Source organism: Agrobacterium sp. lyk4-40-TYG-31 (genome assembly GCF_030209855.1).
Lineage (GTDB): Bacteria > Pseudomonadota > Alphaproteobacteria > Rhizobiales > Rhizobiaceae > Agrobacterium > Agrobacterium vaccinii.
Genome location: NZ_JARVRE010000004.1, coordinates 57,672 through 519,044, shown reverse-complemented (window position 1 = coordinate 519,044; position 461,373 = coordinate 57,672). Strand labels below are relative to the sequence as shown.

At 57.9% G+C, this 461,373-nt stretch carries 426 protein-coding genes, 3 tRNA genes, 1 other RNA gene and 5 pseudogenes (2 of these 435 running past the window's edge); 195 read left to right on the top strand and 240 right to left on the bottom strand.

Annotation, left to right across the window (positions count from 1 at the left end):
- Positions 1–238, top strand: partial view of an MBL fold metallo-hydrolase gene (locus tag QRN55_RS07740; RefSeq protein WP_284776170.1) — the final stretch only. The gene continues 620 nt to the left of window position 1, outside the view; 238 of the gene's 858 nt are visible here — the last part of the coding sequence; the start codon falls outside the window, past its left edge; its stop codon occupies positions 236–238.
- A gap of 90 nt (positions 239–328) precedes the next feature.
- On the opposite strand, the gene QRN55_RS07735 is transcribed toward QRN55_RS07740, so the two are convergent.
- A complete protein-coding gene (locus tag QRN55_RS07735) occupies positions 329–892 on the bottom strand; it encodes a GNAT family N-acetyltransferase (protein ID WP_284776168.1) in 564 nt (187 codons plus the stop codon).
- 292 nt (positions 893–1,184) lie between these two features.
- Here QRN55_RS07735 and QRN55_RS07730 point away from each other — a divergent pair, with 292 nt between their 5' ends.
- Positions 1,185–2,177: a glutathione S-transferase family protein gene (locus QRN55_RS07730; protein ID WP_284776166.1), complete on the top strand. Its 993-nt coding sequence runs from the start codon at positions 1,185–1,187 to the stop codon at positions 2,175–2,177.
- Position 2,178: 1 nt separating this feature from the next.
- Here the strand turns inward: QRN55_RS07730 and QRN55_RS07725 are convergent, their stop codons facing one another.
- Positions 2,179–2,610, bottom strand: a complete 432-nt coding sequence (locus QRN55_RS07725) for an NUDIX domain-containing protein (protein WP_284776620.1) — start codon at positions 2,608–2,610, stop codon at positions 2,179–2,181.
- Between the two features lie 195 nt (positions 2,611–2,805).
- Here QRN55_RS07725 and QRN55_RS07720 point away from each other — a divergent pair, with 195 nt between their 5' ends.
- Positions 2,806–3,771 carry a metallophosphoesterase family protein gene (locus tag QRN55_RS07720; RefSeq protein ID WP_284776619.1) on the top strand — a complete coding sequence of 322 codons (966 nt, stop codon included), beginning with the start codon at positions 2,806–2,808 and terminating at the stop codon, positions 3,769–3,771.
- A gap of 134 nt (positions 3,772–3,905) precedes the next feature.
- Here QRN55_RS07720 and QRN55_RS07715 read toward each other — a convergent pair whose 3' ends face one another.
- The 3 genes from QRN55_RS07715 to QRN55_RS07705 form a co-directional block, all read right to left on the bottom strand.
- Positions 3,906–4,196 carry a GIY-YIG nuclease family protein gene (locus QRN55_RS07715; protein WP_284776164.1) on the bottom strand — a complete coding sequence of 97 codons (291 nt, stop codon included), beginning with the start codon at positions 4,194–4,196 and terminating at the stop codon, positions 3,906–3,908.
- Positions 4,197–4,344: 148 nt separating this feature from the next.
- Positions 4,345–6,060 (bottom strand): 2-isopropylmalate synthase, encoded by a 1,716-nt coding sequence (gene leuA / locus QRN55_RS07710; protein WP_284776162.1) that lies wholly within the window; start codon positions 6,058–6,060, stop codon positions 4,345–4,347.
- A 301-nt stretch (positions 6,061–6,361) separates the two neighbouring features.
- The gene (locus tag QRN55_RS07705; RefSeq protein ID WP_284776160.1) at positions 6,362–7,546 is read right to left on the bottom strand and encodes a benzoate/H(+) symporter BenE family transporter; all 1,185 of its coding nucleotides are present in this window, start codon (positions 7,544–7,546) and stop codon (positions 6,362–6,364) included.
- Positions 7,547–7,726: 180 nt separating this feature from the next.
- On the opposite strand from QRN55_RS07705, the gene QRN55_RS07700 reads away from it, so the two are divergent.
- Positions 7,727–8,401 (top strand): spermidine synthase, encoded by a 675-nt coding sequence (locus tag QRN55_RS07700; RefSeq protein ID WP_233134992.1) that lies wholly within the window; start codon positions 7,727–7,729, stop codon positions 8,399–8,401.
- Here the strand turns inward: QRN55_RS07700 and QRN55_RS07695 are convergent.
- Positions 8,398–8,787, bottom strand: a complete 390-nt coding sequence (locus tag QRN55_RS07695) for a winged helix-turn-helix transcriptional regulator (RefSeq protein ID WP_233134993.1) — start codon at positions 8,785–8,787, stop codon at positions 8,398–8,400. The genes QRN55_RS07700 and QRN55_RS07695 overlap by 4 nt on opposite strands.
- Before the next feature lie 97 nt (positions 8,788–8,884).
- Between QRN55_RS07695 and QRN55_RS07690 the strand changes: the two genes are divergently transcribed.
- The gene (locus tag QRN55_RS07690; RefSeq protein ID WP_284776157.1) at positions 8,885–9,946 is read left to right on the top strand and encodes an SDR family oxidoreductase; all 1,062 of its coding nucleotides are present in this window, start codon (positions 8,885–8,887) and stop codon (positions 9,944–9,946) included.
- An 82-nt stretch (positions 9,947–10,028) separates the two neighbouring features.
- Here QRN55_RS07690 and QRN55_RS07685 read toward each other — a convergent pair whose 3' ends face one another.
- Positions 10,029–10,610 (bottom strand): ATP-dependent Clp protease proteolytic subunit, encoded by a 582-nt coding sequence (locus QRN55_RS07685; RefSeq protein WP_045228767.1) that lies wholly within the window; start codon positions 10,608–10,610, stop codon positions 10,029–10,031.
- 221 nt (positions 10,611–10,831) lie between these two features.
- On the opposite strand from QRN55_RS07685, the gene QRN55_RS07680 reads away from it, so the two are divergent.
- Positions 10,832–11,422 carry a HupE/UreJ family protein gene (locus QRN55_RS07680; protein WP_284776154.1) on the top strand — a complete coding sequence of 197 codons (591 nt, stop codon included), beginning with the start codon at positions 10,832–10,834 and terminating at the stop codon, positions 11,420–11,422.
- 98 nt (positions 11,423–11,520) lie between these two features.
- Positions 11,521–12,279: a DUF2076 domain-containing protein gene (locus QRN55_RS07675; protein WP_284776152.1), complete on the top strand. Its 759-nt coding sequence runs from the start codon at positions 11,521–11,523 to the stop codon at positions 12,277–12,279.
- A 19-nt stretch (positions 12,280–12,298) separates the two neighbouring features.
- Here the strand turns inward: QRN55_RS07675 and queF are convergent, their stop codons facing one another.
- From queF to QRN55_RS07650, 5 genes are all read right to left on the bottom strand, one after another.
- Positions 12,299–12,763: a preQ(1) synthase gene (gene queF / locus QRN55_RS07670; RefSeq protein WP_045228639.1), complete on the bottom strand. Its 465-nt coding sequence runs from the start codon at positions 12,761–12,763 to the stop codon at positions 12,299–12,301.
- A 3-nt stretch (positions 12,764–12,766) separates the two neighbouring features.
- Positions 12,767–13,684 carry a cation diffusion facilitator family transporter gene (locus QRN55_RS07665; RefSeq protein ID WP_284776149.1) on the bottom strand — a complete coding sequence of 306 codons (918 nt, stop codon included), beginning with the start codon at positions 13,682–13,684 and terminating at the stop codon, positions 12,767–12,769.
- Positions 13,685–13,819: 135 nt separating this feature from the next.
- Positions 13,820–14,455: a LysE family translocator gene (locus QRN55_RS07660; protein ID WP_284776148.1), complete on the bottom strand. Its 636-nt coding sequence runs from the start codon at positions 14,453–14,455 to the stop codon at positions 13,820–13,822.
- Positions 14,456–14,546: 91 nt separating this feature from the next.
- Positions 14,547–15,248 (bottom strand): TIGR02117 family protein, encoded by a 702-nt coding sequence (locus QRN55_RS07655; protein WP_350225181.1) that lies wholly within the window; start codon positions 15,246–15,248, stop codon positions 14,547–14,549.
- Between the two features lie 65 nt (positions 15,249–15,313).
- Positions 15,314–17,503 (bottom strand): anthranilate synthase, encoded by a 2,190-nt coding sequence (locus QRN55_RS07650; protein ID WP_284776146.1) that lies wholly within the window; start codon positions 17,501–17,503, stop codon positions 15,314–15,316.
- 281 nt (positions 17,504–17,784) lie between these two features.
- Here QRN55_RS07650 and QRN55_RS07645 point away from each other — a divergent pair, with 281 nt between their 5' ends.
- The 4 genes from QRN55_RS07645 to QRN55_RS07630 all read left to right on the top strand — a co-directional run bounded on the left by QRN55_RS07645 (position 17,785) and on the right by QRN55_RS07630 (position 22,737).
- A complete protein-coding gene (locus tag QRN55_RS07645; RefSeq protein WP_284776144.1) occupies positions 17,785–18,636 on the top strand; it encodes an extensin-like domain-containing protein in 852 nt (283 codons plus the stop codon).
- 245 nt (positions 18,637–18,881) lie between these two features.
- Positions 18,882–21,068, top strand: coding sequence for a TonB-dependent hemoglobin/transferrin/lactoferrin family receptor (locus tag QRN55_RS07640; protein ID WP_284776141.1), 2,187 nt, complete (start codon positions 18,882–18,884; stop codon positions 21,066–21,068).
- A gap of 211 nt (positions 21,069–21,279) precedes the next feature.
- Positions 21,280–21,801: a TIGR00645 family protein gene (locus tag QRN55_RS07635; protein WP_112499551.1), complete on the top strand. Its 522-nt coding sequence runs from the start codon at positions 21,280–21,282 to the stop codon at positions 21,799–21,801.
- Positions 21,802–22,020: 219 nt separating this feature from the next.
- Positions 22,021–22,737: a helix-turn-helix transcriptional regulator gene (locus QRN55_RS07630; protein WP_112499550.1), complete on the top strand. Its 717-nt coding sequence runs from the start codon at positions 22,021–22,023 to the stop codon at positions 22,735–22,737.
- 33 nt (positions 22,738–22,770) lie between these two features.
- On the opposite strand, the gene QRN55_RS07625 is transcribed toward QRN55_RS07630, so the two are convergent.
- The 4 genes from QRN55_RS07625 to QRN55_RS07610 form a co-directional block, all read right to left on the bottom strand.
- Positions 22,771–23,946, bottom strand: a complete 1,176-nt coding sequence (locus tag QRN55_RS07625; RefSeq protein WP_284776138.1) for a DUF2333 family protein — start codon at positions 23,944–23,946, stop codon at positions 22,771–22,773.
- Between the two features lie 131 nt (positions 23,947–24,077).
- Positions 24,078–25,088 (bottom strand): hypothetical protein, encoded by a 1,011-nt coding sequence (locus QRN55_RS07620; protein ID WP_284776136.1) that lies wholly within the window; start codon positions 25,086–25,088, stop codon positions 24,078–24,080.
- A 90-nt stretch (positions 25,089–25,178) separates the two neighbouring features.
- A complete protein-coding gene (locus tag QRN55_RS07615) occupies positions 25,179–25,628 on the bottom strand; it encodes a pseudoazurin (protein WP_284776134.1) in 450 nt (149 codons plus the stop codon).
- A 122-nt stretch (positions 25,629–25,750) separates the two neighbouring features.
- Positions 25,751–26,332, bottom strand: a complete 582-nt coding sequence (locus QRN55_RS07610; protein ID WP_284776132.1) for a thymidine kinase — start codon at positions 26,330–26,332, stop codon at positions 25,751–25,753.
- A gap of 209 nt (positions 26,333–26,541) precedes the next feature.
- Between QRN55_RS07610 and QRN55_RS07605 the strand changes: the two genes are divergently transcribed.
- The 4 genes from QRN55_RS07605 to QRN55_RS07590 all read left to right on the top strand — a co-directional run bounded on the left by QRN55_RS07605 (position 26,542) and on the right by QRN55_RS07590 (position 30,297).
- Complete coding sequence (locus QRN55_RS07605) at positions 26,542–27,501, top strand: choline ABC transporter substrate-binding protein (RefSeq protein WP_502871302.1); 960 nt, start codon at positions 26,542–26,544, stop codon at positions 27,499–27,501.
- An 87-nt stretch (positions 27,502–27,588) separates the two neighbouring features.
- Positions 27,589–28,440, top strand: a complete 852-nt coding sequence (gene choW, locus QRN55_RS07600; RefSeq protein ID WP_284776130.1) for a choline ABC transporter permease subunit — start codon at positions 27,589–27,591, stop codon at positions 28,438–28,440.
- Positions 28,437–29,483 carry a choline ABC transporter ATP-binding protein gene (choV, locus tag QRN55_RS07595; protein WP_284776128.1) on the top strand — a complete coding sequence of 349 codons (1,047 nt, stop codon included), beginning with the start codon at positions 28,437–28,439 and terminating at the stop codon, positions 29,481–29,483. The genes choW and choV overlap by 4 nt, the downstream gene beginning before the upstream one ends.
- A 487-nt stretch (positions 29,484–29,970) precedes the next feature.
- Positions 29,971–30,297, top strand: coding sequence for an ArsR/SmtB family transcription factor (locus tag QRN55_RS07590; protein ID WP_284776126.1), 327 nt, complete (start codon positions 29,971–29,973; stop codon positions 30,295–30,297).
- A 108-nt stretch (positions 30,298–30,405) separates the two neighbouring features.
- On the opposite strand, the gene QRN55_RS07585 is transcribed toward QRN55_RS07590, so the two are convergent.
- Positions 30,406–31,575, bottom strand: coding sequence for a DUF3095 domain-containing protein (locus QRN55_RS07585; RefSeq protein ID WP_284776124.1), 1,170 nt, complete (start codon positions 31,573–31,575; stop codon positions 30,406–30,408).
- Positions 31,576–31,852: 277 nt separating this feature from the next.
- Here QRN55_RS07585 and QRN55_RS07580 point away from each other — a divergent pair, with 277 nt between their 5' ends.
- From QRN55_RS07580 to QRN55_RS07570, 3 genes are all read left to right on the top strand, one after another.
- Complete coding sequence (locus QRN55_RS07580; RefSeq protein WP_284776122.1) at positions 31,853–32,959, top strand: branched-chain amino acid ABC transporter substrate-binding protein; 1,107 nt, start codon at positions 31,853–31,855, stop codon at positions 32,957–32,959.
- 133 nt (positions 32,960–33,092) lie between these two features.
- Positions 33,093–34,802, top strand: a complete 1,710-nt coding sequence (gene ade / locus QRN55_RS07575; protein WP_284776120.1) for an adenine deaminase — start codon at positions 33,093–33,095, stop codon at positions 34,800–34,802.
- A gap of 98 nt (positions 34,803–34,900) precedes the next feature.
- Positions 34,901–35,851, top strand: a complete 951-nt coding sequence (locus QRN55_RS07570; protein ID WP_284776118.1) for an HD-GYP domain-containing protein — start codon at positions 34,901–34,903, stop codon at positions 35,849–35,851.
- On the opposite strand, the gene aac(6') is transcribed toward QRN55_RS07570, so the two are convergent.
- Both aac(6') and bglA read right to left on the bottom strand, forming a co-directional pair.
- Positions 35,814–36,302, bottom strand: coding sequence for an aminoglycoside 6'-N-acetyltransferase (aac(6'), locus tag QRN55_RS07565; protein ID WP_284776116.1), 489 nt, complete (start codon positions 36,300–36,302; stop codon positions 35,814–35,816). The two genes, QRN55_RS07570 and aac(6'), sit on opposite strands and share 38 nt — an antisense overlap.
- Entirely contained in the window at positions 36,299–37,966 is a 1,668-nt protein-coding gene (gene bglA, locus QRN55_RS07560) for a beta-galactosidase BglA (protein ID WP_284776114.1), read from the bottom strand. Before bglA ends, aac(6') begins: the two co-directional genes overlap by 4 nt.
- A 164-nt stretch (positions 37,967–38,130) precedes the next feature.
- Between bglA and QRN55_RS07555 the strand changes: the two genes are divergently transcribed.
- Together QRN55_RS07555 and QRN55_RS07550 are read left to right on the top strand one after the other, a co-directional pair.
- Positions 38,131–39,048 (top strand): sugar kinase, encoded by a 918-nt coding sequence (locus tag QRN55_RS07555; RefSeq protein WP_284776112.1) that lies wholly within the window; start codon positions 38,131–38,133, stop codon positions 39,046–39,048.
- Positions 39,049–39,127: 79 nt separating this feature from the next.
- Entirely contained in the window at positions 39,128–40,177 is a 1,050-nt protein-coding gene (locus QRN55_RS07550) for a bifunctional monoglucosyl/glucuronosyl diacylglycerol synthase (protein WP_284776110.1), read from the top strand.
- Between the two features lie 186 nt (positions 40,178–40,363).
- Here QRN55_RS07550 and QRN55_RS07545 read toward each other — a convergent pair whose 3' ends face one another.
- The 5 genes from QRN55_RS07545 to QRN55_RS07525 all read right to left on the bottom strand — a co-directional run bounded on the left by QRN55_RS07545 (position 40,364) and on the right by QRN55_RS07525 (position 44,414).
- Positions 40,364–40,972, bottom strand: a complete 609-nt coding sequence (locus QRN55_RS07545; protein ID WP_284776108.1) for a DUF2026 family protein — start codon at positions 40,970–40,972, stop codon at positions 40,364–40,366.
- A gap of 68 nt (positions 40,973–41,040) precedes the next feature.
- The gene (locus QRN55_RS07540) at positions 41,041–41,505 is read right to left on the bottom strand and encodes an NUDIX hydrolase (protein WP_284776105.1); all 465 of its coding nucleotides are present in this window, start codon (positions 41,503–41,505) and stop codon (positions 41,041–41,043) included.
- A 23-nt stretch (positions 41,506–41,528) separates the two neighbouring features.
- Positions 41,529–42,968 carry a ribosome biogenesis GTPase Der gene (gene der / locus QRN55_RS07535; RefSeq protein WP_233135021.1) on the bottom strand — a complete coding sequence of 480 codons (1,440 nt, stop codon included), beginning with the start codon at positions 42,966–42,968 and terminating at the stop codon, positions 41,529–41,531.
- Positions 42,969–43,003: 35 nt separating this feature from the next.
- A complete protein-coding gene (locus QRN55_RS07530) occupies positions 43,004–43,675 on the bottom strand; it encodes a tetratricopeptide repeat protein (protein ID WP_284776102.1) in 672 nt (223 codons plus the stop codon).
- A gap of 154 nt (positions 43,676–43,829) precedes the next feature.
- Positions 43,830–44,414, bottom strand: a complete 585-nt coding sequence (locus QRN55_RS07525) for an NnrU family protein (RefSeq protein ID WP_284776099.1) — start codon at positions 44,412–44,414, stop codon at positions 43,830–43,832.
- A gap of 134 nt (positions 44,415–44,548) precedes the next feature.
- On the opposite strand from QRN55_RS07525, the gene QRN55_RS07520 reads away from it, so the two are divergent.
- The gene (locus QRN55_RS07520; protein WP_284776097.1) at positions 44,549–45,532 is read left to right on the top strand and encodes a polysaccharide deacetylase family protein; all 984 of its coding nucleotides are present in this window, start codon (positions 44,549–44,551) and stop codon (positions 45,530–45,532) included.
- A 53-nt stretch (positions 45,533–45,585) separates the two neighbouring features.
- Here the strand turns inward: QRN55_RS07520 and sbmA are convergent, their stop codons facing one another.
- The 5 genes from sbmA to glpK all read right to left on the bottom strand — a co-directional run bounded on the left by sbmA (position 45,586) and on the right by glpK (position 51,007).
- Entirely contained in the window at positions 45,586–46,857 is a 1,272-nt protein-coding gene (sbmA, locus tag QRN55_RS07515) for a peptide antibiotic transporter SbmA (RefSeq protein WP_284776095.1), read from the bottom strand.
- 186 nt (positions 46,858–47,043) lie between these two features.
- Positions 47,044–47,796 carry a type I methionyl aminopeptidase gene (map, locus tag QRN55_RS07510; RefSeq protein WP_284776094.1) on the bottom strand — a complete coding sequence of 251 codons (753 nt, stop codon included), beginning with the start codon at positions 47,794–47,796 and terminating at the stop codon, positions 47,044–47,046.
- A 19-nt stretch (positions 47,797–47,815) separates the two neighbouring features.
- Positions 47,816–48,871 (bottom strand): LLM class flavin-dependent oxidoreductase, encoded by a 1,056-nt coding sequence (locus QRN55_RS07505; protein WP_284776092.1) that lies wholly within the window; start codon positions 48,869–48,871, stop codon positions 47,816–47,818.
- Between the two features lie 107 nt (positions 48,872–48,978).
- Positions 48,979–49,446, bottom strand: a complete 468-nt coding sequence (locus tag QRN55_RS07500) for an SRPBCC family protein (protein ID WP_284776090.1) — start codon at positions 49,444–49,446, stop codon at positions 48,979–48,981.
- 67 nt (positions 49,447–49,513) lie between these two features.
- Positions 49,514–51,007 carry a glycerol kinase GlpK gene (gene glpK, locus QRN55_RS07495; RefSeq protein ID WP_284776088.1) on the bottom strand — a complete coding sequence of 498 codons (1,494 nt, stop codon included), beginning with the start codon at positions 51,005–51,007 and terminating at the stop codon, positions 49,514–49,516.
- Positions 51,008–51,168: 161 nt separating this feature from the next.
- Between glpK and QRN55_RS07490 the strand changes: the two genes are divergently transcribed.
- The 8 genes from QRN55_RS07490 (at position 51,169) to QRN55_RS07455 (ending at position 62,814) form a co-directional block, all read left to right on the top strand.
- On the top strand, positions 51,169–51,945 hold the full coding sequence (locus QRN55_RS07490) for a 3-hydroxybutyrate dehydrogenase (RefSeq protein ID WP_284776086.1): 777 nt from the start codon (positions 51,169–51,171) through the stop codon (positions 51,943–51,945).
- Between the two features lie 24 nt (positions 51,946–51,969).
- Positions 51,970–53,439, top strand: a complete 1,470-nt coding sequence (gene xdhA, locus QRN55_RS07485; protein WP_284776084.1) for a xanthine dehydrogenase small subunit — start codon at positions 51,970–51,972, stop codon at positions 53,437–53,439.
- Between the two features lie 3 nt (positions 53,440–53,442).
- Entirely contained in the window at positions 53,443–55,782 is a 2,340-nt protein-coding gene (gene xdhB / locus QRN55_RS07480; RefSeq protein ID WP_284776082.1) for a xanthine dehydrogenase molybdopterin binding subunit, read from the top strand.
- A gap of 210 nt (positions 55,783–55,992) precedes the next feature.
- Positions 55,993–56,844, top strand: a complete 852-nt coding sequence (gene xdhC / locus QRN55_RS07475; protein WP_284776080.1) for a xanthine dehydrogenase accessory protein XdhC — start codon at positions 55,993–55,995, stop codon at positions 56,842–56,844.
- Between the two features lie 224 nt (positions 56,845–57,068).
- Entirely contained in the window at positions 57,069–57,962 is an 894-nt protein-coding gene (locus QRN55_RS07470; RefSeq protein ID WP_284776077.1) for a LysR substrate-binding domain-containing protein, read from the top strand.
- A gap of 102 nt (positions 57,963–58,064) precedes the next feature.
- Positions 58,065–59,312, top strand: coding sequence for a urate hydroxylase PuuD (gene puuD, locus QRN55_RS07465; RefSeq protein ID WP_284776075.1), 1,248 nt, complete (start codon positions 58,065–58,067; stop codon positions 59,310–59,312).
- The gene (guaD, locus tag QRN55_RS07460; protein WP_233121706.1) at positions 59,309–60,616 is read left to right on the top strand and encodes a guanine deaminase; all 1,308 of its coding nucleotides are present in this window, start codon (positions 59,309–59,311) and stop codon (positions 60,614–60,616) included. The genes puuD and guaD overlap by 4 nt, the downstream gene beginning before the upstream one ends.
- Positions 60,617–60,855: 239 nt before the next feature.
- Positions 60,856–62,814, top strand: coding sequence for a methyl-accepting chemotaxis protein (locus QRN55_RS07455; RefSeq protein WP_284776072.1), 1,959 nt, complete (start codon positions 60,856–60,858; stop codon positions 62,812–62,814).
- 57 nt (positions 62,815–62,871) lie between these two features.
- Here the strand turns inward: QRN55_RS07455 and QRN55_RS07450 are convergent, their stop codons facing one another.
- Positions 62,872–63,624, bottom strand: coding sequence for a sulfite exporter TauE/SafE family protein (locus QRN55_RS07450; protein ID WP_284776070.1), 753 nt, complete (start codon positions 63,622–63,624; stop codon positions 62,872–62,874).
- 211 nt (positions 63,625–63,835) lie between these two features.
- Between QRN55_RS07450 and QRN55_RS07445 the strand changes: the two genes are divergently transcribed.
- On the top strand, positions 63,836–64,972 hold the full coding sequence (locus tag QRN55_RS07445; protein WP_284776069.1) for an alpha-hydroxy acid oxidase: 1,137 nt from the start codon (positions 63,836–63,838) through the stop codon (positions 64,970–64,972).
- A 399-nt stretch (positions 64,973–65,371) separates the two neighbouring features.
- A complete protein-coding gene (locus tag QRN55_RS07440) occupies positions 65,372–66,619 on the top strand; it encodes a D-alanyl-D-alanine carboxypeptidase (RefSeq protein ID WP_284776616.1) in 1,248 nt (415 codons plus the stop codon).
- A 12-nt stretch (positions 66,620–66,631) separates the two neighbouring features.
- Here the strand turns inward: QRN55_RS07440 and QRN55_RS07435 are convergent, their stop codons facing one another.
- The 9 genes from QRN55_RS07435 to QRN55_RS07395 all read right to left on the bottom strand — a co-directional run bounded on the left by QRN55_RS07435 (position 66,632) and on the right by QRN55_RS07395 (position 72,457).
- Positions 66,632–67,372: a metallophosphoesterase family protein gene (locus tag QRN55_RS07435; RefSeq protein WP_284776067.1), complete on the bottom strand. Its 741-nt coding sequence runs from the start codon at positions 67,370–67,372 to the stop codon at positions 66,632–66,634.
- A 5-nt stretch (positions 67,373–67,377) separates the two neighbouring features.
- Positions 67,378–67,734: a hydroxyisourate hydrolase gene (uraH, locus tag QRN55_RS07430; RefSeq protein ID WP_284776065.1), complete on the bottom strand. Its 357-nt coding sequence runs from the start codon at positions 67,732–67,734 to the stop codon at positions 67,378–67,380.
- Positions 67,731–68,231, bottom strand: coding sequence for an ureidoglycolate lyase (locus QRN55_RS07425; protein WP_284776063.1), 501 nt, complete (start codon positions 68,229–68,231; stop codon positions 67,731–67,733). The genes uraH and QRN55_RS07425 overlap by 4 nt, the downstream gene beginning before the upstream one ends.
- A 2-nt stretch (positions 68,232–68,233) precedes the next feature.
- Entirely contained in the window at positions 68,234–68,596 is a 363-nt protein-coding gene (locus tag QRN55_RS07420) for a HepT-like ribonuclease domain-containing protein (protein WP_284776061.1), read from the bottom strand.
- On the bottom strand, positions 68,593–68,886 hold the full coding sequence (locus QRN55_RS07415; protein ID WP_111837755.1) for a nucleotidyltransferase family protein: 294 nt from the start codon (positions 68,884–68,886) through the stop codon (positions 68,593–68,595). The genes QRN55_RS07420 and QRN55_RS07415 overlap by 4 nt, the downstream gene beginning before the upstream one ends.
- 69 nt (positions 68,887–68,955) lie before the next feature.
- Positions 68,956–69,453, bottom strand: coding sequence for a 2-oxo-4-hydroxy-4-carboxy-5-ureidoimidazoline decarboxylase (gene uraD, locus QRN55_RS07410; protein ID WP_112499516.1), 498 nt, complete (start codon positions 69,451–69,453; stop codon positions 68,956–68,958).
- Positions 69,450–70,373 carry an allantoinase PuuE gene (gene puuE, locus QRN55_RS07405; RefSeq protein ID WP_284776059.1) on the bottom strand — a complete coding sequence of 308 codons (924 nt, stop codon included), beginning with the start codon at positions 70,371–70,373 and terminating at the stop codon, positions 69,450–69,452. The genes uraD and puuE overlap by 4 nt, the downstream gene beginning before the upstream one ends.
- A 78-nt stretch (positions 70,374–70,451) precedes the next feature.
- Positions 70,452–71,159 carry a DUF1045 domain-containing protein gene (locus QRN55_RS07400; protein WP_284776057.1) on the bottom strand — a complete coding sequence of 236 codons (708 nt, stop codon included), beginning with the start codon at positions 71,157–71,159 and terminating at the stop codon, positions 70,452–70,454.
- 104 nt (positions 71,160–71,263) lie between these two features.
- Positions 71,264–72,457, bottom strand: a complete 1,194-nt coding sequence (locus tag QRN55_RS07395; RefSeq protein WP_284776056.1) for an NAD(P)/FAD-dependent oxidoreductase — start codon at positions 72,455–72,457, stop codon at positions 71,264–71,266.
- Here QRN55_RS07395 and mnmC2 point away from each other — a divergent pair.
- Positions 72,456–73,184 carry a tRNA (5-methylaminomethyl-2-thiouridine)(34)-methyltransferase MnmC2 gene (gene mnmC2 / locus QRN55_RS07390; RefSeq protein ID WP_284776615.1) on the top strand — a complete coding sequence of 243 codons (729 nt, stop codon included), beginning with the start codon at positions 72,456–72,458 and terminating at the stop codon, positions 73,182–73,184. The genes QRN55_RS07395 and mnmC2 overlap by 2 nt on opposite strands.
- 163 nt (positions 73,185–73,347) lie before the next feature.
- On the opposite strand, the gene QRN55_RS07385 is transcribed toward mnmC2, so the two are convergent.
- The gene (locus QRN55_RS07385; protein ID WP_284776054.1) at positions 73,348–74,901 is read right to left on the bottom strand and encodes a DEAD/DEAH box helicase; all 1,554 of its coding nucleotides are present in this window, start codon (positions 74,899–74,901) and stop codon (positions 73,348–73,350) included.
- Positions 74,902–75,410: 509 nt separating this feature from the next.
- Between QRN55_RS07385 and QRN55_RS07380 the strand changes: the two genes are divergently transcribed.
- Positions 75,411–79,040 (top strand): response regulator, encoded by a 3,630-nt coding sequence (locus tag QRN55_RS07380; protein WP_284776051.1) that lies wholly within the window; start codon positions 75,411–75,413, stop codon positions 79,038–79,040.
- 57 nt (positions 79,041–79,097) lie between these two features.
- Here QRN55_RS07380 and QRN55_RS07375 read toward each other — a convergent pair whose 3' ends face one another.
- The 4 genes from QRN55_RS07375 to QRN55_RS07360 all read right to left on the bottom strand — a co-directional run bounded on the left by QRN55_RS07375 (position 79,098) and on the right by QRN55_RS07360 (position 82,394).
- Positions 79,098–79,487, bottom strand: coding sequence for a DoxX family protein (locus tag QRN55_RS07375; RefSeq protein ID WP_111837747.1), 390 nt, complete (start codon positions 79,485–79,487; stop codon positions 79,098–79,100).
- Positions 79,488–79,681: 194 nt separating this feature from the next.
- Positions 79,682–80,878, bottom strand: a complete 1,197-nt coding sequence (locus QRN55_RS07370) for an MFS transporter (RefSeq protein WP_284776049.1) — start codon at positions 80,876–80,878, stop codon at positions 79,682–79,684.
- Positions 80,879–80,910: 32 nt separating this feature from the next.
- On the bottom strand, positions 80,911–81,708 hold the full coding sequence (locus QRN55_RS07365) for a class II glutamine amidotransferase (RefSeq protein ID WP_284776048.1): 798 nt from the start codon (positions 81,706–81,708) through the stop codon (positions 80,911–80,913).
- Positions 81,709–81,773: 65 nt separating this feature from the next.
- The gene (locus QRN55_RS07360) at positions 81,774–82,394 is read right to left on the bottom strand and encodes a L,D-transpeptidase (protein WP_111837745.1); all 621 of its coding nucleotides are present in this window, start codon (positions 82,392–82,394) and stop codon (positions 81,774–81,776) included.
- A 375-nt stretch (positions 82,395–82,769) separates the two neighbouring features.
- On the opposite strand from QRN55_RS07360, the gene QRN55_RS07355 reads away from it, so the two are divergent.
- From QRN55_RS07355 to QRN55_RS07340, 4 genes are all read left to right on the top strand, one after another.
- A complete protein-coding gene (locus QRN55_RS07355; RefSeq protein WP_162694359.1) occupies positions 82,770–84,179 on the top strand; it encodes a circularly permuted type 2 ATP-grasp protein in 1,410 nt (469 codons plus the stop codon).
- A gap of 3 nt (positions 84,180–84,182) precedes the next feature.
- Positions 84,183–85,124 (top strand): alpha-E domain-containing protein, encoded by a 942-nt coding sequence (locus QRN55_RS07350; RefSeq protein WP_284776044.1) that lies wholly within the window; start codon positions 84,183–84,185, stop codon positions 85,122–85,124.
- 21 nt (positions 85,125–85,145) lie between these two features.
- Positions 85,146–85,967 (top strand): transglutaminase family protein, encoded by an 822-nt coding sequence (locus QRN55_RS07345; protein WP_284776042.1) that lies wholly within the window; start codon positions 85,146–85,148, stop codon positions 85,965–85,967.
- A gap of 834 nt (positions 85,968–86,801) precedes the next feature.
- On the top strand, positions 86,802–91,049 hold the full coding sequence (locus QRN55_RS07340) for a beta strand repeat-containing protein (RefSeq protein WP_284776040.1): 4,248 nt from the start codon (positions 86,802–86,804) through the stop codon (positions 91,047–91,049).
- A gap of 750 nt (positions 91,050–91,799) precedes the next feature.
- Here the strand turns inward: QRN55_RS07340 and araD1 are convergent.
- The 4 genes from araD1 to chvE form a co-directional block, all read right to left on the bottom strand.
- Positions 91,800–92,795, bottom strand: coding sequence for an AraD1 family protein (gene araD1 / locus QRN55_RS07335; RefSeq protein WP_162698105.1), 996 nt, complete (start codon positions 92,793–92,795; stop codon positions 91,800–91,802).
- A 95-nt stretch (positions 92,796–92,890) separates the two neighbouring features.
- On the bottom strand, positions 92,891–94,087 hold the full coding sequence (mmsB, locus tag QRN55_RS07330; protein WP_111837739.1) for a multiple monosaccharide ABC transporter permease: 1,197 nt from the start codon (positions 94,085–94,087) through the stop codon (positions 92,891–92,893).
- Entirely contained in the window at positions 94,087–95,622 is a 1,536-nt protein-coding gene (gene gguA / locus QRN55_RS07325; protein ID WP_111837738.1) for a sugar ABC transporter ATP-binding protein GguA, read from the bottom strand. The genes mmsB and gguA overlap by 1 nt, the downstream gene beginning before the upstream one ends.
- Before the next feature lie 89 nt (positions 95,623–95,711).
- Positions 95,712–96,776 (bottom strand): sugar ABC transporter substrate-binding protein ChvE, encoded by a 1,065-nt coding sequence (gene chvE / locus QRN55_RS07320; protein ID WP_111837737.1) that lies wholly within the window; start codon positions 96,774–96,776, stop codon positions 95,712–95,714.
- Between the two features lie 268 nt (positions 96,777–97,044).
- Between chvE and QRN55_RS07315 the strand changes: the two genes are divergently transcribed.
- Together QRN55_RS07315 and QRN55_RS07310 are read left to right on the top strand one after the other, a co-directional pair.
- Positions 97,045–98,037 (top strand): LysR family transcriptional regulator, encoded by a 993-nt coding sequence (locus QRN55_RS07315; protein ID WP_284776037.1) that lies wholly within the window; start codon positions 97,045–97,047, stop codon positions 98,035–98,037.
- Positions 98,038–98,096: 59 nt separating this feature from the next.
- Complete coding sequence (locus tag QRN55_RS07310; protein ID WP_284776035.1) at positions 98,097–98,552, top strand: hypothetical protein; 456 nt, start codon at positions 98,097–98,099, stop codon at positions 98,550–98,552.
- Here QRN55_RS07310 and QRN55_RS07305 read toward each other — a convergent pair whose 3' ends face one another.
- Together QRN55_RS07305 and QRN55_RS07300 are read right to left on the bottom strand one after the other, a co-directional pair.
- Positions 98,553–98,783, bottom strand: a complete 231-nt coding sequence (locus QRN55_RS07305; RefSeq protein ID WP_111837734.1) for a hypothetical protein — start codon at positions 98,781–98,783, stop codon at positions 98,553–98,555.
- Positions 98,784–98,812: 29 nt separating this feature from the next.
- Positions 98,813–100,033, bottom strand: a complete 1,221-nt coding sequence (locus QRN55_RS07300; RefSeq protein ID WP_284776032.1) for an ROK family transcriptional regulator — start codon at positions 100,031–100,033, stop codon at positions 98,813–98,815.
- Between the two features lie 230 nt (positions 100,034–100,263).
- Between QRN55_RS07300 and xylF the strand changes: the two genes are divergently transcribed.
- The 3 genes from xylF to QRN55_RS07285 all read left to right on the top strand — a co-directional run bounded on the left by xylF (position 100,264) and on the right by QRN55_RS07285 (position 103,556).
- Positions 100,264–101,304, top strand: coding sequence for a D-xylose ABC transporter substrate-binding protein (gene xylF / locus QRN55_RS07295; RefSeq protein ID WP_111837732.1), 1,041 nt, complete (start codon positions 100,264–100,266; stop codon positions 101,302–101,304).
- A gap of 135 nt (positions 101,305–101,439) precedes the next feature.
- Complete coding sequence (locus QRN55_RS07290) at positions 101,440–102,753, top strand: sugar ABC transporter permease (RefSeq protein WP_284776029.1); 1,314 nt, start codon at positions 101,440–101,442, stop codon at positions 102,751–102,753.
- A gap of 20 nt (positions 102,754–102,773) precedes the next feature.
- On the top strand, positions 102,774–103,556 hold the full coding sequence (locus tag QRN55_RS07285; protein WP_284776027.1) for an ATP-binding cassette domain-containing protein: 783 nt from the start codon (positions 102,774–102,776) through the stop codon (positions 103,554–103,556).
- Between the two features lie 72 nt (positions 103,557–103,628).
- Here the strand turns inward: QRN55_RS07285 and QRN55_RS07280 are convergent, their stop codons facing one another.
- The gene (locus QRN55_RS07280; protein ID WP_233135081.1) at positions 103,629–104,138 is read right to left on the bottom strand and encodes a MarR family winged helix-turn-helix transcriptional regulator; all 510 of its coding nucleotides are present in this window, start codon (positions 104,136–104,138) and stop codon (positions 103,629–103,631) included.
- Positions 104,139–104,595: 457 nt separating this feature from the next.
- On the opposite strand from QRN55_RS07280, the gene QRN55_RS07275 reads away from it, so the two are divergent.
- A tRNA-Arg gene (locus tag QRN55_RS07275) sits at positions 104,596–104,672 on the top strand.
- Between the two features lie 11 nt (positions 104,673–104,683).
- On the opposite strand, the gene QRN55_RS07270 is transcribed toward QRN55_RS07275, so the two are convergent.
- The 3 genes from QRN55_RS07270 to QRN55_RS07260 all read right to left on the bottom strand — a co-directional run bounded on the left by QRN55_RS07270 (position 104,684) and on the right by QRN55_RS07260 (position 106,450).
- On the bottom strand, positions 104,684–104,899 hold the full coding sequence (locus QRN55_RS07270) for a hypothetical protein (protein ID WP_284776023.1): 216 nt from the start codon (positions 104,897–104,899) through the stop codon (positions 104,684–104,686).
- Between the two features lie 286 nt (positions 104,900–105,185).
- Positions 105,186–105,893 (bottom strand): anti-sigma factor, encoded by a 708-nt coding sequence (locus QRN55_RS07265; RefSeq protein WP_284776021.1) that lies wholly within the window; start codon positions 105,891–105,893, stop codon positions 105,186–105,188.
- Positions 105,890–106,450: a sigma-70 family RNA polymerase sigma factor gene (locus tag QRN55_RS07260; RefSeq protein ID WP_233121742.1), complete on the bottom strand. Its 561-nt coding sequence runs from the start codon at positions 106,448–106,450 to the stop codon at positions 105,890–105,892. Before QRN55_RS07260 ends, QRN55_RS07265 begins: the two co-directional genes overlap by 4 nt.
- A 185-nt stretch (positions 106,451–106,635) precedes the next feature.
- On the opposite strand from QRN55_RS07260, the gene QRN55_RS07255 reads away from it, so the two are divergent.
- Complete coding sequence (locus QRN55_RS07255) at positions 106,636–107,424, top strand: DUF4394 domain-containing protein (protein ID WP_284776019.1); 789 nt, start codon at positions 106,636–106,638, stop codon at positions 107,422–107,424.
- A gap of 48 nt (positions 107,425–107,472) precedes the next feature.
- Here the strand turns inward: QRN55_RS07255 and QRN55_RS07250 are convergent, their stop codons facing one another.
- The 3 genes from QRN55_RS07250 to QRN55_RS07240 form a co-directional block, all read right to left on the bottom strand.
- Positions 107,473–108,477, bottom strand: a complete 1,005-nt coding sequence (locus QRN55_RS07250) for an alpha/beta fold hydrolase (protein WP_284776017.1) — start codon at positions 108,475–108,477, stop codon at positions 107,473–107,475.
- 108 nt (positions 108,478–108,585) lie between these two features.
- Entirely contained in the window at positions 108,586–109,002 is a 417-nt protein-coding gene (locus QRN55_RS07245) for a DUF2177 family protein (protein WP_284776016.1), read from the bottom strand.
- 22 nt (positions 109,003–109,024) lie between these two features.
- The gene (locus QRN55_RS07240) at positions 109,025–109,399 is read right to left on the bottom strand and encodes a DUF2147 domain-containing protein (RefSeq protein WP_284776013.1); all 375 of its coding nucleotides are present in this window, start codon (positions 109,397–109,399) and stop codon (positions 109,025–109,027) included.
- A gap of 181 nt (positions 109,400–109,580) precedes the next feature.
- Here QRN55_RS07240 and QRN55_RS07235 point away from each other — a divergent pair, with 181 nt between their 5' ends.
- The 3 genes from QRN55_RS07235 to QRN55_RS07225 are packed head-to-tail and all read left to right on the top strand — an operon-like array spanning position 109,581 to position 111,958.
- The gene (locus tag QRN55_RS07235; protein WP_284776614.1) at positions 109,581–110,369 is read left to right on the top strand and encodes a DUF1295 domain-containing protein; all 789 of its coding nucleotides are present in this window, start codon (positions 109,581–109,583) and stop codon (positions 110,367–110,369) included.
- Between the two features lie 4 nt (positions 110,370–110,373).
- A complete protein-coding gene (locus QRN55_RS07230; RefSeq protein ID WP_233135096.1) occupies positions 110,374–111,405 on the top strand; it encodes an SAM-dependent methyltransferase in 1,032 nt (343 codons plus the stop codon).
- Positions 111,406–111,409: 4 nt separating this feature from the next.
- Positions 111,410–111,958 (top strand): hypothetical protein, encoded by a 549-nt coding sequence (locus QRN55_RS07225; protein WP_284776010.1) that lies wholly within the window; start codon positions 111,410–111,412, stop codon positions 111,956–111,958.
- On the opposite strand, the gene QRN55_RS07220 is transcribed toward QRN55_RS07225, so the two are convergent.
- Positions 111,931–112,140: a hypothetical protein gene (locus QRN55_RS07220; protein WP_111837719.1), complete on the bottom strand. Its 210-nt coding sequence runs from the start codon at positions 112,138–112,140 to the stop codon at positions 111,931–111,933. The two genes, QRN55_RS07225 and QRN55_RS07220, sit on opposite strands and share 28 nt — an antisense overlap.
- A gap of 211 nt (positions 112,141–112,351) precedes the next feature.
- Between QRN55_RS07220 and QRN55_RS07215 the strand changes: the two genes are divergently transcribed.
- The 3 genes from QRN55_RS07215 (at position 112,352) to QRN55_RS07205 (ending at position 114,637) form a co-directional block, all read left to right on the top strand.
- Positions 112,352–113,767, top strand: coding sequence for a phosphomannomutase (locus QRN55_RS07215; protein WP_284776007.1), 1,416 nt, complete (start codon positions 112,352–112,354; stop codon positions 113,765–113,767).
- Between the two features lie 103 nt (positions 113,768–113,870).
- Entirely contained in the window at positions 113,871–114,272 is a 402-nt protein-coding gene (locus QRN55_RS07210) for a group II truncated hemoglobin (RefSeq protein WP_112498491.1), read from the top strand.
- Complete coding sequence (locus QRN55_RS07205) at positions 114,269–114,637, top strand: DUF423 domain-containing protein (protein WP_284776005.1); 369 nt, start codon at positions 114,269–114,271, stop codon at positions 114,635–114,637. The genes QRN55_RS07210 and QRN55_RS07205 overlap by 4 nt, the downstream gene beginning before the upstream one ends.
- Positions 114,638–114,641: 4 nt before the next feature.
- On the opposite strand, the pseudogene QRN55_RS07200 reads toward QRN55_RS07205, so the two are convergent.
- A pseudogene (locus QRN55_RS07200) lies at positions 114,642–114,950 on the bottom strand (DUF2325 domain-containing protein); the annotation flags it as partial.
- Between the two features lie 201 nt (positions 114,951–115,151).
- A complete protein-coding gene (locus QRN55_RS07195) occupies positions 115,152–115,808 on the bottom strand; it encodes a TetR family transcriptional regulator C-terminal domain-containing protein (protein WP_284776001.1) in 657 nt (218 codons plus the stop codon).
- Between the two features lie 262 nt (positions 115,809–116,070).
- Here QRN55_RS07195 and QRN55_RS07190 point away from each other — a divergent pair, with 262 nt between their 5' ends.
- The 9 genes from QRN55_RS07190 (at position 116,071) to QRN55_RS07150 (ending at position 128,893) form a co-directional block, all read left to right on the top strand.
- Positions 116,071–117,324, top strand: coding sequence for a Zn-dependent hydrolase (locus tag QRN55_RS07190; protein WP_284775999.1), 1,254 nt, complete (start codon positions 116,071–116,073; stop codon positions 117,322–117,324).
- Positions 117,321–118,775 carry a dihydropyrimidinase gene (gene hydA, locus QRN55_RS07185; protein ID WP_284775997.1) on the top strand — a complete coding sequence of 485 codons (1,455 nt, stop codon included), beginning with the start codon at positions 117,321–117,323 and terminating at the stop codon, positions 118,773–118,775. Before QRN55_RS07190 ends, hydA begins: the two co-directional genes overlap by 4 nt.
- A 604-nt stretch (positions 118,776–119,379) precedes the next feature.
- Positions 119,380–120,192 (top strand): ABC transporter ATP-binding protein, encoded by an 813-nt coding sequence (locus QRN55_RS07180; RefSeq protein ID WP_502871301.1) that lies wholly within the window; start codon positions 119,380–119,382, stop codon positions 120,190–120,192.
- Between the two features lie 212 nt (positions 120,193–120,404).
- Positions 120,405–121,280: an ABC transporter permease gene (locus tag QRN55_RS07175; RefSeq protein ID WP_284775995.1), complete on the top strand. Its 876-nt coding sequence runs from the start codon at positions 120,405–120,407 to the stop codon at positions 121,278–121,280.
- The gene (locus tag QRN55_RS07170; RefSeq protein ID WP_284775994.1) at positions 121,277–122,149 is read left to right on the top strand and encodes an ABC transporter permease; all 873 of its coding nucleotides are present in this window, start codon (positions 121,277–121,279) and stop codon (positions 122,147–122,149) included. Before QRN55_RS07175 ends, QRN55_RS07170 begins: the two co-directional genes overlap by 4 nt.
- Before the next feature lie 22 nt (positions 122,150–122,171).
- The gene (locus tag QRN55_RS07165) at positions 122,172–123,164 is read left to right on the top strand and encodes an ABC transporter substrate-binding protein (RefSeq protein ID WP_284775992.1); all 993 of its coding nucleotides are present in this window, start codon (positions 122,172–122,174) and stop codon (positions 123,162–123,164) included.
- 327 nt (positions 123,165–123,491) lie between these two features.
- Complete coding sequence (locus tag QRN55_RS07160; protein WP_502871300.1) at positions 123,492–124,673, top strand: efflux RND transporter periplasmic adaptor subunit; 1,182 nt, start codon at positions 123,492–123,494, stop codon at positions 124,671–124,673.
- Positions 124,674–124,686: 13 nt separating this feature from the next.
- Complete coding sequence (locus QRN55_RS07155) at positions 124,687–128,013, top strand: efflux RND transporter permease subunit (protein WP_284775990.1); 3,327 nt, start codon at positions 124,687–124,689, stop codon at positions 128,011–128,013.
- Positions 128,014–128,203: 190 nt separating this feature from the next.
- A complete protein-coding gene (locus QRN55_RS07150; protein WP_284776611.1) occupies positions 128,204–128,893 on the top strand; it encodes a Crp/Fnr family transcriptional regulator in 690 nt (229 codons plus the stop codon).
- A 37-nt stretch (positions 128,894–128,930) separates the two neighbouring features.
- Here the strand turns inward: QRN55_RS07150 and ureG are convergent, their stop codons facing one another.
- The 19 genes from ureG to QRN55_RS07055 all read right to left on the bottom strand — a co-directional run bounded on the left by ureG (position 128,931) and on the right by QRN55_RS07055 (position 144,933).
- Entirely contained in the window at positions 128,931–129,542 is a 612-nt protein-coding gene (gene ureG / locus QRN55_RS07145) for an urease accessory protein UreG (protein WP_284775988.1), read from the bottom strand.
- 47 nt (positions 129,543–129,589) lie between these two features.
- Positions 129,590–130,258 carry an urease accessory protein UreF gene (locus tag QRN55_RS07140; protein WP_284775987.1) on the bottom strand — a complete coding sequence of 223 codons (669 nt, stop codon included), beginning with the start codon at positions 130,256–130,258 and terminating at the stop codon, positions 129,590–129,592.
- A 3-nt stretch (positions 130,259–130,261) separates the two neighbouring features.
- On the bottom strand, positions 130,262–130,741 hold the full coding sequence (gene ureE / locus QRN55_RS07135; RefSeq protein WP_284775986.1) for an urease accessory protein UreE: 480 nt from the start codon (positions 130,739–130,741) through the stop codon (positions 130,262–130,264).
- Between the two features lie 108 nt (positions 130,742–130,849).
- Positions 130,850–131,593: a GGDEF domain-containing protein gene (locus QRN55_RS07130; protein ID WP_233121767.1), complete on the bottom strand. Its 744-nt coding sequence runs from the start codon at positions 131,591–131,593 to the stop codon at positions 130,850–130,852.
- Between the two features lie 439 nt (positions 131,594–132,032).
- Positions 132,033–132,569, bottom strand: coding sequence for a peroxiredoxin (locus QRN55_RS07125; protein ID WP_233121768.1), 537 nt, complete (start codon positions 132,567–132,569; stop codon positions 132,033–132,035).
- Between the two features lie 162 nt (positions 132,570–132,731).
- Positions 132,732–134,441: an urease subunit alpha gene (gene ureC, locus QRN55_RS07120; RefSeq protein WP_284775983.1), complete on the bottom strand. Its 1,710-nt coding sequence runs from the start codon at positions 134,439–134,441 to the stop codon at positions 132,732–132,734.
- Between the two features lie 48 nt (positions 134,442–134,489).
- A complete protein-coding gene (locus QRN55_RS07115) occupies positions 134,490–134,900 on the bottom strand; it encodes a lysozyme inhibitor LprI family protein (protein ID WP_284776610.1) in 411 nt (136 codons plus the stop codon).
- 26 nt (positions 134,901–134,926) lie between these two features.
- A complete protein-coding gene (locus QRN55_RS07110) occupies positions 134,927–135,232 on the bottom strand; it encodes an urease subunit beta (protein ID WP_284775981.1) in 306 nt (101 codons plus the stop codon).
- 16 nt (positions 135,233–135,248) lie between these two features.
- On the bottom strand, positions 135,249–135,506 hold the full coding sequence (locus QRN55_RS07105; protein WP_284775979.1) for a DUF1272 domain-containing protein: 258 nt from the start codon (positions 135,504–135,506) through the stop codon (positions 135,249–135,251).
- A gap of 12 nt (positions 135,507–135,518) precedes the next feature.
- Positions 135,519–135,821 carry an urease subunit gamma gene (locus QRN55_RS07100; RefSeq protein WP_284775977.1) on the bottom strand — a complete coding sequence of 101 codons (303 nt, stop codon included), beginning with the start codon at positions 135,819–135,821 and terminating at the stop codon, positions 135,519–135,521.
- Positions 135,822–135,898: 77 nt separating this feature from the next.
- Positions 135,899–136,726 (bottom strand): urease accessory protein UreD, encoded by an 828-nt coding sequence (locus tag QRN55_RS07095; RefSeq protein WP_284775975.1) that lies wholly within the window; start codon positions 136,724–136,726, stop codon positions 135,899–135,901.
- Entirely contained in the window at positions 136,657–137,877 is a 1,221-nt protein-coding gene (locus tag QRN55_RS07090; RefSeq protein WP_284775973.1) for a CE1 family esterase, read from the bottom strand. Before QRN55_RS07090 ends, QRN55_RS07095 begins: the two co-directional genes overlap by 70 nt.
- Positions 137,878–138,131: 254 nt before the next feature.
- Complete coding sequence (urtE, locus tag QRN55_RS07085) at positions 138,132–138,827, bottom strand: urea ABC transporter ATP-binding subunit UrtE (protein WP_284775971.1); 696 nt, start codon at positions 138,825–138,827, stop codon at positions 138,132–138,134.
- Between the two features lie 13 nt (positions 138,828–138,840).
- On the bottom strand, positions 138,841–139,359 hold the full coding sequence (locus QRN55_RS07080; protein WP_284775968.1) for a hypothetical protein: 519 nt from the start codon (positions 139,357–139,359) through the stop codon (positions 138,841–138,843).
- A gap of 76 nt (positions 139,360–139,435) precedes the next feature.
- Entirely contained in the window at positions 139,436–140,197 is a 762-nt protein-coding gene (urtD, locus tag QRN55_RS07075; RefSeq protein ID WP_173998079.1) for an urea ABC transporter ATP-binding protein UrtD, read from the bottom strand.
- A gap of 5 nt (positions 140,198–140,202) precedes the next feature.
- Positions 140,203–141,381 (bottom strand): urea ABC transporter permease subunit UrtC, encoded by a 1,179-nt coding sequence (gene urtC / locus QRN55_RS07070; protein WP_284775966.1) that lies wholly within the window; start codon positions 141,379–141,381, stop codon positions 140,203–140,205.
- On the bottom strand, positions 141,378–142,985 hold the full coding sequence (urtB, locus tag QRN55_RS07065; RefSeq protein WP_284775964.1) for an urea ABC transporter permease subunit UrtB: 1,608 nt from the start codon (positions 142,983–142,985) through the stop codon (positions 141,378–141,380). Before urtB ends, urtC begins: the two co-directional genes overlap by 4 nt.
- Before the next feature lie 269 nt (positions 142,986–143,254).
- Complete coding sequence (urtA, locus tag QRN55_RS07060) at positions 143,255–144,544, bottom strand: urea ABC transporter substrate-binding protein (RefSeq protein WP_111837690.1); 1,290 nt, start codon at positions 144,542–144,544, stop codon at positions 143,255–143,257.
- Between the two features lie 188 nt (positions 144,545–144,732).
- Positions 144,733–144,933 carry a DUF2735 domain-containing protein gene (locus QRN55_RS07055; RefSeq protein ID WP_284775961.1) on the bottom strand — a complete coding sequence of 67 codons (201 nt, stop codon included), beginning with the start codon at positions 144,931–144,933 and terminating at the stop codon, positions 144,733–144,735.
- Positions 144,934–145,409: 476 nt separating this feature from the next.
- Here QRN55_RS07055 and QRN55_RS07050 point away from each other — a divergent pair, with 476 nt between their 5' ends.
- The 3 genes from QRN55_RS07050 to QRN55_RS07040 all read left to right on the top strand — a co-directional run bounded on the left by QRN55_RS07050 (position 145,410) and on the right by QRN55_RS07040 (position 150,857).
- Positions 145,410–146,444: a glutamine synthetase beta-grasp domain-containing protein gene (locus tag QRN55_RS07050; protein ID WP_045228543.1), complete on the top strand. Its 1,035-nt coding sequence runs from the start codon at positions 145,410–145,412 to the stop codon at positions 146,442–146,444.
- A gap of 97 nt (positions 146,445–146,541) precedes the next feature.
- On the top strand, positions 146,542–149,934 hold the full coding sequence (locus tag QRN55_RS07045) for a hybrid sensor histidine kinase/response regulator (RefSeq protein ID WP_284775956.1): 3,393 nt from the start codon (positions 146,542–146,544) through the stop codon (positions 149,932–149,934).
- Entirely contained in the window at positions 149,931–150,857 is a 927-nt protein-coding gene (locus tag QRN55_RS07040; RefSeq protein WP_284775954.1) for a response regulator transcription factor, read from the top strand. Before QRN55_RS07045 ends, QRN55_RS07040 begins: the two co-directional genes overlap by 4 nt.
- Before the next feature lie 50 nt (positions 150,858–150,907).
- On the opposite strand, the gene QRN55_RS07035 is transcribed toward QRN55_RS07040, so the two are convergent.
- On the bottom strand, positions 150,908–151,138 hold the full coding sequence (locus tag QRN55_RS07035; RefSeq protein WP_112498519.1) for a hypothetical protein: 231 nt from the start codon (positions 151,136–151,138) through the stop codon (positions 150,908–150,910).
- A gap of 125 nt (positions 151,139–151,263) precedes the next feature.
- Between QRN55_RS07035 and QRN55_RS07030 the strand changes: the two genes are divergently transcribed.
- Positions 151,264–151,824, top strand: coding sequence for an AAA family ATPase (locus tag QRN55_RS07030; RefSeq protein WP_284775951.1), 561 nt, complete (start codon positions 151,264–151,266; stop codon positions 151,822–151,824).
- On the opposite strand, the gene QRN55_RS07025 is transcribed toward QRN55_RS07030, so the two are convergent.
- The 7 genes from QRN55_RS07025 to QRN55_RS06995 form a co-directional block, all read right to left on the bottom strand.
- The gene (locus QRN55_RS07025) at positions 151,808–152,524 is read right to left on the bottom strand and encodes a polysaccharide deacetylase family protein (RefSeq protein ID WP_284775949.1); all 717 of its coding nucleotides are present in this window, start codon (positions 152,522–152,524) and stop codon (positions 151,808–151,810) included. The genes QRN55_RS07030 and QRN55_RS07025 overlap by 17 nt on opposite strands.
- Before the next feature lie 142 nt (positions 152,525–152,666).
- Positions 152,667–153,785 carry a branched-chain amino acid ABC transporter substrate-binding protein gene (locus QRN55_RS07020; RefSeq protein ID WP_111837684.1) on the bottom strand — a complete coding sequence of 373 codons (1,119 nt, stop codon included), beginning with the start codon at positions 153,783–153,785 and terminating at the stop codon, positions 152,667–152,669.
- 116 nt (positions 153,786–153,901) lie between these two features.
- Positions 153,902–154,255, bottom strand: a complete 354-nt coding sequence (locus QRN55_RS07015) for a DUF6867 family protein (protein ID WP_111837683.1) — start codon at positions 154,253–154,255, stop codon at positions 153,902–153,904.
- Between the two features lie 154 nt (positions 154,256–154,409).
- A complete protein-coding gene (locus tag QRN55_RS07010) occupies positions 154,410–155,138 on the bottom strand; it encodes an ABC transporter ATP-binding protein (protein WP_284775945.1) in 729 nt (242 codons plus the stop codon).
- A complete protein-coding gene (locus QRN55_RS07005; RefSeq protein ID WP_111837681.1) occupies positions 155,138–156,001 on the bottom strand; it encodes an ABC transporter ATP-binding protein in 864 nt (287 codons plus the stop codon). Before QRN55_RS07005 ends, QRN55_RS07010 begins: the two co-directional genes overlap by 1 nt.
- Positions 156,001–157,398 carry a high-affinity branched-chain amino acid ABC transporter permease LivM gene (gene livM / locus QRN55_RS07000; protein ID WP_284775943.1) on the bottom strand — a complete coding sequence of 466 codons (1,398 nt, stop codon included), beginning with the start codon at positions 157,396–157,398 and terminating at the stop codon, positions 156,001–156,003. Before livM ends, QRN55_RS07005 begins: the two co-directional genes overlap by 1 nt.
- A gap of 4 nt (positions 157,399–157,402) precedes the next feature.
- Positions 157,403–158,305, bottom strand: coding sequence for a branched-chain amino acid ABC transporter permease (locus QRN55_RS06995; protein ID WP_111837679.1), 903 nt, complete (start codon positions 158,303–158,305; stop codon positions 157,403–157,405).
- Positions 158,306–158,664: 359 nt separating this feature from the next.
- Here QRN55_RS06995 and cysQ point away from each other — a divergent pair, with 359 nt between their 5' ends.
- From cysQ to sciP, 3 genes are all read left to right on the top strand, one after another.
- Complete coding sequence (gene cysQ / locus QRN55_RS06990; protein ID WP_284775942.1) at positions 158,665–159,438, top strand: 3'(2'),5'-bisphosphate nucleotidase CysQ; 774 nt, start codon at positions 158,665–158,667, stop codon at positions 159,436–159,438.
- A gap of 91 nt (positions 159,439–159,529) precedes the next feature.
- Positions 159,530–160,570, top strand: coding sequence for a DUF2793 domain-containing protein (locus QRN55_RS06985; RefSeq protein WP_284775941.1), 1,041 nt, complete (start codon positions 159,530–159,532; stop codon positions 160,568–160,570).
- A gap of 335 nt (positions 160,571–160,905) precedes the next feature.
- Positions 160,906–161,181: a CtrA inhibitor SciP gene (gene sciP, locus QRN55_RS06980; RefSeq protein ID WP_027675777.1), complete on the top strand. Its 276-nt coding sequence runs from the start codon at positions 160,906–160,908 to the stop codon at positions 161,179–161,181.
- A gap of 388 nt (positions 161,182–161,569) precedes the next feature.
- Here the strand turns inward: sciP and QRN55_RS06975 are convergent, their stop codons facing one another.
- Complete coding sequence (locus QRN55_RS06975) at positions 161,570–161,920, bottom strand: flagellar export protein FliJ (RefSeq protein WP_111837676.1); 351 nt, start codon at positions 161,918–161,920, stop codon at positions 161,570–161,572.
- Between the two features lie 442 nt (positions 161,921–162,362).
- Between QRN55_RS06975 and ctrA the strand changes: the two genes are divergently transcribed.
- Both ctrA and QRN55_RS06965 read left to right on the top strand, forming a co-directional pair.
- Positions 162,363–163,067 (top strand): response regulator transcription factor CtrA, encoded by a 705-nt coding sequence (gene ctrA / locus QRN55_RS06970; protein ID WP_003491823.1) that lies wholly within the window; start codon positions 162,363–162,365, stop codon positions 163,065–163,067.
- Positions 163,068–163,232: 165 nt separating this feature from the next.
- On the top strand, positions 163,233–163,688 hold the full coding sequence (locus QRN55_RS06965) for a GNAT family N-acetyltransferase (RefSeq protein ID WP_284775940.1): 456 nt from the start codon (positions 163,233–163,235) through the stop codon (positions 163,686–163,688).
- 68 nt (positions 163,689–163,756) lie between these two features.
- Here QRN55_RS06965 and chpT read toward each other — a convergent pair whose 3' ends face one another.
- Positions 163,757–164,407 carry a histidine phosphotransferase ChpT gene (chpT, locus tag QRN55_RS06960; protein ID WP_284775939.1) on the bottom strand — a complete coding sequence of 217 codons (651 nt, stop codon included), beginning with the start codon at positions 164,405–164,407 and terminating at the stop codon, positions 163,757–163,759.
- A gap of 148 nt (positions 164,408–164,555) precedes the next feature.
- Between chpT and QRN55_RS06955 the strand changes: the two genes are divergently transcribed.
- The 3 genes from QRN55_RS06955 (at position 164,556) to QRN55_RS06945 (ending at position 166,869) form a co-directional block, all read left to right on the top strand.
- Positions 164,556–165,152, top strand: a complete 597-nt coding sequence (locus tag QRN55_RS06955) for a DUF1134 domain-containing protein (RefSeq protein WP_162694354.1) — start codon at positions 164,556–164,558, stop codon at positions 165,150–165,152.
- 165 nt (positions 165,153–165,317) lie between these two features.
- Positions 165,318–166,427, top strand: coding sequence for a coiled-coil domain-containing protein (locus QRN55_RS06950; protein WP_284775938.1), 1,110 nt, complete (start codon positions 165,318–165,320; stop codon positions 166,425–166,427).
- Between the two features lie 202 nt (positions 166,428–166,629).
- Positions 166,630–166,869, top strand: coding sequence for a hypothetical protein (locus tag QRN55_RS06945; protein WP_233121792.1), 240 nt, complete (start codon positions 166,630–166,632; stop codon positions 166,867–166,869).
- A 39-nt stretch (positions 166,870–166,908) separates the two neighbouring features.
- On the opposite strand, the gene QRN55_RS06940 is transcribed toward QRN55_RS06945, so the two are convergent.
- On the bottom strand, positions 166,909–167,796 hold the full coding sequence (locus tag QRN55_RS06940; RefSeq protein WP_284775937.1) for a DMT family transporter: 888 nt from the start codon (positions 167,794–167,796) through the stop codon (positions 166,909–166,911).
- Between the two features lie 223 nt (positions 167,797–168,019).
- Between QRN55_RS06940 and QRN55_RS06935 the strand changes: the two genes are divergently transcribed.
- Together QRN55_RS06935 and QRN55_RS06930 are read left to right on the top strand one after the other, a co-directional pair.
- Positions 168,020–169,318 (top strand): adenylosuccinate synthase, encoded by a 1,299-nt coding sequence (locus tag QRN55_RS06935; RefSeq protein WP_233135157.1) that lies wholly within the window; start codon positions 168,020–168,022, stop codon positions 169,316–169,318.
- Positions 169,319–169,388: 70 nt separating this feature from the next.
- Positions 169,389–171,638: a hypothetical protein gene (locus QRN55_RS06930; RefSeq protein ID WP_284775936.1), complete on the top strand. Its 2,250-nt coding sequence runs from the start codon at positions 169,389–169,391 to the stop codon at positions 171,636–171,638.
- A gap of 102 nt (positions 171,639–171,740) precedes the next feature.
- On the opposite strand, the gene rpoH is transcribed toward QRN55_RS06930, so the two are convergent.
- From rpoH to QRN55_RS06915, 3 genes are all read right to left on the bottom strand, one after another.
- Positions 171,741–172,643 carry an RNA polymerase sigma factor RpoH gene (gene rpoH, locus QRN55_RS06925; RefSeq protein ID WP_284775935.1) on the bottom strand — a complete coding sequence of 301 codons (903 nt, stop codon included), beginning with the start codon at positions 172,641–172,643 and terminating at the stop codon, positions 171,741–171,743.
- A gap of 179 nt (positions 172,644–172,822) precedes the next feature.
- A complete protein-coding gene (locus tag QRN55_RS06920) occupies positions 172,823–173,605 on the bottom strand; it encodes a class I SAM-dependent methyltransferase (RefSeq protein WP_284775934.1) in 783 nt (260 codons plus the stop codon).
- Between the two features lie 285 nt (positions 173,606–173,890).
- Positions 173,891–174,913, bottom strand: a complete 1,023-nt coding sequence (locus tag QRN55_RS06915; protein ID WP_284775933.1) for an RluA family pseudouridine synthase — start codon at positions 174,911–174,913, stop codon at positions 173,891–173,893.
- 39 nt (positions 174,914–174,952) lie between these two features.
- Here QRN55_RS06915 and QRN55_RS06910 point away from each other — a divergent pair, with 39 nt between their 5' ends.
- The 3 genes from QRN55_RS06910 to QRN55_RS06900 all read left to right on the top strand — a co-directional run bounded on the left by QRN55_RS06910 (position 174,953) and on the right by QRN55_RS06900 (position 176,854).
- On the top strand, positions 174,953–175,333 hold the full coding sequence (locus QRN55_RS06910; protein ID WP_284775932.1) for a hypothetical protein: 381 nt from the start codon (positions 174,953–174,955) through the stop codon (positions 175,331–175,333).
- Entirely contained in the window at positions 175,323–176,168 is an 846-nt protein-coding gene (locus QRN55_RS06905; protein ID WP_284775931.1) for a TrmH family RNA methyltransferase, read from the top strand. Before QRN55_RS06910 ends, QRN55_RS06905 begins: the two co-directional genes overlap by 11 nt.
- 101 nt (positions 176,169–176,269) lie before the next feature.
- Positions 176,270–176,854, top strand: coding sequence for a transglycosylase SLT domain-containing protein (locus tag QRN55_RS06900; RefSeq protein ID WP_045228516.1), 585 nt, complete (start codon positions 176,270–176,272; stop codon positions 176,852–176,854).
- 140 nt (positions 176,855–176,994) lie between these two features.
- On the opposite strand, the gene QRN55_RS06895 is transcribed toward QRN55_RS06900, so the two are convergent.
- The 3 genes from QRN55_RS06895 to QRN55_RS06885 form a co-directional block, all read right to left on the bottom strand.
- Positions 176,995–177,606: an alpha/beta hydrolase gene (locus QRN55_RS06895; protein WP_284775928.1), complete on the bottom strand. Its 612-nt coding sequence runs from the start codon at positions 177,604–177,606 to the stop codon at positions 176,995–176,997.
- A gap of 55 nt (positions 177,607–177,661) precedes the next feature.
- Positions 177,662–178,603, bottom strand: coding sequence for a VOC family protein (locus QRN55_RS06890; RefSeq protein WP_284775926.1), 942 nt, complete (start codon positions 178,601–178,603; stop codon positions 177,662–177,664).
- 160 nt (positions 178,604–178,763) lie between these two features.
- Complete coding sequence (locus tag QRN55_RS06885) at positions 178,764–179,831, bottom strand: DUF2218 domain-containing protein (protein ID WP_284775924.1); 1,068 nt, start codon at positions 179,829–179,831, stop codon at positions 178,764–178,766.
- A gap of 212 nt (positions 179,832–180,043) precedes the next feature.
- Between QRN55_RS06885 and QRN55_RS06880 the strand changes: the two genes are divergently transcribed.
- Entirely contained in the window at positions 180,044–180,463 is a 420-nt protein-coding gene (locus tag QRN55_RS06880) for a hypothetical protein (protein WP_284775922.1), read from the top strand.
- A gap of 21 nt (positions 180,464–180,484) precedes the next feature.
- Here the strand turns inward: QRN55_RS06880 and ung are convergent, their stop codons facing one another.
- Positions 180,485–181,177 (bottom strand): uracil-DNA glycosylase, encoded by a 693-nt coding sequence (ung, locus tag QRN55_RS06875; protein ID WP_284775920.1) that lies wholly within the window; start codon positions 181,175–181,177, stop codon positions 180,485–180,487.
- A 13-nt stretch (positions 181,178–181,190) separates the two neighbouring features.
- A complete protein-coding gene (locus QRN55_RS06870) occupies positions 181,191–181,586 on the bottom strand; it encodes a VOC family protein (RefSeq protein WP_111837661.1) in 396 nt (131 codons plus the stop codon).
- Positions 181,587–181,773: 187 nt separating this feature from the next.
- Between QRN55_RS06870 and QRN55_RS06865 the strand changes: the two genes are divergently transcribed.
- Positions 181,774–182,130, top strand: coding sequence for a YbaN family protein (locus tag QRN55_RS06865; RefSeq protein WP_284775917.1), 357 nt, complete (start codon positions 181,774–181,776; stop codon positions 182,128–182,130).
- A gap of 7 nt (positions 182,131–182,137) precedes the next feature.
- On the opposite strand, the gene QRN55_RS06860 is transcribed toward QRN55_RS06865, so the two are convergent.
- From QRN55_RS06860 to QRN55_RS06850, 3 genes are read right to left on the bottom strand one after another with little or no spacing between them, the layout of a single operon-like run.
- Positions 182,138–182,920, bottom strand: coding sequence for a heme ABC transporter ATP-binding protein (locus tag QRN55_RS06860; protein WP_284775915.1), 783 nt, complete (start codon positions 182,918–182,920; stop codon positions 182,138–182,140).
- The gene (locus QRN55_RS06855; protein WP_284775913.1) at positions 182,917–184,008 is read right to left on the bottom strand and encodes a FecCD family ABC transporter permease; all 1,092 of its coding nucleotides are present in this window, start codon (positions 184,006–184,008) and stop codon (positions 182,917–182,919) included. The genes QRN55_RS06860 and QRN55_RS06855 overlap by 4 nt, the downstream gene beginning before the upstream one ends.
- Positions 184,005–184,892, bottom strand: coding sequence for a heme/hemin ABC transporter substrate-binding protein (locus QRN55_RS06850; RefSeq protein ID WP_284775912.1), 888 nt, complete (start codon positions 184,890–184,892; stop codon positions 184,005–184,007). Before QRN55_RS06850 ends, QRN55_RS06855 begins: the two co-directional genes overlap by 4 nt.
- Before the next feature lie 177 nt (positions 184,893–185,069).
- Between QRN55_RS06850 and hmuQ the strand changes: the two genes are divergently transcribed.
- The 4 genes from hmuQ (at position 185,070) to QRN55_RS06830 (ending at position 187,482) form a co-directional block, all read left to right on the top strand.
- The gene (gene hmuQ, locus QRN55_RS06845; RefSeq protein ID WP_065697663.1) at positions 185,070–185,423 is read left to right on the top strand and encodes a heme-degrading protein HmuQ; all 354 of its coding nucleotides are present in this window, start codon (positions 185,070–185,072) and stop codon (positions 185,421–185,423) included.
- Positions 185,420–185,926 carry a heme utilization cystosolic carrier protein HutX gene (gene hutX / locus QRN55_RS06840; protein WP_284775906.1) on the top strand — a complete coding sequence of 169 codons (507 nt, stop codon included), beginning with the start codon at positions 185,420–185,422 and terminating at the stop codon, positions 185,924–185,926. Before hmuQ ends, hutX begins: the two co-directional genes overlap by 4 nt.
- 187 nt (positions 185,927–186,113) lie before the next feature.
- Positions 186,114–186,998: a formyltetrahydrofolate deformylase gene (gene purU, locus QRN55_RS06835; protein WP_284775905.1), complete on the top strand. Its 885-nt coding sequence runs from the start codon at positions 186,114–186,116 to the stop codon at positions 186,996–186,998.
- Between the two features lie 100 nt (positions 186,999–187,098).
- Positions 187,099–187,482: a hypothetical protein gene (locus QRN55_RS06830; protein ID WP_284775902.1), complete on the top strand. Its 384-nt coding sequence runs from the start codon at positions 187,099–187,101 to the stop codon at positions 187,480–187,482.
- A 39-nt stretch (positions 187,483–187,521) separates the two neighbouring features.
- Here QRN55_RS06830 and QRN55_RS06825 read toward each other — a convergent pair whose 3' ends face one another.
- Positions 187,522–188,898: a sensor histidine kinase gene (locus QRN55_RS06825; RefSeq protein WP_284775900.1), complete on the bottom strand. Its 1,377-nt coding sequence runs from the start codon at positions 188,896–188,898 to the stop codon at positions 187,522–187,524.
- Positions 188,895–189,575: a response regulator gene (locus QRN55_RS06820; protein WP_045228504.1), complete on the bottom strand. Its 681-nt coding sequence runs from the start codon at positions 189,573–189,575 to the stop codon at positions 188,895–188,897. The genes QRN55_RS06825 and QRN55_RS06820 overlap by 4 nt, the downstream gene beginning before the upstream one ends.
- 84 nt (positions 189,576–189,659) lie before the next feature.
- On the opposite strand from QRN55_RS06820, the gene QRN55_RS06815 reads away from it, so the two are divergent.
- The 8 genes from QRN55_RS06815 (at position 189,660) to QRN55_RS06780 (ending at position 195,660) form a co-directional block, all read left to right on the top strand.
- The gene (locus QRN55_RS06815) at positions 189,660–190,727 is read left to right on the top strand and encodes an ABC transporter substrate-binding protein (RefSeq protein ID WP_284776609.1); all 1,068 of its coding nucleotides are present in this window, start codon (positions 189,660–189,662) and stop codon (positions 190,725–190,727) included.
- A 244-nt stretch (positions 190,728–190,971) separates the two neighbouring features.
- On the top strand, positions 190,972–191,916 hold the full coding sequence (locus QRN55_RS06810) for a Bug family tripartite tricarboxylate transporter substrate binding protein (RefSeq protein WP_112498542.1): 945 nt from the start codon (positions 190,972–190,974) through the stop codon (positions 191,914–191,916).
- Positions 191,913–192,407 (top strand): tripartite tricarboxylate transporter TctB family protein, encoded by a 495-nt coding sequence (locus QRN55_RS06805; RefSeq protein ID WP_045228502.1) that lies wholly within the window; start codon positions 191,913–191,915, stop codon positions 192,405–192,407. The genes QRN55_RS06810 and QRN55_RS06805 overlap by 4 nt, the downstream gene beginning before the upstream one ends.
- Before the next feature lie 94 nt (positions 192,408–192,501).
- On the top strand, positions 192,502–194,019 hold the full coding sequence (locus QRN55_RS06800; protein WP_284775897.1) for a tripartite tricarboxylate transporter permease: 1,518 nt from the start codon (positions 192,502–192,504) through the stop codon (positions 194,017–194,019).
- Between the two features lie 127 nt (positions 194,020–194,146).
- On the top strand, positions 194,147–194,407 hold the full coding sequence (locus tag QRN55_RS06795; protein ID WP_112498545.1) for a hypothetical protein: 261 nt from the start codon (positions 194,147–194,149) through the stop codon (positions 194,405–194,407).
- 90 nt (positions 194,408–194,497) lie between these two features.
- Positions 194,498–195,004 carry a DNA starvation/stationary phase protection protein Dps gene (gene dps, locus QRN55_RS06790; protein WP_431355625.1) on the top strand — a complete coding sequence of 169 codons (507 nt, stop codon included), beginning with the start codon at positions 194,498–194,500 and terminating at the stop codon, positions 195,002–195,004.
- A 59-nt stretch (positions 195,005–195,063) separates the two neighbouring features.
- Positions 195,064–195,432 (top strand): hypothetical protein, encoded by a 369-nt coding sequence (locus QRN55_RS06785; protein WP_284775894.1) that lies wholly within the window; start codon positions 195,064–195,066, stop codon positions 195,430–195,432.
- Between the two features lie 24 nt (positions 195,433–195,456).
- Entirely contained in the window at positions 195,457–195,660 is a 204-nt protein-coding gene (locus QRN55_RS06780) for a CsbD family protein (protein ID WP_111837648.1), read from the top strand.
- A 67-nt stretch (positions 195,661–195,727) separates the two neighbouring features.
- Here QRN55_RS06780 and QRN55_RS06775 read toward each other — a convergent pair whose 3' ends face one another.
- Both QRN55_RS06775 and QRN55_RS06770 read right to left on the bottom strand, forming a co-directional pair.
- Positions 195,728–196,093 (bottom strand): response regulator, encoded by a 366-nt coding sequence (locus tag QRN55_RS06775; protein WP_112498547.1) that lies wholly within the window; start codon positions 196,091–196,093, stop codon positions 195,728–195,730.
- 3 nt (positions 196,094–196,096) lie between these two features.
- Positions 196,097–197,560, bottom strand: coding sequence for a PAS domain-containing HWE histidine kinase family protein (locus QRN55_RS06770; RefSeq protein ID WP_284775891.1), 1,464 nt, complete (start codon positions 197,558–197,560; stop codon positions 196,097–196,099).
- 248 nt (positions 197,561–197,808) lie between these two features.
- Between QRN55_RS06770 and QRN55_RS06765 the strand changes: the two genes are divergently transcribed.
- From QRN55_RS06765 to QRN55_RS06730, 8 genes and pseudogenes are all read left to right on the top strand, one after another.
- A complete protein-coding gene (locus tag QRN55_RS06765) occupies positions 197,809–198,129 on the top strand; it encodes a PepSY domain-containing protein (RefSeq protein WP_111837645.1) in 321 nt (106 codons plus the stop codon).
- Positions 198,130–198,174: 45 nt separating this feature from the next.
- A complete protein-coding gene (locus QRN55_RS06760; protein WP_111837644.1) occupies positions 198,175–198,780 on the top strand; it encodes a general stress protein in 606 nt (201 codons plus the stop codon).
- 142 nt (positions 198,781–198,922) lie between these two features.
- Positions 198,923–201,073, top strand: coding sequence for a catalase (gene katE, locus QRN55_RS06755; protein ID WP_284775888.1), 2,151 nt, complete (start codon positions 198,923–198,925; stop codon positions 201,071–201,073).
- Positions 201,074–201,135: 62 nt separating this feature from the next.
- Positions 201,136–202,287 (top strand): glycosyltransferase family 4 protein, encoded by a 1,152-nt coding sequence (locus QRN55_RS06750; RefSeq protein ID WP_284775886.1) that lies wholly within the window; start codon positions 201,136–201,138, stop codon positions 202,285–202,287.
- 82 nt (positions 202,288–202,369) lie between these two features.
- Positions 202,370–203,557: pseudogene (locus QRN55_RS06745) on the top strand (glycosyltransferase); the annotation flags it as partial.
- Between the two features lie 44 nt (positions 203,558–203,601).
- On the top strand, positions 203,602–206,844 hold the full coding sequence (locus QRN55_RS06740) for a glycosyltransferase (RefSeq protein WP_284775885.1): 3,243 nt from the start codon (positions 203,602–203,604) through the stop codon (positions 206,842–206,844).
- On the top strand, positions 206,841–209,084 hold the full coding sequence (locus QRN55_RS06735; protein ID WP_284775883.1) for a glycosyltransferase family 4 protein: 2,244 nt from the start codon (positions 206,841–206,843) through the stop codon (positions 209,082–209,084). The genes QRN55_RS06740 and QRN55_RS06735 overlap by 4 nt, the downstream gene beginning before the upstream one ends.
- 284 nt (positions 209,085–209,368) lie before the next feature.
- Positions 209,369–210,601, top strand: coding sequence for a hypothetical protein (locus QRN55_RS06730; protein WP_284775881.1), 1,233 nt, complete (start codon positions 209,369–209,371; stop codon positions 210,599–210,601).
- Between the two features lie 198 nt (positions 210,602–210,799).
- On the opposite strand, the gene QRN55_RS06725 is transcribed toward QRN55_RS06730, so the two are convergent.
- The 6 genes from QRN55_RS06725 to QRN55_RS06700 all read right to left on the bottom strand — a co-directional run bounded on the left by QRN55_RS06725 (position 210,800) and on the right by QRN55_RS06700 (position 215,468).
- Complete coding sequence (locus QRN55_RS06725) at positions 210,800–211,720, bottom strand: hypothetical protein (protein ID WP_284775879.1); 921 nt, start codon at positions 211,718–211,720, stop codon at positions 210,800–210,802.
- 678 nt (positions 211,721–212,398) lie between these two features.
- On the bottom strand, positions 212,399–213,010 hold the full coding sequence (locus tag QRN55_RS06720) for a hypothetical protein (protein WP_284775877.1): 612 nt from the start codon (positions 213,008–213,010) through the stop codon (positions 212,399–212,401).
- A gap of 179 nt (positions 213,011–213,189) precedes the next feature.
- On the bottom strand, positions 213,190–213,486 hold the full coding sequence (locus QRN55_RS06715; protein WP_284775875.1) for a hypothetical protein: 297 nt from the start codon (positions 213,484–213,486) through the stop codon (positions 213,190–213,192).
- Positions 213,453–214,535: an N-acetylmuramidase domain-containing protein gene (locus tag QRN55_RS06710; RefSeq protein ID WP_284775872.1), complete on the bottom strand. Its 1,083-nt coding sequence runs from the start codon at positions 214,533–214,535 to the stop codon at positions 213,453–213,455. Before QRN55_RS06710 ends, QRN55_RS06715 begins: the two co-directional genes overlap by 34 nt.
- 73 nt (positions 214,536–214,608) lie before the next feature.
- Positions 214,609–214,764, bottom strand: coding sequence for a hypothetical protein (locus tag QRN55_RS06705; protein ID WP_284775871.1), 156 nt, complete (start codon positions 214,762–214,764; stop codon positions 214,609–214,611).
- Positions 214,765–215,192: 428 nt separating this feature from the next.
- A complete protein-coding gene (locus tag QRN55_RS06700; protein WP_284775869.1) occupies positions 215,193–215,468 on the bottom strand; it encodes a hypothetical protein in 276 nt (91 codons plus the stop codon).
- Between QRN55_RS06700 and QRN55_RS06695 the strand changes: the two genes are divergently transcribed.
- Together QRN55_RS06695 and QRN55_RS06690 are read left to right on the top strand one after the other, a co-directional pair.
- On the top strand, positions 215,458–216,615 hold the full coding sequence (locus QRN55_RS06695; RefSeq protein WP_284775867.1) for a terminase gpA endonuclease subunit: 1,158 nt from the start codon (positions 215,458–215,460) through the stop codon (positions 216,613–216,615). The two genes, QRN55_RS06700 and QRN55_RS06695, sit on opposite strands and share 11 nt — an antisense overlap.
- A 188-nt stretch (positions 216,616–216,803) precedes the next feature.
- Positions 216,804–217,442: a hypothetical protein gene (locus QRN55_RS06690; protein WP_284775865.1), complete on the top strand. Its 639-nt coding sequence runs from the start codon at positions 216,804–216,806 to the stop codon at positions 217,440–217,442.
- 223 nt (positions 217,443–217,665) lie between these two features.
- On the opposite strand, the gene QRN55_RS06685 is transcribed toward QRN55_RS06690, so the two are convergent.
- From QRN55_RS06685 to QRN55_RS06655, 7 genes are all read right to left on the bottom strand, one after another.
- Positions 217,666–217,742 (bottom strand) — tRNA-Met (locus QRN55_RS06685).
- Positions 217,743–217,876: 134 nt separating this feature from the next.
- Entirely contained in the window at positions 217,877–219,073 is a 1,197-nt protein-coding gene (gene mnmA, locus QRN55_RS06680) for a tRNA 2-thiouridine(34) synthase MnmA (RefSeq protein ID WP_284775863.1), read from the bottom strand.
- 159 nt (positions 219,074–219,232) lie between these two features.
- Positions 219,233–220,420: an OpgC family protein gene (locus QRN55_RS06675; RefSeq protein ID WP_111837637.1), complete on the bottom strand. Its 1,188-nt coding sequence runs from the start codon at positions 220,418–220,420 to the stop codon at positions 219,233–219,235.
- 368 nt (positions 220,421–220,788) lie between these two features.
- Positions 220,789–221,856, bottom strand: coding sequence for a Tim44 domain-containing protein (locus tag QRN55_RS06670; RefSeq protein WP_284775861.1), 1,068 nt, complete (start codon positions 221,854–221,856; stop codon positions 220,789–220,791).
- 204 nt (positions 221,857–222,060) lie between these two features.
- Positions 222,061–223,656: a phosphoglycerate dehydrogenase gene (gene serA, locus QRN55_RS06665; RefSeq protein WP_284775859.1), complete on the bottom strand. Its 1,596-nt coding sequence runs from the start codon at positions 223,654–223,656 to the stop codon at positions 222,061–222,063.
- Positions 223,657–223,731: 75 nt separating this feature from the next.
- A complete protein-coding gene (locus QRN55_RS06660; RefSeq protein ID WP_284775857.1) occupies positions 223,732–224,910 on the bottom strand; it encodes a phosphoserine transaminase in 1,179 nt (392 codons plus the stop codon).
- A 199-nt stretch (positions 224,911–225,109) separates the two neighbouring features.
- Entirely contained in the window at positions 225,110–225,913 is an 804-nt protein-coding gene (locus tag QRN55_RS06655) for an outer membrane protein (RefSeq protein WP_112498558.1), read from the bottom strand.
- A gap of 551 nt (positions 225,914–226,464) precedes the next feature.
- On the opposite strand from QRN55_RS06655, the gene QRN55_RS06650 reads away from it, so the two are divergent.
- Positions 226,465–228,321 carry a putative bifunctional diguanylate cyclase/phosphodiesterase gene (locus tag QRN55_RS06650; protein ID WP_284776608.1) on the top strand — a complete coding sequence of 619 codons (1,857 nt, stop codon included), beginning with the start codon at positions 226,465–226,467 and terminating at the stop codon, positions 228,319–228,321.
- Between the two features lie 47 nt (positions 228,322–228,368).
- Here QRN55_RS06650 and glmM read toward each other — a convergent pair whose 3' ends face one another.
- The 19 genes from glmM to ruvC all read right to left on the bottom strand — a co-directional run bounded on the left by glmM (position 228,369) and on the right by ruvC (position 245,203).
- Positions 228,369–229,721, bottom strand: a complete 1,353-nt coding sequence (glmM, locus tag QRN55_RS06645; protein ID WP_112498559.1) for a phosphoglucosamine mutase — start codon at positions 229,719–229,721, stop codon at positions 228,369–228,371.
- A gap of 215 nt (positions 229,722–229,936) precedes the next feature.
- Positions 229,937–231,883 (bottom strand): ATP-dependent zinc metalloprotease FtsH, encoded by a 1,947-nt coding sequence (gene ftsH, locus QRN55_RS06640; protein WP_233121845.1) that lies wholly within the window; start codon positions 231,881–231,883, stop codon positions 229,937–229,939.
- Between the two features lie 155 nt (positions 231,884–232,038).
- Positions 232,039–233,346: a tRNA lysidine(34) synthetase TilS gene (gene tilS / locus QRN55_RS06635; protein ID WP_284775853.1), complete on the bottom strand. Its 1,308-nt coding sequence runs from the start codon at positions 233,344–233,346 to the stop codon at positions 232,039–232,041.
- 23 nt (positions 233,347–233,369) lie between these two features.
- On the bottom strand, positions 233,370–234,377 hold the full coding sequence (gene ybgF, locus QRN55_RS06630) for a tol-pal system protein YbgF (protein ID WP_284775851.1): 1,008 nt from the start codon (positions 234,375–234,377) through the stop codon (positions 233,370–233,372).
- Positions 234,378–234,533: 156 nt separating this feature from the next.
- On the bottom strand, positions 234,534–235,070 hold the full coding sequence (gene pal, locus QRN55_RS06625; protein WP_111837627.1) for a peptidoglycan-associated lipoprotein Pal: 537 nt from the start codon (positions 235,068–235,070) through the stop codon (positions 234,534–234,536).
- 211 nt (positions 235,071–235,281) lie between these two features.
- Positions 235,282–236,595: a Tol-Pal system beta propeller repeat protein TolB gene (gene tolB / locus QRN55_RS06620; protein ID WP_111837626.1), complete on the bottom strand. Its 1,314-nt coding sequence runs from the start codon at positions 236,593–236,595 to the stop codon at positions 235,282–235,284.
- Positions 236,596–236,675: 80 nt separating this feature from the next.
- Complete coding sequence (gene tolA, locus QRN55_RS06615; protein WP_112498562.1) at positions 236,676–237,860, bottom strand: cell envelope integrity protein TolA; 1,185 nt, start codon at positions 237,858–237,860, stop codon at positions 236,676–236,678.
- A 7-nt stretch (positions 237,861–237,867) separates the two neighbouring features.
- Positions 237,868–238,326, bottom strand: coding sequence for a protein TolR (gene tolR, locus QRN55_RS06610; protein WP_111837624.1), 459 nt, complete (start codon positions 238,324–238,326; stop codon positions 237,868–237,870).
- 30 nt (positions 238,327–238,356) lie between these two features.
- The gene (tolQ, locus tag QRN55_RS06605) at positions 238,357–239,076 is read right to left on the bottom strand and encodes a protein TolQ (RefSeq protein ID WP_111837623.1); all 720 of its coding nucleotides are present in this window, start codon (positions 239,074–239,076) and stop codon (positions 238,357–238,359) included.
- A gap of 260 nt (positions 239,077–239,336) precedes the next feature.
- Positions 239,337–239,777 carry a tol-pal system-associated acyl-CoA thioesterase gene (gene ybgC, locus QRN55_RS06600; protein ID WP_112498563.1) on the bottom strand — a complete coding sequence of 147 codons (441 nt, stop codon included), beginning with the start codon at positions 239,775–239,777 and terminating at the stop codon, positions 239,337–239,339.
- A 185-nt stretch (positions 239,778–239,962) separates the two neighbouring features.
- Positions 239,963–240,475, bottom strand: a complete 513-nt coding sequence (locus tag QRN55_RS06595; protein ID WP_284775848.1) for an NUDIX hydrolase — start codon at positions 240,473–240,475, stop codon at positions 239,963–239,965.
- Positions 240,468–241,049, bottom strand: coding sequence for a DinB family protein (locus QRN55_RS06590; RefSeq protein ID WP_284775846.1), 582 nt, complete (start codon positions 241,047–241,049; stop codon positions 240,468–240,470). Before QRN55_RS06590 ends, QRN55_RS06595 begins: the two co-directional genes overlap by 8 nt.
- A 55-nt stretch (positions 241,050–241,104) precedes the next feature.
- A complete protein-coding gene (locus QRN55_RS06585) occupies positions 241,105–241,323 on the bottom strand; it encodes a hypervirulence associated TUDOR domain-containing protein (protein WP_284775844.1) in 219 nt (72 codons plus the stop codon).
- A 52-nt stretch (positions 241,324–241,375) separates the two neighbouring features.
- Complete coding sequence (locus tag QRN55_RS06580) at positions 241,376–242,269, bottom strand: metallophosphoesterase (protein ID WP_502871299.1); 894 nt, start codon at positions 242,267–242,269, stop codon at positions 241,376–241,378.
- A gap of 2 nt (positions 242,270–242,271) precedes the next feature.
- A complete protein-coding gene (ruvB, locus tag QRN55_RS06575; protein ID WP_284775842.1) occupies positions 242,272–243,312 on the bottom strand; it encodes a Holliday junction branch migration DNA helicase RuvB in 1,041 nt (346 codons plus the stop codon).
- Positions 243,309–243,716 carry a type II toxin-antitoxin system VapC family toxin gene (locus QRN55_RS06570; RefSeq protein ID WP_284775840.1) on the bottom strand — a complete coding sequence of 136 codons (408 nt, stop codon included), beginning with the start codon at positions 243,714–243,716 and terminating at the stop codon, positions 243,309–243,311. Before QRN55_RS06570 ends, ruvB begins: the two co-directional genes overlap by 4 nt.
- Complete coding sequence (locus tag QRN55_RS06565) at positions 243,713–243,991, bottom strand: AbrB/MazE/SpoVT family DNA-binding domain-containing protein (RefSeq protein WP_284775838.1); 279 nt, start codon at positions 243,989–243,991, stop codon at positions 243,713–243,715. The genes QRN55_RS06570 and QRN55_RS06565 overlap by 4 nt, the downstream gene beginning before the upstream one ends.
- 54 nt (positions 243,992–244,045) lie before the next feature.
- Positions 244,046–244,663, bottom strand: a complete 618-nt coding sequence (gene ruvA, locus QRN55_RS06560) for a Holliday junction branch migration protein RuvA (protein WP_112498570.1) — start codon at positions 244,661–244,663, stop codon at positions 244,046–244,048.
- A 27-nt stretch (positions 244,664–244,690) separates the two neighbouring features.
- Positions 244,691–245,203, bottom strand: coding sequence for a crossover junction endodeoxyribonuclease RuvC (gene ruvC / locus QRN55_RS06555; protein ID WP_112498571.1), 513 nt, complete (start codon positions 245,201–245,203; stop codon positions 244,691–244,693).
- A 216-nt stretch (positions 245,204–245,419) separates the two neighbouring features.
- Between ruvC and QRN55_RS06550 the strand changes: the two genes are divergently transcribed.
- Positions 245,420–246,421, top strand: a complete 1,002-nt coding sequence (locus tag QRN55_RS06550) for an LLM class flavin-dependent oxidoreductase (protein WP_284775835.1) — start codon at positions 245,420–245,422, stop codon at positions 246,419–246,421.
- Between the two features lie 19 nt (positions 246,422–246,440).
- On the opposite strand, the gene QRN55_RS06545 is transcribed toward QRN55_RS06550, so the two are convergent.
- Both QRN55_RS06545 and QRN55_RS06540 read right to left on the bottom strand, forming a co-directional pair.
- Positions 246,441–247,016, bottom strand: a complete 576-nt coding sequence (locus QRN55_RS06545) for an adenylate kinase family protein (protein WP_284775833.1) — start codon at positions 247,014–247,016, stop codon at positions 246,441–246,443.
- 121 nt (positions 247,017–247,137) lie between these two features.
- A complete protein-coding gene (locus QRN55_RS06540; RefSeq protein WP_233121866.1) occupies positions 247,138–247,884 on the bottom strand; it encodes a YebC/PmpR family DNA-binding transcriptional regulator in 747 nt (248 codons plus the stop codon).
- 198 nt (positions 247,885–248,082) lie between these two features.
- Here QRN55_RS06540 and QRN55_RS06535 point away from each other — a divergent pair, with 198 nt between their 5' ends.
- Complete coding sequence (locus QRN55_RS06535) at positions 248,083–248,586, top strand: pyridoxamine 5'-phosphate oxidase family protein (protein WP_112498575.1); 504 nt, start codon at positions 248,083–248,085, stop codon at positions 248,584–248,586.
- A 23-nt stretch (positions 248,587–248,609) separates the two neighbouring features.
- Here QRN55_RS06535 and QRN55_RS06530 read toward each other — a convergent pair whose 3' ends face one another.
- From QRN55_RS06530 to QRN55_RS06500, 7 genes are all read right to left on the bottom strand, one after another.
- Entirely contained in the window at positions 248,610–249,464 is an 855-nt protein-coding gene (locus tag QRN55_RS06530) for an MBL fold metallo-hydrolase (RefSeq protein WP_112498576.1), read from the bottom strand.
- A gap of 163 nt (positions 249,465–249,627) precedes the next feature.
- Complete coding sequence (locus tag QRN55_RS06525; protein WP_112498577.1) at positions 249,628–250,452, bottom strand: TIGR00282 family metallophosphoesterase; 825 nt, start codon at positions 250,450–250,452, stop codon at positions 249,628–249,630.
- Entirely contained in the window at positions 250,449–251,042 is a 594-nt protein-coding gene (locus QRN55_RS06520; protein ID WP_284775830.1) for a 5-formyltetrahydrofolate cyclo-ligase, read from the bottom strand. Before QRN55_RS06520 ends, QRN55_RS06525 begins: the two co-directional genes overlap by 4 nt.
- Positions 251,042–252,304, bottom strand: coding sequence for a hemolysin family protein (locus tag QRN55_RS06515; RefSeq protein ID WP_350225183.1), 1,263 nt, complete (start codon positions 252,302–252,304; stop codon positions 251,042–251,044). The genes QRN55_RS06520 and QRN55_RS06515 overlap by 1 nt, the downstream gene beginning before the upstream one ends.
- A 258-nt stretch (positions 252,305–252,562) precedes the next feature.
- Positions 252,563–252,721, bottom strand: a non-coding RNA gene (gene ssrS / locus QRN55_RS06510) — 6S RNA.
- A gap of 160 nt (positions 252,722–252,881) precedes the next feature.
- On the bottom strand, positions 252,882–253,259 hold the full coding sequence (locus QRN55_RS06505) for a cell division protein ZapA (RefSeq protein ID WP_284775827.1): 378 nt from the start codon (positions 253,257–253,259) through the stop codon (positions 252,882–252,884).
- Between the two features lie 12 nt (positions 253,260–253,271).
- Positions 253,272–253,544, bottom strand: a complete 273-nt coding sequence (locus QRN55_RS06500; protein WP_111837603.1) for a DUF4164 domain-containing protein — start codon at positions 253,542–253,544, stop codon at positions 253,272–253,274.
- Between the two features lie 324 nt (positions 253,545–253,868).
- Here QRN55_RS06500 and tkt point away from each other — a divergent pair, with 324 nt between their 5' ends.
- Both tkt and gap read left to right on the top strand, forming a co-directional pair.
- Positions 253,869–255,851 carry a transketolase gene (gene tkt, locus QRN55_RS06495; RefSeq protein ID WP_111837602.1) on the top strand — a complete coding sequence of 661 codons (1,983 nt, stop codon included), beginning with the start codon at positions 253,869–253,871 and terminating at the stop codon, positions 255,849–255,851.
- Positions 255,852–255,908: 57 nt separating this feature from the next.
- Positions 255,909–256,919: a type I glyceraldehyde-3-phosphate dehydrogenase gene (gene gap / locus QRN55_RS06490; protein WP_284775824.1), complete on the top strand. Its 1,011-nt coding sequence runs from the start codon at positions 255,909–255,911 to the stop codon at positions 256,917–256,919.
- A gap of 111 nt (positions 256,920–257,030) precedes the next feature.
- Here the strand turns inward: gap and QRN55_RS06485 are convergent, their stop codons facing one another.
- Together QRN55_RS06485 and QRN55_RS06480 are read right to left on the bottom strand one after the other, a co-directional pair.
- On the bottom strand, positions 257,031–257,342 hold the full coding sequence (locus QRN55_RS06485; protein WP_112498582.1) for a type II toxin-antitoxin system RelE/ParE family toxin: 312 nt from the start codon (positions 257,340–257,342) through the stop codon (positions 257,031–257,033).
- Positions 257,342–257,620 carry a ribbon-helix-helix domain-containing protein gene (locus QRN55_RS06480; protein WP_284775820.1) on the bottom strand — a complete coding sequence of 93 codons (279 nt, stop codon included), beginning with the start codon at positions 257,618–257,620 and terminating at the stop codon, positions 257,342–257,344. Before QRN55_RS06480 ends, QRN55_RS06485 begins: the two co-directional genes overlap by 1 nt.
- A 312-nt stretch (positions 257,621–257,932) precedes the next feature.
- Between QRN55_RS06480 and QRN55_RS06475 the strand changes: the two genes are divergently transcribed.
- The 4 genes from QRN55_RS06475 to QRN55_RS06460 all read left to right on the top strand — a co-directional run bounded on the left by QRN55_RS06475 (position 257,933) and on the right by QRN55_RS06460 (position 264,247).
- Positions 257,933–259,807, top strand: coding sequence for a potassium/proton antiporter (locus QRN55_RS06475; RefSeq protein WP_284775819.1), 1,875 nt, complete (start codon positions 257,933–257,935; stop codon positions 259,805–259,807).
- A 74-nt stretch (positions 259,808–259,881) separates the two neighbouring features.
- Positions 259,882–261,084 (top strand): phosphoglycerate kinase, encoded by a 1,203-nt coding sequence (locus QRN55_RS06470; protein ID WP_284775817.1) that lies wholly within the window; start codon positions 259,882–259,884, stop codon positions 261,082–261,084.
- A 319-nt stretch (positions 261,085–261,403) separates the two neighbouring features.
- The gene (locus tag QRN55_RS06465) at positions 261,404–262,429 is read left to right on the top strand and encodes a class I fructose-bisphosphate aldolase (protein WP_284775815.1); all 1,026 of its coding nucleotides are present in this window, start codon (positions 261,404–261,406) and stop codon (positions 262,427–262,429) included.
- Positions 262,430–262,600: 171 nt separating this feature from the next.
- The gene (locus QRN55_RS06460) at positions 262,601–264,247 is read left to right on the top strand and encodes an FAD-binding dehydrogenase (RefSeq protein WP_284775812.1); all 1,647 of its coding nucleotides are present in this window, start codon (positions 262,601–262,603) and stop codon (positions 264,245–264,247) included.
- Here QRN55_RS06460 and QRN55_RS06455 read toward each other — a convergent pair.
- Positions 264,244–266,052, bottom strand: coding sequence for an ABC transporter transmembrane domain-containing protein (locus QRN55_RS06455; RefSeq protein ID WP_284775809.1), 1,809 nt, complete (start codon positions 266,050–266,052; stop codon positions 264,244–264,246). The genes QRN55_RS06460 and QRN55_RS06455 overlap by 4 nt on opposite strands.
- Before the next feature lie 255 nt (positions 266,053–266,307).
- Between QRN55_RS06455 and rpmE the strand changes: the two genes are divergently transcribed.
- Positions 266,308–266,529 (top strand): 50S ribosomal protein L31, encoded by a 222-nt coding sequence (rpmE, locus tag QRN55_RS06450; RefSeq protein ID WP_062452087.1) that lies wholly within the window; start codon positions 266,308–266,310, stop codon positions 266,527–266,529.
- A 151-nt stretch (positions 266,530–266,680) separates the two neighbouring features.
- Here the strand turns inward: rpmE and rcdA are convergent, their stop codons facing one another.
- The 3 genes from rcdA to QRN55_RS06435 form a co-directional block, all read right to left on the bottom strand.
- Positions 266,681–267,196, bottom strand: coding sequence for a protease adaptor protein RcdA (gene rcdA, locus QRN55_RS06445; protein WP_111837592.1), 516 nt, complete (start codon positions 267,194–267,196; stop codon positions 266,681–266,683).
- Positions 267,197–267,552: 356 nt separating this feature from the next.
- On the bottom strand, positions 267,553–267,747 hold the full coding sequence (locus tag QRN55_RS06440) for a DUF1192 domain-containing protein (RefSeq protein ID WP_284775805.1): 195 nt from the start codon (positions 267,745–267,747) through the stop codon (positions 267,553–267,555).
- Positions 267,744–269,021, bottom strand: a complete 1,278-nt coding sequence (locus QRN55_RS06435; RefSeq protein WP_233135223.1) for an MFS transporter — start codon at positions 269,019–269,021, stop codon at positions 267,744–267,746. Before QRN55_RS06435 ends, QRN55_RS06440 begins: the two co-directional genes overlap by 4 nt.
- 134 nt (positions 269,022–269,155) lie before the next feature.
- On the opposite strand from QRN55_RS06435, the gene QRN55_RS06430 reads away from it, so the two are divergent.
- Positions 269,156–269,311: a hypothetical protein gene (locus tag QRN55_RS06430; RefSeq protein WP_233121885.1), complete on the top strand. Its 156-nt coding sequence runs from the start codon at positions 269,156–269,158 to the stop codon at positions 269,309–269,311.
- A 59-nt stretch (positions 269,312–269,370) separates the two neighbouring features.
- Here the strand turns inward: QRN55_RS06430 and QRN55_RS06425 are convergent, their stop codons facing one another.
- The 5 genes from QRN55_RS06425 to QRN55_RS06405 all read right to left on the bottom strand — a co-directional run bounded on the left by QRN55_RS06425 (position 269,371) and on the right by QRN55_RS06405 (position 274,558).
- Entirely contained in the window at positions 269,371–270,402 is a 1,032-nt protein-coding gene (locus tag QRN55_RS06425; protein WP_284775801.1) for a peptidoglycan -binding protein, read from the bottom strand.
- Positions 270,403–270,404: 2 nt separating this feature from the next.
- Positions 270,405–271,424 carry a flagellar motor protein MotA gene (locus QRN55_RS06420; RefSeq protein ID WP_284775800.1) on the bottom strand — a complete coding sequence of 340 codons (1,020 nt, stop codon included), beginning with the start codon at positions 271,422–271,424 and terminating at the stop codon, positions 270,405–270,407.
- A 342-nt stretch (positions 271,425–271,766) separates the two neighbouring features.
- Positions 271,767–272,567: an inositol monophosphatase family protein gene (locus QRN55_RS06415; RefSeq protein ID WP_284775798.1), complete on the bottom strand. Its 801-nt coding sequence runs from the start codon at positions 272,565–272,567 to the stop codon at positions 271,767–271,769.
- Between the two features lie 141 nt (positions 272,568–272,708).
- On the bottom strand, positions 272,709–273,896 hold the full coding sequence (locus QRN55_RS06410) for a tetratricopeptide repeat protein (protein ID WP_502871298.1): 1,188 nt from the start codon (positions 273,894–273,896) through the stop codon (positions 272,709–272,711).
- An 8-nt stretch (positions 273,897–273,904) separates the two neighbouring features.
- Positions 273,905–274,558: a thiamine phosphate synthase gene (locus tag QRN55_RS06405; RefSeq protein ID WP_111837588.1), complete on the bottom strand. Its 654-nt coding sequence runs from the start codon at positions 274,556–274,558 to the stop codon at positions 273,905–273,907.
- A 105-nt stretch (positions 274,559–274,663) separates the two neighbouring features.
- Here QRN55_RS06405 and QRN55_RS06400 point away from each other — a divergent pair, with 105 nt between their 5' ends.
- Positions 274,664–275,425: a sulfite exporter TauE/SafE family protein gene (locus QRN55_RS06400; RefSeq protein ID WP_284775795.1), complete on the top strand. Its 762-nt coding sequence runs from the start codon at positions 274,664–274,666 to the stop codon at positions 275,423–275,425.
- Between the two features lie 101 nt (positions 275,426–275,526).
- On the opposite strand, the gene QRN55_RS06395 is transcribed toward QRN55_RS06400, so the two are convergent.
- On the bottom strand, positions 275,527–275,703 hold the full coding sequence (locus tag QRN55_RS06395; protein WP_111837586.1) for a YdcH family protein: 177 nt from the start codon (positions 275,701–275,703) through the stop codon (positions 275,527–275,529).
- A gap of 236 nt (positions 275,704–275,939) precedes the next feature.
- Between QRN55_RS06395 and QRN55_RS06390 the strand changes: the two genes are divergently transcribed.
- The 5 genes from QRN55_RS06390 (at position 275,940) to QRN55_RS06370 (ending at position 278,735) form a co-directional block, all read left to right on the top strand.
- On the top strand, positions 275,940–276,143 hold the full coding sequence (locus QRN55_RS06390; protein ID WP_045228443.1) for a YdcH family protein: 204 nt from the start codon (positions 275,940–275,942) through the stop codon (positions 276,141–276,143).
- Positions 276,144–276,189: 46 nt separating this feature from the next.
- Positions 276,190–276,657 (top strand): 5-(carboxyamino)imidazole ribonucleotide mutase, encoded by a 468-nt coding sequence (gene purE / locus QRN55_RS06385; protein WP_200925557.1) that lies wholly within the window; start codon positions 276,190–276,192, stop codon positions 276,655–276,657.
- A complete protein-coding gene (locus QRN55_RS06380; RefSeq protein ID WP_284775793.1) occupies positions 276,654–277,763 on the top strand; it encodes a 5-(carboxyamino)imidazole ribonucleotide synthase in 1,110 nt (369 codons plus the stop codon). Before purE ends, QRN55_RS06380 begins: the two co-directional genes overlap by 4 nt.
- Before the next feature lie 127 nt (positions 277,764–277,890).
- Entirely contained in the window at positions 277,891–278,016 is a 126-nt protein-coding gene (gene ykgO / locus QRN55_RS06375) for a type B 50S ribosomal protein L36 (protein WP_007607121.1), read from the top strand.
- 101 nt (positions 278,017–278,117) lie between these two features.
- A complete protein-coding gene (locus QRN55_RS06370; RefSeq protein ID WP_284775791.1) occupies positions 278,118–278,735 on the top strand; it encodes a tetratricopeptide repeat protein in 618 nt (205 codons plus the stop codon).
- A 28-nt stretch (positions 278,736–278,763) separates the two neighbouring features.
- Here the strand turns inward: QRN55_RS06370 and QRN55_RS06365 are convergent, their stop codons facing one another.
- Positions 278,764–279,759: a KpsF/GutQ family sugar-phosphate isomerase gene (locus tag QRN55_RS06365; RefSeq protein WP_284775789.1), complete on the bottom strand. Its 996-nt coding sequence runs from the start codon at positions 279,757–279,759 to the stop codon at positions 278,764–278,766.
- 141 nt (positions 279,760–279,900) lie between these two features.
- On the opposite strand from QRN55_RS06365, the gene QRN55_RS06360 reads away from it, so the two are divergent.
- Positions 279,901–281,418: an outer membrane beta-barrel protein gene (locus QRN55_RS06360; protein ID WP_284775787.1), complete on the top strand. Its 1,518-nt coding sequence runs from the start codon at positions 279,901–279,903 to the stop codon at positions 281,416–281,418.
- Between the two features lie 51 nt (positions 281,419–281,469).
- Here the strand turns inward: QRN55_RS06360 and galU are convergent, their stop codons facing one another.
- Positions 281,470–282,360 (bottom strand): UTP--glucose-1-phosphate uridylyltransferase GalU, encoded by an 891-nt coding sequence (gene galU, locus QRN55_RS06355; RefSeq protein ID WP_111837582.1) that lies wholly within the window; start codon positions 282,358–282,360, stop codon positions 281,470–281,472.
- A gap of 198 nt (positions 282,361–282,558) precedes the next feature.
- Here galU and QRN55_RS06350 point away from each other — a divergent pair, with 198 nt between their 5' ends.
- The 3 genes from QRN55_RS06350 to QRN55_RS06340 all read left to right on the top strand — a co-directional run bounded on the left by QRN55_RS06350 (position 282,559) and on the right by QRN55_RS06340 (position 285,807).
- On the top strand, positions 282,559–283,782 hold the full coding sequence (locus QRN55_RS06350; protein WP_284775785.1) for a lytic murein transglycosylase: 1,224 nt from the start codon (positions 282,559–282,561) through the stop codon (positions 283,780–283,782).
- A 61-nt stretch (positions 283,783–283,843) separates the two neighbouring features.
- A complete protein-coding gene (locus tag QRN55_RS06345; RefSeq protein ID WP_284775783.1) occupies positions 283,844–285,073 on the top strand; it encodes an SGNH/GDSL hydrolase family protein in 1,230 nt (409 codons plus the stop codon).
- Between the two features lie 92 nt (positions 285,074–285,165).
- Positions 285,166–285,807 (top strand): LysE family translocator, encoded by a 642-nt coding sequence (locus QRN55_RS06340; RefSeq protein ID WP_284775781.1) that lies wholly within the window; start codon positions 285,166–285,168, stop codon positions 285,805–285,807.
- Positions 285,808–285,892: 85 nt separating this feature from the next.
- Here the strand turns inward: QRN55_RS06340 and QRN55_RS06335 are convergent, their stop codons facing one another.
- From QRN55_RS06335 to gltB, 3 genes are read right to left on the bottom strand one after another with little or no spacing between them, the layout of a single operon-like run.
- Positions 285,893–287,350: a glutamate synthase subunit beta gene (locus QRN55_RS06335; RefSeq protein WP_284775779.1), complete on the bottom strand. Its 1,458-nt coding sequence runs from the start codon at positions 287,348–287,350 to the stop codon at positions 285,893–285,895.
- 14 nt (positions 287,351–287,364) lie between these two features.
- Positions 287,365–287,523 (bottom strand): hypothetical protein, encoded by a 159-nt coding sequence (locus QRN55_RS06330; RefSeq protein WP_284775778.1) that lies wholly within the window; start codon positions 287,521–287,523, stop codon positions 287,365–287,367.
- An 8-nt stretch (positions 287,524–287,531) separates the two neighbouring features.
- Positions 287,532–292,271 (bottom strand): glutamate synthase large subunit, encoded by a 4,740-nt coding sequence (gltB, locus tag QRN55_RS06325; RefSeq protein WP_284775776.1) that lies wholly within the window; start codon positions 292,269–292,271, stop codon positions 287,532–287,534.
- 364 nt (positions 292,272–292,635) lie between these two features.
- On the opposite strand from gltB, the gene QRN55_RS06320 reads away from it, so the two are divergent.
- Entirely contained in the window at positions 292,636–293,691 is a 1,056-nt protein-coding gene (locus QRN55_RS06320) for a threonine aldolase family protein (RefSeq protein WP_233135250.1), read from the top strand.
- A 169-nt stretch (positions 293,692–293,860) separates the two neighbouring features.
- Here the strand turns inward: QRN55_RS06320 and QRN55_RS06315 are convergent, their stop codons facing one another.
- On the bottom strand, positions 293,861–294,721 hold the full coding sequence (locus tag QRN55_RS06315) for a LysR substrate-binding domain-containing protein (RefSeq protein WP_284775773.1): 861 nt from the start codon (positions 294,719–294,721) through the stop codon (positions 293,861–293,863).
- Positions 294,722–294,827: 106 nt separating this feature from the next.
- Here QRN55_RS06315 and QRN55_RS06310 point away from each other — a divergent pair, with 106 nt between their 5' ends.
- Positions 294,828–295,835 (top strand): bile acid:sodium symporter family protein, encoded by a 1,008-nt coding sequence (locus tag QRN55_RS06310; protein WP_284775771.1) that lies wholly within the window; start codon positions 294,828–294,830, stop codon positions 295,833–295,835.
- A gap of 47 nt (positions 295,836–295,882) precedes the next feature.
- Here the strand turns inward: QRN55_RS06310 and QRN55_RS06305 are convergent, their stop codons facing one another.
- Positions 295,883–296,365 (bottom strand): Hsp20 family protein, encoded by a 483-nt coding sequence (locus QRN55_RS06305; protein ID WP_112498602.1) that lies wholly within the window; start codon positions 296,363–296,365, stop codon positions 295,883–295,885.
- A 406-nt stretch (positions 296,366–296,771) separates the two neighbouring features.
- Between QRN55_RS06305 and QRN55_RS06300 the strand changes: the two genes are divergently transcribed.
- Positions 296,772–297,713 (top strand): alpha/beta fold hydrolase, encoded by a 942-nt coding sequence (locus QRN55_RS06300; protein ID WP_284775769.1) that lies wholly within the window; start codon positions 296,772–296,774, stop codon positions 297,711–297,713.
- A 145-nt stretch (positions 297,714–297,858) separates the two neighbouring features.
- On the opposite strand, the gene QRN55_RS06295 is transcribed toward QRN55_RS06300, so the two are convergent.
- The 3 genes from QRN55_RS06295 to QRN55_RS06285 form a co-directional block, all read right to left on the bottom strand.
- Entirely contained in the window at positions 297,859–298,116 is a 258-nt protein-coding gene (locus QRN55_RS06295; protein WP_103089095.1) for a DUF2312 domain-containing protein, read from the bottom strand.
- 148 nt (positions 298,117–298,264) lie between these two features.
- Complete coding sequence (locus QRN55_RS06290) at positions 298,265–298,570, bottom strand: DUF1244 domain-containing protein (RefSeq protein WP_284775767.1); 306 nt, start codon at positions 298,568–298,570, stop codon at positions 298,265–298,267.
- Between the two features lie 12 nt (positions 298,571–298,582).
- On the bottom strand, positions 298,583–299,371 hold the full coding sequence (locus QRN55_RS06285; protein WP_284775766.1) for an N-formylglutamate amidohydrolase: 789 nt from the start codon (positions 299,369–299,371) through the stop codon (positions 298,583–298,585).
- 196 nt (positions 299,372–299,567) lie between these two features.
- On the opposite strand from QRN55_RS06285, the gene QRN55_RS06280 reads away from it, so the two are divergent.
- Both QRN55_RS06280 and pyk read left to right on the top strand, forming a co-directional pair.
- Positions 299,568–300,050, top strand: a complete 483-nt coding sequence (locus QRN55_RS06280) for a DUF1036 domain-containing protein (protein WP_162694348.1) — start codon at positions 299,568–299,570, stop codon at positions 300,048–300,050.
- On the top strand, positions 300,050–301,489 hold the full coding sequence (gene pyk, locus QRN55_RS06275; protein WP_284775763.1) for a pyruvate kinase: 1,440 nt from the start codon (positions 300,050–300,052) through the stop codon (positions 301,487–301,489). The genes QRN55_RS06280 and pyk overlap by 1 nt, the downstream gene beginning before the upstream one ends.
- 100 nt (positions 301,490–301,589) lie before the next feature.
- Here pyk and QRN55_RS06270 read toward each other — a convergent pair whose 3' ends face one another.
- From QRN55_RS06270 to QRN55_RS06260, 4 genes and pseudogenes are all read right to left on the bottom strand, one after another.
- Positions 301,590–303,797 carry a hypothetical protein gene (locus tag QRN55_RS06270; RefSeq protein ID WP_284775761.1) on the bottom strand — a complete coding sequence of 736 codons (2,208 nt, stop codon included), beginning with the start codon at positions 303,795–303,797 and terminating at the stop codon, positions 301,590–301,592.
- Between the two features lie 448 nt (positions 303,798–304,245).
- The gene (locus QRN55_RS06265; protein ID WP_502871310.1) at positions 304,246–306,030 is read right to left on the bottom strand and encodes a peptidoglycan L,D-endopeptidase MepK; all 1,785 of its coding nucleotides are present in this window, start codon (positions 306,028–306,030) and stop codon (positions 304,246–304,248) included.
- 315 nt (positions 306,031–306,345) lie between these two features.
- Positions 306,346–306,546, bottom strand: a pseudogene (locus tag QRN55_RS24520) (helix-turn-helix domain-containing protein); the annotation flags it as partial.
- A gap of 173 nt (positions 306,547–306,719) precedes the next feature.
- A pseudogene (locus QRN55_RS06260) lies at positions 306,720–307,908 on the bottom strand (sigma-54-dependent transcriptional regulator); the annotation flags it as partial.
- Between the two features lie 170 nt (positions 307,909–308,078).
- Here QRN55_RS06260 and QRN55_RS06255 point away from each other — a divergent pair.
- Both QRN55_RS06255 and QRN55_RS06250 read left to right on the top strand, forming a co-directional pair.
- Positions 308,079–309,923: a M3 family oligoendopeptidase gene (locus tag QRN55_RS06255; RefSeq protein WP_284775755.1), complete on the top strand. Its 1,845-nt coding sequence runs from the start codon at positions 308,079–308,081 to the stop codon at positions 309,921–309,923.
- An 85-nt stretch (positions 309,924–310,008) separates the two neighbouring features.
- The gene (locus QRN55_RS06250) at positions 310,009–310,644 is read left to right on the top strand and encodes an aminotransferase class IV family protein (RefSeq protein ID WP_284775753.1); all 636 of its coding nucleotides are present in this window, start codon (positions 310,009–310,011) and stop codon (positions 310,642–310,644) included.
- Positions 310,645–310,867: 223 nt separating this feature from the next.
- On the opposite strand, the gene QRN55_RS06245 is transcribed toward QRN55_RS06250, so the two are convergent.
- Positions 310,868–311,776 carry a sensor domain-containing diguanylate cyclase gene (locus tag QRN55_RS06245; protein WP_284775750.1) on the bottom strand — a complete coding sequence of 303 codons (909 nt, stop codon included), beginning with the start codon at positions 311,774–311,776 and terminating at the stop codon, positions 310,868–310,870.
- Between the two features lie 243 nt (positions 311,777–312,019).
- Here QRN55_RS06245 and QRN55_RS06240 point away from each other — a divergent pair, with 243 nt between their 5' ends.
- The 7 genes from QRN55_RS06240 to QRN55_RS06210 all read left to right on the top strand — a co-directional run bounded on the left by QRN55_RS06240 (position 312,020) and on the right by QRN55_RS06210 (position 319,841).
- Positions 312,020–313,468 (top strand): homospermidine synthase, encoded by a 1,449-nt coding sequence (locus QRN55_RS06240; RefSeq protein WP_284775747.1) that lies wholly within the window; start codon positions 312,020–312,022, stop codon positions 313,466–313,468.
- 156 nt (positions 313,469–313,624) lie between these two features.
- Positions 313,625–313,996 (top strand): outer membrane lipoprotein Omp10, encoded by a 372-nt coding sequence (omp10, locus tag QRN55_RS06235; RefSeq protein WP_065701467.1) that lies wholly within the window; start codon positions 313,625–313,627, stop codon positions 313,994–313,996.
- Between the two features lie 208 nt (positions 313,997–314,204).
- Positions 314,205–316,145, top strand: coding sequence for a 5'-nucleotidase C-terminal domain-containing protein (locus QRN55_RS06230; protein WP_284775744.1), 1,941 nt, complete (start codon positions 314,205–314,207; stop codon positions 316,143–316,145).
- 486 nt (positions 316,146–316,631) lie between these two features.
- Positions 316,632–317,681, top strand: coding sequence for a ferrochelatase (gene hemH / locus QRN55_RS06225; protein WP_284775742.1), 1,050 nt, complete (start codon positions 316,632–316,634; stop codon positions 317,679–317,681).
- Positions 317,682–317,723: 42 nt separating this feature from the next.
- The gene (locus QRN55_RS06220) at positions 317,724–318,788 is read left to right on the top strand and encodes an SPFH domain-containing protein (protein WP_284775740.1); all 1,065 of its coding nucleotides are present in this window, start codon (positions 317,724–317,726) and stop codon (positions 318,786–318,788) included.
- A gap of 1 nt (position 318,789) precedes the next feature.
- Positions 318,790–319,254: an NfeD family protein gene (locus QRN55_RS06215; RefSeq protein WP_284775738.1), complete on the top strand. Its 465-nt coding sequence runs from the start codon at positions 318,790–318,792 to the stop codon at positions 319,252–319,254.
- A gap of 197 nt (positions 319,255–319,451) precedes the next feature.
- Positions 319,452–319,841: an acyl-CoA thioesterase gene (locus QRN55_RS06210; RefSeq protein WP_284775737.1), complete on the top strand. Its 390-nt coding sequence runs from the start codon at positions 319,452–319,454 to the stop codon at positions 319,839–319,841.
- Between the two features lie 270 nt (positions 319,842–320,111).
- Here QRN55_RS06210 and QRN55_RS06205 read toward each other — a convergent pair whose 3' ends face one another.
- From QRN55_RS06205 to cpdR, 3 genes are all read right to left on the bottom strand, one after another.
- Positions 320,112–321,380: a hypothetical protein gene (locus QRN55_RS06205; protein WP_284775735.1), complete on the bottom strand. Its 1,269-nt coding sequence runs from the start codon at positions 321,378–321,380 to the stop codon at positions 320,112–320,114.
- A gap of 294 nt (positions 321,381–321,674) precedes the next feature.
- Positions 321,675–321,749 (bottom strand) — tRNA-Val (locus QRN55_RS06200).
- 81 nt (positions 321,750–321,830) lie between these two features.
- Positions 321,831–322,193, bottom strand: coding sequence for a cell cycle two-component system response regulator CpdR (gene cpdR / locus QRN55_RS06195; RefSeq protein WP_027675545.1), 363 nt, complete (start codon positions 322,191–322,193; stop codon positions 321,831–321,833).
- A 182-nt stretch (positions 322,194–322,375) separates the two neighbouring features.
- Between cpdR and QRN55_RS06190 the strand changes: the two genes are divergently transcribed.
- The 3 genes from QRN55_RS06190 (at position 322,376) to QRN55_RS06180 (ending at position 324,735) form a co-directional block, all read left to right on the top strand.
- Positions 322,376–323,260 (top strand): N-formylglutamate amidohydrolase, encoded by an 885-nt coding sequence (locus QRN55_RS06190; protein WP_284775733.1) that lies wholly within the window; start codon positions 322,376–322,378, stop codon positions 323,258–323,260.
- A gap of 330 nt (positions 323,261–323,590) precedes the next feature.
- Positions 323,591–324,367: a histidinol-phosphatase gene (hisN, locus tag QRN55_RS06185; RefSeq protein WP_284775730.1), complete on the top strand. Its 777-nt coding sequence runs from the start codon at positions 323,591–323,593 to the stop codon at positions 324,365–324,367.
- Positions 324,368–324,549: 182 nt separating this feature from the next.
- Positions 324,550–324,735 (top strand): hypothetical protein, encoded by a 186-nt coding sequence (locus tag QRN55_RS06180; protein ID WP_284775728.1) that lies wholly within the window; start codon positions 324,550–324,552, stop codon positions 324,733–324,735.
- A 3-nt stretch (positions 324,736–324,738) separates the two neighbouring features.
- On the opposite strand, the gene QRN55_RS06175 is transcribed toward QRN55_RS06180, so the two are convergent.
- The gene (locus QRN55_RS06175; RefSeq protein WP_112498621.1) at positions 324,739–326,499 is read right to left on the bottom strand and encodes an ABC transporter ATP-binding protein/permease; all 1,761 of its coding nucleotides are present in this window, start codon (positions 326,497–326,499) and stop codon (positions 324,739–324,741) included.
- Positions 326,500–326,755: 256 nt separating this feature from the next.
- On the opposite strand from QRN55_RS06175, the gene QRN55_RS06170 reads away from it, so the two are divergent.
- The 15 genes from QRN55_RS06170 (at position 326,756) to QRN55_RS06100 (ending at position 350,128) form a co-directional block, all read left to right on the top strand.
- A complete protein-coding gene (locus QRN55_RS06170; RefSeq protein WP_284775724.1) occupies positions 326,756–330,085 on the top strand; it encodes a transglutaminase family protein in 3,330 nt (1,109 codons plus the stop codon).
- Between the two features lies 1 nt (position 330,086).
- On the top strand, positions 330,087–332,495 hold the full coding sequence (locus QRN55_RS06165) for a circularly permuted type 2 ATP-grasp protein (RefSeq protein WP_502871297.1): 2,409 nt from the start codon (positions 330,087–330,089) through the stop codon (positions 332,493–332,495).
- A gap of 3 nt (positions 332,496–332,498) precedes the next feature.
- On the top strand, positions 332,499–333,380 hold the full coding sequence (locus QRN55_RS06160) for a transglutaminase family protein (RefSeq protein ID WP_284775722.1): 882 nt from the start codon (positions 332,499–332,501) through the stop codon (positions 333,378–333,380).
- Positions 333,381–333,569: 189 nt separating this feature from the next.
- Complete coding sequence (locus QRN55_RS06155; RefSeq protein ID WP_284775721.1) at positions 333,570–334,802, top strand: vWA domain-containing protein; 1,233 nt, start codon at positions 333,570–333,572, stop codon at positions 334,800–334,802.
- A 227-nt stretch (positions 334,803–335,029) separates the two neighbouring features.
- Entirely contained in the window at positions 335,030–337,492 is a 2,463-nt protein-coding gene (locus tag QRN55_RS06150) for a glycogen/starch/alpha-glucan phosphorylase (RefSeq protein ID WP_284775719.1), read from the top strand.
- On the top strand, positions 337,492–339,699 hold the full coding sequence (gene glgB / locus QRN55_RS06145) for a 1,4-alpha-glucan branching protein GlgB (protein ID WP_284775717.1): 2,208 nt from the start codon (positions 337,492–337,494) through the stop codon (positions 339,697–339,699). The genes QRN55_RS06150 and glgB overlap by 1 nt, the downstream gene beginning before the upstream one ends.
- Before the next feature lie 69 nt (positions 339,700–339,768).
- Positions 339,769–341,031 (top strand): glucose-1-phosphate adenylyltransferase, encoded by a 1,263-nt coding sequence (gene glgC / locus QRN55_RS06140; RefSeq protein WP_284775716.1) that lies wholly within the window; start codon positions 339,769–339,771, stop codon positions 341,029–341,031.
- A 5-nt stretch (positions 341,032–341,036) separates the two neighbouring features.
- Complete coding sequence (gene glgA / locus QRN55_RS06135; RefSeq protein WP_284775714.1) at positions 341,037–342,479, top strand: glycogen synthase GlgA; 1,443 nt, start codon at positions 341,037–341,039, stop codon at positions 342,477–342,479.
- The gene (locus QRN55_RS06130) at positions 342,480–344,111 is read left to right on the top strand and encodes an alpha-D-glucose phosphate-specific phosphoglucomutase (protein ID WP_284775712.1); all 1,632 of its coding nucleotides are present in this window, start codon (positions 342,480–342,482) and stop codon (positions 344,109–344,111) included.
- 254 nt (positions 344,112–344,365) lie between these two features.
- Positions 344,366–346,315 (top strand): glycogen debranching protein GlgX, encoded by a 1,950-nt coding sequence (gene glgX / locus QRN55_RS06125; RefSeq protein WP_284775710.1) that lies wholly within the window; start codon positions 344,366–344,368, stop codon positions 346,313–346,315.
- Between the two features lie 90 nt (positions 346,316–346,405).
- Entirely contained in the window at positions 346,406–346,894 is a 489-nt protein-coding gene (locus tag QRN55_RS06120; RefSeq protein WP_284775708.1) for a MaoC family dehydratase, read from the top strand.
- A gap of 42 nt (positions 346,895–346,936) precedes the next feature.
- Positions 346,937–347,215 carry a transporter substrate-binding domain-containing protein gene (locus tag QRN55_RS06115; RefSeq protein WP_284775706.1) on the top strand — a complete coding sequence of 93 codons (279 nt, stop codon included), beginning with the start codon at positions 346,937–346,939 and terminating at the stop codon, positions 347,213–347,215.
- Positions 347,164–347,643 (top strand): type 2 periplasmic-binding domain-containing protein, encoded by a 480-nt coding sequence (locus tag QRN55_RS06110; RefSeq protein ID WP_284775704.1) that lies wholly within the window; start codon positions 347,164–347,166, stop codon positions 347,641–347,643. Before QRN55_RS06115 ends, QRN55_RS06110 begins: the two co-directional genes overlap by 52 nt.
- A 238-nt stretch (positions 347,644–347,881) precedes the next feature.
- The gene (locus tag QRN55_RS06105; RefSeq protein ID WP_284775702.1) at positions 347,882–349,252 is read left to right on the top strand and encodes an APC family permease; all 1,371 of its coding nucleotides are present in this window, start codon (positions 347,882–347,884) and stop codon (positions 349,250–349,252) included.
- A 243-nt stretch (positions 349,253–349,495) separates the two neighbouring features.
- Positions 349,496–350,128, top strand: a complete 633-nt coding sequence (locus QRN55_RS06100) for a LysE family translocator (protein WP_284775701.1) — start codon at positions 349,496–349,498, stop codon at positions 350,126–350,128.
- A gap of 23 nt (positions 350,129–350,151) precedes the next feature.
- Here the strand turns inward: QRN55_RS06100 and QRN55_RS06095 are convergent, their stop codons facing one another.
- The 5 genes from QRN55_RS06095 to QRN55_RS06075 are packed head-to-tail and all read right to left on the bottom strand — an operon-like array spanning position 350,152 to position 355,622.
- The gene (locus QRN55_RS06095) at positions 350,152–350,694 is read right to left on the bottom strand and encodes a sarcosine oxidase subunit gamma (protein ID WP_284775699.1); all 543 of its coding nucleotides are present in this window, start codon (positions 350,692–350,694) and stop codon (positions 350,152–350,154) included.
- Positions 350,687–353,644 carry a sarcosine oxidase subunit alpha gene (locus QRN55_RS06090; protein ID WP_284775698.1) on the bottom strand — a complete coding sequence of 986 codons (2,958 nt, stop codon included), beginning with the start codon at positions 353,642–353,644 and terminating at the stop codon, positions 350,687–350,689. The genes QRN55_RS06095 and QRN55_RS06090 overlap by 8 nt, the downstream gene beginning before the upstream one ends.
- Positions 353,641–353,955: a sarcosine oxidase subunit delta gene (locus tag QRN55_RS06085; RefSeq protein ID WP_284775695.1), complete on the bottom strand. Its 315-nt coding sequence runs from the start codon at positions 353,953–353,955 to the stop codon at positions 353,641–353,643. The genes QRN55_RS06090 and QRN55_RS06085 overlap by 4 nt, the downstream gene beginning before the upstream one ends.
- 9 nt (positions 353,956–353,964) lie before the next feature.
- A complete protein-coding gene (locus tag QRN55_RS06080) occupies positions 353,965–354,372 on the bottom strand; it encodes a hypothetical protein (protein ID WP_284775693.1) in 408 nt (135 codons plus the stop codon).
- On the bottom strand, positions 354,369–355,622 hold the full coding sequence (locus QRN55_RS06075; protein WP_284775691.1) for a sarcosine oxidase subunit beta family protein: 1,254 nt from the start codon (positions 355,620–355,622) through the stop codon (positions 354,369–354,371). Before QRN55_RS06075 ends, QRN55_RS06080 begins: the two co-directional genes overlap by 4 nt.
- Before the next feature lie 304 nt (positions 355,623–355,926).
- Between QRN55_RS06075 and rpsU the strand changes: the two genes are divergently transcribed.
- From rpsU to QRN55_RS06060, 3 genes are all read left to right on the top strand, one after another.
- Positions 355,927–356,160 carry a 30S ribosomal protein S21 gene (gene rpsU, locus QRN55_RS06070; protein ID WP_111837539.1) on the top strand — a complete coding sequence of 78 codons (234 nt, stop codon included), beginning with the start codon at positions 355,927–355,929 and terminating at the stop codon, positions 356,158–356,160.
- A 182-nt stretch (positions 356,161–356,342) separates the two neighbouring features.
- The gene (locus tag QRN55_RS06065; protein ID WP_233121940.1) at positions 356,343–357,167 is read left to right on the top strand and encodes a tetratricopeptide repeat protein; all 825 of its coding nucleotides are present in this window, start codon (positions 356,343–356,345) and stop codon (positions 357,165–357,167) included.
- A 68-nt stretch (positions 357,168–357,235) separates the two neighbouring features.
- The gene (locus tag QRN55_RS06060) at positions 357,236–357,661 is read left to right on the top strand and encodes a plastocyanin/azurin family copper-binding protein (protein ID WP_111837537.1); all 426 of its coding nucleotides are present in this window, start codon (positions 357,236–357,238) and stop codon (positions 357,659–357,661) included.
- A gap of 387 nt (positions 357,662–358,048) precedes the next feature.
- On the opposite strand, the pseudogene QRN55_RS06055 reads toward QRN55_RS06060, so the two are convergent.
- Positions 358,049–359,893 (bottom strand): annotated as a pseudogene (locus QRN55_RS06055) (ABC transporter ATP-binding protein); the annotation flags it as partial.
- A 181-nt stretch (positions 359,894–360,074) separates the two neighbouring features.
- Positions 360,075–360,299 carry an aa3-type cytochrome c oxidase subunit IV gene (locus QRN55_RS06050; protein WP_284775687.1) on the bottom strand — a complete coding sequence of 75 codons (225 nt, stop codon included), beginning with the start codon at positions 360,297–360,299 and terminating at the stop codon, positions 360,075–360,077.
- Between the two features lie 422 nt (positions 360,300–360,721).
- Here QRN55_RS06050 and QRN55_RS06045 point away from each other — a divergent pair, with 422 nt between their 5' ends.
- Together QRN55_RS06045 and QRN55_RS06040 are read left to right on the top strand one after the other, a co-directional pair.
- Complete coding sequence (locus QRN55_RS06045; RefSeq protein ID WP_284775686.1) at positions 360,722–361,261, top strand: TRAP transporter small permease subunit; 540 nt, start codon at positions 360,722–360,724, stop codon at positions 361,259–361,261.
- Between the two features lie 29 nt (positions 361,262–361,290).
- The gene (locus tag QRN55_RS06040; protein WP_284775684.1) at positions 361,291–362,793 is read left to right on the top strand and encodes a TRAP transporter large permease; all 1,503 of its coding nucleotides are present in this window, start codon (positions 361,291–361,293) and stop codon (positions 362,791–362,793) included.
- A gap of 380 nt (positions 362,794–363,173) precedes the next feature.
- On the opposite strand, the gene QRN55_RS06035 is transcribed toward QRN55_RS06040, so the two are convergent.
- On the bottom strand, positions 363,174–364,280 hold the full coding sequence (locus QRN55_RS06035; RefSeq protein WP_112498638.1) for a TRAP transporter substrate-binding protein: 1,107 nt from the start codon (positions 364,278–364,280) through the stop codon (positions 363,174–363,176).
- Between the two features lie 289 nt (positions 364,281–364,569).
- Here QRN55_RS06035 and QRN55_RS06030 point away from each other — a divergent pair, with 289 nt between their 5' ends.
- Positions 364,570–365,325, top strand: coding sequence for a gamma-glutamyl-gamma-aminobutyrate hydrolase family protein (locus tag QRN55_RS06030; protein ID WP_284775681.1), 756 nt, complete (start codon positions 364,570–364,572; stop codon positions 365,323–365,325).
- A gap of 16 nt (positions 365,326–365,341) precedes the next feature.
- Here the strand turns inward: QRN55_RS06030 and QRN55_RS06025 are convergent, their stop codons facing one another.
- On the bottom strand, positions 365,342–367,150 hold the full coding sequence (locus QRN55_RS06025) for a methyl-accepting chemotaxis protein (RefSeq protein WP_284775679.1): 1,809 nt from the start codon (positions 367,148–367,150) through the stop codon (positions 365,342–365,344).
- A 423-nt stretch (positions 367,151–367,573) separates the two neighbouring features.
- Here QRN55_RS06025 and QRN55_RS06020 point away from each other — a divergent pair, with 423 nt between their 5' ends.
- On the top strand, positions 367,574–368,260 hold the full coding sequence (locus tag QRN55_RS06020) for an OmpW/AlkL family protein (protein WP_284775678.1): 687 nt from the start codon (positions 367,574–367,576) through the stop codon (positions 368,258–368,260).
- 13 nt (positions 368,261–368,273) lie between these two features.
- On the opposite strand, the gene QRN55_RS06015 is transcribed toward QRN55_RS06020, so the two are convergent.
- Complete coding sequence (locus QRN55_RS06015) at positions 368,274–369,437, bottom strand: hypothetical protein (protein ID WP_284775676.1); 1,164 nt, start codon at positions 369,435–369,437, stop codon at positions 368,274–368,276.
- A 260-nt stretch (positions 369,438–369,697) separates the two neighbouring features.
- On the opposite strand from QRN55_RS06015, the gene QRN55_RS06010 reads away from it, so the two are divergent.
- Positions 369,698–369,976: a hypothetical protein gene (locus tag QRN55_RS06010; protein WP_111837527.1), complete on the top strand. Its 279-nt coding sequence runs from the start codon at positions 369,698–369,700 to the stop codon at positions 369,974–369,976.
- A gap of 117 nt (positions 369,977–370,093) precedes the next feature.
- Here the strand turns inward: QRN55_RS06010 and QRN55_RS06005 are convergent, their stop codons facing one another.
- The 3 genes from QRN55_RS06005 to QRN55_RS05995 all read right to left on the bottom strand — a co-directional run bounded on the left by QRN55_RS06005 (position 370,094) and on the right by QRN55_RS05995 (position 373,316).
- Complete coding sequence (locus tag QRN55_RS06005; protein WP_284775675.1) at positions 370,094–371,086, bottom strand: WD40 repeat domain-containing protein; 993 nt, start codon at positions 371,084–371,086, stop codon at positions 370,094–370,096.
- 211 nt (positions 371,087–371,297) lie between these two features.
- Complete coding sequence (locus tag QRN55_RS06000; RefSeq protein WP_284775673.1) at positions 371,298–372,413, bottom strand: CobW family GTP-binding protein; 1,116 nt, start codon at positions 372,411–372,413, stop codon at positions 371,298–371,300.
- Between the two features lie 78 nt (positions 372,414–372,491).
- Positions 372,492–373,316 (bottom strand): creatininase family protein, encoded by an 825-nt coding sequence (locus tag QRN55_RS05995; protein ID WP_284775671.1) that lies wholly within the window; start codon positions 373,314–373,316, stop codon positions 372,492–372,494.
- Positions 373,317–373,394: 78 nt separating this feature from the next.
- Here QRN55_RS05995 and QRN55_RS05990 point away from each other — a divergent pair, with 78 nt between their 5' ends.
- The 3 genes from QRN55_RS05990 (at position 373,395) to QRN55_RS05980 (ending at position 376,093) form a co-directional block, all read left to right on the top strand.
- Positions 373,395–373,904 (top strand): MarR family winged helix-turn-helix transcriptional regulator, encoded by a 510-nt coding sequence (locus tag QRN55_RS05990; RefSeq protein ID WP_111837523.1) that lies wholly within the window; start codon positions 373,395–373,397, stop codon positions 373,902–373,904.
- A 111-nt stretch (positions 373,905–374,015) separates the two neighbouring features.
- A complete protein-coding gene (locus QRN55_RS05985; RefSeq protein WP_062584379.1) occupies positions 374,016–375,038 on the top strand; it encodes a LacI family DNA-binding transcriptional regulator in 1,023 nt (340 codons plus the stop codon).
- Between the two features lie 92 nt (positions 375,039–375,130).
- On the top strand, positions 375,131–376,093 hold the full coding sequence (locus QRN55_RS05980; protein WP_284775668.1) for a 2-hydroxyacid dehydrogenase: 963 nt from the start codon (positions 375,131–375,133) through the stop codon (positions 376,091–376,093).
- Positions 376,094–376,131: 38 nt separating this feature from the next.
- Here the strand turns inward: QRN55_RS05980 and QRN55_RS05975 are convergent, their stop codons facing one another.
- Together QRN55_RS05975 and odc2 are read right to left on the bottom strand one after the other, a co-directional pair.
- Entirely contained in the window at positions 376,132–376,698 is a 567-nt protein-coding gene (locus QRN55_RS05975) for a GNAT family N-acetyltransferase (protein WP_284775666.1), read from the bottom strand.
- 252 nt (positions 376,699–376,950) lie between these two features.
- Positions 376,951–378,084, bottom strand: coding sequence for an ornithine/lysine decarboxylase (odc2, locus tag QRN55_RS05970; protein WP_111837520.1), 1,134 nt, complete (start codon positions 378,082–378,084; stop codon positions 376,951–376,953).
- A 542-nt stretch (positions 378,085–378,626) separates the two neighbouring features.
- Between odc2 and QRN55_RS05965 the strand changes: the two genes are divergently transcribed.
- From QRN55_RS05965 to QRN55_RS05955, 3 genes are all read left to right on the top strand, one after another.
- Positions 378,627–379,520, top strand: coding sequence for a LysR family transcriptional regulator (locus QRN55_RS05965; RefSeq protein ID WP_111837519.1), 894 nt, complete (start codon positions 378,627–378,629; stop codon positions 379,518–379,520).
- Between the two features lie 94 nt (positions 379,521–379,614).
- Positions 379,615–380,262, top strand: a complete 648-nt coding sequence (locus QRN55_RS05960; protein WP_284775663.1) for a DUF1007 family protein — start codon at positions 379,615–379,617, stop codon at positions 380,260–380,262.
- The gene (locus QRN55_RS05955) at positions 380,256–381,401 is read left to right on the top strand and encodes a nickel/cobalt transporter (RefSeq protein ID WP_284775661.1); all 1,146 of its coding nucleotides are present in this window, start codon (positions 380,256–380,258) and stop codon (positions 381,399–381,401) included. Before QRN55_RS05960 ends, QRN55_RS05955 begins: the two co-directional genes overlap by 7 nt.
- Before the next feature lie 6 nt (positions 381,402–381,407).
- Here QRN55_RS05955 and QRN55_RS05950 read toward each other — a convergent pair whose 3' ends face one another.
- The 4 genes from QRN55_RS05950 to QRN55_RS05935 all read right to left on the bottom strand — a co-directional run bounded on the left by QRN55_RS05950 (position 381,408) and on the right by QRN55_RS05935 (position 385,235).
- Positions 381,408–381,614 (bottom strand): hypothetical protein, encoded by a 207-nt coding sequence (locus tag QRN55_RS05950; protein ID WP_112500969.1) that lies wholly within the window; start codon positions 381,612–381,614, stop codon positions 381,408–381,410.
- Positions 381,611–382,294, bottom strand: a complete 684-nt coding sequence (locus QRN55_RS05945) for a GNAT family N-acetyltransferase (protein WP_284775658.1) — start codon at positions 382,292–382,294, stop codon at positions 381,611–381,613. Before QRN55_RS05945 ends, QRN55_RS05950 begins: the two co-directional genes overlap by 4 nt.
- A gap of 142 nt (positions 382,295–382,436) precedes the next feature.
- Complete coding sequence (locus QRN55_RS05940) at positions 382,437–384,020, bottom strand: DHA2 family efflux MFS transporter permease subunit (protein ID WP_284775656.1); 1,584 nt, start codon at positions 384,018–384,020, stop codon at positions 382,437–382,439.
- Between the two features lie 21 nt (positions 384,021–384,041).
- Positions 384,042–385,235: an HlyD family secretion protein gene (locus QRN55_RS05935; protein WP_284775655.1), complete on the bottom strand. Its 1,194-nt coding sequence runs from the start codon at positions 385,233–385,235 to the stop codon at positions 384,042–384,044.
- 152 nt (positions 385,236–385,387) lie between these two features.
- Here QRN55_RS05935 and QRN55_RS05930 point away from each other — a divergent pair, with 152 nt between their 5' ends.
- The 6 genes from QRN55_RS05930 (at position 385,388) to lysS (ending at position 392,748) form a co-directional block, all read left to right on the top strand.
- Entirely contained in the window at positions 385,388–386,059 is a 672-nt protein-coding gene (locus QRN55_RS05930; RefSeq protein WP_233135317.1) for a TetR/AcrR family transcriptional regulator, read from the top strand.
- Positions 386,060–386,213: 154 nt separating this feature from the next.
- Positions 386,214–386,963: a TerC family protein gene (locus QRN55_RS05925; RefSeq protein ID WP_112500973.1), complete on the top strand. Its 750-nt coding sequence runs from the start codon at positions 386,214–386,216 to the stop codon at positions 386,961–386,963.
- Positions 386,964–387,055: 92 nt separating this feature from the next.
- Entirely contained in the window at positions 387,056–387,469 is a 414-nt protein-coding gene (locus QRN55_RS05920; protein ID WP_284775650.1) for a hypothetical protein, read from the top strand.
- Between the two features lie 122 nt (positions 387,470–387,591).
- Positions 387,592–389,361 carry an SLC13 family permease gene (locus QRN55_RS05915; RefSeq protein WP_284775649.1) on the top strand — a complete coding sequence of 590 codons (1,770 nt, stop codon included), beginning with the start codon at positions 387,592–387,594 and terminating at the stop codon, positions 389,359–389,361.
- A gap of 195 nt (positions 389,362–389,556) precedes the next feature.
- The gene (gene gltX / locus QRN55_RS05910; protein WP_284775647.1) at positions 389,557–391,014 is read left to right on the top strand and encodes a glutamate--tRNA ligase; all 1,458 of its coding nucleotides are present in this window, start codon (positions 389,557–389,559) and stop codon (positions 391,012–391,014) included.
- 234 nt (positions 391,015–391,248) lie between these two features.
- Positions 391,249–392,748, top strand: coding sequence for a lysine--tRNA ligase (gene lysS / locus QRN55_RS05905; RefSeq protein WP_284775646.1), 1,500 nt, complete (start codon positions 391,249–391,251; stop codon positions 392,746–392,748).
- 347 nt (positions 392,749–393,095) lie between these two features.
- On the opposite strand, the gene trhO is transcribed toward lysS, so the two are convergent.
- The 3 genes from trhO to QRN55_RS05890 all read right to left on the bottom strand — a co-directional run bounded on the left by trhO (position 393,096) and on the right by QRN55_RS05890 (position 395,523).
- Positions 393,096–394,040 carry an oxygen-dependent tRNA uridine(34) hydroxylase TrhO gene (gene trhO, locus QRN55_RS05900; protein ID WP_284776604.1) on the bottom strand — a complete coding sequence of 315 codons (945 nt, stop codon included), beginning with the start codon at positions 394,038–394,040 and terminating at the stop codon, positions 393,096–393,098.
- 102 nt (positions 394,041–394,142) lie between these two features.
- Entirely contained in the window at positions 394,143–395,051 is a 909-nt protein-coding gene (locus tag QRN55_RS05895) for a CHAD domain-containing protein (RefSeq protein ID WP_284775644.1), read from the bottom strand.
- Entirely contained in the window at positions 395,035–395,523 is a 489-nt protein-coding gene (locus tag QRN55_RS05890; RefSeq protein ID WP_284775642.1) for a CYTH domain-containing protein, read from the bottom strand. The genes QRN55_RS05895 and QRN55_RS05890 overlap by 17 nt, the downstream gene beginning before the upstream one ends.
- A 151-nt stretch (positions 395,524–395,674) precedes the next feature.
- On the opposite strand from QRN55_RS05890, the gene QRN55_RS05885 reads away from it, so the two are divergent.
- The 10 genes from QRN55_RS05885 to QRN55_RS05840 all read left to right on the top strand — a co-directional run bounded on the left by QRN55_RS05885 (position 395,675) and on the right by QRN55_RS05840 (position 408,150).
- A complete protein-coding gene (locus QRN55_RS05885) occupies positions 395,675–396,313 on the top strand; it encodes a 2-dehydro-3-deoxy-phosphogluconate aldolase (RefSeq protein ID WP_233135325.1) in 639 nt (212 codons plus the stop codon).
- 96 nt (positions 396,314–396,409) lie between these two features.
- Positions 396,410–397,111 carry a tellurite resistance TerB family protein gene (locus QRN55_RS05880; RefSeq protein WP_284775638.1) on the top strand — a complete coding sequence of 234 codons (702 nt, stop codon included), beginning with the start codon at positions 396,410–396,412 and terminating at the stop codon, positions 397,109–397,111.
- Positions 397,112–397,556: 445 nt separating this feature from the next.
- Complete coding sequence (locus QRN55_RS05875) at positions 397,557–398,582, top strand: LacI family DNA-binding transcriptional regulator (protein ID WP_284775636.1); 1,026 nt, start codon at positions 397,557–397,559, stop codon at positions 398,580–398,582.
- Between the two features lie 24 nt (positions 398,583–398,606).
- Positions 398,607–400,061 (top strand): xylulokinase, encoded by a 1,455-nt coding sequence (xylB, locus tag QRN55_RS05870; protein WP_284775634.1) that lies wholly within the window; start codon positions 398,607–398,609, stop codon positions 400,059–400,061.
- A 256-nt stretch (positions 400,062–400,317) separates the two neighbouring features.
- Positions 400,318–401,628 (top strand): xylose isomerase, encoded by a 1,311-nt coding sequence (xylA, locus tag QRN55_RS05865; protein WP_233121970.1) that lies wholly within the window; start codon positions 400,318–400,320, stop codon positions 401,626–401,628.
- A 685-nt stretch (positions 401,629–402,313) separates the two neighbouring features.
- On the top strand, positions 402,314–402,946 hold the full coding sequence (locus QRN55_RS05860) for an NAD(P)H-dependent oxidoreductase (protein ID WP_111837497.1): 633 nt from the start codon (positions 402,314–402,316) through the stop codon (positions 402,944–402,946).
- Between the two features lie 309 nt (positions 402,947–403,255).
- Complete coding sequence (locus QRN55_RS05855; protein ID WP_284776603.1) at positions 403,256–404,296, top strand: methionine ABC transporter ATP-binding protein; 1,041 nt, start codon at positions 403,256–403,258, stop codon at positions 404,294–404,296.
- Positions 404,286–404,954, top strand: a complete 669-nt coding sequence (locus QRN55_RS05850) for a methionine ABC transporter permease (RefSeq protein WP_284775631.1) — start codon at positions 404,286–404,288, stop codon at positions 404,952–404,954. Before QRN55_RS05855 ends, QRN55_RS05850 begins: the two co-directional genes overlap by 11 nt.
- Positions 404,955–404,978: 24 nt before the next feature.
- Entirely contained in the window at positions 404,979–405,755 is a 777-nt protein-coding gene (locus tag QRN55_RS05845; protein ID WP_045228324.1) for a MetQ/NlpA family ABC transporter substrate-binding protein, read from the top strand.
- Between the two features lie 202 nt (positions 405,756–405,957).
- The gene (locus QRN55_RS05840) at positions 405,958–408,150 is read left to right on the top strand and encodes a putative bifunctional diguanylate cyclase/phosphodiesterase (RefSeq protein WP_284775629.1); all 2,193 of its coding nucleotides are present in this window, start codon (positions 405,958–405,960) and stop codon (positions 408,148–408,150) included.
- Positions 408,151–408,261: 111 nt separating this feature from the next.
- Here the strand turns inward: QRN55_RS05840 and QRN55_RS05835 are convergent, their stop codons facing one another.
- A complete protein-coding gene (locus QRN55_RS05835; RefSeq protein WP_284775628.1) occupies positions 408,262–409,224 on the bottom strand; it encodes a hypothetical protein in 963 nt (320 codons plus the stop codon).
- A gap of 321 nt (positions 409,225–409,545) precedes the next feature.
- On the opposite strand from QRN55_RS05835, the gene QRN55_RS05830 reads away from it, so the two are divergent.
- The 5 genes from QRN55_RS05830 (at position 409,546) to QRN55_RS05810 (ending at position 413,326) form a co-directional block, all read left to right on the top strand.
- Positions 409,546–410,436, top strand: coding sequence for a metal ABC transporter substrate-binding protein (locus tag QRN55_RS05830; protein ID WP_284775626.1), 891 nt, complete (start codon positions 409,546–409,548; stop codon positions 410,434–410,436).
- On the top strand, positions 410,436–411,323 hold the full coding sequence (locus QRN55_RS05825; protein WP_502871309.1) for a manganese/iron ABC transporter ATP-binding protein: 888 nt from the start codon (positions 410,436–410,438) through the stop codon (positions 411,321–411,323). The genes QRN55_RS05830 and QRN55_RS05825 overlap by 1 nt, the downstream gene beginning before the upstream one ends.
- Positions 411,316–412,176, top strand: coding sequence for a metal ABC transporter permease (locus QRN55_RS05820; protein WP_284775623.1), 861 nt, complete (start codon positions 411,316–411,318; stop codon positions 412,174–412,176). Before QRN55_RS05825 ends, QRN55_RS05820 begins: the two co-directional genes overlap by 8 nt.
- Positions 412,173–413,024: a metal ABC transporter permease gene (locus QRN55_RS05815; RefSeq protein ID WP_284775621.1), complete on the top strand. Its 852-nt coding sequence runs from the start codon at positions 412,173–412,175 to the stop codon at positions 413,022–413,024. Before QRN55_RS05820 ends, QRN55_RS05815 begins: the two co-directional genes overlap by 4 nt.
- 128 nt (positions 413,025–413,152) lie before the next feature.
- Positions 413,153–413,326, top strand: a complete 174-nt coding sequence (locus QRN55_RS05810) for a DUF1328 domain-containing protein (RefSeq protein WP_045228307.1) — start codon at positions 413,153–413,155, stop codon at positions 413,324–413,326.
- Between the two features lie 181 nt (positions 413,327–413,507).
- On the opposite strand, the gene QRN55_RS05805 is transcribed toward QRN55_RS05810, so the two are convergent.
- Positions 413,508–414,239: an SDR family oxidoreductase gene (locus QRN55_RS05805; RefSeq protein WP_284775619.1), complete on the bottom strand. Its 732-nt coding sequence runs from the start codon at positions 414,237–414,239 to the stop codon at positions 413,508–413,510.
- A 142-nt stretch (positions 414,240–414,381) separates the two neighbouring features.
- Between QRN55_RS05805 and QRN55_RS05800 the strand changes: the two genes are divergently transcribed.
- Positions 414,382–415,146 (top strand): IclR family transcriptional regulator, encoded by a 765-nt coding sequence (locus tag QRN55_RS05800; protein ID WP_284775617.1) that lies wholly within the window; start codon positions 414,382–414,384, stop codon positions 415,144–415,146.
- A gap of 92 nt (positions 415,147–415,238) precedes the next feature.
- Here QRN55_RS05800 and tal read toward each other — a convergent pair whose 3' ends face one another.
- Positions 415,239–416,195, bottom strand: coding sequence for a transaldolase (gene tal, locus QRN55_RS05795; RefSeq protein ID WP_284775616.1), 957 nt, complete (start codon positions 416,193–416,195; stop codon positions 415,239–415,241).
- Between the two features lie 200 nt (positions 416,196–416,395).
- Here tal and QRN55_RS05790 point away from each other — a divergent pair, with 200 nt between their 5' ends.
- Positions 416,396–417,373: a sugar-binding transcriptional regulator gene (locus QRN55_RS05790; RefSeq protein WP_284775615.1), complete on the top strand. Its 978-nt coding sequence runs from the start codon at positions 416,396–416,398 to the stop codon at positions 417,371–417,373.
- 13 nt (positions 417,374–417,386) lie between these two features.
- On the opposite strand, the gene QRN55_RS05785 is transcribed toward QRN55_RS05790, so the two are convergent.
- The 4 genes from QRN55_RS05785 to QRN55_RS05770 all read right to left on the bottom strand — a co-directional run bounded on the left by QRN55_RS05785 (position 417,387) and on the right by QRN55_RS05770 (position 419,415).
- Positions 417,387–417,677 carry a type II toxin-antitoxin system RelE/ParE family toxin gene (locus tag QRN55_RS05785; RefSeq protein ID WP_284775613.1) on the bottom strand — a complete coding sequence of 97 codons (291 nt, stop codon included), beginning with the start codon at positions 417,675–417,677 and terminating at the stop codon, positions 417,387–417,389.
- Positions 417,678–417,683: 6 nt separating this feature from the next.
- Positions 417,684–417,920 carry a CopG family ribbon-helix-helix protein gene (locus tag QRN55_RS05780; protein WP_233121982.1) on the bottom strand — a complete coding sequence of 79 codons (237 nt, stop codon included), beginning with the start codon at positions 417,918–417,920 and terminating at the stop codon, positions 417,684–417,686.
- 68 nt (positions 417,921–417,988) lie between these two features.
- On the bottom strand, positions 417,989–418,861 hold the full coding sequence (locus QRN55_RS05775; protein WP_284775609.1) for a methylated-DNA--[protein]-cysteine S-methyltransferase: 873 nt from the start codon (positions 418,859–418,861) through the stop codon (positions 417,989–417,991).
- A 71-nt stretch (positions 418,862–418,932) separates the two neighbouring features.
- Positions 418,933–419,415: a DUF2244 domain-containing protein gene (locus QRN55_RS05770; RefSeq protein WP_284775608.1), complete on the bottom strand. Its 483-nt coding sequence runs from the start codon at positions 419,413–419,415 to the stop codon at positions 418,933–418,935.
- Between the two features lie 56 nt (positions 419,416–419,471).
- Here QRN55_RS05770 and nth point away from each other — a divergent pair, with 56 nt between their 5' ends.
- On the top strand, positions 419,472–420,242 hold the full coding sequence (nth, locus tag QRN55_RS05765; RefSeq protein ID WP_284775606.1) for an endonuclease III: 771 nt from the start codon (positions 419,472–419,474) through the stop codon (positions 420,240–420,242).
- Here nth and QRN55_RS05760 read toward each other — a convergent pair.
- A complete protein-coding gene (locus tag QRN55_RS05760; RefSeq protein ID WP_284775604.1) occupies positions 420,216–420,941 on the bottom strand; it encodes a sulfate transporter family protein in 726 nt (241 codons plus the stop codon). The two genes, nth and QRN55_RS05760, sit on opposite strands and share 27 nt — an antisense overlap.
- Before the next feature lie 312 nt (positions 420,942–421,253).
- Between QRN55_RS05760 and QRN55_RS05755 the strand changes: the two genes are divergently transcribed.
- A complete protein-coding gene (locus QRN55_RS05755) occupies positions 421,254–422,075 on the top strand; it encodes a MurR/RpiR family transcriptional regulator (protein WP_233121987.1) in 822 nt (273 codons plus the stop codon).
- 72 nt (positions 422,076–422,147) lie between these two features.
- Here QRN55_RS05755 and QRN55_RS05750 read toward each other — a convergent pair whose 3' ends face one another.
- The 20 genes from QRN55_RS05750 to QRN55_RS05655 all read right to left on the bottom strand — a co-directional run bounded on the left by QRN55_RS05750 (position 422,148) and on the right by QRN55_RS05655 (position 444,043).
- Entirely contained in the window at positions 422,148–423,719 is a 1,572-nt protein-coding gene (locus tag QRN55_RS05750; RefSeq protein WP_284775601.1) for an FGGY-family carbohydrate kinase, read from the bottom strand.
- A gap of 63 nt (positions 423,720–423,782) precedes the next feature.
- Entirely contained in the window at positions 423,783–424,466 is a 684-nt protein-coding gene (locus QRN55_RS05745) for an HAD family hydrolase (protein WP_111837482.1), read from the bottom strand.
- Between the two features lie 16 nt (positions 424,467–424,482).
- The gene (locus tag QRN55_RS05740; protein WP_284775599.1) at positions 424,483–425,964 is read right to left on the bottom strand and encodes a mannitol dehydrogenase family protein; all 1,482 of its coding nucleotides are present in this window, start codon (positions 425,962–425,964) and stop codon (positions 424,483–424,485) included.
- 86 nt (positions 425,965–426,050) lie between these two features.
- A complete protein-coding gene (locus tag QRN55_RS05735) occupies positions 426,051–427,049 on the bottom strand; it encodes an ABC transporter ATP-binding protein (protein ID WP_284775597.1) in 999 nt (332 codons plus the stop codon).
- An 11-nt stretch (positions 427,050–427,060) separates the two neighbouring features.
- A complete protein-coding gene (locus QRN55_RS05730) occupies positions 427,061–427,885 on the bottom strand; it encodes a carbohydrate ABC transporter permease (RefSeq protein WP_045228297.1) in 825 nt (274 codons plus the stop codon).
- Between the two features lie 11 nt (positions 427,886–427,896).
- Positions 427,897–428,769 carry a carbohydrate ABC transporter permease gene (locus QRN55_RS05725; protein ID WP_045228296.1) on the bottom strand — a complete coding sequence of 291 codons (873 nt, stop codon included), beginning with the start codon at positions 428,767–428,769 and terminating at the stop codon, positions 427,897–427,899.
- Between the two features lie 153 nt (positions 428,770–428,922).
- On the bottom strand, positions 428,923–430,236 hold the full coding sequence (locus tag QRN55_RS05720) for an ABC transporter substrate-binding protein (RefSeq protein WP_173998397.1): 1,314 nt from the start codon (positions 430,234–430,236) through the stop codon (positions 428,923–428,925).
- A gap of 143 nt (positions 430,237–430,379) precedes the next feature.
- A complete protein-coding gene (locus QRN55_RS05715) occupies positions 430,380–431,333 on the bottom strand; it encodes a sugar-binding transcriptional regulator (protein WP_173998398.1) in 954 nt (317 codons plus the stop codon).
- 72 nt (positions 431,334–431,405) lie between these two features.
- Complete coding sequence (locus QRN55_RS05710; RefSeq protein WP_284775590.1) at positions 431,406–432,089, bottom strand: exopolysaccharide biosynthesis protein; 684 nt, start codon at positions 432,087–432,089, stop codon at positions 431,406–431,408.
- Between the two features lie 86 nt (positions 432,090–432,175).
- Positions 432,176–432,997 (bottom strand): ABC transporter permease, encoded by an 822-nt coding sequence (locus QRN55_RS05705; RefSeq protein ID WP_284775588.1) that lies wholly within the window; start codon positions 432,995–432,997, stop codon positions 432,176–432,178.
- Positions 432,994–433,944 carry an ABC transporter permease gene (locus QRN55_RS05700; protein ID WP_284775587.1) on the bottom strand — a complete coding sequence of 317 codons (951 nt, stop codon included), beginning with the start codon at positions 433,942–433,944 and terminating at the stop codon, positions 432,994–432,996. Before QRN55_RS05700 ends, QRN55_RS05705 begins: the two co-directional genes overlap by 4 nt.
- A gap of 238 nt (positions 433,945–434,182) precedes the next feature.
- Positions 434,183–435,718 carry an ABC transporter substrate-binding protein gene (locus tag QRN55_RS05695; protein WP_502871296.1) on the bottom strand — a complete coding sequence of 512 codons (1,536 nt, stop codon included), beginning with the start codon at positions 435,716–435,718 and terminating at the stop codon, positions 434,183–434,185.
- Between the two features lie 87 nt (positions 435,719–435,805).
- Complete coding sequence (locus QRN55_RS05690; protein WP_284775584.1) at positions 435,806–436,705, bottom strand: LysR family transcriptional regulator; 900 nt, start codon at positions 436,703–436,705, stop codon at positions 435,806–435,808.
- 162 nt (positions 436,706–436,867) lie between these two features.
- Positions 436,868–437,617 carry an ABC transporter ATP-binding protein gene (locus QRN55_RS05685; protein WP_284775582.1) on the bottom strand — a complete coding sequence of 250 codons (750 nt, stop codon included), beginning with the start codon at positions 437,615–437,617 and terminating at the stop codon, positions 436,868–436,870.
- Positions 437,614–438,450, bottom strand: a complete 837-nt coding sequence (locus QRN55_RS05680; RefSeq protein ID WP_284775580.1) for an ABC transporter ATP-binding protein — start codon at positions 438,448–438,450, stop codon at positions 437,614–437,616. Before QRN55_RS05680 ends, QRN55_RS05685 begins: the two co-directional genes overlap by 4 nt.
- A complete protein-coding gene (locus QRN55_RS05675; protein ID WP_284775579.1) occupies positions 438,447–439,379 on the bottom strand; it encodes an ABC transporter permease in 933 nt (310 codons plus the stop codon). The genes QRN55_RS05680 and QRN55_RS05675 overlap by 4 nt, the downstream gene beginning before the upstream one ends.
- The gene (locus QRN55_RS05670) at positions 439,376–440,443 is read right to left on the bottom strand and encodes an ABC transporter permease (protein WP_284775577.1); all 1,068 of its coding nucleotides are present in this window, start codon (positions 440,441–440,443) and stop codon (positions 439,376–439,378) included. Before QRN55_RS05670 ends, QRN55_RS05675 begins: the two co-directional genes overlap by 4 nt.
- A gap of 18 nt (positions 440,444–440,461) precedes the next feature.
- On the bottom strand, positions 440,462–442,099 hold the full coding sequence (locus tag QRN55_RS05665) for an ABC transporter substrate-binding protein (protein WP_284775574.1): 1,638 nt from the start codon (positions 442,097–442,099) through the stop codon (positions 440,462–440,464).
- Between the two features lie 33 nt (positions 442,100–442,132).
- On the bottom strand, positions 442,133–443,188 hold the full coding sequence (locus QRN55_RS05660) for a dipeptidase (RefSeq protein WP_284775573.1): 1,056 nt from the start codon (positions 443,186–443,188) through the stop codon (positions 442,133–442,135).
- 183 nt (positions 443,189–443,371) lie between these two features.
- A complete protein-coding gene (locus QRN55_RS05655; protein WP_284775572.1) occupies positions 443,372–444,043 on the bottom strand; it encodes a phosphoribosyltransferase in 672 nt (223 codons plus the stop codon).
- Positions 444,044–444,159: 116 nt separating this feature from the next.
- On the opposite strand from QRN55_RS05655, the gene QRN55_RS05650 reads away from it, so the two are divergent.
- Positions 444,160–445,332: a M20 aminoacylase family protein gene (locus tag QRN55_RS05650; protein WP_284775570.1), complete on the top strand. Its 1,173-nt coding sequence runs from the start codon at positions 444,160–444,162 to the stop codon at positions 445,330–445,332.
- Between the two features lie 160 nt (positions 445,333–445,492).
- Here QRN55_RS05650 and QRN55_RS05645 read toward each other — a convergent pair whose 3' ends face one another.
- The 8 genes from QRN55_RS05645 to QRN55_RS05610 all read right to left on the bottom strand — a co-directional run bounded on the left by QRN55_RS05645 (position 445,493) and on the right by QRN55_RS05610 (position 454,226).
- Positions 445,493–447,286, bottom strand: a complete 1,794-nt coding sequence (locus QRN55_RS05645; RefSeq protein ID WP_284775568.1) for an adenine deaminase — start codon at positions 447,284–447,286, stop codon at positions 445,493–445,495.
- Complete coding sequence (locus QRN55_RS05640; protein WP_284775566.1) at positions 447,283–448,209, bottom strand: nucleoside hydrolase; 927 nt, start codon at positions 448,207–448,209, stop codon at positions 447,283–447,285. The genes QRN55_RS05645 and QRN55_RS05640 overlap by 4 nt, the downstream gene beginning before the upstream one ends.
- A 2-nt stretch (positions 448,210–448,211) precedes the next feature.
- Positions 448,212–449,237, bottom strand: coding sequence for an ABC transporter ATP-binding protein (locus tag QRN55_RS05635; RefSeq protein ID WP_284775564.1), 1,026 nt, complete (start codon positions 449,235–449,237; stop codon positions 448,212–448,214).
- Positions 449,230–450,009 (bottom strand): ABC transporter permease, encoded by a 780-nt coding sequence (locus QRN55_RS05630; protein ID WP_284775563.1) that lies wholly within the window; start codon positions 450,007–450,009, stop codon positions 449,230–449,232. The genes QRN55_RS05635 and QRN55_RS05630 overlap by 8 nt, the downstream gene beginning before the upstream one ends.
- Positions 450,006–450,833, bottom strand: a complete 828-nt coding sequence (locus tag QRN55_RS05625; protein ID WP_284775561.1) for an ABC transporter permease — start codon at positions 450,831–450,833, stop codon at positions 450,006–450,008. The genes QRN55_RS05630 and QRN55_RS05625 overlap by 4 nt, the downstream gene beginning before the upstream one ends.
- 274 nt (positions 450,834–451,107) lie before the next feature.
- Positions 451,108–452,130: an ABC transporter substrate-binding protein gene (locus QRN55_RS05620; protein WP_284775559.1), complete on the bottom strand. Its 1,023-nt coding sequence runs from the start codon at positions 452,128–452,130 to the stop codon at positions 451,108–451,110.
- A complete protein-coding gene (locus tag QRN55_RS05615; RefSeq protein ID WP_284775557.1) occupies positions 452,127–453,194 on the bottom strand; it encodes a LacI family DNA-binding transcriptional regulator in 1,068 nt (355 codons plus the stop codon). Before QRN55_RS05615 ends, QRN55_RS05620 begins: the two co-directional genes overlap by 4 nt.
- Positions 453,195–453,311: 117 nt before the next feature.
- A complete protein-coding gene (locus tag QRN55_RS05610) occupies positions 453,312–454,226 on the bottom strand; it encodes a LysR family transcriptional regulator (RefSeq protein ID WP_284775556.1) in 915 nt (304 codons plus the stop codon).
- Between the two features lie 96 nt (positions 454,227–454,322).
- Here QRN55_RS05610 and QRN55_RS05605 point away from each other — a divergent pair, with 96 nt between their 5' ends.
- Together QRN55_RS05605 and QRN55_RS05600 are read left to right on the top strand one after the other, a co-directional pair.
- Positions 454,323–455,510, top strand: coding sequence for an acyl-CoA dehydrogenase (locus QRN55_RS05605; RefSeq protein WP_103587972.1), 1,188 nt, complete (start codon positions 454,323–454,325; stop codon positions 455,508–455,510).
- 286 nt (positions 455,511–455,796) lie between these two features.
- Positions 455,797–457,233, top strand: coding sequence for an NAD-dependent succinate-semialdehyde dehydrogenase (locus QRN55_RS05600; RefSeq protein WP_065701576.1), 1,437 nt, complete (start codon positions 455,797–455,799; stop codon positions 457,231–457,233).
- Between the two features lie 85 nt (positions 457,234–457,318).
- Here the strand turns inward: QRN55_RS05600 and QRN55_RS05595 are convergent, their stop codons facing one another.
- From QRN55_RS05595 to QRN55_RS05575, 5 genes are all read right to left on the bottom strand, one after another.
- Positions 457,319–458,350: a sulfate/molybdate ABC transporter ATP-binding protein gene (locus tag QRN55_RS05595; protein WP_045228254.1), complete on the bottom strand. Its 1,032-nt coding sequence runs from the start codon at positions 458,348–458,350 to the stop codon at positions 457,319–457,321.
- Positions 458,347–459,228 carry a sulfate ABC transporter permease subunit CysW gene (cysW, locus tag QRN55_RS05590; RefSeq protein ID WP_111837459.1) on the bottom strand — a complete coding sequence of 294 codons (882 nt, stop codon included), beginning with the start codon at positions 459,226–459,228 and terminating at the stop codon, positions 458,347–458,349. The genes QRN55_RS05595 and cysW overlap by 4 nt, the downstream gene beginning before the upstream one ends.
- Positions 459,229–459,231: 3 nt before the next feature.
- Positions 459,232–460,053, bottom strand: a complete 822-nt coding sequence (gene cysT, locus QRN55_RS05585) for a sulfate ABC transporter permease subunit CysT (protein ID WP_284775552.1) — start codon at positions 460,051–460,053, stop codon at positions 459,232–459,234.
- Positions 460,054–460,127: 74 nt separating this feature from the next.
- Complete coding sequence (cysP, locus tag QRN55_RS05580; RefSeq protein WP_284775550.1) at positions 460,128–461,114, bottom strand: thiosulfate ABC transporter substrate-binding protein CysP; 987 nt, start codon at positions 461,112–461,114, stop codon at positions 460,128–460,130.
- Positions 461,115–461,259: 145 nt separating this feature from the next.
- Positions 461,260–461,373 carry the final stretch of an enoyl-CoA hydratase/isomerase family protein gene (locus QRN55_RS05575; protein ID WP_284775548.1) on the bottom strand. It continues 957 nt past the right edge of the window, so the window shows 114 of its 1,071 coding nt (coding positions 958–1,071); its start codon lies beyond the right edge, outside the window; it ends in the stop codon at positions 461,260–461,262.

Here is a 461,373-nt window from a genome sequence, read left to right as displayed (position 1 = left end):
CGAAACCATCGTGTTCGTTGGCGATATCGTCCATGGCAACCGCGTGCAGTTCGACAATACGGCAGTGACGATCGATTTCGATCATGATCAGCCAACAGCTGCAACCACGCGCGCTGCTGCTTTCCAACAGGCCGCCGACGAAGGCTATCTTATCGCGGCAGCACACCTGCCCTTCCCCGGCGTTGGCAATATCAGCCGCAACGGTGAGCAATATCGCTTCGACGCCTATAAGAAATAGCGAAGAACGCGGCGGCGCGTGTAAGCGCCGCCGCATCTGAACGTACTCTCAAATTGCTAGTATCGACGCAAAGAGCTGAGTTTCACGCTATCATGCCGTGGCGCGAAGAGGCTCCACAGCAGCTTCTTCATCGAGAAATGCGATGGATTCGTTACAGTTCCGCCACGCAATCGTGCCCTTCAACCGCTGATGCGTGTCAGCCGCCAACGGCACGACAAGCACGCGGTTCATATCGACAGGGCCGGGGAAATCCAGCGCCGCATAGGCCACCTTTTCGAAACCCAGCGGCATGTAGTACGGCGGGTCGCCGATGAGGATGACGCCTTCCGAACCCTTGCGTCTGGCGGCAGCAATGGCGATCCGCACCAGTTCACGACCTATGCCCATGTTCTTGTGCGAAGGCCGCACGGCGAGAGGGCCGAGCATGTGCCCCTTCACGCCGCCAGCCAGAACCGGCGTCATGCGGACCGAGGCAATTGTCTCGCCATCGTCTGCGCAGATATAGGAAATCGAGCGGTCGTGCGGGCCCTGCTCGCGGATGCGGGCTGCGGCGCGGGTGTGCCGACCGGGGCCGAAGGCTTCTGCATTGATGAGTTCGATAACGGCGTCGTGAGACGCGTCTTCGGTGAGGTAGACCAGTTCGTGCTTGGACATGAAGGGACCGGAACGTTAAAATACGGATAGGACGATGTGACGGCTGCGCCGGTTAGGGCGTTCGAAGCGTCAGCGTCGTCGGAGCATCCGTGTTGCGGTCATAAAGCAGAATTCCCTCAGAATTGTGATAAACGCGGATATCAGGAAAATTCCGACGCGTCCAGAACAAATACAACCCTCAGCCATTCAATGATGCGAGTGTGATACGAACGCACTGTTCACGTCCCCAGGGGTTCACTTCCCGCAAAGCCATGCCTTACAGTGCATGCAACAACATGAAGGAGAGAGCGCGATGGGTATGCTGGTTGAGGGTGTCTGGAAAGACGTCTGGTACGACACCAAGGAGACCAAGGGCCACTTCAAACGTAGCGCCTCGCAGTTTCGCAACTGGCTGACATCAGATGGCGCGCCCGGCCCCTCCGGCAAGGGCGGATTCAAGGCTGAGAAGGACCGCTATCACCTCTATGTATCGCTCGCCTGCCCCTGGGCACACCGCACGCTGATCTTCCGCAAGCTGAAGAAGCTTGAGGACTTCATTTCCGTTTCAGTGGTTGATCCGCTGATGCTGGAAAACGGCTGGGAGTTCAAACCAGCAGATGAACGCACACCCGGTGCGACCGAAGACCATCTCTTCGGCGCTTCCGCCATGTGGCAGGTCTACACCAAGGCAGATCCGAACTATTCTGGGCGCGTGACTGTGCCTGTGCTGTGGGACAAACGGCAGAACACCATCGTCTCGAATGAATCGGCTGATATCATCCGCATGTTCAACGGCGCTTTCAACGACCTGGCGGGATCGACAAGCGATTACTACCCGGAAGCCCTGCGTGCAGAGATCGATCCCCTCAACGATCTGATCTACGACACCGTCAACAACGGCGTCTACAAGGCAGGCTTTGCCACCACGCAGGAGGCCTATGAGGAAAGCGCCGTCAAGATTTTCGAGACGCTGGACATGCTAGAAAAGCGCCTGGCCGATAAGCGTTTCCTGCTCGGCTCGCAGCAGACCGAGGCAGATTGGCGACTGTTCACCACGCTCGTGAGATTCGACCCTGTCTATGTCGGCCACTTCAAATGCAACATCCGCCGCATCCATGATTGCCCCAATCTGACGGGATATCTGCGCGATCTCTACCAGACATCAGGCGTTCCCGAGACCGTGGATATGCGCCACATCAAGGAGCATTATTACCGCAGCCACAAGACCATCAACCCGACAGGCATCGTGCCCGTAGGTCCCGAGCTCGATCTGGACAGAGCCCATGATCGAGACCGTTTGGGTTGAACTACCAGTAATCATCCGGGTGCACGTCACCCGCCAACTCGGCAAGCCTCCTGCGAGTTGCAGGCGTCGTGCCATCAGGCAGAGCATCAAGTGGGAAAAACCCGCTGTCGCTGATTTCGCGGTCAGGCACCTTCGGGGCGGTTTGCGTCACCTCGAGGCGGTAAAACAGCACATGGTCACGGTTGCTGGTGCGGTTGTTGAAATAGACATGAAAAAGCTGCGGCGTGGACGTTGCAACAAGGTTGCCCTCCTCGCGGATTTCCTTGTGCAGCGCCTGTAATCCGGTTTCGCCGCGCTCTATGCCACCACCCGGCATATGCCAGCCCGAGATATACGTATGCGAGACCAGAAACACACGACCCTGATCATCGAAACAGGCGCCACGAACGCCCATCGTCATCCCACGGCTGAGAAAGAAGAACGCGTGAAGCATGCGTTTGGCAATATTCCGAAGCAAGCGCCGGAACCCTTCACCCCGCCCAAGGTTTTCACTCACGTCTCAACTCTCCGTCAACTGGTACCGAATAAACCAGATACTGCTTCACACTTTGGCGTCCAGCGCTTATCCCTTTGAAAAATCGAGGTTTCGCATTGTACGCTCCAACATGGATAGATTATGTCTGAACGCATGTTCAAACTCGCCCACATCTCCGATATCCATCTCGGCCCGCTGCCCAAACTCACCTTTCGGGAGCTCGCATCCAAGCGCATCCTCGGCTTTGTGAACTGGCGCCTCAATCGCCGCAAGCATCTTTTCAGCGATACGCTGGAAAAGGTGGTGGACGATATGGAAAGCAAGACGCCTGATCATATCGCGATTACCGGCGATCTGGTCAATCTGGCAACCGGCATTGAAATCCGCGCCGCCGCCGACTGGCTGGAAGAGGTGGGCGATCCGCTGAAGGTTTCGGTCGTTCCCGGCAACCACGATGCCTATGTCCCCGGCGCGCACGACAAGGCCATGGCCGCTTGGTACCCCTTCGTGCGCGGCGATGGTGACAAGGAAAACTGGGACGAAGACCGAAAGATATTTCCTTACATGCGTGTGCGCGGACCGGTGGCCATGATCGGCTGCTCGACCTCCATCGCCACCCCACCCTTTTCCGCAACAGGATATTTTGGGCGTAGACAAGCGCGCGCCACTGCCGAATTGCTGAAAAAAGCGGGCGAAATGGGCCTGTTCCGCGTGGTGATGATCCACCACCCCCCTATTCGCGGTGCTGCCTCCACCCACAAACGCATGATCGGTATCCGCCGCTTCGCCGCCGCCATCGGCACCGGAGGTGCCGAACTCGTGCTTCATGGCCACACACACCTCAACACCGTCTACTGGCTGAACACCCACCGTGGCCGCGACCACACCCCCGTCGTCGGCATCGCCTCCGCCTCGCAAGGCCCTGGCGGCGAAAAACCCCGCGCCGGATACAATCTCTTCCAAATAGACGGCGGCCCCGGCACATGGAACGTGACCTGCGAACGCTACGGTCTGAACGAAAAGGCCACCGGCATAGAACTGGAAGATGTGCGGGTGTTTTACACCAACGGCAGACCGCTGGGCTTCAGCAACCCGGTGGAACAGGGGGATGATGAGTAGAGGAAAACTCTCCCTCATTCCTGTGCTTGTCACAGGAATCCAGTAGCCATGCGTCTGCATGGCGGAAGGAATCCTCTTCACTCAGCAGATTTTGAGCAATTTATTCTTAGCCACATGAGCCTTTATTGGCGAAATCATATACCGTGCAGGTAGTGGGAAATGTCGTGCCACTCAGGATTAGCGTCATCAATAAGGTTCAGTTTCCACTGGCGTGGCCATTTCTTAATCTTTTTTGCGCGTGTGATTGCACTCGTCAATAGATCATATTCTTCAAACCAAACCAGCGTTTTAACACCATATATTGAGCTAAAGCCGGGCGTCAGTTCATTTTGATGCTCAAAAAGCCTATGGGATAAATTCTTTGTCACGCCAGTATAAAGCGTGCCATTGCGTTTCGATGCAAGAATATAAACGTAGCCCTTCATGCATCGACGATGCACAATTACTGATTGCATTTCAATAAAATTACTGAGACTTCCGCCCAAAAAGTTGGGCGGAAATATCTCTCTGCCGCGCAGACGCGCGGCAACTGGATTCCTGTGACAAGCACAGGAATGAGGAGGTGGGAGAAAGCTAGGAGACTCTTCCCCGCTGCTCCAAAACCCGGTTCGCAGCAGACACAATCGCCTCCAGCGAAGCAGCCACAATGTTCGTATTGATCCCCGCACCAAACAGCTTGCCGCCGGGATGCTCCATCTCGACATAGGCAATAGCCGAGGCGTTAGAGCCGTGTTGCAGGGAGTGCTCGGAGTAGTCATTCACCGACAGGTCAATGCCGAGGCAAGTCGACAACGCATTTATGAAGCCATCGATAGGGCCAGTGCCCTTGCCCTCGATACGCTTGATCTCACCATTGTCGGTAATTTCCGCCGCGACAACGCGCACGCCCTTATAATCACCCGCAGGATAGGTGTGGTGATCGACGAATTTGAGACGTGCATTCGGCTGCGTCACGTATTGCGCGATGAAGTGCTCGTAGATACGCTTGGCTGGCAGCTCTACGCCTTCTTCGTCGGTAATACGCTGGATTTCCTCGCGGAATTCCACCTGCAGATTGCGCGGCAGGTTGATGCCGTAATCCTGCTGGAGAATATAGGCGATGCCGCCCTTGCCGGACTGCGAGTTGATGCGAATAATCGCCTCGTAGGAGCGACCGACATCCTTAGGATCGATGGGCAGATAAGGCACTTCCCACACCGGATGGTTGGCAACCTTGATCGCCTTCATGCCCTTGTTGATCGCATCCTGATGCGAGCCGGAAAAGGCCGTGTAGACCAGTTCACCCACATAGGGGTGGCGCTCGGGGATCGTCATCTCGTTGGAGTATTCATAAACGGACTTGATGTGTTCGATATCGCGGCAATTGAGTTCAGGATCGACGCCCTGCGTGTACATGTTCAAGGCCAGCGTCACGACATCGACGTTCCCCGTGCGTTCGCCATTACCAAACAATGTGCCTTCCACGCGATCAGCCCCTGCCATCAGGCCCAGTTCGGTTGCGGCGATGCCGGTGCCACGGTCATTGTGCGGATGCAGCGAGATGATGACGTTTTCACGGTTGTCGATATTGCGGCACATCCATTCGATCTGGTCGGCATAGATGTTCGGCGTCGCCATCTCAACGGTCGAAGGCAGGTTGAGGATCAGCTTGTTCTCAGCCGTCGGCTTCACCACCTCGACGACCGCGTTGCAGATTTCCAACGCCACTTCCAGCTCCGTGCCGGTGAAGCTCTCCGGCGAATACTCGAAGCGATAACCGCCACCGGCCTTGGCGGCCATATCGGTGATCATCTTGGCCGCATCGACGGCGATCTGCTTGATACCGGGCACGTCCTTCGCAAACACCACGCGGCGCTGCAATTCAGAGGTGGAATTGTAGAAGTGAATGATCGGGTTTTTGGCACCTTCCAGCGATTCGAAGGTGCGCGTGATCAGTTCCGGGCGGCACTGCACCAGCACCTGCAAGGAGACATCTTCCGGCACACCGCCCTGCTCCACACACCAGCGGGCAAAGTCGAAATCCGTCTGTGAAGCGGATGGAAAACCGATTTCGATTTCCTTGAAACCCATTTCCAGCAGCAGCTTGAACATGCGTGCCTTGCGATCATGACCCATAGGGTTGACCAGCGACTGGTTACCGTCGCGCAAATCCACCGAACACCAGATCGGCGCCTTGTCGATGGTTTTCGAGGGCCAGGTGCGGTCCTTGATGTCGATGACCGGGTACGGGCGATACTTCACGTTCGCGTCCGGCATGCCCTTGGAAATATGAGAGGTCTTGGCGTCCATAATCTTGCTCCTTCCACGCATCGCGGCTTAAAAAGCCTTGGCAGATGCGCGCCCAAACGGGCCTTAAATCCAGTATAAAGTGAGATTTCGAGTTGAGGAGCATTGGCACCAGCGGGCTTTCGGCCGCCGGGCGCTCCTCACTGGACCCGGCAACCGCGTGTAAGGTCGAAGCTAAGAAGCGAGAGTGCACCGCATGGGCTGGCCTTCGCAGAAATCTGCGCGGTCATGCCAAAAATGGTTGCGGTGCGAATGGTCATAGCAAATCTTATAAGCGGCGTTTTTTTGGGTTGCAAGGGCATCTTCAATTTTTCACGCGTTTCACAAAGCCCGTCAGCGCCAACATCAAACCACCACCAAGCAAACCCCAGAAAGCGCCGGAGATTCCGCCGAATGACAGGCCCGACGCGGTGATGAGGAATGTGATGGCTGCGGCTTCGCGGGTTTCTGGGTCTTTGAAGGCAGCGACAGCAGAGCCGGAGAAGGCACCGACCAATGCCAGACCTGCAACCGCCTGAATGAGAATGGGCGGGGCCAACGCCACGAAGGCCGTGACCACGCCTGCCAGAAGGCCAAAGATCACGTAGCCTACGCCGCTGACGATGACCGCCCAGTAGCGGCGCTTGGGGTCTGGGTGAGCATCTTCACCTGCGCACATGGCGGCAGTGATCGCGGCGAGGTTGACGGCGTGGCCGCCGAAGGGAGCGGCGAGTAGCGAGAATATGCCAGTCGTTGCGAACAATTGGCCCGGCTGAGGGTCGTAGTTGTTGACTTTCAGCACGGCGATCCCGGGAATATTCTGCGAGGCCATGGTGACGATAAACAGCGGCAGCGCGATGGAGATCAAGGCTTGCAGGTTGAACACCGGCATGACGAATTCCATCGGCGGAACAAGCGATTGAGCAATGCTGTCCAAGGCCCCTGCGGAAATATCGACGCCGAAGATCATGACCAGTACGAAGGCGGCAAGGGCTGCGGGCACGGCAAACAGGCGCTTGAACGCACCGACGACGATCCAAGCAAGAATGATCGGCAGACCGAGCGCTGGATTGAAACCGATGGCCTTGATGGGCGCAAAACACAGGCCGATGATGACGCCCGCCAGCATGGCGTTGGCCAGCGGCGTGGGAATGGATGCCACGGCCCGCCCCAGCGGTTTGAACAGACCGGCGATGATGATCAGCACCGCGCAGATGATGAAGGCACCCACGGCTGCGGAAAACCCACCTTCGATCACCCCCGTCGTCGCCAGCAGCGCGCCGCCTGGCGTGGACCATGCAATGCTGATCGGAAGTCGTGTCATCGCCGAGAGAACAATGGCGCAGAGGCCGACGGACACCGACAGCGCCATCAGCCCGGATGCCGCCTCGAAATCCGTAGCTCCGACGCCCTTCAGCCCTTGCAGCACCACGGCAAATGAACTGGCAAAGCCGACGAAAGCCGTCAGCAGGCCCATGAACAGGCTTTGGAGGGAGAATTCTTTTAACATAGTTGGGCTCTGGCAAGGAGAAAGGGGTATCATCATTCCAGATCAAAAAATGCCGGTGCTGGCAAGGTTGGTTTCAGTCAAGAAAGTACTCGCGCCTGACTTGTGCAAGGTCTGCACCCTGCCCTGTTGTTCTCGCCATCCCGCACGTGTAAACCGCAGCATCAAACAGCGAGATATCAAATGCTTCCTTGGATAGAACTGGACCGTGCGGCCATTCCCGGCGATGGCACCGAACTGCGCCTGAAGCAGCGCGGCCAGGAATTTTCCATCATGCTCGGTTCAAACGAGTTGATGAACAGCCGCTTGAGCGGCTCGGAAGAAGCCTTGGCGACACTCTCCTGCGAACGCATTGCGGGTCGCGCCAATCAGAGCATGTTGATCGGCGGGCTTGGCATGGGCTTCACCCTGCGCGCAGCCCTCGGCGCTCTGCCTTCAGATGCCCATGTGACCGTCGCTGAATTGGTGCCAGCGGTCGTGGAGTGGGCGCGCGGGCCGATGGCGGAGTTGCATAAAGGTACGCTGGATGATGCGCGCGTCGATATTCATGTTGGTGATGTCGGCGCGCTCATCCGCTCGAAAAAGGCCGCCTATGACGCCATCCTTCTGGATGTCGATAATGGACCGGATGGCCTGTCGCGGCCTTCGAATGATAGTCTTTACGATAGAGAAGGGCTGGAAGCCGCCAGAGGTGCGTTGCGCCCGAAAGGCATCCTCGCGGTCTGGTCTTCAGGCCCGGATGCTGCTTTCACGCGCCGTTTGCGGCAGGCCGGTTTCGCGACGGATGAGGTCAGCGTTCGTGCCAATGGCAAACGCGGCGGCGCGCGCCATACGCTGTGGTTGGCATCCAAGGTTTAGGAGCCAGTCTGCCGCCTTGAGGTCGAGCGTTCGCCAAGAGCATCCAGCGCATCGGCATTGTCCCTTCCCCAGGCATAGAGCATCTCTACCGGCTCGATGAACCTGTTTCCCAGCGGCGTCAGGCGATACTCCACGGCGGGCGGTCTCGTTTCAAAGACATGGCGGGTAATCAGCCCGGTGCTTTCCATTTCCCGCAGCGTCTGCGTCAGCATCTTCTTGGAAATGCCCGGCAGGCTGCGTTCCAGCACGCCGGTGCGCGCTGAACCATCATGGAGCTTGTGCAGCGCATGCAGAATCATGCTCGTCCATTTGGTCGAGAAGAGTTCGAGCACACGTCTGGGCGCGCAATCCTCACGCCATTCTGCTTCATGGCTTCCCGGCTTCATCGTGGTCACCCTTTGGTATCCATGTCCCCAATCAGTGCCATCTACACTTAGGCACGCAGAATGCCTAGTTATGTCTCAACAAAAAAGGAGCAAGATCATGGTGAAAACGGCATTGGTCGTCGGCGCAAGCGGTATCGTGGGCAGTGCAACTTCCAATCTTTTGCTGAAAGAAGGCTGGAGCGTTTACGGACTTTCTCGCAAGCCCGGCACACAGGAGGGTATAACCCCGGTAGCCGCAGATTTGCAGGATGCAGCGGGAACGGCAAAAGCTCTGGCAGATGTTCGCCCGGACGCGGTGTTCATCACCACATGGGCGCGGCAGGATAGCGAAGCGGAAAACATACGCGTCAATTCTGCCATGGTGCGCAACCTGCTGGATGGCTTGAGCCCCGGTCAATCCACCCGCCATGTGGCGCTGGTCACGGGCTTGAAGCACTATCTCGGCCCATTTGAGGCCTATGGCAAAGGCACGTTGCCGCAAACGCCGTTCCGCGAGGAACAAGGCCGTCTCGATGTCGAAAACTTTTACTACGCGCAGGAAGATGAAGTTTTCGCCGCTGCCAAGCGCGATGGCTTTTCGTGGAGTGTGCACCGTCCCCACACCGTTATCGGCCAGGCCGTCGGCAACGCTATGAACATGGGCACGACGCTGGCGGTCTATGCCACCATCTGCCGCGAAACAGGCCGCCCCTTCCGCTTCCCCGGCTCAGCCGCGCAGTGGAACAGCTTGACCGACATGACGGACGCCAATCTGCTGGCAAAGCAATTGCTGTGGGCCGCAGAAACACCTGAAGCGAAAAACGAAGCCTTCAACGTCGTCAATGGCGATGTCTTCCGCTGGAGCTGGATGTGGGGCCGCATCGCGGACTGGTTCGGCATCGAGCCTGCGCCCTTCGACGGCACGGTCATTCCGCTCGAAGAACAAATGAAACACGATGCCGAGATCTGGAATAAGATTGCCATCAGCGAAAATCTCGCCGAGCCGGACCTTACCCGCCTCGCATCGCCATGGCACACCGACGCCGACCTGGGCCGCCCCATCGAGGTCGTCACCGACATGGGCAAAAGCCGTCGGCTGGGCTTCAAGGAATATCAGCCAACGGATGATGCCTTCTTCGCCCTGTTCGAGACGCTGCGAAAGAACCGCCTCATTCCCTAAGCGTAAAAACCTTCATTCAGAGCAATAAAAAACCCGCATCGGCCATGCCGATGCGGGTTCAATAATTCAATGAAACAGAGCCTTAGATTTCGCCCTGCGATGTGACGATCTTGCCGACGAGGCCATAGGCCACGGCTTCTTCGGCACCCAGCCAGTAGTCACGATCGATATCCTTGGCGATCTTTTCTTCCGTCTGGCCCGTGGCCACCGAGAAAATCTTGATCAGGCGCTTGTTCATCTTGATGATCTCGCGCGCCTGGATTTCGATGTCGGACGCCATGCCGCGTGTGCCGCCGGATGGTTGGTGCAACAGGAAGCGGGTGTTTTGCAGGCAGACGCGACGCTCTTTCGGCACCGATACGTAGATCAGCGCGCCAGCGGAAGCCACCCAGCCTGTGCCGATGATCCAGACCTTCGGCTTGATGAACTTGATCATGTCGTGAATGCTATCGCCGGATTCGACGTGGCCGCCCGGTGAGTTCACGTAGACGCGAATATCTTCGTCGCTGGCTGCGGCAAGGGCCACGAGCTGCGTGCAGACTTTCTGCGCCAGTTCCTGCGTGATGCCGCCATAGATGAAGATCGAACGCGACTTGAAAAGATTCGCTTCCGTTTCCTTGCCGATCGGCAGTTCCTTGCTCTTGTCGTCTTCGTCTTCGTTCATGTGGCGGTCTCCAACGTAATTCATTACCTACCGGACATAGTGTGATTTGTTTCGTAAAACAATGAGCGAAAAAGACAAGGCGCGGAACTGCTTAATAAACAGAGCACCGGCAAATGACGCATGGACAGTCTGTTTGGACTTACGATATCGTTAACTGCGCGACCCCATAGGCGACCCAAGCGCCTGTTCAGCCGCGCCTGTAAAAATTTCGAGAGGGACCGATGTTCAAAAGACTTTCACTCGCCGCAGCAACGCTTGGCCTCACCACATTGCCAGCCTTCGCCCACCTGAACCCGGAAGAACACGGCTCCTTCATGGCCGGATTTTCGCATCCGCTGTTCGGCGCAGACCACATCCTTGTCATGGTCGCCGTCGGCATCTGGGCAGCGCAGATTGCCGCATCCAGAGGTAAGGATAGAGCGCTCCTCATCATTCCCGCAGCCTTTGTCGGCACCATGGCCATCGGCTTCCTGCTGGCGCTGGGTGGTATCGAGTTGCCATTCGTCGAACCGGCCATCCTCGCGTCAGTCATCGCACTCGGTCTGCTGGTCGCCATGGCGACACGCGTTCCCGTCAGCGTTGCCGCTGCCATCGTTGGCGTCTTTGCGCTCTTCCACGGCCATGCCCATGGCGGTGAACTGGGCAGTGCCGGCGCGCTTCAATTCGGCGTCGGCTTTGTGATCGCGACCGCATTTCTGCATCTTGCCGGTATTGCGCTTGGTCTTGGCATTGCGAAGCTGGGAACAATGGCTGGGCGTATCGTCGGCGGGCTGACGGCACTGGCCGGGCTTTCTCTCGCTTTCGGCGGTTGAGCAACCTTACAAAAATGTAAGAAAATGCGGCTTTCAAAAGTCGGATTTGAACCCTAACTCCTTGGTGTGCGTTTCTCGACACGCCAAGGAGGCAAACGATGTCACCAGAAGAAACCCAACTGCTCAAATCCCTGTTCGACAGGGTCAAGTCCGCATCCTCCACTCCGCGCGATGCGGAAGCGGAAACACTGATTGCGCAGGCTGTAAGAGATCAGCCCGCCTCCCCCTATTATCTGGCACAAGCCGTTATCGTGCAGGAAAAGGGGTTGGAAGCGGCAGCGGCGCATATCCGCCAGCTAGAAGAGCGCATCCACCAGCTTGAAAGCGGCAACGCGGTGCCACAGCAGGCACAGCAAGGCGGCTTTCTCAGCTCCATCTTCGGCGGCAGCCAGCAGCAGGCGCCAGCACCCACGCCAGCTCCAACCTATCGCAACGATATATCAGGTCAAACGCAGGGCCCTTGGGGGCGAAGCAATGATGCGCCGCAACCCACTGGCCCATGGACTGGCCAGCAGCCATCCGCATTCGGAAGGACCGGCGGCGGTGGCGGCGGCGGCTTTCTGCAAGGTGCACTGGGAGCCGCGGCGGGTGTAGCTGGCGGTATGCTGCTCGCCAATTCATTGAGCGGCATCTTCTCCAACCATGTGGCCTCAACAGGCTGGGGCTCCGGCCTGGGTGGTGCTGGAACCGGAGCAGCCCCGGTGGAGGAAACCGTCATCAACAATTACTATGGCGATGACGACAAGCCCCAGCAGGATGCCGATAATGGCGGCAACGATGTACAACAGGCAAGTTACGACGACGATAGCAATGACGAGGCCGACTTCGATTCAGGCGACGGCGATTCTTTCGTCTGAGCCTTGATTTGCCAAGGGGTCAGCCGCGACCGCGATAGGTCGCGACACCCTGCTCGGGTAGCCATACGCCTTCAGGCGGTGCGCCTGTCTGCCAGAAGACATCGATGGGAATGCCGCCACGCGGATACCAGTATGCGCCGATGCGCAGCCATTTTGGTGCGAGCAGCTCGACCAGCCGCTTGGCAATATAAACAGAGCAATCCTCATGAAACGCTCCGTGGTTGCGGAACGCATGCAGGAACAGCTTGAGCGACTTGGATTCCACCAGAAAATCACCCGGAATATAATCGATGACGATATGGGCGAAATCCGGCTGGCCCGTCATTGGGCAAAGCGACGTGAATTCCGGCGCGGTGAAGCGCACCACATAATCGGTCCCAGCATTGCCGTTCGGCACTTTTTCCAGAACAGCTTTTTCCGGGCTTTCAGGCGATGCGACTTGCGCGCCCAGCTGCGACAGGCCGGAAACATCCGTGACTGACATCTTTTAAACTCCTGCTTCTTGAAACTCGACGCGAACGCCGTGCGCCTGCTCGCTTTCAGGCTCCACATGAATGGCCAGCACGGCACCGGGCACGGCTTCCTTTATGGCATCTTCCAGCCGGTCGCAAATCTCATGTGCCTGCCCGACAGAAAGAGATGCCGGAACCACAACATGAAAATCGATAAAGGCGACGGCCCCCGCTCTGCGGGTCTTCAAATCATGCACATTGAGAATACCGGCTGAATTCTCCGCAATCGCCTTCTTGATCGCCTCATCCTCTTCCGGCTCCACGGCACGGTCCATCAACCCGCCCAGCGAGTGCAGGATAACCTTGGACCCCTGAAACAGAATGTTGATGGCAACAACGATGGCGAGGATGGGATCAAGGATCGCATAGCCAGTGATGATCGCCAGAACGAGGCCGATCAGAACACCACCCGACGTGACCACATCCGACATGATGTGCTGCCCATCCGCCAGAAGTGCCGGCGACGACTGCTTCCTGCCGACCCGGATCAAGACCGTGGCCCAGATGCCGTTGAGGATACCCGCGAAGGCATTGATCGCAAGACCAAGTGCTGGCGCTTCCGGCAGATGCGGCGCCATGAGGCCGCCCCACGCTTCCTTGACGATCAGCAACGCGGCAACGACGATCAACACACCCTCGACCACGGCAGACAGATACTCTGCCTTGTGGTGCCCGAACTGGTGGTCGTCATCGGCAGGCTTTTGCGCATAACGAATGACGAAGTAAGCGATGAAGGCCGCGACCACATTGACGGTCGATTCCAGACCATCCGACAGCAAGGCAACCGACCCCGTGACCCACCACGCCAGAAGCTTCAGCCCCAATACCGTAATAGAGAAAGGGATGCCCCAGAAAGCAAGCTTTCTGACGAGCGCGTGACCCTGTTCGTTCATGTCCTGTCCCCGTGCGGTTGCGAATGAATTGCAGAAATGGACCCCAAAACGCATGAACCGCCCGCACGAGGATTCGTGCAGGCGGTTCATATGTGCGGCTTCTATGATTTAAAGTTGGGGCGGGGTCAAGGGGGATTACGCCCGGGTCATCAACAGCTTGATACCCGCAAAGCAGAAAAAGAGCGCCAGCACCGATTCGATATACCGCCTAGCCCGCTGATAGATGCGTATCGCCGGTGCGGTGGAAAACAGCAGCGCGTAACCGCAGAAAATGGTCACGCCCAACACACCGCAACCGCCGATGATAGCGATGAGTGTCGAGGCACCGGCGCCGGGCTTCAGACCCAGCGACATGATGGCGATCCAGCCGAGGATGGCCTTGGGATTGGTGAGGTGCAGCAGCAATCCACGACGGTAGAGTTGCAGATACTCGGAGCGGCCAACCACCGGCGTCTGCACGAGCGTTTGCGCAACGGCAGGCGAAAACGCCGAGCGAGCGGACTTGTAGGCGAGGTAGAGAAGATAGAGGCCGCCAGCGATCTTGATGACGAAGAGCGCATTGGAATAGGTCGCCAGCACGGCGGAAAGGCCGGTGGCCGTTAGCGTGGCCCAGAAAAACGAGCCGGTGATGACACCGATGGCCAGAATAACGGCGGGCGTGCGCCCACGGCTCATGGCCACGCCCATGATGGTCATATTGCTGGGGCCGGGGCTGGCCACGGCGATGACATAGGCAATGTAGACCAGTAATAGCTGGTGAAAGTCGATCATCGGCCTCATGTCCTGCAAACAGAAATGTCAGAATAATCAAACGATTGGAGCAACGAAGATGACTTTGTCAACTCCGAGAACGTACAGCAATTCAGGGCGCGGGAACAGACTCTGAAAGGACTGAGGTGTTATTGTGAAGTAGCAGGGAGGTCGTCAGCAACGGCGGCAGAGGCGTCCACCACCCAGTGCGCAAACCCGCGTTCCGCAAAGCCGCCGCCGTCCAGGTGTTGCAGCCCATCAGCGCGTTGAAATATCCCACCGCTTCGAAAAAAGCGTCGTCCCTTCCGTAGGATTGACCAAGCAGCGGAACAGGTTTTCCCTGCGGCCTGGCAAAACTGCCGAGAATGAAATCTAGCAGCCTTTGATAGTCCGCGGCCGACAGGTTAAGCGCGGCCACACCCGAATCGGCAAGCGGAATATCCCCGGCCAGCGCCACATGCATGACCGACCGGTCAAGCGTGACGCCCTTCAATAGCGGAAGCGGTTTAAGGTCCGCCCATGTCGGCGTCTGCGTGTAGAAAGCTCGCCCGCCCCAGCCGAAAACGAGATAACGAACACCGGGATAATCGATATCGAGATTTCCGTCGCGTAGAAATGCAAAACGCGTCAGAAGCTCGACATCGACAGGCAGGGCGATGTCGGTGTGGATCGGATTGCTGAGGATGAGGACATGGTGGGGCGTGGTGTCAGCTGCGGATTGACTGCCGAGGAAGGGTCTCGGCAACAAGGTGCCCGCAGCGATGCTGACGACAATCAGCGCCAAGGCGATGCATAGATATTTGACAAGTTTCACTATGCACCCGCAGATCTGAGGGGAGACGGCGGCGCTTCATAACGCCGCCGATAGACTTTGTCCGCTCAGGCAGCCTTGACCTTCGCCTTGCGCACCAGATGCGTCACCACGTTTTCGATCATCCGCATACCGGCATCACCGCCCAGCGTCATGATCGATTCCGGATGGAACTGGACAGCGGCGACGGGCTCCTTGATGTGCTCGATTCCCATGATCGTGCCATCTTCGCTTTCCGCGGTGATGATAAAGTCACGCGGCAGCGTCGAGGGATCGGCGAAGATCGAGTGATAACGACCGACCGTCACTTCCTTGCCGAGACCAGAGAAGACCAGACCGGGTTCGAGCACGCGGATGCGCGAAGGCTTGCCGTGCATCGGCACCGCAAGCTGCCGCAACTCACCGCCATAGGCTTCCGCCAGTGCCTGAAGGCCAAGGCAAACGCCGAAGATAGGCAGATCGCGCGCGCGGGCAGCTTTGATCGTTGCCTTGCAATCAAAATCGCTGGGGTTGCCTGGGCCGGGAGACAGAACAACCAGATCCGGCTGGAAGCGGTCGAACACTTCGGCGGCCACCGGCGAACGCACGGTGGAAACGGTCGCACCCGTCTGGCGGAAATAGTTGGCGAGCGTATGCACGAAGCTGTCTTCGTGATCGACCAGCAGAATTTTAACGCCGGTGCCGACCTTTGCCGAATCACGCTGGGTTGCCGCAGAGTTCTGGCCCTTGGCGTCACGGATGGCTGTAATCATGGCGGAGGCCTTCAGTTCTGTCTCGGCTTCTTCTTCCTGCGGATTGGAATCGTTGAGCAACGTGGCCCCTGCCCGCACTTCGGCAATACCATCCTTGATGCGAATGGTGCGCAGCGTCATGCCGGTGTTCATGTCGCCGTTGAAACCGACCATGCCGATGGCACCACCATACCACATGCGGGAGCTCTTTTCATGGCCTTCAATAAAGCGCATGGCCCACAGCTTCGGCGCACCGGTGACGGTCACGGCCCAAGCGTGGCTGAGGAAGCCATCGAAAGCATCCATATCGTCGCGCAGGCGCCCTTCGATATGGTCCACCGTGTGGATGAGGCGCGAATACATCTCGATCTGGCGACGACCGATGACCTTGACCGAGCCCGGCTCGCATACGCGGCTCTTGTCGTTGCGGTCCACATCCGAACACATGGTCAGTTCGGACTCGTCCTTTTTGGAATTCAGCAGCTTGAGAATCTGTTCGCTATCGGCAATAGGGTCTTCGCCGCGCTTGATGGTCCCGGAAATCGGGCACGTTTCGATCCGCCGACCGGAGACGCGCACGAACATCTCAGGCGATGCACCGACCAGATATTCCTGATGGCCAAGATTGATGAAGAAGGAATAAGGCGAGGGATTGATGGCCTTCAGGCGGCGCGAAATGGCCGATGGATTGCTGTCGCAACGCTCCATGAACTTCTGGCCGGGCACGACTTCAAACAGATCACCCCGACGGAAGCTTTCCTTCGCTTTGACGACGAGTTCGGAATATTCGCCCGGATGGTGATCGCCACGCGGCGGAATGGTGTCGGTCATCTTGAATGGCTCTGGCGCAATCTCTTCCGCCTTGCCATGGGTCGTGACGCCATCCTTTTCGAAATCGTAGCGGTCGATCCACGCCTTTGCGGAATGGTGATCGACGACGAGGATTTCGTCGGGCAGGAACAGAACCATATCACGCTGGTCTTCGGGGCGCTCCAGCGACAGCTTGATGGCGTCGAACTGGAAAGCCAGATCGTAGCCGAATGCACCGAACAAGCCGATGGCAGCGTCGGCGCTGGAATAGAAGAGATCAACGATGGCCCGCAGTGCCGTAAAAACCGTCGGGATTTTGGAGCGCTCTTCCTCGGTGAAAACCCGGTCAGGCTCGTTGACGACGAGGTCCAGACGGCGCGCGGTGGAGGCGCCAAGCGTCAGGTCCGGCGTGGCCTTCAGCTTGTCAACGATGAAGGAAAGCAGCACCTCGCCACGGCCATTATAGGCTTCGATCCACATGGTGCGGCCAAAACAGGAAATGCCGAGCGGTGGATCGATGATGGCGGTATCCCACCGCGTATAGCGGCCCGGATATTCGTAATTGGAGGAAAACACCGCGCCACGGCGGGAGTCCAGACCTTCCACATAGCTGTCGATCGAACTGGCGTAATCCGCCGCGCGGCGCTGGCGTGTGACCTTGATGCCGCCCTTGGTCTCGTAGATTTCGGACCCGTCATCCTGAGTAATTGTTACCATTTCCTAAGGCTCTTCCCGTTTGTAGACCCGATGACAGGCAGCAGAATAACAAAAAAGCCGCCTGAGATTTCGGGCGGCTTGGACTTGTCTTGTAAACATGACTGGTCGTGGCCGCGTTAGCTGCCCCACCACCAGATAGCAATGTTGTTCGACACTGTGTTCATGGCGCAAATTGTTAGCGGCAAGTCGGGCCCTTGGCAAGCGGATTTGCGCAGCCATCGAACCGAAACGCCTGCTCAGACGTTGTGGCTCCTGCCGTAACAGGGGAGCGACCGGTCACCATGTATTATCGTCTCATGATAACAGCAGCCAGCATGCTGCTGATCGCCGCCTCCGAACCGCCGCAGGATGTGCCGGTTCCACAGCCCAAACCCGAGCAGCAGGACAAGGCAGCGACCCCACCCGCGCCCGAGGTGAAGAAAGACGAAAAACCAGTCGAGCCGCCAGCGGAAAAGACTGTTCCCAAGCCCGAGGAAAAGCCTGAAACCGCGCCCAAACCGGATGAGCCCAAAGCCAAAGCGGAGGAGGAAAAGAAGCCGCAGGAGCCTGCTCGCGAACCGGTCAAGGAAGAAAACCCGGAAGAACTGAAGGCCTGCCTTGCGGAGCTGACGCAGTTGGGCGCGAAGTTCAAGGAACTTCCGCCCATCAAAGGCGAGGAAGACGGCTGCGGCATCGCCTCACCCATAGAACTTTCGACTGTCATCCCCGGCATCAAGCTGGAGCCGGAAGGCACGATGCGTTGTGAAGCGGCGCTGGCCCTTGCCCATTGGGCAAAGGACGTCATCGTTCCCACAGCGAAAATCGCGATGCCGGACAAAAACGTCACCGCCTTCGGCAACGCTTCCACCTATATATGCCGCAATCGCAACAGCGCGGAAACCGGCAAGATTTCCGAGCACGCGAAAGGCAGCGCCGTCGACATCGCCACCATGACCTTCGACAAGGGCGAACCGCTGGTCATGAAACCGCGCGGCGAAGACGGCACGATGGAAGGTGCCTTCCAACGCACCATCACCACCGCCGCATGCCTCTTCTTCCGCACCGTCCTCTCCCCCGGCAGCGACGCCACCCACCAGGACCATCTGCATCTGGATGTACTGGAGCGCAAGGGTGGGTATTTGTATTGCCGGTAAGAGCATCCTTTGTCGCCCGAGATGTCAAAAACGCAACAATCCAGTTCACATTAATAAAACATGAGTATTTTACTCAGATTCAAACTTGACTCTTTTAGTCTTCATTTATAGCTAGAGGACAGGCCTTCCGTGGGGGTAGGCAATTCCGATGTCCGGGGCATGTAATGAATTCGAAACAATTGAAATACCGTGGTTTTCTACGCGGAACAGCGCTGCTTGTCGTAATGGGCGCAACAGTGCCAGCAATGGCACAGGAAACATCCCAGTCAGGCTCAACCCTGCTTGAGACGATCACTGTTCAAGGAAAAGTCAAAGGTAATGGAGAAGCGGAAAACTCGCCTCTCACCCAGAAAACCGACCGCGTCGTCATTCAACAACGCATGGTCACGGATTTTAAAGACTTCGCGCGTCGCGTGGACGCTGGCGTCAATTTCAACGGACGCACCAACAGTGTGAACCTACGCGGACTTCAAAACGACCGCGTTCTGACCACACTCGATGGCATTCGCGTTCCTTGGCTGACCGATCCGCGCGACTCAGCACGCGGGGGATTGAACGCCTTCGACTTCGACAGCCTTTCCTCGGTCGATATCACCAAGGGCGCAGATTCCAGCCGCTTTGGCTCGGGTGCATTGGGTGGTGTGGTTGAATTGAAAACCCTCAACGCGGAAGACATCATAGAAGCGGGTAAGAATTTCGGCGCTGTAACGAAAAGCACCTATGACAGCGGAGACACAAGCTGGAGCAACAACGCCGCCATCGCTGGTCGCGCCAACGATACGTGGTTGCTGGTTCAGGGCGGCTATAAAAAAGGTCACGAGACCAAGAACGAAGGCACGATCGGCGGGTTCGGCACAACCAGAACCGATGAAAATCCCGGCGACTTCGATCAGAAAAACGTACTCGTCAAACTCCATCAGTATATCGACGGCGGCCATCGAATCGGCCTCACGGGCGATTTGTTCAATCGTGACGAAGACTTCGACAATATGCAGGGAACCACCGCGAGCTATCGACAAGGCACCCTGAAATCCGGAGAGGAAGTTGACCGTAAACGCATCTCTGCATCTTACGATTTCCTTTCGCCGGATAATTCTGACTGGCTTGATCAGGCAAATATCGTTGCTTACTGGCAGAAGCAAAAGCTGAACAACACGACCGATGGCTTCCGCTTGCAAGATGCCCGCGTTTTTGCACCAAATGGCGCGGCATTGTTGTACGGTTTTCCCACAGGCATTTATAACCGCGATAACCTCCTCGAACAAACCTCTTACGGTTTAAGTGGAAATGCGTCAAAAGAGCTTCAGCTTGGGGGTATTTCGAATAAAATTCGTTTCGGTGGAGAGCTTAGCTGGCAAGATACGCACCAGTACTCGGCTGGCATCGACAATTGCCCTGACGTGGACTGGACGACAATCGCTCAACCATACGGCCCCCAAAGCTGCCGCATGCTGCATTCGAATTCTTCTGACATGCCGGATGTCGATAGCGTCATTTTCGGCATGTATGTGGAAGACGACATCAAGCTGATGAACGACAGCCTGACCATCACGCCCGGTTTGCGCTTCGACTATTACAAGCACTCGCCCAAAAACACGGCGGCCTATCAGGACAGCCCCCTGTTCGATGCGGATTACCTTGAAGGAACGAGCGATTCTCGTTTCTCTCCGAAGCTGCGCGCCGCATGGCAAGCGACGTCGGAACTGGAACTCTTTGCGCAATGGTCTCAGGGCTTCCGCGCACCAAGCGCGACTGAGCTTTACCAGACATATGGTGCACCGGGTTCTTATGCTCGAATCGGCAACCCCGATCTTCAGACTGAAACCAGCAATGGCTTCGAAGTTGGTACAAAGTACAGCGCCAACGATTACAATGTCTCTGCGACGATCTTCGACAACTATTATCGTAACTTCATCGATACTGTGACCATCGCTCCTCCGGGCGGAGATTTTCCAGTCGGCGGCATTACGGGTTACGACAATCTCGCGCGCGTCAGAATTTATGGCGTCGAACTTGCAGGCGAATGGCGTTTTACGGACAACTGGCGCACATGGGGCTCATTGGCCTGGTCGCATGGTCGTGAAACGGGCACTGGTGCTTACCTTAATTCCGTTGCACCGCTTCGCGCCATTGCAGGTTTAGGTTATGCCGCCGAGACATGGGGCACGGACCTTTCGCTGACAATGGCATCGGCGAGAGACAAAATCAGCGGAACAGGTTTCAAAGCGCCCGGATACGGTGTTGTCGATACTACAGTGTGGTGGCAACCTGAGCAGATTACCGGTTTGAAAATACAAGCTGGTATCTTCAACGTGTTCGACAAAAAATACTTTAACGCCATCGACGTTCCAGATGGCACCACCGTGGCAAGCAGGGACTTCTACAGCGAGACGGGCCGCTCGTTTAAGGTGTCCGTTACCAAGAAGTTCTGAACTCAACCGCTTTGGAAACTAGAAAGCGCCGGTATTTATCCCGGCGCTTTTGCGTTGGTGGAGCGCACAGGATGGACCTTGTCAGAAATTTTAGCCACGTCGCATTTTAAGAGCGTCACCCCACCATGGCACTTGAAGCACAGCGCGGGACCGCCTAGATCAACCCGCGAAACAAGACCCCTCAGCCACTGAACTCACCTGGAAACCGCCGATGAAATCTCTGGAACTGCTCGTAGAACGCATCATTCTTTCCAGCCGCTGGCTGTTGGTGGTGTTTTATCTGGGGCTTGTGGCGGCGCTGGCGGTTTATGCTTTGTCGTTCGGGTTCAAGTTTCTCAAGATCGCGGAGAATGTCTTCGTCTACACGGATGCCGAAATGATTCTGGCGATGTTGGCGTTGATCGACGCGGCGCTGGTGGCGAGCCTGATCGTGATGGTGATGATTTCGGGTTACGAGAACTTCGTCAGCCGCTTCGATGAGGGCGAGGACAAGGTGTCTTTTCTGGGCAAGCTGGATGCAGGTAGCCTCAAGATCAAAGTCGCATCGTCCATCGTGGCGATTTCTTCCATCCATCTTTTGCAGATTTTCCTGAACGCCAATCAGTATACCGACAGCAAACTCATGTGGTTCACCATCATCCACCTTGCCTTCGTGGTATCGGCGGTCATGCTCGGTTTTCTGGAAAAACTGATGGCAAAAAGCAAGCCTGCTCAGGGCACGACGGACATCTGATCTTGCGCCACCACCTAAAGCGATAAGGTATTTCAACGACTTAACCAAAGGTTGCCACGCGTGCATGCAACGTTGGTTTGTATATGCACCTATTTGAATTAAAACAGTTCGTAATAATATTACGAACAGGGAACCAAAATTGAAATAAACAGTGGAATTTTTGGCTGGTTCGTATATTTGTCACCGATAACATATTAATTATCACGAACGAAAAATTTGATGATCACGCTCGAACGGCAATCGCTACTGAGTCAAGAGATATCGGCCGCAGAAAGCCGTCCTCGCTGGCTACAGGTGCTCTCGGGCATCGCGAAAGAGTTCGGCTTTACCCATGCAAGTCTGATGCGCATACCGCATCCTGAAGAGAACCTGCTGGCGGTTACACTAGTGGAATCAACCCTGCCGATACGTTTCATCAGGGAATTCGACTCGATGCGGCTGCTGGGTGTTTGCCCGGTGCTTCCGAAGGTGAAGCAGTCTCTGATCCCGCAATTCTGGGCTTTGAGTGATCTCGATACGGGCGAGCCGGAAGCGAAACCCATTGTGGAGCTTCTGACGAAGTACGGTATTGCCAATGGCTTGGTCATTCCCACAAGCGCATTGAATGGCGACAGGCATCTGGTGCGTTTCGATGGTACGTGCCCGGCGCTGTCGCAGGTTGCGATCAACGAGCTCGGCATGATCGCCATCCACGCCTTCGACGCCTATGAGCGCATGCGCCGGGCTGAGATGGTTGCGCCCCGCACCCTGACCAAGCGGGAGCTGGAGGTCATCCACTGGACGTCCCAGGGCAAGACTTCAGCCGAGATCGGCCAGATTTTGTCGCTCTCCGATCACACAATCAATGCGTATCTGAACAACGCGATCCGCAAGCTCGATTGCGTCAACCGCACGCAGCTTGTGGCAAAATCCATTCGCCTGAAACTGATCAGCTGACGCCTCGCAAAAGCGAAGCGCCAGTCTCCCTCTTTATCTGTCCAGCACGGACCGCAGCTCGACAAGGTTCGAGCGCACTCTCAGCACATAGAAGCCCATGGTTGCCAGATGCGATGGCATGATCCAGCCGCTTTCATCACCATTGGAAATAACGAATGGCTGGATTTTAAGGGCCGCACGGGTCTGAAGCAGCGTGTCGTTCCACAGGCTGGTCAGATTGCGCTCGCGAATGACCTGTGAGAAATCGGCACCGGCTGCGGAGAGAATGCCGTAATAGCCGTACAGCTGGCCGTAGGCGAACCAGAAACGGTCATCCGCACGGGTATCGAACCAGCCGCCATTGTAGTTTTCTGAACGCTCACGAAGGATGGCGGACGTGCCGCCGATATCGTTGGCGATACGGTCGATGAACTGGATAAGGTTATCGGCGCGGCCATCAAATACGGAGTTGCACTGGGACAGGCTCGCGTTGAACTTGCGCAGGCTTTCCGCCGCAGAGCGATAATAGCTCGGGCTCGGCGTTTTCGGGCCGAAAGGGTTCAGACCAAAATACCAGGAATACTCGTCGAACTGCAGATTGCCACGGGCGCTTTGAAGGTTGGAATCGATGCCGGAGGTGCCGCGGACGCGGCCAATCGAATCGACCAGCTCGACCGATGTGCGGCGCACGGCCTGATTGACGCCACGTTGAAACGAGGCCTTGTTGTCGAGAAACGGCGTGCTGTCCCAATCAATGCCGAACAGGCCGAGACGATAGAGCAGCATCGAGGAAATCCACGAATTCTGGTCGACATTGAAGTCGATCAGGTCTGCAGACATATCGACGATAGCGGAACTCTGGCAGCTTTTGGCCGCAGCGACCACGGGTGCAGCAGGTTCGCTTGTCGTGGTGGTGCTCGTGGCGGAAGGCGCAGGCGCCGCTGCGGGCAGTTCCTGCCCTGCACTCAATGTGCGCTCGGAGTATTTGTAATTGTTGACGTAATCAGGATTGAAGTTCGTCCAGACCTGCGTCTGCCAAATGAAATAGCCGTAGAGACCGACGATGAAAATGAGGATTGCGGCAATCGGCAGTTTGACGAAGCCTTGCCTGTTTCCATACCACCCGTTGGCTGCGCGAAACGGCCAGAAAAGCCATGCGATCACGAGAGAAACACCGCTCCCAAGCGCTGCGAATATGCGCTTGAAAAACGCGATTACCGGATCGAGCATCTTTAAACTCTCCTTGACGCAACAATAACGCGATCCGTGCGTGGATCGCTGCCGACAACATATGGTGCCGACAGGCCCGATACAACGGAAGGGCGTGCGTTTTTCCCCTCTTGGTTACGTCAGGCGTCGGGTTAGGTATCGCCGGAGCGCCGACGTAGCAACGCCTCATCAATCCTTGCCTTGCGTTTGTCGATATCCTGCATGGTCACACCGCCCTCGGTGTGAAGCCGCAAAAGCTCCTCGAAAGCGTTGAGCGGCAGCGGCTTCGTTGCTGCGTCATCGGAGGACGTAGACCGTTGCGCGAGTGCCGACAGAGGTTCCAGCGTGCCATAGGCTGCATCATAAAGCTGAAGACAGCGCTCCGCCTCGATGGAAAGCTTGTTGATGACGAGTGTTTGGAGCGCAACCTGATCATTAAGCACGTCGATCAGATCACCCAGCAAAACCGCCTGACGATCCAGCACATGGTGTTCGTCGCTCAGACGCTTGCGGGTCGCCAGCAGCGTCTCGTACTGACCACTCGTCTCAGCATCTTCCGCCTTCAGTTGCTCCAGCCGCGCCGGATCTGTGGCGTCGTTGATCTTGCGTTTGAGGGTGCTGAGCGCAAGGGCAAGCTCCTTGTCACGCTGCCGTGCCTCATCCATGGCGGAGACGACGGTGCGCCGCTTTTCCATGCTGGCAACAAGCTTCGGTTCGCAGGAAAGAACCAGAGCGCTCGCGTTTTGTCTGTCCGCCAACGCCAGTTCATGGACGCTGGCTGCCTCCAGAAGCGTGGACCGCAAGCTATCCGCAATCGCCAGCGTTCTTGCCCTCACAGCCTTGAACGAGCTTGCCTTGGCCCGTCGGAAAAAGCCGAAAAACGATTGCAGCCGACCCACCTCATCGACCCTGTCGAACGCCGCATAGGCATCGTCCGTGTGCGTGGCGACCGTGTTGGTGAAACTCAGGAGATCGGTCTCGACTGAAGCCTTGTCCGCATGGAGTTCGGCCAGTTTCGCGGTTTCGGTCTCGAAAACGGATTGCGAGGTGACATCGGGCAGGTCACCCAACGCCTCAGCCAGCGCGGACGCCAGCGACTGCACGCGCTGTGCCTGCGCTTTCGTTTTCTCGAACTGGCTGTCAAAAGACGGCAATTTCGCCATATGGGGTAATCTCCCGAATCACGAGCCGGAAAAGAGGCCGCTCATATAGATATGTGCGACCTTTTCTCAAAGCGGGAGACTTAAAAGCGCTCAGAGATTGAGCTTGGTCAGTTCCGCATCGAGTCTTTCCCGCGCTTTCTTGGGCAGCTTGCCCGTTTTGACCGCTTCCAGATTGGCTGGCGTCTCGCCGACGACGACCAGAGCCACCATGCCCATGCCCATATGCGGTGTGCATTTGAAGACGTAGGCGCCTTCCTTGCCCACGGTCACCTTCAGCGTTTCGTTCATCTTGCCTTTGTATTCCTCGACGCCATCGGGAATGAGACCCTTGATGGCGGCGGCATCGTGGCCCTTATCGACGGGAACGAAGGTGATGGTATCACCGATATTGGCTTTGACGGCTGCGGGTTCGAACACCATTGCCTGGCCATCCGATCCCTTGTTGAGCATCTTGATTTCGATATCGGCGGCGAAAGCCGGAAATGCGAGGACACCTGCCAGAGCAGCGCCGGCAACGAGGCGGATAACATTGTTTATCATGAGGCTAACTCCCGAGCGAAACCGCGGATGTGCGGTTCTCCATGCCCTGTCCTACGCCTCGAAGCGACCCTGTTCCTTGACCAATATCAAATGGGCCAACCTGTCGCAGGCAGGCCCGGACCTCACTCGCCCTTGACGGCTTCCAGCCAGTGGCGGCGGCAGAAGGACACGTATTTCTCGTTGCCGCCGACATCGATCTGCGCGCCTTCGCGAACGACCTGACCGTCGGAATCGAAGCGGGCGACCATGGAGGCCTTGCGCCCGCAGTGGCAGATGGTGCGGATTTCGCGCAGCTCATCGGCAATAGCCAGAAGTTCCTTGGATGCAGGAAACAGTTTGCCCTGAAAATCCGTGCGCAAACCATAGGCCATAACGGGAATGCCCAGCTTGTCGGCAATCGCGGCCAGTTGCCAGACGTGGTGCTCCGAGAGAAAATTCGCTTCGTCGATGAAGACGCAGGCAACCGGTTCTTCGACATGCAGGCGATCGACTTCGGCGAAAATATCCGTGGTGTCATCGAAAACCATCGCGTCGGAGGAGAGGCCGATGCGCGATGCGACCTTGCCGACGCCTGCTCGGTTATCGAAGGCGGCGGTAAAGATCAGCGTTCGCATGCCACGCTCGTGGTAGTTATACGACGCCTGCAACAGCATGGTGGATTTACCGGCGTTCATTGCCGCATAGTTGAAGTAGAGCTTGGCCATCCTGCCCTCCGGTCCTTGTTTCTGGCCTTTTGCAGGGTGGACTGGACAAAGGGCAAGAGCGGGGTGACAAAACACACAGGTTTCGCCCTTTTGAGACACGCGGCAGATGCACTCAGGAAATTTTACACCGTGTCGCAAATGCGCATGAGTTGATTGTGCGTCGCATATATTGATAATGGATAGGGAACTTGAAAAACAGGGAGTAAGCAATGCTTGCAAAAAACCACCGCTGTCTGGCCCTTGCCGCAGCAGTTTCTGCAATGGCACTCTTCACCACCGCCGCTTCGGCAGCGGAACCTGCCAGTTGCGGCACCGTCCGCTTTTCGGACGTCGGCTGGACAGATATTACCGCCACCACAGCCACGGCATCCGTTATTCTCAAAAGCCTTGGCTATGAGACGGATGTGAAAATTCTTTCCGTACCGGTTACTTACACTTCCCTGAAAAACAAGGACATCGATGTCTTCCTCGGCAATTGGATGCCAACCATGGAAGGCGACATCAAAGCCTATCGCGACGACAAGTCGGTGGAAACGATCCGTGAAAACCTGACCGGTGCGAAATATACGCTGGCCACCAACGCCAAGGGTGCCGAACTCGGCATCAAGGATTTCAAGGACATCGCAGCCCATAGCGACGATCTGAGCGGCAAGATTTACGGCATCGAGCCCGGCAATGACGGCAACCGTCTCATTCTGGGCATGGTCGAGAAGGACTCGTTCGGCCTCAAGAGCTTCGACGTAGTCGAATCCTCCGAACAGGGCATGCTGGCGCAAGTGGCCCGTGCCGAGAAATCCGGCGACCCCATCGTGTTCCTCGGTTGGGAGCCGCACCCGATGAACTCCAATTTCAAGCTGACTTACCTCACCGGCGGCGACGATGTTTTTGGGCCAAACCTCGGTGGCGCCACGATCTACACCAATGCGCGCGCAGGCTATGTGCAGGAATGCCCGAATGTCGGTACCTTCCTGAAAAACCTGTCCTTCACGCTGCCCATGGAAAACGAAATCATGGGCAAGATCCTGAACGACGGCGCAGAGGGCGAAGTCGCGGCAACCGAATGGCTGAAGGCCAACCCATCCGTCATCGAGCCATGGCTTGCTGGCGTGAAGACGAAGGATGGCAGTGCAGACGCCCTGCCCGCCGCCAAAAAGGCTCTCGGCCTCTAGCCGCAGGTCTCAGTGCCTTGAACCCGTCTTCCGGCCAGCCGGTCGGAAGACGATCATGACTCCGTTCACGAAAGGTCCGATCTTACCGTGGAATGGCTCAGCGCTTCTCAAAATCGTTTGCCGATCGGTCGATATGCCAAGGAGGCAGTCGACTGGTTAACCGGAAATCTCTCTTTTTTCTTTGATTGGTTATCCTTCATTTTCGAAAGCGTCATCGACGCTTTTCTCTATGTTTTACAAGCACCCCATCCGCTCATCATCGTCGCGCTGCTGACCGCGCTTTCGGCGTGGATGCGCCGCTCCATCGGCATGCCACTTTTTACTGCCCTCGGCCTGCTGCTCATCATCAATCTGGGATACTGGAAGGCGACTACGGAAACGCTGGCGCTGGTCATCGCAGCCAGCACCGTTTGTATGATTGTCGGCGTGCCGCTCGGCATCTTCGCGGCCCGGCGCAAATGGGCCTATGCGTTCATGCGTCCGGCTCTGGACCTGATGCAGACCATCCCGACCTTCGTCTATCTGATCCCGGCGCTGGTGCTTTTCGGGCTTGGCATGGTGCCGGGGTTGATCGCAACGGTGATCTTTGCCCTGCCCGCCCCCATTCGCCTGACACGGCTCGGCATCATCTCCACACCACCGGCTCTGGTGGAGGCTGCGGTCGCATTCGGTGCAACACCGTCGCAGGTGCTTCGCAAGGTCGAACTGCCGTTTGCCACGCCGCAGATCATGGCGGGGCTGACGCAAACCATCATGCTGTCGCTGTCGATGGTGGTCATCTCGGCACTTGTGGGTGCCAACGGTCTTGGCGTACCGGTCGTTCGCGCGCTTAACACTGTCAACATCGCCATGGGTTTTGAGGCTGGGCTGTGCATTGTCATCGTGGCGATCATACTCGACCGCCTGTTCCGACTTCCAGGTTCGGAGGATGAAGCATGAGTGACGCGATTATTTTTGAAAATATCGACATCGTCTTCGGCAACAATCCGCAAAAGGCTTTGTCCCTGCTGGACGCGGGCAAGACGCGTGCCGAAATCAACACGCAGACCGGCCTTGTGCTGGGTGTCGCCAATGCATCACTCAGCGTCAAGGAAGGCGAAATCCTTGTTTTGATGGGCCTTTCGGGTTCTGGAAAATCGACACTTCTGCGCGCAGTCAACCGTCTCGCACCGGTGGTGCGAGGCACGGTCAGCGTCAAGACGCCTTCAGGCTATGTCGATCCCTACAAGACCTCCACGAAAGCACTGCGAGAACTGCGGACCCACACGGTTTCCATGGTGTTCCAGCAGTTCGGATTGCTGCCCTGGCGCAATGTGGCCGACAATGTCGGCTTCGGGTTGGAGCTTGCAGGCATGGCGGACGCCGAACGCAAGAAGCGGGTGGCCGAGCAGCTGGAACTCGTCAATCTCTCGGATTGGGCAGACCGCAAGGTCGGCGAACTCTCGGGCGGCATGCAGCAACGCGTTGGCCTCGCCCGCGCCTTTGCGACCGGCGCGCCGATCCTGTTGATGGATGAGCCATTCTCGGCACTCGACCCCCTCATCCGCAGCCGCCTCCAGGATGAGCTGCTGGAATTCCAGAGCCGTCTGAAAAAGACGATCCTGTTCGTCAGCCACGATCTGGATGAGGCCTTCCGCATCGGCAACCGTATCGCGATGATGGATGGCGGGCATATCATCCAGTGCGGCACGCCACAGGAGATCGTCAAGAACCCGTCCAATCAGTATGTCGCGGATTTCGTGCAGAACATGAACCCGATCTCGATGCTGACGGCGGCGGATGTGATGCGAAGGGGTGTGACGGCAGAAAATTCCGGGCTGTCAGTGACGGCCACGGCGCGGCCCAACTCGCCGCTGGTCGATATCCTCGACGCCATGACGCGGCAACCGGGTGTCATCGGCATCGTCGATAACGGCACCATCGTGGGCACCGTCTCTGCCGACGATGTGGTGCGCGGACTGACCATGCACCGGCACAGATGAGACAATCGGCTGCGGCATGGAAACATCGTGTCGCAGCCTCTTTACACCCCCCGCCTGTTTGAGATCGCGCGATTCTGCTGACATATTTCCATCTCGAAATGTATAGCAGCGGCTTGCCCAAAGCGAATCTGTAAGACTGCTTTCCAACGTGACAGTGCGAAATCTGGGGGGAGAGCTGAAAAATCGTAAACCATTCAGCCGGATAATGATTTTGCAATTGAAAAAACGAAATACCCGCAACCACAGTGATAACGAAAATTTTACCCAATGAACTTTGTTAGGACGGCGTAAAATAGAATTTTCGACTATTTATTTACAATAACACGCCAAAACACACCAATTTCACATAATGCTAATAAAGGGTAGTCTGTACCTTAGATTTAGGTATATACAACGATCTTACCAAATTGATACACTTGAGCCATATAACATTTCGTTTTGCCAATGATGTGGTCCGGGGCGGGCTTCACTCAGGAGAAGTGAGAATATGAATACAGAATCGCTTTCAGAACAGTCCACTGCAGCCGCAGGCCTCCTTTCCGCTATGGCAAACCCAAAGCGGCTGATGATCCTTTGCAGTCTCGTCGAAGGCGAAGTGCCGGTCGGCGTCCTTGCGACACAGGTCGGGCTCAGCCAGTCCGCGCTCTCCCAGCACCTGTCCAAGCTGCGCGCACAGCGTCTGGTGAAGACACGCCGCGACGCACAGACCATCTACTATTCCAGCACATCGGAATCGGTGAAGAAAATCCTGGAAACGCTGGAAAGCATCTACTGCTCAACAGAAGCCGCTAGCGCGGAAAAAACTGCCGCCTGATGATAGCGCGAACATCGGCTGTGGACCGGCTTCATTAAAGCTGGCCGCGCGGATGCAGAGCATCGAGCGCCACGGGTCCGTGAGGATGCGTGGCGTTTTTCGTTTCTGCTAAAAAACAGGCTGCATCTGGGCTTTCAGATGGGTCGCAGCTTTTGCATATCCACCATCACCACCATCGACGAAATGCATGTGGTCGCGGGACAACGGTGATGGCACGATACAGGTCATGAGTGCCGTGTCCTGCTCATGCAGCCCGTAAAAGCAGATACCCTCGCGTGATGCACCTTCCAGCCGCGCCTTGATCTTTTTCAAGGTGTCGGGGTCCACATCCACCGTCATTTTCAGCCCATCATCGAACTTTCGGAAATCCGTGTTGCTGGCGACCGAGCGTTTATATTGGACTGGATCGAACCGACCAACCGTCTTCTTGAATGAGTAAAGCACGGCGATCAGGACGGTCTGGAACAGCACCCATGCGCCCTTGCGAATTTGCGAGAGACTGTCGCGATAGCCAGACAGCGCCTTGGCTTCCAGCACCAGCCCCTCGCGGATGAAACCCAGCGGCGGCCCTTCGACCGGTACGGGATGACCGCCACGCCCGTCTTCGTTTGCCAAGGCCACGATCTCGGCGACGATACCCCGGAACGCCAGTGGATCAGTGTTGGGGCCCGGCAATGCGATGATCGAAACGACCTTGCCGCGCGCCGCTTCGATGGGGTTCCAGCGACAGGACAGCCCCGTAAGGTCAGGCCTCGAACCGCTTTCCGCAGCGCTGATAAGATACTGCCCGCTTTTCATCTGCTCGTCGGCCCAGTGATTTCCACCCCCGGAAAACATGGCGTAGGACACGTCGTCACTGGCCTGAAACCGCGCCACGCGAACATCGAACCAGTTTTCGCGAATGACCGACACGGGGACTATTGCGGCTCTTAGCGTCAGCCGGATGTCGTCTGCGACCCACGCCTGCACCTTGGACAACGCCTCGCGCGCCGCATCGATCTGTGACGGGGCGATAGCCACCGCCGCGCCATCCCCGCCGAAGATGAAAGGCAGATCATGCCGTTGCAACGCATTCAGCAGGCCGGAAATCACGCCAGCGCCCGCCATGTTCACCGCCTTGTAGCGACCGCTGTCGATGGCACCGGTCGAGTCGATGATGTCAGCGAGCGCAAGTGCCCAGCCATCTGGTAAGGCGCGGTACAGCGTCGGGTCGGCCACATCTTCGAAATGCAGAAAGACCGGCAGATTTTTCAGGAACTCTTCGTCGGACGGTGTCATGGCGCCACTATCTCCCCGTCAGCGTTGAAAAGCCAGAGACGATGGCCCGCACACAGGGCATCTGGTCTGCACTCACAGAGGATTTACGCAGCCCGTTCTGAAATAGATCAAACATGGCTTGCGAAATCGCCTCTGACGGGTAAGACCACAACAGGGTGTCGGAAATCAAACATGAAACGGCACCGTTTTGTCGGGGACAGGGATGATCTGCGCTGCGAAAGCGCCCCTGCCTCCGGCGATATCCAGGGGACACGACCCAATCCAAGGAGAGACTATCATGAAATTCAAGATCCTATCCGGCCTGACGCTTGCCGCTTCCGTCGCCTTCGCACCTCTGGCGCATGCCGAGATCGTCATCGGCCTCATCGCGCCGCTGACCGGTCCCGTCGCTGCCTATGGCGATCAGGTCAAGAAGGGCGCGCAGACCGCCGTTGACGTCATCAACAAGAATGGCGGCATTTTGGGCGAGCAAGTCACTCTCAAGCTGGCCGATGACGGAGGCGAGCCGAAGCAGGGTGTATCTGCCGCCAACCAACTGGTTGCCGAAGGCATTCGCTTCGTCGTAGGCCCTGTCACGTCAGGCGTTGCCATTCCGGCATCCGACGTGTTTGCCGAAAACGGCATCCTGATGGTCACGCCGACGGCGACTGCACCCGATCTCACGAACCGCGATCTGTGGAACGTGCTGCGCACCTGCGGTCGCGATGACCAGCAGGCCGAAGTGGCGGCCAAGCTCGTGCTGACACAGCTGAAAGATCGCCGCATCGCCATCATTCATGACAAGGGCGCTTACGGCAAAGGCCTGGCCGATTCCTTCAAGAAGACGATCAATGGCGGCGGCGTGACCGAAGTGTTCTACGACGCGCTGACACCGGGCGAAAAGGATCTGAGCGCACTCACCACACGCCTGAAGTCCGAGAATGTCGATGTCGTCTACTTCGGCGGCTATCACCCTGAAGCCGGCCTTCTGGTTCGCCAGTTGAAGGATGCCGGTGCCAAGGCAACCGTCATCGGTGGTGATGGTCTGTCCAACTCCGAATTCTGGAGCATCGGGGGCAATGCGTCCGCTGGCACCATTTTCACCAACGCAGCTGACGCAACCAAGAGCGCCGATTCCAAGGCAGCTGCCGAAGCATTGACGGCTGCCAACATTCCGGCAGAAGCCTTCACGCTGAACGCCTATGCAGCCGTGGAAGTGCTTAAAGCCGGTATCGAAAAGGCTGGCAGCGCAGAGGATGCGGAAGCCGTTGCCAAGGTTCTCAAGGCTGGTGAACCCGTTGCAACGGCCATTGGCAAGCTGACCTACGGCGAAACGGGCGACCTGTCGTCGCAGGCGTTCTCGCTCTACAAGTGGGAAAACGGCAAGATCGTTTCCGCCGAGTAATTGATCCTGATAGGCAAAGTGAAACCGGGTGCGGATGACGCGCCCGGTTTTGTTTTATGGTAAAGCAAGCTGGACAAGCCCTTGGCGCATCTGGCTTAATCCCCGCCAACCAAGAATTGACATGAGGTAACACGTGGCATCGGCACTTGAACGCAGAATCGATCAGGGTACAGCGCGCGAGAAGGCGGATATCGTCCTGAAGGGTGGCCGCTTTTTCGACCTCGTCACGGGCGAGCTCGTTGCCTCCGATATCGCGATCTGTGGCGACACCATCATCGGCACCTGCGAGACCTACGTGGGTGTGGAGGAAATCGACATCACCGGCAAGATCGTCGTGCCCGGTTTTATCGATACGCATTTGCACATCGAATCCTCGCTGGTCACGCCGCATGAATTCGACCGCTGCGTGCTGCCCTACGGTGTTACGACGGCGATCTGCGATCCGCATGAAATCGCCAATGTTCTCGGGTCCGAAGGCATCCAGTTCTTTCTCGATTCCTCGCTGGAAACCATCATGGACATTCGCGTCCAGCTGTCATCCTGCGTGCCCGCGACACATCTGGAGACATCCGGCGCCGATCTGCCAATCGAAAAGCTGCTGCCGTTTCGTGACCATCCCAAGGTCATCGGACTTGCTGAGTTCATGAACTTCCCCGGCGTGATCCACAAAGACCCTGTCAGCATGGCAAAGCTGGAAGCATTTCAGGGCCAACACATCGATGGTCACGCGCCGCTTTTATCCGGCACCGCGCTCAACGGTTACCTGTCGGCGGGCATCAGGACAGAGCACGAATGCACGACCGCTACTGAAGCCATGGAGAAAATTCGCAAGGGTATGCACATTCTGGTGCGCGAAGGGTCCGTGTCAAAGGATCTGCATGCTCTAATGCCCATCATCACGGAGCGGTTGTCGCCCTATCTGGCGCTCTGCACGGATGACCGCAATCCACTCGATATCGCCGAGCAAGGCCACCTCGATTACATGATCCGCACCGCCATCCGCAGCGGCGTGGAGCCGCTGGCGATCTACCGCGCGGCCTCTATTTCCGCCGCGAAAGCGTTCGGACTGAGAGACCGTGGCCTCATCGCACCCGGCTGGCGCGCCGATCTCGTTGTTATCGACACGTTGCAGGACTGCAAGGCCAGCATGGTTTTCTCGGCAGGGCGCAAGGTGACCGACGAACTCTTCGCCACGCGAAAGCCGGTGGCTGCCGTTGGCCTCGACAGCGTCAAGGCACGCCCCGTTCAGGCCTCCCATTTCGGCGTTCCAGCAACCGAGGGCGAGACGCCGGTCATCGGCGTCATGCCGGGCAAGATCATCACCGAGCATCGTCGCTACACGCTGCCCACGGATGGAAACCAGACGAGTGTCGATCTCGACAACGATATCATCAAGGTCGCCGTCATCGAGCGCCACGGCAAGAACGGCAATCACGCCAATGGCTTCGTGCAGGGCTTCGGCCTGAAAAAGGGTGCCATCGCCTCGACGGTCGGGCATGACAGCCACAACATCTGCGTCGTCGGCGTCAGCGAAGACGACATGGCGCAGGCGGCAAATCGCCTGGGCGAGATCAAGGGCGGCTTTGTCGTGGTCGAAGACGGCAAGATCACCGGCGAGATTGCCCTGCCCGTGGCGGGCCTGATGAGCCTTGAGCCTTACGAGACTGTGCGTGACACGCTGCACGACTTGCGCAAGGCGGCTTACGCGCTTGGCACCACGCTGGAAGAGCCCTTCCTGCAGGTGGCGTTCCTGCCCCTGCCCGTCATTCCGCATCTGAAGATTTCGGACATGGGAATGGTCGATGTCGATCGCTTTGCGCTGATCACATCTTCATCCGGCTAAAGAAACAGGCCTTAATATAAAGATGTACTCATATTAAATTAAGATAGTTACGTTAAATAACCTGTTGTGGGATTGGAGTATCGCTGCCGGAGCATTCTGTGGTTGTAACGAGGATAGACAAGTCGCAATTGAAGATTGGCATGTTCGTCGAAGCTGTCGAAGGCGCATGGCAGGACAGCCCGACATTGGGGCGGCGTTTTACTGTCCGATCAGGCAATGACATCGATCTGATTTTGAACAGCAACGTCAGCGCCGTCTTCATCAATACTGCCTTGGGCCGCGACATCACGTCTTCTTCACGCGGTTCCGGCGCGCGCAATATTACCACTGCGACCAAACAGGACAAGTTGGCGACGGCACTGAAGATCAAGGATCAGGCAGCGCAAGCGCGCTCGCTGATCGGCGACGTCTGTCAGGGTCGCACCATCTCGCCTGAGGCCTTCACGCCCCTGGTCAACGACGTGGCGAAAACGATGGAGGAAAATCCATCGCTTTACATCGGCATGTCACGCCTGCGCTTCCGCGATAGCGCCACCTTCGTCCATTCGCTAGCGGTTGCTGCTTTGATGCTTCACTTCGCAAGGTCCATGCAGATGGACGAGGAAACCGTGCAGCAGCTTTGCATGGCCGGGATCCTCCACGATATCGGCAAGCTCACGATATCCTTGCAGGTCCTGCAAAAACAGGGCCCCTTGAACGCGGCAGAGCGTGCGCTGATGGAGCAGCACCCTGAACGGGGCTATCAACTTCTGTCGAACACGCCCGGCATGTCACCGCTCGTGCTCGAAATCTGTCGGTCCCATCACGAGCGTCTGGATGGCAAAGGCTATCCAGATCGGCTTGCCGCCGAAAAGATCCGCACGGAAGTGCGCATCTCCACCATATGCGATGTCTTCGACGCGCTGACCTCTGCGCGACCCTATAAGAAGGGCTGGTCATCCCAGCAGGCGCTAAGCTGGATGATGTGCCGTGAAGAGCAGTTCGACAAGGCGCTGCTCTGGCAGTTCATTCTCAGCCTCGACCCCGAGATGACGAAGGGGATTTTGTAAGTTTGCGTCGGAAGTAGACAACCCTTTGAGTTTCTTCAAATCCGAGAGCCTTGTGCATGGTGTGAGAGGTAATATTTTCGATACCTGCATCAGAAGCAAGCTCCTCTACGCCGTTGTCTTGCGACCACGCGACCGCCTGTCCAACCAGAGCGCGTGCAACACCCATCCTGCGATGGGCCTCCTCGACAAAAATGCCCTCAAGGAAGGCCACAGGGGATGTCTTACATCCATTGACGTAATCGTAACGCAGACAGACCTCAGCAAAACCTATTGCAACACCCGTTTCCGAATAAGCCATGAAAGCAGCCTGTTTCTCTGGCGAAGAAAGAAACTGATTCAGTTCGGTTAGATGTTCATCGCATGATCTCTGAGGCCACAGCAGGAAACGCAATTTTGCCCAATCATCCAGCGACGTTTCGCCTGACTGAACAATAAGGCACCCGCTGCTCACGCAAGCTTCCCGCAGAACACATCCAGCGCATCCAGTTTTACCGTACCGGCGTCGAACAGCGGCTCGAAGCTTGGCATGCTCAATACTTCAGTGACCGTCAAATCCTTCGGGATCAGAAACTCGACCGGCTCCCGGGTCAGGTTGAACACGAAGAGCAGCGTTTCCTTGCCCTTATGGCGGGTGAAGGCCAGCAAATCCTGTTGAGTGTCCAGAAATACCATGTCGCCATCACGCAACGAGGCGTGGTTTTGCCGGAAGGCCAGTACGGCCTTGTAATGGTTGAGCACGGAGTCCGGTTTGCGCTCCTGCCCGTCCGCCGCCAGCATGGCATGCGCGTAGGGCACCGGTAGCCAGGGCTTATCGGCAGTCGTGAATCCTGCATTGGGTTTGCCCGTTTCCCAGACCATCGGCGTGCGGCAGCCGTCACGACCCTTGAAGGCGGGCCAGAATCGTATGCCGTAGGGATCGCGCAGGTCTTCGAAGGCAAGTTCGGCTTCCGTCAGCGCCAGTTCTTCGCCCTGGTAGAGGCAGATCGACCCACGCAGCGTGGCAAGAATGCTGAAGGCAAGCTTTGCCACGCGCATATGGTCTTCCGCACCCTCCGAAAAGCGGCTGAGGTGGCGCACCACATCATGGTTGGAAAATGCCCAGCAGACCCAGCCATCTGTCACAGCTTTCTGGAAGCCACTGACGGCACCGCGAATATGGCTGGCAGAGAAATCACCGCCCAGAAGGTCGAAGGTGTAGCACATGTTGAGCTTGTCACCGTCAGCCGTGTAGGAGGCGACCGTCTTGAGAGAGCGGGCACCGTCCCCCACTTCGCCCACCGTCATGCGGCCTTGATACTCGTCCAGAAGCGAGCGGAACCGCTTGAGGAACGCGATGTTCTCGACCTGCGTCTTATCGTGGATATGGCTCTGCATGCCATAGGGATTGACGTCAGGCGCATCGAGACCCGCATCGTCGCTATCCGGCTCATGCGGCGGGTTATCCCGCAGCAGCTTGTCGTGGAAATAGTAGTTGACAGTATCGAGACGGAAACCGTCCACGCCGCGCTCCAGCCAGAAACGAACTGTCTCCAGCAACGCATCCTGCACCTCGACATTGTGGAAGTTGAGGTCCGGCTGGGAGGCCAGAAAGTTGTGCATGTAATATTGCTTACGCACGCCGTCCCATTCCCACGCGGGACCGCCAAACACCGACAGCCAGTTGGTGGGTGCGGTGCCATCCGGCTTGGGGTCGGCCCACACATACCAGTCCGCCTTGGAATTCGTGCGGCTTGCCCGGCTGTCCTTGAACCAGGGGTGCTGGTCGGATGTGTGGGAGATCACCTGATCGATGATGATCTTCAGACCCAGCCTGTGGGCCTCGGCAATCAGCGCGTCGAAATCCGAGAGCGTGCCGAACATCGGATCGACATTGCAGTAATCCGAAACATCATAGCCCATATCGGCCATGGGCGAGGTGAAGAACGGCGAGAGCCAGATACCATCGACACCGAGCGATGCGATATATGGCAGGCGCTGGGTCACACCGGCAAGGTCACCGAAACCATCGCCTGTCGTATCCTGAAACGAGCGTGGATAGACCTGATAGATCACCGCTCCCCTCCACCAGTCTCCGTCTTGCGTGGCAATGTTGGCGGAGGTGTTCAGGTCCGGCATGGGCAATCTCCAGTGAATCTCCCCGAAGCATATAAAGCCCGCCACCATTCGTAAACGGCAATCATGCTGCATTTGCGAAGACAGGCCACTCATATGATGACTTGCCCTTGCCAGCCTGCGGCAGGCATCGTAATGCGAAACGTCAATGTATGGGAGGCAATTGCATGGGCGGACGGTTTCTTTCTATCGGCGAATGCATGGTCGAGCTTTCGCAGGCGGGCGATGGCCTGCTGCGCAAGGGCTTTGCCGGAGATACGCTCAACACCGCCTGGTATGCCCGTGCGTGCCTGCCTGCCGACTGGACGGTAGATTACTTCACCGCGCTGGGCGACGATCCACTTTCCCAGGAAATGCTCGACTTCATCCAAGCAGCGGGCATCGAAACCGCCAACGTTTCGCGCATCAAAGGCGGCACGCCGGGGCTTTACCTCATCAACCTCAAGGATGGCGAGCGGACCTTCAGCTACTGGCGCAGCATGGCTGCAGCACGCCAGCTTGCCAACGATGCCGACCATCTGCGGGGTACGATCGAAGCGGCAGACCTCATCTATTTCTCTGGCATTACGCTGGCCATTCTCGCGACACCCAACGCCGTAGATACGTTTCTTGCAGAAATGCGCCGCGCCAAGGCCGCTGGAAAGCGCGTGGTGTTCGATCCCAACATCCGGCCTCGCCTCTGGTCCGACCGGCAAACCATGCTGGATACCATTACCCATGGCGCCCGTGCAGCGACCTTGGTCATGCCAAGTTTCGATGACGAAGCGGGCAATTTCGGCGATACCAATGTCGAGGCGACCATCACCCGCTACCGCGCACTTGGCGTGCGCGACATCGTCGTCAAGGACGGCGCAAAGGGCGCGACTCTCGATTTCGATGGCGAGCGCTCCCACGCACCCGCTGTGCAATCAGCCTCGGTTGTCGATACGACCAGCGCCGGTGACAGTTTCAACGGCGCTTTCCTGTCGAAACTGGTGACGGGTGCCGCCCCTCAAGACGCCGCAGCCTCTGCCGCAAAAGCGGCCGCCACCGTCATCGGCCACCATGGAGCGCTGATCGACCCGGCCCTGCTGCCGAAGAGCTGACATCAAGCTGTAACATGCCTGCCGCATACACGCTAAAGTCCGGCCCAGCTCCGGGATTCGCAAGTGCAGGGGTCAATGCATGACCAGAATTACCATCGTCACCGATGCCTGGCATCCACAGGTCAACGGCGTCGTGCGCTCCATCGAAAACACCAATGCCGAACTGGAGCGCATGGGCGTAGAGGTGTGCATGGTGACGCCGCAGAGCTTTCACTCCGTTCCCTGCCCCACCTACCCGGAAATCCGTCTTTCCGTTGCCAGCTATCGCCGCGTTTCCAAGGAAATCGAGAAAAGCCAGCCGTCCTATGTGCATATCGCCACCGAAGGGCCGCTGGGCTTCATGGCGCGCCGCTGGTGCATCAAGCACGGCATGCGCTTTTCGACGAGCTACCACACGCGCTTTCCCGAATATGTCGCTGCACGCTTTCCCATTCCCGAAAGCTGGCTCTATGGTTTCGTGCGCTGGTTCCACAATGGCGGCAGCGCCTGCATGGTAGCAACGCCCAGCCTTGAGACGGAACTGAACGCCCGTGGCGTCAGAAATCTCAAACGCTGGAGCCGTGGCATCGACGCCGCGCAGTTTTTCCCGCGCGAGAAAGTCGCCAACCCCTTCGACTTGCCACGCCCCATCTACATGACGGTCGGTCGGGTCTCGGTGGAAAAGAACCTGCCGGAATTTCTCGACCTTGATCTACCCGGCTCGAAAGTCGTGGTGGGCGATGGCCCGGCACGCGCCGACCTTCAGAACAAATACCCCGATGTGCTTTTTACAGGCGTGAAGACCGGCAGGGAATTGGCCGAAGCCTATGCCCAGGCCGATGTCTTCGTGTTCCCTTCCAAGACGGATACCTTCGGCAATACGATCCTTGAAGCGTTGGCCAGCGGCGTGCCGGTCGCGGCATTCCCCGTAACCGGCCCCATCGACATTCTGGGCGGCCACACCAAGGCGGGAGCGCTGAGCGAAGACCTGCGCACGGCCTGCCTTGCCGCGTTGGAATGCTCCCCGGACGCAGCGCTTGCGCTCTCCCGCTCCTATTCCTGGGAAACCGCGTCACGGCAATTCCTGAACAACGTCACCTCGGCTGCCAGCAGCGGCGTGCCGGAGTTCTACGCAACATCGCCAGCGTAAGGCCACAAGCACGGTGAAATCTGAACGCGCTGCGCATTTTTAGCCGCAAGCGTCTGGACGAACTCCGCTTGTACTGTCACAAGGCGTGCGGGATGCGACTGCCGCTATCTATAGAGCGGGGTCGGGCTGCTGATTGACGTCAGGCGGCTGCCGCGAGTTTACGCTGGCCGTCCTTTTCAAAATCCATCACCATGCGCCAGTCAGCGGATTTCCCACAAGCGGTATTGTCCGGCTTTTACCGTTGCTATCGCTGACAGAAATGGATGGCTGCATCTGCTTGGGCGATTTGCGAAACCATCCCGCTGCGATGGATGCGAGATCGCCGACCATGCCGTGCTTGCGCCAGTCGGCGAAACGGCGGGCAGTCGCGTCCGGCTCCGATTTGTAGAAGTAGTCACCGGACTGGCTGAGATCGTTGATGGACGGTGCCATAGATGACAGTGGCTTTTGAAACATTTTCGCCGGTATGGAGAGGCCCGCCGCCGCCTGCGTAAACGCCGGGGCCATGAAATCGATGGCCCAGCCATCAACCTCCAGCCAGCAGTGAAAATTCTCACCCGCGCCGGTCACATGACCATCTTCGCGATGATCAGCGAACAGCAGGTTCGTGCCACCAAGATTATAAGCCGCCAACCCACCTTTCGGCTTGGCCTTCACCTTGTAATGGTGCTCCAGAATGAACGCGCCGAAAGTGCTGAAATACATCGAAGCGGTTGCTGGATCGGCATTTTCATTGATCAGCAGGCTGTTGATGACGCGGTAGATGCGATGATAATCGGTCTGCTTAATCAGCATGATAAGTCCTCAAGAAATATTATCGATGCCTGCAACAGCGCTATGCGCGCGGCTTCGAGCCGTACGGGCTACGGTGTTTGAATGCGGAGATGGTTCGATGGACTGCGTTGAACGAACTCGGCTTCGACGTGCCGGAGCACTTTGCGTTGACCCGCGAAAGGCACCATTGTCAACGCCTCGGTGAAGGACACCCAACGGAACTCGCTGTGCTCTTCATTGATCGTGACGTCCGCACCAGCATCGACAAATCCCACGAAAACAGGAAGCATGCTAATTGCATTGCGGTCTGCCTCGTAGAATTGCTCGCAAATATCAGCAGAATATAGCTGTTGGCAGACCAGTCGCGTCTCTTCCTTCACTTCTCGCATCGCTGTCTGCCATGCGGTTTCGCCGTCTTCGATACCGCCTGCAATCTGGCACCACTCACCAACCAAGGTATGGTTCCGGCGTAGCAGCAACACATGATGGCCGTGCGAAGTCTCACGGATAATGACAACCGATACCGCGGAACAATGGATTGGAATACCAGCCATGAAAACGTTTCCGTCGATGAAGCTCAGCGCCTCTTCTTCGCCTTGCTCTCGAACGGATTATCCGAACCCCGATAATGCACGCGGATCGGCACGCCGGGCATGTCGAAATCCTTGCGCAGATTGTTGACGAGATAGCGTGTGTAGGATTCCGGGATCGATTCCGGGCGTGTGCAGGAAATCATGAATGCGGGCGGGCGGGCCTTGACCTGCGTCATGTACTTAAGGCGCAGGCGGCGACCGGAGACAGCCGGTGGTGGATGCTGGGTGACCTGAGCATCCAGCCACTTGTTGAGCTTGGCGGTGGAAATGCGGCGGTTCCAGATTTTGTCGGTGTCGATGATGTTCTGCATCAACCTGTCGAGGCCGTAGCCGGAATGGCCGGACATGGGCACGGCACGAATACCGCGCGCCTGCGGCAGAAGACGCTCGGTCTTTTCACGCAGGTCGGCCAGAAATGCCTGCGGGTCTTCGACCAGATCCCATTTATTGAAGGCCAGCACGGCAGCGCGGCCTTCACGCAGTACCAGATCGACCAGCTGCAAATCCTGCTTTTCGAAGGGAATTGTCGAATCGAAGACGATGACGACGGTTTCGGCAAAGCGGATGGACCGCAGCGAGTCCGCGACCGAAAGCTTTTCCAGCTTTTCCGTAACGCGGGCCTTGCGACGCATGCCCGCCGTATCGAACATCTTGATGGTGCGACCACGCCAGTCCCATTCGACGGAGATGCTGTCGCGGGTAATGCCTGCTTCCGGGCCCGTCAAAAGGCGTTCTTCACCAAGATACCGGTTGATGAGCGTGGATTTACCCGCATTCGGGCGGCCGATGATGGCCACGCGCAGCGGCTTGGTCTCGTCGTAAACAGGCTCTTCTTCTTCCTCGTCTTCCTCGCCATCAAGATCACCGTGGCGCAGGACGACATCGGTTTCGGCCTCGTCAAAATCATCCTCCGGCGGAAACGCAACGTCCTCGCCGATGGCGGCAACGATGGCATCGCGAAGGTCGATCATGCCCTGGCCGTGTTCTGCGGAGATCGGGCATGGCTCGCCAAGGCCGAGCGTATAGGCATCGTAGAAACCACCATCGGAGCCGCGCGCTTCCGACTTGTTGGCCACCAGCACCACCGGCTTGCCGCGGCGGCGCAGCATTTCGCCCAGAGTTTCATCGGCAGGCGTCAGACCGAATTTGGCATCGACCACGAACAGGGTCAGATCGGCCTCTTCGATAGCTTCTTCCGTCTGTGCCCACATGCGGCCTTGCAGCGTATCGGGCGCGGATTGCTCCAGACCGGCCGTATCGATGATCGTGAAGCGAAGGTCGATGAGTTTCGCATCGCCCGGACGGCGGTCGCGGGTAACGCCCGGTGTATCATCGACAAGCGCCAGCTTTTTGCCAACCAGACGGTTGAACAGCGTGGACTTGCCAACATTAGGACGCCCGACTATGGCGACGGTGAAACTCATGGGGAAACCCTAACTTGAATAACTGAGGCGCGAATTTACGCTGCCTTGCCGGATGCGGCAATATTGTCGAGCATGATCTGCGCGCGGCTGGTGACATTGCGCGGCGCCTGAACATCTGCGGTGATCTGCTCGAACCACTGCTTTGCCTTGGCGAAATTGCCCGCCTTGTAAGCGGAAAGACCCAGCGCTTCCCGTGCGGAGTTGCGCATGGCCTGCCCCTCGCCCGTCAGCACTTCTGCCTGCGCGGAAACCTGCTCGTAAGTGCCGGTGTCAACCAAGAGCCATGCAGCGCGAACCTTGGCAGTATCGCGGAAGACCTGCGGAGCACTGTTGTCGTTACCGATAGCGGTGAAGGCAGCAATAGCGCCAGCAGCATCACCCTTCTGGGCCAGAAGCGTGGCGGACCGGAATTTGGCGAGAACGGGATAGGATCCGTGGCCTGCCGTTTCCAGATCGGAAAACGCCTTCATCGCTTCGTCGTTCTTGCCTTCCTGCGCCAGCTTCAGCGCGGTAGCGAATTGGTCGCCGGAGGCCGATGCGCGGCTGGTGTTCCAGTATTCATAGATACCGGCACCCACAGAGCCCAGAACGATCAGCACCGCGGCACCAACGACGACGATGCCGTAGCGTCCCCAGAAATTGTTGAACTGCTCCGAACGAATCTGCTCGTTTACTTCGCGGATGAAGGTGTCATTCTCGTTCGCCATCGAATTCTCCGTTACCCGCACCGGAACAGTTGCCGTTCATTCGGTCTGCGGACATGCCAACGCCCTTTGTCGCGACCAGCAAAAAGGCCAACCACGATCATTGGTCGGCCTTCTAGCCTATTTTCCCCTATATGTAAGGGGAAAAGTCAATTTCTTACATCGCGATAGGCTGCACACCAATCAACCATTCGTGCAGCTTCCAGATGAAAGCCGCCCACAACACGATGCCCAGCACCACAGCGGCGATATCGTAACGCACCGAAACGAACGCGCGGCTGACCACTTCACCGGCGCGCGCGCGACGCTTCAAGAGGATGCGCATGACCACGCCCCACGCCAGAAACGATGCAAACAGGATGACGGACGAGGTCTCGCCATTGGCCAGAAGATGCGACGTCGTCCAGATTTTGACCGCAAGGATCAGCGGATGCTTGGTTTTGGCAACGATGTGACCAGCAGGCAGGCAGCCTGCGGCCAGACAGATCATCGCAAACAGCATCAACGTCAGCGCGATATGGCTCATCCAGACCGGCGGATAATACAGCATGCCCGTAACCTGCCGCGCCTGATCGAATGAATAGGCCACCAGCAGGATCGCGAGTATGCTGACCAGCGAATAGACGATTTTCCACGGAGTTGCGCCCATGCGGGCAATCATACCATCACGCCAGCCGGGCGCGATGAACCGCAACGAATGCGTAACAAAGAAAAACACGAGACAGAGAATCAGCAGCAGCATGTAGCGCTCCCCAGCGGTGCGAAAAAGACATGCTAGGGAAGTATGGCGAAAACCGCAAAATTGCCAGACAAATCAAAGCTTCGCCTTATTACCGCGTCAAAAGGCCTCTGCCTTCCCATAGAATGTGGTCAATCATGTTTCGTACCTTTGCCGTTTTAAGTCTTTCATTGTCCGTTGCCCTGCCTGCGCTCGCGCAAACTGACGAGAAGCCAAAGCAACTTGTCCTGGTTTCCTTCGATGGCGCGGGTGATAACGCATTGTGGACACGCAGCCGCGAGACCGCAAAGGAAGTCGGCGCGCATTTCACCTATTTTCTCGCCTGTACGCTGGTGATGGATCGCAAAACCAGTGCCAAAAGCTATCAGGGACCGGGGCAGAAAACCGGGCGCTCCAACGTCGGTTTCGGGCAGTCCATCGAAGAAGTCGAGACCCGCCTTGGCAACATCTGGGCGGCGAAACAGGAAGGCCACGAAATCGCCAACCACACCTGCGGCCATTTCGATGGCGGCCACTGGACGGCAGAGGAATGGGACGCCGAGTTCACATCTTTTACCAGCACGCTGGAAAATGCCTGGCAGATGATCGGCAAGAAGGGCGAGGAGCCGCAGGGCTGGCGCGATTTCGTGAAGGGCATCAACGGCTTTCGTGCACCCTACCTGTCCCAGAGCGACGCCTTGACCACCGCGCAGAAGAAGCACGGTTTCGTCTATGATGCGACGAGCATCACCAAGGGTCCGGCATGGCCGGTGAAGAAGGACGGTATCGAACACTTCGGCCTGCCGCTCATTCCCGAAGGGCCGAACGACCGCCAGATCATCGCCATGGACTACAATCTCTTCGTACGCCATTCCATGGCCATAGAAAATCGCGAAAGATCAGCGGAATTCGAAGAGCGCGCCTACCACGCCTTCCGCGCCGCCTTCGACAAACAATATGACGGAGAACGCGTCCCCCTCCAGCTCGGCTTCCACTTCGTCAAAATGAACGGCGGCGCCTACTGGAACGCGTTCGAGCGCCTGCTGCGCGAAGTCTGCAAGAAGGAAGACGTTGCCTGCGTAAGCTATGCCGAGGCGATGCCGATGATCGAAGCACGGCGCGGGGCGAAGTCGGAGGGGTGAAACTCTCGCGGATAGAAATGAAAAAGGGTGGCGCAAGGCCACCCTTTTTTGTGTCAGGTCGGCTTGTTCGCCGCCAACTCACCGTCTTCCGCCTCACGCTTAAGATAGCGCTGATCGATTTCCGGCAGCGGCTTGTCATCGATTGCGGCCTCGAAGGCCTTTAGGCGTTTATGGATGGATAGAAGCTCGATGATCGTTGTCCACGAATTGACCAGATACTGGAAAGAGTTACTGACCTGACCAAACGCCGTGGATATCTGCTGGAATATACCATAGGTAATTTTGCCCGCGACAATGGTGGGAACCAGCATGAGTAGCAAAAATACCGCATCAGCCTGCAAGTAGAAATAGCGCGCAACGTTGAAGTATAGATAGTGCCAGTACATCCGGAAATAGTTCTTTCGGACATTGCCGAAAAGCTCTTTTACGGTCACCGGGTCCGCTCGCTCAGCATGGTCTTCGCCGTAAACAAGCTCTTTACGGTAAGCAGCTTCAACACGTTGATTTCGGAAATTCAATCCGGGCAGTTTAATTCCGGCAGTAGCCAACAGTATGGTGCCAAACGCTGACCATAGAATCGCGAGCCAGAACAGAGCATGTGGTATTTCGCCGATAATTGGCAACTCAGAGACGTAGCTCGATAGCGAGAACAGAATTGGCAGGAAAACGACGAGCGTCATAACAGAATTTATCAGCGTAATTCCGAGGCCTTCGACGGTCGCCGAGAACCGCATCGTATCTTCCTGAACGCGCTGCGACGCACCTTCGATGTGACGTAGCTTCTCCCATTTTGACATGTAGAAGTTGTTCATAGCTGTCCGCCAACGGAAGACATAATGGCTCGTGAAAAAGTCGGTCATGATTGAAACAACCATGCTGAAAAATACCAGCTTGGCGAAACCAATTTGCAGACTGTAGAAATCCCAAGCCGTTATGCCTGGCTGTTTGGCAAGCGCATTCTGAAGCAAATCACCAAAAGGCCGTCGAAAATTATTAATGACGACGCTGACTTGGACCCCGAAGTACGTAACGGCGATAATCAGAAGGGAACCCCAAATCGACCAGTATTTCCATGGGTGGTCCTTGGCGGCTACCGTCCAGAATGCACCAAATATGCCAAGGCACGCCGTCAGATACGCGTAGAAATACAGATTGGCAGGCACGATGAAATAGGTGAGATCGAAGGGTTCTTGCTCAGGCATCACATATCCAAGCGAGGCACCGACAGCCTGAAATACAAGATACCAACCGAAAATAGCGACAAACGCCCAAATCACTGCGGAGGTGAAAAACAGTTTGGGTTTTGGGAAGAAGGAATGGAACACGTTTTGAACTCTCGCGAGTTTTGAGGTCGGCCATTATTGGCGAAGCAGTTTTGTGGGAAACTAGGCCAGAAATCGGTTAGCAGCAATGCGGCAAACGCTAACTTACGAAGATGTAAGATAAATCGACGGTTCTGTAATCATACATTACCAAACCATTACTTACGGCAAGCCTGCAAGCGCCGAAAATTACTCGGCAAGCGTGAGGATCAGCGGGCCGTTCTTGGTCGCCACAACCGTGTGTTCGAACTGAACCGTCGGTGCGCTCGGGTCGCTGAACAGCGTCCACGGATCGTCATCACCATCCTCGGCCCAGTAGGCCCCCATGGACAGGAAGGGCTCGACCGTGAACACCATTCCTTCGGTCATGATCCGGGTTTCATCCTTGTCGGGCCATGTCGCAAGTTCGGTCGGCTCCTCGTGAAGGGAGCGACCGATGCCGTGGCTGGCAAGGTTGGTAATCAGCGTGTAGCGGTTTTTCTTGGCGAAGGCCCCGATAGCATTGCCGATATCGGCCAGCGGGCGACCGGATTTGATCTGTTGCAGGCCGGTCCACATGGCGCGCTTGCCATCGCGGCACAGGCGCTCGATTTCTTTTTTGACGGGCGGAACGGCAAAGGATGAGCCGGTATCGCCGAAGAAACCATCCTTCACTGCCGATACGTCGATATTGACGAGATCACCCGCCTTGATGATGCGGGGACCCGGAATGCCGTGGGCCACCTCTTCATTGACACTGATGCAGGTGGCGCCGGGAAACTGATAGCAGAACTCCGGGGCAGACACCGCGCCGTTGTCTTCCAGAACCTTGCGGCCAATGGCGTCCAACTCCAGCGTGGTAATACCCGGTTCCAGCCGATCAGCCATGGTCTGCATCGCCAATGCGCAGATGCGACCAATGTCTTTCAGCTTGACCAGTTCTTCTTCGGTGGAGATGACCATTGTTGTTCCGTCGTGTTTTTCAGGCCACGCCTTTCGCCCTATCGGCACGTCCAGTCAATTCTTTTCTGACGATTGGGGCGACTTTGGTGCCGTACAGCTCGATACCGCGCATGATCTGATCATGCGGCATCAGGCCAATGGCCATCTGCAACAGGAAGCGGTCATTGCTGAAAACGCTGTGCGCCTTGATGATTTTTTCCGCCACCAGTTCAGGCTCGCCCAGAAACAGATTGCCCTCCGGTCCACGCGCCACGTCGTATTGCGCACGGTTGGTTGGTCCCCAACCGCGCTCGCGACCGATGCGGTTCATCACCTCGGCCTGCGGACCATAGAACTGGTCGGCGGCCTTGTCGGTCGTGTCGGCAATGAAGCCATGAACGTTGATGCTGGTCTTCTGCTTTGCCGCATCCTGACCCGCCCGGCGTGCGGCCTCGCGGTAGAGATCGAACAACGGCGCATATCGCCGGTATTCGCCACCGATGATCGCCAGCGCAACCGGCAGACCCATGGCACCGGCGCGCGCCACCGATTGCGGTGTACCGCCAACAGCAATCCACACCGGTAGACGCTCCTGCAACGGACGCGGATAGACGCCGCGCCCGTTGATGGGCGGGTGCGTGTTGCCGGACCACGTGACGATCTCCTGCTCGCGAAGGGCCAGAAGCAGATCGAGCTTCTCGCTGAACAGCTCGTCGTAATCCTCAAGATTATAGCCGAACAGCGGATAGGATTCGATGAAGGAGCCGCGACCGGCCATGACCTCAGCGCGTCCGTTGGAGAGAAGATCGACCGTTGCAAATTGCTGGAACACCCGGATCGGATCATCGGAGCTGAGAACGGAGACAGCGCTGGTCAGGCGAATATTTTTGGTCTTCACGGCAGCAGCAGCCAGCACTGTCGAGGGCGACGAAATCGCGTAATCGGGGCGGTGGTGCTCGCCAAGACCGAACACATCCAGCCCGACCTGATCGGCAAGCTCAATTTCCTCCAGTAGGTCACGAAGCCTTCGCGCGCCCTCTTGGCCCTTCGGTGCGTTGGGATCGACGTCCGCGAATGTATAAAGCCCCAGTTCCATGCCTGTTTCCTTCCGTATCTCTTTTCAGAGATAGGCATGGATGCCGTTGGAGGCAAACCCAAAATGTGGAAGAAAACCTTCGATGGATTAGATGGACCGCTGCAATATCAAAGACGCTGAAGCAGTGCCTCCATCTGCTCCGCAGCCGCGTTCCAGCCTTCCTCGAAACCCATCTCCTCATGGGTCTTCTTGTCTTCCGCCGTCCAGTGCAAGGCGCGCGCGATGTATTTCGTCGCCCCGTTGCCAGCATCTTCGAAGGTCACATAGCCGGTCATGAAAGGTCGGTCGCCCGGCACCCAGCCCTCGCGAAACGCATCGGTAAAAATGAGGCGCTGGTTGGGAACAACGTCAAGAAACACACCGAGATTTTCATAGACCTCGCCGGTCGGCGCATGCATCGTGGTGTTGAAGGCCCCGCCAGGTCGCATATCGATCACGGCGCGCGATGTCTGATACGGCAAAGGCGCCCACCACTGGATCAACATTTCAGGGTCCGCCCAGGCCTGAAACACCTTTTCCGGCGGTGCATTGATGATGCGGCTCAGTGACAATTCATGCTCTGCGATCTTCTGCATCCGCTGTCCCTCCCCTAAGACAGCGAATACCATATCGCATTTTAGCAATAACTATAACTAACCATTTTTAGGTAGCGCTCAACGTCCTGCGAACCGCGTTTTTCCAGCCCTTGATCTTACGCTCGCGGGTCTCGTCATCCATTTTAGGCTCGAAACGCTGGTCGCGCGACCAAGCATCTGAAAACGCCCTCATGTCCGGCCAGACCCCAGCCTTGCTGCCCGCAAGCCATGCGGCACCGAGTGCGGTCGTTTCAAGGATGACCGGGCGGTCCACGGGTGCGTAGATAAGGTCGGAAAGACGCTGCATCGTCCAGTCGGAGGCCACCATGCCGCCATCGACGCGCAGAACCGTATCGCCATTGGCGTTCTTCCAGTCCTTGTGCATGGCGTCCAGCAGATCGCCGGTCTGATAGCAGACGGCTTCGAGTGCCGCGCGTGCAAACTCCGCCGGGCCCGTGCCGCGCGTCAGCCCAAACATCGCGCCGCGTGCATCCGCATCCCACCAGGGCGCGCCGAGACCGACGAAGGCAGGAACCAGATAGACGTCCTGCGAAGGGTCGGCCTTTTCGGCCAGCGCTCCGGTTTCCGAGGCTGAACCGATCACCTTCAAGCCATCCCGCAGCCATTGCACCGCAGCGCCCGCCACGAAGATGGAGCCCTCCAGAGCGTATGTCGTCTTGCCATTCAGTCGGTAGGCAATGGTCGTCAGCAGCCGGTTCTTGGAGCGAACCATGTCTTCACCAGTGTTGAGGAGCGCAAAGCAGCCCGTGCCATAGGTGGATTTCAGCATGCCGGGTTCGAAACAGGCCTGCCCGATGACGGCAGCGTGCTGATCGCCCGCCACGCCGAGAATGGGGATCGGCGCGCCGAACAGTTCTTCATCGGCCACGCCGAATTCGGCGGCACAATCCAGCACTTCCGGCAGAACCAACGGCGGCACATCGAGAATGTCGAGAAGCTGCTTGTCCCAGACATTCTTTTCGATGTTGAACATCAGCGTGCGCGACGCATTGGTGGCATCGGTCACGAAGGATTTGCCGCCCGTCAGCCGCCAGATGAGGAACGTATCGACCGTGCCAAAGCACAACTCGCCCTTTTCGGCCCGCTTGCGCGCACCCTTGATCTTGGAGAGCAGCCAGGACAGTTTGGTGCCGGAAAAGTAGGGATCGAGCAGCAGGCCGGTTTTCTTGACGAAGGCCTTCTCGTGGCCGTCTTTCTTCAGTTTTTCGCAAAGCTTGGCGGTGCGCCGGTCCTGCCAGACGATGGCGTTGTGCAGCGGCTTGCCTGTGTCTCGCTCCCACAGCAGTGTGGTTTCGCGCTGGTTGGTAATGCCGATGGCGGCGATATCAGAGGCCTTCAGCTTGGCTTTTTCGAGTGCCTGTTTGATGGACCAGACGACGCTTTCCCATATCTCTTCCGGGTCATGCTCTACCCAGCCTGAATCGGGAAATATCTGGCGGAATTCTTTCTGCCCCGTGCCTGCCACCTGCATCGAACCATTGAAAACGATGGCCCTTGTCGATGTCGTACCTTGGTCGATGGCGAGGATATATCCGCCCATGCATGCCTCCCGAAACTATGTCTGCGGCAAAACAATATGCGCGGCGGGGAAAGTCAAGCCACCGCCGCATGCATCCTCATGTCAAATACGATTGCCAGTTCCCCCGGTTTAAGCATAACCTGATGTAAAGCGTTGCAACGTTGGGGAAAAAAGGGGACCGCATGCACAGGACTGTAATCGTAACCGGCTCTACCAGCGGCATTGGCCTTGGAATAGCCCAAGCCTTCGCCAATGATGGCTGCAACGTGATGCTCAACGGCTTCGGCGATGAGCACGAAATCGAAGATACGCGGCTTTTGATGGAGGCGGAAAGCGGCACTCGCGTACTGTACCACCCCGCCGACATGACCAAGCCTGACGAAATTGCCGACCTGATCAAGACCACCCACGAGAAAATGGGTGCGGTGGATATTTTGGTCAACAATGCGGGTGTGCAGCATGTTGCCGCGGTGGAGGAGTTTCCACCGGAAAAATGGGATCAGATTATCGCCATCAATCTGACCAGTTCTTTCCACACCATGCGTGCTGCCATTCCGCTGATGAAGGCTGCTGGCAAAGGCCGCATCATCAACATCGCTTCGGCCCACGGCCTCGTGGCCTCACCCTATAAATCTGCCTATGTCGCGGCAAAACATGGTATCATCGGCCTGACGAAATCCGCAGCGTTGGAGCTTGCCGAAACCGGAATTACCGTCAACGCCATTTGCCCCGGCTATGTGCTGACATCACTGGTGGAAAAGCAGATACCCGATACGGCGAAGTCACGCGGCATTAGCGAGGACGAGGTGAAGAACGATGTTCTCCTGCGGCTGCAAGCAACGAAGGAATTTGTGACGGTCGAAGATATCGCAGCCACCGCCATCTTTCTGGCCAGCGATGCGGCGAAGCAGATCACCGGCACGCATATTTCCATCGATGGCGGCTGGACCGCCCAATAATCAAAACGCATACGAAGGCACGGCATGAAAGACGCAATCAGCTTCATCCTCAACAACGAGACCGTTTCTCTTCGGGACTTCGGCCCGACGGAGACCCTGCTCGATTATCTGAGGCTGCAAAAACGACTGACCGGCACCAAGGAAGGCTGTGCAGAGGGTGACTGCGGCGCCTGCACCGTGCTGGTCGGGCGGCTGATGGACGGCTCACTGCGTTACGAAACCGTCAATGCCTGCATTCGCTTCATCGGCTCGCTGCATGGCAGCCACATCGTCACCATCGAGCATCTGGCCAGCAAAGACGGCGTTCTGCATCCGGTGCAACAGGCCATGGTGGATTATCATGGCTCGCAATGCGGCTTCTGCACCCCGGGCTTCGTCATGTCGCTTTATGGCCTATGGCTGACGAGCAACAAGCCATCTCGTGCAGACATCGAAAAGGCTTTGCAGGGCAATCTCTGTCGCTGCACCGGCTACGAGCCCATCATCCGCGCCGCCGAGAGCGTGACGGCTGCCAAGCCCAGCACGCTGTTCGATCCGATCGAACGGGACCGTGCCAGCATCATGTCCCGCCTATGGGCCATTCAGCTGAACGAGACGATCACCGTCACCAAAGATGACTGTCGCACCATCATCCCCTCCAACCTCAACGAGTTTGCAGCCGCCTATGCCGCCGAGCCCAAGGCGACCATCGTTGCAGGCTCCACCGATGTCGGCCTGTGGGTAACGAAGCAGATGCGGGCGCTGAACCCTGTGATCTTCATCAATCACTTGAGCGAGCTGCAATCCATCTACGTCGAGGACGGCGGCATTTCCATTGGCGCTGGCGTAACTTACGCCCACGCCTTCACCGTTCTCGCAAAGCACATTCCACCCTTCGCCCGCCTGATCGACCGCATCGGCGGCCAGCAGGTGCGCAATATGGGCACGATCGGCGGCAACATCGCCAACGGCTCACCAATCGGCGATACTCCACCGGCGCTCATTGCGCTGGGTGCGACGCTCACCTTGCGCTCCGCATCAGGCAGCCGGACCATGCCGCTCGAAAAATACTTCATCGACTACGGCAAGCAGGACCGTTTCGCGGGCGAATTCGTGGAGAAGATTTTCGTGCCGATCCCGGCGGCTGATGTGCATTACGCCATCTACAAGATTTCCAAACGTCGCGATGAAGATATTTCCGCTCTCTGTGCCGCCTATCATCTGAAGCTGGATCAGGTGGGTGCTGTGAAAGACATCCGCATCGCTTTCGGCGGCATGGCGGCAACGCCGAAACGGGCCGCGAAGCTGGAAGAGGCGCTTATGAATCAGCCATGGACTATGGAAACTATCGAAGCGGCGCGCGATCTCATCAACGAGGATTTCCAGCCTTTAACGGACTGGCGCGCTACTGCCGAATACCGGATGCTGACGGCGAAGAACCTGCTAACGCGGTTCTTTTTGGAAACATCCGGCGAGCGGCAGGAATTGCAGCGCTTCGAATTGGTGGAGGCCTGAGCCATGGACACCAACACGTTCGAGCGCACCAAAACCGCTGTCGATGGCAAGATGCACGCATCGTTGCGGCATGATTCAGCACACAAGCATGTCACCGGAAGCGCCGAATATATCGATGATATTCCCGAACCGGCGGGCATGATCCACGGTGCCATCGGGATGGCAGACCGGGCGCACGCCGAAATCGTATCCATGGACCTCTCAGAGGTGGAAGCCACGCCCGGCGTTCTCTGGGTCATGACCGGCAAGGATGTGCCCGGTGAAAACGACGTGTCCTCCGGCGGTCGTCACGATGAGCCGTTACTGGCAGAAAAGCTGGTGCAGTTTCACGGCCAGCCGATCTTTGCCGTGTTTGCCGAAACCCGCGACATCGCACGCAAGGCAGCCCGAAAAGCAAAGATCACCTACAACGACCTGCCGCATTGGAGCGATATCGACTGCGCCACGGAAAATGGCGAACCGCTGGTAACCCCCGGCATGACGCTTCAGCGCGGCGAAGCCGAGTTGGAGATGGACGTCGCCCCACGTCGCCTGACCGGCACGATGCGGATCGGCGGGCAGGAGCATTTCTATCTGGAAGGCCATATCGCCATGGCCGTGCCGGGCGAAGACGATGAAGTGACGGTGTGGAGTTCCACGCAGCACCCCAGTGAAATTCAGCACATCGTCAGCCACATTCTGCAAGTGCCATCCAACGCCGTGACCGTGCAGGTCCGGCGCATGGGTGGGGGTTTCGGCGGCAAGGAAACGCAGGGCAACCAGTTCGCAGCCCTCTGCGCCATCGCCGCCAAGAAGCTGAACCGTGCCGTCAAAATGCGCCCTGATCGCGATGAGGACATGACGGCCACCGGCAAACGCCACGATTTCCGTGTCGATTACGAACTGGGCTTCGATGACGAAGGCCGCATTCACGCGGTGGACGCCACCTATGCCGCCCGTTGCGGTTTCTCCTCCGACCTTTCCGGCCCGGTCACCGACCGTGCACTGTTCCACGCCGATTCAAGCTATTTCTATCCGCATGTAAAACTGCAATCGAAGCCTTTGAAAACCCACACGGTTTCCAACACGGCCTTCCGTGGTTTCGGTGGCCCACAGGGCATGTTGGGGGCGGAACGTTTCATTGAGGAGATCGCCTATGCGGTGGGCAAGGATCCGCTCGAAATCCGCAAGCTGAACTTCTATGGTCAGCAGGGCTCGAACCGGACGCTGACCCCCTATCATCAGGAGGTCGAAGACAACATCATCGCCCGCATCGTCGAGGAACTGGAAACCTCCAGCGACTATCAAGCACGGCGACAGGCGATCATCGAGTTCAACAAGACGAGCCCCATCATCCGCAAAGGCATTGCGCTGACGCCAGTGAAGTTCGGCATCTCCTTCACCATGACCGCCTTCAACCAGGCCGGTGCGCTGGTGCACGTCTATAATGATGGCTCCATCCACCTCAACCATGGTGGCACGGAGATGGGCCAAGGGCTTTACACCAAGGTCGCGCAGGTCATTGCCGATGCGTTTCAGGTGGATATCGATCGCGTCAAGATCACCGCCACCACCACGGGCAAGGTGCCCAACACATCCGCCACCGCCGCCTCTTCCGGCACCGATCTCAACGGCATGGCGGCTTATGATGCGGCTCGACAGATCAAGGAACGCCTCGTCAAATTCGCCATGGAAAAATGGAATGTGGGCGAAGGCGAGGTTACATTCCTGCCGAACCGCATTCGCGTGGGAACGGAAGAAATCGCCTTTAACGACTTCATCAAACAAGCTTATTTCGCCCGCGTCCAGCTTTCTGCCGCAGGCTTTTACAAGACGCCGAAAATCCACTGGGACAGGGCAGCAGGCAAAGGCACGCCGTTCTATTATTTCGCCTATGGCGCATCCGTCTCGGAAGTCTCCATCGATACGCTGACCGGCGAATATATGATGGAGCGCACCGATATTCTCCACGATGTCGGCAAATCGCTGAACCCAGCCATCGATATCGGTCAGGTCGAAGGTGGCTTCATTCAGGGCATGGGCTGGCTGACGACTGAGGAACTGTGGTGGGATGCAAATGGGCGACTGCGGACCCATGCGCCGTCCACCTACAAGATACCGCTAGCGTCCGACCGCCCGAAAATCTTCGATGTGAAACTGGCGGAATGGGCCGAGAACGCTGAGCCGACCATTGGCCGGTCGAAGGCCGTGGGCGAGCCGCCGCTTATGCTGGCAATTTCTGTACTTGAGGCCTTGTCGATGGCGGTTGCCAGTGTTGCGGATTACAAGGTCTGCCCACGGCTGGATGCGCCTGCAACGCCGGAACGGGTTTTGATAGCGGTGGAGCGCTTGAGGAAGGTGTGAGGGTAATGACGCAACGCTTGAGTGCGGCGCAGAGCCCTCTCTGGCCTGCCGGCCATCTCCCCCACAAGGGGGGAGCAACCGTGGGGCGAGGTCTTCCTTTTAGTCACCAAGCGCTTGAGGGATGGAGACGGCGCGGCATATCCTCTCCCCCCTTGTGGGGGGGATGGCCGGCACGCCAGAGGGGGTTCACGAGTACCAAGGCCAACGCCCATGCCTGACACCTCCCTCACCACCTTCCTGCAAGTCCCCACCATCCTCATCGAAATCAGCTCCGTCAAAGGCTCCGCCCCACGCGAAGCCGGAACCTTCATGCTCGTCTCGAAAGACAGCATCTGGCAGACCATCGGCGGTGGGCAGTTCGAATATATGGCCATCGACCACGCCCGCGCCATGCTGGCAGGCAAGACAGCCAACGACACCATGGACATCCCGCTCGGCCCCGAAATCGGCCAATGCTGCGGCGGGCGCACCCTGCTGCAATTCACAAAGGTCACACCCGCAATCGCCGAAGGGCTGAAGCAGCGGCTGGCGCAAGAGCATCAATCCCAGCCCGCAGTCTTCATCTTCGGTGCGGGTCATGTCGGCAAGGCTCTGGCGCAGTCACTGGCCCTCCTCCCCGTTTCCATCACCGTCATAGAAACACGGCGCGAGGAGTTGACGGGCCTGCCTGAGACCGTTTCATCCCACCTCACCGCCATGCCCGAAGCCATGGTGAAAAGCGTTCCCAGAGGCGGAACGGTGATCATCGTCACCCATGATCACGCTCTGGATTTCCTGATCGCCAAGGAAGCGCTTGCTCGCGATGATCTGGCCTATGTCGGCATGATCGGCTCCAAAACCAAACGCGCCACCTTCGCGCAGTGGCTGGAGCGCGAAGGTCAGCCAACGTCAAGGCTGGAGCGACTGGTTCTGCCTATCGGCGGAAACATCGTGAAAGACAAACGTCCCGCCGTCATAGCGACCTTGGTAGCAGCCGAAGTGCTTCACGCAATTCATCGCTCTGCCGCACCCGCCCCGGCCCGATCTGATCGCGACCATCCAGCAGGCCAAGATCACGCTTGATGTGGTCCTGCATTTCGTCTTCCTGCGACGGGTTCGATTGAGCCGATTTTCGCGTAAACAGGTCCAACATCCATAGTCGTGCAAATAGCCGTGGCCAGACGCTGAGAGCGGCTGTGCGCATATCATTTCTCCAAAGTTCTTTTGATGCTATGAAGGAGAAATGCTCCTGTTTTCATGGAAAAACCAATGAAACTTCTGACGATATGGATAAAGAGGACTTATCCATGAAACTGTCCCGCAACGTCCCCTTGAATGCCATGCGCGTGCTGGAAAGTGCCGCCCGTCACCTGAGTTTCACTAAGGCTGGCGAAGAGCTTGGCATGACGCAGACCGCGGTGAGCTATCAGATCAAATTGCTTGAGGATTTCGTCGGTGCACCGCTGTTCCTGCGCAAGCCACGGCAGGTGGAACTGACTCAAACGGGCGAGTTGCTGGCAGGCCGTGCTTCGCAGGCCTTTGGCATTCTGGCGACCGCGCTGGAAGAAGCGCGCAACAGGACGGCGGATGTTCTGATTATCTCCTGCACCACGACCTTCGCGCATCAGTGGCTGGCCAAGCGGTTGGGTGTATTTCAGGCCAAATACCCCAAAATCTCGGTGCAACTGGCTCTCACCAACGAGATCGTGGATTTCACCCGCACCAATGTCGATATCGGTATTCGCTGGGGCAAAGGCGATTGGCCGGATGTCATCAGCCGCCGCATCATGCGGCTGGATTTTGCCCCGGTCGTCAGCCCCAAGCTTGCCGCCACCATCGGCGGTCTGAAGCATCCCGCCGATATTCTGAAATTGCCCATCATCAGCCCCAATGACCGCTGGTGGAAACACTGGTTTGCCGAGGCGGGGGTGACCGAGACCGATCTCGATAGCCGAACCGGCAGCGATTTCGGCATCCAGAATCTGGAAGCGCAGGCCGCTATCGCGGGCCACGGCGTCGCCATCGTCAATCCCGTGCACTTCGCCGAAGACATCGCATCCGGTCGCCTGCTCCAACCCTTCGACCTGGTCTGCAATGATGGCCACGATTACTGGATCGTTCATCACGAAAGCCGACGCAAGGTCGCCAAGATCAAGGCGTTCAGCGAGTGGATGGAAGAAGAGTTTCCCACGGAGCCGTGATTGCCGCTATTTTGCGCTCAACAAATCTGTCGGTTTCGCAGGTTCCCTCTTTTCTGAAGCTCGAAATTCTCGCACAGTGCGGTGCAACGTCAGGGGAACATAATGTACGAATATGCCATTGCGTGGGAATGGATGGCCTTTGCCGTCAGGTGGCTGCACGTGATCACCGCCATCGCCTGGATCGGCTCGTCCTTCTACTTCATCGCACTGGATTTAGGGCTGGTGAAACGCCCGAACATGCCGCCGGGTGTTTATGGTGAAGAGTGGCAGGTGCATGGCGGCGGTTTCTACCATGTGCAGAAATATCTGGTCGCGCCTGCCTCGATGCCGGAACATCTCACTTGGTTCAAATGGGAAAGCTACGCCACGTGGCTTTCCGGGTTTGCCATGCTGTGCATCGTTTATTACGGCGGCGCTGATCTGTTCCTAATCGACCATTCCGTGCTGGAACTCACGCAGTTTCAGGCCATCTGTCTGTCGCTGGCCTCGCTCGCCATCGGTTGGGTGTTTTATGATCTTCTGTGCAAATCACCCATCGGCAACAACACCTGGGGCCTGATGGCCGTGCTTTACATCGCGCTGGTGGCGATGGCCTGGGGTTATACGCAGGTGTTTACGGGTCGCGCCGCCTTCCTGCATCTCGGCGCGTTTACCGCCACCATCATGTCGGCCAACGTCTTCATGATCATCATTCCCAACCAGAAGGTCGTCGTCGCCGACTTGATCGCCGGTCGCACGCCGGACCCGAAATATGGCCGCATCGCCAAGCAGCGTTCGCTGCACAACAACTACCTGACGCTGCCCGTCATCTTCTTCATGCTGTCGAACCACTATCCGCTGGCATTTGCCACCCAGTTCAACTGGATCATTGCAGCGCTGGTCTTCCTGATGGGCGTCACCATCCGCCACTGGTTCAACACCACCCACGCCCGCAAGGGCAGACCCACATGGACATGGCTGGTCACGGTGCTGATCTTTATCGTCATCATGTGGCTTTCCACCGTGCCGAAGGTGCTGACCGGCGAACAGGAAGAAAAAGCAGCGAAGCTTTCGCCCATTCAGCAGCTTTTCGCAGCCGATGTGCATTTCGCCTCAGCGCGGGATGTGGTGCAAAGCCGCTGTTCCATGTGCCATGCGGCAGAGCCGGTCTGGGAAGGTGTTCCCTTCACACCAAAATCGGTGAAGCTTGAGACAGATGCGCAAATTGCGGCGCATGCACGGGAAATCTATTTACAGGCGGGACGCTCCCATGCCATGCCCCCCGGCAACATCACGGCGATCACGCCGCAGGAACGCAAGGTGCTGACCGCATGGTATGAGAGCGCCGTATCCCAAGGAAAAACGGAATGAGCATGCTTCTGCTGCGCGGACGTCTCTTGAGCTTCAACCGCGCACCGCTCGCAATCGATGATACGGCAAGCTATGTCTATATCGAAGATGGCGGTCTGCTGCTGGAAAACGGCAAGATCAGCGCCATTGGCGAGTATGCGGACGTCCGCGCGCAAGCACCTGAAGACATCGAAGAAACGGACCACCGCCCTCACCTCATCGTGCCGGGCCTGATCGATCTGCACATGCATTTCCCGCAAATGCAGGTCATCGGTTCCTACGCCGCCAATCTGCTGGAATGGCTCGACACCTACACCTTTCCGGAAGAGTGCCGTTTCGTGGAAAGCGCCCATGCGCAACGCATCGCCACCCATTTCTACGACGAACTGATCCGCCACGGCACCACAACGGCTGTCGCCTATTGCTCGGTTCACAAGACATCTGCCGACGCTTTTTTTGCCGAGGCCATGAAGCGCAATATGCTGATGGTGGGCGGCAAGGTCATGATGGACCGCAACGCCCCGCAAGGCCTGCTGGACACACCGGAACTCGGCTATGACGAGACACGTCAGGTTATCGCAGACTGGCACGGCAAAGGCCGCAACCACGTCGCCATCACGCCTCGCTTCGCGATCACCTCGACGCCGAAACAGATGGAAGCAGCACAAGCGCTGGCGCAGGAATTCCCTGACCTCTTTATCCAGACGCATCTGTCTGAAAACCTGGACGAGATCAACTACACCTGCGAACTCTATCCCGATGCCATCGACTATACCGACATCTATGTCCGCTATGGCCTGATGGGCAAAAAGACGCTGCTCGGCCATGCCATCCATCTGTCGGATCGTGAAGCCGATGTGCTCTCGGAAACCGGCGCGGTGGCCGTTCACTGCCCCACATCCAACCTCTTCATCGGCTCCGGCCTGTTCCCAATGAAGAAGCTGCAACGGCGAGAAAAGCCGGTTCGCATCGGCGTGGCCACCGATATTGGCGGCGGATCGAGCTATTCCATGCTGCGCACCATGGACGAAGCCTACAAAATTCAGCAACTGCTGGGAGAACGTTTAAACCCGCTGGAAAGCTGGTACTTGATGACGCGCGGCAATGCCGAGGCGCTGTCGATGGTAGACCGCATCGGCACGCTGGATGTTGGTACAGATGCCGATATCACAGTGCTCAACGCATCTTCGACGCCTGCAATGGCATTGAAGATGGAAGTGGTGACCAGTCTGACGGAAGAACTTTTCCTGATGCTGACCATGGGAGATGACCGCACTGTGGTTGAAACTTACATCGCAGGCATAAGTGCCAAAACTATACTTTAGGATGCATAATTCTTAAGAAAAGAAGTGCGTTCGAATTTAATTATATTTAAACATTAATTATCTAATGGTCTCTTAGGCAGAACATCGACCCCGGTCGCCATGACGGCACACCGCTCTGTCATGCATCACCATTTCCTACGAACTATCCGCTCTCTGAAGTGTTTTCGCACAGCCGTTCTCCCGCGGCTGCGCCTTCGAGTGCCTTGTGTTCGCAGTAACTAAGTCTACCGCGAGGAACGATGTCATTTCTTAAAAACGCAAGTATTCGGACAAAAATCCTATCCTTGATCATCCCGCTATGCGTTGTGGGACTAAGCGCTACGGTCTTTATTTCCAGCCGCTACAAGGCAGCGGATACGAGCTATTCCGACTTCATTGCGAAGGACAACATCGCGAGCGTCGAGATGGCACGCGCTAACCGCAATATGGTCGCCTCTGCCTACGGCGCATATCAAATACTGACCTACCGTCAGCAAGACCCTGGAATGAAAAGGGCGCTGGATTTTTATAACGACAGCAAGGCCAAGCTTTTCAGCAGGTTTGACCGTGTCAAAGAACTTGTTCCAAACGAAAGCGCAAAGATCGATTCTCTTCTGACGCGCGCGAAAGAGGTTATTTCCATCACCGACCAGGCTGTTCAAATGGGCCAGGTGGATCAGGATGAACAGGCGAAAGCCGTTCTGGCGAAAGCTGACGCTTTAATTTTACCTCTGACAACGGACAATGCTGCGTTTCTGGACGGCATAGTCAAAGCAGTCGGCGTCAAAAGTGACGCACTGAGCGACCAGACGAACTCTACCATCTTCACGTCCTTGATGGTAGTCGGCATCACCTTCGCACTGGGTATCATCGCCTCCCTCATCGTCGCCGCCAAGGGGATCACGACACCGATCGCATCCTTGCGCGAACGGATGATTTCGCTTGCTCAGGGTCAGACGGCAGCGCCTGTCGAAGGCCAGGACCGCAAGGATGAAGTCGGCCAGATGGCGAAGGCCGTTTCCGTCTTCCGCGACAACGCACTTGAGAAGATTCGTCTGGAAAAGGAAGCCGAAGCCAATCGCAGCGTTTCCGAGAAGGAACGCATCGACCGTGAAGCGCAGAAAGCACAGGACGCGGCAGACACGCAGTTTGCCGTCGATCAACTGGCAAAGGGTCTGGGCCGTCTTGCAGATGGTGACGTCGCATACCGCATCGAAACGCCTTTCGTTTCGCACCTCGATACTCTGCGCAACAACTTCAATGGTTCGGTTGCCAATCTGAACGATGCCCTGCGCGCCGTTGGCCAGAACGCACGCGGTATCGATGCCGGTGCCAACGAAATCCGCTCTGCCGCAGACGACCTCTCCAAGCGCACGGAACAGCAGGCGGCATCGGTTGAAGAAACCGCAGCCGCTCTCGAAGAAATCACCACAACGGTGAAGGATTCGAGCAGCCGTGCCGAAGAAGTCGGCCATCTCGTTGCCAAGGCCCGTGATGGTGCGGAAAAGTCCGGCAATGTCGTGCGTCAGGCCGTGACCGCCATGAATGAGATCGAACGCTCCTCTGGTGAGATCACCAACATCATCAGCGTTATCGATGAAATCGCGTTCCAGACCAACCTTCTGGCCCTGAACGCAGGTGTTGAAGCGGCACGTGCCGGTGAAGCCGGTAAGGGTTTTGCGGTTGTTGCACAGGAAGTGCGTGAACTGGCGCAGCGCTCTGCAAAGGCTGCGAAAGAGATCAAGGCATTGATCACCACGTCTGGCGAACACGTTCGCTCTGGCGTGACGCTGGTGGGTGAAACCGGCAAGGCACTTGAGGTCATCGTCACCGAAGTCCAGGAAATCAACCGTCACATCACCGCGATCGTTGAATCGTCGCGTGAACAGTCGGTCGGCCTTCAGGAGATCAACACCGCCGTCAACACCATGGACCAGGGCACGCAGCAGAATGCAGCCATGGTCGAGCAGTCGACAGCAGCCAGCCACAGCCTTGCGAAGGAAGCGGCCTCTCTCAACCAGCTGCTGTCTCGCTTCAACCTCGGTCAGGGCGAAGGTTCTGGCCGGACCATGCCATCGGCTGCGCCAGTCAGATCCGCGTCAGCCACGTCCAGACCGGCACCATCTCCAGCCCGCGCACTGGGTCGCAAGATCGCTGGCGCTTTTGGTGGTGGTTCATCAGCAGCAGCGGTCGCGCAGGATACCTGGGAAGAATTCTGAGCCACCCCAACAAAACACTGACACTGCGGGCGCCATTGGCGCCCGCTTTTTTATGCATCAGTTCCAGAAGGGTCTGGAGAACAGTTCCGCCCCGAGGACCAGAAGGCAGATCAGGAACCATTGCCGAAATCTCGCCGGGCTGACGATCTTGCGGATCGATTGCCCGAGCCACATGCCAAGAAGTGCTGGCACGATGGCGAGTGCCGAAATCCCCACATCATCGATCTGCACGGCGGCTTGAGACGCCAGACCCAGCGCCAGCGCTACGGTTGAAACCGTGAATGAAAGCCCGAGTGCCTGCACCAGCATATCGCGATCGAACCCCATTGACTGGATATAAGGAACGGCGGGCATCACGAAGACGCCGGTCGCACCTGTCAAAAGCCCGGTGATGAGACCGACGAGCGGCGATAGAAAGCCCATCAAATGCCAGGGCACCACAAGAGGTCGCGCCAACAGGCTGTAGGCGGCATAAACGACCAGTGCCGCACCCAGCGCCGATGTCGTCCAGCGCGCCGCACCACCCGTCATCAGCTGAACACCGATCAAGGTTCCCGCGACGATGGCAAACATCATCGGCCAAAGACGAAGCATAATCGCCCGAAAACTCGGCCCCGCAAAAAGCTGCCAGATATTGGTGACGAAGGACGGCAGAAGCAGCAGGCCTGCCGCTGCGACGGGTGGCATAAAAAGGCCCAGAACACCCATGGCAACGGTCGGTAAGCCCATGCCCGTCACCCCCTTGACGATGCCCGCTAGAACGAAAGTTCCGGTTATTGCTGCGAGAAAACCAATATCCATCGTCGTCATTAAATGCGTCCCGTCATTGCCACCGGGTCTGTTTTAAGCCCTGAGATTTTCCGATGCTACGGCGACGACCGAAACGACGAGAGAAACCGTTCCTCTTGTCGTGGCGAACCTATAAAACTCTTTCAGAACATGTCTTTTCACTTAATTTCAATTACCACTCAGGCCTAAGTTCGTGATATGCGGTTATCATTCAAATGTGAAAGATCATTTCATGGCCAAAATCCTCACCATTGCCGACCTGAAGAAAAAGGCGAAGCGCCGCGTTCCCAAGATGTTTTTCGACTATGCCGATAGCGGCGCATGGACCGAAAGCACCTATCGCGCCAATGAAGATGACTTCGCCAAGATAAAACTGCGACAGCGTGTGCTGGTGGATATGACCAATCGCTCGCTGGCAACCGAAATGATCGGCGAGAAGGTCTCGATGCCCGTGGCGCTTTCGCCGACCGGGCTCACCGGCATGCAGCACGCCGATGGCGAGATGTTGGCGGCCAAGGCGGCAGAGGAATTCGGCGTGCCCTTCACGCTTTCCACCATGAGCATCTGCTCCATCGAAGACGTGGCATCGGTCACTTCGCGCCCCTTCTGGTTCCAGCTATACGTGATGAAGGACCGCGACTTCGTCAACAATCTGATCGACCGGGCCAAGGCAGCGAAATGCTCGGCGCTGGTGCTGACGCTCGATTTGCAAATCCTCGGGCAACGTCACAAGGATCTGCGCAACGGTCTCTCTGCGCCACCCAAATTCACGCCAAAACACATCTGGCAGATGGCAACGCGTCCGCAATGGTGCATGGACATGCTGCGCACCAAGCGCCGCAGCTTTGGCAACATCGTCGGCCATGCCAAGAATGTCTCCGACCTCTCCTCGCTTTCCTCATGGACAGCGGAGCAGTTTGACCCGCGCCTTTCCTGGGAAGACGTCGCCTGGATCAAGCAACGTTGGGGCGGCAAGCTCATTTTGAAGGGCATTCTGGATGAGGACGATGCGCGCGCTGCTGCCGATACGGGTGCAGATGCCATTATCATTTCCAACCACGGCGGGCGCCAACTCGACGGCGCGCTTTCTTCCATCGCCATCCTTCCCAAGATCGTGGATGCAGTCGGCGACCGGATCGAGGTGCATCTGGATGGCGGCATACGCTCCGGTCAGGACGTGCTGAAGGCGATCGCCACCGGGGCGAAGGGCACCTATATCGGCAGGCCGTTCCTGTACGGTCTGGGTGCCGATGGCAAACAAGGTGTCACGACGGCGCTGGAAATCATCCGCAAGGAAATGGATATCACCATGGCGCTGTGCGGCAAGCGACTGCTGACGGACGTCGACCGCAGCATTCTCGTGCAATAAATTTGGCCACTTTCGCGCGTTTGATCCCTCACATTCGCGTGAGGGATTAGGGCCTGCCTGTGTTGTCGCCGAATGGCTGCTCTTCGGAAATGCGCGACCCTTTACCGCTTGTGCCCGCGCTATCACCTTGAACCGAAACCCCTGAAAATCAGACTTTCGCGATACCCGTTCATCTCCTTCAGCCACACCAACACGCCCTTTCCAAAACTCTGCAAAACCGCTGCCAAGCCCCAGATTTGACCCGCCACCAGTCGGGGTCGATTTTCATACTTAATTAAGGCTCAAGGCAGTCTTTAAAGTCTTAGCGGTTTTGTTGCCTGACATTGGCTTCAGCTTGCAAAGCTTCGGGCGGTACAGACGGACAAGGGGAAATGCATGTCGGGAAAGATCAGACGTAGAATGGCTGGAGCATGGATTTTTGCTTTTGTTTTCTTCTGCGCGATCGTCTCTTTTGGGGCAGCGCCAGCGCAGGCGCGCTATGCGCACATCATCATCGACGCGAAGACGGGCAAGGTGCTGGACTCGCAAAACGCCGATGTCATCAACTTTCCTGCCTCCCTGACCAAGATGATGACCCTCTATCTGACCTTCGAGGCGCTGCATGATGGCCGCCTGAAACTCGATCAGCGCATCACCATGTCCAAGAACGGCGCGGCGACCATTCCGTCCAAACTCTGGGTCAAGGCGGGCACCACCTTTACAACGCGCGAGGCCATCAATGGCATGATCGTCAAATCCGCCAACGACCTTGCCGAGGGCATGGGCGATCATCTGGGTGGATCGGAAGCCAAATTCGCGCAGATGATGACACGCAAGGCCCGGCAGCTGGGCATGACGAAGACGGTGTTTCGCAATGCGTCCGGCCTGCCGGACAGGGCACAGGTAACGACGGCGCGGGATATGGCAAAGCTCGGTCTTGCGCTTCAACGGGATTTTCCCAGAGAATACAAGATGTTCAACACAACATCCTTCAAATTCAGGGGCAAGACGATCCGTGGCCATAACCGGCTTCTGACCCGCTATCAGGGCGTGGACGGCATCAAGACCGGCTACACCAACGCTTCGGGCTTCAACCTCGTCAGCGCCGTCAACCACAATGGTCGCAGCGTCGTGGGCGTGGTTCTGGGCGGGCGGACGGCCCAGCGCCGTGACAACCAGATGGTCGCCCTGCTGGACAGGACGCTGCCCAAGGCGTCGAGAACACGGGTCAACGAACAGCTCATCGCCAGTGCCAGCACCAGCCGCACATTCGACGTACCGCCCGCAACCGTGCCGCTGCCAATGTTTGCCGAGCGGCGTGAGCCTGCAACCACGCAGGTCGCAGCAGCCAATGGTGCCATCGCCGACATGATCCAGACCTCGTCGGTGACGCCAACGGCATCTACGCACCGGAGTGCATGGGAAGTTCAGATCGCTGCCGCCGATTCAGAAGCCGCCGCCCTGACGCTTCTCCGCAATGCGCAATCATCGCTTTCTGCCGGACCGACAGCGGCTATAGCGCCCTATACGGAAGCCGTCCGCAGTGGAGGCACGACGCTCTACCGCGCTCGCTTCACCGGCTTTGACAATCAGGCCGACGCCCTCTCAGCCTGCAAGGACCTGAAAGCGCAATCCTATTCTTGCGTGGTCATGTCGAGCAACGGCTAGCGGCGACAGGCTTTAGTCCTGCCAGCCACTGGCGATAGCATTTCCGATCCGGTCCATACCATTGCGGCGCGCAAGCTCTGCCATCGGGGCCGTATCGTAGGGGATTTGCCGGTGAGAAACCTGCCATCCGTAGGCGGTCTCTTCGAGAACAGCGTAGGCCGCCAGCCCGTGCCCCGCATCCACCTGATGATGGAAGGGTTCGTCATCTTTCCAGCCGGGGCAACCAACGCTGCCCGGATTGACGATAAGACGTCCATCCGAAAGCTGAACCGTTCGTGCAATATGTGTGTGGCCACACAACATCAAGGGTTGTTCGATACCCGCCGCAAGCGCCTCGATCTCCGCACGCGCACGAAGATGCAGCACGCCCTGCGGCAGCAACTGTTCCAGCCAGTAATCCAGATCGCCTTTCGGTGACCCATGGCAGCAATAGGCAACGTCCTTGAAAACCATCTCGAACGGCAAGGCCTTCAACCAGTCGAGATCGGACGGAGAAAGCTGAGGATAGACGGTTTTTTCCCACGGTCCCATATCGTCGAATGGCTGCTCGATCAGGGCGCGGTCATGGTTTCCGCGGACACTGGGAATGCCGCCATCAATCAACAGCCGTGCCGTTGGCCCGGCATCCAGTGGGCCGCTGAAGCAATCACCCAGATTGAAGATGTCTTCGATCCCAAGCTTTCGTATATCCGCCAAAACGGCTTCAAGCGCAGCGTAATTGCCGTGAACATCGGCGATTGCAGCAAAAATCATGGTCGTCAGCTTCCCCGATAGGTCGAGTAACTGTAAGGCGAAAGCAGCAGCGGCACGTGATAATGCCCTGTTTCATCGGCAATGCCGAAGCGAATAGGGATGACATCCAGAAACGCCGGTTCCGGCAACGTCAGCCCTTTGGCGCGCAGATAGTCGCCTGCATAAAACACCAGTTCATATTGACCTGCACAAAATGCCTCTCCAATCAGCAAAGGCCCGCCATCGACACGACCATCGCTATTGGTTTCAACAGTTTTCAGCTTCTCGCGGCGCTCCCCATCCAGCCGGTACAGCTCGATTTTCAGACCTTGCGCGGGTGTGCCATTGATAGCATCGAGAACATGGGTCGTCAGGCCGGTCATAGGGTTGGCTCCGCAATGAAATAGGGCTCGTCGTAAAAATATTCCTCGAGATTATTGCCCGGCCCATCCCGGTCGACAACGAGAAAATCGCAGGTCTCACCTACCGTCATCAATGGGTGATGCCAGACGTTACGATGGTAATTCACGCCTTGACCGGCATTCGCGATGAAAACGTTGGGCTTGCCTGGTCTGCCATTCTCATCATGCGAAACCACCACGAGAAACGGCTTGCTGGACAGCGGTGTAAAACTCTGGCTGCCAAGCGGATGTCGCTCCATCATGTCAAGCGTATAGGGAAATCCGCGGGCCTTGCCTCTGAAAATATTGAGCACGACCCGCGCACCCTCGCCCGCCACATCGGCCTGCGACAAGGCATGGTAACGTTCGGTATTGCCACCATTGATGCGGCGCATGGATGATGGTTCGGGCTCTAGGACATCACCGAATGGTGCGAATGCGTGCCGTGTGAGGGGCTGTATTTCAAGAAATTCGGTCAATGCTATTCACCTTGGGCCCGCCAATGACTGACTGTATCGAGCCACTGCAATAACTCTGGTATCGTCGTCTGCGTCGTTTCCCAAATGATGTTTAGATCCAGAGTAAAATATCCATGCGCAACCCGGTTACGCAAACCGCGGATCGAATGCCAAGGGAAATCTGGATGATCTTCAATAAAATCCGGGTACGTTTCCATCAGACGAACTGCGGACTCACCGATCACGATAAGGCTCATGCCGACAGCATGTTGTGTCTTTATATCTGAAAGAAACTCGCCCTCCTGCATTCCAGAAACGAAACTTCTCGCAGCTTCAGCGGCTCTCCTCATATCAGCAAGATAATCTAACCGCCGATCCAGATTCATATCGGCTTAGCTTCCGAAAGAACACGAAGCTTTACGCGCTCTGGAAAGTCCCCCGGAGTGAGGAGATGGATTTTTGTTCCGAGCATCATTTGCTCAAGAGCGTCCTGAAGACCTCCAAGGCTCAGTAATGTTGAGCCCGGCAACGCATCTACCAGAATATCCAGATCGCTATCCGGCCTGTCCTCGCCGCGCGCAACGGAGCCGAACACACGGGGGTTGGCCGCGTTAAAGCGTTTGGTCGCTTCGCGGATGGCTTCACGGTTGTTTTCTAGCACTTCCGAAGGTTTCATCGCACATCTCCTGCAACGCGATATAGATCGTCGCGGTTACGGTGAAAAGACGGTTGTGTGCGCATCCGATTAGCCTTGTGGCAAAAGGGCGGACAGGCGCAGCCGCGCGATCTTTTCCACCTGCGCCGATGCCGTTGCGAACTCATCTTGCCCATCATGATGAATACGCTGCTCGAATGCTTTCAAGATGTCAGCCTTATCAAGCCCTTTGACCGCGATGATGAAGGGGAATCCGTTCTTTTCGACATAGGCGGTGTTGAGTTCCGTAAAGCGACCGTGCTCCTCGGGTGTCAGCCGGTCAAGGCCCGCACCGGCCTGCTCACGGCGGCTATCGTCCGTCAGGCCGCCTGCGATGGCAAGTTTTCCAGCGAGGTCCGGGTGCGCGCGCAGGACGCCCAGTCTTTCCGCCTCGGACGCCGCGCGAAACTGCGCAACGAGCGCGGCGTGCAGGCTTGCCGCTGTTAGTGGTTCAGCAATTGCGCCTGCATCGAAGGCCCGCTCAGCAATGAACGGTGAATGCTCGAATATTCCGCCAAAACGGCTGATGAAATCCCCCCGCTCCATCACAGTGTCTCCGGCTTGTGGTGCGCATGCCAATGACGAGCGATTTCAACGCGTTGCGGTATCCAGACCTTGTCATGGCCAAGAACATATTCGATGAAGCGGCGAAGTGCTGCCGCCCTGCCCGGGCGCCCGACGAGGCGGCAATGAAGACCGATGCTCATCATTCTCGCGGAGCCCTCTGCACCCTCCTGATAGAGCACATCGAACGTGTCCTTCAGATAGGTGAGGAACTGGTCGCCGGAATTAAAGCCCTGCGGTGTGGCAAAGCGCATGTCGTTGGCGTCGAGCGTATAGGGAATGATCAGGAATGGATCATTCTTGGCACCCTTGACCCAATAGGGCAGATCATCCGCATAGGAATCGGAGGAATAAAGGAAGCCACCCTCCTCTATCACCAGCCGCAAAGTGTTATCGGACGGTTTGCCCTGATACATTCCGTAAGGCCGTTCGCCGGTCAGTTCCGTGTGCAGACGTACCGCTTCCAGAATGTGTTTACGCTCTTCCTCCTCGGAGAAATCCTTGTATTCCAGCCAGCGGTAACCGTGGCTGGCAATTTCCCAGCCCGCTTCCTTCATGGCGGCCACCGCTTCCGGGTTGCGCGCCATGGCGGCGGTAACGCCATAGACCGTGGTTGTCACACCAAGCGAGGTGAACATGCGCCAAAGCCGCCAGAAGCCCGCGCGCGATCCATATTCGTAGATCGATTCCATGTTGAGGTTGCGCTGCCCGGGCCAGGGTTGCGCGCCGACGATTTCGGACAGGAGCGATTCCGACGCCTTGTCGCTGTCGAGAATGCAGCTTTCGCCGCCTTCCTCGTAATTGATGACGAATTGCACCGCAATTCTGGCATCACCGGGCCATTTCGCATCGGGAACAGTGCGACCGTAACCGACGAGGTTGCGGGGATAGTCAGCCGAAATCATCAAATCACCTTCACGCAAATTTCGTGAACGGTAACATTGCGGACCGGAAAGTCGAGTGCATTTTACTGCATTCTCTGATCAGGCACTTTTGCGCGCAGAGACCCGCCCCATGGGATGCAGCGAGTGCACGCGGAAAGGAGCACCGGGCTCGTCTTCCACGAAAAGCGCAAGATTGGTAAACTCGACCGGACGTGCCAGAACAGGCTCGAAAACACCTCGAACGGCCTTTTCCACCCTTGCACAATCGGCTGGAACGACGCCGCCCGTCAAAATCATCTGAAAGCGAAACTCGTCCATCACGTAAGGGTGGCCCCAGCGATGAAGGTTGGTCAGTTGCGTTGCCGACAGCCGGTCCGGGTCTGCCCGTTCGATATCGGCATCGGAGAGCGGCATGCGATAGCGGTCGAATTCCTGCACCACGCTTGCTGCAAGAAAATTCAGCGTTTCGGACTGCCATGAGGGGACCAAGCCGTAGGTATTGCCAAGCTTGGCGATTTCGAGTGGTGGCAACGTGAAGGGCTGATGTGTGCCGGCGAAATGCATCAAGGCGCGCAGCAATGCCGCCTCGCCCACCTCATCCAGCAGTCGGAAGGGAGCCTTGATCGAACCGTGGAAACCATACCGGCGCGGCAGCGCGGTGTGATAGGAAATTTCCTGCATGCCCAGACTTGAAACCGCAGGTGGTTCAACGCTCTGACCGGAATAGACGTCACGGCCCAACCAGGCGGACGCCGCATGGCTGAGCGGGTCGTTCGGGGTCGGCGTAAAATGGATGGCATACCGCATGCGTCGTCACCTCGCCGTACGAAACGGTTTTCTTAAGCTCTATTGCATGAGCCAAGCTGTTAGGTGATTTGCGTGACAGATTGACGACTGTAAAAGCCGTGGCGTCACATCTTTGCGTTGAAAACACGAATGTGATCGTCGAGTGTAAAACTATCGGGCACATCGGCCACGTTCCCGAGAACCGCGTCCAGTGCGGCATCGGCCAGTCGGTGCGCCAGCCCGAAACTGACCTTGAAGCCGCCCGTCAGCGCCACGATACGCGGGTGATCGGGATGCCGCCCGACCATGGGATCTCGTCCGATTGCCTTTGGCCGGAGCCCGGCCCAACGCTCGATCACGGTTGCATTGCGCAGTGACGGCACGATCTGTCTTGCTTTTTCTATCAGCGTATCCAGCAATTCATTGGTGGAAAAGGCGTCATCGAAATCCTCTTCGCTGGTGCTGCCGATGGCGACCGTGCCGTCCTCATGTGGCACGACATAGAGCCCATTCAAGAACACCACAGGCAAAGACGGGTCTATGTCAGCCCGAAGCAGCGCAGCCTGCCCTTTAACGGGCTGGCCAAGTTTTTGGTCCGAAGACAGGCCGAATGCACCCGACAGCAGCGGGAAAGACTGGTGACCTGCGCAAACAATGGCATGGCCAAACGCGATCTGTTGCCCAGTCGTCAACTGCGCCGTCCCATCGGGAGAAAGCGTCGACACGCCGCACCGCTCCATCACGCGAACATGCCGCGACTGGCGCAGATAATGCGCAAGGCTTGCGATGAACGCTCTGGGCGACACTTTGGCGGCCAGCGTGTCGCGCACGAAACCTGCCTCGCCTGCACCTGCATCCACCCAGCCATCGACAGGTGGCGCATCCAGCACGTTCCAGTGAAATTGCTCCCCGGCTGTGCGCCAATTCACGCGTGCTTCCTCACTATGGCGTTCGGCAATCGTACGAAGATGTGGCTTCGGCAGCGGAATGAGCCGCCCGCATCGGCGGTAACCGGCAGACAGACCGGTCTCGGCCTCTATCGCGGCGATATCCGCCTCAAGGCTGACGAGCGCATCGAACTGGAATTGCTTCTTGTCGGACCAACGATCCGGCATATGCGGCATGAGTGCGCCCAGAAGCCCGCCGCTTGCGCCATCGCCGATGTTTCCCGCATCCAGCAACAGCGTATCGATACCCAGCCTGTCAGCCTTGACCGCCGCCCAGAGCCCCATGATGCCACCGCCGATGATCAACAAAGACACGCTTGATGGCAAAGGTGATTGACCTGTTTGATCGGGAAGACTATCGGCTTTGACCATGACACACCCCGATAACAGTGGACCGGAACGAGCCGGTTCAAACATGCTGGATTGGCGAGAGGGCGATATGCCCTATTCGCTTGCCTTTGGCGATCATTTTTATTGCCAGACCGATGGCAGGCAGGAATGCAGCCATGTTTCGCTGTCCGGCAACGGCTTGCCGGAGCGCTGGAAAACAACGCAGGGGACGTTCCGCATCGGCGAGCTCGGCTTCGGCACGGCGTTGAACCTGTGCGAGACGTGGCGGCAGTGGAAGCTCTCAAGACCCGCCGATGCGCAGCTGCATTTCGTGTCCTTCGAGCTTTACCCGATGACGGCCCGTGAGCTGGATCGAGCGCTCTCCCATTGGCCGCAACTGGATGCTGAACGCAAAGCCTTTGTCGCGCAATGGCCTTCAGACCCGGAGGGCTGGGTCGAGATCACTCTGGATGAGCAGACACGTCTGACCGTTTTCTGCGGAGATGCCATGCAGGGCATAATCCAAAGCACCGATACATTCGACGCCTGGTATCTCGATGGCTTTGCACCAGCGAAGAACCCCGAGATGTGGACGCTGGACATCATGTCGGCGGTGTTTGAAAAGACCGCTCCCGGCGGCACCTTCGCGACATTTGCGGCAGCCGGTTTCGTGCGGCGCAATCTGGGCGAGGCCGGGTTTAAAGTCGAGAGACGGCCCGGCTTTGCCGGAAAGCGCGAAATGCTCTGCGGCACGAAACCCGCCCTATAGAGCATTTCCAGCAAAAGTGCGAAGCGGTTTTGCGTCCGGATAATGCGTTAAAACAAACAGGTAGAGCGTTTTCGCGTTTCGAAGAAAAGCGGAAATGCTCTAGACCAGAACGAAAAACGCCCGGATTTGCATCCGGGCGTTTTTCATTTCAGATCAGAACCGATCAACCGCGCTTGCGGCCACGACCGGCATTACCGGCAGGACGACCCTGACCGGCAGGGGCAAAGGAGCCAGCCTTACGGGCCGGACGACCCTGACCACCGCGATGGTTGCGGTTGCCAGCAGGCTTGCCAGCAGAAGCGGCAGCGCCTTCGGTCTTCGGACGCTTGAAGTCGGACGTCACTTCCAGATCGTTGTCACGCTCGACAGGTGCAAACTCACCGGCACGCTGGCCACGGAAGTCGCCGTTGCGGCGTCCGCCGTCACGAGGACCGCCTTCGCGATGACCACCGTCACGGGGGCCACGCGCAGGACGGTCGCCATGAGCGCGTTCACCACCCTGACGACGTGGACCGTTGGCGTTGGCGCGATTGCCACCGTTGCCGCCACGGTTGTTGTTGCCGCGCGATGGGCTGGCCAGACCTTCAGGACGCTCGCCCGAAAGAACTGGAATTTCGATCTTCATCAGCTTTTCGATGTCGTGCAGCAGACGGGTTTCGTCCGGTGCGCAGAACGCGATAGCTATGCCATCACGACCTGCACGCGCGGTACGACCGATGCGGTGAACATAGGCGTCGGCCACTTCCGGCAGATCGTAGTTGAAGACGTGCGTCACGGCAGGAATGTCGATGCCGCGTGCTGCCACGTCGGTTGCGACCAGAACCTGGACTTCGCCGTCCTTGAAGCCCTTGAGCGCACGCTCGCGCTGACCCTGGCTCTTGTTGCCATGGATCGACTGGACCTTGAAGCCGATGTGCTCCAGATGCTTGGACAGCTTTTCAGCGCCATGCTTGGTGCGCAGGAACACGATGGCGCGGCCATCCGGGTTGTCTGTCAGCGATTTCTTCAGAAGCTCTGTCTTGTCGTTCTTGCCTGCAACGAAGTGAACATACTGCTCGACCTTGTCGGCGGCCTTGCCTGGAGGCGTGACCTGAACGGTGACAGGGTTGGTCAGGTAGCTGCCTGCGAGATCGGCAATTGCCTTCGGCATGGTTGCCGAGAACAGAAGCGTCTGGCGGCCAGCAGGCACCATTCTGGAAATCTTGCGCAGGTCATGAATAAAACCGAGATCCAGCATCTGGTCGGCTTCATCAAGCACGAGATACGTGACCTTCGACAACGAAATCGCGTTGCGTGCGATGAGGTCGAGCAGACGGCCAGGCGTGGCAACCAGAATATCTGTGCCCTTTTCCAGCTGTAGCTGCTGCTTGTTGATGGACGCGCCACCAACGACCTGATTGATCTTCAGATGCGTCTTACGCACGAAACCACGAAGGCTCTCGCCAATCTGGTTTACCAGCTCGCGCGTTGGCGCAAGGATAAGCGTGCGGGTCGTGCGGTTTGCAGGACGGTCGGGCTGCTTCAAAAGCATTTCGATAATGGGAAGGCCGAAAGCGGCAGTCTTGCCGGTACCGGTCTGCGCAAGGCCGATCATGTCGCGGCCTTCGAGAAGAAGAGGAATAGCCTTTTCCTGAATAGGAGTAGGCGTTGTGTAACCGAGCTGGGTGACACCGGCCACGATTTTTTCGGAGAGGCCGAGTTCGCTAAAACTGGTCAATAGTATACCTTTCGGGGCGCCAAAACGCTTGCATCCGGATCAGCCTTGCTGTCCGGTTGTCTTGGCGTCAAGAACCCCGCGTGAATTGGGAACTTGTGGGTTGGAATGACTTTCTGCGCTTCAGTGCGGCGCGTACGCCGTCTCCTGTATCAATGCGCTTTTCCCTCATGCGTCTATCGTTTTTGTCTGACGCTGCAGCTCACGCGGCTGCCTAAGGGTGAAAGCTTGATGGGGGATGTGGTCTTTTTGGCAGGGAAAGTCAAGTGAATGTTTCTCGGAACTCTCGTTAAGCATGCCAGACTGACGAAACGGGCGATGTGCTGTGCCGTGTCGAAACACTAACGATTGATGAAAAACTATAGTTAAAAAGCTCTTGATATCTGAGCCAGCTCATAGCCAAGTTCATCATTCTACAATAGTTTCCATTCTACAAGAAAACGTAGATAGACGCGCTGATTCTATTGCGTTTCGCAGCAACGACGGAGACTATTTTGGTTGAGGGAGGTGGATTGCTTGAAAAAGCGCGTGAAGGCGTTCTGTCGCTGGATCTGCCCGCCTGCATCAAAGATAGCCAGCTTCGATATGTCTGCGTGAACGAAGCCTATGCCCGCTTTGCGGGGCGCACGCCGCCTGACTTTACGAATAAAACCACCCGCCAATTGCTTGAGGCCGCCGACGACCACGAACGCGAGGACAAGGAACGGCGCTGTCTGGTGTTTGCAACGGAAGAGATTGCCGCGTGCAAGAGCCACTTTCGCGATGAAACACACGGTTTGAAATGCGAGCGTTTCGAGACCGAAGACGGCGCCCTGTTTCTATACGAGGTATTCGAAACGCTGCCATCTGCCATGGTTGACCGATCTGCCGATGAACCTGCGACCCTGATCGACACCAGCATTCTCGACCTTCTGGATGTAGCGGTCGGGGTTTACGCCGCCGATAACCGGCTGCTCTATTCGAACGAGCGGTTCGAAAACCTCTACGCGGATTTGAACCTGAACTGGCAACAGGGCCTGCGTCTTGAAGACATCGCTTTAGCATTCTACGACCGCTGTTTAATGGCGGGAGAACCTAATGGCGAAGGCGTAGCTAAGCGGAAAATCTGGTTTGAGGAAAGGCTTGCAGAGATCAGCAAACCTTACTCCGAATTCATCGACGAAATTCCTGACGGTCGCTCCATCCGCTTTATCAACAAGCGGCTGGAGAACGGCATGCTCGTGGCTCTGCGCATCGATATCACCGATGCCAGAACGCAGGAAATGCTGATGGAAAAGCACACGCGCGAGAACTGGCTGTTCCGGGAAGCGCTGGAGCGCTTGCCGGTTTCCGTCTTCATGCTGGATAGCAAGCGCCGCCTCACCTATGCCAATGCTTCCTATGAAGCGTTCTGGGGCGAGCCCAGAGAAAAGTTCTACGGGCTGACGGAAGAGGAACTCTTCGTCCATGAAGGCGAACGGTTCAGAGGCGAAAACGCCCATGTTCTGGAAACCGGCGAGGCGCTGGAGAGAGCCGAAGACATCACGCTGAACGACGGCACGGTCGTTCCGACCCTCGTCAGGGTGGGCCGCATCATCAGCCCTGCCAATGAGCCCTACTTGGTCGGCTCGGTCACCGACACGACGCTTTTGATGCAGCAGAGCCAGGACCTGCTTGCCGCCCGTAACGACGCCGAAAGACTGCACGCCGAAGTCGAGTCCATTCTCCAGTCGCTGCCCGTTGGCGTCATGCTGTTGGGGCCGGACCTCACCATCGAATACGCCAACAAATCCTTCTACGATCTGTGGGAAGTCACCGAGCAGATCGACCTTGTCGGCCAGCCCTACCGTCGCTATTTCGAAATGGGCTATGAAAGCGGCAAGTATGATTTCGGCGATACCAGCTTCGAGGATGCCTATCGTGACCGCGTCAAACGGCTGAGCCTCGTCGAGGGCTACACATCGAGAGAGGTCGAGAGCAAGGCTGGTAAGTTCACCATCCTATCCAAACGACGCATCGCCGGGGACAAGATTCTCATCACCTTCGCCGATAGCACCGCCGTACGCGCACGCGACCGGGAAATCAGCACCACGCGTCAGGAATTGCAGCGCGTTGGCGAATATATGCAGGATGCGACGCGCGTCATGGCGCAGGGCTTGGCGCTGATCCAGAACGATAAGTTCATCATGTCGAACGAGACGATATCGCGTATGTTCGACGTCGCGCCCGAGTTGGTAGCGCCCGGCAAAAGCTGGATGCCCCTTTTCAATTTGTGCTCGGAGCGTGGCGATCTCGGTGACGAGACAGAAACAGCATCAGCCCGCACGCAATTGATGGACAAACTCGCTTCCGGCCAGCCGTTTTCCCGATCCGTACATGTGAACAAGACACGCTGGCTGAACGTGGAATCGACCATGGGCGCCGGTGAATATTGGCTGATCATCGTCACCGACATCACCGATATGAAGCAGCGCGAGGCGGAACTTGAGGGCCTACTCGCCCGCGCTGAAGCTGCCGACAGGGCGAAATCCGAGTTTCTGGCCAATATGAGCCATGAGATACGCACACCGATGAATGGCGTACTGGGCATGGCAGAACTGCTGGCCAAATCCCAACTCGACACGCGGCAGCGGACATTTACCGATGTCATCGTCAAATCCGGCAATGCGCTTTTGACGATCATTAACGATATCCTCGACTTCTCCAAGATCGACGCCGGTCAGATGACGCTGCGCAACACGCCTTTCGACGCTGCCGAGGCAGTGGAAGACGTAGCATCCCTGCTGTCCTCGCAGGCGCTGGAAAAAAACATCGAACTCATCGTCCGGGTCGATCCGTCGTTGAAGCAGATCGTCAGCGGCGATGCCGGTCGCTTCAGGCAGATCGCGACGAACCTCATTGGCAACGCCATCAAGTTTACCGAAACAGGCCATGTCCTGATCGAGCTTTCCGGCGAGAGGGCAGACGACAGCGAACTCATGCTGATCCTGTGCGTCAGGGATACCGGCATCGGCATTGCGCAGCACGAACTGGACCGCATATTCGAAAAGTTCAGCCAGGCTGATGCATCGTCCACGCGCAGACATGAAGGCACAGGTCTCGGACTTGCGATAACAGTTGGTCTGGCCGGGCTTTTCGGCGGCAAGGTGGATGTGGAAAGCATCGTCGGTCAGGGCTCCACCTTCACCGTCACCCTGCCCTTGCGGGTGGTTGAAGAACGGAGCGAACAGGCGATCTCGCCGACCGACATGAGGAATGTCAGCGTTCTGGTCATCGACGACAATGCGATCAACAGGCAAATCCTGATCGAGCAATTGACGCGCTGGGGTATCGACAGCCACGCAGCGGAAAGCGGCAACGCCGGTCTCGCCATTCTGGAAGAGGCAGCCCGGATCGGCTTTAGCATCGACGCCGTCGTTCTGGATTACCACATGCCCGAGATGGACGGCATGCAGGTGGCCGCAAAGATCAGGGCTGACGCCCGCCTCGATGGCACAGCAATCATTTTCCTGACGTCGATGGACGCCGTCAACACCGGCAATAACGAATGCGACATCCAGTTCGACGCCCATCTGATGAAACCGGTGCGGGCGCGGCTTTTGCGAAAGACGCTGACGGATGTGGTCCGAACATCGCGATCAAAGCGCGCGGTTCCACACCGGCCAGATGCGACGGCTGCACAAACGCTTCCCGCACCCGCGGTCAGATCGACGCCCCATACGCCGCAGCCAAAAACAAAGACAAGGCCCACATCGTTGGACGTGCTGATTGCCGAGGACAACGACGTCAACCAGATCGTTTTCACGCAAATCCTGCAACAGACCGATCTTCGTTTTCGGATCGTCGCCAACGGCAAGAAAGCCGTCGAGGCTTGGAGTGAGGAAAATCCCTCCATCATTCTGATGGATGTGTCCATGCCTGTGATGAACGGACATCAGGCCGCGCAGGCCATTCGTGCGGAAGAAGACCGGCTGGAAACGGGTGCGCGCGTGCCGATTATCGGCGTCACCGCCCATGCGCAGGACAGCGACCGCGATCTCTGCCTTGCCGCCGGTATGGACGACTATCTGTCCAAGCCCATCAGCCCCGAACTGCTGCAGGCCAAGATCGACAAATGGTTGATGAGGGCGCCGGACAAGGCCCGTGACCTGAAATCCAATTAAAAACGCCGCCTGAGAAGCTCTCAAGCGGCGTCGGCAACTTTGTCTGCGCGGCGATAATTACCGGCGATTTCCATCCACGGAAAAAGCACCCGGGCCTGCAAAGACCAGATACAGGAAGATGAAGCAGAACAGGATGGCACCGTCGCCACCGTTCAGCACCGGGTAAAAGCTCTTCGGTGCATGGGCCATGAAGTAGGCGAAGGCCATCAGGCCCGAGGCCAGAAAGGCAGCCGGACGCGTGAAAAGGCCGACGAGGATCAGCACACCGCATACGGTTTCGATAATGGCAGCCGTCAGCAACATGGGAGGAAGCGAGCCTTCCATCTGCGAAGCAGGAAAGCCGAAAAGCTTCTGCGTGCCGTGTTCAATGAACAGAAGCGCAGCGATGATCCGCAGTGCAGCCAGAGCGTAGGGCTGATACCGCGACAGTTTGTCAAAAAATGCCATGTGTTTGTCCTTATGACGCAGGTTCGATCTTTTGATCGTTAAAACCTAACTTAGAAATACAACTAATCGAGATACACGGTTTGCATCCAAAAACAACATGCTCTGCGATCACTTAGAAGTGCGTGGAAAAGGCGGGTCGCCCGTCCCTCCCCACGCCCGGGGAAAATCGTCGAAAACGCAACGAAAACGGCGCCTTATCTCATGCGAACATGACGGGTCAGCGACAACATTAAGGCGCAGATCAGGATGCAATAGACACCCATCACCATGATTTGCGCGGTGAATGCCACGCCCCAGTCGATCAGCACACCGCCCAGACCAGGCCCCAGCGCCGAGGCAAAGACCATGATCGCGACGATCACAGCGCGGATCGCGCCCAGAAATTTGATGCCGTAAACTTCAGGCCAAAGGCTACCGAAGAGTGTGAGCGAGAAGCCGTCTGAAATTCCGTAGAGGATCATGAACGCGAAAACGACCCACGGCGCATCGATGACGCTGAGAAAGATGCAGCCGAGACCAAAGGGAATGAGATAGAAGGGCAGCAGGCGGAGGGCTGAAAACCTGTCGACGAGATAGCCGGAGAGCAGCGAATTGGTGACGGCAACCACGGCGTAAATCAGAAACGCCGATGCAAATGTCTCGACCGGCCACCCCTTGGATTGCGACAGATGCACCTGATGGAAGAAAATCGTGTTGCTGATAAAGGCGGGCGGCAGCATTCCCAGCATCAGGCCGTAGAAATATGGATCGCGCAGCACCTCACTGCGCGTCCAGTGTCTGGTAACCACAGCTTTCTGAGAGACTGCCACCGGAGTTGGTAAGCGCTCGTGCTTGATAAGCGAAAGAAGCGGGATCAGCAGAACAAGCATGAAGACTGCCACGACGGCCCAGAGATTTCGCCACCCGAACGCAGCGATGCCCGCAACTGCCAGGAGCGGCAACATCGCCTGCCCCGCATTCAGGCCCAGCGCCGATATCGACACGGCACGGCCACGTTCCGCTGCAAACCAGCGCCCGATGGTCGTATAGGCGGTATGCACCATCATGCCCTGTCCAAACAGGCGCAGAAAAAACAGACCGAGAATGAGCACCGCAAGAGACGTGGCTTGCGACAACAGTATGGCGCCAAGCGCGAGTGCAATGGCTGTCATCGACACCACGAGGCGCAACGCCTTGGCATCCAGAAGCTTTCCCAGCCAGACGAGACTGAACGCGGATGCAAGTGTGACGCCCATATAGATCAGCCCGAATTCCCCATCTGTGAGACCAAGCTCACGCCGGATTTCGCCGCCGGAAAGCGAAATGAAGAATGTCTGGCCGAAGGAGGACGCAAACAGCATCGCAAAGCCAGCACCCAGCCAGCGGATGTTATCGCGCAGAAAGAAAAGCAATTGGAGACCCTGACATTATAGGACCAGCCTGATCAGGCTATCATGCGCACCTGAGGCTGTTCCACCGGATTGAACGGCTGGAATGTTATGTCGGTCCCGACGATGGTTGCAACCGTGTTGGCGCAAATTGTTTCCCATTTTTCCGCGCCCGTTCCAAACGGTTCGGAGGCAACGGCAATGCCTGCCCCCATGTTGCGCCAATACAGGGTCGGTGGCCGCTCATCGCTGGACCAGCGGAAAGCATGGATTTTCTCCCCATCCGCGTGGATGGCACTGAAGCGAATTGGCAGGTGGAGACCGGAGTGATCAACGACATCAAGGCACAATTGAATGGTTTTGCGAAACGCCTCGATCGGATCGAGGTCGAGACCGAAGCCCGCCGCAATCAGGAACATCGCCTCACTATCGCCATTGCCCGCGCGCGAACAATAGACCTTATCCGGGATATGCGCTTCGATGGTGCGCTTGACCTTTTCATAATCGCCGATCTGGCCGTTATGCATGAAGAGGTGGCGGCCAAAGCCGAAAGGGTGGCAATTCGCCATGGAAACGCCGCCGGTCGTGGCGGAGCGGACATGGGCGAGAAACATGCTGGAGCGCAACTGGTGGCACAGCGAGGTCAGGTTTCGATCGGACCACGCGGGCAAAATACCGCGATAAATGCCGGGCTCGTCCCGATCGCCATACCAGCCGATGCCACAGCCATCGCCGTTCACCACCGTTTTCGCCTCCCGCGCCGCCATCGACTGGCTGATCAGCGAGCTTTCCGGCTCGATCAGAAGGCTGTCGAGCCAGACGGGAGAACCGGTATAGGCGAGAAAACGACACATGCTGGGCACCGTGGCGGGTTGCGATCCGGCTCTCAAAGCGCCGGATCAAGGCGTTTCTAAGATCGTTAGGCTTGCAGAACCACCACACGAGCGCCAACAGGTACGCGCTCAAAGAGATCGACGATGTCGTGATTCAGCATGCGAATGCAGCCACTGGACATGGCGTGACCAATGGATTGCGGCTGGTTTGTGCCGTGCAGACGGAACATCGTATCGTTGCCGCCCCGATACAGATACAAGGCGCGGGCACCAAGCGGATTGTTCGGGCCGCCCGGCATGCCGCCTGCATATTTCAGGTTCCGCTCAGGCTCACGGCGGATCATGTTTGGCGTTGGCGTCCAGCTCGGCCATTCGGCCTTGCGACCCACATAGGCATCGCCCCTCAGCGCAAGACCCTGGCGTCCGACGCCGACGCCGTAACGCATGGCCTGACCATTGCCCATCACATAATAAAGACGGCGAGCAGGCGTATCGACAACAACGGTGCCCGCTGGGTACGTGGTCGCATACGCGACCTGCTGACGGCGAAGCTCGGGATTGATCTTGTCCAGCGGCATGGCCTTCAGCGGAAATTTTTCATCCGGAATGGCTGCGTAGTTGTTTCTCTGCTGTGCAAAATTGGTGCTGGCGCAACCAGCAAGAAGAAGCGGCAATCCAAACAGGACACCACGGCGCGAAATAGACATGTAACCCCCGGTCGATGAATCTCTCTGTTACCAAGGAGTATAATTTTATGGTTAACAAACCTCTAATCGGCGGCATGTGACGATTAACGAAAGATCGCTTCGAGACACGAATTGCAGCCCGACTGGCGGCGTGTAAGTGGTGAAAACTTGTGCAGTCTTTAGGTTGCAATGGTCCAAACACACATCGCAGGACAGTTTGTGGGACGCAACCTTTCGTTCCCCTGCCGCATTTTAACGCAACAAGAACCAAAACTGCTTATTTTATGTGTGTTTAGCGTCCGGGGACCGATCTAAAAAATCTGACTTGAGACGACGCATGGTTCTTGCATTGCGCGCGTCCTTGTAATCAAATGGACAAAAATGGGGAACCTAAAGTTGGCATTTGACGAAATGATAAATGCGGACTCATCGCCGCGAAGCCCATACGAAAAGTATAATGATTGGTACAGCCGGCAGGACAGATCGCACCTGATCCAGAAATCCCGGGATGCCGAAAACATATTTCGAAAGACCGGCATCACATTCGCCGTTTATGGGCATGCCGACAGCGCTGAAAAGCTCATCCCCTTCGACATCATTCCCCGCATCATCTCCGGTCGTGAATGGCGCAAGCTGGCGCAGGGTATTGAGCAGCGCGTGCTGGCGCTCAACGCCTTTTTGGACGACATCTATCACAAGCAGGAAATCATTCGCGCCGGACGCATCCCCCGCGAGTTAATCGAGCGCAATGAGGCATTTCTGCCCGAAATGATAGGCTTCAAACCACCGGGCGGCGTTTACACGCACATTGTCGGCACGGATATCGTGCGCACCGGAGAAGACCAGTTCTACGTTCTGGAAGACAATGCCCGCACGCCTTCCGGTGTCAGCTACATGCTGGAAAACCGCGAAACCATGATGCAGATGTTCCCGGAACTTTTCCATGAGAACAAGGTCCAACGGGTCGAAGATTACCCCTATCAGCTGCGTCAATCGCTGGCATCGCTGGCACCTCCAGGCTGCAAGGGCAAGCCGCGCGTCGCAGTGCTGACCCCTGGTATTTTCAATTCGGCCTATTACGAGCACTCCTATCTGGCCGACATGATGGGCGTGGAACTCGTCGAAGGCTCGGATCTGCGCGTCATGGATGGCAAGGTCAAGATGCGGACAACGCGAGGCTATGAGGCCATCGACGTGCTCTACCGTCGTGTTGACGACGATTTCCTTGACCCCCTCACCTTCCGCCCGGATTCGGCGCTCGGTGTTCCCGGCATCATGGATGTGTACCGCGCAGGCAACATCACCATCGCCAATGCACCGGGCACCGGTATTTCGGACGATAAGGCTATTTATTCCTATATGCCTGAGATCGTCGAGTTCTATACGGGCCGCAAGCCGCTTCTGGAAAACGTGCCGACATGGCGCTGCTCCGAGCCGGACAGCCTGAAATACGTTCTCGACAATCTAGCCGATCTGGTGGTGAAGGAAGTTCACGGTTCGGGCGGCTACGGCATGCTCGTCGGCCCGACAGCGTCCAAGAAGGAACGCGCTTTGTTTGCCGACAAACTGCGTGCCCGCCCCTCGAACTACATCGCACAGCCCACACTTTCGCTTTCCACAGTGCCTATCATGGTGAAAAACGGCATCGCGCCACGCCACGTTGATCTTCGTCCATATGTTCTCGTCTCGGACAAGGTGAAGATTATTCCCGGCGGGCTGACACGCGTTGCCCTCAAGCAGGGATCACTGGTCGTGAATTCCAGCCAGGGCGGCGGCACCAAAGATACGTGGGTACTGGAGGACTAAGCCATGCTGGGAAGAACGGCGAACGGACTCTACTGGATGTTCCGCTATATCGAGCGCGCGGAAAACATTGCCAGGCTGGTTGATGCAGGCATGCGCGTGTCGCTGACCCGCAGCGGCAGTGCCGACGAAGACTGGGACGGCGTGCTGCAAAGTGCTGGCGCACGCGAGGAATTTCTCCAGACCCATGAAAAGGTGACCTCGGTCGATGCCATCGATTACATGCTGCGCGACAAGGCCAACCCCTCCAGCGTCATGTCTTGCATCGAATTCGGTCGTAACAATGCACGCATGGTGCGCACCGCATTGACGCGCGAAACATGGGAAGCGACAAACGAATTCTGGATTGAACTCAAGAATCTTCTTGGCCGCAAAGTAAAAGCCGCAGAATTACCTCAAGTCATAGATGTTATTAAACATCGGGCAGGACTTGTGCGCGGCGCCTTCCACGGCTCGATGCTGCGCAACGATCTCTACAACTTCTCGCGCATCGGCACCTTCATCGAACGTGCCGACAACACAGCGCGTATTCTCGATGTGAAATACTATGTCCTGCTGCCAGCTGCGGCCCAAGTCGGATCATCGCTGGACAATGCCCAATGGGAGTCGATCCTGCGCTCCGTTTCGGCCCATCGCTCCTATGGCTGGGTGTATGACGCAGAGTATAAACCTGCCAATATTGCTGACTTTCTGATTTTAAACGGACGGATGCCAAGATCGCTGGCCTATTGTTACGAAAAGATCGTCAGCAACCTTGGCCATCTCGCCGAAGACTACAGCGAGAAACATAAAGCCCACGATACCGCAGCAGCTATTCAGGCAACGTTGCAGAAAACGACCATAAACAGAGTAATGGATCAGGGATTGCACGAGTTTCTCGAGCTGTTCGTCAACAAGAACGCCCAATTGGGGCAGGAAATTACGGATGGCTACCGCTTTTATCAGTAAGCGGACGTGAGGGGATACGACATGCGCCTGAAAATCAATCACACGACCGAATATCTCTATGACGAGCCGGTCCCCTACTCCTTGCAACGCCTGCGGTTAACGCCTGCGAGCGGGCCGACCCAGACCGTGAAGGATTGGGAAGTCACCGTCGATGGCGCAACGCTGGAAGTGCGCTACGACGACCACTTCGGCAATCGCGTCGAATTGGTGGAAACCGAAGGGCCGCGCAGCACGGTCAAAGTTATTGCCCGTGGCGAGGTCGAGACCATCGACAAGGCTGGCGTCTTCGGTGCCCATATCGGCAACGCGCCGCTGTGGTTGTTCATGCGCGAGACGCCGCTGACCAAGCCCGGCAAGCTCATCCGTGAACTCGTTCGCCAGTCTACCGGCGACACGCCGTTGGAGAGACTGCACGAGTTGATGGCACTGGTTCATCTCGAGGTCGAATACGAAACCGGTTCGACAGGCACGGAAACGACAGCGGAGCAGGCTTTGGAAGCGGGCAAAGGCGTCTGTCAGGACCACACCCACATCTTCATTTCCGCCGCCCGGCATATGGGCATGCCCGCCCGCTACGTGTCCGGCTATCTGATGATGGAAGACGTCGCAGAACAGATCGCCACCCACGCCTGGGCCGAAGCCCACGTTCCCGGTCTCGGCTGGGTCGGCTTCGATGCCGCCAACAAGCTCTGCCCTGACGAGCGTTACGTCCGCATCGCCAGCGGGCTCTCCTATCGCGACTGCGCGCCGGTTTCCGGCATGCGCGTTGGCCTTTCCGATGAAAGCCTGACGGTATCAGTCACTGTCCAGCACGCCCAGAGCCAAAGTCAGTCACAAAGCTGACCATTCCCACCTGCTGACTGTCACGCCCGGCTCGCGATCCCGTGATCGCGAGCCGGTTTTTTATATCTCCACCGTTCTTCGAACGATTCAGAGTTTCACGCACCTTTACTGTCTACATAACCAGATTATGCTTTTATTTTGGATTTTTACTGGTCCAGAATTTAAGAATGGCCTCGTTGGAATCCTGCTTTTCTTGAAAACCACAACTCGAAATACTTTTTATCTCTTGGAGTCCTGCGAAAACCAGCCAAACCCAAAAAAAGTCACCATCTAGGCGTTAGAAACTGTTTTTTATTTTGCGTGCAAATACAACACGCAAATACTATTAGAATGACCTGTACATGATTCGGAAATCCATCATTATGGCTCAGCTTATTTCGCGCTTTAAGAATATGAGGGTAGTTTAGACTCTGCGTTAACTTTGGTAACACATGGGTCTGCCCGTCGTGTTAACCAATAATTCACACTTGGCGTACAATAGTGACGCTGTTCATGTGAGGTGTCCGTGATCGCACGATCTTGAGTGCGACGCGCGCACCGAAAGCTTCTGTCAAATGGGCTCTAGTGAACGATGGCGTAGGGACCAGACTCTCGAAGAGAGTTCTGCACGCATGATGCCCCCCGATGCGCCGGCTCTACACGAGCCATGTTCTGCTTAACATGCTGTTGTCCACAAGGACGCTCACTCGATCGACGCTATCGTCGAGCGCTTGAGACACCTTATCAATTCGCGCCTTGCGCATCCGGGGGACCGGATCAGCCCTCGTGGTTGCGCGGCAGAGAATTGATACGGCGAATGGCGCTTTGGTCAGTTATCAACGGGGGCACGTGTCCATGACTTCGATTATTTCTTCCCTTTCTGTCAAACAGATTGCCAATCTTTCAACCACCACTATGGCCAGCCTGAAAACCTCTGACGTTGCTGCCCTGAGCGCAACTCAGACTGCTGCGCTATCTTCCAAGCAGATTGCAGCACTAGACGCTGGCACGATTTCCTCATTCAAGACAGACGCGATCGCTGCCATCTCGGCAAAGGCCATCGTCGGTTTGACCGTTGATCAGCTTCAGGCGGTCGCCACGAGCCAAGTGTCGGTTCTGTCCGCAAACCAGATCGTTGCAATGTATTCCAGCCAGTTGGCAGCCCTCACGACCGGTGGCATCGAAGCATTGACCTCGACACAGGTTGGTTCTCTGACCGCCGCTCAGCTTGGAACACTCGACGCTGGCGAACTCAACTCCTTCACGACGAATGAAATTGCTGCTCTTAATGTCAAGTCCCTTGCTGGCCTGACAACGGATGCGATCTCTGGTCTTACCACCAACAAGGTGGCAGTCCTCAGCACGCCTCAGGTTGCAGCACTGACAGACAAGCAACTGGCATCGATCTCTTCCGCACAGCTTGCTGCTTTCGGAACGGGTCAGATCGCTGCACTGACAGCAAAGCAGATCGTTTCCATCTCGACCGACGCCATCGTCGGACTGACAAGCAATCAGACAGCAGTGCTCAGCGCAACTCAGCTGGCAGCTATCACAACCGCACAGTTGGAAGCCTTTACCACAGCCAACATCGCAGCATTGACCTCGACACAGGTCGGCTCCCTGACAGCCGGTCAGCTTGGAACACTCGACGGTAGCGAACTCAACTCCTTCACGACCGATGAAATTGCGGCCCTCAGCGTTAAGTCCCTTGCCGGTGTAACAACGGACACGATGGCTGCTCTTGCAACCAACAAGATCGCTGCTCTCACCAACCCTCAGATCGCAACACTGACAGATAAGCAACTGGCGTCGATCTCTTCCGCGCAGCTTGCTGCTTTCGGAACGAGCCAGATCGCTGCACTGACAGCAAAGCAGATTGTTTCCGTGTCGACCGACGCTATCGTTGGACTGACAAGCAATCAGACAGCAGCGCTCAGCGCAGCTCAGCTGGCAGCTATCACAACCGCACAGTTGGAAGCCTTCACCACAGCCAACATCGCAGCATTGACCTCGACACAGGTCGGTTCTCTGACAGCGGCTCAAATCGGAACACTCGACGGTGGCGAACTCAACTCCTTCACGACCGATGAAATTGCTGCCCTCAGCGTCAAGTCTCTTGCCGGTGTAACAACAGACACGATGGCCGCTCTTGCAACCGACAAGATCGCTGCTCTCACCAACCCTCAGATCGCGACGCTGACGGACAAGCAACTGGCATCGATCTCTTCCGCACAGCTTGCTGCTTTCGGAACGGGTCAGATCGCTGCACTGACTGCAAAGCAGATCGTTTCCGTGTCGACCGACGCCATCGTCGGACTGACAAGCAATCAGACAGCAGCGCTCAGCGCAGCTCAGCTGGCAGCGATCACAACCGCGCAGTTGGAAGCCTTCACCACCGCCAACATCGCAGCGCTGACCTCGACACAGGTCGGCTCCCTGACAGCCGGTCAGCTTGGAACACTCGATGCTGGAGAACTCAACTCCTTCACGACCGATGAAATTGCTGCCCTTAACGTCAAGTCCCTTGTAGGCCTGACGACGGACACGATGGCTGCTCTTGCAACCAACAAGATCGCCGCCCTCACCGCCCCTCAGGTCGCAACACTGACAACCAAACAAATCTCATCCATCACCTCGGGTCAGCTTGCTGCGCTTACAACAACACAGATCACTGCACTGACAGACAAGCAGGTTGCAGCTCTTAATTCAGAGATGCTGTCAGGCCTGAAAAGCGAGCAGGTGCAAGCCCTGAGCAACAAGCAACTCGTTGCGCTCACAACTGCACAGTTGGCAGCCTTCACGACTGGTAGCATCGAAGCATTGACCTCGACACAGGTCGGTTCTCTGACTGCCGCTCAAATCGGAACACTCGACGCTGGAGAACTCAACTCCTTCACGACGGATGAAATTGCTGCTCTCAACGTTAAGTCCCTCGCTGGCCTGACAACGGATGCGATCTCTGGTCTTACCACCAACAAGATTGCCGCACTCAGCGCTCCTCAGGTTGCAACACTCACAGACAAGCAATTGGCATCGATCTCTTCCGCACAGCTTGCTGCTTTCGGAACGGGTCAGATCGCTGCACTGACTGCAAAACAGATCGTTTCCGTGTCGACCGACGCCATCGTCGGACTGACAAGCAATCAGACAGCAGCGCTCAGCGCAGCTCAGCTGGCAGCTATCACAACCGCACAGTTGGAAGCCTTCACCACAGCCAACATCGCGGCACTGACCTCGACACAGGTCGGCTCCCTGACAGCCGGTCAGCTCGGAACACTCGACGCTGGCGAACTCAACTCCTTCACGACCGATGAAATTGCGGCTCTTAACGTCAAGTCCCTTGTTGGCCTGACAACGGACACGATGGCTGCTCTTGCAACCAACAAGATCGTTGCTCTCACCGCCCCTCAGGTCGCAACACTGACAACCAACCAAGTTGCATCCATCACCTCGGGTCAGCTTGCTGCACTTACAACAGCGCAGATCACTGCACTGACAGACAAGCAGGTTGCAGCTCTTAATTCAGAGATGTTGTCAGGCCTGAAAAGCGACCAAGTGCAAGCCCTGAGCAACAAGCAACTCGTTGCGCTCACAACTGCACAGTTGGCAGCCTTCACGACTGGTAGCATCGAAGCATTGACCTCGACACAGGTCGGTTCTCTGACTGCCGCTCAAATCGGAACACTGGACGCTGGCGAGCTCAACTCCTTCACGACCGATGAAATTGCTGCTCTTAACGTCAAGTCGCTCGCTGGCCTGACAACGGAAACACTGGCTGCTCTTGCAACCAACAAGATCGCCGCCCTCAGCGCTCCTCAGATCGCAACACTGACGGACAAGCAACTGGCATCGATCTCTTCCGCACAGCTTGCCGCTTTCGGAACAGGTCAGCTCGCTGCACTGACAGCAAAGCAGATCGTTTCCGTGTCAACCGACGCCATCGTCGGACTGACAAGCAATCAGACAGCGGCGCTCAGCGCAACTCAGCTGGCGGCTATCACAACCGCACAGTTGGAAGCCTTCACCACAGCCAACATCGCAGCATTGACCTCGACACAGGTCGGCTCCCTGACAGCCGCTCAAATCGGAACACTGGACGCTGGAGAACTTAACTCCTTCACGACGGATGAAATTGCGGCCCTCAACGTCAAGTCGCTTGCTGGCCTGACAACGGAAACGCTGGCTGCTCTTGCAACCAACAAGATCGTTGCTCTCACCAACCCTCAGATTGCAACACTGACGGACAAGCAACTGGCATCGATCTCTTCCGCTCAGCTTGCTGCTTTCGGAACGAGCCAGGTTGCTGCACTGACAGCAAAGCAGATTGTTTCCGTGTCAACCGACGCTATCGTCGGACTGACAAGCAATCAGACAGCGGCGCTCAGCGCAACTCAGCTGGCGGCTATCACAACCGCACAGTTGGAAGCCTTCACTACAGCCAACATTGCGGCACTGACCTCGACACAGGTCGGTTCTCTGACAGCCGCTCAAATCGGAACACTCGACGGTGGCGAACTCAACTCCTTCACGACCGATGAAATCGCTGCTCTTAACGTTAAATCGCTTGCTGGCCTGACAACGGACACGATGGCTGCTCTTGCAACCAACAAGATCGTTGCTCTTACCAGCCCTCAGATCGCAACACTAACGGACAAGCAACTGGCATCGATCTCTTCCGCACAGCTTGCTGCTTTCGGAACGGGCCAGGTTGCTGCACTGACGGCAAAGCAGATTGTTTCACTGTCGACCGATGCTATCGTCGGACTGACAACCACTCAGGCTGCTTCCATCAGTGCAACTCAGCTGGCGGCTCTGACAACCGCACAGCTGCAGGCCTTCACCACCGCCAACATCGCGGCGTTGACATCCACGCAGGTAGCAGTTCTGACATCTGCACAGGTCGCAACACTCGACGCTGGAGAACTCAACTCCTTCACGACCGATGAAATTGCGGCCCTCAACGTCAAGTCGCTTGCTGGCCTGACGACTGAAGCAATCATGGGCATGGAGGACACTAGGATCGACGCAATGTCGGACACTCAAAAGCAGTCGCTCAACGATGCACAGGTAGCAGCAATCATTGCCGCCTATGGCAACATCTAAGACTGACTGATACCAAGCTCAAACACGAACGGCGCGACCTAGGTCGCGCCGTTTTCTTTTGGCCCCACCTATTACAAGGCACAAACGCGGCAGATCGGGTCTCGTCGAGTGACTGAAATCAAGCAGACCTGAAGCACAACAAAGACGATTGGCGAAGAACATACCGAACCACGCCCCGCAACCATTTGCAGCTATCGAGGATGCGCTTTGAACGTTACACTTCCGCCAAGCCATAACCTGCTGCTGGCCTGAACGGCCAAGTCCCCTACAACCATCATCGTTCCATTCCCGAAGACGACCTAGAGCGTTTATTGTTAATTGAGCAGGTTTTCGTCAGAGCAAGCTTGGCTAGCGAACGGCATTATCCCAGGTACTGTCACGCCGAGAGCTTCGAGCCTAGCGAAAAATGCCCGCAGAATGCTTCCATTTAACAAGGAAGCGCTCTAGGCCACCGCAAAGACACCTTGTCAACCGTGGGTGCAATATCCCCCTTCCCGAACGTATAGCTCTAGACCGCAACGGTTTTCGACGGCACGCAGATCACTCAGAAAAATGGATTGGACATACTGCCCACTTATCGAGCCTGCCCGTCGGATGTCCTCATTCGACGTGGCGGCCCTCGCTCTCGCTTTATTCTCGCGAACACGCTCAGTTCTCAGAAACAAAAAAGCCCCGAGCCGGGAGGCTCGAGACTTTGCGGTGAGGTTTGGAGCGCTTCTCTAAAAAGGGGAAACGCTCTGAATAAATGGCTCAGAGTTGGCCGATGGAGATGGTTTCTTCCATTTCGACCTTTAGCACATTGCGCAATGGCAGGCCAAAACCCTCGGCTTCGATTTCGAAGACGTCGCCTGCTTCGGGCTTTACGCCATCTGCGAAGGATAGCGTTGCCGTGCCGAACATGTGGACGTGGACTTCGCCTGGTGCGCGGAACAGGCCGTATTTGAAGTGGTGGTATTCCAGATTGGCGAAGGTGTGGGACATGTTGTCCTCACCAGATAAAAACGGCTTTTCGAAAATGACCTTGCCGTCGCGTAGGATGCGGGACGTACCGCGGATATCCGACGGCGGAGCGCCGATACGGATTTCTGGGCCGAAGCTTGCCGGGCGCAGCTTGGAGTGGGCGAGATAGAGATAGTTCATCCGCTCCGTGACGTGATCCGAAAACTCGTTGGAAACGGCAAAGCCGATGCGGAAGGCCTGGCCTTCATCGGAGATAACGTAAATACCAGCCATTTCGGGCTCTTCACCACCATCAAGCGCAAACGACGGCGACATCAGAGCCGCACCTGGTGCGGTCGCGACATGGCCATTACCCTTATAGAACCATTCAGGCTGAACGCCCTTCTGGCCCGCAGCAGGCTTTCCATTTTCGAGGCCCATCTTGAACATCTTCATCGAGTCGGTCAGCGTTTCCTCTGCCGCTTCGCCAGCCTTCTTATGCATGCTGTCACGCGTGGCAGCCGAACCCAGATGGGTAAGGCCGGTACCTGTCAGGTGCAGATGGGCAGGATCTGGATGCGTGATCGGCGGCAGGAACTTGCCTTCAGCATAGGCTTCCTCGAGGTCGATAGCATCGCCATAACCGCGCGCTTCGATGACCTCAACCAGCGTCTTGCCGGCATTGGCAGCTTCGAGCGCCAGCGCGTAGACCGACTCGGCATTGTTGACAGCACGCGCCTGTCCGCCCTCTTCACGAGCGGCGACGATAATGCTTCCGTTCGCATTCTTGATCTGAGAAATCAGCACGGTAATTCCTTTCAAAGACGTTTGACGCCTGCATCTCATGAAAGTGGCCGGAAACCGGCCACTTGTTATCATTTCAACCGATGGAACGCGAGCAATCAGCCCTTGTTCTTGTTGTAGACGTCGAAGAAGACGGCAGCGAGAAGCACGAGGCCCTTGACCATCTGCTGGAAGTCGATGCCAAGACCGACGATCGACATGCCGTTGTTCATGACGCCCATGATGAACGCACCGATAACAGCACCGGTGATCTTGCCAACGCCGCCGGATGCCGAAGCACCGCCGATGAAGCAGGCCGCGATCACGTCAAGCTCAAAGCCCACGCCAGCTTTCGGCGTCGCGGAGTTCAGACGCGTCGCGATGATCATACCGGCGAGACCGGCCAGAACACCCATGTTGACGAAGGTCAGGAAGCTCAGTCGCTCGGTGTTGATGCCGGAAAGCTTCGTCGCCTTCTCGTTACCGCCCATGGCGTAGATACGGCGACCGATGGTCGTGCGGCGCGTGACGAAGCTATAAAGCGCGATCAGGACCAGCATGACGATGAGGACGTTTGGCAGCCCACGATAGGTGGAAAGCTGGTAGCCGAGGAACAGGATCGCGCCAGCGATCAGCAGGTTCTGTACGATGAAGAAGCCGAAAGGCTCGACATCGATACCGTGGCGAACATTCACCTGACGGCGGCGCAAAGCCAGCACGAACAGGGCAAGCGTGATCGCGAGCGTCAGCACCATGGAAGTGACGTTGATGCCTTCGATACCACCGATATCCGGCAGGAAGCCGGTGCTGACGACCTGGAAATCGACCGGGAACGGACCGATGTTCTTACCGCCCAGCACGAAGAGCGTCAGGCCGCGGAAGACGAGCATGCCCGCCAGCGTCACGATGAAGGACGGAATGCGGTGATAGGCAATCCAGTAGCCCTGTGCCGCACCGATCAGACCACCGACGCCAAGGCAGATGAGCGCTGCTAAAAGCGGATTCATGCCCCACTGCACGGTCAGGATGGCCGCGACCGCGCCGACGAAGGCGACGATCGAGCCAACTGAAAGGTCGATATGCCCTGCGACGATGACCAGCAGCATGCCGAGCGACATGATGACGATGAACGAGTTCTGGAGGATCAGGTTCGTCAGGTTAACAGGGCGAAACAGAATACCGCCGGTGTAAAACTGGAAGAAAACCATGATGGCGACGAGCGCGATCAGCATGCCGTATTCGCGAATGTTGGCGCGAATATACGAGCCGACTGAAACGACGTTGCTTTCTTCGGTGGATGTGTTGGCCGAACTCATCAGTTCTTCTCCCCTGAGCGCATGATAGCGCGCATGATGCTTTCCTGGCTCGCCTCTCCCTTCGGCAATTCGGCGACAATCCGTCCTTCGTTCATAACGTAGATGCGGTCGCAATTGCCAAGCAGTTCGGGCATTTCCGATGAGATCATCAGAACGCCTTTTCCGTCGGCGGCGAGCTGGTTGATAATGGTGTAGATTTCATATTTCGCACCGACGTCGATACCGCGCGTCGGTTCGTCCAGAATGAGAACGTCAGGGTTGGAGAACAACCATTTCGACAGCACAACCTTCTGCTGGTTGCCGCCGGAAAGATTGACCGTTTCCTGAAAGATGCCGGACGAGCGGATGCGAAGACGTTTACGGAAGTCGTTCGCGACCGACATTTCCTTGTGGTCGTCGATGACGCTTGCAGACGACACACCAGCCAGATTGGCAAGCGTGGTGTTGTGCAAAATATTGTCGTTGAGCACGAGGCCCAGATGCTTGCGGTCTTCGGTTACGTAGGCAAGACCGGCATCGATCGCTTTGCGAACAGTGCTGACATCCACAGGCTTGCCATGGATCAGAACGTCGCCGGTGATCTTGTGACCATAGGACTTGCCGAACACGCTCATCGCAAATTCGGTGCGGCCAGCGCCCATTAGGCCAGCGATACCCACGACCTCGCCCTTGCGGACATTGACGTTGATGTCATGCAGAACCTGACGATCGCGGTGCTGCTGGTGATAGGCGTTCCAGTTCTTTACTTCGAGAATGGTCTCGCCGATCGGCACGTCGCGTGGCGGATAGCGGTCTTCGAGATCGCGGCCCACCATATTGCGGATGATCACGTCTTCGCTGATCTCTTCGTTATGACAGTCGAGCGTCTTGACCGTCATACCATCACGCAGAACCGTAATCTGGTCTGCGACCTTGCGCACTTCGTTCAGCTTGTGCGTGATGATGATGGAAGTCAGCCCCTGCTTGCGGAACTCGATCAGCAGGTTGAGGAGCGCTTCCGAATCGCTTTCGTTCAGCGATGCCGTTGGCTCGTCGAGGATCAAGAGCTTCACGCTCTTGGAAAGAGCCTTGGCGATTTCCACCAGCTGCTGCTTGCCCACACCGATATCGGTGATCAACGTTTCAGGTGATTCCTTGAGGCCAACCTTTTTCAAAAGCTCGCGCGTGCGGTTGAACGTTTGCTGCCAGCTGATGACGCCGTTGGTGGCGATCTCGTTGCCGAGAAAAATGTTTTCCGCAATCGACAGAAGCGGGACAAGGGCCAGTTCCTGGTGAATGATGATGATGCCGATTTCTTCACTGTCGTTGATCGCGCGGAAATTTCGCAGCTGACCTTCGTAGTGAATTTCACCGTCATAGGTTCCAGCGGGGTAAACGCCTGAAAGGACCTTCATGAGGGTCGACTTTCCGGCACCGTTTTCGCCGACAAGTGCGTGTATCTCACCCTGGCGAACCTTGAGGTTCACGTTCTCCAGCGCTTTCACGCCCGGAAACGTCTTGGTGATATTCCGCATTTCGAGGATGGTATTGTCCATATCGCAATCCAGCGCCGTACAATCCGGCGTTCTTTTTTGAAGAAGCGGGGACAGGCAACAAAGCCTATCCCCGCCACGATCATAGAAGCTTACTTGAGCTGGTCTTCTTTGTAGTAACCGCCGTCAACGAGAACCTGCTTGTAGTTCTCCTTGGTAACAGCAACTGGCTTCAAGAGGTAGGAAGGAACAACCTTGACGCCATTTTCATAGGTCTTGGTGTCGTTCACTTCAGGCTCTTTGCCCTGCATGACGGCGTTGACCATGCCAACAGTAACCTTCGCGAGTTCGCGTGTGTCCTTGAAGATGGTGGAGTACTGTTCGCCAGCGATGATCGACTTGACGGAAGGCACTTCAGCATCCTGACCGGATACGACTGGCAGCGGCTGGTCCTTGGAGCCATAACCTACGCCCTTGAGCGAGGAGATGATGCCGATGGAGATACCGTCGTAAGGCGACAGAACAGCGTCAACCTTTGCGTCTGTGTAGAAGGCAGAGAGAAGGTTATCCATACGGGCCTGGGCCGTTGCTGGATCCCAACGCAGCGTACCGACCTTGTCCATGCCCATCTGGCCGGACTTCACGACGAGCTTGCCGCTGTCGATGTAAGGCTTAAGAACGGACATTGCGCCATCGTAGAAGAAGAAGGCGTTGTTGTCGTCTGGCGAACCGCCGAACAGTTCGATGTTGAATGGACCCTTGCCATCCTTCAGGCCGAGCTTGTCGGCAATGGATGTTGCCTGCAACACGCCAACCTGGAAGTTGTCGAAGGTTGCGTAGTAAGAAACGTCGCCGCTGTTGCGGATCAGGCGGTCATAAGCGATGACCTTAATGCCCTGCTGGCCAGCCTGCTTGAGAACGTCAGACAGTGTCGTGCCGTCGATCGAAGCGATAACCAGAACCTTTACGCCCTTGGTAACCATGTTTTCAATCTGGGACAGCTGATTCGGAATATCGTCGTCAGCGTACTGCAGATCGGTTGTGTAACCGGCTTCCTGAAGCTGCTTGACGATGTTGTTGCCGTCATCGATCCAGCGTGCGGAAGACTTCGTTGGCATCGCGATGCCGACTGCGCCCTTGTCCTGCGCCCAAACAGGGCCAGCAAATGATGCAGCGCCGATGGCACAGGCCGCAAACAACGAAATAATGGATTTCATAAACTCTCTCCCTTGGAACCCTCTTTCAGGCGTTGTTCTGTACAAATCACCTGTAAATTCATGACCGAGCGTCAGGAGTTTAGCTTACTCGAATTGAATGCAAAGACACAATCCGAACTTTTGCCACTCCTCCCCGGCACAGGCGCAACCTGTTCTGAATCCATATAACTGTCAAATAGAATATATTGCTTTTCCTATATCATTTTTGTTATATTAAATCGATATAATTGCCTATCCCGCTTTCCCGGGGTGCAATGGGGAAAGCGCCATGGAACGAAATGGAACGGATTCGTTCGAGTTTTTATCGCTGACAGAAGACAACCCCCTGTTGCGCGCAGGTCTGAAAATGACCCATTTGCGCATGCTGGTGACCATTGAAGAACACGGCCAGGTAAGCGCTGCGGCAGCGGCACTGAATATGACACAGCCTGCCGCATCCCGAATGTTGTCCGAAATGGAGGCCATCGTGAAGACGCCGCTGTGCCAACGGGCATCACGCGGCGTGGTCCTGACGCAATTTGGCGAGGCGCTGGCAAAACGTGCGAAAAAGATTCTTCTCGAACTTCGCGAGGCCAGTCGCGAGCTGGCGCAGATGAAATCCGGTGGTGGCGGCTCGGTCTTCATCGGCTCGGTCACCGCACCCGCCATCAGCCTCGTGGTGCCCGCCCTGCGAAAGGCGATGGACACCTATCCCGGAATCGAGGTCAATGTTCAGGTGGAAACGAGCAATGTGCTGGCGCGTGAATTGCTGGCTGCCCGCCACGACTTCGTCATCGGGCGCATTCCCGATGATATCGACCCTGCTTTGTTCAACGCGCACGAAATCGGCATCGAACGCGCCTGCCTTCTGGTGCGCAAGGATCATCCGCTGTTGGCGAACGCGCCTGCGAAGCTGGAAGACCTCTCGCAATATGACTGGGTGTTCCAGCCACCGGGTGCCCTGCTGCGGCGGACGATGGAAGATGTATTTCTGGCGCAGGGCGTGGCGCTGCCGCGCAACATCATCAACACCCCCTCCATTGTGCTGACGCTTGCCATCGTGACGCAGACGAATGCGATTGCGCCGCTGGCCTACGAGATGGCGGAATTCGTTTCCGGCCAGCACTCGCCCATGGGCGACATTCGCATTCTGCCGACAGAATTCGAACTCAGCGTCAAGCCTTACAGCCTCATCATGACCAAGGATCGTGCCCTGCCGCCCAGCGCACAGTTGTTGTACGATCTCGTTCTGGAAGAGAGTCGGAATCTGACGTGGAATTGAAGGCGCAAGCCAGAGACCACCTTGTTATGATCTCGTGACGCACCAATCGGGAAGATCGAATGCTGTTCGGACAGTCTGTTTTTCAGTCAGTGGTGGAACGCCTGGAACGCGAGGCGGAGGACGAGCCTGCCGTCGAGGATGCCAAGCCGAGCCTTGGCATGAACAGTTTCAGCGCCAGTCTCGTCTTCGACACGGCAACGCAAGACCCATCCTCTGCCAATCTGCCGCTATCGTCTTACCTGGGTTTTCTGGAGGAGCCATCGGTCCCGGTCGAACCCGTGCCAGAACCGCAGGTCATGCCGCCGCACCTTGCTCGCACGTCGCTGGCCGATGTCTCTGATGAACTCGGAATTAGCGACAAGGACACGATCGAGACGCTAAACGAGAAGCGCCGCAGCTTTGCGCGGATGAACCATCCAGATACGATCAGCCCGGAATTCCGTGAGAATGCGACGCTGCGAATGACAGCCGCCAATCTGCTGATCGATCAAGCCATTCGCTTCATCGGCAAATAGTCAGGCCTCGTCCGGCTCCACCGGCTTGGGTTCCTCGATCTTCTCGGGTGCGGGCTTGAACGTGAACAGCAGCACATAGGCCGAATAGGCAGCAACACCGCCTACCACCGTTGCCCAGAATATCTCATGATTGATGAATTCGATGACGGCCCACACGGTTGAGAAACCAACGATCAGCAGCCGCACCCAGAGGGGCTTGTAGATGGGGTGGCTCGTGTCGATGTTCAGCATATCGTCTCCATGCACCTTGTCGGCTGCGTTCAGCCTGTCTGCTGCGCGGCCATACCGGAGGTCAGGATATCTCCATCCAGACGGGACAATGCAAGCCCCATGTGACCATCGAAGACCAAAGTCTGCTCATCTGGCTCGATTGTGATCTCCGGCAGGCCAGAAATGCGCACGACATTGGTCTGCACCATGCCCTCCAGAATGCTGGCCTTGAGAAGATCGAAAAACCGGGTTCCCGGCCCCGTTACAAACAACGGCATATGGCCATGCAGGCTAAAGAGCCGCGACAAGCCGTTGCCGAGCGCCAGTCCCGCCTGCCGAAAGGCAAACGCCGCCATGCGGTTACCGGAGCGTGCCGAGGCGGCGATTTTCTCGACCTCTGCAAGCGGCACGAATTTCGCCGGTATCGTGTTGGTCGAAACCTCGAAGGCAGTCCGCAATATTCCATAGAACCCGCTATAGGCCTCCACGCACCCCCTCGCCCCGCAACGGCAGAGCGCACCGTCCGGGATATGCAGCATATGCCCGAAATTGAGTGCGATGACATCGGCGCGCCCGTCCCCCACATCACGCGCTACGCCTAGCCCAATGCTGTGTCCTAGCGAGAGTGCCGTCAGCGACTTCGCAGCACCATCGGCGCCACGCATGCGCATCCACAGCGCTTCGGCAGCCAACAGCGTTTCATTGTAGAGATAGACCCGCGCCCGAAAATGCCCGGCCAAAAGCGTGCGAAAGTTGACCTGTCCCTCCCCCAGCACCGGCGACCACAACAGCGTGGCACTTTCGGTATCCACCAATCCCTTACTGCTGATGGAGATATGCAGAATGGCGCTCTGCGTGATTTTTGATCGGGCTGCCAGACGCAGAAGACCGGCGAGAACCGCCTGCGCAAAACTCTCGCTCGTGCCAGAGGCCCGCGCCTCGCCAAAGCGGTCCATCAGCTTGCCGGTAAAATCCACGAGGGAATACTGAACTGCATCCGAGGAGATCACCACGACGGCGACATAGCCGAAGCCTCTATTGGGTTGAAACAGAACACGCGGACGCCCCCTGCCGGATGCCGCCTGCTGTTCCGTTCGTTCGATGAGGCTGAAGCGTTCCAGTTCTGCGGTAATGGCGGAAACCGTGGCCGATGCCAGCCCTGTCAGGCCTGCCATATCCGTATGGGACAGATTGCCGTGCCGACGCAGTGCGCCCAGCACGCGAAGACTGTTTTGCTGTCGGACCAGCTCTGTGCTTGCTATGGCCGACATCGCTTTTCAGTTTCCTCGTTTGTTTTCCACGCCATAAACCCTGTGCGTTCCAGCCGCAACCAACCGCATGAAAACAGACGTTTTCGGGCCTGTTGACAGCATCTGGATTCTCTGACATCTAATTTCTCGACTGTCGAGAAAAAATGCTGACCGCATAGCTCGACAGGTTTTCTGGCGCGCACGCAGGCATGGAGGTGCCACGTGTGTTGCCGTCACCCGGGAGGACATTCATGAATTCTTTTGCCAAGTTGTTGGCGGGTACAGCCGTACTCGTGTCGCTGCACACCGCAGCCATTGCTGCCGATCTCGTGGTCGGCGTGTCCTGGTCCAACTTTCAGGAAGAACGCTGGAAGACGGACGAAGCCGCGATCAAAGACGCATTGAAAGCATCCGGCGCCAAATACATTTCCGCTGACGCCCAGACATCCGCTGCAAAGCAGTTGACCGACATCGAAAGCCTGATTGCCCAGGGAGCAAACGCGCTGATCGTGCTCGCGCAGGACAGCAGCGCCATCGGCCCGGCCATCGAGAAGGCCAATGCCGAGGGAATTCCGGTTGTCGGCTATGACCGCCTGATCGAAAACCCAAGCACCTATTACATCACCTTCGACAACAAGGAAGTTGGTCGCCTGCAGGCCAAGGAAGTCTTCAAGATCAAGCCGACCGGCAATTATGTCTTCATCAAGGGTGGTTCGACCGACCCGAATGCGGACTTCGTGTTCTCCGGCCAGATGGAAGTGCTGAAGGACGCCATCACCTCCGGCAAGATCAAGAATGTCGGCGAGGCCTACACGGACGGCTGGAAGCCTGAAATCGCCCAGAAGAACATGGAACAGTTCCTGACCGCCAACAACAACAAGGTCGATGCTGTCGTGTCGTCCAATGACGGCATGGCGGGCGGCGTGGTCGCGGCGCTGGAAGCACAGGGGTTGGCGGGTTCCGTTCCCGTGTCCGGTCAGGACGGCGACAAGGCTGCGCTGAACCGCGTAGCGCTTGGCACGCAGACGGTTTCCGTGTGGAAAGACAGCCGCAAGCTCGGCAAGAAGGCGGGCGAAGTCGCTGTCGCGCTCGCCAAGGGCACCAAGATGGAGACGCTGGAAGGCACCATCAAGTTCAAGGGCGGCACCCAGGGTGTGGAAATGAGCTCCTATTTCCTTGAGCCGCAGGCCATCACCAAAGACAACCTGAATGTCGTTCTGGATGCCAAATGGATCACCAAAAGTGAACTGTGCCAGGGCGTAAAGGGCGGCACCGTCGCTGCTTGCAAATAACGCGCATGGGGTCGTGATGGCAGCGATGGCTTAGGCCTCGCCATCGTCACGACCTGACGCCAGCCGCCGCGGGGCAATCCTCGCGGCGTTTCCGGCACGCGCGAGACACGACATATTTCAGGGAGTATAATAACCATGGCGGAACAAACCGTTGTCGCACCGTCATCCGAGACCAGGGTTGAACGGGGCAACCCGTTGCGGCGTTTTCTCAACGCGACGGAAATCGACACCCGCTTGCTGGGGATGGTGGTGGCGCTGTTTGCGATCTGGGTCGGCTTCGAGATCCTGTCCGGCGGCCTGTTCCTGACCTCGCGCAATTTGTGGAATCTTTCCGTTCAGGCCGCATCCGTATCGGTTATGGCGACGGGCATGGTGCTGGTCATCGTCACCCGCAACATCGACCTCTCGGTCGGCTCCATCCTCGGTTTCGTCGGCATGATCATGGCCGTGACACAGACACGCTTTTTGCCGGGATGGCTGGGCTATGACCATCCCATGTCTTGGGTCTTCGCGCTCAGCGTCGGCATCGCACTCGGTGCTGCCATCGGCGCGTTTCAGGGCGTCATCATCGCCTTCATGAACGTGCCATCCTTCATCGTCACGCTTGGCGGCCTGCTGGTCTGGCGCGGTGCCGCGTGGATGGTCACCAGCGGCGCGACGGTTGCGCCCATGGACACACGCTTTCGCCTGATGGGTGGCGGTGCCGATGGCTCCATCGGTGCCACGGCCAGCTGGATCGTCGGCATCATTGCCTGCGTCCTCATCGTCCTGACCATCATCAATTCAAGGCGACAGCGCAAACGCTTCGGCTTTCCGCTCAAGCCCATCTGGGCCGAGTATTTCATGGGGCTGGTGGGCTGCGGCGTCGTGCTGGGCGCGGTGAAGGTGCTGAACAGCTATTACATGCCGGTCAATCTCGCCCGCAAATATGCCGAAGCAAACGGCATCGCCTGGCCGGATGCGGGGTTGGAGATATCGCTGGGCGTTGCCATTCCGGTGCTGATCGCGCTTGGCATCGCCATCGTCATGAACTTCATCACCAATCGAACCCGCTTTGGCCGCTATGTTTTCGCCATCGGCGGCAACCCCGAGGCTGCCGTTCTCGCTGGCATCAAGACCCGCTGGGTGACCGTGCGGATATTTGCCCTGATGGGCGCGCTCTGCGCCATCGCAGCTGCCATCTCCACCGCACGTCTTAATGCCGCGACCAACGCGCAGGGCACGCTGGACGAGCTTTACACCATCGCCGCAGCCGTTATCGGCGGCACGTCGCTGGCCGGTGGTGCGGGCACCATCGCCGGTGCCATTCTCGGGGCCGTGGTTATGCAGTCGCTCAACTCCGGAATGGTGCTTTTAGGAATGGATACGCCACTGCAAAGCATCGTCATCGGAATGGTGCTCGTCATGGCCGTCTGGCTCGACACGGTTTATCGCGCCAGAGCCAAATAATAAAAAGAGGAGTTTCCGATATGACGGACCAATCCACTCCGCTTGTGGAAATGCGCAATATTTCCATCTCCTTCGGTGGCATTCACGCGGTTGAAGACGCTTCCGTGGATCTGCACCCCGGTGAAGTCGTCGCGCTGCTCGGCCACAACGGTGCAGGCAAATCCACACTGATCAAGATACTCTCGGGTGCCTATCGCCGGGACAGCGGCGACATCCTGATCAACGGCGAGGATGTCGATATCCGCAACCCGCGTGATGCCAAGAAATACGGCATTGAGACCATCTACCAGACGCTGGCTGTGGCAGATAATGTCGACGCCGCTGCCAATCTCTATCTTGGCCGCGAACTGCGCACCCCCTGGGGCACGCTGGATGATGTCGCAATGGAAGCCTCGGCCCGCGAGGTGATGGGCCGCCTCAACCCCAACTTCAAGCGTTTCAAGGAACCGGTAAAAGCACTCTCCGGCGGCCAACGGCAATCCGTTGCCATTGCCCGCGCCATCCTGTTCGATGCCCGTATCCTCATCATGGATGAACCAACGGCAGCACTCGGCCCGCAGGAAACGGCGCAGGTGGGCGATCTCGTCAAAGAACTGAAGAAACAGGGCATCGGCATTTTCCTGATCAGCCACGACATTCACGACGTCTTCGATCTCGCAGATCGTGTCTTCGTCATGAAAAACGGCAAGGTCGTGGGCCATGCCAAAACCGAAAATGTGACCAAGGACGAGGTCCTGGGCATGATCATTCTCGGCAAGGTGCCAGCAGGCGCTACCGCTGGCCCCGGCGCTATGCGCATGTGAAAGCCTTCAAAGCAAAAAGGTGCGGTAAACCGCACCTTTTTTAACAGTGCCGCGAAGCCTGCGAAGACGATATTAGTCCTGAATGCGCCGCAGAAGACCGATCAACTGATCCCGTGCCTTTTCGCCACCCAGACGGTCGATCAACTTGTCTTCGTGCTCTCTCCAGATATGGGAGATGTCATCCATGACGGAGCGGCCTTCCTCTGTCATTTCCATGAAATGAACCCGCCGGTCGGTTTCCGAGCGGCGTCGCTGCAACAGGCCCTTGTCTTCGAGGCCATCGATAATGGCGACGAAATTGGCGCGTTGAATGCCAAGCGCCTCGGCGACATCGCTCTGCTTGAGGCCCGTATTGTTGGCGACAAGGATCAAAACCGAAAAATCGGCTGGCCGAAGTCCAAAGGCCAGCAAGCTCTCGTTAAATTCTGTCACAACCGAAAGCTGTGCGCGTCGAAGCCGGTAAACGACTGCCTCCGAAAGGATCGAATAATCAATTTCCCCCTTAGACACCAGGGGCTTTTCATCGGCTTCCTTGTAGGAAACCTTGCCTCTGCCATGCTCAAATGCGAGACCTACCGTCATTTTAGCCCCTTTGATTCGTCCCGTGAACTATAGTTAATTACCCAATTACATGTATTAGAACAAGGTTTAATAATAGATAAAGCAAAGGTATAAACTTTCGCATCCTTGACAAGTCGCACCCATGACAAGTTAGCGCAAACATCGAGCACCGCAAAACGCATACCGGCTAGCCATGCGGTGCAAGCACCCCACCACACGCCGTGCAAATCCTTGAAAAGGACAAGCTATTCAATACGAAAAGCCCGCGCGGACCCTCCACCGTCAGCCCACTGACCAAAATTTGATCAACATGCTTTCCAAGCGTGCAATTTCTAAGCGAAAAAATTTCAAGATTTCGAGCGTTTACAGACGAATATTCTCCCCTCGCTCCGAGCCACACCATTTTACGCATTGATGCGCAAACAAAGCTGAGCTAAGAACCAATCACCACCAGTTGCGATTCATCGCACGCACGGATGCACCCGTAGCTCAGCTGGATAGAGTGTTGGATTCCGATTCCAAAGGTCACAGGTTCGAATCCTGTCGGGTGCGCCATTAAACAATTTTCAATATTTTCTTTTCGAGCGATCCTTGTTCCGTCTCCACTTTACGAGATAGCCGAACCCGGGTCCGATCAGCATTCCACCGATTACCCAATGGATCAGAGTTAGTGGCTTCTCGTCAGGATCATGCCCAGTCACGAAGAGGAAGAGAAAGAAAGCGGCCACGCCAGCGGCCAAGAGGAAAACAGGAAACATCAGGCTTTGTCGAAAGCTATGCATGAGGTTTTCTCCAGAAGGATTTGTCTCGCAATCTAGCCAAGTCGGACATGTTTGCAAGGAACGCCCTGCCTAAACCAGCATGGCTAAAGGTCGGTCGGCTTTATCCAATTCGATCACTGGAAATTCCTCGCTCTAACCTTCAATCTGTTAACGAGCTGATCACTGATCATCCCTCGATTCTCGTCTCCGTATCCTGATGGTGCTTTAAAATACGACATCCATGTCAGCAGGCCGGAAAGGTTCGCGTTTTCACGCGCGATGGTGCGCCATTTCCAGATACCTCCCGTCACCGAGGCGCTTTCGCGTAGCCCTTCACCAGTATCGGCCCGGTGGGACGTCCTGTCGGCGATCCGCCTGATTGTTCCAGAGTGATTTCGTAGAGTTGCTCATCCGTGGGCTTGGGAAGCCGTGGGGTAGCGAGGCTGGCGGAGCGGTGCTCGTTGAGGAGGCCGAGGGATACCGGCCCCGTGTCGCGGTTCGGCAGCGTCCAGACCTGCATGGTCTTGCCTTCGGGCACCGTAAAATCTGCGAGCAGAAGGACGCTGGCGTGTTCGTTGCTGAAATCCTCGACGATGGCCTGCGGCTCGCCAGCATCGTTGAGCAGAATGGCAATGACGACCGGGTCCACCTGGCGCATGAGCGACCAGCCGAGACCCACCGTGAGCAGCAGGGACGCCGCGAGCGATGTGATGGCGGTGCGTTTCCATGGGAAGGCTGTGTTGTCGTTGGTGGCGGACGAGCGAACCGTGGCGCTGACAGGCGCAGGCGCGGCGCTTAACCCGTCATCGATGCGTTGCCATAGGGATGCACTCGGGGCAACGGCCTCAGCGGAGGTATCGAGCGGCAGGAAACGCTCGCGGCTGGCGGCGATGGCGCGGCGCAGATCGGCGCTATGCTCCATCTGCGCTTCGACGCGGCTGATGTCATCGTCATCCAGCAGGCCAAGCACATATTCATCGGCAATGCGGTCGAGGTCTTCGCGGGGAAATGTCATGCCATGCACTCCCGCAGAGAAGAGAGGCCGCGCCTGATCCACGACTTGGTGGTACCCAGCGGTATTTTCAGCCGCCCGGCTATTTCGCCGTGGGTATAGCCGCCAACATAGGCCATCAGAATGCCGCGCCGTCTGGTTTCATCCAGCGTCGACAGACAGTCGCGCAGCCTGCTGTCCTGATCCAGCCGGTGCCAGGATGTCATGATATGCTCGACATGGTGGGCTTCCTGCAAGGTGTCGAGGTGGTCATCGGTAACCAGATCCTCGCGTTTTCCATCGCGCAGCATGTTCAGCGCACGGTTACGAACGATGGCATAAATCCAGCCGCGGGCCGATCCGCGCTCTGGCGCATATTGATGCGCGTTCTTCCAGATGCGGATGAAAGCCTCTTGCACCACCTCTTCAGCCAGATCGCGCCGCCGCACGATACGCTCGGCTACAGTGATCAGGCGCCCGGCCTCCGTGTCGAAAATCAGTCGCAGACCATTTCGATCACCCTTGGCGCAAGCCTTGAGCGCTGCGCTAAAATCGTCTGCCACTGTCTGCCTGACGTCCAAAGGGCCTCTCCCGGGCGTAGTTTTCATATGAGAAACATACACATGAAAACCATGCATGGATGCAAATCAAAAAAAAATTTACCCACCTGCATCCAAACCGCCTTCCCCATGTGTCTACCCTTTGAGAGCGATGAACAGCGGTCTGCTGGCCACCTCTTTAAACGGATAGAAAACGGGAGAAAGATATGACCATCCTTCGCACTGCAACGATTGCTTCCGCCCTGCTCGCAACGACGGCAACCTTCGCCTCTGCTGCGCCCGTACTGGGCCTGACGGGCGAAAAGACACTCGTCATGTTCGACACCGAAAAGCCTGCCGTGACCAAGACCATGGACGTCACAGGGGTTGACAAGCTGGTCGGCATCGATTTTCGTCCGGGCAACAAAGCCGTCATCGGCGTAACGCCTGACAACACCATCGTGTCGATCAACCTCGAAACGGGTGCCGCCACCGAAGTGGCGAAGATGGACAAGCCGCTGACAATGACGCAGGCCCCTGTTGTCGTTGATTTCAACCCGATGGCGGACCGCCTCCGCTACATGACCGGCACCACCAACCACCGCGTTCATCCCGATACGGGTGCCGTCACGGTCGATGGCGTGCTGGCCTTCGAAGATGCTGATATGCACAAGGGCGAGACACCCAACATCGTGGCTGCCGCCTATACCAATTCCTACGGCAAGCCTGAAAAGACGGCGATGTACAACATCGACGCCACGATTGGCGCGCTGGTGCAGCAGACGAAGCCGAATGACGGGACGCTGAAGTCCATCGGGAAACTCGGCATCGATGGCAAGCCAGCGACCTATGCCTTCGATATTCAGACGACAGCAGAGGGCAAGAACACGGCATGGCTTGCCGCTGATAAGGCGCTTTACACGGTTGATCTGGAAACGGGCAAGGCCACCAAGGCTGGCGATATCACCGGCGTTGAGACACCCGTGCGAGCCATCGCCGTTTTGCCTGCGATGTAAACCGAAAACACAATGGGCTGGTCGGTTCCGAACCGGTCAGCCCATTCTTTATTTGCCGTCGTTGGCAATCTTGGCTTCCAGCGTTTTCGCGATGGATTTCAGGTTGCGCTTCTTACCGGAGATTTTCTCGATGGCCGCGATCGCCAGATCGCTCGCGACGTAATCCGATTTGTGGCCGAGATTGTGCACGACGATGAGTTCAGCACCCTTCACGTCCCGCGCAAGGTGGCGTGAATGAATCTCGGTGGAAACGACGTTGTCGGCGTCACCAGCAATGATCACCGTTGGCGCTTTTATATCACGAAAACTGGCAGACGCCGTCTTTGCCCACGCATTCAGGCCACCCACTTCCTGCGCATTGTGGCGGAAGGCGACAGGGCGTAACGCCTGATAGGCCCGTGTTTTGGAGATGTAATCCGCTGGTCTCGGGTTTGGCGTGAACACGGATTTCACCGCCCCATCGATGACGAGCGCACCGGCGGCAGGCGCAATCAGCGTGCTGAACAACACCCCGGCAACGGGCGTGCGGGCTGCATCATAATACCATGATACGCCGCCCGGCCATGGGTAGAGCGCAGGTGACAGAAACACCAGGCCTTCCACCATGTCCTTGTGGCGGACAGCAAATGCAGCCGTTATGGCGCCACCGAAGGAGTGGCCGACGATGATAGCTTTTCTGATACCCCTCTTCTTCATCAGAACGGCAATAGCGTCTGCCTGTGCATCTGGTCGAACATTGGCCTTTGGGCCGACATCCGAGCGTCCGTGCCCGGGCCTGTCGACAAACAGAAGCGTGGCCTTGCCTTCCAGCTTGTCGCGAAAAGCGTACATCGGATCATAGAGGCTGGTGCTTGCGCCGTGAATGAAGACGATGGGGGGCAGGCTAGCACCTTTTTTCGCAGGCAGCAGCACACTGTTCATCTTGAAGCCGCCAACGTCGATTTTTATCTCTCCGGTAACGACTGAGCTTGCCGATTTTTCAGAGGCCAAAGCACTTCCCCCAAGCATGATTGCTGCGAGAATACCAAACACGGGAATGAAGTGAGACGCCATGATGAACCTGAAATAATGTAAGAACCGCCTGATGGGGCGGTGATGCGAGATACTCAAGATATCGAGACCCGGTCGTCTGGAGACGCATGACGCGGACAACCGGGTCCTTTAACGGGCGATACGCCCATTTAGTTTTTCCGTGATCCAGTGACCCGCGACTGCGGAAACTGCCGAAAGCGTCGAGCCCCAGATCAGATCGGCAACGGTTAAGGTCGTAGACCAGTTTGCAAGCGTTGCCTGATTGGTCAGATCGTAGGTGCCGTAGGCCATAAAACCCAGAAGACCACCATAAAGAAACGACGTGCCGAACTTTGCGGTCACCAAACCGGGGCGCACGGCGAAGAACGTCAGGCCAGCCGCATACATGAGGTAGAACAGGATGGCGGGTACAAGCCGAAATTCGGTGGCTAGCATGTCGCCGAGCGCTGGCCTGTAAAGCACATTGGCCATGACGCTCAACCATACGAAGTCAATCGCGACGAAGACGATCAGTGTCGAGATATAGGCAACGGCGCGCTTCTTCATTGGGTACCTTTAAAGTTTGCGATCAGGACTTGATACGTGACCAGTTGACGCCCTTGCAGACGATCCCTGCCAGAACGCAACCCTTCGTGGTCATGGTGTCACCCTTGACGGAAACGGTCAGCTTGTAGGTCAGGTCGCGCTGGGGGTCAAAGGCCGTTCCGGCATATTCGCCATCCGATGTTGGCTTGATGCTCATCACCAACTTGTCGCCGGTCTTTTCCTTGGGCGTGCCGGGCTTGATCCACGTGTTCGTGGCACAGATATCCGAGCCGCAGGGGCTGATCTGGACCTTGGCGTTTCCGTCACCGCGGGCCCACTGGCCGCTGATATCGGCGGCAGAAGCGGCGCCAGCCGACAGGGCAAGAATGCAGACTGCGTATTTGAATGCCGTTTTCATCAGTATCTCCTCCACCGAGACATTAGCCCAGCCCGGTTGTTGAAGATTAGAACGGTGGAAAGGTTTCATTGGATCACAAAGAAACTCTTCGTCGGCTTTTTTCTCTACCTGATGAAACCGATCTGTTCTGAGAACCGTAGTCTCCTGAAAGCAGAACAACGTACGGGTGAATGTGACAGCGATGAATTATGGCCTGTTGATCTTCCTTGCCATCTTCCTCAGCCTTGCGATGGCTGCGGCGTGGGCAATACAGCGAAAAACCGGTGCAAGCGGCTGGATCGATACGATCTGGTCCTTTGCGATTGGGCTTGGCGGTCTCGTTGCTATCGGCTTTGCCAGTGGTATGTTTGAACGGCGGGTTGCGACTTTCCTCATTATTGCCGTCTGGTCCATCAGGCTTGGCAGCCATATCGGCTCGCGCACCAAAGGCGGAGGAGAAGACCCGCGTTACGCAAAACTGGTGGAGGAATGGGGCACAAATGCCAGCCGCGGCCTGTTCCAGTTTCTTCAAATTCAAGCGCTGGCCGGTTTCATTCTGGTTCTGGCAATTTATGTCGCGGCCTCCAACAGTGCGCCCTTCCCAACCATTCTTGATATCGCAGGTGTCGTCATTGCTTTGATTGCACTGGCGGGCGAGGCCATCTCCGACTGGCAGCTCGCGCATTTTCGCAAGAAACCGGAAGCCCGCACAGAGGTCTGCGAGGAAGGCCTATGGCGCTATTCGCGTCACCCCAATTACTTCTTCGAATGGCTGTTCTGGTGCGCATGGCCACTGCTGGCATTGACGGGGTCATCGCCCGCTGGCTGGGCAGCACTGCTTGCCCCGGCGTTGATGTACTGGCTGCTGGTCCACGCATCAGGCATTCCGCCGCTGGAGGAACACATGCTGCGCTCTCGTGGTGAGAAATTCCGCTCGTTGCAGCGCCGCGTCAACGCATTTTTCCCAGGTCCAAGAAAAGAGGAGGTCTAACAAAATGAACATGCTGGCTTTTGCAATCAACGCAGCAGAAAAAGCACCGCTCTCGGACAGCCTCACGCTGACCGGCATCGATTTCCTGTGCAACAGAACCAAGCGCAAGCTGGAAAAAGTGCCGCATGACGAAGAGCTTGCCTTCGTTCGCGACATGGGGAGCTTCCCTGTCGCGACTCACACCGATGAGGCCAACCGTCAGCACTACGAAGTACCAGCAGAATTTTTTGCTTTGGTGCTGGGCGCGCAGCGAAAGTATTCCTGCTGCTATTATCCGAGTGCCACGACCACACTCGATGGTGCCGAAACCGCCGCCTTGGCGGAAACCGTCAAGCACGCCGATATCCATGATGGAATGGACATTCTGGAACTGGGTTGCGGCTGGGGTTCGCTGTCGCTCTATCTTGCCCGCCAGTTTCCGAACTCTCGCGTGACCTCTGTCTCAAACTCCGCATCGCAGCGGGCCTATATCATGGAGAGGGCTGAGCTTCAGGGCGCGCAGAACCTGACCGTCATTACCGCCGACATGAACGATTTTGGGCCGTCAGGCACCTACGACCGCATCGTTTCGGTTGAGATGTTCGAGCATATGTCCAACTGGCGCGCGCTGTTTGCGCGCACGCGCAGCTGGCTGAAGGAAGATGGCAAGCTGTTCATCCATGTGTTCAATCACAAGGATCGCTCCTATCGTTTCGATCAGAGCAACCCGGCAGATTGGATCGCGCACCACTTCTTCACCGGCGGCATCATGCCAGCGCTCGACCTACCGCATCGCTTCGAGGACATCTACAATGTCGAGGCTGAATGGCGCTGGTCGGGTGACCATTACCGCCGCACGGCGATGGACTGGCTTGCAAATTTCGATCGGGAATCGGCCAAGATCACCCCTATTCTACAACGTGTCTATGGCAAGGACGCAAACCTGTGGCGTCGTCGCTGGCGGCTGTTTTTCCTCGCCACCGCCGGTCTTTTCGGTCACGACAAGGGCACTGTCTGGGGCGTTGGCCATTACCTTCTGACGCCAGCGAAATCGTAAAGCCATGGCGGAGGATGGAAAGCGCGATCCCTTGACGGCGGCGACATTGACCGTGGCCTGGGTGATTATTCTCAACAAGCCTTTCTATCCCCTGACCATCTGGTGGATGGTCGGAACAGGTGTTCAGGCGTCACTGATCAGCGTCGTCTCCATGCTGTTTTTCCTGGCCATTCCGCTTATCGCGGGCCGCTCGGCACTGGCCGCGCGCGTGGCATTGCCGCTGATCGGGACCATCGACACGATCTTCGAAACCAAGCTGTTCGGCACCGGCTCCGGTACCGAACTTTTCTTTGCGGCCTGCATCATGCTCGTGGCGCTATCGTTCCGGCGAAGCGAACGTTTTTGGCAAATAGGAATGACAGGCGTGGTCTTCGCAGGCTTTCTCTGGACGCGCTACATGGTCGGCGACGCTCTGCATATCTGGAGCGATGCCGATCTTGCCAAGTTGTTCAACCTCAACGCTTTCGCCGTTGCGTGCCTCACGGCTTTCATCGCACTTCGCTATGCTGGGCTGAACCGGGAGGATCACTCCTCCGGCACGAGACCGTCATAAACTTCCAGCAATGCTGCCGAAATCACCGCACCCAGATTGTTCGCCGCTTCGCGAATAGCAGCTTCGTCGCCATCACGCGAGGCGATGGCGAGGTCCGATCCCTCGGCTGAAATGATCGCCTTGGCGCGCTCGATTGCCCACAATCCAAAATCGCCGCGATTGTCGATCGATACAGTGTCCATAGCGTCTTTTCTCCACCCGTCATGCCGGTTGCGGCCCTTGTCCGATATAGTGCCAATGGGCCTCGGCTGTCAAAACTTGAGAGGTCATTGTAAACTCGCTACCAACCGCTGGCTGATATCAAGTGGGATCAATGCCGCATTTTTTGCGTTATATTTCTGATCGGTTCGATCGATATATCTTTAAACGACCTGGAATAAGGAAGAAATTCTCATGAGCCTGAAGTTTGGAACGAGCGGTCTTCGCGGACTTTCGCAGGATTTGAAGGGCATGGCATCCGCTATATACGCCACTGCCTTCGCACGACATCTTCTGGCTTCGGGACAGGCAAAAGCAGGCGATCCCATTTTGATCGGACAGGATTTCAGAGACTCAAGCCCGGCCATTGCTGAGACGTGCATCGATGCTCTGGCAGCAGCAGGCCTGAAACCTATCGATTGCGGCGCGCTGCCGACGCCGGCCTTGGCGCTTTATAGCTTATCCCTCAAGGCTGCGGCGCTGATGATAACCGGATCGCACATCCCCGCAGATCGCAACGGCATCAAATTTTACCGCCCGGATGGCGAGATCGACAAACAGGACGAAACGGCGATTGCCGATCTTGCCAAGACGGTCGAGACTGAAAACATCTCGCTGGCATCGGCGACTGCTGAGAACCACGCAGAAAAGGCCAATGCTTTCTTCTTCGAACGCAACGCTTCTCTGTTGCCGGAGAAGTCCCTGTCAGGCCTCAAAATCGGCGTCTACCAGCACAGCACAGTTGCCCGCGACCTCTTCGTAGACGTCCTGAAGCACTACGGCGCAGATGTGCTCCCGCTTGGTCGTTCTGAGACATTCATTCCCGTCGATACGGAAGCCGTCTCTGCTGATACCCTTGAGAAGCTCAAGGCATGGTCTGCCGAACATAAGCTCGATGCGATCATCTCCGCCGATGGTGACGGCGACAGGCCTTTGCTGGCGGATGAGCATGGTGATCCCCTGCGTGGCGATCTGCTCGGCCTCATCACCGCAAACTTCTTAAAGGCGGATGTCGTGGTCACGCCCGTCACCTCCAATTCCGGCATTGAAGACAGCGGTGAGTTCAAGGTTCTGCGCACCAAGGTCGGTTCACCCTTCGTAATCGCAGGCATGGAAGAGGCTCTGTCAAAAGGCAGTAAGGGCGTGATCGGCTTCGAGGCCAATGGCGGATTTCTGACAGCCTCGCCTTTCACGCTGAATGGCAAGACGGTCTCAGCTCTGCCGACCCGCGATTGCTTCCTGCCTCTGCTCGCGGCTTTAAAACTCGTCGCCGAACAGAAAAAGCCACTCTCGGAAATCGCCGCTGCTTACAAACTTCCGGTGGCCGCCGCCGACCGTTTACAAGACTTTGCGCAGGAGAAAAGTGCAGCCCTGATGGAGCATCTGCGTTCCTCCCGCACGAACCTCGAAAGCTTTCTTGCGCCGGTGGGCGCGGTCAAAGAGACCAGCGATATCGATGGCCTGCGAGTCACACTCACAAACGGCGACACCATCCACTTCCGCCCATCAGGCAATGCGCCGGAAATGCGGTGCTATGTGGAAGCCGCCAATGAAGACGATGCCGATGCCCTGCTGAACAAGGGGCTCGATCTCATCCGCAACTTCGGTTGAGAAAACTGCGAGGTGCGGCGAAGCGAATTGCCGCACCTGTCCTTTGCTGTTGCGCTTTTGGCCGTGAAGCGGCAAAACCGACGGGAAACGGAGGCTACACCCGGTGTCGGACGAAACCATCACGCTTTATGAAGCCATTGGCGGCGAGACAACCGTCCGCGCACTGACGAAGCGTTTCTACGCATTGATGGATACGTTGCCCGAAGCCGCCCGCTGCCGCGCCATCCATCCACCAGACCTTTCCGGCAGCGAAAGCAAATTTACCGATTATCTGCTCGGCTACCTCGGTGGACCGCCGGTTTATGTCGAAAAATACGGCCATCCCATGCTGCGGCGACGGCATTTCGTGGCACCCATCGGCGCTGCGGAGCGAGACGAGTGGCTGCTGTGTTTCCGCCGCGCAATGGATGAAACCATCGAAAATCCGAAGCTTCGCGAGATCATCTGGGCACCGATAGAACGGCTCGCATTCCACATGCAAAATCAGGAAGAGACTGCATCATGAGCATGAGCTGGCTGCGCCCGACGAGCCTTTTTCTCTCCGGCCTTCTGGGTGCCAGCGGCGTGGCGCTGGCGGCGGCGGCAACGCACACCGGCGCAACGCAATTGCTGGGCAATGCATCCACCATGTGCCTTGCCCATGCGCCCATTCTTCTCGGCCTCTATGTCGGCTGGGAGCGCATCAAAACCGCAGCACCGGCAGCCATTCTACTTGGTCTCGGAACCGTGTTTTTTGCCGGAGACCTCGTCTCACGCCATTTTACCGACAGCGGTGCCTTCCCGATGGCCGCGCCCATGGGCGGCCTTGGCATGATACTCGGCTGGGTTACCGTGGCAGTCGCCGCCTTTTTCAAAGCGGCACGCCAGTAACATCTCAATTGGCGGCAGCGCGATCGTTCATCGTCTGAAGCGCCCGCTCCAGGCTGGATTTGCTGCCATTGCGCAGCGGAATGAAGGTCTTACCGAACTTCTTGCAGCCGGACTTTACCCTCAAACACGCATCATGGCTGATACAGTCAATGGGGCAGAACACGCAGTCCACCGAGGGAAGCAGCGTATCGATGCGGGATACTGCTTCGCGCAAACCGCCATCGTGATGGATGAGTTCGGCGTCAAAATTGCTGGCTATCTGGCGAAGATGCGCAACCTGACAGTCACGGCCGCCCACGTAAAGAAAGCTTTTAGGCCCGGGAGGCGCTTGTTGGACGACGGATTGCGCTGCCTGCTGCGGTGCGTTGCCCTGCTTGCCGTTTCGCTCCGCCTTCTTCTTTTCCTTGCGCGCCATGCCTCACCTTATCGTTGAAAACCATTACCTGTGCGATCAGGTTGGTGCCACGATAATAAAGATGAGTTTTAGTGTAAAGTATAAACTTGATAATTCGTATCATGTTTTTTGATTAGGTGTGGAAACGATCCCCAGCCCTCCCATGAAAAGCTGTTCCAGAAACCGCGCGGCATCCTCAAAACGCCCATCACCCGCATTTGCGCCCAGCACGGCCCTCACCTGCACATCGAAATCCGCATAGTGCTGCGTCGTTGCCCATATCGAGAAAATCAGATGGTAAGGATCGCAGGCCGTCATGCGTCCGGCCTTGATCCACGCACGAATGACATCCGCCTTTTCGTCTACCAGACGCTTCAGCGGTCCCTTCAACTCATCCTCGACATGCGGCGCGCCTTGCAGAACCTCATTGGCGAAAAGGCGACTTTCACGCGGATAGTCCCGTGCCATCTCCAGCTTACGGCGCAGATAAGAGCGGATTTCCGAATGCGGATCACCACCCGCATCGAAGGCGCGCAGGGGATCGAGCCACGTATCGAGCACACGCTCGATCAGCGCCCGGTGCATCGCCTCCTTGGTGCGGAAATAATACAGCACGTTCGGCTTCGACATGCCCGCGACCTCGGCAATCTGGTCGATCGTCGTGCCACGAAATCCGTTCACCGAGAAAACATCGAGCGCCGCTTCAAGAATGGTCTCTTCTTTTTCTTCCTGAATACGGGTCCGTTTTTGCGTTTTCGCCGCTCTGGGTATGGGCATGAAAGGTCTCTGACTGTTTTGAATGCAATTGGTAGATCGATCTGGGCAAAAAATAGTCTGATATATAAGCGTGTCCGGCAAATACTGCTTTACACAGCATAATTCCCCCGGTTTCTTCTAGAGGTCAAAGCCTAAATTCACAATGTTTACCAGCCGGTCAAATAATCGACCGTCCGTTTCCTGCAAGCAATTCGCCGCCCGGCCGATGGATCGGCACGCCCCTTGCATCATGACTATCGAAACAGGTGAGGAAAAGACTGGCATGCCGGAAACACCCGCGAAAAATCTGACCATCAATGGCAACCGCTTGTGGGACAGCCTGATGGTCATGGCGAAAATCGGCCCCGGCATTGCTGGCGGCAACAACCGCCAGACACTGACGGATGAGGATGCGCAAGGCCGCGACCTTTTCAAAAAATGGTGCGAGGCCGCAGGCATGACCATCGGTGTCGATGCCATGGGCACCATGCTCGCCACCCGCCCCGGCACGGACGCCGATGCCCTGCCCGTCTATATCGGCAGCCATCTCGATACCCAGCCCACCGGCGGCAAGTTCGATGGCGTCTTGGGCGTGCTGGCCGGGCTTGAGGTCGTCAGAAGCCTCAACGATCTAGACATCCAGACCAAACACCCAATCGTTGTTACAAACTGGGCCAATGAAGAGGGCGCGCGCTTTGCCCCTGCCATGCTGGCATCCGGCGTGTTCGCAGGCATCCACGATCTCGACTACGCCTACAGCCGCACCGACACTGCCGGCAAGACCTATGGCGAGGAGCTGAAACGGATCGGCTGGCTGGGCGATGAAGAGGTGGGTGCGCGCAAGATGCACGCCTATTTCGAATATCACATCGAACAGGGCCCAATCCTCGAGGCGCAAAACAAACAGATCGGCGTCGTCACTCACTGCCAGGGCCTCTGGTGGCTGGAGGTGACGTTGACAGGCAAAGACGCCCACACCGGCTCGACGCCGATGGCCATGCGCGTCAATGCAGGCCTCGCCGCCGCCCGCATTCTGGAAAAAGTGCAAGAGGTTGCGATGGCCCACCAGCCGGGCGCGGTCGCCGGCGTTGGCCAGATGATCTTTACCCCCAACTCTCGCAACGTCCTGCCCGGCAAGGTGGTCTTCACGATCGACCTGCGCACGCCTTCGCAGGAAAAGCTGGACGCCATGCGCGCCATCTTTGAGCGCGAAGTGCCGCTCATCGCTGAACAACTCGGCGTCGGCTGCACCATCGAAGCCATCGGCCATTTCGACCCCGTCACCTTCGATCCCGTTCTGGTCGGGCGTGTGCGGGATGCGGCGGAAAAACTGGGTTACAGCCACATGGACATCATCTCCGGCGCGGGCCACGACGCCTGCTGGACAGCCCGGGTCGCCCCCTCCACCATGATCTTCTGCCCCTGCGTGGACGGCTTATCCCACAACGAAGCCGAGGACATTTCGCCCGAATGGGCCGCTGCTGGCTGCAACGTGTTGCTGCACGCCGTGCTGGAAACTGCGGAGATAGTGGAATGACGACCATCATCAAAAACGGCACCATCGTCACCGCCGACCTGACCTACAAAGCCGATATCAAAATCGATGGCGGGGTGATCATCGAGATCGGCCAAAACCTGTCCGGCGGCACCGTTCTGGATGCGACGGGCTGCTACGTCATGCCCGGTGGGATCGATCCGCATGTGCATCTGGAAATGCCCTTCATGGGCACCTATTCCGCGGATGATTTTGAGAGTGGCACCCGCGCGGCCTTGAGCGGCGGCACAACGATGGTGGTTGATTTCTGCCTGCCGGAGCCCGGCCAGTCGCTTCTGGATGCGCTGAACCGCTGGGACAACAAGGCGACCCGCGCCACTTGCGATTATTCTTTCCACATGGCCGTCACATGGTGGGGCGAGCAGGTCTTCGATGACATGAAGACGATTGTCCAGGAAAAAGGCATCAACAGCTTCAAACACTTCATGGCCTATAAGGGCGCACTGATGGTGAATGACGACGAGATGTTCGCCTCCTTTTCCCGCTGCGCCGAACTCGGCGCGCTGCCGATGGTGCATGCGGAAAACGGCGATATCGTCGCGCAGATGCAAGCCAAATTGCTGGCAGAGGGCAATAACGGGCCGGAAGCCCACGCCTATTCCCGCCCCGCCTCGGTCGAAGGCGAAGCCACCAACCGCGCCATCATCATTGCGGACATGGCGGGCGCACCGCTTTATGTCGTCCACACCTCCTGCGAACAGGCGCATGAGGCCATCCGCCGGGCGCGACAGAACGGCATGCGGGTCTATGGCGAACCGCTGATCCAGCATCTGATCCTCGATGAGAGCGAATATGCCAACCCCGATTGGGACCACGCCGCCCGCCGCGTCATGTCGCCGCCGTTCAGAAACAAGCAGCATCAGGACAGCCTCTGGGCAGGGCTAGCCGCAGGCTCTCTGCAATGCGTCGCAACCGACCATTGCGCCTTTACTACGGAACAAAAACGCAATGGCGTCGGTGACTTCACTAAGATACCCAACGGCACCGGCGGGCTTGAAGACCGGATGCCGCTACTGTGGACCCATGGCGTGACGACGGGCCGCCTGACGATGAACGAATTCGTCGCCGTCACCTCCACCAATATCGCCAAGATCTTGAACCTCTACCCGAAAAAGGGTGCGATCCTCGTCGGTAGCGATGCCGATATCGTCGTCTGGGACCCCACACTCGAAAAGACAATAACCTCCAAAAACCAGCAATCCGCCATTGATTACAACGTCTTCGAAGGCCAGACGGTAAAGGGCCTGCCGCGCTTCACGCTCTCTCGCGGTGTCGTGGCAATCAAAGAAGGCACGGTGAAGACGCGTGAAGGCCACGGGCAGTTCGTGGCACGCGAGCCATTCCCTGCGGTGAGCAAAGCGCTGTCTACCTGGAAAGAACTCGTCGCACCCCGCAAGGTGGAGCGCACGGGCATTCCGGCGAGCGGAGTGTGATGATGACCGAAGTCCGAAATTAAGAATTGTTTCTTCAAAAGAGACTGCAAACCAACCAGCGAAGAATATCTACAACGGAAGACATGCGTGATTTTTGAAGCGAGGAAGGCACCTCAACGTGACTAAGCAAATACTGAATGCCATCGGCCAGTTCATCGCAACATATTTGGTTGCGATAACGGTGGGTACTCTGGCGGTCTTGCTTGTCATGCAAATTTACGTCGTCACGGATGATCCCAAACTAGCTGATTTTAACCCACTGATTCTGTTAGGGAGGTTCGCCTTGCTTTTGCTCTTCGGTTTACCCTCCACGCTTATTCCAGCGGTGGTACTTCACGTTTCTTCTAGGTTTATCCGAACGACAGTCACGAATTATCTCGCCCTCGGCTTCCTAATGGCGGTTATGACGACATATGTTCTTTACCAACTCTTACCAGACCCAGGTGAAAGTTTCAGATCCTCGTCAGAAAACATATGGCTGTACATTAGGCGTTTCTTTTTACTCCTTCCAGGAGGCCTAGCTGGAGCAATGATATTCTACAGGCAAGCCCAGAAAAGCCGGGCTACAGATAAGCCTTTGCGATAACGACAGGAAACAATGATTTTGAAAGCCGCAGAAATTGAGAAAATAGATAGCCGTTTCGTCGTTGTGTCGGCACGCAATCTCGGCCTGACCTTTGAAACCGGGGACGGTCCGGTGCATGCGCTTTCCAACGTCGATCTGGAGGTCAAGAAGGGCGAGTTCGTTTCCTTCATCGGGCCTTCCGGCTGCGGCAAGACGACGTTTCTGCGCGTCATCGCCGATCTGGAAAAGCACACGTCGGGCGAGATCACCGTCAACGGCACGACGCCGGAAAACGCGCGCAAGGACCGGTCCTACGGTTACGTGTTTCAGGCGGCAGCGCTCTACCCGTGGCGCACCATCGAAAAGAACATCGCACTTCCGCTTGAAATCATGGGCTACACAAAGGCAGAGCAGCAAGCGCGGATCGAACGCACGCTCGATCTGGTCAACCTCAGCGGCTTTGCCAAGAAATTCCCCTGGCAACTGTCCGGTGGCATGCAGCAGCGCGCCTCCATCGCCCGCGCGCTCGCTTTCGATGCCGACCTTCTGCTGATGGACGAGCCCTTCGGCGCGCTGGACGAAATCGTCCGCGATCATCTCAACGAGCAGCTTCTGAAACTGTGGAGCACGACGGGCAAAACAATCTGCTTCGTGACGCATTCCATTCCCGAAGCCGTCTATCTCTCCACCAAAATCGTCGTCATGTCGCCGCGTCCGGGTCGGGTGACTGACATCATCGAGTCGACTTTGCCCACTGACAGGCCGCTGGAGATACGCGAGACGCCAGAGTTTCTGGAGATTGCCCATCGGGTGCGTGAGGGGTTGAAGGCGGGGCATAGTTATGAGGGGTGAGCCGTTGTCCTTTGCGCGTGTGGCTACCCCCCTCTGCCCTGCCGGGCATCTCCCCCTCAAGGGGGGAGATCGGAAGCCCTCACCCACGTCGCTCTTTGCTCAGCCCTTAAGTTGGCCGAAAGATCGCTGCGAGTCGATCTCCCCCCTTGAGGGGGAGATGTCCGGCAGGACAGAGGGGGTAGCCACGGCCACGACGGAACAGGTGACCACCCATGACCGCCCTCCGTCACCGTATCCTGCCCGTTCTCACCATCCTCCTCGCCATTCTCGTGATCTGGCACATTGCCGTCGTCTATCTAAACCTGCCCTTCGCGCGTGACCAGGCCGCCAGAGCAGGCCAGCAACTGACTTTCTCTGAACTTCTGCCGCAAACCTTCGCGCAGGAGCGCCCTGTTCTACCCGCCCCGCACCAGATCATCGCGGAACTCTGGGATACGACCGTCAACAAGGCCATCACCTCCAAGCGCAGCCTCGTCTACCATGCGGGCATCACGCTTTCGGCGACGCTGCTCGGCTTTGCCATCGGCACGGCGCTTGGCATTCTGCTGGCGGTGGCCATCGTCCATAACCGCGCAATGGATCGCTCGGTCATGCCATGGATCATTGCCAGCCAGACGATACCCATCATTGCAGTGGCACCGATGATTATCGTTGTGTTGAATTCCATGGGCATTTCCGGCCTGCTGCCGAAGGCGCTGATTTCGACCTATCTCAGCTTCTTCCCCATCGTTGTGGGCATGGTGAAGGGGCTGCGCAGCCCTGAGAGCATTCAGCTGGATTTGATGCACACCTATCACGCCGCACCATCGCAAATCTTCTGGAAGCTGCGCTGGCCATCGGCCCTGCCCTATCTCTTCACCTCACTGAAAATCGCAATCGCCATCTCGCTGGTCGGAGCCATCGTCGGTGAGTTGCCGACCGGTGCGGTCGCGGGCCTTGGCGCAAGACTGCTGTCTGGCTCCTATTACGGCCAGACGGTACAAATCTGGGCAGCGCTGTTCATGGCTGCCGCGGTTGCGGCCATTTTGGTGTCAATCGTCGGCATCGCTCACACAGCAGTCTTGAAGAGAATGGGAGAGCGGCCATGAGCAATCCCGGCTGGGTCATCGGCGCGGTGCTGTTCTGGTTTGCCGCCTGGGCGTTGAACGAATGGTTGGTGCGCCAGCATTTCCAAACACCCAGCGCAAAACGCGCCAGCAGCATCGCCATCCCGCTCATCTTCGGCGCTGCCATCATCGTGCTGTGGGAAGGCGTGGTGCGCGGCTTTGCCATTCCCTCCATCCTACTGCCCGCGCCAAGCACCATCTTCCTACGGCTCATCAACTCCGTCCCCATTCTCTGGGCGGATTTCCGGCAGACGTTTTTGAAAGCGGTGCTGACCGGATATGTGCTGGGCTGCGGTCTCGGCTTTGCCGTTGCCATCATCATCGACCGTTCGCCCTTCCTGCAACGCGGGCTTCTCCCCATCGGAAACTTCGTCTCGGCGCTTCCGGTTGTCGGCATCGCGCCCATCATGGTCATGTGGTTCGGCTTCGACTGGCAGTCCAAGGTTGCCGTCGTCGTCATCATGACCTTCTTCCCCATGCTGGTGAACACGGTGCAGGGGCTATCGGCCTCCAGCCACATGGAGCGTGACCTGATGCACACCTATGCCGCCAGTTGGTGGCAGACGCTGGTCAAGCTGCGCCTGCCCGCGGCATGGCCGTTCATTTTCAACGCCTTGAAAATCAATTCCACGCTGGCGCTGATCGGTGCCATCGTGGCGGAGTTCTTCGGCACGCCCATCGTGGGCATGGGGTTTCGCATCTCCGCCGAAATGGGCCGGAGTAATGTGGATATGGTCTGGGCCGAGATTGCCGTGGCGGCCATCGCAGGCTCGGGTTTTTACGGTTTGGTGGCGCTTGCAGAGCGCGCCGTTACCTTCTGGCATCCGTCCGTCCGCAGTGGGCGTACGTAAACAACGAAAAAAGGGAACAGCGATGAAAAACAGACTTGCATCTATGCTTCTGGCCGGGGCAACGCTGATGACGGCGTTTGGCGCACAAGCCGCCGAAAAAGTCACGCTTCAGCTGAAATGGGTCACGCAGGCCCAGTTCGCCGGTTATTACGTTGCCAAGGACAAGGGCTTTTATGAAGCCGAAGGCCTCGATGTCGAGATCAAGCCCGGCGGCCCGGACATTGCCCCGGCACAGGTTCTGGCAGGCGGCGGCGCAGATGTCGTCGTCGACTGGCTGCCGTCTGCCCTTGCCACCCGTGAAAAGGGCGTGCCGCTCGTCAACATCGCCCAACCCTTCAAAAAATCCGGCATGATGCTGACCTGCCTAAAGGAAAGCGGCATTACCAAACCGGCGGATTTCAAGGGCAAGACGCTCGGCGTTTGGTTCTTCGGAAACGAATACCCGTTCCTCTCATGGATGGCGCATCTGAAAATCCCAACGACGGGCGGTGCCGATGGCGTGACCGTGCTGAAACAGGGCTTCAACGTCGATCCGCTGTTGCAGAAGCAGGCGGCCTGCATTTCCACCATGACCTACAACGAATATTTGCAGGTGCTGGAAGCGGGCGTCAAGGCCAACGACCTCGTCACCTTCAAATACGAGGATGAAGGCGTCGCGACGCTGGAAGACGGTCTTTACGTGCTGGAAGACAAGCTGAAGGACGCCAAGTTCAAGGAGAACATGGTGAAATTCGTGCGCGCCTCCATGAAGGGCTGGAAGTGGGCCGAAGAGAACCCCAATGATGCCGCCGATATCGTGCTCGAAAACGATGCCTCCGGCGCCCAGACCGAAGCGCACCAGAAGGGCATGATGACGGAGGTCGCCAAGCTGACGGCAGGCTCCACAGGCGCGCTCGATAAGGCCGACTACGACCGCACGGTCAAAACGCTTCTGGGCGGCGGTTCCGATCCCGTCATCACCAAGGAGCCGACAGGCGCTTTCACCACCGAAATCACGGACGCCGCTTTGAAGTAGAATAACGAGCGGAAGGCGCGCAGTTCTGGGCGCCTTCCGCCCGCTAACATCATTGATATCTGAATAATGCGATATTCAAAAATGTATATGCGCTGTATCGGTTAGACGGATTGAATTACCCTGCGCGACGAATTACATTCTGCCTCGACAGACCTAGGTTTTTACCTTGCGATAAACATCGCCAGTGAGACGGCGTGTGTTGTGGAGGACGCAGAAATCTGCGAGGTAAGGGACGTCTCGTCACTTCTATTTGCATTCATCGTCGCATGAAATTCAGGGCACGAATGTGCGGTGGACGTGCGATCCGACATTTGAACGGACAGGCACATGCAGCGTAAGACAATCGCCCCCCGGCTCGCGGTCATCATGGTTTCGGCTCTGGTTTTGCCCGGTATCGCTGGTGCGCAGACCGCAGCAGACCGGAAAAACCTGCCCTCCATCGTCGTCAGCAAGGCCGCTACCCGCGATCTGGTAGACCGCGTCATCGCCACGGGCACGATCAGACCGGTGGATGAAATTTACGTCCAGCCGCTGGTGGACGGCCTGTCGGTGGACAAATTGAATGTCGATATCGGCGACAGGGTCGAGGCCGGTGCCGTGCTGGCGGAATTGTCTAAAGACAGCCTGCTGCTGCAAAAAAGTCAGCTTCAGGCCAACAGGGCGAAGGCAGAAGCCGGTGTTGCGCAGAACAAGGCGCAGGTCATCGAGGCACAGGCCAATTACGATGACGCCGTGCGCCAGCGTGATCGGGCCGACCGTCTCGGCAAATCCGGTTCTGGCTCCGTATCGCAGGTCGAACAGACCGCTGCCGCAGCCGATGTCGCCAATGCCCGCCTTCAGGCCTCCAGACAGGCTGTGACCGTGGGTGAGGCGGATATCAAGGTCGTGGATGCGCAGATCGAGGATATCGACCTCAAACTGGCACGTACCAGCGTCAAGACACCGGTTGCAGGCGTCGTTTCGGCCAAGAATGCGCGCGTCGGTGCCATTGCCAGCGGCTCCGGCAATCCGCTGTTCACCGTCATCAAGGACAATGCGATCGAACTGGTCGCCGATCTCTCGGAAACCGATATCCAGCAAGTCAAGATCGACCAAAGGGCCATCATCACCGTGGCCGGTGGCCGCAATAGGATCGAAGGCAAGGTGCGGATCGTTTCGCCCACGGTGGATGCCACCACCCGTCTCGGCACGGTCCACATCGTACTGCCGACGGATAGCCCGGCCCGCGCCGGCATGTATGGCAGCGCAGAGGTGGTCATCGCCTCCGCCAACGCATTGGCCCTGCCCCTGTCCGCCGTCACCTCGGGCCGAGATGGTTCGACCACACGGCGCGTGGAAGATGGTGTCGTCAAACAGGTGCCTGTCGAAATTGGCATTCAGGATGGTGGTTTCGTGGAAATCAAAAGCGGAATTTCCGCCGGTGATGTGGTGGTCGAGAAAGCAGGGGCCTTCGTGCGCGATGGTGATACGATCAACCCGGTCCCGGCTGACGCCGCAGCCTCGAACTGACTGAGGGAACACCATGAACTTTTCCGCATGGTCCATCCGCAACCCGATTGCGCCGCTGCTTTGCTTTGCCCTGCTGCTATTTTTGGGCGTCAAAGCCTTTTACGATCTGCCCATCACCCGCTTTCCCAACATCGACGTACCGGTGGTGGCGATCACCGTTACGCAAAGCGGTGCTTCGCCCTCCGAGCTTGAAGCGCAGGTCACCAAGGAAGTCGAAGACGCGGTCGCCTCCATTAGCGGTATCGATGAGATTCAGTCCACCGTCACCGACGGCCAGTCCCTGACGACCGTTCTGTTCCGCATCGAAAAGCCAACGGAAGAAGCCGTCCAAGACACCAAGGACGCGATCGATAAGATCCGCAGCGAATTGCCTGCGGATATCGAAGAGCCCGTCGTCAGCAAGATCGATGTCGAGGGACAGGCGATCCAGACCTTTGCCGTCTCGTCGCCGAACATGACACTGGAAGAACTCTCCTGGTTCGTGGATGACACGATCAAGCGTGCGCTTCAGGGCCAGGCGGGCATCGGCAAGATCGACCGTTACGGTGGTGCGGATCGCGAAGTGCGCGTGTCGCTCAATCCGGCAAAGCTCGATGCTTACGGCATCACTGCGTCGGATGTGAACGCCCAGCTGCGCGGCACCAATGTCGATCTCGGCTCTGGTCGCGGACAGGTGGCTGGCAACGAACAGACCATCCGCACCCTGGGTGACACCCGTGATGTGGCTCAGCTTTCCAACACCACCATTTCGCTGTCCAATGGTCGCTTCGTCAAACTGTCCGAACTTGGAACGGTCACCGACACCTATGAAGAGCCGAAATCCTTCTCGCGCTTCAATGGCAATCCGGGCGTGACCTTCGCTGTCTTCCGCTCCAAGGGTGCCAGCGAAGTCTCGGTTGCGGAAACGGTCGCTCAGAATCTGGACAAGGTGCGCGCAGACCACCCCAACGTCTCCATCGAAATGGTCGATGATGCCGTCTACTTCACATATGGAAACTATGAGGCTGCGCTTCATACGCTGGTAGAAGGCTCCATTCTCGCCGTCATAGTGGTCCTGCTGTTCCTGCGGAACTGGCGTGCGACCCTGATTGCTGCCGTCGCCCTGCCCTTGTCGGCCATCCCCACCTTCTGGGTCATGGATGTGCTGGGCTTCTCACTCAACCTCGTCAGTTTCCTCGCGCTGACGTTGGCAACGGGTATTCTGGTGGATGATGCTATCGTGGAGGTGGAGAATATCTCCCGCCACATAAAGATGGGCAAATCGCCCTACCGCGCCTCGCTGGAAGCTGCCGATGAAATCGGCCTTGCGGTGATCGCCACCAGCTTCACCATCATTGCCGTCTTCGTGCCCGTGTCGTTCATGCCGGGCATTCCCGGCCAATACTTCATCCAGTTCGGTCTGACCGTCGCATTCTCTGTGTTCTTCTCGCTCATGGTCGCGCGCCTCATCACCCCTTTGATGGCCGCCTATTTCATGCGCGCGGATGATGCGGTGGATGACCATCACGACAATGACGGCTGGTTGATGAAGGCTTATACGCGCATGGTGACTGCGACGACCAGAAAATGGTGGGCGCGGTACCTGACGTTGCTGGGTGCTATCGGCTTCCTAATCGGCTCCGTCGTCCTGCTGGCTGGCGTTCCCGGCAGCTTCCTGCCGCCGGACGATGCGTCTCGCGTCGTACTCTCCATCGAGCTTCCACCCAATGCGACGCTTGAAGAAACCGACGCCACGACATCGAAAATCTATCAGGCCGTAAAGGATATCAACGGCGTCGAAAGCGTCTTCATCCTCGGCGGCGCATCGCCGAAGGGCGATCTGGAACTGCGCCGAGCGACGGTGCGCGTCATTCTCCAGCATATCGACCATTCCCTGCTGAAGACTCTCGTGAATGACGGTCTCGGCTCCATTCCGCTGATCGGCCCCCACTTGCCGAAGGTGGAAGACACCGGCAGAACGCGTCCTCAATGGGATGTGGAGCGGGATATTTTCGCCAGCGTCAACACCATCCCCGACGTTCGCATCATCAAGCTCAACGACCGTGCGGAACGCGAACTGAGCTTCAACTTCCTGTCTTCGAACGAAGAAGATTTGCAAAACGCCGTCGGCATTCTGGAATCGCATCTTCGTGCCTCGCCGATCCTCGTCAACGTCTCATCGGAAGGTGCCCTGCCCCGGCCAGAACTGCAAATTCGCCCGCGTAAGGATGAGATCGCCCGTCTTGGCATCACCCCTCAGCAGATTTCGCAGACCGTGCGGGTCGCCACCATTGGTGACATCGACGCGCAACTGACGAAGATTTCGCTGGATGACCGGCAGATTCCGATCCGCGTTCAGGCCTCGCTGGATGTCCGCCGTGATCTGGCCGCCATCCGTGCCTTGAAAATCAAGACGGCAACGGGTGCTACCGTTCCGCTCTACAGCGTCGCCGATATCGACTATTCCGAAGGCCCGAGCTCCATCAAGCGCAATGACCGCAACCGCGTCGTTTCCATCGGCTCGGACGTGCCTTTCGGCACGGCCCTAGATACGTCATCCGCAGAGTTCAAACGCATCGTCGCCGAGGCCAAGCTGCCAGCTTCCGTGCGCTTGGCGGAAAGCGGTGACGCCAAGGTGCAGGGCGAAATGCAGCGCGGCTTTACCAACGCCATGCTTCTCGGCCTGTTGCTGGTGCTGGTCGTGCTCATCCTGCTGTTCAAGGATGTCATTCAGCCCTTCACCATCCTGTTCTCGCTGCCGCTGGCCATCGGCGGTGTGGCGGTGGCGCTCATCATCACCAACAACGCACTCTCCATGCCTGTCCTCATCGGCATTCTCATGTTGATGGGCATCGTGACAAAGAATGCCATTCTGCTGGTGGATTTCGCCATCGAAATGCGCCGACACGGGCTGGAACGGGTTCACGCCATGGTGGAAGCTGGCCGCAAACGCGCCCGCCCGATCATCATGACCTCGATTGCTATGTCCGCGGGCATGTTACCATCGGCACTGGGTGTCGGCGAAGGTGGCTCGTTCCGCGCACCGATGGCCATCGCCGTCATCGGCGGCATCATCGTCTCGACGGTTTTGTCCCTGATCGTCGTGCCAGCCTTCTTCCTTATCATGGATGACCTGTCGCGGCTTCTCGCCCATCTCTTCGGTCGTTTCATCGGCAAGAAGGAAGAAGAGCACCCGGTTCTTTCCAATGAGGAACTGTCGGAAGTGGCACGCACTAACCAGGACGCGCTTTCAGGCCTTGAAGAGCGCTTGGCCAACATCGAGCAGAAAAACGGCCCCGCTTCCAAAACAGCGGGAAATGCCAACAATGTGCTGCGCCTGCCGCCACTTGCTGCCGAGTAAGCCAAGCTCGCGACCATTTGGAGAACGCCGGGCACCGCCCGGCGTTTTGCGTGTCGGCCAACGCCTTTCGAAAATTGTCATTGTTTGATCGAAATCAAGTCTGTCTGAACCGCTGCTGTTATCTTACGCGCATGGGAACATCGTCCTCAGACCAAGCATCCGTCCGGTCTGAAGGCTTTCGGGGATGACGCTGGACGTGAACGGCATGGTAAAACTGAACAGCAAAGAGAAAACCATCCTTTTGAATGCGCCCTTCATCGGCGCTGGAGACGACATCTCGGCGGCGAAGCTGATGGAGGCATCGACCATCGTCACCGTGCCCGCACGCAGCGTCCTGTTTCGCGCGGACGACCACGCGGAACATCTCTACTGCGTTCTCAACGGATATGTCCGCCTCTATCGTCTGAGCAAGGATGGACGCGAGGCCGATGTGAGGATTTGCGGGCCCGGCGACAGCTTCAACGAATGCCTGATTTTCGGTGCGGATCGCTATCACTACCACGCGCAGGCGGCAGAAAGCTGCACCGTCTCCCGCTTCGATCTGCAACACCTCAGAACCATGGTCGAGGACGATCCAAAAATTGCCAGAACCCTGATGCAGTGGCTCTCGCGCAGTCTGCTGACGACGATGGACTGTGTGGCCAACGATCGGCTTCAAACCGCACCCCAGCGTGTCGCCAACTATCTTGTCACGCAGGGGCCACGAGACGCGACATCCTTTTCACTGCGGCTGCCGTTCCAGAAAAGCGTTCTCGCGGGCAAGCTCGGCCTTGCGCCTGAAGCGCTGTCACGCGCCTTTTCCAGCCTTCGCGATGCCGGTGTCATTGTGCGAGGCCGGATCATTCAGGTCAGCGATATCGCGGCCCTCAAGCAGTTATAAAAACGGTCGAGACGGAGCGCGACCGCTCCGTTTGATATCACAAACCGCCGTGCTGCTTCAGAAAGCCAACGATGCTATCCACGCCCTCGCCGCGCTTCATGTCGGTGAAGATGAAGGGCATGTCTTTGCGCATCCGCGTCGCGTCACCATCCATGACGTCGAGATCAGCGCCGACATAGGGTGCGAGATCCTTCTTGTTGATCACCAGCATATCCGAACGCGTGATGCCGGGACCACCCTTGCGCGGTATCTCCTCGCCCTGACAGACCGAAATCACGTAAATGGTGATATCCGCCAGATCGGGAGAGAAGGTCGCCGCCAGATTATCGCCGCCGGATTCGATGAAGACGATGTCGAGATCGGGGAAGCGTTCGTTGAGACTAGCGATGGCTTGAAGGTTGATCGTGGCATCCTCACGGATGGCCGTGTGCGGACATCCGCCGGTTTCCACACCCACGATACGCTCAGACGGCAGCGCCTGCATCCGCACCAGCGCTTCGGCATCTTCCTTGGTATAGATGTCGTTGGTCACCACCGCAACCGAGTAATCCGCGCTCATTGCCTTGCACAGCTTTTCCGTCAGCGCGGTCTTGCCAGAGCCGACAGGCCCGCCGATGCCGACCCGCAAGGGGCCATTTCGCGATTTCATTCCATTTTCCTTCCAAGCATTTCGTTCATTCTATTTCACAGCCGTGCCTATGATCGAAACAGCCGCGTTTCCATCGTCTCATGCCGCATGGCCGCCGTATCAGCCAGAATGGTCGCCGAGCCCAGATCATCTAGCGTCGAGGCCGCAGCCCTCTCAGCAACAGCGGCAATGTCTGCCTCCAGATGCGCCAAAATGGCAATGCCATCCTTCTGCCCGGCCACACCAAGACGAATGCCTGCGGACACGAATTGCGAAACCGATGAATGCAGATAGGCCGCCAAAGCGTCCTTCAACGCAATTCCATGGGCTGCAGCAATGGCCCCCACCGCGACCGGATAGGGCGTGCTCCTTGGCAGGCGCTGGAAAACCTCGTTTGGCCACGCAATCGCCGCGTCCTTGAACGCATCTCCTAGCAACACCGTTTCGCGGTACCGTTCCGCCGAACCCGCCAGCGCCTGCGCCAGTTCCACGAGCTCCGCCAAAGCATCGGCATCCCCGTGGCTGTTCCATCCTTGAGACAAGAGAACGGCGTCGTTCCAAAACGTTCCACGATCCAAGATGACGGAAATCCACTGCCGCAGATCGGCGGCGTTGGCAACGCGCCGGTCGTTCACGGCACTTTCCAGACCACCGGAATAGGAAAACGCCCCCAGAGGAAACGCTGGCGACATCCATGTCAGCAGTCGCAGCAGCGCGTCCACGTTCCCCGCTGTCATCTCTTAATTGTGGCTGTGATGATGATGGTCATGCGCATGGGCATGGCCACCATGGGCGTGATAGGCGCCCCGCGCCGGCTGGAAAGGCTCCTCGATGTCCCGCACCGTTGCACCAAGACCTTCCAGCATGGCCCTGATAACGTGGTCACGCAGAATGAGGATGCGGCCTTCCTCGATCTGCGCCGACAAATGCCGGTTGCCAAGATGCCAAGCCAGCTCGATGAGGTGCAGCGTGTTTTTGGCCGTCACCTCGAACAACTTCTCATCTGCCGCCCGGACTTCCACGAGATCACCATTCTCGACCACCAGCACGTCGCCATGGGCAAACAGCACCGCTTCCTTCAGATCGAGCATCACCATCTCGTCGTTCTGAAGATGCAGCAATTTGCGCCGCAGGTGTCTCTGGTCGTGGGCGAGAGTGACATAACCGGTCGGTTCGTCCGCGGGCGTGCCAGCGGGAAGATAGGATTGAACGCGCAGCATGATCTTTCCAAATTGAATTTCAGAGCTTTGGAAGTTGAAGGATCACGCGGGGGAATGCAAGTCGATGCCGGTAAAATGCGCGCTCATACAGGCACTTGACTGAGGATGTCAGGATGCGACGAGCAGGTTGGATTTCAGGTTTTCGATGACGTGGGAAACGGGAAGCTCTTCTTCGTGACACACGCAGTTACGGCCTGATGCCTTGGCGAGATAGAGCGCCTTGTCAGCAATGGCGAAGGTGTCATGTTTGGACCGCGACGGCTCGATATCGGCGACACCGACGGAGACCGTTGTCTGCAACTGGGTGCCGTTATAGTTGATGGTCAGGCACGAAACGCGGATGCGGGCCAGCTCGATCAGCGTCAGCCTGTCCTTGCGCAACCCGCCGCGCACGATGACGGCGAACTCCTCTCCGCCAAGCCGCGCCACGCAGTGGAAATCACCGAACACATCTTCAATGGCCGCCGCCGCTCGTCTGATGACAACGTCTCCGGCGGCATGGCCATAGCTATCGTTTATCCGCTTGAACCGATCGAGATCGAAAATCGCCAGCGAAGCGTCGTCAACGACTTCATCGAAGGACTGGTTGAAGGCGCGGCGGTTTGCCAACCCCGACAGGGTGTCGGTTCTGCTCAACCGCTCGAACTCCGCGTGGGACTCGTGCAGCTTGCGTATCGCTGTCCCGATGACGGAGCACAGCATGCCGGTAACGATGCCGCCGACGATCCACGCCATGACGACGCTGTAACCCAGCGCTTCGAAAAGCGGCAACGGCAACAGGTGAAAGAAGCTCGCCACCGCGATGACCGCGCAACTGACCAGCACAGACAGAATGATGGAAATGAACACCATTTTGGTCGCAAAAGTGCGAAGATTTTGCCCTTCGCGGGGGTCGCTTAAACTCATTTCTAATGAAATAAATTTCCTCAAACGTTCAGTCATCACACCTCACCCTTGCATGACATGATCGATAAAGATCAGAGATTGGCTGGACGTAAATCAATTGTCTAAATTTTTAGCTACCGGAGGTATATTTGTGGAATACTGCGCAATGAGCAGAATTATGTAATTATTTTTATTGCACCGCAGCAAAAACGGCGCAAACGCTGGCAAACCGCTTCGCCCAGCGTCTTAGCCTATAGTCTAATGGCACGACCCAAATGGCAAAGCGGAAACAATCATTTTGATTTTTCTATTTGTTTTTTCGACCGGCTGGCGCTTTGAAATATTAACGCCTGCAAAAAACGAAACCCGGCGCGAGGCCGGGCTCCGTATCGCCATCGTTAAAACCTCAAGCGGCCATACGCGCCTTGAGGTTTTCGAGAATGTTTTGCGGTGAGGAAACGCCGTATGGATCGGTTTCGCAATTGTCGGAATAGCCCTCTTCCTCGAACCATTGTTCGACCACACCGTCATTGACGATGGCAGCATAACGCCAGGAACGCATGCCGAAGCCGAGATTATCCTTGGCGACCAGCATACCCATCTTGCGCGTGAATTCGCCGGAACCATCGGGGATGACCTTGACGTTTTCAAGGTTTTGACCCTTGGCCCAAGCGTTCATCACGAAGGCGTCGTTGACCGAGAGGCAATAGATTTCATCGATGCCGAGGGCGCGAAACTCCGGTGTCAAACGCTCGAAGTCGGGAAGCTGAAGGGTAGAGCATGTCGGTGTGAAAGCACCGGGCAGCGAGAAAAGAACGACCTTCTTGCCCTTGAAATAATCGTCTGATGTTAAATCCTGCCAACGATAGGGGTTTGGGCCACCCACGGCCTCATCGCGAACACGCGTGCGGAAGGTAACGGCAGGCACTTTTTTACCGAGCATGATTTTCTCCTGATAAGCGTTGCGGCGCAAAAGTCTTGGGAACCGATCACGCCTGAAAACAGGTTTTCGGGATAAATCAAATCAGGTTGCAGCGCAGCAAAAACCTGCGTCTGCAAGGCAGTCATGCACAGAAGGAAATGCTTCCGCCGAGCGTCCGCTGTCTCAAAACAGGAAATACCGTTGCGCCATGGGCAGCACAGTCGCGGGTTCGCAGGTCAGGAGATCGCCATCCGCCCTCACCTCGTAGGTCTCGGGATCGACCTCAATGTGCGGCGTCAGCGAATTGTGGATCATCGATGCCTTGGAGATGCCGCCGCGCACATTGCGCACGGCCACCAGCTTCTTGGCCACGCCCAGCCGTTGCGACAGACCGGCATCCAGCGAGGCCTGCGACACGAAGGTGACGGAAGAATTGGTGCGCAGTTTGCCGTAAGCGGCAAACATAGGTCGGTAGTGCATTGGCTGAGGGGTCGGGATGGAGGCGTTGGGATCACCCATCGGTGCCGCGGCAATCGAACCGCCCATCAACACCATTTCCGGTTTCACGCCAAAGAACGCCGGGTTCCACAACACCAGATCGGCCCGCTTGCCGACCTCGATGGAGCCGATCTCGTGAGAAATACCGTGAGCGATGGCCGGGTTGATGGTGTATTTGGCGATGTAGCGGCGAACGCGGAAATTATCGTTCTCGCCCTTCTCTTCCTTCAAACGACCGCGCTGGCGCTTCATCTTATCCGCCGTCTGCCACGTGCGGATCGCGACTTCGCCGACGCGGCCCATGGCCTGGCTGTCGGAGGAGATGATCGAGAAGGCGCCGATATCGTGCAGAATGTCTTCTGCCGCGATGGTTTCCTTGCGGATGCGGCTTTCGGCAAAGGCGATGTCTTCCGGTATCGATGGCGACAGGTGATGGCAGACCATCAGCATGTCCAGATGCTCGGCCAGCGTATTGATCGTATAGGGACGGGTCGGATTGGTGGACGACGGAATGACGTTGGGATTACCGCAAATCTTGATGATGTCAGGCGCATGGCCACCGCCTGCCCCTTCCGTGTGGAAGGCGTGGATGGTGCGTCCGTTGATGGCGGCAATCGTGTCTTCCACAAAGCCGCTTTCGTTCAGCGTATCGGTGTGGATCATGACCTGCACGTCGAATTCGTCGGCAACTGTCAGGCAATTGTCGATGGCGGCTGGCGTTGTGCCCCAGTCCTCGTGCAATTTCAGTGACGACGCACCGGCGAGGATCATTTCCTCCAGCGGTTTGGGCAGCGAGGCGTTGCCCTTACCCGCAAGCGCAAGGTTCATCGGAAAACCGTCGAAGCTTTCGATCATACGTTCGATGTGCCAAGCCCCGGTGCAGGTGGTAGCCAGCGTTCCATGGGCGGGGCCGGAACCGCCGCCCAGCATGCAGGTGATGCCGCTCATCAGGGCTTCTTCGATCTGCTGTGGGCAGATGAAGTGAATATGCGCGTCCATGCCACCCGCCGTGAGGATTTTGCCCTCACCGGCAATGGCTTCCGTGGAGGGGCCGACGATGATCGTCACGCCCGGCTGCGTATCGGGATTACCCGCCTTGCCGATGGCGTGGATGCGCCCATCCTTCAAGCCGACATCAGCCTTGTAGATGCCACTATGATCGACAATGACGACGTTGGTGATCACGGTATCGACCGCGCCGTCAGCACGCGTTGCCTGGCTTTGCCCCATGCCATCACGAATGACCTTGCCGCCACCGAATTTCACCTCTTCGCCATAGGTGGTGAAATCCTTCTCGATCTCGATGAAGAGTTCGGTATCGGCAAGACGCACCTTATCGCCCACCGTGGGGCCGAACATGCTGGCATAGGCTGCGCGGGAAATCTTATAAGGCATGGAATTCAGGCTCCTGGGAAGGCGGAGAAAACAAAAGCGGCGATCACATCAAAACCCGTCAGCAAGAGCGCGAAGCTCTTCGGCGCGTTTCGTGCTCATATCGGCAAGGCAGGACGAAACGAGCATGGGCTCCATGGTGCCACCACGCGCCTGAAAGCCTGCCGTTTCGCAATTGGCATCACGAAACGAGACCCACGCGCGCTGCGCGGCAACCAGCGCATCGACCGCGCCCTTGCTATCATCGTCAGCGGCCTTGTCCCAGGCACTCATCTTCTTGCGAACCTGCTGATAGGCCGCATTCAAATCCTTGTCAGCCGTTTCATATTCAATCGCCACGCAGGCATTCATATCCGCCTGCGTCGTCGGCGAGTCACAATCCGGCTCTTCCTGCGCAAACGCTCGGTCGACCATGAAGCTAAAGGGCAACGCTGCCAAGGCGAGCAAAAAGCTGAGTGACATATGGCGCAACGACTTGGCGACCATCATCACAGCTTTCCCATGACGAGTTTGCGAAAGCCGTAGACTTCCCGCTTGCCCGAAAGCGGCACTAGCGTCACCTCGCGCTTCTGCCCCGGCTCGAAACGAACCGCGGTTCCCGCAGGAATATCCAGGCGCATGCCATGCGCCGTCTCTCGCACGAAATCGAGAGCCGCATTGGTTTCGGCAAAATGATAGTGGCTACCAACCTGAACAGGCCGGTCGCCCGTATTGGAAACTTCGATGGTAACAGTCGGCTGACCGGCGTTTAGTTCGATCTCGCCCCCTGCGGTAATGACTTCACCTGGGATCATGGTTTTAGCTCCATCCTTACGCGGCTTTGACGGGTGCACAGCCTTCGGCTTTCAAAACACGGATCGTCGAGGCCGGATTGTTCACCAGCTTGTCCGCCGGGCGCACGGGACGCCGCACCAACTCTCCACTGCAATTGGGGCAGATGCCCGCCAACGTGTTGGTGGCGCAATCCTTGCAATAGGTGCATTCGAACGAACACATCATCGCATCGAGACTATCGGGGGCTAAATCCCTGTCACAGCATTCGCAGTTGGGGCGAAGTTCCAGCGCCATCGTGCCGCTCCTTTATCGTATCGGTTCGTGCACGGTCACCAGCTTGGTGCCATCCGGGAACGTCGCTTCCACCTGCACGTCGTGGATCATTTCGGCGATGCCTTCCATGACCTGATCGCGGGTGATGACATGCGCACCCGCTTCCATCAGCTCCGAAACGGCGCGCCCGTCACGGGCGCCTTCCACGACAAAATCGGTAATCAGGGCAATGGCTTCCGGGTAATTGAGCTTGACGCCACGCTCCAGACGCCGACGCGCCACCGTGGCTGCCATGGAAATCAGAAGCTTGTCTTTTTCTCTGGGGGTGAGGTTCATGGTCGTCCCGTTTCTAGAGCGCCATGCGTTTTTTTAGAACGCATAAAGGACGCTCGAACTCTTAACTAATTCGCGCATCAGAGATTCCAGACTTTCGGCACTGGCGCACCATTTCGCAAGAGCGAAATGATCGGAAACAGCATTTTTCTCAAGGTGAAACCATCCGGTGCCGAAAGACGCACGACGAGCTTTCCCGCCCAGGCGCTGGCGCCGCCGGAAAACCCGGCAATAGCCCGGATTTTAGGCAATAGCGCTTCACTGAGAGGGCCGATGTAAATCAGGGTGGCGAAAGCAACCTGCCCGGAAAGGACAGGGGACATACGGGTCAGTTCGGCGATATTCCCGTCCAGCCGCAATTCTTCCGCATGAACCAGCTTGCCGCCGTGGCGAATGCGCCAGCGGTCTCGAAACAGCCCCTCCTCCATCATCTCGCCCATGGCCTGACGACCGAGCAAGACCGCTTCGACAGCAATGAATTCGGCGGAGGCATCGATATCCGCTTCCAGCCTGCGCGTCAGGGAAGCGCGGTCAAAAAGGATGGTTTCCTGTGGCAGCCAGTGAAGTCTGGCGTTGGGCCCGGCGGTGACGCGGGCGGTGACTGTCGTCGTGCCGGAGGCGGCTTTGTAGACCTTTTCGCAGGCCTGCGTGGAAACCACGAGCGATGTCCCCGCACCGGCCACCGCTTGCCATTCCATCTCGTCGCCGCCGGTCAAACCGCCGGAGGAATTGATGAGAACGGCTTCCATTTCGTTGGAAAAGGTTTCGGGCAACCGGATTTTGGCGCAGCCTTCCTGAAACAATTCGTCCAGACGGCTGCGCCCATTCAGCGCTTTGGTTACAATGCGTCCTCGGCCACGGGCGCGCTGCGGACGGGGTTCAGGGATGCTTTGCTGGTCTGGCTGCACGTCGTCTCCGAAGCTTTGGCGGATGCGGAAGCGGGAACCGCTTTCACAGAGCAATCCGTCTTCGCCGTCGCGTCGACAACCATCTGCCCTTCCGTATTCTGGAAGAAGTCCCACATTCTCTCAGCCGCATCAACCCGTCGGACGGTGTCATTGCTTGGCATTTTACGATCGACGGCAGGCTGTGCCTTGCCCGCGATATCATCCACCGGCTTGCGGATGACGGCGGCAGAGGCAATTACCTCAGCCTTTATCGTGGCGCGTGGCCATGCGTGGTCCCAAGCCTCAATCACATAGGAATGAATGCGCGCACCGCTTTTGCAGACATCGTAGGAATTAAAGGTAAAGCTGTCATTGGCCTTGCTTTTGACCGCGCCCTTGCAGCCGTCCATCTCGGCCCAGCGCTTCAAGGCCATCTCGCCGCTATACTGCCAATAAGGCTTGCCACCGCCCTGATAGGGATTAGCCGGGTCCTTCATGCCTGCGAAGGCAACGATAGACAGCGGCTTGGCAGGAGAGCAGCTTTTAGCGTCCGGCGCCCACTTGCCCGCATTTTCCATGGGCAAGCCCGCGCGCAAAGATGCGACGAAACCGGCGGCTGCGAAATCATTGCTGCCACCGCACAGATATTGCGACAACATGCGTCCGCCACCGGAATAACCGGAGCCATAGAACCGGGCTTCATCCACGCAGAGCTTGGATTTGACCATGCTGATCGCGTCGCGGATAAAACCGGGCTCATCCAACCCGCCTTCGCGCTTGGTCACGCCGGGAACATTCCAGGCGTTCGTGCCCGGCAGTTCGCCGCTGAGGCTGCCCTGAAGCGCCACAACCACGATGCCTTCACGCTCGCCGACTTTATCCCAGCCGCTGCGATCCAGTTGGCCGTTCGGATTGCTGTTGCTGCCATGAAAATCGAAGACGACAGGCATTTTTTTCTGTCCATCATAAGACGATGGAACAAAATAGACGCCGGCGCGTTCACTGCCCTCAGACATCAACGAAAACGCGTGTCTGCCCGGCTTTATCGTATTACCGCAGCTTGACGCAAAAGCTGCGCCGCCTGTCGCCGCGAGTATTGCAAGACCTACGGCAAGGGAGCGCGCGGGGCGGATCAACCGGATGATCCGGCCAGCAGCAGTCGTAAATTTCATCGGCACGCCTTTATTGGCACTGTTCCCGGCCTACTATGCCGGAAAATATGTGGAATGTAAGGGATCGACGGAAGCAGCATGCAGATGGCTCAGCCATTGTGTCTTGCATGCAGCAGTTTCGCTGCCAATAACACACGTATTTACTCAATGAAACGCTAAAATTGCGCATGAATGCTATGCAAAGCTGCAATAGCGGTCACGATTTACATCATTGTTATCGGTTCGTGAGCCGAAAATGATAGTATAAGGTATTATTATACCGTCAGATGTCTCCGCGCCTCAGCCGTGTCCAGCGTCTCCGCCACACCTTCGTGCACGATCTCGCCTCGGTCCATGATGTAGACGTAATCCGCAAGCTCCCGGCAGAAGTCCAGATACTGCTCCACGAGGAGTATCGCCATGCCGGTCGAATCCCGCAGATATTTGATCGCCCGACCGATATCCTTGATGATGGATGGCTGAATACCCTCGGTCGGCTCGTCCAGCACGAGGATTTTCGGACGCGTCACCAATGCACGGCCAATGGCAAGCTGCTGTTGCTGCCCACCGGACAGGTCACCCCCGCGCCGCGACAGCATGGATTGAAGCACCGGAAACAGGCTGAAGATATCGTCAGGAATGAACCGCTCCTTGCGCGGCAGCGGCGCATAGCCCGATTGCAGATTTTCCTGCACCGTCAACAACGGAAAAATCTCCCGGCCCTGCGGCACATAACCCACCCCGCGCTTGGCGCGTTGGTGCGGTGCAAGCCCGTTGAGGCTTTCCCCACCAAAGCTGATCGTGCCGCCGCTGAGCGGATGCTGGCCCGTCACCGCCCGCAGCAGCGAACTCTTGCCCACGCCGTTGCGCCCCAGAACGCAGGTGATCTTGCCCATTTCCGCACTGAGCGAAATACCCCGCAGGGCTTGCGCCGCGCCGTAATGGAGATTGATGTTGTCGACGCTTAGCATTCATCCACCTGTTCTAGTTCAGCAAGGTTCGCCTTAAAGCCTGCAAGGCAAGCTCCTGTTCGCCGGTCTTTTCGCCACCCACCTGGGCGACCTCATCGGCAATATCGATCAGTTGAAGCCGTTCATCGACATCCAGCGCGTTTGCCCAGATATCCCGGAAACGGCGAATGGGGTCTTCGGGATTGACGACATTCTTCGAAGCCCATTCTCCAAAGACGATCACTTCTTCCATGTCCTTTGACGCGATGATGGTTTTCATCCTGTCTCGAACAACCAGTTTTGCCGCTTCCACATGCATCGGCTTTTCATTGGCAAGGCACATGAAGAAGGCAACGGCAGCGATGGCTGGATCACGGATGGAGGCAATCGGTGCGATCTCGGCCTTCTTGCGAAATGACCGGCGCTTATAGGCCCCGCGCATTTTCTCAACCGTATCGATGATTTCGCTACCCGCTTCCCGCATCGTCTTCAGCCGCCAATACCAAACCGCCGCACCGCCAATTGCCATCACCAAAAGTCCGATCAACGCCATGAAATCAACTCCAGATTTTAAATTTCAAGATTTAAATCCGGTTCTCATTGCAGGCGCAAGTAGGACCCTTCTCTTTCTACCGCCCCAAATAGTTCTCGATTACCTTCGGATCGCTCGACACGAAATCAATCGACCCCTCAGCCAACACCGATCCCTCTGCCAGACATGTCACCTTCACGCCAAGTTCGCGGATAAAGCCCATGTCGTGTTCCACCACCACCACGGAGCGGGTCTTGGCGATTTCCTTCAGCAGCACTGCCGTCTCAGCCGTTTCGGCATCGGTCATGCCTGCCACCGGCTCATCCACCAGCAACAGTTTCGGTTCCTGTGCCAACAGCATGCCGATTTCCAGCCATTGCTTTTGCCCGTGAGAAAGATTGGCGGCCAGATCGTTGCGGCGAGAACCGAGGCGGACGGTAGAGAGGATTTCTTCGATACGGGCCTTGTCCTCTTCCGTCAGGCGATAGAACAGCGTGGCGAAAACACCGCGCTTGCGGTTGAGCGCCAGTTCCAGATTGTCCCAAACCGTGTGGCTTTCGAACACGGTCGGCTTCTGGAATTTGCGCCCGATGCCAAGCTGCGCGATATCTGCCTCGTCCTTCTTGGTGAGGTCGATGCTATCTTCGAACAACACGGTGCCACTGTCTGGCCGTGTCTTGCCGGTAATGATATCCATCATCGTCGTCTTGCCAGCACCATTGGGGCCTATGATGGCGCGTAACTCTCCCGGCTCTACGACAAACGACAGCGAGTTGAGCGCCCGGAAGCCATCGAACGACACGGACACGCCATCCAGATAGAGCAGGCTTTTCGTTCTGTTTTCGGCAATCGTGTTCATGCTCTCTACTCCGCCGCCTGTTGGGCCGGTTTAGGCCCGTCGTCATTGCCGACATTCCTGCTCGCCTCCGCCGCTGAGGCGGCGCTCTTTTCACGGCGGCCCACCCAATAATGCTGGACGGTGCCAACGATGCCCTTGGGGAAAAACAGCGTGACGGCGATGAACAGCCCGCCCAGCGCAAACAACCAGAATTCGGGGAACGCGCCGGTGAAGTAGCTCTTGCCACCATTCACGAGTATTGCGCCCAGGATCGGTCCGATCAGCGTGCCGCGCCCGCCGACAGCCGTCCAGACGACAACCTCGATGGAGTTGGCGGGCGCAAACTCGCCGGGGTTGATGATGCCCACCTGCGGCACGAAGAGCGCACCGGCAATACCGGCCATCATCGCAGACACGACGAAGGTGAAGAGCTTGATGTTCTCCACCCGGAAACCGAGAAACCGCACGCGGCTTTCCGAATCGCGCACACCGACCAGCACCTTGCCGAATTTGGAATTGACGATGCCGGATGCAATCAGCAGGCAAAGCGCCAGCATGATCGCCGTCATCGCAAACAACACGGCACGCGTGCCATCGGCCTGAACGGAAAAGCCGAGAATGTCCTTGAAGTCCGTCAGGCCGTTATTGCCGCCGAAACCCATATCGTTGCGGAAGAAGGCGAGCAACAGCGCATAGGTCATGGCCTGCGTGATGATCGAGAGATAGACACCGTTGACGCGGGAGCGGAAGGCAAACCAGCCGAAAACGAAGGCCAGCACGCCGGGCACGACCAGCACCATCAGCATGGCGAACCAGAACATATCGAAGCCATGCCAGAACCATGGCAGTTCTTTCCAGTTCAGAAAGACCATGAAATCAGGCAAAATGGGATGACCATAGGTGCCGCGCGTGCCGATCTGGCGCATCAGATACATGCCCATGGCATAGCCCCCGAGCGCGAAGAAGGCCGCGTGCCCGAGCGAGAGAATGCCGCAGTACCCCCAGACAAGATCAAGCGCCAGCGCCAGAATGGCATAGGCCAGATACTTGCCCAGCATCGACATGATGTAGGTCGGGATGCGGAACGCGCTGTCTGCCGGAAGCAGCAGGTTGGACGCGGGTACCAGAACGGCGATGGCCATGATGATGCCGATGGCGTAGATGATCCGGCGGTCGAGCGCCCGAAGGAGGAAGCCGGTAATCATGCTTCTATGGCCCTTCCCTTGAGTGCGAAGAGACCGCGAGGCCGCTTCTGGATGAACAGGATGATGAGAACGAGGACGAGGATTTTGCCGAGAACCGCGCCGACGGTGGGTTCCAGAAACTTGTTGAGCACACCAAGCGTCAGCGCACCGACGAAGGTGCCCCAGAGATTGCCGACACCGCCGAACACCACGACCATGAAACTGTCGATGATGTAGGACTGGCCGAGATTGGGTGAGACGTTATCGATCTGGCTGAGCGCAACACCGGCCAGCCCGGCAACACCGGAGCCCAGCGCGAAGGTGAAGGCATCAACCCAGGGTGTTCGAATGCCCATGGACGAGGCCATACGCCGGTTCTGCGTCACGGCCCGCATCTGCAAGCCGAAAGCCGAGCGCTTCAAAAGCACCAGCAGCGCAAAGAACACCGACAGCGAGAAACAGACAATCCAGACGCGGTTCCAGGTGAAGTTCAGATAGCCGACGCTGAAGGAACCGGACATCCAGCTGGGATTGCCGACCTCGCGATTGGTTGGACCAAAGATGGAGCGTACGCCCTGCTGCAACATCAGCGAAATGCCCCATGTCGCCAGCAATGTTTCCAGCGGTCGGCCATAGAGAAAGCGGATCACGCCGCGCTCCATGATCAGGCCGACAGCACCCGTAACGAGGAAAGCCACCGGCAGCGCAATCGTCAGAGACCAATCGAACAGCGCGGGGTAGTTGCTGCGGATAACCTCCTGCACCATGAAGGTGGAGTAAGCGCCGATCATCACCATTTCGCCATGCGCCATGTTGATGATGCCCATCACGCCGAAGGTAATGGCAAGGCCGATGGCCGCGAGCAGCAAAACGGAGCCGAGCGACAGGCCGTACCAGATGTTCTGCGCGGCATCCCAAAGCGCTAACGTGCTCTCGATTTTGATGATCGCAGACATCACATCTTCGCGCAGCATCGGGTCGAGCGACGGAGATGCGGATTGAAGAATGCCGATGACGCCGCGACCGCCGATATTCGCAATCGTTTGGATCGCCGCGCGTTTTTCTTCCACAGACCGATCGGACGCCAGCACCGAAACGGCACGTGCCTCTTCCATGCGGGTCCGCACTTGGCCATCCGTTTCCTTGGCAAGTGCTGCTTCCAGCAATTGCAGGTTTTCCGCGCTCGGCGCCTTCAGCACCGCATCTGCTGCGGAAAGGCGAACGGATTTTTCCGGGCTGAGCAACGTCAGACCGCCGAGGGCCGCGCGAATAACACGGCGAAGATTGTTATTGACCTTGATCTTAGCAACCGTCGCCTTCGGCGCTTCACCAACACTGTCGCCGGTCAGCGGATCGATGAGCGTAAAATTGGCACCGTCAGGCTTTGTCATGAAAACGAGGTTGTCGGCCTTGCGAACGTAAAGCTCGCCCTCTGCAAAGGCATTCAGCGGCGGGACCACGCGTGGGTCTCCGGTCGCCGCGATCTGCCCGATCAGCGCTTCGGCCTGCTTGAAATCGGCAGTGCCGAGGGAGTCGATGAGGGGTTTTGGGTCGCTTTGCTGCGCGAATGCAGAAAAAACGATGCTGAGCAGCAAGCTAATGGTGACCAACAAACGACGAAACATGATCCAAGTCCCCCTTGGAGCCTGCGCTGCACCTAGATACAGGCGGGCAAAACGTAACAGAAGGGCGATTTGGCCCTCGGATTCTTCCTCGCTCTCCACGTCATCCTCGGGCTTGACCCGAGGATCTACCACGGCAGCAGCGTATTCTCGTTGACGAAGAGTGTGGAGCGGAGGCAGCAGATCCTCGGGACAAGCCCGAGGATGACGTTGCGTGAGAGGAGCGGTGCCAGCCAAATCACTCGACTAGCACCTCCCGGCCCTCGCGCCTATCAGCTACCCTTGCCGCCGCACTTGCCGGTAGCAACGTTGAAGTTGCCGCAGGACATGGGCTTGCGCCAATCGGAGATCAGGTCTTTCGAGTCTGGCAGGTAATCCGACCACTCGTCGCCGACCACCTGTGGCGTTTCCTGAACGACTTGGAACTGGCCATCCGCCTGTATTTCACCGATCAGCACCGGCTTGGTGATGTGGTGGTTCGGCATGACGGTGGAGTAGCCGCCCGAGAGGTTCGGCACGGAGACACCGATGATGCTGTCGAGAACCTTGTCGGTTTCCGTCGTGCCAGCGGCTTCAACGGCCTTCACCCACGCGTTAAAACCGATATAGGCGGCTTCCATCGGGTCGTTGGTCACGCGCTTGTCGTTCTTTGTAAACGCGTGCCATTCCTTGATGAACTCGGCATTGGCGGGACTATCGACGGACTGAAAATAGTTCCAGGCGGCAAGGTGGCCAACCAGCGGGCCGGTATCAAGACCGGCAAGCTCTTCTTCACCGACAGAGAAGGCGACGACTGGAATATCTTCGGCCTTCACGCCTTGGTTTGCCAGTTCCTTGTAGAAGGGAACGTTGGCGTCACCGTTGATGGTGGAAACAACTGCGGTCTTTTTGCCAGCCGAGCCGAATTTTTTGATGTCGGAGACGATGGTCTGCCAGTCAGAATGGCCAAATGGCGTGTAGTTGACCATGATGTCTTCAGGCTTCACGCCCTTGGATTCCAGATAGGCCTTCAGGATCTTGTTGGTCGTCTGCGGATAAACATAGTCGGTACCGGCCAGAACCCAGCGCTCGACGCCTTCGGTGTTGGCCAGATAATCCACTGCGGGAATGGCCTGCTGGTTCGGCGCGGCACCGGTGTAGAAAATGTTGCGGGAGGATTCTTCGCCCTCATACTGCACGGGATAGAAGAGAATGGAGTTCAGCTCTTCAAACACCGGCAGAACCGACTTGCGCGAGGACGAGGTCCAGCAACCGAAGACGGCCGCGACCTTATCCTGGCTGATCAGCTGACGGGCTTTTTCAGCAAAGAGCGGCCAGTCGGATGCGGGATCGACAACGACAGCTTCGAGCTTCTTGCCGAGGACGCCACCCTTTTTGTTCTGCTCGTCGATGAGCATCAACATCGCATCTTTAAGGGTGGTTTCGGAAATGGCCATGGTGCCGGACAAGGAATGCAGCACGCCAATCTTGATCGTGTCGTCAGCGGCGAATGCACCGTGGAAGGCGGTGGTGGACATGATGGCGCCGAGCAAGGCGCCGGTCAGCATTGTCTTGAAAGTCATAGGAAGGACCCCTCTCCTGTTCAGCCTCTGTGGGCTCAGCGGTTATTTTACCGCTGCTGGAGGGGACTATCGGCTTCACGATCGTGAAACCGTATACGTCAATTGACGTAGATGGGGTGGCGAAACGGGAACATAGGCGCAAAGCAGCACTTCGCGCCGAAAGCACGCTGCGTTTTATCGACGAACGCTCAGTTATGCGGCTTGTCCAGATCGGGCTTTTCCGAAATGGCGTCCTGATGGTACCAGCTATCGAAATCCACATAGGTGGTTGGCGATGTCACGGACTTTACCTGCGCAACAGGTTCAAGGCGAAAACCCTTGAACCCTGCCCGCCCACCGACAGGGAACTGGTAAATCGTTGCGCTTTTCATGTTGGGGTCGCTTCTCATGAGACCTTCTCCCTTTCGAACGCTTCAGCATTTTTGCTTCATCTACAATATAGCGCGAAAGGAGCCATAATTCACCCCATCTGATTAAATAAATATCATAAAGCCTAAATTTTAATCACATTAAAAATCATAAAGTTCAAAGAACAGTCTTTATGCAGATAATTTGAAAAATCCGAAGTTTTTGCAGAAAAATTGCTCTTCTTTTTAAAATCGGCATCATTTTTGGTCAAAAAATCACGCCTGCCTCCATAAAAGCATCAGATATTGCAGCATTTTTTAAAAAAAGGTTACTCTACGTATGAGGCTACCCGCGCGACCACTTGACGACTCACCGGCAAAAAAATCGCGACCTCTTTCAGGATATGCATCGAACTGGCACGGCGCATGCATAGAGATAGGCAGAACTTGAAAGCGGGTACGACTGTCTTGCTCGCCTAGAGAACACGCATCGCATTTTAACCTATGAGAGGTTCGTAATGACTAAGTTCAAACTCGAGTATATCTGGCTCGATGGTTACAAGCCGGTAGCAAACCTGCGTGGCAAGACGCAGATCAAGGAATTCGACGAATTCCCGACACTCGAGCAGCTTCCGCTCTGGGGTTTTGATGGCTCCTCCACGATGCAGGCTGAAGGCCACAGCTCGGATTGCGTTCTGAAGCCCGTCGCCATCTATCCAGACCCAGCCCGCACCAACGGCGCACTCGTCATGTGCGAAGTCATGATGCCGGATGGCGTTACGCCACACGCTTCCAACAGCCGCGCAACCATCCTCGACGACGAAGGCGCATGGTTCGGCTTCGAGCAGGAATACTTCTTCTACGAAGACGGTCGTCCGCTCGGCTTCCCTGAGCAGGGTTACCCCGCTCCACAGGGTCCATATTACACAGGCGTCGGCTACAAGAACGTCGGCTCCATCGCCCGCGAAATCGTTGAAGAGCATCTCGACCTCTGCCTCGAAGCCGGTATCAACCACGAAGGCATCAACGCCGAAGTGGCCAAGGGTCAGTGGGAATTCCAGGTGTTTGGCAAGGGCTCCAAGAGCGCGGCCGACCAGATCTGGATCGCTCGCTACCTGCTTCTTCGCCTGTGCGAAAAGTACGGCATCGACGTCGAATTCCACTGCAAGCCGCTCGGCGATACCGACTGGAACGGCTCCGGCATGCACTGCAACTTCTCCACCAAATTCATGCGTGAAGTTGGCGGCAAGGAGTATTTCGAAGCGCTCATGGGTGCTTTCGAAAAGAACTGGAAAGAGCACATCGACGTTTACGGCCCGGACAACCATCTGCGCCTGACCGGCAAGCACGAAACAGCGCCTTGGAACAAGTTCTCCTACGGCATTGCTGACCGAGGCGCGTCGATCCGCGTTCCGCACTCCTTCGTCAACAACGGCTACAAGGGTTACCTCGAAGACCGTCGTCCGAACTCCCAGGGCTGCCCATACCAGATCGCGTCCGTCGTTCTGAAGACGATCGCAGAAGTGCCGCTCGCAAAGTCGGCTGCTGCCTAATATTTGAAAATGGCGTCGCTCTATCCGGGCGACGCCATTTTTCCGTCTGCCCTCGGTCGCAGACCTCAGACCGTTTCGGAGGCTATGGAAAACCGGCATGGCCGCAAGGCAACGCATCATCCCCGTCAGGCGCGAATATAACCGTTGGGTCGCCAACCAGACGCTGGAAGATTACGCGCTGCGCTTTACCGCCAAAAGCGCCCGACAGTTTTCCTCAAGCCGCATTTCCCACACCGCCATCGGCGCGATTTCGTTTCTGGCACTGGAAGCCATCGGCGGCGCGATTACCCTCTCCTACGGCACGACGAACGCGTTTTTTGCCATACTCGTCGCCGCCACCGTCATGCTCGCCGTGGGCATTCCCATCAGTCGCTATGCGATACGCTACGGAGTAGACATCGACCTTTTGACGCGTGGGGCAAGCTTCGGCTATATCGGCTCCACCATCACATCGCTCATCTATGCCGCCTTCACCTTCATGCTGTTTGCCATCGAGGCATCCATCATGTCGGGTGCTCTGGAACTGGCGCTCGGCATACCCCTGTGGATCGGCTACATCATCTCAGCCATCATGGTCATTCCGCTGGTTACCCATGGTGTGCGGCTCATTAGCCGATTCCAGATCATCACCCAGCCCTTCTGGATCGTCCTCAACGTCCTACCCTTCATCTTCATTGCCTTTCTGGATTGGGAAAAATTCGATCTATGGCGCGCTTTCGCGGGCATCCACCACGCCTCCGGCCCGCCCGGCACCGTTGCGGATTTCAATCTGGTCGAGTTCGGGGCTGCCTCTGCCGTCATTCTGGCGCTGATGTCGCAGATCGGTGAGCAGGTAGATTTCCTTCGCTTCCTGCCCGCCGATGGCAAGCTGAAGCTGCGGCATCGCTTTGCCGTGTTTCTCGCGGGCGCCGGTTGGGTGCTGGTGGGCGTGCCAAAACTTCTGGCGGGCTCTTTCCTCGTGGTGCTGACCTTCAGTTCCGGCGTATCGGTGGACCGCGCCGCCGATCCCTCGCAAATGTATCTGACAGCCTTCGGCTATATGATCCCGAACCAGAATGCCGCGCTGCTGCTGATGGTGGCTTTCGTCGTCGTTTCGCAGTTGAAAATCAACGTGATGAACGCCTATGCGGGGTCCCTGGCATGGTCCAACTTCTTCTCGCGTCTAACCCACAGCCACCCGGGCCGCGTCGTCTGGCTGGTGTTCAACGTGCTGATCGCGCTGCTGCTGATGGAACTGGGCATCTACCGGCTTTTGGAAGAGACGCTCGGCATCTTCTCCATCGTCGCCATGGCGTGGCTGTGCACCATCTCAGCCGATCTCTTCATCAACAAACCACTCGGCCTTGCGCCGCCCGGCATCGAATTCAAGCGTGCGCATCTCTATGACATCAACCCCGTCGGCGTCGGCACCATGGCGCTGTCGGCCACGGTTGCGCTGACAGCGCATTTCGGCACCTTCGGTGCGCTGGCCGCTTCACTTGCACCCTACCTCACCCTCATCGTTGCCTTCACGGCATCGCCGCTCATCGCCTGGGGCACGAAGGGCAAATTCTACCTTGCGCGCAAGCCGCGGCAGAAATGGAAACTGGAAAGCAGCATTACCTGCTCCATCTGCGAGCACGACTTCGAACCAGAAGACATGGCCTGGTGCCCGGCCTATGCCGCGCCCATCTGTTCGCTCTGCTGTTCGCTGGACAGCCGCTGCCACGATATGTGCAAGCCGAAGGCCAAGCTCAACTATCAGGTGGCCACCGTCGCCCGCACCTTCCTGCCGAATGATCTGGTGGCGCGGCTTTCAAGCCGATTGGGCCGATACGCGATGTCGGCGGCGCTCGCCATCGCTGTCCTCGGCGGCACACTCGCTCTCATAGCCCATCAGGTCGGCACCGCCTCCCCTGCCACCGTCGATGTGGTCAACCGCACGATCCTCGCCGTCTTCTTCGTCTTTGCCGTCATCGCTGGAATCGTCTGCTGGTTTCTCGTGCTCGCCCATGACAGCCGTGTCGTAGCCGAGGAGGAATCCTCACGCCAGAATACGTTGCTGTTGAAGGAAATCGCTGCCCACAAGAAAACCGACGCCGCCCTGCAAAACGCCAAGGACACGGCGGAAGCCGCCAACCGCGCAAAGAGCCGCTATGTCGTGGGCTTGAGCCATGAACTGCGCACGCCGCTGAATGCCGTTCTTGGCTATGCCCAGATTCTCGAGCGCGACGAAACCATTCCCCAGCCGCGCCAGTCCGCCATCAAGGTTATCAGGCGCTCAGCAGACCACCTCTCCGGGCTGATCGACGGTCTCTTGGATATTTCCAAGATCGAGGCAGGCCGTTTGCAGGTCTACTCAAACGAAATCAATATCAAGGATTTTCTGGACCAGATCATCGATCTGTTTCAGCCACAGGCGCAGGCCAAGGGGCTGGAGCTGAAACATGAACGCAGCCGGGCCCTGCCGCAATATGTTCGCACTGATGAGAAACGCCTGCGCCAGATCCTCGTCAACCTGCTGTCCAACGCCATCAAGTTTACCGACGCAGGCACCGTCAATTTCGATGTCACCTATCGCAGTCAGGTCGCGACCTTCACCATTTCCGATACCGGGCGCGGCATTGCCGAGAAAGATTTGAGCCGCATCTATGAGCCCTTCCAGCGCGGCGAGGCCGAGAGTATCCGCCCCATGCCGGGCCTCGGCCTTGGCCTCACCATCACACAACTGCTGACCAATACGCTTGGCGGGGAAATCTCTGTTGTCAGCGAAAAGGACAAGGGTTCGACCTTCAAGGTCCGGCTGATGCTCTCGGCAGTGAACCGCCCCAACACGGCACCGGCGGCGGAAAAGACGATCGTCTCCTATTCCGGCCCGCGCCGCACCATCGTCGTCGTGGACGACAATGAAGACCACCGCGAACTCATGCGCGAGGTGCTGGGCCCGCTGGACTTCGTGGTGCTGACGGCGCAAAGCGGCCCGGAATGCCTAACACTGATCGAAGGCGTGAAGCCCGACCTCTTCCTGATCGACATCTCCATGCCCGGCATGAGCGGCTGGCAACTGGTTTCTCGCCTACGCGAGGCAGGCCAATCGGCACCTCTCATCATGCTGTCAGCCAATATCGGCGATGGCTCGGTGGCCGGTGCGGGCGAAGACAATCACAACGATGCGATTGCCAAACCCGTCGATATCCGCCGCCTGTGCGACAAGCTCGCGGTTCATCTGGGCCTTACCTGGGTGTACGAAACCGATGCCCCCGCCCCTGCTAAGCCAGCAAAAGCCGACATCACCACGCCGGGGCCGCAGCACATCAAGGATTTGCAGCAACTGGGCGAAATCGGCTACATCAGAGGCATCGAGGCAAAGCTTGCCGATCTCGCCCGCACATCGGAAAATCTGGCCTTCACGGAAGAACTGACTACCTACGTCCAGTCCTTCGACATGGCAGGCTATGCCGCCTTTCTCCGCCGTTTTGAAAACCCAGCACCCAGGGAGCGTCAGCCATGAGCGTACCGTCTGCCGCGCTAGCCAAGGATATCGTTCTCTTGGTGGATGACAGCCCGGACGCACTTGGCTTCCTCACCGATGCGCTGGAACAGTCAGGCTTTTCCGTGCTGATCGCCACATCAGGTCAATCAGCCCTCAACATCGCCGAACGCATTACGCCCGACATCATCCTTCTGGACGCCGTGATGCCGTCCATGGATGGGTTCGAGACCTGCACGCGGCTGAAATCCAACGCCGCAGTTACACAGGTTCCGGTCATCTTCATGACAGGGCTGACCGAAACGGAGCATGTGGTGCGGGCACTGGAGGCCGGTGGTGTCGATTATCTGACCAAGCCGATCAATATCGATGAGTTGCGTGCGCGCATTCGCGTTCACCTGTCCAACGCCCGTTCCGCCCAAAGCGCCCGCGTAGCACTGGATGCCGCGGGCCGTCATCTGTTGGCTGTGCGTGCAAACGGTGCCATCCACTGGTCGACCCCGCAGGCGACGCGGCTTGTCAATGCCGCAACGGGCCGCGACGACGGAATGGACATCGTGTCACGCCACATTGCTGATTGGCTGGAGGCGAGAGGCAAAGACGCGCTCCGCGAGATACCACTCACCATAGAGCAACCCGACCGCGCCACGCTGCAACTCACATTTCTGGGCGCCATGGGGCCGGACGAACATCTATTTCGCCTGACCGCAGCCAACGACAAATCCGCCGATGCGATGCTGCGCCAGCATTTCGCGCTGACCGTCAGGGAATCGGAAGTGTTGCTCTGGATCGCCAAGGGCAAATCCAACCGCGATATCGGTGACATACTGGGGCTTTCAGCCCGCACCGTGAACAAGCATCTGGAACAGATCTACGTCAAGCTGGGCGTTGAAAACCGCGCGTCAGCCGCTGTAAAGGCCGCACATATTCTGCATGATACATAGCAAAACGGGCGCTGATGACGCGCCCGTTTAACAGACTATGGACTGCGATATTAGCGGCAGATACGCGTTTCCTTGATCACAACGCGACCGTGGTGGTGGGTGCGAACCTTCTTGACGACGCAATCGCGGGCAACGCGGTGGTGGCGCGGGCGATACTCTTCGCGCATTGGAGAGCGAACCTTCTGCGTTGTGGTCACGGTGACAGTCTCAGCGTAGGATGGTGCGGAAAAGGCGAAAACGGAGGAGACGGCAATCAGGGAAGAGATGAGAAGTGTTTTCATGTCAGGAACCTCTTGGTTGGGTTGCGAACAAACGCGTGATCGCGCCAGCGGTTCCACCCCGAAATATTAATCCTGCGTAATGTTGCCGCTTTTGAAAAACACTTTGTTACCAATAGTATAGGAGAATGAATATTAGACGCGAGACAGATAATCTGGTCATCCTTTCGGGCTGCTCCGGCGGCGGCAAATCGACCCTGCTATCAGAGCTTTCCAGACGCGGTCATGCAACCATAGAGGAGCCCGGTCGTCGCATCGTAAAGCAGGAAACAAACGGCCAGGGATCAGCCCTTCCATGGGTCGATATGGAAGCATTCGCCCGCCGCGCCGTTGCAACGTCCCTTACGGATCGCGAACAAGCGCCTGACACGGGCTGGGTGTTTTTCGATCGGGGCCTGATAGACGCAGCCTCGGCTCTTCATGCCGTCTGTGAGGATAGGCTGCTGTACGAACTGAAGAACAGTCACCGCTACAACCCCCTCGTTTTCCTGACGCCGCCATGGCCCGAAATCTACGTTTCCGATGGCGAGCGGCAGCACGATTTCACAGCCGCGATCGAAGAGTATGAGCGCCTGCTTCGCGACTATGCCGATCTCGATTATGAAACGATCGTCCTAGGGAAAATGAGCGTTGTTGAACGCGCCGATTTCGTTTTGAGCCGTCTCGGTGGACCTAGCGGTTCTCGATAAGCTTCGACACCGTGACGAATTCGAAGCCGCGTTGACGCAAGCCATCGATGATCAACGGTAGCGCCTGTCGAGACACTTCGCGGCTGCGATACATCACATGCATGATGATAATCGAGCCATTACTGGCATTATCAATGACGTATTTCGCCAATGCATCGGGATTGTCCGCAACCTCGGGGTAAGATTCAGGCTCCACATCCCACATGATGGTTTTTCGGTCATGTTGCGAAAGATACCAAGGCAAGGTCAGGAGCTTCTTGCCGTAGGGCGGACGAAACAGGATTTCACCCTGATATCCCGCCGCGCGGATGGCCGCATCAGTCCGCTCGATCTCGTCTTTTACACTGGCCGGTCCCATCCAGGCCATGTTGGAGTGGCTGTAGGAGTGATTGCCGATCTCGTGGCCCGCCTCTGCAATGAGCCGTGCCTGCGGCAGATTTTCAGCTGTTTCCTTGCCGATCAGAAAAAACGTCGCTTTCACGTCGCGGTCTTTGAGGACGGTCAAGACATCCTTCGTAAACCGTGCGGAAGGACCATCGTCGAATGTAAGTGCTACGACGGGCTTATCCGTTTCGACGCGCGCAATGATGTCGCCGAATAACTGCGTCGTACGAGAGTTGCTGTAGACATGGAGCGAGACGATCGCCGTCAGAAGAACGGCAAGGATGCCGCAGCCGATCACAACACGCCGTATCGTCATTGCTATCCCTAATTGCAATATTCAGATGACGATGTTGTTGCCCGTCTTGTTGGCTCCATTGTGGCGATGCCATGACAGGGCGCCTATTAACGAAAAAAGCCCGGCATCGCTGCCGGGCTTTCTTTTTCTAATCCGATAAGGCTCAGGTGCCCTGCTGGAAGTAGCTGTACTTGCCGTCTGGGCCCTTCTTCCACTCGTACATGACGTAGCCTGGAAGCTTCGGGTCACCCTTTTCGTCGAAGGAGAGTTCACCGAGAACGGTGGAGAACTTGCCCTTCTTCATGGCTTCGGCAACTTTTTCTGCGTCGAGCGAGCCTGCGTCTTTGGCGGCAGCAGCGATGGTCTGCACGGCAGCGTAGGAGTAGAGCGTGTAAGCTTCAGGGTTGAAGCCAGCAGCCTTGAACTTCGCGACGAGGTCCTTGTTGGCTGGGTTGATGGTTGGATCAGGGCCGAACGTGTTCAGCGTGCCTTCGACAGCATCACCTGCGATGGAAGCCAGTTCGTTGGAGACGATACCGTCACCCGAAACGAGCTTGGCCTTGAGACCCTGATCAGCTGCCTGGCGGATGATGAGACCGGCTTCGGTGTGGAGACCACCCCAATAGATGACAGATACGCCAGCTTCCTTCATCTTGGCGATGAGGGCCGAGAAGTCCTTATCGCCGACGTTAACGCCTTCGTAGATGGCTTCTTTCACGCCAGCAGCGTTGGCAGCCTTCTTGGTTTCATCGGCAAGACCCTGACCGTAAGGTGTCTTGTCGTGAATAATCGCGACTTTTGCGTCCTTGAAGTGGTCAGCCAGATACTTGCCGGCGATGCCGCCCTGCTGGTCGTCACGACCGCAGGTGCGGAATGTGTTCCACAGGCCGCGCTCGGTGAAGACAGGGTTCGTTGCAGCAGGCGTGATTTCGAGGATGCCGTTTTCTGCGTAGACTTCGGACGCCGGAATGGAAACGCCGGAGTTGAAGTGACCGACGACGAACTTTACGCCGTCAGCAACGAACTTGTTGGCAACCGAGATGCCCTGCTTGGGGTCGGACACGTCATCGCCCAGAACGATCTTGATCTGTTCGCCGTTGATGCCGCCTGCAGCGTTGATGTCTGCCGCAGCCTGCTCAGCGCCCTTCTGGAGCTGTGCGCCAAATGCCGCGTTCGGGCCGGTCAGCGGGCCGCCGACGCCGACGAGAATGTCAGCCCAGGCAGATCCACTGAAGGCGACCATTGCGGTCAGCGCAACTGCGGAAAGAAGAGACTTCTTCATTATATTACTCCCAGTTCCATTGGTTGGGTTGATTATCCCTGCCTGCTCAGCACCCACCTTAACTGCTCAGGCTGTTCCACTCTTGCGCGCATTCTGAGTTCAGAAAAACGTCGCTGTCAATCTTTCTTCTTGTAAGAAAATGCTGAAGTACGGTCATACAGCCAATAGTACTTATCGACCATCTGACTGGTACGGCGCATGCGAAATCCGACCGTCGCAAAAGCGAGCAGCAGAACGACATCGGTCACGTAATAAAACGCATCCAGCATGGGTCCGGCAAAAAGCGCGTAGTGCAAAAAGCGCATCACGACACCCAGAAGCAGGGTGTACAAAACCACCTTCGGATAGTCTTCCCAGCCATCGGCCACGGACTTGCCCGTGCGCCAGGCCGTCCAGAAACCCAAGAGCACCACGAGCCCGCGCAAAACGTAGCGAACGCCGCTGTCACTTTCGAAAAAAAGTCCCTGCATCTTTTTCCCCATCAGGGTTCATTGGACCAGCCGCAGAACCTGCCTTGATATTGCGCCCGCCGTTTGCCGCCGGGCTTTATTGTTATGTTGAACCCGGAGCCGCACGACGACGCACAGACCCGGTTATCGACGCCCGCTCGCGCGGGCGCAGACATTAGTGGCGACCGCCTTCGAGATAAGCAGCACGAACTTCGGGATTGGCCAGAAGCTCCTTGCCGGAACCGCTCATGGTCACCTTGCCGTTGACCATGACGTAAGCCCGGTCCGAAAGCTTCAACGCGGCGAAAGCGTTCTGCTCGACGAGGAAGACGGTGAGCCCTTCTTCCTTGTTCAGCGTCTTGATCGCTTCGAAGATACTCTTGACGATCAGCGGCGCCAGACCCAGCGATGGCTCATCGAGCAGCAGCAGCTTGGGACGCGACATCAGCGCGCGACCGATGGAGAGCATTTGCTGCTCGCCGCCCGAAAGTGTGCCGCCACGCTGGCTCTGACGCTCTTTCAAACGCGGGAACATGACGAAAACCTTTTCGACATCTTCCTTGAAGTATTTGAGGTTATCGAGATTGGCACCCATCTGGAGGTTTTCCAGAACCGTCATGCGCGGGAAAATGCGACGACCCTCGGGCGACTGCGCGATGCGGCGGCGGGCGATGAGATGCGTCGGCACCTGGGTGATGTCTTCGCCATCGAAAATCACCGAGCCGGTGCGCGCCTGCGGACTGCCGCAAATCGTCATCATCAATGTCGATTTGCCGGCACCGTTGGCGCCGATGAGGCTGACGATTTCGCCCTTGTTCACCTCGACATCGACGCCAGCCAATGCGCGAATATTACCGTAATAGGTTTCGACACCCTGGACTTTGAGAAGGGGTTCACCGGACATCAGATTGTCCCCCCAAGTTCTTCTGCAATCACTTCTTCCACTTCATCATCCTCGACACCCAGATAGGCGGCGATGACCTTCGGGTCGTTCTTCACGTGGTCAGGCGTACCATCGGAAATCTTCTGGCCATATTCGAGAACGACGACGTGGTCGGAGATTTCCATGACCACCGACATGTCGTGTTCGATCAGCAGTAGAGACGTTCCGTCAGCACGAATGCCGCGCAGCAGATTGTTGAGCGCCAGCGATTCCTTCGGGTTGAGGCCCGCCGCCGGCTCGTCGAGGCACAGCAATTCCGGCTCCGTGCACATGGCGCGGGCAATTTCCAGACGGCGCTGCGCACCATAGGGAAGATCACCCGCCGGGTCGTCGGCACGATCCGTCAGATCGGCCTTGTCGAGCCAGTACTTGGCCTTATCGATGGCTGCGGCTGCCGCCTTGCTGTAGGTCGGCAGACCGAGAAGGCCCAGAATGGTGTAGCCGGATGCCTTCATCAGCGCGTTGTGCTGGGCAACCAGCAGGTTTTCCAGAACTGTCAGACCCGAAAACAACCGGATGTTCTGGAAGGTACGCGCAACCTTGGCCTTCTTGGTGATCTCGAAATCCGGCAGACGTTCGAGCAGATGCTCCTCGCCGGTTTTGCGCCGCATGGTGATCATGCCCATGGTCGGCTTGTAGAAGCCGGTAATGCAGTTGAAGACGGTCGTCTTGCCTGCGCCATTGGGGCCGATCAGCGCGGTGATCTCACCGCGCTTGGCTTCGAAGGAGAAGTCGTTGATGGCCATCAGACCACCGAACTTCATGGAGAGATGCTCGACTTTGAGGATCGTGTCTTTTGTCATTTCACTGTTACCGGAAACCATCAGCCGTGACCTTCCTTAGTGAAGCTGCCGGATACGGTCTTGCGCTCCTTGAGGAAGGCCGTGGGCTCACGAGAGCCGACGAAGCCGCGGGGTTTGAACAGCATGACGATAACCATCGCCAGGCCGAACAGCAGCATGCGGTAGAGTTCCGGCGTGAACTCGGGGCCAAAGACGTGCTTGAGGAATTCCATCTCGCGCAACAGTTCCGTGCCACCGACCATGACGACAGCCGCAACCGCGATACCCGTCAGCGAACCCATGCCGCCTAGAACCACGATGGCGAGGATGACAGCCGATTCGAGGAACACGAAGCTCTCAGGCGAGACGAAACCCTGACGTGCCGCAAAGAACGAGCCCGCAAAACCGCCGAACATGGCACCCGTTGCAAAGGCGGTCAGCTTGGTCTTGACTGTATCGATACCGAGCGAGCGGCAGGCGATTTCGTCTTCACGCAGCGCTTCCCACGCACGACCAATCGGCATTCGGCGCAGCTTGATCGTCACATAGGCGGTCAGCATGCACAGTAGCAGAATGACGTAGAACAGAAAGATTTTGTAATAGGCCGACGACATGGGCAGGCCGAAGGACTTGGCGAAGTTGTTTGGCGCACCGACATCGAAGGACCAGATACCGAAGATGGATGCCTTGGCGATACCGGAAATACCGAAGGTCCCCTTGGTGACTTCGGTCCAGTTCAACAGCACAAGACGAATGATTTCGCCGAATGCGAGCGTCACAATGGCAAGATAATCGCCGCGCAGACGCAGAACCGGGAAGCCGAGAATGATGCCCCAGAACGCGGCAAGGATACCGGCCATGGGCAACAAGACCCAGAAAGACAGGCCGAAATAGCTGGATAGCAACGCGTAGGAGTAAGCACCCACGGCGTAAAAAGCGACATAGCCGAGATCGAGCAGGCCAGCGAGACCCACCACGATGTTCAGGCCCCAGGCCAGCATAACATAGATGAGGATCTGGATGCCGAAGTTATCGACTAGTTTCAGCGAGCCCTGAACACCGAATAGGCCTACGGCGATTGCCGGGTAGATGACGAGGAAAACCAACGCAAGCTTCAGAAAATGCTTGTGAAAGAAGCCCTTGTTTTCGGAAATTTCCAGCAGGCCGCTTTTGGCTTTCGCCAGCTTGCGGTGGTCAAGATGCGGCTTGATAAAACCAACGATCAGGAAGCGGCCAACGGCGGCAATGGCAACGAATATCGCCAGCAGGCCCCAGCGCGTGCCCCAGATCAACTGGTTGTTGATGTCCTGATAGGTCACGACACCGATGTAAAGAATGAACATTCCAAACGAGACGAAGCCCGCGAAGATGCCCTCTTTCAAGGCCTGCGCCATCAGGCTCGGGCCAGAGGTTTCGTTTTCGGAAACAGTGTTTGCCATGATCTTAAACCTTCTCGACTTCCGGACGGCCCAGAATACCGGTCGGCTTGAAAATCAGCACGAAGGCAAGAATTCCGAAGGCGGCAACGTCCTTGTAGGCGATGGAGAAATAGGCCGACCACAGGCTTTCGATGAGGCCGATCAGCAAACCACCCAACACGGCGCCCGGCAGCGAGCCGATACCGCCGAGAACAGCCGCGGTAAAGGCCTTCACACCCGGAATGAAGCCGTCGTTGAAGGAGGCAACGCCGTAATACATCAGGTACATGGTACCCGCCACGGCAGCGAGCGCTGCACCCATGACGAAGGTGATGGAAATCGTGCGGTCAACATCCACACCCAGAAGGGCCGCCATCTTGCGGTCCTGCTCGGTTGCGCGCTGTGCACGGCCAAGCGGCGTCTTGTTGACGATATACCAGAAGGCGAACAGCAGAACCGAGGTGATGGCCACGATGATGAGCTGCTTGAGCGAAATGGTGATTGCGCCGAAATGATAGGTTTCGGTCACCAGCGTCGGGATCGGCTTGTTGCGCGGGCCCTGGGTGACCTGAATGAAGTTGGACAATGCAATCGACATACCGATGGCGGTGATCAGTGGCGCGAGGCGGAACGAGCCGCGCAGCGGACGATAGGCCACACGCTCGATCGCCCAGTTCCACAATCCGGTCATCAGCATGGCAACGACCATCATGACCAGAAGCAGAATTGCGACCGGAATACCGGCGAAAAACGTCGTGAGAATAAGAAAAACGATCAGGGCAGCGAAGCCGCCAAGCATGAAAATATCGCCGTGGGCGAAGTTGATCATGCCGATGATGCCGTAAACCATCGTATAGCCAATAGCGATAAGGCCATAGATCGATCCAAGAGTCAGCCCGTTTATGAGCTGCTGGATAAAATACTCCATATCTTTCCCCCGGACCCGCTCTCATAAGGAACAGGTCTCGTTTATGTTGATTCCGGGGGCTGCATTATCTGTCCCCCTTGGTTAAAACCCATATCGCGTTCGGACGAAATGTGAAGTCAAAAATCTGTAAAACAGCTTTTTATTTGGTATTTCCCCATGGAATGGCGCAGCAAGCCTCACAAAGGTCAGAATTTTGGCAACCGCTGCCGTAAAAAGCGGCTCATAATCACGCAAAACTTGCTGCGACAGCGAATATTACCCATCACTTGCGCATGATGCACCGCGTTGTAAATTACTTGACGAAAGCTTATGTCGTCTCTGCCGGAGATTGCATCCGGCGAGCGCCAAAAGGGACTTCGATGCTCGACATATTAACAGCCGCGACCTTGAGAGCTGGCAGAGAGATCATGTCGGTCCATGCCGCAGGTCCGCATGTCACCTATAAAAACGACTGTTCGCCGGTCACCGAAGCCGACCAGAGAGCCGAAGACGTTATCCTGGAAGCGCTGGCGCAGCATTTCCCGGACATTCCCGTCATTGCCGAAGAAGCTGCTGCCAACGGCATCGTGCCCAAAGCGCATGACGAATTCTTTCTGGTCGATCCGCTGGATGGCACCAAGGAATTCATCTCCGGTAAGCAGGATTTCACCGTCAACATCGCCCTCGTGCGTGATGGAACGCCGGTGCTGGGGGTCGTTTACGCTCCGGCACTGAAGGTGCTGTGGACAGGTGATGGCAACGTTGCCTGCAAGGTTCAGATATCCGAAGACTTCGAGCAGATCGATGTCCGCAAGGTGCGCTGCCGCGCCAAGCCGACCATCCCCATCGCCGTCATCAGCCGCTCGCACTGTACGCCGAAGACGGAAGCCTTCGTGGCAGAGCATGGATTGATCGACAGTATCTCCATCGGCTCTTCGTTGAAGTTCTGCATGCTGGCGGAAGGCGCTGCCGACGTGTATCCGCGCTTCAGCCGCACCATGATGTGGGATACGGCAGCAGGTGACGCGGTGCTGCGCGCAGCCGGTGGCATCACGCTGGATATGGCCGGTCTGCCGCTGCGATACGAGGTGCTGGATGGCGACGAAGACGCCCTGGCCAACCCCGATTTCATTGCCTGGGGTGCAGCTCCCTAAGTGGCCTCAATCTTTTTAAAATATTTTTTGATTTTTTTCTCAATGGTCCTCCGCGTGGCCGCAAAATCTCCAGCGCAACGGAGATCGACCCATGACGGAACAGACGACGAGACTTGAACTTCCCTATATTCTGCCCTCGCAGGCGCAGAAACACGTTACCCATAATGAGGCGCTGCAAAGGCTCGATGCCATTACCCAACTGGTGATCCGCAGCGAGGCCAGTACCCCGCCACAGACGCCGGATGAAGGCGACTGCTTTCTAATATCGGCATCCCCCACCGGTGATTGGGCGGGCAAAAGCGGCAAACTGGCGTTCCGGCAGGATGCCGGGTGGCTTTACATCTCCCCGCGCGAAGGCTGGCAGGCATGGTTTGCCGATTCCGGTCGCCTGAAAGCGCTACAGAATGGCCAGTGGCAGGCCCTCCCCCTGCCCGATAGTGCAAGCTTTCAGCAACTCGGCATCAACGCCACGGCTGACGCATCGAACCGGCTTGCCGTCTCGTCCCCCGCCAGCCTTTTCACCCATGCGTCCACCGGCGGTGGGCACCAAGTGAAGGTCAACAAGGCAACAGCGCCAGAGACCGCCTCACTGCTGTTTCAATCCGGCTGGAGCGGACGTGCGGAGATGGGACTGGCTGGCAATGACAGCTTCTCCATCAAGACTAGCGGCGACGGCAGCAAATGGACGACGGCGCTGAGCATTTCCGGGGAAGGTCACGTCTCCATGCCTGCACGGCCTGTAGCACGCGCCGGGCGCGCCGCAGGCAATGTTGCCCACGCGGCGGGCTCCGCCTCCGGCTTCACCGACCTTCCCGTTCAGCAGGGCGGCTTTGCGCTCGGCAATGTCGTCGCAGATACGTTGAAGGAATTGCGGGTGCCGGTGACGGGTCTTTACACGGTCACCCTGACGCTTGCCGTGATCTCCTCGTCGGGGCACAGCGTGACAGTAAGGATCAACAGCGCGGCAAGCTCCTTTGCGGTCAACGGCACGACATCGGCGGCCAACAACCTGCAATCGGCAAGCTTCACAATTGCGCTCAACGCAAACGACCGCCTGTCGCTGGGTCATACCGGCACATGCCAGTTAGCATACGGAGCGGGAAAAACCGAGTTGTCGCTGACGATGCTTTAAACAGCTAGCCACCACGCCCTGTCGCCGCGTCGAAAGACCGGCGGCAGGAACGCTACCGGAGAGAGTGAAAAAAGCACGATGAGGAGGCCTCAAGTCGCTGCCTGCCAGTCGAACGCGAATATTATGAAATTCAGATATGACTTTATTTCACAAAAACTGGCACAAAAAACGACAAAAGCATTTTTTCTTTACCCGCAGGAATCCAGCAAAGCTCGAACAAATCAGGCGAAACCATTCAAATTCTTAACAAATTGTCTCTGACTGCTTAGGTAATTTTTAAAGGTACGGCCCTAGAGTGCATCTGCATATGGTCTTGAGTTTGTGTAGAGTGTCCAATGACCGAAATGATACGCCCACGAGTTAAATATGTCATCGGCCCCGATGGCAGCCCTCTTACGATTGCCGACTTGCCCCCTGCGGACACGCGCCGCTGGGTCATTCGTCGAAAGGCAGAGGTTGTCGCCGCGGTACGAGGAGGACTATTGAGCCTCGAGGAAGCCTGCGAACGTTACACACTGACAGTTGAGGAGTTCCTCTCCTGGCAGTCTTCTATCAGTGACCACGGCCTTGCCGGTCTGCGCACCACGCGTATCCAGCAATACCGCCACTAGTTTAAGCCTTCCCCTCAAAGGGAAAGCATCTACAAAATGAAGCGTCACCCTTCTCCAATCTCGGGGAAGAGTGGCGCTGATTTGTTTGGCCCGGCAAAAAATGCACCATGGTTCTGATCAGAACCAGTTGCTCGCGCGGGTGATTTTTGGCGCAACGCCCAACTCCCCCAAATTGCTCATTAACACCCCATCATCCTGAGAACATCACTGCTTTTCATCGCATAAAAAAACCGCCCGGAGATCGAGCGGTTTTTTGGTTTTGAAACCTGTCTGCCAAGTCATCAAGAAGATTGGCACCCGACGACGAGACATGACGTCACGTCATTGAAAGCAGCCTCCTGATCCACAGGCCACCGTCAATGAGGACGTTTCGTTTCTTCGTAACGGTTCAGGCTCGAGCGCGAATCGCCACGTCGCGATTTTCAAGAGCGGATGCTCTTTCGAACTCGGCCTGCACTTCTTCCAGCACCGTTTCGGCTGCTTCTTCCTGCATCTTCAGTTCACGAATGGAAACCTGAAGATTATCCGCGCGCTGGCGAGCAGCTTTCGCGAATGTCGGATAGGCAAAGTGCGTCGGATCGGTAATGCCCGATTTGCTCTCCTCCAGAGAAATCTGATGGACCAACTCCTTGGCCATTCGTTCGAATTCGGACATCATCATCTGCAATTGCTGCAACTGACGACGTTTTTCGTTGACCTGAAATTCCTTCAGGCGAACTAGGCTGTCACGCGACTTCATACGCAATACTCCGTGGATAGCGAGACCCCGGTCATAACTGGAACCGACCCTTCACTCCGGCCTGTGCCGGAATGTTCCCGAAAAGTTACTCGACGTTAATAAAAAATAGGCGTCGTTAACCTTTCGTTTACGGGCATCGTTAATGATAAGGCAGATCATTTAAAGGTCGGTAAACGCCAAGTCCGAAAAAGCGGACACGACAATGTAGGAGTCGATTGAATCACTTAACGGGATTTGTTCACGTTATGATTTAAGTTTGGTGATGCGGATTCACGTTTGATAACAGCACGCTGGAGCCATTATTTAATAAATTCTGCACACCTTGCCAAAGGTAATTAGAATTTGTTAACCATTTGGTGGCAGCCTGCAAATCAGGCAACGACTGGATCCGTATCGCGCAAAAGGCAATCATTTACCTTCCGCGGCGGCAAAGGGGATAATTATGCGGGTTCTACTAATCGAAGACGACAGCGCAACAGCTCAGAGCATTGAGCTGATGCTGAAGTCGGAAAGTTTCAATGTCTATACGACCGACCTCGGAGAGGAAGGCGTAGACCTTGGAAAACTCTACGATTACGACATCATTCTGCTCGACCTCAACCTCCCCGATATGTCGGGTTACGAGGTTCTGAGAACGCTTCGCCTGTCCAAGGTAAAGACGCCGATCCTGATTCTCTCAGGCATGGCGGGTATCGAAGACAAGGTTCGCGGCCTCGGTTTCGGCGCAGACGACTACATGACGAAGCCTTTCCACAAGGATGAGCTCGTCGCTCGCATTCACGCGATCGTTCGTCGCTCCAAGGGCCATGCTCAGTCGGTCATCTCGACAGGCGAACTGATCGTCAATCTGGATGCAAAGACGGTTGAAGTCGGCGGTCAGCGCGTTCACCTGACAGGCAAGGAATACCAGATGCTGGAGCTGCTTTCGCTCCGCAAGGGCACTACGCTCACCAAGGAAATGTTCCTCAACCACCTCTATGGCGGTATGGACGAGCCTGAACTGAAGATCATCGACGTTTTCATCTGCAAGCTGCGCAAGAAGCTCGCCAATGCTGCAGGCGGCGCGAACTACATCGAAACTGTCTGGGGCCGTGGCTACGTGCTTCGCGAGCCGGATGGCGCGACGGAATTCCTAGAGACTGCTTGATCCTACAACCAAGCATGATCCCCAAAAAAACCGCCCTCAACAGGCGGTTTTTTTCGTTTTCAGCCATGATTTTGAAGTGTACCAACTCCCGTCATTTCAGGAGCGATCGCCATGAGATTCAGAAACGTGGTTCCAGCCGATGCTTCGAGCCTAGCAGCGCTTTCAATGGAGGTCTGGGTCGGCACTTATCTGCGAAAGGGCATCAGCGGATTTTTCGCAGATTACGCGCTAGCGGAATTTACGGCAGCCAAATTTCAAGCTGTTATCGAGGCCGAAGATGATGTGCTCATCGTCTCTGAGAACGACGAAGGTATTGACGGCTTCATCCGCGTGGCGTTCGACAGCCCTTTACCCGGACCTGACGGCTTACGAACCGAAATCAAGACACTGTACGTCCAGCCGAGACATCACGGAAAAGAGATCGGCAAAGGCCTGCTGAAAGAAGCGCTTGCGGCATGTGGAGCACGCGGGTGCGGCTCGGTCTGGCTGGCGGTCAATTCAGAGAATACGGCGGCACTCGCTTTTTATCTGGCAAACGGCTTCCAATCCGTTGGCCAGACGCATTTTCGCATCGCGGACAAAGCTTATCTCAATGAAGTGATGACCCGACAGCTACCGTGATGCGGTGAGCGCAGACGCGGCGAAACAGGCCGCCAGCGGCAGCCCGTTGCATGTCTCAGAAAAACGAATCAGGCGGCTTCGACCATTTTCGCGCTGAAGACGATTCGGTCTTCGTGAACTTCATATTCGATCTTCATGCCGGATTCTTCCGCCATCAGCAGCGTGTAGTAGGGCTGGACCGAATGGGCGTCGACGGCTTCTTCTTCCGTTCCCTCGGCAAGCGCCACGAATTTCGTAGGAAGGCGCATCATGCGGCCTTTGACTGCGATTTCGAAGCGTGCATCCGTTTCAGGGTTTTCTAGCGTGATATCGACATTACCGCCGCGCGGGATGGCGCTGTAGGCGACGAGAAACAGGTTAAGCAGCAGTTTCACGCGGTTCTTGGGAACGATGGCGCGTGGGCCTGTCCAGGTGACCTCGGCCTTCTTTTCGGCAGCAGCGAAGTCCTTGGCGGCCTTTTCGGCTTCGCCCGTATCGATGGACGCACCGGCGGAGCCCGAAGCACCGAAGGCCAAACGAGCGAATTTGAGGCGCACGGATGCGTTGACTGCGGATGTGCGAATGAGATCGAGTGCGTCGGCATCCGAGCCGCCCTCGTCGAGAAGCTCCAGTCCGTTGTTGATGGCACCCACGGGAGAGATCACATCATGGCACACGCGACTGCACAGAAGCGCCGCCAGATCGGGGCCGGACAGCGTCAGATTAGGTTTGCTCGTCATAAAATTCTCTCCTGCGCAAGTCTGCGCGGACCGTGTGGAAGTTATTAAGCCATAATGACACCATATTTGGTAAACCGATTGTTAATATCATGGTTTCAAAATGCCAAATGTCTTAACAGGGCAAAACGAACGAAACAGACGGACGGAATTGACGATGCGACTTACCGAACTCCGCACCATCGCACGCCTCGGACTGGTAAAGATTTTCGTGGTACTCGCGAGCCTTTGCGTGTCTGCCGCGCATGCCTCTGCCCAGAGCAGCGACCAATATTCCATTCAGGAAATTGTTGACGCTGGCCACGGCTTCTTTGGCGAAACCACCGGCGGTCTGGCAAAGGTGGTGGAACGCGCCTTCCAGCAATACGGCCTGCCCAACGGTTATATCCTCGGTCAGGAAGGCTCCGGTGCCTTCGTCGCGGGTCTGACCTATGGCGAAGGCCAGCTTTACACCAAGAATGCCGGTCAGCACCCCGTCTTCTGGCAGGGCCCTTCGCTGGGTCTGGACTACGGCGGACAGGGCACACGCGCCATGATGCTGGTTTATAACCTCCCTGCCGTCAATTCGCTCTACCGTCGCTATGGTGGCGTCAGCGGCTCGGCCTTCATCGTAGCTGGGGTTGGCATGACCGTGCTGAAAAACAGCGACGTGACGATTGCCCCGATCAGAACAGGCATCGGCGCACGCCTTGGCATCAATGTCGGCTATCTGAAACTGACGCCGCAGCCGACATGGAATCCATTCTGATTCGCAATCGCCGTAGATTGGCGTAAAATGCCGCTTGAGGCCGCCCTTAGCGGGATAAGGCCTGGCGCAAGATTGGTGTGAGAACAATCACGCCTTGAGAATAAGCCGTAATGCTGATGACCTCGTGAAGGTTCGGCATTGCGTTTGTGAGTGGAGACGACCTGCGTGATCGAGTACGCCCTTCTTTTCGGCCTGGGTTTTCTCTCTGCCATTTTGCTCGTTTCGTTGATGGCACCTGCCATTCATCGTCGCATTGTCGTCTATACGGAGAAGCGGCTGCGCGCGACGATGCCCATCAGCCCGCAGGAAGTGCGCGCACAGAAAGACATGGCCCGCGCGCTTTACGCTGCCGAAAACGCCCGCACACGACAGGAACTGGATACCGAGCGCGAAAAGGCGCTGTCCCTGAAATTCAGGAACGACAACGCCGTAACCGATGCAAGCAAGCTTCTGGGCGAGACGCGTGACCTGAAAACGCAGCTAGAGCAGATGACGCTGGAAGCAAGCGACCTGCGCGCCAAGGCCCGCCGTCACGAAGATGCAGCCGCCCGTCTGAAGGCTGCGCTGAACGATGCGGAGGAAACGGCGCTTTCCAGAACGCAGGAAATTTCCAGCCTGACCAAACGCGTCAGCGCCATCTCGCGTGAACTCGACGATCTGAAAATTACCCTGTCCGCCCGTGAAATCGAGGTGGAGCAGGCCAAGCACAAAACGGCCTCCTGGCGCCGGGAGCGAGAAACTCTGACCAAGGAACTCGAAGAGGCCAATGCCAAGAACCGTGAAGCCGCCAACCACATGAACCGCGAGAGCCGTAAGGTCGCACGGCTGGAAGAACAACTGGCCCAGGAAGCCGCCAGAAACGCCGATCATGAGACGCTGCTGGAACGCCGTGCCCAGGAAGTGGCCCGCCTGAAAGAACGCGTGGCAGGTATCAGCGAGACAGCAGCCGTCGAGCCCATTGCGGCGGTCGCAGCGCCTATCATCCAGCTTGGCGACAAGGCGGCAACGCCAGACAGGCTTGCCCGCGAAATCGAGGATATCCGCAATCAGGGAACGGCATTGACCGAGCGCTTGCTGAACGGCAAGGGGAGCGGCAACGACGACGCCATCCGCCGCGAGATATCGCAGATTGCCGCGCGGATGATCGCGCTCACCGCTGCACAGGAAGGCGAGACATCACCGGTTCACGCCATGATCGCCGATGTGGGTGAAGATGGCGGGCGTAAAAATCTGGCCAACCGCGCCATCGACGCCATGGAGCACCTCAAGAACTGACCGTTTTCGACGTCTCAACAAAAAATCGAGATAGATCGCATTAAAAATAAAGACCGATAAAATTGTACCTATCGGCTTAAATCCCCCGCAAACAGTGCCCCGTAATGTGGTTGTCAGTGGCGCCGAACAGAGATGTCGACGCAATAACAACAAGCGAAAAGACCGGCAGCAGACCGGCCAACGCAAAAACCGGGGTATGAACATGTTCAAGAAGCTTTTTGCCGCTGCCATCTGCGGCGCTGTCATCGCCTCGATCTCCACGCATGCAGATGCAGCCGGCCCCGGTGGTTTCGCGCGCGGATTTGCCAAGGTCGAACACGAGGTGGTCACGTCAGTTGCGCCGATGACCAGCGCTGACACCATCGACATCTCGCGCCAGCAGGCCCTTTCGGCCCTCGATCAGTATTTCAAAGGCTTCGATCAGTCGCCCGACGCACGCTAAGCCCATTCACACCATCATGACTGACTTGCCGCCGGCTCCTTATGGGACCGGCGGTTTTTTTCGTTCTGCAACGGCAATACCACCCAGCGTCAGCAACAGCGCGATGATCTGATAGGGATGCAGCACCTCACCCAAAATCATCACCGATAAAAGCGTGCCGAAGACCGGAATGAGGTTGATGAACAGGCCCGCACGGTTGGGACCGATGCGCTCCACACCCAGAATGAAGCATATCTGCGCAATGAGCGAGGCAAACAGAGCGGTGTAAAGCGCGATTACCCAACCCTTCGCGTCCGGCCAGACCGCCGTTTCCTTGGCGACTTCCCACAGCATCAGGGGCGCCGACGTCACGAGCGCGCCGATAGCCGGAATGGCCATCAGCGTGCGCCAGTTGACCACGGGTTTCCAGCGCAGCATGACCGTGTAGACGGCGTAGGACAGCACCGCGAGCAGCATGATCGCATCACCGACATTCATCTGTAACTGAACCAGAGACATGAGGTCGCCGTGCGACGCCAGAAGCCCAACACCGGCAATCGTCAGGAAGAAGCCGATGATCTGTCCGGCGAAAATCCGCGTCCGAAACAGGATAAAATTCAGCGCAAAGATCACCATCGGAATGCCCGCCTGAATAACGGCAACATTGATGGCGGAGGTATATCTGAGCGCAGTGTAAAGAGCCGCATTGAAGCAGGTGTAGCCGATGGCGCCCAGAACGAAGAAATAGGGCAGCCGCTTTTTTACAACCGGCCAGTCCCGCACCAGTTGCGGCAGGGAGATCCCGAGAATGATGACCACCGCCAGCGTCCATCGCAGAAAGGTCAGCACCATGGGGCTGACATGCCCGACGGCCAGTTTTCCAGCCACGGCATTTCCGCCCCAGCACAAGGTGGCGATGATCAGGACGAGATACGCTCTTGAAGTCACGGAGATTTCAACTTTCGACTGGATGCCCAAGGCTGTTCTGCACCGCCGATTCGCGCTCTGCAAGCGCAGATGACGCGCCTGAAATGGCTTCACCGCTGAAATGCCTCGGAAAAAGCAAGGTTTCGCCGCATAAACAGGGTCGCTTTCCGCAAAACAACGCAGTATACATTCGCGGGTTTGAGTTAGGGGCGTTTTTTTGGCGCCATGAGCAGGAAAGCAAGAAATGACGAATGTCGTGGTGGTCGGCTCGCAGTGGGGCGATGAAGGCAAGGGTAAGATCGTCGACTGGCTGTCGGAGCGTGCGGACGTCGTTGTTCGCTATCAGGGTGGTCACAATGCGGGTCATACGCTTGTTATCGATGGCGTCAGCTACAAGCTGTCGCTTTTGCCTTCCGGTGTCGTGCGTCCGGGCAAGCTTGGCGTTATCGGCAACGGTGTTGTTGTCGATCCACATGCGCTGATTGCCGAAATCGGTCGTCTGGAAGCGCAGGGCGTGACCGTTACGCCTGATAATCTGCGTATTGCCGACAATGCGACCCTTATTCTCTCCCTGCACCGCGAACTGGACGGCATGCGCGAAGACGCGGCCTCCAACAGCGGCACAAAGATCGGCACAACGCGTCGCGGCATCGGCCCGGCCTATGAAGACAAGGTTGGCCGACGCGCCATCCGCGTCATGGATCTGGAAGACACCGAAGCGCTGGCCGCCAAGGTAGACCGCATTCTGACCCACCATAACGCGCTTCGTCGTGGCTTCGGTGCGCCGGAAGTCAGCCACGAAACAATCATGGAAGAATTGACGTCGGTTGCGGACCGCATCCTTCCCTTCAGCGAAACCGTTTGGCTGCTGCTGGACAAGAAGCGCCGCGCTGGCGAGCGTATTCTGTTCGAAGGCGCGCAGGGCTCGCTGCTCGACATCGACCACGGCACATATCCCTATGTGACCTCGTCCAACACTGTTGCCGGACAGGCAGCTGCCGGTTCCGGCATGGGTCCGGGCTCGCTCGGCTACATCCTCGGCATCACCAAGGCCTACACGACCCGCGTTGGCGAAGGCCCCTTCCCGACAGAACTGCACGATGAAGTCGGCCAGTTCCTGGGCGAAAAGGGCCATGAGTTCGGCACCGTCACGGGCCGCAAGCGCCGTTGCGGCTGGTTCGACGCCGCACTGGTGCGCCAGTCGGTTGCAACCAACGGCATTACCGGCATCGCGCTGACCAAACTCGACGTTCTTGACGGTCTCGAAGAGCTGAAGATTTGCGTTGGCTACAAGCTGGACGGTCAGGAAATCGATCATCTTCCGGCAAGCCAGGGCGCCCAGGCGCGGGTCGAACCTATCTATGTGACGCTGGAAGGCTGGAAAGAATCGACGGTCGGTGCCCGCAAATGGGCGGATTTGCCTGCTCAGGCTATCAAATACGTTCGTCAGGTCGAAGAGCTGATCGGCGCACCGGTTGCGCTTCTTTCTACAAGCCCTGAGCGAGATGACACAATACTTGTGACTGATCCATTTGAGGATTAATGTCCTCTGCGATCGAGTTTCATAAACCATATCGGGCCAGTACGTCGTTGGCCTCGACGAGAAAGTGCTTATGGCGGATTTTGTAGCAGTCATTCGCAAGGCCGTGGATGGCTTGGCGAGCAATACTCCCGAAAACCGGGCGAAGGTATACGACAAGGCGCGTAGCGCAGTCGTGCGCCAGCTTGAAAACATGAAGCCGCGCCCGCCGGAAGAATTGTTGAAGCGGCAGATCCTCAAGCTCGACACGGCAATTGCCGAAGTTGAAGGAGAATATTCCGAGGCCCTACCGGCTACGGAAGAAGAAGAGCAGTCCTACATTGCACCCGCAGTACCGGTTGCCACACCCGTGGCACCGGATACGACCTCTCCCTATTACGAAGAAGAGGTCGCCAGAGACCAGCACGACGAACAGGATGAGGCCGTCGAGCCGGAACCCGCCTACGCTGCACCTGTCGAAGAAGAACCAGCACCGCAATATTCTACCTACAGCGAAGAGCCCGCCGTAGAAGAGCGCTATGTCGAGCCTGAGCCAGACTATGTGGCACCGGAAGCGGAAACGAAGAGCTACTTCACTACTGCGCAGGAAGAGCCTCGCTATGAAGAAGATGCGTACAAGCCGGTAGCGACAACCGAGCCCGAGCCAGTCGCCGCTGAAGAAGCACATGCGCATGAACATTGGGTTGGGCAGGATACGCCCGCTGAACAGGCATGGGCTCACGAAGCCGATGAGCCTGCACCACATGCGTCCGAAGAGCTGCATGCAGAGCCGGTGAAGCATGCGGACGACGATGTTTTCCACGAAAACACGCCGCTTCCCTACGCAGCAAGCTATGCAGCCCCCTCGCCTTACTATCAGGATGTAAACCCCGACGCGTCCCAAAAGGAACAGCGCAACGACGAAGTTCATTTCGGCGAAGCTCCGCAGTTCGGCGAAGACGTGGATCATCACCCGGAGCCTAAGGCGGATGCACAGAAGCCGTCGCCTGCGGTCGTTGAGGATTACTCGACATACTTCGATGACGCTGCACTCGATCTTCCCCCGAAAACCAGCCCCGGTCTGCCACGCGCCGACAACGATCCCTTCGCCCCGCAGGCAGCCCAGAAGGACGATAAGGAACGTACCCCCTGGGACGATCTGGAAGAGCTGATCGGCTACGACGGCGCTTCCGGCAATTCCTCGACCAGCAATGGCAAAAGCGATTTCGATTCGGGTGTTGCGGCTGATGGAATTCCGGCTGCGGCCTATAGAACCAAGAAAAAGCCGCGTCGTAACTATGGCGCGATGGTGCTTTCGCTTGGCGGCATTCTGCTTCTGGCTGGTGGCGCCTATGCGATGTGGGTCAACCGTGATGCCTTGAACGACATGGTCGGCGGGCTGGTGCAGTCTGCGCAGACCGGCACAGCAACAACGACGACCCCACCCCAGACAACGTCCAATACGGCCACTACGCCTGCTGCGACGACATCTGCACAGCCAACGAGCACCAATGGTCAGCAACCAGCCACGCCGACGCAGACTGCGGCTGTGGATGATGGTTCCGTCAGCGGCACCAAGTTTACCCAGCGCTTGTTGACCGATGGCACGGAAAAGGATGAGGGCGCAGGCCCCGGTGCCAACGGCCAGCCGGTGACGGCTGAAGGCCAGTCCGTCTACGTACAGAACGAAGAGGCGCCTGCAGCACCAGCTGCAAACACGCCAGCGGGTGCTGCTGCACCGGCAGGACAGGCACCAGCCGCGCAACAGCCTGCCGCCGCCGCAGCATCCGGCCACCGCATGTTCCTTTACGAGGAAGTGCTGGGCCAGACCGTGCCGACCGCCATCGAAGGATCGGTCTCATGGTCGCTGCAAAATGAGCAGGACGCCAACGGCAAACCTTCCCCAACTGTTCAGGGCCAGATTACCATTCCGGGCCGTGGTCTCAGTGCTTTGATCACCTTCAAGCGCAACACGGACCCATCCCTGCCCGCCAGTCATCTGGTCGAGATCGTTTTCTCGGTCGGCGCCGGTTTCGAGGGTGGCGCGATCGACAGCGTTCAGCGCATTGCGATGAAGAGCACCGAGCAGGATCGCGGCAACGCCCTGATTGCGGTCCCAGCCAAGATCACGGACGATTTCCACATGATCGCGCTCAACGACTTCCCGGATGCGTTGAAGACCAATCTGGAATTGATGCGCACCCGTGACTGGATCGATATCCCCGTCTCCTACCGGAACGGTCGCCGCGCGTTGTTGACCCTCCAGAAGGGTGCAGACGGCAAGGCGGCCTTCGAGACCGCTCTGCGCGAATGGAGCGCGGCGGTTCCTACGACCGGTCAGTAGTATCGTCAATATTGAAATCAATAAGGCCCCGGATGCGATCATCCGGGGCCTTATTTTTATGCGCTTAATGCGCGACCTAAGAAAAGTCTTGGGCGCAGCGCCTTAAGCGTCAACGACGCGCAGAGCCTTGGCCGCCTCCAGCGCTTCCTTCTGAACAGCTTCCTGAACCTTTTCGAAAGCCCGCACTTCGATCTGGCGCACGCGCTCGCGGCTGATATCGAACTCGGTTGACAGGTCTTCCAGCGTAACCGGATCTTCCGACAGGCGGCGTGCCTCGAAGATGCGACGTTCGCGCTCGTTCAAAACGCCCATGGCCTTTGCGAGCATGCGTCTGCGCGTATCGAGCTCGTCCTGCTCGATTAGCACGGTTTCCTGACTGTCATGATCGTCGACCAGCCAATCCTGCCACTGTCCAGCTTCGCCTTCCGCAGCCTTGATCGGCGCGTTGAGCGATGCATCACCGTGCAGACGGCGGTTCATCGAAATGACCTCTTCTTCGGACACCTGAAGCTTGGTCGCGATTTCGCTCACGTGCTCCGGCTTCAGATCACCGTCATCAATGGCCTGGATCTTGCCCTTGAGGCGACGCAGATTGAAGAACAGGCGCTTCTGATTGGCGGTCGTGCCCATCTTGACCAGCGACCATGAGCGCAGGATATATTCCTGGATAGACGCCTTGATCCACCACATGGCATAGGTCGCCAGACGGAAGCCGCGCTCGGGGTCGAATTTCTTGACTGCCTGCATAAGGCCCACATTGCCTTCGGACACCACTTCGCCAATCGGCAGGCCATATCCGCGATACCCCATGGCAATCTTCGCCACGAGACGCAGGTGGCTCGTCACCAGCCTGTGGGCAGCGTCGCGATCACCATGTTCGGCATAACGTTTGCCAAGCATGTATTCTTCCTGCGGCTCCAGCATCGGGAACTTGCGGATTTCATCGAGATATCGATTAAGACCGGCTTCACCGGCGGTAATGGAAGGCAAACTATTGCGGGCCATAAAGCACCCCCTTATCTTTGTTCTAGGCTGGATCCCCTTTCGGGCGAGCCAAAGTCGCGGGTCGGATGTCGACCCCGCACGAACCCTATTGTCAGATATGTATTGCGCGCACTTGATTCAAGCGCGCGCAAGTTTGGCACGTTATAAAATAACTCTGCCTTGGTTACCCTGAAAACTTGTCAGCGATAAATTCGTTCCGAAAAATTCGTCAGGCCGGACCGGATCATCAACTCATAGATCATGCGACGACCCATGGGGTTGTGTAGCCGCGTGACCTTGGCACCGAGAAACTCCGTTTCCACATGCTCGAAAGCAAGCAGTTCTGGCGCCTGCGTGACCACCTTTTCATAGTAATCAAGGTATTCGCGCCGACACACATAGGTCTTATATTTCGTCATGCAGAAGGCGCTGAAATGATCGCCGTGTTGGCGAAGGAAGTCCGCCACGCCAACGGTAACTTCAGGCCATTGCGGATTGAACGTATCATCAAAGGCGATAATGCCATGATCGGCCAGAACATCCATCGCCAGCCTGCTGTCAGCCAGAACGTGATGCAGCATATGGCCGCCATCGACGCTGAAAAATCGGACCCTGCCAACCTTCTCCAGAATCTGGTCCGGCGTCAATTGCGTGCTGTCACCCTTGATCACAAGGTTTTCATCGACCTTGAGGTCAAGACGTTTACCGTTGTCCAGAAACCGCTCGTATTGGCGGCATTCGCCGTCGGCGTCGTTAAGGTCGAACAAATCCACCGCCAGCACATCGCCATCATTGCCTATGGCCTTGCGAAGGAGAAAGTAAGAACGGCCATAGAAAACACCGATCTCGGCGACTCCGCCTTTCAGTGACTTTTTCTGCTGAGCATGAAGCAGCGACGTAAAAACAAGAGCATCGGGAGGATCAATATAACCTTCGATTTTTTGTAGGTCATGGAAGATGAATTTACGGTCATTCACGTTCATTGCGCTTTATCCCTGTTTTCTGCATGTGGAATAGCAGGTTGAAGGAAATTTCAATCTAAGATAGATTTATTATTAACGCCGGTTACCGTTTCTATACTGCTTGTTGCAATGCAAAAAACTAAGAATAATTGAAGCGAAATTGAGACAAATTGTTTTTACTTAACATTCACGAATTCGACTAAGCTAATTTTCGTATGTTATTTAATACTTAGGCGAATATTCTCCAGCACGAATGGCGCCGGTGAGACGCGCTCACCAGCGTAAACGTGTCGTCATTTGGGCGTGTCAGGCGCGCAGAGCGACCGCCAGGGCATCCATATCGTCAGGCATATCCGTCTCGAACTCCATCACCTCACCGGTGCGGGGGTGTTCGAATGCGAGCAGGTAGGCATGCAGGGCCTGACGCGGAAACAGATTGACCACGTCTCTGGCATGATCCGGCAGAAGGTTGGCCTTGGTACGAAAGGCTGCCCCATATTCCGGGTCACCGATCAGCGGGTGGCCGATATGGGCCATATGAACGCGGATCTGATGGGTGCGACCTGTTTCAAGCCTGCATTCCACCAGCGAGGCAAGGCACGTCGCATCCGGCTTTTCGTGATAGCGCTCGATCACCTCGTAATGCGTAATCGCCTCGCGCGCGTCGTTGGAGTCTTCGTTTTTCACCGCACGCTTGGTGCGGTCGGCACCACGACCAAGCGGCGCATCGATTGTGCCGCGCAGGGTTTTCGGTCGCCCCCAGACGATGGCCTTGTACGCGCGCTCCAACGGTCCTGTGCGACCGTGGTCGGCAAATTGCGCAGCCAGATGCCGGTGGGCATTGTCGTTCTTGGCAACCACCATCACGCCGCTGGTTTCCTTGTCCAGACGATGCACGATACCGGGGCGCTTGACGCCGCCAATGCCGGAGAGACTATCGCCGCAATGGTGGATCAGCGCATTGACCAGCGTACCGGTCCAGTTGCCAGCACCGGGATGCACGACGAGGCCAGGCGGCTTCAATAGCACGATGAGGTCTTCGTCCTCGTACTCAACATCAAGCGGAATGTCTTCACCCTTGGGTTCCGGGTCTTCCGGCTCCGGCATGGTGATCTCGATGCGGTCGCCCGGATGCACCTTCTTCTTAGGCTCGGTGATAGGCTTCTCGTTCAGAAAAACCGCGCCCTGCTCGATCAAGGCCTTGATGCGGCTGCGCGACAGATCGCCACCGACCTCAGCTGCCAGCCATGCATCGAGGCGGCCTTCGGCGTCTTCCCCGGCAATCAGGACTTTCCTTGCGTCTCCGCCTTGTTTAAAGGGGTCGTTCATTCTTATTTTCCGATCACTCAACAATATCCAAGGATCCCGATGACGCAGATCGAGCAAGCCGAACAGGACGACCAGCCGTTAGACCCGGCCATGGAAAAAGTTCGCCGCAAGATGATCCGTTTGCAGATCGTGTCGGGCTCCGTAATGTTTATCAGCCTTATGGCTGTCTTCGGTGCGGTTGTCTATAAGGCGGTTGGCCCGTCCAAGACAGCGACCACAGCGACGACGAACGCCGTTCCTTCTGACGCGCCGGTCGCCGCCACAGCCAGCCTGCCGCAGGGCTTCACCATCGAAAACGTCTCTTTCGCCAATGGTGATATGCTGTTTTACGGACGTCTTACCAATGGCACGCGCAAGGCGCTGGTGTTCAACGTGCAGGCCGGTCGCTTCGTGGCAGACATTACCATCGATGCCCGCTGATCTGACTGATATCAGAACCTTCATCCCGATAACGCAGGCCGACGATCCGCGTATCGCCCATTTCCGCGATGTGAAAGAGCGTGACCTGACCGGCAGACAGGGCCGCTTCATCGTTGAGGGCACTGTCGTTCTGCGCATGCTGGCAGCAGCGCACAAGGCTGGCGGCGATTTCGCGGCTGAAAGCATTCTCATCCTAGAGAACCGTCTGGCAGGCGTCGCCGACATCATCAGCGACTTCCCGGAAGAGGTGCCAGTCTATGTGGCGAAGGCCGAAGTGCTGGATGCCATCGTTGGATTCCATCTGCACAGGGGCATTCTGGCGATTGGAAAGCGGACAAGCGAAAACGACCTGACGGCGACCATCCGGCAATTGCCTGACACCTCGCTGGTTCTGGCTGGTTGCGGCATTTCCAATCATGATAATCTCGGCGCCATGTTTCGCAACGCCGCTGCTTTTTACGCCGATGCGGTGTTCATGGACACCACCTGCTGCGATCCGCTCTATCGCAAGTCCTTGCGCGTTTCGGTCGGCTCGGTGTTATCTGTCCCCTACCATCGTGGCGGAAGTGCCGTTGGCATGCTGGAAACGCTGGCGACTGAAGGCTTCGACATCTGGAGCCTTTCTCCGGCGGGCACTGCGGAAATCCGCGATATACAAGCATCGGCTAGAATGGCGCTGGTCATCGGCACCGAGGGGGATGGACTGCCGCAGGACGTGCTGTCCCGCTTCCACACCGCCCGCATCGCCCAGTCGCCGCAACTCGATAGCCTGAATGCCGGAACGGCGTCGGGACTGGCGCTCTATCAGATGGCAAGCGCCATGGGCCGCATCTGATTGTAAATGAAACCTTAATAGATCGCATTTGCATTAACCTTGTCTCAAAACCGACCGTTAAGATTTACAATTTAGTAATGAGCGGAACGAGAGGTTTCGCGATGCGTGGCGTATTTGTCGTCGTTTTTCTTTTGACTGTTCTGGCTGGCTGCGCGACGGCTCCGTCGCAGATCACCAATGCCTGTGCGATCTTCGAACAGCGAAACGGCATGTTCAACAACTGGAAAAAAGATGCGCAGGCGGCAGAACGTGAGTTCGGCGTGCCGGTGCCCGTGATGATGGCCACCATTTACACCGAATCCAGTTTCCAGCCCTATGCCCGCCCGCCGCGCAACAAACTCTTCGGCTTCATTCCCTGGGGACGTAAGTCCACCGCCTATGGCTACGCCCAGGCGCTGGATGGCACGTGGAAAGTCTATCAGCGCGAAACGGGCCGCTGGAACGCCAGCCGCACGGATTTCACCGACGCCATCCACTTCGTCGGCTGGTACCACGCCAAGAGCAACCGCCAGAACGGCATCGCGCTGAACGACCCCTATAATCTCTATCTCGCTTATTATTCCGGCCATGCGGGCTATTCCAACGGCGTCTGGCGCAACAATCGAGCGATTCAACAGGCAGCCCGCCGCTCCGCCAACATGGCAATCCGCTATGAGAAGCAATTACAGGATTGCGGATATCGGTAGACGTTATTCCTCTGCCCCCTCCGTCACCCCGCACTTGCTGCGGGGTCCAGTGACCTGACATCTGTCAGGTCAAAAGACTTTTTCGCACCGCAGACGCAGTGCTGCTGGATATCGGCTCAGGGCCGGCATGACGGAAGCTATCAAACATAAGGCGCCAGAAACACCTTCGCCGCCTCGATTTCATTCCCGCGAATGTCATGATTACCAGCGTGCCATTCCATCTCAACCTCACCGCCCTGTGCCTTGAAGTATTCCGCAAGCTTGTTCGTCAGCGGCACGGGGCAGATCGGATCACGTTCCCCTGCCGTCATCAGCACCCGGCGAGAGTCTGGCGAGGGCGCGGGCTTCGGCTCGAACGGGATCAGCGGGTGCATCAGCACCGCAGCGTTGAACAGGTCGGGGAACTCGATCAGGACGTTTGCCAGAATATTCGCACCGTTGGAAAACCCTAGGCCCAGCACAAGACCCGCCTCGTGATAGTCGCGGTTGGCCGTCACGAAGGCTGCCATCTGCTGCGTGGCGCGATCGAGATCAGCCATGTCATAGACGCCTTCCGCCGTTCTGCGGAAAAAGCGCGCTGCACCAAACTCTGCAACATCGCCCCGGGGCGATATGACAGTCGCGTTCGGCAACAGGCGGGCACCAAAATCGAAGAACTGATTTTCATCACCGCCCGTGCCGTGAAAGACAAAAAAGGCGGGCTGACCCGGCGCACCGGCGCGGGCCTTGTGAATGTAGCTATCCTTGCTCATGGATATGTCTCCCTTGAAGGACTTGCGGCGGTAGCGCCACAAGCCTTCACGTCAGTTACTTTGCGCTATCGTCCAGCGGCTCCAGATGCTGCTCCAGCGTGGCGCGTAGATGTGCGTGCTGCGAAGGCAATTGCAGCGCCTCGCCCAAATGCGCCGTATCCTCGTCGCGGTCGAAGCCGGGCTCGTTGGTGGCAATCTCGAACAGGACGCCACCAGGTGTGCGGAAATAGATCGCCCAGAAGTAATCACGGTCGATGACCGGCGTGACCTGATAACCCGTATCCATCAGAGCCTTGCGGACTTCCAGCTGCTTCTCACGGTTTTCGACCGCAAAGGCGATATGGTGGACAGAACCGGCACCAGCCCGTGCGCCTGAAATATTCGGCATGGTTTCAATGTCGATGACATCGGCCCCATTGCCGCCGGGCATGCCCAGCCGCAACACGCCATCCTGGCGGTCCACTTCCTGGTACCCCATGAACTTCAACAGTTCAGCTGTGGCACCCTCATCCTGAAGGCGCAGCGAAGCGCCCTGAAAACCCCTGATGGCCTGATCTTTGCCAACGCCATTGGCAGTCCATTGCGCACGCTCGTCGTCCTTGATTTCCACCAGCGCAAAGCCATCGCCATCAGGACCGGCAAAATGCAGGCGCTTGTTGCCAAAGGCCTCATCGGCTTTCAAGCCATCGACATTGGCCTTGGTAAACCGATCCTGCCAGTAACCCAGAGATCCCTCGGGTGCGGAAAACAACGTGGTACCGACTTCGCCAGTGCCCTGACGCCCGCGCGCAATGTGCGGGAACGGAAAGTACGTCATGACCGAGCCCGGCGTGCCGACTTCGTCACCATAGTAGAGGTGATAAACATCGGGCGCATCGAAGTTGACGGTCTTTTTGACCCGGCGCAGGCCGAGCGTGTCGGTGAAGAAACGGTTGTTGCCACGTGCACTCGCGGCCATGGATGTCACGTGGTGCAAGCCTTTGATCTGGTTCAGCATCTCAAACCCCTGGATATTGGCGGGCTCGCGGGAAGCGATGCCCTTCGTTCATGGGCTCAAGATGGTGCAGATCATGACGTTCGTAAAGACAGAACGCTCAGAACGGATTGTTCTCAATTTGGAGACGGTAGCGTGAACTGTTCAGCAGATAGTACGCCACTTAGTGGTCGTCATCATTGGCACCCTTCACCCAGTAACCAGCCGTCACGAATGCCGTCTTCGGAAGCTTCGCGTCTTCGGCCAGCATTTTCTTGACGATGCGGGCTTCGCCCTTCTCGCAGCCAACGAAAACATGCAGCCCCTCAGAACCCGACCATGAATGCGCGCGCAGCGCCTGCGCCAGCAAACCCGCCGTTCCAGCGGCTTGACCGTTGCGATAGAGCCAGTTCCAGTTGACGTCAGCCTTAGATGAAATCTCCTGCTGCTCCTGCGGATTGTCGATTTCAGCATAGACGGTCAGCTTTTTACCCGCTGGCATCTCCTCGGCCATACGCAGCATGACGGGCAGCGCGGTCTCGTCACCGGCAAAAACATAGGTCTCCGCGTCCGGCATTTCGCCGCCGGGACCAACGATCCCAACGATATCGCCCGCAGCCGCCGTCGCGCCAAAATGCGCGCCCGGCATGTTGTCGCCTTCATGCATGACGAAATCGAGATCGATTTCCCCACGCGCGACATCGCCGGAGCGGATGGTGTAGACGCGCCGGGCCTGCTCATCGTCGCCTTTTGCCCAGACAATGGCACCGGTCTTCGATAGATGCGGCCAGACCGGCGTGCGGGTTTGATCGCGCAGGATGAGAATACGGACATGCAGACCGCCACTCATCAGGCGCTCGATGCCATTATCGATGGCAATCACCACCCGGCGCATCTTCGGTGTCAGATTATAGGCACGCACCACCCGACCGCTGAAGAGATTGGACATCTCGCGCATATCCGAGCCATGGCCTTCCCAGCGGAAGTCCAGCGACGTATCGCCAGTAAACTCGACGATATGTTCTGCCACCATGGCCTTGACGGAGAGCAGCACATTTTCAGAAACGCAGTTGATCCGCGCTGCAAAACGTCCGTCCTCTGCATCGAATGTGCCGTTGCCGTAATCCGCCTCGAAGTGCAACGCCTGCCCCTCGCGGGTCATCGTCATATACTCGGCAAAATGCTCGTGGAACGCATCGACAATGGCGGCTGGATTGGGAAGAGCGACAGATGTTTGCGCAGACAGAAGCACCGGCTTAAATCCTTCAGATTACTCCGGTTATCTTTAGAACAGTCGATCTGAAAGTGCAAAGCCGTTTTGCGCAAGGTCGTGTATTTTGCCGGGACACCAACCCCCCGCTTTTTTTGGATTTCCACCACCAACCCATTCGTTACGTTAATTTAACTTGACTGCCGTCGGCTCGCCTCTAGTTTCACCTCATAACTTTGTTACTGGAGTGGATCGTGAATAGATTTGCGGTTAATGCAGCTTTGGTTTTGACAATTTCAGCAGCGCTATCGAGTTGCGTCACCACCAACGCCGATGGTGTGAAACAATATTCTTCCCAAAAAACGACTGTGAGCGGTGATCGTCTCAAAATCAGTCGAGTTGCCATTGTAAAACGCGATTGCAACATGCGCACATTTGCAGAAATGCGCGTAATTGATCCTCCTCAACACGGCAAGGTCGATATCGTTCACGAGAAAGTCGAAGGCAAGTTTTCCGGCGATTACAGACCTTGCACAGGCAAAGAGGTGATGGGAACCGTCGCCTACTACACGTCTCAAAAGGGATATGTCGGTCGTGACAAGGTCGTTATCCGAGCATCTTCGGACGACGGTATCGTTCGCGACTATGTATCTGAGATCAATGTGGTCAAATAGGTTGCAGCTGGCGTAAGGGGCTCAGACATCGGCTGGCAACTGCCAGTCGATAGGCTCCCGGCCTTTCGAAACCAGAAACTCGTTGGCTTTCGAAAAATGGTGGTTTCCAAAGAAGCCGTTGTGAGCCGAGAGCGGTGAGGGATGCGGTGATTTGAGGACCAGATGCTTGGACTGGTCCACGAAGGCCGCTTTCTTCTGGGCATAAGAGCCCCAAAGTAAGAACACAACGCCATCGCACTCATCGTTTACGGTGCGGATGACGGCATCGGTGAACTTTTCCCAGCCCTGCCCCTGATGCGAGGCGGCGCGGGATTGTTCCACGGTCAGTACGCTGTTGAGCAACAGCACACCTTGCTTTGCCCAGCTTTCCAGGAAGCCATGGCGCACGGGCACAATACCCAGATCGCTCTGCAATTCCTTGTAGATATTGACGAGCGATGGCGGCACGCGGACGCCCGGCTGCACGGAAAAACACAGGCCATGCGCCTGCCCTTCCCTGTGATAGGGGTCCTGCCCGAGAATGACGACCTTGACCTCGTCCAGCGGCGTCAGGTCCAGAGCGCGAAAATACTCGCTGCCCTTGGGAAAGATGTGCTTGCCCGCATTTTTCTCGGCAAGCAGAAACTCTTTCAGCTTGAGCATGTAGGGGCTGGCGAATTCTGCGGAAAGAACGTGTTTCCAGCTTTCTTCCAGTTTTACGCCTGCCTCTGCCATGAAGAACCTCGTATTATTTGAAGCGATTGCCGCGTTCCAGCACTTCGATCTTGTACCCATCCGGGTCGCAGATGAAGAAGTATTTCGCGAAAGGCGCGCCTTTGTATTCAGCGTTGACGATCTTGCCGACCGAAAGGCCAAGCGCCGTCAGCCGCGCATGCTCGGCATCCACGTCTTCGACGCTCACAGCGATGTGGCCATAGCCATCGCCCAACGCGTAAGGCACTTCGCGGCCCTTGTTGATCGTCAGCTCGAGCTCGAAGTCACCTTCGGCATTGCTGAGATAGACCAGCGTGAAGGTTTCGAACTCAAAACGCTCCGCGATCTCCAGACCGAAAACCTGATTGTAAAAACCCACCGAACGCTTTTCGTCCAGCACCCGGACCATAGAGTGAATAAGTTTGGCCATGGTGTTTCCTTCTTCCTGCTTCGTGGTGTCCTGCTTATGCCGCAGGCATCGGGGCAGGCAGATAGCGGCTGGAGCCAAGAGTTTCAACCCTTGACGCCATTTCAAGGCGCATGGCAGATAATCACCCACGCCTCGGCACTACGGCTTTCCCACTATCCTGACATCGAAACTCATGATACCGGCACGCATGCGCATCCTTTATCTCTGTCTTGGCTGGCTCATGGTTGCCATCGGCATCGTCGGTGCCTTCCTGCCGATTTTGCCGACGACACCGTTTTTGCTGATCGCGCTCTGGTGCTTCTCCAAATCGTCGCCAAAGCTCGAGGCATGGCTTCTCTCGCACCCCAAATTTGGGCCGTCGCTCAGAAACTGGCGTGAAAAAGGCGCGGTCCCGCGCAAGGCGAAAATCGCCGCCGTGTCTTTGATGACAATGAGTTACGCAATTTTCTGGTTCGGAACCGAGCCAACGGCGTTGCGTGCGACCATCGTCGCCGCCGTCATGCTGGGCGCTGCCCTCTACGTCTCCACCCGGCCCGAACCCTGAACGTTTCTTACCGATGGCGTGATTGCGGCAGCACATAGGGTATGTGTCCGGCGGGTATGCGGCCCACAGTGCCGCCAATGCCGTAGACCCGCGCAATTGTCTCGTCGTTGATCGTTTCGCGCGACGGTCCGCAGGCGGTAATTCTGCCACGATGCATGACGATAAGTTGATCTGCAAATTCCGCCGCGAGATTGAGATCGTGCAGAACCGCCAGCACCGTGCCGCCGCTTTTCGCAAAATCCCGCGCGGTTTCCAGCACGGAAATCTGGTGACCAAGATCCAGGCTCGATGTCGGTTCATCCAGCAGAAGCGCCTTCGCCTCGCCGTTCTCGACGGCCTGCGGCACTTGCGCAAGCGCACGCGCGAACTGAACCCGCTGCTGCTCCCCACCCGACAGCATGTTGTAAGCCCGGCCCTCGAAACCGCTCAGGCCCACCTTGGCCAGTGCCGCCCTCGCCTGTTCCTCTGGCTGAAGAGACCCCTGCGCCACGGCCCCCATCCGCACGATTTCCAGCGCAGTAAAGGGAAATGACAGTACCGTGCTTTGCGGTAACACGGCCCGCAGACGGGCAAGCTGCGCCGGTTTGAACAGTCCGACATCGACAGTGCAATAGGCAACGGTGCCCGTGTCGGCACGCATTTCGCCTGACAGCACCTTCATCAGGGTGGATTTTCCAGCCCCGTTGGGGCCGATAATGACGCTGAACGTGCCCGGCAAAAGCGTGATGGAGACATCGTCCAGCAAGCGGCGGCCAGATCGTGTAACGGTAACACCACGCGTGGAAATCATGACACGTTCCTCAGACCGAGCCCATTGCCACGGCCCAACAGCAGAAACAGGAAGACCGGCGCACCGATCAGCGCGGTGACGACGCCGATGGGCAGTTCGGCGGGTGCTGCCACGGTGCGCGCGAAACTGTCTGCCAGAAGCAGCAACGCCGCGCCGCCGATGGCAGAGGCAGGCAGCAAGAACCGGTGCGACGAACCGATGACAAGCCGCAGCAGATGCGGCACGACAATGCCGACGAAACCGATGGACCCCGCCGCCGCAACGCTCGCTCCGCAGGCGGCGGCAACGGCAACGATGACGACGCGCTTCAGGCGCTGCACCGGTATGCCCATGTGAAAGGCAACGGCATCTCCAAGGATCAGCGCATCCAGCCCCTTCGACACGAAGGGAATACTGGCGAGAATGACGAGGAAAAACGGCAACGTCGTCCAGATTTTCAGCGACGTCGCACCGCCTAGCGAGCCAAGGCTCCAGAAGGTGATGTCGCGCAGCGCCCGGTCATCGGCCACGAACATCATCAGCCCCATTAGTGCGGCACTGAGCGCGGCGATCGCAATACCGGCCAGAACGAGAACGGTGGTGGAGGTGGAGCCGTTGCGGGTCGCGATCAGATAGAGCAGCAGCGTATTGATAAGTCCGCCGAAAAACGCCATCAGCGGCAGGAAATGCGCCCCGAAAAACAACGCAAGCGGTGCCAGCATGCTGCCGCCCAGCGCCAGTGCCGCGACAGCAAACAGCGCAGCCCCCGATGTGATGCCGATCAGGCCGGGATCGGCCAGAGGGTTGCGAAACAGCCCCTGCATCATGGCGCCGGAAATGGCAAGCCCGGCCCCGATCATCAGGCCGAGACCGGTGCGCGGCAGGCGCACGGCCTCAAGGATAACCCGGTCGCGCGCATCCATGGTATCGGCGTGTCCGGTAAAATAGAGCCAGAGTTCATGCAGCCCCACACCCGTCGGACCGCTGGCCAGAGACACGAAGCAAGCAAAAACCAGAACCGCAACGAGTACAACAATCGTGATGGCACCCTTGCGAGAACGGTCTCCTGCTATGGGACCCGCGCCCTGGCTCACCACTGCGGCACTCATGGCTTCACGATTTCAGGGTAAAGCTTGGCGGCAAGTTCCCGTCCGGCCGCAGGCGTGCGCGGACCGAAACCGATGAGATAAAGGCCATCCATGCTGATCAGCGACTTGGATGCCGCAGCCGGGGTGGACTGGAAGGCCGGAAGCGCAAACACCTGATCGGGATTTTCCGCATGGTTGCCGCGCTGCATGGTCAAGACCACATCGGGAGCTGCCGCAATCACGGCCTCATCGGTCAGCGGCTTATAGCCGGTAATCTCCTGGGCAGCATTGATACCGCCTGCCATTTCTATGATGGCTGCCGCTTCCGTATCCTTGCCCGCCGCCATAATGCGACCACCAGCGGTGGACAGAACGAACAGCACGCGCTTTTTCTTAGTCCCGACAGTGGCAACGTCGCTGGCTAGCGCTGCAAGGCCCTTGTTCACCTCATCGGCCAGACCTTTGGCCTTGTCCGAAAGACCGACGGCTGCGCCGACATCCTCGATCTTCTTGGCTATCGCACCCGGCAGCGGCGGCGTGTCGACCGTCACCATCGGAACTTCGCTGGCCTTTAGAATGCCGATCACGTCGGCAGGACCGGCACCGTCTTCTGACAGAATGAGATCGGGCTTTTGCGACAAAATGCCTTCCGACGACAGCGCGCGCATATAGCCTATATCCGGCTTCGTGAGTGCTTCCGCCGGAAAGCTGCTGGTCGAGTCACGCGCCACGATGCGGTCTCCCGCACCCAGCGCGTAGAGAATTTCGGTGATCGTCCCACCCACCGCCACGATGCGCTTTGCCTGCGGGTTACCCTGATCGGAGGCACTGGCGGCAACGGGAGAGAGTGCCAGCGAAACGGGAACGATGGCACTGATGATGAGGCAACGAAGTGAAAGCGGCATGGTGTGATCCTGAAACAATGCGGCGCGCTACAGCCTGCACGCCATATAAGTTGAGTTAATTACACATCTTTATAAGCCGCACAATCCGATAAGTTGACTATTTTTGTTATCTTAATATCTCCCTCCGCAGGGGCAGCGGTGCCAACACTGGTGCCAGAACTGAAAGGGAGACTATCCATGTTTATTGCCATGAACCGGTTTCGTGTCGTGCCGGGTTTTGAAGAAGCGTTCGAGACCATCTGGCGGGAGCGCAAGCGTCACCTCGCCGAGATGCCGGGCTATGTCGAGTTTCACATGTTGAAGGGCGCCAAGGCGGACGACCACACGCTTTATGCATCCCACACCGTCTGGGCCACCAAGGACGATTTCACCGCCTGGACGAAATCCGAACAGTTCCGCGCAGCCCACGCCAATGCCGGCAACAATCGCGGCAAGGTCGAATATCTTTCCGGCCCGCATTTCGAAGGCTTCGATGTGATCATTCACGAGGGCCAGAACGGCGAAGACCTTCCCGTGGCAGGCCACGCATGAGCGACACGGCCATTCCCGAGCGCGCAAGGGCAGCGCTTGCCGAAAAACCCGATGGCGTGGTGGAGGCCATTGCAGCAACCGCTGGCGTGACACCGGCTGACGTGCTGGCCGTTCTGCCGCGCGGTGCTGCCGTCTCTGCTCCCGCCGAGAGGTTCATCGACATATGGAACGAGCTGCGCAGCTGGGGCGAAGTCCTGATGATCGTGCAGACGCCGGACATTGTCTTCGAAGTTCCCGGCCACCTGCCGGAGGGAACGGAAGGACATGGTTGGTTCAACATTCATGGTGACAGCCCCATTGGCGGGCACATCAAGAAAGACAATTGCGCGACGATCACCTTTGTGGACCGCGCGTTCCATGGTCGCCGGTCGCTGTCCGTCTGGTTCATGAATGCCAGTGGCAGCGCCATGTTCAAGCTGTTCGTACGCCGCGACGAAAACAAGGAACTGCTGGCCGACCAGCTTTCGAAATTCGAAGCGCTGCGCGACAGCTTCCTCTCATAACGAAAACTTCAGCCGCTACCTCTAATTTCGGTAGCGGCTTTTCCTTTGAACATCCGATGTCGCTTCCGGCATGGCTTGCCCCTCCCATCATGCCCTATCCATTCAAGGCCTTGGTTCAGTGCGAGAGGCTTTTCGCCGTTCCCGACCTGCGCTATAGGCCGTTGCGACACATGATGAGGGGAAGCCGATGACGACCTATGTTTTGACCGTAGCCTGCACATCCAAACGCGGCATCGTCGCCGCCATCTCGGGTTATCTGGCGGACAAGGGTTGCAACATCGTCGACAGCTCCCAGTTCGATGACCTCGAAACGGGCAAATTCTTCATGCGCGTCTCCTTCATCTCGGAGGAAGGCCAGAGCATGGACAATATTCAGGCGGGCTTTGCGCCAATCGCGACGGAATTCGGCATGGAGGCCAATATCTACAGCGATGGCGAGCGAACCAAGACACTGCTGATGGTGTCGCGTTTCGGCCACTGCCTGAACGACCTGCTCTATCGCTGGAAAATCGGCGCACTGCCCATCGATATCGTCGGCGTGGTCTCCAACCATTTCGAATACCAGAAAGTCGTCGTCAATCACGACATTCCCTTCCACCACATCAAGGTGACGAAGGACAACAAGCCCAAAGCCGAAGCGCAACTGCTGGACCTGATCGACACCAGCGGTGCGGAACTGGTCGTGCTGGCGCGTTACATGCAGGTGCTCTCGGACGAAATGTGCCGCAAAATGTCCGGCCGCATCATCAACATCCATCACTCCTTTTTGCCCAGCTTCAAGGGTGCCAACCCTTACAAACAGGCGTACGAGCGCGGCGTAAAGCTCATCGGCGCGACAGCGCATTACGTCACCGCCGATCTGGACGAAGGCCCGATCATCGAGCAGGACACGGTCCGAGTCACCCACGCGCAATCAGCGGAAGACTACGTCTCGCTGGGCCGCGATGTCGAAAGCCAGGTCCTGGCCCGCGCCATCCACGCCCACATCCACCACCGCACCTTCATCAACGGCAACCGCACCGTCGTCTTCCCACCAAGCCCCGGCAGTTACGCATCGGAGCGGATGGGGTAACTTTTTACCGATGAGAATCTTGAACTTTATTTTCGCTGGGGAGCAACCGACCGCCTGACTGACCGTTGTTTTCACGTTATCAAACACAGAGGTCTCCCTCATGAAAAAGTTGATTATTGCCGGTGCCGCGCTGTTCCTCGCGGCAGGGTCTACGTTCGCCCAGCAGCCACCACCACCGCCTCCAGGGGGCGCGCCAAATGCAGGCCAACAGGCTGATGCGCCACCGCCTCCACCACCACCGCCAGGTGCTGGCCCAAGAGCCGATGCCCCTCCTCCACCGCCACCACCTGGCCATTGGGGTCCTAAAGAAGGCGGCCCACGTGATCGCATGATGATGCCACCACCGCCTCCGCCACCTTCTAAGGGCGCGCATTTCCGCCTGGAGCAGGGCGAAACCAAGATCGACATCAAATGTGCCGATGACGAGCCGATGAAGACATGTTCCGACATCATGATGCAGCTGATCGACAAAATTAACGAGTAATATCGATTTCGACCAAAGAAGCGGCGCTCATGCGCCGCTTCACGAAAAGCGGACGGTGGCTTTCAGACCTTTTCCAGACGTGCCGTCTTCCAGCGAGAGCCGCCCGTTAAACAGTGCGGCGATCTCCTCGACAATGGCGAGGCCAAGTCCTGCGCCGGGTGCCGCGTTGCCATCGCCTCTGGCGAAGCGCTGCCGAACCACATCTCTTTTTTCCGCTGAAATTCCCGGGCCGTTGTCTTCAACCTCGATAAACGCCGAGCCCTGAACCTTTCCCACCCTCACCGTTACCTCCGCACCGCGTCCGGCATAGGCAATGGCGTTGCTGATGAGGTTGCCCAGCAACTCCCCCAGCAACAGCGGTTCTGCTGGAATGCTCGCCAAATCTACTTGTTCGAAACCGAGGTCGATGCCAGCATCTGCGGCGGCAGGCACGTAGTCAGCCGTGACAGATTGCGCCAGCGAGACGAGATCGACGTCGACAAGGCTTTGCTTCTCTCCAGAACCGGCAGCATCAATATTGGCCATGCGCAGCAGTTGCGCCAGGATATGCTCTGCATGTGCGACAGAAGCGTCGCCCTTGTGAGCAGCTGCCTGTGCCTCCTGCAAGGTCGAAGCGCGTGCCGAGAGCGCCAACTGCGTGCGAATAATCGCAAGCGGCGTTCTCAACTGATGGCTGGCATTCCCCGTAAAATGCCGTAGCGCATCCAGCGCCGATTGCAGCCGCACCATGAAGGAATTCACCGTTTCCACGAGGTTCTCGACTTCCACCGGCACGGATTGGCGGATCGGATGCAGATCGTTGGGGCTGCGTTCATCGATGGCTTCGCTGAGCCGGTACAGTGGGCGCAGTGAAATCGTCACCGCAATCCACACGATAATAGCCGCACCGATGATCATGAACAGAAGGCGAAGCGCGGAGCGAATAATGATCGCCTGCGCCAGGCGGCTACGGGCAATCGTGGTCTCTGCCACCGTCACGGTAAACGGCACAGAGTTGACGCCCGTCGAGGCAAACCGCTCGATGGCCGCGACACGAATGGGCTCGCCACGAAATTCAGCATCGATGAAAATCGGCGCGTCACTGCGTGCCTTGTCCACCGAGGGCAGATTTTGATAGCCGGTCAGGAACTGGCCGTTGGGACCATCCACCCGGTAAAATACTCTGTCCTGCGCTGCAGATGTCAGCATTTCCAGCGCCACATAGGGAATATCCACCTCCAGCGAACCGTTTTCCGACACCACGACCCGTTCGGCAATTGCCAACGCAGAGCCGGAGAGCACACGGTCGGAGACGATGTTGGCGGTGTTGATAGCTTCACGATAGGTATCGGCCAGCGCCACGCAGCCGATGATCGCCGTGGAAATGAGAAGCCAGCCCAGCAGGCGCCGCCGCAGCGAATAGGCGGCCTGCCTCATTGCGCGGTCTCCGGCAGTTTTTCGAGGTAATAGCCGATGCCCCGCGCCGTCTTCACCGTCAGCCCGTGAGGTCCCAGACGTTTGCGCAGACGGCTGACATATTGCTCGATAGCGTTGCCGGAAAGCTCGTCATCAAAGCCCGTCAGAGACTGGACGATGGCTTCCTTGGCCACCACTTTTCCGGCGCGCATGAACAGCACTTCCAAAAGCGCTACCTCGCGTGCGGGAATGTCGAGCGGATGCCCCTCGGCAGAAAAGGTGCGCGACGTGAGGTCGAAGGAGACGTTACCGAAGCTGGCAAGTGAAGAGCGCAGCCCGGCATTGCGGCGTAACAGCACCCGCACCCGCGCCTCGAATTCATTGATGTCGAAGGGCTTGGTCATATAATCGTCGGCGCCGAGATCGAGCCCCTTCACCCGCTCTTCCGGGGAGCCGCGCGCAGTCAGAATCAACACCGCCGCCTTGTCCTGACGGGCGCGCATGGAGCGCAACACATCGATCCCGTCCATTTCCGGCAGGTTGAGATCGAGAATGACGAGATCGAAATTTTCAGCGGCAATGGCGGCAGAAGCGGACGCGCCATCGGAGACCACATCCACGGCATAGCCGCTTCCGCGCAACAGCGCAGAAAGGCCTTCCGACAAAACCTGATTGTCCTCCACCAGCAGAATTCTCAACGCCAGCAATCCTCCATTTGGCTTTGAAACTATCCAAGCCTTTCCGTCTTGTGAATGGCAAGGCGCTGCGGCATGATCTTTTCCATGCGTATTCTTCTGTCCCTCTGTCTTTTCCTGACGGCCGCCACCTGTTTGCAGGCGCAGCAGATGCTGTTTCCTGCCCTCTCCGGCAAGGCAGACGCGGAAACGCTCGTGGTCTATTCTTCGCTGGACGAGCCGCTCGCAACGCCGATGATAGAGGGCTTCCAGAAGGCGAACCCGGATGTTGCCGTGTCTTACGAGGACATGCTGACGGGGGAGATTTACGACCGTATCGTGCGCGAGACGGACGCCGGTGAAAAAACCGCCGATTTTGCCTTCTCCTCTGCCATGGACCTTCAGGTCAAACTCAGCAATGACGGCTATGCGCAGCGCTCCGATCTGCCAATGAGCGCGCGCTGGCCCGCCTGGGCAAACTGGCGCAACACGGCCTATGCGCTGACCTTCGAGCCCGCCGTCTTCGTCTACCATAAGCCAAGCTTCCGGACGGAAAAGCCTCCGGCCAGCCGCGCCGAATTCGTGGATTTTCTGGAGCGTCACGCCAAAGACGTGCATGGCCGCATCGCAACCTACGACATAGAGCGCTCCGGCGTCGGCTTCCTCTTCATGTCGCGGGATCAGGAACAGTTCGGCGATATCTGGAATGTCATCAAGAGCATGGGCACGGCGGGCGTGAAGGTTTACTCCACCTCATCCGCCATTCTGGAACGCATCTCCGATGGCCGCTTCGTGTTGGGGTACAACATCCTCGGCTCCTATGCGGCGGACTGGGCCTCGCGCCATCCCGATGTCGGCATTGTGCTGCCCAAGGACTATACCGTCGTCATGTCGCGCATAGGGCTGGTGCCGCAAGCAGCGAAAAATGCGGAGCTAGGTCGTCGCTACCTGGAATTCTTCATGTCGAAGGAAGGCCAGACCATCATGGCGCGGCAATTGCAGATCCCCGCCGTCAGCCCTGACGTGGCGGGCGACAACACCGCCAACATGATGCAGGCCATCCACGGCGCGCAATTGAGGCCTGTACCGGTCAGTCCGGGGCTGATGGTCTATCTCGACCAAGTCAAACGCGCCCGCATCATAGAGCGCTGGAACGAAGCATTACGGGCCCAGTAGACGTCTTTCAAAAATTAATAGACAGTAAATGTGCTGAGGAATTGCCAAGCGTCAGTTAGATGACAGCTTTCTATGGTGCTGTGCAGTTCTTCGTTCATCCGTGGAGGCGGACTGAAGAAGCGGGAGGATAAGTCTCACAGGACAGATGGTTCGGGTCGCTGATTGGCCACCCTTGATGTCGTCCGTGCGCGCCCCTTCCGCGATCACAACAACATGCCGAAACGGCATACAAGGAGGGTTCACTTTGAAGCATTTCCTCATCGCTTCGCTTCTCGCAGGCGCAATGGCACTTCCAGCGGCAGCAGCCGACTACACCATCATCGCACCGGCAAACCCCGGCGGCGGTTGGGACCAGACCGCACGTTCCTTGCAGACCGTTCTGCAGGAAGACGGCATTTCCAAGCGCGTTCAGGTTCAAAACGTTCCTGGCGCTGGCGGCACCATCGGCCTTGCCCAGTTCGCAAGCCAGCAGAAGGGCAATCCCAACGCGCTGATCGTCGGCGGCTACGTCATGGTGGGTGCGATCCTCACCAACCATGCGCCTGTCACGCTGAAAGAAGTGACGCCCATCGCGCGTCTGACCGGTGAATACGAAGTCATCGTCGTTCCCGCATCGTCTGACATTCAGAACATCGGCCAGCTGATCGAAAAGCTCAAGAAAGACCCGGGCAGCGTATCCTGGGGCGGCGGTTCGGCTGGCGGCACAGACCACATCACGGCGGGCCTGATTGCCAAGGCTGCTGGCGTTGATCCAACCAAGATCAACTACATCGCCTATTCCGGCGGCGGTGAGGCTCTCGCCTCTATTCTCGGCGCGCAGGTAACTGCCGGTATTTCCAGCTATGGCGAATTCGAGAGCCAGGTGAAGGCCGGAACCGTTCGTCTTCTCGCCATCTCCAGCGAAGCGAAGATCGAAGGCATCGAAGCACCGACGCTTAAGGAAAGCGGCCTCGACGTCGTGATCCAGAACTGGCGCATGGTTGCAGCCCCTCCAGGCCTGACGCCTGAGCAGGAAAAGGCCGTTAGCGCCGATGTCGAAAAGCTGGCGAAGTCTGCCAAGTGGCAGGAAACGCTGAAGACAAAGGGCTGGATGGATACCTATCTTGCCGGTGACGCTTTCAAGGAACAGCTTGCAAAGGACACCGCCTCGACAGAAGCCATCCTCAAAGACATCGGACTGGTAAAATGAGCCAGGGTTCATCCCCTTCCCAACCCACAAAGCGCCGCCCTGATTGGGCGGCGTTCGGCATCGCCGTTTTTCTGGTCATCGTCGCCGCCGTGATCTTCTGGGATTCGGCCCGCCTTGCCAGCGTCACCGGTTATTCTCCGGTCGGTCCGGCCACCGTTCCTTATGCCATTGCCTTCTGTCTTGTCGGTCTGGCGATCTGGACCGGGTTCGAAGCATGGCGCAATGAGTTTCCGGCCCGTGACAAACAGGAAATGGGACCTGTCTTCTGGGTCATCGCCGGTCTTGCCGCGCAGATGCTTCTGCTGAACGTCGCAGGTTTCTCGATTGCCACCGGCCTGCTTTTTGCGTTTACGGCGCGCGCCTTCGGCAAACGCAAGCTCTGGTATTCGATCCCCATCGGTATCGTTTTCAGCTTCATCATCTGGGTGATCTTTGCGCAGCTGCTGCAACTGTCGCTGCCTGCTGGACCCTTGGAGCGGCTGTTCTTCTGACGGCCGATCCACTCGATAAACAACAAGACATGAAGCCTTGGCGCCCGCATTTTAAGCGCAGCAAGGGCTTCACCCGACAGGGGGACAACTGTCCATGAGCACTTTTGATTTTCTGCTGCAAGGCATCGCGGTTGCTGCGCAACCGATGAACCTTCTTTATGCGCTGATCGGCGTTACGCTCGGCACCGCCGTGGGCGTTCTGCCCGGCATCGGCCCGGCGCTGACCGTTGCGCTGCTTCTGCCTGTCACCTACCAGCTCGATCCTGCCGGATCGCTCATCATGTTTGCCGGTATCTACTACGGCGGCATGTATGGCGGCTCGACAACGTCGATCCTGCTGAACACACCCGGTGAAAGCGCCTCCATCGTCACCGCACTCGAGGGCAACAAGATGGCCCGGGCGGGACGTGGCGGACCGGCGCTTGCCACAGCTGCCATCGGCTCCTTCGTGGCTGGCCTGATCGCCACCATCGCGCTCGCCTTCGTCGCACCCTACATCGTCAAGCTGGCGCTGGTTTTCGGCCCACGCGAATATTTTGCGCTGATGGTGCTGGCCTTCGTTACCGTCTCCTCGGCCTTCGGTGATTCGGCACTGCGCGGCCTGACATCTCTGTTCATCGGCTTTACGCTGGCCATCGTCGGCATCGACCAATTGACCGGCCAGACACGCATGAGCTTCGGCATCCCCGATCTGCTCGACGGCGTGGAAGTCACTACGCTCGCCGTCGCGATGTTCGCCATCGGTGAGACCCTCTTCATCGTGGCGCAGGGACAGAGCGGCGACGAGAAGGTCGAAGCGGTCAAGGGTTCGGTCTGGATGAGCGCCCAGGATTGGGCACGTTCGTGGAAGCCATGGCTGCGCGGTACGTTGATCGGCTTCCCGATCGGCGCGATGCCAGCGGGCGGCGCTGAAATCGGCACCTTCCTATCCTACGCCACGGAAAAGCGCTTGTCGAAGCACCCGGAAGAGTTTGGCCACGGCGCCATCGAAGGCGTTGCCGGTCCCGAAGCGGCCAACAACGCATCCGCTGCCGGAACGCTCGTGCCGCTGCTAACACTCGGTCTGCCGACGACAGCAACGGCTGCCATCATGCTCGCCGGTTTCCAGCAGTTCGGCCTTCAGCCCGGCCCGCTTCTGTTTGCGACCAACCCGCAGCTCGTCTGGGGCCTGATCGCCAGCCTGTTCATCGCCAACCTCATGCTGCTGGTTCTGAACCTGCCGCTGATCGGCCTGTGGGTAAAACTGCTGACCATTCCCAAGCCGTGGCTCTACGCCGGCATCCTGCTGTTTGCGACGCTCGGCACCATCGGCGCAAACCCGTCGGTCTTCGAACTCGGCATGCTGCTCGCCTTCGGCATCCTCGGCTACGTCATGCGCATCTTCGGCTACCCGATTGCGCCTGCCGTCGTCGGCCTCATCCTCGGGCCACTGGCAGAACAGCAATTGCGCCGTGCGCTCGCCATCGGTCAGGGTGATCCTTCGGTCCTCTTCACCTCGTGGATTGCCGTGGGCCTGTTTGTTGTCGCGGCTGCCGCCTTCTTCATCCCACTGATCATGCGCATTCGCGGACGCGGACAGGTGCTGACGCAACTGGCTGCCAACGAAGACTGAGACAAAAGGCGTTTCCTCCCAAGAAAGCCTCGGCCCCGCATTCGCAAGGATGCGGGGCTTTTTGTATCAGGAACAGAACAGAGCCCGTACCGTTTAGACCATACGAATAAAGGCTGAGGAAAACCCGATGCGTCCCTATGCGCTGCTGCTTCTTGCGGGTCTGGCATCCTGCACCACCGCTTACACTGTAGAGCCCATCCCCGGCAGCATCACCTATGGCGGCCAGCCAAGAACGAAGTTGACGAAATCGCCCGTGGGCAGCACGCTCAATCATGATTTCATCACGACGGATGGCCGCCGCGCCTTTGAAACTTACCGCATCGAACCAGATCGGTCGCTGACACTGCTGAACAGGGAAATCTTGAGCGACCTTCCGTCCGACCAATAGGTTGGGTCTTCATGCCGTTGCGAGGATGAATGGAACGACTGTCTCGCTAACTCGTTGCTTTCTCGAACGTTTCGAAAATACCCATGATCGATGTGTCAGGAGAGAAAAATGAGAACGCATAAGACAAGAAACGATTTACCGTCCAATACCAAAGCAACTGTTATCGGGCTTTTGAACGAAGCTCTTGCCTCCGTTATCGATCTATCCCTCGTCACCAAGCAAGCACACTGGAACCTCAAAGGTCCGCAATTTATCGGCGTACACGAATTGTTGGATCAGTTTCGTGCCCTTCTCGACAAGCATAGCGACACGATTGCAGAGCGCGCGGTGCAGTTGGGCGGAACGGCGCTGGGCACGGTCCAGTCGGTCAATTCGACATCGAAGCTCAAGTCCTACCCTACCGACATCTACAAGATTCAGGACCATCTGGATGAGTTGATCGAGCGCTATGGCGACGTGGCAAACCTCGTGCGCAAATCCATCGATGAGGCTGACGATGCAGGTGATGCCAATACTGCCGACATCTTCACGGCAGCGTCTCGCGATCTCGACAAGTCGCTTTGGTTCCTGGAAGCGCATATTCAGGAAAAAGCCTGATTACAAACGAAAGCGCCCGGTGAAAACCGGGCGTTTTATCTACTCGTTACGACAACTCAATGGCGACGCAGAACCGCTTTGCCGATGTCCCGCAGCATTTCGTGATCGAGAATACCGCGCTGGGCGCTTCTGATCAGCACTGCTGCACATTCATTGGCGACATGGCTGCTTCTGTCCTCCAGGCACTCGAAGCAGACGCCATCAAATATAGTCTGAAGGTCAGTGACCTGCTGGGGCGACAGTTGCGTGCCCACACGTTGAAAAGCCACGTACGACAAGGCTCATCCTCCCAAAGATGCGAATTATCCGTACTCAATTACCAGAATGTTTCCGTTTTACACCTGATCGAATCACATGTCGAATCGGATTTTAACGAATTTTCAACGATTATTTTTCTGGAACTCCAATCAATCGCCACCCGTTACTGATTCGTCACAACGAGGAGAATGGACATGGACTGGAACCGCGTAGAAGGTAACTGGAAACAGGTCAAAGGCAAGATCAAGGAACAGTGGGGCAAGCTGACCGACGATGATCTGGACCAGATCGCAGGCAAGCGTGAGCAGCTTGAGGGTAAAATCCAGGAGCGCTACGGCGTAGAAAAAGACCATGTCAAAAAGGATGTCGATACCTGGTACGATCGCCAGACCTGGTAATGACAACTGACCCGGAAAATACGAAAATGCCCGCATTGAGCGGGCATTTTTGCGTTAGGTACGCATCTCAGGTCGGACGCAGACCAAAGTCGCATAATGCCTTCTCGATGAGATTGGGCGAGACGGGCTTCGTCAGAAAAATCACTCCCGGCGGCAAAACGCCTTCGGCAGGATCGTATCGCCCCGAAATGACGACGACCTTGATATCCGGCCAGCGACGATGCGCGACATTAGCCAAGCCCAGACCATTGATCGAGCCCGGCATATCGATATCCGTCAGAATGGCGTGGATGGGCGCGTCACGTTCCAGCATTTCGACGGCTTGGTCAGCCGTGGACGCTTCCTCTGCCACGAAGCCGAGGTCTGAAACCATATCGACGAGATCAAGGCGAATAAGCCCGTCATCTTCGACTATGAGGAGGCGCGGTTGCATCGATTAATGCTCCTGCTGAAAACTGGAAAGGTCTGCCGAGATGATGCAGCGAAGACCACCGGCATCATAGGCAATGTCGACCCGGCTATCTGCGGCACCGGCAAGACCGGCCTTGATGAGACGTGAACCGGACCCGACGCGTTCCGGCATGGCGACAACGGGGCCTCCGGTTTCCGTCCATAAAAGTTCGAACCTGTCCTTCGCTTCGCCCGTGACGTGCCAGCGAATATCGACCTGGCCTTCCGGCACCGACAATGCACCATACTTAATGGCGTTCGTCGCAAGCTCATGCAGGATCAGCGAAAGCGAGAGCGATGGGCGAGAGCCAACTCGAAGATTGACGCCCGACACCGTGAATCGCGATGCCATCGGGTCGTTATGGACCTCCAGCATCTGGTTGACGAGTTTATGGACATGCGATGTGCCAAGTCCACCTTGAATCACGGTGTCATGGGCCGCACTCAACACACCGATCCGGGCGGAAAGCGTCTTGCGTGCGCTATCCAGACTTTCGGCGGAGCGCAACGTCTGCGAAGCAATGGCCTGCACCATGGCGAGCTGATTCTTAAGTCGATGACCAAGCTCGTGCGAGATCAGTTCGCGATGCTTCTGCTCGGCCAGCCGTTCCGTCACATCCTGCGCTTGCACGAGAATACCGGTGATTTCACCGGACCCGGAACGCATCGCCTGATAGACGAGATCGATCATGCGGCTTTGTTTTTCGCCATCCGGTCCACGGTTTAACTCGACAGGTACGGCCCGCGCGGCGAAAGGCTTACCGGTTTTGTAGACATCATCAAGCAGATCGATAAACCCCTGCTTGACGACTTCGGATACCGCTTCCGCAACGGGACGTCCGATGATGTCACGACCGACGCCGATCATCGAATAATATTCCTCATTGGCGAACTCGAAAATATGGTTCGGGCCACTGAGCGTTGCGATGCCGGATGGCGACATCTGGAAAATCTGCAGCAGCTTCTCGTGCATGCTTTCCTGTTCGCGCCGCATGATGATCTCGTTGGTGATCTCGCTACAGGCACAAAACATGCCCAACACGATACCACTCTGATCGCGCACCGGCGTATAGGAAAAGGAAAAGTGCGTTTCCTCGGGGTAGCCCTTGCGGTGCATGATGAATTCGATGTCATTCATCGACGTGCCCTGCCCGGCATAGGCCGCCGAAATAATCGGATCGACGGCATCCCAGATATCAAACCATAGTTCTTGGAAGGAATGCCCAAAGGCCGCAGGGTGGCGGTTGCCACACATGACCGCATAACCGTCATTATAAAGACAGGTCTGCTTGGGACCCCAGACGATGAGCATGGGTTGCAGTGATCCAAGCATGACGTTGACGAGCGTCTGAAGCTCCACAGGCCATGAATCGGGAACGCCTAACGGGCTATTTTCCCAAGCAAAACCCCGGAACAAATCTCCGCATTCGCCACCGCCTACAAAATTCAAAACTGTCCCCGTACGTCCTGTTCCCTGCACGACAACTCATTCGTCCTGATTTGGTTCCATGACAAAACGCAACTATGCGCCCGGCCCAAATAAGGTCTGAGAAAGCCTCGTCGAGACGGCTCAGAAAGATGCCGAGAGGAAAAAAGCAGGTCCTTATTTAAATTTCACTAATTTGGAACGAATGGACTCTCTCGCAGTTTGAGATGCACGGAGCTGTGAAAAAGCGGCCCGCATAAGAGGAAATCATTATGAAGAAAATCATTCTTGCGGCAGCGCTGCTCAGCGCCACTGCCTTGTCTGCTGCTGCCCAGACGTCCGCACCTGCCACCAGCACCGATGGCAACACGCCAGCCGTTGCCACACCGGAAACAAAGAACCCGACTGCCCCTGTCGAAGGCGCCAACAGCTTCACAGAAGAGCAGGCCAAGACGCGCATCGAAGAGGCCGGTTATTCCGAGGTCAAGAACCTCATGAAGGATGACAAGGGCATCTGGATGGCTGCTGGCATGAAGGACGGCAAGGCCGTCACCATCGCCATGGACTACCAGGGCAACGTCGTCGCCAAGTAATCCCGCCGTCACACGCTGACGTAACAGAATTTTGAGGAGCACGACATGAAAACCATTACCGGACTTTTTGACGACCACGCAGATGCACGCGAAGCAGTCACCGCACTGGAATCCGCTGGCGTACCGTCCAAGGACATCAGCATTGTTTCGAACAATGCACACAACCGCGACCACGCTGACGAGTCCAAGGCCGCCGAAGGTGCTGGAACCGGCGCAGGTATCGGTGCTGTCGTTGGTGGCGCTGGCGGTCTTCTGACCGGCCTTGGCCTGATGGCGATCCCGGGCGTTGGCCCAGTCGTTGCAGCCGGTTGGCTTGCGGCGACAGCTGCAGGTGTTGCAGCCGGTGCTGTTGCAGGCGGCGCAGCTGGCGGTATCGTCGGCGCTCTGACGGACTCCGGCGTGTCTGAAGAAGATGCCCATGTATACGCAGAAGGCGTGCGTCGCGGCGGCACCATCGTCACTGCAAAGGTAGACGATAACCACGTGTCGGAAGCCGAAGCCATTCTCAAGCGCTCCAACTGGGTTGACCCGGCAGAACGCCGTACCGCTTACAACGAGCAGGGCTGGCAGCGTTTCGACGATACGCTCGACCCATACGACACGAACCAGATTGAAGAAGAGCGTAAGCGCTACAACCGCCCAACGCTCTGAATAGAAACTGCTGCGACGTCTCCTTCAAACACTGAAAGCTGAAGCGTCGTGAAACTTGCGGGGCCGCCTTTTCCGGGCGGCCCTTTTTTCATCAAGGCTGCCTCTGCGCAGTTCACGCTTACAGTCATCAGGGAGATGCGTCATGGCCAGGAAACCGGTTAATCCACCATCAGTGCAGCCAACAGACATCGTGACCATTCACGACCAAAAAATGCAGCGTGGCTTGGGCGGTGAGCTGCACCAGTTTGCCGAAGGTGATACGCCCGTCATGACCACCGCACAGGGCGGACCCGTGGCCGACGATCAGAACTCGCTGCGGATCGGCTCACGCGGCCCGCTGGTCATGGACGATTTCCACTTCCGTGAGAAGATGTTCCACTTCGACCACGAGCGCATACCAGAGCGCGTCGTCCATGCCCGTGGCTACGGCGCCCATGGCTATTTCGAAACCTATGAGTCCCTTGCGGACTATACCAAGGCCGATATCTTCCAGCGCAAGGGCGAAAAGACGCCGGTCTTCGTCCGGTTCTCCACCGTTGCCGGTAACAAGGGGTCTGCCGATCTTGCGCGCGATGTGCGCGGCTTTGCCGTCAAGCTCTACACGCAAGAGGGCAACTGGGACCTCGTCGGCAACAACATCCCTGTATTCTTCATTCAGGATGCGATCAAGTTTCCCGACCTGATCCACGCCGCCAAGCAGGAACCGGACCGCGCCTTCCCGCAAGCACAGACAGCCCATGACAACTTCTGGGATTTCATCAGCCTGACACCTGAGAGCATGAACATGGTTATGTGGATCATGTCGGACCGCACCATTCCCCGCTCCCTGCGCTTCATGGAAGGCTTCGGCGTCCACACTTTCCGCTTCGTCAATGCGGATGACAAATCCACTTTCGTCAAATTCCATTGGAAACCGAAACTCGGCCTTCAGTCGGTCGCGTGGAACGAGGCCGTTAAGATCAACGGCGCCGACCCGGATTTCCACCGTCGAGACCTGTGGAACGCCATTCAGTCCGGCGATTTCCCGGAATGGGAATTGCAGGTGCAATTGTTCGATCAGGACTTCGCAGACAGCTTCGACTTCGACATTCTCGATCCGACCAAGATCATCCCGGAAGAAATTCTCCCGCCCAAGGCCATCGGTCGCATGGTGCTGGACCGGATGCCGGACAATTTCTTCGCCGAGACCGAGCAGGTCGCCTTCATGACGCAGAATGTGCCGCCGGGTATCGATTTCAGCAACGATCCACTGCTGCAAGGCCGCAACTTTTCTTATCTCGACACGCAATTGAAGCGTCTGGGCGGTCCCAACTTCACGCATCTGCCCATCAATGCGCCGAAGTGTCCTTTCGCGCATTTCCAGCAGGATGGCCACATGGCCATGCGCAACCCAGTGGGCCGAGTGAATTATCAGCCCAACTCGCATGGTGAAGGCCCGCGCGAATCGCCCACAGCCGGTTACCGCCACTTCCCGGCGGAAGAACAGGGCACAAAAGCTCGCCTGCGTCCTGAAAGCTTCGCCGATCATTACAGCCAAGCACGCCAGTTCTACATCAGCCAGACGGGCGCAGAACAGCGCCACATCGCGTCGGCCCTGACCTTCGAACTCAGCAAAGTGGAAATACCGGCGATCCGCGAGCGCATGGTGTCTCATCTGCTGAACATCGATGAGACACTGGCAACGACCGTGGCTCAGAAGTTGGGCATGCAGACGATGCCGAAGCCTGCGGATGCGGCCATGCCGACCCGTCAGGACCTCGACCCATCGCCCGCGCTCAGCATCGTTGAAAACGGTCCGAAGCGTTTTGAGGGACGCAAGCTCGGCATTCTTGTCACCGATGGTGTCGATGCCGGTCTGCTATCTGCACTGACAGACGCGGTGACGAAGGAAAAGGCTGTCTTCGAACTGATCGCGCCGAAAGTCGGCGGCGTGAAGGCGTCCGATGGCAGCTGGATCGAGGCCCATCACATGATCGATGGCGGTCCCTCTGTCCTGTTCGATGCCGTGGCGTTACTGACCTCACCGCAGGGCATCGAAGACCTCGTCGATGAAGCCGCCGCACGCGACTTCGTGGCCGATGCCTTCCAGCATTGCAAGTTCATCGGCTACGTCGAATCGGCCATGCCGCTCATGCAAAAGGCCGGTCTGGCAGATGCGCTGGACGAAGGCGTCATCGCGCTGCCGCAGGATGAAGACCCCGCCGACTTCGTCGCCAAGCTCGGCACCCTCCGGGTCTGGGGGCGTGAGCCATCCGTCAAGCTCGGCAAGGCATCTCCGCCACGCAAATCATGACACGACAAAGCGCGGCATTCGTGCCGCGCTTTCCCAATGATCGATGTTTCGGGGAGGGTTGGATGACGCAGGTTTCAAAGCGCGGACGCATCGTCGTCATCAGCGATTTCCAGGATGGTCCAGTTTTTGCCGCTCACGTCCCGACCGTCGAAGAATTCGAAACGCAATGGCAGAGCGGTGCACGCGGCACACCTGCCGACCCTTCAGAAAACAGACCTGATTTCGACGTCGAAGGTGGTTACATCGAACGCCTGCCGCTGGCCTGCGTCAAGGCAGGCCTTGTCAACGCCGTGGAAATCTGGACGCATTGGCGCGGAAATGATCCACCGCCACCGGATATGTGCCAAGCTCCCCTCTTGATACGGCGTTCCTTTCAAATGAATGGGCCGCAGGCACCCTTCAATTCCAACGATATGCTGGCTCACATCAACACCTTTGGCCCGCCTGATATCCTCTGCGTCTGGGGGCTGGGCGTCTCGGAAGAGATTTTGATCGCCTGCGAAAAAAGCTATAAAATATATAATTCCATCGATGCACCTGCGCTGCGCATTCCGCCTGATGTGAGCAGGCATTTCGACCTCGTCATCACAGGCGCCGAATGGCAATCGCGCGCTGTGAAAGACCTTCATCCGCATGTGGAAACCGTGATTATGCCGATCGGGCCGGAGTTTGCGTCCGACAGCATGTTCTACCCGACTGCCGATAAAAAACCCTATGACATCATCTATGTCGCAGCAGCACAGACCTACAAACGGCATGACATTCTGTTTGATGCGCTCGCGAAACTTCCGCGCTCCATCCGCGCCCTTTGCGTCTTTGGCTATGGAGAACTGAGCGACGACCTGCGCCAGCAGGCCCGTGACCTCCAGATCAGCGTGGATTTCGTTGGCCCGCCCGGCGTTCCCTTCTCCGAGGTCAATCGTCTGATGAACCACGCGAAATTCGGCGTCGTTTGCGGCGTCCATGATGGCGCACCGGCCATTTTGACGGAATATATGCTGGCCGGATTGCCCGTTCTCGCCAACAGCGATCTGAGCTGCGGACTGCAATATATCACGCCGCAGACCGGTCTCACCGCGACCGCTGATCAATTTCACGATGGTATTCTGATCATGCTCGAAATGGCATCGACGTTTTCACCGAGGCAGGCCGTCATCGACAATTGGACATGGCCGCACACCGTCGAAAAGCTGCGAAAACTCATGCGCACCTAAGAATATTAGAAAGTTTTCAATATCGCAGGAACAAACCCCTTTTCGTCCGGTTTGGAAACGCCCCTCAAACGCGGATCCGCCAATGAATCTCTCCAGTTCGCTTTCCCCATCATCACATGCAACACCCGAGCGTAAGACACCGCTGATTTGTTTTTCGCACCTCAGATGGGATTTCGTTCTGCAACGCCCGCAGCACCTGATGGGTCGTTTTGCCCGGGAAAGAGCCGTCTTTTTCTTCGAAGAATTCATTCCGACCGATCACCATCTGGCCTATCTGGAAATCCACCCATTCGAGGGAACGACGGTCAAATCCATTCGCCCCCGCATTCCGCATTGGTGGAGCGAGGCGGATCGCGAACAGGCGCTGGCGAAATTGCTGGATGATCTGCTGGCGATTTATGGAGCTGCAAAGCCCATCCTCTGGTTCTACACACCCGTCATGTTCAGCTTTGCACGCCACGTCGATGCCTCTGCAGTCATTTATGATTGCATGGACGAGTTGGCGAACTTCAAATTCGCGCCGCAGCACATGAAAGAGATGGAGGCCGCACTGATGGCACGGGCCGATGTCGTCTTTACCGGCGGCTACAGCCTGTATGAAGCCAAGCGCCGTCAACACGACAACATCCACCCCTTCCCATCAGCCGTGGATGTCGCGCATTTCCAATCCACACGCCGCAACCTTCAGGAACCGGCAGACCAGCTTTCCATCCCCGGGCCAAAGCTCGGTTATTACGGTGTGATCGATGAACGTCTCGATCTGGCGTTGCTTGCGTCAATCGCGAAGGCACGACCGGATTATTCTTTCATCATGATCGGCCCCGTTGCCAAGATTGCGCCGGAAGATTTGCCGCGCGCCGGCAATATCCACTATCTCGGCCAGAAGCATTATAACGAGTTGCCCGCCTATCTCTCGGGCTGGGATGCAGCACTGATGCCATTTGCGCTGAACAGCTCAACGCAGTTCATCAGCCCCACCAAGACACCCGAATATCTCGCATCCGGTCGCCCGGTCGTCAGCACCGCTGTGAAGGATGTCGTTCGGCACTATGGTCATGTCAAAGGCGTTTTCTTAGCAGCCGATGCAGATGCCTTCGCAAGGGCATGCGATACGGCGCTGGCCTTGAAAGAAGCTGCGACCGATTGGTTGGCCCCCGTCGATGTCATGCTCGAGAGTTCCTCCTGGGACAAAACCTTCATGGCCATGAAGACGCTGATGGATGAGGCGGTGCTCGCCAATGCCTATCCCACAATTCCCGCGTCGCAAGCCTTACCCCGCGCCCTGCCCCGCACCGAAATCGCTGCCGTAACTCCATGAGCAAACAGCACCGTCGTATCGTGCTTGCGACCGACAGTCTCGACCCATCCGGCTTAGGCGAGCATATGCTGACGCTTGGCATGGCGCTGCGCGAAGATTGGGACGTCACGATTGCAACCCCATCTGGCTCCGCGCCGGATTTGATAACACGGGCCGCACGGCACGGGTTGTCCGTCAAGACATCAGTTGACGCAGCCGACTTCGCACAGTGGCTCACGACATCCGACACTAACCTTCTACATGTCCATGCCGGTATCGGCTGGGAGGGTCACGAGCTGGCCCAGGCTGGCATGTCATCCAGCATTCCCGTCATTCGCACCGAACATCTTCCCTACCTTTTAACGGACGAAGACCAGAAGCTGCACTATGAACGGGAATGTGCAAACCTCGCCCATCGTATTGTCGTTTCCGAAGCATCGAAGGCCAGCTTCGAGGCCAATGGCGTCAATGCGGATGATCTGACCGTCGTGCGCAACGGCACGTTTCCGTTGGAGCGGCCAGCCGATCCCACGGTCGACATTCTGAACGGCATCGGCGACCGAAAAATCCTGCTCACCGTTGCCCGCTTTTCGCGCCAGAAGGACCACGCATCCCTCATTCACGCGCTGCCAGACATCCTTACCGCGCACCCGTCCACGCTGCTGCTTCTCGTGGGTCGCGGTGAAGAGATGGATGCCATCAGGACACTGGTCCACACGCTTTCGCTTGGCGATCACGTTGTTTTCGCAGGCCACCGCAGCGATATCGCAGCACTGATGGCCCGCGCCGATCTCTTCGTTCTACCGTCGAAATTCGAAGGACTGCCGATTGCAGTGCTGGAAGCCATGTCGGTTGGCCTGCCCGTGGTCGCCACCAATATCGGCGGCAACAGAGAGGCTCTTGGCCCGGACCATCCCTTTCTCTCCGAGTGCGGCAATCCCGCCTCGCTCGCCCGCACCGTCATTGCCGCTCTCGACGATGAGCCAGCGGCAACAGCCGCCGGACAGGCCGGTTCCCGACGATTTGAAGACGAATTTTCAGCACACCGCATGGCAACCGAAACCGCCGCCGTCTATGGCCGCGTTCTGTCCCGCCAGCCACAGCAAACACAAGGACATAACCCTATGAAAAGGTCACGCATCGGTTTTATCGGCGTCGGCGGTATTGCAAACCGGCATCTGGATATTCTAGCCGGGTTCGAAGATGTCGAACTCGTCGCCTTCGCAGACCCGGATTTTGCCCGCGCCGAACAGGCCGCCGCCCGTTTCGGCGCCAAAGCCTTCGACAATCACCGTGATATGCTGGACCAGCAGGTTTTCGACGCCGTCTATATCTGCATCCCACCCTTTGCCCACGGTAATGCGGAGCGCGACCTGATCCGCCACGGCATCCCGTTCTTCGTGGAAAAGCCTATAACTCTCGATCTGGCGCTGGCGGAAGAACTGAGTGCGGCCATCGAACAAGCCGGGCTGATCACCGGCGTCGGCTACCACTGGCGATATCTCGACACCGTCGATGAGGCCCGCGATCGTCTTACTGACAATCCTGCACAACTGCTGTCAGGCTACTGGCTGGACCAGACCCCACCGCCGCAATGGTGGTGGAAAACCGAAGCGTCCGGCGGCCAGATGGTGGAACAGGCAACCCATATCGTCGATCTCGCCCGCTACCTTGTCGGCGAAGTTACCGATGTCTACGGTCAGGTCGGCTTTAGGGATCGCGACGCTTTTCCGGGCCTCGATGTGCCCGCCGTCACCACCGCAAGCCTCACCTTCCGATCCGGCGTTATCGCCAACATCTCCTCTACATGCCTGTTGGGATGGAGCCACAAGGTCGGCCTCAACATCTTTGCAGACCGTATGGCCATCGAGCTGACAGACCACGACATCATGGTCGATGTCGGCGCGGGACGCCCGGTGCGCCACGCCGAAGGCGATCCCGTCTGGCGCGAAGACCGCGATTTCATCGATGCCATCAGCGGCGGCGAAAACCACATCCGCTGCACCTATCAGGATGCTCTGGCAACGCACCGGGTGGCGCTGGCAGTTGCGACCTCGGCCCGCAGTGGCGAGGCCGTGAAGTTGGATGTGCCCGACATCACCCGCAATCCGTTTGCGCCCCTGTTCCATCCACCCCGCAACGACGAACCACAGGGGCTCGCCCCCGGCCACCGCATCATCCGCTCGCTGGGCATCGAGGCGCCCGGCAAAGCCTATCTCTTCGATTACGAGGAAGGCCCTCCCGGCGATGGTCAGGTTAGGCTTGAAACCCTCTACACCGGGTTTTCAGCAGGCACCGAATTGACCTTCATGAAAAACACCAATCCCTATTTTCATTCCCGTTTCGATGGTGGACGCGGCGTCTTCATCGAAAACGAGCCAGATTTGCACTATCCCGTGCCGTTCCTCGGCTACATGGAAGTTGCCCGCGTGACGGAGTCGCGCGCTGGTGGCTTCAGCAACGGCGACGTGATTGCCGGAACCTATGGTCACAAGAGCGGCCACACCGCTAACCCGTTCCACGACGTGCTGCTCCCGCTGCCTGAGGACATCGACCCCGTTCTCGGTGTTCTCGTCGCGCAGATGGGCCCCATCGCCGCAAACGGCATTCTGCATGCCGACGCGGACGCGCTCGGCTCGAGCGTGCCCTCTTTCGGCGCGGGCATCGCCGGACGCAATGTGATCGTCATCGGTGCAGGCACGGTGGGCCTGATGACGGCGCTCTTTGCGAAACGCGCAGGCGCTCTCGATGTTATCATCGCCGATCCCTCGCCCTTCAGGCGCGAGAAAGCCCAAGCCATGGGCATCACGGCAATGGAGGAGCACGATGTCTGGCAACACGCAAAAGCGCGCTGGCACAATGGCGGCAGCGACCGCGGCGCCGATGTCGTCTTCCAGACCCGCGCCCATGGCGAGAGCCTGCACACGGCGCTGAAGGCGTTACGCCCGCAGGGCACCGTCATCGACCTCGCCTTCTATCAGGGCGGTGCGGACCGGCTGCGGCTGGGGGAGGAATTCCACCACAATGGCCTCAACATCCGTTGCGCCCAGATCAACCGCGTTCCTCGCGGGTTGGCCGAGCAATGGAACAGGCCTCGTCTTGCCCAGGAAACCATCGGCCTTCTGAAGAGCCACGGCAAAATCATCCGCGAACAGATGATCACCCATATCGTGCCGCTGGAAGACGGGCCCGCCTTTCTGGCCGACCTCGTGGAAAACAGGCCCGAATTCCTGCAGATCGTTTTCAAGGTCAACGAATGATACCGCAACAGCCACCCGTCCGCATTCTCTTCGTTTTCGCATGGCTTGTCGTGGGCGGGGAGGAAACCGAGGTCAGGTTGCTGGCCCGCAACCTCGACCGCACCCGCTACAAGCTGGATATCGTTGCGTGCTTTCATAAGGACGGCATGCCGCCCCAGACGCATGACCAGTTGCGGGAACTGGGTGTGGATGTCGACACGACACCCTATAGCCTGTCTTTCGAGGACACCGTTGCCTATCTGGCCAATAAAATCCCCGCCTATGACGTCGTTGTCTCCTGCCAGAATGTTGCGGACATTTATCCTGCGCTGGAGCGCATGCATTGGCGTCCACCACTGATAGAGCACGGCGGACTGGTTTCCGAAGCGCTGGCAGGCCCAAAACACCACACCAGCCGCTATGTTGGCGTCTGCCGCTCCATTTGCGATGCCGCCGCATCCGTCATGCCGGGACGTGGAGACCACGTCATCGAAATCCCCTCCATGGTCGACCTCGGTGAATTCGACAGCAGCAAGCGCACCGCCATGCGCGCATCGCTGGGAGTGGACGACGATACATTGCTGGTCGGCTGGGTCGGCAGGCTCGACCCCAAGAAAAACGTCGAGGATTTCGTGGAGGCGGCGGCGCTGGTCCATGCGCAAAATCCCCTGGTCCGTTTCGTGGTCATCGGCGGTCCAGACGCCTTCATGCCCGGATATGCCGTCCATTTGAAAGACCTAGCCAAGGCAAGAAACCTTGATGGCATCCTGACGTTTCTGGGCGACCGCAAGGACATCCCTGCCCTCCTGTCGGCTCTCGACATCTTCGTCTGGTTGTCCAAGGGCGAAGGCATGCCGCATGTCATTGCCGAAGCCGGTGCGGCTGGTTTGCCGGTCATCGCAACACCAGACAATGGCGCAGCGCAGCAGATCGAAGACAGCGTGTCTGGCGTCTTCGTGCCCTATAACGACCCCACAGCGGTTGCAGACGCGATACAGCGGCTGGCCGCATCCCCCGATCTACGCCGCAAACTCGGGCAAGCGCTTCAGAATAAGGTCGAGACCACCTACAGCGCGCAAGCCATGGTGCCACAATGGGAACGCCTCATACAACACGTGCTGAACGAGCGCCCGGCAGCCCGCCCGACCGGTATTTTCCAGTCCTTCCTGCAAGGTGGCTTCGAATGCTCCACGCACCGGCTGCGACCCCGCGAAGGTGAAACCGAGGGCAAACGTCTCGACGTCATTGCCTCCACGCACCATGACCGTCACGCAGCGGCGGATTACCAACAACTGGCGTCTCACTCGATCCGAACCGTGCGCGATGGCCTGCGCTGGCATCTCATCGAAAAAGCACCGGGACACTACGACTGGGCAAGCTTCCTGCCGATGCTCGAAGCAGCCAATGACACCCGCACCCAGGTCATCTGGGACTTGCTGCATTATGGCTGGCCCGATGATATCGACATCTGGTCAGCGAATTTCGTCACACGTTTCGCAAAGTTCGCTGCAGCCACAGCACAGCTCGTGAAAGACCACAGCGACGCCGTCCCCTTCTATTCGCCGGTCAATGAAATCTCGTTCTTCTCCTGGGGCGGCGGTGACGCGGCTTATCTCAACCCCTTCGCCAACGGGCGCGGTTTCGAGCTCAAAGTCCAACTCGCCCGCGCAGCCATCGCCGCCATGGACGCCATTCTGGTGGTGGAACCCCGCGCCCGCTTCGTTCACTGCGATCCCGTCATCAACGTTATCACCGATCCCTCCCGCCCATGGGAACGCGGTGTGGCCGAAGGCCACCGCCAATCGCAGTTTCAGGGCTGGGATCTGCTTTCAGGCCGCATGTGGCCACAGATCGGTGGCCACGAAAAATATCTCGATATCGTCGGCGTCAATTACTACCACAACAATCAGTGGATCCACGGCGGCCCACCCATCGACATGGACCACCCGCTCTACAAACCCTTCAGAACAATCCTGACTGAAACCTACGCGCGCTACGGCAAGCCCATCTTCATCGCCGAAACGGGCATAGAGGGAGATCGCCGTGCCAGCTGGATGACCTACATCCAACAGGAAGTCACCGCCGCCATGAAACGTGGCGTGCCGGTGGAAGGTATCTGCCTCTACCCCATCGTCAACCACCCCGGGTGGGACGACGACCGGGCGTGCGAGAATGGGCTGCTGGCAGCACAATTTGCAGACGGCAAACGTCGCGTTTACGAACCGTTGGCAAAGGTTTTGACGTTGTCTGCTGGGAAATGAGTGGTAGCGGGAGACCGTTCTGACCTTTATCACCTACAAGCTTCAAACCAACTCGTTGACGTCGGCAAATGGCAGATCGCTTTGAAGTCAGCCATCAATGATTACTTGCCCAGCGCCAAGCCTCCCAAGCCGATCAACGATGGCCCCGCTCCTTCCACGCTGAGTAAGGGCGCCAACGAAGCGTGATAGAAAATCAGTTACGCATCATGGAGCGATGTCGATTATTGACCTATTTATCTGTATTTCACATGAAAGTAGCAGTTGGTTGAGTAGGAATGCAGAACATGGAAAACCCAAAGCGGTCCATGACTCGCGAAGAGCTGTACAAGTTAGTATGGTCCACACCCATACAGAAGTTAGCAGCGATATACGGCCTATCTGATAAAGGTCTGGCAAAGACCTGCCACCGTCATTTAATCCCCGTTCCGTCAAGGGGATACTGGGCAAGAATCCACGCGGGCCAAGCCGCGAAGCGAACCCCCTTGCGCGCGGTGGAAAACACTGCGCTCCACACCGTTCATATCGGTCGAGGAAAGGTAGGCGGGCCGAGCCCATACTTATTGGAAGTCCTTGCAAAAGCTAGAGAAGAGATCGAGGCCGAAAACGATCGCTTGTCCAACGGCGCCCAAACTGAGCATCCGCAGACGGCGGCTCCAGTCCCTCCAATGGACGCGGGTGTAACCAGCAGCCATCAAGATACGCCAAGACCAGAAAAGCTTAAGCCCGATGTCAATTCGTTCGTTTCACAACTGCGTAGAAGTGAGGTAGACCGAGAGGGCTTCGTGAGGCTGAAGTGGGTCAAGGTTACCCCAAAGGATGTTTCGCGGGTTGGCAATTTGCTGAACAAGCTGACATTAAATTTGGCGCCTTATGGGTTTTCGTTCAACTGTGATGGAGGGCGTGTCGGATTCACAAAAGGCGAGGCGACTGTAGATTTTGAGATAGACGCCCCACGGAAGAAGGAAACAGAAGTTACGAGGTTTGGCTGGAAGCAGTTTACGTTGGTTCACGCAGGTCGCATCAGGCTTCGGATCTACGGACGAGCCGAGGGTATCAAAAAGGAGTGGATTGATACCGATACCAGATCGCTTGAATGTCACATTGAGAAGATCGTTGAAAGCTTCAGAGCAAATCATATTGCCGAGAAAGAGTGGGTGGAACAATCACGTCGAAGCCAGGAGCGCCGTGTTCACTTGGCCATGCGACGGAAGATGTCGAAGCAACGAGCAGAGCGTGAAGAGGAGCGGCTGGGCTATCTTCAAAAGATTGCTGATGCCAGGCGAGAGGCAGCAGATCTCCGCGCTACGATCTCTCTTGCATCGCCCGACGGCGACGTATCAGATGACTACAGTCGAATGATCGAGTGGGCTCAGCAACGTTTGGCATCTCTAGAAAAACAAACGAGTGTCGACGCAATCCAGGCCGAATTGAACGCTAAGCAACTATTCACATTCCCTGACCCACTTTATGATCCAGAAGGTGATCCGCCCGAGAAGCAGAACTATTGGGAGGATTGATAGATGACAGCAAAGGCGTTCGTAAAACAAGCGAGCTCAAGCGCATGGCCGCCATTTCCAAGAGCGAGGGAGTCGTCGTCTCTGTTGAGGTCCATGGCCGCAAGTTCTCGGTGAGCCCTTTCCTCACAAATCCAACATCTACGTTCGCTCCTGCCCAAAGCACAAACGTTCCACCCAATCACAGCTCAAAGCCCTGACTTACGGCTTGATGGCATCCTGAGCAGGTCGGTGGGGGGGTGAAGGTTGAACCGACTGTGAGCTTGGCTTGGATATCGTTTCTAGTGTTTGAGATCTCAGATCTGAACATGACCGTAAAAAGCCGCCGTAACGAAATGCCAGATCCAAAGACCGTCGGCGTAATTTGAGGTTTGCTATCTCATATATCGGCGTCACGGAGATACTTCCAAGATCGCTTTCTACTACTAGCTTTTCGGCGATCTCGGAAAGCATTCCACAGTCCGCTGACCGCTTACTAAGAACAAAACTCTGATAATGATCTTGGCCGGCTATCACGGTTTGAGAATCTTCAAGGTACTGATTATGTCCAAAAAGATAGCCTGACCGTTCCTTTGCCGGCGTGTCTGGATACAATGTTTCGATAAATTTCGACGGATATCTAACATTGGTGCCAAGAAATTTATTTGTCGCGCTCCCCTCAAAATTATACCGCAGCGGAATTTCGGCACTAAGAGTATAGACTAAAAGTCCTGTATTCCATTTTTCGACACTTATATATACCTGCCCGTAAACGATAGGATCGTCGTCATGTTGATTGTTGATTGCAACATCTTGGACCCTCCCACTTTCGGTAAGAGCAATAATCTTTTTCTCATTTTCTACCTGTGCCTGCTTGCTCTGATCAATTGCTTGTTTCAATTGATCCTTACCGTCTTGCACTGCGAGGGAAACTTCTTTGCTTAGTGAGGAGTACTGTATCCAGGCGAGCGCGCCGCCCGCGGCTATGAGTAGCGCAACCATAACGCTAATGGATGCGACAGCCCAAGTTACTATCAAATGGGTTCTCTCTGTGACTTTCTCTAGCGCTCCAAATCGAATCTCGAGCTTTTCGACGCCCATTGAACCGGCTGTAGGGGCTTTTTCTTGATCAAGTTCAGTCAAAGGATCTCCTAACGAAAGATGTTACAGATGCTCCTCAAGGGTCTTGATAGTCCGGCTAACAAGTTAGGCATCTTTGAAAAAGCAATTTAAGTAATGCTTAGCATAGTTTCCAAGATTTTCGCGATCCAGCTACGTGCAAGTCCAGCTTTTTTTAACGCTTTAAGAGACTTGGATTCCTGCCTAAAACTCAGACATGAGGAGCTTTATATGTCACGTAGCGCGCCAGAGCGATATGCGGCTTAGCCCTCCGAAGGTCCATTTGGAACGATCCACCAGAAAAGCTGGACGAGATCCCGCCAAGTCATAGCCAGACCCCTCCAGGTCTCAATGGCCTGACCATATGCGTAGATCATCAGGAGCGTAATGGCGAGCAACACCAACCAGGGCCAGATAGCACGCGCTCTCTTCTTTTTATCTCCAGCAGGAGGCTCCGGTCCATCTAAGTGCATAGCTCTTCTCCAATCACTCTGAGCTAACGCGAAAACGTCACCCGCCCTGAACGACGAGACTGGTTCTCCGTCCGCAAGTAATGCCATCTTCTCCAACGATAACTATTTTTTTTCATGAATCACAACTTCTCAGCGGATTTTCGTCTTACGCCACTCTAAGTGAAGTTGAAAGTAGATAGCAGCGGCCAGTACTATCTCGGCACTAAACCCTCAGTGAGCCTTTTTTGCTTTAACTCCCCGGCGCCAAGCGCTGGCGCTCAAGCCGGTCAATCCGCTCCCGATTATCAAGCAGGACATCGCGCGGCGTGTAGACGGACGCGGAATTAGATTTCAGTTCATCGATCTGCTTTTGAAGCTGGGCTGTCGTCTGGTCCTGCGACTGCCAAACGCGCTCAAGCTCAGCGCGCGGGACTTGCGCGTCACGAACTTCCTTAAGCGCCGCCTCCATCCGGGTTCTGTCTTCCGCGCCCCTCGCCTGGCGCCATTCCATTTCTTGCCGGGTGACGATCTTGTCAGAGAGATTGACGATAGCTGCCTTCAAATCGGTGGTAGATGACTGGATCGGCCAGTATGCCAAGCCCCCAAGCACCGTGCAGAATGTGATAGCAACGCCGATTGCCTGCCACTGCGGCTTGTTCCGCTCCGAAAGGTTCGTTGACAAGGCCGAGACAGACGAACGCATTTCATTGGCTATCGACGCCATGCCCGATTCCATGGCCTTGAACCCGGCGCGCATTTCCGCCTCAAGATCGGTCTGACGACGCCCGAGGTTTGTCACCCGCTCGCCAAGCTGCGCGGTTACAGCGTCGGTGTAAACTCTATAGTCACTACCGTTCGACATGTCTTCGTTTCCTGTCATTACCCCAGCCTTGCCTTATGCCCTGATGCTATTTCCGACAGGCGGCATCCGCGCCGCACTGCCGGTTATTCGAATTGATGGCCGGTCCTGCCGTGGCATCCTGAGAGGCCAGCCGCGCCGCCTGTGGATCGCTGAACCGGATAAACGAGTAGCCCGCGCCCTCAGTCGTCACAGGTCGAGTCTGGCAGCCCGCTATCACGAGCGAAGACAAGGCAACGATGATGCGAGTTGAGATTGCGAAAGGACGCATTGTTTTTCTCCAGATTATCGATGCGCTTGAGCGCTTCCTTGGCTGCTTTGACTTCAATGGCTACGCGCTCTTCTGTGCGACCGTCGCGTTTGCCGAGGAAATGGATTACCGGGCCGAAGAGAGCCAGCGCGACGAGTGCCGCCGCGCCAAGCTTCAGCCATTCAGGGAGAAGCTTCAGGCCTGCTCCACCGTCTGTTTGCTCTTCCACCAGCCGTAAAGACCGTAGGCTGTCAGTCCAAGACCTATAAGGCCAGACGCGCCGAGCAAGCCGTTGGCGATGGTGGCGGCAAAATCAGAATTGATGCCGGTAACATGCATTGCTAGTTCTGCGATCTGGTCGCGGGCAGCGGTGACAAGCGCGAGCGGCCCAAAATTCCGAGCCGCATTCTTTACCTGCGGAACTTCAGCGATTCCAAGCGAACCCGGCTTTTCTTCCGGCGAAGTCTGAAGTTCTTTCAGCTTGCGCATTGTTTCGGGACCGGCAACGCCATCGATGTGAAGCCCGTTCGCCTCCTGATAACCACGGAGCGAAGTGTCGGTCGCGGTGCCAAAGTCGCCATCAACCTTGACCGGGAACCCGGCCCGAGTCAGCAGCGCCTGGACTTCGCGAACGCCTTCACCCTTCGAGCCAAGCCGGAGCATACCGGTGGCTTTGGAAGGTGGCGGGTTCTCCACGCCGGAATAGCGCGTGTACGCCGCCGCCATCTTCGTATCATAAGCGTTCTTCTTGTAGGCAGGCCCGTTGTACCCGCGCGCGAAGCCAGACCAGTCGCGACGGTTGAGCGGTCCGAGCAAGTTGTTGTGCTTGATGAAACGCACCATCAAATCTACTTGGCCTTCAACACCGCCGCGCGCCTCGTCCATCAGCGCAACGACAGATGAATAGCCGAGGGCCTTCCAATGGCTGCCCATAACCTGCCCAACGCCCCACGAGACGCTTTCAAGGGCAGCTTGCTTGTCTATGGCCATTGCGCGGGCAAGAAGCTCCCAGCGACCTTTCTGGGACGAAGGGTTCTTCACGCCGCCCACGTTTGGCGAAGCCAGTCCCAGGCGGCGGGCATCTTCGCGCCGGTTCGCCTTCACCAGCTTGTCGAAGTAATGGCTCTCGAAACGAATGACGGGTTCCTGCCGCCCTTCGATTTCAGCGAACACAACGCCGTTGCTTTCCACCTCGACAACCGCCTTGAGAGCGTTCGGGTCAATAGCATGCGCATTCGCAATCCGCTCGATTGAGCGGGCGACATTAGCCTTCAGCATGAGGCTACTCCTGATTTTTGTGGTGATTTTGGGAAACGAAAAAGACGCCCCGAAGAGCGTCTTTCCATGTGTGTTAACGGGATGCCGTTTTATCGCTTTGCCGCTGAAGCTCTTCCATCGCCTCCTGCAATGCCATCCCAATCAGGTAGGCCAGAAAGACGCGTCCTTCCTCCTCTGCCAGCTTGCGAGTTACGGAAAGCATTTCAACGGTCTGCTTAAGTTTCGTCATATCAACTCCTTTTGGTTATGACGAAACTAAGTTGTATTGCGATGAAGCTAATTCATCTTTCAGGTGTATTGGATCGCATGACTATTTTTGGATTACGTACCTAGCGCGCAGCGCTAGTTTCGGCGATTGGAACTGCTGATCTACGCAGTCGTTTTCCTCGCAATAAGGAGAGCTCAAATGAAAATTCTCACAACAGCAATTTGCATCGTATCGGCAGGAATGCTGAGCGGATGCGTAGACGGCACTGGCTACCGTGGTGGTCCTACAACATCGCAGAGCCAATCATGCGGCAACGGCCAAGATGACGTCTCTCATCCTTATGCTGGTCGATGCGATTGGCGACGGATGAACGGTAGAGACTGGGCGAACAGCGGATCCAGAGACAGTGACTCTGTCATTATACGTGGCAGATGATTTGGTCAGGACGACTAACCAACCTGCGGCAGACCCGCGAAGATGAACACGTTCACGCCGAGGGATTTTGGCGTGATCGGGATCGCGGTCGGTGAAGCAGTTCCAGCTTTGCCCGTCGCCTGACCTGTCGTGACCTTGGGCTGCGGTATCTTGAGCGTGGTCAGAACTCCCCCTAAGATTTGGCTGATCACGCCGACCGATGATTCCGCACCAAGAGATGGCTTGTCGTAGGTGTGGTCATGTTCTGGAATATTGGCAGTGGTCAGCTTGTATTCGGATATGCCGGCCACCTTTCCGACGCCGATTGCGCCAACTTCCGCCGTTACGGAGCCGCGTGTCGTCGGCGAGCAGATCTGCCTGTCGCACAAGGATTATCTGGACGCGACCATCCACTACCAGCCCTCGATCCCGTGGAAGAAGAAGGGCCGCCGCGGCATGTACATCCCGCAGTGGTTCTCTCCCAACGGCCGTGCGGCATGGAAGATCATTTCCGATGACTTCCTAGCCAAGCGCGGCAACCCGGAGGAGATGAAGACGTGGGTCAACAACGTTAAAGGCGTTGCCTACGACGATTTCACCACGTCCTCCATGGATGCCTCGGCAGCCGCTGACATGATCAGACCGTACCCGGCGGAGGTGCCGGACGACGTGGTGCTGCTCATTCTGGCCAGTGACACCCAGACGAATAAAGAAGGCTCTCATCTTGAGACCATCGCTTCCCGCGAATGCACAGGCATGGGCTTCAACCGCTTCGGCCAGGTGAGGATCATCGGACATTGGATTATCCCCGGCGAGCCTGGTGATGTTGCTGCCGATGCCAAGATGACGGAACTCATGACGCGGAAGTTCAGAAAGCGCGACGGAACCGAGATGGGCTTCATCGCCAAGGTGTTCGACATGGGCGGTGACTATCCCGACGAGATCCGCAAGTACTGCAACAGCTTTCCTCGGAGTATGAACGTGTGGGCCATCAAGGGCAACAACGGCACCAAGGGGACGCGCAAGGTCGCCATCTGGCCAAAGAAGGTTTCGAAGAATCCCACAACGTCCGCCGAGCATTTCACCATCGATTCCCACGGTGCCCGCGATGCTGCCTTCCGCTTGATGATGATGCGCGGCGATAAGGCCATGTGGATCCCGAAGTCCATGCCCATGGACTACCACACCAAGCTGTTCTGCGAGGAGCGCAAGCGGATTAACGGTGGCCTCTGGTGGAAGCCGAAGCCCAAGCACCGCGCCGAAGAAGAGTGGATGTGCCTCGCGTACGGCGTGGCAGCGCTCAAGGGACTGCAGACTTCCTACCTCGCGTGGCGCGACTTGAATCTTGCAGCCAAGCAGCTCGGAATCCCTGAAGTGCCGCACGATCCGGATAGCGGCGAGTGCGTCACCATCGTGTGCCGTGAGTACGGACATGGCGAGATCAACGGACTTGGGTGACTGGGTGCCAGTTTCTGATGATGGCATATCGAGGACGGTCTGGTTCATAGAGATCTCCAAAGGAAGGCTTTCCGCTGTCAACGGATTTTGTTCCTATTTTGTTCTCATTGAGATCGGAGTCAAGCGGAGTCTGTTGCTTGTGCTAAACGCCTCGTGCAGTATCCGCAGAATTCGGACTGGGGAACTCCATGAGCAGTATCGCATCAGACGGCAGCTTCCGTCGCTACACCAACCTTGCGGCAACGATCCATCTCCTCCGCACGCGTGAAATCACCCTGCTTCCTCCGGATAGCTGGGACGACCAGAACGATCGGCATTTCATGGCGGTGTATAAGAGGAAAAGGAAGCTCAAGACGCTGACGGCTATCTGTCTCTCACAAGGTCCGGAGACGTATCATCACTGGCGAGTGTTTTCGCCGAACAGTGACGGCGTGTGCCTAGTCCTCAACAGAGATAAGCTCATAGCGGCATTTGAGAGAATTGCGGGCGTCCGTAAGCAAGCAGTGCGTTACGAGCAAGTTCAACGGCTGCCTGACCTAAGTCCCACGATTTCCGATTTGCCCTTCATAAAGCGTTGGCCATATGAACCGGAAAGTGAATTCCGTATCCTGTTCGAGGACGACAAGAAGAAGGCAAACTATCGCAACTTCCCGCTTATGCCTGGCACGGTAGAAGCGGTGGTCTTGAGTCCGTGGATGCCGACCGCTCTTGTCGACTCCGTTAAGAAGACCCTCAAGTCGATTGCCGAACCGGAAAACATCCCGATCTACCCCAGCACGCTGGTCTCAAATCAAGAATGGCAAAAGGTTGCCGATCAGGCGAAGTAGCTGCTCTCGAATCTTGCAGCCAGACATGTTCGAATCTTCTCTAAATTACAGCGTTGTCCCCTGCCGATCACCCGCACGAATTCAATTCTGTGGACAAACGTAGGCAGCGCCTAGTGAAAATGAAAACGGTATGGGAGCGGTATAAGTCGTCAGGGGCAATTATACCAAGAGGCACTTAACTGACGCACTACGGCGTATCTTGTTGATTTTATTGAAGGTTTTTTGGTAGCGGGAGAGGGACTTGAACCCCCGACACGCGGATTATGATTCCGCTGCTCTAACCACCTGAGCTACCCCGCCACAGAGGAACGTAACAGTCGTGTAACTGTCCGTCCATCAGGATGAGCGGCTTATAAGGTGCCGCTCCCTTTGGTGTCAAGCGCAAGATGCGCAAAAACGTCGCTTTCTCTCTTGCGACGAAAACCTGAATGGTTTCAGGCTGCAACCGGGTTTTGCAACAGGGCTTTCAGCGATGCCTCGGCTTCCGCTGAGCGCTCCGAGCGCTCTATGAACCCGCCGCCATAGACGCGGGCATCGGCGCCAGGGGCGGAGTAGAGAACGCAGGCCTGGCCGGGGGCAACGCCTGCTTCACCGATTGAAAGATCGACGTAAACGCCCTTTTCATCCACATGCAACACCGCTTCGGCTGGCGGACGGGTGGACCGCACCTTGGCGAAGCAAGCAAAGCCCCCACCCGCGTCACTGGTCAGATCGCCATCACCCAGCCAGTTCATGTCACGCAGATAAACGCGGTGGGTCTCCAGCGCCTCGCGCGGGCCGACGACAACACGGCGGCCACGGGCATCGAGGTGCACGACGTAGAGCGGCTCACCGGTCGCCACGCCTATGCCGCGGCGCTGGCCGATGGTGTAGTGCACGATGCCATCGTGGCGACCCAAAACGCGGCCATCGAGATGGACGATATCGCCCACCAGAGCGGCATTCGGCTTCAGCTTGTTGATGATATCGGTGTATTTGCCCTGCGGCACGAAACAGATGTCCTGGCTGTCGGCCTTCTTGGCAACGACGAGGCCCATCTCTTCAGCAAGCTCACGCGTCTCGGCCTTTGAGAGACCGCCCAGCGGAAAGCGCAGATAATCGATCTGCTCCTGCGTCGTCGCAAACAGGAACCAGCTCTGGTCTCGGTCGCTATCGATGGGGCGGTAAAGGGCGCGGCGGTCGGGATGACCGGCGACAGGGTTGAGCCGCGAGCGGATATAGTGGCCGGTCGCCAGCGCATCCGCTCCCAGTTCCTGCGCCGTGGCGAGGAGATCCGCAAACTTGACCGTCTGGTTGCACGCAACGCAAGGCACCGGCGTCTCGCCCATGGCGTAAGCTTCGGCGAAGGGATTGATCACCGTTTCGCGAAAGCGCGCCTCGTAATCCAGTACATAATGCGGAATGCCAAGCGTTTCGCAAACGCGGCGTGCATCGTCGATGTCCTGACCCGCGCAGCAGGAGCCCGCGCGGTGAACGGCAGCGCCGTGATCATAGAGCTGAAGGGTGATGCCGAGGACATCGTAGCCCTCGCGTTTCAGGATTCCCGCCACTACGGAGGAGTCCACGCCGCCGGACATGGCGACGACAATCCGGGTGTCTTCCGGCTTTTTATCAAAGTCGAGCGTGTTCACGTGTTTTCCAATCGTCAGTCATACCGGGGTTCAAGGCCCCGCCGCCTGTCGTATCCGGCTCAACCGGAATTAAGGTGCTGCATATAAGAAAAAACGGCTGAAAACGCAAGTAGAGGGCGGTGGACGCCCTCTACTGTGATTTTTACTGTGATGATGGCTTCAGGCGCCAGCGGTCTTCTGACCGTCGCCCAGCCACTTGTCACGCTCGCGCCACAGGGCAGGCAGCGACAGAAGGGCCACACCCACCAGCGCGATGATGGTTTTCTCCACCTGCGTGAGCTCTGCAGTACGGCCATCAAGGTAGTAGATGCCGTAGACGATGGCGACGTGCCAAACGTAGACCTGAAGCGAGTGACGACCAAGAAGCTGGAGGAACTTCAGCGACAGAACCCAGATCACTGCGGCAGCAGCTTTTTGAACCAGCGGATTGTGGTGCTTCGGACCGGCAATCAGCAACCAAGTCAGGCCAACGCCGACGGCAAGGAAGTTGATCAGGTATACAGGGCCGAAGTCAGCACGGATTTCCATAGTGGAGAATTTGCCCATCATGAATTCCGGCATCAGGTTCCAGGCCGTTGCGATGCGCAACGGTACGAAGAACAGGCAGACGAGAAGGGCTGCCTTGGCAATCCAGCTACGCTGTGGCGAGAATATCTTCGTCCAGGCGATCTTGTTCTGAGCCGTCATAGCTCCCATCACCAGGGCCGAGTAGAACACCAACTGCCAGCCGAAGAGATTGAAGCTGACACGAATGCCCTGCTCGTCGGCACCCTTCACCAGTTCGTTCAAGGGGGTCGTGAAAAGCTGCTGCAAACCAAGCTGACCGGCCATCCACACGAGGAGCGAACCGGCCATCACGTAGGCCCACTTGCCGTCGAGGCAGAGCTTCACCAAAATCGGCGCGAAGATCATGTAGACGATATACTGCGGCAGAATATCCATGAAGGTCGGCTGGAACAGGAATGTCGCGATAGCAGCCAGACGCAGGGGATCGTCAAACGACGTCATGCCGAGCCAGTTGTACCAGATGTACGGTGCATGCGGGATGATCATCCGCACGAATAGCACTGCGATGACGAGGCCCATTGCGTATTTGTAAAGCTCCAGAGCACGGCTCCAGATCATGTCGCGCCCGGCTTCATAGCCATACTTCATCATCTTGCGGGCATAGACCATGCCGATGAGAAGACCGGAGAGGAAGACGAAGCCTTGCGCGTCTTCCACGAACGCGAACTGCCGGTGATTGATTTCCATCAGCCACAGGCCACCGGCGAAAACGAGGTGGTTGATAAGCATGAAGACGAGAAAATACCCGCGCATCCCATCGATCAGGTCGAAGCGTTTCATCTAGATTGCTCTCCATACTCGCAGACACCTGTAAGACGGGGTGCCTGATCCGAACGACTGAATGGCCCTTGGGACGCCATTCAAACTTGGACCGTGAACGCGATTTCTAAGCTACGGTTCCGCCAAAAAGAACGATTTGCTGCTCGCGGCAGTTTCACATTGCTGTGTAGCGCCTTGGTTAGAGCGGCCAGACTGAACGTCGGATGAATGAAAAAAGGCGATTGCGTGGACCAACTGCGGCGCACGGGATCGGCCTGGAATGGGCCAAATCGGCGAAAACCCTGCACCGCAAGGGCCTACAAAAAGATGTGGCCGGTGCAGGATTGATGCCTGCACCGGCCACAATTAAAGCGAGTTTTTTTATCGGTTCAGGCAGCAGCCTGAATGGCGGCGACCTGCCATGGCGAACCATCGTGACGAACGAACGTCCACATCTCGACTGATTCTTCAGCCTTGTGCTCGTCACCCTGAACCACTTTACCTGTGTTACGGTCGCGCATGATGTCGATGGCAGAGTAGCGCATGGCAACCGTTGCGTAGTCCTTGCCCTCTTCATGCCAGGCCTCGGCAACATCGCCCTGCAACAGCGTCACATCGCGAACGTCGTTCTTGACGCCGCTCGTGGCATTGTCGCTCAGTTCTTCCGCGAGGTAGGACATTGCCTCCGGCGTCGTCAACTGGCGAAGCGCGCTGTAGTCCTCGGCAGCATAGGCAGCTTGTACGTTTTCCAGCGTCTTCTGGAAGGTTTCGAGATCGCCCTGTGTCACGCCGATTTCATCACCCTCGGATACCGCATTGGCATGTGCCGGGCCGCGTGGCGTTGTGGCTGCGGCAGCCGTTGTTGCGCCCACGGCTGCACCTGTCGCCTTGGAACCCATCTGCGGAATTTTAAAACCGCCGAAAGAACCCTGATTGTTCTGGGAGGAAGACTGATCGTTACGGGCCGAGTTGGTGCCCGTAGCACCACCGAAAGCGGGCTGGCCCTGACGACGCGATGCGAAGAAGCGCATGGCCAACATGACGAGACCACCGATCAGCAGACCCTGGATCAACAGACCGAAGAAACCGGCCATGCCGCCGAAGCCGCCGCCCATGAGCATGCCGAACAAGCCACCCATCAGCAAGCCGCCCATGAGACCGCCCATCATGCCACCGAACATACCGCGGCTCTGCTGCGGAGCCTGGGCCGTATTAGGACGTGCTGCATTGGGCTGAGTCGCCTGGTTGGTGTTCGGCGTCATGCTGCGGTTGATCGGCGCGGACTGGCCGGGTGCTGTGTTCGTGGCAGGCGGCGCGGAGAACGTTCTCGTTCCACGGCTACCAAAACCACCACCGGCACGTCTTGCTTCGGCCATGTCAACGGCAACGAACGAAACGGCAATCCCGAGTGCGGCAACCGCAAACAATCCTTTAAAGCGCCTGAAGGCAGCGAACATCGTCTTCTCCTATTACACCGCCCTCCCATTGAGCGGCTCTTGACGGTCGATATAGCAACTATGGATCATCATTTTTAGGGGAATGGCATAAAATTTTTCGTGATATGCAACCTTTGGTAATTGTGAGCGCGATAATACAAAAAACCCGGCAGAGAATTTCTCCTCTGCCGGGTGATGATGGTTCTCGAATGTATGCCCGAATGCTCAGTCGACGTTGAACGACAGCGACTTGACCTGCCGGATGGCTGGGTTGGCGCGCAGCTTGTCCAGTACGTCTTCGGACACAGGACCATCGACGTAAAGAAGCGCGATGGCATCGCCGCTTTCCTTTTCGCGGCCCAACTGGAAGTTGGCGATGTTGACGCCCGCTTCACCCAGTGTCATGCCCATGAAGCCGATCATGCCGGGAACGTCGGTGTTGGTGATGTAGATCATGTGCTGACCGACATCGGCGTCCATGTTGATGTTCTTGATCTGGATGAAGCGTGCCTTGCCATCCGAAAACACCGTACCGGCAACCGAGCGAACCTGATTTTCGGTCTTCACGGTCAGCTTGATGAAGCCGTCATAGACGCCGGTCTTGTCGCGCTTGACTTCGGAGAGGATGATGCCCTTTTCCTTGATCATGATGGGCGCGGAAACCATGTTGACGTCAGACACCTGCGGACGGATGAGACCGGCCAACAGTGCCGATGTCAGTGCCTTGGTGTTCATGCTGGCGGTTGCGCCATCGTAAAGGATTTCGATTTCCTTGGTGGCGCTTTCCTGCACCTGACCGACGAAGGAGCCGAGAACGTCGGCCAGCTTGATGAACGGCTTCAAGCGTGGAGCTTCGTCAGCCGTGATGGACGGCATGTTGATGGCGTTGGAAACGGCACCCTTGACGAGGTAATCCGACATCTGTTCAGCAACCTGAAGCGCCACGTTTTCCTGAGCTTCCGTTGTGGAGGCGCCAAGATGCGGTGTGCACACAACATTCGGCAGGCCAAACAGCGGGCTTTCGGTCGCAGGCTCGACTTCGAAGACGTCGAAACCGGCACCAGCGACATGGCCTGATTTGATGGCGTCGGCAAGCGCTGCCTCATCCACCAGACCACCACGGGCGCAGTTGATGATGCGAACGCCGGGCTTGGTCTTGGCAAGGTTTTCAGCGCCCAGAATGCCACGTGTCTTGTCGGTCATCGGCACGTGCAGCGTGATGAAATCGGCCTGTGCGAGCAATTCGTCCAGCTCGACCTTGGTCACGCCCATTTCCTGCGCGCGCTCTGGCGACAGGAAAGGGTCATAGGCGAGAACATTCATCTTGAGGCCGATGGCGCGCGAGCAGACGATGCCGCCGATGTTGCCCGCACCGATGACGCCCAGCGTCTTGCCAGTGATTTCGACACCCATGAACTTGGATTTTTCCCACTTGCCAGCCTGCGTGGAGGCATCGGCTGCGGGAAGCTGGCGGGCAACCGCAAACATCAGCGCAATCGCATGTTCGGCTGTCGTGATGGAGTTGCCGAATGGCGTGTTCATCACGATGATGCCGCGACGCGACGCGGCTGGAATATCCACGTTATCGACGCCGATACCGGCGCGACCGATGACCTTGAGGTTGGTGGCGGCTTCGATCAGCTTTTCCGTTGCCTTGGTGGCGGAACGGATGGCCAAGCCATCGTAGTTGCCGATGATTTCGGCCAGCTTGTCCTTATCCTTGCCGAGTTTTGGCTGGAAATCGACTTCTACGCCGCGATCACGGAAAATCTGGACGGCGGTTTCCGACAGTTCGTCAGATACGAGTACGCGAGGTGCCATTGTGTGGGCTCCTTGAAAAGGGTTCAGTCTTGAAAGCGAAAATACGCGGCCCTGCCGTGGCAGGGCCGGAATGGATCAGGCAGCAGCCTTGAAGGTCGCAGCCTTCTGCGTTTCGAATGCCCATTTCAGCCAGGGCATGACGGCCTTCATGTCAGCCGTTTCGACGGTCGCACCGGCCCAGATGCGAAGACCTGATGGAGCATCGCGGTAAGCACCGATATCGAGCGCGACGTTTTCCTTTTCGAGAAGAGCAACCATGCCCTTAGCGAAATCGGCTTGGGCTGCGGCATCAAGAGCGGCAACATCCTTGCAGACGATCTTGAGGCAGACGGAGGTGTTGGAACGCGTCTCGTCAACAACCGCCAGATTGGCAATCCAGTTGTGTTCAGCCACGAAGTCGAAGATCACCTTGGCATTGGCATCGGCACGGGCCATCAGGGCCTTGAGACCACCGAGGTTCTTCGCCCACAGCAACGCATCGATATAGTCTTCGACGCAGAGCATCGAAGGTGTGTTGATCGTCTCGCCGGTGAAGATGCCTTCGATCAGCTTGCCGCCGGATGTCATGCGGAAAATCTTCGGCAGCGGCCAGGCCGGTACGTAGGTCGTCAGACGCTCGACGGCGCGTGGCGACAGGATGATGACGCCGTGGCCGCCCTCGCCGCCCAGAACCTTCTGCCAGGAGAAGGTGGTAACGTCGAGCTTGGAGAAGTCCATGTCCTGTGCAAATGCGGCAGATGTCGCATCGCAGATGGTTAGGCCCTTGCGATCAGCGGGAATGAAATCGGCGTTTGGAACGCGAACACCCGATGTGGTGCCGTTCCAGGTAAAGACCACGTCACGGTCGAAATCGATGGTGGAAAGGTCAGGCAGAACGCCGTAATCGGCTTCTACTCTGCGCACATCCTTCAACTTCAGCTGCTTGACGACATCGGTCACCCAACCGGCACCGAAGCTTTCCCACGCCACCATATCGACGCCACGTTCGCCGAGCAGCGACCACAGAGCCATTTCAACGGCGCCGGTGTCGGATGCAGGAACGATACCGATGCGATAATCGGCGGGAACATTCAAGACTTCGCGGGTGAGATCGATGGCCTGCTTCAGCTTGGCTTTGCCAACCTTAGCGCGATGCGAACGACCAAGCGGTGCATCGGCGAGAGCTTCAAGCGACCAACCGGGGCGCTTCGAGCAGGGACCAGAAGAAAAATGTGCATTGCCCGGACGGGTGTCCGGCTTCACTATATCAGTCATTTGACTACCCTTTCAGATAGGCGCCTCTCGTTAGGGAGAGGTGTCCTGCCGTCGTTGCTATGCCTCTCGCCTGTCGCAGTCAAGCGGAATATGTCGCTTGCACGAAGAATCCTGGCCGAAACGCGCCATCTATCCCCAAACGAAAACCGCCCGCACCTTTCGGGCACGAGCGGCAGAACTTACTGAGGTAGCTTGAACGTTACTTGTAAACGCTCGGCTGCAGAGGAATATCGGCTGGAGGAATGTACTGCGCCGTATCGCAACCGTTGAAGACATAACGGCCACCGACGCGCACTTCGTGCGACGTGATACCCTTGTCGCGGCCACCAGACGTCAGGCCACTTCCGCTCGTGCCGAACATGCTGCCGCTGCCGATCTGGCGGAAACGATAGCCGACGTCGGCCTTCAAGTTACAGGTGACATCGATCGACGCACCGGCCATCAAACCGTAAGCGAAACGCCAGTTGCCCTCGCCATCGATCTCGCAGTTACCGCAGCTCGACAACTTGTCCCACTTCACATAGGCACCACCGATACCAGCGCCGAGATATGGCGTGATGCGACCGTAGGTTCCGAGATCAACATAGGCATTGGCCATGAGAGCGTAAGCGCGCATTGCCGAGTCGGCACGATTGAGTTCAGGTGCAACGCCACTGAATTTGGATTTCGCCATGTAATCGAATGTCAAATCCGTACGCAGATGATTGTTGATCTGATAGCCAACACCACCACCCACTACGAAACTGTCTTTCAAAGAACGATCGCCGAAGCTCAAACGCTGAATGGTTGGACCCGCGAACGCACGGTCAAAATCCGCACCACGTGACCTGTTGAACGAGTAACCTACATCCCCACGCAGATACCAACCGCTTGCTTCCTGAACGGACACTTCCGGTGCCTGATCAACGAATGCTGGCTGCGGCTCTGCCTGATAGACATCTGCTGCAAAAGCGGTTTGGCATGCCATCAATGCGGCGACGACACCGATCAGGCTCTTTTTCATTACAAGGCTCCCTAAGCGGTATCGACGCCAGATGCGGCGAATACCCGTGAATTCATCATTTACGAAGCCTGAATGAAATTGGTTAAATCCCTGTTAAATTCGGGAATACATCTGCTTATTTTGCTAACAGACTTGGTTAATACTCTTTTACCGGTGAGAGAGCTCCATCCGGCTTTAAAGAATAAAAATCTCCATATGCGTGTATTTTCAGCGAGTAACTTCGTATTGGTATGCATAAGCCTATGCGACTGAAATAATATTTTGTTAGCTAATATTATTGTCCTTCTCGCAACAGTCATCATCTATTGTAAGTATAAGGCGCCCATTGACTGCGGCGGACCGACGATAGTCAGACATGACGTGCTGATCTCAGAGGGAATTCCTTCCCCACCGCCTGACGGCCCCATCCGCCGGAGGGCGCGTTCAAAATACTTCAAGGTCATCCTTTCTTGAGCACGCCACTGAAATACTTCATTGCGTTGGTGAAGATACCAGACAACAATCCGCCGCTGCTGGTCGCGAAATACCGGGCATTTTGCCGGCAGATGCCGATGATGTATTTCATTTTGATATCGAGCACCTGGGCGCTGGCGGCAACGCATCTGCTCGTCGCTCCGCTTTGGCTGACTGTTGCTGTGCCTGCCGCCTTTACCATCATCAGCGTGATCAGGGTCATCTTCTGGTGGAAATCGCGAAACGAAATCCCCTCCCCTGATTATGCGTTGTCGGCGCTCAGAAGAACACAGCGCCTGTCGGTCGGTATTTCCGTTTCCTTTACGGCCTGGTCCCTTCTACTTTACCCCTATGGCGACGCCTATCAGCAATCTCACATTGCCTTCTACATGGCGATCACAGTCATTTCGTGCATTTTCTGTTTGATGCATGTTCGCTCCGCGGCACTTTTCGTCGCGACCATCGTCAATGGCACGTTCATCGTCTTCTTCACCGCCACCGGCCACGCCACCTTTATCGCCATCGCCGTCAACATTCTCCTCGTCAGCTTCGGCATGCTGGCAGTATTGATGGTGAACTACCGCAATTTCGAGCGCATGATCAGCGCCCAGCAGCAAACCCAGGCGCTCAGCAACGAAAACCTGCGGCTGGCCAATATCGACAGCCTGACCGAACTTCCCAACCGCCGCGCCTTCTTCAAGCATCTGGCAGAAGCCTTCGAGGCCGCCACGAACGACGGCAAGCGTCTCGCCATTGGCGTGATCGATCTCGATGGCTTCAAGCCGGTCAACGATCTCTACGGTCATTCATCAGGCGACCGCCTGTTGGTAGAAGTCAGCAAGCGCCTGACAGAGGAATTCGCGTCCAGCAACCTCTTCCTCGCGCGTCTCGGCGGAGACGAATTCGCTTTCGTTATTTCAGATGTCGCCGACGACTGCGATGTGGTTGCCGAGGGGCACCGCATGTGTACCGTGATGCGCTCGCCGTTCCACTTGCCGGATGCGACCATCATGATTTCCGGCTCCATCGGCATCGCTGTCTTCCCGGATCTGGCATCGACGCCGGAGGAACTGTTCGATCGCGCCGATTATGCCCTTTATCACGGCAAACGCCGCAAGCCCGGCAACAGCACCCTCTTCACCGCCCGTCACGTTGCTGAAATTCACCGCGATGCGCGCATCGAGCAGACGCTGAAACAGGCCGATCTGGCCAGCGAACTGTCCGTCGTGTTCCAGCCCATCGTTGACCTCACTCTACACGAGACGACGGGGTTTGAGGCGCTGGCACGGTGGAACAGCAAAGTGCTGGGGCAGGTCTCGCCCGGCCAGTTCATTCCCATCGCCGAGCGCGCGGGCATCATCGGCAGCCTCACGCGTCCGCTGCTGAAGAAGGCGCTGACCGCCGCCCGCAAATGGCCGGGCCGGTTCCGCCTGTCCTTCAATCTCTCGGCGCAGGATTTGAGCAGCCCGGAAGCGGTCATGAGCATCATCGCCATCATCGAGACCAGCGGCTTCGAAGCATCGCGTCTCGATCTGGAGATTACCGAAACGGCTTTCATTCATGACACCCGCCAGGCGCGCCAGTCGGTGGAAATGCTGCGGCAGATCGGCTGTGGCATTTCGCTGGATGATTTCGGCACCGGCTATTCCAGTCTGACATCACTTCACTCTCTGCCGCTCACCAAGATCAAGATCGACCACAGCTTCGTTCACGAAATACAAGACAACGCTGCCAGCGAGAAAATCGTCCGCTCAGTGCTGACGCTGGGCCGCGAAATGGGTCTGGATGCGATTGTGGAAGGCGTGGAAACTGTCGAAGAAATGGCCGTGATCAGAAATCTCGGCGCAAAATTCGTTCAGGGTTATCTGATCTCGAAGCCGATGGACGAAAGCGCCATCCCCGGCTTCCTCGCCCAAGAACGCGACGCAAACGCGGTCCTCGCCCGCTCTGCATAGCGGGTTAAACAAAAAGGGCCAGCGTTGCCGCTGACCCGATCGATTGTTTATGCTGCCGATCTTGCGTTGGCGATAACGCCGACCAGATCGTTAACGATACGCTCGACCTGCGCGCTGTCGTCACCCTCAGCCATGACGCGGATCAGCGGCTCGGTGCCGGATGGGCGAATGACCAGACGGCCATTTTTGGCCAGAGCACTTTCCGCATCGGCGATGGCCTGCTTCACCACAGGGTTTTCCAAGGGCTTTCCGCCGGTGGTCCGCACATTTTTCAACAGCTGCGGCACAGGCTCGAACTTGCGGCAGACTTCGCTCACCGTGCGACCGGACCGCTTGACGCGGGCAAGAACCTGAAGTGCCGCCACAAGGCCGTCACCCGTCGTACCATAATCCGACAAGACGATATGGCCAGACTGCTCGCCACCGACGTTGAAATCATGGTTGCGCATGTGTTCAACCACGTAGCGGTCACCGACCTTCGTGCGCGCCAGCGTCATACCGTTGTCCGTCATGAAGCGCTCAAGACCCAGATTGGACATGACGGTCGCGACGATGCCGCCGCCACGCAGGATTTTATCCTCGGCCCAGCTTGACGCAATTGTTGCCATCAACTGGTCGCCATCGACGATCTGTCCCTGCTCGTCCACGATGATGACGCGGTCCGCATCGCCATCCAGCGCAATGCCGATATCGGCGCGCACCTCGTGCACCTTCTTCTGAAGGGTTTCAGGATAGGTGGAGCCGCATTCAAAATTGATGTTGGTACCATTAGGCTCGTTGCCGATGGTAACGACTTCCGCGCCGAGTTCCCACAGCGCTGCGGGAGCAACCTTGTAGGCTGCGCCATTGGCGCAATCGATGGCGATCCGCAGACCGCTCAGCGTTACGTCACGCGGGAGCGTGCGCTTGACGAATTCGATGTAGCGATAAATATCGCCATCCACGCGCTTGGCACGACCGATCTCGCTGGGCTTGGCCAGTTGCGCATAAATGTCCTTGTCCAGCAGGTCCTCGATTTCGAGTTCCAGCTCGTCGGACAGCTTGTAACCGTCGGGGCCGAACAGTTTTATGCCGTTGTCTGCAAAGGGGTTATGCGACGCCGAAATCATAACACCGATATCTGCACGAAGGGATCGCGTCAGCATGGCAACCGCCGGTGTCGGGATCGGGCCCAGCAAGAACACGTCGAGACCTGCTGCCGTAAACCCTGCGACCAGCGCATTTTCCAGCATATAGCCCGAAAGACGCGTGTCCTTGCCAATCACCACACGGTGGCGATGGTGCCCGCGCCGAAAAATCGTACCCACCGCAATTCCGACACGCATGGCAAGATCAGGCGTCATGGGAAAGACGTTGGACTGACCGCGAATACCATCGGTTCCGAAATAGCGACGTGTCATGTGAACTCCAGATTTGTATCGGGGCAGTCAGCACGCTAGAAGCGTGACCGGCTTTTCAGGCTAGATGCCATAAAAGCCTGCTGACAGCACGTCAATTACCGCGAATATCCAACATATGTTGTTACCACACCGGCTTCTCCCCAACAAAGAGAGCCGCAAAGAAAAGGCCGCCCGCGAACGGACGGCCTTGAATAACTTTGATTTTGGACTTCAGATCAGTGTGGCTGCGGCTCCATGCCGCCTTCAGACTCACCATCGCCCTTGGCTTCGTTCGGGCCGTCCTTCTTCGTACCAGCCTTTGGCACAGCGGAACCACGGCTGTTCGGAGAGTCATCGCCCAGATCACGCGGTGGCTTCTCGCCGCGCATCAGACCCTTGATTTCCTCACCCGTCAGCGTTTCGTATTCAAGAAGACCTTCCGCGATAGCAACGAAGCCATCATGGTTTTCTGTGAGAATACGGCGCGCTTCGGTATAGGCCTCGTCGATCAGGCGGCGAACTTCGGTATCGATGGTCTGCGCTGTGGCCTCAGAAACGTTCTTGGACTGCGAGACGGAGTGACCGAGGAAGACTTCCTGCTGGTTTTCACCGTAGGAGACCTGTCCGAGAGCATCGGAAAAGCCCCATTGCGTGACCATCGCACGGGCAAGCTTTGTGGCCTGCTCGATATCGGATGACGCGCCAGACGTGATGTTTTCTTTGCCGAACGTCAACTCTTCAGCCACACGACCACCCATCATGATGATGAGACGGGAAACCATCCACTTGTAGCTCATGGAATAGCGGTCGCCTTCCGGCAACTGCATGACCATGCCAAGCGCACGACCGCGCGGAATGATCGTCGCCTTGTGCAGCGGGTCGGCCACGGCAACCTTCAGCGCCGTAATGGCGTGACCGGCTTCGTGATAGGCTGTCAGTTTCTTTTCGGCTTCGGTCATGGCGGACGAGCGGCGCTCCGCACCCATCATGATCTTGTCCTTGGCGTCTTCGAATTCGGCCATGGTGACAACGCGCTTGTTGCGGCGTGCAGCCATAAGTGCTGCTTCGTTGACGAGGTTAGCCAGATCGGCACCCGAGAAACCAGGCGTGCCACGGGCCAGAACCTTCAGATCAACATTTGGTGCCAAAGGTACGTTCCGAGCATGGACCTTCAGAATGCGTTCACGACCAACGATATCTGGGTTCGGAACGACGACCTGACGGTCGAAACGGCCCGGACGCAGAAGCGCAGGATCAAGCACGTCAGGACGGTTGGTCGCGGCGATAAGAATGATACCCTCATTGGCTTCAAAACCATCCATCTCGACCAGCAGCTGGTTCAGCGTCTGTTCGCGCTCATCGTTGCCGCCGCCAAGACCGGCACCACGGTGGCGACCGACGGCGTCGATTTCGTCGATGAAGATGATGCAAGGCGCATTCTTCTTGGCCTGCTCGAACATGTCACGCACGCGGCTTGCGCCGACGCCCACGAACATTTCAACGAAGTCGGAACCGGAGATGGTGAAGAACGGCACATTGGCTTCGCCAGCCACAGAGCGCGCCAGCAGCGTCTTACCGGTACCGGGAGGACCGACCAGCAGAACACCACGGGGAATCTTGCCGCCCAGACGCTGGAACTTCTGCGGATCGCGCAGGAATTCAACGATTTCTTCAAGATCCTGCTTAGCTTCATCCACGCCTGCAACATCATCGAACGTCACGCGACCATGCGCTTCGGTCAAAAGCTTGGCCTTGGATTTGCCGAAGCCCATCGCACCGCGCGAGCCACCCTGCATCTGACGCATGAAGAACAGCCAGACACCGAGAATGAGGAACATCGGCAACAACGTGCCGAGATAGCTCAGGAAGCCCGACGAACCATCGCTTTCAGGCCGCGCGACAATGCTGACGTTCTTGCTCTGGAGGCGTTCCATCAGCGCGTCGTCGATCACAGGCGAGTATGTCTGGAAGGCGGTGGCGTTTTCCGTATAAGTGCCGAGGACGCGATTGCCAGTGACGGTGACTTCACGCACACGCCCGGCGTCCACATCCCGCAGGAACTGCGAATAGGGGATCTCTCGCGAGCTCGACTGCGAAGGCGACGTCTGGAACATGCTGAACAAGGCGATCAGCAACAAAGCGATCACTGCCCACAGGGCGAAATTTCTAAAATTTGGGTTCATTGAACTCCCCGAACTCCAACGGGCAAATGCGCGCCCGCCATTATGTTGTGCCTAACATAAGGACGACAGTTGCCCTTGCCAAGGCAGGTGGAAGCATCAGATGCGATTTGAGGTAAAAACTGTACGAAAAATCCATGCGAAAAGCGCAGCTTGCCCTAGACCGGAGCCTGCGGATAGGCCGGACGACCAATGAGAGCAGCAATGGCATTCGCCAATTGAAGGTCGAAGCGCGGCAAAAACAGATCGTAAGGCGCCATCACCCGGCTCAGCAACACCCCTTCGGCAGCCACTGCTTGCCCGGTGCTATCAACGATGAACGGCATAGTTTCCAGGGCTCGGCGGGCAACACCGGCAGGAACGACGGAGGGGAAACCCGGCTCCTCCCCACCCTGCAACGGACCATGTGCGCGCACGATCATATCGGCGGCAGCGCCGTTGACTATCTCGAAGCGTTCGTCCCACACGATTTGTTGACCAGCGGCCACCGGCATTGTCGCCACGCCGCGGTTTTCCCTGACGAGATGAAGCGCTTGTCTGCGAAGATCGAACACCACGCGCGCGGCAGTCGCCCTGCCCGGCTCACCGTCTGTCACCAGAGCCATGACCCGATCCATGCTGTCAGCCGCCATCGCAAATCGCCGTCCGCCGACAACGCTGGCGAGCGCCGAGATAGCGTACCGAAGCGTCGCGGGTTCTGATTTCAGGCCGTCGGAATTAAGAGTGAACACAGCGCCAGCATGGCAAGACATATGATTTTTAATGAGATGCGCCGCTTCTGCAGAAAGATCGAAACGGTTGATTGACTGATCAATCAATATCCCAGATGCGGCGTTACGCGCCCGAACGCGCTCATATTTGGCGTCTTCGTTGCTGGGGTCGTCGTACCAGCCTTGCCCAAGGCTCGTCAGAAAATCCCTGATGTCCTGCCGCGTCGAATTGAGAAACGGTCGCATGATCCAGTGGCGCCGGTCGTAAAGAACGGCATCGGCCATACCCGCAAGGCCGAGATTATCCGTCCGCTGACTGCGGGCGCTGCGCATCGCAATCGTCTCGCGCTGATCGCCGAGCGTGTGTCCCACGACGATCATGTCAGCACCGATCTCGTCTGCGACCTCGGCAATCAGCGCATAACGCGCAAGCCGGGCAGCGGCGGAAATGCCGGTGGTGGGTTTGGCATCGCTCCAGCGGCGAATATGGCTTGGGATGCCGATACTGGCACACAGTGCCGCTACGCCTTTCGCTTCCTCCGCCGCCTTAGAGCGAAGCGCGTGGTCAATGGTAACAGCGTGTAAGGAAATGTCGCTTCTGCCCGCATTCTGCACCGCCTGCCGCAGCGTAAACAGCAGGCCAGTGGAATCACTGCCGCCGGAAATGGCGACGAGGATCAAGGTGGGTTTTGAAATCTTGTCGATGAATTGCCGTGCAGCCTCAAGCGGCGCAACCGGGCCTAAGGGAAACGACATGTCGTCATCGCCGCTTCGCCATCTTACTGGCAGCTCAGGCGCTTCTGTTCGCTGGTAACCTTGCCCAGAACGGTCTTGGAGGCACTGGGATAGCGCTTCGGCACTTCGCGAAGTGTCGCGCAGGCGGTTTCCTTATTGTCGAGTGCGGCCAGCGACATGCCAAGCTTCAGAAGCATTTCAGGCGCCTTGGGCGACTTGCTGTAGGTCTGGTGCGCATTGAGGAATGTCTTGGCGGAATCCGTGAACTTGCCCTGACTATACTGCGCTTCGCCGAGCCAGAAATTCGCGTCTGCAGCCTTCGCACCCTTGGGGTAGCCCTGAATATACTGCTCGAAGCCCTTTTCCGCAGCCTTGTAATCGCCGGAGAGAACGTGGCTATACGCGGCCTGGTAGATATCGTTTTCGCTGGTCAGCGCTGCTGTGTTGACCGGATCGGGGCTCGAAGTGCGACCCGTTTCCACGCCTGGGAGCGCGCCCGAGGAATTGTTGGCATTGGAGTTCAGCGTACCGCCAACGGGCAGACCACGCGAATCCAGCTCGATGGAGCCGAGCGTCGTCTCGCTTGGCGCAGCCGTGCTGCGCGGGCCGGTCGCCGTTGCGCCCGGTGCTACGCCACCCATTGAAGCGCCGCCCTGGGACGGCGTTTCAATGATGGTTGCGACATCGTCCTGAGGACCAGCCGATGGAATCTCGGCTTCGGCCTTCTTTTTTGGTGCCGGTGCGGCAGACTTGCCACCTTCCAGCTCCTGAAAGCGGAATTCGTTGTCTTCCTGAGCCTTGCGGATCGTTTCCTGCATTTGCAGCAACTGGAAACTCATTTCCTCGATACGACCGTTCAGCTGTCGAATCTGCTCTTCAAGCTGCTGGACACGGTACGTATCGTTCGCCTGAACATTGATCACCGGTGCCTGCTGCGTCTTTACCGTGCTCGAGTTCCCACCCCAGCCCAACAACGGTCCTGAAACGGCTGTGCCGCTCAGTCCGGTGAAAGCTGCCAGCCCCAGCATTCCCGCCACGACAAGTTTCTTCATATTGCGTCCTGTCTGGTTGATTTGCGCCCCAACGACGCAAAACCGGATTTTTTCCATCTTGCGTAAAAAAGCAACTTAACTTCGGCTAAACTATGAAAAAAACAAAAGGCGGCCCGAAGACCGCCTTTCACATGTCATCACTTCACTGCGAGGCAATTACATGCCTGCGCCACCCAGAACGGTCACGGCGCGACGGTTCTGCGACCAGCAGGAGATGTCGTCGCAAACGGCGACCGGACGTTCCTTACCGTAGGAAATGGTCTTCATGCGGTTTGCAGGTACACCCTGCGAAGCCAGGAATTCCTTGGTGGCGGCTGCACGGCGTGCACCCAGCGCAAGGTTGTATTCGCGCGTGCCGCGCTCATCGGCGTGGCCTTCGACAGTGATGGCGTAGTTAGGATAACGGGCCAGCCACTGTGCCTGACGCTGCAGGGTCTGCTGTGCGTCTGCGCGGATGGATGTGCTGTCCGTATCGAAGAAGATGCGGTCGCCGACATTGACCGTGAAGTCCTGCGAAGAACCAGGCGTTGCGGAACCTGCACCACCACCCAGGCCGAGCTCGCCAGCGCTGTTCGGCATGTTCTTCTTGTTGGCGCAACCAGCCAGCGCAAGCGCAAGCGTCAGTGCGATCATGGCCGGATTACGGGCAATTCTCTGCATCGGGCCGAGTGCCGAAGTGTTTGTACGGCTCATAGCCGGTCTCTCCTTAGAATTCAGTAACGTTGCCAGACAATAACCGAATGCAGTTAATTGCCCCCAAACAATTATGGTTAACAGAAAGGAAATGTCCCGCTTTTTTTTGCGCCCTCACGACATAATTGCAGAAGAAGGCAGGGCATTTCCCGGTAGGGCATGCGTAGAAAATATGGCGGCACCCTCACAAGGACGCCGCCACAATGGCAGATCAATCCAGCAGTGGCGACCAGGCCGGGTCGGACGCAAAGGTCGGCGTCTTGACCAGCTGTTCGTTGTAACCGCTCAGATCGATGGAATAGAGCTGCGGGCCACCGGCACCGGCTGCCTGGCGGAAGAACATCAGAACACGGCCATTGGGTGCCCATGTCGGTCCTTCATTGTGGAAGCCCGAGGTCAAAATGCGCTCACCCGAGCCATCGGGCTTCATGACGCCGATGGAGAATTTGCCGCCCGACTGCTTGGTAAAGGCGATGAGATCGCCACGTGGAGACCAAACCGGCGTGGAATAGGAGCCATCGCCGAAGGAAACGCGCGTCTGGCCGGAGCCATCGGCGTTCATCACGTAAATCTGCTGACGTCCGCCACGGTCGCTTTCAAAGGCAATGCGCTGACCATCGGGCGCGTAAGATGGTGCAGTGTCGATAGCGCCGGTATTCGTCAGGCGGGTCGTCGTGCGCGAACGCAGGTCCATGGTGTAGATATTGGCGTTGCCTTCCTGCTGAAGGCTCATGATGACCTTCTGTCCATCCGGCGAAAAGCGCGGCGAGAACGTCATGCCGGGGAAATTGCCGACAACTTCACGCTGCCCGGTTTCCAGCTGCAACAAATAAACGCGCGGCTGCTGACCCTCGAAGGACATGTAGGTCACTTCCTGACGGCTGGGCGAGAAGCGCGGCGTCAGAACGAGGTCCTTCGTGTTGGTCAGGTTGCGAACGTTGAAGCCGTCCTGGTCCATGATCGACAAAGCGCGCTTGCGGTCGGTCTTCGGGCCGCTTTCGGAGACGAAGACGACGCGGGTATCGAAGTAACCCTTTTCACCTGTTACCCGCTCATAGATGGCGTCGGCGATGATATGCGCCACACGGCGCCAGTTTTCAGGCTGGGTGAAGAACTGCTGGCCGGTCATCTGCTGGTTGGCAAAGGTGTCCCACAGGCGGAATTCTGCACGCAGACGGCCATCGGCTTCCTTGGTCACGCGGCCCGTGACGAGTGCCTGCGCGTTGATGACTTTCCAGTCCTCGAAACGCGGCTGCTGGTCAGGATTGCTGATCTTTTCGATGAAGGCGTTCTTGTTGATGGGCGCAAACAAGCCCGAACGCTGGAGGTCGGCGGCAATGACCTGCGAGACCTGCGCACCAATGCCATCGGCAGACATGAAATCCGTGACGGCGATAGGCAGCGGCTGCACATTGCCCTTGTTGATGTTGATCTGAACCTCAGCACTAGCCGGTGTTACCGCAGCGAACGACAACAGCATGCCAGAGGCAACCATCACCGCGCGCAGGAGAGACAACTTGATCATCGAGACAAGCCTTTCAGCTTCATACAAAAATTGGACATCGATTTGGGTAGTGGTTCGTTCATCGGTCCCAAAACTGTCGGTTAAATGGCAAAATCGGATGGATCGAAGTTCAGCACCAAGGTATTCCATCCTTTTTCGCCGTCATATTTTTCGCGCGGCAGGTTCTGCAAAGGCGCAGACCGCAAAAGTGCGCGGCGCGTGCTGCTTTCAACAGCCCGGCGCGTTCCTTCCGGTCCACCTGTCGCCGTAATCTCCGGCTGACCCACGATATTGCCCGATGGGTCCAGCGAAACGCGAATGACCACCCGCACTTCAGCCACACCCGTCAGACCACCCGGCATGTTCCAGTTGCCCTGAATCTGGCCGCGAACACTGTCGATTTCACTGGCGCTGAGGCCGGTGCCAATCGTCTTCTTGCCGCCAAGCGAGGCCGTTTCGGTGGAGCGCTTCGCGCCGCCACCGGACGGTGCCTGCTTGTTCAGCAGAGCCGAGATTTCATCGGCATTGAACTCGCTGGCCTGGGACGCGGCAGCTTTTGCGGTTTCCTGCTTGCGGTCTGCGGGCTTCTTGTCGGATGGCTTTTCGTTCGACTTGGCCTGATCCGGCTTCTTCTCCGCGGGCTTTTCGGCAGGTTTCGTCTCCGCAGGTTTCTGCTCGGCCTGTTTGGGCGGCTCCGGCTTGGGCTCAGGCGGCTGCGGGCGCGAATTCGGACGCGGCACATTCGGCGGCACGGGAATTTCGGCAGGTTCCTGATTTTGCGGCGGAGGCTCCTGCGCCTGCTGTTGGGCTGGCGGCTGTGTCGGCGTCGGTGGCGTCGCTATTTCGGGCTTGGGAATGGGAAGTGACGCCGTTTCCTGCGGCTTAGGCGCAGATGTTTCTTCCTTGACGATATCCTTCACCTCGTTGGGCTTGGTATCGACCACAGGTGCGGGCTTCTCCTGCTTGGGCGGAGCAGCAGCACTTTCATTGTTGTTGGGTTTGGTCGTCGGCGTCGGCGGCGCCTCGATGTCGGTGGTGTTGTTACCGGCATTTTGTGCATTCGCCACGATATCAGGCCGGGTCGTGGGCACAGGCGCAGATTTCTCGGCCTTTGGCGCATCCTTGGCGCCCTGCTGGATCTGCGTCATCTCTTCCACGGACACGAGATCGACAGGCATAGACTCAGCCTGAGACACCTCGAGCTGAGCCGGCGAGCCCAGGGAAACCAGGGCCACAGCCAGCAGCGAGGCGTGCACAATCGCGGATGTGGTGACGCTGCCCTTCATGCTGAGATCAATTACCCTGTTTCTGTTGTGTCACGAGACCGATATTCTTGAAGCCTGCCGCCTGAATGCGTGCCATGACGTCGGCCACGATGCCGTAAGCAGCGACGGAGTCAGCACGCACAAAAATACGCTCATTGTAGCCGGTCGTCGAAATAGCCTGCAGCTTGTCTGCCACTTCGGCAGCTTGGATCGGTGTTTCCTGCAAATGGATGACGCCATCAGCATTGACAGAAATCGTAATCGGCTGCGTATCGGAATTCAGCGCATTGGCGGATGTCTGCGGCAGATCGACAGGCACGCCGACCGTCATCATCGGTGCTGCCACCATGAAGATGATCAGCAGCACCAGCATGACGTCGACGAGCGGCGTCACGTTGATTTCGCTGATTGCGCCGCCGCCTCTGCGGCGTCCCCGGCCCCGGCGTCCACCGGAACCACCGCCGCCACCGCCTGCTGACATTCCCATATCGTTTACTCCACTCGCTTCAGTGCGCGCTTACTGCGCAGCCTGACGTGTCTGCAGCTTCTCATCGATTTGACGCGACAGGATTGCGGAAAACTCGTCCGCGAAACCTTCCATCCGTGCGTGAAGCTTGCCCGCATCGCCCGTGAACTTGTTGTAAGCAATAACGGCAGGAATAGCGGCGACCAGACCGATGGCCGTTGCCAGCAGCGCTTCGGCGATACCCGGCGCCACGACGGCAAGGTTGGTGGACTTCGATCCGGCAATCGCCTGGAAAGAGGTCATGATACCGATAACCGTACCGAAGAGGCCGATGAACGGACCGGCAGAACCAATCGTCGCCAACGAACCAAGGCGGGCTTCGAAGGTCTCGCTCTCACGCGCCATCGTCACATCCATTGCGCGGTCGATACGCATCTGCAAGCCGATAGGCGACCGTGCGCCACGCTCGAAGGATTTTTTCCATTCGCGCATGGCAGCCACGAAAATCGCGGCAAGACCACCGTTTTGACGATCGGACAGGCTGCGATATAGCTCTTCCAGAGACTGGCCGGACCAGAACACCTGTTCGAACTGGTCGAACTGGCGCTTTGCCTTGCCGAAGGCGACGTATTTATCGATGACGATGGCCCATGTCCAAACCGACGCGGCAAGAAGACCGATCATCACCATCTTGACGATGAGGCCAGCCTGCATGAACAGAGCCCAAAGACTTACGTCGTGCGTTGCCGCTGCCAAACCTGCCTGTTCCATAAAAATCCAATCCCCGAATCCAAACGCCCGGTGCATGACCGGGCGATTTAAACGCGCATCAACGCTTGAGGTCCTCCAGCCAACGCCGAAAACCCCTTGAGCCATGCCCCGATATTGCCATTACGCCTTACTTGCCGGTAAATTTGGTAAAAGGAAGGCGTGCGGCGCACAAATACCGAATGGTTAAGGTAGACTACATTATGGTTAAGAGAGTGTTACGAAATAAGCACTTTAAATAGGAAGTGGCCGATAGGGCTTTCTTACTTCATAAATTTTTCGGCAATGGTATCAGGCAGACGGCGCGGTCTTCCCTTGGCGTTGATCACAGCAATAATCACTTTCGCGACAATCAACAGCGTATCGCCCCGCCGTATCTCCTGATTGAGCACCATCTTGGCACCACCAGCTTTCTCGGTCAGCGTGGTGATGGTCAACACATCGTCCATCCGCGCCGGTGACTTGAAGTCGATTTCCATGCGGTGAACGACAAAAACCAACCCTTCCTCATCCGCCGTCAGCAGCGCGCTCTGCTCGCAGCCAAGACAACGCAGATAATCGGTGCGGCCACGCTCGAGGAAATGCAGATAGCGGGCGTGATACACGAGGCCGGAAAAATCGGTGTCTTCGTAATAGACCCGCTGAGTCAACCGGTGGCCGTGTTCGATGAGTTCGCCGGAGAGGGATACGGTTAGGTCAGTCATGCGAAGGCCCTTGGAGAAGTTTTCTGCTTTAGACGCGGCGGTAAAACCACCTCCCTCATTCCTGTGCTTGTCACAGGAATCCAGTCGTCACGCGTCTGCGTGGCGGAGAGAGTCTTTTCAGCCCAAGGACTTGGGCTGGCTGGATTCCTGTGACAAGCACAGGAATGAGGGGGCGAGAGAGCACCTCATTTGTCATCCAGATTGCGATCATCCCAAACAACGTGCTGAACGGTAGAGGGTAAATTTTCGATCTCACCGGCGATGAAATACGGCGGAATATCCAACTCCGTCAAGGCTTGCGTGGTCGCTCTAGCCCAGCGGAATTCGAGCGGATACTTGCCGTCCTGCATGCGGTGGACGATGTTTTCTTCGTGGAAGGGAAACGTCTCGGGCAATTCCATGAGGTAGTAAAAACCAAGCTCGTGCCAGTCCTTGCCCTCGTAATGGAAGAAGTTCTCCACCACCCAAAGCAAACGACCGACCCTGGCCTCGACGCCGAGTTCTTCCACCATTTCCCGCGCCAGCGTGTCCTGCGACTGCTCGCCCATTTCGGCACGACCGCCGGGAAAGCTCCAGAATTTTTCATGCGTTGCCCGGTGCACCAGCACATGGCCATTCCGGAAGGCAATACCTGCCACCCGCATCTGGAAGATACGCTTGGGTTTGAATTTCATGCGGATGCGAGTGTCTTCAGTCATATGTTTTGTCTTCCGGGAACATGAGGTCGCGTTCTGACCAGCCTAGCGCGTCCAGCTCCACTTTGCGAACCCCTGCATCGTCGCCGACGATAAATTCGTCCAGTTGTGGTGGTTTGACGAAAGTGCCGGACAGCATCGCGTGCACCTGCCCGCGATGATGCGTTTGATGCTGGAATAGATGCGTGAGAATGTCGTCGCAACGGTCCTGCTGGATCCGCTCTGCCCGATGCACCCGCACGGTCACGGCCAGATCATCCGGCTTCAACATATCCACGAATGCGATGAGGTCCTCGTCCAACTGCGCTTGCGCATTCCGCAAAGCAGATATTTCACCGAAAGGCTCTTCCTGAGCAAACGCGGCATATCCCAACGTGCCGCCCTTCAGGGCATCGACATAGAACAGATCGACCAGATAGATGTGATTCAACGTCCCGCGGATCGTCGGAAAGAAACTGATGCGAGGAGCGACGAATTCCTCCTGCGAGAGCAGACCGCAGGCGGTGTGAAGTCTCAGATTTGCCATGCAATTATTGCGCGCCAGTTTTCTGAACACTCGGCACGGGTCGTAACTCATGGCTCTCTCACTTGCTGCTATTGTCTAAACGGAAAGAGCAGCCATCTTTAAAAGATCAACCGGCTTTTTCCAGTTCCGAGTGGCTTTTCAAGACCTTGCCGCCGTCTTCCTGCTCGATAAGGTAGGCGGGTTCTTCCTCGCTCGCCTTGCGCTTGATGACGGAGCCAGCGATTTTGCGCTCGACGTCTTCAGTGAAACTTTCGGCGACTTTGCCTTCTCCCTTGCCCGATCCCCATTTCCATTGGACCTTCGTGCCTTTGCGAAATTTCGTCATGCCATACTCCTCACCAAAGGCTTGGAAATGGTGGGAATGGCCGGTTGGTTCCTTAGGCTTGCCCCAACTCGATGACCACGATTTCCGGCGGAGACATGAAGCGCACGGGTGCGATGGAACAGCCAAGTCCGCCTGAGACGACGAGATGCCGGTCATTCTCCACAACATGACCATAGGCATAGCGTGCGCCGAAGCGCGAGGGAACGGCGGGACGCCAGCCGAACAGATTGACCTGCCCGCCGTGGGTATGACCCGACAGCGTCAAGGAAACGCGTTGCGGAACATTCACGAAAATATCCGGCTCATGCGCCATGAGGATGACAGGTGCATCGTCGGTAATCTGTGCAAGCGTGCCCGGCAGATCATCGAGGCCGGTCGTGCGGCGTCCCGTCAGATAGGCCCATTGGTCCTCCACGCCCGCAATCCAGAACGGCTGCGCGTTGGTGCCGCAGCGGACGGCGTGGTTGGAGTGAACCTGAATGCCAACCGATCGCAGCGCCTGATGGGCGATGGTTTCCCGCAATCTCAACCGCTGTGCTTCCGGGTCCTGCCACCAATCGTGATTGCCACAAACGGCATGCACGCCCTGCGGTGCTTTCAGCCCCGAAAGCGCCTTCGCCCAATCCTCCGGCGGGACGACGCCTGTCACCAGCTTCATGCCGGACATGTAATCGCCCAGCAGCAGCATCACGTCCCCGCCCAGCGTATTGGCATAATCGCACAGTCGGGCAATGCGATCGGCGGGCATCCATGGCTCGCAGGCGTGAAAATCCGCCAGCGCTACGATGCGCAGGCTCTGCCCCGTGGGCCAGCCGGGCGGGTTGATGCGGTAGCGCGTTGTCGAAAGCCGTGCTAAGGGCTCGATGCCGCCAGCATAGGCACCGAGAGAGACCAGCCCCGCCGCCATGGTCGCAGCGGTCTTGAGCAGTGCGCGGCGGGTGATCACGATCAATCGTCCTCAAGCGTCATGCGAAACTGAGCCGCTTCCATATCCTTCGGAGGCTGCATGCCCAAATGTTTCCACGCCGTTGCGGTGAGAATACGGCCACGCGGGGTGCGCTGGATAAAGCCCTGCTGGATCATATAGGGTTCGATAATATCTTCGATCGCATCGCGCGGCTCCGACAGGCCCGCCGCAATCGTCTCGATCCCGACAGGACCCCCACCAAAATTGACAGCGATCATGGTCAGATAGCGCATGTCGAGTTGATCGAGCCCCATATTGTCCACAAGCAGCCGCGTCAGCGCCTCATCGGCAATCTGCCGCGTCACGGCTTCCGCCCGCGCCACTTCGGCAAAGTCCCGCACCCGTCGCAACAGCCGTCCTGCAATACGCGGCGTTCCACGCGAACGGCGGGCGATTTCGCGCGCGCCCTCCTCTGTCATCGGCAATCCCATGATGCGCGCGCCACGCCGAACGATCATTTCAAGCTCTTCGACGGTATAGAAAGACAGGCGAACGGGGATACCAAAACGATCCCGCAGCGGGTTCGTCAAAAGCCCGAGTCGTGTGGTGGCGGCGACCAGCGTGAATTTGGACAGATCGATCTTCACCGACCGTGCCGCGGGCCCCTCGCCGATGATCAAATCGAGCTGAAAATCCTCCATCGCTGGATAAAGAATTTCTTCCACAGCCGGGCTCAGGCGATGGATTTCATCGATAAACAGAACGTCCCGCTCTTCGAGATTGGTCAGCAACGCTGCCAGATCACCCGCCTTGGCAATCACGGGCCCGGACGTTGACTTGAAGTTGACACCGAGTTCCTTGGCCATGATCTGCGCCAGCGTCGTCTTGCCAAGGCCTGGAGGGCCTACGAACAGCACATGGTCCAGCGCCTCGCCACGGTTCTTTGCCGCCTCGATGAAAATCTTGAGGTTGGCGCGCGCCTCCGCCTGACCGGTAAAATCATCCAGCGTCTGCGGGCGCAGCGTCGTATCGATATCCTCACCGCGCTTTTCCGAAGAAATAAGCCGTGCCGCGTCGCTCATGTCAGCATTTCCATTCCGGGTATTTTACGCGCTGCTTTCTGGTCGAATGTATAGGTCACGGTGCAGCCAGCCATTCTGTTCATTTCCGAAATGACGGCATCGGAAAAATCCGCGCCGGAATTGCGGCAAATATCGATCGCGTTGCCGACCACTTCATAATCCGGCACCTCGATTTCACGACGTTCGAGGATAGCCTGAATAAAATCAAGAACGGCGTCTTTGGAGTAGCCATAAAACCGCTCCAAAACCCAAGCCGTTTCCATCATCACGACCACACTAACGACCAGCGTATCGTTCTTCCCAAGCTCGTTTATAAAGTTTACGACGCGGTCCCTTTGAGCAGGATCATCGTTGACGGCAACACGCAGAAGAATATTCGTATCGATACCAAATCGACCGCTCATTCATCGTCCTCGTTGCGCATTGATTCCTCGTAGGCTTCAGACACCGAATACCCGATTGCCGGATTCATGTCGTCAATCGTCAGCTTCCTGCCGTTGGGTGGGGCGCCCAGCAAACCAGCCAGATCGTTGAATGACTGGTTGCGCGGCACGACGACCATCTCACGGTTACGGACCCAGACGTAGCATTTGTCACCTGGTCTGATGTCAAGCTGTTCGCGAACGCTCTTCGGAACAGTCATCTGTCCTTTGGATGTGATGGTGGTCTGAAATCCCATGATCGCAAACTTTCTTACTTTTTGGAAATTGTAAGGAAAATAACACAGGAAGGCTTACCGCGAAAGCTCCTTCAACCCCAGCCGGATTAGCTTGGCGCTGTCACCACCCTCCCCGCCGTTCTTCAGCGCCGCAGCAACCGCATTGGCGGCCTGATCGCGGGAATAACCGAGATTGGTAAGTGCCGAGACGGCATCAGCCACCGGCGCGGAGGCGACCCCTTCGCCCAACTCCTGTTTAAGACCGATGGACGCGGATGCTTCGCCCGCAAAGGCGGGGGCCTTGTTGCGCAGTTCAGTCACGATACGGACCGCCACCTTGGGACCGACCCCGGGAGCACGCGAAACGACCACCTTGTCCTGCAGCGCGATGGCGTTGGCAAGCTCGGAGGGAGACAGCGTCGAAAGCACCGCCAGGGCCACCTTGGAGCCCACGCCCTGCACGCTTTGCAACAGGTTGAACCATTCGCGTTCCAGCGCGCTCATGAAGCCGAACAGCTTGAGCTGGTCTTCCCGTACGTAGGTTTCGATGAAGAGAACGATCGCCTCACCGGCCGATCCCAGCCGTGACAGGGTGCGGGCCGAACAATGGGCCACGTAGCAGACGCCATGCACATCGACGAGAACGTAATCGTCGCCGATTTCGTCAATGGTGCCTTTGAGTTTTCCGATCATGTTGATGCCCGTCCGGTGAGTAAGAGATTAGCTGGCCGCCAGCACGCGCCGCATGCGCTCGCCCACGCGATTATGAGCATGGCAGATGGCGATGGCGAGAGCGTCCGCCGCATCATTGCCCTTGAACTCCGCCTTGGGCATCAGAATTTTCAACATCATATGGATCTGCTGCTTGTCGCCGTGGCCAACACCGATAACGGCTTTCTTGACAGCATTCGGCGCATATTCGGCAACCGGCAGACCTGCGCGTGCGGGAACCAGCATAGCAATGCCACGTGCCTGACCAAGCTTCAGCGTTGCCACCGCATCCTTGTTGACGAAGGTCTGCTCCACTGCAGCTTCATGCGGCTGATGCGAATGGACGACATCCGCCAGGCCATCATGCAACTGACAAAGCCGCGAGGCCAGATCCATATCGCCATCAGACGTCACCGTACCGGAGGCCACGAAACGCAGGCTGTTGCCGAGTGTTTCGATGACACCCCAGCCCATTCGCCGCAGCCCGGGATCAATCCCGATAATTCGAATCGCATTTTGCATATGTAACCCTACCGTTCAGCGGTGAAACCTGCCAGCGATAAGTGAACAAAACGACAACATCCGTGACGAACGCACAGCTTCTGGACCCAGCACTCCAAAACGTCGCACCGCTGGACCAGTTTTTTTGATGCAACGATCAATTCGGCGCGACCGCTCTGGCAAATTCTGCACTGCAACTTACATCGTGTGAAAGCTGAAATCCCGAAGGAGCGTCCGATGATCCCTTTTTCCATTCTCGATCTGTCGCCCATTGGTGAAGGCGAGACCGTGAGCAAGGCGCTTGAGAATTCGCGCCGCATGGCAATCAAAGCCGAAGAACATGGCTATGAGCGTATCTGGCTTGCCGAACATCACGGCATGCCGGGCATCGCCAGTGCCGCCACCGCACTCGTGATTGCCCATGTCGGGGCAGCGACCTCGCGTATTCGCGTCGGTTCCGGCGGCGTCATGCTGCCAAACCACTCGCCACTGGTCATTGCCGAACAGTTCGGCACGCTGGCCGCACTGTTGCCCGGACGTGTCGATCTCGGCCTTGGCCGCGCACCGGGAACAGATATGCGCACCGCCCGCGCGCTGCGCCGGAACCTCGATGCGAGTGCGGAAAACTTCCCGCACGACATCATCGAGTTGCAGCAATATCTTGGCGCGCCGCAGCCGGAGCAGTCGATCCTGTCAGTGCCAGGCATGAACACCAATGTGCCTATATGGCTTTTGGGCTCCAGCACCTACAGCGCCCATCTCGCTGCAGCCCTCGGCCTGCCCTATTCCTTCGCGTCGCATTTCGCACCCGATATGCTGATGGACGCCATTGCAATCTACCGCGAACGCTTCCAGCCATCCGCCACCCTGCAGAAGCCCTACGTCATGGTCGGCGTCATGGGTGTGGGCGCGGATACGGATGCAGAGGCGCAGCACCTCTTTACCTCCGCCCAGCAGCAATTCGTCAACCTGCGCAAAAACGTCCGCACCCAGTTCCCGACGCCGGTGGAGAGCATGGACGATTACTGGAGCGATATGGAGCGCATCACCGTCGACCACACACTGCGCTACGCAGTTGTTGGCTCTCACGCGACGGTGGAGCGGAAACTGGCGGACTTCCTGTCTGAAACGGCAGCGGATGAACTGATCGTCTCAATGCCTGTGCACAGCATAGAAAAACGTTTGCGCTCTGTGGAAATCTTTGCAGAGGTGCGTAGCGGTCTGAGGCAGGCCGCTTAAGTAGAACCAGACACGTGGTTCACGGCGAGGCGGCAGCCAGTGCTGCCGCGATCTGCACACTTACCTGTGCCGCGGAAAGATCAGCATCGATACGACAGGCTTTACCAAGCTTGTCGTAAAATCTCAAAAGTGGTTCTGTCGCAGACAAGAAATTATCGTAGTTAATCTTGAGCGTCGAAAGCCGCGATCCGATGTCGGATTGAATGTGGGTTGCGGCTACACTCAGCCGGTCGACCATCATGTCGAAGCTCATGTCGAAAAACATGGCTAAATCGAGCGGCCTCTCAATACGAGAAAGCATATCATGCACTGCCTGCGCCTGCGGAACGCTTCTGGGCAGGCCGCTCAGAATATAGTCTCTCCCAATTGCCTCATTCACGAGCGTTTGTTCGAGCAATCCGACAAGGACATGATCGGGAATAAGCCATCCCGATGAAATTGCTTCCTGCGCCTGCTGCGCGAGCGCCGTATGAGAACACATGGCTTCACGAACCAAGTTTCGATTACTGATAAAAGCAGCTCCGTTGCTTTGCGACAAAATAGCGGCTTGCGCCGTCTTTCCTGCACCAGGTAACCCGATAAGTGTCACATTCACGATCAGCGGTTCCTATATCGCCATCAATCACGACGGCCTGCTCGCCCTATACCTGTTTCCCAAAAGAAAACCCCGAGCAGTGAGGCCCGGGGTTGATGATGACGACGAATGGTGGTGGTTATCAAGCCGAAAGCTTGGCCATGATCTCTTCGGAGACTTCGAAGTTGGAGTAAACGCTTTGCACGTCGTCGTCGTCTTCGAGATTGTCGATGAGCTTCATCAGCGACTGCGCTCTTTCTTCGTCGACCGGCACCGTGTTTTGCGGCTTCCAGATCGATTTTACGCTGTCGGCTTCGCCCAGTACGCCTTCCAGCGCCTTGGACACTTCGTTCATCGCTTCGAAACCGCAGATGATGGTGTGGCCGTCTTCGCTGCTTTCAACGTCGTCGGCACCGGCCTCGATGGCGGCTTCCATGACTTTGTCGGCATCGCCAACGGCGGGTTTGTAGGTGATTTCGCCAACCCGGTCGAAGGAGAAGGAAACAGAACCCGTTTCGCCCAGCGCGCCGCCAGCCTTGGTGAAGATCGAGCGCACGTTGGACGCCGTGCGGTTACGGTTGTCGGTCAGCGCCTCGACGATAACCGCCGTGCCGCCCGGACCGTAGCCCTCGTAACGCACATAATCGTAGTTTTCAGCATCGGCACCGGACGCCTTCTTGATGGCGCGGTCGATGTTGTCCTTCGGCATCGATTGCGCCTTGGCGTTTTGCACTGCCAGACGCAACGCCGCGTTCATGCTTACATCCGGCAGACCGGATTTGGCCGCAACGGTGATTTCACGTGCGAGCTTGGAAAACATCTTCGAACGGATCGAATCCTGTTTTCCCTTGCGATGCATGATGTTCTTGAACTGTGAATGGCCAGCCATGGCACCCCTGATCGGATCGTTTGTTTGGATTGGGGGCCTTATAAGTGCGTTAGCCCTGCGGTTCAAGCCCGTAAGCCACTCTTCTCGCGATACATGAAGGAACTGAAATCTATGCTCTTCGTTGTGGATAGGAGAGCGTCGGCGGGCGGTTGCCCGGTTGTCGTACTGTCAAAAGAAAAAACGTTAGGAGACTATTTCATGGTCAGTCTGAGTGAAGCACGCGAAGCCCCCGCCCGCCAGCTTTGGGATGAGATCAATTCCGTTCACGCCGGAATGCTGGGTCTCGAAGGACTGCACAACCACATGCAGCCGATGGCTCCACACGCCGACCCCAAGACCAACACCATCTGGTTCTTCACCAAGAAAGACGCAGAGTTGGTGCAATCGCTGAAATCGGGCGCAAGGGCGCATTTCTGCGTCATCGGCAAGGACCATGATTACCATGCCTGCCTTTCGGGCAAGCTGGAAGTGCGCGAAGACCGCGCCAAGCTGGACGAATACTGGAACTCGGTCACGGCGGCTTGGTATGAGCACGGCAAGAGCGACCCGCAGCTGACGATGCTTGCGCTTCATGTCGATGACGCGGATATCTGGGCCTCCACCGACAGCACGCTGAAATTCGGCTGGGAAATCGCCAAGGCAAATCTGTCTGACGATAAAACCCCTGACGTCGGCGTTCGCCAGCACCTGACGTTCGCCTGAACAACCTCCCCGTCATCCGTTTCTTACATGCCTTGCGGCACGAGAATTTGCGGCTGGCGGGGAAGGCTTCTCATCGAGACCCGGATCACCGGGTCGGAGGCATAGGCGATCGTAAACTGCTTGCCGAATGTCACCAGAAACTGCTCCAGCGCATTGGGTTGATGCATGGGCAGGATAAGCGCCGAGCGAAGGCGTTTGACGATCCGGCTCATACTGTCGGAGCCCATGGTCAGCCCTCCATCCACTGGCACCATCAGCACATCCAGACGCCCGATTTCGGCATATTGCGTTTCCGTCAGCTCATAATGCAGATGGCCGAGATGACCGATGCACAGACCTGCGACCTCGAAAATGAAGATTGAGTTTCCATCCTTCTGCAACAGCCCACCGCCGCCCCAGCGGTTGCGGATGTCTGAGGTGACATTACGAATATAGACATCTCCAACCTGCAATTTATGCACCGCTTTTTCGCCCGGCACATCGCTCCAGCCATGCACAACATGTTTGATGCCGGGGTCAGGGTGCATCGTATAATGCGTCGAATGCGCATTGTTCATCGTCACGACGGTTGGCGTAACGGGCGGGCGGTAGACGCCATTATAATCAGTGGCAATGGTCACGCCTTCCGGCGAGGTGATCAGAAATGTCGAGTGACCGATATATTGTATCGCCACCTCTTCCTTCGCCGTGGATTGAGCCAGTCGGACATCCGCAGACTTGACGCTTGCAAAGGTCACGCCCGGCAGATTTTGGGCAATGGCCTGACATTGGCTGATGGGCGGGCGGTTGACGGAGGGACGGCTCGGCTGCTGCTGAGCCGACGCGGCGCCAGCAATCAAAAGCCCTGACACTGCAAGAATGAGCATGCGAAGCATCAACACCACTCCCGGAAACGAGATGAGTGAGGAAAGGATGCGGCAAGGCTGGAAGATCGTCCAGACGCAAGAGCAGGATGCCGCTCACAATGTCGTCATTGGAGGTGGGGTATGGTGAGGTTGGCCTGTGGCGTTTACACCCCTCACCGTCATATAATACTAAGCATCAAGCCCAAAAAGCCGGAACCGTCTCTGCCAATCTCGGCCCCATCCGCAGCGGCGCGATCTTCTCGGCAAGCCCTGTGCGGTCCGAAATCTCGACGCCAACACCACAGATGGTAGCCGGACCGCTTGCCGCTTCGAAACGGCCCTTCGGCATTTTCGAAATGAAGCGGTTGATCGGCTCTTCCTTTTCCATGCCGAGCGAGGAATCATAGTCGCCGCACATGCCAGCATCTGACATATAGGCCGTGCCGCCGTTCAGGATTTGCGCGTCAGCGGTCGGCACATGCGTGTGGGTGCCGACGACGAAGCTAGCGCGACCGTCTACGAAATGGCCAAAGCACTGCTTTTCGCTGGTCGCTTCCGCGTGAAAGTCGAACACGATGGCATCCGCCTGTTCACCCAGCGGGCAGGCACCCAGAATGCTTTCTGCCGAGCTAAAGGGATCGTCCAGTTCCGGGTGCATGAAGACACGCCCCATGATGTTCGCCACCAAAATACGCGCGCCATTGCGGCCATAAAACAGACCGGAGCCCTTACCTGGCGTGCCCTTTGGGTAATTGGCAGGCCGCAGAAACTGGTCATGCCGTTCGCAAAAAGACACAGCCTCTTTCTGGTCCCAGACATGGTTTCCGGTCGTCACCACGTCGGCACCGGCATTGATCGTCTCTAGATAAATCTCTTCGGTGATGCCGAAACCGCCAGCGGCGTTTTCGCCATTGACGATGACGAAATCCAGCTTCAGATCGGAGATCAGCCCCGGAAGACGCTCCCACACCGCCGTGCGGCCCGACTTGCCAACCATATCCCCGAGAAAAAGAAGTCTCATCCAGCCGTCCTGCCCTTGAAGTAACGCATGCCGCTCTCGGTCAGAACGGCATCCAGCGCCACATCATGCGGCTGCGCGGGCACTGATGGCACTTCCTGGCAGTCGAATGCAATGCCGATAAGGGTTGTATCAAGTCCTTTTGCGTGAAGTTTGGCGATTGCCCGGTCGTAATGCCCGGCTCCATAGCCAATCCTGTGGCCTGCCGCGTCGAAAGCCGATAGCGGCACCAGCAAAATCTCAGGGTCCAGCACCGCCGCATTTTCATCCGGGCCAGTGGTGCCGAAGCCGGTTTTGACCAGTTCGCCTCCCTCGGCAAATTCCCGGAAGACGATCGTCTCCGGGCTCAGGACGACGGGCAGGCAAATCCTGGCGCCCTTCCAGCGCAACGTCTCCATCAAGGGGCGCAGGTCCGGCTCGGAGCGAATTGGCATGAAACCGGAGATAATCGGACCATCCGTCACATCCAGCGCCATCGCACCATGTGCAGCGATACCGAGACTTTTTGCACGGCGCTCTTCAACGGAAAAAGCGTCCCGCAAGGCGAGACGCTCCATTCTGATCCGTGCTTTGTCAGACAGACCCGCCGTCATCAGGCCGCCCGGCTGACCAGCACCTTGTCGATGCGGTGACCATCGAGATCGATGACTTCGAAGCGCCAGCCGTTGCGGGTGATGTGCTCACCCAGTTCCGGCAAACGACGGAACTCGTCCAGCACCAGACCGGCCACCGTTTCGAATTCGGCATCGTCGGAAATCTGGAAACCCATGCGGTCGGCAAATTCGTCGGCTGGCATCCAGCCTGCGACGAGGAAGCTGCCGTCTTCGCGCTGCACCATGGCGGGCTCTTCGCCATCGTCTTCCTGAAACGCACCGGTGATAGCCTCAAGCACGTCACCGGAACTGATGATACCTTCGAAGTGGCCGTATTCGTCGTAAACCAGAACCATGTGCACCGTAGAGCGGCGCAAGGACTGAATGACATCCACGGCACTCGTCAGGTCGGAGACAACTGGAACTTCGCGCAGCAATTCGCGTATATTCAGCTCTCTTCCAGAGGCCAGCGCGTCGAACGCATCCTTTGCGAAGAGAACACCGAGAATCTCATCGGAAGCACCATTGCGTACCGGCAAGCGCGAGCGCTGCGTTGCACGCAACTGCTCACGAATTTCTTCTGCCGTATCTTCGATATCCACCACTTCCACGTCGCGGCGTGGCGTCATCAGGCCGCGCGCATTGCGGTCGGCCAGACGCATGACGCTGGTGATCATGGCGGATTCTTCGGTTTCGATGACACCGGCGCTGTGCGCTTCGGCCAAAACGGTGCGAATTTCATCGTCGGTGACGGACGCGTTGGACTCACCGCTATGGCCCAGCAGCGCCAGGACCAGCTTGCCGGAACGATCCAGCAGCCAAACGACGGGCGCACCGATCTTGGACAGCATCACCATGGCAGGAGACACCCGCACGGCCACCTTTTCAGGGTCGCGAAGGGCAATCTGCTTTGGCACAAGTTCGCCGACGATCAGCGACAGATAGGTAATGGCGACAACCACGACACCGACGCCGATAGCGTCAGCTGCGCGGTCCGGCACGCCCTGTTCAAGAAGCCATCCGGTAAAACGGGCACCCAGCGTGGCGCCGGAGAAGGCACCAGAGAGAACACCGACCAGCGTAATGCCAATCTGCACGGTGGAAAGAAAGCGTCCGGGGTTTTCTCCAAGGGTGAGCGCCATGCCGGCGCCTCTGCTGCCTTGCGCGGCAAGCACTTTTAGCCTCGCCGGTCTGGAGGAGACAACGGCAAGTTCGGACATGGCAAGCACACCGTTGAGTACGGTGAGCAGAACCACGATCATAATTTCAGTAAACAAGTTTAGCTCTTTTTGGGCTGTTGAACGGCATGTCGCGGCTGCAACCACAATCGCTAAAGTTGAGAGCGGGAGCGCACATACCAACACGGATAATAGGGAATTGTTCCACCAATGCAATGACCAGAGGATTAAAAAACAAGCGGCACAGCCAGTTGGCCATGCAAAAAAGCACTGCCGGAGCGCGTGACGGCGGCATTGGTCCGTGGAGAACCACTGACAACCGCGTTGAGGCAAAAGTGAAAGGTGCGATCCGCGGCGACCGATGGAGGTTTACGATCCTGGGTGCCTACAAACGTAGGTGGGCGCCATATGTCCAAGCCCACGGGCCTGGCCAGGGACAGCTCCCTTTGGATCGAGTATGGCCCCAGGGATTGAGTTTCCTGTCGAGAAGCGCAGAACGCATCTTCTATATAGGACGGTTCTGGGAGCAGCGGAAGGGGGTCAATGGTGAGAATGTTGCGGCGGATCTTGTGGCACGAACAATCCGTACAGTTTGGATGTGATTGCCCAATCGAAACAAGCCCAAACCCTTTGCCAGAACGTCAAAAAAACTAAAGACGTATCAATTCACGACTGGCTTCGGTCGTGCCACCAGTTTCTCCGTGATCCCGTTCAGGCGCGAGGAAAGATCGGAGATGGCATTCACCACCAGCTCGTCATTCTTCGCCTTGCTTTGCGCCATGCCGTCATGATTTTCCTGCAAGGATGCGACCTGGCTTTCCAGCGCTTCGATCTTGCGCGAAAGCTCCGACATTTCGTCCGTGATCATGATTCCCGCCATGACCGTCAGCCTGAGGTCGCCGATTTCACCGAACTGGCTTTTGAGATGGCCGACATACTGGTCGAACTGGCTGGCCAGATCGGTCAGATGGGCCTCCTGCCCTGCCTCGCAGGCCATGCGATAGGCCTTGCCGTCGATCATCACGGTGACTTGAGCCATGGATAAAACTCCTTATCGGTCCAGCACGGCGCGGATCGTTTCCATCGCGGTCACCAGGCGGCGGGAAACCTCGCGGTTGACTTCTTCGAGGCGATTGGCGCGAAACTGCGACTGGTCGAGCTCCTGCGCCAGCCGTGCGCGGTCCACATGCACACGCTTCACCTCGCTCTCGACTTCGCCATTCTCGCGCTGACGCTCGATACGCATATCGATGGCGTTCTCAAGGCTATTGATGGCGGAGCCTAGCTCCGACAACGCGATCTGTATGGTTTTATCCGCCGTCATCGTTTCTTCCAAACCGCAAGCAGCAAGCCGAATCGTTATTGCTTGGTGTCAATCAGGGCTCCTGCACGATATGACCTGATTAACGGCCACGTCAATCAAACCAATACATTCAAGCACTTTGCGCTGTGGATGAATGCAGCACGCCAAGGGCAGAAAGTTGGCGACGGCCTGAATATTGCCAAAATACGAAACGATTTTTGTTGCAGATCGAACTGCAAGCGGCGTTGGTTTTATTGACTCGCCCGCCCTACCTGCTATGGATCAACCCGCTTTTTGGATAGTCACAATGGCTATCTCCTTTCACCCGGAACAGACGGAAAAGCCATGATTTCTCGCGATAAACACGACCGGATGGCCAATGCGATCCGATTTCTTGCCATGGATGCTGTGGAGAAGGCCAATTCCGGCCACCCGGGCCTGCCAATGGGCGCAGCGGATGTGGCCACGGTTCTCTTCACGCGTTACCTGAAATTCGATCCGAAGGCATGGCAGTGGCCAGACCGCGACCGCTTCGTGCTGTCGGCCGGTCACGGCTCCATGCTTCTTTACTCGCTCCTCTACCTCACAGGGTACGAGGACATGACGATCGACGAGATCAAGCGTTTCCGTCAGCTTGGTTCAAAGACCGCCGGTCACCCGGAATACCACCACGCCACCGGCATCGAAACCACGACCGGTCCGCTGGGTCAGGGCATCGCCAATGCCGTCGGCATGGCCATTGCCGAGCGCAAGCTGGAAGAAGAATTCGGCTCCGACCTTCAGAGCCACTTCACCTACGCGCTGTGCGGCGATGGTTGCCTGATGGAAGGCATCAGCCATGAAGCGATTGCCTTGGCTGGCCACCTGAAGCTCAACAAGCTCGTGCTGTTCTGGGATAACAACAACATCACCATCGATGGCGAAGTCGGCCTGTCCGACTCGACAGACCAGATCGCCCGCTTCAAGGCCGTTCACTGGAACACAATCGAGATCGACGGTCACGACCCGGAAGCGATTGCCAACGCCATCGAAGCCGCCCACGCATCCGACCGCCCAACTTTCATCGCCTGCAAAACCGTCATCGGTTTTGGCGCGCCGAACAAGCAGGGCACGCACAAGGTGCACGGCAACCCGCTGGGTGCCGAAGAAATCGCAGCTGCCCGCAAGAGCCTGAACTGGGAAGCAGAACCCTTCGTCATTCCAGAGGACGTGCTCGATGCATGGCGTCTGGCCGGTCTGCGCTCCACCAAGACGCGCCAGGAGTGGGAAGCCCGCCTGGAAGCGACCGACGGCGACAAGAAGGCTGAGTTCAAGCGCCGCTTTGCCGGTGACCTGACCGGTAATTTCGACAGCTCCATCGACGCCTTCAAGAAGAAGGTTGCCGCCGACAACCCAACGGTTGCCACCCGCAAGGCATCCGAAGACACGCTCGAAGTCATCAACGGCATTCTCGCCGAAACGATCGGCGGCTCTGCCGACCTGACGCCATCCAACAACACCAAAACCAGCCAGATGAAGTCGATCACACCGACCGATTTCTCGGGCCGTTACCTGCATTACGGCATCCGCGAACATGGCATGGCAGCAGCCATGAACGGTATTGCGCTGCACGGCGGTCTTATCCCTTACGCTGGCGGCTTCTTGATCTTCTCGGATTATTGCCGTCCGTCGATCCGCCTTGCCGCCCTCATGGGCATCCGCGTCGTTCACGTTCTGACGCACGACTCGATCGGCGTTGGTGAAGACGGCCCAACCCACCAGCCGGTCGAGCAGATCGCAGCGCTTCGCGCCATTCCAAACCTTCTCGTCTTCCGCCCTGCGGATGAAACCGAAACGGCGGAAGCCTGGCAGTTCGCCCTGCACCAGAAGAACCGCCCGTCTGCTCTGGCTCTCACCCGCCAGAACCTGGCTCCGGCCCGCAAGGAATATGAGGAAAAGAACCTCGTCTCGTACGGCGCGTACGAGCTGGTTTCGGCAAGTGACGCCAAGGTCTCGATCTTTGCATCCGGTTCGGAAGTCGAGATTGCGCTGAAGGCTGCCGCGGACCTCAAGGTCAAGGGCATCTCAACCCGCGTCGTTTCTGTTCCCTGCTTCGAACTCTTCAAGGAGCAGCCGGAAACCTATCGCAAGGCGATCATCGGCAACTCGCCGGTCAAGGTTGGTGTCGAAGCCGCCATTCGTCAGGGCTGGGATTACTTCATCGGCAACGATGGCGCGTTCGTCGGCATGCACTCCTTCGGCGCATCCGCCCCTGCCAAGGATCTCTACAAGCATTTCGGCATCACGGCAGAAGCCGTCGTTGCTGCGGCAGAAGCGAAGCTCGGCTGAGGGCTTCGTGCCCTCGACCACCCATACAAAATCGAGATATTGACAGGGAGTATGTACATGACTGTAAAAGTTGCCATTAACGGTTTTGGTCGCATCGGCCGTAACGTCCTTCGCGCTATCGTGGAATCCGGCCGCACCGACATTGAAGTCGTTGCCATCAACGACCTCGGCCCGGTCGAAACAAATGCCCACCTGCTGCGTTACGACAGCATCCACGGCAAATTCCCGGCTGACGTGAAGGTCGAAGGCGACACGATCATCGTTGCTGGCGGCAAGCCGATCAAGGTCACAGCTGTGCGCGATCCAGCCCAGCTGCCGCACAAGGAACTCGGCGTCGATATCGCGCTGGAATGCACAGGCATTTTCGTTGCCCGTGACAAGGCCGCCGCTCACCTTACCGCCGGTGCAAAGCGCGTCATCATCTCGGCGCCTGCTGAAGGTGCTGATCTGACGGTCGTCTTCGGTGTCAACCACGACCAGCTGACGAAGGATCACCTCGTCATCTCCAACGCATCCTGCACGACAAACTGCCTGGTTCCAGTCGTCAAGGTTCTGGATGACCTCGTCGGCGTCGACCACGGCTTCATGACCACGATCCACTCCTACACCGGCGACCAGCCAACGCTGGATACCATGCACAAGGACCTGTACCGCGCCCGCGCCGCTGCCCTGTCCATGATCCCGACCTCGACAGGTGCCGCCAAGGCCGTTGGCCTCGTCCTGCCGCACCTCAAAGGCAAGCTCGACGGCACGTCTATCCGCGTTCCAACGCCGAACGTCTCGGTCGTTGACTTCAAGTTCGTGGCCAAGAAGGCAACGACTGTCGAGGAAATCAACAACGCCATCAAGTCCGCCTCCAACGGCGCGCTGAAGGGCATCCTCGGCTATACGGACGAGCCGCTGGTCTCCCGCGACTTCAACCACGACAGCCACTCTTCCATTTTCGCAACGGACCAGACAAAGGTCATGGAAGGCAACTTCGTGCGCATCCTCACCTGGTACGACAACGAATGGGGCTTCTCCAACCGTATGTCCGACACGGCAGTGGCGCTGGCCAAGACGATCTGATTTTTCGCAGATAGTGAATAAGCAAAACCCGGCGGGAGCGATCCTGCCGGGTTTTGTGTTTTGGGACTATCGCTTACTTGAAATCAGCCTGATCCATTCCTTCGAACACCCCTATTGGCGCGTATCAGATAAGTTTAACTGCTGGCCATTCTGAGCGACCCGCAGAATAATCACGCTTCCGTCTTCAACAATGAACGCGACGCTGATCGTGCGTTCAAAACCGACGACGCGTAAACCTTGCCGGATATCGTTGCGCAGGCTACCCCGCTCCGGAAAAACCTCGAAGGAAGACAGGTAGGATGTGATGCGGTCGAGATATTGCCTTGCCATCGTCTGGGACTGGGAAGCAGCGCTAACATATCTATAGATATCGACGAGGTCCGTTTCGGCTTCGGGAGACAATCTGACGTCATAGCGCTTCATCACTTGTCGTCATCAAGCTCATCAAAACGACGGTTAAGCTGCAACAGGGCTTTCCCGATCGGCATGGCATTTTCAGGCTTCGCCTTGTGCGCATCATAGGCGGCGGAAGCATCTTCTTTCAACCAGCGTTCCACCGCTGCATCGCGCGCCACAAGCGTGCGTAGCCCGTCGCGAACGACTTCGCTCTCAGTCGCGTATTCTCCTGAGGCAACCTTGGCCTTCACCATCTCCGCCATATCGAGAGGCAGCGTAACACTGAGTGATTTCGTCGTTCGCATTCGGGGCACCTTTCCGTCTCCAAATCCAAAATACCATGCGACACGATTAAATCCTACACTTGATAGATTGGGAAATACGCTTCCTTTTCACATCACTGCCTTGCTCTGGTCCATATTCGCCCGGAAAAATCCACCTAGGGAATCGGCCGCGTCGCTCTGCGCATCTTGCCCTGCCGTATCATTCGATACACCTCGCCTTGCCCTGCCCGCTGCGCGAAACCCCTGCGCCGTGGCCGTCCAAAACGTGGCGCATTGACTGCTGACGTGAGGGAGCATGTGCGCCACGCGGCCTTTCAGGAAAAGGACGTGTGCGTGGAATCGTTTTATTTATTGCTGCTCGTCGCCACCGTCCTCGTTCTTGTCGCTGCCTTTTCCAGCCTCATCGCCTACCGCTTTGGCGCGCCGCTGCTGCTTCTTTTCCTGATGATAGGCCTTGCAGCGGGCACAGATGGGCTGGGCATTCATTTCAGCAACAATCCGCTGGCCTACATGCTGGGCTCGCTGGTGCTGGCCGTTATCCTGTTCGATAGCGGCTTCGGCACATCGATCCAGTCTTTCAAGCTGTCCGCCGGGCCATCCATTTCTTTGGCCACTGTCGGCGTGGTGCTGACATCGGTGTTTTTTGCAGGTGCCGCAGCCCTGCTTCTCGGCTTCTCCTGGCTGGAAGGCCTGTTGCTGGGCTCCATCGTCGCCTCCACGGATGCGGCCGCAGTGTTCTTTCTGCTGCGCATCGGCGGTATTCATATCCGCGATCAGGTGCGCTCCACCCTTGAAGTCGAATCCGGCACCAACGATCCAATGGCGATTTTCCTGACTGTCGCGCTCGTGGAAGTCGTCTCGAAAGGTCAGGGCATTGCGGGTTTCGATACCAGCTTCCTTCTCCTGTTCATGCAGGAAATGGCGTTGGGCGTCATCTTCGGCCTGGGCGGCGGGCTGATGATCGTCACTGTCGTCAACCGCTTTCAGGTGGATCGCGGCCTTGTGCCGATCCTTGTTCTAGCGTTGGCGCTGCTGGTATTTTCCGCCACCGGAGCGTTGCATGGCAGCGGTTTTCTGGCGGTCTATGTCGCGGGCATCGTTGCAGGCAATCGCAAGATTTTCGCCAAGGGCGCCATCCGCCGATTTCATGAGGGCATGACGTGGCTGGCGCAGATCATCATGTTCTTGATGCTCGGCCTTCTCGCAACGCCCTCGCAGTTTCCTGCCATCATCGTGCCTGCAGTGTTACTTGCGCTGTTCCTCATCTTCATCGCAAGACCGTTGGCCGTGTGGCTCAGCCTCATGCCCTTCAACTATACCCAGCAGGAAACGACCTTCGTCGCCTGGGTGGGCTTGCGCGGTGCTGTCTCCATTCTGCTGGCCATTCTGCCAGCACTGGGCGGGTTGCAAGGTGCGGAAACCTATTTCAACGCGGCGTTCATCATCGTTCTCGTTTCGCTTCTGTTGCAGGGCTGGACCATCAAACCCGTTGCCACACGCCTCGGCCTCATCGTGCCGCCACGCATGGGCGATGTCGACAAACTCGAAGTGGACCTGCCCGGTACCGCCACCCACGAACTCATATCCTACCGCGTTGCAAAAGGCAGCGCGGTGTTACAGGGGGAGCGCATTCCGCGCTGGGCCATGCCGTCGCTGGTGGTGCGGGACGGCAAGTCCATCCGCTATCAATATGCTGGCCGGCTACGCGAAAACGATCTGGTCTATCTCTTCGTCATTCCCATCAATTCACGGCTTCTTGACCGGCTGTTTGCCAGCGCAAAACCCGTGACAAAAGATGACGAAGACCTGTTCGGCACTTTCGCCATCTCGCCTCAGCGCCCGGCACGGGAACTGGATGCCTCCTATGGTCCAGGTCTTTTGACCATGCAGGAGCAATCGCTGACGGTTGCCGAACTCATCACCAGCCGTCTGGGTGGCAAGGCCGAATATGCCGACCGTGTGCGCTTGGGCTCGCTGATCCTCATCGTCCGAGATCTCGATGAAAACCACGCCATTTCCAGCGTCGGCATTTCACTGGAACCCGTGGAGCCCGCCATCACCCTGCCCGTCTTCATCAGCCTGAAGGAAATCGTCCAGCGCACACGCACCCATTTTGCCGAGAAACGGCATACGCGCCGCGCAGCAGCCACCGGTAACCCCATACCAGTGGCGGGCGATGACAGTACGCAGGCAGAAAATGATCGTTGAGCGGCTTGCACCTCGGGTCAAGCATAGTATGTTCGCGCGCAAAGCCATTCCATCAACGACAGCAGGATCGACCTATGCCCGCCTTCAAGACCCTCGATCACCTCACCGATATCGCCGGAAAGCGCGTTCTTGTGCGCGTAGACCTCAACGTTCCGGTTGCTGACGGCAAGGTCACCGACAAGACCCGCATAGAGCGCGTTGCGCCCACCATTCTCGAACTGTCGAAAAAAGGCGCGAAAGTCATTCTGCTAGCCCATTTCGGTCGCCCGAAGGGTGAGCCCGTCGCCGACATGTCGCTATCGCTCATCACCTCTGCTGTGGAAGAGGTTCTCGGCCATACCGTTCACTTCGCCTCGGAAGCGATTGGCGAGCCTGCGGCAACCGCTGTTGCCGCCATGCAGAATGGCGACATTCTGCTTCTGGAAAACACCCGATTCCACAAGGGGGAGGAAAAGAACGACGCCGAGTTCGTGGCAGAGCTGGCCAAGAACGGCGATATCTACGTCAATGATGCGTTTTCCGCCGCCCACCGCGCCCACGCCTCCACGGAAGGCCTCGCCCGCCACCTGCCCGCTTACGCTGGCCGCACCATGCAGGCAGAGCTTGAAGCCCTGGAAAAGGGTCTCGGCGCACCTGCCCGTCCGGTTGTTGCCATCGTCGGCGGTGCAAAAGTCTCTTCCAAGATCGACCTGCTGATGAACCTCGTCAAGAAAGTCGATGCGCTGGTCATCGGTGGCGGCATGGCCAACACCTTCCTTGCCGCACGCGGCACCCATGTCGGTAAGTCGCTCTGCGAGCATGATCTGGCTGAAACCGCCAAGCAGATCATGATCGAAGCCGCGACCGCAGGCTGCGCCATCGTGCTGCCGGAAGACGGCGTCGTTGCGCGTGAGTTCAAGGCCAATGCCGAAAACGAAGTCGTTGATATCAATGAAATCCCCGATGATGCGATGGTTCTGGACGTCGGTCCGAAATCCGTCGAAGCCATCAAGGGCTGGATTTCCCGCGCCGAAACGCTGGTCTGGAACGGCCCGCTCGGCGCCTTCGAAATCTCCCCCTTCGACAAGGCAACGGTCGCCGCTGCCCAGCACGCAGCAGAATGCACCAGAAACGGCAAACTCGTCTCCGTCGCCGGTGGGGGTGATACCGTGGCCGCACTGAACCACGCAGGCGTGGCGGACGACTTCACCTACATCTCCACCGCAGGCGGAGCTTTCCTGGAGTGGATGGAAGGCAAGGTCTTGCCTGGCGTCGCTATTCTCCAAGACCAGAAGTAACGACCGCGACCCGTCCCCACGACTGTGGGGCGCGTGCGGCTTCAACACCTCAACGTCATCCTCGGGCCTGTCCCGAGGATCTATTCACCTCTCCGAAAATGCGACGTAGAAGTTGCTCGGGAAAGGCCCAAAGCATGACGAACTTTTGGTAACGTTCAAAGCTCAAGCAAGACCAACCTTTCGCCTTTTAAATTTTTTAAAGATTTTCTAAAGTTTCAAACGATTGAAATCATTTCAATCGTTTCAATGATTTAGCCTGCCATTTTCCTGCCCTGGAACTTCTGGTACCCCAAAATCATTGTGCCAAAGGAGATCTAAAATGACGGAACGTCTTGAAGACATCGCAGTGAAGATGGTTGCCAATGGCAAGGGTTTGCTGGCGGCGGATGAATCCACCGGCACCATCAAAAAGCGCTTTGACACTATCGGTCTGGAATCCACCGAAACGAGCCGTCGTGATTATCGCGAAATGCTGTTTCGTACGGAAGACGCGATGAGTGACTGTATCTCGGGCGTGATTCTCTACGAGGAAACCCTGTTCCAGAAGGCAGCAGACGGCACGCCTTTCGTTGATATCATCAAGGCTGCTGGTAGCCTTTCCGGTATCAAAGTCGATATGGGCGCCAAGCCGCAGGCGTTCTTCCCCGGCGAAACGGTAACGGAAGGTCTGGATGGCCTGGCCGAGCGCCTGACAAAATATTACGAAGCCGGTGCACGTTTCGCCAAGTGGCGTGGCGTCATCAACATTGGCAACGGTCTGCCGACATGGGGTTCGATCAAGGCGGATTCGCAGGCTTTGGCCCGCTACGCAGCTCTCTGCCAGCAAGCTGGCATCGTGCCGATCGTAGAGCCGGAAGTGCTGATGGACGGTGAACCAGGCAGCCACAGCATCGACCGTTGCGCAGAAGTGACCGAATGGGTCCTGCGCACCGTCTTCACCGATCTCTATGACGCCCGAGTCAACCTCGAAGGCATGATCCTGAAGCCGAACATGGTCATCGATGGCAAAAACGCCCGAAAAGCCTCGGTCGATGAAGTAGCGGAAAAGACGGTCAAGGTTCTGAAAGCCACAGTACCATCTGCCGTTCCGGGCGTTGCCTTCCTGTCCGGCGGTCAGTCTGCCGAAGAAGCAACGGCTCACCTCTCCGCCATGAACAGCGGCTATGATCTGCCATGGGCGCTGACCTTCTCCTATGGCCGCGCGCTTCAGGAGACCGCCCTCACCGCATGGGGCGGCAAACAGGAAAACGTCGCGGCTGGACAGCGCGCCTTCCGTCACCGCGCGGAAATGAACTCGCTGGCTGCCCTTGGCAACTGGACAGAAGAGCAGGAAAAGGCCGCTTGAGCCTTTAGTCTAGCGACACAACGTTTCAAAAGATGATCGACCACCGCCCGTGACACTGTTGCGGGCGTTTTTGTTTTTTCGAGATCTCACGTAGATCTCCTCAGGCACCTCTTAACATTGCATCATATTGATGTTCGCGTAAAAGTAACTCGAATCTATCGGGAGGGATTGATGGAGGGGTTTGACGTTGTGGTTGTGGGTGCCGGGTTGGCTGGGCTGGTTGCGGCGACGGAGGCGGCGGAGCGTGGTCTGGCGGTCTGCGTCGTCGATCAGGAAGGGCAGCAGAACCTTGGCGGACAGGCCTTCTGGTCACTGGGCGGATTGTTTTTCATCGATAGCCCCGAGCAGCGTTTCATGCGTATCTCCGACAGCCTCGAGCTTGCACGGCAGGACTGGCTTGGTTCTGCGGGCTTTGACCGTACCGAAGACCACTGGCCGCGATTGTGGGCGCAGGCCTATCTGGAGTTTGCAGCGGGTGAAAAGCGGGCATGGCTGCACGGGCTGGGCATGCGCTGGTTTCCAGTTGTCGGCTGGGCAGAGCGTGGTGGTGCCCATGCACACGGCCATGGCAACTCCGTGCCGCGTTTCCACGTGACATGGGGCACCGGTCCCGGTGTGCTGGCACCCTTCGTGGAGAAGGCGCAGCGGCTCGCAGGACGGGGATTGATCACGTTCAGGTTCCGCCATCAGGTGGATGCGCTGGAGACTGTTGATGGCGCGGTGACCGGCATCTCCGGTTCGCTGCTGGCTGCCGATCCGGTCCAGCGCGGGGAGAAAAGCAGTCGCGACGTGGTAGGCGACTTCCGGTTCGAAGCATCCGCTGTCATCGTCACCTCTGGCGGCATTGGCGGCAACCATGATCTGGTGAGACAAAACTGGCCGGTTGACCGTTTGGGCCAACCGCCAAGGGAAATGGTATGTGGCGTGCCCGCGCATGTGGATGGTCGCATGATCGCCATCACAGAGGCGGCAGGAGGCGCGGTGATCAATCGCGACCGCATGTGGCATTATACCGAGGGCGTCAAGAACCACGATCCCATCTGGCCCATGCACGGCATCCGCATCCTGCCCGGCCCCTCGTCCTTCTGGTGCGATGCCAGTGGCGACCGCCTGCCGGCACCTGCCATGCCGGGTTTCGATACGCTGGGGACACTGAAAATCCTGCGCGAGCGCGGCAGCGATTACAGCTGGTTCATTCTGACGAAGGCGATCATCAAGAAGGAGTTTGCGCTTTCCGGTTCGGAGCAAAACCCGGATCTGACGGGCAAGAATATCCGCCTGCTGCTGAAACGTCTGGGCAAGGAACCGGCGGGCCCGATCAAGGCCTTCATGGAGCGCGGTGAGGATTTCGCCGTGCGCGATACGCTGGAAGAATTGGTGCAGGCGATGAACGCGATCAGCGGCGAGGACAGGCTGGACGTATCCCACATCCGCACACAGATCGAGGCACGGGACCGGGAGCTTGCCAATAGCTTCAGCAAGGACGCGCAGATCACCGCCATCAGAGGCGCGCGCAATTATCTCGGCGACAAGCTGATGCGCACCGCCAAACCGCACCGCCTGCTGGACCCGGCAGCAGGACCGCTGATTGCCGTGCGCCTGCACATCTTAACGCGCAAGACGCTGGGCGGCCTGCATACCGACCTTCAGGGCCGTGTGCTGGATGAGACTGGCAACGCTATTTCGGGGCTCTATGCAGCAGGCGAAGTCTCAGGCTTCGGCGGTGGCGGCATGCATGGCTACAACGCGCTGGAAGGCACGTTTCTGGGCGGGTGCCTGTTTTCGGGCCGGGTTGCCGGTCGCAGCGTTGGCGCTTAGCTCGTCTTCACCAATGTCACGACCTCGTCGCTACCCGTCTCGAATTGCAGGCGGGCGAGCTTGGCATAGAGGCCACCTTGGCGAATGAGGCTCTGATGGGTGCCCTCTTCGATGATGCGGCCCTCATCCATCACCAGAATACGGTCTGCCTTCAGCACGGTGGCAAGACGGTGAGCGATAACGATGGTGGTGCGTTTGCTGATGGCCTGATCCAGCGCCTTCTGCACCAGCGTTTCGCTTTCCGCATCCAGCGCCGAAGTGGCTTCGTCGAGCAGCAGGATCGGCGCATCTCGAAGGATGGCACGGGCAATGGCAATGCGCTGGCGCTGGCCGCCGGATAGCGTTACGCCGCGCTCGCCGACAACGGTGTCATAACCTCCGTGAAGCTTGGTGATGAAGCCATCCGCCTGGGCTGCAAGAGCGGCTGCGCGCACCTCCTCGCGGGTCGCATCCGGCTTGCCAAAGGCGATATTGTCATGGATCGAAGTCGCGAAAATCGCCACGTCCTGCGGCACGATGGCAAGACGCGACCGCAGCTCTTCCAGCGAGACAGAGCGGATATCGGTGCCATCAACCGTAATGCGGCCCGACTGCGGATCGTAAAAACGCATCAGCAGCGAAAACACCGTGCTTTTACCGGCACCGGATGGGCCGACGATGGCAACCGTTTCACCGGCGACAACCGTGAAGGACAGGTCCGAAAGGATCGGCCTGCCCGCCCCTTGCGGGTAATGGAAGGCAACGTTCTCAAAACACGCTTCACCGCGTGCGGGGCGCGGCAAGGCCGCGGGCACAGCAGGCTCTTCAACTGGAGATTTTTCGTTCAGCAGTTCCGACAGGCGTTCTGCAGCACCCCCCGCCTGCGATAGTTCACCCCAGACCTCGGACAATTGCCCAAGAGAACTGGCCGCGATGACGGAGTAGAGAACGAATTGGCTGAGCGTGCCCGCCGAAATCGTACCCGTCAACACGCCATGGGCGCCGTACCACAAAATGGCGACGACGCTGCCGAAGACGAAGCTGATAGCAACCGCCGTCAATACGGAGCGGGCGCTGATCGCGGCGCGGGCGCCCTGATAGGCCTTCTCGACGGCTTCGTTATACCGGCTGTTCGCCAGCGGCTCAGCATTGAAGGATTGGATCGTGCGGCTGGCGGAAATGGTTTCAGCCGCAAAGGCCGAGGACGCCGCCAGCGTATCTTGCGTCGTTCTGGAGCGCGAGCGCACCGAGCGACCAAAGGCGATCAATGGAAAGACGATGAGCGGAATAGCCAGCAGCGCAAGACCCGCAAGGCGCGGGCTGGTATAGACCATCATCACCACCCCACCCAGACAGAGGAGGATGTTGCGCAACGCAACGGAGGCGGAAGACCCGAAGGCGGATCGAATCTGCACCGTATCGGCGGTCAGACGCGAGGCAAGTTCACCGGAATGATTGGTGTCGAAGAAGGCCTGCGACAGCGAGGTGAGATGAGCGAACACATCGCGGCGCAGATCGGTCACCACACGCTCGCCAATGGTCATGACGAAATAGTAGCGCATGGCGCTGGCCAGGGCCAGAACGACCGCAATCGCCATCAGCACTGCGAAGTAGTTGTTGATCATGGCGCCATCGGCACCCTCGAAACCGTGGTCGATGATGCGGCGCACCGCCAGCGGCAGGGCAAGCGTGGTGGCGGACGACAGAACAAGCGCAAACAGGGCGGCGGCAACCAGCCCGCGATACCGCTTAAGATACGGAAAGAGGCTGGCCAGCGGTTTCGGCGTCTTGCGGCCTGCCGTTTTCTGGTCCTGAATAACTGCCACGTTCTACTCCTGCTTTGCCGCTCATCCGTGGCTTTTCAGCCATTCCTGCGGCAAATTCCGCATCTCTCGCAATGTGTGCTGCCAAGTGTGAAGCCAAGCATCGGCAGGCACTTGTTATCTCGGTGACCTTCATGTATAGGCTCCGCATCGAATTGGGAAGCCATGGCCAAATGGTCTATGGCTTCATTATTGAATTGGCTCAGTTGACGCAATTGCGGCAAATGGTCCGCAAGTCACCAAAGCAGGAATATTGTCATGAAGGCTGAAATCCATCCAGACTATCACATGATCAAAGTGGTCATGACCGATGGCACAGAATACGAAACATTCTCCACTTGGGGTTCCGAGGGTCAGACTATGAACCTCGAAATCGACCCTAAGTCGCACCCGGCATGGACTGGTGGCAACCAGCAGCTCATGGACCGCGGCGGTCGCGTATCCAAGTTCAATAAGCGTTTCGGCGGCCTCGGCCTCTAATTCGGTTGATACCTATGAATGCAAAACCCCGGAGCGATCCGGGGTTTTTTGTTGTTTTAGGAAGGTGAGTGTCCCCGCTGACGCGTCAGATATATCGACAACAAAAAAGCAGGCCGAAGCCTGCTTTCAAAGTTCACGATTTGACTGAAACTCAGTTTCCAGCAAACGCCGTGCGCAACAGGTTGAGCTGAGCCTGAACACTGTTTTCATTGTCAGGAACCTTCGTCGCTTCGTTAGGGCGATAGATTTCGCGGTCCAGCAGAGCAACGCGGTTCTGGAGACGCAGGGAACGCTCTACGAGGTCGCGGAAGGATTCGGGAAGATCGTTCCAGCCGGGTGCGTTGCGATCGACGTTGAAGTTATCTAGACGAACCTTGTTCTTCTCGCTCAATACTTGATCGCGGCTCATCTCACCATTGTTGACAGCGCGCTGAAGAAGAAGCCAGGAGGCCATCTGCATGAGACGCGTGGTGAGGCGCATGGATTCTGCTGCGTAGAGGACTGATGCCATGCGGGGCAAAACTTTGGAGGCAGCACGGCCGGAGCCGTCCAGATAGGTCGCTGTCTCTTCCACCAGAGTCATACCCTCTGTATAGAGAGTTTTGAACTGGTTGGATGCTGCAGCGCGGCCAGCAAAGCTGATGGTATTCAAAACCTGTTCTGACATTTTTCCAAATCCTGCTTACGCACCATACTAACTGGCAACGGGATAGAGGCTTAATAGTTCCGGCCTCTTTGTATTTTCAGGATGATACCAATAGCCCAAATGCGCAAGCTGATTATTAAAGAAAGGTTAATACCCACAGCTTTGGCAATATTGCAGCGCGACAAAAAAAGAGCCGCAAAAGCGGCTCTCAAGGTAAAACAGGGAGAAAAATCAGACCAATTCGCCGTCGGGAGAAACTGCCTGAAGTCCAGAAGAACTGAACATGTATAGTAATCGCTTAAAAAGCTTAATTTATCGTTAATGGTAAACGAAAAACTGCACCACGCTGTAACGTTAACAAAACGTTCCTCACTCCATCAGCTGCGAAACAGGCTTTCGGCAGCCTTGCGACCGGCGGACTTCTTCTCGCGCTCGGCTTCCAGCCTTTCGATTTCCCCTCGCAAAATTGTGATGCGTCCCGTCAGCTCATCGACGGACAGAAGGCTGATATCACCGCCGACCACGTGAGTCGTGGCGGGCGGTGTGGGCAGGTCGTCCTCGAATACACTCATATTCCGGCTCCTTTTTCCAGCTCCGCATCGTCCTCGATATACTGCGGCGCGCGCGGATCGAGCGACACACTTTCAGGCGTGGCCATCGGTGCTGCGGCGGCTGTGGAGAAGTTATCCTTCTCTGCCGTGGGCAGGGCCGCGCGTTGCCTGGAGCGGAATATAGCATAGGCGGTGATGAGAAGATGGGAAATCGCCGTGACCCCGAACAAGGCGTAAGGACCGTAAGACGTCATGATCGGGCCACCCAGCGTGGGGCCGATGATGGTGCCGATACCATAGAGCAGCAGCAGGCCGCCGGAGACCTTGACGAAGTCTTCCGACGACGCGAAGTCGTTGGCATGGGCGACTGCGATGGGGTAGAGCGCGTTCGCCGAGGCACCGTAGACCGCGACCATGCCGATCAGCACATAGACATGGGACGGCTGAATGACGGCGACGGCCAGTCCGGCAAAGGCAGCAATGCCCGACAGGCCCGCCAGAACAAAGCGGCGGTCTATGCGGTCTGAAAGTTTACCGGCAGGAAACTGCGCCAGTGCACCGATGAAGATGGTGACACTGACCATAATGGCGATGGTGGTGGGATGCAGCCCCGCCCGTGCACCGAAAACCGCACCCAGCGTACCGTAGGCACCGTTGGCGATGCCGATGAGGAGGATGCCGACGAAAGAGACCGGAGACGTGCGGTAGAGGGCAGGCAGATCCAGCTTGACCTTCTTGAGCGGTTGCGGGCTTTCTGCTTTCGACAGCATGGCGGGCATGATCGCGACGCAGTAAATGATGGCGCAGACCATGAACAGCGACGTGGTGCTGACATTGCCGAACGGCACGACGAGCTGACCGGCGACCACGCCGAACAGCGTGATGGCGATGTAGAGCGAAAAGATCGCGCCACGGCTTTCATTGGTGGCGCGCTCGTTCAGCCAGCTTTCGATAATCATCGACGTGCCCGCCGTGCAAAAGCCGGTAATGGCACGCAGGGCGACCCAGGATACATCATCGATGAACAGACCCGTCAGCAGCACTGTCAGGCAGATAAGGGCGACGAAGCTGCCGAAAGCCCTGATATGGCCTGCCCGCCGCACAATGGCGGGTGCCACGAAGCAGCCGATAACGAACCCTGCCGCCCAGGATGTACCGAGGAAACCAAGAACTTCGTTGGAATAACCTTCCGCCGAGCCACGCACGGGCAAAAGCAGGCCCTGAAGGCCGTTACCGAGAAACAGAAACAGGGTGCTGGATAAAAGTGCGAATACGGGTAGAAGATTTCTGCTCATAAAAGCCACTCTCATGCTGCTGCGATGCACTGTATCGGGATAGACGGGAATGTGCGCGAATAGGTTGCCGCCATAGGTGAACATAAAAATGTCCGCCCTGTGACGCTCATTCAATAAAGACAAAAGGTTTCGCGATGACGAAGGCAATCGGGCTTTTTCTGCTGCTGGCGATGTGCATTCAACTCATCCGCCCACTCGGGCTGCCGGGTCTGCGCCGTCGTGGCGATTGCTGGAAGATTGCCGCCGCAGCCTTCGTTTTATGGACACTGGTGCTTCTGCTGCGCCCATGAGCCCCGACGTGCGAAACCGAGCCATATCGCGTATATCAGGACCCGCCTGATGCACCGGCCTATCGCTCGGTCAGCTTCAGCTCGATGCGGCGGTTCTGGGATCTGGCTTCCGGCGTATCGCCATCGGCCAGCGGCTGATACTCGCCGAACCCTGCCGCAACCATGCGGTTGGCCGGAACGCCCTTGGAAATTAGATACTTCACAACCGATGTCGCGCGCGCTGACGACAGCTCCCAATTGTCGCGGTAGCGACCGGAACCGGACAATTGCACATTGTCGGTGTGGCCATCCACACGCAGAACCCAGTTGATTTCGGCGGGAATTTCCTTGGCTAGGTCGATCAACGCGGCGGCAAGCTTGGCCATTTCGGCCTGCCCCTGCGGGTTCAGATCGTTACCGCCGGATGGGAACAGCACCTCCGACTGGAACACGAAACGGTCACCGACAATGCGGATGTTTTCGCGGTCCGACAGGATTTCGCGCAGTCGTCCGAAGAAATCCGAGCGGTAGCGGTTGAGCTCCTGTACGCGCTGCGCCAGCGCGACGTTGAGGCGACGACCGAGATCGGCGATCTTGACCTGCGAGGACGTGTCCTTTGCCTCGGATGCCTGCAAGGCGGATTCGACCGAGGCGATCTGGGCACGCAGCGCGGCGATCTGCTGGTTGAGGAGATCGATCTGGGCCGAGGCCCGCGTTCCGGCCTGACGCGCATCTTCCAACTCGCCGCTCAACTGACCCACACGGGCATTGGCAGCAGAACTGTTGCCCGCACCGGCATCCAGCAAGGATTGCAGGCGCGATCGCTCGCTTTCCGAGGAGGCGAGTGTGGATTGCAAGTTGGCGAGCGTGTCTTCGATGTCCTGCTTGCTGCCTTTTTCAAGCGCGAGCAATTCGGTCAGTTCGGAAATCTGGTTGTTGAGGCGGTTCAGCACCTCGTCCTTGCCGGAAATTTCACGCGAGAGAATGAACTGCGCCAGCACGAAGACCGTGAGCAGGAACATGATGGCCATGAGCAATGTGGACAGGGCATCCACGAAACCCGGCCAATAATCGACACTCCGGTCGCGGCGGCGATTGCGCCCAAGCGCCATAATCACTCGCTCCCGTTATCGTGGCGAATGGAGCGCGGAGCATTCTTCTGCTCCGCATCGATCCGCGCCGACAAGCGGTCCAGCGTGCGCCGCAGGGACCGGGATTCCTCCTGCTGGGCCTCGATCCAGTCCCGCAGCATCTGCTGCTCGCCGCGCATGTTCTTGACGAGGCCCTGAATACCTTCTGCAAGGCTGGTCATGGCCGCCAACGAACGCTCAGTGCCGACAGCACCATAGCCTGCGCCTCTCGCCTCACCCGTCACATCCGTGCCGGGATCGGTCACCGAGGACAGCCAGTTTTCAAGCTCAGTGTAAAAACGGTTCTGGGCGCGACCGGCCTGCAAATCGAGAAAGCCGAGAATGAGCGAACCGGACAGACCCAGAAGCGACGAGGAAAACGCCGTGCCCATGCCCGCAAGTGGTGCCGTAAGGCCTGATTTCAGCGATGACAGAATATCGGTGCTGTCGCCCGCCGTTGGGTCCAGCCCCTGAATGACATCGCTGATGGCGCCTATGGTGCCGATCAGACCCCAGAAGGTGCCGAGCAGACCAAGAAACACCAGCAGCCCGATGAGATAGCGAGATGTATCGCGCGATTCATCCAGCCGGGTGGCGATGGAATCGAGGATGGAGCGCTGCGTAACGGTCGAAAGCCGCACTTCGCCACGCTTGCCAATGACGGAATGCATGGGCGCCAGAAGCTTCGGCGCACGGCCCGCTTTATCGACGGTGCCAGCAGCCTGAAAACCGTTGAACCAACGCACTTCCGGGCGAAGGCTGAATATTTGCGTAAAGACCAGAATGATGCCGATGACGAGAACACCGAGGATGAAACCGTTCAGACCCGGATTGGTCATAAAGGCCGTTTGTGCCTGCCTGAACAAAATGGCAGCCAGAAACGCAACGATGATGAGGAAGATGATCATCGTCCATAAAAATGGCGTGGGGCTCGACAGCTTGTGATGATATTGCTTCGTCACCGGTTTCTCCACACCGAGATCAAGCCGTTCCGTATCCGCCATAATGCCCATTCCCTCTGGTATTGCCGCAACGCCCGCGCGAAAACTCAAAGGATTCGGCAAGCTTGTTACGGTTACGACCGGAGGCTAGTGGAAAATTACGACGAATTGAAGTGAAAAGCCGGTAACGTGACAAGGGTTTTTGCACGGCGTGGTCATGCCATGGTTGTCGAAGGTGCTGTTTGGCGGGAAATCCAGATTGTATGACCGTACCCATCGTCCGTCATCCCGCACTCAATGCGGGATCCAGTGCGATCAAGTCCTTGATCGCAAAGTACTCTTTTGCACCGCAGACGCGGCGCTGCTGGATACCGGCTCAGGGCCGGTATGACGGTGGAGGATGTCTTAACGGCCCGGAACCGGACGATTGACCACTTCCGTCAGCGCCCTGTGGATATATTCGTTGCCAGCGATGACGCTGCCATTGTCGAAAATGTCCTGTCCGCCCTTCATGTCGCTAACGAAACCGCCCGCTTCACGGATGAGAACGAGGCCAGCTGCGATGTCCCATGGTGCAAGACCGGTTTCCCAGAAGCCATCGAGGCGGCCGGCGGCGACATAGGCGAGATCAAGCGATGCGGCGCCGAAACGACGCACGCCAGCCACTTCGCCCATGACGTGACGAAGCTCGACAAGGAACTTACCGTGATCGCCACGGCCCAGATGCGGAACGCCGCAACTGACGACGCAATCGGTGATCTGCTTGCGTGCAGCAACGCGAATGCGGCGATCGTTGAGGAACGCGCCGCCGCCACGCTCGGCGGTATAAAGCTCGTCCGTCGCCGGGTTGAAGATCACGCCCGCGACGACTTCGCCATTGCGCTCCAGCGCGATGGACACGGCGAACTGCGGAATGCCGTGCAGGAAGTTGGTGGTACCATCCAAGGGATCGACGATCCAGCGGTGTGCGCCATCAGAACCCTTTTCCTCGCCACCCTCTTCACCCAGAAAGTCATAGGTCGGGCGGGCCTTCATCAGCTCGTCATGAACGATCTTTTCGGCTTTCAAGTCGGCCTGCGACACGAAATCGCCGGGACCCTTGACCGACACCTGCAGGTTCTGCACTTCACCGAAGTCACGCGACAGCGATTTTCCGGCCTTGAGGGCGGCCTGAACCATGACATTGAGAAGGGCTGAACGGGCCATAAAAATGTTCCTGAAAGGTGGCTAAACCTGCTAGCCAAAATTGCTGGCAGGCACGCGGATATGGTTTCTGATGGAAAGTTTGCGGTTCAAGACCACAAAACGCGCTGGATTTCAAGGCAAAAAGCCTATTCCGCCCGCAGCTCAGGCAGGCCGGAAGCGGTTGGCTGCTTCGATCGCCTTCTTCTGCTGGTCCTCTTCGATGCCCAGATAGAAATCCTCAAGACCGGGGTCCTTCAGGCCTGCACGACGAGACAGCACGTACCATTTCGCGGCTTCCACCGGGTCGGGCTTGGTACCCAGCGCCTGAACGTAGAGATGCGCGACCTTGTTCTGCGCCACGACATTACCGCGCTGGGCGGCACCGTAGAGCCAGCGGAAGCCTTCTTCCAAGTTTCGTTCGCCGCCTGTCCCGTTCACCAGCCATATGCCGAGATCCACCTGTGCGGTGTCGAACCCGGCCTTTGCAGCGCGCGTCAACCAGTCACGCGCCTTCGCCTTTTTTTCCGGCGGAACGTCTTTCAGGCTGAAATAAAGCTGGGACACCGCATATTGGGCATCCGCGACGCCCTTCTCGGCGGATTTTTCGTAAAACGGCAGGGCCGCATGCAGGCCGTTCGGCCCCGGCGTCTGCGACACGAGGATCTGCGCCCAGTTGAATTCCGCCTCGGCATTGCCCGCCTCGGCTGCGCGGCGCATGTAGTCATCGGCCAGTGTCTTGTCGTGCTTGACCAGTTTGCCTTCCATCAACAGCAAAGCGAATTTGAACATCGCGACGGGATCGCCACCCTTGGCCCCCTGCTCGTACCAGAAGGCCGCCGTCTTGTCGTCGCGGGCGATACCAAAGCCGCGCGACATCATTTCGGCCACCAGTGTCTGGGCGGCGGCATCACCTGTCTGGGCTCGGGTCAGCGCCTTGGACAGCGCCTGGACATATTCGCCGCGCTGATAATGGCCGTAGGCCTCGTCGATCTTGCCGGTAAACTTTTTCTCGGGCGGAAGTGCGGGCAGTTCCGCCCCCATGCGCTGATAGACATTGACGCCGCCCGATGGCTGCAAATCCTTCTGCTCTTCGGAGCCCACGCGTCCTTTGCGGATCGGTTCGGCATCCGCCTCAGAAGGGCGCGACAGGACGTCGGGTGCTGGCTTACTGGCGGGGCCGAAATCCGTGTCCTCGCCCATCGGCGTCGCGTCGTCAGGCGTGGTCTGCGTCTCAACACCCGGCAACAGCGGCTGCTGCTGGTCTTGTGCAAAAGCGGCATGCGGCAGCACAAACCCGGCAAGTGCGAGGGCTGTGGCAGAGAGACGGAAACGAAGCAAGCGAGCGATCATCGCGTGTATCAACCGCCAAACCGTGGCGCTTTTTCGTCAAGCAACGCATTCGCTTCGGCAACCGCCTGAGCCGCGCCCGCGGCATGGTCAAACACCGCCAGTCGCAACGCCACGAATTCGACGCCGGTTTCAGCAACGGGGACGACAGAGGCGACATCCGAACCGCCCATGACGATGGCGGGAATCTCGATCATGGAAGCCCACCATTCGCCCAGCGCCATATTCTTGGGGTGCGCTTCCGGCTTGATATCGCCTTCCAGCTTGCCGAAGAACATGTAGTCGGGGTTGCTTTCGCCCTGCTCCAGCGCCTTGTGGCGGTCATCTGCATTGCCACCGCCGACGATGAGCTTGGGTGCGAAGTTCTCGACAGCCTCGGACAGAGCTTCGGCACCGCCGATGACATGCAGGCCATCTGCCTTCACGCGGCTTGCCGTGCGGCTGTCGCCCGCAACCAGCGCCGCAGCACCGGCTTCCTGAACCATTGGCACCAGCGTTTCGGCACGTTTCTGAAAGGTCGCATCGTCGAGACCGTATTGCGGAATTATGACAGACGCGACATCCCCGCCCCGCAGCGCATCAGCCAATGTGCTGGCCTGATGGGCGACATCGTCATGCGCTGGAACGATCAAAACGAGGCGGCAGCGATCTTTGGGGGCAGTCATCGGTTTTTCCATTTCCGCAGACAGAACGCTTCACGCGCAATCTGCACTCGTTTTCATGTCATACTTCCGATAAACCGGACAGACAAAAGGATCAACCGTCCATCCATGCTGACCGATTTCCATTTTTTCCTCGTTGCCATTCCCGCAGTCGCACTCGTCGGCCTGTCCAAAGGTGGATTGGGCGGCGCACTGGGGCTAATGGGTGTGCCACTTCTGGCGCTGGCGGTTCCACCGGTGCAGGCTGCGGCAATCTTCCTGCCGATCCTGATCGCCATGGACCTCGTCGCTCTATGGGCCTGGCGGCACTACAATCATCGCGAAACGCTGCTGATCTTGCTGCCCGGCGCCCTGACCGGCATCGCTGTGGGATGGGCGACCTCTGCCATCATCTCTGCAGATACGATGCGTTTCATGCTGGCCATCGTCACCATCGCCTTCGTGGCCCAATATTTCTACGAACGTTTCGTCAAAGGCCACAAGGTGGAGGTGGTCGCAAAACCTCAAAACCGCGCCAAGGCGACACTTTGGGGCTCGTTTTCAGGCTATTGCAGCTTCGTTGCGCATGCCGGTGGACCGCCATTTCAGATTTACGTAATGCCGCTGAAGCTTGACCCGAAAAGCTACACCGGCCTTTCCGTTCGCTTCTTTGCCATCGTCAACGCCATCAAGCTCGTCTCCTACTTCGCACTGGAAGCGATCGATACCACCAACCTCCTCGCATCGTTCACATTGCTCCCGATCGCCATCGTCTCGACCATGCTGGGTGCGCGGGTGGTGCGGTATCTGAAACCAGCAGTGTTTTATCCGCTGATGTATACGATGGTTCTGCTGGCGGCCCTGAAATTGCTGTGGGACGCCGTGGTCTGAACAGGCCAAACAAAAGGCCCTGATCGCGATAGCAATCAGAGCCGGGCTTTCAGGCTGCGACGTAAACGAAACTGACGTCAGGCAACAAAGATATTGGAAATTTAATGCTTCGTGGAGGCTTGCAGCCTCTGCATTTCGTCCTTCAGGCGCAGTTTTTTGCGTTTAAGATCCACAATCTGCTTATCATCCGAAGAGGGGGAAGCGAGAACGGTTTCGAGCTCCTCCTCAAGAGCACCGTGTTTCTTTTCCAGCGATGCTATATGAGCCTGAATGGTCATGCGGCACGTCCTTCCTTGTTGAACCTACCTCCAGCGCTCCATCGCTGGAGTTTCAGGTTTACGACACCAATGTGACATGGAACGCCTCCCTTGTCGAAGGAGAAATCAAGGCAATATCTGGGCAAAATGCTGACACGGGAAACTTCCCGTTACCGTCATTTGGTGGTACAGGCACGAAGACCGACAACAAAATGGCCGGATGGCGGTCCGGTTGTACCATATGGGGAAGACAAGAGATGCCCGATCAGGATCAGGCCGACGTTCGGCTGGTACTTGCGCGACTTCGCCAGGAACATGAAGATTACGATGCGGCGATCAACGCCATGATCCAGACCAACTGCGAAGCCTTGCGCATTCAGCGGATGAAGAAGAAGAAGCTGGTCATCAAGGACAAGATGACCCAGATCGAAGACCAGATTATCCCCGACATCATTGCCTGATACGGAGAGACCGTTGAGCACAGAGACACCGCCCGTCGCCATCATCATGGGAAGCCAGTCCGACTGGGAAACAATGAAAAACGCCGCCGACACGCTGGATGCGCTGGACGTGGAATATGAAGCCCGCATCATTTCCGCCCACCGCACGCCCGAGCGCATGTTCAGCTTTGCCAGCGGCGCGCGCGAAGAAGGCTTCAAGGTCATCATCGCCGGTGCCGGTGGTGCGGCCCATCTGCCGGGCATGACAGCAGCGCTGACGCCGCTTCCGGTGTTCGGTGTTCCCGTGCAGTCCAAGACCATGTCTGGACAGGATAGCCTCTATTCTATCGTGCAGATGCCAGCCGGCATTCCTGTCGGCACACTGGCCATCGGTCGCGCGGGCGCCATCAACGCCGCCCTTCTGGCCGCAGCGGTGCTTGCGCTATCGGACGAAGACCTCGCCGACCGGCTGGATGACTACCGTGCCCGCCAGACGGCAGCGATTGCCGAATATCCCCTGGATAGCGCGCAATGACAGCAACGACGTCAGGCAAATCACGAACCATCGGCATTATCGGTGGCGGTCAGCTCGCGCGTATGCTGGCCATGGCCGCAGCCCGCCTCAACTTCCGCACCATCGTGTTGGAGCCACAGGCCGACTGTCCCGCTGCACAGGTCTGCAACCGGCAGATCGTCGCCGCCTATGACGACGAAAAGGCTCTGAGCGAACTTGCCAGCGTGTGCGATGTCGTTACCTACGAGTTTGAAAACGTGCCGGTGGTTGCCGCCGAAATGCTGGCCGCCTCGGTCGCCGTCTACCCGCCCCCGCGCGCACTCAGCGCCTCGCAGGACCGCTTGACGGAAAAGAGCTTCCTCAACGATTGCGGCATTCCAACCGCCGGCTTTCGTCAAGTGGACAATCAGGCCGAACTGGAAGCAGCGCTATCCGAATTCGGCGGCAAGGGCGTTCTGAAGACCCGCCGCATGGGGTATGACGGCAAGGGCCAGCGTGTCTTCAAGGGTGGCGAAGACCTGACCGGTGCGTTCGATGCACTGGGCAGCGTACCGCTCATTCTGGAGAGCTTCGTTGCCTTCGAGCGTGAGATATCGATCATCGCCGCACGCTTTCTGGATGGCACCGTTACCTGCTACGACCCGGCCGAAAACGTGCACCTGAGCGGCATTCTCCACACATCGACGGTTCCGGCGCAGCTTTCCGATGCTGCGACAACCGTTGCGGTGGAATCAGCGGAAAAGCTGCTGGCAGCCCTAGATTATATCGGCGTCGTCGGCATCGAGTTCTTCGTGCTGGCGGATGGATCGCTGGTGGCCAATGAAATGGCCCCCCGCGTTCACAACACCGGCCACTGGACGGAGGCCGCCTGCGTGGTCTCGCAGTTCGAGCAGCATATTCGCGCCGTTGCAGGGCTCGTCCCCGGCTCCACTGAGCGCCATTCGGACTGCGTCATGACCAATCTGATCGGCGATGACGTTGACGATGTGCCGCGATGGCTCGCCCAAAAGGACTGCCTCGTGCATCTCTACGGCAAGACGGAAGCGCGTGCAGGCCGCAAGATGGGCCACGTGACACAACTCGTGAATGCCGGAAAACCCGGTGTTTCCAGCCAAATTGACTCTTAGCGTGTTGACACGCTGGGGATGACAAGGTAATTGCCTGCCAACCGAAAAGAGCGCGCCCTCGTAGCGCGTTTTTGATTGTTTAGATATGCGTGGCAAGAAGCGTCACGCCAAACTGCGGACCAGTAAAATGAAGATCAAGAACTCGCTTAAAGCGCTTAAGGCCCGTCACCGCGATAACCGTCTGGTTCGCCGCAAGGGCCGCGTCTACATCATCAACAAGATGAACCCACGTTTCAAGGCTCGTCAGGGCTGATTACGGGTTGTATCTGTGCCCGCCTTGTCGTGGCGGATCACATTGTTGATAGACCACAAAATTTGATTTCATAATTGGCGCAGCCGGATTATCCTGTCCGTATGCGCCAGTTTTGTTTTTACGCCTTTCTCGCCGTCTGTCTCGCAACATCTGCGAGCGCCGAGCCTCTGACGACGGCCTCCCCTGCTCCCGATTCGCCACCCACGGCTCAAGCGACGACACCACCGGCAACGCTATCCGACGACGCGGTAACCGGCCTGTTTTCCAGTCTCAAGAAAGAACGCGATGCCCAGAAGGCACGTGTCATCGCCAACGAGATCGTCGGCGAGTGGACCGATTCGGGCAGTGCAACCATCAATCTCCTGATGAAATGGTCGCAGGAAGCCGCCGAAGAAAAGCGCAAGGCCGCGACTTACGATTTTCTGGATCAGGCGATTCTACTGGAGCCGGATTATGCCGAGGCATGGTATCGCCGCGCATTGGTGCATTTTGCCGACGGCGACACGCGCAAGGCCATGTCGGACCTGAACCGAACACTGGAAAAAGAGCCACGCTATTTCCCGGCCCTCGCCAGCCTTGCCAATATTCTCGAAAGCTCCGAGCGCAACGAACTCGCTTTGAAGGTATGGGAGCAATACCTCGCGATCTATCCTGCCGACAAGGAAGCACAGAAGGAAGCCAGTGATCTCTCGGAGAAGCTGGCCGGAACGCGCAGCTAACATCAGCCGGTTAGCAAAAGGCGATGCCTTAAGCGACGCCTATGCGCAAGAGATCGTGGAAGTGCACCAGGCCGATGGGGCGGTTGTCTTCATCGATCACGATCAGCGCACCGATATGATGCTTTTCCAGCGTCGCTAGCGCAGCCGTTGCCAGAACGTTTTTGGTCACCGTCTTAGGGGTTGCCGTCATGATATCATCGACGGCAAGCTCAGATAGATTGCGCGTCAAGTTGCGCGCCATGTCGCCCTCGGTGACGATGCCGCAGAGACGCCCCTCATCATCCAGCACAGCCACGCAACCGAAATGCTTGCGCGCCAGAACGCCGATGGCGTCCTGAAGCGGCGTGCCCTTGGCCACCAGCGGCAGGCGCTCGCCCGTGTGCATGATGTCGCCGACCAGCGCGAGGCTAGCACCGAGTTTTCCGCCCGGATGAAAGACGCGGAAATCACCCGCGGTAAAGCTGCGCGCTTCCAGCAACGCGATGGCCAACGCATCCCCCAGCGCGAGCTGCATCATGGTCGAGGTGGTGGGCGCAAGACCGTGCGGGCACGCCTCCTGCTCGTTCGGGATCAGCAGCACGATATCTGACGACTTCGCGAGAGAGGCATCGGGCGCGCAAGTCAGCGCAATCAGCGGAATGGAGAAGCGGCGGGTGTAGTTGATGATGCTGCGAAGCTCGGCGCTCTCACCGCCCTTGGAAATGGCCAGCACCACATCATTGCCGCCGATCATACCCAGATCGCCGTGGTTGGCTTCTGCCGCATGCACGAAGAAGGCAGGCGTTCCCGTGGACGCGAAGGTCGCTGCGAGCTTGGCACCGATATGCCCGCTCTTGCCAACACCCGTGATGATGAGCCGTCCGCCGGATTTACCGATGGTCTCCACGGCCCGCGCGAAACCATCTCCAAGTCCGCCCAGAAGCGCGTTTTCCAGCGCAATCAGGCCATTCTTCTCGACGGACACGGTCCGCAATGCAGACTCGACGGCATCGTTTTCAACCAGTGTGACAGCTCTCGTAATCATGCCCGGACTGATACTCTTTTCAATAAACGGTGTCTATCGGCCAGTCGCGCAGTTTGACGACTATCATGCTGCATTGGTCAACCAGATGTTAACCACATGCTTTTACTTTCGGGTAATAAATGGAAACGGGTCGAAGTGAGCATGGTTGATAAAAGCACCGCAGGACGTCTGTCGACGTGGCGGAAGGCAGCGGCAGCGCTGCTGGCTTGCACCGTGCTGTGCCCGGCGGTGGAGGCGTTTGCGCAGACAGCCACGCCGCCGCAGACATCGCCTGCCACCACACGCCCTTTGACCAGCGCAGACCCCTACTTTGGCCAGAACGATCTGTCCGTCATCGATCCTGACAGCAACAGCATCCCGCGACAGCAAGCCCAGACCGACCGCACCGGCGACACGACCACGACGGGCGGCGTTCGCCCACCCTATACACCCGGCGGCGCGGTGGTCGAGCCGACAGATGAAGCGATCGAATCCATCGATACCCGCGAAAACACGTTTGAGCCAACCGTCGATGGCGGCGAGAACGCAACGATAGACGATGGCACCGCCCCCGGCATCCGCGTGGGAACACTGACCCTGCGCCCCTCGATCAGCCAGACGCTGAACCATGAGAACAAGACATTCGCCAACGGCTCCACAAGCCGCAACTATCTGACCTCGGAAATTCGCGGCACGCTGACCAGTGACTGGGCCCGCCACGCACTGACGATCACCGGCGACGGGGCCTATCAACGCAATCTCGGCGGCAGCAGCGCCGGAGAGGAGCCGAGCGCCAATATCGGTGCCGATCTGCGCCTCGACCTTGGCGATGGCACGGAAGCACACCTCACAGCCGGATATGCCTTCAGCCGTGAAGATACCAATGATCCAAACGCCGTCTCCGGCGCTTCGGTGCAGGGCGGCGAACATGTGTTTACCGGCGGCGCATCCGTGGAGCGCAATGTCGGTATATTGAAAGCCCTTGCGGCGCTCGATCTTTCCCGCACCATTTACACGGATGCAAAAGGCGTCAACGGGCAGGCGATCAGCCTCAGCGATCGCGACCGCTACGGCGCAGGCATTCGCGGAAGGCTGGGTTACGAGCTGTCCCCTGCCCTCATACCCTTCCTCGAAGTCACGGCTGGCCTGACGAACTACGACCAGACGCGGGACAACACCGGTTATGAACGGTCATCCCAATCCTACGGCGCAAAAGTGGGTGCGCAGATCGATCTGGGCGAGAAGCTGAAGGGCGAAGCGGCCATCGGCTATCTCCGCAAGGGTTATGACGACAACAGGCTTTCCGCCATCGACGCGCTGACCATGGATGGCAATGTCGTATGGTCACCGCAGCGCGGCACGAATATCAGCCTGGGCCTTCGCACCACCATCGAGGATTTCGCGGGCGGCGCAAGCGGCGGCTGGATTTCTCGGCAGTTGACGGCTGGCCTGACGCAGCAGTTGCGAAGCGATCTCGTGGCAAGACTGACCGCCGGAATAGAGCGCCGCTCCTACCTCACATCCAGCATTCAGGATGAAACCGAATATGTCGCCGGGGCCGGGCTGACATGGAGCATCAACCGATATCTCGATCTGACCACCGATATCAGCTACGAGACGACTCCCGTAACCGACAACAGGCAGTGGCGCATCGGCGCCGGTCTGAACCTGCGGCGCTGAAACAAAAATCCCGGCGCGAGGCCGGGATATCTGCATTTCGATAGAAAACTATCACTTCAGCCTGTCGACGAGGGCCTTCAAAGGTCCCTCGATGGTTGGGCGAATATCGCCGCGTTCCAGCGCGAAAGCGACATTGGCGAGGATGAAGCCATCCTTGGCGCCGCAATCGAATGTTTCGCCGTTGAAGCTGTAACCGGCAAATTCCTGGGATTTCGCCAGCGTCAACATGCCATCGGTCAACTGAATCTCGTTGCCCGCACCACGTTCCTGGTTTTCAAGAATGTCGAAAATCTCCGGCTGCAGGATATAACGGCCATTGATGTAGAAGTTGGAAGGAGCCGTGCCCTTGGCTGGCTTTTCCACCATCTGCGTGATCTTGAAACCGTCATTGCCCACGGCGTCACCAACACCGACAATACCGTATTTGTGCGTCTGGTCGGGCTCGCATTCCTGAACCGCCACGACGTTGCCACCGGTCTGGTCGTAAAGATCGACCATGCCCTTGAGGCAGCTTTTTTCTGAGTGCATGATCATGTCAGGCAACAGTACCGCAAACGGCTCGTCGCCGACAATGTCACGCGCACACCAGACAGCGTGGCCAAGGCCGAGCGGCACCTGTTGACGCGTGAAGCTTGCCGTGCCCGCCTTTGGCAGAAGACCGGCCAGCAGAGTCAGTTCGGCATTCTTGTTGCGCTCGCGCAGCATCTGCTCAAGTTCGAACTGAATGTCGAAGTAGTCTTCGATCACCCCTTTCCCGCGGCCCGTTACGAAAACGAAATGCTCGATACCGGCTTCGGCTGCCTCATCCACCACATATTGGATGACCGGCTTGTCGACCACGGTCAGCATTTCCTTCGGAACCGCCTTGGTTGCCGGCAGGAAACGCGTTCCAAGACCCGCCACCGGGAAAACTGCTTTCCGAATTTTCTTCTGTTCTACCACACGTTCCTCCTGGGAGACTCAACTGCATCAATAATCGCGCACGACTTTGTTATCCCAAAAGTGGCAAACTTTTGTAAAAGATGACGTTACCTTTGGTTAATGGTAAAGAATTTGTTGACTTTGAATTGCTAAAACATCGCTAAGCCCGATGCGTATCTCGCAATCGAACTGAAATTCGAGAGAAACGAAAGACTGCCGATGAAAAAGCTGATCCTTTCCCCCATCCGCAAATTTGGCTGCATCGCGTTTGCGGGTATCGCAATCGCGCTTGCGCCTGCAACAGCGAACGCCGATGCAGGCTTCCGCCAGTGGATCAACCAGTTCTACGCCACTGCCGCCAAGGAAGGCATCAGCAAATCGACCTATCAAAAGGCATTTGCCGGTGTGACAGAGCCTGACCCGGATGCGCTGCGCAAGGCAACCTTCCAGCCGGAATTCACCACCAAGATCTGGGATTACGTCGATAGCCGCGTCAACCCTTACACGGTGCGCATCGGCCGCGAAATGAAGATGAAGCATGCCACCACGCTCAACTGGATCGAGCGGAACTTCAAGGTGGACAAGCACGTCATCCTCGCCATCTGGTCGATGGAATCCAATTACGGCGCGGTTCTGGAAAAGCCGGAACGCCTGCACAATATTCCGCAGGCGCTGGCAACCCTTGCCTATTCGGACCCCAGACGCGGAAAATTCGCCCGCACGCAGCTGATCGCAGCCCTGAAAATCCTTCAGAACGGCGACGTGACGCCAAAGCAGTTGACCGGCTCCTGGGCTGGTGCCATGGGCCACACACAGTTCATTCCCACCAGCTATCTGCTTTATGCGGTTGATGCCGATGGTAACGGCAAGCGTGACATCTGGCACTCCATTCCCGATGCGCTGGCAACGGCTGCCAATCTCTTGGCCAAAAACGGTTGGGAACCGGGCCGCACCTGGGGTTACGAAACCGTCGTTCCAAATGGTGGCGGACGTTATGAGGGCCAGACAAAGAGCATGGCCGAGTGGCAGAAGCTCGGTTTCGTGCGCCCCAGCGGCAAGGGCTTTCCACGCGGTGCAGACCGCGCCATGCTGAAAATGCAGGGCGGTGCCAATGGCCCAGGCTTCCTGATGACGAAGAACTTTTTCACCATCAAGAAATACAATTCGTCGGATAGCTACGCGCTGGCCGTTGGCCTTCTGGCGGATGAAATCGCTGGAACCGGCGGCATGCAGCAGCGCTGGCCACGCCCGGACAATACGCTAGATGTGAAGGAAAAGTTCGAATTGCAGACCCGCATGAAAGAACTCGGCTATTACGACGGCGAGGTCGACGGCAATTTCGGCTCCGGTTCCAAGGCGGCCATCAGCGCCATCCAGAAACGCATGGGCATGGAAAATGACGGCGAGCCCTCGCGCCTGCTGCTGCGCGCCCTGCGCAATTGACAGACTTGGCTTGCGGCCTCAAACTTAGAAGACAATAAAAAACGCCCGGGAGGCTAACGCCGTGGTGCACAAGACTGCAGGCAATTTTTGGAGGATAACACGGCGCAGCAGTGCCGTGTTTCTGTCCCTCGTCATCTGCCTGCCGGTGACATCGCAGGTTGCCCACGCACAGGAAATGCGTGAGCGTCGCACCCTGTTCGAGATGATGTTCGGCAGCCCCAACCGGCGCGATGATCGCATGTATGCGCCTGACAGAGAGCAGCCGAGAATGCGCAGACAGCCCTCACGGGAAAATCGCGCTGTGACCCGTCCACAGGCCCCGCGCAAGACGCCATCCGTGGTCCAGATGCGTACTGAAAAGCCCGGCCCGGTTGCCAAGCTTGAAAATGCACGCCGCGTTCTCGTCATCGGTGACTTTCTGGCCGGGGCCATGGGCGAAGCGCTGGTTTCGACCTTTGAAAGCTCACCCGCCATTGCCGTGGATGTGCGCTCCAACGGTTCCTCCGGCCTTGTGCGCACGGATTATTACGACTGGTTTTCCAACCTTCCGCAATTCATCAAGGAAACCAGCCCTGCCACCATCATCATCATGCTGGGCTCCAATGACCGCCAGCAGATGGTCATCGGCGATGACAAGGAAAAATATGGCACCGATCTCTGGCTCAAGGAATATGAACGCCGCATCGATGCGCTGATTACGCTGGCCAAACGTCAGCAGGTACCCGTTCTCTGGGTCGGCCTTCCGGCCTTTCAGTCGCCCTCGCTGACCGCCGATTTTGTCAATTTCAACCGCCTGTACCGCAGCCATATCGAAAAGGCAGGCGGAGAATTCGTGGATGTCTGGGACGGCTTCGTCGATGAGGCCGGAAAATTCGTGACAACCGGGTCCGATGTCAACGGCCAGCAGGCGCGCCTGCGCGAGGCAGACGGCATCGGCATGACGCAGGCGGGCAAACAAAAACTCGCCTTCTACGTCGAAAAATTCGTCCGCCGCCACCTGGATGGCGCAGGCCCCGACCTGATGAAACTCGACGGAAGCAACCTACCAGCGCTCACCTCGCTCCCCGCACTCGGCATCGACGCCCAACAGGTCCGCACCCAGCCTATCAGCCTCACCGACCCCGACCTCGATGGTGGCGATGTGCTATTGGGAGGCAAAACCCCTCCCAAACTCTCCGTCATGGAATCCCCCCGCGAAAAACTAACCAAACGCGGACTTATGGACGACGCCCCGCTGGGGCGCGTCGACGATTACCGCGTGCCAGCGCCTGCGGAGACGGCGGCGAAGTAAGTTTATAAATTGAAACTTCGGTAGAGCCCGAAACATCGAAGGCAACGGCTCCTGTAAACCAGCCTCAACTGGTTGTTTTAAAGGAGATATCGATGAGCGAAGTTTCTATTTATCTACCCGGAATATTATTTGCGTATGGCGCTTTTCTTTTGGGGATCGCTAGTCCCGGCCCCAATGTTCTGGCTGTTATTGGCACATCCATGAGCGTTGGTAGGTTGCCCGCAATGGCACTCGCGTTGGGTATTGCCACTGGCTCTCTTTGCTGGGCGAGCGCGACCGTTTTTGGCCTATCGGCATTGAGATCGACTTACGCAATGGCACTGACAGCGATAAAAATTGGTGGAGGGCTCTACCTCATCTATCTCGCCTTCAAATCGTTCAGATCGGCATTGTCCAGCCATGATATCGAAGCCAGGGAGCTTTCCGGCGGAAGGTGTACGACTTGGGGATATTGGGTGAGAGGCCTAACCATCCAACTTACGAATCCCAAAGCTGCCCTCACTTGGATCGCAATCATTTCGCTGGGGATAACAAATGATACCCCTGGCTGTGTCGCACTGGTCATCGTTGCCGGTACGTCCTTCCTGTCGATTGTTATCCACCTGCTTTATGCTATCGCATTTTCAACGCAAACCATGGTGAAGCTCTACTCGAAGTCACGCCGCTCCATTCAAGCCGCACTGGGTACATTTTTCGCGTTTGCGGGCATCAGGCTTCTGGTGAGTCAAAACTAGCTGATACCCGAAGGACGACATCTTGCCTTCAAAAAACCTCCGAAGGAGCGACCCTCGGAGATTCAAATTCTTCAATCGCAATGCCTCAGCTCGGCAGAAGCGTTACGCCCATCAGTGCCTCATCAATGGCACGCGCGGCCTGGCGGCCTTCGCGGATGGCCCAGACAACCAGCGACTGTCCGCGGCGCACGTCGCCTGCAACCCACATCTTGTCGACCGAGGTCTTGTAGTCCTTGTCGTTGGCGACGACGTTGGTGGAGCCGCGACGGTCTGTGTTGAGCGTCAGCTTGCCATCCATCTCTTTCAGAACGCTATCGGTAGCGGGGCCGGAGAAGCCGATGGCGATGAAGGCGAGATCGGCCTTGATGATGAATTCCGTGCCCGCGATGGGCTTGCGGCGCTCATCCACCTGGCAGCACTTCACGCCTGTCAGCACGCCGTCTTCGTCACCGACGAACTCGAGCGTTGCGACCTGAAATTCGCGGGCGGCACCTTCCGCCTGAGACGAGGACGTGCGCATCTTGGTTGCCCAGTAAGGCCAGACGGCAAGCTTGTCTTCCTTCTCCGGCGGCATGGGGCGAATGTCGAGCTGCGTGACTTTTACAGCGCCCTGACGGAACGCCGTGCCGACGCAGTCCGACGCCGTATCGCCACCGCCGACGACCACGACATGCTTGCCACCGGCAAGGATCGGATCGGAAGGCCAGCCGACGCTGTCGATGCTTTCGCGACCAACGCGGCGGTTCTGCTGCACGAGATACGGCATGGCATCATGCACGCCGTGGAACTCCGTGCCGCCGATACCGGCAGGACGCGGTGTTTCTGAACCGCCGCAATAGAGCACGGCATCGTGTTCCGCGAGTAGCGTTTCGACGGTCATATCAACACCGACATTGACGCCGTAATGGAAGGTCACGCCCTCACCCTTGATCTGCTCGACGCGGCGGTCGATGAAGTTCTTCTCCATCTTGAAGTCGGGAATGCCGTAGCGCAGCAAGCCGCCAGCCTTGGATTCGCGCTCATAGACATGCACATCATGGCCCGCACGCCCCAACTGCTGGGCCGCCGCCAGACCTGCCGGGCCAGAACCGATGATGACAACCTTCTTGCCGGTGTGAACCGTAGCAGGCTTGGGCACGATGAAGCCCAGTTCATAGGCCTTATCCGCAATCGCCTGCTCGACCGTCTTGATCGCCACCGGCGCATCTTCGAGGTTCAGCGTGCAGGCTTCCTCGCAAGGGGCGGGACAGACACGGCCGGTGAACTCCGGGAAGTTGTTGGTGGAGTGGAGGTTGCGGATCGCCTCTTCCCAATTGTTATTATAGACCAGATCGTTCCAGTCGGGGATCTGGTTGTGCACCGGGCAGCCGGTCGGGCCATGGCAATAGGGAATGCCACAGTCCATGCAGCGCGCCGCCTGCTTCTGCACTTCCGGGTCCGACATGGGAATGGTGAATTCCCGGAAATGGCGAATACGATCCGACGCCGGCTGATACTTGCCAACCTGACGATCTATTTCCAGAAAACCTGTAACCTTGCCCATGTCTAATCCTCACATCAAAGTGGAGCGCCTGTCGGGCCCCAGTACCAGTAAGCGCCACCCATAGCCGCCCCCAATACAATGAATTCAAGTCTGATCTCGCCGCTCGTAAAATAGATCGCCGTGAGAACGGCGAGCGTGATCGTCAGCGAGATCAATCGGTGTAGTGACTTCACGTGTCGGATTACTCCGCAGCAACGCCCAGCTTCATCCGTTCCATATCCTCAAGGGCACGGCGGTATTCGACCGGCATGACCTTGCGGAATTTCGGGCGGAACTCGCTCCAGCGGTCGAGGATGTCCTTGGCGCGGTTGGAGTTGGTGTAGTGGAAGTGGTTGGAAATCATCTGATAGAGGCGCTCCTCGTCGTGGCGCGTCATGTCTTCGGAGACGTCCACACGTCCCTTGTGCATGAGGTCGCCGCCGTGATGGTGCAACTTTTCCAGCATGTCGTCTTCTTCCGGCACCGGCTCCAGCTCGACCATGGCCATGTTGCAGCGCTTGGCAAAATCGCCCTGCTCATCCAACACATAGGCCACGCCACCGGACATGCCGGCTGCGAAGTTGCGGCCGGTTTCACCTAGGACCACGACGATGCCGCCCGTCATATATTCGCAGCCATGGTCACCCACGCCTTCGACAACGGCGATAGCGCCAGAGTTGCGAACAGCGAAACGTTCACCTGCCACACCACGGAAATAGCACTCGCCGGTGATGGCGCCATAAAGCACCGTGTTGCCGACGATGATCGAGTTTTCCGCGACGATGCGGGCATTTTCCGGTGGACGCACGATGATGCGGCCACCCGAGAGACCCTTGCCGACATAGTCGTTGCCGTCACCCACCAGATCGAACGTGATGCCGCGAGCGAGAAACGCGCCGAAGGACTGACCCGCCGTGCCGCGCAGCAGCACGTGGATGGTATCGTCCTTCAGACCCTTATGGCCCCAACGCTTGGCCAGCGCGCCCGAGAGCATCGCACCGGCGGAACGGTCGACGTTCTTGATCGGCACTTCGAAGACCACCGGCTCGCGGTTTTCGAGAGACGGCATGGACTTCTCGATCAGCTTGCGGTCGAGAATATCGTCAATCGGGTGCTTCTGGCGCTCTGTCCAATAGGTCGCTTCCTTGGGCGCATCGACCTTGTGGAAGATGCGGCTGAAGTCGAGCCCCTTGGCCTTCCAGTGGGCCAGCATCTCATCCTTTTCGAGCAGTTCGGAAGCACCGATGATCTCATCCAGCTTGGACACGCCAAGGGATGCCAAGATTTCGCGCACTTCTTCGGCGACGAAGAAGAAGTAGTTGATGACGTGTTCCGGCGCACCCTTGAAGCGCTTGCGCAGAACCGGGTCCTGCGTGGCAACGCCGACAGGGCAGGTGTTGAGGTGGCACTTGCGCATCATGATGCAGCCAGCCGCGATCAACGGAGCCGTCGCGAAACCGAATTCATCGGCGCCTAAGAGCGCGCCAATGATGACATCCCGGCCCGTTTTCAAGCCGCCATCCACCTGCAAGGCGATGCGCGACCGAAGGCCGTTCATGACAAGCGTCTGCTGGGTCTCGGCAAGGCCAATTTCCCATGGAGAACCGGCATGCTTGAGCGATGTCAGCGGCGACGCACCCGTGCCCCCGTCAAAACCGGACACGGTGATGTGGTCGGCGCGCGCCTTGGCAACGCCAGCCGCAACCGTACCGACGCCGACTTCGGAGACGAGCTTCACCGAAACATCGGCTTCCGGGTTGACGTTCTTAAGGTCGTAGATCAGCTGCGCCAGATCTTCGATGGAATAGATATCATGGTGCGGCGGCGGGGAAATGAGACCGACGCCCGGTGTGGAGTGACGGGTCTTGGCAACCGTTGCATCCACCTTGTGGCCGGGCAACTGGCCACCTTCGCCGGGCTTGGCACCCTGCGCGACCTTGATCTGCAACATATCCGCGTTGACGAGATATTCCGTCGTTACGCCGAAACGACCAGACGCGATCTGCTTGATGGCGGAGCGTTCCGGGTTCGGATTGCCGTTGAGCAGCGGCAGGTAACGGTCGGATTCTTCGCCGCCCTCGCCCGTGTTCGACTTGCCGCCAATGCGGTTCATGGCGATGGCCAGCGTGGTGTGCGCCTCACGGCTGATAGAGCCGAAGGACATGGCACCGGTGGAGAAGCGCTTGACGATATCGACGGCAGGCTCGACTTCATCGACAGAGATCGGCTTGCGACCGAGCGCTTCGGCACCCTTGAGCTTGAACAGACCGCGAATAGTGTTCATGCGCAGGTTGGTGTCGTTCACCATCTCGGCGAATTCGCGGTAGCGCTCCTGGCTGTTGCCGCGCACGGCATGCTGCAAGGTGGCAACCGCATCCGGGCTCCAGGCATGGCTTTCGCCGCGCATGCGGTAGGCATATTCGCCACCGATATCCAGCGTGCTGGCAAGGATCGGGTCCTTGCCGAAGGCGTCGGTGTGACGCGATACGGTTTCCTGGGCAATTTCCGTCAAGCCAACGCCTTCGATTTGCGTGGCGGTGCCGAAGAAATATTGCTCGATGAACTCCGAGGACAGGCCGACGGCGTCGAAGATTTGCGCGCCGCAATAGGACTGGTAGGTGGAAATGCCCATCTTGGACATGACCTTGAGAATGCCCTTACCGACAGCCTTGATGTAGCGATAAACCACTTCGTCGTCGGACACTTCCTTGGGGAAGGCGCCGTGCTTGTGCATGTCCAGGAGCGTATCGAAGGCGAGGTATGGGTTGATGGCTTCGGCACCATAACCTGCCAGCAGGCAGAAATGGTGGACTTCACGCGGCTCGCCAGTTTCGACGACGAGACCGACCGATGTCCGCAGACCCTTGCGGATGAGGTGATGGTGGACGGCAGCGGTGGCCAGCAGCGCTGGGATGGCGATGCGGTCAGGCCCAAGCTGACGGTCAGACAACACGATGATGTTGTAACCACCGCGCACGGCGGATTCCGCACGCTCGCAGAGACGGTCCAGCATTTCAGGCATGCCTTCGGCGCCACGCTCCACATCATAGGTGAAGTCCAGCGTCTTGGTATCGAAACGGTCTTCTGTGTGGCCGATGGAGCGGATCTTTTCCAGATCGCCATTGGTCAGGATCGGCTGGCGCACTTCCAGACGCTTGGCGCGGGCGGCACCCTCATGGTCCAGAATGTTCGGGCGTGGACCGATGAAGGAGACGAGGCTCATCACCAGCTCTTCGCGGATCGGGTCGATCGGCGGGTTGGTAACCTGCGCGAAGTTCTGCTTGAAATAGGTATAAAGCAGCTTGGACTTGGACGACATGGCCGAAATCGGCGTGTCGGTACCCATCGAGCCGATGGCTTCTTGACCAGTCGTCGCCATCGGCGACATCAAAAGCTTGGTGTCTTCGCTGGTGTAACCAAAGGCCTGCTGGCGGTCGAGCAGAGACACGTCGCGGCGCAGCGCGCGTGGCTCGACAGGCTTCAGGTCTTCGAGGATCAGCTGGGTGCGATCCAGCCATGTGCGGTAAGGGTGCTTGGTCGCGAGTTCGCGCTTCACGTCCTCATCGGAGATGATCGCGCCCTTTTCCATGTCGATCAACAGCATCTTGCCGGGCTGCAAACGCCACTTCTTGATGATGCGCTCTTCCGGCACTGGCAAGGTACCGGCTTCGGATGCCATGATGATGCGGTCGTCATCGGTGACGAGATAACGGGCCGGACGCAGACCGTTGCGGTCCAGCGTCGCGCCAATCTGCTTGCCATCGGTAAAGGCAACGGCGGCCGGGCCATCCCATGGCTCCATCAGCGCGGCGTGATATTCGTAAAACGCCTTGCGTTCCGGCGACATGGACTGGTTGCCAGCCCACGCCTCGGGGATCAGCATCATCACGGCATGCGCCATGGAATAGCCGCCGCGCACGAGGAATTCGAGCGCGTTGTCGAAGCAGGCGGTGTCCGACTGTCCCTCATAGGAAATCGGCCAGAGCTTGGAGATATCTTCGCCAAACAGCGGCGAGGCAACGGAAGCCTGACGCGCCGCCATCCAGTTGACGTTGCCGCGCAGCGTGTTGATTTCGCCGTTATGGGCCACCATGCGGTACGGGTGCGCCAGCTTCCAGGATGGGAAGGTGTTGGTCGAGAAACGCTGGTGGACGAGTGCCACGGCACTTTCGAAACGCGGGTCGGACAGATCCTTGTAGTAGGCGCCGACCTGATAGGCCAAGAACATGCCCTTGTAGACGATGGTCGAGGAGGACAGCGATACCGGATAGAAATCCTGCGCTTCCTTGCCGCCGCCTGCATCATAGATGGTGTTGGAAATGACCTTGCGGATCAAGAACAGCTGACGCTCGAAATCGGCATTGGTTGCGGCATCGCGGCCAGCACCGATGAAGACCTGCACATGGTGCGGCTCTGTTGCAGCGATATCGGGCGCTTCCGACAGAGAGGAGTTGTCGACTGGAACATCACGGAAGCCGAGGAATTGCTGTCCCGCATCGGCAACAACGTCGATGATGACCTTCTTATAGTGCTCGATCTGGGCTGCATCGCGCGACATGAAGATGTGGCCAACGGCATATTCGCCAGCCTTCGGCAGTGTGACGCCCTGAAGCGCCATTTCTTCGCGGAAGAATTTGTCGGGAATTTGCACCAGAATGCCCGCACCATCGCCCATCAAGGGGTCGGCACCGACGGCACCGCGGTGGGTCAGGTTTTCGAGAATGAACAGCCCATCCTTGACGATCTGGTGCGACTTCTGGCCCTTCATATGGGCGACGAAGCCGACGCCGCAGGCATCATGCTCGTTGCGCGGATCATAAAGACCCTGCTTTGGAGGCAGACCACCAATCGTCGCGCGCACGGCAGCCTTGGGCTGGGCGCTCGTCGGACAGTCATTGGTCAACATCGCCGCGGCGTTTTCGCCTTCCAGCTTGATCGTCATTTTTCGTCCCTCCTGCAACAGGTTGCATGGCTTCACGCAGAGAGGCGGGCGCTCGACCTCTTCACCGTTTCCGGATAGTGGTTTCGCTTCCGCTTGTCAATTTAGGACAGCATTGCTGTCTTAATTCTGGTTGGATTTTGACAGAAACGGCCGCGCTCTGCAAGTCCACCTCAACATTTTATAAACGTACAAAATGACGCTAAATGTCTCGGTCGTGAATCTTCGCGCAATTTTCTTCCGGAAAAACCACGAAATCGTTGCTTTCATTGCCGGATTTGCGTTCCCGAAGATAAGGCCATAAAACGACAATCGTTTGGCAGACCAGCCACTCCCGCCATCGTCAACTCATCGAAAGTGCAGACCCATGTTTTTTGCTTCCGACAACTGGGCAGGCGCCCACCCCGCCATCAATGAGCGGCTGATGAAGGAATCCACCCGCTTTGCCGCCGCCTACGGCACAAGCGAACTGGACCGCGCCATCGAGAAGCGCTTCAACGAGATTTTCGAGCGCGAAGTCGCTGTCTTCTTCGTCGGCACCGGCACCGCTGCCAATTCTCTGGCCATGGCCAGCGTCGCCCGCCCCGGCGGCATCGCTTTTTGTCACTCCGAAGCGCATGTCATCGAAGACGAATGCGGCGCGCCGGTCTATTTTTCCAACGCCTCGCGCCTGATGCCGGTCGCCGGACCCAACGGCAAAATGCTGCCGAAAAACCTCGAAGCCGCCATCGGCCGCTTCCCGCCCGGCTCCATCCATCAGGGCCAGCCGATGCTGGTGACGCTGACCCAGGCGACCGAACAGGGCACGGTTTACGAACTCGATGAAATCGACGCCATCTCGGCAATTGCCAAAAAGGCTGGCGTTCCCTTGCATATGGACGGCGCGCGTTTCGGCAACGCTATGATGGCGCTGAACACGACACCAGCCGAAATGACATGGAAGCGCGGCGTCGATATTCTCTCCTTCGGCGCGACAAAGAACGGTTGCTGGTGCGCCGAAGCCATCGTCTACATGGACCCGAAAACCGCAGAAGACCTGCCCTTCATCCGCAAGCGCTCCGCCCAGCTCTTCTCCAAAACCCGCTTCATGGCCGCCCAATTCGATGCCTATTTCAAGGATGATCTCTGGCTGGAACTGGCCGCCCACGCCAACGCTATGGCAACCCGCCTGCGCGAAGGCCTGTCGGCTTCCAACAGTGCACGCCTGGCCTGGCCGACCCAATCCAACGAGCTTTTTGTGGTGCTGAACAAGGACAAGGCCAAGGCCGCCAAAGAAGCCGGTGCCAGCTTCTACGACTGGCCCGTGCCGCATGACATGCCGGAACCTGTGGGCGAGAACGAACAGCTCATCAGGCTTGTGACCAGCTTTGCAACGCTGGAAAACGACGTGGATGATTTCTTGCGGATTTGTGGCGGGGCTTGAGGCCAACAAGGTCTGATGTGCGCAAAACTCGCGCCATGCGTCATCCTCGGGCTTGACCCGAGGATCTATCCACCTCTCGGTTTTGGCAACGTGATTGGATCCTCGGGACAGGCCCGAGGATGACGTCAGTGGGCTTGGCAAATAAGGCCGGAACGGCAGAAGCATAAACTTATACAACACTCCCCGGCACCATCCCTTTCGCCATCACCAGTTTTGACAGTGCCTCCACCAGTTCCGCATCAGCCCCCTTCCTCGGCTGGAGCACGAATTCCACATCTTCCAGTGCCGGAAGCGCGCCCTTCGGCAGCTCCCGCAAGCCCGATGGGGCCATGCTGCGGGGCTGGACCAGAACGCCCATTCCGGCGCGCGCGGCGGCGGTTAGGCCGCTGAGGCTGCCGCAGGTGCAGACGATGCGCCAGGCGACACTGGCGCGGTCGAGCGCTTCCTGGGCTGCCTTGCGGGTGATGCTTGGCGGCGGGAATGCGATAAGCGGCAGGGCGTTTTCGCGCGACAAAACGGCATCCGGGTCTTTTGCCAGCCAGACCAGCGGTTCACGGTAGAGGAAATGGCCGAGGTGATCGCCCAGCCTTCTTTTGGCCAGCACCACATCCAGCTCACCATTGTCCTGCATTTCGTAAAGAGAGCCGCTGAGTGCCACCGTCAGCTCAAGATCGACCAGCGGGTAGAGCCGCGTGAACTCCTCCAGAATGACGGTCAGGCGACTGGCGACGAAGTCTTCGGAGACGCCGAGGCGCAGGCGGCCACGCAGCCTGCTTTCACCGAACAAAGCCGCGACCTTGTTATTGATATCCAGCATGTTGCGGGCGTACCCCAGCAAGGCCTCCCCCTCTGGCGTCAGGCGCACGCGGTGGGTATCACGCGCGATCAGGCGTTGACCGAGAAAGGCTTCCAGCCGTTGAATATGCTGGCTGAGCGTGGACTGGCCGATCCCCAGGCGTTCTGCGGCGTGGGTGAAACTCATGGTCTGTTCCAGCGCAATGAAACTGGCGAGGTGTTGGAGGTTCAGCATGATCATCCTGGAACGTGATAACTGTTAGTTTTTGCATCTCGTTTCATGATGAGCGATACTGCGCACGAGTTCAAGACGAAACCGAATAACGGAAAGACGTCCCACCATGTCCCGCTTCCTGCCAGACCGCTTCACCATGATGCTGGTTGCCACTGTCATCGTTGCTTCACTGCTGCCGATCAGCGGAGAGCCGGCGCATTATTTCTCTATCGCGACCAAATGTGCGATTGCACTGCTGTTCTTTCTGCATGGTGCACGGCTGGCACGGGACGTCGTTGTTGCGGGCATTTTGCATTGGCGTCTGCATCTCGCCATTCTGCTCGTCACCTTTGGCCTGTTTCCGCTGCTCGGCGTCGGGTTGGGTTATATCCCTGAAAGCATCCTACCCGCCCCGCTCTACCTCGGCGTCCTCTTTCTGTGTGTGCTGCCGTCTACGGTGCAATCCTCCATCGCGTTCACTTCCATGGCAGGTGGCAATGTCCCAGCTGCAATTTGCTCGGCGTCGGCCTCCAATATTTTCGGCATGTTCCTGACACCGCTGCTGGTCGGTTTGCTGTTTACCGTCGGTGGTCAGGGTGGAGGCTTTTCACTGGATGCGTTCGCCCAGATTTTCCTGCAATTGCTGCTGCCCTTCATCGCAGGTCAGTTGCTCCAGCCATGGATCGGCGACTGGATACGCGCCCGCAAGACACTGCTGTCTCCGGTGGATCGCGGCTCCATCCTGATGGTCGTCTATCTCGCCTTCAGTGAAGCCGTCATCGAAGGTATCTGGAAGGAATTCACCCTGCGAGACATTGCCGTCCTCATCGGCATCAATATGCTCCTGCTAGCGGTTGTTTTGTGCGTCACTATGTTCGGCAGTCGTCTGCTGGGCTTCAAGAAAGAAGACGAAATCACCATCACCTTCTGCGGCTCCAAGAAAAGCCTTGCGAGCGGTGTGCCGATGGCGGGCGCGATCTTCGCGGGTCAGAGCATCGGCGCCATTGTGCTGCCGATCATGCTGTTTCACCAGATTCAGTTGATGGCCTGCGCCGTGATTGCGCAACGCTATGCCAACAAGGCCAAGGAAAAATCGCAGCGCATAGCCGACGAGCTTGTACTGCCGGAAGCGTAAACAAAAACGGCCCCGCAAGGGGCCGTTCGTATCATCGGATGAGAAGATCAGTTGACCTGTGTTGGCGTAACCTGCGCTTCGATCTGCTTTGGCTCATCCGTCACGTCTGAAACAATCGCGATGCGACGTGGTTTCATCGCTTCTGGAATGTTGCGGAAGAGATCGATGTGCAGCAGGCCGTTCTTCAGAGAAGCGTTCTGTACCTCGACGTGATCGGCAAGCTGGAAGCGGCGCTCAAAGGCGCGCTTGGCAATGCCGCGATAGAGGAATTCGCCCTCATTGTCCTTGGTGTCTTCTGCCTTTTCAGCCTTGACCGTCAACACGTTGGCGCGAGACTCGATGCTGAGTTCGTTCTCGTCAAAGCCAGCGACCGCCATGGTGATGCGGTAGGTGTTTTCGCCGGTGCGCTCTATGTTGTAGGGCGGGTAGGCCTGTGCCTGCTCCGGCTGGCCAAGACCATCGAGCATGGAGAAAAGACGGTCGAAACCGACTGTGGAGCGGTAAAGTGGGGAAAAATCAACGTGACGCATGGTGTCCTCCTAGGAAGCGACTGTTTGCGGTTATGGCCCTCACCCCGTTTGGGCGATGAGTGACCGGATACGGCCCCGTTCTGGCGACCGTGACCAAGAGATGGGAAGGCCTGTCGCGGAGTTCAAGAGGATTTTTCGCCCCAGCTGCGATGTGAACTTTATCTGAACGAGAGATTCCGAAATCGTTCATTTTACCATCGCTAAATAAGCAGCATCGGAGGCTATCTCCGGCGGCAGAAGTGTAACGTCCCTTCTTCTTCTGTCATCTTCGCCGGAACCGCGACTGCTAACACCGACGGTTCCGGCAATTTTTCCCGCAATGCGCACCTTTTCCTTTGACGCCAACCGGCCCGCCACCTATCCCGTTCTGAAACACCTTCTCAGTGCCAAGTCGGAAACAGCACCCATGACCGAAGCCATATTGCACGCCACCCCGGGCAACCCCGTGCCCGAAAACCACATTGCAGGCTTCTTCACCGGTCACAAAAACAGAAAGCTGCGCTACGCCATTTTCCGCTCCAGCCGGTCCGTGGCGCGCGGCACGATTGTGCTGCTGCATGGTCGCAACGAATGTATCGAGAAATATTTCGAGACGATCAACGACCTCACCGCAAAAGGCTTCTGGGTCGCCACCTTCGACACGCGCGGACAGGGCGGATCGGACCGGCTGCTGAAGAAAGTGCAGGCTGGTTACGTCCGACGCTTTGCCGATTACGGCAAGGATATCTCGCTGTTTTTAGAGCAGGTGGTGCTTCCCGACGCGCGCTTGCCCTTTTTCATGATCGCCCATTCCACCGGCGGACTTGCCGCCCTTTCCGTTGCACCGATGCTGTCCAACCGCATCGAGCGGATGGTGCTGAGCTCACCCTTCGTGTCGCTCAGCGGCCAGTCGCTGCCAGCAGGGTGGATCAGGATCATCGCTACACTGCTGACCCTCACCGGCTTTGGCGGCGTCCAACTGGGCAAGGACCAGCGAGAACGCCAGTTCGAGGGCAATCCCCTGACATCGGACCCGGTGCGCTTTGCCCGCAATGCGTCCATCGGCCTCAAACATCCCGAACTCTTCATCGGTGCTCCCACGGCGCGCTGGCTGTTCGAAGTGTTGAAGACCATGCCCTGGGTAACGAGACAGGATCATCTGACCAGGATCACCGTCCCCACACTCATCCTCGCGCCGATGCTCGACACCATCTCCCGCTACGCCGCGCTGGAAGAACTTTCCCGCAACTTCCGCGCTGCCCAACTCATCCCCATCACCGGCGCCCGCCACGAATTGTTTCTGGAACGGGATGTCTATCGCACCCAGGCCCTAGCCGCCATCGACGCGTTTTTCGCGCCGGAGGACTGAGGCGGCGAGAGAGCATGTCCCAGTTGAAGGGAATTATCCCACTCGACTGGCACGCCCTGAATAAAAAATGGCGGCGCAAAAGCAGCCGCCATCAGGATTTTTTAGATGAAGCTGTGGCGAGGCCAAGGCCTTGCCATAAGCATGATCATTCCATGCCGAGTGCGGCCATGTAGGTCTGCAAAATCGTTTCTTCCTCGATACGCTCGTTGGCGTCTTTCTTGCGCAGACGGATGATCGTGCGAATGGCCTTCGTGTCGTAACCGCGGCCCTTGGCTTCGCCCATCACATCCTTGATATCGCCCGAAATCGCGGCCTTTTCTTCTTCGAGACGCTCGATGCGCTCAATGAACTGGCGCAGTTCGGCGGCGGCGACGGTTTCGGTTGTGGCTGTTTCGTCCATCATTTCATCCTTCATGGTGGCGGCTCGTCTGGAGCCTTGTGCGTCACACGGCGAAGTCTTCGCCTGCTGCCGTTGCGGGCAGCTGAAATTCCCGGCTGGTGAACTGCCCGGCTGCGAGCCTCACGTCAAGCCGTTTTGGGCCACAGCGCCCTTATTCCTTTGGTGAGTTCTGCGCGAATGCGACTTTCTGGGCGTCGCTCGCCTCGGCCTGATGCAGGCTTTTCCACGTATCATAGGGCATGCCGTAGACCATCTCGCGCGCAACGTCCTTGCTCACCTCATGGCCAGCATCCCTGGCCGCTTCCGCGTACCAGTTGGACAGGCAGTTGCGGCAGAACCCAGCTAAATTCATTATGTCGATGTTCTGCACGTCCGTTCGCTTTTGCAAATGGCTGACCAGCCTGCGAAACGCCGCCGCTTCGAGCTCCATTTTCTGCCGTTCGTCGAGTTCGCTCATCATGGTCTCCGCTCAATAGGGCCCGGTTCGCGAGGCGAACTGCCGGTATTCGTGCAGGGTGGGATCATCGTTCATTGCGGCAAAAATGGGGGCGAGCCGTGCTCCCCAGTCGGCAATACCCGCCTCATCGCCAATCAGGTCTTGGCGCACTTCAAGGAGCGCATGGGGAACGCCCTTCAACATGCAGTGACGATACATCGTGTCGCCCTTCAGCGCGCCGTCATAGGGCTCATTGTCTCCCACCAGAATATCGCCCGCGGCTCGCAGATGCGCCAGCAGAGGCCTGACCGCCCGGTGATCCGTGTCCCACAGCACCGCTGCATGCCATGGGCGCGCGATCTCTTTCCAAAACGGCGTGTAGGAATGGAGCGACAAGACCAGTGGCGCCTTGCCGGATGTCGAGGCCACGCGGTCAAGTACCTTGCCCACGGCATTGTGATAGGGCCGGTGATACGTGTTGAGACGCGAATTCCACTCATCAGGGGTAATCGGATGGTTGCCGGGAATGATAGCTCCATCGGAGATTTTCATAATGAGGGTCGGGTCGTCCTCGCCCCTGTTAGGATCGATCAGCAGGCGGGAGAAGCGGCTCATCACTGCGGGCACACCCAGTTGCGCGGCCAGTTTGCGCGTCAAACCTTCGATACCGATGTCGAAAGCGATGTGCCTGTGAAAAGCGGCTTGCGGCAGACCCAGATTCCCGTATTTTGACGGCAGAAGGTTCGTGGCGTGATCTGCAAGCAGGACCATGCCTTTGTCATAATCACCTTCTAGGATTTCGTATGGCTGGAAGTCTGACATTTGGGATTTCTTGATAGCCGCTGAGGAGAGACGCTTGATGGCATGGCTAGACGCCACGCGCAAGTTTGGAAGCCCGGACAGCCATCGGCACCGACGTACGAGAGACCCCACCGGAGATATAATCGATTGAACTCGCGTTGACTTTCTCGGGCGTCCGCGCCAAGAAGTGTTCTCTTATCATAACCATGGAATCCGGATGGAAGCCGTGCCACACACATTCTCCGCTCTCCTTGCTAAATACCGGCGCGCGATACGCTTTTTCTCTGCAGCCGCCGTTCTCAGCACCCCCCTCCTCGTTGCCCAGCCGGCATGGGCGGACTTCCGTGTCTGCAACAGCACGCAGAACCTCGTCGGCGTCGCCATTGGCTATCGCGGACAGGAAGGCTGGGTCAGCGAAGGCTGGTGGCAGGTGCCTGCCTCCACCTGCGCCACGCTAATCGAAGGCGAGTTGCAGTCACGCTATTACTATCTCTACGCTGAAGACGCCGCCCGTGGTGGCCGATGGACTGGTGACGTCAACATGTGCGTTGCCGAAAACGAGTTCAAGATCAACGGTGTAGACGATTGTTACGCCCGTAGTTTCCAGCGCATGGGTTTCAAGGAATACGATACGGGCAGACAAGGAAGCTGGATGGTCCAGCTTTCGGACACGCCAGGTACACAGGAAAGTCAGAACTGATGAAGCGCAATCGTAAAGTCAAAATCCTTGCAACTCTCGGGCCTGCTTCGTCCGATGAGGCAATGATCGAGAAGCTCCATTTGGCTGGCGCCGATCTTTTCCGCATCAATATGAGCCATGCCAGCCATGATGTGATGCGCAGCCTGATCCAGCGCATTCGCGCCGTGGAAAGCCGCGTTGGCCGCCCCATCGGCATTCTGGCCGACCTTCAGGGCCCGAAACTGCGCGTCGGCAAGTTTGCCGAGACCAAGGTCGATCTCGTTCAGGGACAGACATTCACCCTCGATAACAATGAAGCGCCTGGCGACAAGAACCGCGTGTTCCTGCCGCATCCAGAAATTTTGGAAGCCGTCAAGCCGGGTGACCGTCTGCTGATCGACGATGGAAAGCTGCATCTGCGCGCTGAAAAATGCGACGGCAAGAGCATCGTCACGACGGTCGTTTCCGGCACGAAAATCTCCGACCGCAAGGGCATCAGCCTGCCTGATACGCTTCTGGGCGTCGGTGTTCTGACGGACAAGGACCGCGTCGATCTGGACGCCGTTCTGGCCACGAACGAAGTGGACTGGGTCGCCCTTTCCTTCGTTCAGCGCCCCGAAGATCTGGTCGAAGTGCGCAAGATTGCGGGCAACCGCGTCGGCTTGATGTCCAAGATCGAAAAGCCGCAGGCTGTTGAACGCATCGAGGAAATCATCGCGCTATCAGACGCTCTGATGGTGGCCCGTGGTGACCTTGGCGTGGAAATGCCGCTGGAAGCCGTTCCCGGCATTCAGAAGCAGCTGACACGCGCCTGCCGCAAGGCTGGAAAGCCGGTTGTCGTTGCCACGCAGATGCTGGAATCGATGATTTCGGCTGCGGTTCCAACGCGCGCCGAAGTGTCCGACGTGGCTACCGCCGTGTTCGAAGGTGCAGACGCCATTATGCTGTCTGCCGAATCCGCCTCCGGTGACTACCCGGTCGAAGCCGTCTCCACCATGGCTTCCATCGCCAGCACCGTTGAGCAGGATCCCTACTACTCCAACATTATCTACGCACAGCGCCCACAGCCTGAAGCCACTGGCGCAGACGCGATTTCGCTCGCAGCGCGCCAGATCGCCGAAACGCTCGGTCTGTCTGCCATCGTGACCTACACATCGTCAGGCACCACCGGTCTGCGTGCCGCGCGCGAGCGCCCACAGGTGCCGATCATCGCGCTTTCGCCGATCATCCAGACAGCCCGCCGCCTCTCGGTGGTCTGGGGTCTGCACTGTGTGGTCACGGGCGATGCCAGCGACCAGGACGACATGGTCAACCGCGCATGCCGCATCGTCGTGGACGAAGGCTTCGGCAAGCCGGGCAACCGCATCATCATCTCCGCTGGCGTCCCGCTCGGCACCCCAGGCGCCACCAACATGGTCCGCATCGCCTATATCGGCTCCGACGGCCAGAGCGGCGTTTGACGTAATGCAAGCAGCGGCCTGAACGCCGCTGCCCATATCCTGAAATGAAAAAAGCGCAGAACTTTCCGCGCTTTTTTTGTGGCTGGCCTCTGCCGGAATATCAGTTCGAAGAGTACGCCCTGACAATCACATCGACCTGAGCATCGCTCATCTGCTGAACCTGCTCGGTCGTGAAGGATTTGATCTTCGCAGCCGAGAGCCCCGAAAGCGTTTCGGTGCTCAGTCCAGAGATGGCATTCTTCTTGATCGATGCGATCTCCACATCCGTAAAGCTGCTGAGCTCATCAGAAGACAATGTCGCGGTGTGTTTAGCACTCAATGCAGATATCTGCACGCTGTTGAGAGCGGTAATGTTGGCAAGGGTCAAAGCGTCGAAACTGGCCGTACTGAGGGACCCGATCTGCTTTGATGTCAGCGCTTCCAGCTTCTTGACATCGAGACCAGCCATGAGATCGGTCGAAAGACCACTGAGCTGCTTTGCCGTCAAGGCGCCAAACTGGTCATCCGTCAGTGCCGCCATTTGTGCGGTCGAAAGGGCATTCATCTGAGCCGTCGTCAGAGAAGCGATCTGCGCAGTGGTGAGAGCCATAAGCTTACTGCTGGAGAGCCCCGCAAGCGCATCCGTCGTCAGGCCGGAAATGGAGTCCTTCTTCATCGAAGCGATCTCGCTGGAAGTGAAACTGTTGAGTTCATCAGCCGATAGCGTGGCGAGGAGCTTTGCGCTGAGGCCGGCAACCTGACCATCCGTCAAAGCGGCGATGCTGACGGAACTCAAAGCATCAAACTGTGCCGTGGAGAAGGCCGCCAGTTGCTTCGTCGTCATGGCGTCGAGTTTGATACCCGAGAGATTGGCAAGTGTATCAGTCGAGAGACCTGCGATCTGCTTTGCCGTCAATGCTGCGAACTGGCTCGATGTCAGGGCCGCCAATTGCAAAGAGGTCAAGGCCTGCATCTGCGTAGACGTCAGTGCCGATATCTGCGCGGTGGTCAAAACCGCAATCTTGCTGGTTTGAAGACCCGCAATCGCATCCGTCGTAAGGCCGGAAATCGACGTCTTCTTGATCGAAGCGATCTCGCTATTTGTAAAGCTGTTGAGTTCGTCAGCCGTTAGTGTGGCGATCAACTTGGCACCAAGTCCCGAAATCTGTCCGTCGTTCAAAGCCACGATGCTCGATGAATTCAAGGCTTCAAACTGCGCGGAAGAAAAGGCTGCGATCTGCTTGGTGGTCATCCCGTCCAGCTTGCCGCCGGCCAGAGTGGCAATCGTATCCGTAGAAAGCCCGGCGATCTGCCTGGCCGTCATCGCTCCAAACTGCGCCGATGACAGCGACGACAGTTGCGTATCTGTCAGTGCCTGCATCTGGGCGGACGACAGGGCAGAAATCTGGACACTCGTGAATGCGGCAATCGTGGCTGTCGAAAGGTTTGCCATCGCTTCCGTCGATATCGCGGAGACAGCGGTCTTCTTGATGGACGCGACTTCTGAAGCCGTGAACTTATTGAGTTTCTCTGCCGAGAGTGTCGCTATCTGCTTTGCGCCCAGCGCGGAAACCTGGGACGCGTCGAGCGCTTCGATATTAGCCGAACTTAACGCCCCAAACTGGCTGGTCGTCAGCGATGCGAGCTGTTTGCTCGTCATCGCCTTGAATTGCGTAGACGTCAGATCGGTGATGATTTCTTCCGAGAGACCAGCAATCTGTCTGGGAGAAAAGGCAGAAAACTGCGCTCCGCTCAGTGCGCCGAACTGCGTTTTCGTCAGCGATCCGATCTGGGTCGACGACAAAGCGCCAATCTGGACCGTCGTCAGGGCAGCAAGCTTTTCTGTCGTCAACCCGGAGAGCGCCGTCGGATCGATGGAGGAAATCGACGTCTTTTTGATGGAAGCAATTTCAGCGCCGGTGAAGCTGTTCAAATCGTCTGCGGACAGGATCGCAATCTGCGACGAGGTCAGTGCCGACACCTGCCTGCTGTCGAGCGCTTCTATCTGCTCATCGGAAAAGGAATCCAGCTGGTCGGCGTAAAGCGCGCTGATCTGCTGAGTCGTCAGACCGGAAATCTGTCCTGCGCCGATCGCGTCCAGCTGGTCCAGGGACAGGCCGGTCACCGCTTTGGGCGCGAGCTGACTGATGACCTGGTTACTGAGAGAAGAGATCACCCCAGTGTCAAGGACACTGACCTGCGTCGATGTTAGAGCTTTGACTTGCGCCGCACTGAGACCAACAAAGTCGTCACTCGTCAACGTCGAAATCATGGAGGTTGCAAGAGACGCAATCTGCCGCGGTGAGATATTGGCGAGTACAGAAGTCATGAGCGCGAGACACCGTAAATTACTGATCAGGAATGAAGTCTACACAACGAAACTTGCCCCGGTATTGCGCGATAGACTGTGACAGCCGTCGTAACACGGCGCACAAATTCCATCGCAGCCAAAAGGCAGAGTCATCTTGCAAACAGCTATAGTCGGGAACATGGCTCATAAGAGCCGGGCGCATCAAACTAGCTTCATGCGTGCAGAATTCTATAAACTCTGCCTGTGCGCCGAGAGACGAAACCGTCTCGATCTACATGGTCTAATCAGCAAAAATCTAAATGAGACACTTACTATACTAACCATCTGTACAATAACAATACAGATAATTCTCGTCAAGATCACACCGCCAAGTTTATGCAACCCCCACTACCAAATAAAACAAAAAGGCCCTGTCATAGGTATGACAGGGCCTTTTCTATTTCTGGATGCACAATCAGTGCAAAATTCAGGGCATTTTGATCGGTGTGCTGAAGCGGCTGGAGTCGATCGCTGCGGCACCCGGGCGGAAGCTGGCGGTTGCGGCAGAGGCGGACATGTCGTGGCTCAGCATACGGTTGTTGACGACGCGTGGGGCCTTGACTGCGCGACCGGTTGCACCCTTGTCCTGGCTCAGTGCCCAGTCGGAGATTGCTTCCTGCGTCAGACGACCGCCGCTGACCATGGCCTTTTCAGACACGGCTGCATCCTGCTTGCTTGGGCGGCCACCCTTGGTGGGAAGACCGGCAACCAGACCGCTGTCCTTTGCACGGGGCTTCACGTCGAATGCGTCGCCATAGGCGGCAGCGGCAGACGGAGCAGCCTTGGCCGTCTCTATACGCTTGGCGGCAGGCTGTGTCGCCGCGGCGCTACGATCCAGCGAAGCCGGGAACTGTGCAGCCGATGGCATGGCAGTCGCCGTGATGGACGAACGAGCATCCTGTCCGCTCTGCTCAAGGGCAGCGACAACCACGGGCGAAAGGCTTGCCTGCTGCTGCTCGGCATCGTCTTCCTGGCCATCGGTGTCTGCATTGGCAGAAGCAAGCAGCGCTTCGGCAACAGCCGGACGGTTGGCCGGAACCGGAACGTGGGCCGCCAGCGCATCACCCGGCATATCTTCGGAGCCGAGAGCTGCGGTCATGACGGAACCATCGGCGTCACCCTTCATGCGGCGCGGCCCGAGAAGGGTCGGCACAGGAATGGAATATTGTGCCAGATCGGCGAACTGCTGCTCGGCAGGTGCGGCTGTCGGCGTTGGCATGGTTGCGGCCTGAAGCGCATCCTGCGCGGCATTACGAGCCGGTGAATAGAGTGCCGTGGCCAGACCCGTCTGGTTTTCCTGATTGCGGAATGCAGGACGTGCCGTTGGCAACGGGGCATCGACAACGCCCGGCAGCGGCTGAGCGGATGCGACAGCAACTGCGGCTGGCGCCTCTTCCGGCTCCTGCGCAACGGGCGCAGCGGCAGGCGCCGAAGACCGGGCTGCAGGTGCAGGTGTTGCAATGCTTTCGGAATCTTCGTCCTCGTCACCACCGCCAAACAGCGTGGCCAGCAGGGTCTTGCGCTTGCCGCCGGAGGAAGAGCTGGCGGGACCGTCACCGGCTGTACCGGCGACCTGAACCGACGAAGAGCTGACGCGCTTCTTGTAATCGGCAAGGGCCACATCATAGCCCGGCAAAGGCTTGCCATCGGCAGGCAGATGGATGGTGTTGCCTTTGGGGAAAATACGCACGAGTTCCTGACGGCTCATGCGCGGCCAGGCACGGACATTGCCGACATCGAGATGCACGAAAGGCGAGCCGGAGGTCGGGTAGAAACCGACACCACCGATCTGCATCTGCATGGCGATTTCGCGAAGACGGGAAAGTTTGACGCCCGGAATGTAGAAATCCATGGCCTTGCCCAATGTGTGCTGGCTGCTCTTTGCGACACCCTTGGTGCGCGACCGCAGCATGCCATTGGTTTCTGGCGAGCGGAAAGCAGAGACGACATTGATATAATCGGTGCCACCGGAACGGCGGTAAACTTCCCACACCAGATCGAACAGACGCGGGTCCATCTTGGTCGGCTGGTTGCGACGCCAGTCACGCAGGAAGCGGTTCAGCTCCTGAAGACCTTTGGCGTCATACTTGCCGTTTCGCTTGAACGTGATGACGGCTTTTTCTTTGGTGTGGATATAATAGAGCTTGAGACTACGGGTTTCGGCGGCGGCCTGCGTCGCCGAAAGTCCAAGAGCGGGCATGGCGACCAGCATCAGGCACACGCATGTAACGACGCTTGCCGATAGCTTCGTGCCTATATCTTTAATCAAGCCGCGCGCTATCTTGCCCGAGAGCGCGATATTCCGATGCAGATAAAGCAATTTGATCCCCGCCTGGCAGACAATTCGTCACATTGTCCCACATGAACCTCAATTACGGTCACACGATGGCAATTTTGCCACACATGGACATTCATCCTCTATATAGTGAATGCGATACTAACAAGAGGTTTATAGACCGTAAGTGAATATCCTTGCCCAGGAGTTAACAAATATCGGTTTTGCTAAACTAAGCCGGCTTTGCCGCCATCAAGCGGCATCACGCAGCGGATCATCGGGATCAATGCCATAATCCTTCAACTTACGGTATAGTGTCGACCTTCCAATGCCGAGTTTGCGGGCCACCTGGCTCATCTGTCCACGATAGAACCGCAGCGCAAACCGGATCAGTTCCTCTTCGATATCGGCAATCTTGCGCACATCACCGCTGTCATCGGTCGAGGCAATCAGGCTACCGCCGGGAAAGACGGCGCCGGTCGAGCGATCCTCGTCATTCGCCATAGCCTCCATCACGGACACGATGTCGGCGGTGCTGCTGCGTGTTTCGACCGGTGGCGGTGCGATCAACAGGGAACGCTCGCTCGGGCGGTGCGGCATGTCTTCCACGGCCACGCCGTCCATGAACTCGGGCACCTGAAGCGCGATCTGAGGGAAATCCGCTTCCGTCAACTCGTCACCCTGGGCCAGAACGACCGCGCGAAACACGGCATTTTCCAGTTGGCGAATATTGCCCGGCCAGTCGTACGCCGTCAGCAAGGCCAGCGCACCGGCGCTCACACCCAGCGAATGCGGCAGTTTCTGCTCGACGGAGAAGCGTTCTGCAAACACCCGCGCCAGATAGGGAATGTCTTCCTTGCGGCGACGAAGAGCCGGAATGGTGATGGGGAAGACGTTGAGGCGATAATAGAGGTCCTCGCGGAAGCGGCCTTCCTTGACCTCTTCGATCAAATCCTTGTTGGTGGCCGAAATCAGCCGGACGTTGACCTTCTGGACACGTGCCGAACCGACAGTCTCGATTTCGCCCTGCTGCACCGCGCGCAAAAGCTTGACCTGCACTTCGAGCGGCAGATCGCCGATCTCGTCCAGAAACAGCGTGCCGCCATCGGCTTCCATGAACTTGCCCATGTGCTTTTCGGTGGCACCGGTAAAGGCACCCTTCTCGTGTCCGAACAGGATGCTCTCGACAAGATTATGGGGAATGGCACCGCAATTGACGGTGATGAACGGCTTGCCAGAACGGTCGCTGCCGGACTGAACGGCGCGCGCGATCATTTCCTTGCCGACGCCGGATTCGCCTTCCAGCACCACTGGAATATTGGACTGCGCTGCCCGCTGCGCTAGCTCGATAACCCGCAGCATGGCCGGGCTTGCCGACACGATATCGTTGAAATTGACGGCGTGGTTGCGCGAACGTTTGCCGGTGCGGGCCTTCGCCTCACGCTGGTCCAGCTTCAACGCATTGGCAATGGCCGAACCGATGCGCTCTGGCGACACGGGCTTGACCACGAAATCGAAAGCACCGGCGCGCATGGCCTGCACCACCGTATCGATGCCGCCCTGGCCGGTCTGGACGATGACAGGCACATCCGTGCCCAGCTCTCCGACAGCCTTGAGAAAAGACAGACCGTCCATCTCCGGCATCATCAGATCAAGAACGATCACGCTGATATCGCCGCTGTGTTGTTTCAACAGCTCCAGTCCGACCCTGCCGTTTTCGGCAAGGATTGGGTGGTGACCATAACGCTCCACCGCTTGTTTAAGCAGGCGGCGCTGAACAGGGTCGTCATCGATAACGAGTACTTGCGCTGTCATGTCAGGCTCCGGTTTCCGGTTTATGGACCTGCTTCATGCTGGCCCTTTGAACCGAATGTGGCACGGAAGGCTTGAACATCCAGTTTTGAGATTTGCTTGCATTTTATGCATTGCCACGGGAAACAGAGCCCCCATATGCTTTGGCGAAGAGATAAAGAGGAAAGCCCGACATGACCTTGACGACATCGATCCCCCTGCCCGCCTTTTCGCCCGCAGACGCAGGGGCCGCCGCCCTCGGTGACCTCCCGACATGGAAGCTGTCCGATCTCTACCCCTCTGCCGATTCACCGCAATACAAGGGCGCACTGGAAAAGGCAGCCAGTGACGCCAAGGCGTTCGAGGCAAAATGGAAGGGCAAGCTGGAAGCAGCCGCCAAACTTTCAGGCGATCAGGGTCTTGGTGCCGCGCTGAAGGAATATGAAGCGCTGGACGATCTTCTCGGCCGCATCGGCTCCTTCGCGGGCCTCACCTATTTTTCCGATACATCCAACCCGGCCAACGGCAAGATTTATGGGGACGCCCAGTCGAAGCTCACCGAGATGTCGTCGAACCTGCTGTTCTTCGCGCTTGAGCTGAACCGCATTGATGATGCGACGATCGATGCAGCCATCGCCAACGATGCGCTGACCGGCCACTACAAGCCGTGGCTGGTGGATTTGCGCAAGGACAAGCCGCACCAGCTGGATGACAGTCTGGAACAGCTGTTCCTCGAGAAGTCGATGACCAGTGCCGCCGCCTTCAACCGCCTGTTCGATGAGACCATGTCGGAGCTGCGCTTCGAGGTCGACGGCAAGAGCCTGGCGCTGGAAGAGACGCTGAACCTGCTTCAGGAACCGGACACGGAAACCCGTAAAAAGGCAGCGCAGGCGCTGAGCGCAACCTTCAAGGACAATCTGCGCGTCTTCACGCTGATCACCAACACGCTCGCCAAGGATAAGGAAATCTCCGACCGCTGGCGCAAATTCGAAGACATCGCCGACAGCCGCCACCTGGCCAACCGCGTCGAGCGCGAGGTGGTGGATGCGCTGGCACAGGCGGTGACGCAAGCCTATCCGCGCCTGTCGCACCGCTATTATAAGATGAAGGCCAAGTGGCTCGGGATGGAGCAGATGAACTATTGGGACCGCAACGCGCCGCTTCCCGATACATCCAATGCCGTCATTCCTTGGGACGACGCCAAGGACATGGTGCTCACAGCCTATGGTGACTTCGCACCCGAGATGGCCGATATCGCCCGCCGCTTCTTCGATGAGGAATGGATCGATGCCCCTGCACGCCCCGGCAAGGCACCCGGCGCCTTCGCGCACCCAACCGTGCCCTCCGCACACCCTTACGTGCTGGTCAATTATCTCGGCAAGCCGCGTGACGTGATGACGCTGGCCCACGAGTTGGGCCATGGCGTGCACCAGGTATTAGCCGGTGGACAGGGTGCACTGATGTGCGCCACACCGCTGACGCTGGCCGAAACGGCATCGGTCTTCGGCGAAATGCTGACCTTCCGCAAGCTGCTGGATGGCACCAAGGACAAGCGCGAGCGCAAGGCGCTTCTGGCCCGCAAGGTCGAAGACATGATCAACACGGTCGTGCGCCAGATTGCCTTTTACGAATTCGAGCGCAAGGTGCACACCGCCCGCAAGGACGGCGAGCTCACCGCAGAGCAGATCGGCGAGCTCTGGCTCTCCGTCCAGCAGACAAGCCTTGGACCAGCGATCAAGATTTCCGAGGGCTATGAGAACTGGTGGACCTACGTTCCCCACTTCATCCACTCACCCTTCTATGTCTACGCCTATGCGTTCGGCGATTGCCTCGTCAACTCGCTCTATGCGGTCTACCAGAATGCCGAAACCGGTTTCCAGGACAAGTATTTCGAGCTGCTGAAGGCTGGCGGCACCAAGCATCATTCCGAACTGCTGAAGCCGTTCGGTCTCGATGCCACCGACCCGTCCTTCTGGAACAAGGGCCTGTCGATGATCGAAGGCTTGATCGACGAGTTGGAAGCGTTGGATAAAGAATGAGAGGACCGGCAACGCTCCAATCTCGGGCAAGCTTCGCCGGTTCTACATATCTTACTTTACGGAAACAGCATGACGGACGACGCGCATGAAACGCAAACCGGGTGACCTGACATTGCGGGAAACGCTCCGCTGGGAGCCCACCACCGGCTTCCAGCGGCTGGAACAGCACATGCGCCGCCTGCTGCGCTCTGCCGATGCGCTGGGTTTTCGCGCACCCGCCGATACCGTGAAAGCGTTGAACGCCGCCGTCAGCGGCAGCGAGCCGATGACCGTTCGTGTAGTGATGAACTACAAGGGCGAACTGGACATAACAGCAGAGCCATTCGTTCCACTTTGTGAAGGTGCCGTATGGCGGGTGAAGATCGCGGAGAAGACGCGGCTCGATTCCAGCGACACGTTCTACCGCCACAAATCCTCGCGCCGTGAACCCTATGATGCCGCACGCGCGGAGTTTTCAACCAAGGAAGCGGATGAAGTCCTGCTTTTGAACGAACGCGGCGAAATCTGCGAGGGCTCGACCACCAGCGTCTTTGTGGAGGGTGCGGAAGGCCAATTGCTGACGCCGCCGCTCGACAGCGGCATTCTGCCGGGCGTGCTGAGGGCCGACCTCATTCGGGAACGCAAGGCGCGCGGACAGGCGCTGAAGCCCGCGGATTTGGCGGGACGGAAATTGTTTGTTGGTAATTCATTGCATGGGTTGGTGGCGGCGGAGTTGGTTTGAGGTGGATTAATTGGTGGGCACAGGGTGTGGCTTACCCCCTCTGCCCTGCCGGGCATCTCCCCCTCAGGTGGGGAGATCGACCCGTGGCAAGCTTCAGGCCATCTCCTACGTCGAGGTCAAAGCAATGTCAGCGCGCCCAGCCGATCTCCCCCGTTGAGGGGGAGATGCCCGGCAGGGCAGAGGGGGTTGAGCCACACCCAAAACAGCCCAACATTACCGCCCCTCACCCCAACACCCATTCCACCCGTGACCGCCCCTTCTGCTTCGCCTCGTACAGTGCACGGTCCGCGCGCTGATATAGCTCCGTACCACTCTCCCCCAGTTGGAACAGCGAAAGCCCTGCCGAGCAGCTATAGCAAAAATCCGCAGCGCCAGGGAAAGGGCAAGACGTCCGCACCTTTTCCAACAGCCGCTCCACGATGCCGATGCACTCGGACAAAACAGTTCGAGGCATGATGAGAGCGAATTCCTCGCCGCCCACCCGACCGAACGTGTCGGAGCGGCGGATGGTGGAGTGGGCAATGCGCACGAAATCACGCAGCACGATATCGCCGCCCTGATGGCCGAAACGGTCGTTGATTCCCTTGAAGAAATCGATGTCCATGATGCAAAGGCCGAACGGGCTTTCGAGGCCCTTCTGGACGTTCTCGACTTGGACGGCAAGTTTGGCGAAAACGAAGCGGCGGTTGGCGGTTCCGGTCAGTTCATCGGTCTGGGCGGCGCGCATGGCAATGTCGCGGTCTTGCCGCAGGCTGCGCTGGTTCTGTCGCAATTCGGTGATATCGCTGCCCACGCACAGCATCCAGCCATCCGCCTGTACCGTCTCCGTCATCCAGATCCAGCGCCCGTCATGCAGGTCCAGTTCCAGCCCGCGAAACGGCAGCTTGCCGCGACGTGACTGCGCCGACAGAAACCACGCCTCGTAATCGGACGTGGTGATGATCAGGCCTTTCCGATCGCGGTAATTCGCGAGCAGAAGGTCAGCCCATGTCGGGAATTCGTCATCAGGAACATTGAAGGCCTGCCGAAATGCACGATTGGCGTGGCGAAGCCTGTCTTCCGTGTCGTAAAGGGCGATAAAGACAGGCGTCATGTCCTGAAGCGCGATGACGCGCTCGATAAGACTATCCAAACTGGCAGTCTCCTGACGCACTCTCGTTTTCTCCGATTGAACCTAACTGCAACTTCTGATCCGCCCCATTATAATTGACGAATTGAAAATTCGTAGTCCGAAGCTATATCGATGATTTTATCAGGAGCCGGGGCCTGACGATTTACCTTTTGCGCAATCTTCATACGCCCGTCATCCGGCTACCCTTTATTGTTGGTGGGTATTCATTTAGCTTAAGCATTGTCTTCACAAAGGAAATTCAGAATGACGGACGTTGAACATCCGATTTACGGCGAAATCACCGGTCCCATCATCATGATCGGTTTCGGCTCCATCGGGCGCGGCACGCTTCCCTTGCTGGAGCGGCACTTCAAGTTCGACCTGTCCAGGCTCGTCGTCATCGATCCGCGTGAAGACATCGCCGACTACCTGCAAAGTCGCAACATCCGGCATGTGCGCGAGCATCTGACCAAGGAAAACTACAAGGATGTGCTGAAGCCGCTCGTCAAGAACGTCGAGGGACAGGGTTTCTGCGTCAACCTGTCTGTCGATGCTTCCTCGGTAGACCTAATGAAGCTGTGCCGCAAATACGGCATGCTCTACATCGACACCGTCGTCGAACCCTGGCCCGGCTTCTACTTCGACACCGATGCGGATAACGCTCAGCGCACCAATTATACGTTGCGCGAAACCATGCTGAAGGAAAAGGCCAGGCGCCCCGGCGGCACCACAGCCGTTTCCACCTGTGGCGCAAACCCCGGCATGGTCTCGTGGTTCGTCAAACAGGCGCTGGTCAATCTGGCAAACGATACCGGTCTGGAATTCGAAGAGCCTGTTGCCAGCGACCGCGAAGGCTGGGCCAAGCTGATGCAGACGCTGGGCGTCAAGGGCGTTCATATTGCCGAACGCGACACGCAGCGCGCAAAAGACCCCAAGCCGTTCAACACCTTCTGGAACACATGGTCGGTCGAAGGCTTCATTGCCGAGGGCATGCAGCCGGCGGAACTCGGCTGGGGTAGCCACGAAAAATGGATGCCAAAAAACGCCAAGAAGCAGAAGAAGGGCTGCAAGGCCGCCATCTTCCTCGATCAGCCCGGTGCCACCACCCGCGTGCGCACATGGTGCCCGACGCTTGGGGCGCAATATGGCCTGCTGGTGACCCACAATGAAGCGATTTCCATTTCCGACTATTTCACCGTGCGCGACAAGCGCGGTCATGTCGATTTCCGCCCCACCTGCCATTACGCCTATCACCCGTGCAACGACGCGGTGCTGTCGCTCTATGAAATGTTCGGCAATGGCGGCGCGGCCCAGCCTGTCCAGCACGTCTTGACCGAAGGCGAGCTGACCGATGGTGCGGATGAACTCGGTGTTCTCCTCTACGGTCACGAAAAGAATGCCTATTGGTACGGCTCGCGCCTGACGCTGGAAGAGGCTCGCAAGCTTGCTCCCAACCAGAATGCGACCGGCCTTCAGGTTTCCTCGGCTGTTCTCTCCGGCATGGTCTGGGCGCTGGAAAACCCGCAGGCCGGTATCGTCGAAGCCGACGAGATCGATTACCGTCGTTGCCTTGGGATCCAGAAGCGTTATCTTGGCCCGGTCGAAGGTCACTACACCGAGTGGACGCCGCTCGATGGCAGGCCCGGCCTGTTTCCTGACGATATCGACACCAGCGATCCATGGCAGTTCCGCAATATTTTGGTGCGCGGCTAAGCACTTGGCGACTACTGGTGCCGGTTTGCAACGCTGGCCGTTTTGTCGGCTGCGCGGGGAACCGGTGCATAGCGGTTGTCGTTCGCTTGCATTAAATTAAACTTCCATCCATGGTCTTTCAAAGTAGATCGGGCAGAATCGCAGGAGACGAAAGAGATGAATTTCAAGACAGGCGCCGCCTTGGTTCTGGCCGCAATTGCCGCCTCTTCATGCGCTCCTAACGCGCCATCGCCTCGCCCCATGGCATCCGCCATGCCGCAGGGTCCGGCGGTTGATGGCCGCTGGGTGGACAAGAACGGCATCGTCTCCACCTTCCAGGCGGGCGCCTTCTCCACACGCTCGACAGACAGCAACACGCTGCTGGCATCCGGCACCTATGTGACGCTGTCGCCAACGCTTTACGAGATCAACATGACCTCGCTGGTGCGCAACACCCAGTCGCGCGTCAATTGCGCGCTGATCTCCCGTTCGCAACTCAACTGCACCACGGACAGCAACAGCCAGTTCACGCTGACGCGTCAGGGCTAAGCCAGCAAAAACAGAGTTCTTGCGTTAATTTCAACGCGCGCGTGCAGCGCGCGTTTTTTATTTGCACAACCCTGTCATATTTCTACTTGCGGCAGATGCTGCGAGATGAAAACATCGCCCTTTGAACCAGTGTCATGATTTCGCGGTAGCTATGGTGGCAGGACAAGCCTCCCGGCTTCGTATACGGCAAAACAGGAGAGAGAAGACGATGAACAGGATTTTGAGATTTGGCCTGATGACCGCCTCGGTCGTTGCGCTTTCCGCCGGTGCGGCCCTGGCCGATTACCAACTCAATATTCTCCACATCAACGATCTGCATTCGCGTATCGAAGCGATCAACAAGTTCGACTCCACCTGCTCCACGGCTGAAGCCGACAAGAAAGAATGCTTCGGCGGCATCGCCCGCGTCAAAAGCGCCATCGACGCCCGCCGCACAGAGTTGGGTGCCAATGCCAATATCCTCGTGCTGGATGCTGGCGACCAGTTTCAGGGTTCGCTGTTCTACACGCAGTATAAAAGCGGCCCTGTTGCCGAATTCATGAACGGCATCGGTTTCGACGCCATGGCCATCGGCAACCACGAATTCGATGACGGCCCGGCAGAATTGCTGAAGCTCATCAATGCGGTGAAATTCCCAATCATTTCCGGCAACACCAAGATTGCCGACGGCTCCGAGCTGAAAGACAAGTTCAAGGGTTACATCATCAAGGAAATGGGTGGCCAGAAGGTTGCCGTCGTGTCTGTGCTGGCCACCGACACCAACGAAACATCCTCGCCCGGCGACAAGGTCACGTTTGAAAACGAGATCGAGTACCTCAAGGGTGCAGTCAAGGAAATCCAGGATCAGGGCGTCAACAAGATCGTCGTGCTCTCGCATGTCGGTTACGTCAAGGATCAGGAAATCGCCCGCTCTGTCGATGGCATCGACGTTATCGTCGGCGGCCACAGCCACACGCTGCTCTCCAGCACCGATCCGAAGGCAGCAGGGCCCTACCCGACGCTCGTCAAAGACCCATCCGGTATCGATGTTCCGATCGTCACCGCCTATGCCTACTCCAAATATCTTGGCGATCTGACTGTCACCTTCGACGATAACGGCGTTGTCAAATCCACCAGCGGCGCACCGAAGCTGCTCGACGCCTCCGTCACCCCTGACGAAGCCTTCACCAAGCGCGTGGCCGAACTGGCCGCCCCGCTGGAAGAGATGAAGCAGAAGGAAATCGGCACCAGCGAAGCCGCCATCGATGGCGCGCGTGAAGTGTGCCGCGTCAAGGAATGCACCATGGGCAACCTGGTGTCGGATGCGCTGCTCGACCGCGTCAAGGACCAGGGCATCACCATCGCCATTCAGAACGGCGGCGGCTTGCGCGCCTCAATCGACGCCGGTCCTGTGACGATGGGCGAAGTGCTGACGGTTCTGCCATTCCAGAATTCCATCGCCACCTTCCAGATCAAGGGCGTCGATCTCGTCGCAGCGCTTGAAAACGGTGCCAGCCAGATCGAGGAAGGCGCAGGCCGCTTCGTGCAGACCGCTGGCCTGAAATACAGCTTCGACCGCTCCAAGCCAGCCGGCAGCCGCATCGTCTCCGTCGAGGTCAAGGAAGGCGACGGCTTCGTCAAGCTCGACCCTGAAAAGACCTATGGCGTTGTGACCAACAACTACACCCGCACCGGCGGCGATGGCTTCAAGACCTTCGCAACCAAGGCCATCAACCCCTACGACTTCGGACCAAGCCTTGAAGATGCCGTGGCCGCCTATATCGGCGCGCACAGCCCCTACAAGCCCTACACCGATGGCCGCGTGATGGATGTAACGCCAGCCGACTACGTTGCCCCGCCAAAGGAAGCTAAGCCCGCAACACCTGCGCCCGCAACGACAGCCCAGGCGCCAGCCGCCACGACACCTGCGGCTCCCGCTCCAGCCTCGACGACACCAACCACCCCGGCACCGGCAACCACGACGTCGGCTCCTGCCACAACACCGGCAGAGGCTGCGAAATATATCGTTGCCCGCGGTGACTCGCTGTGGAAAATCGCCGCCGAGAAATACGGCAATGGTGCGGAGTGGAAGAAGATCGCCGAAGCCAACGCGCTGAAGCGTCCGAACCACATCGAAGTTGGTGAAGAACTGAACGTTCCGGCACAGTAATTGTTCGACATCACTCTATCGAAGCCTGCTCGGTGACGGGCTTCGATAGAAGACTTCATTTTGATCGCGGACGCATAAATGCCGCTTGCAGCAGAGATCAGCGGGTGTGGCTTACCCCCCCCCTCTGTCCTGCCGGACATCTCCCCCTCAAGGGGGGAGATCGGCAAGGCGAGAGACCTTCGCTAAATTGATCGACGCTAAAGATGGCCGCAACGTTGCGGCATATCGATCTCCCCACCTGTGGGGGAGATGTCCGGCAGGACAGAGGGGGGTAAGCCACGCATGCTGACCTCTGCTGCATCACTGTTCAGAACTCAGATGGCTACACTTATATCTATATATCACTCAGCCCTCACCACGCGTTGAAATGCCGCGCAGGTTCTATCAAAAATCAATTCAGATTGGCGGATCAATGCTCTACAACATGATCCAACACGATGGTCCTGGCGTATGTCTGGCCAAACAATGTAGGTTCAGGACTATTTCATGATCGCAGATAACTCCACGCTTCAAACCGCTCATTTCCCCGCAGATCACCCGAAGGTCGCCTTCGGCAAGGTCGGCGTTCTCCTCGTCAATCTCGGCACACCCGATGGCACCGACTACAAGTCGATGCGCCGTTATCTGGCGGAGTTTTTGAGCGACAAGCGCGTGATCGAGTGGTCACGGCTGTTCTGGTACCCCATTCTCTACGGCATCGTGCTGAACAAGCGCCCGCAGAAGGTGGGCAAGGCCTATGAGGAAATCTGGAACCATGATCTGAACGAAAGCTACCTGCGCACCTACACCCGCAATCAGGGCGAGGCGCTTGGCAAGATGCTGACCGACCTGCCGAATGTCGTGGTCGATTGGGGCATGCGTTATGGAAACCCGAGCATTGCCGAACGCATGGACGCGCTGAAGGCGCAAGGCTGTGAAAAAATCCTGCTGTTTCCGCTCTATCCGCAATTTGCGGCGGCCACCACAGCAACCGTCAACGACAAGGCCTTCGAATATCTGATGAAGCAGCGCTGGCAGCCAGCGCTGCGCACCGTGCCGCCCTACCACGATGACGAAACCTATATCGATGCGCTCGCCAACTCCGTCAAAGCGCATCTGGCAACGCTGGATTGGGAGCCTGAAAAAATCCTCGCCTCCTTCCACGGCATTCCGCAGTCTTACTTCAAAAAGGGCGACCCCTATCATTGCCAGTGCATGAAGACCGGTCGCCTGCTGCGCGAAAAACTGGGATTGGACAAGGACCGCTTCATGATCACCTTCCAGTCCCGTTTCGGGCCGGAAGAATGGTTGCAGCCCTACACCGACAAGACGGTGGAGCGGCTGGCCAAGGAAGGCGTCAAGCGCATTGCCGTGATGAACCCGGGCTTCGTGTCCGACTGTCTGGAAACACTGGAAGAAATCGCGGGCGAGGCTGGCGAAATCTTTCACCACAACGGTGGCGAGAAATTTTCGCATATCCCTTGCCTGAACGACAGTTCAGAGGGTATGCGGGTTCTCGAAAAGGTTGTACGCAGGGAGTTGCAGGGCTGGGTGTAAACGCAGCCGACACAACACATGCAGCATATGAGGGAGATGGGGATGCTTGATCTGGGTGGTTTCGATATTGTCGTGATCGTCGTCGTGGGGCTCGTCATTCTGACGCTCTTTGCCGGAATCAAGACGGTACCGCAGGGCTATCGTTACACGGTGGAACGCTTCGGGCGCTACACCCGCACCCTCGAACCTGGCCTCAACATCATCGTTCCGTTCATCGAAAGCATCGGAACGCGCATGAATGTCATGGAGCAGGTGCTGGATATTTCACGCCAGGAAGTTATCACGCGTGATAACGCCAGCGTCACCGCAGATGCCGTTGCCTTCTATCAGGTGCTGAACGCGGCGCAGGCCGCCTATCAGATTTCCAATCTGGAAAATGCCATCCAGAACCTGACCATGACCAACATCCGTTCGGTCATGGGCTCGATGGATCTTGACGAGCTTCTCTCCAACCGTGACGCCATCAATGAGCGCCTCCTGCGTGTTGTCGATGAGGCGGTTGGGCCGTGGGGCATCAAGGTCACCCGCATAGAAATCAAGGATATCGCACCGCCAAAGGATCTCGTGGAATCCATGGGCCGCCAGATGAAGGCAGAGCGTGAAAAGCGCGCACAGGTTCTGGAAGCGGAGGGGTCGCGCGCCGCTCAGATCCTGCGCGCCGAAGGGGCCAAGCAATCCGCCATCCTCGAGGCCGAGGGCCAGCGCGAAGCCGCCTTCCGCGATGCTGAAGCGCGCGAACGTCTGGCCGAAGCGGAGGCCAACGCCACCCGCATGGTCTCGGAAGCCATCGCCGCAGGTGATATCCACGCCATCAACTACTTCATCGCCCAGAAATACACCGAAGCCATGGCGGCCATCGGTACCGCGAAGAATTCCAAGATCGTGCTGATGCCGATGGAAGCCTCTTCGCTGATCGGCTCGCTCGGCGGCATCGGGGCCATTGCCAAGGAAGTGTTCGGCAAGAACAGTGATGCTGCGGCAGCGCCTGAAAGCCCTGCCCCGACACGCCAGCGCAGCTCTGTTCCACCATCCTCCAGCCGCCCATCGGCCCAGACCATCAACGTGACCATCCCCAACAATCCGTTCGGCCCGTCCTCGGAGAGATGAGATGATCGCCAGGCTCGTCACCGATCTCGGCCCGTGGAGCTGGTGGATACTGGCAGCCCTGTTGCTGGCCGCAGAACTGCTGGCACCCGGCGTCTTCCTAATCTGGATCGGTGCCGCCGCCCTCGTCATCGGCGCCATCTCGCTTGCACTTTGGGATACAGCTGTCTGGAGTTGGCAGCTGCAATTGTTGCTATTTGCCGTTCTGTCCATCGCATTTGCGCTTCTTGGCCGCCGATATTACGGCAGAGACCACGCCAAGACAGACGAGCCCTTCCTCAATCAGCGTGAAGCCAGCCTCATCGGGCGAACAGCGACCTTGCATGAGCCGATTGCGGAAGGTCGTGGTCGTATCAAGCTGGATGACACATGGTGGCCGGTACAGGGCAAGGACGCGCCCGCCGGTGCCCGCGTCCGCATCGCCTCTGCCCACGGGCGCACGCTCACCGTGGAGCAGGTTCCGAACTGAAAAGCTGCTGGTTCCCCGCCCGCCTCGTGAGGGCTCGGTTGCTCTCTCGCTGATCCAAGTCTCATTATTTGAGTGTCATGCTGCACTGCACCATGCAACAGATGCATCTCTTATCTTCCTGAAAATCAATTCTGAATTCGATAGCGATGCTGTAGGCATGCTGTCCATTGTCAGATGTATAAAAAGGTTTTCAAGACATGGATTTGCACCCACCCGCAGATATGGAACTGACCCTACGTACCCTCGCCATGCCCGCCGACGCCAACCCGGCAGGCGATATTTTCGGCGGGTGGGTCATGTCACAGATGGACTTGGCCGCCTTCGTTCGCGCCAATGATGTGGCGGGCGGTCGCACGGTCACAGTGGCCGTCAACGAAATCGTTTTTAAGAAACCGGTCAAGATCGGCGACACGCTCTGCGTTTACACCCGCATCGAAAAAGTAGGCCGCACGTCCATCACCCTCAAAATAGAAGCCTGGACCCGCCGCCACTCGCAACAATCCCGCGACAAGGTCACCGAAGCGGTGTTCATCATGGTCGCGGTGGATGACGAGGGGAACCCGACGGCGGTAACGCCCCAAAAATAGGGTAGTCGTCACTGTAGACGCGTATAGCGGTGGGCGACTATGCGGCTGCGCAAAGGAGCGCTGCATTTGCGCCGCAGATCAACGTTTAAACGATCGGCTCAAGTGTAATCCCGCGGAATGACGGTGTCATTCCAAATCCGTCGAGAAAGAGATTTCCGAGGCTATCGATCAACATATAACCGATTGGGCAGCCCACCAAATGCGTCAGAGTGGTTTATCTGCGGGTGTAGGGACGCGTTAAAGTCCGAATGAAATCTTGAACTTAGGCTGCTACAACGAAAAAGCTGGTAAAGCGTTGGTAAAGATTTCGACTGCTGTTTTAAGCCAAGCCATACCGGGAACCTTCTCATAAATTGCTGCGAGATTGGTTGCGTACCCTAGTATCATAGACCCAAAAGAAATAGCGACGGCGCTTGAACCAATTTTAGCGGACTTCGATAAACTTTGAGAAGCCACATCATCAAAAAACTTGCCAACATGGCTGAACACGCGGATGAAAAGGTTTTCTAGCGTTCTTACTAGAGCGAAAGCTACGCGCCTAGCGGCTGTAGCAGGATGAGAAATGGCATCGCTTATTGCTCGTAGGGTTCGCGGCACGTCTGCATCAACTTTAGCAGGAACAGCTTCAAATTTCTCGGCGATCTCATTAGCAATATCTTGTGAACGGCGGATGTCTGCAGCACTGAGTTCTACTTCCAACGCATTTTCTGCATAACGTAACCATTCAGGAAACTGCGCCACATACATAGCGATGTTGGAAAAATGCGCTCTAAGTTTACCGGCCAAAAGTCTTGGAAGTTCGGGCTCAAATTCTCTTCTTTGCTCTTCGCACGCAATGTTGAGAATGCCGAGTTGTACGATATCATGCGTACTTTCTAGTCGAGTTTGGACAGCGATAACGTCTTCAAGAAAGCGCCGATCACAATTTGACTGTCGCAGTTCTTCAATGATTTTTTGCCCGCTTTCAATCAATGTTGAACGGGCTCTGTGCACGTTCTGACTATCTTCCGGTCTACTATTAGCCCTGAGATGCGTTAGAATTAGTTTATCGTTCTTTATATCAAAATGAACAGGCGAAACTTTTTGATCAGGTACTATGTCGCTCAGCAGTGGCAAGTTGCCCTGTACGAATTCGAAATCCTCGATAGGCTGGATAATACTTGCTGGAATGCCACGCAACACATCCCTTAATTTTTCGGCCAAAGAGAACCAATTGTGAGTTTCTTGACCAGTCACAGTCCTACCGTCCTCTTCAAGAATATTTCGTTCTATCAACCTTTCTGCCACCTGTGACCTTGTTACTATTGATATGAATCGCGCGGCTTCCTGCTCAAGGTAGTCCAGTTCTTCAACTGTGAAAAAACGAGACCGAGCATTGCGATTTCGTATTACAATCCGCATCGCATCTACGCTGCCTGATAGCGCCACTTTCTCACTAAGTGGCATGTCGACAGTCCGGCGATCAAGTTCCAGCCGAAAAACTCTTACGATATCGTAAATCTCGCCTCTTAGCTGAGGACCGTTCGGTTTTGTCGGCATACGACCCTGCTATTACCTTCACATAAGCGGCTGTTCGGCTTTCTACTTTTTAGAGATGATTTTAAGCAGAGATGCAACCTGATCCGTAGCCCAGCACGGCGCTTTTCTGGCGACTGAATCCGCTAGATACCGCACATGAACTCGGAGGGAGTATCATTGACATGGATCGGATTGATGGTTCGTTCGGACAACTGAGATTGCTGGGCTTTCCAGCGAGAACCTAGACTGCGCGTCGCTTCCCTAAAACAGAAAAACCCGCCGAAGCGGATTTCTCTGTGTCTTCAAGTAACTGGATGGTGGGCGTGACAGGGATTGAACCTGTGACCCCTACGATGTCAACGTAGTGCTCTCCCGCTGAGCTACACGCCCTCCGTTGAGGCGCATAAATCACAAAACCGGAGGAAGCGTCAACTGCTTTTTTTCAGTTTTGTGAAAGGTTTATGCGAGGCCTTACGCCACAAGGAGTTTGTTCACTTCGTCGACCAGATCGCGCAGGTGGAAAGGCTTGGAAAGGACCTTTGCGTCCTTCGGTGCCTTCGAATCAGCGTTGAGGGCGACAGCTGCGAAGCCGGTGATGAACATGACCTTGAGGTCAGGGTCCAGCTCCGTAGCGCGGCGGGCGAGTTCGATGCCGTCCATTTCCGGCATGACGATGTCGGTCAGCAGCAGCGAGAAGGGCTCTTCGCGAAGCCGGTCATAGGCGCTTGCGCCGTTGTCGAAGGAGGAAACCTTGTAACCGGCTTTCTCCAGCGCCTTCACGAGGAAGCGGCGCATATCATTGTCATCTTCCGCAAGAAGAATTTTCTGTACCATTTAAATGACCGTAACTTCTGATTTATTGGGACTACCTTATCGCGATCATACCGCATTCTCAGTAAATATCATGTGAACGGTAGAATCAGGACTCGGACGACTGCTGCACAGTATGGACTTGCTCTGCCTTAACTGGCAACATGAAGCTTCTGGCAGAATTATGACATGGTAAACGGGGCGGAATGGACTGGGTCACGGGCGAGTACGAACTCTTCGAGGTGCACGAACCCGCCGTTCACAGCATTCCGTTCGTATATAACTCCCCCCATAGCGGTCGCTGCTACCCCGTTTCCTTCCTCGAATCATCCCGGCTGAACGCCTATGAAATCCGAAGATCAGAGGATCATTACGTCGATGAGCTGTTTTCCGGGGCGACCGATATCGGCGCGCCTATGCTCAAGGCCAACTTTCCCCGCGCCTATCTGGATGTGAACCGCGAGCCATATGAGCTTGATCCGCGCATGTTCGATGGCGCCTTGCCGTCATACGCCAATATAGGCTCCATGCGCGTGGCGGGCGGCCTTGGCACCGTGCCGCGCATCGTGGCTGAGAACATGGATATCTATGCTCATCGCCTGTCCGTGGATGAAGGCATCAGCCGCGTCGAAAGCATCTACAAACCCTACCACGCCTGCCTGCGAAAGCTCGTGTCGCGAACCCACGCCAGTTTCGGCATGGCGGTGCTGATCGATTGCCACTCCATGCCGGGCAATATCCGGCTTGCCAATTCCAACATCCGGCCGGACGTCATCATCGGCGACCGTTACGGCACCAGCGCGTCTGCGGAAATCTCCCGCGCCGCCCTTTATTTTCTAGAAGAGCTGGGCTTTACCGCCGTCTGCAACAAGCCTTATGCGGGTGGCTTCATAACAGAACACTACGGGCGCCCCACCCGCTCGCTACACGCCTTGCAGATCGAGGTCAGCCGGGCACTGTATGTGGACGAGAAAACGCTTCTGAAAACGGCTGAGTTCTATGCCGTGCAGTCTGCGATCGATACCTTCATGCGCCAGCTCTCGGCATTCGTGTCGGAATATGCCCTCGACATGGCCTTCGCCGCAGAATAGCGGTCTCCTTCCCCCAGCGCTTTTTTAAAAACACCGCCACGCGGCCAAAAAAAACCGCGCCTTGGCGCGGTCAAGTCTAGGGAGGAAACACCCAAGGAGGGTATTTACAGTCAAAGACTGTGCCATGAAGCTACCGACAACCTGCTCATTTGTCAATCAATTTTATTTCCGCCTACATTATATGCAGTTTCGGGCTCGCTGCGCGTTTATTGGTCGCCGCGACATCGAAACTGCTTTCGTTTTGAGTTTCAGGCACAGAGACACATCGTGGTGGACGTCAGCCATGGAAGCGGGTTATGTCCTCTTCGGGTTCAAAATGGTGAGGTTCTGATGCTGCCAGATCGCGATTTCTTCTTTCGTCTTGCCGATGCCGCCAAGGCCGAAACGTTGCCACGGTTTCGCATCGGCACCGCCGTCGCCAACAAGCAGGATGGCGGATATGATCCGGTCACCGAGGGCGATCAGGCAGCGGAAACGGCCATTCGCGCACTGATTACCCAGCATTTTCCTGATCACGGTATTCTGGGCGAAGAGCACGGCAGCGTGGGGATCGATCGCGAACATGTCTGGGTGATTGATCCCATCGACGGCACCCGCGCCTTCATCTCGGGCCTGCCGGTCTGGGGCACGCTGATCGGCTTTCAGTCTTCGGGCCGCGCCACCATGGGTGTGATGGACCAGCCCTTTACCGGCGAACGCTATTTTGCCGATGGACAGGCCTCCTGGTATTTCGGCCCCGGCGGCGACCGACAGATCAAGACGCGCGAATGCGAGACGCTGGCGGACGCCATTCTGTTCACCACCTCCCCGCATATCTTCACCCCGCAGGAAGCTGCCCGTTACAAACCGGTGGAAGAACAGGTCCGCCTGTTCCGCTATGGCGTGGATTGCTATGCCTATGCCCTGCTGGCCGCCGGTCATGTCGATCTCGTCATCGAATCCGGCCTGAAACCCTATGATGTCGGCGCACTCATTCCCATCATAGAACAGGCCGGTGGCGTCATCACCAACTGGGATGGCGGCAGGCCCGAGGCAGCCGGTCGCATCATCGCCGCTGGCAGCAAGGCCCTGCATGCACAGGCGCTTGCGCATCTTTCAGGAATGTAAGCCCGATTACGCGCTGAAGTTGCTGTTATTCCCACGGCGACACCGCGCTATGTCGCCAAATTCCGGATCATCCTCGCGAAATGAAAGCGATAAGACGACGAAGTAACCGTTGATTAACCATACTACGGCACTCTGGCGTTGAATTCTTTTATCTTCATCTACTGATATACGCGAGGATCGCTATGGCATATGACTGGAGTGGGAATACCGTCAAGCAGCAGCGTTGCGACTGGGCCATCATCGCTGCCTTGCTCGCTCTAGCCATCATCGTCATGGCGACACCACTGGCGCTCATGCGCGGGGCAACACCAACCTCCGTTTTTGACACGACATCCGTGGACGCCAGCCCGAAGCTGGCAAAACTCTAAGCTCTACGCCTTGATCAGATCGAGATGCAGCACGCGCGGCGACAGGACCTGAAGAATGGTCTCGGAGCGGCCAATATAGACGATCGCGGTATCGGTCATGCCAGCCAGCACGGCAGACAGCGTATCGACCGTTTCTTTCTCTAGCCCTTCCAGAAGGTCGTCGATAAACAGCCAGCGCGGTTTCAGCAACACCGCATTGGCGACCCTGACGCAGGCTTGCTCGTCGGAATCGAACTTCTTATCCCAGCGAATATTGTCGTCCATACGCGGGATGATGTGGCCGAGACCGCATTGCTGCATGGCATCCAGAAAATCCTGTTCCTTGAACTTCTGCGGGCTGCGCGGATAGCACAGAATCTCACGCAACGGGGCTGCCGGTAAATATCCGTGCTGGGCGATGAACAGCGTTTCCTCTCGCGGCGGCATGGAAATGGTGCCGCGCCCCCACGGCCACAGCCCGGCAATGGCGGCAAAGAACAGGCGACGGTTGACGCCTTGGTCGCCGTTGACCATCAGCCGGTCTCCGACATTGATCTCCACCGGTGCCTCGCGCAGACGGAACACCCGCGACATGTCCTGCCCGCCGACCTCCGGGCATATCTCGACAGACGTCAGCCGGATCGAACCGGTCGTGGTCCGTTCGATGTCGATGGCGTTGCCGTGGCGCTCCACGCTGTCCATCTGGATCAGCGCGTTGCGAAACACGGAAACCCGCTGCAAATTGGCTTTCCACGCGGCAATCGGGCCGAAATTGTCGATGTACCAGCGCAGCGCCACATTGACCTGGTTGAAGGCGCCCACCGCCATCATCAGCCCGCCGAAGCTCAAGTGACCGGAGAAGTAGACCGGGGCCGCGATGAGAATGGGAGCGACGATGGCAAGCCAGCCGTAGCCCGACGATACCCACGTCAGATGCGTCAGCGCCATGGCAAGGCCACGGATGACGACCAGAACAGCGTTGATATCTTCGCCGATGCGATGACGTTCGTTCTTTTCACCGCGTGCCAGCGTAATCGCCGTCAGGTTTTCGCTGGCCCGCATCAGGGAAAAGCGCAGCTCCGCTTCTTTGGAATAGCGCTCCGCATTCAGCGGCACCAGCCGGTAACCGACAAGGTTGCTCAGCAGCGATGCCGAGCCCGCATAAATCAGTGCCGCCCAGACCATATAGCCCGGTATTTCAACCATCTTGCCGCTGATCTCTATGGCAAAACCGGCAGACAGACCCCAGAGAACACCGATGAAGCTGACAAGCAGAATAGTGGCGTTGACGAGGCCGATGGCCAGTGCCGTGCTGCTTTCGGCAAGGTTGCGCACATCGTCATGCAGGCGCTGGTCCGGGTTGACGGCGATGGCGCCAAAGCCGGAAAGCCTTGCGGCCCGGCCCGGCTTGAACCACTGGTCGACCATGTCTTTCGCCAGACCTTCGCGCATGTTCAGCGCCGTCATCTGGTTCAGCCATGTCTGGAACACGTTGAGAAGCAACAGCGACCCGGCGATCATCGCAAACACCTGAAGCTGGTGCAGAAACGAGTTCAGATCGCGCCGTTCCAGCGCATTATAGAAGGGCGCGTTCCACTCGTTCAGCTTGACCTGCCCGTAGGCGGTGACAAGGATGATGGTCAGCAGCGCGCACATCAGTGCAATCAGCCTGCCCCGGACGGGAGACGTCCAGAACGCACTGCCCATCATCTTCAACTGAGACCTGAAATCCAGATCGAATGACGGGTGGCCGGTTGTCTCCGTGGACAGATTACCTTGCGCCATCAGTACCTTGCCATTTCCATGATGATTCGAATTCCAGCAGTTCTACAGGCGTCGACTATAGGTGCGTGTCGTGACAGCAATAGCATGACGCGGGGGCTTGTCTACGTCCCACGTATGGCCTGGACCAAGACGGTCTGCAGCAATGCCACCCGGCACTGAAATGTTCCTTGCTTTATTTGCGTGCATTGCACAAAGTCCAAGCAATCAAGAGGGGCGGACAATCCGCGCAAACCGGAAAAACCGGGCAAGGGCCAGTATGTCGATCAAAGCCAGCATCTACCATCTGACGCACTACAAATACGACACACCGATCCGCCTCGGACCGCAAATCATACGGCTGAAGCCCGCACCGCATTCCCGCACCCACGTCATCAGCCACTCACTCAAGGTTTCGCCTGCCAATCACTTCGTCAATTTACAACAGGACCCTTACGGCAATTTTCTGGCGCGTTACGTCTTTCCTGATCCGGTAACGGAATTCCGCATCGAGGTCGATCTTGTCGCGGATATGACCGTCTACAATCCCTTCGACTTTTTCGTGGAGGAAAGCGCGACCTACTGGCCTTTCGAATATCCCGAAACGTTGAAAGCCGACCTGTCGATCTACCAGACACCGGAGCCGACGGGCCCACTTCTGGAAAACTACCTGAAAACCCTCGACTGGACGGCGGGCCAACCGACCGTGGATATGGTCGTCGGTCTCAATGCCAGGCTGCAAAGCGAAATCGGCTATGTCATTCGCATGGAAACCGGTGTGCAGACGCCGGAGGAAACGCTGGGAACCGCCAAGGGCTCGTGCCGCGACACGAGCTGGCTGCTGGTGCAAATCCTGCGCCATCTCGGCTTTGCCGCCCGCTTCGTCTCCGGCTATCTCATTCAATTGACGCCCGATCTCAAGGCGCTCGACGGTCCCTCGGGAACCGAAGTGGATTTTACCGATCTGCACGCCTGGGCGGAAGTCTATCTTCCCGGCGCGGGTTGGGTAGGTCTCGATCCGACCTCGGGCCTTCTGACCGGTGAAAGCCACGTGCCGCTAGCCGCCACGCCGCATTTCAGCAATGCCGCCCCCATTTCCGGTGGTTATTACGGCGAGGCGAACACCGAATTCGCCTTCGATATGAAGGTTACCCGCGTGGCCGAACATCCGCGCATCACCAAGCCGTTTTCGGACGAAAGCTGGGATCGCCTGAATGCTTTGGGCGAACAGGTGGACAAGGTGCTGGCGCAGCAGGACGTGCGCCTCACCATGGGCGGCGAGCCGACATTCGTTTCCATCGATGATTTCGAATCGGGCGAATGGAACACGGACGCGGTTGGGCCAACGAAGCGGGAAAAAGCCGATGTGCTGATCCGCAAGCTGCGCGAACGCATCGCCCCCAACGGTTTTCTGCATTACGGCCAGGGCAAGTGGTATCCGGGCGAAAGCCTGCCGCGCTGGACCTTTTCGCTCTATTGGCGCAAGGACGGCAAGCCCGTCTGGCACAATCCCGATCTGGTCGCTCGCGAAGGGGCCGATACCGGCGTCACCTCGGAAGATGCCGAGAAGCTGCTGACCAACATCGCCTCAAACATCGGCATTGCACCGGAACTCGTGTTGCCCGCTTACGAAGACCCGGCGGAATGGCTGATCAAGGAAGGCAATCTGCCTGACAATGTCGATCCGTCGAACTCCAAACTGAAAGACCCGGAAGAGCGCAACCGCATCGCCCGCGTCTTCGAACGCGGCCTGACGACACCGACAGGTTATGTCCTGCCGGTCCAAGCATGGAACGCCAAGGCCACCTCCGAAAAGCGTTGGATGAGCGAAAAGTGGAAGACCCGGCGTGGCCGCATCTTCCTCGTTCCCGGTGATAGTCCGGTCGGCTACCGCATTCCGCTCGGCACCCTGCCTCATGTTCCAGAATCCAAATTCCCCTATATCCACCCGGCTGACCCCTCGGTTCCGCGTGGACCGCTACCGGATACCCAGGCTCCGTCCGCCCGCGCTCTGCCCGAAGCGTCGTTTCAGGCATCGGAAGGGGCAACGCAGGAGCGCATCGAGCAATCGATCAGCGACATCAACGGCGAAGTGCGCACCGCCATGTCAGTGGAGGCCCGCGACGGGCGTCTTTGCGTCTTCATGCCGCCGGTGGAACGCATCGAAGATTATCTCGATCTGGTAGCTGCCGCAGAAGCAGCAGCGACCGATCTCGGCCTGCCCGTCCATATCGAGGGCTACACGCCACCGCATGACGAGCGCATGAATGTCATCCGCGTCGCGCCCGATCCCGGTGTCATCGAGGTCAACATTCACCCGGCTGAAAGCTGGAAGGATTGCGTCGATATCACGACAGCCGTTTACGAAGACGCTCGCCAGACCCGGCTGGGTGCCGACAAGTTCATGATCGACGGTCGCCACACTGGCACCGGCGGTGGCAATCACGTGGTGGTCGGCGGTGCCAACCCCAATGACAGCCCGTTCCTGCGCCGTCCCGACCTGTTGAAAAGCCTCGTGCTGCACTGGCAGCGCCATCCATCGCTGTCCTATCTGTTCTCCGGCCTTTTCATAGGCCCGACCAGCCAGGCACCGCGCATCGATGAAGCCCGCCATGACAGCATGTACGAGCTGGAAATCGCCATGGCGCAGGTGCCGATGCCGGGCGAAGGCGCGCCGCCTCTGCCATGGTTGGTGGACCGCCTGTTCCGCAATCTCCTGACGGACGTGACCGGCAACACCCACCGCTCCGAAATCTGCATAGACAAGCTGTTTTCGCCGGATGGTCCGACCGGTCGTCTCGGCCTTGTGGAATTCCGTGGTTTCGAGATGCCGCCCAATGCGCGCATGTCGCTGGCCCAGCAATTGCTGGTGCGCGCCATTATCGCACGCTTCTGGAAGAACCCCGTTGGTGGCAAGTTCGTGCGCTGGGGTACGGCGCTGGCCGACCGTTTCATGCTGCCGCATTACATCTGGGCGGATTTCCTCGATGTACTCGCAGACCTGAAAGACAACGGCTTCGACGTGAAGCCGGAATGGTTTGCCGCCCAACTGGAGTTCCGCTTCCCCTTCTTCGGCGAGGTTGAATATGAAGGCTCCAAGCTGGAACTGCGCCAGGCGCTGGAGCCATGGCACGTCATGGGCGAACAGGGTGCCATCGGCGGCACCGTGCGTTATGTGGATTCGTCAGTCGAACGTTTGCAGGTCCGGCTGGAAACCTCCAACCCGTCCCGCTACACCGTCGCCTGCAATGGCCGCGCCGTGCCGATGAAGCAGACGGATGATTCAGGTGTTTCTGTCGCCGGTGTGCGCTTCAAGGCATGGCAACCATCGCAGGGCCTGCACCCGGCCTTGCCGGTCAACACTCCGTTGACCTTCGACATTTATGATACATGGTCGAACCGATCGATCGGCGGCTGCATCTATCATGTTGCCCATCCGGGCGGTCGCACCTATGAGACGTTCCCCGTCAACGGAAACGAAGCGGAAGCAAGACGGCTTGCCCGTTTCGAACCCTGGGGACACACTGCCGGTCAGTATACGCTGTGGCCGGAAGCTGCGTCGCCGGAATTCCCGCTGACGCTTGATTTAAGACGCCCGCAGGGAGTGTGACTTGGCAAAGGCACCGGCAATGGAACGGACGAGCGGTAAACCCGGCATGGCCTCCATGCTGGATTATCGTTCCATGCCCGGAATTGCCGATGAGATGCTGGATATCCACGGTCGCATCCGCCCCGTCTGGCAACCCTTCGTCAACGCGCTTTCTCGCATGGAAGAGCGCGAGTTGCATGAGCGCTTTTCCCGCACCGACCGTTACCTGCGCGACGCAGGCGTGTTTTACCGAGACTACAGCGCGCAGGGAAATACCGAACGCAACTGGCCGATTTCGCATATTCCTGTCTTGATCGACGAGAAGGAATGGGAAGCGGTCTCTCATGGCCTCATCCAGCGTGCCAATCTGCTGGAAAGCATCGTTGCGGATTTTTACGGCGAAAACCGGCTGGTCCAGCAGGGTTACGTGCCGCCTTCGCTGCTCGCCTCCAACCCGGAATATCTGCGCCCTCTGGCAGGTGTAAAACCCGCAGACGGCCATTATCTGCATTTCTGTTCGTTCGAAATCGGTCGTGGACCTGATGGCAACTGGTGGGTGCTGGCAGACCGCACGCAGGCCCCATCAGGTGCGGGCTTTGCGCTGGAAAACCGCGTGGCCACCACCCGCGCCTTTTCCGACATCTACGCCGAAGCCCATGTCCACCGCCTTGCATCCTTCTTCGGCGCGTTTCGCGATACGCTGCAATCCCACCGCCAGCATCCGGATGATCGCATCGCGGTTCTGACGCCCGGCCCCGCTAGCGAGACCTATTTCGAACACGCCTACATCGCCCGCTATCTCGGCTTCATGCTGCTGGAAGGCGAGGACCTCACCGTCGTCAACAACCGCGTCATGGTTCGCACGGTCGCGGGCCTGAAGCCCATCGGCATCCTGTGGCGACGGCTGGATGCCTCCTATACAGACCCGCTGGAGCTGGACCAGAACTCCCATATCGGCACGCCCGGCATGGTGCAGGCATTGCGCTCCGGCTCGCTCAGCATGGTCAATGCGCTGGGGTCCGGCATTCTGGAAACCCGCGCGCTGTTGGCTTTCATGCCCGCCATCTGCCGCCATCTGCTGGGCGAAGATCTGGCCATGCCGTCCATCGCCACATGGTGGTGCGGCCAGCCGTCTGAGCGCGAACATGTGGCGCGCAACATCGAGCGCATGGTCATCGGCCCGGCCTACTCGCGCCTGCCCTTCTTTGACGATAACGGCCAGTCGGTTCTCGGTTCTTCGCTGCGCGAAACGGCCAAGGATTCCATCGGTGACTGGCTGGCAAGCGACGGCCACAAGCTCGTCGGCCAGGAAGTCGTCACGCTGTCCACAACCCCCGCTTTTGTCGATGGCAAACTGGTGCCCCGCCCTATGAGCTTGCGCGTCTTCGCGGCCCGTACGCAGGATGGCTGGCAGGTCATGCCCGGCGGCTTTGCCCGCATCGGCCGCAGCAACGATACCGCGGCCATCGCCATGCAGGCAGGCGGCAGTGCTGCCGATGTCTGGATCGTCTCCGACAAGCCGGTGGAACGCACCACGCTTTTGCCAGCGGAAGAAAACTTCATCCGCAACATGCCCGGCAGCCTGCCGAGCCGCGCCGCCGATAATCTCTTCTGGCTGGGCCGTTATATCGAGCGCGCAGAAGGGGCGTTACGCATCCTGCGCGCATGGCACGCTCGCTATGCTGAATCCGCCGATCCGAAGCAGCCGCTTCTGGCCCACGTCACCGAATACCTCGAAACCGTGGATATTGACGTAGAGGAAGCCGTTCCCGCAAGCCTCATCGCCAATCTCAACAGCGCCATTTATTCCGCCAGCAATATCAGAGACCGTTTCTCACCCGATGGCTGGCTGGCGCTGAACGATCTGGCCAAAACCGCCCGCCGCTTCCAGAGCAAGGTGGCCGCGGGTGATGACGCCACCCACGCCATGACGGTTCTCTTGCGCAAGCTGGCGGGCTTTGCCGGTTTGGTGCATGAAAACATGTACCGCTTCACCGGCTGGCGGTTCCTGTCCATCGGTCGTTATCTGGAACGCGGCCTGCATCTCACCCGTCTTCTGGGCCATATGAGCGGGCCGGATGCGCCTGACGGTTCCCATGACATGCTGCTCGAAATCGGCGACAGCGTCATGACCCATCGCCGCCGCTACAACGTCAACACGGCAGCACTGACGGTAATGGACCTGCTTGGCCTCGATCCGCTCAACCCGCGCTCCATCCTCTTCCAGCTCAACGAAATCCGCACCGAGGTGGAGCAACTACCCAACGCCTTCGTCAACGGGCAGATGTCGCCCTTCTACCGCGAAGTGATGCGGGTCCACTCCGGCCTCGCCGTGATGACGCCAGAAAACCTGTCGCCCGCCGTCTTCAGGCAATTGGAGCAGGATCTCGAACACCTCTCGGACCTTCTCGCCCAGACATATCTCGGATAACCCATGCTTTACGATCTGACGCTGCACATGGGCTATATCTACGATACGCTGGCATCCGGCGCGCGCCACATCATCCGCATCATGCCGCTGTCCATCCCCGGCAGGCAAAGGCTGATCGCAGGCACGCTCAGCGTTTCCCCCTCCCCGGATGAGCGCACCGTCTTCGATGATTTTTTCCAGCAAAGCGCTACGTCCGTTTTCCTGCGCGCCTCCCACGACAAGCTGGATATCCGCATGCAGGCTCGCGTGTCCGTGGAGAGCCCGTCTCTGACGGCAGATTTCTCGCCGCAACTTGCGAGACTGCCCGCCGAACTGGCCAGCGTCTGGTCGCTCGATCCACAGTCACCGCATCATCTGGCAGGCATCAGCCCGCGCATCGGTGAGAACGCCGCCATCGCGGCCTATGCTCGCGAAACGATCCAGCCCGGCATGAGCATCCGCGAAATCGCGATGGCGCTGTGCAAGCGCATCTACAAGGACTTCAAATATGATGGCGAGGCCACCACGGTGGACACCACACCGGCAGAAGCCTTCAAGCTAAAACGCGGCGTTTGCCAGGATTTCTCGCATATCATGATTTCGGCACTGCGCAGCCTCGGCATTCCTGCCGGTTACGTCAGCGGCTTCCTGCGCACCATCCCGCCAGCGGGCAAGGAACGGCTGGAAGGTGCAGACGCCATGCATGCCTGGGTGCGCGTCTGGTGTGGAGAGGCGACGGGTTACATCGAACTCGACCCCACCAATGACATCGTCGCTGGCAGCGACCACATCGTCGTCGGCTACGGTCGAGATTACGCCGATATCGCCCCTGTTATCGGCGTGCTGAAAAGCTACGGCAACCAGCAGACCACGCAGGCCGTCGACGTCATTCCCGTCAAGCATTGAGGCTGCACCAAAATGGAATGAAACCCGTGTCGCAACGGCACAGAGCCTCGTTTCACGACAAAAACCCGTCCCGTTTCGAGCACTCGATAAATTTGCTCACGTTACGTTAGGAAAATCTACATCGCCTGTAGGTAGTGGTGAATCCATACGATAATCGAACGGGCGGACATGATGTTCAATGGGGCCGGAATGACGAAACGGATGCGTGCGCTGCTGAGCGACAGGCAGGGCAATTTTGCCATGATGACGGCGCTGACGCTGCCTTTGCTGATGGGTTTTGCGGGCGCTGGACTTGAACTGACCAAGGCCCTGCAGGTCAAATCCGATCTCCAAAACGCAGCCGATTCGGGCACGCTTGCTGCCGCCACCAAGTTTCGTGAGACCGAGGGCAAGTTGAGCGACGACCAGCTCAAGGCAGAAGTGAAACTCTTCCTCGGTTCGGCGGATTTCGCAAAGGAACTGAACCCAGCTCAAAAGCAAGAGCTGGACGAGAACGTCAACTCGGTCGCTTCCCGGTTCAAGACATCCAAGGGCGATGGCTTCCGCATCGCCACCACCGTCAGCTATCGAATGCCGCTGAACCCGCTGCTAAGCTTCATCGGCGCCAAAACGCTGACACTCAGCGCCACCAGCACATCCGAGAGCAGCTTCAACAACGGCTCGCCGCTATCGATGTATCTTGTCCTGGACCGCTCCGGCTCAATGTCCTTCAAGACCGACACGATCGACAAAAGCAAAAGCTCCTGTCAGAATTTCACGGTGGAGAACTGGACCTCGAAGCCCTCGACGGTTAAAGCCTCGAGCCCGTGTTACGTGGCAAAGAGCACCTCGCTCAAAACCGCCGTCAACTATCTGGTGGCGACCCTCAACACATCCGATATCAGCTACAAGGCGAGCGGATCACCTGAATCGACTTTTATTCGCACCGGTGCAATCGCCTATAACGACAAAAGCTTTGCCGGGCAGGATATCGACTGGGGAACGCAAAAGGCCAATGCCTATGTGCAAGCCATCCCGCTCGTCCCGGAAGGCGGAACCAATGCGGACGCCGCGCTCATTACCGCCTTCAACGCACTGAAAAGTACCAACACCAAAGAAGGTGATGAGCACAAGAAGAAAGGCAATCTGTCGTTCAAGCGATACATTGTTTTGATGACGGATGGTGAAATGACCGGATCGAGCAACAGCTGGAACGCGGCGGTGGATGCTTCAGTGCGCGCCACCTGCGCCAAAGCGAAGGCCGACGATATCGACATCTTCACCGTCGCCTTCATGGCGCCGCCCAAGGGCAAATCGCTTCTCCAGGCCTGCGCCACCAGCGCGGACAACTATTACGCGCCGGAAAATATGGAAGAAATCGTCGCTGCCTTTGGTGATATCGCCCGAAAAGCCTCTGGAAATGTCAGCCGCCTGACCAACTGAAATCCTTAACGCCTATTTGATAGACCACGGAAACCACATCGGTTTTCGTGGTTTTTTGTTATTTTCACCTCATGTCCATAACCCTGTCATATCTCTCTAAGTCATTCACGTTTCCGACAAAACGGCTGTTGCCACGGCCCGATATCGGTGCATAAATCACTGGTATAGCTGGCATGCCGGATCGACAGAATCAGACACTCTCCTCCCAACAAGGTGCTGACCGACCAATGATCAATAAACTCGTTACCAACGATCTTCCTCGTCCCGCCCCGCGTAGTTCGGAACCGGAAGTTCTCGCTTCCGAAATCATCGAGCGACTGACCTACCGCATCGGCAAGGACGTCAAGGTTGCAAAGCCGCATGACTGGCTGACCGCCACCATTCTGGTCATCAGAGACCGCGTCATCGACAAGTGGATGGAATCCACCCGTAAGGCCTACCAGCACGACAGCAAGCGCGTTTATTATCTGTCGCTGGAATTCCTCATCGGTCGCCTGATGCGCGATGCCATCTCCAATCTCGGCCTCATGGGCGAAATCAAGGATGCGCTGACATCGCTGGGTGTCGAGTTCGACGTCATTGCCGGTTTGGAGCCCGATGCGGCCCTTGGCAATGGCGGCCTTGGCCGTCTCGCTGCCTGCTTCATGGAATCCATGGCGACCGTCGATATCCCGGCCTATGGCTACGGCATCCGCTACGTGCACGGCCTGTTCCGCCAGCAGATGGCAGACGGCTGGCAGGTGGAACTGCCCGAGACATGGCTTGCCCACGGCAACCCCTGGGAATTCGAGCGTCGCGAAAGCTCCTACGAAATCGGTTACGGCGGTTCCGTCGAGACCGTCGGCGGTTATGAAGAGCCGCAGCGCTTCGTCTGGAAGCCTGCCGAGCGCGTCATCGCCACCGCCTTCGACACGCCGGTCGTCGGCTGGCGCGGCACCCGCGTCAACACGCTGCGCCTCTGGTCGGCCCAGCCGATCGACCCGATTCTGCTCGACGCCTTCAATGCGGGCGACCACATCGGTGCTCTCCGCGAAAGCAACAAGGCCGAGGCCCTGACCCGCGTTCTCTACCCTGCGGATGCCAATCCTGCCGGTCAGGAGCTGCGTCTGCGCCAGGAATATTTCTTCTCGTCGGCCTCGCTTCAGGACATTCTGCGCCGCCACTTACAGCAATATCCTGACCTGACAAATCTGCCGGAAAAGGTCTCCATCCAGCTCAACGACACGCATCCGGCCATTTCCATCGCCGAATTGATGCGCCTGCTGTGTGATATTCACGGCATGGAATTCGAGGAAGCCTGGACACTGACGCGCGGAACCTTCTCCTACACCAACCACACGCTTCTGCCCGAAGCGCTGGAAAGCTGGCCAGTGCCGCTGCTGGAACGCCTGCTGCCACGTCACATGCAGATCATCTACGCGATCAATGCCAACACCCTTCTGGTTGCCCGCAAGGAACAGACGATGAGCGACCAGCAGGTCCGCTCCATTTCGCTGATCGAAGAAGGCGGAGAACGTCGGGTACGCATGGGCAATCTCGCCTTCATCGGCTCGCATTCCATCAATGGCGTGTCGGCGCTTCACACAGAGCTCATGAAGGTCACGGTGTTTTCCGACCTGCACAAGCTCTACCCGGACCGCATCAACAACAAGACCAACGGCATCACCCCACGCCGCTGGCTGATGCAGTGCAATCCGGGCCTGACGGACCTCATCCGCCAGTCCATTGGCGATGAATTTCTGGACGACGCCGAAAAGCTTGTCACACTCGACCGTTTTGCCGAAGACAAGGGCTTCCGCGAAAAGTTTGCTGAAATCAAGCGGCAGAACAAGGTTCGGCTTGCCAATGTGGTGGCGCAGCGCATGGGCATCCGCCTTGACCCATCAGCCATGTTCGACATCCAGATCAAGCGCATTCACGAATATAAGCGCCAGCTTCTGAACCTCGTCGAAGCCGTTGCTCTTTATGATCAAATCCGCTCACGCCCGGAACTGGATTGGGTGCCACGCGTTAAGTTCTTCGCTGGCAAAGCAGCACCGAGTTATCACAACGCCAAGCTGATCATAAAGCTCGCCAATGATATCGCGCGTGTCATCAATAACGATCCGGCGGTGCGGGGTCTTCTGAAAGTGGTTTTCATTCCAAATTATAACGTGTCCCTTGCGGAAATCATGGTTCCGGCGGCTGATCTGTCCGAACAGATCTCCACGGCTGGCATGGAAGCATCCGGCACCGGCAACATGAAATTCGGTCTGAACGGCGCGCTGACCATTGGCACGCTCGACGGTGCCAATGTCGAAATGCTGGAGCACGTCGGCAAGGACAATATCGTCATTTTCGGCAAGACCGCAGAAGAGGTCTCGCAGGCACGTTCGGAAGGTCACGATCCGCGTGCCATCATCGAAAATTCCGCTGAACTGTCGCAGGCGCTGTCATCCATCGCCTCTGGCGTCTTCTCGCCTGACGACCGGTCCCGTTTTTCGGAACTGATGGACGGCATCTACAACAACGACTGGTTCATGGTCGCCGCCGATTTCGACGCTTACGCCCAGGCACAGCGTGATGTCGACGCAATCTGGAGCGATCCTTCGAGCTGGTACGAAAAAACCGTACGCAATACGGCACGCATGGGCTGGTTCTCGTCCGACCGGACGATCCGGCAATATGCAACCGAAATCTGGAGGGCCTGATGAAGAAACCGCTCAACACTGCCGACGACAAAAAGACTGGCGCCATCAACCCGGCGGAAATCGAGGCAATCAAGAGCGGTTTGCATTCCAACCCCTTTGCCGTGCTCGGCGTTCACCAGACGCCGGACGGCTTCGTGGCTCGTTGCTTCATTCCCGGTGCGGAAGAAGTCACGGTCATGACGCTCGATGGCACGGTCGCCGGGGAACTGACGCGCACCGATGCGGATGGCTTCTTCGAAGGGCCGATCGAGATTTCGAAGCGCCAGCCTGTTCGCTACAGAGCCCTGCGTGACGATGCAGAGTGGGCGGTGACCGATCCCTATAGTTTCGGTCCCGTTCTCGGCCCCATGGACGACTACCTCGTGCGGGAAGGCTCGCATCTGCGCCTGTTCGACAAGATGGGCGCGCACCCGTTGAAGCTGGAAGGCGTGGAAGGTTTTCACTTCGCCGTCTGGGCACCGAATGCCCGGCGCGTGTCGGTCGTCGGTGATTTCAACAATTGGGATGGCCGCCGCCATGTCATGCGCTTCCGCAAGGACACCGGCATCTGGGAAATCTTTGCGCCGGACGTTTACGCCGGTTGCAGCTACAAATTCGAGATCATCGGCCCGCATGGCGAATTGCTGCCATTGAAAGCCGACCCCTATGCTCGCCGCGCCGAACTGCGCCCGAAGAACGCCTCGGTCACCACACCGGAACTGGTTCAGGACTGGAGCGATGAGGCACACCGCAAGCACTGGGCCAGCATAGACCAGCGCCGCCAGCCGATCAGCATTTACGAAGTGCATGCCTCATCGTGGCAGTACAACGACAATGGCGAGTTTCTGACATGGGACGAACTGGCCGCCAGGCTCATCCCCTACTGCGCCGATATGGGCTTTACCCATATCGAATTCATGCCTTTAACCGAGCACCCCTATGATCCGTCCTGGGGTTACCAGACGACGGGTCTCTACGCGCCAACCGCGCGTTTCGGTGAACCGGAAGGCTTTGCCCGCTTCGTCAACGGCGCCCACAAGGTTGGCATCGGCGTCATTCTGGACTGGGTACCCGCCCACTTCCCGACAGACGAACATGGCCTGAAATGGTTCGATGGGTCGGCCCTTTACGAACATGCCGATCCACGTCAGGGTTTCCACCCGGACTGGAATACCGCGATCTACAATTTCGGTCGCGTCGAGGTCATGTCTTACCTGATCAACAACGCACTCTATTGGGCCGAGAAATTCCATCTCGACGGCCTGCGTGTCGATGCCGTGGCGTCCATGCTCTACCTCGATTATTCCCGCAAGGAAGGCGAGTGGGTGCCCAACGAATATGGCGGGCGCGAAAACCTCGAATCGGTCCGCTTCCTTCAGCAGATGAATACGCTGATTTACGGCAACCACCCCGGCGTTATGACCATCGCCGAAGAATCCACCTCGTGGCCGAAGGTATCGCAGCCGGTTCATGAGGGCGGTCTCGGTTTCGGCTTTAAGTGGAACATGGGCTTCATGCATGACACGCTGAGCTATTTCCAGCGCGAGCCTGTGCACCGCAAGTTCCACCATCAGGAACTCAGCTTCGGCCTACTCTATGCCTTCTCAGAAAACTTCGTCCTGCCGATTTCCCATGATGAGGTCGTGCACGGCAAGGGCTCGATGATTGCAAAGATGCCGGGTGACGACTGGCAAAAATTCGCCAATCTTCGCGCCTATTACGCCTTCATGTGGGGTTATCCCGGCAAGAAGCTGCTGTTTATGGGCCAGGAATTCGCACAGTGGAGCGAATGGAGCGAGAAGACCTCACTCGACTGGAACCTGCTGCAATATCACATGCATGAGGGCATGCGCCGCCTCGTGCGCGATCTCAATTTCATGTACCGCTCCAAGGCAGCGCTGCATGCGCGCGATTGTGAACCGGAGGGCTTCCAGTGGCTTTCGGCGGATGACCATGAAAACTCCGTTTTTGCATGGCTTCGCTTGGCACCCGGTGAAAAACCGGTGGCGGTCATCAGCAACCTGACGCCTGTCTATCGCGAGAATTTCTACGTGCCGCTGCCCACCGCCGGCCGCTGGCGCGAGGTTCTCAACACCGATGCCGAGATTTACGGCGGCACCGGCAAAGGCAATGGCGGACGCGTGCAGGCCGTCGATGCAGGCGGCACGATCGGAGCGACGCTGACATTGCCGCCGCTTGCCGTCATCATGCTGGAACTGGAAGCTTGACCCTGCGGGGCCGCAAGGCCCGGTGCGGAGACATGAAAGAAAATACGGGAATTTTATGGGAGGAATGCAATGAGTGAAAAAAGAATTCAGCCACTGGCACGTGATGCAATGGCCTATGTGCTTGCTGGTGGCCGTGGCAGCCGCCTGAAGGAACTCACCGACCGTCGCGCAAAGCCTGCCGTCTATTTCGGCGGCAAGGCGCGCATCATCGATTTCGCCCTGTCGAATGCACTCAATTCCGGTATTCGCCGCATCGGCGTTGCCACCCAGTACAAGGCACACTCCCTTATCCGCCACCTCCAGCGCGGCTGGGACTTCTTCCGCCCGGAACGCAATGAAAGCTTCGACATTCTGCCCGCCTCCCAGCGCGTGTCCGAAACGCAGTGGTATGAAGGCACCGCCGACGCGGTCTTCCAGAACATCGACATCATCGAGTCCCACGGCCCGGAATATATGGTCATTCTGGCGGGCGACCACATTTACAAGATGGACTATGAATACATGCTGCAACAGCATGTGGACAGCGGTGCCGATGTCACCATCGGCTGCTTGGAAGTGCCGCGCATGGAAGCCGTCGGCTTTGGCGTCATGCACGTCAACGATAAGGATGAAATCATCGATTTCATCGAAAAGCCCGCCGATCCACCGGGCATTCCCGGCAATCCTGATTTCGCCCTGGCGTCCATGGGCATTTACGTCTTCCACACGAAATTCCTGATGGAATGCCTGCGCCGCGATGCCGCCGACCCGAATTCCAGTCGCGATTTCGGCAAGGACATCATTCCCCACATCGTTCAGCATGGTAAGGCCGTAGCCCACCGTTTCGCCTCGTCTTGCGTACGTTCCGATTTTGAAAATGGTCCGTACTGGCGCGATGTCGGTACCATCGATGCATACTGGCAGGCCAATATCGACCTGACCGATATCGTTCCCGACCTCGACATCTACGACAAGTCCTGGCCGATCTGGACCTATGCGGAAATCCTGCCGCCTGCCAAATTCGTGCATGACGATGAAAACCGCCGGGGTTCGGCCACCTCGTCTGTTGTCGCGGGTGACTGCATCATCTCCGGCTCGTCGCTTAACCGCAGCCTGTTGTTCACGGGTGTCCGTGCCAATTCCTACTCACGCCTTGAGAATGCCGTTGTGCTGCCGAGTGTGAAAATCGGACGCCACGCGCAGCTCAGCAACGTGGTCATCGACCATGGCGTCGTCATTCCCGAAGGGCTCGTCGTTGGAGAGGACCATGACCTGGACGCAAAGCGCTTCCGCCGGACAGATAGCGGCATTTGCCTCATCACCCAATCGATGATCGACAAGCTGGATTTGTAGACCCCATGAATGTTCTGTCGGTTGCATCCGAAGTCTATCCACTCATCAAGACAGGGGGGCTCGCCGATGTCGCTGGCGCGCTTCCCATCGCGCTGAAAGCCTATGGCGTTACCACCCGCACGCTGGTTCCCGGCTACCCCGCCGTCAAGGCGGCGGTATCGGATGCGGTCAAGATCGCCGAATTCACCGACCTCTTGGGCGAAAGCGCCGATTTGTTGGAAGCGCATCATGAGGGGCTGGACCTCCTGATCCTCGATGCACCCGCTTACTTCGACCGCCCGGCTGGCCCCTACCTCGATTCGACCGGCAAGGATTTCGAGGACAACTGGAAGCGCTTCGCAGCCCTGTCTCTGGCCGCAGCTCAGATTGCGCAGGGCAAGCTGGCGGATTGGCAACCGGACCTGCTGCACGCCCATGACTGGCAGGCGGCCATGGCGCCCGTCTACATGCGCTATGCCGAAATCCCGGAAATTCCAAGCGTTCTAACCATCCACAACATCGCGTTTCAAGGTCAGTTCGGCGCCAATATCTTCAGCCAGCTGGGCTTGCCCGCCCATGCCTTCAACACGGAAAGTATCGAATACTACAACGATATCAGCTTCCTCAAAGGCGGCGTGCAGACATCGACGGCCATTAGCACGGTCAGCCCGTCCTATGCCGAGGAAATTCTGACACCGGAATTCGGCATGGGGCTGGATGGCGTTATCAGAAGCCGCGCCCATGTCATGCACGGTATTGTCAATGGTATCGACGCAGAGGTCTGGAACCCCGCGACCGACCACCTCATCAACGACAATTACTCCGCCGCCAACCTCAAGCTGCGGGCGCGCAACAAGGTTTCGGTCGCCAATCATTTCCGCATCGATCAGGGGGACGGGCCGCTGTTTTGCGTGGTCTCGCGCCTGACATGGCAGAAGGGCATCGATCTCGTCACCGAGGTGGTGGATGACATCGTCGCGATGGGCGGACGTCTGGTCGTGCTGGGCGCTGGCGAAATTGCGCTGGAAGGTGCACTTCTGGCCGCAGCATCGCGCCATCCGGGCCGCGTCGGCGTCGCCATCGGCTACAACGAACCGCTGTCTCACCTCATGCAGGCGGGCTGCGATGCCATCATCATTCCCTCGCGCTTCGAACCCTGCGGCCTGACCCAGCTTTATGCGCTGCGTTACGGCTGTATCCCGGTCGTTGCGCGAAACGGCGGGCTGAACGATACGGTCATCGATGCCAACCACGCAGCCGTTGCCGCGAAGGTGGCGACCGGCGTGCAATTCACGTCGATCACGCCAGAAGGCCTGCGACAGGCTATCAGGCGCACGGTGCGCTATTATCACGATCAGAAACTGTGGACGCAGATGCAGAAGCAGGGCATGAAATCGGATGTTTCCTGGGAAAAAAGCGCTGGCCTTTACGCCGCGCTCTACGCCCAACTTATTTCGAAAGGCCAGTAAATGACCATCAAGACCGTTCAGACCACAGCATTTCAGGACCAGAAGCCCGGCACATCGGGCCTGCGCAAGAAAGTGCCGGTCTTCGCGCAGGAAAACTACGCGGAAAACTTCATCCAGTCGATATTCGACAGCCTTGAAGGCTTTGCGGGCCAAGCGCTGGTGATCGGCGGCGACGGTCGTTATTACAATCGCGAAGTCATCCAGAAGGCGATCAAGATGGCCGCCGCCGCCGGTTTCGGCAAGGTTCTGGTTGGTCAAGGCGGCATTCTCTCAACGCCTGCGGCGTCCAACATCATCCGCAAATACAAGGCCTTTGGCGGCATCGTTCTCTCCGCCAGCCATAACCCCGGCGGCCCCAACGAAGACTTCGGCATCAAGTACAATATCGGCAATGGCGGCCCGGCCCCGGAAAAAATCACCGACGCCATCTTCGACCGCACGAAGAATATCCAGACCTACAAGATTGCCGAGGCCGCCGATATCGATCTCGACACCATCGGCAGTTCCGATGTGGCTGGCATGACAGTCGAAGTCATCGATCCCGTGGCCGACTACGCCACACTGATGGAAGAGCTGTTTGATTTCGGCGCTATCCGCAACCTGATCTCAAGCGGCTTCAAGGTGGTGGTTGACTCGATGAGCGCGGTTACCGGCCCTTACGCGGTCGAAATCATCGAAAAGCGCCTCGGCGCGCCATCGGGTTCCGTCTGGAATTCCGTTCCCCTGCCAGACTTCGGTGGCCACCACCCGGACCCGAACCTCGTCCACGCCAAGGACATGTATGACGACGTGATGAGCGCCGACGGCCCGGATTTCGGCGCAGCATCCGATGGTGACGGCGACCGCAACATGGTGGTCGGCAAGGGCATGTTCGTCACCCCATCCGACAGCCTCGCCATCATCGCTGCCAATGCGACACTCGCACCCGGTTACGCCTCCGGCATTGCCGGCATCGCCCGCTCCATGCCGACAAGTGCCGCCGCAGACCGCGTTGCCGAAAAGCTCGGCATCGGCATGTATGAAACGCCAACCGGCTGGAAATTCTTCGGCAACCTGCTGGACGCTGGCAAAGTCACCGTCTGCGGCGAAGAAAGCTTCGGCACCGGCTCCAACCATGTCCGAGAAAAGGATGGTCTCTGGGCCGTACTCTTCTGGCTGAACATCGTGGCCAGCCGCAAGGAAAGCGTCAAGGACATCGTCACCAAGCATTGGGCCGAATATGGCCGCAACTACTATTCACGCCACGACTATGAAGAGGTCGACAGCGACGCCGCCAACACGCTCGTCTCCATCCTACGCGAAAAGCTGGCCACCCTGCCCGGCACCACCTATGGCGCGCTGAAGGTTAAGTCCGCCGACGACTTCGCTTACAATGATCCGGTCGACCAGTCCGTCAGCAAGAACCAGGGCATCCGCATCCTCTTCGAAGGCGGCTCCCGCATCGTCATCCGCTTGTCGGGCACCGGCACGTCTGGTGCTACGCTTCGGCTTTATGTCGAACGCTACGAAGCCGATGCGTCGCGCCACAATATCGAAACGCAGGCGGCTCTGGCCGATCTGATCTCTGTGGCAGATGCGATTGCGGGGATCAAAAAGCACACGGGGCGTGATGCTCCGACGGTTATTACGTAACGGTCGCGATCGCGGTTTTCGGTTAGGGCAGTGGGTGTGACTCACCCCCCTCTGCCCTGCCGGGCATCTCCCCCTCAGGTGGGGAGATTAGCTAGGCGCACCAACATCGCCCCAATCTTGACGTCAGAGATTGCCCAGAGGCCGCCACGAGTTGATCTCCCCCCTTGAGGGGGAGATGTCCGGCAGGACAGAGGGGGTAAAGCCCCACCCACAAGCCTTAAAGCGCTGACGCAACCTCAACGAACGGAACCCCGATGCCCAGCCCCACCGTTTCCCCCCAAGGCGCCATCCCCACGGCAAACGGCACGGCATTCTCCGTCTACTCCCGCCACGCCTCACAGATCGACCTCTGCATCTTCGACCCGACCGGCACCACCGAAACCGCTCGCATCCTGATGCAGCGCGATGAGAACAACATCCACAGCATCACCACCAACGCCCCAGTCGGCACCCGCTACAACTTCCGTGCCAACGGCATCTACGCGCCGGACCACGGCCTATGGCTCGACCCGTCAAAACTGCTGCTCGACCCCTACGCAACGGAAATAGACCGACCATTCGCCCACGATCCGAGTCTCTACACGTTCGGCGAAGACACATCCGCCGCAATGCCGAAGGCGATCGTGCGACATCACGCGCCACCCCCAAGGCAACCGCCGCAGTTTTCCCCTGGCGGCCTGATCTACGAAATCGCCGTCAAACCCTTTACTATGCTGCACCCGGATGTGCCCGAAGCGATCAGAGGCACCGTTGCCGCACTCGCCCACCCTGCCATCATCGCCCACCTCAAAACGATCGGCGTCGATGCCATCGAACTCATGCCCATCACCGCCTGGATCGATGAGCGCCACCTGCCGCCACTCGGTCTCACCAATGGCTGGGGCTACAACCCCGTCGGCTTCATGGCGCTCGACCCGCGCCTTTGCCCCGGCGGCGTTGAAGAGCTGCGCGATACGGTAGCAACCCTGCATGAAAACGGCATCGGCACTATTCTCGATCTGGTCTTCAACCACACCGGCGAAAGCGACCGTTTCGGCGCGACACTATCGCTACGCGGGCTCGATAATCTCAGCTATTATCGCCACGCAAAAGACAACCCCGGCATGCTGGTCAACGATACCGGCACCGGCAACACCGTTGCTTGCGACCATCCGCATGTGCGTCGCCTCATCCTCGATACGTTGCGCCATTTTGTGGTCCATGCGGGCGTGGATGGCTTCCGCTTCGACCTCGCCCCCATCATGGGCCGCACGGACGATGGCTTCGATATGGCGTCGCAGACGCTCCATGCTATGCACACCGACCCAATCCTGCACGATCGCATCATGATTGCCGAGCCTTGGGACATCGGTCCCGGCGGTTACCAGCTCGGCAATTTTCCCGACAACTTCCTCGAATGGAACGACCGTGCCCGCGATGATCTTCGCCGCTACTGGCGTGGCGATGATGGGCCGACCGGTGCGTTGGCGGATGCGCTGGCAGGCTCATCCGGCATTTTTTCGCGCCATAACCGCACCCGTACCCGCAGCATCAATTTCCTCGCCGCCCACGACGGCTTCACGCTCTTCGATCTCGTCTCCCACGCCCACAAGCACAATGATGCCAATGGCGAAGACAACCGGGATGGTCACAACGAAAACCACTCCTGGAACAACGGTGTCGAGGGCCTGACGGACGACCCGACGATCAACACGGCGCGCATTGCCGATGTCAAATCCCTACTGTCGACGCTGTTCGTCACCCGTGGCACCATCATGCTGACGGCAGGCGATGAGGGCGGGCGCAGCCAGCGCGGCAACAACAATGCTTATTGCCAGGATAACGCCATCACCTGGGTAGATTGGGCAAATCTATCACCCGAAATCATCGCCCACACGGCCTATCTCTCCGCACTTCGCAAACGCTTCGATGTTTTCTCGCAGGACACGTTTTTCTCGTCCAACACCGATGATGTGCGATGGCTCTCGGCCACCGGCGCGCCGATGTCTGTGGCGGACTGGGAAGACTCCCAAGGCGTACCACTGGCCATGGTGTTGAAAACCCATGACAATCATCATGACATACCTGCCGAACTGGCCATTCTCTTCAACCGCAGCCGCGATGTCGTGCCCTTCACCTTGCCGGGAGACTGGAAGCCATTGGGCACGGATTTCGGCAATCCGGCCTACCTGCCCGCCCGCTCCGTCGTATTTTACATCCGGTGAGTTTGCTGCGATGCAAAAACAAGATTGTTCTTTAGCCTTGCCCCTGTAAACTCCGCCCTGCTGCTTTCGTAACATTTGTCGCGAGGAACCATGCCCAAGGAAATCTCTCTGTCCGAGGTAAAAGACCTTGTCGGTTCCGAAGTTGGAATATCCGACTGGATCACTGTCGATCAGGCGATGATCGACGCCTTCGCCAAAGCCACGCTGGACGACCAGTTCATCCACACAGATCCGCAACGCGCCGCCGCAGAAAGCCCGTTCGGCGGCACCATCGCCCACGGCTTTCTGACGCTGTCCCTGTTGTCAGCCATGAATTACAGCGCCCTGCCCAAAATCCGAGAACAGACAATGGGCATCAATTACGGCTTCGACAAACTCCACTTCGTCGCCCCTGTCAAAAGCGGTGCCCGCATCCGCGGTCACTTCACCCTGGCCGAAGCCCGCTTTCGCGGTGGCGCGATGCTGATGAACACCTATGACGTGACGGTGGAAATCGAGGACGAAAAGAAGCCAGCGTTGACGGCACGCTGGATTACAATCAGCCAGTTCGACCCGGACGATAGGCCGGAGGAGGATTGAAGAGCGGCAATTTATCGACGGAGATTTATGAAGTTCGCTTATTTGATCGAGCCGCCGTTCAACTACCGCAATAAGCAAGGCGTTGTGACCGGCAGTGATGTGGAACTGGCCCGAACAGTTCTGTCGATGGCCGGTATTGAAAACGTCGAATTCATCGAGACGGAATTTTCAAATCTGCTCTCTGGCTTGGAGCAGCACCGTTGGGATATGACGACAGGCCTGTTCGACACACCTGAGCGCAGAAAAATAGCCACATTCAGCCGCCCGATATGGGCACTGTCCGATGGCTGCTCGTTCGCAAGGGAAATCCCGAACAGCTGAGCGGATACGCCTCCATTGCTACAAACGCGGAATACAAGCTGACTGCGATACAGGTTCAGCACAAAGCAGCGCTTGCCGCTGGTATTCCGGAAGACCGTATCGTTTTAAACGCAACATATGATGAGGCCGCAAACGCCGTCCTTGAAGGCCGGGTCGATGCCTATGCGAGCGTTGCCATGGCGCATCAAGGATATCTCAAGCAACATATAAATACCAATCTGGACGTCATCCCCGTCCCCGTAAAGGAAAGAGCCGCCGCTTTCGGTGCATTTGGCTTTCGTCAATCAGACAGCGAGCTGAAAGATGCAGTCGACGCAGCTTTGACGCAATACCTCGGTTCGGATGAACACCGAAAGATGATGCGAAACCACGGTTTTACCGATGCGGATATAGACATGATTGCGCTACATCGACCAGGGTTAATTTGAAGCTCAACCAGCACTACGTTTTCAACATGGTTCCAGCAAAGCGCTTGAATCTGCTGATACGTGTCTACATGAACCTTGCATCGCAAGATGTGCTATTTCTAGGACATATACGCGATTAGCTTCACCCAATTCCACCCGTGGCTAACATGCATTGCGCGCAACCTTTTGTTCGCCCACAGCGGGAACCCGTCCCCGAGGTCACGCGTTGATGGCTACACGCCTTGAGGGGGACAATTCAATGGCACAAAATATTACCAAACCTGACAATTCCGCAGAGCCGACAACCGAACTCAGACGCGTGATCGGGCCGGGGCTTCTGCTGCTGTTCATCGTGGGTGATATCCTCGGCACCGGCATCTACGCGCTGACCGGCCAAGTGGCCGCAGAAGTTGGTGGCGTCGTCTGGCTACCCTTCCTCATCGCCTTCGGCGTCGCTCTTCTCACCGCCTGCTCCTATCTGGAACTCGTCACGAAATACCCAAAAGCAGCCGGTGCAGCGCTTTATACGCACAAGGCTTTCGGCGTGCATTTCATCACCTTTCTCGTCGCCTTCACCGTCATGTCGTCGGGGGTCACCTCTGCCTCCACCGCCTCACGCGCTTTTGCCGCGAATTTCACCACCGTCACCGGGTTCGATTTCGGTGCCTTCGGTGTCACGGGTGTCGCCATCGCCTTCATCGCAGCCATCGCACTCATCAATTTCCGGGGCGTGGGCGAAAGCGTGAAGATGAATGTCGTGCTGACGGTGGTGGAACTCACCGGCCTGCTCATCATCATCGGCATCGGCTTCTGGGCCATCGGCAATGGTCAGGGCGATGTGTCTCGCGTCTGGACATTCGAGCCTGCGGGCGAACACGGTGTCATCTGGTCGGTGGTCGCGGCCACGACGCTTGCCTTCTTCGCCATGGTGGGCTTTGAGGATTCGGTCAACATGGCCGAGGAATGCAAGCAGCCGGCCCGCATCTTCCCGAAGGTGCTGCTCGGCGGCCTCGCGATCACCGGCGTCATCTACATACTGGTTGCCATCTCTGCCATCACGCTGGTTCCCGCAGCAGAGCTGGGCGAAGGCGAAACGCCTCTGCTGAAAGTCATTGCGGCAGGCGCACCCAACTTCCCCATCGGCATTTTCGGCGTTATCACCATGTTCGCCGTCGCCAATTCCGCGCTCATCAACATGATGATGGCCAGCCGCCTGATCTACGGCATGAGCCGCGAAGGCGTGCTGCCCCCGGCACTCGGAAAAGTCCACAAGGGCCGCCAGACACCCTACATCGCCATCATCTTCACCTCTCTCATCGCCATCGGCCTCATTGCCTTCGCAGGCGGCGTCCCGGCGCTGGGCGGCACCACGGCGCTGCTCCTGCTCGGCGTTTTCACCATCGTCAATGTCGCGGTGCTGGTGCTGCGCAAGGACAAAGTGGAGCACAAGCATTTCCGCACCCCGACAATTCTGCCCATCATCGGCGCTATTAGCTGCTTCTTCCTCGTCGGCCCATGGACGGGCCGCGACCCGGTGCAGTATTCGATTGCAGGCGTGCTGCTGTTTATCGGGGTGTTGTTGTGGCTGGCGACGATCGGTTACATGCGCATGCAGGAGAAGGCGGCTTAAGAGGCACCCACACTCCGCCGCCCCGTCACCCCGGCCCTGAGCCGGGGTCCAGCGACGTGACGTGCGTCAGGTCAAAAGACTATTCTTCCGCGCAGACGCGCGGCTGCTGGGTTTTGGCTCAGGGCCGGAATGACGGAGGTGGGGTAATCCACGCGAAAAATCACAGACGTTGCAAAGTACAGTTGCAATCCCCCGCAACAATGATACATCGGAATTCCGGCTCCCATTTCAAAAGGAAATATTATGCCGGACTTTTCCACGCTCATGCTTTTTTCCGCCGCAGCTCTCGTTCTGACGGCGACGCCCGGTCCCGATATGTTGCTGATTGCTTCGCGCAGTGTCAGCCAGGGCCGGTCTGCGGGTTTTCTGACCTATGCCGGAATAGCTGCGGGCACCTATTGCCACGCAATCGCTGCCGCACTTGGCCTTTCCCAGCTGTTTGTGAATGTTCCCATTGCCTATGAGATCCTGCGCTGGGCGGGCTGCGCCTATCTGCTTTATCTGGCGTACAAGACACTTCGGTCACAAAGCTCCGCTTTTGCGCCATCGGCAGGTCTGAAGAAATTGTCGGGGAAACGGATTTTCAGCGAGGGTCTGGCGACCAATATTCTCAATCCCAAAATGGCGCTGTTCGTGCTGGCTCTTTTCCCGCAATTCATTGATCCGACTGGCAGTTCAATGCTCGTTCAGACGGTGGTGCTTGCCAGCATTCTGAACGGCGTGGGTTTTGTGGTGAATGGCACGGTCATTCTGTTGGGCACCAGCATCCGCAACCGCTTGTCCGCAATCAGCCGTTTTCCCAAATTGCCGCAATATTTGCTGGCAACCGTGTTTGCCGGGCTTGCATGCCGTCTGGCACTCGGCACGAGAAACTGAAAACACCCTAAGAGGGCGTTCTCTCACGCATCCCGAGCGCCTTCTTCCAGCAAGCCGAACACATAATCCGCAAAAGAGCGCCAGCACTCCACCCGGAACGTATCCTCCGCCACGCGCGAAATCACCACTTCTGCCTTGCCAAACAGCGTGCGCGAACATGCGCCGACGGGGAAGGCATTGAGCGAGAGAGCTTGCGGGCAGCCAGCGTTCAGCGTGGCTTCCGCACCTTCACCTGAAACCGTCATGGCCACGTTGCGGTGGGAGACATCCGTGGCAGAGTGGGGGGTGGAGACGGTGGCGCAGGCGTCGAGCAGGTTGCTTTCACCCTGGTCGATGACGAGCCATTCGTCTGGCCCCAGCCACAACGCTGCGCGCAGGCCAGAGGTGGTGGACGTCTTGGGCGTCTGCGGCAGGCGGATATCCAGCGCCTGAGAAAGCTCACTGACAGCATCCGCCTTTGCCCGCAGCGACAGCCGGTAAGCGGGCGCTGCCATCTTGATGGAGACTGTTGCGGAACCGGCGCGGGCGCCTTCCAGAACCAATGTGCGGTTTGCCAGATCAGCCATTGATGCGGCCTCCTTCCTTGTCGAAGAACACCATGTCCGTCACCTCAACTGCAATCGTCTTGTCGGCCAAGGGAATATAGAGCGTCTCACCCATCCGCGCCCGGCCACCGGCCACCAGGCCGAAGGCGATGGAGCGGTCAAGATTTTCGGACCAGTAGGATGAGGTCACATGCCCCAGCATGGTCATCGGTTTCGGCTGGTTCGGGTCGGCCACGATCTGTCCGCCCTCTTCCGGCACATCATGCGGATTTTTCGGCAGGAGGCCCACGAGTTGCTTGCGAGCTTCACGCGTGAGGTCTGGGCGCTGCAAGCCGCGAATGCCGACGAAATCCGTCTTCTTCTTGGACACCGCCCAACCAAGCCCGGCATCGTCAGGCGTCACTGTGCCATCGGTATCTTGCCCCACGATGATGTAGCCCTTTTCGGCGCGCAGAATATGCATGGTCTCGGTGCCATAGAGGCAACCCCCGACGGCTTGCGCCCGCTCTGCAATTTCCTTCCAAACGGCGGGACCAAAATCGGCGGGCACGTTGATTTCGAAACCGAGTTCGCCGGTAAAGGACACGCGGAACAGCCGCGTCGGCACGCCGCAAATCTTGCCCTCGGCAATGGCCATATGAGGGAAGGCGTCGGGCGAAAGATCGATGCCCTCCACCAGCGGCGCAATCACCTCACGCGCCCTGGGCCCCTGCACGGCAATGACAGCCCATTGTTCGGTGGCGGATGTCAGCCAGACATTGAGGTCAGGGAATTCCGTCTGGAGATAGTCTTCCATATGGTGCAGCACGCGCGGCGCACCGCCGGTCGTCGTCGTCACATGGAACCGGTCTTCGGCCAGACGCCCGACAACACCGTCATCGTAAACGAAGCCATCTTCGCGGGTCATGATGCCATAGCGGCAGCGACCCGGCTTCAGCGTGTCCCAGGCATTGGTATAGAGCAGGTTGAGGAATTTTGCTGCATCCGGCCCGACAACCTCGATCTTGCCGAGCGTTGAGGCATCGAACACGCCCACGGTTTCACGCACCGTCTTGCACTCACGGTTCACGGCCTGATGCATGTCTTCACCGGCGCGCGGGTAGAACCAAGCGCGCTTCCAGTTGCCCACGTCCTCGAAGGCTGCACCGGCGGCTTCTTCCAGCGCATGCATCGGCGTCTTGCGGGCAGGATCGAACAGCTTGCCGCGCGAATGGCCCACCAGCGTGCCGAAAGTCACAGGCGTATAGGGCGCGCGGAACGTCGTCAGCCCCACGGTCGGCAGCGGGCGGCCCAAGGCTTCGGACGCAATGGCCAGACCATGCATGTTGGACATTTTGCCCTGATCCGACGCCATGCCGTTGGTGGTGAAGCGTTTGATATGCTCGATGGAGTGCATGCCTTCGCGCACGGCAAGGCGGATATCCTTGGCGCAGACATCGTGCTGGAAATCGATGAAGGCCTTGACGTTGTCGCCTTCGCCCGCTCCATCCGCAGCCCCGATCATGCCGCCGGTCCACGTATGCGCATTGCTGGCAGAAAACTCAGCCGTGCCGCCACCGGCGGCTGCCGCCTCGGCAATCAGGTCATCAAGATCATCCGTGCCGTTGCAGGCGCCGATGGAGACGCAATCCTGCACATGCACATCCGGCAGAAAACGCTGGTTTTCCGCATCATATCTCAGTTTGCCACGAGATTGCGAAAACAGATGCACGGATGGCGTCCAACCAGCGGACACGATGAGCGCATCCACCTTGATCTTGCGCTTGGAAGACCCACCATTGCGCCCCACCGTGATGGAAGACACCCGCAGACGCCCGGCTGTATTGTAAACGCTATGGCCCGCCAGCACCTCGATGCCCAGCGCCCGCGCCTCGTCCAGAAGCCTGGCATCCGGGTTGGCGCGGCAATCCACGATGGCCGCAATCGCCACCCCTGCCCGCTTCAGATCGAAAGCGGTTTCGTAAGCGGAATCATGGGCGGTATAGACACCCACATTGTGGCCCACGGTCACACCGTACTGGTTGAGATAGGTGCGCGCAGCAGAGGCGAGCATAATGCCGGGGCGGTCATTATTGGCAAACACCATATGCCGCTCGATGGCACCGGTCGCCAGCACCACCTTCCTAGCCCGCACCTGCCACAGCCGCTCGCGTGGCGCATGTCCCGGTGTCGCAAGATGGTCGGTAACCCGCTCGGCAAGGCCGATAAAATTGTGGTTGTAGTAACCGAACACAGTCGTGCGCGTCAGCACCTCAACATTCGGCATGGCCTTCAACTCGGCAAAGACCTTCTGCGCCCACTTATAGCCGTTCAAACCGTCGATGGTCGTGCCGGTATCGAAGCGAAGCGCACCGCCAACCTCCGGGTTCTCATCAGCCAGAATGACCTTCGCGCCCGTCTTTGCCGCAGCCAGCGCCGCCGTCAGACCGGCCACGCCGCCACCTGCCACCAGCATGTCGCAATGGGCATAGCGGCTGGCATAATGATCAGTGTCACCTTCCTTTGGCGCATTGCCCAGACCTGCGGCGCGGCGGATGATCGGCTCATACAGCTTGTCCCACGCAGCCTTCGGCCACATGAAGGTCTTATAGTAGAAGCCCGCCACAAACATCGGCGACAGGACATCGTTCACCGCACCCACATCGAAGGACAGCGACGGAAAGCGGTTCTGCGAAGAGACAACAGCCCCATCGAACACTTCCTGCACCGTGGCGCGCACATTCGGCTGCTTGCGGCTGCTATCACGCGAAACGTCGATCAGCGCGTTCGGCTCTTCCGGCCCGGCGGAGAGAAATCCGCGCGGACGGTGATATTTGAACGAGCGGCCAATCAGATGCACGCCATCGGCCAGAAGTGCCGAGGCAACCGTGTCGCCCTGAAGCGCCGTATGGATCTTGCCATCGAAGGTAAAGCGCGCGGTGCGCGCAGGCGTCAGGCGGCCAGCGCCTTTGATGCGATAGGCGCCGCTCATCGTGCCGCTCCTTCATGGCCGGCCATAACGGTGGCCTCATCCGGCTTTGGCTCACCGGCCTTGTAGGTCAGGTGGATCTTGTCGGTTACCGAATGGCGCGCGGCATTGAAGAACCGCCCGCAGCCATGAATATGCCGCCAGCGCTCGAACACCATGCCCTTGTCATTGTCGCGCATGAAGAAATATTCGGCGAACGCTTCATCGGAAATGGTGGAGATATTTTCGGGCCGCGCAATATGCGCCTCCCCAGCCCAGCGAAATTCCAGCTCGGAACGCTCTTCTTCACAATAGGGACAACGGATCAGCAGCATGTTTTCGCCTCAAAGAGAGCTTTCCGGAACGATGGTTCCGGCGGGTTGGTCACACAGGCGCTTTCCCATGGTAATATAGGGGTAAAGCCTGTTCATCAGTTCATCGATCGTCGTGAAGTCGCGGAATATCTTGGCCTTGCCCATATTGATGATCGACATCAACATTGGGTTGACGCTGAGTGCGACAGGCTCCTCCTGCCCGCCATCCTCCTTCGTCCCGACGAAGTAGACAGCCCTGTCGCCGATGATGGGCGCGCAAAGCAGCCTTCCTTCGTTTGCCTCAAACGGCCAGTTCGTCTCGCCCTGTGCCTTGCGGATCGTCTGCATGCGGAAATCCTTCTCTTCCAGCACAAGCTTGTTGGCCTGCGATGGCGAGGCTGCAAAAGCAGCCACAAGAATGGCCGCTGCCGCCCTCAATGCGCCACCGCCGCAGCCGCCGCCTCATCGATCAGCCGTCCCGAGCGGAACCGCTCCAGGTTAAGCCCTTCGGCCAGCTTGTGAGGCTCACCGCGCGCAATCAGATGCGCAAACAGATGCGCAGAGCCCGGCGTGGCCTTGAACCCGCCCGTGCCCCACCCACAATTGACGAAAAGGTTCGGTACCGGCGTCACGCTCTGAATGGCAGACCTGTCAGGCGTGTTGTCGGTAATGCCGCCCCATTGCCGCATCATCTTCACGCGGCGGAAAATCGGGAACAGCTCGCAAATCGCATCCAGCGTGTGGGTGATGATCTGCAAACCGCCGGTCTGGGAATAGGAGTTATACTGGTCCGTGCCAGCACCAATCACCAACTCGCCTTTGTCGGATTGCGAGATATACGCATGCACCGTGTTGGACATGACCACGCAGGGAAAAATCGGCTTGAGCGGCTCAGATACCAGCGCCTGCAACGGGTTGGACGCGAGCGGCACCCGCACATCGGCCATGTTCATGATGACGGAGGAATGCCCGGCTGCGGAAACGCCGATCTTCTTTGCACCGATAAAGCCCCTGTTCGTCTCCACGCCCGTCACCGCACCATCCGGCCCGCGACGGATAGCCGTCACCTCACAGTTCTGGATGATGTGAACACCGCGATCCGAGGCCCCACGGGCATAACCCCAGGCCACCGCATCATGCCGCGCCGTGCCACCACGCCGCTGAAGGGCCGCACCATTGATGGCGTATCGCGCATTGGCGGAAATATCGAGCGGCGGACAGTAGGCCTTGGCCTCTTCTGGCGTCAGCCATTCATTGTCGATGCCATAGAGACGGTTGGCATTGATATGTCGCTTGAAGCTCTGCTGGTCGTGCACATTGTGCGACAGCATCATCACGCCGCGCGCCGAATACATGACGTTGTAATTGAGGTCCTGGCTCAAGCCTTCCCAAAGTTTCAGGGAATGCTCGTAAATATCCATGCTCTCTTCATAGAGATAGTTGGAGCGGATGATGGTGGTGTTGCGCCCGGTATTGCCGCCGCCGATCCAGCCTTTTTCCAGCACCGCGATGTTGGTAATGCCGTGTTCCTTGGCCAGATAATAGGCAGCACCCAGCCCATGCCCGCCACCGCCGATGATGATGACGTCGTATTCCTTGCGCGGCTCGGGAGAAGCCCACTGCGCCTCCCATCCCTTGTGCGCACGCAAGGCCTCGCGAGCCACGGCAAAAACCGAAAATTTGCGCATTCGCGAACCACTCCTTGGAAAACCGGCTGGACTGCTCCGGCAGAAACATACACATCGCAAATCAAAAAGCACCGCAATGTTCATTTTGCGACGCGGCGACATATTGTTTCGACATAGGCCCTTAGAACGCTTCTATCTTTGCTTTTTAAGGCTTTAAACAGTTAACGGGTGGACTTTAGGGTAACGATCTGATATTGTAGCTCACCAATCGCGTGGCCGCTCGGCCAACCGAACGATTTTTTGTTTGCTTGCGAATGCCATAATTCACACGGCAAAAATAACCAACCAAAGGAACGGGATTCACGTGCAGGTACTAGTCCGCGACAACAACGTTGATCAGGCACTTCGAGCTCTTAAGAAAAAGATGCAGCGCGAAGGCATTTTCCGCGAAATGAAGATGCGTGATTTTTACGAAAAGCCGTCCCAGAAGCGCGCCCGCGAAAAGGCTGAAGCTGTTCGCCGCGTTCGCAAGCTGGCCCGCAAGCGTATGCAGCGCGAAGGTCTGATTGCAGGCCCACGCCCAGCCGGCCGGGCTTAAGGCCGTTTTTTAGACGTTTTTGAATGCTTAGGGGGCGGGGGCGATATTTTCGCCACCGCTCTTTGAGTTTATGATCTTGGAACGGGCTTGGTAGAGGGAACCCAAATCGTATGAACGCTGTTGATACCCGTGATTCTATAAATCCGTTTGTAATCCCAAGCGGCGTATCTCAGAGAAAAAATATGCGGCTTTGGTCCTCCCTAATTGTATGCGGCGTGCTTGTAACCCTGTCCGGTTGCGCCACCACCACCCAGACAAGCGACGTATTCCAGCTCGACCGCGCACAGGGGTCGCAGGAAAACATCAGTTCGCTGACATCGGTCATCAACGCAAATCCGCAAGACCCGGAAGGCTACAACGTTCGTGGCTCCGCCTATGGTCGCTCAGGCGACAGCAAGCGTGCCATCGCCGATTTCGAGCGCGCCTTGCAGCTCAATCCGCGCTTCTATCAGGCCTATGCTAACCGTGCGCTGGTGTACCGCAACAGCGGCCAGCAGCAACTGGCACTTCAGGACTATAATTCGGCGCTGCAGATCAATCCCAGCTATGATGTCGCCCTCATCGGTCGCGGCAATCTTTACCGCCAGACCGGTCGCGTCAACGAAGCCTTCAACGACTTCTCCGCCGCCATCAATCTGGACACGACGGATGGTCGCGCATGGCACAATCGCGGCCTGATCTACCAGCTGCGCAATCAGCACACCCAAGCCATCGAGGACTTCTCGAAAGCGATCTCGCTCTCGCCGAACTCGCCTGAGCCATACAATGGCCGTGGCATTTCCTACGTCGCGATGAACGACGATGAAAACGCCTTCGCTGACTTCAACCACGCCATTGCTCTCGACGGCGACCTTGCCGAGTCCTGGGCAAACCAGGCGCTGGTCTATGAGCGCCGTGGCGAAAGAGACAAGGCCGCCAAATCCTACGGCCACGCCGCCCGTCTCGACCCCAAATACAAGCCAGCCGTTGATGGTCTGGCACGTACTCGCGGTGGCAGCGCGTCTTAACAGACCCGTTCAGGTTCATGTCAGCAAGGCCGCTTACCTCTCCACGTCTAACGTGGAAAGGTCATGACATGAAACACTTACGCACCACACTCGCCGCCGCCGCCATCCTGATGATGGCGTCGCAGAGCTATGCCGCAACAGTCGTCAAGGTCGTTGAAGGCGGCGAAGCCGGTGGCCCCATGACGCTCACCCTCGACCAATCCACCATCAAGGCTGGCGAGACAACCTTCCACGTCCATAATGACGCGATGTCGGAAGAGCACGAGATGGTTCTGGTGAAACTCAAGTCTCCCAATGAGAAACTGGACGTCGTCGCTGGAAAAAACCGCATCGACGAGAAAAAGCTGAAGAGCATGGGCGAGGTCTCCGAACTGAAACCCGGTGCAGACGGCCAGCTCAAAGCAAAGCTCACCCCCGGCTCCTATGTGCTTCTCTGCAACATCAAGGGTCATTATCAGGCTGGTATGCACGCCGCCTTGACGGTGACGAAGTAATCATCACAAACAACGGCGCTTCAGGCCCGCTACGGCCTGAAGCCACCCTCCGAAACCAAGAGTCGTGCCTTAGTCAGCGTCCCCGCCATTGTTGCGGGCTATCGCATGCTCGAACAAAGGCAGCAACGCTCTGTACGTTTCCAGAAAATCATCATCCATGCGATGATTTGAACCGCGAAACGCCATGAACAGCTCGTTGCGAAGATCAACAAGAGTCTGACGCTTGCTAGCCTGCGCAGCATCGGACGCCGCGTTGAAAGATCCGAAATGCTGATATCCATTAAATGAGAGCGCGAACGCCACTATGGCATCGCGATCGGTGGGATCAGGAAGCTCATCAACTCGCAGAGAGCTGTCAGGCCTTAAAACCGGTTCCACTGCGCTATCCTCATCGCCAATATAGCCACCCGTTTGTCGCTGCCATAGGCGCGCATAAAGCCCGCCTTGTGCCAACAGCGCTGTTGGCGCCCCCTCTTCAACGATGCGACCCTTATCCAGCACCACGATCCTGTCCATCCGGGCGATGGTGGACAGGCGGTGGGCGATGGCGATCACCGTTTTGCCCGTCATAAGCATCTCCAGCTTTTCCTGGATTGCCGCCTCGGATTCGCTGTCGAGCGCGGATGTCGCCTCATCGAGAATAAGGATCGGCGCGTCTTTCAACAGCACGCGTGCAATTGCCACGCGCTGGCGCTGACCGCCGGAAAGCTTGACGCCCCTGTCACCGACGAAGGCATCGTAACCGCGCCGTCCCTCGCTATCGGCAAGGTCCGCAATAAAGCCGTCGGCCTGTGCTGCCCTCGCCGCCGTAGCAATCTCCTCATGGGAGGCATCCGGCCTGCCATAGCGAATATTGTCTCCAACGGATCGGTGCAGCAGCGAAACGTCCTGTGAGATGACACCAATGTTTTCGCGCAGGCTGGCCTGCGTCACCGACCGAATGCTTTGTCCGTCAATGCTGATATTGCCCTGCCCCGGCTCGTAAAATCGCAAGAGCAGATTGACCAGCGTCGTCTTGCCTGCACCGGAAAGACCCACCAAACCTACCTTTTCGCCCGCCGCCACTTTCAGCGTCAGATAATCGATCACGGTCTTTTCGGCGCGATAGGCAAAATGGACATGCTCGAAACTGATCTCGCCGCGCGCCACGACAAGCGGCTTTGCGTCCGGCGCATCAACGATCGTTGGCGGTGTGGTCATAACCGGCATCGCATCCTTGATCGTGCCGATAGCCTGAAAGATTTGCTGACCCATTTCCAAAAACGCCCGGGCATTGGCGGAAAGCCGCTGGGTCAGGTAGATCGAGCCCGCAAACTGGCCCGTCGTCACGAAGCCATCGACAATGCCCCAAAAGCCGATACTCAGCATTGCAATCCACAGGACGACGTTGAGGAGAAGAATGGCGGTGCTGGTCGTCAGATAGACCCGTCGCTCGCGGTGCTGGGTATCGATGACCTCGGTAAAGACATTCCGCAGAGCCCCGGCTTCGCTGTCTTCCGCCGCGAACTGTTTCACCATCTGAATGTTGCTGTAGAGATCGGTCATGGACCCCACCAGCAGACTGCGCTTCTTGGCAGAGCGGCGTGCAAGCTCCGAAAACTTCGGCACGGCCAGAACGGCAATCGCAATACTGGCGACGATCCAGACAAGGACCGGCAGCGCCAAAGGCCATGCCACAGTGCTCAGCAGCACAAGCGAACCTACGAACTGCACGAGGAAATAAGGTATCGAGTAGAATGCGACAGTCACCTGCTGCTGCACCGCGGATGCCGCCTGCGATAGACGCGAAGCGACCTGGCCCGCAAAAAGATCATGGAAGAAGCCGAGATCCTGACGCTCGACCGCCTTGTGCCCCTGCCACTGAATGGCAGCGGGCATGCACACAGCGACCGTTTGCGACGTCAGCGTGTTGGCCATAAAGGAAAGCAGCGGCTGCACCGGAAACAGCAAGACGACCATGATGGTCAGCAACGGCCACTCGCTTTGCAGAAATGCCGCCGCACCCTTGGCGGTGACACCGTCGACAATGGCCGAAAAGCTCCAGATCAGAAAAAGATTGGTCGCTTCCATCAGCATCGCGAAAACCGAAATCGCGAGGAGCACGCCCCGAAACATCCGCACGAAGTGCAAAAGCAGGTGAAAGGGCCCTTTCGATGGGATGGGTCTGTAGGGAATGTCGAGCGGTCGGATCAGCCGCTCAAAGGGCCGGTAAGCGAAGTCTGAAAAAGCCATGGCGCTCTGCAGTAACACTGGAAAAGAATGGTGGCTGTATCAGTAACAGCCAACATTGAACCATGGATTGCGGTGATCGCAAACCCTTTAACGCAGATTGTAGGAAAGTTTCCCGCCGTAGCAGCGATCCAGGATCGATGGGTAAGCACGGCGCAGGAACGCTCCGCCGTGCCAGAGGCGATCAACGCAGCAGAACAAATCCCGCGACATTCAGGATCAGGAATACCAGAAGGCCACCGAAAAAGCCGCCGGTGGTAAAGAAGCCGACCGCCATAGCGATCATCAGCACGATCACCATCATCGTGCCGTATTTGGCAGCAGTCAGAAAACCGTCATAGGTCTTTTCGTGCTCGGGATAATTCATCGGCGCGCCGACTTCGACTGGACCCGTGTGGTGTTCGCTCATGCCATTTCCCCTTCAATTACCCAGATTTCCGCCCGTTACCAAACGCCCACGGCGTTTTCCTCACAGGGCGAAACAGTGCAGAATGCTCCAATGCCAAGACCTACATGGAACCGATGAAAAACGCAACGGACCGTGCCCGCGCTCTTGCACCGCATTGGATGCATTTTCACCGCCGCTAGACTTGTGGTCTACGGGTCGAAAACAGTGCAGCCAAGCAACAGACGCGCCAGCAATTCTTGCCAAAGCGCCTCTTTACACGGTGCAAAGCGCTATCCCAGTTGCATTTCGTAAAACCAACTCCTACACGAAATAGTGGGGAGGACGTCCGAAGCATTCGCAAGGCAAGCGAAAGCATCGCCATCAGGGAACGGCACGGACGGATTCTGCGCATTAACCCGCAAAGGGATCGAGGAGGGGAAAAAATGACGGCTCTTCTAAAACTAAGCGCCCTTATTGACTGGTTCAGTGAGACGATGGGCAAGTTTGCAGGCTATCTTGTCCTGATCTGCTGCCTCGTCAGCGCTGGCAACGCCATCGTTCGCTATGTCTTCAACTACAGCTCCAATGGCTGGCTGGAAATCCAGTGGTACATGTTCGCCTTCATCGTTCTGGTCGGCGCGTCCTACACGCTGCGGATGAATGAGCATGTGCGCGTGGACATCATCTATGGCGCGATCTCGGCCCGCACGCGGCTCTGGGTCGACATCATCGGCATAACCCTCTTCCTGCTGCCCGCCTGCTTCTTCCTGGCGTGGCTCAGCTGGCCGATGTTCACGCTTTCGCTGGCCCAGAACGAAGTGTCGTCCAATGCCGGTGGCCTCATTCGCTGGCCGGTGAAGTTCATCATCTTTGCGGGCTTTGCCCTGCTCGTCCTTCAGGGAATATCCGAACTGGTGAAGCGCATCGGCGCGCTGAACGGGCTCTATCAGCTCGACACCAAATACGAAAAACCGCTCCAGTAACTCAGGCGCTGATCGCTAAGGATATTTCCATGTTCGAATACGGTATTCTGCCGCCGCTGATGTTCCTGGGCATGATCATTTTCATGCTCTACGGCTTCCCCGTGGCCTTCTCCCTTGCCTCCGTCGGACTTCTGTTCGGCGTCATCGGCATTTTTACGGAGCATTTTTCGCCTGCTTTCCTGCAAGCCCTGCCGCTTCGTATTTTCGGCATCATCTCCAACGATCTTCTGCTGGCCATTCCGTTCTTTACCTTCATGGGTGCCATTCTGGAGCGATGTGGCCTTGCCGAAGACCTGCTGGAAGGCACCGGCAAGCTATTTGGCGCCATTCCCGGCGGCCTCGCCTATGCCGTCATTCTCGTCGGCGCCATCCTTGGTGCCATCACCGGCACGGTTGCGGCCTCGGTCATCACCATGGGCGTCATATCCCTGCCCATCATGTTGAAATACGGCTATAATCCGCGCCTCGCCACCGGCGTCATCGCCGCATCCGGCACCATCACGCAGGTCATCCCGCCTTCGCTGGTGCTTATCGTTCTCGCAGACCAGCTCGGTAAGTCCGTCGGCGATATGTATCTCGGGGCTATCGGTCCTTCGATCCTGCAGGTGACGATCTTCATCCTGTTTATCTTCGTCATGTCGAAGCTGCGACCAAAGGACCTGCCCGCCCTGCCGCCGGAAGCGCGCGGAGAGTTGAACCGCGCTCTGGTGTTCAAGGTGCTGGCGGGCATGGTTCCCTCCATCGTGTTGATCTTCCTCGTGCTCGGCACCATCTTCATGGGCCTTGCGACACCAACGGAAGCGGGCGCGCTCGGCGTTGTCGGCGCCATGGCGCTGGCCGCTGCTCATCGTCGCCTCACCTGGGATCTCGTCAAGCAGGGCATGCATTCCACCATGCACATCACCTCGATGGTGGTGTTCATTCTGGTCGGCGCGACATGCTTCAGCCTTGTCTTTCAGGGCATGGATGGTTCGTTGTGGATCGAACACATGCTGTCGGGAATTCCAGGCGGCCCCATCGGCTTCCTGATCTTCGTCAACATCTTCATCTTCTTCCTAGCCTTCTTCCTCGATTTCTTCGAGATTGCCTTCATCGTCATCCCGATGCTTGCCCCGATTGCCCAATCGCTCGGCATCGATCTTATCTGGTTCGGCGTCCTCATCTGCATCAACATGCAGACCAGCTTCATGCACCCGCCCTTTGGCTTTGCGCTCTTCTACTTGCGCTCCATCGCACCGCGTAGCGTCAAGACTTCCGATATCTACATGGGCGCGATCCCATGGCTGGGCATGCAGCTCATCCTCGTCGCCATTGTCATCTTCTGGCCCGAATCCGTTACCTACTGGCTGGACAAGACACCGCAGGTCGATCTCAACACCATCAAGATCGAAGTCCCCGCCTTCGGCAATGGCGGCGGTAATACCATGCCTAATTTCGGCCTGCCGCCGATGGACGGCGCACCGGCCCAACCGGGCGGAAACGGATTGCCCGGCATACCAAATCTCAACGAGCCACCGAAGATCGGTCCTTAAGGGAAACACTTGATGCGTGTGGACTGATGTATTATATTGGTGAAGTGGAAGGCAGGGTTGCACCCCCGCCTTCCGTTTGTTCTTGCTAGAAATTGAGCCGGACAGTCAATGACCAGCCTGTCCGGTTTTTCCTAATCAAAAACGTAATGCTCAGTGGTTTCCACATCGCATCACCTCCACGATTCGAGAGCAAGGCCGTTACCACGGTCGGCGGGGCCCGTCTCCGCCGATACGTCCTGCTGGTAGGACGTGAGCTGCTTTTGCTCTGAACGCTGTTATCATAAATTGCCCACTGACTTTGTCGAGCGAATTTCAACTATAAAGCGCAAAAACCCGGACCTTTCGATCCGGGTTCGAGTCTCACCTGCGGTTGGTGTCGTTCAGAGCTTGCCGTTACGCTGCTGGATCATCATGAAGGTATCGAATGTGTATTCCGCGAGCTGCATCCACAGATACCCTTCGCGTTTGAAAGCCACTTGATCTTCATAGACCTTCTTGAAGTCAGGATTGACGGCGGAGATTTCAGCGTAGACTTCCAGCGCGGCCTTATAGCAGGCATCCAGAATATCCTGACTGAAGGGGCGCAGCGTTGCGCCTTCTGCCACGATCTGCTTGATCGCGGTCGGGTTTTTGGCGTCGTATTTAGCCATCATATTGGTGTTGGCGAAGGCGCAGGCATCTTGCAAGACGGCCTGATATTGTTTCGGCAGGCTGTTCCACTTGTCCAGATTAACGAAGGAATGAATGACAGGGCCGCCTTCCCAGAAGGCCGGATAGTAGTAGTATTTTGCGACCTTCTGGAAGCCCAGTTTGTGGTCGTCATAGGGTCCCACCCATTCCGCAGCGTCAATCGTGCCCTTTTCCAGTGCCGGATAGATGTCGCCACCGGCAATCTGCTGCGGCACCACGCCAAGCTTTTCGACCACCTTGCCAGCCAGACCGGCAATGCGCATTTTCACGCCCTTGAAGTCTTCGACGGTGTTGATTTCCTTGCGGAACCAGCCACCCATCTGCACGCCCGTGTTGCCTGAAATCATGCCGTAGAGATTGTGCTTGGCGTAGAACTCGTTGAGCAGCTTGTTGCCATTGCCCTCATAGAACCAAGAATTCGTCAGGCGCGCATTGAGACCGAACGGAATGGCTGTGCCGATGGCGAAGGTCGGGTCTTTGCCGACATAGTAATAGGAGCAAGTGTGGCACATTTCGACCGTGCCGGACGACACGGCATCTGCCGCCTGAAGGCCGGGAACGATTTCGCCAGCGGCAAAAATCTGGATGTTGAAGTTGCCATCAGTCGCGGCACTGACGTGGTTGGCGATGTCCTGCGCGCCGCCGAAAATCGTGTCGAGCGATTTCGGGAATGACGATGTCAGCCGCCACGTGACTTTGCCAGCCTGTTGCGCGATGGCGGGTGCGGCCAGAACGGTTGCGGCGGCCACGCCCGCACCGGAAACCGCACCTTTTTTGATGAATGAACGACGATCCATAAATATCCTCCCAGATATGAAGCTCGCCAATAGCCGATTTCCCCTCCGCTATCTGGCATAGCGAGAGGAAAGCACGAGCCCGGGCCACTGACAAGCAGGACAGCCAAGAATAAAATGCCCGGGAAGCCCTGTTGTCGGGCAGTTCAGATCAATATTTTTAATCAATCGAAATATACAGCAGCGTCCCTATACTTTAGGCGAAGGCGGCGCGCGATTTTGCTGGATCGGAGCGCTTGACGAACAGGTTTTGCGGTTTCAAAACAGGCAGCAGATTCACGCCGGAGCCGTCATGTCCAAGCCCATCATCGCCATTCCCGCCGATATTCGCCATCTCGATGGCGCGGAGTGGCACGCGGCACAAACGCAGTATCTCGCCGCCGCCTTGAAAGTGGCCGATGTCATGTCCTTTATCGTCCCCGCCTTCGAGGCTGGAAACGATGTGGATGCCATTCTCGACCGGGTGGATGGGCTGTTGGTTTCCGGATCTGCCACCAACGTTCACCCATCCCTTTACGGCATCGAAGCCAAAGAGAGCGATGGCCCTTTCGACCCCGGCCGTGACGCCACGAGCCTGCCGCTCATCCGTCGCGCCATTGATCGCGGCATTCCGATGCTGGCCATATGTCGCGGCATTCAGGAACTCAACGTCGCGCTGGGTGGCACGCTCGCCAGCGAAATTCAGGAACAGCCCGGCATCTGGGACCACCGCAAACCTGACGATATCGACCGCGATAAGGCATTTGCCATTCGCCAGCCCGTCTTTGTCCGAGAGGGCTCCTGCATTGCCCAGCATCTCGGCTTAACAGGCGAGGTGCAGATCAACTCCCTGCACCGCCAGGCCATCGCGGAAACCGCCCCCGGGCTTCAGGTGGAGGCAACGGCTGAGGATGGCACCATCGAAGCCGTCTCGGTCATCGATGCCAAAGACTTTGCCGTCGGCGTCCAATGGCACCCGGAATACTGGGCGCAGACGGATGCCCCGTCCCGCGCGCTATTCGAGGCTTTTGGCGATGCAGTCCGAGCCTATCAATTAACCAAGGCTTGAGGACAGTACCGGCCAGTTATGCAGCCTGTCGCGTGGCGGTCCCGGGTTCCAGCTGGAACTGGCCGACCATGGCGGACAGAGATAATGTAGCGTCAGCAATCGTCTTGCTGACCGCGTTGGTTTCCTCCACCATCGCTGCGTTCTGCTGGGTCATCTGGTCCAGCGTGTTGACGCTGGTGCTGATTTCCTGAAGCCCCGTGGATTGTTCGCGCGCGCCGGTGGCAATGCTGTCGACATTGGCGTCGATGCGGCAGACGAAATCTTCGATCTGGGTCAGCGCGCTGCCGGTGGATTGCACCAGCTTCACGCCGCTTTCCACCTGCTCGCCCGATTTTCCGATGAGGTCGCGAATTTCGCGGGCGGCTTTGGCAGAACGTTGGGCAAGTTCCCGCACTTCTTGTGCCACAACCGCAAATCCCTTGCCAGCGTCTCCGGCACGGGCTGCTTCCACGCCCGCATTCAAGGCCAGCAGGTTGGTCTGGAACGCGATCTCGTCGATGGTGCTGACAATAGACTTGATTTCACTGGCTGCGGTTTCGATGCGCTGCATGGCGGCAATCGCTTCACCGACGACATCGGAGGATTGCGATGTGGAGCGGCGCGCCTCCTTGACCAGGTCGCGCGTGTCGTTGACCCGCGCCGTCGAGGTCTTGACCGTGGTGGCCACCTCTTCCAGCGCCGCCGCCGTTTCTTCCAGCGCGGCCGCCTGCTGCTCGGTGCGGCGGGCAAGGTCGTTGGCGGCACCGTTCATTTCCTGCCCCTGCTGGCGCAGGTGGTCAGCCTCATGCATGATCGTGCCGAGCGTGGTTTGCAACCGTGTGACGGTGGCGTTGAAATCGCCACGAAGCGTCTCGAATTTGGCGTCGAATTGCCGCTCCAGCGTAAAGCGAAGATCGCAATTGGACAGGTTGTTGAGACCGCGGCCCAGTTGCTCAATAGCAAAGCGCAGGGCGTCCGCTTCGGCTATGCGCTCCTTCTCACGCGTTTCGCGCTCTTGGTTGCTGGCAATGCGGGACTGCTCTGCCTCATCTTCGAGCTGGCACTTGGCCAGACCGGCATCCCGGAAAATGGAGAGTGCGCGGGCCATCGCGCCGATTTCATCGTGCCGTTGCAAATGCGGTGGCGCATCGTCCAGATTGCCACCCGCCATGCGCGTCATGGAGCCGGTAATCTCGTTGATTGGCGCAATGGCCCGGCGTCGCAGGAAAATAGTGGCGGCGATGGAGAGAACGATCAGAAGGCCGCCCAGCGTGTAATTGGTGTTTTGCAGGAACGAGGTCTGCGCTGCCGCATCAACTTCCTTCTGCTTGCCGTATATCGTGCCCATATCCACAAGCTGGTTCACGGCATCTTCATGCGCGTGAAAGCTGGCGCTCAGCGCCGGCAGCGATGCGGTGATCCGGGCAGGGTCTTTGGATTGCAGGGCTGGCAGCGTGTCGGTATCCAGCAGCTTCCAGAACGCATCGCCCTTGATCAGCACGTCATTCTGCAATTTCTCCTTCAGCGCATCGGGAAGCGTCGTCGTCTTCCAGTATTCGCGACGCTCCTGATACTGCCCTTTGAGAACTTCGATCCGCTCGACATTCTTCGCAAGCCTGCCACCGTCAAGCGCGCTCTCATTGGTCAGAGCATAGGTCTCGATCAGATAGAGCGGTGGCGGCAGGATGTCAGCAATCAGGTCTTTGCTGTCGATGATCTCCTGATAGATCGGCCCATTCACCTTCAGCGTGTCGAGTGCGTAGGCACCCATCAGCAACGTCAACGTGATGCCGGTTGCGAGTGCTACGCCGCTGGCGGTAACGATGGCCGAGATAGTGAGTTTCATGGCGAGCGATCCAGAAAGAAGGACGGGGGAATTTCGAGCGCGCCGATGTGCGGCGTGGTGTGTTGACGATGGCAGCACCGTCGTAAAGGTCTGCCAGAATGCTCATGATGTATTCCACCCGAGTTCATCTCAGGGACAGGTCGTGCAAATCTGCAAAGACTGTGTTTTTACAGAGCATTTACTATACACGTATATTTTTGATTAATATTTTCTGAGACACATAATGATTAACATAGTCTAATTATCTAAAATACAGACGGTCGAAATTCCTGCTTTCACGCTCTGTTTTTACTTTCACATTTGATCTGTCTCAAATCACACCGCTTTCGCCCGTGCTTATTGGCCACAAAGAGATGCGGCCTGCGGATTTGCTTTATGAAAAGAAGTCCAAAGCGCCTCTCTGGATTGACCAAGGAGAGAGACATGTTCGCCGAATTCCGCACCGTCACCTTGCTGGCAACCAGCCTTTGCCTGTCGCTGCCAGCGGCCCCTAACGCCGCAGACCTCGCGCCCTTTGCACCTGCGCCCACGGCAGCAGAAGCGATTGCTGCGTCCAGCCCATGGATGCTGCGCGTGCGTGGCCTCGGAGTCGTCACTCATGATAGCGGTTCGATAGATGGTGTCGCAGGTGCTGGCCTTGCCTACTCGGACACGGCCATTCCCGAATTCGACGTCAGCTATTTCTTCACCGATAATATCGCCGCCGAACTCATACTGGGCACGACCTTCTCCAAGATCAAAACCACCGGTTCCATCGGCGATATCGATGTCGGCAAGACATGGCTTCTGCCCCCGACCGTGACTTTGCAATACCATTTTACCAACTTCGGCGCCTTCAAGCCCTATGTCGGTGCGGGTTTGAATTACTCGCTGTTCTACAACCAGTCCGAAAAGAACGGCTTTACCAATCTCGATGTGAAGAACGATTTCGGCGCGGCCTTGCAGGTCGGTTTCGACTACATGGTGACAAAGAACTGGGGCGTGAACTTCGACGTGAAGAAAATCTTCCTCGAAACAAAATGGAGCGCCGACCTCAACGGCACGCCTGTCAGCGGCAAAGCGAAGCTCGATCCATGGCTGATCGGCGCTGGCGTCACCTACCGATTCTGATCGCGCATTCCGGTCAGAAACTGCCGCTGAAACGGGTCGAGACACTGCTGCCGCGATAGGCGTCAGCTGTGTCAAGTTCGTCATGCAGCAGGCGTGCAAACTCGATTTCTATCCTGCGATCATGCCCGGCATCCAGCCCCAGCGTCGCAACCAGCCGTCTTTCGCCGCTGTTGTAGTCGTAAAAGATCCAGTCCTTGTGGCTTCGTTCCACCGCCAGATCGAATGTTAGCGATTTCGTTGGCTTGGTTTTGATCACAGCCTTCCAGCGGCGCTGGTATTCACCCAGCGGGTCATCGATATCGTAGAGCGCATAGTCCCTTGAATAGGCTGCGCCCAGCGAAAGCCTGTCGTTGAGCTTCCACTCCGCTTCCGCACGCAGATAGGGACGCGTGCGCTTGACCTGATTGCCGACCTCATCACCTGCAATCGTCGTCAGTCCCGCCTCCATAAGAACCGTAAGCCTGTCATCGAACGTGCGCCCATAGGCCAGCGAGCCGCGCATGTTGGTCGCGGGAAAGCGCAGGTAGAGGTCCGCCTCCCGCTGCCGCTCCGGTATCAGGCTGGCATTATAGGCAAACGTTACCCCGACCTCCCCACCGGCAAGCGCCCTGACGTGGCTGGCTTTGAGGCCAAGCAACGCTTCGTTGGCATCGATCCGGGTCTCAAACCCTTGGGGTAAACGCGCCTTTCCCTTCATCAGATTGGTATAGCTCGCGGTGAGCGTGCTCTTCCCGCCCAACGCATCCAGCGTGGCTGCGGTCGATAGGTCGATCTTATGGTCCAGACGACGGAAGCCAAAGGTTTTACCGCCATCGATATAATCGATGTCGCCAGCATCGCTGCGCGTGCCACGCATCTGCGCAGTCCATTCCAGCTTTTCCGAGATTTGACGACTGAGGGAAAAGTTCACCCAGCTATTGTGCTCATCGGCGAACCGGTATTTGGGAACGAAAACCTCCTGATGATGGAAGGAATAGCCGAATTTGGTACCTTCGCGCTCGATCTCGCCCTCAAAGCCAAGGCCCGTGCGCAGGCTCATGGCCGCGACGCGGTTGGTGTCGCCAAAATAATTGGTGTCGTAACTGGTCTCGGCATCATAGGTCACAGTGGGTTCGCCATTTGCCGCGCGCGCGCAAACACTGCACATCAGCAACGCGAGAGCAAGGCGCACAACCATCAATATCTCCAAAACCTAATTGAGATATATCTTATAGATAGATGGTTAATAAGTTTTTGTCTGGGGAACTGTCCTCTGGGTGCCGTGCCAAATCCGCCACCTTTCAGTACGTTGAGCACAGTGAACAAGCATTTTAATCAACTTGGATATGTTAATATTAACGGTTTATTATAACATTAGCATATGCTTGCATTAGATTTTCCTAATTGTACTGTCAAAACACGCCAGACGGCGATGTTTACAGATCAAAGGAGAGAGAAATGCTGACTAAAATAGCGTGTGTTACTGTCGCTCTGACCGTTGCTTCCATGGCTCCTGCCCATGCCGGAGGTCTGCTCGGCGGCCTTCTCGGCGGCAACAGCAACAAGGGCGGCCTCGTCAATGTCTCGCCGAACCTCAATCTTGGCGTGGGCAACGTCCTGTCCGGTAACAAGACGGGTGTTCTGAGCGGTATTCTCAATGGCAATAAGACATCGGTCGATGCCCTGAACAACGATAACGACCGTGGTGGTTATAACAAGAAGAAGCGTCGCCACTAGCGTGCTGTCCCTCGTGCGTCCTGACCTAACGCACGGCGCTAAAGGCTAATTCATTCTGCTGAAATCTTGCGGAAGGGGGGCTGAAAAGCTCCCCTTTTTTTGGCCGTTCCCTCGGGATCAGACGGTGATGTCGACGATGCCGCAATCGCCTGCTTCGGACGCAAAGGCGAGCAGATTGCCGGTATTGCTCCACGCCATGGAGGTGATCGCCCCCTTGCCCGGACGACGCAGCAGCGCCTCCTTCTGGTCGGCCAACCGCACGCCAAGAATCATGCCATCGGCAAAACCGATGGCCAGAACCTCATCCGCCGGGTGAAACGCAACATTGGTGACCATGATGTTGGCGCGGGTGCCAAGCTCCAGCGGCGCCTTGCCCATCGGGCCGTCCTTGCCCGCGAAGGGCCAGACGATGGCAGCCGGTGCGCCCGAAGACGCCAGCCACTTGCCCTTGTGCGACCACGAGATGGATTTGACCTTGGCCGGATAGCCGGTCATGCGCATGTGGCGCGCATCCGTGCCACCCTTGACCGCGTCCAGCTTCCAGCCATGCAGCGCATTTTCCTGCATGGTCGTCACCAGAAACTTTCCATCTGCCGAGAAGGTCACGCCCGTATGGGCACCCTTCCAGTCCAGATCGATCGGATCACCGGCACTCGCTACCCAGTGCAGGGTGACGCCATTATAGCGGGCTGCGGCAATGCGCAGACCTTTCGGTGCAAAGGCAATCGCCTCCACCGTCCGCTCTTCCTTGAATTCCTTGGTGGTGCCGTCGTTCAACCGCACAAAACTGGATTTGCCGACACCATAGGCCACCGCATTCTGCGGACCACCGGCAACGACGCTGATCCATTTGCGCGGCACATGCGCAAGCTCCGTCACGGCACCATCATGACCGATCCGCAGCACACGGCCATCTTCGCCGCCGGTCAAAAGCGTCGCACTGTGTGGATCACGCACGCAGGTCAGCAGACCCTTATGCGCCTCCACAACCTTCTCCCCGCCATCCAGCCGGTGAATATTGCCAGAGGCAGTAGCAAAAAGCGGAATATCACCCAGAAAATGCGTCGCGACGACGTGGCCTTCGAGGTCAAGAGGGGCAACGGTGGGCATGGGTCAGTGGTCTTTCCGTAGTAAAGCAGGCGCGTTGGCCTTTGATTGCTGCAAGCGACTGGTCAAGACGTTCAATCTTTCGTCACCCCGGCCTTGAGCCGGGGTCCAGCAGCCGCGCGTCTGCGCGGTTTGAAGAGTCTCTTGCGATCAAGGACTTGATCGCACTGGATCCCGCATCAAGTGCGGGATGACGAAGGCAACTGCCTAAGCATCAAGCAGCCGCAACGCACGCGTTGAAGCTTTTCTCCAGCTTCTCACGGTCCAGATTGCGACCGATGAACACCAGGCGGCTTTCGCGCTTTTCGCCTTCTTTCCAGGCGCGCTGGTGATCACCTTCGATGATCATGTGCACGCCCTGCACCACGTAACGTTCCGCATCGTCCTTAAAGGCGATGATGCCCTTCAGGCGCAGAATGTTCGGGCCATCGGTCTGCGTCACCTTCTGAATCCAGGGGAAGAACCGTTCGGCATTCATTTCGCCGCCGCGCAGCGAGATAGACTGAACGGTCACGTCGTGGATCGGCGAAACTTCGCCATGGTGATGATGCCCATGATCGTGGTCGTGGTGATCATGGTCATGATGGTCGTGCCCGTGGTCATGGTGGTGGTGATCATGTCCGTGGTCATGGTCGCAATCCGGGCCGCAAACATGGTCCTCATGGCCGTGATCGAGGAAATGCGGGTCGTTTTCCAGCGCACGTTCCAGGTTGAACGCACCCTGATCCAGAACACGGGCAAGATCGACACCGGAGCGGGTCGCCTTGTAGATGCGGGCAGACGGGTTGATGGCACGCACGATGTCTTCGATGCGGGCCAGTTCTTCCGGCGTCACAAGGTCGGTCTTGTTGATGATGACGACATCGGCAAATGCGATCTGGTCTTCGGCTTCGCGGCTGTCCTTCAGCCGCAGCGGCAGGTGCTTGGCATCCACTAGCGCCACCACGGCGTCGAGTTCGGTCTTGGCGCGCACATCGTCATCCATGAAGAAGGTCTGGGCAACGGGCACAGGATCGGCAAGGCCGGTGGTCTCGACGATGATGCCGTCGAAACGGTCCGGGCGGCGCATCAGGCCTTCCACGACGCGGATGAGGTCGCCGCGCACGGTGCAGCAGACGCAGCCATTGTTCATTTCGTAGATTTCTTCGTCCGATTCCACGATCAGATCGTTGTCGATGCCGATCTCGCCGAATTCATTGACGATGACGGCGTATTTCTTGCCGTGATTTTCAGACAGGATGCGGTTGAGAAGCGTGGTTTTGCCCGCGCCCAGATAGCCCGTCAACACGGTGACTGGAATAGGCTTTGTGGTTGTTGCTGCTTCGGTCATGAGAAACCTCTGAAGGAGATGAGCCGCAATGCGGCCTTGAAAGCGTTGCCGTTCATATAGGCGTCTGGCGGAATGAGTTCAAAGAGAATCTGCCGAAGTTTTTTGATCCGTACTTTCAAGCAAATTCATGTCGAAGGCCCTGACATCCTCCAAAAGCGCCACCAGACCGGCGATAGAATGGGCAATGATGGCCTCACCCTTCTGCGCGCTCGCCGCTGCGGCATTGCCCGCCACACCTTGGGGGTTGAGGTCGGACATGCGCCAGCCGAAAGCATGCGGCCCGTAGGCACGCAGATGCGTGAAACACTTTGCAAACTCCGTCTGTTTCGACGGGAAATTTTCGGCCTTGTCCATCCGCACCCGTTGCGGCTGCAGCGCCAGCATCACCGATGTCTCGATGTCGCCGCCGTGAATATCGATGGCTTTATCATCAGGCGAAACGACACCCTCCGGCATGCCGAACCGCGTCCAGCTCGTCGCCACCGCCAGCATGCCAAAACGCACACGCGCCTCGGTCGCCACGATGGTCATCAGCGGAGAATTACCGCCATGGGCGTTCAGCATCAGGAATTTGCGGATACCCTTATTGTGCTGCGCCTCTGCAATCGCCAGCCACCGGTGCACAGCCTCATCGAAGGCGAGCGTCTTTGTGCCCGGCACATCCATGTGTTCGATCGAATAACCCACGGGCTCGGCGGGCAGGAAGTTAACGTGCGCGTCGGCAGGCAGCGCTTGTCGCAAGCGCTCGACAATACCCTCTACGATCAGCGTATCCGTTTCGAATGGCAGGTGCGGTCCATGCTGCTCATGCGCGCCCAGAGGCAGCACCACGATCGCATCATTTTGCGGCTGCGAGGGTGCTGTTACGTTATTGTCGTGAATATGCGTATATGTGTCAGACATCTGGCGATCCGCGCCTGCATTCGTTAAGTGTTACAAGAACATATAACCGTTCCGTGATCTCAGAAAAGGCATTTGCTGATGAGCAAGGATAAGCTGGCCAAAAAGAACAAGTCTGCCAAGAAGGCAAAGACCGGCAAGAAGAAGGATCTGCCCTTCGGCCCGGACGAGCTGGCGCAGAGCATTACGCAGGCTGCCCGCTCCATGCGCACCGCGCTCAGTCACAATCTGGCGGAAAGCGGGCTCTATGCCGGTCAGGATGGCGTCATCCTCGCACTTGCGCAGGAAGGCAGCATGTCGCCCGGCCAGATCGCCCAGAAGCTCGGCGTCAAGGCTCCGACCATGACCCGCACCATCGGGCGCATGGAAGCGCAAGGCTTTGTCGAACGCAGTGCCGGTGATGGCGACGGCCGCCTGACCATGGTGAAACTGACCGAGACAGGCCTGAAAAGCGTCGAGCACATCCATGCATCACTGGCAGATTGCAACGCCCGCGCCATGGAGGGACTGTCTGCCAAGGAGGTCAAAACCGTCGTGAAACTGCTACGCACCATCGACACGAATTTGCAGTCTCAGGAGCTAATCGATTAAAATTTTGAGATCATAATCTCGGTTCTTAAAACCAGTTGCGCGTTTTATTTAAATTGTTTAGTCACAATTTAAATGTCGTTTTGACGGCATGCGTGACCGTAGGAGGGGACCGTGGCGCAAAAAATCAAACTATCGACCATTGCCGAAAGCCTTGGGCTTTCCACAGCCACGATTTCGCTCGCTTTGCGCGACAGCCCACTGGTGGCTGCCGATACGCGCGAGAAGATCAAGGAGCAGGCGCGCGCGCTGGGTTACATCTATAACCGCCGTGCCGCCAGCCTGCGCACATCCCGCTCCGGCATTATCGGCGTCGTCTTCCACGATGTGATGAACCCGTTCTACGGCGAAATTCTCAAGGCCATCGAGAGCGAGCTGGACCGCAGCCGCCAGACCTTCATTCTATCAAACCATTACGATTCCGTCGAAAAGCAGCGCACCTTCATCGAGACGCTGCTGCAACTGGGCAGCGACGGCATCATCATGTCGCCTGCCATCGGCACGCCGCTGGAAGACATGACGCTGGCCGAGGAAAACGGCATGCCCGCCATTCTCGTGGCGCGTTCCATGGACGGCGTGGATATGCCGACCTTCCGGGGTGACGACAGCTATGGCATTTCGCTGGCGACCAACCACCTGATCAGCCTTGGCCACCGCACCATCGCCATGGTGGGCGGAACGGACCAGACATCGACCGGTCGCGACCGATATCAGGGTTACGTCAATGCCCTGCGCAAGGCAGGCATCGAGGTGGACCCGAACCTGCGCATTCCCGGCGCCCGCTCGAAGCAAGGCGGTTTCGAGGCTGCCGTCAATTTCCTGTCGCTGCCGCAAAAACCAACCGCTGCCGTGTGCTGGAACGACCTCGTCGCAATTGGCCTGATGAACGGCATTTCCCGCGCTGGCTTCGTGCCCGGCAAGGATATCTCCGTCACCGGCTACGACGATCTGGAGGAAGCAGCCATCGCCACCCCTGCCCTGACAACCGTTTCCAATGGTCAGGCAGAAGTCGGGCGGCTGGCAGCGCGTGCCCTGCTGGACAGGTTGGCAGGCAGCCACGAGCCTGATGGCATTCACCTCATCAAGCCGGAAATGCGCATCCGCCAGTCCACCAGCCCCTGCATTCCACGCAGTTGAGCCTTTGACCCCATTGTTGTTCCGAATGCGGGTTCCGCTTTTTGAAATGATCGTCTAGCTTGGCCTCATGCATAGCAGGAGGATACCAAAGCATGTCAGATAGCAAAGCCGTCGTTCTCGTTCCGGGCAAAATTCACCCGCGCGTTCTCGAGCGCTTCGAAGGCAAGGTCGAGGTGGTGAAAGCGCCAGCAGGGCCAGAGCCTTCGTTATCTGCCGATGACGCGAAGCGCATCACGGCTGTCGCCGTCTCCGGCGGTTTTAACGCCGCCTGGATGGATGCCCTGCCCAACCTTCAGGTCATCGCCAATTTCGGTGTCGGCTATGATGGCGTGGATGTGCAACATGCGGCATCGCGCGGCATCATCGTCACCAACACGCCTGACGTTTTGAACGACGAGGTTGCCGACACCACGATTGCGCTGCTGATCAACACGCTGCGCCGTTTCTATCAGGCCGAAACCCACCTTCGCGAAGGCAAATGGGTGTCTGAGGGACCTTTCGCGCTGTCGCCCTTTTCACTGCGGGGCCGCAAGGTCGGCCTGTTCGGCATGGGCCGCATCGGTCAGGAAATCGCCAAGCGGCTAGAACCCTTCAAGGTCGAAATCGGCTATCACACCCGCAGCAAACGCGCCGAACTGTCTTACACCTATTATGCCTCGCTGAAGGAGATGGCGCAGGCCGTCGATGTACTGATCTGCATCGTGCCCGGCACGCCGGAAACGCATAAGGCCATCAACGCCGAGATACTGTCTGCGCTAGGCGCAAACGGCGTGTTCATCAATGTCGGTCGCGGCTACAGCGTCGATGAGGATGCGTTGTTGACAGCACTTCAGGATGGCACACTGGGTGCAGCGGGTCTCGATGTCTTCTACGAAGAGCCGAAGGTGCCGGAAGGCTTCCTCTCGCTGCCCAATGTCTCGCTGTTGCCCCACGTCGCCTCGGCATCCGTGCCGACCCGCAACGCCATGGCCGATCTGGTCGTGGACAATGTGCTGGGATGGGTCAACGACGGCAAGGTGCTGACACCGGTGCCCGAAACGCCCGTCAAGGGGTGATGGCTGAGCCATACCCCTCGACGTACCAACTCAATCTCTCAGGAAAGCTTGCGGCCGCTTGCCACCAGCATACCGGCCGCACCTGCGAGCCAGCCGCTTTTCAGTTCAAGCGCCAGAAAACGCGAACGCTCGAATGGGCCAGGCATGACCAGATGCTGGGTGTGGCTCGCGAAAAAGCCGAAGCGCTCATAATAGGGTGCATCGCCGACGAGCAGGATTGCGCCGTGGTCGCGGCGGGCAGCTTCGGTGATCGCGGCGCGCATCAGCGCAGAACCGATGCCCTTGCCTTCATGCATGCAATCGACAGCCAGAGGTCCCAGCAGAAGCGCCTCGATGGCGCGCCCCTCACGGCTAACGCCAGCCTGAACGCTCCACAGGCGCACGGTGCCGATGACATGGCCGTCTTCGTCACGCGCAACCAGGGCCAGACCTTCGGCGGGAACGCGGCCCGCGCGCAGCTTTTCGGAAGACTTGCGACGGCGACCTGCACCCATGACGCGGTCGAGAAGGGTCTCGCGCGCAACGACGTCACCCGGATTTTCGGCGTCGATATGAAACGTCTGTGGCGTGAAGAATGCACGAACAGAATTGAGAACAGCGGCCATCCCGGCCTCCCGTCACCAAGCCGCCCACGAAAGCGGCACCCTAAAATGAAAACATGTCGCGCAAAGCTGTTGAGCGGTTTTGCGATAACGACATGCGATAAAAAAGTGAGACCGTTCCGGCCCGCCAGACCACGCCTTATCCTCAACTGGACAGAGGTGCGGCAAGCAGGGTTTGCGCCTGAGCGCGGATGGCCAAGCCGGAACGGGAGGATCCTAAAGACTATCGCCTGCCCCCAGACAGGCGTCAGCCATTCAGATCACATAGGACTTCAGCGGCTCGAAACCGTTGAAGGCGACCGCCGAATAGGTGGTCGTGTAGGCGCCCGTGCCTTCGATCAGAACTTCGTCGCCGATGGTCAGGGACACCGGCAGCGGATACATGTTCTTCTCGTACATCACGTCGGCGCTGTCGCAGGTTGGACCTGCCAGAACGCAAGGCTCCATCTCGTCGCCGTCACGCTCGGTGCGGATCGGATAACGAATGGCTTCGTCCATCGTCTCGGCCAGACCACCGAACTTGCCGATGTCGAGGAACACCCAGCGGTGGTTGTCGTTGTCGGACTTGCGCGAAACAAGCACGACTTCCGCCTTGATGACACCGGCATTGCCGACCATGCCGCGACCCGGCTCGATGATGGTCTTTGGAATCTGGTTGCCGAAGTGCTTGCGCAGCGCCGTGTCGATGGCATGGCCATATTCTTCGGCAGCAGGCACGTCGCGCAGATACTTCGTCGGGAAGCCACCGCCCATGTTGACCATCTGCAGGTGGATGCCCTGCTTGGCCAGCGAAGCGAACACACGCTTTGCATCGCCGAGAGCCGCGTCCCATGCGTCGAGGTTCATCATCTGCGAACCAACATGGAAAGACACGCCGTAGGATTCCAGACCCATCTGATGGGCATAGACCAGTACATCGACAGCCATCTGCGGTACGCAACCAAACTTGCGCGACAGCGGCCATTCGGCGCCTTCACCATCGGTCAGAACGCGGCAGAATACGCGGGCGCCGGGGGCTGCACGGGCAACCTTTTCGACTTCCTCATGGCTGTCCACGGCGAAGAGATCGATGCCGAGCGCATGGGCGCGCGCAACATCGCGTTCCTTCTTGATGGTGTTGCCGAAGGAGATGCGGTCGGAGGTCGCACCGGCATCGAGCGCCATCTGGATTTCAGCCACGGAGGCGCAATCGAAGTTGGAGCCCATGCCAGCCAGCAGCTTGAGAATTTCAGGTGCCGGGTTTGCCTTGACGGCATAATAGATCGAGCTGTTTGGCAGAGCATGCCGGAACGCGTGAAAATTATCGCGCACGACGTCAAGATCGACCACGAGGCATGGGCCTTCGGGGCGGCGTGTCTTGATGAAGTCGAGGATGCGTGCAGTCGTCATCGTTGTATTCCCTCGAATGTTCCGACTCCGGGAAAGTCCGGAGGACAAAGGGCGCTCAAGATATGCAGAACGATTCAGCCGGTGGAGGCGCAGAATCATTTGCATACGCTCAAGGCGCAAATGTGAACAACGCCCTGCCAGGAGCATTATTCGGCTTTGTCTGCCATGGGATTGGCGGGAATCATCCCCAACCGCACTTACGGCAATGATGGTGTGCCTCTTCAGTACCCCGGCTGATGGAAAGCCGGAAGAGAACCAGAAAGGCCCGCACCGTCGTTGCTTCGTATGTCCTCGCATTTCCCGGTTGGCCGGAATAGCGACTGGAGGGGTTAATTCCAGGTACCTTACCAAACTCCTCACCACATCGAGGGTCCGGCGGACACACATGGGCACGTGCGACTTTGGGCAACCGGGAGATAAGAATATTCGCTGTAACAATCAAGGGAATTTTTCATCATGTTGCGGATTTTTTTGGCAGACCATTTTATTCTTGAACGATGCGCCCTGAGCGTTCAATTATGTGGAACGAACAGGAGATTTCGATGGACACTCTCACGCGCATCCGGGCTTTCATCGATGTGGTCGAGGCGGAGGGTTTCTCCGCAGCCGCCCGCAAAACCGGGCGTTCCAAGGCGTTGTTGTCCAAATATGTGCGCGAGCTGGAGGATGATCTTGGCGCTCTGCTGCTCAACCGCACCACCCGCCAGTTTTCCATGACCGAGGCGGGCCACACTTATTACCGCACGGCCTCCGATATCCTGAAGGAAATCGATAATCTCGCTGATCTCGTGCGCGAGAAGAATGCCGATTTGAAAGGCAAGCTGCGAATATCCGTGCCGCGCACCTTCATCGATGCCGAAATCGGCCAGAGCCTCATCGATTTCGCCAAGGAAAACCCGGAGCTTTCGCTGGAGATCGTCGCTGAGGACCGTTTTGTCGATCTGATCGAAGAAAGCTTCGATATGGCGATCCGAATCACCAAGCTCGAAGATTCCGGTATGATCGCTAAGAAGCTTGCCGATTTTCGCGTCTATGCCGTGGCCACACCGGATTTCGTGGAGCGCTACGGCCCGTTGAATACGCCGCAGGATCTGGCCAAGGTGCCCTGCATCGTGGATACGAACTCGCGCTTCCACAATCACATCCGTTATTTCGAACCCGGCGGCGGCACCAATTCGGTGGCCATTACAGGCCCTCTCGAGGTCAACAGTCCGCAAGCCACGCTGCGCGCCGCCCGCTCGGGCCTCGGCGTCGCCATCGTGCCGGACTTCATCGCCAAGCCCTCCATACAATCAGGTGAGCTCGTGACGCTGTTTGATAACTACATTTCCCGAGACCGCGGCATCTATGCGGTCTATCCGCACCGGCGCTATCTGCCTGCAAAGGTTCGCAGCTTCGTGGACTACCTGTCCAACTGGTTCAAGACATACGAATGAGCTTTTACGCTCCATAGGGCGCAAAGCCGAAATTCGGTCCCAATTCGCGCTAGACTCAGAAACACACATCGAACAATCGAGACAGACAGCATCCATGAAAAACGTCATCGTCCCACTGGCTGCATGCTTGTCCGCCTGCCTTGCACCGCTCACCGCCTTCGCGCATCCGCATATTTTCGCGGAAGCCCGCATGGAAATCATCGAAGGCTCCGATGGTAACATTCAGGAAGTGCGCAACATCTGGCGTTTCGACGAGATGTTCTCGGCCAGCGTCGTGCTGGACTACGACAAGAACAGTGACGCCAAGCTCGACAAGGAAGAACTGGCCGAAATCGGTAATACGGTCCACGAATCGCTGGCCGAATTTTCCTATTACACCTTCATCACGCTGAACGGCAAAGCCGTCGATTTCAACAAGCCGGATACGATCCATGTCGATTACAAGGACAATCAGGTCCTTATGTTCTTCTCCGTCCAGCCGAAACAGCCGCTGCCCATCAAGGGCCTGTTGAGCTTCGGCGCCTGGGACCCGACGATGTACACCGCAATCGATTTCGCCAAGGACACGGACATCGTCGTCAAGGGGCCGCATCTGGCGGCCTGCAAACATAAAGTCGTCAGGCCCGACCCGGACGAAATCATCGCCCAAAACCAGAACAACCTCACCGACGCCTTCTTCAACGACCCCACCGGCACGGATATGACCAAGCTGTTCGCGACACGGCTGGAGTTGTCATGCTGAGGACCATAAGTACGTTGTGCTCTCCAGTGTCGGGCGGTGCCAATGGCCACCCCGCTCTGCCCTGCCGGGCATCTCCCGCCACCCGCTTCCTTATCATCATATGCGCAATATTTCTGGCCACCATCACCGCCGCCCACGCCCAATCACCCCTCGGCATCGGCTCGGCAGAACCATCCATCTCCGTCGGCGGGCCGCTCGGCCCCCTTTTCCAGTGGATCAACATCCACCAGCAGATGTTCTACCGTTCCCTCACCGGCGCGCTGAAGGCGATGCGTGAAGACCCGTGGGCACTGGCCTCGCTGATCGGGCTGTCCTTTGCCTATGGCGTCTTCCACGCGGCTGGCCCCGGCCACGGCAAGGCGGTTATCTCCTCCTATATGATTGCCAATGAAACGCAGCTGAAGCGCGGCATTCTGATCTCCTTCATTTCGGCCATCATTCAGGGTGCGGTCGCCATCGCACTTGTCGGCGCTGCCTATCTGGTGCTGCGCGGCACCTCCATCACCATGACAAAGGCCACGCAGACGATGGAAATCGCCAGCTTTGCCATGGTTGCGCTGTTCGGCGCATGGCTTTTGTTTCGCAAGCTGCACAGCCTGCTGACCCGCCCTGCCCCGGCACTTTCAGTGGAATATGCCGCCCCGGCGATAAAGACCGCAACCATGGACTCCAGCCCCATGCGCACCGGCATGGGCAGCGGCCTGCGCTTTCAGGGCAAGCCGGTCTTCCCAGACCACGCCCAGAGCGGCACTGGCGATATCTGCACCACCTGCGGCAACGCCCACGCGCCCGATCCATCGCTTCTGCGCGGCAAGGATTTCAGCCTGCACGAAGCGTGGTCCGCCATCATCGCGGTGGGCCTTCGCCCCTGCTCCGGCGCCATCATCGTCATGAGCTTCTCGATACTCAACGGCCTGCTGCTCGGAGGCGTCCTGTCGGTCCTCGCCATGTCCATCGGCACCGCCATCACCGTCTCGCTGCTGGCCTGCCTCGCCGTCAAAGCCAAAGACATAGCCGTCCGCTTCGCCGGAACCGGCAGCAAAAGAGCATCCCGCATCACCCACGGCATAGAAATCGCAGGCGCACTATTCGTGCTACTGATGGGCCTCGCCCTGTTGGGCGCTTCGCTTCAGGCCTAGGCCGCGTTAGTGACGTCGCTGATACCGCGCCCTGAGCCAGAAAACCAGAAAGAATGCCAGCACCGCGACCACGTCGAACACCGCGGCGACCCAGACCGAGTAGTGTTCTGCCAGCCATAGCGTGATAGTGGGCATGATGAAGAACAGCAGGCCGAAGCCGACCAGAATGGCGATGGCGGCGATGGCAGAGGCGCTGTTGCTTTTGCCGGTCATGCGGTCAACCTCGCGCGAATGTCTTCCAGCTTCTGCTTCTGAACACCGTCGGCATCGAAATTGTCCGGTGCGAGCCATGCTTCGAAAGCCTGACGGATCAGCGGCCATTCGCCATCGATCATCGAGAACCACGCCGTATCGCGGTTGCCGCCTTTGGACACCATGTGCTGGCGAAAGACGCCCTCGAACATGAAGCCGTAGCGCTTGGCCGTCGCCCTGGAGGGCTGGTTTTCGTTGTGGCACTTCCACTCGTAACGGCGGTAGCCCAGATCATCGAACACATGCCGCGCCATCATGTAGTGCGCTTCGGTGGCAAGCGGCGAACGTTTCATCTTGATGCCATGCGCCACCGAGCCGACCTCGACCACCCCGTTCTTCGGGTCCGGTCGCATATAGCTCGCCATACCAACGACGTCACCCGTGGCATTGTCGATGAAAACCAGCGTCACCCAGCCAAAGGCGCTCTGCGCCCCGTCGATCCAGTCACCAAAGGCCTGCGAATTGAGGAAACCATCCTGCGGGAAATATTTGAGCAGATCATTGATACCCAGACCACCCAGCGCGTCCCACAGCTTTTCCAGATGCTGCGCCCGATCGAACGGCACAGCCGTCACATACCGCCCCTCCAGAGTTACGGGCTGCGGAGCTGGACATCCTTTGAACTGGCTGAGATCGCGCATTCTTTTCCTCATAAAATGACGGAAAAGACTTAAGACAGGCAGGGGGCGAAGACAACAGGGATTGGGGTGTTGAACGTCAGTACCCCACAAACAAAGGGCCGCCATTTCTGGCGACCCTCTGGCGCTGCGGTGGATAGGGGAATCAGTGGCCGGCGTCGGGTGGTGGCGCGGCTTTGGGTTTGTTGATCAGGACGGTGAGGAAGATGAGGCCGCTGAAGAGGCAGGTCAGCAGCAGGAAGACGTCTGCGAAGGCCAGCAGCCAGGCTTGTTGCGAGACGACACCGACGAGTTTTTTGACGGCGACGGATGCGCCGTCGAGGCCGTATGAATCGTAGTTGGCGCCGACGCTGTTCATCCACTCGAGGGCTGCCGGGTTGCCGAAATTGACGTGTTCGGCGATGCGCACATAGTGATCATCCGTGCGCTGGCTGAGCAGGGTGTTGATGATCGCAAGGCCCACGGCACCGCCAAGGTTACGGGTGAGGTTGAAGAGGCCGGAGGCGTTCTTCATGCGCGCAGGCGGCAGGGTGCCGAGCGCGATGTTGTTGATCGGCACCATGCACATCATCAGTCCGAAGCCGCGTAGCAGCTGCGGGATCAGCAGTTCGTAAAAGTCCCAGTCGGCGGTGACATAGGTCATGATCCATGTACCGGAAGCAAAGCTGATGAAACCGATGACCATCATGATGCGCAGATCGAGCTTGGTGGACAGCTTGCCCGCAATTGGCGCGGTGAAGAACATGGCGAGACCCGAAACGAACATGGTTTCGCCGATCATCAGCGCATCGTAACCCCGCACACGCCCCAGATAGAGCGGGTACATGTAGGTCAGCCCGTAAAGTCCAATGCCCATGACGAAGGAAAACAGCGAGCCGATGGAGAAATTCCGGTCCGCAAAGGCTTTCAGGTCGACGACCGGGAAATCCACCTTGAAGGCGCGCCAGAAGAACACGATGCCGCCGATGGCCATGGCAAACGTGCCGATGACGATGTGGCTGTCGTTGAACCAGTCGTTGTTGTTGCCCTCTTCCAGAACATATTCCATGGAGCCCAGAAAGACGCCCATGGACAGCAAGCCCCACCAATCGAACTTCTTCATCAAGGAGCGTTCGGGCTTGTCGAAATCGATGAAGTTCCACGTCACCAGGGTGACGATGATGCCGGGGATGATGTTGACCAGGAACAGCCAGTGCCAGGAAAAGGCATTGGAGAGGTAGCCACCGACCGTCGGGCCGATGGTGGGGGCCAGTGTTGCCACAAGCCCGATGATGGGGGACACCACCGCCCGCTTGGAGGGCGGGAAGATGGTGAAGGCGGCGGCAAAGACGGATGGGATCATGCCGCCGCCTATGAAGCCCTGTATGGCGCGGTACACGATCATCTGGTCGATGTTCGTCGCGGTCGCACACAGGGCGCTGGAAATGGTGAAGCCTGCGGCGCAGGTGGCAAACAGCACCCGCGTTGAAAGAATGCGCGCAAGCGTTCCCGACAGCGGAATCATGATGACTTCCGCAATCAAATAGGAGGTCTGTACCCAGGCGATTTCATCGGAACCGGCACCCAAACCGGCCTGAATTTCCGCCAGCGAGGCGGAGACGATCTGGATGTCGAGGATCGACATGAACATGCCGAACACCATCGCGAAGAAGGCGATGAGGCGTCTGCGATCCATCGGGGGATCGGCGGCGGGGGCTGTGCCCACCGCCATGCTGGCTGTTGCCGCCATGATCTTGGTTCCTATCGAAGCTTACTTCGATTGCACAGTATTGGTCTCTTTGGGTGCGGTGCGGGTATCGACATCCACCACGACGCTCAAACCGGCGCGCAGCTTGTGCTTGGCCAGATCTTCCTTGGAGAAGACCACACGAACCGGCACGCGCTGAATGACCTTGGTGAAATTGCCCGTGGCATTTTCCGGCGGCAGCAGGGAGAAGACAGAGCCGGAGGCTGGCGAAATCGACTGCACCGTGGCTTCGATATCGTGGTCGCCAAAGGCATCCACGTGGACGCGAACCTTGGAACCGGGCTCGATTTTGGCAAGCTGCGTTTCCTTGAAATTGGCGTCGATGTAGAGATCGTCCATCGGCACCAGCGATGCAAGGCGCTTGCCGACGGAAACGAGATCACCCGTCTGGACCGAAAGGTTGCCGATGACGCCATCATAGGGTGCGCGCAGGACGGTGAAAGACAGGTCGCGGGCAGCCTTGTCGCGGGAAATCTCCAACGACTTGACCGATCCCTCGGCTTCCTTGCGCTGGGCGCGCAGCAAATCGATATTGGCCTGAGCGGACACGACGCCCGCTTCACCGGCGACCAGATTGGCCTTGGCCTGTTCCATGGCGATCTGTGCGTTATCCGACGATGCAGCCGTGCCGACATCCTTGGACTGGAGTTCGGTGGCGCGCTTCAGATTGATATCGGCACCGCGAAGGGCTGCATCAAGCGCACCCTTCTGGGCGACGGCCTGGGCAAGCGATGCTTCCGCACCGGCAATCTGGGCATCGATACGGTTGAGCGAAAGCTGCTGCGTTTCAAGCTGGGCCTGCGCCTGTTCCAGCGCGTTGCGATAATCGCCGTCGTCCAGCGTCACCATCGGGTCGCCCGCCTTCACCTCCTGGTTGGCGACGATATCGACCTTGGCGACATAACCGGAAACCTTTGGCGAGATGACTGCGATGTCACCTTTTACATAGGCGTCATCCGTGGAGATGAGGAAACGACCATCCGTCCACCACTGGTAACCGTACCAGCCGCCACCGGCCAATGCGGCAATGGCGATGATGGGCAGAACGAACGACTTGCGCTTTTTCTTATCTGGCGCGGCCGCCTGGTTTGGCGCAGCACTCTGTTCCGCCGCCAAGGGTTTTGCCTCGTCGGCCCGTGCTTCGGTCTCTTCAGAGGAATTCACTGCTCGAATTGCGCCGCTTTTTTGCACCGACATAGGTAACACCGTTCACTGGAATGTAGAAAATGATTTCGAACTGAACCGTTCGGTTCGATTGACATAATCCGTTTGCTGACACATATCAAGTGACATCGAACCGTTTGGTTCGATATATTGAATTGAATCTAAAACGATTGGCGGATCGACACGTGAGCGAAGACAAACAAATCCTGCATGAATGTCCTGCGCCTTCGGCAGGCCGTTTTGCTGCTGGCGAAGATCCGACGAAGCGCGAACAAATCCTCGATGGCGCATGGCGGGTGTTCAAGCAAAAGGGCTTCGACGCCGCCAGCATGAACGACATTACCCGGGAAGCTGCTGTTTCCAAAGGAACAATCTACGTCTACTTCCAGAACAAGGACGACCTTTTCGCAGCCCTCATAGACCGCCACCGTGCCGAGTTTGCGCTGTCCATGCGCGATATTCTTGCCGGGACGGAAGCTGTGCGGGATGGGCTTTGGCAGTTCGGCGATGCGTTTATTCACAAAGTGACATGCACTGACATGATACCTGCCATGCGCTCAGCGCTTGGCGTCATCGATCGCATGCCGAAACTCTCACAGCGCTTTTTCGTGGCGGCACCAAACAATGTCCGTGTCGTCCTGCATGATTTTCTCCAGCATCATGTGGAACAGGGCGCGCTTTCCATACAGGATGTCGATATGGCGGCACGCCAGTTCATCGAGCTGGCCACGGGCACGTTTTTCAAGATGAAGCTTTTCGGCGAGCTGGTGGGCGAGCCACCGGCAGATGAGGTGGAGCGCGTACTGTCCAGCGCCATTCATGTTTTTATGTCGGCCTACGGAACCAAGACAGTTTAAGTCCATTCAGCATCCGGGTTTCTCGTATTGCGTGAAATTTCGAGAAAATAGAGCATGACACATCTGTCACACGCTTGTTTCTCGCGCATTCGAATATAAACATTGGTCAGTTTCGAATTGTCGAAGCCGGAAAGCTGAAAAGGAAAACAGGCACGTGGATTCCATAATCCCTTTATTGTCCGACCCCGCTGCGTGGGTGGCCCTCGTCACCCTTATCGTCATGGAGGTCGTGCTTGGCATCGACAACCTGATCTTTATTTCCATCCTTACCAATAAATTGCCTGAGCATCAGCGCGACAAGGCCAGAAAAATCGGCATCGGCCTGGCGCTGATCATGCGTCTGGGCCTGCTGGGCACCGTTGCCTGGATCGTGCAGCTGACAGAGCCTGTGTTTGAAGTCTTCGGTCAGGGCTTCTCGTGGAAGGACATGATCCTCATCGGCGGTGGCCTGTTCCTCGTGTGGAAGGCCACCAAGGAAATCCACCACAATGTGGACCCGGAAGACCACAAGGAAGACATGGTCGGCAACGCTGCCATCACCAGCTTCTCGTCTGCCATCGTGCAGATTCTTCTGCTCGACCTCGTCTTTTCGCTCGACAGCATCATCACCGCCGTCGGCATGACACCGCATGTGCCGATCATGGTCGTGGCCGTCGTCTTCGCCGTCACCGTCATGCTGCTGGCCGCCAACCCGCTGGCCAACTTCATCGAAAAGAACCCGACCGTCGTCATGCTGGCGCTGGCCTTCCTGTTGATGATCGGCACGACGCTGATTGCCGAAGGCATGGGCTTCCACGTTCCCAAGGGCTACGTCTACGCCGCCATGGCCTTCTCAGCGCTGGTGGAGGTGCTCAACATGGTATCGCGCAACTCGCGCCGGAAGAAAAAGGGCACTGTGCATTAATTGCGCTGAGCCCATCTGAGACAAACGAAAGGCCCGTGTCATGCGGGCCTTTTTGCGTCCGTGGTGATATGATGTCCACGGAGGACGACGACATGGCATTTGTCATCAAGACAGATATCCCAGACCCGGATGCGCAGACATTCACCTTTACCGCGCAGAAATCCATGTATGGCGGCAAGCATATTGCCGAAGGCGATACGGTGTTTCTGTTTGCGAGCGAGAACGAGGGCGGACGGGGTCTTGTAGCAAAAGGCACCGTCTCGAGCGCGGAAGCTGTGGCCAGAACGCCTGATATTGACCGGCAGACGCCGCGCGTCAGCATCATCCTCAAGCGCACCGCCATGGCGACAAAGCCCCTGGGCCGCACGCAGCTCAAGCCCTTCAGGGACTGGGATGATGGCCAGCCCGAAACCGAACTCAATTTCAAACTCTACCGACAGGCGACAAACAAGATCGTCGGCATTTCCGAGGCGACCGCCCTTTTTCTGGAGGGACACGTCGCGTGATGTGACGCCGCATAAAGTTTTCGACAGGCGCGCAGGAACTGCCGATGCGGGCTTGCGTTGTTGGTCATGCATCATGCAAAACGTATTCTTCGTTTTCCAGATTCCGAAAGTAAATCAGTTTCATGACCATCGAGCAGATCTTAGCCTTCAGCGTGATCGCCGGAATGATGGTCGCATTCATCATCGACAAGTTCCGATATGACGTGGTGGCGTGTAGCGCGCTGCTGATTGCCGTCGCGCTCGGCGTCGTGCCGTTTGACAAGGCGTTTTCGGGTTTCTCGGACGATATCGTCATCATCGTTGCCAGCGCGCTGATCGTCAGCACCTCGGTGGCGCGGTCCGGCATCGTCGATACGACGATCAAGAAATACTTCCCGGAGATGCGCTCCAAACATCTGCAACTGGCCTTCCTGATGATCGTGGTCGCCGTGATGTCGGCCTTCATCAAGAATATCGGCGCGCTGGCCATCATGATCCCGGTCGCCTTCCAGTTCGCCCGCAAGTCCGGCAGCCCGGTGTCCTATTATCTGATGCCGATGGCTTTTGCTGCGCTTCTGGGCGGGTTGATGACGCAGATCGGCACTTCGCCCAACATCGTTGTCTCGCGTCTGCGCGAGGAGATGACCGGGCAAAGCTTCTCGATGTTCGATTTCACGCCCGTGGGTGCGACGCTAGCCGTGGTCGGCATCGCCTTTCTGACCTTCGGCTACAAGCTGCTTCCGGCCCGCGCCAAGGATGGCGCCTCGGTCGAGGACATTCTGGAAGAGGCGAGCTACGCCGCCGAGGCCACGCTGCCCGCCGACAGCCTGATGATCGGCAAGCCGCTGAGCGACCTTCTGAAACAGGCGGATGGAGACGTCATTGCGAACACCATCATTCGCGGCCATCGCCGCGTCTCACCGTTCCCTGATGTGACCTTGAAGGCAGGCGATACCATTCTTCTGGAGGGCACGTCCGAGGGGCTGGACCGCATCGTTTCCAATGCCAAGCTGACACTATCGGGCAAGCCGATTACCGAAAATGGCCAGAAAACGGTCGATCTCATCGCCATGGAAGCGGTGATCAGCAACGAATCCCTGCTAAGCGGGCTTTCTGCCAAGGAATTGGCGCTCTCCTACACGCGCGGCGTCAACCTCATTGCGGTCAGCCGCCGGGGCCACCGCGTCAATGAGCGATTGAGCGACCTGACGTTGAAAGCGGGCGACGTGATCGTTTTGCAGGGATCGCGCAAGAACCTGCCGGTGGTGTTGCGGGAATTCTCGTTGCTGCCGTTGGCGCAGCGCGAAATTCTGCTGGGCGTGCAGCGCCGCGCCTTCATTCCCGTGATGATCCTCGCGGCTGCCATGCTGGCAGCGGCAACGGGCATTGCGCCGGTGGCGGTTGCCTTCTTCGCTGCCGCTTTTGCGATGATACTCGTCGGCGCCATACCGCTGACCGAAGTTTACAAATCCATCGACGGGCCGATCCTCGTCATGCTGGCAGCGCTCATTCCCGTCAGTGACTCGCTTCGAACCTCTGGTGCCAGCGACCTGATTGCCGGTTGGCTGGGCCATGCCGCCCAAGGCCTGCCGCCTTTTGCGGCGCTCGGCATGATCCTGCTGACGGCCATGGCCGTGACGCCTTTCCTTAACAATGCCGCGACCGTGCTGGTGATGGGGCCTATTGCAGCGGGCTTTGCGACGACGCTGGGTTTTCGCCCCGAAGCCTTCCTGATGGCGGTTGCCATCGGCGCCGGTTGTGACTTCCTCACCCCCATCGGCCACCAGTGCAACACGCTGGTCATGGGGCCGGGCGGTTACAAGTTCAGCGACTATCCGCGCCTCGGGGCTCCGCTATCCATCATGATCGTGCTGGTTTCCATTCCCATGCTGCTCTATGTCTGGCCAGTCTAAGGATCAGTCCAGGGCGGGTCAAAACAACCTAATTTTCTTGACGCATGCGGCTGAATGTGGCCTAAGCCATGACAACAGGAAACTGTGGGATAGCAGCATCTTCAGCCGTATTTCCGCTTTTTCCATGCATTCAACAACACATCAGTGACACGTGGCTTGCCCCGTATCACCCTGCGTCAGCACGAGTGAATTTCAATGACCACTTCCGGCGTCCGCGTCCGTATCGCACCTTCCCCCACTGGCGAGCCGCATGTCGGCACAGCCTACATCGCGCTTTTCAACTACCTGTTTGCCAAAAAGCACGGTGGTGAATTCATTCTGCGCATCGAAGATACCGATGCCACGCGCTCCACGCGCGAATATGAAGACAAGGTGCTGGAAGCGCTGAAATGGACCGGACTGACATGGTCCGAAGGTCCTGACGTCGGCGGCCCTTACGGCCCCTACCGCCAGTCCGACCGCAAGGACATGTATCAGCCGTTTGCCGATGAACTGCTGGAAAAAGGCCATGCCTTCCGCTGCTTCTGCACGCCGGAGCGCCTGACGGAAATGCGCGAGGGACAGCGCGCCGCTGGCAAGCCACCGAAATATGACGGTCTCTGCCTGCATCTGAAGGCCGAGGAAGTGACTGCCAAGATGGAAGCGGGCGAAGCCTCCGTCGTGCGGATGAAAATTCCGACCGAAGGCTCCTGCGACTTCACCGATGGCGTTTACGGCGATGTCTCGATCCCCTGGGACAGCGTCGACATGCAGGTTCTGATGAAGGCTGATGGCATGCCGACCTACCACATGGCCAATGTCATCGATGACCATCTGATGAAGATCACGCATGTTGCACGTGGCGAGGAATGGCTGGCATCGGTGCCGAAGCACATTCTGCTCTATCGCTACTTCGGTTGGGACCAGCCGACATTCATGCATCTGTCCTTGATGCGCAATGCCGACAAATCCAAGCTGTCGAAACGCAAGAACCCGACGTCCATCTCCTATTATTCCGCGCTCGGCTATCTGCCGGAAGCCTTGATGAACTTCCTCGGCCTTTTCTTCATCCAGATCGGCGAAGGCGAAGAGCTTTTGACCATGGACGAGCTGGCTGAAAAGTTCGACCCCGAGGCCCTGTCCAAGGCCGGTGCCATCTTCGACATTCAAAAGCTGGACTGGCTGAACGGCCGCTGGCTGCGCGAAAAGCTGACCCAGGACGAGTTCATCGCCCGCACGCTGGAATGGGCGATGGAAAATGCGCGTCTGACCGAGGGCTTGAAGCTTTCGCAGAGCCGTATTTCGAAGCTCGGCGATCTGCCGAACCTGGCTGGCTTCCTGCTATCAAGCGATGTCGGCCTGACACCTGCATCCTTTGCTGGCCTGAAGAGCAAGCCGGAAGAGATCCACGAAATCCTGACCACGGTTGCTGCCGATCTGGAGAAAATGCCGGACTGGACGCTGGAATCCATCGAGCAGGAACTGCGCGATGTGGCGGAACGTACCGGCAAGAAGCTGCGCGTGGTGACCCCGCCGCTGTTCGTTGCCATGTCCGGTTCTTCGCGCTCGCTGCCGCTGTTCGATAGCATGGCGGTGCTGGGTCGCTCTGTGGTGCGCCAGCGGTTGAAGGTGGCGATTGCGGTTGCGGCGACGATGGTTGGCGCTGGAAGTTAAGCGGCAACGCGGCGGGCGAGCCGATACCAACGGCCGTCGTCCGCCCACCTCTCCGCCATCCTCGGGCTTGACCCGAGGATCTACGCACGGTGCCAGGGGTGAGACGTCGAATGTGCCGATGACGCAGCAGATCCTCGGGACAAGCCCGAGGATGACGAGATGGGAAGATACGGGGCAAACAACAAAGTCACCGCATCACCAAACAGAACAACTTGCCCGAAGAAGGCCCCGACGATGACCGACAAGACAACCGAAACCACCGCCCTTTCCTCCGATGTGACAGAAGTGCGCCGCCAGAAGCTGGCGATGCTGCGCGAGAAGGTTGGCGACGTCTATCCCGCCCATTTTCATCGCACGCTGACCAATGCCGAGCTGGCCGAGAAATACGCAGACATCGAGCCTGACGTCGAAACCGGCGACACCGTCACCGTTGCAGGCCGCGTCTATTCCAACCGCAATTCCGGCATGTTCATGGATATCCATGATGCCTCAGGCAAGGTGCAGATCTTCTCCCACAAGGATACGACGCCGCAGGAAGCCCGCGATCTGCTGCCGATGATCGATATTGGCGACATCATCGGCGTGACCGGCAAGGTGCGCCGCACCAAGCGTGGCGAGCTGACGATCAATGCCGAAGAGATCACCATGCTGACCAAATCTCTGCTGCCGATGCCGGAGAAGTGGAGCGGGATTTCCGACATCGAAATCCGGTATCGCAAGCGCCATCTGGATATTCTCTCCAACGAGGAATCCAAGCTGCGCTTCCAGCAGCGGTCCAAGATCATCTCCGGCATTCGCCGTTTCATGGAAGAGGAAGCCTTCCTCGAGGTTGAAACGCCGATGCTGCAGACCGTCTATGGTGGCGCAACGGCTGATCCGTTCAAGACCTTCCACAACACGCTGAAGATGGACATGTATCTGCGCATCGCGCCGGAACTGTTTTTGAAGCGCACGCTTGTATCCGGCCTTTCGGACAAGGTGTTCGAAATCAACCGCAACTTCCGCAACGAAGGTGTTTCCACCCGGCACAATCCGGAATTCACCATGCTGGAATGCTACTGGGCCTATGCCGACTACGAAGACATCATGGGTCTGGTCGAGCGCATGTTCGAAACGCTGGCCATTGCCATTCACGGCACGACGGAACTGGACTTCCAGGGCAAGACGATCTCCTTCAAGGGCCCGTTCAAGCGCGTGCCGATGCCGGATGCGGTGAAGGAAGCCACCGGCATCGACTTCCTGGCCATCAAGACCGATGAGGAAGCCCGCGCTGCCGCCAAGGCCGCCGGTTTCGAAGTCGAGAAGGACTGGACTTGGGGCGAATGCCTGGCCTTCATCTTTGAAGAGAAGGTCGAGAGCACACTGATCCAGCCAAGCCACGTCACACATTTCCCCAAGGACATCTCGCCCTTTGCCAAGGAAGTGCCGGGCGAGCCGCGTCTGGTCGAGCGTTTCGAAAGCTACTGCAACGCCTGGGAAGTAGGCAACGCCTTTTCCGAGCTGAACGACCCGGAAGAACAGCGCAAGCGCATGGTCGAACAGCTGGAGCAGGCTCATGCGCGTGGCGAAAAGGACAAGCAGTTGGACGACGAATTCCTCGACGCCATCGACCAGGGCATGCCGCCCGCCGGTGGCCTCGGCATCGGCGTGGACCGTCTGGTGATGCTCTTGACCAACGCACCATCGATCCGCGACGTTATTCTGTTCCCGGCGCGTCGCCAGAAGGCGGATTGAGTTTTACGAATAGTTACGAAAACCGGGGGCAGCGATGTCTCCGGTTTTTTTGTTTGGGTTAGGTGTAGTCCGTTTCGGTTCGGGGGTGTTAGAGAACGTCGGCAGTTTTGCGCTTACTAAAGGTGCCTGGATGCACAGGCTTCTGGCACTTTCGCTATTGGAAACGAACGACGGCACACCCTCTCCCGTCACCCTCGGGCTTGTCCCGAGGGTCTAATCACGGTCCTGCGGATGAGAGGTAGCAGATCCTCAGGACAGGCCCGAGGATGACGGAAGCAGGGGTGGCCGTATCGCGAAAAGTCGACGCCATACGCTTGAAAGACCAGTATGGTGATGGAGGGCGCTTGTTACCGACCGATATGCTTCTCACCGCGTTTCTTCGCCAGATCGATCTGCTTCTGACGGTTGCGGAAGCGGGTGCGGTCTTCTTCGGTGCGGTCGTCGTAGCAGCTGGGGCAGGAGACGCCTTCTTCGAATTTTGGCGAGAGGCGAACTTCCGGCGTAATAGGGTTGCGGCAGGCGTGGCAGAGTTTGTGGTCGCCCTCGGCCAGACCGTGGACAACGGACACGCGCTCGTCGAACACGAAGCAGGCGCCTTCCCACATGCTCTCTTCCTGCGGCACTTCTTCCAGATACTTCAAAATGCCGCCCTTGAGGTGGTAGACCTCATCAAAGCCCTGATCCTTCATGAAGGCTGTGGCCTTTTCACAGCGAATACCGCCGGTGCAGTACATGGCGATCTTGGGCTTGTTGTGCAGGCCGGGATTGTTCTTCACCCAGTCTGGAAACTCGCGGAACGTCTTGGTCTGCGGATCGACAGCGCCCTGAAAGATGCCGATGGCGGTTTCATAATCGTTGCGGGTGTCGATGAGGATCGTATCCGGGTCCGAGATCAGCGCGTTCCAGTCCTTCGGGTCCACATAGGTGCCGACGATCTGGTTCGGATCGATATCCGGCACGCCCATCGTGACGATTTCCTGCTTTAGCTTCACCTTCATGCGCACGAAGGGCATCTTGGACGCGCGGCTTTCCTTGTGCTCAAGATGAGCGAATTCTGGCTGGGCCCGCAGATAGGCAAGAACGGCTCCGACGCCCGCATCGGTCCCGGCGATGGTTCCGTTGATACCTTCGGCAGCCAGCAGCAGCGTGCCTTTGACGCCCTGTTCCTGACACAGCGTGAACAGCGGCTCGCGCACGCTTTCAAACCTCGGGAAGCGGGCGAAATGGTACAGCGCTGCCACGAGAAAATTACCGGCGGCGTCCGGGCGGGGTAGGATAGAGGTGTCGGTCATGGCGGCTGAAATACAGCCAGACGAGCGTTTGCGCAATCTTATTTCGCGCTGGCAGCGTCCGTCGGTGAAGTTTTGATTTTCGTCAAGACGAGGCCACAGCCGCTACCGGGCCGCATGTTCCCACAAAGCCGCGATGATGCGGCTCTCGGCCCCGGCGGATTCGGCAAAGACATGATCGGCGAGATCGAGACAGTCCTGCCGCAGTATCTGCTGGCGGCGGGTGATGGTGTCCAGCAAGAACGTAAACGTATCGCCACCGGCAAAGTGCTCGGGCTCCCGGTCTGCAAAGGCTGCGAGCACCGACAGGTCATGCTCGTGGCCAAGAAGGTCCACCAGCCGCTTGGCATCGACTTTCTTGGCGCGCAAAGCGGAGGGCCAGACGCGGCGCAGCAGCGCCAGATGCATCCAGTAGACCTGCCCGCTCTTGCGCAGATCGTGAAAGCTCTCGTCATGGGCCTGTTCGTGGCACTGCTGAAGTGCTGTCAGCGCCTTCTTGCGCTGCCTGCGCCATGTCTGCCGCACCAGCCTTGCCGCCGTCTTCGTTCCCTTGGGAAGGGAGAGTTTCGCGAGCGCTTCCTTGCCCGCTTCGCATTCGGCAATAGCCGCGTCGATCCGGGCCTTGAGGTCGCCCTCGTCTCCGGTCAGGGCATCGCGCCTGCTGGCCAGCGCTGTTTCAGCGGCGGTCAGGGCCTGCCGCTCATTGTCGGTGCTGGCAAAGTTCTGGAGGTAGTGGATGCTTTCCACCAGTGCCGCTGCATCCCGCGCCTGCGAGAGCGAGCGGGCGATATCGCGAAACCGCAGGTTTTCAGCGCTGCGAAATTTCGGCTCTTCGCTTTGCACGAAGCGGTAGAGCGCCCGCAGGCGCTTGAATTTCTTGCGCGCACCGTGCACGGCGGCATGCGGGCCATCCGGCTGGCTGGACAGGAGAGCGATGGCATCGTCGATCAGCTCCGTGCCGATGCGATGTACCTCGTTATCGAGCGGCTTTCTGGGGTCAATCCTGAATGACATAGCACAGCTCGCTGCTGAGATCGTCTGTTGCCAAGTGCTGGTTGGAATAGCGCGGGTCGCCGGTCACTTCGTCTCCAACCCAGGCCGGTAGAGCTGGCTGGTCCGTCTCGGCGGTCAGTTCCACCTCTGCCACCACCAGCCCCCGGTAGAGGCCATCGAACACGTCGATTTCCCAGACGAAACCTTCATGGGGAACGGTGTAGCGGATTTTCTCGATAATGGTGCCGGGTGCGGTGGCCAGCAGTTCCTCGCCATCGGCGACCGGAATGTCATATTCGTATTCGTCACGCACAAGGCTGTTGGTACCCACCTTGATGGTCAGGGTCGCCGCCTCGTTTTCCTTGATGCGCACCCGAACGGAACGGTCTTCCAGCGAAACGATGTAACCTTGGCGAAAGCGGGTACGGGTCGCGATTTCCTCGCGCCAGCTGTCATCCGCGACCAGAAACTTGCGTTCGATTTCTTTTGCCATTCAACAGCCTGCCCGATTTTCGGCAACCCTAGCCTATGACGTTGTCATGAAAAAGCAATCAAACTGAAATATTTCGTTTTGCCTCGACACGTCAGGCTTTGCGCGGTAATTGAGTGCGAAATTCAATCGATTCAATAGAGGAGACACCATCATGGCCCAGGATTCCGAAAAGCTGCTTTCCATCCTGAAACTCCAGCCGGTGGTGCCTGTCCTCATCGTCGATGACGTTGCCTCTGCCGTACCGCTGGCGCGCGCTCTTGTGGCAGGTGGTCTCAAAGCCATCGAAATAACCATGCGCACGCCCGTTGCGCTGGACGCCATCCGCGCTGTTGCCGATGAGGTGGAAGGCGCGCATGTGGGTGCGGGCACCATTCTCAACGCCAAGGATTTCGAAGCCGCCGCCAAGGCAGGCTCGACCTTCATCGTCAGCCCCGGCATCAACAAGAGCGTGATGGAAGCCGCCAAGGGTTCCAAGGTTCCGCTGCTGCCCGGTGCTGCGACGGCGAGCGAAGTCATGCATCTGCGTGACAAGGGCTACAAGGTTCTGAAGTTCTTCCCCGCCGAACAGGCCGGTGGCGCCCCTTACCTCAAGGCGCTGTCCTCACCGCTGGCAGGCACAATGTTCTGCCCCACGGGTAGTGTTTCGCTGAAGAATGCCAGGGATTACCTGTCGCTGCCGAACGTCGTTTGCGTTGGCGGTTCCTGGGTTGCACCGAAGGAACTGATTGCAGCGGGCGACTGGGATGGCATCACCAAGCTTGCAGCGGAAGCGGCAGCGCTTGCCGTCTAAGGTCGAGGCGTTCACGACGGCGTGAACGCACCTGCCATTTGTATTCGTGTCAGCACTTCCTATCTCCTGTTTATATTCAACAAACAGGAGATTTGAATGTTCGACGCGAAAAAGCTTCTAGACCAGTTTTTGGGCTCCAATGTACCGGGCCTGTCGGGAAGCGTGCGGGATCGGGCTGGACAGGCCACCCAGATCGCGAAGAACAATCCGATGAAGGCCGGCGCCATCGCCGCCGCCATCTTCGGCACCAAGACCGGTCGCAAGCTGGCAGGTAACGCAGCAGCGGTTGGCGGCATCGCCGCCATCGCCGGTCTCGGCTATCTCGCTTACAAGAACTACCAGTCTGGCCAGAAGCCAGAGGCGGTGCAGCAACCGCGGCCGACCCAGGAACTTCTGCCGCCACCGGTGGACTCCCCCTTTCACCCGCAGTCTGAAACCCTCTCCAACAATTTTGCGCTGACACTGGTGCAGGCGATGATTGCGGCTGCCAAAGCCGATGGCCACATCGATGAGGCTGAACGCGCCCGCATCATGGAAAAGGTGCAGGTCTCCGAGCTTGATAGCGAAGCAGGTGCCTTCATCGAAAAGGAACTGGCCGATCCGTTGGACATCAACGCACTTGTCGCCGCCGCCAAGACCGAAGAGCAGAAGGTGGAACTCTATACCGCCTCGCGCCTGACCATCGAACCCGACAGCCGCGCCGAGCGCGGATATCTGGATCTGCTGGCCGGACGCCTTGGCCTGCCGGATGCGCTGGTGGAGCATATCGAGGCCACGGTTTCGGCTGCTAAGCAGTAATAGCGTTTTATGTGGGTGGCAGAGTAGGCTTCCCCTCCCCTTATAACCTCCCTTCACCGTCATTTGGGTGTGTACTGCCCAAGTGCGGTGGCGGATAGAGAGAAGCCCCGGGGAGGCCGAGGCCCCCTAGCAGAGCCTAGTTTGGGCATCCGCCGTTCCATCGTCCCAGAGCAGCCGCCAGTCCCGCGTGCGCGAGCAAAGCCTGCTTGGGCAAGGATGGGATAAGAAGGACATTATCGTCGGCATGGATGCCTCCAAGGACTGTCCCGACCTTGCGGCGTGAGCTGGCGCAAGCTTTTTCGCTGCGAGCGACGATGAGTTCCAACGATTAAGCACCACCCATAACCCCGAAAGACAAGACCACGACACCGCTGTTGAGGTACGTACGTCATTTTTTGATTTACGTACCTCAAAAACTCCTCTATGGACCATGGCCGGAGGATGCATGAAGCCGACAGTTCACGATATCGCGTCGAAAGCGGGCGTCAGCCTTGCGACCGTCGACCGGGTGATAAACCTGCGTCCGGGCGTGCATGCCTTGACACGCGCCAAGGTGGAAACGGCGATTTCAGAGCTGGGTTATGTGCGCGATATGGCTGCCGCCAACCTGGCCAAGGGGCGCAGCTATGCACTGGTCTTCATTCTGCCCAACAACGACAATTCCTTTATGGCGGGCTTGCGTGCCGAGGTGCGGGCGGCCGCTTCTCGGTCTTACGTCGAACGAACATCCATCCGCATCATCGAGGTGCCACCCTTCGATGCGGCGGCGCTCGCCCAGGCGCTGGATGTGGCGCGGTTGGAAAAGCCGTCCGGCGTCGCTTTCGTCGCTATCGATGCGCAGGATGTGGTGGAGGCGGTGGATCGGCTGACCGATAGCGGCATTGTGGCGGTGACGCTCGTCTCCGATATCACCGGCTCCCGACGCGACCATTTCGCCGGTGTGGACAATGCCGCCGCAGGCCGCACCGCTGCCAGCTTGATGGGGCGTTTTCTGCCGAGAAGCAGTGGCGATGTCGCCGTGCTGGCAGGCTCGATGCTGGTCAAGGATCACCGCGAACGCTTGGCCGGATTCCAGTCGGTGATCGCAGAAGAGTTCCCCGATCTCCACCTCCTGCCGGTTCTGGAGGGGCGCGATGACCCCGAAACTGTGGAGCAGTTGGTGGCGGAATGCCTTAATGCCAATCCTGACCTGCTCGGTCTTTACAGCCTGGGCGCGGGCAATCGCGGTCTCATCAAGGCGCTGAAATCATCGCGCCAGCCATCGTCCCCTTGCATCATCGCCCATGAACTGACCGAAAACACCGCCAATGCCCTGCGCGAAGGCGTGCTGGATGCGGTGCTGAACCAGGATGCGGGCCACGAGGTGCGCAGCGCTATCAGGGTGCTGAAAGCCCGCGCCGATGGCCTTGCGGTCATCGAGGCGCAGGAGCGCATTCGTATCGACATATTCTTGCGGGATAATCTCCCCTGACACTGACATAGCACTGGAGGAAACATGTATCTCGGTCTCGATTTGGGAACATCCGGCGTCAAGGCGCTGTTGATCGATGGCGATCAAAACGTCATCGGTTCGGCCAATGGCGCGCTGGACGTTTCACGCCTCCACCATGGCTGGTCCGAGCAGAACCCGGCGGACTGGATCACCGCAACCGAAACGGCGATTGCCGGTCTGAAGGCGAAGCACCCCAAGGAGCTGGCCGCCGTCAAAGGTATCGGCCTTTCCGGTCATATGCATGGCGCAACGCTGGTGGATGCGGCGGGCGATGTGCTGCGCCCCTGCATTCTTTGGAACGACACCCGCTCTTATGCCGAGGCAGCAAAACTCGACGCCGATCCGCGCTTCCGCAAGATTACCGGCAACATCGTTTTCCCCGGTTTTACCGCACCGAAGCTGGTGTGGGTCGCCAACAACGAGCCGGAAATTTTCGCCAAGGTCGCCAAGGTGCTGCTGCCGAAGGATTATCTGCGTCTCTGGCTGACGGGCGAATATATCTCTGAGATGTCCGACTCCGCAGGCACCTCGTGGCTCGATACCGGCGCGCGCAAATGGTCGCCGGAATTGCTGGAGGCCACCGGCCTTGACGAAAAACATATGCCATCGCTGGTCGAAGGTACGGATGAAGCCGGAACGTTGCGCTCCGAACTTGCCTCCTCATGGGGCATCTCCGGCAAGGTCGTGGTAGCCGGTGGCGCAGGTGATAACGCGGCATCGGCCTGCGGCATGGGCACGGTCTCGGAAGGCCATGCCTTCGTGTCGCTCGGCACATCCGGTGTGCTGTTTGCCGCTAACGCCTCCTATCTGCCCAAGCCGGAAAGCGCCGTTCACGCCTTCTGCCACGCTTTGCCCAACACATGGCACCAGATGGGCGTCATTCTCTCGGCCACCGATGCACTGAACTGGTACTCTGGGATCACCGGCAAATCCGCTGGCGATCTCTCCACCGAACTGGGCGACGAGCTGAAGGCGCCCACAGGCGTCACCTTCGCGCCCTATCTCTCGGGTGAACGCACGCCCTACAACGACGCCGCCATCCGCGGCTCCTTCATTGGCCTGTCCCACGAAAGCGACCGCAAGGCGCTGACGCAAGCCGTGATGGAAGGCGTGACCTTTGCCATCAGGGACAATCTCGAAGCGCTGAAATCCGCAGGCACATCGATCGACCGCGTCACCGCCATCGGCGGCGGCTCGCGCTCCCGCTACTGGCTGGCCTCCATTGCCACGTCGCTCGGGGTATCAGTGGATATTCCAGCGGAGGGTGACTTCGGTGCGGCCTTCGGTGCCGCAAGGCTTGGGTTGATTGCGGCAACCGGGGCAGACCCGGTTGCCGTGTGCTCGCACCCGGAAACGGAGGAGACGATCGAGCCGGTGGCGGCACTGGGAGATGCCTATGAGGAGGCTTATGGGCGTTATCGGGCGCTTTATCCGGCGATCCGGACGCTTTCGCATTGATGGTCGGCGGGTGGGATTCACCCCCCTCTGTCCTGCCGGACATCTCCCCCACAAGGAGGGAGATCGGCTAGACGCTTGCTCCTAGCTCTATCCGCAGGCTTCAAGATGGGGCGAGAGGTTTCAACGAGTCGATCTCCCCACCTGTGGGGGAGATGCCCGGCAGGGCAGAGGGGGGTAAGCCCCACCCACCAACATAAGCGAATATCACCTAAGAACACTTCACTATTTTACCACTATGCAAACCAGGGAGAGAACCATGACCACAGGCTTTTTCGGCGACATCCAGAAAATCAAATATGAAGGTCCAGACAGCACCAACCCGCTGGCCTTCCGCCATTACAACCCCGATGAGATCGTCGGCGGCAAGCGCATGGAAGAGCATCTGCGCTTTGCGGTGGCTTACTGGCACACCTTCACATGGCCAGGCGGCGACCCCTTCGGTGGCCAGACATTCGAGCGTCCATGGTTTGAAGATACGATGCAGGCGGCAAAATTGAAGGCCGATGTCGCCTTCGAATTCTTCTCGCTTCTGGGCTCGCCGTTCTACTGCTTCCACGATGCCGACGTGCGTCCCGAAGGCAAGACCTTTGCGGAAAACACGAAGAATCTCAACGAGATCGTCGATTATTTTGGCCAGAAGCAGGCCGATACCGGCGTCAAGCTTCTGTGGGGCACGGCCAACCTGTTTTCCAACCGCCGCTTCATGTCCGGTGCAGCAACCAACCCGGACCCGGATGTATTTGCCTATTCGGCAGCGACGGTGAAGACATGCCTGGATGCCACGAAAAAACTTGGCGGCGCGAACTATGTTCTGTGGGGCGGTCGCGAAGGTTATGAGACCCTGCTCAACACCGATGTAAAGCGCGAGCTCGATCAGCTTGGCCGCTTCCTCAATCTGGTGGTGGAATACAAGTACAAGATCGGTTTCGAAGGCACGATCCTCATCGAGCCGAAGCCGCAGGAACCCACCAAGCACCAGTATGATTACGACGTCGCCACCGTCTACGCCTTCCTGCAAAAGCACGGGCTGGACAAGGAAGTGAAGGTCAATATCGAACAGGGCCACGCGATCCTCGCCGGTCACTCTTTCGAGCATGAGCTGGCCATGGCCAACGCCTTCGGCATCTTCGGCTCCATCGACATGAACCGCAACGACTACCAGTCCGGCTGGGATACCGACCAGTTCCCCAACAACGTGCCGGAAATGGCGCTGGCCTATTACCACGTGCTGGAAGGCGGCGGCTTCAAGAACGGCGGCACCAACTTCGATTCGAAGCTGCGCCGCCAGTCGCTCGACCCAGCAGATCTGCTGATCGGTCACATCGGCGGCATGGATTGCTGCGCCCGTGGCCTCAAGGCTGCGGCCAAGATGGTCGAAGACAAGGCCCTGTCGCAGCCGCTGGCAGACCGTTACGCCAAGTGGGATTCGGCAGATGCGCAGAAGCTGCTGCGCGGCGAGCTGAAGCTGGATGAGATCGCGGCCATGGTCGAGCGGGACAACATCAATCCGGAGCCGAAGTCCGGTCGTCAGGAATATCTGGAAAACGTGGTCAACCGCTACGTTTAAGGTGTCGCCTGCCGCCGTGGCAGGCACTTCCTCTCCCCGCCCCACTCTCCGTCACCCCGGCCTTGAGCCGGGGTCCAGTGCGATCAAGTCCTTGATCGCAAAAGACTCTTTCGCGCCGCAGACGCGGCGATGCTGGATTCCGGCTCAAGGCCGGAATGACGGAGAGTGGGGCGAGGCCTATGCTTGAAAAGCCTCCATTTTATCGCCAAACCAACCCCACAAAAAAATAAAAATATTTCTCAAATTTTTTTCTCCATGGCCTCCAACCCTCCCGCATAATCCCAGTGCTTTCGAAACAAAGGGGTGCAACGCGCGGCATCCCGGCGGTTCGAAGGCCGGTATCGACAAGCGGTTGCTTAACAAAAGAGCCGTTTCCGTGGACCCACCTCTTGCCACTGGCCAGGCAAGGGACCGGGCGTTCCGATAGGTACCGTGACGTGCAGTTGTAATGGGTCCGGCAAATGCAAGACCTAGACCATAATCCGCCAATGCTTACCGCATTTGCCGGACATGCCTGATCCCCCGGCCCGCTGTCTTGAATGGAGCGGGCCGGTGAGGATTTTGCTTGGTTACTCGTCTGTGCCTTCTTGTGTGCACCGCAACATCACCTATGTGTGTTGGGTTTTACGGATAGCCCGGCATGGCGCATGCGTGCCATGTTCTGAGGCTTGCCCAAGGAGATTTTATGCTGATTGAGAAATTGAACTGGCGTTATGCCACCAAGAAGATGGACCCTTCCAAGTCGGTTTCGCAAGACAAGGTTGACCGCATCATTGAGGCCGCCCGCCTGGCGCCGACATCGAGCGGCTTGCAGCCTTTCGAAATCATCGTCGTCACCAACCCGGAAACACGCGCCAAGATTCAGGAAATTTCCTGGAACCAGGCACAGGTCACCGAAGGTTCGCATCTGCTGGTCTTCGCTGCCTGGGACAACTACACAGCAGACCGCATCAACCACATGTTCGATCTGACAAACGACGAGCGTGGCTTCAAGAACGAAGGCTGGGAAAACTATCGCCAGTCTCTGCTGTCGTCCTATCCGCAGCGTGATGCCGAGGTGAATTTCCAGCACGCCGCCCGTCAGGCCTATATCGCCTTCGGCATGGCCGTTGCACAGGCTGCTTTTGAAGGCGTGGATTCCACCCCGATGGAAGGCTTCGATCCGGCCAAGCTGGACGAAATCCTCGGCCTTCGCGAAAAGGGCCTGCGCTCTGCCGTCATCCTGCCGCTTGGCTATCGCAAGGAAGAGGGCGACTGGCTGGTCAACCTCAAGAAGGTTCGCCGCCCGCTGGAAGAGTTCGTCTCCACCGTCGAGTGATCGTCCAGCCGCGGATTGCGGTCGATTTTTCCGCTACTGGCGGATAATTGAAAAACCATACCTATAATTCTGTATCGCAGACAGGCATGTTTGCGATACAGAGATGCCGATCCCGGCTTCCATAAGGAAAGTTGAACTTAATGCTCCGGAGCGTCATGCGTTGTCGAATGTGCCATATGGCAGCATGAGCGAAGCGGTTTTCCCTGCCGCCGGGTTTCGACCTTGGAAATACAGTCCGAAGAGCAATTTATGATATCTGACATTTCAGCGGCCAGCGCCGTGTCATCAGGTCAATCGGCCAGCGACCCCATGGTCGCCTTTCAAGCCGCGACCAAGACCTTCGGTGACCCCGCCAGCAAAACCTCGTTTACGGCCCTTGCCGGTGTGGACTATGTGGTGCCACGCGGCTCGATCTCCGGCATCATCGGTCGCTCGGGTGCTGGCAAGTCCACGCTCATCAGGCTCGTCAACGGGTTGGAACGGCCAAGCTCCGGCAAGGTCATCGTTGACGGTGTGGATGTCGGCTCGCTGGATGAGGCAGGGCTTAGAACGCTACGCCGTTCCGTCGGCATGATCTTCCAGCACTTCAACCTTCTGTCCTCGCGCACGGCCTATGACAACGTCGCTCTGCCGCTCGAGATTGCGGGCGTGGCGAAAGCCGAGATCAAGAAGAAGGTCGGACCGCTGCTCGATCTCGTCGGGCTGGGGGATAAGGCCAACCGCTATCCAGCAGAGCTTTCCGGTGGACAGAAGCAGCGCGTCGGCATTGCTCGTGCGCTGGCGACCGAGCCGAAGCTGCTGCTGTCCGACGAAGCGACATCGGCGCTGGACCCGGAGACCACGCAATCGATCTTAGAACTGCTGAAGAAGATCAATGCCGAACTTGGCCTCACCGTGCTTCTCATCACCCATGAGATGGAAGTGGTGAAGACCATCGCCAGCCAGGTGGCGGTCATCGACAAGGGGCTGATCGTCGAGCAGGGCAGCACCTTCGATATCTTCACCAACTCGCGCCATGAGACGACCCGCAGCCTGCTTTCCTCTGCCGTCGGCGTGAAGCTGCCGCATTGGGTGACCTCCGGTTTGAAACCGGATGCGGCGCCCGGTGATCGCGTGCTGGTGCGCCTCGTCTTCTTCGGTGATACCGCCTTCCAGCCGCTCACGGCGCGCCTCGTCGCAGCCATCGGGCCTGATGTGAACATTCTGGCTGGCACCATCGAGGAAATCTCCGGCCAGCCTTTCGGCTCGCTGGTGGTCTCCTATCCGGCAACGTCCGACGTCACGGCGCGTGCCAACCAGTTCTATGCCGAAACCGGCCTGACAACGGAGGTCCTCGGTTATGTCGCCTGATATGATTTTGAATGTTCTCTTGAAAGGTCTGATCCAGACGCTGCACATGGTGGCGGTCTCGGGTCTGGTCGGTTCGTTGCTTGGCCTGCCGATTGGCATTTTTCTGGCCACCAGCGGCAAGAGCGAATTGTTCGAGGCACCCATGACGAACCGCGTCATCGGCCTCATCGTCAATGCCGCCCGCTCCACGCCCTTCATCATTCTGGTCGTGGCCATCATTCCGTTCACGCGGCTTGTCGCTGGCACCTCCATCGGCACATCGGCTGCCATCGTGCCCTTGACGGTGGCAACGGTTCCCTTCGTAGCCCGTCTGGTGGAAGCCGCCATTCGCGAGGTCGATAAAGGTTTGATCGAAGCGGCGCGTGCCATGGGCGCAACTCCGCTCCAGATCGTCACCAAGGTTCTGCTGGCCGAAGCCAAGCCCGGCATTACGCTGGCGCTGACGCTGACGCTTGTCAGCCTTATCGGCTACTCGGCCATGGTTGGTGCCGTCGGCGGCGGTGGTCTGGGGGACCTCGGCATTCGCTATGGCTACCAGCGCTTCATGCCGGATGTGATGCTGGCCGTCGTCGTCGTTCTCATCGTGCTGGTCCAGATCGTGCAGAGCGCGGGCGATGCCCTTGCCCGCAGCTTCGACAAGCGCAACCGCAAAAACTAAAAACACAAAACAAAGGAGACACCCATGAAAAAACTCATCATCGCCGCCTCGCTCGCAGCCCTGTTTGCAGGCAGCGCACTGGCTGAAACCATCAAAATCGGCGTCACCCCTGCCGAACACGCGCAGATCATGGAGCAGGTCAAGAAGATTGCCGCGACCAAGGGTCTCGACCTCGAAATCCTCGAATTCTCCGACTATGTTGTGCCCAACCAGGCGCTGGCCGATGGCGAGTTGCAGGCCAATTCCTTCCAGCATCAGCCGTACCTCGACAACCAGGTCGCAGACCGCAAGTTCGATCTCGTCAGCGTCGGCACCACCATCACCACACCGATGGGCGTCTATTCCAAGAAGGTGAAGAGCCTTGACGAGTTGAAGGACGGCGCAACCGTCGGCATTCCGAACGACCCGACCAATGGCGGTCGCGCCATCCTGGTTCTGGCCTCCAAGGGTCTCATCAAGGTCAACCCAGACGCTGGCCTGAAGGTCACGCCTGCCGACATCACCGAGAACCCGAAGAACATCCAGATCGTCGAACTCGACGCTGCCCAGCTGCCGCGCTCGCTGGATGATACCGACGCCTCGGTCATCAACACCAACTATGCGACTGCCGGTGGCTTGAACCCGAAGAAGGACGCCATCGCCATCGAAAGCGAAAAGTCCCCTTACGCCAACGTCATCGCCGTGCGTTCGCAGGACAAGGACAAGCCGTGGGTCAAGACGCTGGTCGAATCCTACCAGAGCCCGGAAGTGAAGAGCTTCATTCTTGAAAAGTACAACGGCACGGTCATCCCGTCCTGGTAAGCAGCTCTTTCGCTGCCCCTTTTTACAACCTCTCCCATTGATGTGGGGGAGGTTTTTTTACGTCTGATTAGCCCTAAATCGAAACGCCGAGACATTTGTTTCCAGTGCGTCACAATTGCGAACAGGGCCGACCGCTTTTTAATACCTTTTGAAGACTTGACGCGGAATATGCAGCCTTCAGGGGTAGAAAAGATGCTGTTAGATGCCGCATAAGCATGCCAAAACACTGTCGATCGGCCGGAGCACCGCCGTGGCAGGTGTTTTGTCTGCGCTTGCCGTTGTCGTGGTCATCGTCACCGTCCTCATTCTGTCTGCGCTCGGCGATGTCGCCAAGAACACCAACGCGCTGGATGAACAGCGCTCGCAGGAAACGACATCCGGCGCCCTCTCCACTTTTCTCAACCAACTGACCGCGACGCTCAACGATTACGCCGCCTGGGACGATGCCGCACGGTTCGCCTATGCGCCTGACGGTCTGGAATGGCTGATCAGCAATTACGGCGACATGACCGTCAACAGCGAATTGTTCGACACCGCTGTCCTCATCGATATGGACGATCAGATTTTGATGTCCTATCGCCAGGGTGCACCGACGGACTGGTCGCTTTCGGATTATTTTGGCGATGGTCTGGCAGGGTTGATCCAGAAGGTGCGCTCTGCTCCCTTGGGGCAGGCCCCAGAAATTTCGGGCTTTCTGCCCACAAAGGACGGCATTGCCGCCGTGGGTGTTGCCTTGGTGCGCAACAAATCCGGCCTGTTGGACGTGCCTGAAGCCAAAAGACGGTATCTGATCTTCGCACGTCATCTGACGGCGCAGAAGGTAGAGCAGCTTGCCCACACCTATGTCATCAACGGGCTGTCGTTGCAGCCTGCCGACGCGCGCCCGGCTTATTTCGTCAGCATCGCTGACCCGCAGGGCAACGTGCTGGGCAATCTCACGTGGCGATCGCAAATGCCGGGTGACATCAGTATGCGCGAGGTGAGCCCGCGCATCATCGCGGCCATTGCCATCACCATGCTGTTTTTCCTAGCCCTGATCGCTATCGGCTGCACTGCGCTGAGGAAGCTGAAAAGCGATGAGGCGAGCGCCCGCCGCGAATTGTTGCGCGACCGGCTAAGCGGGCTTTACAATCGCCCCGGCCTTTTTTGGGGTCTGAAGCGACTGCTGCTGCGCTCCAAAGAAGACAATTCCTACGTCAAGCTGATCTATCTCGATCTGGATGGCTTCAAGGAAATCAACGATTCCTTCGGCCATGGCGCGGGTGACCTGTTGATCAAGGGTGTGTCTGCAGCTTTGCAGGTGCTGGTGGCCGAACAGGCCTTGCTGGCACGCCTCGGCGGCGACGAATTCGCCATTGCGGTGCAGGGCTCCGATGCCCGCAATCAGGGGCGCCAGCTTTGCGACGACCTGCTGGCTTTGTTTTCCGAACCCTTCATGATCGGCGACCGCGTCGCCTCCATCGGTTGCAGTATTGGTACCGCAGTGTCGAAGGGCGGCGATATCGATGGCGAAGAGCTTTTGCGCCGCGCCGATATGGCGATGTACGAGGCCAAGGAAAACGGGCGTGGCCGCTATATGGCCTACGAGCCCTATATGGACACGCGCCGGGAAGAGAAGAACCAGCTTGAGGCCGATCTGAAATATGCCATCGAGCACGACGAGATCAAGGTCGTGTTCCAGCCGGTGGTCAATACGCTGAGCCGCCGCATTACCGGCGTGGAAGCGCTGGCGCGCTGGAACCGTGCAGGCTACGGACCTGTTTCGCCCGATATTTTCATCGCTGCGGCTGAAAACAGCGGCCTCATCGACCAGCTCGGACTTGCCGTTCTGCGCAAGGCCTGCAAGGCGGCGATGGATTGGCCGCAGGTCAAGCTTGCGGTCAACATCTCTCCCGTTCAGTTCAGAAACCCGCTATTTTCCAGCCAGGTCCAGGCCATTCTGAGCGAACACGGCATCGAACCCTCAAGGGTGATGCTGGAGATGACCGAAGGTTACTTCATCCATCACCCGGAGCGGGCAGCAACTGCCATCGAAAAACTCAAGCAGACCGGGGTCAGCATCGCGCTTGACGATTTCGGGTCCGGCTTTGCCAGCATTGGCTATCTCAGGCAATTCGGTTTCAACCGCATGAAGATCGACAAATCGCTCGTCGAGGCGCTGGATGAAGGCGGTCGCTCGCTGGAAATGCTGACGGCGACGGTGGCGCTTGCAAAGTCTCTGGGCATTCCGGTCACGGCGGAAGGCATCGAAACCGAAGATCAGGCCGCCATTCTGCAACTGTGTGGCTGCGATGAATTGCAGGGTTATCTTTTCTCGAAGCCTGTCCAGCCGGAGCAGATTTTCACGCTGCTATCCGAACAGGATGCGCCCGTGCGGCAGTTGAAGGTTTCGTAACCCTCAACGGTGTCTTCCATTCCCTCGACCGTATAAATTTGTCCGCGCAGTAAGCAGTGTGCAGCGCAACCGCACGTTCATACCCGACATGTCTGGCTTTGAGGTTGATGTTTAGTGAGAAGGTTTGGCGTCTTCCGCGGGGGCAGCGGCAGCTTCTGGCACATCGTGGCCTGCCTCAGCGGCCTGCGCGTGGTCAGGCTCTGCGGCAACGGCAACCGTTGGGCCCTTGCCGAAAATCAGTGATTTAATATAAGCGAAACTGAATATGCTAACGCTATCATTCTCCGGCGTAGACGTCAGCAGTTTCGGATCGTCTGGGCCGGCATGGCTATCCTGCGCGGAAGGCTCGCCATGGCCGCCTTCGCCGGACGCCGCGGGTGTTTCACCATGGCTAGCATCTGGTGGTGCGGCTTCGCCGTGGCCGCTGCTTTCACCGTGACCGGCGGCTGGTTTATCGTGTCCGCTAGGCGCAGCACCGTGACCACCTGCCGGTGCGCTTTCTGCGGCGGGATCGACGCAGGGCGTGAAGTCCGTGAGGCTTGCGGCCATATGCTGCGTGTCTTCCAGCGGAAGATCGATCCGCAGACCGTAAAAGACACCGTCTGTGCTGGGCGCACCATCATAGTAATAGGCGGAATAGGTCTTGGCATCCGCTTCGGGCGGCAGTTTCGCGACATCGGGAATGAAGAGGACCTGCGCTGCGACTGCCCTGCCCCGCATATCCGAGCGCATGGTCGGGCCGTGTTCATCCAGAATGGAAACCTGCACCAGATCCGGTTTCAGTTCGTCATAGGTGGTCTTGGCGATGCGAAGCGCCGTCTTGACGCGCTCCGGCCCATCACCACCCTGGGTGCGGATGAATTTACGAATCCAGACGGCGCCGTTTTTCTTGATGTTGACGGTTTGCACGATCTTGCATTCGAGGCCGTTGGCGGAGGCCGTGGCTTGCCCGAACAGGCTTTCGCGGCCAACCATGATGGCGGCAACGCCGGACGCTCCCCCGAGAAGGAGGACGCCACCACTGATCAATACGAACTTGCGAGAAAACCGTATTCTCTTGAACACTGCTTTCACGTCGATCGTCCCGACATCCACTACCCCGTTAAAAGTCCGAAATTCGCAAACCGCCCAGGCAGCGAACTGCGAAACGATTTCGGCGCGGCGGCAGTGAGACTGCTTCCGTGCATGTATCAATTCTGACCTGTTCACATTGAAGAAGCTTTAACCGAGGCGATATTCCGCTCCGTCAACTGAACCATTTTTGGATTCCGCGAAAATAAGCGAGACAAACTCGAACCATCTTTATTGCGAATGATTTGCAATATCATTGACAAAATCGTTTCACAGGACCAGATTGAGATTGCGAATTAATCGCATTAGGAGTTCTATAGGCTCATGACATCGTCCGCGCTTCGTCTCTTTCTCTGTGTAGCAACGCTTTTCCTACCCTTTGCGGCGGGTGCAGCCGACAAGCCGAAGGTCGTCACCACCTTCACCATTATTGCCGACATGGCGCGCAATGTGGCGGGTGACGCGGCAGAGGTGGAGAGCATCACCAAGCCGGGTGCGGAGATTCACAACTACCAGCCGACGCCGCGCGATATTCTCAAGGCCCGCAATGCCAATCTCGTCCTGTGGAACGGGCTCAATCTGGAACTGTGGTTCCAGAAGTTTCTGGCCAACCTTGCCGATGTGCCGAATGTGACGGTGAGCGATGGCATCACGCCGATGTCGATCAGCGGTGGCGCCTATCAGGGCAAGCCCAACCCGCATGCCTGGATGTCGCCGGACAATGCCCTCATCTACGTCGAGAACATTCGCAAGGCCTTGACGCAGATCGATCCTGACCATGCGGACGTCTATGCCGCCAATGCAAAAACCTATTCCGACAAGATCAGCCGCGAGATCCAGCCGATGCGCGATGCCATCGCAGCCCTGCCCGAGAACAAGCGCTGGCTGGTGACAAGCGAAGGCGCCTTCTCCTATCTCGCCCGCGATTTCGGGCTGAAGGAACTGTTCCTGTGGCCTGTCAATGCCGACAGCCAGGGCACACCGCAGCAGGTGCGCGGCGTGATCGATGCCATGCGCGAACATAATATTCAGGTCATTTTCAGCGAAAGTACGGTGTCTCCCGACCCGGCCAAGCAGGTGGCCAAGGAAACCGGCGCTGCCTATGGCGGCGTTCTCTATGTGGATTCGCTGAGCGAAGCCGACGGCCCGGTGCCGACCTATCTCGACCTGCTGCGGGTAACGACGGAAACTGTTGTGAAAGGTCTTTCCAAATGATGATGGGAAAGCGCAAGGGCGCGGAAACCGGACTTGCTGTCGATGATGTGACCGTAACCTACCGCAACGGCCACACGGCGCTGCGCAGCGCCAGCTTTTCCATTCCGCGCGGCACCATCACCGCCCTTGTCGGCGTCAACGGGGCGGGAAAATCCACAATTTTCAAGGCGATCATGGGCTTCGTGCCGTTGGCGGCAGGCTCCGTTTCCATCTTCGATGTGCCCGCCCGCGACGCGTTGAAAAACAACCTCGTCGCCTATGTACCGCAAGCCGAAGAGGTGGATTGGAGCTTTCCGGTTCTGGTGGAAGACGTGGTGATGATGGGCCGCTACGGCCATATGAATTTTCTGCGCATCCCCTCCAAGCGCGACCACCAGATGGTCGATGAAGCCTTGGCCCGCGTCAACATGGTGGATTACCGCAAGCGCCAGATCGGCGAACTCTCCGGCGGACAAAAGAAGCGGGTGTTTCTGGCGCGTGCACTGGCGCAGGAAGGCCAGGTCATTTTGCTGGACGAACCCTTCACCGGCGTCGATGTGAACACCGAAGAGCAGATCATAACGCTGTTGAAGGCACTGCGCGACGAAGGCCGCATCATGCTTGTCTCCACCCACAATCTGGGCAGCGTGCCTGATTTTTGCGACCGGGCGGTTTTCGTCAAGGGCACCGTTATCGCTTCGGGCAAGACCGAAGACACGTTTACCGAAGACAACCTGCAAAAGGCCTTTGGCGGCAGTCTGCGTCACTTCATTCTGGGCGGCAAGGACCTGCATGACGATGCCGATACGCGCCGCGTCAAGGTCATCACCGACGACGAGCGGCCCTTCGTGATCTACAGCAAGGACGGCACGGCCACCGCGACACCGAAAGCGAAGAGCCATGATTGAAACTCTTCTCGAGCCATTCACCTATTCCTACATGCTGAACGCCATCTGGGTCAGCGCTCTCGTGGGCGGCGTTTGCGGCTTCCTATCATCTTATCTGATGCTGAAAGGCTGGTCGCTGATCGGCGATGCGCTGTCCCACGCCATCGTGCCCGGCGTGGCGGGGGCCTATATGCTGGGCCTGCCCTTTTCGCTCGGCGCGTTCATCTCCGGCGGGTTGGCGGCGGGGTCGATGCTGTTTCTCAACCAGAAGACCCGGTTGAAGGAAGATGCCATCATTGGCCTGATCTTCACCTCCTTTTTCGGCCTTGGCCTGTTCATGGTGTCGCTGTCACCGACCTCCATCAACATCCAGACCATCGTGCTGGGCAATATCCTGGCGATCACGCCGGAAGACACGCTTCAGCTGGCCCTGATCGGCGGCATCAGTCTGTTGGTGCTGGCGGTGAAGTGGCGCGATTTCATGGTGGTGTTTTTCGATGAAAACCACGCCCGCACCGTGGGCCTCAACCCCGATCTGCTCAAAATCATCTTCTTCACCCTGCTGGCCGCCTCCACCGTTGCCGCCTTGCAGACGGTCGGTGCGTTTCTGGTGGTTGCCATGGTGGTGACGCCGGGTGCCACGGCCTATCTGCTGACCGACCGTTTCGAGCGGCTGATCGGCATGAGCTTCGGCATCGGCGCTGGCACCAGTTTCGTCGGCGCCTATCTCAGCTATTTCCTCGATGGTGCCACCGGCGGCATCATCGTGGTGTTGCAGACGCTGATCTTCCTGACGGCCTTCGTCTTTGCGCCCAAACACGGCTATCTCGCCTCCCGCGCCAAGGCCAAGGCAGCATTGGAAACCACGCCATGAGCGAAAACCTGCAACTGGCCATCCTGCCGTTCCAACTACCCTTCATGCAATATGCCTTCGTCATCACGCTGATGATTGCGGTGCCGATGGCGATGCTGTCCTGCATTCTGGTGCTGAAAGGCTGGTCGCTGATGGGCGATGCCGTCTCCCATGCCGTACTACCGGGCGTCGTCGTCGCCTATATCGTCGGCATTCCCTTCTCGATTGGCGCTTTCGTTGCGGGTATGATCTGCGCGCTGGGCACCGGGTTCCTCAAGGAAAACAGCCGCATCAAGGAAGACACGGTGCTGGGCATCGTCTTTTCCGGCATGTTCGGGCTGGGGCTCGTTCTCTACGTGAAAGTGCAGAGCGATGTGCATCTGGACCATATCCTCTTCGGCGACATGCTGGGCGTTGCGGTGAGCGACATCATCGAGACAGGCCTGATTGCGCTGGCCGCCACTCTATTTCTGGTGCTGCTGCGCAAGGACCTGCTGGTCCATGCCTTCGATGCGCAGCATGCCAAGGCGATCGGTCTGCCGGTGCGCCTGCTGCATTATGGCTTGCTGGCGGTGCTGTCTCTGACGGTCGTTGGCGCATTGCAGGCCATCGGCATCATTCTTTCCGTTGCCATGCTGGTCGCACCCGGCGCCATCGCCTTTCTGCTGACGCGGCAGTTCTCCAGCATGCTGATCGTCGCCGTCATCGTTGCCGTCAGCTCGTCGCTGGCCGGAATATGGGCCAGTTTCCTCATCGACAGCGCCCCTGCCCCGACCATCGTTCTGATCATGACCGGCGTCTTTATCCTCGCCTTCATTCGCACCACCGCGAAAGCGCGTGCCACCAACCGCGTGGAAAAGGCAGCGTGACAGACAATTGCCCGCAGTTGAAAAGATTATTTCAGAATCTGCGGAACTACCTGCCTTAGATTCGCGTCATATCTACAGGTTGAAGCGTGGGCGCTCGACCGCATCAATTGACGCAAAGAGGTACGACCATGTTGAAGTGGGCTCTTATATTCTTCGTTATCTCACTGATTGCCGGTGTTTTCGGCTTTACGGGAATCTCGGCGGCGACGGCGGGCATCGCCCGTATTCTGTTCTTCATCGCCGTGGTCGTGTTCCTGATCTTCCTGGTGCTTGCACTGATGGCCGGTCAGGCGATCCTCTGATAGAACGAATGTTAAGGAGAACGGCGGGTTGCAGGGCCCGCCGTTTTTTGTTTTGCTCTACCAAAGACTTCCGTCATGCTCGGGTTTGTCCCGAGTATCTGCTACGTTGCATTTTCGGAAACGTGATTAGATCCTCGGGACAAGCCCGAGGATGACGAAGAAGGGTGCGGCAACTGCCGCCCTACGCCGTCCAACCACCATCGATCACATGGATCTGCCCGGTGGTGAAACCCGCCTCATCCGACGCCAGATAGGTCACCAGCGCCGCAACCTCTTCGGGCTTGGCAATGCGGCCCATGGGTTGGCGGGCAATGAAGTCTTTCAGGGCCTGATCGTAATCGCCGGTCGCGCGCAGGCGCTCGTGCAGGGATGGGCTATCGACCGTGCCGGGGCAGATGGCGTTGCAGCGGATGCCTTTGGTAACGAAATCGGATGCGATGGATTTTGTGAGGCCGATGACGGCGGCCTTGGATGCCGTATAAGCGAAACGGTTGGGCACGCCCTTCACGCTCGACGCAACCGACGACATGTTGACGATGGCGCCCTTGCCCTGTTCCAGCATGGCGGGAAGGAAGGCGCGGCAAGTGCGGTACATGGCTTTGGCGTTGAGATCGAAGGAGAAATCCCAGTCTTTCTCTTCGCAATCGAGAATGGTGCCGGCATGGACAAAGCCGGCGCAATTGAAGAGAATATCGGCGCGACCGATATCCGCCGCCAGCGCCTTGACTGCATCGCCATCCAGCACGTTCAGAACCCGCGTTTCGGCTTGCGTCAGCGTCGAAAGTGCTGCCTCATTGATATCCGTGGCGATGACGCGCGCACCGAGGCTGATGAAGCGCTCGGCCGTGGCGCGGCCAATGCCCTGCCCTGCGGCGGTGATGACGACTGTCTGGCCGGTGAAATCCTGCGCCATATTATGCTCCTCCCGCCCCATGAGGGCCGCAACCTAAATCGAATATGGATCGACAATTCATATGTAAACAGTGTATTCATATAACGTCAAGTGAACATGGCGATGCGGGGCTGTACCGCAGGCCGCAAGCGACCGAGGACGGATGATCGAAGACGACAGTGAACGTTACCGCGCGCCTGCGCTGGACAAAGGTCTCGACATCCTCGAGCTTCTGGCCAGCACCGATGGCGGGCTGACGCAGGTGGAAATCGCCAAGGCGATCGGCAAAAGCCCGAACGAGTTCTACCGCATGCTGGACCGGCTGGTACGGCGCGGTTACGTGCAGCGGCAGGATGGCGACCGGTTTTTCCTGACGCTCAAACTCTTCGGTCTCGCGCATTTTCACGCGCCGCTGCGCAGGCTTGTGTCCTTTGCGGCGCCCGTCATGCGCGACTTCTCCAACAAGGCGGCGCAGGCCTGCCATCTGGCGGTCTATGATCGTGGTTCCGTTGTGGTGATTGCCCAGCAGGATTCTTCCACCTATTGGGCCCTATCGATCCGCGTCGGGGCGCAGATGAGCCTGTTCAACACCGGCTCCGGCCATGTTCTGCTGGCGTTCCAGACCGACGCGCAACGGGAGATCATGATTGCCGAGCAGCTTCGTGGCGATGAGGTATCTCTGCCGGACGGGTTGATGGGACGTCTGGAGCAGATCAGGGCCAGCGGCTTCGAAAGCATGAACAGTTTGCAAACGGCTGGCATCAGAAACATCTCCGCGCCGGTTCTGACGCTGGATGGCACAGCCTTGGCTGCGATCACCTGCCCTTACATTACCCCGTTGAACAGCGATGCACCGAGCGCTGACGACTGCGTGGGTCTCATCCGCGATGCGGCGCGCACCATTTCGGAAGTGGCCGCCGGACAATAAAAAACGCGACCGGCAGGGGACCGATCGCGTTTTCTTGACTGGAGGTATTATACTTTAATAACGAGCAACTATCGCGAAGGTTCCAGAATTCTTTAAGCGGCCAGTTGCTTGCGAATGATACCGCGCAGGGATTCGAGATCCTTGGCGAACTGGCGAATACCTTCCGACAGCTTTTCCGTTGCCATGGCGTCTTCGTTGAGGTGCCAGCGGAAGACCTTCTCATCGAGCGACTGCAAAGGCTCGGCCTTGGCATCGTCAGCCGAGAGCTTGCGCTCCAGCGTGCCGGTGTCCTTGTCCAACTCTTCCAGCAGCGCCGGGCTGATGGTGAGGCGATCGCAACCGGCCAGCGCTTCGATTTCGCCGACATTGCGGAACGATGCACCCATGACGACCGTGGAGATACCGTTGGCCTTGTAATAATTGTAGATCTTGCGAACGGACACGACGCCCGGATCGGTCTCAGCCGTGTAGTCTTCGCCCGTGGACTTCTTGTACCAATCGAGAATACGACCGACGAAGGGCGAGATGAGGAAAGCTTTGGCTTCCGCACAGGCAATGGCCTGCGCCTGCGAGAACAGCAGCGTCAGATTGCAATCGATGCCTTCGGCCTGCAGCACTTCGGCAGCCTTGATGCCTTCCCAAGTGGAAGCAAGCTTGATGAGAATGCGATCACGCTCGATGCCACGGTCCTTGTAGCCAGCGATGATCTGGTGCGCCTTGGCGACGGATGCCTTGGTATCGAAGGAGAGGTCGGCATCGACTTCTGTCGATACGCGACCGGGAACGAGTTCGACCAGCTTTGCACCAACGGAAATCGCCAGACGGTCCGCAATCGCGCCAACCACAGCATCGGAATCGCCACCCTGCTTTTTACCCCAGGCAACGGCTTCCGTCACCGTATCGGCAAACATCGGCGTGCCCAATGCTTTGAGAATAATCGAGGGATTGGTGGTGCAATCCACCGGCTTCAGGCGTGCGACCGCCTCGATATCGCCGGTATCGGCAACAACCGTTGTGATTTTGCGGAGCTGGTCAAGTTTGGACGTCATGCCGTTTGATCCTCGTGATCTCTGGAAAACTGCTTCAGCCGGGTTCCGTTCCACGCAGGGGCGCGATGCCGAAACCGGTTGTTTTCTATGTTTCGAGTATCGCGCCGCACAAACCTCAAAGTCAAGACATTTGCGCAATGCAATTGACATAAGTTTCACAAGAGCGATACTCGTCTCTCAACGAGAGCATGGCGAAAACAGTGGCAAAACTGCGAAGAGACACTCACACGGCCTATTCCGAAGCTGCATCCCTGCGGCTGCGGGCCGCGTGGCTCTATTACAATCAGGGCATGACGCAGAAGGATGTGGCGGAAAAACTCGGCATCAGCCGCTCCACCGTTATCCGCCTTCTGGACGAGGCGATGAAGCGGTCAGAGGTGCAGATCTGGATCAATGAAGGCATCGAGGACTACGTCGAACTCGCCATAAAGCTGGAAGCGACCTACGGGCTGGATGAGGCGATCATCATTCCCTCCGCATCATCGAAGGCGGAAGATATCGCCAAGGCTGTTGGCCTCGCACTTGGCCAGTTTCTGTCGGAGGCCGTGCCCGACAATGCCACCATCGGAGTCGGCTGGGGCCGCACCATGACGGCCTCTCTCTCCAGCTTCCGCCCGCCGCGCCGGGAAAACTGCAAGGTCGTTTCGCTCCTGGGCGGCATCGTGGCGGTCCACCAGACCAACCCGCTGGATTATACGTGGCGGCTGGCCAGCGCACTGGGAGCGGAATGCTACATGTTCCTCGCCCCGCTGCTGGTGGACTCAGAGGAAACCCGCCGCGCGCTGATCGAAAAATGCGGCCTCAACACACTGTTCGAATTGGCCGAAAATCTCGACCTCGCCATCGTCAGTTGCGGCGATATCGGCCCGCATTCGACATCGCTGTCGGAAGGCTTCATTTCCAAACAGACGCATGATGAACTGGTGGCAGCAGGCTGCGTCTGCGACACCATGTTCAACTTCATCGATGCAGAGGGCCACTCCGTCGACCACCCTATCAACCAGCGCGCCATGGCGATTGGTCTGGATACGCTGAAAAAGGCCAAACACATCGTCCTCGCCTCCGGCGGCGCCCACCGCGCCATCGCCATCCGCGCGACGATCAACCGCATTGGGTGTAATACGCTGATTACGGATGAGGCAGCGGCGCGGGCGTTGCTGGATTTGGTGGAAAGCTAAAAGGGCGGATAATTCAATAGATCTCGCGGGGCCATTCGCGCGCGCCATGCTGCACGAATAGAACCTGAATATCGTCACCCATGACCCTGTAAGCCACAATGTAAGGCGTGCCGGGTATGACCAGCTCCCGAGTACCCTCGATATCGCCTCTGCGACCAATGAATGGGTTCGCTGCTAGAAGGTCTCCGGTCTTCCTGTGAATGAGACCTATGACGCGAGCCGCCGCTCGTGGATTTTGTTCTGCTATATAGTCGCTAATCGCGACGAGCTCTTTTAGGTATCGCCTTGTCCAAATAATACGCACAGCCGATTAAGCCTGATCGTAACGGTTCAGAACCTCGGCAATTTCTTCATCGCTGGCGAAACTACCATTGTTTGCATCATCAAGCCCTTCTTTGACACCAGCAATCCACTGCTCCTGCCAAGCTATTGAACGGCCATGCGCAAGAGCGTCCTCAACGATCTGGCTTCGGGTCAAACTGCTCCGCGACGCCAGAAGATCGATGCGGCGGTCGATATCATCGGAAAGTTGGATCGTGCTTTTCATTTGCTCTTCACACGCTTTTCAAACGGCAGATTGGAATTTAAGTCCATATCACATCGTCCGTTCGCCAATCAAACCTTTCCCGTTTCCCAACCCAACATCGCGCGCTTACGGGTAAGCCCCCAGTGATACCCCGTGAGCGCGCCGCTTTTTCCAACCGCCCGGTGGCAGGGAACGACGAAGGAGATGGGGTTAGCGCCGATGGCGGCGCCAACGGCACGGGATGCGGTGGGTTGGCCGATGTCTTGGGCGACGTGGGAATAGGTGACGGCTTTGCCGAGCGGGATTTTGAGCAGGCTCTGCCAGACGCGAACCTGAAAATCCGTGCCGAGCAGAACGACGCGCAGGGGCTGGTCGCTTTTCCATCTGTCCGCATCGAAGATGCGTGAGGCATAGGGTGCGGTGGCGGCGCTGTCTTCGAGATAGTCGGCATTGGGCCAGCGGCGCGACATGTCTTCGAAGCAGGCTTTTTCCTCGCCCGCATCCGCGAAGGCGCAACCGGCCAGCCCGCGGTCGGTGATCATGATGAGCGCCAGCCCGAAGGGCGATGGGTGGAAGCCATAGCGAACGAGCAGGCCGCCACCCTTGGCCTTCCACTCGCCGGGCGACATGGCTTCGTGGGTGACGAAGAGATCGTGCAGACGGCTTGGACCGGACATGCCGACTTCGAGTGCGGCATCCAGAAGCGGCAGGCTTTCATCGCGCAACAACCGCTTGGCGTGATCGAGCGTCACGGCTTGAAGAAAAGCCTTCGGAGACAACCCGGCCCAGCGGGTGAAGGTTTTTTGCAATTGCGTCGGCGACTGTCCGAGTTGCGTTGCAATGGTTTCGAGTGAGGGCTGATCGCGGTATTCCACCGTCAGGATTTCGATGACCCGCCGCACGGTCTCGTAATCCGAACCGACCGGGGTAATGTCATCCTTCAGGGTGATATTGGCGTTCATGGCGTGTCTCCTTGGCATCAGACAAAACCACGTGGCGGGGCGTATCTCCACCCGTTTCTTGCGATCACCCGCTAAATTCTGAGCCGCACCGTGGCGAGCGCGCCGCGAAACGCCTTGGCAAAGCTCTCTCGATCATCGGGATTGAGGAAGGAGCCGATATCCGTCGTGCGCCCCTCGCCCGAAACATGCATGGAGAGAATGCCGATCTCATCATGGCGCCGGACCCGGAAACGTGCCCAGAACGGGTTGAAGCGGTATTCGACCATGCGGCCTGCGGGTGAAAACTTGCGGATGGAAAGGTTGGTGCGCGAAACCGTGACCTCCTCCCGCGCCTTGGCTGCCCGGTAATTGGCGCGAAAGGCAAAGTAGAGCAGCAGGAAATCCAGTCCCAGAAAAAGGCCGATGGGCCAAGCGCCGGTGACGAGGAAGAAGACGCCGTAGACGAGGCTGACGGCACCCGTGAGGCAAAGAAGGACGCGAAAACCCTTGCGTCCCAGGGAGCGATAAGGAACAAGTTCCGCTGTAAAAACCGGCTGCTCGTTTACGCCGTCCACCTTGCCGCCCTCACCCGATGTTTGAACGAAGCCTGATCCCGAATTTTAGTCGCAACATGACAATAGCCAAGAAACGATCCAGCACCCAAACGCCGAAAAAGTCAAATTCCACGGCACGCCGCAAGCCCGCGAAGGTCAAGACGCTCTATTCGCATGATGAGCTGGTCGAGATTTTCCGCCGCTTTTCCATTCAGCGGCCCGAGCCCAAGGGCGAACTGGAACACTCCAACCCGTTTACGCTGGTGGTGGCCGTGGCGCTTTCTGCGCAGGCGACCGATGTGGGCGTCAACCGCGCCACGCGCGGTCTGTTTGCGGTGGCCGATACACCCCAGAAGATGCTTGATTTGGGTGAGGAACGGCTGATCGGCTACATCAAGACCATCGGACTTTACCGCAACAAGGCCAAGAACGTCATTGCGCTGTCGCAGATGCTGATCGACCAGTTTGGTGGCGAGGTGCCGCGCACCCGTGAAGAACTGGTGATGCTGCCGGGCGTGGGGCGCAAGACCGCCAATGTGGTGATGTCCATGGCGTTCGGGGTGCCGACATTGGCAGTCGATACGCATGTGTTTCGCATCGCCAACCGGCTCTGTCTGGCGCCGGGCAAGACCCCGGACGAGGTGGAAGAGCGGCTGGTGAAGATCATTCCCGACGAATATATGTTCCACGCGCATCATTGGCTCATTCTGCACGGGCGCTATTGCTGCAAGGCGCGCAAGCCGGAATGCGAGCGCTGCGTGATTGCCGATATCTGCAAGGCGCCGGAAAAGACCTGCGATATTCCCGCACCCCTGGTGGAGTTACCGGCCCAGCTGGTTGCTGAATGACGGATCGCGTCTGCTGATCGCCTTGTGCAGATGCACCATCATCGAGGCTGCAAACAGCGGAGTCAGCAGGTTGAGGAAGGGGACAGCCAGAAACGCGGCGATCACCAGACCAGCCATAAAGACTTTCGTGCCGTGCTTTGAGCGGAAGGCGCGGGCATCGGCTGGCGTGCGGAAGCGCATGGCGGCGAACTCGAAGAATTCCCGGCCCAGCAGATAGCCGTTGACCAGAAAAAACGCGATGAGATTGACGCCGGGAACGAGCAGCAGCAACAGCGCGATGATGTTGCCCAGAATGACCACCCCGAAGAATTTGAGCGACGATGGGATAGCCTCGGTGAGCGGCATGGCCGTGCCAGCCGGATCAGCCGGATAATCCTTCTTCTCGATCACCTCGGCCACATCATCGAGAAACAGACCGGCTATGACGGCGGTAACGGGTGAGATCAACAGACCCAGTGCCAGCGCAAGGCCAAGACCGGCCAGAATGGCGAAGATGAAGCTCAACCAGCCAGCCCATTCCGGCATGCCGGGCAGGAGCGAATCAATCCATGGCAAGGCAAGCCAGATGAAGATGCCGCGAACGGCAAACCAGAGCCCGATGAGCACCAAAATCGTAAGGCCGAGGACCTTCCAGAAAGCTGAGCGAGTCTCCGGTGCAAAAAGATTGCCGAAACCCTGCCGCGCGGCGTAGAAAATCATCATTTGCCTCCATTTAGGCGGATTTACAATCGATCGAGAGGTGCCGCCTGATGCGTGGCAGATAGGGGTATCGACCCCTCTTGGCAAGAAATGCCGCAACCTCCCAAAAAGAAAAACTTCAACCCATTATTTTGTGCTTGAAGAAAAGCAACCACTAAACTATAAAAACAAACAGGCAAAAAGTTGTATTTCTCGTGGGATTGGGGATCGACGGGATGACGCTTCGCCTATGAAACCCTAGTCGTTACGATTGGCAGCGGGACAGCCGCTTCACCACCATCGTCCGCTAAAGAATAGAAGAACGAGGCGTCGTTGGAAAAATTGCTGATTGATCTCACCCGTTCGCTGAAGACCGGTACACCGTCGGAACGGCGAATTGCGAAATACCTTATCGAGCACCTGGCCGAACTGCCGTTCGAGACCGCTGCGACCCTCGCTGAAAAGCTGAGCCTGAGCCCGATGACGGTAGGCCGCTTCCTGCGCTCGCTCGGTTACCGCCAGCTCAGCGACATTCGCGAACATCTGCGCGAGGAAGCGCATGTTCCAGAAGCTGCACCCACAATGGCACAGGAAGCGCCGCAGACGCCCCTGTCATCGCTGATGTTGCAGCAGATTCAGGCCGTTCAGGCGGTTTACGATCTGGCCGGACAATCCGTATGGAAAACGGCGCTGAGCAACATTGCCGAAAGCCGCGATGTGTTTATCGCATCCTCTGCGGAAAGCTTCGGCATCTGCCGCTACTTCTACACCAAGCTGCTGGAATCGCGTGAACGCGTTCACTACCTCCAGCGCGACGGTGCAACCTACATCGCGCTGATGGACGAACCCGTCGACGGTACGCTTTTGGTGCTGATGGACTGCGGCGGCAACCTTGCAGCCCTGCAGCGTCTTGCGAAGATGGCCATGAAGGCCGGATACAAGACCGTGCTGATCACCACCCGTTTTTACGAGTGGGGTCCTGACAGCGCTGACATCTGTCTGACCATTCCGCTGGGGCCGAATGGTGGGCACAGCATGTTGCAACTGGTGGCCATCACCGAGTTCATGCTGCATTCTCTTTCTCAGAAAAGCGAAACCGGACGCAGAGACCGGTACCGCCGCATTGGTGACATGCAGCGGGCTTTGAATGGCTGAGCTTGATGGAGCGGTTCATAGCCGCTCCATTTTTCTTTTATCGCCCGGATATGACAATGGCATGACGGCTTATCACAGCCCGGCCAGTTCCTCGCGGTGCCGGTACATGGCGAGAAACCGCCTGTAGTCCCGGTCGTAATGGCCAACCGCCTTGTCTGAAGGCCGGACTTCTCCGCCGGAATACATGGCAGCACCGGCAGCCGCCAATCCCTGGTGAACACAACCCGCAGAAGCCGCATTCATGGCCGTGCCGAGAAGAACGGCATCTGCCGTGGCTGGCACGACGATGCGTTTGCCCGTGACATCCGCGTAAAGCTCCATGAGAAGCGGATTGTGCACATGGCCGCCGGTCACATGCAGCGTTTCCACCGTATAGCCGAAGCCTTCCATCGCATCCAGCACATGGCGCGCACCCAGCGCAATCGCCACCGCCGTGCGCCAATAGAGACGGCAGAGGCTGTCGAAAGAGGTGTCGAGGGTGAGACCGCTGACGACGCCACGGGCATGCGGATCGGCAAGAGGCGAACGATTGCCGTGGAAATCCGGCAGAACATGAAGGTGATCGGCAAAGCCATCGCCTTCCGTGCGGCGCAGTTCCAGCACGCGCTCCACGATGCGGGCATGGAGGGTCGAGGTCGGCTCGCCGCCTGCGGCATGCATAAGCACGACGTGGTCCAGAAGCGCGCCGGTGGCCGATTGCCCGCCTTCCACCAGCCAGTGGCCGGGAAGGACTGCCTGCCAGTATGGGCCCCACAGGCTGTGGCCCGGCATACGCGTTGGCGTTAGCGTGACGAGGCAGCTGGAGGTCCCGGCAATCAGCGCGACATTGCTGCCGACGTCCGATTGCAGACTGCCGCCGAGAGCGCCCAGCGCGCCTGCGTAAGCATCGATCATGCCCGCCGCAACGTCGCAGCCGATATCGAGGCCAAGCTCTTCGGCGGCTTGCGCTGAGAGCTTGCCAACGCTTTGCCCAGGGGCGACTGTTTCTGTGGGGAGGTTGCCGCGTTGCAGGAGATCGCCAAGGCCAGCTATTTCAAGATAATCCTTGCGCCAGCCCTGCCCTTCATGGGCCAGAAAATTCCATTTGGCGGTAAGGGTACAATTGGAACGCTGCGTGCTGCCGCTTGCCTTCCATGTCAGGAAATCGGCGAGATCGAAAAAATATCCGGCCTTTGCCCAGCTATCCGGCAGATGTTTCTTGAGCCACATCAGCTTGGGCATCTGCATCTCAGGCGAAATCGATCCGCCTGCAAAGTCCAGCACAGGGTGGCCGGAATCACTGAGAAAATCGGCTTCTGCGATAGCTCGGTGATCGAGCCAGACGATCGTGTCGAAGCGGTCTTCGCCTGTGGTGGACACCGTGACCTGCTCGCCCTGCGGCCCACGCACGACCAGCGAACAGGTGGCGTCGAAGCCGATGGCTGCAACCGAGGACGTTGCAATACCGGCATCCGCCATGGTCTTGCGCACGGCGATGCAGACGGCGTTCCAGATATCGGCGGAATCATGCTCGGCGTGGTTTTCCTTCGGCCTTTGCATGATGATGGGGTGGGTTGCGCGGGCCATCAGCTTGCCGCTCGCATCGAAAACGCCAGCGCGGGCGCTGCCCGTGCCGACATCGACAGCAACAAGATGTTGACGCATCAAGCTAAATTCCCATCCCTCAATCGCGACCCTTGCGCGTGGCTACCGACAGCATCGGCAGCGTTAAATCCGCGCAGTTTGATCGGCCACAAGTTGGACCAAATCCGGCATGGCGTCAAACACCAGATCGGGTTTCAGGCTGGCAATGTGGTCACGAAATGCCGGAAACCGGGCATGCGAGCCGCCGGTAAAGGCAAAGACGCGCATGCCTGCCGCCTTGGCAGCGGCAATTCCGGCGGGGCTGTCTTCGATGACGATGCAATCCCTCGGTTTCACCTGCATCTGGTCTGCCGCATGCAGAAAGAGATCCGGCGCGGGCTTGCCGTTTTTCACCATCGTGGCGCTGAAAATGTGGGGTTCGAGCTTGTCGAGCAGGCCAGTGAGGCCTAGCGAGTAACGGATGCGTTCCGGCTGGCTGGAGGAGGCGACGCAGCGCGGAACCGAGAGGCGATCCAGCGTTTCGGCCATGCCCTCTATGGCTTTCAGCTCATCGCGAAAGCGCTGGAAGAGTTCGCTGCGCATGTGCTCAAGAAAGTCGATATCGGTTTCGACGCCGTATTCGTCCCAAAGCGTCGCCGTCATGCTGGCGACGCTGCGTCCGAGGAAGCGCTGATAGGCTTCCTCTTCGGTGATCTGGACGCCCTGATGGGCGACCATATCGATCAGAACCGCAATCGAGACCGGCTCGCTATCCACGAGAACGCCGTCGCAATCAAAGATCAGCAGAGGAGCGTTCCCGGTTTGCATGGCACATCTCTTTTCGTCAGCTGACGAGTTTGTTTTGCAGGTAAAGTTCAAGCGTCTCAGCCGTACCCTTCTCCCACAACGTCTTCAAGGCATGGGCGAAGCGTTTGCGGAAGAGTTCCGACTTGGCGACCTCACCAAAGATATCGTCCAGTACCAGAAACGCCATCGGATCATCCTTCGCCTTGGTGGCTGCGGCCTGAAGGCGCTCGGCGCTGGCATCATTGAAGACGATCTTCGCGCCGCTATCGGACGTGCCTGCAAAATAGCGGCACCAGAGCGCCGAAACCAGCGACAAGCCGACGATGTCATCGCCCTTTTCCAGACGATCCGCCGTTGATGGCAGGATGAATTTCGGCTGGCGGTTGGAGCCATCCTGCGCCAGGCGCGGAATGGTGTCGCCGATCTTGGGGTTGAGGAACCGCCGCTCGATCAGATCGAAATACTCATTGAGGTCCGTATTCGGCACCGGCGGAATGATCGGGATGATCTCTTCCTTCTCCAGCTTGGCGAGGAAGGCGCGGATCAGCGGGTGCTCCATCGCCTCATGCACGAAGTGGATATCGAGAAGGGCCGCCGGATAGGCAATCGCCGCATGGCCGCCGTTGAGAATACGAATTTTCATATGCTCATAGGGTGCAACTTCTGGCACGAACTGCACGCCGACCTTTTCCAGCGCTGGACGGCCAGCAGGAAAATTGTCTTCCATCACCCACTGCTTGAACTCTTCGCAGAAGACTGGCCAGTTGTCGTCGATGCCGAAATCGTCGCGGGCGATATCGCGTTCGCGATCACCCGTGGCAGGCGTGATACGGTCCACCATGGAATTGGGGAAGGAAACGGTGTCGCTGATCCAGTTGGCAAAGGCCGGATCGGAGAGTGCTGCGAGCCCAACGACCGCGTTTTTCGTGACCTTGCCGTTATGCGGAATGTTGTCGCAGGACATGACGGTGAAAGGCTGAATGCCCTTGTCCTTGCGGGCCTTCAAACCTGCAACGATAAGGCCGAAAACCGTCTTGGGAGCCGTCGGATTCTTGCCGTCTTCGGCAATGGCCGGGTGCTGCGGATTGAACGTGCCCGAGGCATCGATGAAATACCCGCCTTCGGTGATCGTCATCGAGACAATGCGGATTTTCGGATCGGCCAGCGTTTCGATGGTGGCGGCTGTGTCACCGATCTTCAAGATGTCGATCATCGGGGCCGTGACGCGCGCGCCGGTGCGGTTGTTGTCCTGCTCCACCACTGTGGTGAGGAAATCCTGTGCCGCCAGCTTTTCCCGCATGACGGTGTCAGATGGCAGAACGCCCGCGCCGATGATGGCCCAGTCATGGTCGGCACCGGTGTTGAACAGATCGTCCAGATAGATGGCCTGATGGGCGCGGTGGAAATTGCCCACACCGAAATGCACGATACCGGGGACAAGGTTGTCACGCGAATAGGACGGAACGGACGCCGTTGCCTTGACCTGATCCAGCGTTGCGAGCGAGAGTTTTGATGTCATGAGACGATCCTCGAATTTCCTGTCATGGAGCAGTCGCCGGTTCTGGCCGCTGATATGGCCAGCCATCCGGCGATGCGGTCTGGCCGTTAGATGGCCAGGCCGTTGCTATCGAACTTGTGGATTTTGCTGTCATCCGGCGTGATGAAAACGGTATCGCCATGCTGACACGCAAACTCGCCACCGGCGCGGGCGGTAATCATGCCGATCTCATCGACATTGATGTGGATGAAGGTATCGGAGCCGAGATGTTCGGCAACCGTGACCTTGCCCTGCCACAGTCCACTTTCCTTCGACAGCAGCAGATGTTCCGGGCGAACGCCGACGGTATCGCCACCCTTGGCTTGCGCATAGGCACCCTTGACGAAGTTCATGCGTGGCGAGCCGATGAAGCCTGCGACGAACAGGTTGCGCGGCGTCTTGTAAAGCTCCATGGGCGAGCCGACCTGCTCGATATTGCCGCGATTGAGCACGACGATCTTGTCGGCCATGGTCATGGCTTCCACCTGATCGTGGGTGACGTAGATCATCGTCGTCTTCAGCGTATTGTGCAGCTCGGAAATTTCCAGCCGCATGGTGCCGCGCAAGGAGGCATCGAGGTTCGACAGCGGCTCATCGAACAGGAAGGCCGAGGGTTCGCGCACGATGGCACGACCGATGGCAACGCGCTGGCGCTGACCCCCTGAAAGCTGCGAGGGGCGACGGTCGAGATAATCGGTGAGGTTCAGCACGCTTGCGGCATCATTGACCTTCTTGTCGATGACGGCCTTGTCGAGTTTGGCCATTTTCAGCGGAAAGCCGATATTGTTGCGCACGCTCATATGCGGATAAAGCGCATAGGACTGGAACACCATGGCAAGGCCACGTTCCGCCGGTGCCTTTTCGCTCACATCTTTGCCATCGATGATGATCTGACCGCCGGTCACATCCTCAAGACCTGCAATAAGGCGCAGGAGCGTGGACTTGCCGCAACCGGACGGGCCGACGAAGACCACGAACTCGCCATCTTCGATATCGAGATCGATGGACGGAATGACCTTGGCTTCACCAAAGACCTTGGAAACTTTTCTAAGGGAAATGCTGCCCATTTTCTTATTCCTTATTTCACCGCGCCAAAGGTCAGGCCGCGAACGAGTTGTTTCTGGGAGAACCAGCCAAGCACGAGGATCGGCGCAATCGCCATCATCGAAGCGGCAGACAGCTTCGCCCAGAACAGACCTTGCGGGCTGGAGAAGGAGGCGATGAAGGCTGTGAGCGGTGCGGCATTGGTGGTGGTGAGACGAATGGTCCAGAAAGATTCGTTCCACGCCAGAATGATGTTGAGAAGAAGCGTCGAGGCAATGCCGGGGATCGCCATCGGCGTCAGCACATAGACGATCTCGTTCCACAGCGAAGCACCATCCATGCGGGATGCTTCGAGAATTTCACCCGGAATTTCCCGGAAGTATGTGTAGAGCATCCACACCACGATCGGCAGATTGATGAAGGTGAGCATGATGGTGAGGCCGATGCGCGTATCGAGCAGACCGGCATTGCGGAAGATGAGATAGATCGGCACCAGCACCGCCACCGCAGGCATCATCTTGGTGGAGAGCATCCACATCAAGATATCCTTGGTGCGCTTGGTGGGCGAAAAGGCCATGGCCCATGCCGCCGGTATCGCAATGATGAGGGCAACGATGGTGGAGCCGACCGACAGGATCACCGAATTCATGAACGGCTTGAAGTAATCACGCTGCGTGTTGACCGTGATGTAGTTTTCAAACGTGCCCGATGGCCAGAGGCTGAAGCCCGCAATCGCTTCCGGTTCCGTCTTCAGCGACGTCAGAAACGCATAGAGGATTGGGAAGAACAGCAGGAGGGCAATGACCCAGGCGGCGATGGTGAAGCCGATTTTGGAGCGTGTCGAGACTTTACGAGCCATGATCCTGTCTCCTATCGATCGAGGTTCTTGCCGACGGCGCGCATCAGGAAGATGGCGACGACGTTTGCAAGGATGACGGCGATGATGCCACCGGCGGACGCTCCACCCACATCATAGCCCAGCAGCGCCGTGCGATAGATGAGGAAGGCGAGATTGGTCGAGGCGTAGCCCGGGCCACCATTGGTGGTGACGAGGATTTCCGCATAGACGCCGAGCAGGAAGATCGTCTGGATGAGAATGACGACGGTGATGGCCCGCGCCAGATGCGGCAGCGTCAGATAGATGAAACGGCTGAAGAAGCTTGCGCCATCCATCTCGGCGGCTTCCTTCTGCTCGCCATCCAGCGACTGCAGTGCCGTCAGCAGAATGAGCGTTGCAAACGGCAACCACTGCCAGGCCACGATGATGACGATGGACAGCAGCGGAAACTGCGAAAACCAGTCGATGGGCTGAAATCCGAAGAACCTGCTCAGGTCCGCCAGCACCCCGTAACCGGGATGCATGATCATGTTCTTCCAGACGAGAGCCGCAACCGGCGGCATGACGAAAAACGGCGAGATGACGAGAATGCGCACGATGCCCTGCCCGAAAATGGGCTGGTCCAGCAACAGCGCAATGCCGATGCCGCCGATGACCGTAATCATCAGCACGCCGCCGACGATGACCAGCGTGTTCCAGATGGACTGGAAGAAGGCCGGGTCTGTGTAGAAATACTGATAATTGAACAGGCCAGCGAAGCTGACATTGGCCGGGTTCAGAAGATTGTAATTCTGAAACGAATACCACAGCGTCATCGACAGTGGCACGATCATCCAGACCAAAAGCAGGATGACCGATGGCGCCATCATGATCCGCGCCAGGTTTTTTGTGTTTTGCGTAGCCATGAGGCTCCCTCCCAATTCCGGACCATGCCTCTCAAGGGCACGGAAACGCTTGGCATTTTCTTATTCTGATTGGGTAACGACGCTTAAATAAACGAATTGTTTGGCAAAGATGCCGCCCGGCCATCAGGGCCGGACGGCGGTTCTTCGGGAGGATTACTTGATGTACCCCGAGCGCGTCATTTCGCGCGTGGCCGTGGACTGAGCACCGGCAAGCGCATCATCGACGCTGGACTGACCGGCAACAACTGCCGAGAACAGCTGACCGACCGTGGTGCCGAGCGACTGGAACTCAGGGATGGCCACGAACTGGCCGCCTGTGTAAGGCACCGGCTTCACCGTTGGCTTGGTGATATCTGCCGCGTTCATGGCAGCGAGCGTCGGCGCTGCAAAGCCCGCCGCCTTTTCGTAATCCGCGTTCTTGTAGAGCGAGGTACGAGTGCCCGGAGGAACGTTGGCCCAGCCTTCCTTGGATGCGACGAGCTGCGTGTATTCCTTGCTGGTTGCCCAGGCGATGAACTTTTCAGCAGCGTCTGCCTTCTGCGAGCTCTTCGGAATGGCAAGGTTCCAGGACCAGAGCCAGTTGCCGTGGTTCTTCAATTCGCCGTGCGTCGGGAAGAGCGCGTAGCCAACCTGATCGGCAACCTTGCTGTCCTTCGGGTTCGACACGAAGGATGCAGCCACGGTGGCGTCGATCCACATGCCACATTTGCCCTGCTGGAACAGCGTCAGGTTTTCGTTGAAGCCGTTGGAGGAAGCACCGGATGGACCGGCATCCTTCATCAGATCGACGTAGAACTGAAGGGCGTTCTTCCATTCCGGCTGATCGAACTGTGGCTTCCAGTTTTCATCGAACCAGCGACCACCGAAGGAGTTGGTGAGAGCCGTGATGAAGGCCATGTTTTCGCCCCAACCGGCCTTGCCACGAAGGCACATGCCGTTCACATCGGCCTTGCGGTCGGTGATCTTGCGGGCTGCATCGCCAATGAATTCCCATGTCGGGTTTTCCGGCATCTTCAGGCCTGCTTTTTCAAACAGGTCCTTGCGATACATGATCATGGCGGATTCGCCGTAGAACGGTGCCGCGTAAAGCTTGGAATCGACAGTCAAACCACCCTTGATCGATGGCAGCATGTCTGCAACATCATAGTTATCGCCGAGCTTTTCGAGCGGCAGAAGCCAGCCCTGCTTGGCCCAGATCGGAACTTCGTAGTTGCCGATGGTCATGATGTCGTACTGGCCGCCATTGGTGGCGATATCGGTGGTGACGCGCTCACGCAGGACGTTTTCTTCCAGCGTGACCCACTCAACCTTGATATCGGGGTTTTTGGCGGTGAATTCGGATGTCAGTCCCTGCATGCGGATCATGTCACCGTTGTTGACGGTGGCAATGGTCAGCGTTTCTGCGGAAGCGAGGCCCGAAAAGGCGAGAGCCGAGCACGCGCCCAGCAGAAGTGTCTTCAAAGTCATGATCTTCCTCCCAGAAGAAGTTTGTGAGCATTCGCTTTGCTCTAGGGCAATTACTCACTTATGGGAGATGAAAGTCAAGCACCTACCTGCGCTGCGATGCACAAGGAATAGCTAACATACTGGTTTTAAAGTGATATTTCTGCTCAGTTTCTGAGCAAGTATTCGGCGGACGCCTCGTCTGTGATAACACCGTTCAGGAGCCCACCGCGCAGAGCAGCGAGGATGGCGGGTGATTTTTGCTTGCCTTGGGCAATGCCGATCACCGTGCTGGTCTCACGCGGCGGCAGGGGAACGGAGGCGACGCGATCGTTGATCGGTGTATCAAGAAACTGGCCGTCGCGATCGAAAGACCAGCCACAAATCTCGCCCGCACCACCCTTGGCAATCAGGTCGCGCATCTCCTGAACCTCGAGGAAGCCATCGACGCAGAGCGGTGCATCCTCTGCCAATTGGCCGACGCCGACGAAGGTGACATTGGCGGCAGCACCCAGCGCCAGCGTGGAGCGCACCATGGACTGCTCATGCAGCAATTCCCGTTCTTCTGCAGACGAACAGAGAACCGGCAAGGGCATGGGAAAATGCCGTGCCTTGATGGCATCGGCCATCGAGAAGATGACGTTGTAATAGGCCGCAGAGCCATCCGGCCCGATATTGCCGGTGAGCGAGACGATGCGATGTTGCGGGCATTCCATCGGCGGTAACTGATCGACCGCCGCTTTCAGCGTTCGACCCGTACCGATGGCAAGGACGATCGGGTCCGTCTTGCGCAGCCAGCGTTCGATTTCCGCTGCACCCGCCTCGGCAATGCCGACTGTGGAGGATACACCCGCCGGATCGCTCGGCACGACCTCGACATAGTTCAACGAAAACCGCTCGCGCAGGGCCTCGCTTTTTTCAAGACAAGCGGCAATGGGATGATCGAGCCGGACCTTGATCAGACGTTCGGCAACGGCCAGTGACACGAGACGTTGCGCCGACTGGCGGGAGATGCCCATGGCACTGGCGATCTCATCCTGCGTGCGGCCCGCGACGTAATAGAGCCACCCGGCCCGCGCCGCGTCGTCTAGCCGTCCACCTGTTTCGGATCGTCTGGCCATATGCCTGCCCCTACGTCATTTCCACTGTGCTGACATTTTTCTAGAGCCCGTGTCAAACGCGGCAAGGCATGCTCAGCCCAACAATGGCCCGATAACGAAATAAAGCACGGCTTTAGCGATGCCGTAAATGACGCCGCTGACGATGGCCACCGAGATGACTGAAAGGACACCGCCCAGCAACGCAAACAGGCCATCGCGTTCCAGAAGAGCGAAGGAACAACAACAGATTGCGATGGCGGGCAGGATATTGCCGAGCGGAATGGGCAGCGCGAGAATGACGGCGAGAAGCAGGCAGATGAGGCCGATGAACCGTTCAAAGACCGGCGACAGCAGTCCTTCCATGCGCGGTCTCAGCAGCTTTTGCACCCATAGCAGAACCGGAACGATCTTTTGCACGACGCGGGCAAAATCTTCCCGTGCCAGTGAGCGATCCGCAATGACGTGCGGCAGCCATGGGCTTTTGCCCGCGAACAATTGGGCGGCGAGAAAGACCAGGGGGGTGCCTGTTATGGCAGACGTGCCGGGCGGGGTGGGCACAATATTGGGCAGTGCAAAGACCAGCATCAACGCACCGAAGGCACGGTCTCCCATCGCGGACAGAAGATCGCCGACGGAGATGCGCGCGCGGCTTTTATCACCGGCCAGCGCTTGCAGAATATCGACCAGCCCGACCTTTGGCGTGACGGGTTCCGTCAATGTCAGGTCGGTCTCTTCAACCGGACCGGAGAGAGCAGGATTATCCGACAGGCGCAGCATAGGTTTCAACTCCAGGATTGTGGTCCCGCTGTAACAGATGAATGGCGGCAGCAATACGACAGGATGCTTATATTCTCGTCGCTCCCCTATCGGCGCAGCTTGGGGTCGAGCAGATCGCGCAGGCCATCGCCCAGAAGATTGAAGCCCAGAACCGCCAAGGCGATTGCTAGACCGGGAAGGATCGCAAGCCAGGGCGCGGCAGCCAGATAGGTCTGCGATTCCCACAACATCCGTCCCCATGTGGGTGCGGGCGGCGGCATGCCGAGGCCAAGGAAACTGAGACCCGCCTCGGTGAGGATAGCAAGACCCAGCTGGATGCTGACCTGCACGATGATGAGGTTGGTGAGGTTCGGCAGGATATGCGTAAACGTAATGCCGCCCCTGCCCCGCCCCAGACTTTCCCCCGCCAGCACGAAATCCCGCGCCCATAATTGTAATGCAGCAGCACAGGTCAACCGGGCAAACACCGGCACCATGAAGGTAGCAATGGCGACGATGGCGGTAAAGCGACCGGAACCGATGAAGGCACCCAGCATCATGGCTGAGAGGATGGGCGGCAGCGCGAAGATGATGTCGCAGAGCCTCATCAGCAAGGCCTCAACGACACCCCGTTGCGCTGCGGCAAACACGCCAACCAGCGTGCCGATGGTCGCGCCGATGGCCACCGCCATGACGGCGGTGGAGAGCGAATTCCACGCCCCGACCATCAGCATCGAGAGTATATCACGCCCGAAATGATCGGTGCCCAGCAAGCCCTGCGTCAGCGGCGGCTTCAGCTTGGCGACGATGTTCATTTTCGTCGGCAGCTGCGGCGTCCAGACGAGGGAGAGCAGCGCAATCGCCAGCAGAGCGCCAGTGATGGTGGCACCCGTCAAAAGGGAAACACTGCGGCGATTGAAACGTCTCATGCGGCACGTGCCCGCAAGCGCGGATCGATCAGCAGATAGGCCATATCGACAAGAAAGTTCATGGTGATGACCAGCGCGCAGAAGAACAGCACGACCGATTGCATGACGACGACGTCGCGCTGGGTCAGCGCCTGATAGGCGAGCCGCCCGAGGCCGGGCAGGTTGAAAACGTTCTCCACCAGCACCGTACCTGCGATCAGGAAGGTGAATTGCAGGCCAATCATGGTGATGACGGGGATCAGCGCATTGGGCAGAACGTGTTTCCATAGGGTCGCGGTTTCGCCAATGCCCTTGGCGCGGACAGTCCGCACGAAATCCTCGCCCATCACCTCCAGCATTGCCGAGCGGCAGACCCGCGTCAAAACACCCGCTTGCGAAAAGGCGAGCGCCACAGCTGGAAGCACCAGCGCCTTCAATGCCGCGCCAACACCAGCCTGCCAGCCCGGAAAGCCGCCTGCGGGCATCCAGCCCAAAGTGGTCGAGAAGAGAAGGATGAGCAGCAGCCCGACCCAGAAACCGGGAACGGCAATGCCCGCATGGGAAAACAGGCCGCAGAGAAAATCAATGATGCCGCCTCTGTAGCGCGCGGCCATGACACCCAACGGCAGAGCGATGAGGATGGACAGGCCGACGGCGATGAGGGCGAGTGGAAGGGTGACGGTGAGCCTTTCGAGGATGAGCCCAGCCACTGGGACGCCGTAGGTATAGGATTGCCCAAGGTCACCCCGCGCGATGGCCGCGAGCCATTGCAAGTAGCGCAGAATAAGAGGTTGATCGAGACCCATCTGTTTTTGCAGTGCCGCCAGCGTGTCGGGACTGGCGGAGGTGCCGAGCATGATGGCGGCTGGGTCTCCGGGTAGCAGGCCCATGACGGTGTAGATGAGGAAGGAGACGGCCAGAAGGGTGATGAGGAGGCCGAGGATGCGTTTGGCGATGAGGGCGATCATGTGGGTGCCCGGGCTTTGAGCGACAGTGGGCTTGGCTTACCCCCCTCTGTCCTGCCGGACATCTCCCCCACAGGTGGGGAGATCGACTCGTGGTTAGCTCTCGCACATCTTGAATGCTGTGGATAGAATGGTGAGCGTGCGCCTAGCCGATCTCCCTCCTTGTGGGGGAGATGTCCGGCAGGACAGAGGGGGGTAAACCAAGCCCACTGTCGCTCACCACTAAGCAAGCCCATCATCCTCACTCTTCCCAATGCACATCCATCAAAACATTCGACGGGATCGGTTCATTCTCCCACAGCCCCTGAATCTTCTTGTCCCAAACCCCAAGCTTCGGCATCACAAAGAGAAACAACGCCGGCACATCTTCCGCCAAAATCTTCTGCGCGTCCTGATACAAATCTTCCTGCTCGACGGGATCGGCGGTCAGCTCGACATTCTTGATGATCTCGTTGAAGGTCGGGTTCTTGTAGTTGAAGTAATAGGGGTCGCGCGAAAAGATATCGATATCCATCGGCTCAGCATGCGCTACGATGGTCATCTCGTAATTGGCGCCCTTCAAAACATCCGACACCCATTTGGCGGGAAACTCCGTGGTTTCGATGGTCATCGTCACGCCGATTTCGGCAAACATGGCTTGCAGAACCTGCGAGGTGCGCTGCGCATAGGGCATCTGTGGTGCCTTGATGGTGAAGCTCAAGCCGTTGGGATAACCGGCCTCGGCCAACAACCCTTTTGCCTTTTCCGCATCATAAGGCAGGACACCGGTGGTATCCACATAGCCGCGATCGTTGGGCGTGTAATGGCTGCCGATGGCCGTGCCGAAGCCAGACCATGCGCCCTCGATGACGGTTGCGCGATCCACTGCCATCATCAACGCCTGCCGCACGCGCTTGTCGTTGAAGGGTTTGACGGCATTGTTCATGCCAGCAACCACCTTCAATTCGGTGTTGCCGATGAAGGTGCCGAGCCGCGCATCGCCCTCGAAAGAACTCATCAACTCAGGAGCGCCGAATTCTGGGAAGGCATCGATATCGCCGGATTTGAGTGCAGCAGCTTGCGCCTGCGGGTCGGGAATGAAGCGGAAGGTTGCCTTTTCGAGCGTAACGGTCGCGGACTTGTCCCAATAGTCCATGTTGCGCGCCAGCTCGACCTTGTCGCCCTTGGCCCAGTTGATGAATGTGAACGGCCCGGTGCCTATGGGCGTCGTCTTGTTGGTTTCGGCGGACTTGGTGCCGACCATGACCGAGGCTGGCCAGCCCAGCCAGTAGAGCAGGCTACCGGAGGGCTGCTTGAGTTTAAGAACAAGCGTCGTTGCGTCAGGCGTTTCAATGCTGTCGATGGCCGCGAAGAAACGCTTCTGCGGATTGATGGAGGCATCGCCCCGCGCACGGTCCAGCGATGCCTTGGCGACGGTGGAATCGAAGACCTCGCCATCGTGGAACTTCACGCCTTCATGCAACTTGAAAGTATAGGTCTTGCCGTCTTCCGATATCTCCCAGCTGTCCGCCAGTTGCGGCTGGATCTTGCCGTCCTTGTCGATGGTGACGAGGCCTTGGAAGATGTTCTGCCAGGTGACCTGGCCGATGAAGACGTTAGCGCCGGCTGTCGGGTCGAGCCCTGCAGGCTCTGTGCCCATGCCGATGGTGATGGAATTCTTTGCCGCTGCAAAAACCACCGTGGCGGGCAGCATGGCTGAAAGCGTGGTGGCAACGGCAAGGCCCAAGGCCAGGCGGCGTGTGAGGTTTACCGATTGCAAAAACATGCTGCGCATCATCATCGTCTCCCGTCGAGTGGCGCAAACATTTTGTGTTCAGCGCGTTGCGAAAATCGCTACACGACATCAAGGGTAAAAATCAACCGCCTATTTCGGCAGATTGCCCATAAAGGTCTCGATAAAGCTGGCAAGCGTTGCGGCGGCAAAGGACAGCTCCCGGTCCGGCGCAACGCAGAGCTCCATGGTCGTGCGGACACCTTTGGACCCTCCCAGCGGCACCGCGACCATCTGCCCGGCATCGATTTCCCGCGCGACCGAAAGCGGCGGCAGAAGGGTGACGGCAGCACCATCCAGTACCAGATCTTTCAGCAATTCCAGCGAACTGGCGGTAAAGGTCGGATCGAGCGCGATGCCCGCTTGCGCAAACAGCGAATCGAAGGCCTGGCGTGCGGCGAAGATTTTTTCCGGCAGCGCCAGCGGCATGGCGGCAAGGTCTTTCAACGAAATCGAAGGTTTATCGGCCAAGGGATGGCCTGCGGGAAGGATGACATCATAGCCGATCTCGCGCTTAGCAAGGATTTTGACCTCTGATGTCTTCGGCGCAAACAGGGTGATGGCGATATCGGCCTGTGCGGAGACCAGTGCATCGATGGCCTGTCGAGCACTGGTGATATGAACCTCGAACCGCAGCTTGGGATAGGCTTGGCTGAACTGCGATAGCGCCGGTGCCAGAAGGCTGGCGACGGTGGCACCATTGGCATAGATCGTCGCGCGCCCCCGCTCCAGCCCCTTGAGATCATCGATCAACTGATGGACGTGACTGAGTTCGCGCAGCGTCTTGCCAGCCCGTTCCGCCAGAAGCTCCCCCGCTGCCGTCAACGTCACGCCGCGGCTGGACCGTTCCACCAGCGGGGTGCCGAAATATTCTTCCAGGTTCTCAATCTGGCGGCTGACGGCGGTGGGTGCGACATTGAGATTTTCCGCCGCCGCCCGCATGGAGCTGGTGCGGACAAGCTCATCGAAATACATCAATGCGCGTAGGTTCATGGTGGTTTTCCGTTTTCTAATGGGCCGTCATACCGGGCTAGACCCGGTATACAGTGCGATCAAGTCCTTGATCGCAGAAGACTCTATTCGTCTTGCAGACGCAAGACGGTTGGACCCCGCATCAAGTGCGGGGTGACGGAGGAGTGGGAGAATAACCAAGCCTCAATCGCGGACAAACCCCTCACTCGCCACCAGCAACTGCCGTGTGTACTCCGCCTCGAACTTGCGGCTCTCCAGCGCCTCCACATCCAGCATTTCCACCACCTTGCCGCTTTTCATCACCGCAAGACGGTCGCACATGTGGCTGATGACGCCGAGGTCGTGGCTGACCATGAGGAAGGTGAGGTTTCGGTCATGCCGAGCCTGTTCCAGCAGGTTGAGGATTTCGGCCTGAATGGAAGCATCGAGCGCCGATGTCGGCTCGTCCAAGAGCAGGATTTTCGGCTCGAGGATCAGCGCGCGGGCAATGGCGATGCGCTGGCGCTGGCCGCCGGAAAGCTGGTGCGAATATCGGAAGCGGAAGCCGGTTCCCAAGCCCACTTCATCCAGCGCGCGGGTGATGCGGCCCTCCTTGTCGTCCAGCCCATGGATGGTCAGCGGCTCCAGCAGCAGCGCATCCACCGTCTGGCGCGGATGCAGCGAGCCATAGGGGTCCTGAAACACCATCTGCACATCGCGGTAAAAGCTCTTTTCGCGGAACTTGCTCTTGTAGGTCCGCCCCTCCACCATGAGGCTGCCCTCATCGAAATGGTTGAGACCGGCAATGGCGCGCAAAAGCGTGGATTTGCCAGAGCCGGATTCACCAACCAGACCGAAGGATTCGCCTTTGGCGACATCGATGCTGACGCCATCGAGAGCGACATGGCCGTCGAAATCGACCAGCAGATCGGAAACGGAGAGAACTGTGGTCATCCGCGCCACTCCACCTGACGGTCCAGAACCGGCAGCGGATGCCTGTTCTCGCCAATCTTCGGCAAGCAATTGAGCAGCCCGCGCGTATAGGGGTGCTGTGCGTTGTCGAGATTAGCAGCCTGAAGCTCTTCCACCACACGGCCCGCATACATGACGAGGACACGATCGCAGAAGGAAGAAACCAGCCGCAGATCATGCGAGATGAAGATGAGGCCCATGCCGCGGTCGCGCACCAGCTTGTCGAGAATGCCGAGCACTTCCAGCTGCACCGTCACATCCAGCGCCGATGTCGGCTCGTCGGCAATCAACAGTTCCGGGCCGCAGACCAGCATCATGGCGATCATCACACGCTGGCCCATGCCGCCGGAGACTTCGTGCGGGTAAAGCCCGTAGACGCGTTCCGGCTCGCGGATCTGGACCGCTTCCAGCATATCCAGCGCCCGCTGCTTGGCCACGGATGTGCTGATGCGTTCATGGGTTTGCAGGGTTTCCACGATCTGGCGACCGATGGTCATGACGGGGTTGAGCGAATATTTCGGGTCTTGCAGGATCATGCCGATGCGCTTGCCGCGAATGCTGCGGCGCTGCTTGGCCGAGGCCTTCAGGAGATCGATATCGCCGAAACGCAAGGCATCCGCCTCGATTTTCGCAGACGGCGGCGTCAGCCCCATAATGGCGCGCCCGGTCTGGGATTTGCCGGAACCGGATTCGCCGACGATACCCAGACGCTCCTTGCCGAGCGTAAACGACACGCCACGCACCGCTTCCACCAGCCCGGTGCGGGTGGGAAAGGAGACGCGTAGGTTTTCCACGGTCAGAAGCGGCGCACTCATTGGCCTGCCTCCTTCGGGTCCAGCGCATCGCGCAGGCCATCGCCCAGCAGATTGAAGCCGAGGCTGACGATGAGAATGGCAATGCCCGGCATGGCCGCAACCCACCATTGATCGAGAATGAAACGGCGACCGGATGCGATCATCGCGCCCCATTCCGGCAAGGGCGGCTGCGCGCCAAGGCCGAGAAAGCCTAGACCGGCGGCGGTCAGAATGATGCCCGCCATATCCAGCGTCACACGCACGATGAGCGACGACATGCACAGCGGCATGACGTGTTTAAGCACGATGCGCCACGGCGACGCGCCCATGAGCTGCACGGCTGCGATGAAATCCGAATGGCGGAAGGTCATGGTTTCAGCGCGGGCAATGCGGGCATAGGGCGGCCATGAGGTGATGGCGATGGCGAGCACCGCATTCTCGATGCCCGGTCCCAAGGCTGCCACCAGCGCCAGTGCCAGAACGAGCTTCGGAAAGGCGAGAAAAATATCGGTAATGCGCATCAAAACGGCATCCACCCAGCCACCGGCGTAACCGGCAACCGTGCCGACGATGAGGCCAACGGGTGCGGCGATGATGGCAACCAGCAAGACCACGAACAGCGTCAGCCGCGAACCATGGATAAGGCGCGAGAGAATATCGCGGCCCTGATCGTCCGTGCCGAGCAGGTAACCTTCGCTACCGGGCGGCAGCAGGCGGGCATTGCGCAGGTCCCCCTGCACAGCCGAATGCGGGGCCAGCACATCGGCGAATATGGCGACAAGAACCAGCGCCAAGATGATGCCGAGACCGGCAAGCGCCAGCCGGTTTTCCGAAAACCGCCGCCAGATGACGTATGCGCGGCCAAGCCGGGCCTGCCCGCGCGAGGCGGGACGGTCGGAGAGCAGCCATTCGCGGCTATAGGGTTTCAATGGTGTTAGAGCTGTCGTCATCGGCTGCGCGTCCTTGGATCGAGCGTCCGGTAGAGCAGATCGGACAGGAGATTGATGCTGATGAACACAGCGCCAATCACGATGGTACCGCCGAGAACGGCGTTCATATCCGCATTCTGCAGGGAATTGGTGATGTAGAGGCCAAGTCCGGGCCAGGAGAAGATGGTTTCCGTCAAAACGGAACCTTCCAGCAGACCGGCATAGGACAGCACGATGACGGTGAGCAATGGCACGGCGGCGTTGCGCAGCGCGTGGAACCAGATGATGCGCGTTTCCGACAGGCCCTTGGCGCGGGCGGCAACGATGTATTCCTGGCTGAGTTCATTCAGCATGAAGGAGCGCGTCATGCGGCTGATATAGGCCAGCGAAAAATACCCCAGCAGACCGGCGGGCAGAATGATGTGGCGGAAGAGATCCCACAGCACATCCCATTGTCCCTGCCAGAAGGCATCCAGCAGGTAAAAGCCTGTGACCGGCGTAAACGTGAACTCGTAGACGATATCCATGCGGCCGGGATAGGCGACCCAGTTCAGCTTGGCATAAAACACCAGCAGCGCGAGAAGGCCGAGCCAGAAGATCGGCACGGAATAACCGACAAGACCGATGATGCGCACGATCTGGTCGATGATGCTGCCGCGCTTGACGGCGGCGAGAACGCCGAGCGGAATGCCGAAGATAGCACCGATCAGCGTGCCGATGGTGGCAAGCTCGATGGTGGCGGGAAACACCCTGATAATATCGGCCATCACAGGATTGGTGGTCAGCACGGACGTGCCGAAATCACCCGACAACGCCTGTTTGATATAGAGAAAAAACTGTTGCCAGAGCGGCAGGTTGAGGCCGAGTTCCTCGCGCACACGCTCCACCACATGGGCAGGCGCACGGTCGCCCACGATGGCCAAGGCGGGATCGATGGGGATGACGCGACCGATGAAGAAGGTCACTGCCAGCAACCCCAGAAAGGTGGTAATGACGGTGACGAGGAAGCCGATGATGGCGGTCAGGCGCTTGTTGGCGCGGCTTTTGCCGCGCCTTGGCCTTGGCACTGTTTCCATGATGGTCACTGGATCAATCCTGCCGGATCATTCCTTCGAGACCGGATAGACATAGTTGGTGTCGAAGCTTGGTCCAAGCTTCAAACCTTTGACCTTGTTGGAGAAACCGGCGATTTCCGTTTTCTGTTCGATGACGACGAATGGCCCGCTTTCCAGAACCTTCTTCTGAAGCTCCTGATACATGGCGGCGCGTTTGTCGTTATCCTTTTCCAACAATGCAGCCTGCGTTTCCTTCGTCAGTTCAGGAACGTCCCAGGCATTGCGCCAGGCCAGCGTCTTGGCCTTGCCCGCATCGGAATTGTCGTAGTTGATGGTGAAGGTCTCGGCATTCGAGTTCGGGTCGAAATAGTCGGAACCCCAGTCACCGATGTAGATGTCGTGCTGGCGCGCACGATATTTCGTCAGCGTCTGCTTGCCATCGCCGGGAATGATTTCGAGCTTGATGCCGGCCTGCGCCAGGGTCTGCTGAATGTTTTCAGCGATACCCGTGACCGGCTGGGTGTTGCGCACATCCATGGAGACGGTGAAGCCATCCTTCAGGCCTGCCTTTGCCAGCAATTCCTTGGCCTTGACGACATCCAGCTTGAAGGGATTTTCATCGAGAGCACCGAGTTGGCCCTTCGGCAGGAAGGTCTGGTGGACCTCACCGATGCCCTTGATGATGGTCTCGCCAATGCCTTCGTAATCGATGAGATATTTGAAGGCTTCAACGACTTCGGGCTTCTTCAGATATTCGTTTTTCTGGTTCAGGCCGAGGTAATAAACCGTGCCCTTTGGTGCCGAGATAACAGTAAAGCCGTCCTTCTTGGACACGGCTTCCATATCGCCGGGCTCGAGGTTGCGGGCGACATCGATATCGCCATTTTCGAGCGCCAGACGCTGGCCGGAACTTTCCTTCATGTGGCGATAAACAACGCGCTTCAGCTTAGGCTTTTCGGCGTAATAATTCGGGTTGGCCTCCAGAATGACCGCCTCATTGGCCTTCCAGCCGAGAATCTTGTAGGGGCCGGAACCGGCATAGCCGGTCTTGAGGAATTCGTTGCCGAAATCGGTTTCATATTTGTAATCGGCGCTTGGTGTGACGGCTTTCGCCTTTTCCATCACCAGCTTCTTGTCCACCACGGAGGCAACGGTTGCCGTCAGAACGTTGAGAACGAAGCTTGGCGCATAGGCTTTGTCCACCGTCAGCACAAAGGTGTTTGCGTCTGAAGCCTTGGCCTTTTCGGTCACGTTATCGCCCTTCAAGCCGAACTGCGTCAGAAGGAATGCGGGCGACTTGTCCAGCTTGACGGCGCGCTCGATGGAGAAGGCAACGTCTTCTGCCGTCACGGGATTGCCGGAGGCGAATTTGAGGCCCTGCTTCAGCTTGAATGTGTAGGTCAGACCATCGTCAGATGTCGTCCAGCTCTCGGCCAGATCGCCTTTGACCTTGGAGGTGTCGGCAATATCGATGGAGACGAGCTTGCTGTAGGTGTTGCCGGTGACTTCAGCCGTGGTGATCTCGAATGCCTCACCCGGATCGAGCGTGATGATGTCATCGATGGCGAAGCCTTCCACCAGCGTATCGGCAGGCGTTGCGGCAAAGGCTTGTGGTGCGAGAGAGAGCATCGAAAGGGCCACACTGGTGGCAAGGATGCGGGCGGCTTTGTTGAGCGATTTGTTCATCGTCTTCCCCTGTTGTTTTTCTCTATTCGGCCGTCAGGCTGGTTCGTGCCATGCCTGACCCAAAACGCGCAGCCAGTTTTCCCGGCAAATTTTAGCAAGGTCTTGATCAGCGTATCCCGCAGATTTGAGCGCCGCAACAAGATTATTGTTGCCGCCTGCATCGCGAATTTCCGCCGGTATCGTCGCGCCGTCGAAGTCCGAGCCGAGCGCCACGCAATCGATGCCCATGCGCTCAACCATGTAATCGATATGCTGGATCATCAGTGAAAGCGGCGTGTTGGCATCATCGCGCGCATCCGGACGCAGCATGGTCACGGCGTAGTTGAGGCCGACCAGACCCTTGGTTTCCTTGATGGCGTCCATTTGCTTATCGGTGAGATTGCGCGCCACGGGCGTCAGCGCATGGACGTTGGAATGGCTGGCGATCAAGGGTTGGTCGGTGGTTTTTGCCACGTCCCAGAAGCCCTTTTCGGTGATATGAGCGAGATCGATGAGAATGCCGAGCTGGTTGCAGCGTTTCACCAGTTCAAACCCGGCATCGGTAAGGCCGGGCGCGGTATCCGGCGACATGGGATAGGCGAAGGGAACGCCATGGCCGAAAATATTGTGGCGGCTCCAGACGGGCCCAAGCGAACGCAGACCCGCCGCATAGAATACATCCAGCGCGTCGAGATCGGCGGCGATAGCCTCGCAGCCTTCCATGTGCAGCACGGCGGCGAAGACACCATCGGCCATGGCCTTGCGAATGTCAGCAGTGGAACGGCAGAGCTTCCAGCCGCCCGCCTGATCGAGATGCAGCGCAATGGCTGCCTTTTCCAGCGCGATATCGAGTGATGGCTGGCGCTCCAGCGGGGCTGCGAGCGGCGTTACGTAATGCCCTGAAGCATCCGGCTCCTGAAGGATCAGATCCCCTGACGGAATGTAGATGGCGCAGATGCCGCCGGCCAATCCGCCCGCCTTGGCGCGCGGCGCATCGATATGGCCCTCATAGGTGCCCTGCATGAACTCCGCGACGGGATCGCTTCCCATTTTGGCATTGCGCCACAAACGCAGAAGCACATCATTATGACCGTCGAAAACCAGTTGCATGCGGCAATTCCAAAAGGCAGGGTAGTGTTTTTTTCATTTAAAACCATGGACTTGATGAAAGCGAGGTGTCCATGGTTCTGGAGGGCACCGATAATCCTAGGCCCATCCTTCACGGCTTCGCAAGTCAAAAAATATGCACGATGAAAAAACGATCAGACGTTACCTACCGGAGATTGATAGCCATCAAGACTGCCACCCATCGCCTGCCTTTTTCAGCATCGGCGTGGTGAAAACGCCCTGCACCCTGCCGGGCCATTGCGCGCCGAAATCCGCCACTTTTTCGCGCCACCTGTCCGATTGCAGCATGGCGGCCCCGATGACCACGGGCTCGATGTTGGAGGCCGCGAGAAGCGACAGACCGGCAACGATGGAGGTGCCGCTGGACATCACATCATCCACCAGCGCAACCCGCCTGCCCTCCAGCAGCGGCAACATGCGTGGGTCGATATAGAGGCGCTTCTGCTGCTGGGTGGTTATGGAGGACATCGGCACGGAGAGTTCGTCCAGATACCAGAATTTTCGCGAGGTACCGAGCGGTACGTAACGGCTGTGGCCGAGATGGCGCGCCACGGCAGCGGCCAAAGTCAGCCCAAGCGTGGGCAGGCCGACGACGATGTCGATATTACAGGGGCTGAGCTTATCGGCCAGATCCTGCGCCAGGGCTTCCAGCACCGGGAAAGACGCCTGATTGACGATCAGCGATGCGAGCGCATGTTCCCCGTCAGACAATGGGCGGATCGGCAGGCGCAACTGCCTGCCATCATCGAGCGTGGCGGGAAAGAAAAGGGAATGCGGACCATCCGTCTTGAAACTGCCGGGCGCATGGATGTCCTGCCAGAACTCGTGCGGCTTCATGATCCTTCCTTTCGCAGCGATATTATTTCGGTTTTCTCAGAAGGTTCCTATTAATTTTCAGGGGCTTCTGCACTAGAAAAAGAAGACCGTTTTGCTTTCGCAAGGAAATGCCGCCCATGACCCCGCTCGCCCGGTTCGGAAACGACCTGCCTTTTCTGACCGCTTTGCGGCGAGACCTGCATGCGCATCCCGAACTCGGTTTCGAAGAAGAGCGCACCAGCGCACTGGTTGCCAGGCATCTGGAAGAGGCCGGGATTGCCGTTCATCGCGGCTTGGGCAAAACCGGCGTCGTCGGCACGCTTCAGGTCGGCAACGGCACCCGCCGCATTGGGCTTCGGGCAGATATGGATGCGCTCGCCATGCCCGAAATGGCCGACCGCGCCTATAAATCCACCATAGCAGGCAAGATGCACGCCTGCGGCCATGATGGGCATACGGTCATGCTGCTGGGCGCCGCGCGGCACTTGGCCGAGACCCGCAATTTTTCCGGCACGGTGCATTTCATTTTCCAGCCTGCCGAAGAGGGGCGTGGTGGGGCAAAGAAGATGGTGGAAGACGGACTGTTCGAGCTGTTCCCCTGCGATGCGGTCTATGGGCTGCACAATATGCCAGGTCTCAACGTGGATGAAATAGCTGTGGTCGAGGGACCGCAACTGGCTTCCTCCGACAGCTGGCGCGTCACCTTCAAGGGCGTGGGAACGCATGGCGCAAAGCCGCATCTGGGGCGTGACCCGATCACGGCGGCGGGCAGTTTTCTGGCCGCACTGCAAAGCATCGTCGGGCGCGTGGTCGATCCGCTGCAACCGGCTGTCGTCAGTGCCTGTTCGGTGCAGGCGGGTGATCCGAAGGCTCTCAACGTCATCCCTGATATTGTCGAAATCGGCGGCACGGCGCGGGCTTATTCCGCCCATGTTCGCGACCAGCTGGAAGAGGAAATCGGGCGTCTGGCCAAGGGTACGGCTGCGATGTTCGGCATTGAGGTGGCTTACGACTTCATCCGCCGCATTCCGCCCGTTATCAATAACGCCGATGCGACCAGCCGCGCATTGAAGGCAGCGCAAAGCGTTTTTGGCGAAAAAGCACGAACCGCCTTCCCGCCTTCTACGGCTGGTGACGATTTTTCATTCTTCGCGGGCGAAGCGCCGGGCTGCTACGTCTGGCTCGGCAACGGCCCTGCGGTGGACGGCGCGCTGCACCACAATACGTCCTATGATTTCAACGATGATGCGATTGCGTCTGGTGTCGGGTTTTGGACGACGTTGGTGGAGCAGGAACTGGCGAGGGAATAGGACCGCAAACATCCCCTCATACTCCGTCACCCCGCACGTGTTGCGGGGTCCAGCCGACGCGCGTCTGCGCGGCGAGAAAAGTTCTTTCAGACCAAGGACTTGGTCTGGCTGGATTCCGCATCAAGTGCGGAATGACAATGGTGCGTGAGGTGTCTCGGCCTTAACCCAAAATCTCCAGCACCGGCGTTTCCATCACACGGCCCATCAGCACATCGGCAATGCCCATATCCGTCTGGTGCGGGCCTGTGTTGCAGGCCAGCGTGGCACCAAAGCAGGCCTTGAACACAAGATAGGGCGGCTGCCACTCCACGATTTGGCCTACCGCGTCGCGAACGGCTTCGAACCCGGATGCGACATATTCCACACCTGCATCCGACATGAGGCCGGAGAGCGGGAGCGCGAGCAAAGCCGTGATCTTGCCGCCGGATGCGACGGCCATGCCGCCGCCTGCCTTGATGACGGCGTTTGCGGCGACCGCCATATCCTCAGCATTACCGCCGAACACTGTCAAATTATGGCTGTCATGTGCAACTGTCGTGGCGAAGGCGCCGTCCCATGTGCCCCAGCCGGTCAGGAAACCGGTTCTGGTGACGGGGTCGGCCTTACCGTGACGGTGGGTGACGGAAATCATCGTTACGCCCTCCGGCGGCACCACGAAACCATTTTCCACGGCTGCCTCCGCCTCGCCCCACTGGGTGAAACGGGGCTTGTCGATGGTGGCGAGTTTGACCGTTTTGCCCTCGGATTTGACTTTGAAGTCAGAGGGCGAACGGGGCGTGAGCTTCACCGAATGCTTGAGCGGTGCAGCGTCCATCTCGGTTAGCTCGACCAGCATCTTGCCAGCTTCCGCAACGAGCGTGCCGCTGGCCAGCACATGGCGTGCGGAAAATTGCGACAGGTCTTCGAAGACGGCGATATCGGCCCGGCGACCGGCGGCGATGAGACCGAGATCGGCGCGGTGAAGGCGCATCGCCGCATTCAGCGTGGCGGCGCGCAGGGCCCATTCGGGTTTCAAGCCATAGCGGACCAACCGCCGCACCACATCATCGAGACCGCCGCTTTTGAGGAGATCGTCCGGGAAGACATCGTCGGTGCACACTGTCAGTGTTTGCGGCAGGTGGCCCAGCGTGTTCAGGGCCTCCACGAATTCCGGCAGGAGATGGTCGTGCGAACCGCGCAACTCGATCGTCAGCCCGGCGCGCAGCTTGGCGACGAGATCGTCAGCCGACGTCAGCTCATGATCTGATGTAATGCCTGCCGCCATGAAGGCGTTGAGATCGGCACCCTCAAGACCACGGGCATGGCCGCAGATCATCTTGTCGGAAAACAGCCCTTCCTGAAGAATGGCGCTCATGCGCGGATCGCGCTCGATGACGCCGCGCATGTTCATGACTTCGGCAACGCCGCCCACCTCCGGCCAGAACAGCATTTCCGCCATGGCGGAAGCATCGAAATCGCCGCCCGCCTGCTCCAGTCCGGGCGCTGATGGCACGCTCGAAGGCGCTAGAAGGATGGTGCGCAACGGCAGCCCCTTGCTGGCTTCCGCCGCCCAGCGCACACCATCGATACCGTGGACATTGCCGAATTCATGCGGGTCCCAGACAACCGTCGTGACCCCGCCCGCAACCACGGCCTGCGCATAGGTCGCAGGCGTCACCATGGAGCTTTCGATGTGCATGTGCGTGTCGATCAGCCCCGGCGAGACATAGGCACCCGTTGCGTCCAGAATGCGCGATGCATCTTTGCGAGTTCCGGCTTCGTGAACGCTGGCAATCAGCGGGCCGACGATGCCGATATCTGCCAGACGAAGCTCGCCGGTGACAACATCCACAAGCGTGCCGCCGCTGATCAGGATATCGAATGGCTGGTCACCGCGTGCAGCCGCCACGGCACGTGCCCGCAATGTATCCTCAATCATTCCATCACGATCAACGATAATGGTCTGTTGTTTCATCGGGTGGCCTCCAGACGCAGGGCATCGAGAATGATGGTTTTGGCGCTGATAGCATCGACCGTTTCGGCGACATGCGCGTTAAATTTTTCAGCATGGGCGGCGCGGGTTTCGACAACCGTTCGACCACGCGTCAATGTGCCATGAAGTTCGACATCGATACGTGCTTTTTTCCAGCCGATGCAGTCGGGCGCTACGAGGGCGACGGCGGCGCAGGGATCGTAAAGCGCCATGGCGTCGCGCCCACGGCTGGTCGCGATATTGATGAAGCCTTCCAGCATATCGGCAATCAAACTGGCATTTTTACCGCCCGCCGCACGGATGGGCGCAACGTCCAAGAGCCCGGCGGTGACCTTGCGGCAGAGATCGAGATCGACCATGCGCAAGGGCAGTCCGTGGGCGATGAGAATGGCCAGGGCTTCGGGATCGGCAAAAGCGTTGAATTCGGCAGACGCCGTGTGATTTCCGACCGTCACGCCGCCACCCATCCAAGTCAGGTCTGTGATGCGAGCAGCCAAATCGGGCCTTGCAAGGCAGAGCGCGGCGATGTTGGTGAGAGGACCCAAAGCGAGAATAGGCTTGTCTTCGCCACCCTCTGCCAGCCAGTCGCAAATCGCTTGAAACGCATCGCTGTGGGGCAGATCAGCAGCTTCGGGCAGGCCTGCGCCAACCGTTGGAATGCCGGTATCACCGAGAATGGTTTGTGCTGTCTCAAGCTTTCCAAGAACGGGATTTTCTCGGCCCGTGTGGATAGGAAATGTCCAGCCAAAGGCGGCAACAGCACCCGCGGCATTACGGCACACCTGCGCGAGCGGTGCGTTGCCGAACACCAGCGAGAGGCCATCGATCTCAAGCCCGTGGGACGTTGCCACCATCACGGCAGCAATGTCATCGAAGCCCATATCGCAATCGATCCAGATACCCATGATCAGCTGAACACCTTCAGGCTGGCGGCTTTCCTGACCGGTAGGTCGAAGGCGAGCGGGGTGCCGATGTCCTGCACCGGCAAGGCGGCATCGACCTCGGCCTTGATGGGCCCCAGTGGCGTATCCAGCAGATATTCCCGCGCATTGCCCGCAAAAGACGTGCCGCGCACGGTTCCCTCGAAAGGTCCTGAACCCAGGGTCACCATGCGCGGCCTCCAGGCAAGTCCCGCCGTACTCGGAACCTGGCCAGAAAGGGGGGTGCTTCCGTTATCAGTCTTGAGCAAACCACCCTCTAGACGAAAGATGTTTTCGAAGCCGACAAAATCGGCGACGAAGGACGATGCCGGTGCGTTGTAGATGTCTTCCGGCGTGCCGATCTGCTCGATGGCACCGTTCTTCATCACCACAATGCGGTCGGCAAGCGCCAAAGCCTCGATCTGGTCGTGGGTGACGAAAATCATGGTGACGCCGGTGGCCTTCTGCACGCGCTGAAGTTCGGTGCGCATTTCCAGCCGCAGCCGCGCATCGAGGTTCGACAGCGGCTCGTCCAGCAGCAGGACCTTGGGATCCATGACCATGGAACGCGCGAGCGCCACACGCTGCTGCTGGCCGCCGGAGAGTTCCGCCGGTTTGCGGGACGCGAAGGTGGAAAGGCCGACGGATTTCAGGCCGGAGGCGACTTTCTCATCCAGCGCAGAACCCTTCATACCCTTCAGCTTCAGACCGAAGGCAACGTTCTCGTAAACCGTCAGATGCGGAAACAGCGCGTAGGACTGGAACACCAGCCCCACCGCCCGCTTGTTGGCGGACACACGGGTGATGTCGGCACCATCGAGATCGATCCGACCATCGGCAACCGGCATCAGCCCGGCAATGGCCCGCATGGTCGTGGTCTTGCCGCAGCCGGAGGGGCCGAGCAACGCCAGAAGCTCGCCCTTGCGGATATCGAGATTGAGGTCCTTGACGGCAACGGAGTTGCCATAGGCCAGCGACAGGTTCTGGAGCGAGAGATAATTTGCATCAGACATAACGGGAGAACCCCAGAAAACGTTCGGCCATGAAAACAATGCCGATGGACAGGAAGGCGAGCAGCGAAGAGAGCGCCGCCACGGATGGGTCGAAGACGATTTCCATGTAACCCAGCATATCGATGGGCAGGGTGCGCACGCCGGGACCGGAGAGGAACAGCGACACCGGCACCTGATTGAAACTGGTGACGAAGCCCAGAATGAAGGCCGAGAGAATGCCACCCCTGATATTCGGCAGCACGACACGGAAGAATGCACCGATGCGCGACGAGCCGAGCAGCACGGCTGCTTCCTCGATATCCGAGCGCAGATTGGTGAGGCTGGCTGATACAACGCGCACCGCATAGGGCAGGATCAGCGCCGTATGTGCCAGAAACAGCGCCAGCGTTATGCCGATGCCGAAGGGCACGACGAAATAGCGCAGCAGCGCCAGGCCGACGATGATGCCGGGAACGATGATGGGTGCCGAGACAATGATGCGGATGGTTTCCGAAAAGGGTAGCTTGTAGCGCGACATGGCATAGGCAGCGGGAATGCCGAGGATCAGTGCCGCGAATGTGCCGCCGATGGCCAGAAACATCGACATGGCAAAGCTTTCGCGGAAACTTTCAACCGTGAAGACCTTGGCGATCCATTTCAGCGAAAAGCCCTGTGGCGGAAAGGCCAGCGTATCGCCCGCCGAAAAGGAGGCAGCGACGATGATGAGGAACGGGCCGATCAGAAAGCCGATGACCAGCGCAAGCGTAAGCGGAATGAAGAGGTGCCGGGTCATTTCTTGTTCCTTGCCGTGGCGATGCGCTTGAGCAGGATGTTGGCCGCAAAGCTCATGACGATCAGAATGAAGGCGATGACGCTGGCTGCAACGAAATTGTTGGAGACCGTGACCTGCTGATAAAGCAGCGTTTCCAGCATCAGAACCTTGGAGCCGCCGAGAATGGCAGGCGTGATATAGGCCGTCAGCGAACCGGTGAAGACCAGCGTGCCGCCGACGACAAGACCTTCCTTGGTCAGCGGAAGAATGACCTTCCAGAACACCTGCAACCAGTTCGCACCCAAAACCCGCGAGGCCGCGATGACGTCTTTCGGCATGTTTTCCAGCGCGCTGATGAGGGAGATGATCATCAGCGGTAGAAACAATTGCAAAAGGCCGATGAAGACGGCTGTTTCTGAAAACAAAATGCGGATCGGCGCATCTGTCAGCCCCACCAGCTTCAGCAACTCGTTGACCATGCCGGTTCGCCCGAGAATGACGATCCACGCATAGGTGCGAGCCACGGGCGAGATCATCAACGGCAGAATGACGAGGTTGATCATGTGGCCCTTGGAATTGGCCGGCAGGTTAACGATGGCGAAAGCTGCCGCGTAACCGATGATGGCGGAGACGACGGTGACGATGGCACCGAGCTTCAGCGTGCGCAGAAACACGGCCCGGTTCAGCGGATCGAAAAAGAAATCCACATAGGCCTGAAAGGTCCAGCCATCGGCGGTGCGAAACCCTTCCGACAGCAGAATGAAGACCGGCACGAGGAACACCGCCGCCGCGAAGATTGCGGCGGGCAAGGCAAGCGCCAAGGCTTCAGCCCGGTTTTGAAACATGGAGTCTTCTCCGGTGTTGAAATGTCTCCGCCTGCTTGGCGGAGGATTTGTTATTGAGCGTCAGTGGGTGCCAGCCCCCCTCTGCCCTGCCGGGCATCTCCCCCTCAGGTGGGGAGATCGACTCGCGGCAAAGTTTCAGGCCATCTTATAGGTCGAGACAGGAGCGATGTCGGTGCATCCTGCCGGACATCTCCCCCCTTGAGGGGGAGATGTCCGGCAGGACAGAGGGGGGTGACGTGCGCCAGCACGTAACCACCACACCCAGCAACCGTCCTTACTGCCCAACCTTCGCATTCCACTCCGACAACCACTTATCGCGGTTATCCAGCGTCGCAGCAGATGGAATGAGCTGGAGGCTCTTCGCCGTCTCATCGCCATAGGTGATGTTGTTGGCGACCTCGTCAGACACCTTCACCTCCTTGTTAGTCGGGCTATCGACCAGCTTTTCGGCCAGCGCCTTCTGAACATCCGTCGAGAGCCAGAAATCCATGAACTGAAGCGCCAGGTCTTCATTCTTGCCGTTCTTGGGCACCACGAGAACATTCATGCCGCCCGTCTGGCCTTCCTTGGGCGTTGCCCATGCCAGCGGCAGGTCGAGCTTGGTGAAAGGAGCCCAGGAGAACCGGCCGATGGGGGCGGCCCAGATTTCTTCCTGCTGCATCAGTTGCACCAGTTGCGAGGACTTAACGTAGAAGGTGACGATCTCGTCCTTCTTTGCGCCAACCGCTTCGATAGCGCCGGAGAGATCAGGCGTATCCTTGCCGATGGCCTTGCCCAGCATATAGAGCGCGGGCGGACCCTGGTTGGTGGTGACATTCGGGAAGGCGACGTGATCGACAACGCCGTCTTTCAACAGGTCTGCCCAGCTATCGATCTTCATCTTGTCGGTGCGGTAGACGATGGAGGTGGCGTAGAAATTGACGCCGACGCTCATGCCATCGCCGTTCGGGTCCTTGGCAATGTCGTAGAGCTTGTCGACATTCGGCACCTTTGATGTGTCGATCTTCTGGATCAGGTCCTTGCGGGCGGCAGACAGCGCATCGGCCATGGAGACGATGGCGAGATCGATGACCGGGCTTGCCTTGTTGGCTTCCATCTTGGCCAGACGCTCGACGCTGTTGCCGGTCTCCACCACCAGCTTGCAGCCGCATTTGGCTTCGAACGGCGTGTAGACCAGTTCCTTGAATTCGTCCTGCGCGAAGGCATAGACGGAAATCGTCAGTGTCTTGTCCTGCGCCTGCGCGGCACCCATGGACAGCATCAGCGCCGTGCCGGATGCCAGAATGATCTTCTTCATGATGTGAGTTCTCCTGCTGTCGAGGTTTTGTTGGCTGTCTGCTTCTTATTGTTCGGGCCGGACGAATGGCGTATGACCAGTTCCATCGCCACTTTTGAGATGTCGGCGATGACACCGCCATTGGCGGAGCGGCTGTCGGGATTGTCGGTATCGATGCTGCGCACCAGCGCGGTGATGGCCAGATCGGCAATCCGCACCATGTCCATACGAATGGTCGTCAGCGCCGGGGTGACCACAGGCGCCCAGATGAGGTCGTCGAAACCGGTGACGCTGGCCTGTTCCGGCACGGTGATGCCATCGCGCTGCAATTCGGTGAGCACCCGAAGCGCATGAAGATCGGACACCGCAGCGAAGGCCGTAAAGCCCTGCGCCACCTTGTCCGCAACGCCCAGAGGGCACCCTGCCCCATTCTGATTTTCCAGAGAGGCGATCCACAATGCCTCGGTTTCCGCCGTGCCGGAAAGGCCGGAGCGGATGCCACCGACGCGGTCGTTTTGCACGTTGGAGTCAGGGTTGTTGCCGATGATGACCACCTTCCGGTGGCCGAGTTGCGCCAGGTGGCGACCGATCTGGAAACCGCCATCCCAATGATCGGCAGCAACCGTGTTGCCAGGCGTGGAGGGGGAATCGATAACGGCGACAGGGCAATCGACATTGCCGATGCGCGTGCCGCGACGGGGCACCACCACCATGCCCTCGACGCCGCGTTCGATGAGGCGGTTGATCGCTTCCGTCTGCTTGGCGACATCGCCATGGCTATCCGCAATCAACACGCCGTAACCGGCTTTGTCAGCGGCCTTTTCGATGGCCTGGGCGATCTGCGGGAACAAGGGATTGGCGATATCCGGCAGGACAAGGCCCAAAACGCCGCTTTTGCCGGTGCGCAATGCGCGACCTGCAATACTGGGCACATAGCCAAGTTCATCAGCCTTGAGACGGATTTTTTCGGAAAGCTCGGCGGAAACGCGGCCCTTGCCGGAGAGCGCATTGGACACGGTTGCAGTCGACACACGCAGTGCCGAAGCGATTGCCGTCAGATTTGCGCCTGCACGACCCGAGGTCATGGCCTGTCCATTCGTGATTAAACGTTTAATCAGGCTAAAGCGAAACGTCGTTTTTGTCGAGTCGCCATAAGGTTGATTTTTGTGCGCGAAGGCTAAGTGCCGAAAACAAGCGCGAAATTATCGCCCGGTCTCCGCACGAAACCCTTCGACCTCGGCCAGAAGCCACTGCTTGAACAGCACCACGGGCGCGTGATTGATGCGCGAAAGCGGGGCGACGGCATAATAGGAACTGGGGCTTTTGACCTGATGATCGAAAGCGGCAACCAATTGCCCAGCCTTGAGTTCGATATCGATCAGAAACAGCGGCATCAACGCCACGCCCAAGCCTGCGATGCAGCCCTGCGCCACGCTGGAGAATTGTTCGAAGCGCATGGCGGGTGCGTTTTGCACGCCAAGCCCGAGGCTCTGGAACCAGTGATCCCATGCGCCGGGTCTGGATGCCATATGCAGCAGCGGAAGGGTGGAGATATCCTGCGCCTTAGCAATGGGGTGCGCGGCCAGAAAGGATGGGCTGCACACCGGTGCGACCATCTCGTCCATCAGAAACGTGCTTTCCGCCGCAGGCCAATCCGGCTGGCCGATATGGATGGCCATGTCAAGGCCTTCCTTTTCGAAATCGAATTGGCCGATGCGGGTGGCGAAATTGAGCGTGATTTCCGGGTGGGCGGCCACGAATTTGGGAATGCGCGGCAACAGCCAGCGCGTACCGAAGGTGGGCAGCATGGCAAGGTTCAGCGTGTTGCCATGCGTTTTGGTCATAATCTGCAGGGATGCGGAGCGGATATCGCCCAGCGCCGTGCCGATGGCCTTGGCATAGGTCTGGCCTTCGGCAGTCAGCGAAACGCCGCGTGCACCACGCTCGAACAGCCGCACGCCAAGTTGTTCTTCCAGCGACAGAACCTGCCTGCTGATGGCCCCTTGCGTCAGCGAAAGCTCGTCTGCGGCCAGCGAAAAACTGCCCAGCCGCGCCACGGAATCAAAGGCGGCGAGAGCGCTGGTGGAGGGCAGAAGTTTGCGGCTGAGCGAGGTCATGGCGCATTCCTATCTGTAATAGCAAAATGAGTAAACATGGCTTGCCGCGATGGTGCCAAAGGCCAATAATCACACCAGCAATTTTGGAGATTTACCGTGAGCGAACGCACAGCATTCAATTGGCAGGACCCGTTTCTTCTCGAGGACCAACTGACGGAAGACGAGCGGATGATCCGCGATACGGCAGCCGCCTTTGCCCAATCGGAGCTTTTGCCGCGCATCAACGAAGCCTACCTGTCGGAAACATCCGAGCCTGAGCTGTTCCGCCTGATGGGCCAGACCGGCCTTCTGGGCGTGACGCTTCCTGAAAAATACGGTGCCGCTGAAGCAAGCTACGTCGCCTACGGCCTCGTGGCCCGCGAAGTCGAACGCATCGACAGCGGCTATCGCTCGATGATGAGCGTGCAGTCCTCGCTCGTCATCTATCCGATCTTTGCCTATGGCTCGGAAGAGCAGAAGGACAAGTATCTGCCCGGCCTCGTTTCCGGTGAGTTGATCGGCTGTTTCGGCCTGACGGAGCCTGATGCCGGTTCCGACCCGAACGGCATGAAGACCCGTGCCGAAAAGATTGCCGGTGGTTACCGACTGCGCGGCTCCAAGATGTGGATTTCCAACTCGCCGATTGCCGATGTCTTCGTCGTCTGGGCAAAATCCGAAGCGCATGACAACCAGATCCGTGGCTTCGTGCTGGAAAAAGGCATGAAGGGCCTGTCCGCCCCCAAGATTGGCGGCAAGCTGTCGCTGCGCGCATCCATAACAGGCGAAATCGTCATGGATGGCGTCGAAGTGGGCGAAGATGCGCTGCTGCCCAACGTTTCCGGTCTCAAGGGCCCGTTCGGCTGCCTCAACCGCGCACGCTACGGCATTTCCTGGGGCGTGCTGGGGGCGGCCGAAGACTGCTGGTTCCGCGCCCATCAATATGGCATGGACCGCAAGCAGTTCGGCAAGCCGCTGGCTGGCATGCAGCTTTACCAGAAGAAGCTGGCCGATATGCAGACGGAAATCACGCTCGGCCTTCAGGCTTCGCTCCGCGTCGGTCGCCTGTTCGATGAGCACCGCATGGCCCCGGAAATGATCTCCATCGTCAAGCGCAACAATTGCGGCAAGGCTCTGGATATCGCCCGTCAGGCCCGCGACATGCATGGTGGCAACGGCATTCAGATCGAATATCACGTCATGCGCCACGCGCAGAACCTGGAAACGGTCAACACCTATGAGGGCACGCATGACGTGCACGCGCTGATCCTGGGTCGCGCCCAGACCGGCATTCAGGCGTTTTTCTGAGATAACCAGAAACAACGAAACCGGCGGCCATTCGTCGCCGGTTTTGCTGCGATGCGAAATAAATAATACTTTTTAACGCCCTGACCGGTTGAAACCGCCGCCGCACGAATTAATATAGAGATGTCATCATCGTCTCTGGCAGGTCCATTTGCCATATCCGGTCTCGCTGCCTTCGATTGTCCCGCAACGGAAGACATGTCATGCAGCGCCGGTAAATTCCGAGACCGCAAGTCAACGCTAAAGCATCGGCACCGTGCCGGTCGGTCAAGTCACGAAGGTATTTCACATGCACAGCTATCCCGACATCAAGCTTCTCATCAACGGCGAATGGCGCGATGCCTTGTCCGGCAAGACCATCGAGGTTCTCGACCCGGCAACCGACGAGACGCTCGGCACGATCGCCCATGCCGAAAAGGCCGATCTCGATCTGGCGCTGGACGCTGCCGACAAGGGCTTCAAGGTCTGGCGCGAAACCTCCGCATTCGAGCGTTCCAAGATCATGCGCAAGGCTGCCGATCTCGTGCGCCAGCGCATCGACTACATCGCATGGCTGATGACGCGCGAACAGGGCAAGCCGCTGGCGCAGTCCAAGATGGAAATCATCAACGCTGCCGACACGATCGACTGGTTTGCCGAAGAAGCCCGCCGCACCTACGGTCAGGTCATTCCTGCCCGCTTCGGTGGCGTTTCCAACCTTGCCATCAAGTTCCCGGTCGGCCCCGTGGCCGCCTTCACGCCATGGAACTTCCCGATCAACCAGGTCGTGCGCAAGCTCTCTGCCGCCGTGGCAACCGGTTGCTCCATCATCGTCAAGGCACCTGAGGAAACACCGGCTTCGCCTGCCGAACTCATCCGCGCCTTTGTGGATGCAGGCGTTCCGGCTGGCGTCGTCAACCTCGTTTACGGCGTTCCCTCGGAAATCTCCGAATACCTCATTCCGCATCCGGTCATCCGCAAGATTTCGTTCACCGGCTCCACGCCAGTGGGCAAGCATCTGGCCGCACTGGCTGGTAAGCACATGAAGCGCGCCACAATGGAACTGGGCGGTCACGCCCCTGTTTTGGTGTTCGACGATGCCGATCTGGCCAAGGCAATCGAGGTTTCCGCCACTGCCAAGTTCCGTAACGCCGGTCAGGTTTGCGTTGCGCCGACTCGCTTCCTCATTCAGGACAGCATTGCCGACAAGTTCATCGACGGCATCGTGAAATATGCCGAGAGCGTCAAGGTCGGTAACGGTCTGGATGCAGACACGACCATGGGCCCGCTGGCCAACGAACGCCGCATTCCGGCCATGGAAGAGATGATCCAGGACGCCGTATCGAAGGGTGCCGTTCTGAAAACCGGCGGCAAGCGCATCGGCAACAAGGGCAACTTCTTCGAGCCCACCGTGCTGACCGACGTTCCAACCTCTGCCAAGATGATGAACGAAGAGCCCTTCGGCCCCGTCGCCATCGTCAACCGCTTCTCCACGCTGGACGAGGCGCTGGAAGAAGCAAACCGCCTGCCCTTCGGCCTTGCATCCTACGCCTTCACGGGCTCGGTCAAAACCGCCCATGCCCTCAGCCAGCGCGTCGAAGCAGGCATGCTGACCGTCAACCACAATGGCCTCGCGATCCCTGAAGTCCCGTTCGGCGGCATCAAGGACTCCGGCTACGGCACGGAAGGCGGTTCAGAAGCGGTCGAAGCCTATCTCGAAACCCGCTTCGTCAGCCAGATGAGCTGATCAAGAATACAGCAAAGCCCGGCGGAGACGCCGGGCATTTTGATATCGGGGATCGCCCCGGTGGATTAAGCTAGAATATTTCCGGTCAAGCCCGCTCTGCAGGGAAAATTTTTGCGCGGCGGATGACGATGTGACCGTGGTCTCCGGCTTCGACCGCCGTTTCGGGTGGCACGTCGAATTCCAGCAGGTCGCCTTCGGTGGTGGATGCAATCACGCGGCGGTCGCCCGCCCGGTCGAGGACGCGGGTGACCTGCGCTGGAATGCCATCATGCAAATCCTCCCATTCCAGATCGTTGGGGCGGGCATAGATATCGACCGGGCCATCGGCCTGGCCATAGGCGAAGGGGACTTCGGCTTTTCCGACGAAAATCTTGCCGGAGCGGGCCGTGCCGGAAATGCGGTTCGCATCCCCCAGAAAACGCATGACGAAAGAGGAATTCGGCTGGCGGCAGACGTCTTTCGGCGTGCCCTGCTGAATGATTTCGCCTTGGTTGAGAATGACGACGCGGTCGGCGAGATCGAGTGCTTCTTCCTGATCATGGGTCACGAAGATGGTGGTGATGCCGAGTTCGGTATGGATTTCGCGCAGCCAGCGGCGCAAGTCGCGTCGGACATTGGCGTCGAGCGCACCGAAGGGTTCGTCCAGCAGCAGAACCTTGGGATCGACGGACAACGCACGGGCAAGCGCCACGCGTTGGCGCTGACCACCGGAGATTTGCGCAGGGAACCGTTCGCCCAGCCCATCCAGCTTCACCAGCCGCAGCAATTCTTCCACCCGCGCATCGATGGCTGCCTTGTCGCGTTTGACCTTGGAGACCTTCATACCGAAGGCGATGTTTTCATGCAGCGTCATGTGCGGGAAGAGCGCGTAGTGCTGGAAGACGAAACCCACGCCACGGTCGCGGACCGGAATATTCGTGGCGTCCTCGTCGCCGAAATAGATGTGGCCGCCATCGGTATATTCGAGCCCGGCAACCATGCGCAGGATCGTCGTCTTGCCGGAACCCGAGGGGCCGAGCAGCGCCAGCAGTTCCCCGCTTTCGATATCCAGTGAGACATCGCGCACGGCACGAAAGGTGTCGAAGGTTTTCACCACGTTTTCGAGGCGGATTTTCATGCGCTTGTCTCCGGCACAGCAGCGGTTTTCTTGGCGCCACGCCCTGCCCCGCGCTTTTCCAGCGCGACCTTGGCAATGATGGTGACGACGGCGAGAGCCGCGAGAATGGATGCCGAGGCGAAGGCGCCTGCGGCCTGATAATCGTGATAGAGCAGTTCGATATGCAAAGGCAGCGTGTTGGTCTGGCCGCGGATGTTGCCCGAGACCACCGATACAGCGCCAAATTCACCCATCACGCGCGCATTGCACAGCACGACGCCGTAAAGCAGTGCCCATTTGATATTGGGCAGCGTGACGGAAAAGAAGGTGCGCCAGCCGGATGCGCCGAGCGAGGTCGCGGCCTCTTCCAGATCACGCCCCTGCGCCTGCATCAACGGGATCAACTCGCGCGCCACGAAGGGTGCGGTGACGAACATGGAGGCCAGCACGATGCCGGGAAGCGCGAACAGCACCTTGATGTCATACGCATCGAGGAGCGGGCCGAGCAGCCCCTGCAAGCCGTAGACGAAGAGATAGGCGACACCGGCAACGATGGGTGAGATGGAGAAGGGAATCTCGATGATGACGAGCAGAAACCGCCTGCCCCAGAAATCGAACTTGGTGATGGACCATGCCGCCGCGATACCGAACGCGGTGTTGACGGGAACGGCGATCAAGGCCGTGATCACCGTCAGCAAGATGGCGTGGCGGGTATCGGGATGGCCGATGGTGGCGGTGAAAACCTTGACGCCCTGCGAGAAGGCCTCGACGCCGATGATGAGCAATGGCGCGACGACGAGCAGCGCACCAATGATCAGAACGAACGCGATGAGCGAACGGCGCACGAGGGGCGCGTCACCCACGCGAGGCGGCTTGCGGCGGGCGGAATGAGCACTCATCGGCTAGCTCCTCACCGTATAGCGCAAGGCGCGTGTTTGCAGAAAATTGGTGACGGCGAGCATGACGAACGCGGTGATCAACAGCACGGAGGCGATGGCGGCTGCGGCCTGATAATCATATTCCTCCAGCCGGATGAAGACGAGAAGCGAGGTGATCTCGGTGGAAAACGGCTGGTTGCCTGCGATGAAGATGATGGCGCCGAACTCCCCCAGACTGCGGGCAAACGACAAGGAAATACCTGCGAGAACGGCAGGCGTCAGCAACGGCAGAATGACCTTGCGGAAGATTTCGAAATCGGACCCACCGAGCGACTGTGCTGCCTCTTCCAATGCCGGATCGAGGTCTTCCAGCACCGGCTGCACCGTGCGCACGATGAAGGGCAGGCTGGTAAACGCCATGGCGACGATGATGCCGAGCGGCGTATAGGCGACCTTGATACCGGCATGCGCAAGGACGGAGCCGAACCAGCCATTACCCGCAAACAGCGCCGTCAGCGCTATACCGGCGACCGCCGTGGGCAACGCGAAAGGAAGGTCCACGATGGCATCGACCAGACGCCAGCCGGGGAAGCGATAGCGCGTCAGCACCCAGGCCAGCGAAAGGCCGAACACCACATTGAACACGGTGGCCGCCAGCGCACACAGCACGGTCACACGGTAGCTTGCAACAGCGCGTGGAGACGACACGATGGCCCAATATTCGGCTGGGCCGAGACTTGCAGCCTTGAAGACAAGTGCAGCCAGCGGCAGGACGACGATGATGCCGACATACAGCAGAGTGACGCCGAGCGACAATCGCAGCCCTGGCAAAACATTGCGTCTCAAACCCGTCCCCTATCATGCCAAAGCGACCCGGCGGGAGGCCCAGCCGGGTCGATGTTCTCTCAACCAATCAGCGATTAACGATTGCCGTAAAGCGTATCAAGCACGGCCCCTGACGCGAAGTGTTCTTTCTGGATTTTATCCCAGCCACCGAAGACATCGTTGACGTTGACCAGGCGGATATCCGGGAACTGATCCTTGAACTCGGCCGTGACCTTCTGATCGTGCACGCGGTGACCGAACTGTGCGGCGATGCGTTGACCTTCCTCGGTGTAGAGGAAATCGAGATAGGACTTCGCCAGATCGCGCGAGCCGCGTTTGTCCACGACCTTGTCAACGACGGCGACCGGGAATTCGGAGAGCAGGCTGACAGATGGAACGACGCTCTCAAACTTGTCTGTGCCGTATTGCTTGGCGATGCCGCGTGTTTCGGCCTCGAATGTGATGAGGACATCACCCACTTCGCGCTCGACAAAGGTCGTCGTTGCTGCGCGGCCTCCGGTATCGAAGACGGGCGTGTTGGCGAACACTTTCTTGATGAACTCCTGAACCTTGGCGTCGTCGTTGTTGAACTTTTCCTTGGCGAAGGCGGTCGCTGCCAGATAGGTGTAACGCGCGTTGCCAGATGTCTTCGGGTTCGGGAAAACCAGCTTTACATCATCCCTGACAAGATCGTCCCAATCCTTGATATTCTTGGGATTACCGGCCCGAACGAGGAAGGACGGGAAGGAATAGAAGGGCGATGCCTCGTTGGCGAAACTCTTCTTCCAATCGGCTGAAACGAAGCCCTGCTTCACGAGAAAGTCGATATCGGTGACCTGATTGAAGGTCACGACATCGGCTTCCAGACCTTCCACGATGGCGCGCGCCTGCTTGGAGGTGCCCGCATGCGACTGGTCGATGGTGACGCCGGGATGAGCCTTGATGAAGGCTTCGTTTTCTGCCGCAAAAACTTCACGCGCAACGTCGTAGGAAGCATTCAAAAGCGTTTTCGGCTCTTGCGCAAAGGCAGATGTGGACAGAAGCGTTGCCAGAGCAGCGCCGATAAGCAAGACCCGTTTCATGAAACCCCCGGAATGTCGATTGGTGGGCAAGATACGAGACGTGTCCATCAATCGCGAGAAACGGCGCTCCTGATCACCGTGCATTGCGAGATTTTTTTGCTACCCATGGGCGATATGGTGGAGATATGTTGCGCGCGGTCAGGCGTCAGTCTTTGCGATCGGCAAACAGCTTCGGCTCGACAGGCCGGAAATATCGCTCGATGGATGCGGCATCGACATCCGGAAGCGTTGTCGGTTGCCACTTCGGGTTCCGGTCCTT

Excerpts from the sequence above, each read along its gene's own strand:
- QRN55_RS07735 (WP_284776168.1), bottom strand. The coding sequence starts at position 892 with ATGTCCAAGCACGAACTGGTCTACCTCACCGAAGACGCGTCTCACGAC.
- QRN55_RS07730 (WP_284776166.1), top strand. The coding sequence starts at position 1,185 with ATGGGTATGCTGGTTGAGGGTGTCTGGAAAGACGTCTGGTACGACACC.
- QRN55_RS07725 (WP_284776620.1), bottom strand. The coding sequence starts at position 2,610 with ATGCTTCACGCGTTCTTCTTTCTCAGCCGTGGGATGACGATGGGCGTT.
- QRN55_RS07720 (WP_284776619.1), top strand. The coding sequence starts at position 2,806 with ATGTTCAAACTCGCCCACATCTCCGATATCCATCTCGGCCCGCTGCCC.
- QRN55_RS07715 (WP_284776164.1), bottom strand. The coding sequence starts at position 4,196 with ATGAAGGGCTACGTTTATATTCTTGCATCGAAACGCAATGGCACGCTT.
- leuA (WP_284776162.1), bottom strand. The coding sequence starts at position 6,060 with ATGGACGCCAAGACCTCTCATATTTCCAAGGGCATGCCGGACGCGAAC.
- QRN55_RS07705 (WP_284776160.1), bottom strand. The coding sequence starts at position 7,546 with ATGTTAAAAGAATTCTCCCTCCAAAGCCTGTTCATGGGCCTGCTGACG.
- QRN55_RS07700 (WP_233134992.1), top strand. The coding sequence starts at position 7,727 with ATGCTTCCTTGGATAGAACTGGACCGTGCGGCCATTCCCGGCGATGGC.
- QRN55_RS07695 (WP_233134993.1), bottom strand. The coding sequence starts at position 8,787 with ATGAAGCCGGGAAGCCATGAAGCAGAATGGCGTGAGGATTGCGCGCCC.
- QRN55_RS07690 (WP_284776157.1), top strand. The coding sequence starts at position 8,885 with ATGGTGAAAACGGCATTGGTCGTCGGCGCAAGCGGTATCGTGGGCAGT.
- QRN55_RS07685 (WP_045228767.1), bottom strand. The coding sequence starts at position 10,610 with ATGAACGAAGACGAAGACGACAAGAGCAAGGAACTGCCGATCGGCAAG.
- QRN55_RS07680 (WP_284776154.1), top strand. The coding sequence starts at position 10,832 with ATGTTCAAAAGACTTTCACTCGCCGCAGCAACGCTTGGCCTCACCACA.
- QRN55_RS07675 (WP_284776152.1), top strand. The coding sequence starts at position 11,521 with ATGTCACCAGAAGAAACCCAACTGCTCAAATCCCTGTTCGACAGGGTC.
- queF (WP_045228639.1), bottom strand. The coding sequence starts at position 12,763 with ATGTCAGTCACGGATGTTTCCGGCCTGTCGCAGCTGGGCGCGCAAGTC.
- QRN55_RS07665 (WP_284776149.1), bottom strand. The coding sequence starts at position 13,684 with ATGAACGAACAGGGTCACGCGCTCGTCAGAAAGCTTGCTTTCTGGGGC.
- QRN55_RS07660 (WP_284776148.1), bottom strand. The coding sequence starts at position 14,455 with ATGATCGACTTTCACCAGCTATTACTGGTCTACATTGCCTATGTCATC.
- QRN55_RS07650 (WP_284776146.1), bottom strand. The coding sequence starts at position 17,503 with ATGGTAACAATTACTCAGGATGACGGGTCCGAAATCTACGAGACCAAG.
- QRN55_RS07645 (WP_284776144.1), top strand. The coding sequence starts at position 17,785 with ATGTATTATCGTCTCATGATAACAGCAGCCAGCATGCTGCTGATCGCC.
- QRN55_RS07640 (WP_284776141.1), top strand. The coding sequence starts at position 18,882 with ATGGCACAGGAAACATCCCAGTCAGGCTCAACCCTGCTTGAGACGATC.
- QRN55_RS07635 (WP_112499551.1), top strand. The coding sequence starts at position 21,280 with ATGAAATCTCTGGAACTGCTCGTAGAACGCATCATTCTTTCCAGCCGC.
- QRN55_RS07630 (WP_112499550.1), top strand. The coding sequence starts at position 22,021 with ATGATCACGCTCGAACGGCAATCGCTACTGAGTCAAGAGATATCGGCC.
- QRN55_RS07625 (WP_284776138.1), bottom strand. The coding sequence starts at position 23,946 with ATGCTCGATCCGGTAATCGCGTTTTTCAAGCGCATATTCGCAGCGCTT.
- QRN55_RS07620 (WP_284776136.1), bottom strand. The coding sequence starts at position 25,088 with ATGGCGAAATTGCCGTCTTTTGACAGCCAGTTCGAGAAAACGAAAGCG.
- QRN55_RS07615 (WP_284776134.1), bottom strand. The coding sequence starts at position 25,628 with ATGATAAACAATGTTATCCGCCTCGTTGCCGGCGCTGCTCTGGCAGGT.
- QRN55_RS07610 (WP_284776132.1), bottom strand. The coding sequence starts at position 26,332 with ATGGCCAAGCTCTACTTCAACTATGCGGCAATGAACGCCGGTAAATCC.
- QRN55_RS07605 (WP_502871302.1), top strand. The coding sequence starts at position 26,542 with ATGCTTGCAAAAAACCACCGCTGTCTGGCCCTTGCCGCAGCAGTTTCT.
- choV (WP_284776128.1), top strand. The coding sequence starts at position 28,437 with ATGAGTGACGCGATTATTTTTGAAAATATCGACATCGTCTTCGGCAAC.
- QRN55_RS07590 (WP_284776126.1), top strand. The coding sequence starts at position 29,971 with ATGAATACAGAATCGCTTTCAGAACAGTCCACTGCAGCCGCAGGCCTC.
- QRN55_RS07585 (WP_284776124.1), bottom strand. The coding sequence starts at position 31,575 with ATGACACCGTCCGACGAAGAGTTCCTGAAAAATCTGCCGGTCTTTCTG.
- QRN55_RS07580 (WP_284776122.1), top strand. The coding sequence starts at position 31,853 with ATGAAATTCAAGATCCTATCCGGCCTGACGCTTGCCGCTTCCGTCGCC.
- bglA (WP_284776114.1), bottom strand. The coding sequence starts at position 37,966 with ATGCCGGACCTGAACACCTCCGCCAACATTGCCACGCAAGACGGAGAC.
- QRN55_RS07555 (WP_284776112.1), top strand. The coding sequence starts at position 38,131 with ATGGGCGGACGGTTTCTTTCTATCGGCGAATGCATGGTCGAGCTTTCG.
- QRN55_RS07550 (WP_284776110.1), top strand. The coding sequence starts at position 39,128 with ATGACCAGAATTACCATCGTCACCGATGCCTGGCATCCACAGGTCAAC.
- QRN55_RS07545 (WP_284776108.1), bottom strand. The coding sequence starts at position 40,972 with ATGCTGATTAAGCAGACCGATTATCATCGCATCTACCGCGTCATCAAC.
- QRN55_RS07540 (WP_284776105.1), bottom strand. The coding sequence starts at position 41,505 with ATGGCTGGTATTCCAATCCATTGTTCCGCGGTATCGGTTGTCATTATC.
- der (WP_233135021.1), bottom strand. The coding sequence starts at position 42,968 with ATGAGTTTCACCGTCGCCATAGTCGGGCGTCCTAATGTTGGCAAGTCC.
- QRN55_RS07530 (WP_284776102.1), bottom strand. The coding sequence starts at position 43,675 with ATGGCGAACGAGAATGACACCTTCATCCGCGAAGTAAACGAGCAGATT.
- QRN55_RS07525 (WP_284776099.1), bottom strand. The coding sequence starts at position 44,414 with ATGCTGCTGCTGATTCTCTGTCTCGTGTTTTTCTTTGTTACGCATTCG.
- QRN55_RS07520 (WP_284776097.1), top strand. The coding sequence starts at position 44,549 with ATGTTTCGTACCTTTGCCGTTTTAAGTCTTTCATTGTCCGTTGCCCTG.
- map (WP_284776094.1), bottom strand. The coding sequence starts at position 47,796 with ATGGTCATCTCCACCGAAGAAGAACTGGTCAAGCTGAAAGACATTGGT.
- QRN55_RS07505 (WP_284776092.1), bottom strand. The coding sequence starts at position 48,871 with ATGGAACTGGGGCTTTATACATTCGCGGACGTCGATCCCAACGCACCG.
- QRN55_RS07500 (WP_284776090.1), bottom strand. The coding sequence starts at position 49,446 with ATGCAGAAGATCGCAGAGCATGAATTGTCACTGAGCCGCATCATCAAT.
- glpK (WP_284776088.1), bottom strand. The coding sequence starts at position 51,007 with ATGGGCGGATATATCCTCGCCATCGACCAAGGTACGACATCGACAAGG.
- QRN55_RS07490 (WP_284776086.1), top strand. The coding sequence starts at position 51,169 with ATGCACAGGACTGTAATCGTAACCGGCTCTACCAGCGGCATTGGCCTT.
- xdhA (WP_284776084.1), top strand. The coding sequence starts at position 51,970 with ATGAAAGACGCAATCAGCTTCATCCTCAACAACGAGACCGTTTCTCTT.
- xdhB (WP_284776082.1), top strand. The coding sequence starts at position 53,443 with ATGGACACCAACACGTTCGAGCGCACCAAAACCGCTGTCGATGGCAAG.
- xdhC (WP_284776080.1), top strand. The coding sequence starts at position 55,993 with ATGCCTGACACCTCCCTCACCACCTTCCTGCAAGTCCCCACCATCCTC.
- QRN55_RS07470 (WP_284776077.1), top strand. The coding sequence starts at position 57,069 with ATGAAACTGTCCCGCAACGTCCCCTTGAATGCCATGCGCGTGCTGGAA.
- puuD (WP_284776075.1), top strand. The coding sequence starts at position 58,065 with ATGTACGAATATGCCATTGCGTGGGAATGGATGGCCTTTGCCGTCAGG.
- guaD (WP_233121706.1), top strand. The coding sequence starts at position 59,309 with ATGAGCATGCTTCTGCTGCGCGGACGTCTCTTGAGCTTCAACCGCGCA.
- QRN55_RS07455 (WP_284776072.1), top strand. The coding sequence starts at position 60,856 with ATGTCATTTCTTAAAAACGCAAGTATTCGGACAAAAATCCTATCCTTG.
- QRN55_RS07450 (WP_284776070.1), bottom strand. The coding sequence starts at position 63,624 with ATGACGACGATGGATATTGGTTTTCTCGCAGCAATAACCGGAACTTTC.
- QRN55_RS07445 (WP_284776069.1), top strand. The coding sequence starts at position 63,836 with ATGGCCAAAATCCTCACCATTGCCGACCTGAAGAAAAAGGCGAAGCGC.
- QRN55_RS07440 (WP_284776616.1), top strand. The coding sequence starts at position 65,372 with ATGGCTGGAGCATGGATTTTTGCTTTTGTTTTCTTCTGCGCGATCGTC.
- QRN55_RS07435 (WP_284776067.1), bottom strand. The coding sequence starts at position 67,372 with ATGATTTTTGCTGCAATCGCCGATGTTCACGGCAATTACGCTGCGCTT.
- uraH (WP_284776065.1), bottom strand. The coding sequence starts at position 67,734 with ATGACCGGCCTGACGACCCATGTTCTCGATGCTATCAATGGCACACCC.
- QRN55_RS07420 (WP_284776061.1), bottom strand. The coding sequence starts at position 68,596 with ATGAATCTGGATCGGCGGTTAGATTATCTTGCTGATATGAGGAGAGCC.
- QRN55_RS07415 (WP_111837755.1), bottom strand. The coding sequence starts at position 68,886 with ATGAAACCTTCGGAAGTGCTAGAAAACAACCGTGAAGCCATCCGCGAA.
- puuE (WP_284776059.1), bottom strand. The coding sequence starts at position 70,373 with ATGATTTCGGCTGACTATCCCCGCAACCTCGTCGGTTACGGTCGCACT.
- QRN55_RS07400 (WP_284776057.1), bottom strand. The coding sequence starts at position 71,159 with ATGCGGTATGCCATCCATTTTACGCCGACCCCGAACGACCCGCTCAGC.
- mnmC2 (WP_284776615.1), top strand. The coding sequence starts at position 72,456 with ATGACACACCCCGATAACAGTGGACCGGAACGAGCCGGTTCAAACATG.
- QRN55_RS07395 (WP_284776056.1), bottom strand. The coding sequence starts at position 72,457 with ATGGTCAAAGCCGATAGTCTTCCCGATCAAACAGGTCAATCACCTTTG.
- QRN55_RS07375 (WP_111837747.1), bottom strand. The coding sequence starts at position 79,487 with ATGGCATTTTTTGACAAACTGTCGCGGTATCAGCCCTACGCTCTGGCT.
- QRN55_RS07365 (WP_284776048.1), bottom strand. The coding sequence starts at position 81,708 with ATGTGTCGTTTTCTCGCCTATACCGGTTCTCCCGTCTGGCTCGACAGC.
- QRN55_RS07360 (WP_111837745.1), bottom strand. The coding sequence starts at position 82,394 with ATGTCTATTTCGCGCCGTGGTGTCCTGTTTGGATTGCCGCTTCTTCTT.
- QRN55_RS07350 (WP_284776044.1), top strand. The coding sequence starts at position 84,183 with ATGCTGGGAAGAACGGCGAACGGACTCTACTGGATGTTCCGCTATATC.
- QRN55_RS07345 (WP_284776042.1), top strand. The coding sequence starts at position 85,146 with ATGCGCCTGAAAATCAATCACACGACCGAATATCTCTATGACGAGCCG.
- QRN55_RS07340 (WP_284776040.1), top strand. The coding sequence starts at position 86,802 with ATGACTTCGATTATTTCTTCCCTTTCTGTCAAACAGATTGCCAATCTT.
- mmsB (WP_111837739.1), bottom strand. The coding sequence starts at position 94,087 with ATGAGTTCGGCCAACACATCCACCGAAGAAAGCAACGTCGTTTCAGTC.
- gguA (WP_111837738.1), bottom strand. The coding sequence starts at position 95,622 with ATGGACAATACCATCCTCGAAATGCGGAATATCACCAAGACGTTTCCG.
- chvE (WP_111837737.1), bottom strand. The coding sequence starts at position 96,776 with ATGAAATCCATTATTTCGTTGTTTGCGGCCTGTGCCATCGGCGCTGCA.
- QRN55_RS07315 (WP_284776037.1), top strand. The coding sequence starts at position 97,045 with ATGGAACGAAATGGAACGGATTCGTTCGAGTTTTTATCGCTGACAGAA.
- QRN55_RS07310 (WP_284776035.1), top strand. The coding sequence starts at position 98,097 with ATGCTGTTCGGACAGTCTGTTTTTCAGTCAGTGGTGGAACGCCTGGAA.
- QRN55_RS07305 (WP_111837734.1), bottom strand. The coding sequence starts at position 98,783 with ATGCTGAACATCGACACGAGCCACCCCATCTACAAGCCCCTCTGGGTG.
- QRN55_RS07300 (WP_284776032.1), bottom strand. The coding sequence starts at position 100,033 with ATGTCGGCCATAGCAAGCACAGAGCTGGTCCGACAGCAAAACAGTCTT.
- xylF (WP_111837732.1), top strand. The coding sequence starts at position 100,264 with ATGAATTCTTTTGCCAAGTTGTTGGCGGGTACAGCCGTACTCGTGTCG.
- QRN55_RS07290 (WP_284776029.1), top strand. The coding sequence starts at position 101,440 with ATGGCGGAACAAACCGTTGTCGCACCGTCATCCGAGACCAGGGTTGAA.
- QRN55_RS07285 (WP_284776027.1), top strand. The coding sequence starts at position 102,774 with ATGACGGACCAATCCACTCCGCTTGTGGAAATGCGCAATATTTCCATC.
- QRN55_RS07280 (WP_233135081.1), bottom strand. The coding sequence starts at position 104,138 with ATGACGGTAGGTCTCGCATTTGAGCATGGCAGAGGCAAGGTTTCCTAC.
- QRN55_RS07270 (WP_284776023.1), bottom strand. The coding sequence starts at position 104,899 with ATGCATAGCTTTCGACAAAGCCTGATGTTTCCTGTTTTCCTCTTGGCC.
- QRN55_RS07265 (WP_284776021.1), bottom strand. The coding sequence starts at position 105,893 with ATGACATTTCCCCGCGAAGACCTCGACCGCATTGCCGATGAATATGTG.
- QRN55_RS07255 (WP_284776019.1), top strand. The coding sequence starts at position 106,636 with ATGACCATCCTTCGCACTGCAACGATTGCTTCCGCCCTGCTCGCAACG.
- QRN55_RS07250 (WP_284776017.1), bottom strand. The coding sequence starts at position 108,477 with ATGGCGTCTCACTTCATTCCCGTGTTTGGTATTCTCGCAGCAATCATG.
- QRN55_RS07245 (WP_284776016.1), bottom strand. The coding sequence starts at position 109,002 with ATGAAGAAGCGCGCCGTTGCCTATATCTCGACACTGATCGTCTTCGTC.
- QRN55_RS07240 (WP_284776013.1), bottom strand. The coding sequence starts at position 109,399 with ATGAAAACGGCATTCAAATACGCAGTCTGCATTCTTGCCCTGTCGGCT.
- QRN55_RS07235 (WP_284776614.1), top strand. The coding sequence starts at position 109,581 with ATGAATTATGGCCTGTTGATCTTCCTTGCCATCTTCCTCAGCCTTGCG.
- QRN55_RS07230 (WP_233135096.1), top strand. The coding sequence starts at position 110,374 with ATGAACATGCTGGCTTTTGCAATCAACGCAGCAGAAAAAGCACCGCTC.
- QRN55_RS07225 (WP_284776010.1), top strand. The coding sequence starts at position 111,410 with ATGGCGGAGGATGGAAAGCGCGATCCCTTGACGGCGGCGACATTGACC.
- QRN55_RS07220 (WP_111837719.1), bottom strand. The coding sequence starts at position 112,140 with ATGGACACTGTATCGATCGACAATCGCGGCGATTTTGGATTGTGGGCA.
- QRN55_RS07215 (WP_284776007.1), top strand. The coding sequence starts at position 112,352 with ATGAGCCTGAAGTTTGGAACGAGCGGTCTTCGCGGACTTTCGCAGGAT.
- QRN55_RS07205 (WP_284776005.1), top strand. The coding sequence starts at position 114,269 with ATGAGCATGAGCTGGCTGCGCCCGACGAGCCTTTTTCTCTCCGGCCTT.
- QRN55_RS07195 (WP_284776001.1), bottom strand. The coding sequence starts at position 115,808 with ATGCCCATACCCAGAGCGGCGAAAACGCAAAAACGGACCCGTATTCAG.
- QRN55_RS07190 (WP_284775999.1), top strand. The coding sequence starts at position 116,071 with ATGCCGGAAACACCCGCGAAAAATCTGACCATCAATGGCAACCGCTTG.
- hydA (WP_284775997.1), top strand. The coding sequence starts at position 117,321 with ATGACGACCATCATCAAAAACGGCACCATCGTCACCGCCGACCTGACC.
- QRN55_RS07175 (WP_284775995.1), top strand. The coding sequence starts at position 120,405 with ATGACCGCCCTCCGTCACCGTATCCTGCCCGTTCTCACCATCCTCCTC.
- QRN55_RS07170 (WP_284775994.1), top strand. The coding sequence starts at position 121,277 with ATGAGCAATCCCGGCTGGGTCATCGGCGCGGTGCTGTTCTGGTTTGCC.
- QRN55_RS07165 (WP_284775992.1), top strand. The coding sequence starts at position 122,172 with ATGAAAAACAGACTTGCATCTATGCTTCTGGCCGGGGCAACGCTGATG.
- QRN55_RS07160 (WP_502871300.1), top strand. The coding sequence starts at position 123,492 with ATGCAGCGTAAGACAATCGCCCCCCGGCTCGCGGTCATCATGGTTTCG.
- QRN55_RS07155 (WP_284775990.1), top strand. The coding sequence starts at position 124,687 with ATGAACTTTTCCGCATGGTCCATCCGCAACCCGATTGCGCCGCTGCTT.
- ureG (WP_284775988.1), bottom strand. The coding sequence starts at position 129,542 with ATGAAATCGCGAAATGGCCCCTTGCGGGTCGGCATCGGCGGGCCTGTC.
- QRN55_RS07140 (WP_284775987.1), bottom strand. The coding sequence starts at position 130,258 with ATGACAGCGGGGAACGTGGACGCGCTGCTGCGACTGCTGACATGGATG.
- ureE (WP_284775986.1), bottom strand. The coding sequence starts at position 130,741 with ATGCTGCGCGTTCAATCCTATCTTCCCGCTGGCACGCCCGCGGACGAA.
- QRN55_RS07130 (WP_233121767.1), bottom strand. The coding sequence starts at position 131,593 with ATGGTGTTCATTTCCATCATTCTGTCTGTGCTGGTCAGTTGCGCGGTC.
- QRN55_RS07125 (WP_233121768.1), bottom strand. The coding sequence starts at position 132,569 with ATGCTCGGTAAAAAAGTGCCTGCCGTTACCTTCCGCACGCGTGTTCGC.
- ureC (WP_284775983.1), bottom strand. The coding sequence starts at position 134,441 with ATGCCTTATAAGATTTCCCGCGCAGCCTATGCCAGCATGTTCGGCCCC.
- QRN55_RS07115 (WP_284776610.1), bottom strand. The coding sequence starts at position 134,900 with ATGTCACTCAGCTTTTTGCTCGCCTTGGCAGCGTTGCCCTTTAGCTTC.
- QRN55_RS07110 (WP_284775981.1), bottom strand. The coding sequence starts at position 135,232 with ATGATCCCAGGTGAAGTCATTACCGCAGGGGGCGAGATCGAACTAAAC.
- QRN55_RS07105 (WP_284775979.1), bottom strand. The coding sequence starts at position 135,506 with ATGGCGCTGGAACTTCGCCCCAACTGCGAATGCTGTGACAGGGATTTA.
- QRN55_RS07100 (WP_284775977.1), bottom strand. The coding sequence starts at position 135,821 with ATGAACCTCACCCCCAGAGAAAAAGACAAGCTTCTGATTTCCATGGCA.
- QRN55_RS07090 (WP_284775973.1), bottom strand. The coding sequence starts at position 137,877 with ATGAAATTTACGACTGCTGCTGGCCGGATCATCCGGTTGATCCGCCCC.
- urtE (WP_284775971.1), bottom strand. The coding sequence starts at position 138,827 with ATGCTAAGCGTCGACAACATCAATCTCCATTACGGCGCGGCGCAAGCC.
- QRN55_RS07080 (WP_284775968.1), bottom strand. The coding sequence starts at position 139,359 with ATGGCGTTGATCGGACTTTTGGTGATGGCAATTGGCGGTGCGGCGGTT.
- urtD (WP_173998079.1), bottom strand. The coding sequence starts at position 140,197 with ATGAACACGATTGCCGAAAACAGAACGAAAAGCCTGCTCTATCTGGAT.
- urtC (WP_284775966.1), bottom strand. The coding sequence starts at position 141,381 with ATGATTACCGGCTTCCTCCTTCGGGCGCTCGACCGCCGGATCATCTAC.
- urtB (WP_284775964.1), bottom strand. The coding sequence starts at position 142,985 with ATGTTTCGTCGTTTGTTGGTCACCATTAGCTTGCTGCTCAGCATCGTT.
- urtA (WP_111837690.1), bottom strand. The coding sequence starts at position 144,544 with ATGACTTTCAAGACAATGCTGACCGGCGCCTTGCTCGGCGCCATCATG.
- QRN55_RS07055 (WP_284775961.1), bottom strand. The coding sequence starts at position 144,933 with ATGAGAAGCGACCCCAACATGAAAAGCGCAACGATTTACCAGTTCCCT.
- QRN55_RS07050 (WP_045228543.1), top strand. The coding sequence starts at position 145,410 with ATGACTAAGTTCAAACTCGAGTATATCTGGCTCGATGGTTACAAGCCG.
- QRN55_RS07045 (WP_284775956.1), top strand. The coding sequence starts at position 146,542 with ATGGCCGCAAGGCAACGCATCATCCCCGTCAGGCGCGAATATAACCGT.
- QRN55_RS07040 (WP_284775954.1), top strand. The coding sequence starts at position 149,931 with ATGAGCGTACCGTCTGCCGCGCTAGCCAAGGATATCGTTCTCTTGGTG.
- QRN55_RS07035 (WP_112498519.1), bottom strand. The coding sequence starts at position 151,138 with ATGAAAACACTTCTCATCTCTTCCCTGATTGCCGTCTCCTCCGTTTTC.
- QRN55_RS07030 (WP_284775951.1), top strand. The coding sequence starts at position 151,264 with ATGAATATTAGACGCGAGACAGATAATCTGGTCATCCTTTCGGGCTGC.
- QRN55_RS07025 (WP_284775949.1), bottom strand. The coding sequence starts at position 152,524 with ATGACGATACGGCGTGTTGTGATCGGCTGCGGCATCCTTGCCGTTCTT.
- QRN55_RS07020 (WP_111837684.1), bottom strand. The coding sequence starts at position 153,785 with ATGAAGAAGTCTCTTCTTTCCGCAGTTGCGCTGACCGCAATGGTCGCC.
- QRN55_RS07015 (WP_111837683.1), bottom strand. The coding sequence starts at position 154,255 with ATGCAGGGACTTTTTTTCGAAAGTGACAGCGGCGTTCGCTACGTTTTG.
- QRN55_RS07010 (WP_284775945.1), bottom strand. The coding sequence starts at position 155,138 with ATGTCCGGTGAACCCCTTCTCAAAGTCCAGGGTGTCGAAACCTATTAC.
- QRN55_RS07005 (WP_111837681.1), bottom strand. The coding sequence starts at position 156,001 with ATGGTTTCCGGTAACAGTGAAATGACAAAAGACACGATCCTCAAAGTC.
- livM (WP_284775943.1), bottom strand. The coding sequence starts at position 157,398 with ATGGCAAACACTGTTTCCGAAAACGAAACCTCTGGCCCGAGCCTGATG.
- QRN55_RS06995 (WP_111837679.1), bottom strand. The coding sequence starts at position 158,305 with ATGGAGTATTTTATCCAGCAGCTCATAAACGGGCTGACTCTTGGATCG.
- cysQ (WP_284775942.1), top strand. The coding sequence starts at position 158,665 with ATGCTCGACATATTAACAGCCGCGACCTTGAGAGCTGGCAGAGAGATC.
- QRN55_RS06985 (WP_284775941.1), top strand. The coding sequence starts at position 159,530 with ATGACGGAACAGACGACGAGACTTGAACTTCCCTATATTCTGCCCTCG.
- sciP (WP_027675777.1), top strand. The coding sequence starts at position 160,906 with ATGACCGAAATGATACGCCCACGAGTTAAATATGTCATCGGCCCCGAT.
- QRN55_RS06975 (WP_111837676.1), bottom strand. The coding sequence starts at position 161,920 with ATGAAGTCGCGTGACAGCCTAGTTCGCCTGAAGGAATTTCAGGTCAAC.
- ctrA (WP_003491823.1), top strand. The coding sequence starts at position 162,363 with ATGCGGGTTCTACTAATCGAAGACGACAGCGCAACAGCTCAGAGCATT.
- QRN55_RS06965 (WP_284775940.1), top strand. The coding sequence starts at position 163,233 with ATGGAGGTCTGGGTCGGCACTTATCTGCGAAAGGGCATCAGCGGATTT.
- chpT (WP_284775939.1), bottom strand. The coding sequence starts at position 164,407 with ATGACGAGCAAACCTAATCTGACGCTGTCCGGCCCCGATCTGGCGGCG.
- QRN55_RS06945 (WP_233121792.1), top strand. The coding sequence starts at position 166,630 with ATGTTCAAGAAGCTTTTTGCCGCTGCCATCTGCGGCGCTGTCATCGCC.
- QRN55_RS06935 (WP_233135157.1), top strand. The coding sequence starts at position 168,020 with ATGACGAATGTCGTGGTGGTCGGCTCGCAGTGGGGCGATGAAGGCAAG.
- QRN55_RS06930 (WP_284775936.1), top strand. The coding sequence starts at position 169,389 with ATGGCGGATTTTGTAGCAGTCATTCGCAAGGCCGTGGATGGCTTGGCG.
- rpoH (WP_284775935.1), bottom strand. The coding sequence starts at position 172,643 with ATGGCCCGCAATAGTTTGCCTTCCATTACCGCCGGTGAAGCCGGTCTT.
- QRN55_RS06920 (WP_284775934.1), bottom strand. The coding sequence starts at position 173,605 with ATGAACGTGAATGACCGTAAATTCATCTTCCATGACCTACAAAAAATC.
- QRN55_RS06915 (WP_284775933.1), bottom strand. The coding sequence starts at position 174,913 with ATGAACGACCCCTTTAAACAAGGCGGAGACGCAAGGAAAGTCCTGATT.
- QRN55_RS06910 (WP_284775932.1), top strand. The coding sequence starts at position 174,953 with ATGACGCAGATCGAGCAAGCCGAACAGGACGACCAGCCGTTAGACCCG.
- QRN55_RS06905 (WP_284775931.1), top strand. The coding sequence starts at position 175,323 with ATGCCCGCTGATCTGACTGATATCAGAACCTTCATCCCGATAACGCAG.
- QRN55_RS06900 (WP_045228516.1), top strand. The coding sequence starts at position 176,270 with ATGCGTGGCGTATTTGTCGTCGTTTTTCTTTTGACTGTTCTGGCTGGC.
- QRN55_RS06895 (WP_284775928.1), bottom strand. The coding sequence starts at position 177,606 with ATGAGCAAGGATAGCTACATTCACAAGGCCCGCGCCGGTGCGCCGGGT.
- QRN55_RS06890 (WP_284775926.1), bottom strand. The coding sequence starts at position 178,603 with ATGCTGAACCAGATCAAAGGCTTGCACCACGTGACATCCATGGCCGCG.
- ung (WP_284775920.1), bottom strand. The coding sequence starts at position 181,177 with ATGGCAGAGGCAGGCGTAAAACTGGAAGAAAGCTGGAAACACGTTCTT.
- QRN55_RS06870 (WP_111837661.1), bottom strand. The coding sequence starts at position 181,586 with ATGGCCAAACTTATTCACTCTATGGTCCGGGTGCTGGACGAAAAGCGT.
- QRN55_RS06865 (WP_284775917.1), top strand. The coding sequence starts at position 181,774 with ATGCGCATCCTTTATCTCTGTCTTGGCTGGCTCATGGTTGCCATCGGC.
- QRN55_RS06860 (WP_284775915.1), bottom strand. The coding sequence starts at position 182,920 with ATGATTTCCACGCGTGGTGTTACCGTTACACGATCTGGCCGCCGCTTG.
- QRN55_RS06855 (WP_284775913.1), bottom strand. The coding sequence starts at position 184,008 with ATGAGTGCCGCAGTGGTGAGCCAGGGCGCGGGTCCCATAGCAGGAGAC.
- QRN55_RS06850 (WP_284775912.1), bottom strand. The coding sequence starts at position 184,892 with ATGCCGCTTTCACTTCGTTGCCTCATCATCAGTGCCATCGTTCCCGTT.
- hmuQ (WP_065697663.1), top strand. The coding sequence starts at position 185,070 with ATGTTTATTGCCATGAACCGGTTTCGTGTCGTGCCGGGTTTTGAAGAA.
- hutX (WP_284775906.1), top strand. The coding sequence starts at position 185,420 with ATGAGCGACACGGCCATTCCCGAGCGCGCAAGGGCAGCGCTTGCCGAA.
- purU (WP_284775905.1), top strand. The coding sequence starts at position 186,114 with ATGACGACCTATGTTTTGACCGTAGCCTGCACATCCAAACGCGGCATC.
- QRN55_RS06830 (WP_284775902.1), top strand. The coding sequence starts at position 187,099 with ATGAAAAAGTTGATTATTGCCGGTGCCGCGCTGTTCCTCGCGGCAGGG.
- QRN55_RS06825 (WP_284775900.1), bottom strand. The coding sequence starts at position 188,898 with ATGAGGCAGGCCGCCTATTCGCTGCGGCGGCGCCTGCTGGGCTGGCTT.
- QRN55_RS06815 (WP_284776609.1), top strand. The coding sequence starts at position 189,660 with ATGCGTATTCTTCTGTCCCTCTGTCTTTTCCTGACGGCCGCCACCTGT.
- QRN55_RS06805 (WP_045228502.1), top strand. The coding sequence starts at position 191,913 with ATGAGCCAGGGTTCATCCCCTTCCCAACCCACAAAGCGCCGCCCTGAT.
- QRN55_RS06800 (WP_284775897.1), top strand. The coding sequence starts at position 192,502 with ATGAGCACTTTTGATTTTCTGCTGCAAGGCATCGCGGTTGCTGCGCAA.
- QRN55_RS06795 (WP_112498545.1), top strand. The coding sequence starts at position 194,147 with ATGCGTCCCTATGCGCTGCTGCTTCTTGCGGGTCTGGCATCCTGCACC.
- dps (WP_431355625.1), top strand. The coding sequence starts at position 194,498 with ATGTGTCAGGAGAGAAAAATGAGAACGCATAAGACAAGAAACGATTTA.
- QRN55_RS06785 (WP_284775894.1), top strand. The coding sequence starts at position 195,064 with ATGGCGACGCAGAACCGCTTTGCCGATGTCCCGCAGCATTTCGTGATC.
- QRN55_RS06780 (WP_111837648.1), top strand. The coding sequence starts at position 195,457 with ATGGACTGGAACCGCGTAGAAGGTAACTGGAAACAGGTCAAAGGCAAG.
- QRN55_RS06775 (WP_112498547.1), bottom strand. The coding sequence starts at position 196,093 with ATGCAACCGCGCCTCCTCATAGTCGAAGATGACGGGCTTATTCGCCTT.
- QRN55_RS06765 (WP_111837645.1), top strand. The coding sequence starts at position 197,809 with ATGAAGAAAATCATTCTTGCGGCAGCGCTGCTCAGCGCCACTGCCTTG.
- QRN55_RS06760 (WP_111837644.1), top strand. The coding sequence starts at position 198,175 with ATGAAAACCATTACCGGACTTTTTGACGACCACGCAGATGCACGCGAA.
- katE (WP_284775888.1), top strand. The coding sequence starts at position 198,923 with ATGGCCAGGAAACCGGTTAATCCACCATCAGTGCAGCCAACAGACATC.
- QRN55_RS06750 (WP_284775886.1), top strand. The coding sequence starts at position 201,136 with ATGACGCAGGTTTCAAAGCGCGGACGCATCGTCGTCATCAGCGATTTC.
- QRN55_RS06740 (WP_284775885.1), top strand. The coding sequence starts at position 203,602 with ATGAGCAAACAGCACCGTCGTATCGTGCTTGCGACCGACAGTCTCGAC.
- QRN55_RS06735 (WP_284775883.1), top strand. The coding sequence starts at position 206,841 with ATGATACCGCAACAGCCACCCGTCCGCATTCTCTTCGTTTTCGCATGG.
- QRN55_RS06730 (WP_284775881.1), top strand. The coding sequence starts at position 209,369 with ATGGAAAACCCAAAGCGGTCCATGACTCGCGAAGAGCTGTACAAGTTA.
- QRN55_RS06720 (WP_284775877.1), bottom strand. The coding sequence starts at position 213,010 with ATGTCGAACGGTAGTGACTATAGAGTTTACACCGACGCTGTAACCGCG.
- QRN55_RS06710 (WP_284775872.1), bottom strand. The coding sequence starts at position 214,535 with ATGCTGAAGGCTAATGTCGCCCGCTCAATCGAGCGGATTGCGAATGCG.
- QRN55_RS06705 (WP_284775871.1), bottom strand. The coding sequence starts at position 214,764 with ATGACGAAACTTAAGCAGACCGTTGAAATGCTTTCCGTAACTCGCAAG.
- QRN55_RS06695 (WP_284775867.1), top strand. The coding sequence starts at position 215,458 with ATGCCGGCCACCTTTCCGACGCCGATTGCGCCAACTTCCGCCGTTACG.
- QRN55_RS06690 (WP_284775865.1), top strand. The coding sequence starts at position 216,804 with ATGAGCAGTATCGCATCAGACGGCAGCTTCCGTCGCTACACCAACCTT.
- QRN55_RS06675 (WP_111837637.1), bottom strand. The coding sequence starts at position 220,420 with ATGAAACGCTTCGACCTGATCGATGGGATGCGCGGGTATTTTCTCGTC.
- QRN55_RS06670 (WP_284775861.1), bottom strand. The coding sequence starts at position 221,856 with ATGTTCGCTGCCTTCAGGCGCTTTAAAGGATTGTTTGCGGTTGCCGCA.
- serA (WP_284775859.1), bottom strand. The coding sequence starts at position 223,656 with ATGGCACCTCGCGTACTCGTATCTGACGAACTGTCGGAAACCGCCGTC.
- QRN55_RS06660 (WP_284775857.1), bottom strand. The coding sequence starts at position 224,910 with ATGACTGATATAGTGAAGCCGGACACCCGTCCGGGCAATGCACATTTT.
- QRN55_RS06655 (WP_112498558.1), bottom strand. The coding sequence starts at position 225,913 with ATGAAAAAGAGCCTGATCGGTGTCGTCGCCGCATTGATGGCATGCCAA.
- QRN55_RS06650 (WP_284776608.1), top strand. The coding sequence starts at position 226,465 with ATGATGTATTTCATTTTGATATCGAGCACCTGGGCGCTGGCGGCAACG.
- glmM (WP_112498559.1), bottom strand. The coding sequence starts at position 229,721 with ATGACACGTCGCTATTTCGGAACCGATGGTATTCGCGGTCAGTCCAAC.
- ftsH (WP_233121845.1), bottom strand. The coding sequence starts at position 231,883 with ATGAACCCAAATTTTAGAAATTTCGCCCTGTGGGCAGTGATCGCTTTG.
- tilS (WP_284775853.1), bottom strand. The coding sequence starts at position 233,346 with ATGTCGTTTCCCTTAGGCCCGGTTGCGCCGCTTGAGGCTGCACGGCAA.
- ybgF (WP_284775851.1), bottom strand. The coding sequence starts at position 234,377 with ATGAAGAAACTTGTCGTGGCGGGAATGCTGGGGCTGGCAGCTTTCACC.
- pal (WP_111837627.1), bottom strand. The coding sequence starts at position 235,070 with ATGAGCCGTACAAACACTTCGGCACTCGGCCCGATGCAGAGAATTGCC.
- tolB (WP_111837626.1), bottom strand. The coding sequence starts at position 236,595 with ATGATCAAGTTGTCTCTCCTGCGCGCGGTGATGGTTGCCTCTGGCATG.
- tolA (WP_112498562.1), bottom strand. The coding sequence starts at position 237,860 with ATGAAGGGCAGCGTCACCACATCCGCGATTGTGCACGCCTCGCTGCTG.
- tolR (WP_111837624.1), bottom strand. The coding sequence starts at position 238,326 with ATGGGAATGTCAGCAGGCGGTGGCGGCGGTGGTTCCGGTGGACGCCGG.
- tolQ (WP_111837623.1), bottom strand. The coding sequence starts at position 239,076 with ATGGAACAGGCAGGTTTGGCAGCGGCAACGCACGACGTAAGTCTTTGG.
- ybgC (WP_112498563.1), bottom strand. The coding sequence starts at position 239,777 with ATGACTGACCTAACCGTATCCCTCTCCGGCGAACTCATCGAACACGGC.
- QRN55_RS06595 (WP_284775848.1), bottom strand. The coding sequence starts at position 240,475 with ATGACTGAAGACACTCGCATCCGCATGAAATTCAAACCCAAGCGTATC.
- QRN55_RS06590 (WP_284775846.1), bottom strand. The coding sequence starts at position 241,049 with ATGAGTTACGACCCGTGCCGAGTGTTCAGAAAACTGGCGCGCAATAAT.
- QRN55_RS06585 (WP_284775844.1), bottom strand. The coding sequence starts at position 241,323 with ATGACGAAATTTCGCAAAGGCACGAAGGTCCAATGGAAATGGGGATCG.
- ruvB (WP_284775842.1), bottom strand. The coding sequence starts at position 243,312 with ATGAGCGACGCGGCACGGCTTATTTCTTCGGAAAAGCGCGGTGAGGAT.
- QRN55_RS06570 (WP_284775840.1), bottom strand. The coding sequence starts at position 243,716 with ATGAGCGGTCGATTTGGTATCGATACGAATATTCTTCTGCGTGTTGCC.
- QRN55_RS06565 (WP_284775838.1), bottom strand. The coding sequence starts at position 243,991 with ATGGGATTTCAGACCACCATCACATCCAAAGGACAGATGACTGTTCCG.
- ruvA (WP_112498570.1), bottom strand. The coding sequence starts at position 244,663 with ATGATCGGAAAACTCAAAGGCACCATTGACGAAATCGGCGACGATTAC.
- ruvC (WP_112498571.1), bottom strand. The coding sequence starts at position 245,203 with ATGCAAAATGCGATTCGAATTATCGGGATTGATCCCGGGCTGCGGCGA.
- QRN55_RS06550 (WP_284775835.1), top strand. The coding sequence starts at position 245,420 with ATGATCCCTTTTTCCATTCTCGATCTGTCGCCCATTGGTGAAGGCGAG.
- QRN55_RS06540 (WP_233121866.1), bottom strand. The coding sequence starts at position 247,884 with ATGGCTGGCCATTCACAGTTCAAGAACATCATGCATCGCAAGGGAAAA.
- QRN55_RS06535 (WP_112498575.1), top strand. The coding sequence starts at position 248,083 with ATGGTCAGTCTGAGTGAAGCACGCGAAGCCCCCGCCCGCCAGCTTTGG.
- QRN55_RS06525 (WP_112498577.1), bottom strand. The coding sequence starts at position 250,452 with ATGAGACTTCTTTTTCTCGGGGATATGGTTGGCAAGTCGGGCCGCACG.
- QRN55_RS06520 (WP_284775830.1), bottom strand. The coding sequence starts at position 251,042 with ATGACGGCGGGTCTGTCTGACAAAGCACGGATCAGAATGGAGCGTCTC.
- QRN55_RS06515 (WP_350225183.1), bottom strand. The coding sequence starts at position 252,304 with ATGATCGTGGTTCTGCTCACCGTACTCAACGGTGTGCTTGCCATGTCC.
- QRN55_RS06505 (WP_284775827.1), bottom strand. The coding sequence starts at position 253,259 with ATGGCTCAAGTCACCGTGATGATCGACGGCAAGGCCTATCGCATGGCC.
- QRN55_RS06500 (WP_111837603.1), bottom strand. The coding sequence starts at position 253,544 with ATGACGGCGGATAAAACCATACAGATCGCGTTGTCGGAGCTAGGCTCC.
- tkt (WP_111837602.1), top strand. The coding sequence starts at position 253,869 with ATGATTTCTCGCGATAAACACGACCGGATGGCCAATGCGATCCGATTT.
- gap (WP_284775824.1), top strand. The coding sequence starts at position 255,909 with ATGACTGTAAAAGTTGCCATTAACGGTTTTGGTCGCATCGGCCGTAAC.
- QRN55_RS06485 (WP_112498582.1), bottom strand. The coding sequence starts at position 257,342 with ATGAAGCGCTATGACGTCAGATTGTCTCCCGAAGCCGAAACGGACCTC.
- QRN55_RS06480 (WP_284775820.1), bottom strand. The coding sequence starts at position 257,620 with ATGCGAACGACGAAATCACTCAGTGTTACGCTGCCTCTCGATATGGCG.
- QRN55_RS06470 (WP_284775817.1), top strand. The coding sequence starts at position 259,882 with ATGCCCGCCTTCAAGACCCTCGATCACCTCACCGATATCGCCGGAAAG.
- QRN55_RS06465 (WP_284775815.1), top strand. The coding sequence starts at position 261,404 with ATGACGGAACGTCTTGAAGACATCGCAGTGAAGATGGTTGCCAATGGC.
- QRN55_RS06460 (WP_284775812.1), top strand. The coding sequence starts at position 262,601 with ATGGAGGGGTTTGACGTTGTGGTTGTGGGTGCCGGGTTGGCTGGGCTG.
- rpmE (WP_062452087.1), top strand. The coding sequence starts at position 266,308 with ATGAAGGCTGAAATCCATCCAGACTATCACATGATCAAAGTGGTCATG.
- rcdA (WP_111837592.1), bottom strand. The coding sequence starts at position 267,196 with ATGTCAGAACAGGTTTTGAATACCATCAGCTTTGCTGGCCGCGCTGCA.
- QRN55_RS06440 (WP_284775805.1), bottom strand. The coding sequence starts at position 267,747 with ATGAGTGTATTCGAGGACGACCTGCCCACACCGCCCGCCACGACTCAC.
- QRN55_RS06435 (WP_233135223.1), bottom strand. The coding sequence starts at position 269,021 with ATGAGCAGAAATCTTCTACCCGTATTCGCACTTTTATCCAGCACCCTG.
- QRN55_RS06430 (WP_233121885.1), top strand. The coding sequence starts at position 269,156 with ATGACGAAGGCAATCGGGCTTTTTCTGCTGCTGGCGATGTGCATTCAA.
- QRN55_RS06425 (WP_284775801.1), bottom strand. The coding sequence starts at position 270,402 with ATGGCGCTTGGGCGCAATCGCCGCCGCGACCGGAGTGTCGATTATTGG.
- QRN55_RS06420 (WP_284775800.1), bottom strand. The coding sequence starts at position 271,424 with ATGGCGGATACGGAACGGCTTGATCTCGGTGTGGAGAAACCGGTGACG.
- QRN55_RS06415 (WP_284775798.1), bottom strand. The coding sequence starts at position 272,567 with ATGGCCCGTTCAGCCCTTCTCAATGTCATGGTTCAGGCCGCCCTCAAG.
- QRN55_RS06410 (WP_502871298.1), bottom strand. The coding sequence starts at position 273,896 with ATGATCGCTCGCTTGCTTCGTTTCCGTCTCTCTGCCACAGCCCTCGCA.
- QRN55_RS06405 (WP_111837588.1), bottom strand. The coding sequence starts at position 274,558 with ATGACTGCCCCCAAAGATCGCTGCCGCCTCGTTTTGATCGTTCCAGCG.
- QRN55_RS06400 (WP_284775795.1), top strand. The coding sequence starts at position 274,664 with ATGCTGACCGATTTCCATTTTTTCCTCGTTGCCATTCCCGCAGTCGCA.
- QRN55_RS06395 (WP_111837586.1), bottom strand. The coding sequence starts at position 275,703 with ATGACCATTCAGGCTCATATAGCATCGCTGGAAAAGAAACACGGTGCT.
- QRN55_RS06390 (WP_045228443.1), top strand. The coding sequence starts at position 275,940 with ATGCCCGATCAGGATCAGGCCGACGTTCGGCTGGTACTTGCGCGACTT.
- purE (WP_200925557.1), top strand. The coding sequence starts at position 276,190 with ATGGGAAGCCAGTCCGACTGGGAAACAATGAAAAACGCCGCCGACACG.
- QRN55_RS06380 (WP_284775793.1), top strand. The coding sequence starts at position 276,654 with ATGACAGCAACGACGTCAGGCAAATCACGAACCATCGGCATTATCGGT.
- ykgO (WP_007607121.1), top strand. The coding sequence starts at position 277,891 with ATGAAGATCAAGAACTCGCTTAAAGCGCTTAAGGCCCGTCACCGCGAT.
- QRN55_RS06370 (WP_284775791.1), top strand. The coding sequence starts at position 278,118 with ATGCGCCAGTTTTGTTTTTACGCCTTTCTCGCCGTCTGTCTCGCAACA.
- QRN55_RS06365 (WP_284775789.1), bottom strand. The coding sequence starts at position 279,759 with ATGATTACGAGAGCTGTCACACTGGTTGAAAACGATGCCGTCGAGTCT.
- QRN55_RS06360 (WP_284775787.1), top strand. The coding sequence starts at position 279,901 with ATGGTTGATAAAAGCACCGCAGGACGTCTGTCGACGTGGCGGAAGGCA.
- QRN55_RS06350 (WP_284775785.1), top strand. The coding sequence starts at position 282,559 with ATGAAAAAGCTGATCCTTTCCCCCATCCGCAAATTTGGCTGCATCGCG.
- QRN55_RS06340 (WP_284775781.1), top strand. The coding sequence starts at position 285,166 with ATGAGCGAAGTTTCTATTTATCTACCCGGAATATTATTTGCGTATGGC.
- QRN55_RS06335 (WP_284775779.1), bottom strand. The coding sequence starts at position 287,350 with ATGGGCAAGGTTACAGGTTTTCTGGAAATAGATCGTCAGGTTGGCAAG.
- gltB (WP_284775776.1), bottom strand. The coding sequence starts at position 292,271 with ATGACGATCAAGCTGGAAGGCGAAAACGCCGCGGCGATGTTGACCAAT.
- QRN55_RS06320 (WP_233135250.1), top strand. The coding sequence starts at position 292,636 with ATGTTTTTTGCTTCCGACAACTGGGCAGGCGCCCACCCCGCCATCAAT.
- QRN55_RS06315 (WP_284775773.1), bottom strand. The coding sequence starts at position 294,721 with ATGCTGAACCTCCAACACCTCGCCAGTTTCATTGCGCTGGAACAGACC.
- QRN55_RS06310 (WP_284775771.1), top strand. The coding sequence starts at position 294,828 with ATGTCCCGCTTCCTGCCAGACCGCTTCACCATGATGCTGGTTGCCACT.
- QRN55_RS06305 (WP_112498602.1), bottom strand. The coding sequence starts at position 296,365 with ATGCGTCACGTTGATTTTTCCCCACTTTACCGCTCCACAGTCGGTTTC.
- QRN55_RS06300 (WP_284775769.1), top strand. The coding sequence starts at position 296,772 with ATGACCGAAGCCATATTGCACGCCACCCCGGGCAACCCCGTGCCCGAA.
- QRN55_RS06295 (WP_103089095.1), bottom strand. The coding sequence starts at position 298,116 with ATGATGGACGAAACAGCCACAACCGAAACCGTCGCCGCCGCCGAACTG.
- QRN55_RS06290 (WP_284775767.1), bottom strand. The coding sequence starts at position 298,570 with ATGAGCGAACTCGACGAACGGCAGAAAATGGAGCTCGAAGCGGCGGCG.
- QRN55_RS06285 (WP_284775766.1), bottom strand. The coding sequence starts at position 299,371 with ATGTCAGACTTCCAGCCATACGAAATCCTAGAAGGTGATTATGACAAA.
- QRN55_RS06280 (WP_162694348.1), top strand. The coding sequence starts at position 299,568 with ATGGAAGCCGTGCCACACACATTCTCCGCTCTCCTTGCTAAATACCGG.
- pyk (WP_284775763.1), top strand. The coding sequence starts at position 300,050 with ATGAAGCGCAATCGTAAAGTCAAAATCCTTGCAACTCTCGGGCCTGCT.
- QRN55_RS06270 (WP_284775761.1), bottom strand. The coding sequence starts at position 303,797 with ATGACTTCTGTACTCGCCAATATCTCACCGCGGCAGATTGCGTCTCTT.
- QRN55_RS06265 (WP_502871310.1), bottom strand. The coding sequence starts at position 306,030 with ATGCTGGTCGCCATGCCCGCTCTTGGACTTTCGGCGACGCAGGCCGCC.
- QRN55_RS06255 (WP_284775755.1), top strand. The coding sequence starts at position 308,079 with ATGACCTTGACGACATCGATCCCCCTGCCCGCCTTTTCGCCCGCAGAC.
- QRN55_RS06250 (WP_284775753.1), top strand. The coding sequence starts at position 310,009 with ATGAAACGCAAACCGGGTGACCTGACATTGCGGGAAACGCTCCGCTGG.
- QRN55_RS06240 (WP_284775747.1), top strand. The coding sequence starts at position 312,020 with ATGACGGACGTTGAACATCCGATTTACGGCGAAATCACCGGTCCCATC.
- omp10 (WP_065701467.1), top strand. The coding sequence starts at position 313,625 with ATGAATTTCAAGACAGGCGCCGCCTTGGTTCTGGCCGCAATTGCCGCC.
- QRN55_RS06230 (WP_284775744.1), top strand. The coding sequence starts at position 314,205 with ATGAACAGGATTTTGAGATTTGGCCTGATGACCGCCTCGGTCGTTGCG.
- hemH (WP_284775742.1), top strand. The coding sequence starts at position 316,632 with ATGATCGCAGATAACTCCACGCTTCAAACCGCTCATTTCCCCGCAGAT.
- QRN55_RS06220 (WP_284775740.1), top strand. The coding sequence starts at position 317,724 with ATGCTTGATCTGGGTGGTTTCGATATTGTCGTGATCGTCGTCGTGGGG.
- QRN55_RS06215 (WP_284775738.1), top strand. The coding sequence starts at position 318,790 with ATGATCGCCAGGCTCGTCACCGATCTCGGCCCGTGGAGCTGGTGGATA.
- QRN55_RS06210 (WP_284775737.1), top strand. The coding sequence starts at position 319,452 with ATGGATTTGCACCCACCCGCAGATATGGAACTGACCCTACGTACCCTC.
- QRN55_RS06205 (WP_284775735.1), bottom strand. The coding sequence starts at position 321,380 with ATGCCGACAAAACCGAACGGTCCTCAGCTAAGAGGCGAGATTTACGAT.
- cpdR (WP_027675545.1), bottom strand. The coding sequence starts at position 322,193 with ATGGTACAGAAAATTCTTCTTGCGGAAGATGACAATGATATGCGCCGC.
- QRN55_RS06190 (WP_284775733.1), top strand. The coding sequence starts at position 322,376 with ATGGACTGGGTCACGGGCGAGTACGAACTCTTCGAGGTGCACGAACCC.
- hisN (WP_284775730.1), top strand. The coding sequence starts at position 323,591 with ATGCTGCCAGATCGCGATTTCTTCTTTCGTCTTGCCGATGCCGCCAAG.
- QRN55_RS06180 (WP_284775728.1), top strand. The coding sequence starts at position 324,550 with ATGGCATATGACTGGAGTGGGAATACCGTCAAGCAGCAGCGTTGCGAC.
- QRN55_RS06175 (WP_112498621.1), bottom strand. The coding sequence starts at position 326,499 with ATGGCGCAAGGTAATCTGTCCACGGAGACAACCGGCCACCCGTCATTC.
- QRN55_RS06170 (WP_284775724.1), top strand. The coding sequence starts at position 326,756 with ATGTCGATCAAAGCCAGCATCTACCATCTGACGCACTACAAATACGAC.
- QRN55_RS06160 (WP_284775722.1), top strand. The coding sequence starts at position 332,499 with ATGCTTTACGATCTGACGCTGCACATGGGCTATATCTACGATACGCTG.
- QRN55_RS06155 (WP_284775721.1), top strand. The coding sequence starts at position 333,570 with ATGACGAAACGGATGCGTGCGCTGCTGAGCGACAGGCAGGGCAATTTT.
- QRN55_RS06150 (WP_284775719.1), top strand. The coding sequence starts at position 335,030 with ATGATCAATAAACTCGTTACCAACGATCTTCCTCGTCCCGCCCCGCGT.
- glgB (WP_284775717.1), top strand. The coding sequence starts at position 337,492 with ATGAAGAAACCGCTCAACACTGCCGACGACAAAAAGACTGGCGCCATC.
- glgC (WP_284775716.1), top strand. The coding sequence starts at position 339,769 with ATGAGTGAAAAAAGAATTCAGCCACTGGCACGTGATGCAATGGCCTAT.
- glgA (WP_284775714.1), top strand. The coding sequence starts at position 341,037 with ATGAATGTTCTGTCGGTTGCATCCGAAGTCTATCCACTCATCAAGACA.
- QRN55_RS06130 (WP_284775712.1), top strand. The coding sequence starts at position 342,480 with ATGACCATCAAGACCGTTCAGACCACAGCATTTCAGGACCAGAAGCCC.
- glgX (WP_284775710.1), top strand. The coding sequence starts at position 344,366 with ATGCCCAGCCCCACCGTTTCCCCCCAAGGCGCCATCCCCACGGCAAAC.
- QRN55_RS06120 (WP_284775708.1), top strand. The coding sequence starts at position 346,406 with ATGCCCAAGGAAATCTCTCTGTCCGAGGTAAAAGACCTTGTCGGTTCC.
- QRN55_RS06110 (WP_284775704.1), top strand. The coding sequence starts at position 347,164 with ATGGGCACTGTCCGATGGCTGCTCGTTCGCAAGGGAAATCCCGAACAG.
- QRN55_RS06105 (WP_284775702.1), top strand. The coding sequence starts at position 347,882 with ATGGCACAAAATATTACCAAACCTGACAATTCCGCAGAGCCGACAACC.
- QRN55_RS06100 (WP_284775701.1), top strand. The coding sequence starts at position 349,496 with ATGCCGGACTTTTCCACGCTCATGCTTTTTTCCGCCGCAGCTCTCGTT.
- QRN55_RS06095 (WP_284775699.1), bottom strand. The coding sequence starts at position 350,694 with ATGGCTGATCTGGCAAACCGCACATTGGTTCTGGAAGGCGCCCGCGCC.
- QRN55_RS06090 (WP_284775698.1), bottom strand. The coding sequence starts at position 353,644 with ATGAGCGGCGCCTATCGCATCAAAGGCGCTGGCCGCCTGACGCCTGCG.
- QRN55_RS06085 (WP_284775695.1), bottom strand. The coding sequence starts at position 353,955 with ATGCTGCTGATCCGTTGTCCCTATTGTGAAGAAGAGCGTTCCGAGCTG.
- QRN55_RS06075 (WP_284775691.1), bottom strand. The coding sequence starts at position 355,622 with ATGCGCAAATTTTCGGTTTTTGCCGTGGCTCGCGAGGCCTTGCGTGCG.
- QRN55_RS06065 (WP_233121940.1), top strand. The coding sequence starts at position 356,343 with ATGCGGCTTTGGTCCTCCCTAATTGTATGCGGCGTGCTTGTAACCCTG.
- QRN55_RS06060 (WP_111837537.1), top strand. The coding sequence starts at position 357,236 with ATGAAACACTTACGCACCACACTCGCCGCCGCCGCCATCCTGATGATG.
- QRN55_RS06050 (WP_284775687.1), bottom strand. The coding sequence starts at position 360,299 with ATGAGCGAACACCACACGGGTCCAGTCGAAGTCGGCGCGCCGATGAAT.
- QRN55_RS06045 (WP_284775686.1), top strand. The coding sequence starts at position 360,722 with ATGACGGCTCTTCTAAAACTAAGCGCCCTTATTGACTGGTTCAGTGAG.
- QRN55_RS06040 (WP_284775684.1), top strand. The coding sequence starts at position 361,291 with ATGTTCGAATACGGTATTCTGCCGCCGCTGATGTTCCTGGGCATGATC.
- QRN55_RS06035 (WP_112498638.1), bottom strand. The coding sequence starts at position 364,280 with ATGGATCGTCGTTCATTCATCAAAAAAGGTGCGGTTTCCGGTGCGGGC.
- QRN55_RS06030 (WP_284775681.1), top strand. The coding sequence starts at position 364,570 with ATGTCCAAGCCCATCATCGCCATTCCCGCCGATATTCGCCATCTCGAT.
- QRN55_RS06025 (WP_284775679.1), bottom strand. The coding sequence starts at position 367,150 with ATGAAACTCACTATCTCGGCCATCGTTACCGCCAGCGGCGTAGCACTC.
- QRN55_RS06020 (WP_284775678.1), top strand. The coding sequence starts at position 367,574 with ATGTTCGCCGAATTCCGCACCGTCACCTTGCTGGCAACCAGCCTTTGC.
- QRN55_RS06015 (WP_284775676.1), bottom strand. The coding sequence starts at position 369,437 with ATGGTTGTGCGCCTTGCTCTCGCGTTGCTGATGTGCAGTGTTTGCGCG.
- QRN55_RS06010 (WP_111837527.1), top strand. The coding sequence starts at position 369,698 with ATGCTGACTAAAATAGCGTGTGTTACTGTCGCTCTGACCGTTGCTTCC.
- QRN55_RS06005 (WP_284775675.1), bottom strand. The coding sequence starts at position 371,086 with ATGCCCACCGTTGCCCCTCTTGACCTCGAAGGCCACGTCGTCGCGACG.
- QRN55_RS06000 (WP_284775673.1), bottom strand. The coding sequence starts at position 372,413 with ATGACCGAAGCAGCAACAACCACAAAGCCTATTCCAGTCACCGTGTTG.
- QRN55_RS05995 (WP_284775671.1), bottom strand. The coding sequence starts at position 373,316 with ATGTCTGACACATATACGCATATTCACGACAATAACGTAACAGCACCC.
- QRN55_RS05990 (WP_111837523.1), top strand. The coding sequence starts at position 373,395 with ATGAGCAAGGATAAGCTGGCCAAAAAGAACAAGTCTGCCAAGAAGGCA.
- QRN55_RS05980 (WP_284775668.1), top strand. The coding sequence starts at position 375,131 with ATGTCAGATAGCAAAGCCGTCGTTCTCGTTCCGGGCAAAATTCACCCG.
- QRN55_RS05975 (WP_284775666.1), bottom strand. The coding sequence starts at position 376,698 with ATGGCCGCTGTTCTCAATTCTGTTCGTGCATTCTTCACGCCACAGACG.
- odc2 (WP_111837520.1), bottom strand. The coding sequence starts at position 378,084 with ATGACGACTGCACGCATCCTCGACTTCATCAAGACACGCCGCCCCGAA.
- QRN55_RS05965 (WP_111837519.1), top strand. The coding sequence starts at position 378,627 with ATGGACACTCTCACGCGCATCCGGGCTTTCATCGATGTGGTCGAGGCG.
- QRN55_RS05960 (WP_284775663.1), top strand. The coding sequence starts at position 379,615 with ATGAAAAACGTCATCGTCCCACTGGCTGCATGCTTGTCCGCCTGCCTT.
- QRN55_RS05955 (WP_284775661.1), top strand. The coding sequence starts at position 380,256 with ATGCTGAGGACCATAAGTACGTTGTGCTCTCCAGTGTCGGGCGGTGCC.
- QRN55_RS05950 (WP_112500969.1), bottom strand. The coding sequence starts at position 381,614 with ATGACCGGCAAAAGCAACAGCGCCTCTGCCATCGCCGCCATCGCCATT.
- QRN55_RS05945 (WP_284775658.1), bottom strand. The coding sequence starts at position 382,294 with ATGCGCGATCTCAGCCAGTTCAAAGGATGTCCAGCTCCGCAGCCCGTA.
- QRN55_RS05940 (WP_284775656.1), bottom strand. The coding sequence starts at position 384,020 with ATGGCGGCAACAGCCAGCATGGCGGTGGGCACAGCCCCCGCCGCCGAT.
- QRN55_RS05935 (WP_284775655.1), bottom strand. The coding sequence starts at position 385,235 with ATGTCGGTGCAAAAAAGCGGCGCAATTCGAGCAGTGAATTCCTCTGAA.
- QRN55_RS05920 (WP_284775650.1), top strand. The coding sequence starts at position 387,056 with ATGGCATTTGTCATCAAGACAGATATCCCAGACCCGGATGCGCAGACA.
- QRN55_RS05915 (WP_284775649.1), top strand. The coding sequence starts at position 387,592 with ATGACCATCGAGCAGATCTTAGCCTTCAGCGTGATCGCCGGAATGATG.
- gltX (WP_284775647.1), top strand. The coding sequence starts at position 389,557 with ATGACCACTTCCGGCGTCCGCGTCCGTATCGCACCTTCCCCCACTGGC.
- lysS (WP_284775646.1), top strand. The coding sequence starts at position 391,249 with ATGACCGACAAGACAACCGAAACCACCGCCCTTTCCTCCGATGTGACA.
- trhO (WP_284776604.1), bottom strand. The coding sequence starts at position 394,040 with ATGACCGACACCTCTATCCTACCCCGCCCGGACGCCGCCGGTAATTTT.
- QRN55_RS05895 (WP_284775644.1), bottom strand. The coding sequence starts at position 395,051 with ATGTCATTCAGGATTGACCCCAGAAAGCCGCTCGATAACGAGGTACAT.
- QRN55_RS05890 (WP_284775642.1), bottom strand. The coding sequence starts at position 395,523 with ATGGCAAAAGAAATCGAACGCAAGTTTCTGGTCGCGGATGACAGCTGG.
- QRN55_RS05885 (WP_233135325.1), top strand. The coding sequence starts at position 395,675 with ATGGCCCAGGATTCCGAAAAGCTGCTTTCCATCCTGAAACTCCAGCCG.
- QRN55_RS05880 (WP_284775638.1), top strand. The coding sequence starts at position 396,410 with ATGTTCGACGCGAAAAAGCTTCTAGACCAGTTTTTGGGCTCCAATGTA.
- QRN55_RS05875 (WP_284775636.1), top strand. The coding sequence starts at position 397,557 with ATGAAGCCGACAGTTCACGATATCGCGTCGAAAGCGGGCGTCAGCCTT.
- xylB (WP_284775634.1), top strand. The coding sequence starts at position 398,607 with ATGTATCTCGGTCTCGATTTGGGAACATCCGGCGTCAAGGCGCTGTTG.
- xylA (WP_233121970.1), top strand. The coding sequence starts at position 400,318 with ATGACCACAGGCTTTTTCGGCGACATCCAGAAAATCAAATATGAAGGT.
- QRN55_RS05860 (WP_111837497.1), top strand. The coding sequence starts at position 402,314 with ATGCTGATTGAGAAATTGAACTGGCGTTATGCCACCAAGAAGATGGAC.
- QRN55_RS05855 (WP_284776603.1), top strand. The coding sequence starts at position 403,256 with ATGGTCGCCTTTCAAGCCGCGACCAAGACCTTCGGTGACCCCGCCAGC.
- QRN55_RS05850 (WP_284775631.1), top strand. The coding sequence starts at position 404,286 with ATGTCGCCTGATATGATTTTGAATGTTCTCTTGAAAGGTCTGATCCAG.
- QRN55_RS05845 (WP_045228324.1), top strand. The coding sequence starts at position 404,979 with ATGAAAAAACTCATCATCGCCGCCTCGCTCGCAGCCCTGTTTGCAGGC.
- QRN55_RS05840 (WP_284775629.1), top strand. The coding sequence starts at position 405,958 with ATGCCGCATAAGCATGCCAAAACACTGTCGATCGGCCGGAGCACCGCC.
- QRN55_RS05830 (WP_284775626.1), top strand. The coding sequence starts at position 409,546 with ATGACATCGTCCGCGCTTCGTCTCTTTCTCTGTGTAGCAACGCTTTTC.
- QRN55_RS05825 (WP_502871309.1), top strand. The coding sequence starts at position 410,436 with ATGATGGGAAAGCGCAAGGGCGCGGAAACCGGACTTGCTGTCGATGAT.
- QRN55_RS05820 (WP_284775623.1), top strand. The coding sequence starts at position 411,316 with ATGATTGAAACTCTTCTCGAGCCATTCACCTATTCCTACATGCTGAAC.
- QRN55_RS05815 (WP_284775621.1), top strand. The coding sequence starts at position 412,173 with ATGAGCGAAAACCTGCAACTGGCCATCCTGCCGTTCCAACTACCCTTC.
- QRN55_RS05810 (WP_045228307.1), top strand. The coding sequence starts at position 413,153 with ATGTTGAAGTGGGCTCTTATATTCTTCGTTATCTCACTGATTGCCGGT.
- QRN55_RS05805 (WP_284775619.1), bottom strand. The coding sequence starts at position 414,239 with ATGGCGCAGGATTTCACCGGCCAGACAGTCGTCATCACCGCCGCAGGG.
- QRN55_RS05800 (WP_284775617.1), top strand. The coding sequence starts at position 414,382 with ATGATCGAAGACGACAGTGAACGTTACCGCGCGCCTGCGCTGGACAAA.
- tal (WP_284775616.1), bottom strand. The coding sequence starts at position 416,195 with ATGACGTCCAAACTTGACCAGCTCCGCAAAATCACAACGGTTGTTGCC.
- QRN55_RS05780 (WP_233121982.1), bottom strand. The coding sequence starts at position 417,920 with ATGAAAAGCACGATCCAACTTTCCGATGATATCGACCGCCGCATCGAT.
- QRN55_RS05775 (WP_284775609.1), bottom strand. The coding sequence starts at position 418,861 with ATGAACGCCAATATCACCCTGAAGGATGACATTACCCCGGTCGGTTCG.
- nth (WP_284775606.1), top strand. The coding sequence starts at position 419,472 with ATGACAATAGCCAAGAAACGATCCAGCACCCAAACGCCGAAAAAGTCA.
- QRN55_RS05760 (WP_284775604.1), bottom strand. The coding sequence starts at position 420,941 with ATGATTTTCTACGCCGCGCGGCAGGGTTTCGGCAATCTTTTTGCACCG.
- QRN55_RS05750 (WP_284775601.1), bottom strand. The coding sequence starts at position 423,719 with ATGCGTCAACATCTTGTTGCTGTCGATGTCGGCACGGGCAGCGCCCGC.
- QRN55_RS05745 (WP_111837482.1), bottom strand. The coding sequence starts at position 424,466 with ATGCAAACCGGGAACGCTCCTCTGCTGATCTTTGATTGCGACGGCGTT.
- QRN55_RS05740 (WP_284775599.1), bottom strand. The coding sequence starts at position 425,964 with ATGACATCAAAACTCTCGCTCGCAACGCTGGATCAGGTCAAGGCAACG.
- QRN55_RS05735 (WP_284775597.1), bottom strand. The coding sequence starts at position 427,049 with ATGGGCAGCATTTCCCTTAGAAAAGTTTCCAAGGTCTTTGGTGAAGCC.
- QRN55_RS05730 (WP_045228297.1), bottom strand. The coding sequence starts at position 427,885 with ATGGCTCGTAAAGTCTCGACACGCTCCAAAATCGGCTTCACCATCGCC.
- QRN55_RS05725 (WP_045228296.1), bottom strand. The coding sequence starts at position 428,769 with ATGGCTACGCAAAACACAAAAAACCTGGCGCGGATCATGATGGCGCCA.
- QRN55_RS05720 (WP_173998397.1), bottom strand. The coding sequence starts at position 430,236 with ATGACTTTGAAGACACTTCTGCTGGGCGCGTGCTCGGCTCTCGCCTTT.
- QRN55_RS05715 (WP_173998398.1), bottom strand. The coding sequence starts at position 431,333 with ATGGCCAGACGATCCGAAACAGGTGGACGGCTAGACGACGCGGCGCGG.
- QRN55_RS05710 (WP_284775590.1), bottom strand. The coding sequence starts at position 432,089 with ATGCTGCGCCTGTCGGATAATCCTGCTCTCTCCGGTCCGGTTGAAGAG.
- QRN55_RS05705 (WP_284775588.1), bottom strand. The coding sequence starts at position 432,997 with ATGAGACGTTTCAATCGCCGCAGTGTTTCCCTTTTGACGGGTGCCACC.
- QRN55_RS05700 (WP_284775587.1), bottom strand. The coding sequence starts at position 433,944 with ATGATCGCCCTCATCGCCAAACGCATCCTCGGCCTCCTCATCACCCTT.
- QRN55_RS05695 (WP_502871296.1), bottom strand. The coding sequence starts at position 435,718 with ATGATGCGCAGCATGTTTTTGCAATCGGTAAACCTCACACGCCGCCTG.
- QRN55_RS05690 (WP_284775584.1), bottom strand. The coding sequence starts at position 436,705 with ATGAACCTACGCGCATTGATGTATTTCGATGAGCTTGTCCGCACCAGC.
- QRN55_RS05685 (WP_284775582.1), bottom strand. The coding sequence starts at position 437,617 with ATGACCACAGTTCTCTCCGTTTCCGATCTGCTGGTCGATTTCGACGGC.
- QRN55_RS05680 (WP_284775580.1), bottom strand. The coding sequence starts at position 438,450 with ATGAGTGCGCCGCTTCTGACCGTGGAAAACCTACGCGTCTCCTTTCCC.
- QRN55_RS05675 (WP_284775579.1), bottom strand. The coding sequence starts at position 439,379 with ATGACGACAGCTCTAACACCATTGAAACCCTATAGCCGCGAATGGCTG.
- QRN55_RS05665 (WP_284775574.1), bottom strand. The coding sequence starts at position 442,099 with ATGAACAAATCGCTCAACAAAGCCGCCCGCATCCTTGCCACCAGTGTG.
- QRN55_RS05660 (WP_284775573.1), bottom strand. The coding sequence starts at position 443,188 with ATGCAACTGGTTTTCGACGGTCATAATGATGTGCTTCTGCGTTTGTGG.
- QRN55_RS05655 (WP_284775572.1), bottom strand. The coding sequence starts at position 444,043 with ATGAAGCCGCACGAGTTCTGGCAGGACATCCATGCGCCCGGCAGTTTC.
- QRN55_RS05650 (WP_284775570.1), top strand. The coding sequence starts at position 444,160 with ATGACCCCGCTCGCCCGGTTCGGAAACGACCTGCCTTTTCTGACCGCT.
- QRN55_RS05645 (WP_284775568.1), bottom strand. The coding sequence starts at position 447,286 with ATGAAACAACAGACCATTATCGTTGATCGTGATGGAATGATTGAGGAT.
- QRN55_RS05640 (WP_284775566.1), bottom strand. The coding sequence starts at position 448,209 with ATGGGTATCTGGATCGATTGCGATATGGGCTTCGATGACATTGCTGCC.
- QRN55_RS05635 (WP_284775564.1), bottom strand. The coding sequence starts at position 449,237 with ATGTCTGATGCAAATTATCTCTCGCTCCAGAACCTGTCGCTGGCCTAT.
- QRN55_RS05630 (WP_284775563.1), bottom strand. The coding sequence starts at position 450,009 with ATGACCCGGCACCTCTTCATTCCGCTTACGCTTGCGCTGGTCATCGGC.
- QRN55_RS05625 (WP_284775561.1), bottom strand. The coding sequence starts at position 450,833 with ATGTTTCAAAACCGGGCTGAAGCCTTGGCGCTTGCCTTGCCCGCCGCA.
- QRN55_RS05620 (WP_284775559.1), bottom strand. The coding sequence starts at position 452,130 with ATGAAGAAGATCATTCTGGCATCCGGCACGGCGCTGATGCTGTCCATG.
- QRN55_RS05615 (WP_284775557.1), bottom strand. The coding sequence starts at position 453,194 with ATGACCTCGGGTCGTGCAGGCGCAAATCTGACGGCAATCGCTTCGGCA.
- QRN55_RS05610 (WP_284775556.1), bottom strand. The coding sequence starts at position 454,226 with ATGACCTCGCTCAGCCGCAAACTTCTGCCCTCCACCAGCGCTCTCGCC.
- QRN55_RS05600 (WP_065701576.1), top strand. The coding sequence starts at position 455,797 with ATGCACAGCTATCCCGACATCAAGCTTCTCATCAACGGCGAATGGCGC.
- QRN55_RS05595 (WP_045228254.1), bottom strand. The coding sequence starts at position 458,350 with ATGAAAATCCGCCTCGAAAACGTGGTGAAAACCTTCGACACCTTTCGT.
- cysW (WP_111837459.1), bottom strand. The coding sequence starts at position 459,228 with ATGAGTGCTCATTCCGCCCGCCGCAAGCCGCCTCGCGTGGGTGACGCG.
- cysP (WP_284775550.1), bottom strand. The coding sequence starts at position 461,114 with ATGAAACGGGTCTTGCTTATCGGCGCTGCTCTGGCAACGCTTCTGTCC.